The sequence below is a fragment of the Yersinia sp. 2540 StPb PI genome, assembly GCF_052217165.1.
In the GTDB taxonomy this organism is placed as follows: Bacteria; Pseudomonadota; Gammaproteobacteria; order Enterobacterales; family Enterobacteriaceae; genus Yersinia; species Yersinia enterocolitica_E.
Window position 1 is genome coordinate 518,763 of the sequence record NZ_JAZGQC010000001.1, and the last position, 461,373, is coordinate 980,135.

Below are 461,373 nucleotides of genomic sequence, written 5' to 3' on the forward strand. Positions count from 1 at the left end.
CACTTTCTTACCTTGCCAACGTGGTGCCAGTTTCAACGCTGCCGCTAATGCCACACCAGCGGCACCTTCAATCATCCAACGGTCTGTGTGGGCAATCAACCGCATGGCATCTTTGATTTCCTGCTCACTCACCAGGACTTTCTGATCGATCAACTGTTGGCAAAGTGCGAAGGTGATGGCTCCGGGTTCAACACCTCCGGCAGTACCGTCAGACAGGGTTTCCTGCTCTGCCACTTCCTGGATTTGGCCATTTTGCAGGCAGGTATACATGCTGGTGGCATTCGCCGGCCAGCAACCAATCACCTGTGTTTTATCCGATAATTTCTTTAAAACTGTCGCAATACCAGAAATCAGGCCACCACCGCCAACGGCCACAAACACCGCATCAAGGTCTGGTTGCTGTTCCACCATCTCCATGCCACAGGTACCTTGCCCGGCAATCACTTGCGGGTCGTTATAAGGAGAGATATAGACTTTGCCCTGCTGCTCTGCGGCGATACTCGCAGCCAGTTCGGCATTTAAAGCATCACCCGCTACCAGTTCAATCTGGCCGCCCAGTGCGCGAATAACTTCCAGCTTGATAGCTGCCGCTTGCTCTGGCGCATATATGGTGGCTTTCACTCCTGCCAGTTTCCCCGCTAGCGCCATAGCCTGCCCGTGGTTACCGGTCGAGGCAGTAATAACGCCGTTCTGGCGCTGTTCATCGGTCAATAAACGCAACTTGTTACTGGCCCCACGAAATTTAAAAGAACCGGTATGTTGCAGATGTTCGCACTTAAGATAGATTTCGCAGCCACTGTGCTGCGATAGCAATGGGCTATATTCCAGCGGCGTCACTCTCACTTGTGGGCGTAATACCTGATGAGCTTCTTTAATGGCATCGAATAATGTATTCATGACGGTTCCTTAAAATCCTTTAGTTGGTTTTTATATTTTTCAAATGGTTATAAACAGTCGCCCGACCAATACCGAGGATTTTTGCCACGTAACCGGCTGCATTCTTACCGTTGAATGCGCCCTGTTGATAGAGGGCCTCAATGAGCATCCGGCGGCTGGCATTATTCAAAGCTGCTAGCGTCAGCTGCTGCTGCTGTAACCAATGATGGATATAAGTGTTGATGCGTTCCTGCCAATCATCCTGAAACAGCACATCCGGTTGTGGCTGTAGTTGCTGCCCTGACAGGAATAGCTCCAGTGCTGCTTTGGCACTTTCAAATACAGTGATATCCAGATTGATACATAACAATCCAATCGGCTGCCTATTGTCATCACGTAATACCGTGCTGATGGAACGCAGTTGACGGCCATCCCAATTACGCTTTTGGTAAGGCCCGATCACCTGTGAGTGCTGATCAAATCGCAACTCACTGAGATTGGAGTCTTCCCCTAATTCCCGTTGTGAATAGTTGTTGGCGATATAAACCAATTTTTGGCTGGTTAAGTCATGAATGACGACTTCTGCATAGGGAGAGAAAAGGGTGGCGATTGCATCGGCAATGGGCTGATATCGATTAAGCATAGGTCATTTTATTTGGAATTAAAAATCCATATTAGACTTTTATTTCTAAATGCACAGGGGTTATGCCGTTTTTTTCATTCATTTTGTGATGGATTGCTTATTTTGCGATCCAAATTGTAGTACAAAAATAAAATATAGCTCTACAATCTGTTTTGTGTTGAATGACAAAATTTGAAAATTGTGCGGCGTTGTGGGGACGGTTAATCAAGAGATGCGTAAAGTAAGGGAATCATTATTGGTTAACCTGAAATAACCGGAGCGAACATGACAAAAGAACAACTCAGTAAAACAGACCGCATTATTTTGGTTATTGGTCAGCAGATTGTTGAAGGCAAATATCCACCGGGCTCACCGTTGCCTGCCGAAGCGGAAATTTGTGAGGAATTTCAAACCTCTCGTAACATGATTCGTGAGGTTTTTCGGGCGCTGATGGCAAAGCGATTGATTGAAGTGAAACGTTTTCGTGGGGCGTTTGTCCGGCCCCGTAATCAGTGGAATTATCTCGATACCGATGTACTGCAATGGGCGCTGGCCAGTGATTATGACCCACGTTTAATCAGTGCGATGAGCGAAGTGCGTAATCTGGTAGAGCCAACTATCGCCCGCTGGGCTGCCGAACGGGCAACCTCGAAAGAGCTGGCGGTGATTGAAACGGCACTCAATGAAATGATCGCCAATCATCAAGATAGAGACGCATTTAACGAAGCGGATATCCGCTATCACGAGGCGGTATTGGCTTCGGTACACAATCCGGTATTACAGCAACTCAGTGTGGCAATCAGCTCTCTGCAACGGGCGGTGTTTGAACGAACCTACATGCCTGATGAAGAAAACATGCCGCGCACATTACAAGAGCATCAGGATCTTTATGACGCTATTCGCCATCAAGATGCTGATGCGGCAGAACGGGCTGCGTTAACCATGATAGCCAGCTCCGCTAAACGGCTAAAGGATATTACATGAGTGAGCAGAGTTATGGATAAAAGCTATATCGCCATTGATTGGGGATCGACCAACCTGCGTGCCTGGCTTTATTTACGTGGTGAATGTGTAGATATGTTGCGATCCGAAGCCGGGGTCACTCGCTTTAATGGGCAAAGTGCGCAGCAGATATTTCAGCAGGTTATCGCGCCATGGCGTGAGCAGCAGCAACAGTATGACTTGCCAGTGCTGATGGCCGGCATGATTGGCAGCAATGCGGGTTGGATTTCAGTGCCTTATCTTGCTTGTCCAACCCGTCTTACGCAGGTATCGCGTCAATTAACCTATGTGGCGGAGGCTGAGCCAATTCGGGCATGGATTATCCCCGGTTTATGTGTTGATAAGCCAGATAACCGCAACGTGATGCGTGGTGAAGAAACCCAACTGATCGGTGCGTATAGCGAACGGCCTTCATCGGTCTATTTAATGCCGGGAACTCACAGTAAATGGGTGCAAATGCAGGGTGACCAGGTCATGGATTTCCGCACTCTGATGACAGGTGAATTGCACTATTTGCTGCTGAATAATTCATTGGTGGGGGCAGGGCTGGAGGCTCAATTACCGGACAATACTGCGTTTATCGATGGCCTGATGCAAAGCTTTAATGACAGCAATATCATGCGTTGTCTGTTTGAGACGCGTGCTGCCCATGTATTGGGTCGATTGAAGCGAACATCGGTCGGCGACTGGCTTTCTGGCCTGCTGATTGGCAATGAAATCGTGCAGATGCAGCAGCAATATCCGCTTGCTGCTGGTGAATGTATTACGGTGATTGGCAATCCTAAACTGGTTGAGCGCTATACCCAGGGGCTAGAGATGGCTGGGATGCTTTATCAGGTGTTGGATGGCGATCAGGCTTTTCAAGCTGGAATCAGGAGTATCGTAAATGAAATGGAACACTAACATGCCATTGATTGGCATTTTGCGCGGCATCACACCCGCGCAAGTTCATGACCATGTGGCCGCTTTGCTTGATGCAGGCTTTGATGCGGTTGAAATCCCGCTGAATTCCCCACAATGGGAAGTGAGTATCGCGCAAACGGTCGCGGAATTTGGTCATCGTGCATTAATTGGTGCGGGCACGGTACTGAAACCCGAGCAACTGGATGTGTTGCATAGCATGGGCAGCAAGCTGGTGGTCACGCCGAACACCCAACCGGCGGTGATCCGTCGGGCTGTGGAGTTAGGCATGACGGTTTGCGCTGGGTGTGCCACCGCATCTGAAGCTTTCACGGCGCTGGATGCAGGCGCGCAAGCCCTGAAAATTTTCCCCTCGGTCTCTTTTGGTCCCGACTATATCAAAGCATTAAAAGCCGTATTGCCCCCTGAGGTGCCGGTGTTTGCCGTTGGTGGGATTACTCCTGAGAATTTGTCTATTTATTTGGCTGCGGGTTGTGCTGGTGCTGGTTTGGGCGGTGACCTTTACCGCGCAGGCCAATCGGTATCTCAGACCGCACAACAAGCGGCTGCGTTTATTAAAGCCTTTAAGGATGCCACCAAATGAAAATTACCAAGCTAACCACTTACCGTTTACCCCCACGCTGGATGTTTCTGAAAATCGAAACCGATGAAGGCATTATTGGTTGGGGTGAACCGGTAATTGAAGGGCGTGCTCGTAGCGTTGAAGCTGCGGTACACGAGTTATCGGAATATGTTATTGGGCAAGACCCGGCACGTATCAACGATATTTGGCAGACATTATATCGCGGCAGTTTCTATCGCGGTGGTCCTATTCTGATGAGTGCTATTGCCGGCATCGATCAGGCGCTATGGGATATTAAAGGTAAAGCGTTGGGAGTTCCGGTTTACCAATTATTGGGTGGATTGGTTCGCGATAAAATTAAAGCTTACAGTTGGGTTGGCGGTGATCGTCCGTCTGATGTGATTAGCGGAATTAATAAACTCACTGAGATTGGTTTTGATACGTTTAAACTCAATGGATGTGAGGAAATGGGCCTGATCGATAATGCCCGTAAAGTTGATGCCGCAGTAGCAGTCGTGGCACAAATTCGTGAAGCCTTTGGTAACCGTATTGAATTTGGTTTAGATTTTCATGGTCGGGTTAATGCGCCAATGGCAAAAATCCTGATTAAAGAATTAGAACCTTATCGGCCATTGTTTATTGAAGAACCCGTATTAGCTGAACAGGCAGAATATTATCCCCGTCTGGCGGCCCAAACCCATATTCCTATCGCAGCAGGCGAGCGGATGTTCTCCCGTTTTGAATTTAAACGGGTATTGGCCGATGGCGGGCTGGCAATTATTCAACCTGACTTATCTCATGCTGGTGGTCTGACTGAGTGCTTTAAAATTGCCGCTATGGCAGAGTCTTATGATGTGGCATTAGCACCACATTGCCCACTTGGGCCAATTGCACTGGCGTCTTGTTTGCACCTTGATTTTGTCGCCCGCAATGCAGTCTTGCAGGAGCAAAGCATGGGGATTCATTACAACCAAGGTGCTGAGTTGCTGGATTATGTGATTAATAAAGACGATTTCAAAATGACCGATGGTCATTTCTATCCACCGACGAAACCCGGCTTAGGGGTAGAAATCAATGAGGAATTAGTGATTGAACGCAGCAAGAATGCCCCTGATTGGAGAAATCCGGTTTGGCGCTATCCTGATGGTGCCGTCGCTGAATGGTAAGTTGCCCTCGTTCGATTAATTAATAAATTATCTAATACCATTATCAGGGAAATAATCCTAACAAAGATAAAGCGTATATCAGCCGTTAAATAACTATTTTCTTCCGGTTAATAATGCGGGTGGGAAAATAGAAATATTATTAAATAACAATTTATTGCGACCCTACACGCAGGAGTTCCCTTGCGCCCAAAATACGGTAATGCGACAGTGTTATCAGCAATTCGGGCAGGGAGCTTCGGCGTATATTAATCCGATTATAATTGGGATCATTACCATGGAAATGACCTTAGCTACTACCCCAAGCAAAAGGCGCTATCTGACACTATTTATGATATTTGTCACGGTTGTCATTTGTTATGTTGATAGAGCCAACCTTGCTGTTGCTTCAGCCCATATTCAGGAAGAATTTGGTATCACCAAAACCCAGATGGGTTATATTTTCTCCGCTTTTGCCTGGACCTATACCTTATGTCAGATCCCCGGAGGCTGGTTCCTCGATCGCGTTGGCTCCAAAATGACGTATTTCATTGCTATTTTGGGGTGGTCAGTCGCGACCTTATTACAGGGGTTTGCGAACGGGCTGGGCACCCTAATTGGTTTACGTGCGATTACCGGTTTATTTGAAGCGCCTGCTTTCCCAACCAATAACCGCATTGTCACCAGTTGGTTCCCAGAGCAGGAGCGAGCCTCGGCAGTTGGTTTTTATACCTCAGGTCAGTTTGTCGGCCTGGCATTTCTGACTCCATTACTTATTTGGGTACAGGAAGTCCTCAGTTGGCACTGGGTATTTATTATCACTGGGGGGATCGGCGTTATATGGGCATTGATATGGCACTTTGTTTATCAGCCACCACGTAAATCCAAAGGTATTAATCAGGCCGAACTGGATTACATTCAATCGGGTGGCGGTATTGTTGATGGTGATGCTGCGAGCGAGAAAAAAGCCCGAACCCCCATCACCGCTGCTGAGTGGAAACTGGTATTTAACCGCAAACTGGTTGGCGTCTATATTGGGCAGTTTGCCATAACCTCGACGCTGTGGTTCTTCCTGACCTGGTTCCCTAACTATCTGACCCAAGAGAAACATATCAGTGCGTTGACAGCCGGCTTTATGACCACCGTACCGTTTTTGGCGGCTTTCTTTGGTGTATTGCTCTCTGGGCTAGTGGCCGATCGCATGGTGCGCAAAGGCAAGTCCATTGGCTTTGCCCGTAAAACACCAATTATCTGCGGTTTATTGCTTTCTACCTGCATTATGGGGGCTAACTATACCAACGATCCGTTCTGGATTATGGTGTTAATGGGGCTGGCTTTCTTCGGTAACGGCTTCGCTTCTATTACCTGGTCACTGGTTTCATCATTGGCACCAGTGCGGTTGATTGGCCTGACGGGTGGCGTCTTTAACTTTGTCGGTGGGCTGGGGGGGATCACGGTTCCACTGGTGGTCGGTTATCTGGCACAGGATTATGGTTTTGCTCCTTCCCTGATTTATATCGCAGCAGTGGCATTTATGGGCGCACTCTCTTATATCTTCCTGGTCGGAGATGTAGAACGGGTGGGATAAACCCTGACTCTGCATGTCGCTGATAGTGGTGATATGCAGAGTATTTGGCCAGAGACAGAGCACCGGGTGGTGATATAATCCGTATAAATGATTTAGCCTTCCGTATCACCGGAGCCAAGATGACCTGTCAGCAAGATGCCCCTTCACAAGAACAGCAACTCACCTTTGATCCTCGCGGTCATCAACTCACTAATATCAATGTCTGGACCCCTGATAGCCAATGGCTGGCCTATGATGTGCGGCCCAATGGTAGCACTTTTAGTGGCTTAACGATTGAGCGGGTTAATTGTATTACTGGTGATATTGAGGTGATTTATCGCGCTCAGCAGGGGGCGCATGTTGGTGTGGTGACGGTCAGCCCAGATTCACCCGCGCGTTATGTGTTTATCCACGGGCCAGAGCACCCGGATAGCCACTGGCACTATGATTTTCATCATCGGCGCGGTGTGATTGTGTCCGAACCGGATAGAGAGCTGGCGGTAACACTGGATGCGATGGATATCACCCCGCCCTATACCCCAGGAGCATTGCGTGGTGGTAGCCATGTCCACGTTTTCAGCCCTGACGGCAGCCGCCTTAGCTTCACCTATAACGACCATGTACTACATGAAGTAGACCCGTTATTGGATTGTCGCAATGTGGGTATTGCACTGCCGCTGCATGGCGTGAATCCACCTAAACAGCATCCTCGCGAATACGATGGCAGCCATTTCTGTGTTTTGGTCAGTCGCACCACGCCCATACCACAAGCGGGCAGTGACCAGATAAATCGGGCATACGAGGAGGGGTGGATTGGCGCGCGGGGATATCTTAAAACGGACGGTACCCGTCAGCGTTGGGCATTGGCCTTTATCGGCGACACCCTCTCAGCGCAGGGTGAAAAAATCCCAGAAATCTTTATTGCGGATTTGCCCGAACATGACCGAGAGTATGCCCGCGCTGGAGCGGAGCCACTTGAGGGGACGCAAACTACCCTGCCTGCGCCACCCGCCGGGGTGATTCAGCGGCGGCTAACTTACACCAGCGAGCGGCCTTTCCCTGGTCTTGCTACCAGCCCGCGTCATTGGTTGCGTTCATCGCCGGATGGCAGTGCCATTGCCTGTTTGATGAAAGATGATAGCGGTATCGTACAATTATGGCTGGTTTCTCCCAATGGTGACTCACTACGGCAACTGACATTCAGCGAGGGAGGGATTCAATCAGCATTTAGCTGGCATCCACAGGGCGGTAGTTTGGCTTTTGTCTGTGATAACAGTGTGATGCTCTGTGATAGCACCACCGGTCAACTGCGCCGTTTGACGGCTCGCAGTGCGGTTGCGCCACTGGCGGATACGGTGGTTTTTGCACCAGACGGTAATAAGGTGGCATTTATGCGGGAAATAGATGGGTGGGTGCAAATCTTTACTGTGAATGTAAGCTAGGCCCCTTAGCTAATACGGTCAGGGGCTGGAGAGGGCACGAGCTGTGATTACTGTATCGGTGCACTGACAGTTTGTGTCGGTTGCTGATTTTGTATTTCCGATTGGCGGACACGCTCGCGCGGGGAGCTGGCCATTTTGTCTTCATTGTCTGAGCGCAGATAATCGTAGGGTAGGAGCAGGGTATCCATCACCGCAGAGAAGGGCAGATCTACTGCCAACAGGGGCCGTAGCGCCCAGCCGGTATTGTCATCTTTAAGCATCGCCACATTGGCTTCAGTGCCGGAGTAGTAGCCCTGACTGCTGCTGGTGTGGGTCATAATGCTTGAGCAGCCACTAACGAACAGCAGAGAACAACCGGTAACAAAAGGGATAACTGTATTTCTCATTGTTGTACTCAGCTCTCATGATACCGTGATTAACTGACACGACACTATGTCAGGTTTTGTCGTAAATTGTTACACCCATTTACAGACACTTCCGATGGTCAAAGATTCAATCTTGTGGACTGATTTAACTTAAGTGTAAGTTATAACAGCTGATTTATCGAATATTAGTTTAATAAACATCCTATTGAGATTTTTCGCGTAAATTTTTTTTGATTTTACTCTTGAAAAAAACAAGACCGATACCATCTTATTATCAGGTCAGAGAGAATACGCCGATAGGGTATTCAGACCATTAGTCTGTCCATAGTGGAAGGCTTAATTAAAAATAGGATAATACCCTTGCTAATATATTTAGGAGGCAGTTTTTATGCGTAATTCCGAGCTTGCTCCATTGTATCGTTCAGCTATCGGTTTCGACCGGTTATTTAATCTATTAGAATCCGGCCAGAACCAAAGTAATGGCGGTTACCCTCCCTATAACGTCGAGTTGGTAGATGAAAACAACTACCGCATTGCTATTGCTGTGGCAGGCTTTGCAGAGCAGGAGTTGGAAATTGTTACTCAAGATAACATATTGATTGTTAGAGGGTCTCATGCTGGTGAGCCTGAAGCTCGCACCTATTTATATCAAGGTATCGCTGAGCGTAACTTCGAGCGGAAATTCCAGTTGGCTGAGCATATTAAAATTAAAGGTGCCAACTTAGTGAATGGCTTACTGTATATCGATCTTGAGCGATTGGTACCAGAAAGTTTAAAACCGCGCCGTATTGAAATTAAGCAATCAGCTTAATATGTTTTTTCAATAATATGGCTAAGTCACATTATTAATAACTGAGCCAAGTCTGCCGTAATCGGGGACTGACCGGCTTTCTATTATCTCGCTTCTTAGAAGGAGTTATATTTATGCGTAATTATGATTTGTCACCTTTACTTCGTCAGTGGATTGGTTTTGATAAACTGGCCAGCTCAATGCAAGGCAGTCAGGATGCCCAAGGGTTCCCGCCATATAACATTGAGAAAACTGATGATAACCACTATCGCATCTCACTGGCATTAGCCGGATTTAAGCAGAGCGAACTGGATATCGAAGTAGAAGGCCCACGCCTGACAGTACGCGGTAAGCCCGCGCCGGTAGAAAAACAGGTTGAATACCTGCATCAAGGCTTGATACGTAAAGAGTTCTCATTGACCTTTACTCTGGCTGAGCATCTAAATGTAGATAATGCTCAGTTTGAAAATGGCCTGCTGCATATTGATCTGTTGCGCCAAGTGCCGGAAGCACTGCAACCTCAGCGTATTACTATTGGTAATGCTGCACCTGCGGAGCGTCAAGTATTAGATAGCCCGGCGGCAACCGAGCAAACTGAACAGCAGTAATTATGATGACCGGCACCTTTGCTTGAGGTGCCGGGATGCCCTTCTTACTTAACGCCGCAGCTTTGTTAGCGGCGTTTTCTTACCGGAGAGTTTCCCCGCTCTCCGGTGCATTTTGTGGTGTATCACACATTCAACCGTTCTCCCTTCTGACAGAATCCCTACTAATTATAAGAATTTAAGGCTATGTCTGACATTGGTGATATTTCACATGGCCGACCGGTTTTTAAACTTAGGCAAGGAAGTGATTTATGAGTGCTATCGCCCTTACCGTCAGTATGTTGGCGCTGGTCGCTGTATTGGGGTTATGGATCGGTAATTGGAAGGTCTATGGTGTTGGATTAGGTATTGGCGGGGTGCTGTTTGGCGGCATTATTGTGGGCCATTTTGCACAAACCTATGACGTTGTTCTTAATGGGGACATGCTGCACTTCATTCAGGAGTTTGGCCTGATTCTGTTTGTATACACTATCGGTATTCAAGTCGGACCGGGGTTCTTCTCTTCACTGCGAGTATCGGGGTTACGACTTAACTGCTTTGCCATTCTGATGGTGATTGTCGGTGGGTTGGTGACTGCCATTATTCACAAACTGTTTGCCGTGCCGCTGCCGATTATTTTGGGTGTGTTTTCGGGGGCGGTGACCAATACACCGGCACTCGGGGCGGCACAGCAGATCCTTACTGATTTGGGGTCACCACCTCAATTGGTTAGCCAAATGGGGATGGGTTATGCCATGGCATACCCATTTGGGATTTGTGGCATTTTGCTGGTGATGTGGCTGATTCGTTTATTCTTTAAAATCAACGTCGATCGTGAGGCCAAAGAGTTTGATAGTAGCCACGGGCAGAATCGTGAGTTGCTACAAACCATGAACGTTGCGGTGCGCAACCCCAATCTGCATGGTTTGTCAGTACAGGATGTGCCGTTGCTCAATAGTGATGAGGTGGTCTGTTCCCGGCTGAAACGTGGTGATTTGCTGATGGTACCGTTGCCCGCCACGGTGATTGAACTGGGGGACTATTTGCATTTGGTTGGCCAGCGTGAAGCTCTGGAAAAAGTGCGGCTGGTCGTGGGGGAAGAGGTGGACGTTACGCTTTCCACTGCGGGGACGGCGTTGCAAACCGCTCGGGTGGTAGTAACCAATGAAGCGGTATTGGGTAAGAAAATCCGTGACCTGAATCTGAAGCAGAAGTATGACGTGGCCATCACTCGCCTTAATCGTGCGGGTATCGAACTGGTGGCCAGTAACAGTGCCAGTCTGCAATTCGGTGACATTCTTAATTTGGTAGGCCGCCCGGAAGCAATTGAGGCGGTATCCGCGGTCGTGGGTAACGCGCAGCAGAAGCTGCAACAAGTGCAGATGTTACCGGTATTTATCGGTGTTGGTCTGGGGGTATTGCTGGGGTCGATACCACTATTCATTCCAGGGTTCCCGGCGGCATTACGGCTCGGGCTGGCGGGTGGGCCACTGGTGGTGGCGTTGATTCTCGGGCGTATCGGTAGCATCGGTAAGTTGTATTGGTTTATGCCACCGAGTGCCAACCTGGCTTTGCGTGAGTTGGGTATTGTGCTGTTCCTGTCAGTGGTCGGGCTGAAGTCCGGCGGTGATTTTATCAATACGCTGGTTAATGGTGATGGGCTGGCATGGATTGGTTATGGCGCGATGATTACCGGCATCCCGTTGCTGACAGTGGGAATTCTGGCACGCATGTTAGTTAAGATGAACTATCTGACGCTGTGTGGCATGTTAGCCGGGTCAATGACCGATCCTCCGGCGTTGGCATTTGCTAATGGCCTGCACCCCACCAGCGGTGCGGCGGCGCTCTCTTATGCCACGGTTTACCCACTGGCGATGTTCTTACGAATAATGTCGCCGCAGATACTCGCCGTGCTGTTCTGGACATTGTAATGGATAGCCGATTATCCTGCGTATAGGGTGTTAATACAGTGAGAACAGGCAGATCGTAAAGACGCCGTCAATCCATCCCTGGAGGCTCGAGCCGCGCCATCCCTGGCGCGGACGCTTTACTCTTCTGCCTATCCTCACCGTATAAAGACTAAGGTGATATTTTCCAAAGGAATAGGAAGTTACGCAATTTGCTGCTTAATAATCACTTCGCTTCTTGAAATGCCAGCTCAATCTCTTCGGCCAGAATTGCGACCCCCTTTTCGATCTGCTCAGGCGCGGGCACATAGTTCATCCGCATGCATTGATGGGTGTGCGGCCAGTCATGTTCCAGACCCGGGAAGAAATAGTGGCCCGGTACCATCAGCACGCCACGTTTTTTCAGGCGCTGATAAAGTAGTTCGGTGCTGATCGGCAACTCTTTAAACCATAACCAGAGGAAAATGGCACCTTCGGGTTTGTGGATCAGGCAGCGTTCAGGCGGCAGGTATTTGCGCAGGATAGCGATAGTTTGCTGCACCCGCTCAAAGTAAAACGGCCGGATCACCTCATTGGATAAGCGCAACAAATCACCACGCTCAATCATTTCGGCGGCGATCGCAGGCCCCATACTGCCGGGCGATAAGCTGATAATGCCATTCATATTGGTGATGGCCGAAATCACTTTCTCATCGGCAATGACAATGCCGCAACGAGAACCGGGTAAACCCAGCTTCGACAGGCTCATGCACAGGATGATATTCGGATTCCACAGTGGGGTCGCATCAGTAAAGATGATACCGGGGAAGGGCACACCATAGGCGTTATCAATCAATAACGGAATATCACGTTGCTGAGCTATTGCATCAAGGCGAATCAGCTCTTCATCGGTAATCACATTACCGGTAGGATTGGTCGGCCGCGATACACATATCAGGCCAATATCATCGGTAATATTGAGGTGATCGAAATCGACGTGATATTTGAATTGGCCTTCTGGCAGCAGCTCAATATTCGGCTTGGCAGAAACGAACAGGTCTTCATCCAAACCTGCATCGGCATAGCCTAGATACTCCGGTGCCAGCGGGAACAGCACCCGACGGCGGCTGCCATCAGCATAGCGACCAGCGAATAAATTAAATAAGTAGAAAAATGCGCTCTGACTGCCATTTGTCAGTGCAATATTCTGTGGCTCAATTTGCCAGCCCAACTCGTCGCGCAGCATTTTTGCCAGCGCTTTCAGCAGCAAGTCTTTGCCTTGTGGCCCGTCGTAATTACACAGCGCCTCAGTCAATTGCCCGCGCTCCAGCATCTCCTGACACAGTTGTTGGAAGTAGGCATCCATCTCTGGAATATGTGCCGGATTACCCCCGCCAAGCATGATAGAACCTGGGGTTCTAAGGCCGTCGTTGAGGTCATCCATCAGTCTGGTAATACCCGCGTAGCGGGTAAATTTATCGCCGAAAAGTGAAAACTTCATAAATGAAAATTTATTGTTATCCGTAAGTGAACAAGTACCATACGCGTAGATAAAAGTGGGTGCAATGCGGAAAGATTTCTTCCTGCCGATGGAAAGTGTCGGCAGGGAGTGTTTTTGCGGGATAATATTCTTATTTACTCTTTCTTGTCTCCGACCCAAACCACCAGCACATTATCCCCCTGATACTGGCGACTAAAAGCATAATAATCATCAGTTTGTTGAGATTGTTGTACTCCGGCACCAATCGCCGGATGGCGAGCGCGGAACTGACTGACTTTTTGCCAGTGTGCCAGCAGCGCACCTTTGGCACCGGTGAGTTCATTCCAGTTCATATCTGATCGGGTGCCCTGCAACGGATCTGAACCAGTTGGGCCGAATTGCCGCCCACTTTCATCGCCATAGAAGATTTGCACTGCACCTGGGGCCAGCAGCAGCAGTGAGCCCGCCTGTTGCTGTTTCAGCAATGACTGCCGGGCATCATCTTTGAAGAATAGTCGGGTATCGTGTGATGACAGGTAACTCAATACATTAAAAGCTTGCAGTTTTTCAGCCATTTGCTGATAGGTGCTGTCAATAGAAGAGAAGCACGCTAGCGCTTGTTTTGCTTGATCCTGAAAATCAAAGTTAATCATGGCATCGAAGCCGTTTTGGTAGTAATCGCTCTTCATCACACCATGGCCCCATGCTTCTCCGGCCATCCAGAACGGTAAGTTATCCAGTGCTTGAGAGGGATGGGCCGCTTTCCATTCAGCCAATGCGGCAGTGGTTTGTTGTTTAAGCTGTTGCCATGCCGGCTTCTCCACATGCTTGGCAGTATCAACCCGAAAACCGTCGATACCGTAATCGCGCACCCATTGGCTTAACCAATGAGTTAGGTAATCACGCGGTGTGGCTCCAGCAATTTCCCGCGCTGCGGTATCAGGTTTATGCCGATAAAACACCGGTAAGCCGCTGGGGTGAGTCGATTCTGTTTTGATGTCCGGCAAGAAAGCTAATGACATGGTTAGGTCGTCATAACCCGGTGAGTCGTAATCGCCAATATCGGTACGGATCCACTGCTTGCCCCACCAGTTGTCCCAACTGGCTTTATCACCGAAGTTGATGTAATCATTAAAACTATGCCAGGTTTGCCCTTTGCCGGGCGTCCAGTCGGTCCATTTTTTACCCAGTGTTTTTTCCAGTTGGTCGCCTGGCAAATAGAGTGCACCGAACTGGTAACTTTGCATATCCGCTAAAGTGGCGTATCCCACATGATTCATCACCACATCAAATAGAACACGAATACCACGTTTATGGGCCTGTTCAACCAGCTTATGTAAATCCTGTTCGGTCCCCATATTGGCATCCAGGCGGGTCCAATCCAGCCCGTAATAGCCATGATAGGCATAATGCGGGAAGTCGCCTTTAGTACCGCCACCGACCCAACCGTGAATTTGCTCCAGTGGCGAACTTATCCACAGGGCATTAACGCCAAGCTGTTGCAGATAATCAAGTTTCTCGGTTAAGCCTGCCAGGTCGCCGCCGTGGAATGTACCAATTTCCTGCATACCATCGCCGTGACGGCCGTAGCTGTGGTCATTGGCGGGATTGCCATTTTTAAAACGATCCGTCAGGACAAAATAAATAGTCGCATTTTGCCAGCTAAATGGCGCGGCTTGCTGGGTTTGGGCTGATTCCAATAGCAATAAACCACCACTCTCTGGGGCCGGTTGTAGCGTGATTTTCCCCAGCGAGACTGTTGCCGTTTGGCCGGAATAGAAATCCCGTATCGTTTCGCCTTCAGCAAAGGTTTTGCTCACATCTACAGTGACAGGCAAGCCATTCCAGCGCTGGCAACTGTGAGTCACGACTTTTGCCACTTCCACCACAGGTTCTGTGAGGCTTAAAGTGAGTGTCGGCGTACCGCTGCGGATATCAATGCGCGCCTGATACTGGCCATCACGGAACAATCGCCACTGAATATCGGCTTGATTCTGGCAGGGTTGCAGCGAAAACGTCTGGTTCAACTTCACCGGCCCGGTGGGTTGCCAGCACTGTTTATTCTGATAAAACTTGAGCGGATATTCCCCTTTAGTCAGAGTGCTATTACTGACAAAAATACCACTGTCCTGCTCGGTGAACACTGGGAAATGCTGGAGTGACCAGTTAGCCATCGCTGCCGGTGAGAGTAGTAGCAGCAAGGATATTTTGAGATGTTTCATGGCACATCTTCCTATTTTGGGTGCGAGAGGTTTATGCGGATTGAGGCTGGTTTAGTGTGCCGTTTGGTGAGGAAATAGCCTCATCCTTGAGTGGATTTTATGGGGAGGAGACGTGCGGAGGAGTGGGGCACTTTTAATTGGCCGTTTTTTAGCCTAAACTACAATGTATACATTGTAAGTTATGGGGTGTGGAGAGAAAAATGAGTGTTATATCTGTAAGAATGCCTGATGAACTCGCTCACCAACTGTCGTTATTGGCCGAAGCGACTGGGCGTACCAAATCTTATCTGGCCGGGCAGGCAATCCAGGATTTCCTGGCGCGAGAGGCATGGCAAATTAACGAGATAAAACAAGCTATTATTGAGGCTGAACAACAAGATTTTATCTCTGAAAATGAGATGACTACACGTTTTAAAAGAATGGGTGTGGCGATTCAGGGTAAGGATGAATAATGAACGTAATATGGCTAAGGAAAGCCGCTGTAAACTTAGAACATGAGTATCAGTGGTTATATGAGAAAAACCCTACCGCGGCTCAAAATTTTGCCAATGAAGTCTATGAGTTAACCTCATTATTAGCCACTCAACCCTCGATGGGGCGAGCAGGAAGAGTGATGGGAACACGAGAGTTGGTATTGTATAACCTCCCTTACTTGCTACCTTATCGGGTTAAAAACGCTGAGATTCAAATACTTCGCGTGTTTCATACCTATCGAGAACCACCAAAAGTCAGATGGTAGTTATTTTAGAATATAGTTATCTCAGAGGATGGTTATCATAGGCCCGCGCATCACAGGCCTATGAGCTTAACGGATAATTTTTTTATTTCTGCAAAACCTGCGGATTCACGCAGTTTTCCGTCACGGTACCGGTTAGCGCGGCGATCAGGTTATCCACTGCACAGGCAGCCATGTTGTAACGGGTCTCGGTGGTGGCGGAACCAATATGTGGCACGGCAACCACATTGCGCAGTGAGAGTAAGGGCGAATCTATCGGTAGCGGCTCTTGTTCAAACACATCCAACCCAGCGCCATGAATCGTGCCATCTTGTAGCGCGGCAATCAGCGCTGGTTCATCGACAACCGGCCCACGGCCCGCATTAATCAGAATTGCGCTGGATTTCATTTTAGCCAGTTGGTCACGGCCAATCATATGGTAGGTCTGCTCGGTCATCGGCAGCGTAATACAGAGAAAATCAACTTCAGCCAATAAGGTATCGAGAGAACAGCGACGGGCATTAAAGCGTTTTTCGGCTTCTTCATGTGGGCGGCGGCTGGTATACAACACCGGCATACTGAAACCGAAATGTGCCCGCTGGGCCAGTGCCATCCCGATGCGACCCATACCGAGAATGCCGATAGTTTTGTGATGGATATCAACACCATACCAGTCATCACCAATGCTATCTTGCCATTCACCGGCTTTCACCCGTTCAGCTAATTCAACCACTCGACGCGCGCAAGACAGCACCAAGGCCATCATGGTGTCGGCGACGGTTTCTGTCAGCACCGTTGGTGTATGCATCAAGGCCACACCACGCTGGCTCAGGGCATCAACATCAAAGTTGTCATAACCGACAGAAATGGTTGAGGCAGCGCGCAAACGCGGTGCTAATTGTAGAAAGTCCTGATCGATTTTACCGCCGGAGCCGATAAGCCCCTGTGCCTGTTGCAATGCAGACAATAGCTCTGGCTGATTATCAGGCGCTAAGCCATCAAAACTGTTTACGGTAAAATGTTGGGCTAAACGCTGATGCAGATCGCTGGGAATACTTTTGTACAGCACAATAGAAGGCTTCATCGCAAACTCCAATGACGTTACCCTTCATACTTGAAGTCGCAGGGGTGTTAGCTTCATTCACTAATCCGAATCACTTGACTGTGTAAGTTCATCGGGGTTTGCATCACTCGATGCCTGCCCGCAACCTCAATTACTTTGGGTGGGTGAAATTTAAAGCCAGCATACCAGTGATCACTATTGTGGGATCAAGCGCTAATCACCTTCGTCATGTTACAACGCATGAAAACCAACCTGCGTTAGCAGGTCGGTGACGTCGAATTATTGTGCTTCGCTGCGGGCGGTATTTTTAGCCGTCAGGGTATGCGAGCTGATGGCAGCGCAACGTAGTGCGGTAATAATCGCCAATGCGGGTGCGATGGCAAACAGAATAAACAGCCAATGGGCGGTATTTTCTGCCCCCGCTACTCCCCCTGGGGAATTAAGGCCAGAGAGGTTGGCTACCATGCCAGCCATCGCCGCACCGAGTGCGGTGGCAAACATTTGAACTGTGGTAATCGAGGCTCCGGCAATGTCTTTATCTTCTTCAGCAGCCACTTGCAGAATACGGGTCAACAAATGTGGCCAGCCAAAGCCGATGCCAAAACCGACCAGTGTTAATGCGATAGCGATCGGCACCATCTGTTGCCAGCCACCAAGTGAGCCGGCTGGCATCAAGATAGACAGCGCCACTAATCCCACTAGCACAATAATTGGACCGCTGATAATCGCCCAGCGGACGCCTGATTTTTTCCAACCCGCGCTCATTACTTCAGAAAGGGTCCAGCCCGCCGCCATGGTGGCTGCAATATAACCTGAAATCAACGGTGACTGACCATGGAGGATTTGCAGGAAGTAAGGGACGAATATCTCACAGGTAATGCCGATCGCCAGCAGAGAGATGGTGATATAGAGTGCTGCCAGCGGTGAGTTAAGGCGCAATGCCTCTTTTGGCAGTAGTCGAGAGGTGGCGCGTGACTCGATGCGCAGTAACAACAGCAACAGTAAGATGGCAAACACCATACCCACCATATTTATCAGACCGCTGCTGGCGATACTGCTGGCAGAAATAGTCAAAACAATCGCGGTTAATAACACCAATTGCGTGACAGGCAATGCCGACGCTGTCGTGGTACTGGAGCGGCCCGCTGGCAGGATTCGCCAGGTAAAGATGGCATAAATCAGGGTGATGGGGAGTAGCGTCCAAAATGCAAAACGCCAGGCATTCATTTCAGCAAATATGCCGCCAATCGCAGGGCCAATCAGGGTGGCAACGCCCCACATACCTGAAATCAGCGCCATTGCCCGCGGCCATAACGATTGTGGAAATACCAGATTAATCATGGCGTAAGAAAGGGCAAACAGGAAACCACCCCCTAAGCCTTGCACAGTGCGGCCCAGCAGCATCAGTGGCATATTCGGTGCCATGGCACATAACGCACTGCCGAGCATAAAGATTAGCGAGGCAAACAGGTATGCGCTACGTGGCCCGTAGCCACTGAGTAAGCGCGCAGAAAGGGCCGAGCCGAGGATCGAGGCGGTAACGAATAGCGTGGTATTCCAGGCGTACAAGCTCAGGCCGTCAATATCCAGCACCACCGACGGTAAAATGGTGGTGGCGATGTAGATATTGATGGCATGTAACACCACACCACCTGACAGGGCTATGGCAAAGGCCGCATTTTTACCGGAGAACAAGTCACTCCAACGGCTTGCATCATTTATTATCACGTTTCTATCCTGCCAGAAATCTGGTTGTTGAGTTGGTTTTGTGGTTACGATAAAATTAAACAAGTAAATTCTTGGAATAACTTAGGGCAGTTACTAATAATAAGTCAAGCATGCGCTTGGAAAATGTTATGCTGGCATTGATTGATCAAAAATAAAAAACCTAGCAATGATACCGGGGAAGATATGAATATCGACCATACCACCAGTCAGCCACAATCGGTGGCGAAACGCCTACTGATGCTGCTTAAAACTCGTGGTCCGATGCAAGCGAGTGATGCCGGGATGATTTTAGGCACGACAGGTGAAGCGGCCCGGCAGCAATTCGTCAAATTGGCTAAGGAGGGGTTGGTGGTCTCCGAGGCGCAAACGCGCGGTGTGGGTCGGCCGATTCAATTATGGCAGCTAACCGAGGTGGGTAACGCGCAGTTCCCTGATACGCACAGCGAACTGACGGTACAACTATTAGGTTTAATCCGTTCTCAATTGGGTGACAGCGCCCTTGAGTTGCTGATTGATAGCCGCGAACAGGAAACCCGCACTCAATATTGTCAGGCGATGGTGGGGGCAAATAGTGTGATCGAGCGGGTTGAGCGGCTGGTGGCCATCCGCAGCCGTGAAGGTTATATGGCACAAATGCAGCAGGAGGCTGATGGGTCACTCTTGTTAATCGAAAATCACTGCCCAATCTGTGCCGCGGCGACCAGTTGTCAGGGCTTTTGTCGGGCGGAGTTAGCGGTATTTCAGCAGGTGTTAGGGGTAGCGGTTGAGCGTGTTGAGCATATTCTATCCGGCTCTCGTCGTTGTACTTATCGTATCAGGCGCGAGTCATTATGATGACCGATTGGCTGCGGCTGTAATGAAAATGCGGATAAAGCCTGAGGCACTATCCGCAGAGAAAGTATTAAGAATCACAGCGGGCTTAAGGTGATTTCAACCCGGCGGTTTTGTGCTTTACCGGCGGCGGTGCTGTTGCTTGCGACCGGATTGTCCGGGCCTGCACCACTGGTGCGAATACGATTAGCGGCCACGCCCTGCACGATGAGTGCGCTACCCACGCTGTCGGCGCGTTGTTGTGAAAGCGTCATGTTATGTGCTCTGGCACCGGTGCTGTCGGTATAACCGGTCACATTGACGGCGGTTTTATCATACTCTTTCAATACCATCGCCACGCCGGTTAAGGTGTTGGCCCCGGCCGGTTTCAGGTTGCTGCTATCCGTATCAAATGTGACATTATTTGGCATATTCAACACGATATTGTCGCCCTGACGGCTAACACTAACACCGGTACCGTTCATTTTTTCACGCAGTTTGGCTTCCTGCACATCCATGTAATAACCGGCACCACCACCCAACGCAGCACCTGCTGCTGCGCCAATTAATGCCCCTTTGCCCCGATCGTGTTTCGATGATGACAACATACCAATGCCGGCCCCTAATGCCGCACCAATACCAGCACCGTAACCGGATTTTCCGGCTTGAGACTCGCCAGTATAAGGATTGGTAGTACAAGCGGAAAGTGTCAGCGCCACAGAAACGGCGGCCACCGTGGCCAGAATGTGTTTTTTCATTGAATTTCCCTTGAATGGCACTCTATTTCGGCGAAAAGATAGATAACGTCGCCCAATAGCAGATTAAAAAATTACTCACCAACGTGCAGTACAGTTGCTGGTTTTTATCTGCCATCGTTATCCGGTAAAAAAGGAGGGAATACCATTGAGAAAACTCTCATAGTGTCATCCCAAGTGGTTAGTTGACCGGTTTATCAACAAATTACGCACGAAAAAGCCACGACTTAGCGGGTGGTTGAATAACTTCCCCCTATCTGTAGCAATAGGGGGCGCGATTTATAACTCCACGTGAGGCGGGGCGGTGGGGGGCTGGGTTGGTATTGATGAAACGGGGCCGAATTTGTAGGGATTAAAATTAAAACCAATGCGTTTCTTTACGATGGCCGAGGGGGTTGAAATCACCTCAGCTTCGATAAGAGTAATACCCTCGGCTTTCAAATGTTGAATGGTGGCGTGCAGTGCGGCTGATCCCGCGCCCCTGATTGTCCCTTCAGCATCTGGGGTTAAAACATAAGTCGGATGCGTTAATGTTGTTGCTATTGTGCCGTGTTTTTCATGTGTTTCTTGATTGATTAAATAACTGTGCGCAATGCTAACGCTAACAATCTGATGGTTGAATCGAACCACGATAATGCTCTGATTATCACTGGAACGCTGCGCGTAACTCTTTATCAGCCGACTGGTGGCTTGACCTGCATATCTATTTGTCGCCATGGCCGTCGGGAATATACCATGATGATTACAATAGACGCGCTGTTCATGGTATGTATTTTCCCATTCGGCAATCGTGGCGAGTAATTCATAGATTTGGCGGCGAATTTGCTCTGATTCGCCCTGAATCACCTCAATATCGAACCTTTCCGGCGGTACCACCCACTCACCATTACGCAGTATTCGTGGCAAAACATCTTGATAAATATAGGAAGAGATTGGCATCTCATAGCTTCCCAGCGGGTATTGCTGAGCCTGTCGTGGTGACGCAATAGAATCATCACTGTCAGAGTCACTCTCGCTACTGCAACTGTCATCGGTGCTTTCGTTGCTACTATCGGCAGTGGCACCCTGAGGGCTATTGGTTATCGCGTAATTGGCATAGTTTTGTTCAGCGTAGCCAAAAGATTGAGTGATGCTATCTATCACCGCCGATCGACCTTGCTCTTCAGCGACATCATTAACAGTTTGGATCAAGCGATTACCGGCAACAGGCTGATGGATAAAAGCATCAATAGCCTCATTGTCGTTATCAATGGTCCCTCGGTCTAAGATGTTATTTAAGGTTTGGATCAGGTATTCCGTTGACCAGGTACGCAAATTACCACCGAACAATAGCGTAAAATCAGCTAATACTGATGATAACCAGGGAGAACATAAATGCCGAATTTGGCGGGGATAACGCAGACCAATAACATTCTCCAATGGCGTCTGGCAATGGCGAGCAACAGCCGGCAGCGTGAGCGACTGTTCGTGGAGATGGGTTTGAATTTGGGTTAACACTAATGTGGGGGGAACCGGCTCTTGTGAAGTGGATATCAAGGGAGTATGAGGTTTTAAAGGCTCGCCACTGCCCACCACGATTCTGTTTGATGGATCTTCTCCGGCGAAGAGTGCCTTAATATGTCCCCAGGCGGATTCAACCTGATCACAACGCCCGTGGGTGATTATGTTATAGAGCGCCAGAGGGCCGGATAAAAAGCAACCTGCAATACCGCTGGCCCCACGTTTGGTTCTTTGGGGCTGGCTGTGTATTGCCATGAGAACTTTTTGCATGACTAACGGTTGCCGCTCATCACCATTAAAGATAGATAAATAAAATGGCTTGCTGTTAATAGCATCCTGAGAAAGGATTGAGATAGTCGGAGACAAATTGAGTAACTCGCCTTCGAGTGTTTCCAAATAATTCAACAGTAATTCATTATTATACCAGGAGAATAAGAAGGAAATGTGTGTCACACCCTGATGGATTGGAAAGTCGAGCTGTTGCTTGTTAGGTGGCAGTATTGAAACCCTATTATCGTCAGCGGTAATATCAATAAAATCATTAAGACTCATATTAAATGAGCCATCATTCACTTCAAAGCTAAGGAGTATGGACTTTCTTTTATTTTCTGCATCTACGGTATAGCGAGAAAATATAGCAGAAAGAGGTATCACCATTTTTTGTGCGATAACACAATGTATATCACAACTCAGTAATGATTTATCTGTCACCAAGATTCTGGATATTTCATCTGTTCCTATCACGTGTTGCCATGTATTTTTCATGACACTATCCGTTAAGGTGAAAAAATTTTCATTTTGGTAAATCGTCGCCTGACTGCCTTTGGGGATTTTAATTGAATTTATTTCATCTGCTCGAATTGAAAGATGATTTATTATTGTGAAATCAATGTTTTCTGGGGCATGAATACAGAGCTCTTTACCCTGGAAATAATCGCTGGAATAAATACAAACAGGCAAACTACGGGGAGGGGGGCCGCTCATGCCTGAACCTGGGTGCTCAATTATATTGTCAGTCAATGTTTCTTGGGCTGTAGCCATCCCAGAATATGACAGATATATTAAAATAAATAAAAAAATATTTTTATTATTCAAATGATAATCCCTTACTTTTGAATTAACCATCAGTGCAGAGTCTGTGGGAAATGCTATTTAACGATCAAAATTCATCATGATGGAAGCCGAGTTTGGTGCTCACTCGCGCTGCGGGTTGACTTGGCGCACGAAAACGTAAAATTTTCACCCCATGTTGTTGTAGATAACGCGCCATTTCGTGTAGTGCGGCGTTTCCCGCCCCGCGAATACTGCCTTCATCTTCCGGGATTAGCACATAGTTTGGGTCAGTGACAAAAAATTCGATGTAGTAGTTCTCGTGACTATTTTCAAACGACTCATCTCTTCTGGCGACCAGGAGACTAACAACATCTCCTTGTAACCGAACCGCTGCGTACACATAGTCATGTTCGGGTGCGAGTAATTCACTGTATAGAAAGTAACTATTTGTTCGCCCAGCCGCGATAGTTCGGTCATGTTCCGACCAGGGTTCGTTAGTGGTGTGGTAATAGACGGGGGCATCGTTATATATGTCTGACCATGCGCCTGCTGCTGCTAAAGCATCATCCATAAAGGCGGCATCGATATCTGGCCGGGTCGGGATGGTGGTATCAAGAATATCGACATCAAAATATAAATTGGGTTGGGTGACCCATTGTTCATTCTCAAACACACGTACCGCAGGCCTCTCTGTGGGGTAATGATAAGAGGCCAAAGAGAGTGAATATGTCCCTAATGGCAAGCGCTGTGCACCCAAGGGGGATTCCGTCGCGCCAGGGTTGTGCGCCAGATAGCGTGCGTAATTTAATCTTGTATGATCAAATGCTTGAGATATCTGGCGGATGGTTTCCTCCGCCCCCAGATTGCGCATAGCCTCTCTAACTTCATTAATCAGGCGGCTTCCTGCTGCCGAGTCCCTATTTGGAATGGCGGGTGTATCTTCCTCATAAATTTGTGTTAATACTCGGCGTAAAACATCCAGCGTCCAGTCGCGTAATGAATCACCGTATAGCAGGGTGAAATCCGCCAAAACTCTTGATACCCACAGGCGGCAGTTTACATTTGTATCACGGGGATAACGCTCGGCGAGGATATTATCTATCGAGGTTTTACAAAATTGCGCGGTGGCGGGTAGGGTGAGTGACTGATTATGTAATTGGGTGTCGAGCCTGGTTAATGTCAGTGTTGCGCTGCCACTATTTTGGGGTAATTGTGGCTGTGGTTTCCGCAAGGGTGACTTGGTGGTAACCGCCATCGATTTATCTTTGTTATCATCAGAAAACCAATGTTTTACTGTACTCCACAGTGTATCGCCCTGAGTGCAGTGGCTATGAGTGACGTAATTATAAATCGCCAACGCGGGAATGAAGGTACAACCTAATGTTCCGGCGGTATCGCGTTCGCTTCGGTGGTGTACCGACTGAATATCTTCAGCGCTGGCAGCCATCACTATTTGGTCGATGATAAGTGGTTGCTTGCCGGTATTATTAATAACGATGGCTGAGGTTTCTACTGGGCGATCAAAGGGAGCATTGCCAAGCGTTATAGTGGGGGATAAGGCTATCTGTTCAGTGCCACGGCTTTCCATATAATCTACGGCAATACTGTTGTTGTTAATATGGAATAACAGGGAGAATCTGTCCGCCTCGGGGTTGATGCGAAATGCTAGCGGTTCTTTACTCTGCGGACTATTAAAGATGAATATATCTCGGTGAGAAAACCATATTATTGGTCCTAAAGATAATTCCGTCATAAAAACACTCTGATCATTAACATCAAAACTCAATAACACTTGTTTATTGGGATGGTTAGGATCACTCCATTGATGAGCAAAGATATCGGATAAAGGCAGTTGCATTCTTTTTAGAATGACACAACGTTCACTACAACCTTCAATAGGCGAATAAGCGACCTCAATGCCACTGATTTCATTATCCATATACAAATTGGCTAAAGCGGGCTGCTCGATAGACTCGGTTAAGTTAAAATAAGGCGGGCTATAATCATCATTTTTATATATGGTGGCTAACATCCCGTCGGGAATATAAATTGATGAAGCATTGTCATTTCCTATCATGGTATCGTCTTCGTTAAAAAGATCAGCTTTCTTTTTGTTGGAAAAACATTTTGATTTTCCTTGAAATTTATCCTCTGAATATAAACATACCTCTGGTGGGGCGGCGGTGTAATCTCTCATATCATTGGCAGTTGCAGTGGTGGCGGTTGTTATAAAAAATAATAATATCAAATATTTACTGATAAAATTTAACTTCATAATTAACTCCTTTTTTATGAGGTGAGAGTTTTAATAAGAATGGTGGCACTATTTAATAATAAATATTTTCATCAAATATTTGAGTCAATATCAAAGTTCATCATGATGAAAACCGAGCTTCATTTTTACGCGGGCGGAGGGCTGTGAAATAACGCTAGACCGTAATATTTTCACCCCATTTTCTTTCAGGTAACGGGCCAATTCATGTACTGCTACGCTGCCTGCTCCGCGCACATTGCCTTCAGCATTGGGGGTCAGAACGTTACGGGGAGCGCTCACCGAAACATCGATATAGAACTCATCTGTCGCGTTCCCGCTAGAGGCTCCCAACATGCTGACAATCTCTCCCTCAAGCCGTACCACCACGAACAGATAGTCACTGGTGGTGTTTTCCAATTCGAGTAACAGTGAGGTACTGGTGGTGCGTGCTGCGCTGGTAGTGCGATCAAGATCAGTCAGAGGATTGTCTTGCTGGTCAGTTTTTAATGGGGCGAAAAGGTAAGTAGTAAACCATTGGTCCATCACGGTGTGCGCGAGAATAATACCCGACCGGTCAGTTGTGCTGGCATCAATGATCTCCACTTCAAAATGTAAGTCGGGTCTGGTCACCCATTCATTATTGTGGCGAATACGGACTACGTGCGGCTCGGCGGGATAGCGATAAGACGCTAGCGAAAGTGAATATTCCCCTAATGGAAGACTTTGTGTGGCGCCAGGTGATTCCGTGGCGCTGGGGTTCTGTCCAATATAATTAGCATAATTTAATTGGGCATAGCGAAATGCACGGGTGATTTGCTGGAGGGTTTCAGCCAATCCCAATTGTTGGATAATGGCACTGACGCCAGTGACCAGATGATCCTCAGTCGTCTCATCGTTACCTGCATAGCCAGTAGACTGTTGTCTATCAATCCGTGTGACGACATTCTGCAGTTGCTGGGGTGTCCAGTCCCGCACAGTATCACCGAATAACAGGGTGAAATCAGCTAATATACGAGATACCCACTGAGGGCAGTTTTCATCCGGGCTACGGGGATAGCGAGCCGCGAGGATATTATCTATTGAGGTTTTACAAAATCGAGCAGTGGCCGGTAATGTCAGTGCCTGATTATGTAATTGAGTATCAATTTTGGTTAAGGTCAATATAAGAGAATTGGCTTGGTCATCGTTATTTTGGGGAAGAGCAGGGTGTGGCTCAAGCAAAGGGGAATTACTGGCAATCAAGACTACCTTGTCTTGATTATCATCGGAAAACCAATGTGATATCTGACGCCATAATTTATCTGCCTGATCACAATGGCTATGGGTAACATAATTATAAATCGCCAATGCGGGGATAAAGGTGCAGCCTAGCGTTCCGGCGACATCCCGTTTTTTTCTATAACATCCGCTATATTCATTATCATTCGTTGCTTCAACTTGATATTTATCTTCAGAATATAAACAAACTTCTCTGATTTTAATATTATCGGCAATGGCTAATGGAGATAATATTATTAACAAAGTTAAGGATAATTGGATGCTTAGCAATGCCCCTATCATATTAAACCCCTCACGTAATTCCCACAGGAAAATAGGCTCAGGAATAGAGTAATACAGTTATGGGGTTGAACCGGTTATTAAAATTTGTCAGATGCTGGGGGTAAAATAAGGAGCTAATTAAATAGGTGTTGCCAGTGCAGAGTTAAAATAGTGTTTTTGGTCTCGGCGTTATACGCTTTTCCTATCTGGGTAAAACCCTGTTTACGGTAGAAGTGGTAGGCGCGCTGGTTTTGCTGATAGACCTCCAACGTCAGGGCGCGGTAATGCCGCTGAACATATTCCATCAATACCTTACCGATACCCTGCCCGTGAAAAGGTTGGGCGACAAACAATGCCCCCACCAGTTGTTCTTCCAGAATACTGATAAATCCTGCAATCGGATTCTCATCATGGATGGTTTTTGAGTGTAAATAGACCCAAGTGCGGGCTGCTGGCAGGTAAGTGTTTCGTACCAACGGGGCGCTCTCATGCCAATATTGTTCGGTAATAAAAGGATGCGCCGCAATCGTGCTGGTTAGCCACAATTGCATCACGGCATCGATATCGTCCGGTTGGTAAGTTCTTATCATTTTACCGCGTTATCCGGATGGCAAAAACAACTCGCCAGATGATCGTTCACCAGGCCACTGGCCTGCATAAAGGCATAGCAAATGGTGGAGCCGATAAATTTAAAACCTTTTTTTTTCAATGCTTTTGACATTGCATCTGATACGGGTGTGGTTGCGGGTGACTCCGCCAGACACCACCAATGGTTAATTTTTGGCTCGCCATCAACAAAACTCCAGATAAAGTGCGAAAAATCCTCACCGTCGGCCTCCATGGCCAGATAAGCCTGTGCATTGGTGATAATGGCCTGAATCTTACCGCGATGACGGATAATACCGCTGTCCAGCACCAGTTTTTCTATATCGTCCGGCCCCATTTTCGCCACACGCACCGGATCAAAATTATGGAAGCACTTGCGATAGTGTTCACGTTTTTTCAGCACGGTTATCCATGAAAGTCCGGCTTGTTGCCCTTCGAGGCAGAGCATTTCGAACAGCGCCTGACTGTCGGTACGTGGGATACCCCATTCAGTGTCGTGATAAGCGAGATAGAGAGGATCAGAGGTGACCCAACCGCAGCGTTGTAGACTCATAACTCGTCTTCCTTTTTATTATCTGACTTAGCAGAGGATGATCGCTGTTCATTAGCTGATTAGCAACCTATCGACGGACTCTTTACCTTTGTTGGCGCAAAGCAGAATAATCAGTTGGAATACAGTGAAAGGCTCATTTTATCGACAAATCCATCTTGATTGTTGCATCTTGCCGGATTCTGGCTGTATATCTTACGGTCAACGGGTATACTGACCCATTCCATTTTAATCCACTTGTATCGCGTGCGAATCCAACATGCAAAAGTTTGATACCAAGACCTTTCAGGGCCTGATCCTGACGTTACAGGACTATTGGGCGCGCCAAGGCTGCACCATTGTTCAACCACTGGACATGGAAGTCGGCGCGGGTACCTCCCACCCAATGACCTGCCTGCGTGCACTTGGCCCAGAGCCAATCGCTGCCGCTTATGTACAACCTTCACGCCGCCCGACCGATGGTCGCTACGGTGAGAACCCAAATCGCCTGCAACACTATTATCAGTTCCAGGTGATCATTAAGCCTTCACCAGACAACATCCAGGAGCTGTATTTAGGCTCGCTGAGAGAACTGGGTCTGGACCCGACTATCCACGATATCCGCTTTGTTGAAGACAACTGGGAGAACCCGACCTTGGGTGCCTGGGGTCTGGGCTGGGAAGTGTGGTTGAACGGAATGGAAGTGACGCAGTTCACTTACTTCCAGCAAGTGGGCGGTTTGGAATGTAAACCGGTCACTGGCGAGATAACCTATGGTCTGGAACGTTTAGCGATGTACATTCAGGGCGTAGACAGCGTTTATGACCTGATTTGGTGCGACGGCCCGCTGGGCAAAACCACTTATGGCGATATTTATCATCAGAATGAAGTGGAGCAATCCACCTATAACTTCGAATACGCCGATGTGGATTTCCTGTTCTCCTGCTTTGAGCAGTATGAGAAAGAAGCTCAGTCGCTGCTGGCACTGGAGAACCCGCTGCCGCTGCCCGCTTATGAGCGCATTCTGAAAGCTGGCCATACGTTTAACCTGCTGGACGCCCGTAAAGCCATCTCGGTGACCGAGCGCCAACGCTATATTCTGCGCATTCGTACGCTGACCAAAGCTGTCGCCGAGGCTTATTATGCTTCCCGCGAGGCGTTGGGCTTCCCTATGTGCAAAAAGAATCAGAACTAAGAGGCTGTCATGACTCAACAGACTTTCCTGGTGGAAATCGGCACGGAAGAGCTGCCGCCGAAGGCTCTTCGTTCTCTGGCCGAATCTTTTGCTGCCAACTTTACTGCTGAACTGGATAACGCCAACCTGCCTCATGGTGAGGTGGTTTGGTATGCTGCGCCGCGCCGTCTGGCGGTAAAAGTGACCGATTTAAGCGCGGCTCAGGCGGATCGTGAAGTTGAAAAACGCGGCCCTGCCATTGCGCAAGCTTTTGATGCTGAAGGTAAACCGAGCAAAGCCGCCGAAGGCTGGGCACGGGGTTGTGGTATTACTGTCGATCAGGCTGAACGTCTGGTTACTGACAAAGGCGAATGGCTGCTGTATCGCGCCCATGTCAAAGGCCAATCAGCACAATTACTGCTGGCAGATATGGTGAATAGCGCGCTGAGCAAGCTGCCTATTCCAAAACTGATGCGCTGGGGTGATAAAGAAACCCAATTCGTTCGTCCGGTTCATACTGTAACCCTGCTGTTAGGCAGCGAATTGATTCCAGGCACTGTGTTAGGTATTGATTCAGACCGCATTATTCGTGGTCACCGCTTTATGGGTGAGGCTGAATTCACTATTGATAACGCTGACCAATACCCGCAGATTTTGCTGGAGCGCGGTAAAGTCATCGCTGATTATGAATCACGTAAAGCTATAATCAAGCGTGATGCAGAACTGGCAGCGCAGAAGATTGGCGGTATTGCTGATCTGAGTGAAAGCCTGCTGGAAGAAGTGACGTCACTGGTTGAATGGCCGGTGGTGCTAACCGCCAAGTTTGAAGAGAAATTCCTGGCAGTACCTGCGGAAGCACTGGTCTACACCATGAAAGGTGACCAGAAGTACTTCCCGGTTTACGATGCTGCCGGTAGCCTACTGCCAAACTTCATTTTTGTTGCCAATATCGAATCTAAAGATCCTCAACAGATTATTTCCGGTAACGAGAAAGTGGTTCGTCCGCGCTTGGCTGATGCGGAGTTTTTCTTTAAGACTGACCGTAAAAAACGTCTGGAAGATAATTTGCCGCGTCTGGAAACCGTGCTGTTCCAACAGCAATTGGGGACGTTACGTGACAAGACCGACCGTATTCAAGCATTGGCGGGCTGGGTTGCCGCACAGATTGGCGCGGACGTTAACCATGCTACCCGTGCAGGTCTGCTGTCCAAATGTGACCTGATGACCAACATGGTGTTTGAATTCACCGATACTCAAGGTGTGATGGGGATGCACTATGCCCGTCACGATGGTGAAGCTGAAGATGTTGCTGTAGCGCTGAATGAGCAATACCAGCCACGGTTTGCCGGTGATGATTTGCCATCGAACCCAGTTGCTTGTGCATTAGCGATTGCCGATAAGATGGACACATTGGCCGGTATTTTCGGCATTGGTCAACATCCGAAAGGTGATAAAGACCCGTTTGCGCTACGCCGTGCGGCGTTGGGAGTACTGCGCATTATCGTCGAGAAGAACTTGCCACTTGATCTGCAAACGCTGACTGAAGAGGCGGTGCGCCTGTATGGCAGCAAGCTGACCAATGGCAACGTGGTCGATGAAGTGATTGAGTTCATGCTGGGCCGTTTCCGTGCCTGGTATCAGGATGAAGGTCACAGCGTTGACACTATTCAGGCGGTACTGGCTCGTCGTCCAACCAAACCGGCTGATTTTGATGCACGGGTGAAGGCGGTGACCTATTTCCGTACCCTGGATGCCGCAGCGACATTGGCTGCTGCTAACAAGCGTGTATCGAATATTCTGGCGAAATCCACTGATACCCTGAATGACCATGTGCATGCCTCGGTGTTAAAAGAGCCGGCAGAGCTGAAACTGGCCACACATTTAGTGGTGTTGCGTGACAAGCTGGAGCCTGTCTTTGCTGCGGGTCACTATCAGGAAGCGCTGGTGGAACTGGCGGCTCTGCGGGAAACGGTCGATGAGTTCTTCGACAGTGTTATGGTTATGGCAGAGGACGATGCAGTGCGGATCAACCGTCTGACATTGCTGAGTAAATTACGCGAGCTATTCTTGCAGGTTGCTGATATTTCGTTATTACAGTAATTCTGTACTTGGCTGGTCATAGGGGAGCGTAGTTACCCAAAGAATTTGGTGTTGCAGGTAGGCTGCAAACGAGCGAATCCCGATGAGCTTATTCAAGTAAGTGATTCGGGTAAGTGAGAGCAGCGAACACCCCTGCAACCTCAAGTAAGAAGGGTATATCGCTCCCCTTAGCTATTCTTAATACTGGAGTTGGGTGATAAGAATAGAATTTGTGAAAATAAGTACTTACTACAGGAGCAGTTTCACATGACTTTTGCACTGAATACAGCCCGATATTCACGTTGGTTAGCGCCATTACTGGCGTTACTGGTGGTGTTCCAATTGACCGCCTGCGGGGATAAAGAACCAGAACAACGTAAGGCTTTTATTGATTATCTGCAAAATACAGTGATGCGTAGTGGGATGAAACTGCCAACACTGAGCGAAGATCAAAAGCAGAAATTTGGCCCTTATGTCAGTGATTATGCGATTTTAGTCACTTTTTCACAGCAGCTTACCAAATCTGTTGATGCCAGCTTGAGCCCGGCGATTGCTCAAATCAATGAGATCCGCGTGGCGCAGGATTATCTCGCCAAGCGTGATGCATTACAGCAGTCCGCAGGTGCATTGAACTTGTTAGTGCAACAGATTCGTACGGCAAAAACACAAGCCGATAGTGCGGTTGCTGCATTGAAACAGCCTGATGATTTGAAAGTGGTATTTAATAAAGCTTTCGATAATATTGTGACTCAGCCAGCCAATGTGTTGATCCCAGCAGTGCCGGTGATTTCTGCTTTTGTGCAGGATCTGGCACAAGTTGGTGATTTCTTGCAGCAACAGGGAACGCAGGTCACTTTCAATAATGGCGGCGTTCAATTCCAGACCCCACAGCAAGCAGCGCTATATAACACGATGATGGCTAATTTAGTCGCCAAGTATCCGGCGATGATGACGGCACAGAAGAGTGTTGCGAGTGTCATGCAGTGATGGTTTTGGTTGATTTGATTTGATTTGATTTGATTTGATTTGATTTGGTTATCGGTTCGGCTGGTATTTGATAAGTGAATAAGTTCGGTTGTTAAAGCAACTGAGCTTACTTAACCTGCGATGAACCAACCGGCAAAGGGGCCATAAGCGTGGCCCCTTGTGCAATCCCGCGCTTGCGCGAAATATTGCCCTGCGGGTAAACCGTCAGCGTCTTTCGGGCTGACGAGCCAGCGCGATGGGCATCCCTGCCCAAGCGCGCTTTTCGCGGGCGTCCATGCCCGCTCACTCTACCCTCACTCCTTGTCGGCAATATTCCTGATTGCGCTCAAAGTCAAAACCATGGTTTTAGGTTTTGATGTTTAAAAGCACATTTGAGCTGCCGAGTGAAGAATGAAGCCAGGGAAATCCGCCATGGACGGCGGATTTAGGCGTCATGAGCAGGGATGCGAATAAAGCCGTCCCGCCAGCGTAATGATGAGCCGAGGGAACCTGCGCAGCAGGCAAGCGATACGTGCGTAAGCGCGGATTGTTAAGGCCCACGCTTATGGGCCTTAACTCGGTTGAGGCGACTGAGCTAAAATGACCTCTGAGCGTTTATCAACCGAAACAAGATCCGATCGTGAGCAATGATGAACTCATATCAACCAAAACCCGCTCCAATAGTATTCCCCCTTCCCCCCGTTATTTTATTACACATTTCTACCAAGAGTTGAGTCTGAGAGGTTATTAGCAGGGTGAATGTCTCATCTCCTCTCTACGAGCAAAAATAACTTGTGATTAACATCACATTTTCAAAACAAACTAACCCACACAAAATGTGATTTATATCACTATAATCAGGCTTTGTAGCTTAAAAATTCGTCGTCGTGGTTTTCTTACAGTCATTTAGTGTGATCTGCGTCAACAAATGCACCCCTGTAATAGGGGGGTTGATGTGACTTCCGTCACATAAATGCAGTGAGCTACGCGTGAATAAAGGAGCATGCTAGAGTTTGTTTTGCATACAGCGTGTTTGTATTCGATAACACCGGCGGGTTTTGCAGAACTGCCTCAACAAAACAATTATATCGCGCTCTTATTGTTAGCGCGTACCAATAGGGGTGTTTTATGTTTTCACCAGACGCAAAGGTCAGAATTCAAAATTTTGGCCGATTCCTCAGTAACATGGTTATGCCCAATATCGGGGCATTTATTGCCTGGGGTATTATCACCGCACTGTTTATTCCAACCGGCTGGCTGCCAAATGAAACGCTAGCCAAACTGGTTGGCCCAATGATCACCTACCTGTTACCACTGCTGATCGGTTTTACCGGTGGCCGTTTGGTGGGTGGTGATCGCGGTGGTGTGGTGGGTGCTATCACCACCATGGGGGTTATCGTTGGTGCGGATATGCCAATGTTCCTCGGTGCGATGATTGTGGGTCCGCTGGGTGGCTGGGCAATCAAACACTTTGACCGTTGGGTTGAAGGTAAAATCAAAAGCGGCTTTGAGATGCTGGTTAACAACTTCTCAGCCGGTATCATCGGGATGTTGTTGGCGATTCTCGCCTTTATGGCGATTGGTCCACTGGTAGAAGTGTTGTCCCACGTGTTGGCTAAAGGCGTGCATATCATGGTGCAGCTTAACCTGCTGCCATTAACGTCTATCTTCGTCGAACCAGCCAAAATCCTGTTCCTGAATAACGCGATTAACCACGGTATCTTCTCACCTCTGGGTATCCAGCAGGCGACTGAAACCGGTAAGTCTATCTTCTTCCTGATTGAAGCGAACCCAGGCCCAGGTATGGGTGTGTTGATGGCTTACATGTTCTTCGGTAGAGGTAACGCTAAGCAATCTGCTGGCGGCGCGGCTATCATCCACTTCTTCGGTGGTATCCACGAAATCTATTTCCCATACGTGCTGATGAACCCGCGCTTATTGCTGGCGGTTATTCTGGGCGGTATGACTGGTGTGTTCACTCTGACTGTGCTGAACGGCGGCCTGGTATCACCTGCGTCTCCTGGTTCTATCCTGGCAGTATTGGCGATGACACCTAAAGGTGCTTATTTTGCCAACATTGCTGCAGTTGCGGCTGCGTTTGCCGTCTCCTTCGTGGTATCGGCTATCTTGCTGAAAACCTCTAAAGTCAAAGACGACGAGGAAGACAGTCTGGAAGATGCAACTCGCCGTATACAAGATATGAAAGCGCAATCTAAAGGCGCACAAGCGGCGAATGCTGCCGCTGCCGCAGGCGACCTGACCACAGTACGTAAAATTATCGTAGCTTGTGATGCTGGTATGGGTTCTAGTGCGATGGGGGCCGGTGTGCTGCGTAAGAAAGTACAAGATGCGGGCTTGAGACATATCTCGGTGACTAACTGTGCTATCAACAACTTACCAGAAGATGTGGACTTGGTTATCACCCACCGTGATTTGACTGAGCGAGCCATGCGCCATGCGCCACAGGCACAACATATCTCGCTGACCAACTTCCTTGATAGCCAGTTGTACACCAACCTGACAGCACGTTTGGTGGAGGCGGCTAATACGACAGCAAGCACTCAGAAAGTGATTGAAACGCTGGACGATAGCTTTGAAGCCTCTGAAGCCAACTTATTCAAGCTGGGCGCGGAGAATATCTTCCTCAATCAACACGCAGCCACCAAAGAGCAAGCTATTCGCTTCGCTGGTGAGCAGTTGGTGAAGGGGGGTTATGTTGAGCCGGAATATGTTGAAGCGATGTTGGAACGTGAAAAACTGACCTCCACTTATCTGGGCGAATCTATCGCGGTACCACACGGTACCATTGAAGCGAAAGACCGTGTGTTGAAAACCGGTGTAGTATTCTGCCAATACCCTGACGGCGTGCGCTTTGGTGACGAAGAAGATGAAGTGGCGCGTTTGGTGATTGGTATCGCGGCCCGTAATAATGAGCACATTCATGTTATTACCAGCCTGACGAATGCGCTGGATGATGAGTCGGTGATTGAGCGCTTAAGTAAAACTACCAGCGTGCAGGAAGTATTGGACTTATTGGGTGGCAAAAAGTAACCCAGCAATAACTGAATAGGGCCGTTGGGAGAAAACGGCCCTTTTACAGCAAAAGGTAACGAATATGAAAGCATTACATTTTGGCGCAGGTAACATTGGCCGGGGCTTCATTGGTAAACTTCTTGCTGATGCCGGTGCGCAACTGACCTTCGCAGATGTTAACCAACCGCTGCTGGACGAACTGAATAAACGTAAAAGTTATCAGGTCAATGTGGTCGGTGAGCAGGCGCGGGTTGAAGAAGTCAAAAACGTGAGTGCAGTAAACAGCAGTAGCCCAGACGTGGTGGCGCTGATTGCTGATGCCGATATTGTCACCACCGCTGTTGGACCGCAGATTCTGGCACGTATTGCCGGCACCGTGGCACAAGGCTTAGTCGCTCGCCATCAACAAGGTAATACTCGCCCGCTGAATATTATCGCCTGTGAGAATATGGTGCGCGGTACCAGCCAGTTAAAACAGCATGTCTTCGCTGCGTTACCGGAAAGTGAACAAGCGTGGGTTGAGCAACATGTCGGTTTCGTCGATTCTGCGGTAGACCGTATTGTGCCGCCATCAGAAGCGGGCAGTACAGATATTCTGGCAGTGACGGTAGAGACCTTCAGTGAGTGGATTGTTGATGGTACCCAGTTCAAAGGGCAGCCACCGGAAATCGCGGGTATGGAGTTGACCGACAACCTGATGGCGTTTGTGGAGCGTAAACTCTTCACCCTGAACACCGGACATGCAATAACAGCCTATCTGGGGCAACTGGCAGGCCATCAAACCATTCGTGATGCTATCTTGGACCCGGCAGTACGCCAGACAGTGAAAGGCGCGATGGAAGAGAGTGGTGCGGTGCTGATTAAACGCTATGCTTTTGATCCACAAAAACATGCCGCTTATATCAATAAAATCATCTCCCGTTTTGAGAACCCTTACCTGCATGACGATGTTGAACGTGTTGGCCGTCAGCCACTGCGTAAACTGAGTGCCGGTGATCGATTGATCAAACCGCTATTGGGTACACTTGAGTATCAACTGCCACACACCAATCTGGTAACCGGTATTGCGGCGGCCATGAATTATCGCAGTGAGCAAGACCCACAAGCTCAGGAGTTGGTTGAATTACTGGCGAAATTGGGGCCGAAAGCTGCTTTGGCGCAAATTTCAGGCTTACCCGCTGATGGCGAGGTTGTCGAACAGGCGGTGAGTGTGTATAACGCCATGCAGGACAAGCTGGCGCACTGATTTTGTTATGAACAAAATGAGTTTGCGTTAGGTGATGTACCCTAAATAATTCGAGTTGCGGGAAGGCGGCAACTGAGTAAATCCCCAGGAGCTTACTCAAGTAAGTGACTGGGGTGAGCGAGGGCAGCCAACGCACATGCGGCTTGAAGTATGACGGGGATAAATACCGTGTCAGATTGCGCGGTATTTATCTTTTCGTAGCCCGATATTCTGAAACCACCTCAGTGACAAGCGATGATTGAAAAAACACAGGCATTTGAGAATCGGGTACTTGAGCATCTGAACGCAGGCAAGACCGTTCGGAGTTTCCTGATGGCTGCTGTCGAATTATTGGCAGAAGCGCTGAATATTCTCGTGGTGCAGGTTTTTCGTAAAGATGACTATGCGGTGAAATATGCTGTGGAACCATTGCTGGTTGGCGATGGGCCGCTTGGTGAGCTATCCGTGCGACTAAAGTTGGTTTATGCCTTGGGTGTGATCACCCGTCATGAATACGAAGATGCTGAGCTATTGATGGCGCTTCGTGAGGAGTTAAACCATGATGGCACCGAGTATCGCTTTACTGATGACGAAATCCTCGGGCCATTTGGTGAATTACATTGTGTGGCTGAATTGCCGCCAGTGCCCACTTTCCTGCGCCCGGATGAAGCAGACGCGTCGCTGATTGCCATGCAACGCCAGCGTTATCAGCAAATGGTGCGTTCCACCATGGTGCTCTCGATTACAGAATTGCTCTCCCGCATCAGCTTAAAACAGGTTTCCAAGCTGTCACCACTCGGCCATGCCTGAGTTACTGCAACACACTGAGCCATTCGTCAACTAACAGCCACAATGCTGTTATTGCCATCAAGCCCCCCATCACTCCATTGAATAATCGTAGTTTCCAGTTAACCCGTAACGCATGGCGTAACTGATCCCCCATCACCGCCCAAACGGCCACACAAGGCAGATTTAACAGAGCAAAGCCACTAACAATCAGCAGGGTATGGCTCAGCGTAGCACCTTCACGTGGTGTAAATAAGATGGCGACATTCATAGCCATCAGCCAAGCCTTTGGATTAATGGCCTGAAATAAAGCCCCCTGGATAAACCCCATCGGCTGCTGGTCATCTCTTGACTTCGGGCTACCGGAATTAAAAATCTTCCACGATAACCAGAATAAATATGCACATCCCAGCGTCACCAGTGGCAAGCGAATTACCCCCAGCCAACTGAGAATTAATGCCAACAATGTGGTCATTAATGCGCATTGCAACGCGCAACCAAAGGTAATCCCCAACATCATTGGGAAGGTGCGACGTAAGCCAAAATTGACACCAGATGCGGCTAATAACAGGTTATTTGGGCCTGGAGTGATCGACATAACGGTAACGTAACTGATAAAGGCACTGTCCAACATGGGCGGTAGGTCCTAATGATGTTATCAAGAGATTTAGCATGTACTCTAAATAATTCGAGTTGCAGGAAGGCGGCAAGTGAGTGAGTCCCGATGAGTTGACGCGAGTCAATGATTTGGGTGATCGAGCGCAGCCAACACACATGCAATTTGAAGTATGACGAGTATAAACAGCAATCCGCTATGGCGTCAGAAGCAGAAGTTATCTATTGTTGTGGGTACAGTTTGTATAAGATTTAACTGTACCCATTGAACCTGCGGAGAACTGTCACCATGCCCGTTGTTATGAATGAAATTCGCTACTTGCAAGTGGCTGACAATCTGGCACAGGCCATTAAGAAAGGCAGTTTGCTGGCGGGTAGCCGCCTGCCATCAGTGCGCGGTTACGCCAAAAACCATCAGGTGAGTATCAATACGGTGGTGGCGGCTTACCGTACGCTGGAGGATCGAGGCTTGATTGAGGCGCGTCCGCAGTCAGGGTTTTATGTCTGTAGTCCGTCAACGGCGGTGGTGCCAACAGCGACAGTCGGCAAACCGGTAAATGAGGTGCTGGATTTAATTGATACGGTATTTGCCGCACAACAAAACCCTCGCTTTACCAATATCTCGCTCGCCTGTCCACAAACGGCGGATTTTTACCCCAGCGCCAAGTTGGGCCGCATCATGGCATCACTGTTGCGTCGCGAGCCGCAGTTAATCAGCCAGTACGCGTTGCCACCAGGATGCCAGCGCCTGCGTCAGCAAATCGCCCGCCGCGCCATGACCCTCGGGATGCTGGCTAATCCGGCAGATATCACTATTACGCATGGTTGTATGGAGGCGTTGCAGTTAGCGTTGCGGGTCACCACCAAGCCGGGTGATTGTGTCGGGCTGGAATCGCCAACCTATTTCTATCTGATGCCATTACTTGCCAGTCTTGGCCTGAAAGCCGTGGAGATTCCAACCGATCCACAGCAAGGTTTATCGTTGGATGTGTTGGAGTTACTGCTTCAGGAGGGGCGGTTGAATGCATTGATCGCCATGCCAACGGTGCAGAACCCGTTAGGTTTTACGATGCCACTGGCGGCGAAAAAGCGCCTGGCACAGTTGATGAACGATCATCAGGTGCCACTGATAGAAGATGGCTTATATGCAGAAATACAATTCGGTTCTACCTTGTCCCCAGCGGTAAAAGCCTTTGACCGCGACGGTTGGGTGCTGTTCTGTTCCAGCTTCACCAAAACACTGGCCCCGGACTTCCGTATCGGCTGGATTGATGGTGGCCGCTTCGCTGAGGCATTACATAAGCTCAAAGCGGTGTCGTCGATGGCGGAACCGGCGTTATTATCAGAAACACTGGCACTGTTTCTGGAGTCTGGCGGTTATGACCACCACCTGCGCGGGCTACGCCGCCGTTATGCACAACAGGTACAACAGGCGCAGCAACTCATTGCACAGTACTTCCCTCGTGGGACCAAAGTGACCCAACCAGCAGGGGGTTTTGTTTTCTGGGTCGAGTTCCCTGCCAGTGTCGATACCGTGGCGCTATTTCATCAATTGCTACAAGAACAGATATGCCTGACCCCCGGTACGCTTTACTCGCCGAGTGGCCGCTATCGTAATGCTTTTCGCCTCTCGTGCTGTTATCCGTTCAACCACCACTATACCCAAGCTTTGGTCAGGCTCGGGGAGGTTGCTTGTGAAATTAGCAGCCTACCGGCCGGCATGCAGTGGCAACCAATACAGGAGGCTGCTGCTGAAAAGCACGCATCCTGATACACTCTCTATCTTGATGCACAATCAGTGCTATCCTATCCCCAACTTTAGCGAAATATCGTGCCCATCAGTGGCATGTACGGGCCAATACTATGAAAGAACATGCAGAAATCAAACGTCTAAGCGATATGCTGGATGCGTTGAACCACAAAGACCCTACCGTGATCCAACAGGGTAATATGGATTTGATCGCGCAGCATATGAAAGAAAAAGAGAAACTGGCGGCTGAAATTCAGCGCCTGAAAGAAGTGCGGGTTAAAAACCTGAGTGCTGAGGCACAAAAGCTAGCTCAACTGCCGTTCAGCCGTGCTATTACTAAAAAAGAGCAGGCGGATATGGGCACGCTGAAGAAAGCAGTACGCGGTATTGTGGTGGTACACCCAATGACTGCATTAGGCCGTGAGATGGGCTTGAAAGAAGTGACCGGCTACGCGAAAAAAGCGTTCTAATTGCGACTTTCGAAATAACCGGGTGTGTGGCATGGCTGCTACCCGGTTTGTTGTTGTAAATATGATCAATCAAACAGTTCTGAGTGAGTTCCCGCGCGAACAAAGATAATCTGGCTTATTTTACTGCTGTTACTTAATTTATAGATCAGTAAAAAATCTCCTCCGATATGGCATTCTCGGAAATTTTCCCAGTCTCCTTTAAGCGGATGGTCTAACCATTCGGCACCTAACGGCGTATCATTTGCAATAAGCAGTAACATGGCATGTTTGAGTCGATACATATCATAACGACCACTGCGGGACAGCTTTTCCCAGTCTTTAAGGAAGTCTTTGGTATAATCTGCCGTCCTTGGCATTGTCGTTCGTTTACTTACTGTTGTCTTTTTCAAGTTCAATAAATAACTCATCCGAAGTAGTAAAACGTGCGCTATGGGCTTGAACTATCTCTTCTGCTTCCTGCATCGCCGCACGAGTCTGGGGGTTCGGTACTTTCAATTCGAATGGAAATGCCTGATCAGCGACGACGCGATTTAAAAATAAACGCACGGCGTCGGAAACCGAAAGGCCCATTGCATTGAGTGCTGCTGTTGCCTGTTTTTTGACGTCATCATCAATACGGACATGCAACATTGTGGTGTGTGTAGCCATTTTTGCCTCCTCATCAATAAACTGAGTTTGTATCTCAAGTGAGATACAGTCAAGTTTATCAATAAAGATCGGCATATTTTGCTATTCAATAACCTCTATCATTAGGTATTCCCTAATAACCGCCGGTTAAAATCCTCGATCTTTCCTTGCGAAAGACGCGTTAGCATAGTTTTACTCCAACTGGTGGATAATCCTGATACAGCCAACAAGCGGTGATACTGTTCTTTATCGAAAGGCATATGCCAGGCGATGGCAATCGCTTCTGCCACCGAGATATCACTGGTACGCGCCAACAGCTCTAATGCATGGCCCTCACTAACAATACCGGTGGAAATTACGCGATACAGCCAGCCGCAATAGCCGGTCTGCTGCATCAGTGCCGACATCTCCTCGATAGCGAAATGGAAGTTGAGCTTGTAACAAGGTGAACGCGGTTGAGTCACCTGAATGATTGCCCCTCCCCAGCGGTAGATATCCCCCATATAGACATTTTGTTCCGTCATGCCGAGGGTTGAGATATTTTCGCCATAGGCTGGAGCAGAGAAAATATCTTCCTGTGCAGGGAATCGCTCTATCCAGTGGGAGTAGTGTTCTCGTGGATAATGGCATAAGGCGCGGTCCGGCCCGCCGTGAAAGCGGGTTTCGGCTTGTTCATCCCCTTCCAATCCCAGCGTCGTGAGCATGATGCCACCCTGAACCTGGCGTTTACCAATCGCGCTCGGGGAACTGCCGTTATAAGGCTCGATTTTACCGATATAAACCTGAGGATACTTCATCTGCTCTCCTTGTCTGCGTTTGGAAGGGAGAATCAGAATACCCTGCCTGACCGCAGGGTTCCAAGGTAAAAGAGGTTATCGATAGGATTGAGCGAAACGATGAGATAGGCAGGAGTAACCGCATTGGCTACTCCTGCCGGGTATCGCGGTTTAGCGGATAATCAGAAGGTTTCCCAATTATCGTGCTGAGTGGTGCGACTGCTTTCTGTGCCAGAGCGAGGTGTTGGGGTACTTTTAGGTGCCACGGATGCGCCGACGTTTTTCTGTACCGATTCTGCCTCTGCATCGGATAGGCGGAACACGGCAACGGCCTGTGCCAGTAAAATGGCCTGTTCAGCCAGTGAGTCAGCGGCGGCGGCAGACTCTTCCACTAAGGCAGCATTCTGCTGAGTGGTGCTGTCCATTTCAGAGATGGCTTGGCTAACCTGTGTGATGCCACGGCTCTGCTCATCGGATGCTGAGGCGATTTCCGCCATAATATCGCGCACATGGGTCACTGAGCGGACAATATTCTCCATCGTTTGCCCGGCATTTTGCACCAACGTGGTTCCAGCATTTACCTGAGTCACTGACTCGCCAATCAAGCCTTCAATTTCTTTCGCCGCTTGTGCACTGCGTTGTGCCAAATTGCGAACTTCGCTGGCGACAACGGCAAAACCACGGCCTTGCTCGCCGGCGCGGGCGGCTTCAACCGCAGCATTCAAGGCCAAGATATTGGTCTGGAAAGCAATACTGTTAATGACTGAAGTAATCTCAGAGATACGTTTGGAGCTACCGGAGATATCGTTCATGGTGCGCACCACATCGTTAACCAGCTTACCGCCCTGCTGTGCGGTTTGTGATGCCTCGGTTGCCAGTTGATTAGCATGGTGGGCGTTATCGGCATTCTGCTTAACTGTGGCATTCAACTGCTCCATGCTGGCAGCGGTTTCCTCTACAGCCGCAGCCTGCTGTTCGGTGCGGGAAGATAAATCGGTATTACCGGCAGCAATTTCGCCGGAGGCATGAGACACCTGACTGACACCAATGCGGATCTCATCAATCATGGCGCGCAGGTTTTCATTCATTCGGGCGACGGCATTCATCAACAGGCCCAACTCATCGGTACGGTTTGATGTTGTCGCCGCAGTTAAATCACCGGTAGCAATGCGCTCTGCCATCGCCAGGGTGGTGCGCAGTGGTACCGTGATCTGGCGGGTCATGCGCCATGAAATCAATAGACCAAACAGCAGTGCGGCAATGGCAGCAATAGTTAACTGCAATTGCGCATTATTGATTTCTGCGTGGGTTCCTTGCAGTTCTTGGGTGAACAGATGGGTGGCCAGTTTATTCAATTCGTTGGCATTAGATTCCATCACTTTACCGGCCTCCAGCTCTTGCTGATAAGCCGGTAAATAGGCCAGTACGTTATCTTTATAGGTACTCAGGCTGGAGATAACCGGAGCCAGCAGCTTTTGCTGTTCGGCCGATAGCACCGGCATAAAAGCATTTGCGGCACTATTGGCGATATTGATTGAGGTAATCAGCGAGGACTCTGCATCCTGGTTGCGATCCAGCAATAAGCCGCGTGCGTTGTAGCGTACGGTCATCAACTTCTGGTTCATCTCTGCTAGCAGGATTTGGGTATGGGTATCTGCCCCTTCATTAAGTAGGCTTTGTTGCAGCTCGTTGAGGTTCTTCTGGGTTTCAGAAATATTCCAGCTTTTGCGCACATCATCTTTATGGGCCACGGCATTGACGAAGTTACTCTGCTGCTGCAGATACTCCTCTACCACATCGGAAATACTGCTAATGGTTTTGCGGTTATCTGCCGACCAGCTAAGACTTTCGCTCTGGGTCAGAAGATTTTTTATATTATTGATATGTTGAGAATTTTCTTTGATGTATTGCAGGGAGTAGGTACGTTCATATAATGCACGATTATATTTTGCCTGATTGGATTCATCGTTAACTTTGTAACTCAGGTCAACTTTATAAGCATGATCTTCAATCACGGAGAAATGATAAGCGGTGGTACCGGCGATGATCCCGACCAGCAACAACATCAGGAAAAAGCTTAATCCCAGCTTTTTACCGACTTTCATATTTTCAAAGCTGCCAAAAACGTTGCTAAATACTGCCATGTTCTTCTCCGTTATGCGGTGTCTCTGATGCAAATCAATCAGCGTAGGTGAGTTTGGGGAGGTCTAGTTATTAGAAGATTTTGGGGAGTTGGTGGTATGTGGGATAGCCTTGGCAAGAGTACTTTTCCCAAACGATATACCCGTCATACTTCAAGTTGCATGTGCGTTGACTGCCTTCCTGCAACTCGAATTATTTAGGGTATAGTTCATGAGCTTTATATCCATGAATACCAACGCCCTTCTTGAACAATCTATCGGCAGAAATTGGCTAAACTTTAGCAATAAAAATGCCAGCAAGATGACCTTGCTGGCATGTATCCTTCGGACTTGAAGCTACAGGGTTGTTAGCTGCAACTCCACGTTGTTTGGATATGCAACATACGGTTTATGCGGCTTATTTGGCTTGAGTGAAACGCGCTGCTGCTTCGTCCCAGTTAACCACGTTCCAGAATGCTTTGATGTAGTCTGGGCGGCGGTTTTGGAATTTCAGATAGTAAGCGTGTTCCCACACATCCAGGCCAATAATTGGGAAGCCTGATGCGCCAGAAACTGCTTCGCCCATCAGTGGGCTATCTTGGTTAGCAGTAGATACAACCGCCAGCTTGCCGTCGTCTTTCAGAACCAGCCAAGCCCAACCAGAACCGAAACGGGTTGCCGCAGCAGCTTCAAATTTCTCTTTGAAGCTATCTACGCTGCCGAAATCGCGCTCAATAGCGGCTTTCAGATCACCCTTCAGGGTTGTGTCCAGTTTCAGCCCTTTCCAGAACAGGCTGTGGTTAGCGTGGCCGCCGGCGTTGTTACGCATAAAAGTGCGTTTTTCAGCAGGAACTTTGTCCAGATCTTTGATCAGGTCTTCAACGCTGAATTTAGCCAGCTCAGGGAAGCTCTCCAACACCGTGTTTGCATTGTTAACATAGGTCTGGTGGTGTTTGGTGTGATGGATTTCCATCGTCTGCTTATCGAAGTGGGGTTCCAGGGCGTCATAAGCATAAGGCAGGGATGGCAGTGAGTAACTCATAATCATCGTCTCCGTAGTGTAGGGCGGCGCAAAAAAAGTAAGCGCCGCGTAAGCATTCGGATCATTATAGTTAATTAAATGATATTGAAAATGATTATCAATGCCGTACTAATTGTGTGGTCTTTCTATTCACTAATCCGCTGCGGATGGGTGTAAACCGTTGCTCTACCGGGTTTACTGAAGCCAACCAGCGTCAGATTACAGCGCTCGGCAACTTCAACCGCTAAGGTTGTTGCAGCAGAAACAGCAAATAAAATCTCTGCACCGCACATTGCGGTTTTCTGCACCATCTCATAGCTAGCACGGCTGGAAACCAGCACAGCACCTTGCTGCCACGGCTGTTTGGCCCGTATCCCCAGCAGCTTATCCAGTGCGACATGGCGGCCCACATCTTCACAACCGCCCAACAATTCACCTTTCGGATTAATCCAGGCCGCAGCATGAGTGCAACCCGTCAACTGACCCACAGTTTGTACCTGCTTGAGTTGTGCCAGTGCATTATCGAGTTGATTCAAATTAAAGGTCTGAGTGAAAGGCAGCGGGGTGATGTGGCGAAAAATATCATCAAGCTGTTCAATACCACAGACCCCACATCCGGTGCGGCCGGCCATAGCTCGGCGGCGCTCTTTTAAACCGGCAAAGCGACGGCTGGATAACTCAATGTTAACTTCTATGCCATTACAGCCTGGTGTCACATCAATGGCGTAGATATCTTGTGGGGCGCTAATAATGCCCTCTGACAACGAAAACCCCAGCGCGAATGCTGCCAGATCTTTCGGGGTTGCCATCATCACCACATGGGAAATGCCATTGTAGACCAGCGCCACCGGCACTTCCTCCGCTAGCCAATCCAATTGCGGCTCGGCCATTTTATGGCGCTGTAGCACGTTAAGTTGTTTTGCACCGCAGATTCCGGTGGAGAGGTCAATTGTTGAAGGTTTGATCTGGCTCACTATGCGGCCCTGAAAGTTATAACCCATAATCACAATGTGGTAACATTCACATTAAGAATGGTATGGGTATAATTCTATTTCCAGAAGAATGTATCCCACACCGATAAAGGTGATATCGCGTAAGCGATTTTAGCGCTTCCGGTTTCGTTGAGGGAAGTGTGAACTGAAATAATGTGACAATGAACGAAGGAGAGACCCATGCAGGTCAGCAGAAGGCAGTTCTTTAAGATCTGCGCTGGCGGTATGGCAGGAACCACGGTCGCGGCACTCGGCTTTACGCCGTCAGTGGCGCTGGCGGAGACGCGCAATTACAAATTGCTGCGTGCCCGTGAGACGCGGAATACCTGCACATATTGCTCCGTTGGTTGCGGGCTTTTGATGTATAGCCTCGGTGACGGCGCAAAAAACGCCAAAGAGAGTATTTTCCATATCGAAGGGGACCCGGACCATCCGGTAAACCGTGGCGCGCTGTGCCCGAAAGGTGCAGGGCTGGTGGATTTTATCCATAGCGAAAGCCGCCTGAAATATCCTGAATACCGTGCTCCGGGTTCAGATAAATGGCAGCGAATCACTTGGAATGATGCATTTGACCGCATTGCCAAGCTGATGAAAGAAGACCGGGACGCTAACTTCATTAAGACCAACGACGCCGGTGTTACCGTCAACCGTTGGCTGAGTACCGGTATGCTGTGTGCCTCGGCATCCAGTAACGAAACGGGTTATCTGACCCAGAAATTTAGTCGCGCTCTCGGCATGCTTGCCGTAGACAACCAAGCACGTGTCTGACACGGACCAACGGTAGCAAGTCTTGCTCCAACATTTGGTCGCGGTGCGATGACCAACCACTGGGTTGACATCAAGAACGCAGACTTAATTATCGTCATGGGCGGTAATGCGGCAGAAGCGCATCCGGTGGGGTTCCGCTGGGCGATGGAAGCCAAAATCCACAACAATGCCAAGTTGCTGGTGATAGACCCACGCTTTACTCGTACTGCATCGGTGGCGGACTTCTATACGCCAATCCGCTCCGGTAGCGATATCGCGTTCCTGTCCGGCGTGTTGTTGTATCTGATGACCAACAACAAAATTAACCGCGAATACGTCGAAGCTTATACCAACGCCAGCTTGCTGGTGCGGGAAGACTTTACCTTTGATGACGGCCTGTTCAGTGGCTATGACGCCGAAAATCGCAAATACGACAAAACCACCTGGAATTACCAGTTGGATGAAAACGGCTTTGCCAAACGCGATGTCACGCTGCAAGACCCGCGCTGTGTGTGGAACTTGCTGAAAGAACACGTCAGCCGTTACACGCCAGAGGTGGTCTCTAACATTTGCGGTACGCCAAAAGAAGATTTCTTGCAGGTTTGCGAATATCTCGCCGAAACCAGTGTGTCCAATAAAACCGCCACATTCCTCTATGCGCTGGGCTGGACACAACACTCGGTTGGCGCGCAGAACATCCGTACCATGGCGATGATCCAGTTGTTACTGGGCAATATGGGCATGGCGGGGGGCGGTATTAACGCCTTGCGCGGTCACTCTAATATTCAGGGTTTAACTGACCTGGGTTTGCTGTCGCAAAGCTTGCCGGGCTACCTGAATCTGCCGTCAGAAAAACAGCCGGATATTGACACTTATCTGAAGGCCAACACGCCGAAAACTCTGCTGCCGGGCCAGGTTAACTACTGGAGCAATTACCCGAAATTCTTCGTCAGTTTGATGAAAAGTTTCTACGGTGATAAAGCCCAGAAAGAGAACGGCTGGGGCTACGACTGGTTGCCGAAGTGGGATAAAGGCTACGACGTATTACAGTATTTCGAGATGATGTCGCAGGGTAAAGTGAATGGCTATATTTGCCAGGGCTTTAACCCGGTCGCGTCGTTCCCGAACAAAAACAAAGTAGTAGCATCACTGTCGAAACTGAAATTCCTGGTAACTATTGACCCACTCAATACTGAAACCGCGAATTTCTGGCAAAACCACGGTGAATTTAACGATGTCAGTCCATCGAAAATTCAAACCGAGGTGTTCCGCTTGCCATCCAGTTGTTTTGCTGAAGAAAACGGTTCAATTGTTAACTCCAGCCGCTGGCTGCAATGGCACTGGAAAGGTGCTGATTCACCGGGCGAAGCATTGAACGATGGTGCCATTTTGGCGGGTATCTTTAGTCGTCTGCGTGACATGTACCATCGGGACGGTGGTGCAGTGCCAGAACAGGTGCTCAATATGACCTGGGATTATCTGACGCCAGACAATCCAGAGCCAGAAGAAGTGGCACAGGAAAGCAATGGTAAAGCACTGGCTGATATCACCGATGCTGACGGCAAAGTGCTGGTCAAAAAAGGCGAGCAGCTCAGTACCTTTGCTCATCTGCGTGATGATGGTACTACCGCCAGTGGATGCTGGATCTTTGCCGGTAGTTGGACACCGGCCGGTAACCAGATGGCACGCCGTGATAACGCTGACCCATCCGGCCTTGGCAATACCCTGGGCTGGGCGTGGGCATGGCCGCTTAACCGCCGCATTCTATACAACCGTGCCTCTGCTGACCCACAAGGTAAACCCTGGGATCCGAAACGCCAGTTGCTGGAGTGGGATGGCACCAAATGGGGTGGCGTTGATATCCCAGATTACAGTGCCGCGGCACCGGGTAGCGATGTCGGGCCGTTTATCATGCAGCCAGAGGGTATGGGCCGCCTGTTTGCCATCGACAAAATGGCAGAAGGACCGTTCCCGGAACATTATGAGCCATTTGAAACGCCGCTGGGCACCAACCCGCTGCACCCGAATGTGATATCTAACCCGGCCGCTCGTGTCTTTAAAGACGATTTGGCCGCAATGGGTTCTCATGAGCAGTTCCCGTATGTCGGTACCACTTATCGTCTGACCGAGCATTTCCACTACTGGACCAAGCATGTGCTGCTCAATGCTATCGCACAGCCGGAACAGTTTGTGGAAATTGGCGAAAAACTGGCAGCGAAAAAGGGCATTAAGCAGGGCGATACCGTGAAAGTCAGCTCCAACCGTGGCTATATCAAAGCCAAGGCTGTGGTGACCAAACGTATTCGTACGCTGAATGTTCATGGGCAGGAAGTTGACACTATTGGTATCCCGATCCACTGGGGATACGAAGGGGTGGCGAAAAAAGGCTTCCTGGCCAATACCCTGACACCGTTTGTCGGTGATGCCAATACGCAAACGCCAGAGTTCAAGGCGTTTCTGGTCAACGTGGAAAAGGTGTAACGGAGAGAACCTATGTCACTGCAAACCCAAGACATTATCCGGCGCTCCGGCACCAACTCCCTTACGCCGCCGCCACAGGATCGTAACTACCAGCAAGAGGTGGCCAAGCTTATCGACGTCACCACCTGTATCGGTTGTAAAGCCTGTCAGGTGGCGTGTTCGGAGTGGAATGATATCCGTGATGAAGTCGGTCATAACGTCGGGGTGTACGATAACCCCGCAGATCTGACCGCCAAATCATGGACGGTGATGCGTTTTTCTGAAGTTGAAGACGAAGAGAGCGGCAAGCTGGAGTGGCTGATCCGTAAGGATGGCTGCATGCATTGTGCTGACCCCGGCTGCCTGAAGGCATGTCCGTCGGAAGGGGCAATCATTCAGTATGCCAATGGTATCGTCGATTTCCAGTCAGAACACTGTATCGGCTGTGGTTACTGCATTGCCGGTTGCCCGTTCGATGTGCCGCGCATGAACAAAGATGACAACCGGGTGTATAAATGTACCCTGTGCGTCGATCGCGTTGGTGTTGGCCAGGAACCTGCCTGTGTGAAAACCTGCCCGACCGGAGCGATTCACTTTGGCACCAAAGAGTCGATGAAAGAAGTCGCTGCGGGCCGGGTTGCTGAGTTGAAAACTCGTGGCTTTGATAACGCAGGGTTATATGACCCCGCTGGCGTGGGGGGCACCCATGTGATGTATGTACTGCATCATGCGGATAAACCGCAGCTCTATCATGGTCTGCCGGAGAACCCGACCATCAGTCCGACAGTCACCTTCTGGAAGGGGATCTGGAAACCACTGGCAGCGGTGGGCTTCGCTGCAACCTTTGCGGCCAGTATCTTCCATTATGTGGGTGTCGGCCCGAACCGGGTTGAAGAAGAGGAGGACGAAGACGATAAGCCGGATTCAACACCTGCTGACACGTCATTGCCGCCACCGGAGCAGACCACCGCTGAGCACTCAGACGACGGGGAGACGCCCAAATGAAAAAAGAAAAACGCATCCAGCGCTACAGCGCGCCGGAGCGCATCAACCACTGGATAGTGGCCTTCTGCTTTATACTGGCCGCTATCAGTGGTTTGGGGTTCTTCTTCCCGTCATTTAACTGGCTGATGAATATTTTTGGTACGCCGCAGTTGGCACGCATCCTTCACCCCTTTGCCGGGGTGATTATGTTCGCCGCCTTCCTGATCATGTTTTTCCGTTACTGGAAACATAACCTGATCAATAAGGAAGACCTGGAATGGGCTAAAAATATCCATAAAATCGCCATGAATGAGGAAGTCGGCGACACGGGACGCTATAATTTCGGTCAGAAGTGCGTATTCTGGGCTGCTATTATCAGTCTGGTGTTGTTGTTGGCCAGTGGTGTTGTTATCTGGCGGCCTTACTTTGCGCCTTCCTTCCCGATCCCGCTGATTCGCCTGGCACTGCTGGTGCATTCGCTGGCGGCGGTCGGGTTAATTATCGTGATTATGGTGCACGTTTATGCTGCCCTGTGGGTGAAGGGCACCATTACCGCGATGGTAGAAGGCTGGGTACCGGCGGCGTGGGCGAAAAAGCACCATCCGCGCTGGTACCGTGAGGTTAACGCCAAAAGTCAGCGTCAGAAAAAACAGGAAGAGAAACCCTGATGAGTATTCGCATTGTCCCTAAAGATCAACTAGGAAAACAAAGCGAAAAAGGCACCACGGCGGGGAATATCCCGCCGTTACTTTTCGCGAATTTAAAAAGCCTGTATACCCGGCGGACTGAACGTTTACAGCAACTTGCGCTGGATAACCCGTTGTCCGATTATCTGGATTTTGCGGCTAAAATTACCCAAGCGCAGCAAAAAGCGCTGCATGACCATCCGCTGGTGTTGGATATGCAGGCTGAGTTGGAGCAATCCGCTGCCAGCGGTAAACCGCCTCTGGATCTGAGTGTTTTTCCTCGCACTGAACATTGGCGCAAGCTCCTGTCAGCACTGATTGCTGAACTACGCCCTGATGCCCCTGATCATATTGTGGCAGTATTGGATAATCTGGATAAGGCGTCGGTACATGAGCTGGAACTGTATGCTGATGCGCTGTTAAACCGCGAGTTTGCCCAAATCGGCAGTGAAAAAGCGCCATTCATCTGGGCGGCTTTATCATTGTATTGGGCGCAGATGGCCAGCCAGATCCCCGGTAAGGCGCGAGCTGAATATGGTGAACATCGCCAGTTCTGCCCAGTCTGCGGCAGTATTCCGGTCTCCAGCGTGGTGCATATCGGTACGCAAAACGGTTTACGTTATCTGCACTGCAACTTGTGTGAAAGCGAGTGGCATGTGGTCCGAATCAAATGCAGTAACTGCGAACAGACCCGTGATTTGAATTACTGGTCACTGGACAGTGAACTGGCGGCAGTAAAAGCGGAAAGTTGTGGTGATTGCGGCACTTACCTGAAAATTCTCTATCAGGAAAAAGACCCACAAGTTGAAGCGGTCGCTGATGATCTGGCCTCGCTTATCCTTGATGCCAAAATGGAAGGTGAAGGATTCGCCCGCAGCAGTATCAATCCATTCTTGTTTCCAGGGGAATAGGTTTCCGGGCCACAAAATAGAAGTATAGTTTGTATGGTTATTATACAATGGTCGCGCTCACATGTGATGACCATTGTAACTACTGTTGGTTTTATCGGCAGGCGCTACTCCATCATCCGAGCGATACGCTAACTTAAATAAGGATATTTATTGTATGTTGAAGATAGTCGCAAAACTGACGGTAGTGATGGTGTTGGTAGGTGGTCTGGCCGCGTGTGATAACAGTAAGGAGAGCAAGGAAAGCACCAACAATGCCGCCCCTGCATCGACCCCTGCTACAACACCCGCGCCCGCTCCGGTAGCCTCTACACCCGCAGTAACTCCGCCAGCAGCAACCACGCCAGCCGCTAAACTTTCCGCTGACCAGCAGCAGGTTAGTCTATTTGATGGTAAGGTTACCTTTGTATTACCAACATCATTTGTTGACCAAACTAAATTGGCGGGTGACGTGAACAATGAGCAAAATCAAACGTTGTTATTGATTGATGCTGCCGGTAAACAAATGGCCGTCACTGCGGTGACTAACCCGCCGGGCGTCGAATTGCTTGATACCAGTGATTTGTCCCTTGATGCGTTAAACAAAGGGTTATTGCAGGGGTTCAGTGCTCAGTACCAGAATATTAAACAAACCGGACAAAAAGACATCACCGTTGATGGCCATAAGTTCCGCCTGTTTGATACCAAGCAAAAAATACAAAATTCGCCGATGGTAGCGACTACAATCTTTACTGTGTTAGATAAGAAAGTGGTATTTATTCAGATGGTCTCTGCCGCTGAAAAAACCAAGCAACACCAAACGTTAGTGAATGGCGTGGTTGATTCTATCGCGCTACACTAATTACTCAGACCGAGCGCCGTACCATTATTATGGCGCTCTTTCGACCTTATTACCTGAGTGAGTATGAGCGCAGAACCCCATCAGTTATACAGTCAGTTACCCGCAATAGATCGCCTGCTACGCGAGCCAGATGTTGCCCCTTTAGTGGCTGAATATGGCCCTGTTTTATTGACCGATATTTTGCGTCAAATGCAGGTTGAGGCTCGTGAATATATCCGCCAATTTCATTCACTGGCTGATTGGTGCAGTGACTGGCCAACAGCATTAAAGCAGCGTTTACATAGCCGCCAATCCGCGTTAAAACCCGTCTTTAACCTTTCCGGTACCGTATTGCATACCAACTTGGGCCGTGCCCCATTGGCTGAATCAGCTATTGCTGCGGTGAATGATGCGATGCGTGGCGCGGTAACACTGGAATACTCTCTGAGTGGTGCCGGGCGTGGCCATCGTGACCGGGCTATCGCCGATTTGCTGTGCGAGCTGACCGGTGCGGAAGATGCTTGTATCGTGAATAACAATGCTGCTGCGGTGTTTCTCATGCTGACGGTAATGGCGGCGGGGAAACAGGTAGTGGTTTCTCGCGGTGAGCTGGTGGAGATTGGTGGTGCTTTTCGTATCCCGGATGTGATGCGACAGGCGGGGTGTGAATTGGTCGAAGTCGGTACCACTAATCGCACGCACCTTAAAGATTACCGCCAAGCCATAAATGAACACACTGGCCTGCTGATGAAAGTGCATACCAGCAATTACAGTATTGAAGGTTTCACCGCCTCGGTTGCCGAAGCGCAACTCGCAACATTAGGCCATGAATTCTCCATCCCGACCGCCACCGATCTGGGCAGCGGTTCGTTGGTGGATATGACCCGTTATGGTCTGCCAGCAGAACCAATGCCACAGCAATTGATTGCAGCGGGTATCGATTTAGTTACCTTTTCGGGCGATAAACTGCTGGGTGGCCCACAGGCCGGGATTATTCTTGGCAAAAAACAGTGGATTGAGCAGCTACAGCAGCACCCACTTAAGCGGGTGCTACGCGCCGATAAAATGACGCTGGCCGCACTGGACGCCACCTTGCGTCTCTATCAGCAGCCAGACCGGTTGACTGAGTTGCTGCCAACCATGAGGTTACTCACCCGCCCAACACAGGTTATCGCCGAGAGTGCACAACGGGTATTGGGTGCCCTAACCGCTCGTTATGGCAACGATTTCACGCTGGCGGCAGAACCTTGCTGGTCGCAGATCGGTAGCGGTTCGCTACCGGTAGACCGTCTGGCCAGTTGGGCGGTAACGTTCGCACCAAAAGAGGGGCGCGGAAGTGCTCTGGAAGCCCTAACAGCGCGTTGGCGCGGTTTGGCTAAGCCGGTTATTGGCCGCGTGGCTGATGGGCGTTTGTGGCTCGATTTGCGTTGCCTGGAGGATGAGGCGGCGTTGCTCAGGGAATTGGCTCGATGATTATTGCAACAGCAGGCCATGTCGATCATGGCAAAACGACACTCTTACAGGCCATCACCGGGGTGAATGCGGATCGCCTGCCGGAAGAAAAACAGCGCGGCATGACCATTGATCTGGGTTATGCCTATTGGCCACAGTCCGATGGCAGCGTTATGGGGTTTATCGATGTCCCCGGCCATGAGAAGTTTTTAGCCAATATGTTGGCGGGCGTGGGCGGCATTGACCATGCTTTGCTGGTGGTAGCCTGTGATGATGGTGTCATGGCACAAACCCGCGAGCATCTGGCGATTTTGCGCCTCAGTGGTCGCCCCACGTTGACCGTGGCACTGACCAAAGCTGATCGAGTTGATGATGAGCGTATCGAACAGGCTCGCCAGCAGGTACTGGCAGAGCTGGTGGCTCAGGGCTGGCAAGCAGAGCAAGTCACTTTGTTCGTGACAGCGGCGGCGACCGAGCGTGGCATTAACGAATTACGTGAACATCTGGCGCAATACCACCAACAAAATGCACAGCACAGCCGGTTACAGCGGCGCTTTCGTCTGGCTATCGATCGCGCATTCAGTGTGAAAGGGGCTGGCTTGGTGGTAACGGGCACGGCGTTGGCAGGTCAGGTGGAACTCGGTGATACCTTATGGCTCACCGGCGGCGACTGTCCGGTGCGGGTGCGTGGTATCCATGCCCAAAATCAAAATACATCACAGGCGCAAGCTGGCCAGCGTATCGCTCTGAATATCAGTGGCGATATCAGCAAACAACAGATCAAACGCGGTGACTGGCTATTAACGCAACAGCCGCCGCAGGCCACGGAGCGGGTACTTGTCATTGTGGATGCTGATACACCGATCCAACATTGGCAACCTTTACATTTGCATCATGCCGCCAGCCATATTACCGGGCGTTTTTCGCTGCTGACCAATCCACAACCTACCGACGAGAACCCCCAGCCGATACTTGCTGAACTGTTGTTGGATAATCCGCTATCTCTGGCTGAAAACGATCGTCTTATTTTGCGTGACATTGCGGCGAAAAAGACCTTGGGCGGTGCACGGGTGATTCATCTCACCGCCCCTAAACGCGGCAAACGGCAACCGGCGTATTTATCTTGGTTAACTGCGCTGGCCCAGGCAACCTCCGACCGTGAAGTGCTGGATTTACATCTGGCTCAAGGGCCGGTTTCTTTAGATGACTTCAGTTGGGCGCGCCAGCTAACTGAACGCGATATGGCGGACTTACTGGCACAGACTGATAGTGTTGTCGCCGGTGATATTGCACTCTCGCGCCCTCATGCTCAGCAAGCGCAACAAACCTTATTACATGTCCTGTGCCTGTATCACCAACAGCATGGTGATCAGTTAGGATTAGGGCGGGCGCGGTTGCGGCGTATGGCGTTGCCAACGCTGGATGAAGGGCTGGTATTCCGTTTGATTGATGATCTGCTGGCTGAAGGGGCGCTAAAGAATACCCGTGGCTGGCTACATCTGCTAGCTCATGGCCTGGCATTTACTGCCGAGGAGCAGGTTCAGTGGCAGCAGGTCGCATCCTATTTTGCCGATGACCCTTGGTGGGTGCGCGATTTGGCGGCACCGATGCAGATTGAAGAAAGTGAGATGCGCACACTATTGCGCAAAGCGGCACAACTGGGCTATATCACAGCAATTGTTCCTGATCGCTACTATCGCAGCCAGCGTATTGAGCAATTCGCTGATTTGGTACGTGAGCTGGATGCCAGCCAGGGCAGCGCCTGTGCCTCAGATTTCCGCGATAGACTGGGTGTTGGCCGCAAACTGGCGATTCAAATCCTTGAATTCTTTGACCGCAGTGGGTTTACTCGCCGCCGAGGTAACGACCATTTGTTGCGTGACAGTGGGCTATTTCTTAATACACCTCCTAATGTGTAATTCGGTTAAAATACATCTAAAGTGATGTAACGTGGTCAAATTACATCTCATAAGGTGTAGTTTGATTTTTTACATCATATCCGATGTTTAATCCATAAAATACATTGTTTAAGATGTGCTAGGCTATAGATACATCAAAAGACATGTAACTGGGGGATGATATGAAATCGCTGTTAGATGTGGCCGAGCAGATAAAAGAAATTCGCCAACAGAAACAATTTACACAGTCTGATATGCGTCTTATCAATGGCATGACGCAACAGCAAGTTTCCAAGTTTGAGAAAGGGGGGTATATTCACCTTTCTACTTTTCTGCGGATATTGGCCGGTTTCGATCTGGAAATGCTGCTGCTCACCCGGGAACAGGCGCAGGATATACGTTTGACTATGGGGACAGAACGCGTGGTCAATAAGGAAGATATCACGCTCAATGATGATCCCTGGACACAGAAATATAAAGATCTGGAGGACTAGCCGATGTCGCAACAGCTTGAGAGTGACGAAGGGCTGGCGCTTTATCTGGGGGAAATCCGTGTGGGTGTTGTGGTGCACTATACCGGCGGTCGGAATGCTCTATCGTTCGATCCTGATTATATCGCGATGCCGGATACACAGCGACCGACCTTTACCTTAACTCAGCAGATTGATCACGGTTACCTGCAAAGGACGCAGATTAATAAACAAAAGCTACCTCCGGTACTGTCGAACTTATTACCTGAAGGGGCGTTGCGGCAGATGATGGTTGGGCAATTAAAAATTCATGAGGATAATGAATTTCCGTTGTTGGCGCGAGCTGGCGGTAATCTCGCTGGTGCATTGATAACCCGCCCATTGATGAAGGGAGAGATCCCCATATGGGCGCTTTCCGCACATGATAAAATAGAATCAATACAAATAGATACGAATAACATTGCTGATAAGTTTTCGTTGGCTGGCGTACATATGAAATTCTCATCTAGTCACCAGGATGGGCGGTTCCTAATAACCTCCGCAGTGGGTGAGGATAACTGGATTGTTAAAACACCTTCAACTGTGCATAAAAATATCCCTGAGAATGAATATTCTGTGATGCGATTAGCTCAAGCTATTGGTGTGGATATACCCGACATTGATTTAGTCTCATTAGATAAAATCGAGAATTTGCCCGATATTCAATTACCACCCGGTGAACATGTTTATCTTATCCGTCGTTTTGATCGTACCGTGCAAGGGCGGACGCGGATACATACCGAAGATTTCGCACAGGTTTTTAACCTATATCCCAGCAAAAAATACGAAGATAAGAATTACGAGCAAATAGCGGCTGTTTTATATAACAATGCTGGTGGTTTAGCGGACCTACAACAGATGGCGCGCCGGTTACTGGCTAATATTATGTTGGCTAATGGTGATGCACATCTGAAAAACTGGACTGTCATTTATTCTGATGGCCGGCACGCAAGACTTTCGCCAGCCTATGATATTGTTTGTACTAAAGTTTATATGGAAGACGAGACTGAGCTTGCCTTAAGAATGGCAAAAGAAAAACGCGGGTATGTCGCTAATTTTGCTACGTTCAAAAAATGGTGTGAGCGGATAAGTGCACCTTACCCGGCTATTAAGGCCCATTTAGACGATGCGATTATTATTGCGCGTCAAACATGGCCTGAAATGTTGGCCTCTTTGCCCATGAATGAGGCTCATAAGCAAGTATTACGAAATCATTGGGCGCAATTACACACTGATTTTAGGCTATAAATTCGCTGGAGGGTCTATTCCCCCAGCGCTTAATAAACTACTCCGCAGTAACCGCCTCCGGCTGACGGCGAATAAATATCATCACCAAGCCCAGCCACAGCAAGCCACTGATCAGATTGAACAGGTTAAAGATACCGCTGTTGCCCCACAAGTAAGCGACTTTGGCAAACTCAATGCCGAAGGTGAAGACCATCATACTGATCATCCCCATGGCGGCAGATACCGTACCTTTACTGATATCACTGGCGAACAGTGTCAACCGCACCAAACCGGCATTAGCCAAGCCAATACCAAAGGCATACAGGCTCAGTCCTGCCGTCATCCACAGATAAGCATGGGATGAATAGAGCGTTGAGCCTGCGGCAATCAGCAAGCCAATAATCATCGGACCGGCACCGTAGCGGATAAGACGTGGAATACTGGTTTTGCCGCTCAATCTCGCCAGTGTCAGATTACCAATAATCAGTGCGCCGAAAATTGGCACCTGCAAAACACCATATTCAACAGTGGATAGCTGCTCACCGCTGATCAAAATGACGGGTGATTGCGCAATCCACGCCAGCAATGGCAGGCTGGCAAAGCCTAACGCCAGGGAACCACACATGAAACGGCGGTTGGCGAGCACCAGCTTATAGTCATGCCACATCGCTGCCACTGACAGTTTCTCCCCTTTCAGAGCGGCGGTTTCCGGCATGGCGCGCCATAAGCCCACAAATGAAATGGCCCCCAGCACGGCAAACAGCACAAACATTGCCTGCCACGGAGCGACATGAATCAAGGCGGCCCCCGCCAGAGGGCCGAGTAATGGGGCAATCAAGGCGACATTGGCCATTAACGCGGTAATTTTAATACAAACCGCTTCTTCAAATGATTCCTGAATAGTGGCGTAACCGACGGCACCAATAAAGCATAAGCCGATCCCTTGCAGGAAGCGCATGGCGATGAACTGTTCGATACTATTGACCAGCAAGATGGCAAGGCATGTCACCACAAAGAATGCGACACCGAACAACATTACCGGGCGGCGTCCACGGCGGTCTGACAACGGCCCAAGCAACCATTGCAAGAACATCCCGCCAGCCAGATAGGCAGTCATAGAGGTCGGAACCCACTCAATACTGGCATTAAAATCAGCCACTACGGCGAGCATACCTGGCTGGATCATATCGTTAGCGATATAAGCGGCAAATTCGAACAATACTAAACAAAGAGGGAATAAAAGCGCCCGTCGACCTAAACGTGTCGCGGGTGAAAATGAAGTTTGCATAAATTAAGCTATTAATAATAAACGTAAAAAAGGATACGGCTCAGGCAGGGTGTGCATTCAAAGCGCGTCAGGTCGGTTATTTTGCCGTCAATATAACGTTATAGCAACAATTACCCTTCGTCCTAGACGCTACAGCATTGTTAGCGGCGTTCATTCACCCGAATCACTTACCTTGTGTAAGCTCATCGGGGTTCATTCGCTTGCTGCCTCGCTGTAACGCCAATGACTTTGGGTAATACCTTCGTCCTAGACGCTACAGCATTGTTAGCGGCGCTCATTCACCCGAATCACTTACCTTGTGTAAGCTCATCGGGGTTCATTCGCTTGCTGCCTCGCTGTAACGCCAATGACTTTGGGTAATACCCTTCGTCCTAGATGCTACAGCATTGTTAGCGGCGCTCATTCACCCGAATCACTTACCTTGTGTAAGCTCATCGGGGTTCATTCGCTTGCTGCCTCGCTGTAACGCCAATGACTTTGGGTAATACCCTTCGTCCTAGACGCTACAGCATTGTTAGCGGCGTTCATTCACCCGAATCACTTACCTTGTGTAAGCTCATTGGGATTAATGAATCTTATCCTTGATGCCGTTTCATTTACTTTGGGTATAAATCGAATTTACGTTATTGTTTGCAACCTGATTATTGATGCCGTAAATAGATCAACGCTTTTAGTATGCTGACAGGTGATAGAGAGTATGCATGACCAATAAGATTGGCTGGATTGATAATTTGCGGGCGGTGGCCTGCATTATGGTGGTCATGATCCATGCCACAACCTATTACGTCACCAGTGGTGCTCAGGTGGGTGAGGCTAACTGGGATATTGCCAATCTGCTCAATTCTGCTTCTCGTGCCTGCGTGCCCCTGTTCTTTATGATCTCTGGTTATCTGTTTTTTGGTGAAAAAAGTGCACAGCAAAAGCACTTCACCCGAATCGGGCTATGCCTGCTGTTCTACAGTGTGATTGCCCTGATTTATATTTCGATCCTGACGCCGATCAACGGTTGGGCCTCACTACAGAATATCCTGCAAAAACCGGTGTTTTATCATCTGTGGTTTTTCTACGCCATTATCGTGGTTTATCTGGTATCACCACTGATTAATGTCAAACCGGTGTCAGGCCGCTATCTGGCGGTGGTGATTTTACTGCTGGCAGTGCTAGCCAATCCCCAAGCCAGCAAGTATTCGATTGGCGGTTTCCATTTATTGCCAATCAACCTCTATATCTACGGTGATACTTTCTATTACTTGCTGTACGCGCTGTTGGGGCGGGCAATTGGTATGTTGGAAACCAAAGGCAGGGTGATCAGTTGGGGGGCGGCATTGCTATTTATCACCAGCGTAATATTTATTGCCATCTCAACTGAAAAGCAGACGCGGATTAATGGCAGTTTTGCGGATACTTTCTATATGTATTGTGGCCCGCTGGTGTTCGTTGCGGCGGTATCACTGCTGGTGTGGTTTAAAAACTGCATGAACCAGCAAATTGGCTGGCTAAGCTGGCTCGCCGGGCATTCATTGGCGATTTACGGCTTCCACGCGCTCATTATTCACTTTATTCGCACCCATCATTACGATTTTACGGGTTATCCGATACTGGATATTTTCTATGTTTTCGCACTGGCTCTCGCCCTGAGCACTTTGCTATCCATGGGATTACAGCGCATTGACCGGCGGCGTCTGGTCAGTTAACCACGACCTGCCCACGCTGTTGTGCGCGCCGAAGCTGGCGGCCGGAGGAGAACCCGGCAGCCAGTGCGGCTTTCTCCAGATTAAACCCTTCTTGCAGGCGAACTTCGGCCACTGCGACTCGCAATTGTTCGTGAAATTCACGCACACTGATCCCGACATGTTCGCGGAATAACCGTGTTAAATGGCGGCTACTGACATGTGCTTTCTGCGCGACCTGAAGCAGTGACCATTCGGCTTCCGGTTCTGCCGACATCACATCCTGCGCACGGTGTACGGCGGGATGCAGGTGATTGCGGTAACGTAACCAGGGGGAAAGCTGCGGGTCATCGCCAGACCGTCGAAAATAAACCACCATTTCCCGTGCGACTTCTAATGCAGTTTGTGGGCTGCAATAGCGGCTAATCAGATGCAAAGAGAGATCAATACCCGCCGTAATTCCGGCGCTGGTATACACGCCACGGTCTTCAACAAAGATACGGTTTTCTTTGGTTTGTGCGGCGGGTGCCTGCTGGCGTAATCGCTCAAGTACATTGTGATGAGTGGTGCATTGGTAGCCGTCCAGTAGCCCCGCTTGTGCCGCCAGTAATGCACCGGAGCAGACACAAACCAAGATTGTTTTTTGCTGTGTAATGGCTATTTTTTGCTGTTGTAACCAGTGACGGGCCACTGCGGCCGTTTCGGTTGCAAAGTAGTGGCGTGAGTCGCTCACCCCAGGCACGACCAGTAAACTGCCCTCCGGCAAGCTGTCAGGTAGTGGTTGTAACTGGCCGAGCACCATGTCGGTGGAAGCCGTCACTTGCGGCAATGGACTGATATAGAAGAGATTAAATGACCCTGCCAGCCGTAAGGTTTCGGCCGGGCCAGTTAAATCCAGCGACAGCACGCCGGGAAGCAATAGGAAATAGACATTTCGTTGCATGGTTAATCCACAGTTACCGTCAGATAACGGTTCAGATAAGCCGGAATATCCGGGGTGTGCTGTAGCAAAGTAGCAACAAAAGCATCGCGTTCAAAGGCCATAACCTGCAAATCCCATACACAGAACGATTCATCCCGTGCCGCACGCCACACTCCCTGCTCTTGTACCCAGACTTTCACGCGCAATTCATTCTCATTGTCCCACCATCCGACAATCAGGTAATTCAGTGTTTTCCCCTGATGCTCAATCACAAAACCAATGCCTGGGCGGTTCACCGTTTCTGCTTCTTCTGGTAACCACTGCCCAACTAACTGATAAGCGGGGGCGTAATATGGTGTGTCACCTTGGGCCTGCGAGTAACGAATAACATAGCGCTTCAACTGCCACTGCTTAAGATATTTAACGCCAGCAGGGGTGATATCTCGTGGCAAATAAGGCTGTGGCTGCCAGTTTACTGTTTTTTCTGCAACCACCTCTGACGGCCGAGTATCCAGAGCACCCAGTGTTTCCGCAACGGTACGGATGGTGGCAAACCGATCGACTAACACGGTTTCTGTGCGCAGCTTTAATTCTTCGCTACTCAATACCACACCATTTGGCTGCGTCATTGGGAAGGTTAGTGTAGCTTCAGTCACGAAGGTCACTTGATAACCTAAATCCGATGCCACACGGGCGGTGGTTTCACAGCATTGTTCAGTACGCATACCGGCAATAATTAGATGATCTATCTGCCTTTCCTTTAGCCACTGATCCAGACCTGAATCAGTCAGCGCGTTATGTACCCGCTTTTGTACGGTAACATCTGCCTGATGGGAAACCAGCGACATTGGTTTAACATAGCCTGAAGCCAGTGAGAAAGGCCCTTCTGGGGCGACATGAAAAACATCGACCAGTGCCACTCCTCGCAGTTTACAGCCGGTAATTAATTGATTCAGCGCCGCCGAGAAGGCGGGTAAATCTTGCTGCTGCCAAAAAGATTTATGTTCGAAAGATTGTTGAACATCAATAATCAGTAATGCGCTGTTAGTCATTTCCGGCCCTCCGCCGTATGGGTGTAGCTCAATCATGGGCGGGTTTTCACTAGAGAGGAATGCCAAATCCGGCCATCATAGGGTGTAAAAGGGACCAGTTAACCATTTGTTTATACCCCTTATGCTGCAACTTGCTGGTGTATTCGTTGTGCTAGCCTGCATTTTGAAATCTCGGGATATGTATCATTTGGTTTCCAACATCTTTTTTATCGACAAAAATTGACATTAAAAATGTATTCATTGCTTATTATATACAATTTGAATTAATTAAAAGAATAGTTATATTGATGGCGTATGAATATATTCCTATATTTTGTAGGATTTTTCCTTCAGCATTGTTGATATCTCTGATTTGTCGAATAAACACAGATAAGATTTATTGCTGATATTATAAAAATATTTGAAGTATAACCTTGCTTAGTTAACCCTATTTGGCATAAATAACTAGCTTTTGACCATAAACATGGCATAAAACACCAAATAAATTATATATAACGATCGATTTGGCCGATAAATTCGTATTTACTAGATAAAAAGATCGCGTATAGTCCTATCCATGTCCAGTCGGGGCGAGAACAGCCAGATAATATAAATACATGGGAGTTTATAAAGTATCGGTTATTATTTAATATAAATTACACTTTGATGATTATAATTTAAATGTTGAAGATTAATTCTGGGATTTTTATTCTGGAATGCATTTCTACAATTGAATTTTAGTGTCATTTTGTGATTTCATCTTATTGCATTTTTACTTTCATGTTTTTATTTATTTTATCGTTGTTATAGCCATCGGTAATGACGTGAGCCGTTGATGGTATTCCATCAGCGTATTCTTTAAATATGGTGTCTAAATAAAGGTTTTTTAATATGTCTAATTTTAAGAAAAGTGCATTGATTATTGCGTTGGCATCTTCTGCTTTCATTTCCCAAGCATTTGCTGCAGATGAAGGTAATGGCCGTATTCATTTTACCGGTACTGTTATTAATGCACCATGCTCTATCGCGCCGAACTCTACTGATATCAGCGTAGATATGGGTCAGGTAGCGAATAAATTACTGGAAACCGGTAATAAATATTCTCAGAACGTTCAGTACAACATTGACCTGCAAGATTGTGATCTGACTGAACAAACAGCAGGTTCAGTAACTTACCCTGCAATGTCTAAAGTTACCGTAACTTTCGGCGGCGTTTCTGATGCAACCTCTCCAGCATTGCTGGCAAACACCGGTAGCGCAGGTGGTGCAGGTATTCGTCTGATCGACACTAACGGCGCATTGCTGAAAGTGGGTGATACCGGTGCTGATGTTAATCTGGTAACTGGCCCGAATCAGATAGTATTCGCAGCTCGCGTTGAAGCAACTGGCGCACCTGTAACAACCGGTACTATCGTGTCCCAGGCTACTTACGCGCTGAACTATAAATAAAACTATCCTTCGTACTTGGCGTTGCAGCAGCATTAGCGGCACTTGTTTGCTGCTTTGCTGAAACACCAATTACTTTGGGTCATACCCTGCTTATTTGACGTTACAGCGGCGTATGTAGCTTCAATTTAAGGGGAGGAGACTCCCCTTTATTAATACTTTGCCATAAGACAGTGATTTATTTATGCAATATAAATCTAGAAGAAAAGAAATGATCTTTCGAATGGTGCAAATATTAACATTGGCAGGTTTAAGTTTATTATTGCCTGGAATGGCTGCAGCAGTAGAGTTTAATACCAATATTATCGATGCAAAAGATCGCAGTAATATCGATCTGTCTCGTTTTGAGGTTGATGATTATACCCCTCCGGGTGATTATCTGCTTGATGTCCTGATTAATGGCCGGCTGTTACCTGAGCGCTACCTGGTACCCTATTTACCTGTCGATGATGGGAAATTAACTAAATTATGCCTGTCACCAGATTTAGTTGATCTGCTGGGGTTAGCTCCGGCTGTGCGTGAGTCGCTGACATTATGGAATGATGGCAAGTGTGTCTCTATTGATCAAAAAGAAGAGATTACGGCAAATTACGATAAAGAAAAACAATATTTAATTATCTCTATTCCACAAGCATGGTTAGCTTACAGTGATCCTAATTGGGTGCCGCCTTCTCAATGGGATGATGGTATTCCTGGCGCTATATTGGATTACAACCTGTTTGGTAATCGTTATGCGCCGAAAAGTGGTAGTAGTAGCACTAATTTTAGCAGCTACGGAACTGCGGGCGCCAATATGGGGCCATGGCGTATCCGTGCTGATTACCAATATATCAATAATGAAACAGAAGGCTCGCACTACAGTAATTTTGACTGGTCACAAGTGTATGCATTTCGGGCTATCCCAGCGATAGGGGCTAAATTTATTGGTGGTCAAACCTATCTCAGCTCCAGTATTTTCGATTCATTTCGTTTTCTGGGGGCATCACTTTCCAGTGATGAGCGGATGTTGCCACCGACACTGCGTGGCTATGCACCGCAAGTGATCGGCATTGCTCGCACCAATGCCAGAGTCATTCTGAGCCAGAATGGCCGTACCCTTTACCAAACCAACGTTGCTCCGGGGCCGTTTGTTATTCAGGATATTAGTGAGGCGGTACAGGGCAATATTGATGTCCGCGTGGAAGAGGAAGATGGTCGTGTAACCACTTTCCAGGTTAGCGCCGCAACCGTACCATTTTTAACCCGCAAAGGCGCCATCCGCTATAAAACGGCTTTGGGCCGTCCGATGCAGGGCAGCAATAACGCGGTGAGTGATCCGACTTTCTTTAATGGTGAGTTTTCATGGGGGGCATTTAATGATGTTTCCTTGTATGGCGGAGTGATTGCGACGTCACAGGACTACACCGCGATAGCCATGGGTGCTGGGCAAAACTTACATGATTTCGGCGCGCTGTCTGTCGATGTTACACATTCCCGCTCTCAGTTACCGCATGAAGGGAAGCAGAGCGGTGAAAGCTACCGGGTTAACTATTCCAAGCGTTTTGACCAGACTAATAGCCAGATTACCTTTGCCGGATACCGTTTTTCCGAAAAGAACTTTATGAGCATGAGCCAGTACTTGGATCGGCTAAATGGCAATAATTATCTACAAAATGATAAGCAAACATACACCGTGACCGCGAACCAATATTTGGCCTGGCCGGATATCACTATGTACTTATCTGCTACCCATAAAACTTACTGGAATGATGTATCCAGTAATAATTACGGTGTTTCTGTCAGCAAAATATTTGATATTGGCTCTTTTAAAGGCATTTCGACGACAATCTCTGCCAATAAAGTGAAATACCAGTATGAAAGCGAAAATCAGGTGTTCTTCTCATTCAGCGTCCCGATTGGTGTTGGGCAGCAGGTCAGTTATGACGCGCAACGTGATAAGAACAACGGCTACTCGCAGAATATCTCCTATTTCAACAGCCAGGACCCGAGGAATATCTGGCGTGTCAGCGCCGGGGGCGCCAGCCCTGAAATACAGCAAGGCAATGGCGTGTTCCGTGGCGGCTATCAGCATAGCTCCCCTTATGGTGAGTTTGGTGTTGATGCCAGCCATAAAAATAATGAATATAACTCGTTGAATACCAACTGGTATGGCTCGATAACCGCGACTGCGAAGGGTGTTTCAGCTCACCAGAATAAATCGGGTAATGAGCCAAGAATAATGATTGATACCGGCGATGTTTCAGGTGTGTCATTGAATAATAATTCGGCGATTACCAATCGGTTTGGTGTGGCAGTGGTAAATGGCGTTACCAGTTATCAGCAGTCAGACGTTCGGGTTGATGTGCAAAGCCTGCCGGAAGATATTGAAGTCTATAATACTGTTATTCAAAAAACCCTCACCGAAGGTGCTATTGGTTACCGTGAAATTAGGGCAGTAAAAGGTCAGCAAATTATGGCCATAATCCGCCTCAATGACGGTAGTTTCCCACCACTTGGGTCATCGGTTATTGCTGATAAAACCGGAGCTGAGGTAGGTATTTTAGGCGAAAGTGGCTTGGCCTATTTGGCTGGCTTAGAAGATGCCGGGAAACTGACGGTTCAGTGGGGCAAAAAGCAGTGCAAGATAGTATTGCCGGAAAATAACGGCATGAGTTCAGGGAAAATTCTACTTCCTTGTCAGTAGGTTAGGCAGCAATATGGAAAAATATTAATTAAAATAGTTTATTGACCGAAAACTATTATTGACCGTAAATTATTTTTTACCCAAAACTGTTGCTTACTTAAAGCAGTTATTCACAGCATAACGATCTAATTTAGAGCGGAACAGAAAATGAAAGACCTTAATAACATGATGCTGGTTAGGAAGAACCAGCAGATAAATAATGCCATAGTAGGGATTGCCTTATTGCTTACCACTATGGTCAGTGAGGCGGCGATTAATCTTGACCGGACACGGATTATCTTCAACAGCAGCGATAAATCAGCCAGTGTTATTTTGCAAAATCAGAGTAAAACATCACCTTATTTAGCACAATCATGGTTAGAAAATGCCGCTGGCCAGAAAGTAGATAACCCATTGGTTGCTTTGCCGCCAATGCAGCGGATTAATGCCGGCCAAAAAAGTCAGGTGCGCATTATGAAACTGCCTGATGCTGATAAATTAGCTACAGATCGCGAGACGCTATTCTATTTCAACGTGCGGGAAGTGCCACCAAAAAGTGAAATGACCAACGTGGTACAAATTGCGATTCAAAATAGAGTGAAGCTATTTTACCGCCCTACGGCGATAAAAGCAGATTATAACGAGATCTGGCAGGAAAAATTACAGATTAGTAAGCAAGGTGAAAGCCTGAAAATTCATAACCCGACACCGTATTACATCACGTTAGGGTATTTAAGCCAGGATAATCGCGGTAATTTCCCCGGTTTCGATAGCCTAATGATCGCGCCTTTTGGTACTGAGATTGCCAAGACGCCAGGTTATAGTGGCAGTCGTTATAGCATTGGTTATATGGATGATTTTGGTGGCATGGTCATCCGTATTTTTAACTGCTCGGCTGTTGATTGCCAAATTCAACCTGCGGAAAAGAAAAAGTAATGCGCGCAGCCTTCCGGTACCGGTAAAGGAATGACAATGACTCATGCTATGTTAAATAAAATGGGCCGGATGGGTGGCTCGGTAGTTATTTTATTGGTGGCGCTGCTGTTATCGCAGGCGGCCTATGCCCTTGATTGTGTTGAAAAGGGAACCGGTATTGTGATTAAACCTGCAATACCTATCGGGCAATTAGCGATACCATCGAACGTTGCGGCAGGGACGAAAGTCTGGGAATCGAACGATATTACTGTTACAGCCTATTGCGATAACGTATTAGGCTCGACGATTGACCAAGTGTGGTTCTATTTTAACCCGCTACATCAATCGTTGGGGCAGGGGTTGCAATTAGGTGTCAGTTATAATGGGCAGGATTTAGAAACTAACGCGGCCCGTTTAAATACCAATTCCTCTCCGATAGCTAAAGGGCAAAATGTTACCGTTACGGTGACTTTCCGGCTATATATTAAAGTGACCGGTAACCCACCTTCGAGCGGTTATTATGTGGGTGCAGATAACTTCACGGTATTCCAACTTGATGGTTCAACTGGGCTGAATCTGACCCCTGGGGCAAAGAACTTGCGTTATGCCTTATCAGGGTTAACGGGAGTACGGTTTATTGCCTGCGGTGCGGACTTGGTGGTATATCCAGAATCACAAATCGTGAATTTTGGCGTATTCAATAAAGCGCTACTACAAAATAGCGGCAATAATATTAGTCAGCCGTTTTCCATTACCGCAGTCAAACAAGGTTGCTTGTCCAATTTTTCTATTCAGGCGCAGTTCTCAACCACGAATCCGTTAGTGGGTGATAATGCCATTGATATGCAAAACGGCACGAAATTGACGATTTATAATGATGCCAGTCAGGCGATTGTATATAACCGTTATAACGAGTTCGCGCAGTTGAACGATGTGACTCAGGTGACAAAAAATTATACTGCCAGCCTGAATGCTATTGCCGGGCAATCAGTGAAATTAGGTCAATTTGATGCCACAGCCATCGTGAAAATCAACTATTACTAATACGCTCAGGGCTGAGGGATATTACTCGCCAGCCCTGAGGTGTTATTTACTCACATAACGGCAGTAATTGCTGATAGAGCTTTTTGAAGATTGTCCGTTGAGCAGTGTAATAGTGATGGCGATCGGTATCAGGTAAATGGGTTTGTTCCAATATCAGTTCAGGTAATAAGTCTGCTAATGGCGTTTCTGGGTTCAGTGCAATTTGAGCCAACCGGGCTGCGCCCAACGCTGGGCCGATATCCCCCCCGGTACGATATTCCAGCGTTTGGCCACTGATATCAGCCAACATTTGCCGCCAATAGGCACTGCGAGCCCCCCCGCCAATCAATGTGACTGATGTCGGCTGCAATCCGCTGGCATGCACCGCGTCCATCCCATCAGCTAAAGCAAATCCCACCCCTTCTAACACCGCACGGGCTAAATCTGCCCTGCCATGTTGGTGGGTAAAGCCCCAGAATGCCCCTTTAGCATTAGGGTTATTATGGGGCGTCCGTTCGCCAGAAAGGTAGGGTAAGAACCATACCGGGGTAGCCGCTGGCGGTGCTTTCTCCACTTCTGCTATCAGTGCAGGAACATTATCGACGCCGGTGAGTTGGCAAGCCCAGTCAAGACAGGATGCGGCACTTAGCATCACTGACATCAGGTGCCAGGTATTTGGTAATGCATGGCAAAAACTATGAACTGCGCTGGCGGGGTTGCTGAGAAAGCCGTCACTGACGGCAAAATAGACGCCGGAGGTACCCAGCGACAACATCGCCTGTCCGGTCTGATACAGACCAACACCAATAGCACCGGCAGCATTATCACCACCTCCGGCCACTACCGGTATGGTGTTGATACCCCAGCGGTGGGCAATAGCTGTACTGACATGGCCGGTAATCTGGCTGCCTTCAAACAGTGCTGGCATGTGCTGGCGGTTTAAACCGCAGGCGGCCAGCATCTCATCACTCCAGTCACGCTGCGCGACATCCAGCCACATAGTACCGGCGGCATCGGACATATCGCTGGCGAAATCACCACTGATCAGAAAGCGAAGATAATCTTTTGGTAACAGTACCTTATCAATACGACTAAAAATATCTGGCTCATGCTCAGCCAGCCATTTCAGTTTTGGTGCGGTAAACCCGGGCATCATTAGATTACCTGTAATCTGGCGCGACTCGGGTACTGCTTGCTCCAGTGCCTGACATTGGGCGAAACTGCGGCCATCATTCCATAGAATGGCTGGGCGCAGCACCTGATGTTGTTTATCCAGTAAGGTTGCGCCGTGCATTTGCCCGGTTAACCCAAGGGCTTTTACCTGCTGCAAATCATGTGCTGCGGCCAGAGCCTGCATGGCCTGATCGGTTGCCTGCCACCAGTCAGCCGGGTTTTGTTCCGACCACAACGGGCGTGGGCGCGAGACGGATAAAGCGGCACTTTGGCTCGCAACTACTTGCCCGTTTTCGGCCAGTAGAATTGCTTTGACGCCGGAGGTGCCCAAGTCGATGCCAAGGTACATATACCTTCCTTATAGGTGAGATTGGGGCAGCGGGTGCCCCATCTTAAACATCAGCCGAATAAATAGCGGTTAACCAGATTTTCTAACTGCTCCTGATGACCACTCTGATGTTGCGGGTTCAGGTTATGCTGTTCGGCATAGCGTGCCAGCTCTTCCAGCGACAGTTTACCTTGCAGAATTTGCTGACCCATCTCAGTATTCCAACCGGCATAGCGCTTGGCAACGCGTTGATCCAACTGACCATCTTCAATCATTTTGGCGGCAACTTTCAGTGCCAGCGCCATGGTATCCATCGCCCCAATATGGCCATAGAACAGGTCATATTTATCGGTACTTTGGCGGCGTACTTTTGCATCAAAGTTCAGCCCACCGGTAGTAAAACCACTCGCTTTGAGGATCTCAAACATCACCAATGCATTCTCTTCTACACTGTTTGGAAACTGATCGGTATCCCAGCCCAACTGTGGATCACCACGGTTAGCATCTACTGAACCGAAAATACCTAAGGCAATAGCACTGGCGATTTCGTGATGGAACGAGTGGCCCGCCAATGTGGCATGGTTGGCCTCAATATTCACTTTAATCTCTTTTTCCAGCCCAAACTGCTTGAGGAAGCCATAAACGGTAGCCACGTCATAGTCGTACTGATGCTTGGTGGGCTCCTGTGGCTTAGGTTCAATTAATAGCGTGCCCTGGAAACCGGTTTTATGTTTGTGCTCCACCACCATCTGCATAAAGCGGCCAATCTGCTCGCGTTCCTGGCGCAAATCGGTGTTTAACAGTGTTTCGTAGCCCTCACGCCCGCCCCATAACACATAGTTTTCACCGCCGAGTTTTTTGGTGGCATTCATGGCAGTAAAGACTTGAGTTGCAGCCCAACTAAAGACTTCTGGATCAGGGTTAGTGGCTGCCCCTGCGCCATAGCGTGGATGGGTAAAGCAGTTAGCTGTACCCCATAATAATTTTACGCCGCTGCTCTCTTGTTTCTCGGCCAATACCTCGGTCATTACGGCAAAATTATTAAGATACTCTTTCATTGACGCGCCTTCTGGCGAGACATCGATATCATGGAAGCAGTAATAAGGCACATTCAGTTTATGAAAGAATTCAAATGCGACATCGGCTTTGCGTTTTGCCAGAGCCAGTGCATCCCCCGGATGCTGCCACGGGCGATCAAAGGCATTGCCGCCAAACATATCGGCCCCGCCCCAGCAGAAGGTATGCCAATAACAGGCCGCAAACCGGAGGTGGTCGGCCATTCGCTTGCCAAGAATAATTTCATCCGGGTTGTAGTGATGAAATGCCAGCGGGTTAGCGCTCTGGCTGCCTTCGTAACGCACTTGTTCTAATTCATCAAAATAAGATTGCATGCAATACTCCTTGGAAGCTGGCCCCGCTTTTGCCGGGCTGATGAGCTTTTATCTTCGGAGTTGTTAGCGATTCTCTCAATTACGTTATTTCACACTTAAATTCAGAGAATTATTAATTGTGGTGTAGATCTCATAAATAACCGCTTAATTATAAAAAATGCTTAGATATTCATTACACGGATAACATCCCGTAATGGAATTATGCATTTTATGAGGAAGAAAACATGATCGTTATCATAAAATTAACATTAAACCAAAAAACATAATTGGCGGATGAAAATCTGTAATTGCCGATGTGCAAATAAGCGTCAACAATCCCTATTGCAGTCGATGTTTACCGTTTCTCTTACCCTGCTTGCACAATAAGAAAGGTACCGAAAGATGAAATTTAAGAACATTTTACTCTCCGCATGTGCCGTTCTGGTGATGATTAGCCAGCCCGGATTTAGTAAAGAAATTAAAATCGGTATGGCGATAGATGATCTCCGCCTGGAACGTTGGCAGAAAGACCGCGACATTTTTGTTAACAAAGCTGAATCACTTGGCGCTAAAGTATTTGTGCAATCTGCAAATGGCAATGAAGAAACACAGATGTCGCAAATAGAAAATATGATTAATCGCGGCGTTGATGTGTTAGTTATTATTCCCTATAACGGTCAAGTATTAAGTAACGTTATCGCCGAGGCTAAACGGGAAGGGATAAAGGTATTAGCGTATGATCGTATGATAAATAACGCTGATATTGATTTTTATATCTCATTTGATAATGAAAAAGTGGGTGAGTTGCAGGCGAAAAGCCTGGTTGAGCGGGTGCCGCAAGGCAATTACTTCCTGATGGGGGGGTCACCCGTCGACAACAATGCCAAGTTGTTCCGCCAAGGGCAAATGACAGTGCTTAATCCACTGATAAAAGAGGGGAAAATAAAAATTGTCGGTGATCAGTGGGTTGATGCCTGGTTACCAGAAAATGCCTTGAAAATTATGGAGAATGCACTCACTGCCAACAATAACAAGATTGATGCTGTGGTGGCATCCAATGATGCAACTGCTGGCGGGGCAATTCAGGCGTTAGCCGCACAAGGGTTGGCAGGGAAGGTAGCTATTTCCGGTCAGGATGCTGATTTGGCTGCAATAAAACGAATTGTTGCGGGTACGCAAACCATGACCGTATATAAACCAATCAGTAAATTAGCCAATGATGCGGCAGAAATTGCAGTCACCCTGGGTAAAGGTGAGGAACCAAAAGCCAACAGTAAATTAAATAATGGTATAAAAGATGTTCCTGCTTATTTATTAACACCGATTCAAGTTGATAAAAGCAATATTGATAGCACTATCATAGCCGACGGATTCCACAAAAAAGCAGATGTTTATTGATTGGCATATTGCTGATTAGACTTTGTAATAAACGGCCAGTTATTTAATTTATTAACATGGCCGTTATTTAATGTAGCCGCAATGCTATAAAATCAGCAGTATTAAGGAGGGGTTATGCCCTACCTGCTAGAAATGAAAAATATTACTAAGCAATTCGGTGTGGTTAAAGCCGTAGATAATATCAGCCTGACATTAGAGGCCGGACAAGTATTATCGTTATGCGGTGAAAACGGTTCGGGAAAATCCACACTAATGAAAGTGTTATGTGGTATTTATTCCACCGGTTCTTATCAGGGAGAAATATTTTTTTCAGGTGAAATGTTACAGGCCAAAAATATTCGTGAAACAGAGCAAAAGGGCATTGCGATAATTCATCAGGAACTGGCGTTAGTGAAACAGATGTCGGTGCTGGAAAACATGTTCCTCGGTTCCGAATGGGGGCGCTTCGGCATTATGGATTACGATGCCATGTATTTACGCTGCCAGCGGATGTTGGCACAGGTCAAACTGGTCGTCGATCCTCACACCCCCGTCGGTGAGTTGGGCCTTGGGCAGCAACAGCTCGTTGAAATTGCGAAAGCGCTGAATAAACAAGTGCGGCTACTGGTATTAGATGAACCGACCGCCTCACTGACTGAAAGTGAAACCGCTATTTTGCTGGATATTATCCGTGACCTGCGAAACCACGGTATTGCCTGTATCTATATCTCGCATAAATTGAATGAAGTCAAAGCGATATCCGATCATATCTGTGTGATCCGCGATGGTCGTCATATTGGTACCCGCCCGGCGGCGACCATGAGCGAAGATGACATTATCGCTATGATGGTAGGCCGCGAACTGAAAGAGCTTTACCCCCATGAAGCCCACCATATTGGCAAAGAAATTCTACGGGTGGAAAATCTCTGCGCCTGGCATCCGGTCAACCGCCATATTCGCCGGGTCGATGAGGTCTCTTTCGTGTTGAAACGTGGCGAGATTCTAGGTGTTGCCGGGCTGGTAGGCTCAGGTCGAACTGAAACAGTGCAATGTCTGTTCGGCGTCTATCCGGGCCGTTGGCAGGGAGATATTTTTATTGATGGTAAACCGGTGGTCATCAACACGTGTCAGCAGGCAATGAAACTGGGCATTGCGATGGTGCCAGAAGATCGCAAAAAAGACGGCATCGTACCGGTGATGGGGGTGGGCGCGAATATCACACTGGCGGCCTTGGATGATTTTACCGGTGCTTTTAGCATGCTGGATGATGCCAAAGAACAATCCACCATTGCGCAGTCTCTGGCGCGGTTAAAGGTCAAAACCTCTTCATCAGAGCTGGCGATTGCCCGCCTTAGCGGTGGTAATCAGCAAAAAGCGATTCTGGCTAAATGCCTGTTACTGAACCCGAAAATTTTGATTCTCGATGAGCCAACTCGTGGTATAGACATCGGCGCAAAATATGAAATCTATAAACTTATCAATCAATTGGTCCAGCAGGGAATTGCGGTCATTGTGATTTCCTCTGAATTGCCGGAGGTTTTGGGATTAAGTGATCGGGTGTTGGTCATGCATCAGGGGCGCATCAAAGCTGATCTCATTAACCATAACCTGACCCAAGAAAAGGTCATGGAAGCCGCACTCAGGAGTGAAACCCATGTCGCAAGCTAATCAGTCTGAGCTGAATACACCAGAAAATGGCGTTAAAAAGCCACTATTTCGGCTAAAATCAGTTAATTTGCAAGTTTTTGTCATGTTGGCCGCTATTGCCATTATTATGCTGTTTTTCACTTTTACCACTGAAGGGGCCTATCTCAGCGCCAGAAATATCTCGAATCTTCTGCGCCAAACGGCGATCACTGGCATCTTGGCGGTGGGGATGGTGTTTGTCATTATCTCAGCGGAAATTGATCTGTCGGTCGGTTCGATGATGGGGTTGCTGGGCGGTGTGGCCGCGATTTTTGATGTGTGGCTTGGCTGGCCGTTGCCGTTAACCATTGTGGTTACGCTAGGCTTGGGGCTGGTGCTGGGGGCATGGAACGGTTGGTGGGTTGCCTATCGCAAAGTTCCTTCATTTATTGTCACCCTTGCCGGAATGCTGGCTTTCCGTGGCATCTTAATCGGTATCACCAACGGCACCACGGTATCGCCAACCAGTAATGCGATGTCACAAATCGGTCAAAGCTACCTGCCTAATGGATTCGGTTTTGGTATCGGGGCGATTGGCCTGATGTTGTTTGTGGCCTGGCAATGGCGTCGGCGTAGTCACCGTATTCGGCTGGGTTTGCCGGTTGCGGCACCCCAGGGAGATGTTACTCGCCAATCAATTACTGCTGTAATAGTTCTTGGGGCTATATATTTATTGAATGATTATCGTGGTGTCCCTACCCCGGTATTAATTCTTACGGCGCTGATGCTGGCCGGTATATTTATGGCTACCCGGACTGCTTTTGGTCGCCGGATCTACGCCATTGGCGGCAATATCGATGCAGCCCGTTTATCTGGGGTCAACGTAGAACGCACCAAACTGGCGGTATTTGCTATCAATGGATTGATGGTGGCAATAGCCGGTCTGATTCTTAGCTCCCGCCTGGGGGCGGGTTCACCTTCTGCGGGTAATATTGCCGAATTGGATGCCATCGCAGCTTGTGTGATTGGTGGTACCAGCCTTGCAGGGGGTATCGGCAGTGTTGCTGGTGCCGTGATGGGCGCATTTATTATGGCTTCTCTCGACAATGGGATGAGCATGCTGGATGTGCCGACTTTCTGGCAGTACATTGTCAAAGGTGCGATTTTGTTGCTGGCTGTATGGATGGATTCCGCGACCAAACGCCGGGTTTAACCCTATCTTTTTGCAGAGAGATCAATGCCATACTGCGTTGATCTCTCTGCTTATTGAGTCTTGATATCCCACCTATTTCAGGAGCCATTCCCATGTTTGAGAAACGCTACCGGATAACCTTGCTGTTTAACGCTAACAAAGTATACGACCGGCAAGTGGTGGAAGGGGTCGGTGAGTATTTGCAAGCTTCACAATGTGATTGGGATATTTTTATTGAAGAGGATTTTCGTTGCCGTATCGATAACATTCGAGATTGGCTGGGTGACGGTGTTATTGCCGATTTTGATGATCGGCAGATAGAGCAATTACTGGCGAATGTAGATGTTCCGATTATTGGCGTGGGGGGTTCTTATCATCAACCGGCAGATTATCCGCCGGTCGATTATATTGCGACGGATAATGCAGCGCTGGTTGAGGCTGCTTTTATGCACTTGAAAGAAAAGGGTTTAAATCGTTTTGCTTTCTACGGACTGCCTGCCAGCAGTGATAAGCGCTGGGCGCAGGAGCGAGAATATGCTTTCCGACAGTTAGTGGCGGCGGAGCAATACCAAGGGGTGGTTTATCAAGGAATGGCTACCGCGCCGGCTAACTGGCAATACACCCAGAACCGCCTGGCGGACTGGGTGCAGACCTTACCACACCAGACCGGGATTATTGCTGTGACGGATGCGCGAGCGCGACATTTGCTCCAAGTGTGCGAGCATCTGGATATTGCGGTACCCGAGAAGCTGAGTGTTATTGGTATTGATAATGAAGAGTTAACCCGCTATTTATCGAGGGTGGCACTCTCTTCGGTGGTGCAGGGAACCCGGCAGATGGGCTATCGGGCAGCTAAGTTGTTGCATCAACGCCTTAATCAGCGTCAGAAACAACAAGAGACAGCGCCATTACAGCGCATTCTGGTGCCACCGGTTAAAGTCATGGCCCGCCGCTCAACCGATTTCCGCTCGCTACGTGATCCGGCAGTGATTCAGGCGATGCATTATATTCGCCATCATGCTTGTAAGGGGATTAAGGTCGAGCAGGTATTAGATGCGGTAGGAATGTCGCGCTCAAATCTGGAAAAGCGCTTTAAGGATGACATTGGGCAGACCATTCATGGCGTAATTCATGAAGAAAAGCTTGATCGGGCGCGTAACTTATTGGCTGCCACTTCCTTGCCTATCAATGAAATATCGCAAATGTGCGGCTATCCATCGCTACAATACTTCTATTCGGTATTCAAAAAAGGCTATTCCATTACCCCGAAAGAACACCGCGATAAATATGGCGAAGTGAGCTATTAACTGATTCGGTACTCTCAATAATGTCTCATCCCACTCTTACTTGAGGGGATTATTCATCATGTTTATTGAATGGCTAGCACCATACAATAAACAAGCTATAATCACCGCCTTACACCATTCTTCCAAATGGAAGATCATCGTCCCCGGTGGGGCGGCTGGACTTCAAATCCAGATGGGGCCGCCAGCGGTCCCTGGCAGGTTCGACTCCTGTGATCTTCCGCCAATCAGTGTCTCCCACACTCTACTAAACTCAACAAAACCCCCGTAATTACTGAATTAAATGCTCATTATTGTCTCCGGAGCTCAACCTGATTCTACCTGCATCAATAAAACTTTGGGGGTGCTTTAGGGGGTGTAAAATTGTATGCTGTTTTTTGGCACCCCCAGGCTATGCGGTAACCCCTTATTCCTCTAACTTGGCTGTGCCACACATACGCCGCGCTGCTTATATTTTCAATGGAGATGCTATGCCACTAACGGACATTAAGGTGAAAACGGCTAAGCCGATAGATAAGGCTTACAAGCTAACTGACGGGGGCGGCATGTATCTGTTGGTTAAACCGAATGGCTCAAAATACTGGCGACTGAAGTACCGTTTTGTCGGCAAGGAAAAGATGCTATCGATCGGCGTTTATCCGGATGTCTCTTTAGCTGATGCACGCCAAAAGAGAGACGAGGCGCGTAAAGTCTTGGCTGCAGGGGGCGATCCTGGTGAGGTGAAGAAGGCGGATAAGCTGGCGCAAAAACTCTCTTCTGAAAACACGTTTGAGGCTATCGCCCGCGAGTGGCATAAGCAAAAGGCTGATCGTTGGTCTTTACGTTATCGCGATGAAATCATTGATACCTTCGAGAAGGACATATTCCCTTACCTTGGTCGACGCCCGATTGCTGAGATTAAGCCAATGGAGCTGCTCGAAACGCTCCGGCGCTTGGAGAAACGCGGTGCGCTGGAGAAGATGCGTAAAGTACGCCAGCGTTGTGGTGAGGTATTTCGCTATGCCATTGTGACCGGGCGTGCGGAATACAACCCGGCCCCCGATCTGGCGACTGCCTTGGCAACGCCAAAGAAAACCCACTTTCCCTTCCTTACCGCAGAAGAACTTCCATATTTCATCAGGGATCTGGCCGGGTACACAGGCAGTGTGATCACTAAAACGGCGACGCAAATCATCATGTAAACGGGGGTTCGCACTCAGGAACTGCGTTTTGCACGTTGGGAAGATATCGACTTTGAGAAGCGTCTTTGGGAGATCCCTCCTGAAGTGATGAAGATGAAGCGGCCACATATCGTTCCGTTGTCGGAGCAGGTTGTGGAGCTGTTTCAGTCGCTGAAGCCGATTACCGGAATGTATCCGTTGGTATTTATTGGAAGAAATGACCGGGCAAAGCCGATTTCAAAGGAAAGCGTTAATCAGGTGATTGAGCTGCTGGGTTATAAGGGAAGGCTGACAGGGCACGGTTTTCGCCACACGATGAGCACGATCTTGCATGAGCAGGGGTTCAACTCGGCATGGATAGAGACACAGCTGGCTCATGTGGATAAGAATGCGATTCGCGGCACGTACAACCATGCGCATTACCTGGAGGGAAGACGGGAGATGATGCAGTGGTATGGGGATAATCTTGAATCAATGTTGAATGGTGAAATGATACTACACGGATCATTTAGCAAGAGTGCATAAAAGTCACTGCGCACAAAAAATTTGTGAATGTTCCATTTTTTCAATAGTGGTATTTTTTTGATTAAAATCAATAGATTGAGGGTTTATGGAAACGTGAAACATTTGATTTCTTGCAGCTGTAACACGCCAATCACCTTCTGTAGAGCTGCTACTGCATTTTTTTAGGTTTACATTCTTGTTTTTTTGTTTGATTATAGTTTCACCGCACCACTTTTAACTCTGTACGATAACTACAGAGATTAGTGATGAAGGTGCGACAGGTTGCAGCCTGTCGCGTTGACTCAAACCCAAACGTCTAAATTAGGAGATCAAATCTATGCCAGCTTATCAAATTTCTTACGATCTGCGGAAGCAGAAAGATTATGCCTCACTCATTGAGCGTATCAAGTCCTATGGGACCTGGTGCCATCCTCTCGAATCAACCTGGATTATCATCACCGATCAAACGGCAACTCAAGTTCGCGATTATCTCAAAGCCGTTATGGATAACGATGATGGTTTACTCGTCACTGGTTTACGGAGAGACGGTGCGTGGTATGGGCTTTCCGACAATATCTCTCAATGGCTTAAAAACAACTTATAATCGCCACGCTTAAGAATAGATGCGCCAGGGATGGTGCAATGAATCAGGGGCCCGTATGCCAACATCTTTAAAACAGTTAGGCCAAATTGCAAGCATCCGTTCAGGTCACACTCTGAGGGGAGCAATCACGCCTAACCCTGAAGGGGATGTACGTCTGTTACAGATTAAAGACCTCGATCAGGACTGGCAGTTCGATCACAAAGCACTACCTACTGTTGTATGGGAACAACGCATCGCTCCCCCATTTCTTGAACAGGGGGAGATTGTCGTTGCGGCCAGAGGAAATCGTAATCTGGCAGTTGTCTATCGTGGCGAGGTTCCTGTGGTTGCTACCAGCCAGTTCCTGATTGTTAGCCTCAGAAGACAAGAGCGTGAGATTGTCCCCGAATACCTGTGCTGGCTGTTAAACCATCCGATGATTCAGCAATGGTTTCATCGGAGTGGCACCAATATTCAGTTAATAACTAAATCAGCTCTGCTGGATGTCGCTATCCCGGTTCCGCCTCTTGAAACTCAATTACAGCTTATCGAGCTCCAACGTGTATGGCAGAAAGAAGATGAACTTATCAATAAGTTACAGAAAAATCGCCATCAGCTTGAGCTTGGTATTTTGCAAAAATTACTTAAGGATTAACTTGTTATGAGCAATATGATCGATCAGGACCGCATCAACCGCGTGCTATGGGGCGTATGTGACACTTTCCGTGGCACCATCAGCCCTGATACTTACAAAGATTTCATTCTTACTATGCTGTTTTTGAAGTATATCTCGGATGTCTGGCAGGATCACTATGATGGCTACAAAGCCCAATATGGCGATGAACCGGAGCTGATTGAAGAGATGATGAAGAACGAACGCTTTGTTCTACCTAAAGATGCTAGCTTTTATGCTCTTTATAAGCGTCGAAGTGAGGCGGGTAACGGTGAACGTATCGATGTAGCTCTACACGCAATTGAAGAAGCTAATGGCACTAAGCTGAAAGATGGTAGTAAGAGCGTGTTCCAGGAAATTTCATTTAATACCAATAAGCTTGGTGATGAAAAGCAAAAGAATCTGATCTTGAAGCAGTTACTCGAAGATTTTACTCATCCAGAGCTGAATTTGAAACCAAGCCGTGTTGGTGGCTTGGATGTAATTGGTAACGCTTATGAATATTTGATCGGCAAGTTTGCTGCGAACAGCGGCCAGAAAGCCGGAGAGTACTATACGCCACCCGAAGTGTCAGATCTGCTCGCGGCGTTGCTTGACCCACAGCCAGGGGAATCTATCTGTGACCCAACCTGTGGCTCTGCTTCACTATTGATGAAGTGTGGTAAGTGGGTTGCTGAGAAATACCATAGTAAGAATTACGAGCTTTATGGGCAGGAAGCGATTGGTTCAACTTGGTCGCTGGCTAAAATGAACATGTTCCTGCACGGGGAAGATAACCACAAAATCGAGTGGGGTGACACGATCCGCAACCCCAAGCTACTCGATAAAAATGCCAACCTGATGCTGTTTGATGTGGTCACCGCCAACCCACCTTTTTCACTGGAAAAGTGGGGAATTGATGACGTTTCTGACGACCAGTTCAGTCGTTTTCGTCGTGGCCTGCCGCCTAAAACCAAGGGCGATTATGCGTTTATCTTGCATATGATCGAAACCATGAAGCCGAAAACCGGACGTATGGGTGTGGTGGTTCCCCATGGCGTGTTGTTCCGTGGCTCCAGCGAAGGAAAAATTCGGCAGAAGTTGATAGACGAAAATCTTCTCGATGCGGTGATTGGTTTGCCAGAAAAGTTGTTTTTCGGTACAGGTATACCTGCGGCAATCCTGATATTTAAAAAGAGTAAAGTCGACGATAACGTGTTGTTTATCGATGCCAGCCGTGATTTTAAGTCGGGTAAAAACCAGAACCAGCTAACTCCTGAAAATATTACCAAAATCGTTAAAACCTACCGTGAAGGTGATAACGTCGAAAAATATGCTTATCTTGCTAGCCTGCAGGAGATCCGTGATAACGACTACAACTTGAATATCTCACGTTATGTTGATGTTTTCGAAGAAGAAGAAGAAATTGATCTGATGGCGGTTCGCGCCGAACGTCAGCAACTGCAAGTACAGATGGCAGAGCTGGAAATGGAGATGGTGAAGTATCTTGAGGAGTTGGGTTATGGTGCCTGAAGGGTGGCAATTAAGTACAATTGAAAAAATCGCTACAGTCTCTTCAGGGGGAACGCCAAGTCGTAGAAATGCGTCCTATTGGAATGGTAATATTCCTTGGGTTACTACAGCTGAAGTCCAATTTAAAACGATTTTTGATACTGCAGAGAAGATAACAGTAGACGGATTAAATAACTCATCAGCAAAGCTATTTCCCAAAAATACCATTCTTATGGCAATGTATGGGCAAGGTAAAACCCGAGGACAAGTTGCAAAGCTAGGGATAGAGGCAACAACTAATCAGGCATGTGCAGCAATTCTTCTGAAGGAAGGATATGAAATTGATTATTACTATCAATTCCTGATAAGCCAGTATGAGCATATCCGAGAAATGTCTAATAGTGGTAGTCAAGAAAATCTAAGTGCTGGAATAGTAAAATCAATTCAGGTTCCAGTCCCCCCTCTTTTTGAGCAAAAAAAAATCGCCCAAATTCTTTCTACTTGGGATAAGGCTATTGCAACCGCTGAGAAACTGCTAGCTAACCGTCAGCAGCAAAAAAAAGCCCTGATGCAAAAAATACTCACTGGCAGGGATCGCTTTTCAGGGTTTACTGAAAAATGGAAGCACCATGAGTTGTCAGATATAGCTATGGTTCAAATGGGCTCCTCGCCAAAATCTGGGGCATACAATGAGAATGGATATGGACTTCCGCTGATCCAAGGTAATGCTGATATAAAAAGTAGAAGATCCGCCCCACGTATTTTTACAACCGAAATCACCAAGGAGTGTGATGTTGGGGATATTTTGTTGAGCGTCAGGGCACCAGTTGGAACTGTAGCATTATCCAGCCATAAGGCATGCATAGGGAGGGGCATTTCTGCTATCAGGGCGACGATGGGATTCAGCCAAGACTTTCTTTATCAGTGGTTTCTATGGTTTGAACCACGATGGGGTGCATTGTCCCAAGGTAGTACATTTGAATCTATAAATAGCGATGATATTAAACAACTAAAAATTAAATTACCGAGCTTGGATGAACAAAAAAAGATCGCTTTAATTCTTTCCAATGCAGACCAAGAAATTGAATTACTACAGCAAAAACTCAACCACCTAAAACAAGAAAAAAAAGCCCTAATGCAGCAACTGCTTACCGGTAAATGCCGGGTAAAGGTGGAGGCCGCATGACTGATAAACACTTACCTCACCCCCCGGCAGGTGAATTCCTGCTGTTTCAAAGCGAAGATGGCCGTGCACGCGTTGAGTGTCGCTTTCAGTCAGATACGCTTTGGCTCACTCAGGCATCCATGGCTGAGCTATATGATAAGGATGTTCGTACCATCAACGAGCACCTGATCAACATCTTTTCAGAAGGCGAACTTGGTCAAAATTCAACTATCCGGAAATTCCGGATAGTTCGCCAGGAAGGAAAACGTCAGGTTTCCAGAGAGATAGAGCACTACAGCCTCGAAGCCATACTGGCTGTTGGCTATCGTGTCCGCTCAGTCCGGGGGACTCAATTCCGCCAGTGGGCCACGCAAACCCTACAGGAATATCTGATTAAAGGGTTTGTGATGGATGACGAGCGGCTGAAGAATCCGCCCGTTGGCTCTTCTGTGGTGCCCGACTACTTTGACGAGATGCTGGAACGTATCCGAGATATTCGTGCCAGCGAGCGGCGCGTCTATCTGCGTGTGCGGGAGATTTTCGCGCTGGCTGCTGATTATCAGCCGACTCTGAAAGAGACCACCCTCTTCTTTCAAACCATCCAGAACAAACTGCACTTTGCCTGCACTGGGCGTACAGCCGCTGAGCTGATCCACCAGCGGGTAGATGCCAGCCAGCCTCATATGGGGCTCACCAGCTATAAAGGCAATGACGTGCGAAAAGGCGATGTCACGGTTGCTAAGAATTACCTGACCCAAAAAGAGGTCAGTGAGCTGAACCGTGTAGTGAATATGTGGCTGGACTATGCCGAAGATCAGGCGCTGCGACGTCAGCAGGTTTTTTTGCAGGACTGGCAGGAGAAGCTGGATCAATTCCTGCAGTTCAACGACCGCAATGTGCTACAGGGCGCTGGCACTGTCAGTAAGAAAATGGCAGATGAAAAAGCTCAGGGTGAATATGCACGATTTGCGGAGCAGCGGCGTTTGTTAAAAGAGGCCGAGGGTGAAAAGGATATTACCGAGCTACTGCACTGGAAAGCCGATAAAGATAAGGGAACATCATGAGCATGCAAATCGCGCCAAAATTCCAGGAAGAGTACAGCGCCAAGCTTCCGGCGCTGGCTCTTTTGAGTAATTTAGGCTGGACCTATATTTCACCTCAGCAAGCCTTGTCTGCGCGAGCAGGCAAGGTAGATCAGGTGGTCCTAAACCAGATTTTGCGTGAACAGTTAGCCAAGAGGACGTTTATCTTTGCCGGTAAAGAGCATGCCATTTCTGAAAAAGCGATTGATAGCCTGGTGGCGGAGATTAACAGTCCGGCATTAAATCAGGGTTTGATTACCGCCAATGAGCACTTGTACAACCACCTGTTGTACGGCATTTCAGTGACGGAGTTTATCGATGGCAAACGGGCGAACCCAACAATCTCGTTGATCGACTGGAACAACCCGCATAACAACAGCTTTGTTTTCACCGAAGAGTTCAGCGTGACACGCGCTAACGGCATTGAGGCACGCAGGCCCGATATTGTCTGCTTTGTGAATGGTATTCCGCTGGTCGTTATCGAGGCTAAGCGCCCGGACGGCAATGCTAAAAAAGGGCCGACTATTGACGAGGGGATCTCTCAAAGTCTGCGAAACCAGCGTCATGATGAAATTCCACGACTGTTTGCCTACAGCCAGATCTTACTGTCGATAAACGGCCATGATGGACGTTACGGGACTTGCGGAACACCGACTAAGTTTTGGGCGACATGGCGGGAAGAAGATATCTCCGATCTGGAGATGCTTGCCGTCAAAAACCGCAAGCTCACAGCACAGCAGATGGAGTCAATCTTCAGCCATCGTCCGGTTGCCTGCCTGGAATGGTATCAAAATCTGACAACAACGGGCGATTTGGCTATAACGGGCCAGGACCAGCTGCTTATCAGTCTGCTTTTACCTGAACGTCTACTGGATATGGCTCGTTTCTTCACGCTGTTTGATAAGAAAGCCGGTAAGGTCATTGCCCGATATCAGCAGGTATTCAGTATCAAACGGCTGCTACAGCGTATCGAAACGAAGAACCCTGATGGCAGCCGCAACGGTGGGGTCATCTGGCATACCACAGGTTCGGGTAAATCACTGACGATGGTTTTCCTGAGCAAAGCGCTGATTCTGAGTGAAACGCTCAAGCAGTGTCGCATCGTCGTGGTGACCGATCGTGTCGATTTGGAAAACCAGCTCAGTCGCACCTTTATCTCAACCGGGGAACTGGCCGGTAAAAGGGATAAAACCGATGCCATCGCCACCTCTGGCAGACGTCTGGCCGAACAGATTGGCAAGGGTACTGAGCGCATTCTCTTCTCGTTGATTCAGAAATTTAACACGGCCACCCGCCTGCCCGAGTGCGTGAATACCAGCCCCGATATTATTGTGCTGATTGATGAAGGCCACCGCAGTCACGGCGGTGAGAGTCATCAACGTATGAAGCTAGCTCTACCCAACGCAGCCTTTGTTGCTTTCACTGGTACGCCGTTGCTGAAAGATGATAAGACCACGAATAAATTTGGTCCCATCGTTCATGCTTACACCATGCAGCGTGCGGTGGAGGACAAGACCGTAACCCCGCTTCTTTACGAGGAGCGCCCGCCCGAGCTGAACGTTAATGAACGAGCGATAGATAGCTGGTTTGACCGTATCACCGAGGGATTAACGGATAAACAGAAAGCCGATTTAAAGCGCAAGTTTGCTAATAAAGGGCAGGTTTATAATGCTGACGATCGCATCCACCTTATTGCACTGGATATCGCCAACCATTTTGTCAAAAACATCGATGATGGCTTGAAAGGGCAACTCGCCTGTGACAGTAAAGCAGCAGCAATCAAATACAAAAAGTATCTTGATGAAGCCGGGCTGTTTGAGTCTGCCGTGGTGATCAGTTCGCCTGACACGCGTGAGGGGAATACCGAGGTGGATGAATCTGGTATCCCTGATGTGACCAAATGGTGGAAAGATAACGTCGGCTCTCAGGATGAGCAGGTTTATACGCGCAATGTCATCGAACGTTTTGATAAAGATGATTCGCTGAAGCTACTGATTGTGGTCGATAAGTTACTTACCGGCTTTGATGAACCCAAAAATGCCGTGCTTTACATCGATAAGCCGCTTAAAGGGCATAACCTGATTCAGGCAATAGCCCGCGTTAACCGCCTTCATCCTAAGAAGAAATTTGGTCTGTTAATCGATTATAGGGGCATCCTCAAAGAGCTGGATACCACCATTGAGGATTATCAGAAGCTGGCATCCCGCACGCAGGGCGGATTTGATATTGATGACTTGGTGGGGCTGTACGGCCAGATGAGTACGGAGTACAAGCGCCTTCCCCAGCTGTATAAAAATTTGTGGGCGATTTTCGCTGGTGTAAAAAATAAAAACGATATTGAGCAGCTCCGTCAGGTGCTGGTGCCGCGCACGGAAGAAAAGTACGGCGAAATGGTTGATGTTCATCTTAAAGTTCGTGAAGATTTTTATGAGGCACTCACGCAATTTGCCAGCTGCCTGAAAGTGGCGTTGCAGTCGGCAACCTTCTTTGAGGATAAGAGTTTCAGCGAAGAGGATCGCCAGCACTATAAAGAGACGCTGAGGCAATTTACCAGCTTGCGCCAGCTGGTGAAGCAGGATGCCGGTGAGACGGTAGATTATGATCAGTACACGGAACAGGTTAAAAAGCTGCTGGATAAACATGTTGTTGGCGTAGAAGTCCGCGAGCCTGATGGAGTGTATGAAGTCAGCAAAATGGGACAGCGGCCCGAAGAGTGGAGCGAGGATAAAACCCGCAACGAAACGGATATTATCAAAACCCGCGTAACCCGCATGATTGAGCAGGATTTACGTGATGATCCTTATGCCCAGGAAGCCTTCTCGAAGTTACTGCGTCTGGCTATTGAAGAGGCGGAAAAACTGTTTGATCACCCTCTCAAGCAGTACATGCTATTTCGTGAGTTTGAGGAACAAGTACAGGATCGGCGGTTGAACGAAATACCCGACGTGTTTGCTGGTAATCACCATGCGCAGGCTTACTTCGGAGTGTACAAAAAAGTGCTGCCGGAGGTTTTTGCCGTTACCGATTCTCAGGTTATCGATAAATGGGTGAAGCTTGCTTTTGAAGTAGACCAGGCTGTTGATATCTCTGTGGCTGAGAACTCGATCAATCCGCAAAATATCGAGGCTGATATCCGCAAGAAGCTTCTACCGATGATGTTTAAAGAGTGTAAGGCAATTGGTGGCGGGATGGATCAGGCGAAAAAAATTGTGGAAATGATTGTCCAGATTACCCGTGTAGGGCTGAGCGGAGTGTAAATCGTGGACAAAAGAGTAATGAGCTTCATTTACGGTGATGAACGCATTACCTTCGAGCGTAAGCCCCGACCGTTGGTGAATGGGCGCATTCTGATAAAAATTCACCCTGACTGCCGGGTTGTGGTATCCGCGCCGCAGGATACCGATGACCAACAGATTCTGAATGCTGTTGAAAAGCGTGGGCGCTGGATCTATCAGCAGCTGAGGGATTTCCGTAAGCAGCTGGAATATATCACGCCACGACAGTATATCAGCGGTGAGAGCCACTATTACCTAGGCAAACAGTACATGCTTAAGGTGATAGTGGCTCCCTCTGACGCTCAGGGTGTAAAAATGTTGCGTGGCAAGCTGGAAGTCACCTTACGTCATAAGAGCGCTGAAAAGGTTCTGAAGTTGCTGACTGACTGGTATAAGGCTCGTGCCCGCGAAGTCTTCGCCAAAAGGCTGAGCGCTATGCTGGAGCAAGCGTTATGGGTCAGTGACTCACCGCCATTGCGCATTCTTACCATGCAGACTCAGTGGGGAAGTTGTTCCCCCAATGGGAGGGTGACTCTGAATCCCAACCTGGTGAAAGCCCCCCGGGAGTGCATCGATTACGTTATCTTGCATGAGCTTTGCCATCTGGCCGAGCATAACCATAGCGAACGCTTCTACCGGCTCATGGGGCAGGTAATGCCGGAGTGGGAAAAGACCAAGAAGCGATTGGATGGGATGGCGGGGATGATAATGACAAGCTTAACATAATGGCGTGCGATGCTTCTGTCCTGCAGCATCCATCGCTTGAGGGAGGAGAATATGGAAAAAATCATATGTGCTCTGTGTAATACCGCAGTCGAAGTGACGGTGCTGTCCAGTCATTTGCTAACCAATCATGGCTGGAAGATGGCACCTCATCTTGCTAAGCCGGTAGCTGAGGCACCGCTTATTGCCCGTCAAACCTGCAAATGTCCAGTATGTAACGTTTCTCTCAAAGACGCGAAAAGATTAGAAAAACATATAAATAAAGCCCATTCAGACAAACGAAGCTCTTCTCCCATCAGTAGTAATCCTTCAAAGAAAAACAGTATAACGACGATTTCCTATCAATGGGCGATAACTCAACCGCTAGATAAAAAATACTCCGCCGTAGTAGAGAAATTCGTTGCCGATAAAACGTTATCTGAAGTTGAAAAAGAAATAGTGACCATCGTGAATGGCTATGATGCGGCTGATACTTCAAGACAGAGTTTGATGTTAGGGCGGCTTATTCTGCTTGCTCATGCTAAGAAAAGAATCGCTGCAAAAAGCAAATCCAGCAAAAACAAGAAAGTATCGGCAAAGGGTAAAAAAACCAAAAGTGCCAAATCACGAGACATTATGGACCAATACATTGGCGGGCGCAGGATTGTTGTCTCCGGCGGTTTACCTTCCTTGGGGAAAAGGTGATGAGGTTAATTCACTGATAATTATTACTTTTAAATTTAACTACGAGCATCCAGCCAGAAAATCAGGCATGAAGGAAGGCACATGACCGCGAGCAACGAACTGATCCTCAGGCCAATAAGCGACCTGATGAAACAGCATTTTTTCATCCCCTCTTATCAACGGGGCTATCGCTGGACACAAAGGCAGGTTACAGACCTGCTAGATGATATCGCTGAATTCCAGAAAAACAGCGAGTCAAGTTCACGTAAAGCCTTCTACTGCCTCCAACCCGTTGTGGTCAAAAAATGTGGTAAGGAATGGGAGCTAGTCGATGGCCAGCAGCGCCTGACAACCATCTGCATTATCCTTCTTTATCTGAAGGATATTGCCGCTATGCTTGGACATTCCGGATACTCTCTGCGCTACGAAACCCGCCCTGAGAGTGCAAGTTTCCTTAGCAATATTAATAGCGATCACGCAGATGATAATATTGATTTTTATCATATGAACCAGGCTAGAGAAGCAATAGACGCATGGTTCCGTTCACGACCACCTGTCTATAAGTTCAGCTTTTTGCAGACTCTGCTGAATGATGATGAGGCCGGTAAAAATGTAAAAGTAATCTGGTATCAGCTAAGCGATCAGGCAAACGTGACTGAGGTCTTTTCTCGGCTTAATCGTGGAAAAATCCCGCTAACCAACGCAGAGCTGGTTAAAGCACTGCTGCTCAATGCCGGAAATTTCAGCCAGACCGAACTCAGCGTTCGCTTTAACCAGCTCAGAATTGCGCAGGAGTGGGATGAAACGGAGCGCCGCCTTCAGCAGGAAGACTTCTGGTATTTCATCAGTAACCATACCCGTGAGAGTAACCGCATAGAGTTTATACTTGGCCTGGTTGCAGATTCATTAAAGTCGGGTATTTCCCGTCAGGACCCACACTACATCTTCCTGTCGTTCGCCCATTACCTGGAGGAAATGCATCAGGACCCAGAGCGCATAGAAAAAGTGTGGCTACTTATTAAACAGCGCTTTATGTTGCTGGATGAGTGGTACCGCGGGCGCGTAACTTATCACCTTGTCGGTTATCTCATTAGTAACAGTGAGAGCGTCATTCCTCAGCTCATCAGCGAATCTGAAAGCTGTGAAACAAAGTCGGGATTCATTACTGGTCTGAAACAAAGGATCCTGCGTTTCGCCCTGCCGGGGATCGCAGGCTCGTTAAGTAGGGGACGAGCCGAGCGCAGCACCCAGATTGACGCCACACTCTCCGCTCTGACCTATCCTGAGCGGTCGCTACGCCCCGTGCTTCTGCTTTTTAACATTGCCATTTTGCTGGTCAACAAAAAATCCTCTACCCGTTTCCCATTCCGGCATTACAAACTCGACGCCTGGGACATTGAGCACATTACTTCAGTCAGCTCGCAAATGCCGGAAAATATCAGCGGACAGAAGGCCTGGACGGAAGTGATGCGAGAGCATTTCCGGCCTTTCGATATAGCGGAAGAGGAGCCAGACACTGCCCGGTCAGCAAAGCATCTACTCTTTGATCGTGCGGAGGCGTTGCTTCAGGAGGAGCCCTTTGACAGTGAAAAATTTGAAGCCTATTTCAGCGATGTCCTGAATGAGTACAGTCAGATGCCGCTACAGGACAGGGATGACAGCATTGGAAACCTTACGCTTCTGGATCAGTCAACTAACAGAAGCTATCGCAACGCCATCTTTCCGGTGAAGCGCAATCGCATTATTGAAGCGGACAAAGCGTCAACTTTTGTCCCTCCCGGTACACGAAACGTATTTCTTAAATACTACAGCAGTAACGTCCATGAAATGACTTTCTGGAGTAGCCAGGATCAGGATAGCTACCGGCGTGCAATTACAGACGCCCTGACCGTATTTTTTGATGGAGCAATGTATGCAGCAAGGTAAAGTCATTACATTCGCCAGTTTATTCAGCGAAGTCAGCAACGTTGAGATCCCCATCATACAGCGTGACTATGCTCAGGGGCGAGAGGACGTATGGGAAATTCGCGATCAGTTTCTCCTGTCGATCAATCAGGCGTTAACAGCTCCTGTTGGCGCACTACCGCTTGATCTCGATTTTATTTATGGGAACCTCAGCACTGAGGAGCGTCCCACCCTTTCGGTCCTCGATGGTCAGCAGCGCCTTACGACTCTCTTCTTGCTTCACTGGTATCTAGCAAACAAAGAGGCGAAATATGCTGATTTCAGTGAGCGATTCACTCATTTGGGCAAATCCCGCTTCACATATCAGACCCGCACCGCCGCAACGGAGTTTTTCCATGCGCTGGTGCGGCCCGACAACAGTGGTCTACAGTTTGCAGAGAATGCCCCTGACCTTAGGGATCAGATAACGGACAGCCGCTGGTTTTATCACTCCTGGCTTCAGGACCCTACGGTTTCAGCCTGCTTGACGATGCTGAATGCGATCCAGTCATGCTTCGGTCACGTGCCCGGTGAATTTTATGCCAAACTGTGCAGTTCTGACTCCCATCCAGTGGTATTTCAGTATCTGAACCTGTCCTCATTTGGACTTTCTGACGATCTCTATATCAAAATGAATTCGCGGGGAAAATCCCTTACCGATTTCGAAAATTTCAAAGCCTGGCTCTCAGGCAGAATGAGCCAGCAGCCCGGTGCTGTGACTTTTGGTGAGAAAATCGATCAGGCCTGGACTGATATGTTCTGGAACCTGAGCAAAAAAAGGACCGAAAGCTTTGATACCCTCTTTCTGCGCTTTTTTAAGCGGATGGCGTTTCTTCTTGAATGCAGTCAGTCATCTGAACCTGCATATCTTTTGGCAAACCTAAATGCGACCTGGTTCAACGCCCTGAGAAGCACTCGTGAAGGTTTTAGTTCCTCAGAATTCGAAGCGAGGGATACCTTCAACCCCAGGAACATCCAGATCCTCTCAACCATACTGGATTTTCTTTGCTCTTCGCACGCAACCCGTGAGCACCGTAGCCTGTTGATGGAATTTCTGACGGGCTCTGACTTACTCGGAGCATGTCGTTTTTATGCACTTTGTGCATTTATTACTGCCAAGAGATCGTCCATCGATGCCCGCTTCGCTGAGCAGCACGCTCAATGGAGCCGTGTCACCGATAACTTTCTTTACACCATGCGTATTGACAGTAATCAAGTTGCAGTGGGGATTATTCGTTCGCTTGATGAATTGGCCCCCTATGCTGACGACATTTACTGCTGTCTTCGTACAGTTGAAGTTCGACTGGGTTTTAACGAGCAGTGGGATGAAGAAGTCCTTAAAGCAAAGCTGATTACTCTGGATAGTGAATGGGAGACTGCCTTAGTTCGGGCAGAATCTCATCCTCATCTCAAAGGTCGCATAAGGGGGCTGCTCAAGGGGGCTAAAACTGCTGATAATAGCGGTTACGATCTTACCCGATTTATATCTCTGACAGAGAAAACCTATTGGGTGCTTAACGAACAGGTTCTGCATAACTACGAGCACTTACTTGAACGTGCGCTGCTTTCACTGGGAGACTATCTGATATGGCAGAAAGGACAACGGTACACCTTTTGCCTTCCTTCACATCAGTCTTGGCGTGAGCGTAATGAGAACTGGCTGAGGGTGACAGAGAAAAGCGTGTTTGTTGAGCTGCTGGATAAGCTGAATAAAAAAGAAGATATATCAAATACGCTCCGAGAAATTATTCAGGAATCAAACCCAGGCGGCTGGCGAGAACTAATCGTGAAAGACCCTGAGACTATTCGCTACTGTTCGGAAAGGATTATCGACAAATTAGATAACCAAGTGTATCTGCTAAGTAAGACAAACCTTCGCGGCTATTTCAGGGAGCTGCACAGCTGGGTGCTCTCGAAAAGGTTGTTGGCCCTTCTCCGCAGAGAGGATGGAAACACGCCTTTCACTGCCGTGACCTATCACTCAGTCTATGGTGATGCATGGCCATGTATAGAGCTTACGGTAAGTGAAGAGGAAACGTTCTTTATCGCGCATGAGAACGGAGCCTGGTTTGACTGCCACAATGTGGATGAAGAAGGTGAGCCACTCCCCCTGCCGCCCTTCTTTAAATCACTGGTAGATACGCTGATGCATGAAGCGGATATCACCACTCAAGCGCCTTGTTGATCACCAATAGCTAATTGAACGCCATCATTCTGCTACTCACGTCGAGCCCTGTCGCTGATCGCGATGGGGCTTTTTGTATTAAGGAGCCGAGATGACCTATTTCAAGTAGTTTCCTGCGCGACTGCTCAACGAAACCTAAATGCAGTGCCATCATGCATATGAACGACTGAAAACAACGGGAAAAACTTCATGAACTTAACCTTATCCCCGGCAGTCACTGAACTGCCATTAAGTACGCAGCGTACAATCAAACGCGCCCTATTCTTGCTGGAGACTCATCTGCGTGAACCGGGAACCTCATTCACTTCACTCGGTACCGTCAGCGATTGGCTGCGATTGCGAATGGCGAGGCTGGAGCGTGAAGTGTTTATGGTGCTCTGGCTCGACAATCAACACAGGCTATTGGCCCACGAAACGTTGTTCACCGGCAGTATCAACAGCACCGAAGTCCACCCGCGTGAAATCGTGAAGGCGGCACTGAAGCACAATGCTGCTGCGGTGCTTCTGGCGCATTGCCATCCCTCCGGCCACGCTGAGCCCAGTGTCGCTGACCGGCAAATTACCGGCAAGATTAAAGACGCACTGGCACTGGTTGAGGTCAGGATATTGGATCACTGTATTGTCGGTGGCATGACGGTGTATTCGTTTGCTGAACACGGCTTGTTATAGGGGCGATATGATGCGATCAATCATTACCCCTGCATGGGGACTTAAACGCAACTTTACTCCGCAGTTTGGTGCCCGCCTGGTACAGGAAGGCGACCGGCTGCATTTTCTGGCTGACCGTGCCGATATCAGCGGGAAATTCAGCGACGCGAAGGTACGTGATTTAAATAACGCCTTCCCGCAGTTTATCAAACACCTGGAACTGATGCTGCTCTCCGGTGAGCTCAACCCTCGCCACCAGCACTGTGTCACGTTGTATCGCAATGGCTTGACCTGTGAGGCCGATAGCCTGGGATCACACGGTTATGTGTATCTCGCCATTTATCCTACTCCCCAATCAACTGCATAAATCTTCGCCTTTTATATCTATCGATCATCTAGCTAACTACGAGATAACCCACATGCAGACCTTACCTGTCACTCCTAAACGGGCGGCTTATGCTTGCCCATCACCCGTTGTTGTCTGGCAATCCATGCTCACGTATCTGCTGGAACAGCATTACGGATTGGCGCTTAACGATACCGAGTTCAGTGATGACGCGGTGATCCACGAACATATTGATGCCGGTATCTCTCTGGCTGATGCGTTGAATTTCACGGTGGAAAAGTTCGACCTGGTTCGCATCGATCGCCGGAGGTTCTCCTGCCAGGGACAATCTCCCTTCATCACGGCTATCGATATTCTCCGTGCCCGTCGAGCCACCGGCCTGATGACCCGTCTGGGTTATCAGACCATCACCTCAGTTATCCGGGGCGAAAAGCAGACATGAGCCTGTCCGGATTACTGCTGGCATGCTGATTACCCGTCCACCCAGATTGGCAGATTTTGTTTTTTTGAGGGCAAGTTCGCATTCGATAGGCAATAAAGCTATTAGCCATCTAGGTTTTGCGAAACGCTTTCCACAATATCTGTCCTGAGCTTTATCCCCTTTTTATCTGTTGCATAATGCGTCTAACTGACTTGGCAGGCGTGTTTGCTTTTATGTAAGGATTACGATGATGCAAACTGAACCCGAAGTAATGGTTGATCATAGCGAGGTGATTTGTTCGACTAGCGTAGCGCGAATCGTTGCTGGTCGCGATAGTGCTCTGATACGGATAGAGCAGCTAATCCATCAGCTCAGTGACATTTCTTCACTTACGTCTTCAATTGGTGGGGGGACTGCTGGCGAGTGGGCGATGAGACAGGGAAGCCGCTATGACTGCTGGTTAATGGAAGTACCAGATAAAGCTATGGAGTTGATCACCCGAAATATCGATCGCAGTATTTGGCGTGATCTGATGATGAAATCTGGCATGCTAGCTCTCATGGATGCTGAAGCTCGCGAGCAGTGGTATAAAAATTTGGAAGAGGGCGACCTACCAGCTATCAATGAAGACAATATCCTCAGCACTTTTGAACAGCTACATCTGAATAAACAGGATGTATTTGAGCGCGGTGTTATCAATGTTTTCAGGGGACTATCATGGGAATATAAAACAAACAGTCCCTGTATGTTCGGCAAAAAAATCATTGTTAACAATCTGGTCACGCATAACCGTTGGGGGTTCAGCTTAAGTTGGGGCTGGCTGCGGGACCAGTTAGTTGATTTGGAGCGAATGTTGTATCTGTTGGATGGTAAGCCCGTTCCTGACAATCGTGGGGATATCTCTGTGCGGTTAATGGAGTATATCCGAGATAACCCTCGTCAACAGAGTTACGAGGATGAGCAGTTTGGTATCCGCTATTTTCAAAAAGGTACCGCGCATGTAATTTTCAAACGCTTGGATCTGGTGGATAAAATGAACGATATCGTGGCGAAGCACTATCCAGGGATGTTAGCTCGAGAAGAGTGTGCCCTCTATTCATTTTGAAGCGATAAGTGAGCCTGTTTACTGCATCAAAAATGGAGTAAACTCTGCAATATCCATGAGTCATTTATTGCCTGTTTTTTATACAAAAAGAAGCAAGCAAAAGCATTTGGGGGTTCTTATGGGGGTTACTTAATTATCCATATTAAATAATTCTTTTAATATCATGATATTAATAATCAAATACGACTCCTGTGATCGCCAAAAAATTTTTTTGCATATTCCTCAGCACTTACAAAATATCCCCATTTTAAGTAAATATAAAAAATAAGTAGAATCAGCTTGTTGACGTTATGATGAGTCGATACGGATGATTTTGTATGATTCTAAACCAATAAAATACCAAGTTATTTTCAGTAGTACTGATAATAAAAACATGTTCTTAAAAACAGTATTGACATCTGGTACAGAACACGTAGATTGGAATTCAACACCGGTGCAATTAGTAACGAACTCTTTATTTAGCCGGTGTCTATGTAGTTGATTTAAAATAATGCGATAAAGGTCACGAAATATTTTTTTATGTGAGATTCGCGATGGGTTTTTAATAATGGACCCGTGCGATGATGATTTCAGGCCAAGTAATAAATCTTTACGATCGCATATGTGGACCAAAACGCGATGAGTTAAGGCTTTGTTGTTAATAGTAATGTTCGCGATTTGTGTACGTAAGTATGAAGTCGAGGATATCGCGAAGAAAGTAAAGCCATGTAGCAAGAGTATATATCGCGAGGGTGATGTACTAATTTAGTCAGTGTTATCATAAGCATGGCTAAATGTAACGAACGGGAAATGTTATCATTCAGTTAATATATTGGAGGATAGAGTTAGTTGTAAGCACCAAATATTCCTGTAGAAATAGGTACATCTTTGTAAATAGTACTAAGATAAGTGTCACGTTATTAAGTTGATTAATGTTTAATTTTAAATCTGTAGTACCTTAAAAGCCCTGACTACTGTAGTCGGGGCTTTTATCATTGTGGCTTTATAAGGTTTTGTATTACTGCGTTTTATCGGGGCGATCCAATGCAGTTATCCCGATAAGAACAAAATAACCGCCATGAGGGTGCCCCAATCCCATCAATAACTGAAGCTTTTAACCCGCGCCAGCACATGCTCCTCTACCGGAATAGTAAGTGACGTACATCCTATATAATCGCCAACTAACCCCAGAAAAGACGTAAATGTCTTAAATACATTGATGGCTTCGTTTAATATTGTTTTCTTTCATTTTATCCGATGGGGTCACCGATGATTGCAGTTATCTTTGAAGTTGAACCGGCAGAGGGTGAGTACCATGCATATCTGGATTATGCCGTGGCACTGAAACCTTTATTGGAACAAATGGACGGTTTTATTTCAGTAGAACGTTTTCAGAGTTTAAGTAACCCGCAGAAGTTGTTATCGCTATCATTTTGGCGCGATGAGGCGGCCGTTAAGCAGTGGCGGAATATTGAACAGCATCGTGGCGCACAAGCCGCGGGGCGTGCGAGTGTGTTCGCCGGTTACCGCTTGCGGGTAGCGGCGGTGGTACGGGACTACGGCTTAACTGAGCGAGGGCAAGCGCCTGTTGATAGCCAGGTTCATAATAAACAATGAGTTATAGGTAACGACGGATACATTTTGTGTTTGGTAGCCCCCTAATGGTCAACCGCGGAACCGTATACTGTAGTTGAGACGATATCGCCGATTTAGTGTGTCACAATGTAAAATTCATGTGACGTATATGTGACTTCGTGCGCAAAAACACACCAATTTTATGCTGATTTCATCAGTAAAACCACGTTGAAAATCCTTCTACTCTGCCTTAACGCAGAACGAAATTAATTGTAACTAATTAATTTAAAACACTATTCATAATATTATTTTTTTTGGGTGCGGCAGAATATTGCCTTTTTTCCAGAGCTTGATTGTACTTGTCTATACGAGTATATGTTAATAAATACTCAAGCTAAGTAATGTCGTTGATACCTGAAAAACTGGTTGAAGGAAATTGCCGTGACTGCCCAAAATAGATTCCGTGATACTGAGATTCGTGCCCCGCGTGGTACGCAACTTACGGCCAAAAGTTGGCTGACCGAAGCCCCGTTACGTATGCTAATGAACAATCTTGATCCAGACGTGGCTGAGAATCCAAAAGAGTTAGTGGTTTACGGCGGTATCGGCCGCGCAGCCCGCAATTGGGAATGCTATGACAAGATTGTTGAAAGCCTGACCCATCTGAATGACGACGAGACGCTACTGATTCAGTCGGGTAAGCCCGTCGGTGTCTTCAAAACCCACAGTAACGCCCCTAGAGTATTGATTGCCAACTCGAATCTGGTGCCTCATTGGGCCAACTGGGAGCATTTTAACGAACTGGATGCCAAGGGGTTGGCGATGTACGGCCAGATGACCGCAGGCAGTTGGATTTATATCGGTAGCCAAGGCATTGTGCAGGGTACCTATGAAACCTTCGTCGAAGCCGGTCGGCAGCACTTTGGTGGCAGCCTGAAAGGGCGCTGGGTATTAACGGCAGGTCTGGGTGGCATGGGCGGGGCACAGCCACTGGCGGCAACCTTGGCGGGTGCATGTTCTCTGAATATTGAGTGCCAGCAGAGCCGCATCGATTTCCGTCTTAAAACCCGTTATGTCGATGAACAAGCCACCGATCTGGATGATGCGTTAGCGCGAATCGAAAAATATACTGCGGCGGGTGAAGCTGTTTCTATTGCACTGTGTGGCAATGCGGCTGAAATTTTACCTGAGCTGGTTCGTCGTGGGGTTCGCCCAGATATGGTGACCGACCAAACCAGCGCACATGACCCGCTAAACGGTTATCTACCAAAAGGTTGGAGCTGGGAAGAGTATCGTCAGCGCGCCCAAAGCGAACCGGCACTGGTGGTTAATGCCGCTAAAACTTCCATGGCGGAACATGTTGAAGCGATGCTGGCCTTCCACAATATGGGTATCCCAACCTTTGATTACGGCAATAATATTCGCCAGATGGCACAAGATATGGGGGTCACTCATGCTTTTGATTTTCCTGGTTTTGTCCCTGCGTATATTCGCCCGCTATTCTGTCGTGGTATTGGCCCGTTCCGCTGGGCTGCGCTCTCTGGTAACGCCGACGATATTTATAAAACCGATGCCAAGGTTAAGGAACTTATCCCTGATGATGAGCATTTGCATCACTGGTTGGATATGGCCCGCGAACGTATCAGTTTCCAAGGGCTACCGGCCCGTATTTGCTGGGTAGGCTTGGGGCAGCGCGCTAAATTAGGTTTGGCTTTTAACGAGATGGTTCGTAGTGGTGAACTGTCGGCCCCGATTGTCATTGGCCGCGACCATCTGGACTCCGGTTCAGTTGCCAGCCCTAACCGAGAAACCGAAGCGATGCAGGACGGCTCTGATGCCGTATCTGACTGGCCGCTACTCAATGCATTGCTCAATACGGCCAGTGGCGCAACGTGGGTTTCTCTGCACCACGGTGGTGGTGTCGGGATGGGCTTCTCCCAGCACTCTGGCATGGTGGTGGTCTGTGATGGCACTGATGATGCTGCTGAGCGTATCGCTCGGGTATTACATAACGATCCGGCTACTGGTGTTATGCGCCATGCTGATGCAGGTTATGACATTGCCATTAACTGTGCACAAGAGCAGGGGTTGAACCTGCCGATGGTTGCTGCAACTCAAGGTAAAAAATCATGAAAACAGTCAATAAAACAGTCAATAAAACAGTCAATAAAACAATGGTACTGCACCCTGGGTTGATGACGTTGGCGGATTTGCGACATATATACCAACATCCAGTCAATATATCGCTGGATGAAAGTGCTGATGCGCCTATCCAGCAGAGTGTGAAGTGCGTACAGGCAATATTGGCAGAAAAGCGTACTGCCTATGGCATTAATACTGGTTTTGGCCTGTTAGCATCGACTCGCATCGCTACCGAAGATCTGGAGAACCTGCAACGTTCGATAGTCCTTTCCCACGCGGCCGGCGTCGGAGAGCCAAATGACGACGCCATTGTGCGGCTGATTATGGTGCTGAAAATCAATAGCCTGGCGCGTGGATTTTCAGGTATCCGTCGGGAAGTCATTGATGCGTTGATTACGTTAGTTAACGCAGAGGTCTATCCGCATATTCCGCTAAAAGGATCCGTGGGTGCTTCCGGTGATTTAGCACCGCTGGCGCACATGAGCTTGCTGCTGTTGGGAGAAGGTAAAGCGCGCTATCAGGGCGAATGGCTTGATGCTCGCACGGCTCTGACGAAAGCGGGCCTGGAACCGCTCACCTTAGCGGCCAAAGAAGGATTGGCATTACTCAATGGCACTCAGGTTTCAACAGCTTATGCACTACGTGGTTTGTTTGAAGCCGAAGATCTCTATGCTGCGGCGTCTGTCTTTGGCAGCCTCACCGTGGAAGCGGCTTTAGGCTCCCGTAGCCCGTTTGACGCACGTATTCATGCGGTGCGAGGCCAGCGTGGTCAGATTGACGCGGCCAATACTTATCGCCACCTGTTGGGCGATCGCAGTGAAGTCTCTGAATCTCATAAGAATTGTGACAAAGTACAGGATCCTTACTCTCTGCGTTGTCAGCCGCAGGTGATGGGTGCCTGCCTGACTCAAATGCGTCAGGCAGCAGAGGTGCTGGCTATCGAGTCGAATGCAGTATCAGATAATCCGCTGGTGTTTGCCGAACAAGGCGATGTGCTGTCAGGCGGTAATTTCCATGCTGAGCCGGTGGCTATGGCAGCGGATAATCTGGCATTGGCACTGGCTGAAATAGGTTCATTAGCCGAGCGTCGTATTTCACTATTAATGGATAAACATATGTCGCAGTTACCACCATTCCTAGTGGAAAATGGCGGCGTAAACTCTGGTTTTATGATTGCACAGGTGACTGCTGCTGCATTAACCAGCGAAAATAAAGGGCTGGCATACCCTTCCAGTGTTGACAGTATTCCTACATCCGCCAATCAGGAAGACCATGTTTCTATGGCACCACGTGCGGGTAAACGCTTGTGGGAAATGGCTGAAAACGTGCGCGACATTCTGGCTGTTGAGTGGTTAGCGGCATGTCAGGGGTTGGATTTGCGCAAAGGTTTGAAAACCTCGGATGCATTGGAGCCTGCCCGCCAGCTATTGCGCCAACATGTAGCCTACTACGAGAAAGATCGTTTCTTTGCCCCCGATATTGAAGCGGCAAGCCAACTCATTGCGCAGCGTCATATGAATGAACTGATGCCTGCGCACCTACTACCCAGCCTTTAATAACGATTTGTCCACTAATAACCGTTCATCAACTAATAACAATTAATCTACTAATAACAACGGTCACCAGTTATTACATCAACCTATGGGTGGTCCCTATTACCGGGATCACCCTCTCTGAACCCCTGCCTGAAAAGGCACAAATTTTGCGAGAATGTACCATGAAGAATGATTCATCCACGCTCAAACGAGGCCTCAGTGCCCGGCATATCCGGTTTATGGCGTTAGGTTCCGCCATTGGGACCGGTCTGTTTTATGGTTCTGCCGAGGCGATTCGTCTGGCGGGACCAGCAGTTTTACTTGCTTACCTCATCGGCGGCGCGGCCGTGTTTATGGTGATGCGCGCACTGGGTGAGATGGCAGTGCATGACCCGGTAGCAGGCTCTTTCGGTCACTATGCCAGCCGTTATCTTGGGCCGCTGGCCGGTTTTCTCACTGGCTGGACCTATACCTTCGAGATGATTATTGTGGCGTTGGCTGATGTCACCGCATTCGGTATCTATATGGGGTTATGGTTCCCTGATGCGCCACAGTGGGTTTGGGTGCTGAGTATTATTTTCTTTATTGGTGCGCTGAATCTCTGCTCAGTCAAAGTGTTTGGTGAAATGGAGTTTTGGCTATCGTTGCTAAAAGTGACGGCGATTATTGCCATGATTGCTGCCGGCTTGGGCATCATGATGTTTGGCTTTGGTGCAGGTCATGAGAGCACCGGTGTCAGTAATCTCTGGTCTCATCAAGGATTTATGCCGAATGGCTTGACGGGGGTGATTGCATCATTTGCCGTGGTGATGTTTGCTTTTGGGGGGATCGAAATTATCGGTGTCACGGCCAGTGAGGCGAAGAACCCAGAAAAAGTGCTACCACGTGCCATTAATACCGTACCGATACGCATTCTTCTGTTCTATGTTTTGACCTTGTTTGTGCTGATGGCTATTTATCCATGGAATAGCATTGGGCAAAATGGCAGTCCTTTTGTTGAAATTTTCAGTAGCTTAGGTATCAGTTCTGCCGCTAATATTTTGAATCTGGTGGTTATTACCGCGGCTATTTCCGCCATTAACAGTGATATTTACGGTGCGGGTCGCATGATGTACGGCATGGCGCAAGAAGGGCTGGCACCGAAGTGTTTTAGCCGTCTGACCCGTAATGGTGTGCCATGGATGACTATTTTGGTGATGGCAATCGCACTGTTATGTGGTGTGGTGCTGAACTATCTGATCCCGAAAAATGTATTCCTGATTATTGCCTCGATTGCCACCTTTGCGACGGTCTGGGTATGGCTGATGATCCTTATCTCGCAAGTGGCGATGCGCCGCTCTATGAGCAAAGAGAATATTGCCCGGCTGACATTCCCGGTACCGTTCTGGCCAGTGGCACCGATTCTGACCATCATCTTTATGGCATTTATTATCGCGGTTTTAGGTTACTTCCCTGATACCCGTATCGCCATGTATGTTGGGGTGGCGTGGGTAGTATTAATGACTCTCGCCTGGTGGGTCTGGTTACGCAAAGCTTCACCACGGTCCCTTCAAGAACCGATAGAGAGTTTGCAAAAACAGATAGAAAGTCGCGAGGTTTAGCCACGACTGGCCGCTGATGATCGATTCAGCGGCCATACTGTTGCTTTTTAGCTCTGTGAGGGGCGAGCCGGCACATTGATCACCAATTTTTGGTGTAATTCTAACGCCATGGTTTCAAGGCGGGTGGTTAATTGATTGGTCAGGGTGGTGAGTTCTGTATTCTGCCGCAGTAACTCCAGCATTTGCTCCGCATTTTGCGCTGCCATTCTTTGCCGCTCTTCATTCGCAATGGCTAGTGCCTCGCGATGTTGTGCATCGGCTTGTGCATTAGCCTTATCACGTTCTGCCTGGCGGGTTTGTGCCAATAAAATAAGGGGTGCTGCGTAGGCCGCCTGTAAGCTAAAAGCCAGATTTAGCAAAATAAACGGGTAAATATCAAATTTGACAATACCCATCACATTCAGACCAATCCAGATCACCACAATGAGTGTTTGTGCGCCAAGGAAGACTGGCGTGCCGAAAAAACGGGCAAAAGCTTCTGCTTTCTGGGCAAACCAACTGTTGCCGAAAGGGGTTGATAAGTGTTCATGAGCACGATGGTAGCGGAGATAATCGACTTTACGTGGCTGTAGTGGCGGCTGCTCAGTCACGGGTTCAGTTTTTTTCATAGGATGTTACCCCGGTAGATGAAGGATTCTGTTGAGGTCAGCTCACGACAAAATTAAATCAGGTTACTTAATGCTTCAGACTATTTAATTATAGAGTGGGGTCCGATGAGCAATGGATAATTACCCCGTCTAAAGATGTTGAGTTGATGGAATAATCACATATTCATTTTATTGTTATCGCACTATATACCAAGATAATGTTTTGCGTTTAAAGTAGCGGCGTGGCCAGATGGTGATAAACTGACCTCAATTGTGAAAAATTATATACATACGGAGTAGCGGCCCATGCCTGCCATAGCCATTAAGCGGTGGATTAAACGGATTGTACTGGTCTTGGTGGTAATGTCAGTTACCATACTGGCGATACGAATTTACGATACACAACGTGGCCCAAAGCTCGAGCTTTGGCATACGTTTGTTCCTCATGATATGCGCGCGGCTGAGATTGATAAAGCCAGTTGGGCGGATTACATCAAAGCTGAAAATAACCTTTTCGATGAAGTGCGGATTAATGTTACCGAGAAACTGGAACCAAGGAATGAAATTCCATTAAATCGTTATTACTCTGGTAGCTCGATTTACCCTCCACATTTCAAAAATGACTGGAATCGTTCATATATTCTTGAGCCAGAAGGTAAACCTAAAGGTGCGGTGGTCTTACTGCATGGTTTAACTGACACCCCTTATAGCCTGCGTCATATTGCTGAAAATTATCGTCAGCGTGGATATGTTGCCATTGGTATTCGTTTGCCCGCTCACGGAACAGTGCCTGCGGCTCTGACCGATGTTGAATGGCAGGACTGGCTGGCGGCAACGCGCTTAGCTGTTCGTGAAGCCAAAGCACTGAGTGGCCCTGATTTACCGCTACACGTGGTCGGCTTCTCCAATGGCGGCGCGTTGGCAATGAAATATACGTTGGATTCAATGGATGACCCGACACTGGCGAAACCGGTGCGGGTTATCTTGATATCCCCGATGATCGGTGTCACCAGTTTTGCGCGTTTTGCCGGTATTGCCGGTTGGCCCGCTATCTTCCCGGCCTTTGCTAAAGCAGCCTGGTTGGGGATTGTGCCGGAGTTTAATCCTTTCAAATATAACTCGTTCCCAGTGAATGCTGCCCGTCAGTCTTATTTACTGACGTCTGTGCTGCAACAGCAAATTGCGCGTGATGCCAGAAACAATAAGATGGAGGAGTTACCCCCAATTCTGACCTTCCAGTCGTTAATGGATTCAACGGTCAGTACTCGTGCGGTCGTTACTGCTCTTTATAACCACTTGCCGAAGAATGGTAGCGAAGTGGTGCTGTTCGATTTGAACCGTGCCGCCAGTTTCGGCCCGCTATTGAGAACTTCTTCTTATACTGCTCTGGCGCGTTTGTTGCCTCCACCACCACGTAATTATAGCGTAACGGTGATTACCAACGTTTCACCGCAAAGTAATGAAACAGTGGCGCTGACTACCTTGGCGGGTGAGACTAACGAGGTTTCAGTACCTACCGGCTTGATTTACCCACCGGACATTTTCTCGTTATCCCACGTGGCATTGCCATTCCCAATGAGTGATTCGCTGTATGGCCGCTATCCAGAACCGCGTGACCAATACGGTATCAGCTTGGGGACTTTTGCCGCTCGTGGTGAGCGGGCGGTACTGGTTGTCGGGTTAGACTCACTGATGCGTATCTCATCAAATCCATTCTATTCGTACATGTTGCAGCGGATAGATGACAAGATAGACGCACCAGCGAAATAAGATGGTGTTAAAGCCTCCGAATCGGGGGCTTTTTCATAATGAGTGCCATACTTTCAAGTCGTAGCTGTTGTTCATATTTACTGACCCAGAAAGGAAAGCAAAATGTCTATTGAAAAAGTCGTATACCGTGCCAAAGCTAAAGCCACTGGCGGGCGTGATGGTCGGGCAACATCCTCAGATGGTGTATTGGATGTGAAATTGGGCGTCCCAAAAGAGATGGGTGGGGCGGGAGGTGCTGTGACTAATCCAGAACAGCTCTTTGCTGCGGGCTATTCAGCTTGTTTCCTTGGTGCGCTGAAATTTGTGGCATCAAAAGAAAAGGTGAAAGTGCCGGATGATGCCAGCATTGAAGGTACCGTGGGTATTGGTGCCATTCCAACCGGTTTTGGTATTGAAGTGCAACTGGATATCAGCTTGCCGGGTATCGAGCGTAGCGTAGCAGAAGATTTGGTGAAAAAGGCGCATGTTGTCTGCCCATATTCCAATGCCACGCGTGGCAATATTGATGTGACATTGAATATCAAATAAGCCAATTTCTCATCTCAGCAGCCCATAAGAATTATCTTGTGGGCTATATGCTGCACCCCCGAATTTTCTGCTCTAACTTCAAATAAATAAGCCAATATATCCTCTAGAGACTATGCGCTAGTTCGTGGATTGACGAACTAAGAATTGTTAAGATAATTCTTGTAACTAAAATCAATAGCATGCTTATTGATCTCGCACTGAACCTGAGGGGGGGTTCACTGTCTGACTGATTCAAGCCGCAAATAGTGTCTCTGGAGACCTGGCGTTATATGGACAGAGTTAAATCTTTATCACAGCAAAGCATTTCTTTGTTGTTGGCTGTTTATATTGGTATTTTCCTGAATATATCTGTCTTTTATCGTCGTTTTGACTCCTTTAGCCAAGGTATCCAAGGCATAAAAGTCGTGTCTGCTATCATCGAAGTGATGGCCATTATTCTGTTTACCTTTTTTGTTATGAGGGTGATCTCCCTCGGTGGCCGGTGGTTTTATCGTGTTATTGCCACCCTGCTGGTCCTAATTTCTGTCGCTGCCAGCTATTACATGACTTTTTTCAATGTTGTCATTGGCTACGGCATCGTTATTTCGGTGCTGACCACCGATACAGATTTATCGAAAGAAGTCATCGGGTTACATTTTGTCATTTGGATGGTGCTGGTCAGCACACTACCGCTACTACTTATTTGGAAAAACACTCTGCGGTTAACCCTGCTTGAGCAATTTTTGACGCCAGGGCAGCGTATTAAGCCTGTTTTGTTGATGGCAGTTGCTGTGGCGCTGGTTTGGTTGCCGTTACGCTATCTGGATAATGTACAAGATGCTAATGAGCAGCTGAAAACGGTGGATTTACCGAGTTATGGCGGTGTGGTTGCTCACTCATATTTACCCTCTAACTGGTTGGCTGCATTGGGTTTATATGCTTATACCCAATATAACGAGCGTTATGATGCGGTAACATTGTATAACCCGACCGAACACCATACTTATATCGCGCCGGCCGGTATTGATGACACCTATGTTGTGTTTATCATTGGCGAAACAACGCGTTGGGATCATATGGGGTTGTTGGGATACCCACGTGATACCACTCCTCGCCTGAGTAAAGAGAAGAATTTAGTCGCTTTCCGTGGCACATCTTGTGATACCTCAACCAAACTTTCACTGCGCTGCATGTTTGTGCGCGAAGGCGGCACTGAGAATAATCCACAGCGTACATTGAAAGAGCAAAATGTGTTTACGGTGATGAAATCATTGGGTTTTACCTCTGAACTGTTTGCCATGCAGAGCGAAATTTGGTTCTACAACAATGCGAATACTGATAATTACTCGTTCCGTGAATTGATTGCTTCAGAGAAGCGCAACGATGATAAGCCGGTAGATGACATGCTGCTGGTTGATGAATTGAAGGAGTCTCTGGGGCGTTATCCTGTAGGCAAGCATTTGGTGGTATTGCACACCAAAGGCTCACATTACCTCTATTCCCAACGCTATCCCCGCAGTTATGCCCGCTATCAGCCTGAATGTATGGGGGTCGATGATTTTTGCAGTAAGCAGCAATTGGTGAACGCTTTTGATAACAGTGTGCTGTATACCGATTCGTTTATCGCAAATGTGATTGACCAAATGCGGGATAAAAAAGCATTAGTGTTTTATGCATCGGATCATGGTGAGTCTATTGACGAGAACTCCCACTTCCACGGAACACCACGTGAAATGGCGCCCCCGGAGCAATTCCGTGTGCCATTGATGGTTTGGGCCTCGGACAAATTCCTGGCGCAACCGGATCATCTCGCGGCTTTTGAGCAACTACAGGCTGAGCAGCGGGTGGGTAAGACCCATCGTCAGGTTGAATTGTTTGATTCTATTTTGGGTTGTTTAGGTTATACCTCGCCAGATGGCGGCATTAATGCCCAGAATAACTGGTGCCAGGCACCGGGGCGGCCTGCAAAATAAACATTTAGCACAAGTATAATCCGATATGAAATGATTTTTGATTCCAATCCCATTGTCACTTTTAGGTTACGGTATACTCCAGTTCCAATCCCTACTGGCTGGAGTCTTCCATGACTTACCGTGTTGCCTTTATTGATGATCATGACATTGTGCGCTCAGGTTTTGCCCAGCTACTTTCTCTGGAAGACGATATTCAAGTGGTGGGGGAGTTTAGTTCAGCAAAACAGGCACGCCTCGGATTACCTAGCCTACAGGCGAATATCTGTATTTGTGATATCTCGATGCCTGATGAGAGTGGTTTAGATTTACTGAAAGACCTCCCTTCAGGGATGGGGGTCATTATGCTCTCGATGCACGACAGCCCGGCGCTAGTGGAAATGGCGTTGGAGCGCGGTGCGCGGGGGTTTCTATCCAAGCGTTGTAAGCCAGAAGATCTGGTTTCGGCTGTCCGTACCGTTGGCAGTGGCGGCGTCTATCTGATGCCTGAAATCGCCCAACAATTGACTCGTATTGCTGTTGACCCCTTAACCCGACGTGAGCGGGAAGTTGCCTTGTTATTAGCGCAAGGAATGGAAGTGCGCGAGATAGCCGAGTCACTTGGCCTGTCACCGAAAACCGTGCATGTCCATCGCGCTAACTTATTTTCCAAGCTCGGTGTCAGTAATAACGTTGAGTTAGCTAAGCAGGTATTGAATCTATGATGCAGCGTTTTATTATGCTGCTGGCATTGTTATTTATTTATATCACTGCAGCTTTCTGTTTATGGTCCGTTGGCACTCAATTAGTTGATCGGCCGTTACAGGCACTACTGCTGTTCCCGTTTGGCCTGCGGATGGGCATTTTATTGCAAAGCCCACGTCAATATTGGCCGGGCATTCTGTTGGGTGATGCACTGCTATGGTGGCTGCTGACCGATCAGTTTGGCTATCCTTATAGCTTGCTGTGGGCTGCGATTCCCTTACTGCTGGCGACCACGTTATTGGCGGTTATCGCTTCTCCTTGGCTGTTGCGCAATCAGAGCAGCGGCAGTGAATGGAAGTGGCCCTTGATGCAAGGTGTGGTGATTTTTGGTGCTGCATTGATACAAGCATTAGGATGGCAGATTAACAGTGGTCAGGGTGCTATGGCGCTGCTATTGGGGTTGGTGGGTGGATTTACCATCGCGCCGATTTGTCTGTTGTTGTGGCACTATCTGGCGCGTCAAATCTGGTCTCCGCTGGAACCGGGGCTGATTCATAAACCCATTAATCTACGTTTGCGCCATATCCTGTGGTATCTGCTGCTATTCGCCTTGAGCATTTGGCTACAACATCATGTCACCGAGTCAGATTTGTATTTGTTTGCACCGTTCTGTTTGGCAATCCCGATTGTATTTATGTCTTATCGCTATGGTTGGCAAGGGGCGGTGGTGGCCACATTGCTCAATGGCATGGTGTTATTGATCAATACCCCCGCAGAATTAGATTCACACCGTGATTTGTTGTTGTCGTTATTGGCGCAGAGTTTGACCGGCTTATTATTAGGCGCGGGGATCCAGCGTCAGCGCGAGTTAAATTACCAATTACAGCTACGGCTGAATGAAAATCGTGAGTTGGCTAAAGCATTGGTGGTGGCCGAAGAACATGCCCGGCGTGATGTTGCACGTGAACTGCATGATGAGGTTGGGCAGACAGTGACGGTTATCCGAACCCAAGCCAGTATTATCAAACGGTTAACTACCCAACCACAGGTTTTGACCAGTGCCGAAATGGTCGAGACGCTGGCGTTGCGGGTTTACGATGGTGTCCATGATGTTTTGGCGAAACTGTGGCCTGCGGCATTGAATAATCTGCCCTTATCGGCGGCTATTGCTGCACTAATGCGTGAACTTATTCCGCAGGATCAATCAGTGACCGGCGTGCTTAACTGGCAACTCAGTGACGCTGATATAGATGAAACACTGAAAATCACCCTATACCGTATCTGTCAGGAGGGAGTAACCAATGCCTATCGCCATGGTGCTGCCAGCCGGATTGAAATTAATGCACAACAGAATGATAAACAGATAACACTGACGATTCACGACAATGGAAAAGGTGTTGATTTGGCGACATTAACCCCAGGTTATGGGCTAAGAGGTATGCAGTCACGGGTGAGTGCTTTAGGGGGGGATTTTACGCTGAGTGTCGATAACGGCACCTGTTTAAATGTGACCTTGCCCACAGTTTCTCTGTCAGCTAATGAAAACTAAGAAATATTCTCGGTTTTTGCAGGGTTTTTTCTCATTGGTTTTGTACGCACGAGGAACATGATGACTCTACTTGAAAAAATTTCTGAGGTTCACATGTGGTCTTTCCTCAAAAGCCGCGATAACGTGCCGCCCGTCACGGATCAAGCGCAAATTGATTCGTCTTATAAATATTGGCGTATTCAACTAATGTGGACGATGTATATCGGCTACGCTGCGTTCTATTTCACCCGTAAAAGCTTTAACTTCATCATGCCTGCAATGCTGAGTGATTTAGGGCTGACCATGTCGGATGTCGGGATTTTAGGCACACTCTTTTATATCACTTATGGTTGCTCTAAATTTATCTCCGGCATGATAAGTGACCGCTCAAATCCGCGCTACTTTATGGGCATTGGGTTGGTTATGACCGGGGTTATCAATATCCTGTTCGGCATGAGCTCGTCACTGCTCGTGTTTGGTTCTTTGTGGATCCTTAATGCCTTCTTCCAAGGTTGGGGTTGGCCGCCTTGCTCCAAAATCCTGACCAGTTGGTATTCGCGCTCAGAACGCGGGGGTTGGTGGGCGATGTGGAATACTTCGCATAACTTTGGTGGTGCGCTGATTCCCCTGTTGGTCGGCTTTATTTCTCTGCACTTTAGCTGGCGTTACGGCATGATTATCCCTGGTATTATCGGTGTGGTGATCGGTTTACTGATGTGTTGGCGCTTGCGTGATAAGCCGAGCACGATGGGGTTGCCGAGTGTGGGTAAGTGGCGCAATGATGCGATGGAATTGGTCCAGGAATCTGAAGGCCAGGGGCTATCAAATAAAGAGATTGTGAAGCGCTATGTATTAACCAACAAATATATCTGGTTGCTGGCGGTATCTTACGTGCTGGTTTATATCGTTCGTACTGCTATCAATGACTGGGGTAACCTTTATTTGACACAAGAGAAAGGTTATTCATTGATGACGGCCAACTCGGCGATTTCACTGTTCGAGGTGGGGGGCTTTATTGGCTCGTTGGTGGCAGGTTGGGGTTCTGATAAGTGGTTCCGTGGCAACCGTGGGCCAATGAACTTGATATTTGCTATTGGAATTTTCCTCTCGGTGGCGTCGTTGTGGATTATGCCGGGTGTCAGTTACATCTTGCAGGCGAGTTGCTTCTTTGCCATTGGCTTCTTCATTTTTGGCCCGCAGATGTTAATTGGTATGGCTGCCGCTGAATGCTCACATAAGGATGCTGCGGGAGCTGCTACCGGTTTTGTTGGGTTGTTTGCCTACTTGGGTGCGGCCTTATCTGGCTACCCCATTGCCCGCGTGATGGAGGTTTGGCACTGGAATGGTTTCTTTGTGGTTATTTCCATTGCGGCCTGTTTATCTGCATTCTTCTTGCTGCCATTCCTACGGGCGCAATCGCCAGAATTAAAGCAAGCGGAAGCCTGATTTACGTGCAAATGCGTCAGTTTTAGCCGTTGGTGATGTTTTTAACAACAGTCACTCAGCGTTTGTTAAAAAGTGATTGACGGCCAAAAATCGTAGCAGTAAGATGCGCCCCGATTCGGCGAGTAGCGCAGCTTGGTAGCGCAACTGGTTTGGGACCAGTGGGTCGGAGGTTCGAATCCTCTCTCGCCGACCAAATTTAAGAACCCTGACTTTTAAGTCAGGGTTTTTTTTGGTGTTTTTTCTGCCAAATGTGCCTATCCATCCCGCTATTTCCTTAAGCTAAATCGCCCCCACTGACATGATTTGGTCACCGATAATATCTGTTGCGCTGTCATGCACTCATAAGGGGCACCATTAGGGTGCGCTTTCGTATGAAGCCTTGCTATCTCTTGGACGGTGAGGGGGAGGGCAAGCTGACTTTGCTTTTTTAACGGCACGCAAGATGTGTGAAATTCTGGCTGGATGTGACAACGATCACGTCACTTATCGGCTGTCACGACAGCATTTCCTCCTGTTTTCTGTCGAGATTACAAAAAAAACCTACCCGATATGCATCATTTAGCAACAAAGTTTTTTCGTTTGTCACTGGATGTTGCGACTGCTTTATTCTAATTAGCCAGTCAATATCGCTGGCATATTACCGCTAGCATAATTTTTCATGCTAATAATGTTAACGAGAAGTTTTTTTTATGTTTGCATGCTGTTTCTCATTGTCTTGATAAAACCTTTCAGACCGTATTGACGTTGCCACCAACTGTTGCCAAATTGGTACCCTCAGGGGGAGTCATAGAGAGCAGTTTGGGTGATTCAATGCATTCAAAATTGCTGTCGTGATAGCTTTTATCCGACATCTCAATCCCGCATCCCTGTGGCTAATGAGCCAAAACGGTACAGTCCACGGACGAAAAAATTATAGGGTCTGGCCGTACACACAACACACATCACCATAATGGAGCACAAGCGATGACGATTTCCTTGGGAAAAACAGGGATACTGAAATTCGGTATTGGGCTGATTGCACTGACCGTGGCGGCCAGTGTACAAGCAAAAACATTAGTCTATTGTTCTGAAGGTTCACCTGAGGGTTTCAACCCGCAGCTCTTTACCTCTGGCACAACGTATGACGCCAGCTCGGTACCCATCTACAACCGTCTGGTTGAATTCAAACTCGGTACTACCGAAATTGAACCTGGTCTGGCTGAAAAGTGGGAAATTAGCCCAGATGGCAAAAGCTATACTTTCCATCTGCGTAAAGGCGTGAAGTGGCAAGATAATAAAGACTTCAAACCGACCCGTGATTTCAATGCTGACGATGTGATCTACTCTTTCATGCGTCAGAAAGATGATAAACATCCGTACCATAAAGTGTCTGGCGGCAGCTATGAATACTTCCAGGGCATGGGTATGGGTGATTTGATCACCAATGTGGTTAAAGTTGACGACAACACCGTGCGTTTTGAATTGGCGCGTCCTGAGTCGCCATTCCTTGCCGATCTGGCGATGGACTTTGCCTCTATCCTGTCTGCTGAATATGCCGACAAGATGCTGAAAGCGGGCACCCCGGAAAAAGTCGATTTGAACCCAATCGGTACCGGCCCGTTCCAGTTGCAACAATACCAAAAAGACTCCCGTATCCTGTACAAAGCCTTTGAGGGTTTCTGGGGTACCAAGCCGAAAATTGATCGTTTGGTGTTCTCTATTACACCAGATGCGTCAGTCCGTTACGCTAAATTGCAGAAAAATGAATGTCAGGTTATGCCATACCCTAACCCGGCTGACATTGCTCGCATGAAAGAAGACAAAACCATCAACCTGATGGAGCAACCTGGCTTGAACGTCGGTTACCTCTCCTTCAACGTTGAGAAAAAACCATTGGATAACGTGAAGGTTCGTCAGGCGTTGACCATGGCTGTTAACAAAGAAGCGATTATTGATGCGGTTTATCAGGGTGCTGGTCAAGCAGCCAAGAACCTGATCCCACCGACTATGTGGGGCTACAACGATGACGTGAAAGATTACGCTTACGATCCGGCTAAAGCGAAAGAGCTGTTGAAAGAAGCGGGCCTACCAGATGGATTCGCTATCGATCTGTGGGCAATGCCAGTTCAGCGCCCGTACAACCCGAATGCCCGTCGTATGGCTGAAATGATCCAGTCTGACTGGGCGAAAATTGGTGTGAAAGCCAAGATAGTAACTTACGAGTGGGGCGAATACCTCAAGCGTGCTAAAGACGGCGAGCATGAAACAGTGATGATGGGTTGGACCGGGGACAATGGGGACCCAGACAACTTCTTCGCCACCCTGTTTAGCTGTGATGCGGCCAAGCAAGGTTCCAACTACTCCAAATGGTGTTATAAGCCGTTTGAAGACGTGATTCAGCCTGCTCGTGCTGAGTCTGATCATGACAAACGTGTCGCACTTTACAAACAAGCTCAGGTTGTTATGCATGATCAAGCTCCGGCGCTGATTGTTGCTCACTCAACTGTGTATGAGCCAGTGCGTAAAGAAGTGAAGGGTTATGTTGTAGATCCGTTGGGTAAACACCATTTCGAGAACGTGTCCCTGGATTAATTTTAACCTTAGATAAACCGGTGAATGTGTGGAATACGCATATTCGCCGGTTTCTTGTTGATACCCAAAATAATTCGAATTGCAGGAAGGCGGCAAGCGAATGAGTCCCGATGAGCTTACTGAAGTAAGTGATTCGGGTGACAAATCGATCGGGAACCGATTTGAACGCTGTTTGCAGCGGCCTCGCAGAGGCGAGGCCCATGGACGGGCCGAGTAACGAGTGTAGCCAACGCACATGCAGTTTGAAGTATGAAGGGTATAGGTTAAGACAGATACAGATGTGAGCCATATAACCTCTCCCAATAAGTGTTATTGTCGCAGAAATTTTGGGCATGGACAGCGCGCAAGCACCGGAGCGGACACCATGACCTTGTAAATCATGGCTACGTGACGGTGGTGAGCACTGACCTAGGTCAAAATGGCAAGTAAAATAGCTTATTGGGGAGGTTTAATAAGCTGGGTTGCCCACGAGCAGCCCGGCATTCTACACAGAGAGTTCGGGATATGTTGCAGTTCATACTCCGACGTTTGGGGTTAGTTATCCCAACGTTTATCGGCATTACTTTGCTGACCTTTGCTTTTGTCCATATGATCCCGGGTGACCCGGTGACCATCATGGCTGGGGAACGCGGTATCTCCACCGAGCGTCATGCTCAAATCATGGCGGAAATGGGGCTAGACAAGCCTCTCTATCAACAATACTTCCATTATGTGAATGGCGTATTACATGGCGACCTCGGCATCTCGCTGAAAAGCCGTATTGCTGTCTGGGAAGAGTTCGTCCCACGCTTTAAAGCGACACTGGAACTGGGGATCTGCGCGATGCTGTTTGCTATCGCGGTGGGTATTCCGGTGGGGGTGTTGGCGGCAGTTAAACGCGGTTCAATATTCGATCACACCGCTGTTGGGATCTCCCTTACCGGCTATTCGATGCCTATCTTCTGGTGGGGCATCATGCTGATTATGTTGGTCTCGGTCCAATGGAACCTGACCCCGGTTTCCGGGCGCGTCAGTGATACGGTGTTCCTTGATGACAGCCTGCCTTTGACTGGTTTTATGCTGATTGACACCTTTGTTTGGGGTGAGCCGGGTGATTTCAAAGACGCGGTGATGCATATGATTTTGCCTGCCATCGTTTTAGGGACTATCCCTCTTGCCGTCATCGTACGTATGACGCGCTCCTCGATGCTGGAAGTCTTGGGTGAAGATTATATCCGTACTGCGCGGGCGAAAGGCCTGAGCCGGATGCGGGTGATTGTGGTCCATGCACTGCGTAATGCTTTGCTGCCGGTGGTTACCGTGATTGGCTTGCAGGTTGGTACCATGCTGGCTGGCGCTATTCTGACGGAAACCATCTTCTCCTGGCCGGGGTTAGGGCGCTGGCTGATGGATGCCTTGCAACGCCGTGATTACCCAGTGGTTCAGGGTGGTGTGTTGCTGGTCGCAATCATGATTATTTTAGTTAACTTGCTGGTAGATGTGCTCTATGGCGTAGTTAACCCGCGTATTCGTCACAAGAAATAAGGGGCGCAGAATGTCTCAACTTACTGAGTCTACAGTAAAAAGTGCGCCGAAGCCGATGACTCCATTGCAGGAGTTTTGGCACTATTTCAAGCGCAATAAAGGGGCTGTTATCGGCCTGTTCTACATTATTATTATGCTATTGATTGCCGCTGGTGCTACCTGGCTTGCCCCGCACGGGCCGGCAGAGCAATTTCGTGATGCGTTACTGAAACCGCCGGTTTGGGAAGAGGGTGGCAGTTGGAAATTCCTGCTGGGTACCGATGATGTGGGCCGTGATGTGTTATCTCGCCTGATGTACGGTGCTCGCCTCTCGCTGCTGGTGGGTTGTCTGGTGGTGGTGCTATCACTGGTGATGGGCGTGATTTTCGGTTTATTGGCCGGTTATTTTGGCGGTATCGTTGATGCCATCATCATGCGTGTTGTCGATATCATGCTGGCACTGCCAAGCCTGTTGCTGGCATTAGTGCTGGTGGCGGTATTTGGCCCCTCCATCGTTAACGCCTCGCTCGCATTGACCTTTGTTGCCTTGCCGCATTATGTCCGTTTAACCCGTGCCGCGGTGCTGGTTGAGGTGAACCGCGACTACGTAACGGCCTCAAGAGTGGCTGGGGCGGGTGCGATGCGCCAGATGTTTATCAATATCCTGCCCAACTGCCTTGCGCCGTTAATCGTGCAGGCTTCTCTCGGCTTCTCTAACGCCATTCTGGATATGGCGGCTCTCGGCTTTCTCGGCATGGGTGCGCAACCGCCAACACCGGAATGGGGCACCATGCTCTCTGACGTGTTGCAGTTCGCCCAAAGCGCCTGGTGGGTCGTGACCTTCCCCGGTGTGGCGATCCTGCTGACGGTTCTGGCGTTTAACCTGATGGGGGACGGCCTGCGTGATGCTCTCGACCCCAAACTCAAGCAGTAACAGAGGTAGAGAGAGATGGCACTTTTAAATGTAGATAAATTGTCGGTGCACTTCGGTGACGAAGGTGCGCCGTTCAAGGCCGTAGACCGTATTAGCTACAGCATTGAGCAAGGGCAGGTGGTAGGGATTGTGGGTGAATCCGGTTCCGGTAAATCGGTCAGTTCACTGGCGATTATGGGACTGATTGATTACCCCGGCAAAGTGATGGCTGACAAGCTGGAGTTTAATGGCCGTGACCTGACCAAGATTTCCGAGAAAGAGCGGCGTCAGTTAGTGGGTTCGGAAGTGGCCATGATCTTCCAGGACCCGATGACCAGTTTGAACCCGTGCTACACCGTCGGTTTTCAGATTATGGAAGCGCTGAAGGTGCATCAGGGTGGCAACCGTAAAACCCGCCGTCAGCGGGCGGTGGATTTGCTGACGCTGGTGGGCATTCCTGATCCCGCGTCACGTCTGGATGTGTATCCGCATCAGCTTTCCGGCGGGATGAGCCAGCGCGTGATGATTGCGATGGCGATTGCTTGTCGGCCGAAATTGTTGATTGCTGATGAGCCAACGACTGCGCTGGACGTGACCATTCAGGCCCAGATTATTGAATTGCTGCTGGAGCTACAGCAGCGTGAAAATATGGCGCTGCTGTTGATAACCCATGATCTGGCACTGGTGGCTGAGGCGGCTCATCATATTATTGTGATGTATGCCGGTCAGGTAGTGGAAACCGGTAAAGCCTCGGAAATCTTCCGCGCGCCACGGCACCCGTACACTCAGGCATTGTTACGAGCCTTACCGGAGTTTGCTCAGGATAAAGCGCGTCTGGCGTCGTTACCGGGTGTGGTACCGGGTAAATATGACCGTCCTGACGGGTGCTTGCTGAACCCACGTTGCCCGTATGCCAATGATCGTTGCCGCCGTGAAGAGCCAGAACTGCTGGGGCCAGCGGGGCGTCAGGTTAAATGTCATACACCGCTCGATGATGCGGGGAGGCCGACCTTATGAGCCAACCAACTGATATGAAAAAAGAATTACAGGTATCCAAGCCGCTATTACAGGCTATCGACCTGAAAAAATACTATCCGGTCAAAAAAGGGTTCTTTGCACCAGAGCGTCTGGTTAAAGCACTGGATGGGGTTTCTTTCACCTTGGAGCGCGGTAAAACATTGGCCGTGGTTGGCGAGTCCGGTTGTGGTAAATCCACACTGGGCCGCTTGCTGACTATGATAGAGATCCCAACTGGCGGTGAGCTTTACTACCAGGGTCAGGATTTGCTTAAGCCGGATGAAAGTGCGGAAAAGCTGCGGCGTCAGAAGATCCAGATTGTGTTCCAGAACCCTTATGGCTCGCTGAACCCACGTAAGAAAGTGGGGCAGATTCTGGAAGAGCCACTGCAAATCAATACTAATCTCAACAGCAAAGAGCGGCGTGAAAAAACATTGGCAATGATGGCAAAGGTCGGCCTAAAAACCGAGCATTATGACCGTTATCCCCATATGTTTTCCGGCGGTCAGCGCCAGCGTATCGCCATTGCCCGTGGGCTGATGTTGAATCCCGATGTAGTGATTGCCGATGAGCCGGTTTCTGCACTGGATGTTTCGGTGCGGGCTCAGGTATTGAACCTGATGATGGATTTGCAGCAGGAACTGGGTCTGTCGTATGTCTTTATTTCCCATGATTTATCAGTGGTTGAGCACATTGCTGATGAAGTGATGGTGATGTATCTGGGGCGCTGTGTTGAGAAAGGCAGTAAAGAAGCCATTTTTAATAACCCACGCCACCCTTATACACAGGCATTGCTCTCTGCTACCCCCCGGCTGAATCCTGATATGCGCCGTGAGCGAATTAAATTGACGGGTGAGCTACCTAGCCCCATGAGCCCGCCACCGGGGTGCGCATTTAATGCCCGTTGTCGTCGGGCGTTTGGGACTTGCACCCAGCTACAGCCGCAACTGAAGCAATATGGTGATCAAATGGTCGCCTGCTTTGCGGTTGATCAGGATGAAGCAGAAAAAGCCAGCTAACACGGGTTAAGGCCCCAGCGCTGTTGGTTGGGGTCCAATCGACGAGTGCGATATCAATTACAACAACGCCGATAATTCGGCGTTTTTTTATAACTGAAAATAGCCTTCCATTGACTATTTATAACTTCATTTTAAAAATAATTACTGTAAATGTGAACGTAATCTTGTAAATAAATAGTTACGGAACAATTTCATATTGCTGAATATGAGTTAATAACCGAGTACTCCTGTTATTTAGGTCGAGGTTAACATTCACTTAAAATGATATAGATCACATTTTTAGTTCTATCTAGTAAATGCAGCCCCTATCGCTGTAAACATCATTCTGTTGAGATGTGAATAATAAAGGGTGCAATTAATGCACCCTTTATCAAATAGCCGAAGACAATACTATTCGGTTTTTATTGTGGGTAAGGCACCCAGTCACCGCCATTTAATCGAATATAAGGTTTTCCCTGATATTGAATCACAATGGCATTATCGTTTTCCGATATTACCGCCGTTTGCGGCAATCCTTGTGTCAGGGCCTGCCAATCGATAGTCGGCGCAGTAAATACTTTGCCATCGACCACACGTGATACTAATTCAGAAAGCGCCAGATAGCTGCTTGGCGTATTGATAATCACCGGGCTGGCGGGCTGTGGCGCTTTGATTCCCATTAACGTAATCCCAACAGGGATATGCGTGATACTTGGGCTGGGGATATCCCTCAGGCCGGACATCTGCATTTTATCGCCAACCAGCGCGGCTCCATGCTCTGGTACCACCACCACCATAACTTTGCGGCCTGATTTTTCCAACGCCGCCAAAAACGTATTCAATTGGTCAAATAGCGTTTGGGCGCGAGCGTGGTAATCAGCCGTTTTATTGGTACCAACGAAACGGTTACCATCATGTAACGGTATGATATTCATGAAGGTTGCGCTGCGGCTATCCCCCCCTTTCTGCTGCTGTTCCAGCCAGCGGTTGAGCAGTTCCAGATCATTGTAAATTGGCTCACCATCGAAGGACGCCAATTGATTACTGATGCCTTTTTGTGACATCAGCGGTGCGCGCATATTGCCGTCATCTTGAATGTTTTGCAGATAATTACCAAATACACCTGAGTGGTCCATCATCAACTGAGATGCGAAGCCAAGTTTCGCAAGATTATCAAATAGATAACACTGCTGCTCTTGTGGCAGATAGAGGTCTTTGTGCGATGACTGGCCACAACTGGCGCGCAGTAGTCGAATAGAGGCTGGGCCACTGTAGGCGGTGGCAGAGTTGAAGTTCTTGAACAGAATATCAAACTTATTCCACAGCGGGTGCTTATCCAGTTGGATAGCTTCAATGTCTGACCAAGACAGCGAGCAGATATTAATAACTAATAAATCAAAAGGTTGCGCATCTGTTGGCAGCGATGTAGGGAATGCCGTATGGCGGGTTTTCTCCTGCTCATAAAATGCATTCAGATAAGCCGTCAGATTGGCATCGGTTGGTGGGCCACTGGCCGCCACCTGATGACTATTAGGCGTTGGCGGCTCAGCCCCCAGTGTTACTGGAGATGATGCTACCGACGTTTCAGCGGCAGGTGCCAGAGAAAATGCCGGTCCGGCGATGCTGGCAACATTCAGCCAAATCATGGCTGCAACAACAAAAACCGTCACCCGAATCCACTGTGAAATAAACAGGTAGCCCACCAGGATAACAAAGGCGGTTCCTATCATGGCCCAGTTAATAAAACGGCTAATTAATTCAATTAGATAACTGAAGCTAAAGCCGGTAATCTGCGAGCCTTGGCTCAGGATACTGTTGAGCCCCGGTAGCCAGGTGTCGTGATACAGCAAACCAATACCTATTGGGATCGCAATCCAGTGACGCCAGCGGTGGACCCTATAGGCCGGGATCGGAAATAGCAGGAAAGCAATAAACACCAAGTTGGCCAACGGATGGAAGTTCAGGTAACCAAACCACAGCAAGGCAAACTTTAGCAGGAAATAGTAGTTCCATGCGCCAAGACCACGCCAATAGCGCCACGGGCTCGGTGATTCTTGCAGTTTATTCTTTGCATTCATGGTTGTTTCTTCGTCAGTGAAGAGGAGCCATTACGCAACCAAACCCCTTCTGATTTTAAATATCGCGCAGATAAGAACAGATGTTGTCTTTTCTCCCACCAGCGTGGAAACCAACGGTGTGCCACATAACCCAGAGGGAAAAAGATAACCGCAGCGCACAGCAGGATTTGCCAGATATCGTTGAGATTCATTGGGTTCGCTCCTTGTTCGGTCCGACATTCAGTGCCAGAGGCACGGGGACTCGTCGGCTAACTTCGGCTTGCTCAGCTGTATCAATCTGTTGCGTATAGGATTTTTTGTCACCGGTCATTTGCCATGCATCGGGGGTATTCATCCGATGAATCTCAGCGATAATTGCCTGATCCTGATACCACACCCGTTGGTTACTGAAAATTTCAGCCACCGGCAAACGGAATATATACTTCAGAGCAGTATCTAAGTCATTGATACGGCAGGTGGAAAGGAATAATACCACATGGTTATCAGCTACCGTTACCACATCACCATAGCGGCGTAGATAGCACAGTGTTAGTGCTTGTCTGGCCTGTAACCCAGGGACTGTCCGCAGAGCAACCATGACACCTTTGCCGTTTTCTGGCAGTAGCGTGTTGTTCATCAGTTGCAAAACAGAGTGGCAGAACTCCGCGGGAGGTAAATAACCTTTAAGCTGAAGTGGGCGTAACGCCTCCAATAACGCATTGATATCTTGAGGAACATGCCGAGAGGAATGTTGGCCCTGAATACCTTCCAACATGGTAAGAAAGCGTGACAGCGGTGCGATGTGAGGCACGATCAGATTCGCGCCGCAGGCCAGCAATAAACGTTCATCGCTGTAACGCAGGCTGGCGTTCATTTCACGCACCACAATTTTGATAGCATCACCCCGTTGGCGGCGTATGTTATGGATCTGATGTGCTAAATCGTCGATTTGCTCACTTTGATTAAGAGCAAAAATCAATGTGGCGGCATGAGCACTTATTGCCCTCTGCGCCAATACTGCATTATTATCAAGTAGTTGCCAGTTGGTAGAGAGTGGCGGAGCGCCTTCCAAAATAGTGCGTTCCGCCAAATACAGATGCTCATCATTACGTGAAGGCGGCAGTGCCTGTTGAACTTCATCCGCCATGCTCCAGCCTTGTTCATCTGCTTCCAATCGGACTAACTGATTGGCGGTAACCCCTTTTTCAGTGCTCCACCAAGAGGCAACATACTGGGCATTATCTTGCTGCCATTGCAGGCTAGCCAATCCTTGTAAATAACGGTGCTGGCTAACTAATTGATTCTTAATTTTATTAATACCAGAACTGTGGCAAATTACGATTAACGTACAGTTTTGCGCCTCCAGCCATTGCTGAATATGCTGTAGCCACTGCTGCATCTCTTCGCCAGTGAATGTTTGCCATAAACTGGCCGGTGCTAACAGAATGAACAGTCGCTGTTGCGGCCGTAATGAACGCATTAAATCTTGAGTTAAATGTAGTAATGCTTTTCTTTGTGCCGGTAAGGTAAAAAGTGGCAATTTATAGGGGCCATAACCCACAATGTTTGCCAGTAATTTCTCAGGTTTTAGCCCGCAACAAATCAATGCGGCTCGAGTATTTTCAGATTGGTTACGAATAAGTTGCTGACAGAATAAATTAGCATCAATTTGACGTTCAATATTGACCCAATAAAACCCAGGCGCCTGCATCACGGCTAATTCATCCCAGATTTTTCGAATACCTAATGTGAAAGATCGTGGCATAGATTCTTTATCTGCTTGGTTAAAATGCGATTGGGCCAATTACTGGATAAATTCAGTTAACAATTGTAACATTGCAATAATTATTAACCAATGTCTTTACCGTGATAATAATCTAAGACTCATCTTATTGGGAGAAAGTATACTCAAATTATTGTTATAATTACTTACCATAGCCTATTTTCTAAAGGCGGATAAATGAAAACCATAATAAATCGATTTCACGCCAAAACATCGCTCGAATCTCAGGATGATCTACTAGCATTAACTCAGGCTTTCTCATTACCAACGTTAAGTTATATCGATATCGTCCGTCAGGAACGATTAACTCAGATGATGGCTCGCTGGCCATTGTTGGCTGAACTGGCACAATCCACAGGGAGTGAATAGTTTATGCCGGTACTGGCGTTACAAGGGATAAGAGGGGGGATTGGTACCACATCGGTAACCGCCGCGCTTGCTTGGGCATTGCAACAACTGAAGGAATCAGTTCTGGTGATCGATTTTTCACCGGATAATTTATTGCGGTTGCATTTCAATATGCCGTTTGATCAAACCCGTGGTTGGGCCAAAGCTGAAATTGAGGGCCAAGGTTGGCAGCAAGGGGCGATGCGCTATACCGAAGGGTTAGATTTTCTGCCATTTGGCCAACTAACTCTCATTGAAACTGAGCAACTGAACGCGTCCTTACAACAGCACCCCGGTCAATGGCGAGAAAACCTGTCTGCGTTGCAAGCCAGCGCGCCCGATTGCTGGATTCTATTGGATATCCCTGCGGGTGATAGTATATTCACGCGCCAGATTTTAGCGCTGGCTGATCTGGTGCTGGTATTGATCCATGCTGATGCCAGTTGTCATATTCGCCTCCATCAGCAAAATCTGCCTGTCGACTGCCATTTCCTGCTGAACCAATTTTCTGCCAGTAGCCATCTACAACAGGATTTACATCAGCTTTGGCTACAAAGCCTGGATAACTTATTACCTACATTTATTCATCGCGATGAAGCAATGGCTGAAGCGTTGGCGGCCAAACAACCATTGGGTGAATACAGTGGGCAAAGTTTGGCTGCTGAAGAGGTCACCACACTGGCAAATTGGTGTTTGATTACTGTGGCGAACAACAGGCTATGAACTACTTGATGCGGATGTTATTTCTGACCCCGGTTTATCAGGGGATGCGCCGTCGTTATCATCTGTATATGCAGCAAGGTTGCACCGTGCTTACCGCTTTTCTGACCACGTTGGCGCTGCCGTTGTGCTGGATTTTTTTGCGTTTTGAGTCGCCCAGTTGGCAACGTGTAATACAAAACCGCACTTACTGGTTCCCACAGATTTCACCTATTCGCCCACGGCTTGGCGATGGCCTACGGTATCTCTTGCAAGGGTTGTGGCTGCTACTGACCTATCCTGAATCGCGCAATGAAAAGAGGCTCCAGCCTGCCGCAGTCGGCAAAAAGTGGGTAAAACATACAAGACAAGGCTATATCCGTTGGCTGGGGAACATGCCCGAACGTTTTGAACTCCAGCGACTGGAACAATCGCTTATCACCCGATTAACCCCGTCATCAAAGCGCACCCGCCGGGTCCTGTTTATTATTTTGGGTATTTTCACCGGCATATTAGCGCTGCTGTGTATTTCTCAGCCGTTTGGCATGATGGCGCAGTTCGTTTTTGTGCTGCTGCTTTGGGCGTTGGCGATGGTGGTGCGACGGGTGCCGGGCCGCTTACCAACCTTAATGCTTATCGTGCTGTCTTTAACCGTCTCCTGCCGCTATCTGTGGTGGCGCTATACCGAAACGCTGAACTGGGATGACCCCGTCAGTCTGGTATGCGGCTTATTGTTGCTGTTCGCTGAAACATACGCCTGGGTGGTGCTGGTGCTGGGTTACTTCCAGACCATTTGGCCGCTTAATCGCCAGCCGGTGGCAATGCCGGATGATATCAATAGTTGGCCGACCATTGATTTGATGGTGCCGACCTATAACGAAGACCTTGGCGTGGTTAAACCAACTATTTATGCCGCTCTTGGTATTGATTGGCCAAAAGACAAAATCAATATCTATATTTTGGATGATGGTAACCGACCTGCGTTTAAAGCATTCGCTGCTGAGGTCGGGGTGCACTACATTGCCCGACCCACCCACGAGCATGCTAAAGCCGGTAACATTAACCATGCATTGAAACAGGCTAACGGTGAGTTTGTCGCTATTTTTGACTGCGACCACGTGCCGACCCGTTCTTTCCTGCAACTGACGTTGGGTTGGTTCTTTAAAGATACCAAGCTGGGCATACTCCAGACGCCGCATCACTTTTTCTCTCCCGACCCCTTTGAGCGAAACCTGGGGCGTTTTCGTCAGACGCCGAATGAGGGCACACTGTTTTATGGCTTGGTGCAAGACGGTAACGATATGTGGGATGCCACCTTCTTCTGTGGCTCTTGCGCTGTGCTGCGCCGCAGTGCGTTAGATGCTATTGGCGGTATTGCGGTAGAAACAGTGACTGAAGATGCCCATACCTCGTTGCGTATGCACCGTAAAGGATACTCCTCCGCCTATATCCGCATTCCGCAGGCCGCAGGCTTGGCAACCGAGAGTTTATCGGCGCATATCGGGCAGCGTATCCGCTGGGCGCGGGGCATGGTTCAGATCTTCCGGCTGGATAATCCGCTACTGGGTAAGGGGCTGAAGTTAGTCCAGCGCTTATGTTATGCCAATGCCATGCTGCACTTTTTATCCGGTATTCCACGCTTAATCTTTCTAACCGCTCCGCTGGCTTTCTTGTTGCTGCATGCTTACATCATTTTTGCTCCGGCACTGGCGATTGCACTCTATGTGTTGCCGCATATGATCCATGCCAGTCTGACCAACTCCCGTCTGCAAGGGAAATACCGCCATTCCTTCTGGAGTGAAATCTATGAAACGGTGTTGGCATGGTATATCGCCCGTCCGACCACCATGGCACTTCTCAGCCCACACAAAGGAACGTTTAACGTGACGTCGAAAGGGGGGTTGGTTGAAGAGCAGCATGTGGATTGGGTGATCACCCGCCCGTATATCGCGCTGGTTCTTCTCAATGTTGCCGGCCTGATTGCGGGTTTGTGGCGTTTGGGTCATGGCCCGTCGAATGAAATTATGACGGTGGTTATCAGCTTGGTGTGGGTGATTTATAACATGACGATTTTAGGCGGTGCCGTCGCGGTGGCAGTTGAAGCTAAACAAGTTCGCCAGTCACACCGGGTCGAGATAGCCATGCCAGCCGCAGTAGCTCGTGCTGATGGTCACTTGTTCTCCTGTACATTGCGCGACTATTCCGATGGTGGCGTGGGGATTGAAATGCGCGAAGCCGGATTACTGCAAGAGGGTGAGGCGGTTCATTTACTGCTCAAACGTGGGGCGCAGGAGTACACCTTCCCCTGTGAGGTGACCCGTGCCTTCGGCACTAAAGCCGGGATGCGAATGCATCAACTGAGCGTGGCACAACATATTGATTTTATACAGTGTACCTTTGCCCGTGCCGATACCTGGGCGCTGTGGCAGGATGGTTTTCCTGAAGATAAGCCAATTGAAAGCCTGCGCGATGTGTTGGCGCTGGGCTTTAAAGGATATGTCCGTATGGCCAGCTATGCGCCACCGGTAATGCGAAATGTATTAGTAGGATTTACTTCCCTGATTGCCTGGATAGCGTCATTTGTACCCCATGGCGTCGGTAAAAATCAGGCTCCGAGTAGCCAAGGCCAGACAGTGGCTCAACATTGATGATGGTATGGTGATGAGAAAAATAACGTGGTTTACCGCATTGGCTTTGGGATTGACGTCATTCACCCATGCTGAAACTCCAACGGTACCGTCAGCTCAATCGGCGGTCATGGCCACTGACGCGGCGCAGATACCCGCAATATCGGGTGATATACCGGTGCGCGACGTAGAATATTCGTTTGCCAAAATCGCGCCGCCGCCGGGGACCTTCTCCTTGCGTGGCACTAACCCTGAAGGCCAGCTTGAGTTCGGCGTGCGCAGTGATGAGGTGGTGACTCATGCGACCTTGAATCTTGAGTTTACGCCATCACCTTCGCTGATCCCGGTGGAGTCGCAGGTGAAAATCTTGCTGAATGATGAACTGATGGGCGTCATGGCGATCACCAAAGATCAGCTTGGTAAACCCACCCACCTTCAATTACCGATTGATCCGCGTTACATCACTGATTTCAACCGCTTGCGGTTAGTTTTTGTCGGCCATTATCAAAATATCTGTGAGAACCCAGCGAGCAATACCCTGTGGTTGGATGTCAGTAAGTCCAGCTCACTGGATTTGCGCTATCAATCGCTGCTGGTTAAAAATGATTTATCCCACTTTCCTGAGCCATTTTTTGATGCCAGAGATAATCGCCCGCTGATTCTACCCGTGATATTTGCTGCTGCACCTGATGTGTCGCAGCAGCGGGCCGCGGCTATTCTGGCCTCATGGTTTGGTGATAAGGCGCAATGGCATGGGCAGAACTTCCCGGTATTGTATAACCAACTGCCTACTCAGCATGGCGTAGTATTCGCGACTAACGCTCAACGCCCTGATTTCCTAAAAGATTACCCGCCGGTGAAAGCTCCAACGGTGGAAATCATCAGTCATCCGAATAACCCGTATGTGAAGTTATTGCTGATTCTGGGGCGCGATGATAATGACCTGATTACTGCGGCACAGGGGATCGCGCAAGGCAATATTCTGTTTCGTGGTCAGAATGTAACGGTGGATAAGGTTGAGCCATTAGCACCTCGCCTGCCTTATGATGCACCAAATTGGGTGCGTACCGACCGCCCGATGACATTTGCTGAGTTGCAGCAATATCCTGAGCAACTGCAAACATCGGGATTACTGCCGCCGCCGATTTCATTAGCGATGAATCTGCCACCAGATTTGTTCTTGACTCGCAGTGCTGGTATCGATATGCGCTTGATATATCGTTACACCTCAACACGTTTGATGGATGGTTCCCGCTTAAGTATCAGCTTGAATAATCAGTTTGTGCAGGATTACCCACTGTCACCGAATATGCCCGAAGACAGTAAGATCCTGCGTCTGCCACTGCCACTGCTACAAGGCTTACAGGATGCCGCCAAAAGGCTAAGCATTCCGTCCTTGAAACTGGGCGCGACTAATCAACTACGTTTTGATTTTGATTACAGCACCTTGCTGGCAAGCGGTGCCGAGGGGCGATGTGAAACCTATTCTACCGCGCCGAATCACGCGGTAATTGACGGTAACTCTACGATTGATTTCTCCGGCTACCGTCACTTTATGGAAATGCCTGATCTGCGGGCATTTGCCAATGCTGGATTCCCCTTCAGCCGTATGGCTGATCTCTCCGAAACGCTAGTTCTGGTACCACCAAACCCGGCACCAGCACAGATAACCACCCTACTCAATGCGGTGGGAAATATCGGGGCGCAGGTGGGTTATCCCGCGGTCGGTATTAACATTACCGATGATTGGTCACAGGCGGCGAAGAAAGATGCAGATGTGCTGATTATTGGCACCATTCCGCCAGAACTGCGCAATGATCGAAAGATTAACGTGCTGGTGGAACAGACCCTGAGTTGGGTAAAAATGCCAAACCGGCAAACCGGCTTACCAACCATGATGGTACCGCAATCAGATTGGGTAGCAGACAGCCAGGCGACGATAAGCTCTGAAGGGGCGATGTCGGCGATTATCGGTCTACAGTCACCTCACTTCCCTCAGCGCAGTATTGTGGCGTTATTGGCCGACAGTTCGCGTGGTTATACCTTACTGAACAATGCCATGCTCGATACCGGCAAACGCGAAGCGATATTTGGCTCGGTCGCGGTTATTCGCGAGTCGGGCGTCAACAGCCTGCGAGTTGGTGAGACCTATGATGTCGGTCATTTACCGTGGTGGGAACGTATCTGGCATACCTTATCTACCCATCCGGTACTGTTGGCAGGGGTGGCCGTATTGGTCGTGGTTATGGCTGCAATGATGGTCTGGCGTGTATTACGTCTGATCAGTCGCCGCCGGTTATCACCTGATGAGCGAGATTGATGTTGAAGGTCGTGATGTTTAAGCGACAGATCTGTGCCCTGCTGCTCGTCAGTTTTGGTAGCGCAGCAACATGTGATTGGCCAGCATGGCAGCAGTTCAAACATGACTATGTCAGCGATGGCGGGCGCGTTATTGATCCCAGCAGCCCGAGGAAAGTCACCACGTCGGAAGGACAGAGTTATGGGTTGTTTTTTGCTCTGGTTGCCAATGATCGGGAAACCTTTGACCAATTATTATCCTGGACGGAAAACAACCTGGCCGCTGGGGATTTAACCGCACGTCTGCCGGTATGGCTATGGGGACAACGCAAAGATAATAATTGGGATGTTCTGGACCCCAATTCGGCCTCTGACGCGGATCTATGGATTGCATACAGCTTGCTGGAAGCGGGGCGGCTATGGGATAGCCGCCGTTACCAGACGATGGGTACTTTGTTGCTGCAACGTATCGCTCAAGAGGAAGTGGTGAATATTCCGGGCCTTGGCGAAATGCTATTGCCGGGAAAAATTGGTTTTAATGATGATGACCGTTGGCGGCTCAACCCAAGTTATCTGCCGCCACAACTGTTGGCCCGCTTTGCCTCTTTGGCGGGGCCGTGGAAAGCGATGGTTAAAGTCAATCAGCGCTTATTGCTTGAAACGGCACCCTATGGTTTCTCCCCTGATTGGGTGGTTTGGCAAGAGGGCAAAGGCTGGCAACCTGATGAGACACGGCCCGATGTCGGTAGCTACGATGCGATACGCAGCTATTTGTGGGTTGGTATGTTGTCCAATAACAGCCCAGAAAAGACTATATTAATCCAGCGCTTCCAGCCGATGGCGGCGGTAACCCAACAACGTGGGGTACCACCAGAAAATACGGATACCAGTAACGGTAAAACCAGTGGTAAGGGATCGGAAGGGTTCTCGGCAGCATTACTGCCATTCTTAGCCAGTAGCCCTGAACCCTATAATCAGCAAACCTTGAGCGTGCAACAACAACGTGTGCAAGATTCGCCACCGCCCGCAGATGCCTATTACAGTGCGGTGCTGACATTGTTTGGTCAGGGATGGGCGCAGCATCGTTATAGTTTCAATCGTCAGGGTGAGCTTCAGCCCTCATGGAACAGTCAATGCGCAACATTAAAATATACTGGCTCTTAAGCTTAGCGCTGTTGTCCCAAGCCTTTACCACTCCGGCGCAGGGCGCAGAGCCTATCTCACCGACCCAGTTTTTACTGGAGCAGGTACGGCTAGGGGAAGCAACCAATAGAGACGAGTTGGTTAAGCAATCACTGTATCGCTTGAATATGATGGACTCGAATAACCCGGAAGTGGTGGCGGCAGGAATGCGCCAGGCTCTGAGACAGGGTAATTTGGCTGAAGCACAAAAACAGTTGGATAAGCTGCAACAATTGGCACCCGACTCAGAGGCTTATCAGCGGGCTAAACTGCTGTTGGCGCTGACTAAGCCGGAGGTACGCCAACAATTACAACAAGCGCGTCTGTTAGCGACCGCCGGGCGGGTGACTGAGGCCAAAGTTCAATATGATCAACTGTTGCAAGGCAAACCACCAACACTGGATCTTGCTGTGGAATACTGGCGGTTGGTCGCACGTGTACCGGGGCAGGAAGCCCTCGCCACCCAGAAATTAGCCGCGCTTGACCAACAATATCCCGGTAATGTCGCGCTGCGAATGGCCTTGGCGCGCCTGTATTTCAATCAGCAAAATGCCACGCAAGGTTATGCCATATTGGAGAAAGTGGCCGCAGACCCAGTGGGAGCTTCAGATGCCGCAGACTTGTGGATGGAGACGGTCAAAACCATGACTGTCAGTCCACAAAGCGTGGCGGCGCTGACCCATTTCCTCAACATCTTCTCGTCTGGCCCTCAGGCTAATCTCGCCCGTCAAGCATTGGCCAGCCAGCAGGCCATGCTGGCTTCACCGACTTATCAAGCGCGTTTAAGTGGATTGGCAAAAGTAGACAGCGGTGGCGGGGCGGCGGCGATCCCCGCACTAAAACAGGCACTGGCTGCCGCACCTAATGACCCCGAGATCCTCGGCGCGCTGGGTCTGGCATATGCCCGTAGTGGTGACCGTGCCCAAGCTCTGCGCTTGTTTGAACTGGCGCAAAAATCAGATAAAGATGGTCTGAAAAGCGACAAGTGGATCAGCCTGATAAAAACCAATCGCTACTGGCTGCTAAATGACGAGGGGGATAAAGCGCTGAAAGCCGGTAATACCGGGGTGGCACAACAGAAATACCAGCAAGCGCGCCATATTGATGGCAGCGACAGCTATGCATTGATTGGTTTGGCTGATGTTGCCGTGGCCCGTCATGATGATAAAACGGCCGAGCAGTATTATCAGCAGGCACTCCGTCTGGACCCATCAAACGGCAGTGCGGTACGAGGGCTAACCTATATCTACCAGCGCGAATCGCCGCAAAAAGCACTGAGTTATCTGAGCAGTTTGCCACGCAGTCAACAAGCCAAAATGCGTGACACATTAGACAGCCTGCAAGTCGATATGCTGAAACAACAAGCCGAAAATCTGGCGGCGCAGCAACAATGGCATCAAGCAGCGGAAAGATATCGCCAGGCGCTGAAGATGGCCCCGGATGATGTCTGGATAACCTACCGGCTGGCACAAGCGTTAGCGCAAGAGGGGCATTTGGTGGAAGCTGACGCACAGTTCCACCAATTAGCGAGCCGTAAGCCGAAAGACCCCGAGCAGGTATATGCCTATGCGCTGTATCTCTCCAGCACCGGGCGTGATAGTCAGGCATTGGTGCATTTGGCAACACTGCTAACCCTGCACTGGAACGATAATATCCGCGCTTTAGACCAGCGCTTGAAATTTGCTCAGCTACTGACATTAGCTCGCCAACTGCGGGCTAGTGGTGATGAAGTAGGGGCGATAACCCTATTACGTCAACAGCCAGCCAACACTGCCATTGACTTGACGCTTGCCGATTGGGCGTTAGAGCGTGGTGACTATCACGCGGCGCTGGTGGGGTATCAGCGAGTTCGGGCGCGCGAGCCACAAAACCCCGATGCTATTCTGGGTGAGATTGAGGCTTATATTGCTGAAGGCCGTCTCAGTGACGCTCGCCAATATTTACAACATGAGCCACTTTCCGGTGACGGGGTTAGCTTAAGCGCCCAGCGGCGGATAGCCAATGCCTGGTACGGTGTGGGTGAGCCACAAAAAGCGGCAGAGATCTTCCAGCGCTTGAAACCGGTGGCAGCTAAAGGGGGACCCTCACAGGATAATGCATTGATATTCCGTGATTCAGGTCGATTAGCACAAGTGCAGGGGCAACCCGCTGCGGCACAAGATGATTTCAAACATGCCATGGTAGCCAGTGGTATCACACCGACACTGGCGGCGGATAACGACAGTTATACCTTGCTGACCCGCAATCAGGCCACCGATGACTGGCTTAAGCGGGGCATTCGTTCTGATGCCGCTGACCTTTATCGCCAGCAGGATACCCGTATCACGATTGATCACGACTACCTGCGGTCAAGCGGCACGGAAGGGATTTCTGATCTCCGGGCGCACAACACCATGTTGCAGGTAGATACCTCGCTGGCTGATGGTCGAGCTTTCTTACGAACAGATACGGTGCAGATGGATGCCGGGACCTTTGACAAGAATACTCGATATAAAGCCGGTACCTGTTACCAGACAGAAAAGCCATGTCAGACTAATCTACATCAACAGGCAACGGGTACCAGTGTTGCCGTGGGCTGGCAAAATGACAGTTGGGAAACTGATCTCGGTACTACACCGATGGGTTTTGATGTCGTTGATGTGGTCGGTGGGCTGGCATACAGCAATAGTTGGAATCATATTGGCTGGACCGCCACGGCGTCACGTCGGCCAATATCCAGCTCGATGCTGGCCTTTGCCGGAGCCAAAGATCCGAATACCAATGTGACCTGGGGGGGCGTGCGTGCCAACGGTGTGAGCCTGGGAGCCAGTTATGACCGAGGTGAGGCTCACGGAGTGTGGAGCGATTTAAGTTATCATTACCTGACCGGGCAGAATGTGGCGGATAACCAGCGGCTGCGCTTTATGACGGGTTATTATTACAAGCTAATCAACGAAGATAACCGCCGTGTTACCGTCGGTTTGAACGGGATGTGGTGGCATTATCAAAAAGACCTCAGCGGTTATACGCTAGGCCAGGGCGGGTATTACAGTCCGCAAAAATATCTGTCATTGGCTATTCCGGTAAACTATCGGCAGCGGACGGCTAACTGGTCGTGGGAGTTGGGTGGGTCGGTGTCTGTTTCACATTCGGCAACCAGCTCACGGGCGCGTTATCCACTGCAAAATCTGCTCAACCACAGTATCCAGACCATTCCAGACCGGTATGAACCCGATGATGGTGATAGCAGCAATGGGGTGGGTTATACCTTGCGCGCCTTGATCGAGCGCCGGTTGAGTTCGCATTGGACATTGGGGGCTGGGGTTGATATCCAGCAGGCGAAGGACTATACCCCAAGCCATGCGCTTATCTACTTGCGTTACTCTCTGGCTGGCTGGCAAGGCTCACTGGATATGCCACCACAGCCATTGGTGCCATACGCAGATTTTAAGTAATCATTGGGTCGTGATGATTTGCACGAAAAAACAACGTTAGAGTGAGAAATAGCACTCTGACGTTGCGATCCTGATAGGAAAAGACTGAAACCCACGGTATTCTTCCCCTCCGGTTTGGTTTCACCAGATAAAATCTGAACGCGATCGAGTATCATACACCCAAAGTAACCGGCTCGCTGTGAGCGAGCCATAAGCTGATGCTGGTTAGTGCTTCGAGAGTGGAGAGCCGCTAACATCGCGGCAACTTCAAGCAAGAAGGGTATACTCAGACAGCATCGACGAGTCGCCATATCACCATGGCACCCTCTTATATTATTCAGTTGGCATTGGCGGAGAGCGAGTTTGCAGGTAAGGCGTTCATTAACGATTAAACAAATGGCGGCAGTGGCAGTTGTGGCACTGGTGACCATCTGTATTTTTATCGTCCTTCAGTTGTTCCACTTTGTGCAGCAGCGCAAAGATGACTACGCCAAGCAGTTGGAGAGCATCGCATATTCGGTTCGCCAACCGTTGTCAGAAGCCATACTAAGTGTCGATGTCCCACAAGCCAAAAAAATCCTCAATAGCTTGTTACCGATTGGTATTCTCAGCCGCGCTGAAGTGATATTACCGAATCAGATTCAGGTATTACATGCTAACTTCCCCACAGAACGGCCTGTTCCACGCTGGGCTAAGCGTATTTTTTCCCTGCCAGTACAGATAACAATACCGCTGTATGCACTGGAGCGGGTATCCGCAAATCCGCAGCCACTGGCACATTTAGTGTTGCGAGCCGACTCATTTCGTATGTATCAGTTCATTCTCAGTGCACTGTCGGCCATGCTATCGACCTATTTGTTACTGGCATTGGTACTTTCGGTCTCTATCGCCTGGTGTATTAATCGCCTGATTATTCATCCATTGCGGGCGATGGCCAAAGAGCTGGAAAAGATTGGTCAGCAAGGTGTGCTTAACCACCAACTGTCCTTACCTGCCCACCATCAGGATGATGAATTAGGCGTACTGGTACACAATTACAACCGTAACCAGCAACTATTAGCCGAAGCTTATACGGATATGACCCGTATAAATACCCGTTTCCCGGTGACTGAACTCCCCAACCGCCCGTTGTTTATGGCTCTACTTGAGCAGGAAATTGCAGCTGGTATGCATGCTGAGAAATTCCACCTGTTAGTCATTGGCATTGAAACATTGCAAGAAGTGTCCGGCGTAATGAGTGAAGAGCAGCACCGGCAGCTCTTGTTGACGATGGCACAGCAACTTGAACAATGCATTGATGAAAACAGCTTGCTGGCGCAACTGAGTAAAACTGAGTTTGCAGTACTTGCCAGAGGGATCAGCCGCCCGTTCCCGGCGATGCAGTTGGCGCGGCGGATTATGCTGCAAATTACCCAACCCTTAGTCTTTGGCAATATGCAACTGCGGCCCAGCGCCAGTATTGGGATTACTGATTACCAATACCAAGATGAAACAGCCGAGTCTCTGATGGGCAATGCCAGTACTGCGATGATGGCCGCTCACCATCAGGGGCGAAACCAGATTATCGTGTTTGAGCCGCATTTGACTGAGAAAACGCAAAAGCGACTGACTCAGGAGCATGACATTTTACAGGCAATTGAAAATCACGACTTCAGGCTGTTTTTACAACCCCAATGGAATATGCAAGATCAGCGGGTTATCGGTGCAGAAGCGTTGTTACGCTGGCCCCAACCGGATGGCAGTTATCGTTCCCCTTCAGAGTTTGTCCCCGGAGCGGAAGAGGGGGGCGTGATGATGCCACTGGGTAACTGGGTACTGGAAGAGGCATGCCGCATTCTGGCTGACTGGAAAGCACAAGGGATTACCCTATCTTTGGCAGTAAATATTTCGGGTTTGCAGGTGCAGAGTGATCAGTTTTTACCGCATCTGAAAACCATCATCGATCAGTATCAAATCGACCCGCGCCAATTATTACTGGAAATAACCGAAACCGCCCGTATTCAGAATCTGGATGAAGCTCTCGGGCTACTGCGCGAATTACAAGGGCTAGGTTTGTCGATCGCTTTGGATGATTTTGGTATGGGATATTCAAGTCTTCAATATCTCAATCACCTGAAAGGCCTACCAATCAGCATGATTAAGCTCGATAAATGCTTTGTGGAGCACCTGCCAGAAGATGATGTAATGGCGCGAATTATCGCCACTATTTCAGAAGTATTAAAGTTGCGAGTGATGGCCGAAGGTGTCGAGACCGATGAGCAACGTCAATGGTTGCTAAACCACGGTATTTACTGCGGGCAGGGTTTTTTGTTTTCAGAGCCATTACCGCGAGAGGTGTTTGAGGCGCGCTACATCCTTCGTCCTTGACGCTGCAGCGTTGTTAGCGGCACTCACTTACCCGAATCACTGACTTGAGCCAGCTCATCGGGATTCGTTTGCTGGCTGCCTGGCCGTTTTTCCATTTCAGGGTATTGCGTTGAACCCAGCGGTAAGTTGCTCACTACTGGCTATGTGCAAATTACCAAAAGATGAGCCTTGTGTTTTTATAAAAAAAAGCATGATGTTACTTTGTGTTTATCGAGAATTAAGTGGGGTGAATGTAGGATAAATGCACTAACACAGGCAAATAAAAAATAAAATTCCCACGCCGCCGTAGGAATTTTATTTTTTATCTGTAGGCTAAAATACGGGGTGTTTGGGATTATTTACTCCCCCAAATGGAAATGGATTATTTTATTCTTTAAATTAAAAACATAATAAGCTACTAAAATGATCTTAATCCACATTAACGATTACTTTTTTATATGTAGACGATCTAAAAATCTTCGACAAAGGAAACATTCAGTATAATATACTGCAAATTAATATTGCTTGCAGATCATTGATCTGTGATATCTGTATTTACCAGATGAATCGATCATGTATACTTTAATCCATAGCAAGTGAGCACAGCGACAAGGATGTTTCAAGTTTCTAAGTCGCTTAATATACAGCACGGACATTGTGAATATTAGAAACCCGCTTTACTCCCGCTCTTAAAAGATATTTAAAATATCGTTTTCGCTACCAAGTATATATATTGAGCTTCGACATTTATTGGATTGTTGAAAAAACTCATTACTGGTCTTATTGCCCAGCAGCGATAAATAGATATCTAATGGATTCTTGTGGAATAACCGCCACCAAATTAACACAACAGTACTGAGTTATTTAACTCATACATCTATTATTAATTGGAAATATAAATGAAAAAGTTAGCTATTATTGCCTCAATCGTTGCTGCATTCGCGGGTGTTAACGCTGCTCAAGCCGCTTCTACCGGTACCATCACTTTTAACGGTGAACTGACAGCATCTACTTGTGACGTGTCCGTCGACGGCCAGGGTGCAGACGCAACAGTAGTACTGCCAACTGTCGGTACTAACCAGTTGACTTCTGCTAACCAGGTTGCAGGCAGCACCGGCTTTAACATGGCACTGAGCAACTGTGCTGGCACCCTGAAAACAGTTTCGGCTTTCTTTGAAGCAGGCCCAAGTGTTGATGTGGTTACCGGTCACCTGAAAAACGTAAGCGGTACTGCTGGCCAGGTTAGCCTGGAACTGCTGGACGCGTCTAACGCCATGGCACCAATTAAAGCCGGTAACAGCAGCCAGACAACCAGCACGACTTATATTGATGCTGCTACGGGTTCTGCAACACTGCCGTATGCGGTTCAATATTATGCTGATGGCGCAACCACTGCCGGTACTGTTGTCAGCAACGTGGTTTACTCTATTCAATACAAATAAGTATTAACGAGTAACACAGAAATATAAAAGGGCAGATATCTGCCCTTTTTGACGATAAGCACTAAAATTAAAGCATGCACACATTCATTAAGTGTCGAGGTTGTTATGAACAGCACTAACCGTTTTTTATTAACTGTCTTCTCAGCCTTGTTCTTGATTCTATTTGTCGGACGCTCTGTTCAGGCCAGTGTGGTTATTACCGGCACCCGGGTAATTTATCCGGAAAAACAAAAAGAAGTGACGGTAAAGGTGAATAACACCGGCACCGGCCCGGTGGTATTACAAAGCTGGATTGATAACGGGGATGTGAATGCCCGCCCGGAAACGTTAAAAGTGCCTTTTGTACTGACACCACCGATTAACCGGGTTGAGCCGAATAAAAGCCAGACACTGCGCATCAGTTATACCGGTGCGGCTTTACCAAAAGATAAAGAATCTGTTTTTTGGTTAAATGTCTTAGAGATCCCGGCTAAAGCGGATGCGGGTAGCAGCCAGAACTATTTACAGATGGCCTACCGTTCCCGTATTAAATTGTTCTTCCGTCCTACCGGTTTGGTCGGTAATCCCAATGATGCCGCACAATCTTTAGTCTGGACCAAAGTCCCCGGCGGACTTAAAGTCACCAATCCGACACCGTTTCATGTTTCGTTGGTCACGGTGGGGATAACGGGCAGTAAAACAGCGCCGGTTGAAGGCCAAATGATTAGCCCTAATAATTCGCTGACCTTTTCGTTACCGGGAAATACCGCCGGCAATAATGTTGATTTTGAATTTGTTAATGATTATGGCGCACTCAATAAACTGAGCCAGCCCATTAAACCTTAATTTAATTTATATACAGCAGTCATACACAGCGTCCGCTGGTTATCTCGTGGGGGCGGAATACGTCTGTACACTACGGAATAATTGAATAATGAAACACCCTGCAATGCCTTTTTCAGCAGAACAGCCTACCCGCAATGTTGGTTTAACGCCCGTTGCGGCGGCGATTATTACCGTTTTTTTGTCACCCACTGTTTTTGCTGTTGATAGCATTGGAAAAACAGAGAGTACTGTATCACTTGAGCCTAATAAACCTCAGGCTGTGGAGTTTGACAGTATTTACTTAAATACCGAACACGGTGGTTCCGGCATTGATTTAAGCCGCTTCTCGAAAGGGGGCAGCGTGTTACCCGGCATTTACCGGGCTGACATTTATTTAAACAATACCCTGATTGGCAATGAGAATGTGGAGTTTAAGGCCCGCGACGATAAAAGTGTCCATGCCTGCTTATCCTCGTCGGTCATTGCCAGCCTTAATCTCAAACCTGACGCGCTGCCGCCTGAATCACTGGCTCCGCTGAAAAAAGACGCGGGCTGTGTTGATCTGGCGTCGCTGATCCCCGATGCCCAGGTGACTTTTGACAGCGGCGAACAACGGCTGGATATCGCTATTCCCCAGGCATTGTTACTCCGTACCGCCCGTGGCACCGTCAATCCGGCCTTGTGGGACAGCGGCGTGACGTCAGGGATGTTGGGCTATTCACTCAATGGCTACAGCTCCTCCGCCAACGGACAGACATTTAACTCGGCTTTTGCCGGGATTAACACCGGGCTAAACCTCGGCTCATGGTATTTCCGTCATAACGGCTCGTATAACTGGCAAGAAGACGGTGACAGCAAATACACCAGTATTAACAGTTATGTGCAGCGGGATGTCCCGGCTGCACTGGGCCGGGTGTTGCTGGGGCAATCCAATACCACCGGGCAGTTATTCGATACCGTGCCTTTTACCGGGGCACAATTCAGCACCGATGACCGCATGTTGCCAGAGTCCCTGCGTGGTTATGCGCCGGAAGTGCGCGGGATTGCCCGCACCAATGCGCTGGTGACCGTGCGCCAGAGTGGTCAGGTGTTGTATGAAACCACGGTTTCGCCGGGCGAATTTATCATTGATGACCTCTATCCGACCGGCTACGGCGGCAATCTGGATGTCACGGTGCGTGAAGCCGACGGCAGCACACAGAACTTCCAGGTGCCGTTTGCGGCAGTGGCGCAATTGCTGCGCCCCGGTTCGCAGCGCTACAGCCTGACGGTGGGTAAAGTGCGCAATGATTCGCTCTCCTTTACCCCGGGTCTTTATCAGGGAACCTATCAGCGTGGTCTGAACAACAGCATTACCGGTTATACCGGGGCGCAGGCCAGTGAAGACTATTATGCCGTGCAGGTCGGGACCGCGTTCAGTACCCCGATTGGGGCGGTGGCGGTTGACGTGACCCAGGCCAATACCCGCCTGCGTAACGGCAATGAAAGTGGCCAGAGCTATCAGGTCAGTTACAGCAAGGTGATTGCTGAAACCAACAGTAACCTGAGTGTGGCGGCGCACCGCTTTTCGACTCAGGGCTATCTCGATTTCGCCACGGCGATGCAAACCCTTGATGCTGAACGTCAGGGCTATGACGCCAACAGTATCTACCGGGCAAAAAACCGCTTAACCGTGACCGCCAATCAGGGATTACCGGACGGCTGGGGCCAGATGTATATCAGTGGTTCTTTGCAGGATTACTGGAATAAAGGTGGCAGTGACCAGCAGTATCAGGTGGGTTACAGCAACAACTATAAAAGCATGACCTACGGTGTCAGCGTGAACCGCAGCCGCTCCGGGTTTGGCGAGATGCAAAATACTTATCTGGTCAGTATGAGTTTCCCGTTGGGGCGTAATGACCAGCAGAACGTGCCGCAAATGCGACTGGAAATGAACCGCAATGGTCAGGGCAACTGGGGCGAACAGGCATCGGTTTCAGGCAGTGCCGGCGAGCAAAGCCAGTTCAGTTATGGGGCGACCGCCATGAACAGCAACGGCGGGTCGGGGGCCAGTGGCAGTGTCAATGGTCAGTACCGCGGTTCTAAAGCCACCAGTATGGCGTCTTACGGTGGCGGTCGCGACTATCAGAGTGGCTCGGTCGGCATTTCAGGCAGCATGATTGCCCACCCCGGCGGCGTGACATTAACGCCGTACAGCAGTGAGACCTTTGCGGTGGTGGAAGCGAAGGGCGCTGAAGGGGCCGAAGTGTCCGGTTACTCCGGCGTGAAAATTGACTCCCGGGGTTATGCCGTGGTGCCGTACCTGAGTGCCTATCAGATGAATGAGATAACCATCGATCCGAAGGGGACCTCTTATGACGTGGAGCTGGAATCCACCAGTCAGAAAGTGGCGCCGAATGCCGGAGCGGTGGTGATGGTGAAATATAAAAGTACCAAGGGCTATCCGATATTGGTCAATGCCACCCAGTCAGATGGCGAGCCGGTGCCGTTTGGGTCGCAAGTATTAGACACCAAAGGTCAGGTGGTGGGTTCTGTCGGTCAGGGTGGTCAGATTTATGCGCGGGTGAGCGAGGAGCGTGGCCGTTTGCAAGTCAGTTGGGGTGAAGGTACCGGCCAGCAATGTTACCTGAACTATATTCTGCCGCCGCAATTAGCCAACGGTAAAGTCAGCGCGATGATGCGGTTTACCTCGACCTGTGTGCCTCAGGAGCAATCGCTTCGTGAGTAAAGGCTTCGATATGACGTATTTTTTCAGCGGAAAAGACGATAACGCTGCAGGAAGGCGCTAACCCAATGCTATTTACTGCCAGAAAAAGAGGCAATGATGTATGAAACTATCTATGAATAAAGTGGGTGTGCTATTTGGCGGCCTCTTGTTAAGTGTTATCAGCACCAGTAGCTGGGCCGTGGCGAATTGTTCGTTTGATGCTGGCGCCACTCAAACGGAAACCGTGCCGTTGACTCCGCCGGTGATTTCGGCGGGGGTCGATATTCCCGTAGGGACGGTGCTGTATCAAGGCAGCTGGTTGATGAGAAACACTAAGATGGGATGCCAGTGGGCACAGGCTGACGTAGGTAAATCATTTTGGTTCAGCAGTTCAACGTTGATTAGCCATGCCCCACTCCCTCTGAGCGGCTTGATGACCGGTCCGTTTGCGGGTGCCGTTTATCAGACCAATATTCCGGGGATTGGTGTGGCCATTTCACGAAGCCCAGATGGCAATCCGATAATAGTTAACCGGCCTGCGGTGACGACGGATACAGAGAACCCTATAAGGCAGGTAGGCAATGAATTAGGCGGCGCCTTGGATTTTAGCGGTTCAACACGTTATGTCTCGCTCATTAAAACGGGGGCTATTACCCCCGGTAGCTTTACGATTAGCGGTGCAAATTTCCCGAGTATCACGACTACGCTTGAGCCCGCGGTGAATACTCATGCGGGTTCTGTTCCCGTCACCGGGTTGCCGTTTACTTTTTACAATATCAATTTTCAGGGAACCCTGACGGTGTCTACGCAAACCTGCACCACACCAGATGTCACGGTTGCATTGGGACGTTATGACAAAAATGAAATTTTTAGGGGGATAAACTCAACAACACCTTGGATTGATGCGTCAATTAACCTCATAAATTGCCCTAGATTCTACGGTTTTTATAACAGTACCAATACGACGATATTGATGAATTACAATACCGGAATGGGGAGTACATCCAACTCGCTCAATAACGGTATTGGCGTGCGCCTGACACCTGCTACCAATGTAATTGATGCCGCCAATGGGATTATGGCTATCGACTCGACGGTATCCGGTGCAGCATCGGGCGTAGGTATCCAGATTGGTTGGGGAAGTAGTAGCCAAACCCCAACGCTGTTTAACTTTGCGGCAGAACAAACAGTGACGCTGCCAAAAGACGGCAGTTCTACAATCCGTGTTCCGCTGTCTGCCCGCTATATTCAAACAGAAGCGAACGTCACACCGGGTAAAGCGAATGGTAAAGCCGTGTTCTTGATCAATTATTATTAATTAAATTAATAACATGGCCTTTATGGGAGGCAGCAGTGCCGCTGAAGATAAAGTGGCACTGTTGCAACGTTTGTTTTGGGACTTGCTGCAAAAAAATGGCTGTACGATGAAACTTCATGATTTTTCATCAGTTTTCGTGAGCCAATATGATGTATAACACATTTAAGTGGAAACATTTTTCGCCCGAGATCATCCTTTGGTGCTTACCAAAAAACGGATTGAGGTAACCGGTGGTATTGGTCATTCGCTGGTTGCCCCTTTTGGTCTACAGATTATTCTGGCGTAATCACTGCAATATGGCTAAATATCAGAATTTTCATCTATGCAGGTAATATCAAGATATTATCCTTTCTTATATTAATTAACCTTAATTTTTAATAATAAATATCCGTCATGCCTTGGTTTGGCATGTATATCGGTCATCCTTTTCCTACAAGCAAATAGCAAAGATCATTTGTAGTGTAAAAGTGATTAAAACTATCAATAATATCCATATGAAAATATTTGGCTGAGATATATTTTCCTTATATTCGCTTGTGCCTACAATATTATTACCTACCACGTCAAGACTATTTATTCCTCACATTATCCTCTTTAAAATAGCTACAATCCCTTGTTACACCTGGGATCTAACAGAATTCTTACAGAGACGCGATAGTAGTTAAAACTATTTACTTTGAACCATGTCACATAAATGGATATTGGTTTTATTAATTTCAAACTATTGGTCATGGATCTCGGAACTTAATATCAAAATAAATAGAATGACGTTCCATAAGTTTCTTTTGTATTTATCATAATAATACTTATCTTTATTAAAATAAGGGAAATTGGAATGAAATTTAAATTACTATCTCTGGCAATGGCATCACTTATCAGCACTAGCGCAATGGCGGTAACTATTGACTATCGTCATGAAATGCAAGATCAAAGTGGTAACACCCACAAAGATCGTTTATTAATGTCACATCGCTTTGCAAATGGCTTCGGTTTGTCACTGGAAGGCAAGTGGAAAGGGGCTCAGGACAAAGATAAAGCATTTAATGAAACAGTCAGCAATGGTACTGAAGTCGTTGCCAGCTATGTATACAAAATTGATAATACATTTTCTATTGAACCAGGTTTCTCATTAGATTCAAGCTCCACAGCCAATAGTTATCGTCCTTACCTGCGTGGTAAGGCTAATATCGTTGACGATCTCTCTGTTTCCTTCCGTTATCGTCCTTATTACAAACGCACCAGCGCCAATATTAATACGCCAAAAGATACATCTGAAAATGGCTATAATCTGACGAGCGTGGTTAGCTATAAATTCTTTAAAGATTACCAATTAGACTATGAGCTGGACTACAAACAAGCCAATAAAGCTGGGGTTATACTGGCAAATAACGAGAACTACGATTGGAGCCACGATTTTAAATTGACTTACAAGTGGGATAAAAACTGGTCTCCTTATATGGCAGTTGGTAACGTTGCTGGCAGCAAAAATACCAACGAACGTCAAACCCGTTATCGCGTTGGGGTGAAATACAGCTTCTGATCCATTATTGAAATAATCAGATTCTGACCTCAGGGGGTCACACCTCACATAACGATTTTTGACAGGTAGCAAGTAATGAAAAAAAGAGCGTTATTCTTGAGTATGGCAGCGCTGGCAACGCTGTATATACCCGCCGGACAGGCAGCGGATACCGATCGTCTCACTGTCGTGAAACAGTATGTCGATAACGTGTTAAGCAAAGCTTCAGATACTTACCACGGTGATAAGCCCAGCCCGTTATTGGCGGATGGTGTTGACCCCCGTACTGGCCAACAAATGGAATGGATATTCCCCGATGGCCGTCGGGCTGTGTTATCAAACTTCTCCGCACAACAAAATCTGATGCGTGTCATGAGCGGCCTGAGCCAGCTTACCCAGGACGCCCGTTACCAAAAACGCGCTGAAGATATCGTTCGTTATCATTTCCAAAATTATCAGGACCCGAGCGGCTTACTCTATTGGGGCGGCCATCGCTTTGTCGATTTGAAAACGCTGCAACCAGAAGGGCCGAGTGAAAAAGAGATGGTGCATGAACTGAAAAATGCCTATCCCTACTATGACCTGATGTTCAGTGTTGATAGTGATGCCACTGCCCGGTTCATTCGTGGTTTCTGGAACGCCCATGTTTATGACTGGCGTATTCTCGAAACCAGCCGCCACGGCGAATATGGCAAACCAATGGGGAAATTGTGGGAAAGTAAATTCGAGCAACAGCCCCCCTTCTTTGCAACCAAAGGGCTTAGCTTCCTCAATGCAGGTAATGATCTGATTTATTCCGCTTCTCTGCTTTATAAACATCAGCAGGAGCCAGAGGCATTAGTGTGGGCTAAGCGTTTGGCCTCGCAGTATGTATTGCCACGTGATGCGAAAACCGGTCTTGGTGTTTATCAGTTTACCCAAGCTCTTAAACGGGAAGAGCCAACAGATGACGCAGATACCCACTCCAAGTTCGGTGACCGCGCCCAGCGTCAGTTTGGTCCAGAGTTTGGCCCGGCAGCATTGGAAGGCAACATGATGCTCAAAGGGCGCACCAGCACGCTTTATTCTGAAAATGCGCTGATGCAACTGCAACTGGGTAAAGATCTGGGCAATCAAGGGCCGGATTTATTGAAATGGACCGTGGATGGCCTAAAAGCATTCGCGCAATATGCTTATAACGATAAGGACAACACCTTCCGCCCAATGATTGCTGATGGGCAGGACTTATCCAATTATACACTGCCGCGTGATGGCTATTACGGCAAAAAAGGCACCGTACTCAAGCCGTACAAAGCGGGCAACGAATTCCTGATTTCATATGCCCGTGCTTATGCCATTGATAATGATCCACTGTTGTGGAAAGTGGCTCGCGGTATTGCAAACGATCAGGGGCTGGGTGATCTCGGTACCGCACCGGGTAAAGAGGTGAAGATCAAGTTGGATACTACCAACAGCGATCCTTACGCATTGTTTGCTTTGTTGGATCTCTACCATGCCAGTCAGGTGGCGGAGTATCGTTTATTAGCAGAGAAAATCGGCGATAACATCGTTAAAACCCGCTATATCGATGGTTTCTTTATGGCTTCACCGGATCGTCAATATGCTGATATAGATGCCATTGAGCCTTACGCTTTATTGGCGCTAGAGGCTTCACTACGCAATAAACCACAGGCAGTAGCCCCTTTCCTGAATGGTGCTGGTTTTACTGAAGGTGCTTACCGAATGGACGACGGTTCAGCCCGGATCTCAACCCGTGATAATGAACTGTTCTTGCTCAATGTGGGTGAGAAGCTGCAACCGAACGGCCGTAAATAGTCCCGACAGCGGCCCGTGCTGGGGCCGCTGTTGGTAAAGTGCCGGGCAGTGGCTTCCCAGGGTTGCTTGTCCCGGCGCTTTCCTCTCGGGTTCCTGTGTCGTGATAAAAAGGATAGGTTGATGAAAAAACAGGTTTTAGCCACTCTGGTGTTAGGTTCGTTGTTCTGCGCATCGGGTTATGCCGCGCAGATTGTTGCTGTCACTGCATCGGGTTATGACAGTGAGAAAGGCCATGTTCCGGCGAATATTGCCGACGGCGATGTAAAAACGCGATGGGCAGCATCAGGAGATAGCTGGATTCAACTGGAATTGGATAAAGCGCAATCCATTGAAAATATTCTCGTGGTTCCATTTAAACCCACCGAACGCAAACTGAAGTTCTCCATCGCCCATTCCAGTGATGGGAAGAGTTGGCAGCCGCTTGCGCAAGGGCTGGAAACCTCTACGGCGGACAAAAACGGTGAGAAGCTGACTTTTGCACCGGTGACAGCCAAATATATCAAGCTGGACACTTTTGGCACAGATATCAATAAGTGGAGTGCCATTAACGAAGTCGCCATTAACAGTGCTGCCACCGTGCCCACCCGGGCAATTAAATAAGCTTACTGGAAATGGCTAACTCGCCCCCTTGACTAATCATCCTTAAAGGGGGCTATTGCTGCAATACATCGGCTGTTCACGTCGTTCAAAAACCTTCTTTTCCCCGACACACCATCCCGATTATTTATCTCATTTCTACCCCTTCTGCGGACTAATCATTTTGGTTAATTGTCTGGTTGATCTGTCTGTTTTTCCGTTGTTGCTCCCGCTTGAAGCGTTTCAGTTCTTAATTTCGTGTTAAGGGTGCAATCCAGTGCAACTAATAATTTCCATATTGTTATGAGGGTGTTATTTTCCGCGCAAGCACGGATAAAAAAGAAGTGTCACTCAATCATCACAAAGAGTTAAGCGACAGGCTGCCGTGTATTTACCCAAAAGGACATAGTCATGAAAGTTTCAATATTTAAAAGTCTTTATTTTCAGGTGTTAACGGCGATTACCTTGGGCGTATTGTTAGGGCACTTTTACCCTGACCTTGGCGCTCAGATGAAACCTCTGGGTGATGGATTTGTTAAACTAATTAAAATGATTATCGCACCCGTGATTTTCTGTACCGTGGTTACCGGTATCGCGGGCATGGAAAGTATGAAGGCCGTTGGCCGTACCGGTGCGATTGCACTGCTCTATTTTGAGATTGTCAGCACCATTGCGCTATTGATTGGGCTGGTGATTGTGAACGTGGTGCAACCCGGTGCCGGTATGAATATCGACCCGGCAACTTTGGATGCCAAAGCAGTTGCACTTTATGCCGAACAAGCCTCGCAACAAGGGATTGTGCCATTCTTGCTGGATATCATCCCAGGCAGTGTGGTAGGCGCGTTTGCCAGCGGTAATATTCTGCAAGTATTGATGTTTGCTGTTCTGTTCGGTTTTGCCCTGCACCGTTTGGGTGAAAAAGGTCAGCTCATCTTTAATGTTATCGAGAGTTTCTCCCGCGTTATCTTCGGTATCATCAATATGATTATGCGCCTGGCGCCGATTGGTGCTTTCGGTGCGATGGCCTTTACTATTGGTAAGTATGGTGTCGGCAGCTTGGTGCAACTGGGGCAGTTGATTATTTGCTTCTACGCGACCTGTATTCTGTTTGTGGTGGTGGTGCTGGGGTCGATTGCGAGATTCAATGGCTTTAACATCTTCAAATTTATCCGCTATATAAGAGAAGAACTGCTGATCGTATTGGGGACGTCATCTTCTGAGTCCGTGCTCCCGCGCATGCTCGATAAGATGGAGAAAGCAGGGTGTAAGAAATCGGTGGTGGGGTTGGTTATCCCGACCGGTTACTCCTTTAATTTGGACGGCACCTCTATCTACCTGACCATGGCGGCAGTGTTTATTGCGCAGGCGACCAACACCCATATGGATGTTATTCATCAGGTCACATTACTGGTAGTACTGCTGCTCTCCTCAAAAGGTGCGGCCGGTGTGACAGGCAGTGGCTTTATTGTGTTGGCGGCGACCATCTCTGCGGTTGGGCATTTACCACTGGCCGGGTTGGCGCTGATTCTGGGTATCGATCGCTTTATGTCCGAAGCTCGCGCCCTGACTAACCTGATAGGTAACGGTGTGGCAACTATTGTGGTTGCCAAATGGTGTAAACAACTGGATAACGACCAGTTGCAGGCGGTGTTATCAAACAAAACACCACCTAACAGTGAGATAAAAAACGGTCTTTCTTCTTCGTAGCATCAAGTGCGAATTCGTAGCACCAAGTGCGCAAGATATAACCAAGATTCAGTCGATTAATACGACCAAATCACTACCGGTGGCTTGCTGTCACCGGTAGCACCTCTGCACTATAATCGCGAAAATAATGCCCCGCGATCCATTTTCTGGTGTTAAATACCCTTTAGCTACTATTTTTTACTCTGTTGAGTGACATCGGCAAAAGCATGCGGTCTAACAGAATGGTACACTGCCACCTCCGGTTTTCACGGTGGCGTTGACCGTTGATTTTTCGCCTAATAATGACGGCAGAGCGATCAGTTTGTGATGGCTGGACTGGGGTTATTAAAGCTGGATTGGTTTATGCATGTCTTTATGGCTGCCATATCGATGGCGCTGACAAGTTAAACATGGGCTGTTCGGGTGAAAACACGACTGGCTGGTGTAAATTTGTATCGTTTTAAAATTGGATAGTTTATTAAGTAGGGGTTCACATGCAGGGCACCAGAATTCGTCTCATAGTTGGTGGATTATTGTTGGCTGCCGCCAGCAGTAATGTGCAGGCTGAAGCACTACAACCCGATCCTGCCTGGCAGCAGGGGAAGTTAGAAAACGGGTTCTCATGGCAGTTGCTGGCTACGCCGCAACGCCCAAGCGATCGGATCGAGTTACGTCTGGTTGTTAATACTGGCTCATTATCTGAAAGCGCACAGCAAGTTGGCTTTGCCCATCTGCTACCACGCCTGGCATTAATGAGTAGCGCGAGTTTTACTCCCGCCCAACTTCAGTCGCTGTGGCAACAAGGGGTCGATAACGAGCGCCCGTTGCCACCGGCCATTACATCTTATGATTTCACGTTATACAGCTTAAGTTTGCCCAATAACCGCCCCGACCTGATGAAGGAAGCGCTGGCCTGGTTATCTGATACCAGTGGCAAGCTGGCTGTAAATGAACAAACCGTTAATGCAGCACTGAATGGTGCCACCGATCCTATTGCCACTTTCCCGCAAAATATTCAGGAACCTTGGTGGCGTTATCGGCTTAAAGGTTCTTCTTTGATTGGGCATGATCCGGGCCAACCTGTGGCGAAGCCGGTCGATGTCGAAAAGCTAAAACAGTTTTATGAACAGTGGTACACCCCGGATGCGATGACGTTGTACGTGGTCGGAAACGTGGATAGCCGCAGCATTGCCGCCCAAATTGGCAAAACGTTCTCTGAGCTGAAAGGGAAACGCGCGACACCTGCACCGATTGCGATGTTAGCGCCATTGCCGCCAGAGCCGGTAAGCCTTATTAATGAACAAGCGGCACAAGATACGCTATCGCTGATGTGGGATACCCCATGGCATCCTATTCAGGATTCCATCGCATTGAGCCGCTACTGGCGCAGTGATTTGGCGCGCGAGGCGCTGTTCTGGCATATCCAGCAAGTGTTGGATAAAAGTGATCAGAAGAACCTGAAACTGGGCTTTGATTGCCGGGTGCAATATCAGCGTGCGCAATGTGCTATCCACTTGAATACGCCGGCTGAAAACCTGACGCCAGGGATGAGTTTTGTCGCCCGTGAACTGGCTAGCTTGCGCGCTAATGGCCTGAGTCAGGCTGAGTTTGATGCGTTGATGGTGCAGAAAAATGATCAGCTAAGTAAGTTGTTTGCAACCTATGCCCGCACTGATACCGACATTTTGATGAGCCAACGTTTGCGTTCACAGCAAAGTGGCGTAGTTGATATCGCCCCGGAACAGTACCAGAAGTTGCGCCAGGCATTCTTGTCGGGTTTGACGCTGGCTGAGCTTAATCAGGAATTGAAACAGCAGTTATCGCAAGATACCACGTTGATTCTGACGCAACCGAAAGGCGAGCCAGAAGTGAATGTGAAGGCATTACAGGCGGCGTATAACGCAATTATGACACCCCATACGGTGGTGCCAGAGGATGCCACGCCAACAGTAGCGGCAGCGGAAGCAGCACCACCAACACCGACCACTGCGCAGTAATCAAAAAAGCCCGGGCGGTATGTGCCGGGCTTGTCGTTAATGAAATGAATTCATGACGATATGAAGCAGCAGAGGCGGACCGTAGCGACGTCAGTCACCGGCCGCCTGAACCTGTTGGCGAGTATCAAACTGCTGGCATTGCCGCCAGTGGAATGATAGCACCACGATATTGAATCACCGTGCTGGCTGTTAAATGGCCACGTACTGCTGCGTCGTGGGCGCTACCGCCCGTTAAGCGAACCGCCAGATAGCCCGCACTGAAGGAATCCCCGGCAGCGGTGGTATCCACCACTTTCTCTTTCGGCAGTTTGACCGCGGGAACATCATATTGATGGGCTTCAAAACCGTCTTTTACCCAGACGATACACGAGTCCGCACCACGCTTGATGATAATCTCGCTCACGCCCAAAGCCTGAGTGCTTGCAATCACCTGTTCCAGTGGCTTCTCGCCCCACAGCATATCTTCATCATCCAGTGTCAGGAACGCGATATCCGTACAGGCTAACATGTCACGGTAGGCTTCCTGAGTCTCTTGCTTGCTCTGCCACAGGCGTGGGCGGTAGTTGTTATCAAAGATAACTTTGCCGCCGTTGGCACGACAGGCGCGCAGCAATTGCAGCAGACGCTGGCGCGATGCGTTGTCCAGAATGGCTAAACTGATCCCACTGAGGTACAGATAATCAAATTTTTCCAGCCGCTGGCAGATTTCATCGGCTGCCGGACTGGTCAACCAGAAACGGGCTGCGGCATCATTGCGCCAGTAATAGAAGGTTCGCTCACCGGTGTTGTCGGTTTCGATGAAGTACAGACCCGGCAACTTATTATCCATACGCTGAATAAGATCAGTGTGGATTTGTTCTTGCTGCCAGGCAGCCAGCATCTCTTCACTGAAGTTATCAGTCCCCAATGCGGTCACGTAATGTACATTCAAAGCCTGCTTTGATACCTGACGGGCAACATACACCGCTGTGTTCAGCGTATCACCGCCAAAACCCCGGCTAAGATCGGTACCTTTTTGTGACAGTTCAATCATGCATTCGCCGATAACGGCAATATTTTTGCTGGTCATGGAAAGCGGCCTATTTCTGAATGATGAGTCAGTGATGGGAATGATATTGGGTTATCCCCGGCTAACTTGACGTTGTAGCGTTGTTTGCAGCCGTGCTACAACGCCAATGACTTTGACTATAGTCTCACTGCTGGCTTAGTCGGAGTCAATAGTATTAAAACGACGTTTTAAATTTTTTATGATGTAGGTCGGGAAACTGACAAGTTTCCCGCCACTCAGAACAGAATTATGGTGATTTCCGCAGTTCGGTGACGCTTTGACCACCAATACCCCAGTTATCAGTGTCCACTTCATCAATCACGACGACCGTAGTCGCGGGGTTTTTACCTAAGGTATCGACTAATAGTTGGGTGACTCCGGCGATTAGCTGTTTTTTCTGCTCCGCCGTCGCTCCTTCGCGAGTAATTTTAATATTTACATAAGGCATACAGACCTCCATTAACATTAATGGCATTATTGAGTTAACTACTGTAGATGGCTTTAATGTACCGTGCCAGCCTGCTTGGGAGCGATAATCTGTCATGCCGCTATATAAAGTTCTGGTCGTTCGAGTCGATAACATCTCCAGAAAGAAAACCGTTTACCACAAGATGCAATCAGGCTGGCCGCGATATACGCTGCCATTACTGTACGGTGTCTTGCAACATGGCGACTAAACTGATGATGACCAATAAAGTATCAGGTTTACTTGCGCCATCCTTTGCCGCTATTGATCGAAATAAAGGACAGAGCTTCTGGCGGCAATGTCAGCGTCGGTACACTTTTCAACCTATCTATCGCACATCTGGTGCGTTGCTGGCGATTGAACTGCTCACGGCTGTTTTTCATCCTTCATCCCCGGATACACGTTTAAATCCAGAGGATTACTTCAGTGCTATTAGTATCCGCGCTCGTTTGGATGTGGTACTGGAGCAGTTGAATATGATTAAGCAGTGGCACGCCATATTTGTTCATCACTCGGTACTGGTTTCGATCAACATTGATGGACAGGCATTGATGGCGATGCAAGATGATCTGCAAGCCAAATTGCTGATCGATGCTATGCCCTATATTCGCTTTGAATTACTCGAGCACGTTGATACCTCCCTTGATACTCCTTTTGCACGTATTGCTGAAGCTGACCGACTCTGGTTGGATGATTTTGGCAGCGGGCTGGCCAATTTCACTTCATTTATCAGTTGGCGCTATGAGTACATCAAAGTCGCCAGAGATTTATTTATTGTGTTGCAAGAAAGTGAGGTTGGAAACCAACTGTTCTTCACCTTGGTCACCTTAATGGGGCGCTACTGCAAAGGGGTTATAGTTGAAGGGGTTGAGACCTCGCAGGAGTGGGCCATGGTGCAACGCTCTGATGCCGCTGCCGCACAGGGTTATTATCTGTCCCGGCCAACTTCATTTGATAGATTACAGACGCTGCCTATGTTGTTTTGTGGCTAACCTTCTCTGAGAAAAAGCACTTTCCTGCCGTGTTGCCTCTGCGCATCACCGGATTCAACTGCCCAAATAATGGATTCTAAACCATCATCGACTATGGTTAGTGTAGTCTTCTGAATCCGCACTATTAATCAGTTAACTATTTTTATGGCTGATTTTTCGATTAAATTACCGCGAACTGACGTCCATTAAATACGCGCCTGGTGTCGGATTTAGCTTTATCTATTATGAGTACGGGCATGGAGCTGTTATGACAAAAACCGGAAAAGTGCTGACAGGTGTTGGTGGGCTTATCGTGCTGCTACTGGCGGCGACGGTGATTTTCGTGATGACCTTTGACTGGAACCGTTTGAAGCCAACCATCAATGAAAAAGTCTCTGCTGAGTTGCAGCGGCCGTTTGCTATCCGTGGCAACTTGGGGGTGGATTGGTCACGTAAAGGGGATGAGCCGGGTTGGCGCGGTTGGGTACCATGGCCACATATCCATGCTGAAGATTTGGTGTTGGGCAACCCGTCAGATTTAGTCAGTGATAAAACAGATAATAAAACTAACACGCTAGCCACAGATTTTCCGGCTGGGGAAATGGTCACGTTAAAACGGGTTGATGCCAGTATTGCGCCGTTGGCTTTATTGGCACAGAAAGTGTGGATCCCTCGTATCTGGCTAACACAACCGAATGCCAAGCTGCTTCGTCTGGCTAACGGTAAGAATAACTGGACCTTCAATCTGGCCAATAGCCCTACGCAGGGTGAGGCACCTTCTTCATCTTGGTCAGTGAATATTAACGATATTGTGTTTGATCGCGGTGAAATAACCCTCAGTGATGCCATTCTGAAAGCTGAGTTGCACGCCGTGATCGACCCACTGGGTAAGCCATTGCCGTTTGCTGAGGTGACCGGTACTCGTAATGAGACAAAGGATAAACAGGTCACGGATAAGGCGCAGAGCCATACGCCAGATTATGTTTTCGGCTGGAAAATTGACGGCAAGTATCAGAGCCAGCCACTCACCGGCAGCGGAAAAATAGGCGGCATGCTGTCGATGAGTGATGCGAGCGTACCATTCCCGTTGCAGGCTGATGTGCGTTCTGGCTCTACCCGTGTGGTGGTAGCCGGTACCTTAACCGACCCTGGCAATCTGGCGGGATTAGATCTGCAATTGAAATTTTCCGGTGCCAGTCTGGACAACCTCTATCCCCTTATCGGTGTATTGCTGCCCGCGACCCCGCCTTACAATACCGATGGCCGCTTAATTGCCAGCCTAAAGCAAACTGGTGGCGCAGTTTATCGCTATGAAAACTTTAACGGTAAAATCGGTGACAGTGATATTCACGGCAGCCTGACCTATACCGCCAGCCAGCCACGGCCGAAATTAACGGGCAAAATGTCATCAGAAAAATTACGTTTTACTGATTTAGCCCCCTTGATTGGTGCTGACTCCAATCAGGAAAAGGCCAATCGTGGTGAGCGAAACCGGCAGCCTGCAAACAAGGTATTGCCGACAGATAAGTTTGATACCAAAAGTTGGGGAGTGATGGATGCAGATGTCACGTATGCGGCTAAGCGTATCGAACGGGATAAATCATTACCTTTGAATAATCTGTCTACCCACGTGGTACTAAATGACGGTGAGTTACGACTCGATCCACTGCGTTTTGGCATGGCGGGCGGTAACCTTAATGCCACTTTGCGGCTGAATGGCAACAAAGATCCGATGACCGGCAAGGTTGATTTGCATGCCCGCCGCCTGCAATTGAAAGAGCTATTGCCACAGGTACAGGCGATGCGCAACAGTTTGGGGCAGTTGAATGGCGATGCATCATTTACCGCTACCGGTAACTCAGTGGCTGCGTTGCTGGCAACCAGTAATGGTAACCTGCGCTTGCTACTGAATCAGGGGCTAATCAGCCGTAGCCTGATGGAGTTGTTGGGGCTGAATGTGGGTAACTATCTGGTGGCGAAGCTGTTTGGTGATGATGAAGTGAAAATTAACTGCGCAGTGGCCGATGTGCAGTTGCGCAATGGATTGGCAACACCGCGCCTGTTTGTTATTGATACCGAGAATGCCATTATCAACATTACCGGTAATATCAACTTTGCTACTGAGCGGTTGGACTTATCGATCAATCCAGAAAGCAAAGGGCTGCGTATTCTGACCCTACGCTCTCCGCTGTATGTGAAAGGAACATTTAAACAGCCTGATGCTGGAGTGAAAGCGGGGCCGTTGATCGCCCGTGGCGCCATTGCTGCTGTATTGGGTGTCGCACTCACACCTGCTGCGGCCTTACTGGCACTGATTTCGCCCAGTGAGGCTGATGAAAACCAGTGCACCCCTTTCCTGCAAAAAATGAAGCAAAAGAAATAGAGCAATAAAAGATCTATCGCCAGGCTAATGGGAGCCGGTAAATCAATCAATTTGAACAGGGTAGCGGCTGGGCGGTGAGAGCGAGTAGCTAACTGCCCAGCCGTTTTAACGCTACGGAGAGACCAGCGGCGGTGGTGATAGCAAATTACAAGCGTGATCTTGCAATTCTTCCACTGATGCGCGGTGCAGTTTCGTCAGACTCGCCTGACTTGCCAGTAGTAAAAATTCTCCATCAGGCAATGCGGTCATGGCTAAACCATAGCGGCCCATACTATCTTTCGCCCCAGCCACCTCATCAGCTAACAGGCGGAATGCACCTGATTGCTGCAATTCAGCAGCCGTTGTGCGCCGTACCAGATAGTCATGACCTAACAGACCACCTGGCAGGGGCTGCCACTGCTGACGGAAGTTTGCCTCTTGCGCTGCCAGCGCCGCTTTTACCTGTGGTTTCAGGCAAGAAATATGGATATGTAAATGGTCCTGACTACGCCCGTATCTTGAATTAATGGTTAGCGAGATATCAGCATCATTAATTGGTGCGCCATATTTATCGGCCATAAAGTGACGGGCTTGCCAGGCATCAAAGAAGTAGTTTGGGCTGCTGCTGGTTAACAACTGTGGGCTTTCCATGCCGCTGATTTTGGCAGTCGGCATCAGTAAATACTGCAATGATCCAATGTTCGCTTTATACACCACAAAACCAGCCGGTATATCAGCCGCGACACAAGGTTGTGGGTTATGTTCTGCGACCATATGGGGAACACATTGCTGGTTGACGATTTTCCACAGTGCATCCGCATTGCTAAAACGCAATTTATACACCGCGGCCAGCAGCACAACTGCCAGTAGTATCAGTAAAAACCACGGTTTTTTTATATAACGCGACACGGATTGCCCTCTGTTTTTGATAACGGCGGCCAGTGTAGTGATAAGTCAGCGAGGTGAGCAAACCCCATAATGCTTATTTATCATTAATGGGGTATTGACCCTATCTGGTTGGGCTTATTGGGTGGCCTTGTTTCCCCCGCCTTGCGGTAAGGTTTCATCCTCAGCGTAGTGGGCTGTGGCTATCCAGGCGGCACAAAATAACGTTAGCCGGGCAAAAAAGTAGAAAAACGCCATTAAACCAATAACGGAGCCAAAAGCCGCCCCGGACGGCGAACTGGCAAGGCGTGGTAGCATCATCGTCATGACAAACTTAATTATCTCAAAGCCGATAGCGGCAATCAGGGTACCGCGCAGTAACGCTTTTTTCTTAGGTTTATGGCGCGGCAGAATCCAGAATATCCATAAAAATAACAAATAGTTAGCCGCAATAGAGATCGACAGCGCAATCAGCGTCATAACGGGCCGTAACCAATCAATCCCCCCCAATCCTAATGCATCAACAATGGCAGATTGTGCAGCACCGGCAATTGACGTCAGTGACAGGGTGATAATCAGTGCGATAACCAACCCAGTCAGCGAGATAAAATCGCGGGCATAACGGTAGTAGAACTTTTCCTGATCCTGTGGATTACGCTCCCACACATCTCGTGATTGAGCACGAATCGCCTCGCGTAAGTTCCCCATCCAACTGATACCGGAATACAGCGCAATCGCTAAGCCAGTCAAGCCGACGGTGGTGCGCTGCTGGATTGCGGTATTTACCGTGTTTTTAAGTGTAGCGGCCAGTGTTGGATCACTGATGGTATTGACAATTTTATTAATTAATTCAGCTAATAAGTCAGGATTAGACGCCAGGACAAAACCGACTGCGGCGAAAGAAACCATCAAAATAGGGATCAGTGACAAAAAAGAAAAATACGTAATAGCTGCACCAAACTGGCTGCCCATCCGGTCATTAAAGCGATCGGTGGCACGGATAATATGGGCAACCACTGGGTAAGCTTTGATGTGGTTACTCAGCCGGGTCATATAGGAAATGGCTTTTTTGCCGGTTTCAATCCCCGCCGCCAGTGGGGCTGAGTTGTCTTTCGGTGCGTTCGGCATAATTCTCCTCAGTGGCCTTAATCCATGCCTTATGCAGATGATTATTCTACAAAATATGATACAAAATGGCAGCAGCCTGTTGATAATAGCAGAGTCGACGTCTATCACAACCTAACCAACAGTTATGCTGGGGTGTCGGTCGGAATTCTGTATGGCCACGGATATCTCGATAGCTTATGTGTGCTCAATCATCATCACCGCAGTGGTATCCACGGCCAGTGCTTCAAAAATATGTTCCACATCAGCAGAATAGCTAATGTAGTCTCCTGCGTTTAACTCAATAGCTTGGTCAACTGGGCCGATTCTGGCTTTTCCTGAACTGATAATCACATGTTCAATGGTACCGGGCATATGTGCTCGGGAGCGCCTGAGTTCACCGGGTTGAACATTAATCCGATAGATATCCCGCTGTACCCCTGTGGGGCAGGCAGCCAGCAACGTCGCGGTGTAGTTCGCCTGTTCAGAAACTGCGGCAATCCCTTCATTTGCCCTGATCACCTGAACATGCAAGCGCGGCTGGGCGATAAGCCGACTGACCGGGACATCCAGTGCCATGGCTAACGACCACAGTGTTTCCAAACTGGGATTACCCGCTCCGCCTTCCAATTGCGATAACGTCGATTTCGCGATACCTGCACGCTTTGCTAATTCCGTTACCGTCAGTCCTAACTTCTCACGTTCCCGGCGAATAGAGGCAGAAAGCAAGCCAATCGGGGTTGCTGCATGGTCTGAGTTATCGGGCATAAAGTGAGTCATTGTTCACCATATCATTCATTTGTTCATCTTGACGAACGGTTGATTGTCGTTCACCATAATAGTCACTTGTTCATTTTAATGTATTGTCTGTTGAGTGCCAAGCACTCAAATACAAAAGCATCCTGGCAGCGATTACGGAGAGAGAATGATAAAAATGAAAGCTCGCGGGGCAATGGAAATGGTCGCAGCTATGCTTATTTCCGGTACTGTGGGCTGGCCGGTTATCGCATCAGGGCAACCTGCGGTAACAGTTGTGTTCTGGCGTTGTGTATTTGGTGCATTCGCCATGTTTATCGCTTGTGCCATGCTGGGTTTACTCAAACGCGGTGTGCTCACGCGACAGCATATCGTGATTGCAGTTATCGGTGGTATTACGCTGGTATTGAACTGGGTTCTACTGTTTGGCGCTTACTCTTATGCCTCCATTTCGGTGGCAACCGTTACCTACCATACTCAACCCTTTATGCTGGTTGGGCTGGGGGTGCTGTTTTTTGGTGAGAAATTAACAGTAAATGCGCTCTGTTGGTTGCTGGTCGCTTTTGGCGGGATGCTGTTTATCATTATCGGGCAACCGGGGGCCATCACCTCCGGTTCTGACTACCTCTTCGGCATCATTATGGCGCTGGGGGCGGCATTCATGTATGCGGTAACGGCCGCGATTATCAAGCGGCTAAAAGGCTTGCCACCACATCTGATTGTACTGATTCAGTTGTTGGTCGGCGCTATTTTGCTGGCACCCTTTGTGTGTTGGTCTGATTTACCGCTATCAGGCAGCACATGGGGATTACTGTTCATTATCGGCGTGGTTCACACTGGGCTAATGTCCGCACTGTTGTACGGCGCGATTCAGAAAATCCCGACCAGTTTGGTTGGTACGTTATCTTTTATTTATCCGGTTGTGGCGATTATTGTCGACTGGTTGGTATTCGATCACCGCTTGAATATCGTGCAAATAGCTGGAGCGACCGCCATCCTATTGGCTGCTGCGGGCATGAATTTTGGCTGGAAACTACTAAGGGATCACCCGGGAGAAAGTAAGAAATATTCGTGAGGATAGAATTTAAAACAATAAAAAAGGCTATCAACCCTGCGGTCCATAGCCTTTCTGGTCTTTTACCAAACCTTAACGCATGGTTACAAACTCTTCTGCGGCGGTCGGGTGGATAGCGACGGTGTTGTCGAAATCTTTCTTGGTCGCGCCCATTTTCACGGCGACAGCAAACCCTTGCAAGATTTCATCCATACCGAAACCGATACCATGGATACCAACAATCTTCTCTTCCAGCCCTACGCAGACTAATTTCATCCGGCATGGCTGGCGGTGCTGAGTCACCGCGCTGTACATTGCAGTGAATGAAGATTTATATACTTTCACCTGATCGTCGCCAAACTTCTCGCGTGCTTGCGGCTCAGTCAGGCCAATAGTACCGATTGGCGGATGGCTGAATACCACGGTTGGGATATTACTGTAATCCAGATGCTCATCCGGCTTGTTATTGAACAAGCGTTCAGACAAACGGCGACCCGCAGCCACGGCGACAGGGGTCAGTTCAACCGCACCGGTGTTGTCCCCGACGGCGTAGATACCTTTGACGTTAGTGTTTTGGAACTTATCAACTTCGATATAGCCTTTGTCATTGGTTTTGACACCGCTGGCAGACAGATTGAGGTTGTCAGTTGACGGTTCACGGCCAATGGCCCAAATCAGGTGGTCAACGGTGACTTCAGTGCCATTTTCCAGTTGCAGCGTTAGGCTACCATCGGCGTTTTTAATCACCGCTTTTGGTACCGCGTCGGTATGCAGTGTTGGCCCTTCGGTGTTCATCACTTCAAGCAGAGTTTCAACAATCAGCGGATCAAAAGTACGCAATGGTGCATGTTTGCGCACAAACAGATGGGTTTCTGTGCCTAACCCATTGAGCACCCCGGCGATTTCTACCGCGATATAACCTGCACCTACTACGGCAACTCGCTTTGGCATCTCGTCTAATTCGAAGAAGCCATCGGAGTTAATCCCGTATTCTGCGCCAGGGATATTCGGGTGACTTGGGCGGCCACCGGTGGCGATCAGGATGTGATCAGCAGTGATTTTTTCACCGTTCACTTCCACAGTATGCGCATCAACAAAACGCGCGAAACCATGAATAACATCCACTTTGTTATTGCCTAAACCACGTTCATAAGACTGATGGATACGATCGATGTAAGCAGTACGGTTAGCGATCAGCTTTTTCCAATCGAAATGGTTCACCGTGGTATCGAAACCGTAATCTGGGCCATACAAATGAATCGCTTCTGCAATTTGCGCGGCATGCCACATTACTTTTTTCGGCACACAACCAACGTTGACGCAGGTGCCACCAAGTTGTTTAGCTTCGATCAGCGCACACTTTTTGCCGTACATGGCTGCCCGGTTGATCGACGCGATCCCACCACTGCCACCGCCAATTGCCAGATAGTCGTAATGTTTGGTCATCAGAATCGTTCCCACGTTGTTTAAAATTTGCCTAACAGTTTAACGCTTACCCGAGTTTTGTCGCAAAGGTTGCGTCAATGGCTCTGATTCGCGTGACCAATTGATTTAGGCTGTGTTTATTCTGGCACTACCCACTTCACCAGGGTATGACCATGACCCGATGGCACCAGCACGTTGTGCAGCCACGGCAACAAGGTATTCATCTGTTGTTCTAGCTTCCACGGCGGGTTAATCACAATCATGCCAGATGCGGTCATACCATGTTGGTCACTGTCCGGGCGCACTGCCAGCTCAATTTGCAAGATACGGCGGATGCCGGTGGCTTCCAGATCCCGTAACATACGTTTGATTTGCTGACGTAAAACCACTGGATACCATAATGCATAGGTACCCGTTGCAAAGCGTTTATAGCCTTCCTGAATACCTTTCACCACATCCTGATAATCCGTTTTCATTTCATACGGCGGATCAATCAGAACAAAACCCCGGCGTGATGATGGGGGCAATTGTGATTTAAGTTGTTGATAACCATCGGCACGTTGAACTTTAGCTCGCTCATCTTTAGCAAACTCATTGCGCAGCAACGGGTAGTCGCTTGGGTGCAGTTCAGTCAGATGAATTTTGTCATCTTCACGCAATAAATGGCGGGCGATTAATGGTGAACCGGGGTAGTAACGCAGTTTTTCACTACGGTTAAAGTAATTGATAGCACTCATATATGGCGCTAAATCAGCAGGTAAATCATCTCGTTGCCACAGTAGGCCGATACCATCAAGGTATTCACCCGTGCGCTCGGCATGCTCACCGCTTAACTGGTAGCGACCGGCACCGGCGTGGGTATCCAAATAAAGGAACGGTTTTTCTTTTTCCTTCAAAGACTCAATAATCAGACTTTGAACGGTATGTTTAAGAACGTCGGCATGGTTGCCGGCGTGAAAACTATGGCGATAACTGAGCATTTTATTTTAACCACTTGATATTTAATTAATTATTATTGGGTTCAACATGATTTATACCATTTGTTACCCCACCGATTACCCCACGGATTGCCGCACAACGGCGAAAACATGAGAACGAATGGAGGGAGTATAGAGCAATCTACTTCTCAGTAGCTAATGTGACTGGCTGTAACCTGATACCCATTCCAGTATGCAGACCTGCCACTAACGGTAATCTTCTGGCCCAACGGGCAAAGCATTAACTCCAGCGCCAACATATCAAAGGCAATAACCCGCAACGGGTAATCACTGCGTTTATCGCTCGATGCAAGAATTGTCGCTACAGCCATCACCTTCCCTGTGCTGCTCTGCACCCGCTTAGGGGCTTTGGTTATATGCCCCGTCACGGTCGCTATAGGTTCAGTGCTCACAACTTACATCTGATCTTCGGTATAGATACCGGCTGAAATAATGGCACCGCCGATAATTCGCTCACCGTAACCAATCGGAATAGGGTTTCCCTGTGCAACTGTATTCACAGGCCCACCAAATGCATAGCTTGGGGTATTCTCTGCTGATTGCCTTGACGCAAGTCCGCCCTGTTGCGGTGATAACATTTGCACCACCCCGCCGAGCATCATTGACGCACCAGACATGACCAACGGAACGCCCATAGGGGTAGCCCAAAGTATCGCCCCAACAGCAACCAAAACAGCTCCGAGAATGGTTTGAAATATTCCCGCTTTTTTACTGCCAATAATCACAGGGATAATCCGAATCGGAGCCTTACCATCAAGATCTAGCTCATTCTCACCAATATTCCGTTTTCCATTAAAAACAGCAAATGTAAGCCCTCTTGATTCACTGTCTAATAGGAATTGCTTAAAACCTTTAATTTGTAATCTTAAGGCTTGTATTGCCTCTGCTGGGCTTGATACATCCCAGTTATATTCCCGTCCGAATTTCTTACCTAAAACACCACCTAACACAATTTGTCTTTTCATAACCAATCTCCAATTAAATACCGTCAAAGGCTTTAAGCCGCTGTTGCTGTTTTTCGCTCAAGGTGTACGCAAAGTCTTCATGTTCAATCTGGTAAGTGCCAAAGCTCATCAGGAAGGCAATAGCCGGGTCTATCTTGTTGGCGGCTTTCTTCTTGTTCGGCTTGATGTTGGCGTTGGCGTCGGTTTCCATCACAACGTTGCTCATCGCCCAAGCCAAGACCGGATCGCCGTTGTGCTGAATTACCTTGCGGTTAACGAATACCTCGGCAGACTTGGCTACCGGGCTAAATTTCATGTAGGTCTGCGGGAACGGCTCTACATCCAGACCGGCCCCTTGTAGCTGTGTTCTAAGATGGGTGGCGTTCCACGTATCGAACCCTACCAACTTGATACTGAACCGCTGGCTATCTGCCAGTACATCATCACGGATGCGGTCATAATCGATACAGTCGCCCGGTGTGGTGCGTATCCAGCCACTTTTAACCCATTGCCGATATATGGCCCGGTTCTTATTGGCGGCATTATTCAACTGGGCTTCGGGGATATAGTGGCGGGTAAGTAGCAATACACGGTTCTCAACCGGGAACGAGTAGCACACACTGGTAATATCGCTGGTTGATGACAGGTCTAACCCGGCGTAACACTCCAGACCGGTTAAATCATCCTCGCTGTAATCGGCTATACAGGCGTCCCATGCACCAGCTCCCATCCACGGCGTTTCGCCCTGACACCAGATATTAAAGCGCTTGGTCAGCATCTCAACCCATTGAGAGGGAATGCCCCGCGCCTTATTGATGGTGTCAGTCAGTGCCGTAACATCAACAGAAACACCCAGATTAGGGTTCGCTTTAATCCATTGTTCGGGCTGCTCAACTTCGCTTTCGTCGTCCAGCTCGTAGATCAAGGCAAACAACGATTCGTTTTGTTCTTCACCGGCCAATATCTGGCAGCAATAGTCATAATGTTGCTTACAGGCTGAAACCACGTTGCTACCCGCTGTGGTGATAGCAAAGAGTATCCCTTCTGGCCGGGCACCCATTCCCAACTCAAGCGCCGAATAAACGGCGTTATCCGGGTGAAGATGGTACTCATCCACCACCGCCAGACTGGGGTTCGTCCCTTCAATGGTCGAGGCTTTGGAGGCCAACGGCTTTAACAGGCTGTTAGTTTTGGCATAAATCAATTTGTGCTGCTGGATGGTAAGGCGCTTTCTCAAGGGCTTTGAGATAAGACTCATCTGACGGGCATCATCAAACACGATACGGGCCTGATCACGACTCACGGCAGCAGTGTAGATATCCTGCTGGCCCGGCTCCATCACCAGAAACCAGTTAGCCAGAATAGCGGCTACCGTTGACTTGGCATTCTTACGGGGTACCTGAATATAAGCACTGCGGTATTTCCTGCGCCCTGTCGCTGCCACCTTGAAGCCTAGCAGACAGGCAAAGGCGAATTGTTGCCATGGCTCCAGCACGATAGGCTGGCCCCGCAACGGGCCTTTTACGTGGGGGCAAAGATGAGAAAAGGCAATAAAGCGCTCAACAATGGCGCTATCGAATGTATAAAGCGGGTTATTGCGGTCACTAAAGTACCGTTCAACGGCCTGTTTGAGTCGTTTACAGGCCGGAATTTTGCTGTTTTGAACGTCTAGTGCGTACTGGTTATAAGCGGTCAAGCTCGTCTTCCTCGTCTGTTTCTACCGGATTACGGCGACGAGACACAGGATCAAAACCCAACAATGATGACATTTTAATCATCACTCTTTCCGCCTCTGCCTTAGCGCTTATGGAAGGGTTGCGACTTTCGCTACCTTGGCTGTTTGTAATGCTGAATCCTCTGGCGAAAATGTCTGCGACCGCTTTTCTGTAAATGGAATAGTTGACGCAATACAATTCAAAGTTGTTCCAATCTGCGGGAATTAAATCACCACGTTCAGCCAATTGCTTTGCCTTCGTCTTCCATTGCAGGGCCGCAATTTCATCGAGATAAGCGGGGGGTCTTGGTAGTTTTGCCATAATGTTTTGAATCTCCATCTATTTTATTTTTAAAAAAATTGCCGCGCGTAAAAATTTGAGGAGGCGGGTGGTGCCAGCGGTCTTGGGCTTTGTCCTCAAACCTCCCCCACCCCTTGCCCTGCGCCTCGTCACCGGTTTCGGAACGCATCCATTAACTCACGGTCACGCTTCGTCATACGCTTGCCTGTGGCTTGCTTAGACGCCTTGCTATGGCTCTGTATAAAACCCTCGCGACTACGCTGTAACTCGTTGATTAATCGCTGCATCTCTTCTTCACGCATTTTTGTTGTACTCATGTATCCAATCATTGCGGTGCTTGGCGGCCTCCTCTTGCTCATGGAACTTACCCGCTTTGCGCTGCTGCTTTGTCACAGGGTCTTGCGTAGTGGTCTTACGACTGTGGCAACTGACACACAAACCTTGATGATTACTCTCCGGCCAGAACAAAACATCTTCACCACCATCAATCGGGATAATGTGATCTACTATCTTGGCGGGGGTATAGATGCCTTGCTTCTCACAGCGGACACAAAGCGGGTGAGCCTTGAGATACATCAGGCGGTACTTATCCCATCTGGGCGTATAGCCACGTTCACGACGAGAACCACGTTGCGAATCCTGTTGCACTCTGGCTTCACGTTTATGCTCAACACAACGGCCAGCTTTCACACGTATGCGGCATCCGGGATAACTACAACGTTTCAATGGATGGACTGGCATCAGTACACCCCCGGATCGCGATAAGTACTCCACAATGCAGAAATGGTCAGTGGCACCTCTTTAGCCTCAACCTCACTGACCATCGTCCGGCCGTCATACAATTGAGATACATACATCAGGCACCCCACACGAATAGCAGGATTGAACTCCAGACCGGCATCAAACCGTTTACCGATATGCTGCTGACAGACCTCCAGCGCGGCATCGATATAAATCTGAATAAGTGAATCTTCATAATCACCATCAACACGACAATGTAGCTTTGCCTCATCCAGCGTTATCATTGGCTCACACCTCCCTTACACAGCAGCTCTAACCGGGTGGCTTTCTCATCGGGTATCACTGCGGTAATGTCATAATTCATGGGCTTGCCACCCCTGACGGTAAAGCGAATGCGGTTCGCAGAACTCACGTCAGCCCGGTAACGCATCCAGATCCGAATAGTGATTTCTGACATTTCCGCACCAGAGGCAATCAACTCACGGCCACTGATCGCCTTCACCTCGGCCCAGACTGTGGCGACATCGTTCCATTGCTTTAATGGCTGGCCGGACGGTAGCTGAGTCGTGGTAAACGTCTGTATCGTCACTTTGTGTCGTAAGCCGCCAGCTCTCATAGGTCGTCCTTAGCATCGTCGGATTTCACCTGTACTGTCTGTTTCCATGCCTGACTGAATTCCTCACCACCGGCATACGCTGGCATCCCCTCACGCTCACGCGCTTCATTCGGAGACATCACACCGGATTTAATGGCGGTTTCATAACTACGGAAACGTTCTTGAGGATTGGCCCGTAGCAAGTCGGCAGTGTCAAACTCCACCTGATAGCGAACCTGAACCGGGTGACTGGCCACCAGAAGAGAGGCTTTAACCTGTTGCTCAAAATTTGTTAGCCAGGGGCGCAAGGTCTGAGACAGAAAAGCGCGACTCGCCTCGCTGAAATTGCTGTAGGTGCTGTTGGAATACTCTTGCAGGAATATCGGGCTGATATTGAATATCCGGGCGATGTCTTCAATGGTGAAGCGGCGAGAAGCCAACCACTCAGCATCCTGATTGCTCATGCCTAACTGCTCATACTTCATGCCACCTTCGATAATCGGCGTTTTACCGGCATTGCGTGCGCCTTTGTAGCGCTCCAGTGCTTCCAGTGCCTTAGCGCCTTTTGGCCCGTCTAACCAGTCACCGGTTGTCAATACGCCGGAAGCCATCAGGCCGTTATTCATCACCGACGAGCCATGACGTTGTTGAGCCAGTCCAAGCCCAACTGTTTCACGACAGACAGTGATCGGAGAACGCCCAAGGAAACCATCTTCAGTAGCATGTCGCAGGTGCAAGATTTCTTCCTGAAGGTACGTTTTTACCGTGCCGTCCGGGTGTGTAATGGTGTAGGCGAATCGGTGATTGCTCAGGCGTTTGGGTACCACGGCGCGAGGTGGGTAAGAATGCAGTGATTGCGGTTTACCATCCTTGCCCCATTCGATAACTGCATAAGCGTTACCATTGAGCAGACAATGACGCATCATCGTGCGCTTGAACTGGTAAGGGGTCTGGCAGTCATTCGGGTATTCATTCAGCAAGTAATCAACTGGATGCTCCGATAACCATTCTCTTTTCTCATTCTGAACCCGGTACAGGTAACACGGCATCGAGGCCACGGCTTCACTGATAACGGTCACAGCATTCATAACGGCTGGCAGAGATTCGGCAGTAGCAGCAGACACATGTTCACCAGCCCCCGTATTGGGAATACCCGCCAGTGCCATAAACTCATCAATGGTCATCGAGCGGCTTTCGGTCTTGCGTTTGAACGGCCACATATCACAACCCCGCCAGATAAACCCAATGGGAACGCAGAGACAGATCCACCAGCTCTGGGTGCTGAGCTAACAGTGAGCGCTTGGCAATCTGAACATCCGTTTCACGGTAGGCCGGTAAGCTGGTCACGGTGATTTCCCGTAGTTCAGCCGCCAACACAGTACGGACATAGGGCTGTTTGGTACTGTCCCACTGGTCTTTTAATGCCCTAAATCCAAAGCTCATCCCTGATATATCGCCACGCTCAACCATGGTCAGCACATCACGGCCTAACTGGGTATCGGGTGGGGTTAGCTCAAAACGCAGACCGGTAGAGTCTTCACTCAATACGAGGGTGTTTGACTGGGTGCGACCTAACAGCGCGGTATAGTCATGCTCAAACAAAGCGCGAACATCGGTACCGGCGGCAAGACTGGCTTTAAAGGCGTTGGGGGCGAACTGCTCTACAAATTCATCCCACAGTACCTCTGAGCGGCTATTCCATTTCACGGCATAGCCCACTAACTTTTTATCGCTGGTGGATAAGCTGGCGGTGCGGATCTCAAAATCGGTGTCTTTCATTGGTAAACTCCCTGACAAGAAAGGGGCCGTAGCCCCTGTTGCTTACTCTGCGATTTCGAGAACCTTGATCGCGTTGGAGTCCACCAGCCCACCACCCAGATACTTATCAGTGTGAACCTTGTAGAAGCCCGGTTCGGTGATGTTGTCAGGACGGGTGCGGGTACCAGTTTCATGATCAACAATGAAATAGCCGCGCTTGAAGTCACCTATAGCAATAACCGGCTTACCTGGTTCAGCATCGGGCATGTTTTCCAAATAGCGCACTGGATGGCCCAGCAACATATCCGGGTCGCCAGCTTGCAGACGGTCACGCCAGATATAATCACCATTACCGTTTTTAATCTTTTGCAGCATGGCAGCACTGTTGGAGTTCATCACCCATACAGCATTTTTGCGGTAGCGGCGGCGCAGCTTGAAGACCAAATCAATTAATTCATCAGCGGTAGGCGCATCACCAGCAGCAACCATTTTTTCCAGCGTTCCGAATGGGCGAACACGGTCACCAGTTGCAGCACGAGGGTATGACAGGAAGCCTTTGGCCTTTTTGGTACCGTCACCGTTAACTAAGTCGGTTTCTTCGGTTTCGATAAAGGTGTCGCTGATTTCTTCGGTCAACCAGCCCAAGATATCCACATCACTAAAATCAAGGATTTCCTGCGTGGTTTTCGGGTAAGCATAGATTGGGTTCAGCTTGATACTGACCTCTTCCAGCTTAGGCGTCGCGGTTTCGGTACGGGCTTCACCTTCTACGCCTCGACCTACCGCCGCGCCGCCCACGGACACAAGTTTTTTATACTCGTTGGATTTGGTGGTTTTGACGGTGCAAATTTGGCGCATTTCTGACTCATCAGCCAACATGCGCATAATTTCACTGTCCAGCTCAGGGATAACTGAATAGCCGCCACTCTCATTCACGGTGGTAGACAACATACGGGTTTCGCCGGTCATGATGTAATGGCGTAACTCGTCGTTGGTCACTTTCTTACCATCGTCTACAGGCTTGGCTTTGCCGCCCTGAGTGCGTTCTTCATCAGCAAGGGATTCATAACGGGTGATATCAGTAACCAGAGCATCTGCCTGAGCACGGACTTCATCAAACTGGGTGGCTTCTTCGGGGGTAAGGCTGCGTTTTTCATCTTCGGCCTTGGTCAGCAGTGAGCGCATTTGAGTGGCTAACTCGGCTTTCTTCTGGCGTAACTCTAACAATTTTTTCATAGTGGTTTCCGTAAGTGTGAATACAGACGGGAAACCAACTTAAAAGGTAAAGCCGTTTAACAGAATTCCAGTGCGGAAAGGTGGGCGCTAAACGGCTAAAGTGACGGCTCCCGTCGGAGTGTCACTGACCAATATATGACTGAAAATAATAAAGAAAACCCCTCAAATATCGAGGGGTAAACACGAGTAAGCATGAGAACAAAACATTTACAAAACTATTTATTACTCCTTAATATTCCAAGGCGCGTTTTCCATTATTGACGCCAGATATTCAAGGTGTGAATTCATTCGACGTAACTCAATAAGTTTGAGTGCTTCGATAGTATCCTCATACCTGACGCCTGATTGACACATGGCGTCACGATCAGACTTTAGGTTGTTGGTTTCAAGTTTGCTTAATGACATATTATTTCTCCATTAAATAAAGCCAGCCAGAAAGAAGCATCCATACTGACGGGTTAAGTTTCGAACAGCTATTTAACAGTTGATTATGGATTACTGCTAAAACTTTTTATATAAAGAGGCGAAAAGGGGTTGTACCACCTGTACCAAAAACAACTAACTTGTTGTTAATTAACAAATTGAAGTAAATATTCTGGTACAGGTTACCCCCTGTTTTGGTACAGGTCAGCACGGTTTTGGTACAACCATGTAAACCGACTCACTCGACATCACTATTTTTCTGCACCTGTACCAAAATGACCTCGACCTGTACCAGAATGGCCTTGAGTTGTACCAGACCTGTACCAGAAATTAATTACAAATCCCTTATAAAACAGATTTATATAATAACAAATACTTGTCTGGTACAGGTGGTACAACCCTTTTTCATTCTTTTATTGAGTTATTCCTCATCGGATAGTTGAACAATCAGGTAAGTCCGCTGCTTTATTCCACCAAGGTGCTTAAGGCGAGGGCTGAACGTCTGATAGCTATCGCCACTGGCTGGTTTCTTTAGCCTGCCGGACTCATGAAGCGTTTTGGCGAACTGTGCCGAATCAAACCCCTTTGCCATTTCACCCTTGAATGTTGCGGGCAGGACATAGAACGTCACAGGGTCGCCGTAACTTTTGCTTTCCCGGTATCCTGCCAAATCACGAATAGGGAGGCTTTCCGGGTCGTAGGGCAGTGGCGCGAACCGGCTCATACCGTAGGCACTCAAAAATGCCTCTGCCTGTTCAATAATTTGTTCTATCTCTTTGTTGCCTGTGCCGAAAGCTGCCACCCATTCGTTAAACACATGCTGTAACGCATCACGGCACCCTTGTTCACTCCAACCGGTAACAGCCTTGCCCAGTACGAGTGAAGCCTCGATAACGGCAAAGCGATCAATAACCCGCTGTACCTGCTCACCGTAACTGCTTGGAATCAGTGCCCGCCATCGGGCCTTTGCCATTGCATAGGCGGCTATAGCGTCCTGTGTATGCTCGGACAGGTAAGCAATCCACGCCCGACCTGCTGCGCCGTGGTTATGCTGCCATGCGTCCTTAAGGGCGTCGGCATGGGCTTTGCCATCTGGGTGGCTGTGAAGTTCCGTTGGTCGAGATACCGGAATATTGAGCAACCGCACCAGTTGCCCGGCGTTAACCTTGATACCTGCCCCTTTAAGGTAGGTTTCAATATCGCGCTCACCGGTACTGATAACGGCCGTTTTCCAGTATTTCAGCGCCCGGTTCCCGCCATCTTTATCACCTTGCAGCTTACCTTTGCCGTTAAACAGTGTGTAGGCCGATGTGTAAACGTGACGAGGGTTCGCGCCCTGATCCACTTCATCAAGCGCCATGAGTCCGTGATTATGCGCTTCCGCTTCGTTAGCAATACCCAGAGACGTCCCATACCACGTAAGGCGCTGGCGCTCTGGCTCACCATACAAACTTGATGCTAAATCTTCGGCTGTTGTCTTACCTGCGGTAGATTGGGCGTAGAGGTGGATGCCGAACCCGTCAGCGCCCACCAGTGGCAACATGGGCGCAGCCAGCGCAACCCCTACGGCCAACATTTGAAACGGATTACCGGCCGCCAGTCGCGCCACATTATCGCGCCAGCTTTCCGCCGTTCCTGCCACACTGTAAGCCTCTGCTGCGGCTGTTCCACCGTTAAACATGATAGGTTGCTCTGGTTCACCGATGATAGAACCATCAGGCATGATATAAGCGCCCATATGCCAACCAGAGCGAGGCGTTATACTCCACATCTCATCATCAGCGCTGCGTTGTAACCAGTCCCCTAAAGTGGCGCGTAAAGCTGGTTTTGTTGTAACATCTACACCCCCACCTTTCAGAATGCGCCAGCCCTCACGCTCACCAATATCCGCCTTTCGAATCGCTTTTGTGACAGGTAACTTCTGGCCAGATGCTTTCCAGCACAAAATCAAATATTGCTCACGATCTTCCTGACCCTTGCCGATAACTTCAAGCGGCGAACATAACCAGCTTTCATTGTTGATGATTTCACCACTGTCTTTATCTACCTTTGGCGTGATCCAGAAAATGCCATCTTTTCGGCTGAGAACATGCGGTGCGAGCGGATCACGTTCTTCTTGGCCTTTTTTGCCGCCTTCTATCGCCGTGAGTTGAACGGACATGCCAGCCCCCTTTGGTTGGTACAGTGATTCAGTAAAAGCGCGTATAGCGGCTTCTGTGCCGTTCTGTTGGCGGTAGTCGTCCCAGTCGGCTTTATGGTTAATGGGTGGCAACGTAACCCAACCAGAAACAGAAATGGCGGCTTTTTCAGCGGAGATAACGCCAACATTCTGCTTAGGTTTGCCTTTTTCGTCACATTCTCCCGGTTCGTGCCAGTCGTTATCTGCGGCAATGATGATTTTTGCCAGTGGCCACTTTGCCCGACAGACCTTCGCAACGTGGATCAGGTTGCCTTCATCCAGTGCGGCCAGTACTACCCCATCAGCCAGTAGCGAAACAGTAACGCCAGTAGCGTAACCCTCAGCGATCAACACCGTTACAGGGTGTTCGTCCTCTATTGGTGATTGGAGCCTTATCGGAATAAACGAACCTTTTTTTGTGGTACCCGCTAATAACCGTTTCGAGCCGTCAGGGTTAATCACCTGTGCGCCGGTGGTGGTGCCGTCCATTGCTTGCAGTATCAGCAACAGAGAGCCGTCACTGAGTAAGGCATTGGAGGGGCTTGGAAGGCCCTTATTGTGTAGGTACTGAGATTCACCCGATACTGTTTTAGCCACCAGCACCGCCACCTTGTCAGCTATAGCGATGTTGGGTTGAGGCTTCTCTCTGGCTGGCTTCGGCTCTGGCAAGGGCAGCGCCATTACACCCGCGACCATTTCTGCCGCTGAACGGGCGTCACACTGGTTAACCTTCATCACTAAATCCAACCCGGTACCCGCGCCACAGTGTGAGCAATAGTAGGTTCCGCGCCCCTCCCGATCATCAAATCGATAGCGGGTTTTACCGCCACAGCTTGGACACTCACCCTCGCTACGATTGGTTGGAATATCCAGACGTTGTAAAATAGCTTCCCAGTGGCCTTTGGCTTTGCTGCGAACGTCATTAACGAATGTCATTTTTGTACAGCCTCCCGTTCGAGCAAATGAACCGCCACAGGCCCGGCGAGATCCAGTGCTAACCCGATTAACTCCTTTTCGTCAGTAATATCTAAATCAACATCGGATTCAAACATCAGCAGCAAGAGCGCATTTAATTGACCTGCTTTATGCGTGGCAATATCCAGAGGTACGGGTTCTTTAGGCCGCAGTTCACGCATAGTTCACCCCCTTGATATTTTTCGCCGCTTTTGCTGCATGTTGTTGTGCAAATTCAAGAAGTTCATAACCAATATCTTCACCTTCTGGTTCACCTATCAATAATTGAGCAACTTCCAGCATACGAGAAAGGCTAAACAACACATCGGATACTTCGCATGGGGTTAACTTATCCATGATTAGCCTCCAGAACAGCGCTGAGTGAATGATTAACCTCACTATTGATGTCACAAGCTATACATATAAGGTCGAGTAGTTGCTTCGAACATTCATCACTCGCTTTATCCAAAATGGTTTCATAAAGCGAACAGGCTAAACCGGTGCGATAGAGCGCTAAATCTAATGGGATTGGCTTACGCATGGTTCACCTCCGGCAGACGTCCAGCGAAGGAAAGCACGAACTGACCGGCCAGAGAGCGGCGGGCATCTTGTTCAGAATGGGCGGTGACTGATTCACGGTGCGGCTTGGCGTTCAGGTCAGAACGGCGCACAGCGAGAAAGAGAAATTTAAAGCGAGTTGGGGTATGATTTAACATAGCTGCCTCGTTACTTGCGTTAACGTTGGTGGTTAAAGGCCCCGTTAGTGTTCGAGCACTGCGGGGCTTTGCTTTACTACAAGTCATGCAATGTAGTACATTGTCAACTTCCATACAGACTAGACTACAGGAGTTGACAATGTCAACAGTTGAAAGCAAAGAGCGCCATGTTGTGCAACTCAGACTCGATAAAGAATTATCAGAGCGTCTTGCTGCCGCAATGAAAGAAGATGGCGACGATAATAAATCAGGCTGGATTAAGAGATTGCTGCGTCGCGAACTTGATAAGCGCGGCATCGAGCCAAAAGCCTGAACAGGCTTACTCACAGTAACTCTGTGACCTACTAAAATTTCGTAGGTACGAGCATACTGTTCTGCAATATGTTGATTTTCCTCATGACTCAGATTTGAGTAATCATTTAGCATGTGTGGGTTTTGCGAATAGTTTCTAACTAGCTGCAAATCCTGCCGCGCTGCAAGATGTTGATTTAACTCATGATGGAAAAAACCATAACCCCAAAGGGCGGTATTCTCAGTACCTCCCTTTTCTTTGCCTGTAACCTGCTGATTTTCGTTGTTACATCCGTTTCGAATGACTACCGAACCTAAGCAATGTTTATGTTCAGCCGAACCCGAATACTGTTCGTCTTTGATTTCCCGACAAACGGACTGTGCGTTCCTCGAAAGAATCAATGAGTTAGCCGATTGCTCCATTTCAGCACAATTAAGTTTAATCAACAGGTTACGGTGGGCCGATAAACTCGGTGAATTGCGGTGTTTAGTATCCGACTCGCTCAAAGATAGTCGGTTCGGGATGCCAGCCAAGGGAAAGGCTTTATTCTGGCTGGCTGCTGGAGTTGTAAGCATCATGCCACCACCTCCACACGCAGACCTTTAGCTGTGTAGCCCTGAACCTGCTTACCATTCACACGAACCCGCTTTTTAGTCAGTAAACGGATGTGGTCGCCATACACATGGAGTAACTTTCCATCTAAAGCGACCTCGTTATAACCATATCGTGGCTTGTGTGACACCTGCACAAATGGGCTGCAATCCTTGCTATTAGCGGAAACTGGTGCGACAACCCCCTTATCTTTGCCAGTTACACTGTACAGCCAGAAACGCCCATCCCTCCCTGTCAGCTTTCGCGTACGAACCGGCACATAGCCAGCTTTGCGCATGGCAATACTAAACGCTGAATCATCCGGGTAATACTGGCGACGAATAATAGCAGGTACTGAAATAGCGAAACTTTGCTTAGTCCAATACTCTGTCCACTGACTAACAAACTCGATAGGCAAGCCATTAACGTTAATACCGCTGAGTACGATTTTAGGCTGAGTTTGGGTATTGCCAGCCAAGGCAGTTATTTTCTTAGATACCATTTTATTGCTCCAATAAGTTCATTATTTAGAGCCGCCGCGACAGCATTTCAGATACTGCTATTTACTTTGCGCAATTGCTCGCAAGTTAATTTCTTTTCGCTGATCAGGCGATCTTGCGTGAATTTGCATTGACATTCTGTTAGGCCAATTTGCGACCACATGGAGTATTAACGTTATTTACAGCCGGGGGATTGCGAACCCAGCAAAGTAAGTCACTGAGCAACCATGCACATGAGTTGCGGCCAAGAGGCTTACGGGCAGGGAAGCGGCCTTCATTCTCAAGAAGCCATGCAGTTGAGCGGGAAATAGAAGTAATGCGCTGACGTTCCTTTTCACGCACAAGGCGATCATAAGGTTCGGCATATTCGGCAAGAACAACACGGCGCTGTTCTGGGGTTGGATTGAAGTGATTCGTAATCATGCTGCCTCCACTGTTTTAATGCTTTGTGAGGCTATTATTCTTAATCGGAAAGGATTATATAATTGGTTTTAAATAAATTATTAATATTTCTAAATATCATGATTATTGCATTGTGATTCTATCCAAATAAAGCACGCTGTGCTTAACGCATGTTCTTTGATGAAAATATCCACATTGGATATAAGGTGCATTTTTATATGTCTTATTTACCAATGTGGAGTGATAACCAACGCTCAAAACATCATTTCATTGCGGATCTAACATCATCAATAGTTACAGCTTCTTTAAGTACAGCGCTGCTAATGACTGCTGTTATATTATACAAATTGGTGCCAAATTGTTTTTTAAAATATCTAGACAGACTTCTAATAAAAAATAATCTCCTTGGATTGGTTTTTCTTTTAAGAATAGGATTAATATCAGGAATCATATCTTTATTCGCAAATGACTCTAAAAGTGAAGGTAATTTAGCTTGCGAATATCCAACCAATGAAAAAAAAGCATGCTCAACATCTAGATCTTTGTTTTCTGATTTAGAACTGTCTAAGTATTTTCTGGTTAAATACTTAAGACCATTATGATAATGATTATCAAGTAGTTTATCATCAATAAATGTACTTATCGCCTTATCAAAAGGAGTGCCATTTACTTCACTACTTAATTCAGTAGCCAATTTTCTTATTCTACTTATTTTTTCTTTCTGCTCTGTTGGCGTTAAGGACTCCCATCCATTAGGGCCTTTTGAGGCTTCCGACACCATAATTGAAAAAGTTAATAACTTAATATCTGTATTTTCATATTTTAAAAATCGTTTTACCAATGCGTTAGATATATGCCTAACACTATCATCAAATATTAATAAACCAATAACATCTCTCGTGGTAATCGAACCGCTGCCAGTGCTAATGTCGAGTGCGTAGTCTGACTCATAGAAATCTATTAATAATTTCGGTGTGTTTTCTGGATATGCATTGCTCATTTTTCACCAACCTTTAAAATAACAACGTTTTTATGATTACCGGCCAGCACATCTAGCCGCTCAATCCACTTGTTCAGTGCGTCCAGTTTCTCAGGTAAATACTGACTGCGGTTGTACACTGCCATAACGCCACCAAGCGAGTGACCGAGCAGCAATTCCACAATATGGGGAGGAATACCCAAATCATTCATACCGGTGGAGAAGGTGCGGCGCAGGTCATGCAAGCGCCATCGTTCTGAATGGCCCAGTCGCTCACAAATACGGCCTCCAGTAGAGCTGACGGCAGTATTCTCTTTTAACTCTCCGAGTAAATAACCTGATTTTTTATTCTCTTCCGTCAGTCTTTTAATAAGCGGATAGATATTCTCAGGGATTGGCCTGATTATCTTCTCACTTGTCTTGCTGTGTGCTTCGGGGACTGTCCATATTTTATCTTTTAAGTCCCATTCACTACATTTAGATAATCTAACTTCAACTGTACGCGCCCCAAAAACCGTTAATAGATAAAACATGTTTTGGTAATATGGCGAAAAGAAATTACTTTTTATTGCCACCAGCAGATCAGTTAACTCTTTATTGGATAATACTCTCTTCCGTTTATTTATTTTTACGCCAATATCTTGCATGGTTAACCCGTCAAGCGCGTGGCAAACAGCATAACGGCGAATGCGGCAAAACTTAAAAGCCTGTTGAGACATTTGTAAAATCATTCCAGCAACACTGGGAGCTTTTTTCTTTATCCGGGCAAGGCATTTTAACCAATAATGGGTTTCGCAATCAGCAATAGCCATTTCGCCAATATATGGAAAAACATGAAGATCGAATCTTTCTCTATATCGAGTGGCGTTAACAAGATTACCGTCAACATATTCAGTTAACCAATATTCTAACGCATCCTTGACGGTTACAGGCTTGAGTGTGGACTCTCTATCAAGTTTGAGCATACGTTGCGGATCACGCCCCTCAGCCAGCCACTTACGGCACTGGTCACGCAGTTCTCGCGCTTTGGCGAGGGTCAGATCTGGATATTTACCTAAAGTCGCTAGAATCGCCTCCGCTTCACGACCACCAAGGCGATATTTATAGAGCCAGGTAACCGCACCCGCTTTTGTGACGCGCACCATTAACCCTGCACCATCTGACAACTTGATTATTTTGTCTGTGCGAACGCCAAACATTGAGCGCAATTTTCTATCTGTTAGGCGATTAATTGAGGTTGCCATAATTGGGTTGCGGTCTCTTTTTCTGTTACCCCACCGATTACCCCACAGTTTGCCGCATAAATGCGCAAACGTCAAAAAGCACTGGAACAATATACAGTTAGTTTTTTAGTTAACCATTTGATTTTAATGTTTTTTGTGAAAACACGCGACAGCACAAAAACACCATGTCAAAATAATGGCGATAACTTAACATTTTATTTTAACCAATTGATATTCTAATTTAAATCAAGGATTTAGCGAGAATATATGCTGTAGATTGTGGCAGTGCTTTTTATCTGTGGATGCGACAAACACCCGGGTGAGAAACCGCAGCCAGCACATTATGGCAACTAGTATAAACTGTCTGGTGGATAAAAACTGAATTGCATTAATCTGTGATGAATACCTGATCTGACCTCAATGGATATAATAATGACTAACAAGATAATTGCTGAGCACTACCCAGACGCTTTGCTCTGGTCCTTTGGCGATAGTTCTGAGATGGCAGATGAATTGGCGCAATTGGTCATCAACGGCGCTAAAACAGCGACTTGTTGCTCCTATCGTGCTTATAAATCAGAAGCTTCGCCCAGTGTTGGTGATTACAATGTCATTCTCGATGGCCGAGGCACACCGGTTTGCGTCATTAGAACCATGAGCTTAACGCTGGTCCGCTATTGTGATGTCACCGCAGAAATGGCGGCCAAAGAGGGGGAGGGAGATAAAAGCTTGGCTTATTGGCAGACCGGGCATCGGGCCTTCTTTGAGCGGGAGGGTGATTTCTCCCCTGAGATGCTATTGGTCTTTGAGCAATTTAAGCTGGTTGAGGTTTTTGCTACACCCGCAGTGCGAGCTTGATTGCCAAAATCGGTGGGTAATCAATAGTCGTCAGGCCGCCAGCCATTGATTTTCATGTTGATAGACCTCATGTTAATCATACATAGATAATTTATAAGTCGTCGTTGTATTCACCATCGCGGCGGTATTGAAAACGATCATTGATATTCAAAAGAATCATTGATATCCAAAACTATAATCAGGACTGCCCTATGACAAATCCGCTGTTGACCCCGTTCTCCCTGCCGCCATTTTCTGCGATTCGCCCCGAAGATATCGTGCCTGCGGTGAAATCCGCACTGGATGAATGTCGTCAAGCGGTGGAGCGGGTAGTTGCCCAGCCAGGACCTTTCACCTGGGATAACCTGTGTCAGCCATTGGCTGAGTCTGACGATCGCTTATCGCGTATCTGGTCGCCGGTCGGGCATTTAAATTCGGTCAAAAATAGCCCGGAACTGCGCACTGCATATGAACAAAGCCTGCCATTGCTGTCGGAATACGGTACTTGGGTGGGTCAACATAAAGGTTTGTATCAGGCCTATGTCAGTCTGAAAGAAGGCCCGGGGTTTGATGCATTGACAGCCCCACAGCGCAAAGCAGTAGAGAATGCGCTGCGCGATTTCCAGTTATCCGGTATCGGTTTGCAACCCGATCAGCAGAAACGTTATGGCGAAATTGTCGCCCGCTTGTCTGAGCTAGGCTCCACTTACAGCAATAACGTGCTTGATGCCACCATGGGCTGGAGCAAGTTAATTACTGATGTTAACCAATTGCAAGGCTTGCCAGAAAGTGCCCTGGCTGCGGCTAAAGCTATGGCTGAAGCCAAAGAGCAGGATGGTTGGTTGCTGACACTGGATATGCCAAGTTATCTGCCGGTTCTGACCTATGCTGATAACGCTAAATTGCGCGAAGAGATGTATCGCGCCTTTGCTACCCGTGCCTCTGATCAGGGGCCAAATGCCGGTAAGTGGGATAACAGTGAAATCATGGCGGAAATTCTGACATTGCGCCATGAATTGGCACAACTGTTAGGTTTTGGCAGCTATGCCGATAAATCGCTGGCGACCAAAATGGCAGAAAGCCCGCAACAGGTGCTTGGTTTCCTGAACGATTTGGCGAAACGCGCCCGTCCGCAGGCTGAAGAAGAGCTGGCACAATTACGTGCTTTTGCTGAAAAACACTACGGCGTCAATGAGTTGGCTGCCTGGGATATCACCTATTATTCAGAGAAGCAGAAGCAGCATCTGTTCTCCATCAGTGACGAGCAATTGCGACCTTACTTCCCGGAACAGCGGGTGGTGGAAGGGTTATTCGAAGTCGTTAAACGTATTTACGGTATTAGCGCCAAAGAGCGCCGAGATGTGGATACCTGGCATCCAGATGTGCGTTTCTTCGAACTCTTTGATGCCAGCGGTGAACTGCGCGGCAGCTTCTATCTTGACTTGTATGCCCGTGAGCACAAACGTGGCGGTGCCTGGATGGATGATTGTGTCGGTAGCCTGCGTCTGGCGAACGGTCAATTACAAAAACCGGTGGCTTATCTGACCTGTAACTTTAACGGGCCAGTCGGCGGTAAACCGGCGCTGTTCACCCATAACGAAGTCACCACCTTGTTCCATGAGTTCGGCCATGGCCTGCATCACATGCTGACCAAAATTGATACTGCCGGCGTCTCGGGCATCAATGGTGTCCCTTGGGATGCGGTCGAATTGCCGAGCCAATTTATGGAAAACTGGTGCTGGGAGCCACAGGCGCTAGCGTTTATTTCCGGCCATTACCAGACGCACGAGCCATTACCGCAAGAGATGTTGGATAAACTGCTGGCGGCCAAAAACTATCAGGCGGCGCTATTTATTCTGCGTCAATTAGAGTTCGGCCTGTTCGATTTCCGCATGCATTATGAGTTCGATCCACTGACCGGTGCACAGATCCTGCCGATCCTGTATGAAGTGAAAAAGCAGGTGGCAGTGGTACCGTCACCGACATGGGGCCGCTTCCCACATGCTTTTAGCCATATCTTTGCCGGTGGCTATGCAGCGGGTTACTACAGCTATTTGTGGGCAGAAGTGCTCTCGGCAGATGCATTCTCGCGTTTCGAAGAAGAGGGGATTTTCAATGCTGCCACCGGGCAGTCCTTCCTCGATAATATTCTGTCCCGCGGTGGCTCTGAAGAGCCGATGACGCTGTTCAAGCGCTTCCGTGGCCGTGAACCGCAGTTGGATGCTATGCTGCGCCATTACGGTATTAAGGGCTAGAACGTGTCACAAGTCAGTATCTGTTTATTGTCTGAAGCAGGCGCCGCCCCCGGCGCCTTGTCTATTTTGGCTGAGCGTTGGGGTTTGGTGTCTGACGAGCAGGCCATTATGGCGCTGGTGTTGACACCTGAGCGCCTTGAATTGCGCAAGAGGGATGAGCCGAAGCTCGGTGGCATTTATGTCGATTTTGTCTCCGGTACGTTGGCGCACCGCCGCAAGTTCGGTGGTGGGCGAGGGGAAGCGGTAGCTAAAGCCGTCGGTGTCAAAAAGGGTTATCTTCCCCGCGTGGTCGATGCTACCGCAGGCTTAGGGCGGGATGCGTTTGTTTTGGCGGCGCTGGGTTGCCAGGTGCAAATGCTGGAGCGCAATCCAGTGGTGGCAGCATTGCTTGATGATGGTTTGTGTCGCGGTTATCAGGATGCTGAGATTGGTCCGTGGCTGCGCGAACGGTTGACGCTGTTGCACGCCTCCAGCCTGATAGCACTGGCAGATATTGAACCCCGGCCAGAAGTGGTTTATCTCGATCCGATGTACCCGCACCGGCAGAAAAGTGCGCTGGTTAAAAAGGAGATGCGGGTGTTCCAATCGCTGGTGGGTGCGGATGAAGATGCCGATGGTTTATTGGCGCCGGCCCGCGCGTTAGCTACCAAACGGGTGGTGGTGAAGCGGCCAGATTATGCCGAACCGTTGGCAGGAATAGCTGCGTCAGCGGCTGTAACCACTAAAAGTCATCGTTTTGACCTCTATATGCCACTTCCTTGATGCTATTACAGTGTCAGTTGGCCCTGTGGCGGTAACGCCAATGACTTTGGGTATATTGCTTGGGGATTATGAGCCTCTAATGAGGCTCACCCGACGGGCCAGCGCAAGCGCTGTTCAACATGGTTTACAACCAAGTTGTCACTCAATTGCCGCCTTCCTGCAACTCGAATTATTTAGGGTATAAAGCGTTATGAAATAAGCTGTGGGCTGACAATAAAATCATTGTGAGTGAATTGATGTTTGCCGATAAATCTTATCATCATATCGACTTTGCTTATTTTTGGATCGAAATCAATCATCAGATAGGTAATATTAGCGACATCATCATATTTCTGCATTAATTCTGTTTGACCATTCGCGCTGAATTGATTGACCATAACAATATTATTATTATGGCCAGCCATAATGAATGATAAATCAATTTTATCTTCACCAGATGTAAAGTCGATGATGGTATCGGTATATTTCTTGGTGGAATCTCTGCTATTACGGTATTGGAAAATATCACACCCCTCTCCCCCTTTCATCCGGTCAGCGCCGCGCCCGCCGAATAGCCGGTCATTGCCATTGCCACCGCTGAGCCGGTCATTACCCGCGCCGCCGGATAAGAAGTCATCACCCTTACCACCGGATAGCCGGTCATTGCCACGGCCCCCGAATAGCCTATCATTTCCCACCCGGCCCCTTAATTTGTCATCACCACCCCCTCCTTTCAGGGTGTTATTTGATCGGTTACCGTTGATTTCATCATCACCGCTACCGCCGATGGCATTTTCAATCACGACTTTATCTGCAATTGAGACATTGCCTCTCAAGCCGCCAATATCAGAGAAGCCACGCTTAGTCAGCGTGATTCTTTGGTCTTGATGATAACCTGAGAAATCAAACGTATCGGTACCACCGGCATCCCACACGCAGAATATCAACTTGTCGCTAGCGTGGGTTGCAGTAAAGTAATCCCTATTACTATTGGAATTGAAACCATAAGTCGTATCACCGGTTCGGCTACGGCTATTGGCACCGTAAAGGTATTGAAGTGCTAAAATATCATAGAGTTGCGGTGTTGATGCAAAGTTACCCCCGTAGATTGCTCCTGAGTTGAACTCAGATAAATAGCTCATTACGCTGGTTTGTTGTGTTAAGCCTACAGTGTCATGTGTATGTTCCAAGCCGAGTGCATGGCCGAGTTCATGCATAAACACCCGACCACCATAGTTTGATGGTGTGGGGGCTAGATTCTCGTCTATCTTCGCATTAATAAATATTGGACTGAGGCTACTAGAATTTGGGGAATAGGCATAACCGCCAATTGCCCCCTCAAGTGACACATTGGCAATGGGGATGTTAGCTATAACATCATCTTTAGCCTCACTAAATTTAATATTCGCCACATCAGCAATGGCGAGCATAGCCGTTCTTACCTGGTGAATTTGGGCTTCATTAAGGGGATCGGCCGGAGCACCCTCAACTGATTTATAATAATGGTAACCTATTGGTATTTGTTGGCTAAATGAATAAGTGATAATACTTACTCCATTCTTATCTTTATTTTGCCATTTGTTTCTGCTGGTTATCGCTAATAGATTAATCGCCTTTGATTTATTAATGTCAATACTATTATTAATATCTACAGCTCTGACGTTATTTTTAGTCTGTTCCCTGAGCATTATTATTCCTCATAATTTAAATGATTTACTTTGCTATCGACTCATGCACCGGAAGCATGTTACTGACATCGATAATATTTAAAATAAGCACGTTCTTAAAAAGAACTAAGGATTTTATATATTACTCTGCGGGATATATGATTTTTAAATCTATGAGGATAAAGTTCCCATATTCTTCGGGTATTATTACCTCAAAGAATATGGGAATAGCGTCTTACTTACAACACACCTTGGGCCAGCATTGCGTCTGCCACTTTAACAAAGGCCGCAATATTCGCGCCGTGTACATAGTGGGTTTGCTTGCCTTCGCCACCGTATTCAACACAAGATTGATGAATATCGAGCATGATGTGATGCAAACGGACATCAACTTTCTCAGCCTTCCAGCTCAGGCGGGCCGCGTTCTGCGCCATTTCCAGACCTGATGTGGCAACACCACCGGCATTGGCGGCTTTACCCGGTGCAAACAGCACCCCTGCATCAAGGAAAGCATCAGTTGCCTGAATAGTCGTAGGCATATTAGCGCCTTCGGCAACGGCTTTAACCCCGTTGGCAATCAGTTGACGTGCCGCTGGCAGGTCCAGTTCGTTCTGCGTCGCACATGGCAGCGCGATATCAACCGGTACACTCCATGGCTGCTGATCGGCTAAATAGACCAGATTACGTTCACGGGCATAATCTTCAATACGACCATAACGATTGTTCTTAATCTCAGCCAGATGAGCCAGTTTTTCTGGGGTAAAGCCTGTTTCATCAACCACCGTACCACCTGAGTCAGAAGCGGTAATCACTTTGGCACCCAGCGCCATGGCTTTTTCAATAGTGTATTGTGCGACGTTTCCGGCACCGGAAACCGAGACTTTTCGACCTTCAAAACCTAAGCCGTGACGTTTTAACATGGCGTCGGTGAAATAGACCAAGCCATAACCGGTGGCTTCCGGGCGAATCAGACTACCGCCGAAGGAGAGACCTTTGCCGGTGAAGACACAAGCGGTGTTATTCGACAGTTTTTTCATCATGCCAGACATAAACGCCACTTCACGGCCACCAACACCAATATCACCCGCCGGAACATCGGTATCCGGGCCGAGATGACGATACAGTTCCATCATCAGTGCCTGGCAAAAACGCATCACTTCAGCCTGACTTTTTCCTTTAGGATTAAAATCAGAACCGCCTTTGCCGCCCCCCATAGGCAGGGTTGTCAGGGCATTTTTAAAGGTCTGTTCAAAACCAAGGAACTTCAGAATCGATAAGTTTACTGATGGGTGGAAACGCATCCCGCCCTTATAAGGACCAATCGCCGAGTTAAACTGAACACGCCAGGCGCGGTTAACCTGAACTTTACCTTGGTCATCAGTCCAGGCAACGCGGAATTGAATAACACGTTCTGGCTCGACTAAGCGCTCCAGTAGGCTTTGTTCACGGTAATGTGGGTTTTGCTCCAGAAAGGGCCAAAGTGACGTGAAGACTTCACGTACTGCTTGGAGATATTCTGGTTGGTTGGCATCACGTTGTTGTAAAGATTCTAAAAACGACTCCAGAGAGGTTAAACCATTCATCACTAATAATTCCTTGTACCAATTAAGACTCTCCCTACACCTTTTTGCGAACTATTATTATTATCCAAATAGTGAGGAGACGATGTTGTGCATCTTCGACTATATCACTGGTTTATATTCATACAGCAAGGGATTTTGACAAAAACTTAGCAGGGTTATCAATGAGTGGCTATCGGGGCTTGGCGGGGGTTGTTGATTAAAAACGCCCGCAAAAGGCGGGCGTTAAAGCTAAACAGGATGACTCTCGCGAAACTTATTCGTCTTCGGCGTCGTCATCGCGCAGTGGCACGATAAGCATATCGACATGTACGGTATTGATCAGTTGGCGTGCTGAAGACATCAATTTGCTCCAGAAATCCTGATGATGGCCGCATAATACCAAGTCCATATCATATTTCTTAATGGCATCAACCAGTACCTGGCCCAAATCGCCGCTACCGCTGAGGGTTTGCTCAATTGGGTAGCCCGCATTTTGCGAAAGCTCAGTTAATGCATTATGGGTTTCTTCAGAGATACGTTTTTGCATATCGCCAAGATTAACGTCGATCAGACCGGTATAGAGGTCTGAGTAGTTAACATCAACATGGATCAGGGAAACTTTGGCATTGTACGGTCTGGCCATGGAGACCGCCTTTTCCACCAATACCTTACTTTCTGGAGATAGGTCAACCGCAATCAGAATGTGTTTGTAAGCCATAAGTAAACTCCTTCCATAATGTTAATTAATGGGTAAGCAAACATTCAACCTGTTGAACGGGTGCTAACACGGTATCTGCATACTATCATTATGACCCCTAACTGAAGTGTTTCACGGATCACAACGCACTGTTTTGATGATGATCACTAAAGCATTCGTATGTCATTTTGCACCAAATTGCACCAATAAGTGATGAGATTCGTCGGTTAATTGCCTTGGCGCACGGTGAGAATACTTGAATTTAAAGCAGATCATTATCTTAAGTATAGCGCTGATAAATCATCATGATTAACGGAATTTCATATTTGTGATGCAAATATAATTTACAAAAAACAGCGGCCAAATTTATCTAATTCAGTTAAGAAAGATTAATATTTAAGCTTAATTTGTATGGATTCTGAGCATTTATCAGTGGCAGATATTCGATATAAGTTAATGCTAATCGATACTTAACAAATGCCTAAATAGGCTTAATTTAGAGATTATCAGGCTATTTTCCATTTCATTTCCTACACTGATAAAGGGAGTCCTACACGTTCGGATACTGTGTCGAACGAACAACGTATCGAGCATAGTCAGAAAGCGGACGATAGGGGGTGTTTTTTGAGGCCCTGGGGGTGTTTGTATCGGCTAGAGTGAGCGATGGCACAGAGGTTCAGGTGATTGACCCAATGTGTGAGATATCGCTGGGAGGATAATTATGATCAGTACCGTCGCGCTTTTTTGGGCTTTATGTGTGGTATGTGTGATTAATATGGCACGTTATTATTCATCTCTGCGTGCTTTGTTAGTGGTATTACGTGGCTGCGACCCGTTGCTGTATCAATATGTTGATGGTGGTGGCTTTTTTACCTCCCACGGTCAGCCGAGCAAACAAATTAGATTAGTGGGTTACATCTTCGCCCAACGTTATCTTGATCACCACGATCCTGAGTTTATTCGCCGCTGTGAGAGGCTACGTGGGCAATTTATACTGACCAGTGCATTATGTGGATTGGTAGTGGTCAGTCTGGTGGGTTTAATGTTGTGGTATTAGTATGAATTATTGGCAGAGAAGCATTTAAAAAGGCGACCTGATAAGGCCGCCTTTTTTATTTACCATAACCGTTCAATATGCTTACTGCCCGGTCTTATCACCGTGCCAGGTTGAGGCGCACTATGATAGTAATACGTTTCGCTGGGTTTAAATGAATCTTAGAGCCACCCAGTACAACCCACCGGAAAGAAGAATAGATATTGGTAAGGTTAATACCCACGCCAACATAATGTTCTTCACCGTTTTACTCTGAACACCACCGCCATCAACCAACATGGTCCCGGCAACTGCTGAAGAGAGTACTTGCGTTGTCGATACTGGCATACCGGTATAACTCGCAATACCGATGGAAACCGCCGCAGTCATCTGGGCAGAAACCCCTTGCGCGTAAGTCATGCCTTTCTTACCAATTTTCTCACCGATGGTGACTGCCACACGTTTCCAGCCAATCATGGTACCCAAAGAGAGGGCCAGAGCGACGGCAACGATGATCCAGGTCGGTGCATATTCCACAGTTTCCAACAAATCTGTACGCAGATTATTGAGGAAACGGCGGTCTTCAGCACTGGTTTCAGGCAGCTTGGCAACAGTCCCTGCGGTTTCGGCAACACACATCAGCAAGCGACGCATATGGCTGCGTTGATCAACCGTCAGGTCGTCATAGCTTTGCAGATTAGCCAGCAACGTTTGAGCATGATCAATGGCAATCATGGCGCGTGAGCTATCACAATGGAACTGTGCCGGTGTATTCGGCAATGTTTCTGGTGCAGGTACCAGCGGTTTCAGCGCGACAGCATGAGGTAACACCTCAACATGTTGCTGATAATATTGTTGCAGATGGGTCACTGCATCGCGGGTGCGGGCAATATCATAACCGGTTGCATTCATATTCACGACGAACCCAGCCGGAGCCACGCCGATTAATACCAGCATGATCAAGCCAATCCCTTTCTGACCATCGTTAGCGCCATGAGAGAAACTCACACCGATAGCCGATAGAATCAGCGCAGTACGGGTCCAGAAGGGCGGTTTACGTTTACCGTCTTTCTTTTCACGTTCAGCAGGTGTCAGGTGAATACGTTGCTGTTTCTTGGACCCGTTCCAGTAACGACGTAGCAGGAACACCATCAAACCGGCAATAACCAGACCCACAATCGGGGATAAGATTAATGACAGGAAGATTTGAATCATCTTAGGAACGTTCAGTGCATCTACAACAGATGTACTGGTCATTAATGCATTGGTTAAACCAATACCGATGATTGCACCAATTAGCGTATGAGAGCTGGAAGCCGGGATACCGAAATACCAAGTGCCCAAATTCCAGATAATCGCCGCCAGTAGCATAGAGAAGACCATAGCCAACCCATGCGCCGAACTGACGTTTAACAGCAGATCAGTAGGCAATAAGTGAACGATAGCATAAGCCACGCTCAAACCGCCCAGCATCACGCCGAGGAAGTTAAACACCCCTGCCATCACAACAGCAACCTGTGAACGCATGGCACGGGTATAGATTACGGTCGCGACCGCATTGGCTGTATCATGAAAACCATTGATGGCTTCGTAAAACAGCACGAACAACAAAGCAAGAACTAACATTAGGCCGGTATGGAAATCCAGGCCAGCGAAAAGATGTAGCATAAGCGTTACGCCAGTTTGTGGACATGAACGCGGCGCATTATCAGTGACAATGGGGGGTGGGGAAAAGGAAAATATGACCTTTTTTTGACATGACCGCAGACGAATTCGTCTTATTGAACAACATATGCATGTTATATCAGCAAGTTACTTAGTTTTACCGTATGAGACATTTTCTTACTATGGCGATATTCCTGCGAGCGACTTACAATCTCCCGCCGCCAATTTGTCGGTTGAATGCGCTAAATAATATAATAATCAGCCAAAAGCGGGCAATTTTGCAGCGATGATGATTTTACTCAGTGAGGCCCAGTGTGGAACAGTTTGATGTGGTAGTGATAGGTGCAGGTGCTGCGGGGCTATTTTGTGCCGCTCAGGCCGGACAAGCCGGATGTCGGGTGTTGTTGGTCGATAACGGCAAAAAGGCTGGGCGCAAGATACTGATGTCTGGTGGTGGCCGCTGTAATTTTACCAATCTCTTTGCAGAGCCTGCCGCGTATCTGTCACAGAATCCTCACTTCTGTAAATCTGCCTTGGCACGTTATACCCAATGGGATTTCATCGATCTGATGAATCGCTATGGCATTGCCTGGCATGAGAAAGCGCTAGGGCAGTTGTTCTGTGATGACTCTGCTCAGCAGGTGGTTGAACTATTACTGAAAGAGTGTGAGCTGGGGCAAGTCACGATTCGGTTGCGTAGCGATGTTTTGTCGATTGAAAAAAGCGACACCGGTTTCGTATTACAAATTAATGATTTGGAAGTGAGTACTAACTCACTTGTCGTCGCCTCTGGCGGACTCTCTATGCCCGGACTTGGTGCTTCACCGTTCGGCTATAAGCTGGCAGAACAGTTTGGCTTGAAAGTCCTCCCTACCCGTGCGGCGTTAGTCCCGTTCACCTTGCACAAACCGCTGCTGGAGCACCTGCAAACATTATCTGGGGTTTCCGTGCCTGCGGTGGTCACCGCCGAAAATGGCGTTAGCTTCCGTGAGAGTATTTTGTTTACTCACCGTGGGCTTTCTGGCCCAGCAATTTTACAACTTTCAAGTTATTGGCAGGCTGGTGAGTATGTGAGCATTAACTTACTTCCTGATACTGATTTAGACGATTTTCTAAACAGTGAGCGAAAAAACCACCCTAATCAGACACTAAAAAATACTCTGGCTCAACGGTTACCTAAGCGGCTGGTGGAGTGCCTTCAGACCTTGGAGCAACTGCCAGACGTTACCCTGAAGCAATTAAACGCGCCGCAGCAGGCCGCGTTAGTCGTCAATCTTCAACAATGGCGAGTGCAGCCCAATGGCACCGAGGGTTACCGTACTGCTGAGGTCACTCTTGGTGGTGTTGACACCCAAGAGCTCTCCTCTAAGACAATGGAGGCCCATAAAGTGCCTGGAATGTACTTTATTGGCGAGGTTGTTGATGTCACTGGCTGGTTGGGTGGCTATAACTTCCAATGGGCCTGGAGCTCTGCCTGGGCCTGTGCGCAGGCATTGGCGGTTATGCGGAAACAATAAAGTCTGTTCAGTGACGCTAAAATTCGAATAGACTCGCTTTTAATGACATTAAAATTTGTTTCTTAGCTTTATATCAATAAGTTGGATTTATTTTCCACCATGCTAATTTGACGTGGCTAGAACGCTGATTGCAGTATTAAAGACAATATTAATTGTTTGTAGTTAGGGTTTATGGTTAGGAAGTTGGTGTAATAAGGATCACTTCAAGTGATCCTTAACTGATTGGCATTACGCCCAATGGGGGTGTTTTTTATTGTTTCCCCCCTATATTCCCGAACAAAACTCGGAAAGGTCTACCCCGGCACAGATTAACGCCTAAATCCTCCCTCGGCCGAATCTTTTAAAAGACAATAAAACATTTAGAAAGTACCTTGATTAAGGTACTCATTATTCTGCGTTATCTATCATGAGTATCATTAATAACATCATGATAAGAATCGTTATTCACTTCTGGAGAGATTTATGAAGGCGCTTTTACTGAAACAGTTACCACGGTGTAAAGCATTACTGGCTCTGATGGTTGTTGGAGCCTGCGCTCTGCCTCTTGGCTTCCCGACGATCAGTATGGCTGCCGCACCCACGCAGCAACAGACGCAGGTTCCCGGCTACTATCGTATGGCATTAGGTGATTTTGAAGTCACAGCCATCTATGACGGTTATGTAAAGCTGGGTACCAATCTGCTGAAGGATATCAATGAGAAAGATATTCAGACGCTGCTGTCCAGCATGTTTCTTGATAGCACCAACGGGGTACAGACTGCGGTAAATGCCTTCTTGATCAATACCGGTACCAACCTAGTCTTAGTTGATGCCGGCACCGCACAATGTTTCGGGCCGACACTGGGTGCTGTGGTCGATAATATTCGTGCTGCGGGTTATCAGCCTGAGCAAATTGATACTGTATTGCTGACCCATCTACATCCCGATCATGCCTGTGGTATTAACAATCAGGGTAAAGCCGCATTCCCTAATGCTACGGTGTATGTGTCAAAAGGGGATGCCGATTTCTGGCTGAATAAAGACGTCGCCAGTAAAGCTACGCCAGAACTGCGCCCAATGTTTGAAAAATCAATGGAATCGGTTGCCCCTTATGCGGCAAACAATAAATTAAAAATTTACACTGCTGGTGACACCTTATTACCAGGCGTCAAAGTGGTGCCAACGCCGGGCCATACCCCGGGGCACACTTCATATCTTTTCACCTCAAAAGGCGACAACTTGCTGGTGTGGGGCGATATTGTACACAGTCATTCCATCCAATTTGCGCGCCCGAATGTCTCTTTAGAATTTGATACGGATAGCAAACAGGCTGTGGTCACGCGCAAAGCTATCTTTGCCACCGCCGCTAAAGACAAACTGTGGGTGGCGGGCGCTCATCTTCCGTTCCCTGGTTTGGGCCATGTCCGGGCAAATAAAGTTGGCTACACTTGGGTGCCGATAGAATACAGCCCGATGATTGAGAAGAAATAAGGTAATAACACTAAACTGACCATAGTGAAATCTATGGTCAGTTCTATTTTATCCGATCTATCATTGAGTTAGCGCGGTATGACTATCAACGCAATGCCTGAAGAATATTATAGGCAGCTTGCACACGAACAGGATTAGGGTAATTCTTGTTAGCTAACATCACTATGCCAATATTTTCCTCTGGGATGAAGACAATATAAGCCCCAAAGCCATTGGTAGCACCGGTCTTATGCACCCAGGATGCCCGTGTTGCTGGGTGTGCTGGCAGCAATTCCTCAACTTTACGCGGTTTCAACGCGATATCATTGCCACTGTCGGCGATGACCTCCTGTGGGTTGATAGGCCAGTTATACATTTCCCATCCCAACCCCTGGAACATCTCCCCCGCCTGGAAATAGCGAGACTGAGCCGCGATGATGGCTTTCTTTAACTTATCGTTTTCGGCAGGTAGGCTGTCTGGGTCCATATTGGCCTGCATATATCTCACCATATCTTTCGTGGTGGTTTTTACCCCATAAGCTTCCTCACCCAGCATGCCCAATGTAACGCGTACTGGCTGACCATCCTTATATCCCCATGCATAGCTTGACTGCATCGATTCAGGGACGGTGATAAAAGTATGTGTCAGTTTTAAGGGCTGGAATACATACTTTTTCATGTAGTTTTCGAAGGTTAATTGGCTTTTTTTCACCGCCAACGCCCCGAATAAACCAATACTGGCATTGGAGTAATTGCGCATCACTCCAGGTGCCCATTGTGGCTGCCATTGCTGATAATATTGCCATAATGATTTTTGGTCTGTAACCGAATCGGGCAGTTGAAGAGGTAGCCCCCCCGCAGTGTAGGTTGCCAGATGCAGCATTTTCACATCTTGCCACTGACTACCCGTTAGTTCAGGAGCGTATTCCGTCACTGGATCATTAAGGTTCATAATGCCGGTTTGCATGGCATATTCCCCGGCTATTCCGGTAAAGGTCTTACTTACTGAACCGAGTTCAAACAACGTATTCTCAGTGACTGGGATATCTGCTTTTATATCCGCTACGCCATAGTTAAAAAACTGTGGCTTTCCGTCATAAAATACAGCGACGGCCATGCCGGGAATATTCTGTTGTTCGATCAACGGCTTAAGGGTGTTATTGACGATAGTCGCAACCTGTTGCTCCGTAAGTATGGTTTGTGCCGAGGTATAAAATGGCGAAGTTGCGATAGCGGTAAAGACCAAGGTATTGATTACAGACTTTTTCAACATTAGAAAATCTTCCTTAGATTGATAAACAACAAGCAGTGTGTCTCCTTCTGCGTCGCTGATTTTGCGATGATTGACTATGGATAACAATCGATTATATTTAGTGTTTGATAATAGAAAATCTAACAGATAATCCTATGGTACGCAGTTATATTCCCCTAAATTCACTTCGCGCCTTCGAAGCCGCAGCCAGACAGTTAAGTTTTACTAAGGCTGCTATCGAATTAAACGTTACCCATGCAGCAATAAGCCAGCAGGTCAAAGCGCTGGAACAACGCCTCAATTGCCGTCTGTTTATTCGTATTTCACGCGGATTAGTGTTAACAACCGAAGGTGAGAATCTCCTACCGATCCTTAATGATTCCTTTGATCGTATCGCTGACACGCTAGACCGTTTTTCCGCTGGGGTAATGCGTGAGAAAGTCAGAGTAGGTGTGGTTGGGACCTTTGCAACCGGCTATCTCCTGCCGCGCCTGAGGGATTTTCAACAACGTTATCCACATGTGGATGTTTCACTTTCAACGCATAACAACCGTGTTGATGTGGTGGCTGAAGGGCTGGATTATGCTATTCGCTATGGCAATGGTGCCTGGCATGATACTGAGTCGCAATTTTTATGCGATGCGCCACTTGCTCCTCTGTGTGCTCCCTCGTTAGCGGGATGTTTACACCATCCTGATGACCTGCAAAAATTTACGCTGCTTCGTTCCTATCGTCGCGATGAGTGGTCGGCATGGTTTAGTGCGGCTGGAGGATGTGTCCCTTCACCTTCGCAGCAAATAATAGTGTTCGATTCGTCGGTGAGCATGCTGGAAGCGGCGCAGGCAGAGATAGGCATTGCGCTGGCTCCACCGTCCATGTTTACGCATCTGTTACTCAGAGAACGCATTATCCAGCCCTTTAGCACCACGATTAGCCTGGGCGGGTACTGGTTAACCCGGCTACAATCGCGCACAGAAACTGCCGCGATGCGGGATTTTTCTCTGTGGTTATTATCTGAGATGAAATCTGAACTCAGCCTTGGCAGACCACTAATTTAGCAACCACTGATTCTATTCAGAAACCAGTATACTAACGCTACATTTTGGCAGCGAAGAATATAGGTTTCTGTTATTTCCTCCCTCTAGCACAAATTTCCCTCAGTATTTGTGCCGAATTCAGTATGAATAATAAATAGACGATAACATGGCTGATATATAGAAAATTGCCACGGATAAAATACATGCATGACGGATAAAATGCCCACCTTAATGATGAGTAATAAAGGTGGGCATTTTACTTTGTTGTTTAAATAATTATTTATAGGTTACTTGAGTAATCGCGAAAGTTTTTTCTTTATTAAGATAATTAATATTCACGTTAAATAATTTACTTTTTACGTTCCACGCTGCATTTAATAATGATCTTTTAGGATAAATGCCTGCTTGTGGTTTTACAAAATCACCCGTTCGATATGTAGGTTCTACTATCACTCCAGAAAAACTAATTTGGCCGCTCGCTTGCACTATATCTGTAGTGAGTAGAATAAAAATTGTCACGATTAATTTTGATATCATTGAACACCTTCCATTATTTAGAGGATAGTCAACATCAATTTATAAAACGTTACAATTTCAATATAGGTCAAAGAGCGAAAAATTTCCACTGGCGATATAATTATATTAAAATTTATATAAAAATCTGTACGATAGCGAATCAGAGAGACTTTTTTGAATAAAAATCACAGCATGTAATGGATTTTGTAATTTAGTTAACCTATAAATTTACTGCATTATCCATAATATTAACTTTGTCATGTCTATTATTAATTGACAAGTTGGTAATATACATAATGCAAAACTAAGTTATGTATTATTTTTAATCACCACAAGGTGATTTACTTATTAGACAGTAAATCTTTTTAACTTATAATAGAGAGCGGTCAGGCTAGTTACTTGGTATTTTTTGAATATATTCATTTTATGTGCACTTATCGCGGACTTACTGACATCAAAAAGTATTGAAATTTTTTCACTCGACATGCCAATCAGTAAACACGGTAAGATCTGTTTCTCTCGCTTTGTGAGCTTTAATGATTTCGGTTTTGCTCGCGAATAAATCGTAGATGAATCACTTAATAAATAATCAGTACAATATAGACAACCGCAAAGGACAGTCTCTATCTCTGGGACGGATGTTGTTTTGCATAGGTAGACAATATCTGTTTTTTTTGAAAAGAAATAATCGTCTGACAAGCCACTTTCTTTAGAGTAAAGGATAAGACTTTTCTTCTTTATCGTCTGGTCAATCAATTTAAAAAATCGAAATTGATCAAACATAGATATATTATCGATATCAAAAATCACTACGGGATTAAAAGAATTTATAATTAGAGATTCAAATTCAGTTAAAGTGGTACACACTTTAATAGTGTCACTGATCATACCCTGACGGCTAATAATAATTGGTTCGATGATTTGTCTTAAAGCAAACCGAATTAAATCACTACCACTGTATATAATAACATCTCTCATAAATCACCTTTTACATTTAGATTATCTAACGATTAATCGAATAAACAAACAGTTAAACGCAAATCAAATATCTGGTGTGGATCAAAGAGTATGCGTTGAGACCGTCCCTGGTCTCTTTATCCATCCTGGTTTAATAGTGGTTAATCGTGAAAATAATTACCCTTTAGAACAATAAAAAATAACAGTAATGCTCAACAGCCTCAAACCACATGTGTATTAAGTTCAAGGTGATTTATCAACAGTAACTTTTACCTTACGCCATGGAAAATTCATTTCCCCATGGCGAGGCTAATAACATCATTTAACGTAAGTTATTAATAATAGTTAATCAAAAATACCACTTTCCCATCGGCTCTTCCTGGCGAGACTGTCGATGCCGTTTGATAATATCGCGCAGATAACGGTATCTTCACTGATTGTTGACTGTTGGTGAGAGATACTGTGATGTTTTTGGAAAAATCTAAAAGAGACGGTGAACTTGTCGCGCCATAACCCAATTGTATTCCGACGCCTTTTGCAGCCGAAGCATTAGAACTGTCGACAGCAAAAATACCATTACTGGAATTCAATATTGCTGTTGCCGGGGTCAATTTAACATTTAAGGTATTATTGATAGGCTGACCCACCGTCGTGCTACCTGTTCCCTCCACAATGTTGTAGGAGCTATTATTAAAATACCCATGGAAAACAGGACAATTTGTCAGGTTAATAGATGCGTCTTTCCACGGTGTTGTCGATCCAATCCCGGTAAAATATTTACTCACCTCAAAAGACCCCATCGCAACATTCACATCGGGTGTGGTGCAGGTTTGAGACACAATATTTAAGCTGCCACTAAAGCTGAGGTTATAAATCGGTATTGGTGCACTATTGGTGAGCGTCGGATCCGTCGAAAGATTTAATCTTACGCGCGGTAAATTAGCACCGTTAATCGTGCCGGGAGAAACAGGGCCAATTTTAATCAGTGAAAGTACCGCATTGATTCTTACATTAAAATTGAAGAATGACGTTCCGGAATAGGTTGTGGTATAGGCGACCGTAGGTAGCGCCTGATTGCTCAAGTCGCTCGATACAACAACCCCAATACCGGGAACCTGGGTCTGATAAACACGATTAGGGAAAGGAGAACCACTCCAACTAGCTAGAGTGGGTGTACTGGTATACTCAAGAGTTTGAGGTGCGTTAAAAGACCCCGCGCCGCAGGTAAATGCATCAGTCGCGGTACCCGGATCTCTGAAATCAAGCCGATACACTACCGTTCCATTCGGCATGTCAGGCCCTACGGTAATACTGGCGGGTGACAGAGCGGCAACAAAGGTACGCGCTGGTGTGATTTTAGTGGTGCACGTCGCCAGTGCCAATGCATATTGGCTGCAACTCAATAACGCACTTAGCAAAATTAATTTATTAAGCTTATTCATATTATTACTCGCTTTGTGATCATCGAAGCAGGTGTAAATTCCAATGTTTACTTATTAACTCATCTCACCGTGATGAAAATAAAGTGAGAATATTTGTAATCGCTTAGGTACTGTTTCTAATAATAATTAATGGTAAACGTTAGCCTTCCATCGGCTCTGCCGGGCTGTACTGTCGCACTGGTTTGGTAATACCGTGCGGATAATGGAATTTTAAACGTCGGTGTACCATCATTAGCCGGCGTAAATCTCGGGGTAGAGCCAAAATTAAATGGCACCGGTGTTTCGGTATTATTCCCCGAACCTAATTGAATCCCTACACCTTGAGCTGCGGGCATTTGTGTCGATGAGTTGACCGCCATAATGCCACTGGTAGAATTAATAATAGGGTTTGATGGTGTCAGTGAAACTGTAATGGTATTCGCTTTAGAGGCGCCAGTACCCTGAGTGCCATCGTTTGAATAAAAGAAATTTCGGCCATCCTCTTTCGTCCCATAAAAATAGGGGCAATCCGTAAATTTAATACTCGCATCTATCCACGGTGTCACACTGCCGACACTTTTAAATTCGGTATTTATATTATGACTGCCCAGTTGAACATTGATATTGCTGGGTGTTGTGCAGGTACGTGAAACTATATTGATCGAACCACCAAAGTTTGCCGTCAATATTGGCATGGTAGGTACACCCTGCACATTATAATCAACCCCAACCGTGAGGAGATTAGACCCAAGCAGAATACCGGGGGTTACCGGTCCTATCTTGACTAAAGAGATGTCGAATTCAGGTGCAAAGCTGCGAGTGACGGAACCAGGGGCAGTTCCCTGGGTTCTTAACCTCGGAAACGGAGTGCCAGAGTACCAGGCAACAAAGCCAATACCTGGAACACCGGTTTCATATATTTGCCCGGGATAAGGGTTTCCATTCCAGGATGATAATGGTCTGGGTGCCAGCCTTATCACATCATTTACAGTAAAAGTATGGCCACCATCGCAATTGATCGCAGGTTGAAACGATGGCTTGAAATATTGTCGGTACAGCACTGTACCGTCTGGCATGTCAGGGCCTACAGTAATATTGGCACCCTGAAGCTGAATGGTAGTATTTATCGCCTCCCTGCCCGTGATATAGGTGCAAGTCAATGCGTAAACTGATTTTATTGGCATCAAAACCAGACAAACCAACAGGAGCTTTTTCATGATATCACTCACTTTTTATGGTCGTGGCCCGACGCTCATCAACCTGACCCTGAGGCACACAGGTCGAGGTAAACCGCATCATCGCGCTGGCTTTACCGTTGGCTAATTGCGGCGGCAGAATATAGTTCAGGTAACATTGCTGGCCGGTACCTTCACCCCAACTGACTTGCAAACGGCCACGCTCCTCGCTCACCCGCGCATAAATCTGACCACCCTGACCGACAGAACCCACTACCTGACCTTTGGTGTCTAATACTTGCGACCCAAACGGCACCGGCTCGCCATCTGACTGGGTGGCATTGACCAATATCGGATAGCCCTTGGTACTTTTATATTTCACCATCACCACCGCTCCGGCATTCGGCGCCACTTTCTGACTGGTGGATTCCAGCTCCACGTCATAAGAGGTCCCCTTCGGATCGATGGTTATCTCATTCATCTGATAGGCACTCAGGTACGGCACCACGGCATAACCCCGGGAGTCAATTTTCACGCCGGAGTAACCGGACACTTCGGCCCCTTCAGCGCCCTTCGCTTCCACCACCGCAAAGGTCTCACTGCTGTACGGCGTTAATGTCACGCCGCCGGGGTGGGCAATCATGCTGCCTGAAATGCCGACCGAGCCACTCTGATAGTCGCGACCGCCACCGTAAGACGCCATACTGGTGGCTTTAGAACCGCGGTACTGACCATTGACACTGCCACTGGCCCCCGACCCGCCGTTGCTGTTCATGGCGGTCGCCCCATAACTGAACTGGCTTTGCTCGCCGGCACTGCCTGAAACCGATGCCTGTTCGCCCCAGTTGCCCTGACCATTGCGGTTCATTTCCAGTCGCATTTGCGGCACGTTCTGCTGGTCATTACGCCCCAACGGGAAACTCATACTGACCAGATAAGTATTTTGCATCTCGCCAAACCCGGAGCGGCTGCGGTTCACGCTGACACCGTAGGTCATGCTTTTATAGTTGTTGCTGTAACCCACCTGATACTGCTGGTCACTGCCACCTTTATTCCAGTAATCCTGCAAAGAACCACTGATATACATCTGGCCCCAGCCGTCCGGTAATCCCTGATTGGCGGTCACGGTTAAGCGGTTTTTTGCCCGGTAGATACTGTTGGCGTCATAGCCCTGACGTTCAGCATCAAGGGTTTGCATCGCCGTGGCGAAATCGAGATAGCCCTGAGTCGAAAAGCGGTGCGCCGCCACACTCAGGTTACTGTTGGTTTCAGCAATCACCTTGCTGTAACTGACCTGATAGCTCTGGCCACTTTCATTGCCGTTACGCAGGCGGGTATTGGCCTGGGTCACGTCAACCGCCACCGCCCCAATCGGGGTACTGAACGCGGTCCCGACCTGCACGGCATAATAGTCTTCACTGGCCTGCGCCCCGGTATAACCGGTAATGCTGTTGTTCAGACCACGCTGATAGGTTCCCTGATAAAGACCCGGGGTAAAGGAGAGCGAATCATTGCGCACTTTACCCACCGTCAGGCTGTAGCGCTGCGAACCGGGGCGCAGCAATTGCGCCACTGCCGCAAACGGCACCTGGAAGTTCTGTGTGCTGCCGTCGGCTTCACGCACCGTGACATCCAGATTGCCGCCGTAGCCGGTCGGATAGAGGTCATCAATGATAAATTCGCCCGGCGAAACCGTGGTTTCATACAACACCTGACCACTCTGGCGCACGGTCACCAGCGCATTGGTGCGGGCAATCCCGCGCACTTCCGGCGCATAACCACGCAGGGACTCTGGCAACATGCGGTCATCGGTGCTGAATTGTGCCCCGGTAAAAGGCACGGTATCGAATAACTGCCCGGTGGTATTGGATTGCCCCAGCAACACCCGGCCCAGTGCAGCCGGGACATCCCGCTGCACATAACTGTTAATACTGGTGTATTTGCTGTCACCGTCTTCTTGCCAGTTATACGAGCCGTTATGACGGAAATACCATGAGCCGAGGTTTAGCCCGGTGTTAATCCCGGCAAAAGCCGAGTTAAATGTCTGTCCGTTGGCGGAGGAGCTGTAGCCATTGAGTGAATAGCCCAACATCCCTGACGTCACGCCGCTGTCCCACAAGGCCGGATTGACGGTGCCACGGGCGGTACGGAGTAACAATGCCTGGGGAATAGCGATATCCAGCCGTTGTTCGCCGCTGTCAAAAGTCACCTGGGCATCGGGGATCAGCGACGCCAGATCAACACAGCCCGCGTCTTTTTTCAGCGGAGCCAGTGATTCAGGCGGCAGCGCGTCAGGTTTGAGATTAAGGCTGGCAATGACCGACGAGGATAAGCAGGCATGGACACTTTTATCGTCGCGGGCCTTAAACTCCACATTCTCATTGCCAATCAGGGTATTGTTTAAATAAATGTCAGCCCGGTAAATGCCGGGTAACACGCTGCCCCCTTTCGAGAAGCGGCTTAAATCAATGCCGGAACCACCGTGTTCGGTATTTAAGTAAATACTGTCAAACTCCACAGCCTGAGGTTTATTAGGCTCAAGTGATACAGTACTCTCTGTTTTTCCAATGCTATCAACAGCAAAAACAGTGGGTGACAAAAAAACGGTAATAATCGCCGCCGCAACGGGCGTTAAACCAACATTGCGGGTAGGCTGTTCTGCTGAAAAAGGCATTGCAGGGTGTTTCATTATTCAATTATTCCGTAGTGTACAGACGTATTCCGCCCCCACGAGATAACCAGCGGACGCTGTGTATGACTGCTGTATATAAATTAAATTAAGGTTTAATGGGCTGGCTCAGTTTATTGAGTGCGCCATAATCATTAACAAATTCAAAATCAACATTATTGCCGGCGGTATTTCCCGGTAACGAAAAGGTCAGCGAATTATTAGGGCTAATCATTTGGCCTTCAACCGGCGCTGTTTTACTGCCCGTTATCCCCACCGTGACCAACGAAACATGAAACGGTGTCGGATTGGTGACTTTAAGTCCGCCGGGGACTTTGGTCCAGACTAAAGATTGTGCGGCATCATTGGGATTACCGACCAAACCGGTAGGACGGAAGAACAATTTAATACGGGAACGGTAGGCCATCTGTAAATAGTTCTGGCTGCTACCCGCATCCGCTTTAGCCGGGATCTCTAAGACATTTAACCAAAAAACAGATTCTTTATCTTTTGGTAAAGCCGCACCGGTATAACTGATGCGCAGTGTCTGGCTTTTATTCGGCTCAACCCGGTTAATCGGTGGTGTCAGTACAAAAGGCACTTTTAACGTTTCCGGGCGGGCATTCACATCCCCGTTATCAATCCAGCTTTGTAATACCACCGGGCCGGTGCCGGTGTTATTCACCTTTACCGTCACTTCTTTTTGTTTTTCCGGATAAATTACCCGGGTGCCGGTAATAACCACACTGGCCTGAACAGAGCGTCCGACAAATAGAATCAAGAACAAGGCTGAGAAGACAGTTAATAAAAAACGGTTAGTGCTGTTCATAACAACCTCGACACTTAATGAATGTGTGCATGCTTTAATTTTAGTGCTTATCGTCAAAAAGGGCAGATATCTGCCCTTTTATATTTCTGTGTTACTCGTTAATACTTATTTGTATTGAATAGAGTAAACCACGTTGCTGACAACAGTACCGGCAGTGGTTGCGCCATCAGCATAATATTGAACCGCATACGGCAGTGTTGCAGAACCCGTAGCAGCATCAATATAAGTCGTGCTGGTTGTCTGGCTGCTGTTACCGGCTTTAATTGGTGCCATGGCGTTAGACGCGTCCAGCAGTTCCAGGCTAACCTGGCCAGCAGTACCGCTTACGTTTTTCAGGTGACCGGTAACCACATCAACACTTGGGCCTGCTTCAAAGAAAGCCGAAACTGTTTTCAGGGTGCCAGCACAGTTGCTCAGTGCCATGTTAAAGCCGGTGCTGCCTGCAACCTGGTTAGCAGAAGTCAACTGGTTAGTACCGACAGTTGGCAGTACTACTGTTGCGTCTGCACCCTGGCCGTCGACGGACACGTCACAAGTAGATGCTGTCAGTTCACCGTTAAAAGTGATGGTACCGGTAGAAGCGGCTTGAGCAGCGTTAACACCCGCGAATGCAGCAACGATTGAGGCAATAATAGCTAACTTTTTCATTTAAATTTCCAATTAGTAATAGATGTATGAGTTAAATAACTCGGTACTGTTGTGTGTTAATTCGATTGTGGTTATTCCACAAGAATCCATTAGATATCTATTTATCGCTGCTGGACAATAAGACCAGTTGATGAGTTCTTTTAACAATCCAATAAATGTCGAAACTCAATGTGTGTGCTTGGTAGCGAAAACGATACTTTAAATATCTTTTAATAGTAGGAGTAAAGCGGGTTTCTAATATTCACAATGTCCGTACTGTATATAAAGCATTTTAGAAACTTGAAATGTCCTTATCGCTGTACTCTCTTGCTATGGATTGAAGTATACGCGATCGATTCATCTAGTAAACACCGATATCACAGATCAATGGTCTGCAAGCAATATTGGTTTGTAGTGTATTATGCTAAATACTATCTTTGCCGAAGATTTTTAGATCGTCTACATATAAAAAAGTAACCGTTAATGTGGATTAAGATCATTTTAGCAGCTTATTATGTTTTTAATTTAAAGAATTAAATAATCCATTTCCATATGGAAATGAAAATAATCTTATTAATTCGGTAATTAAGCCTACGAATTAAAAATAAAATTCCTACACCACTGTATGAATTCGATTGTTTATTGGTCTTTTTTAGTTTAATAACCCCTCAGCCATCTCACTTACTTCTCAGTAAATAAAATCTAACATGCTGTTTTTTAATTAATAAGTTTAAATCAAAGGGTGAAAACAACTATTAAGGGACATTTTAAAGTAAAGCTCCGATAGGAAACCACGCTGAATCGCTAAATGCACTCTCTTCACAGTACTTATTACACTTAAAAATACAGCATTAATAAAATAAAAATCCACAAAATCAAAAATTAAAGAAATTAAAAGCTAGGTAAACTAACCTTGATTTTTAGAATAAATGGCATGCAGATGATAATCATTATCATTAATGGCGAAAGGCCTGGTAATATAGATAATGACGGGGGAATGGCAGTATATAAATTGCTAGTGCTAGACCTATATAGAATGAAACATATAAAAATCACTGCTTACATATAGAAATATGACTCACCACAGAATACGTACTGTAATTTTAATATCATTAAATAATGTGGGTGTTTGTATCTGGGGGGAATTAATAACTGTCTGAAGTTTATATATCCATTAGTGAGTTACGAGCAAAATTGCGTCGTATACCCGTATATTAACCTAATATCAAAGGTAGGAGCTATGCAGTATTGAGCTCATCTGCTATTGCAGCAAAAACATAAATTCAAAAATATTTTCCTTTGAGTGCATCCAAAATGATCACCTGAACGTCTCTATCAGAGTAATCAAACACACAACAAGGATATCAACGATGAAACTCCGCTTGCTACCTGCAATGATCGGCTTACTGGCATTCTCGGCTCTGGCTTCTGATGTCGCAGTAAAAGAGACTACGTTAGGACAAGTTTATACCGACAGTAAAGGTATGACCCTGTATACCTTCGATAATGACAAGCAAGACTTGTCCAATTGCTACAAGGATTGTGCCAAGGCTTGGCCACCGTTGTTGGTAAAAGATAATGCCACTCAACTCCCTGGGCTGGATAAAATTAAACGTGCGGATGGTAGTCTGCAATGGACACTGAACCATCGCCCACTTTATCTCTGGCATAAAGATCAACAGCCTGGGGATATTACCGGAGCGGGCTTTAAGAATATATGGTCACTTGCCCGTGCAGATAGGGCGCCGGTCAAAGTTTACACCACCGACTCCGGCAAGATTTTAGCCAATAAAGACAATATGTCGCTCTATACCTTCTCTAAAGACAGCAAAGGGATATCGGTATGCTATGAAGATTGCGCCGCAAATTGGCCGCCGTTAGCAGCCCAAAAAGATGACAAAGCCAGTGCGCCGTTCAGCGTTGTTGCACGTAAAGATGGTACCTATCAGTGGGCCTATCAGGACCAGCCTTTATATTCTTGGATTAAAGATAAACAACCCGGTGATATCACGGGTGATCAGATAAAAGATGTCTGGCATCTGGTTCATCTTTAAATAACGCGTCTGAGGTTATTGTGGTCACAGCAAATGAAGAACTACAGAAACTTTTCTCTCGGATCAAGCTCCGAGACAGGCAGGCTTTTGAAACCTTATATAGCCAAACTAATCGCAAGTTATACGGCTTAATCATGAAAATTGTGGCTGATCGAGATATTGCCGCCGAGCTATTACAAGAGGGGTATCTCAAAGTCTGGTTTGCTGCTGACCGCAGCCCAACAACTTATCCCTGGGCCTGGATGTGTCAATTAATGCGTAATCTGGCTATTGACCATGTCCGACAGCATGGCCGTCATCATCCTAGTTTTGAAGAGGCAGACATGTTATCGGAAGTGGGGAAAGAAGATGAAACCGATACCGCAGCTCACCTTGCCATTTTAAATCGCTGTATTTTTTCGCTGACACAAGAAAAAAGGCAAGCGATAAGGTTGGCTTATATCCATGGTTATTCCCATGAGGAAATTGTTGAACGATTGGCGCGTCCGTTGGGCACGGTCAAATCGTGGATACGGCGCGGCCTAAAGGAGTTAAAACAATGCATGGACACTTAACTCCGGGTCGATATCGCAATTTAATCATCCGGGAACATCTGGTGAGTCAGTATTTACTTGGCACATTATCCCCCAAAACCAGAAAACGTCTTGAATCTCTGATGGCGGAAGATGAAAGCTGGTATGAGCTGGTTATGCAGTGGCATTCACGTTTAAGTGGACTGGAACCAATGACATCAGATAAGCCCCCTTCATGGGTATGGAAAAATATTCAGACCACATTGGGACAACCAGTAAAACCGGGGTTGTGGGCATGGTTGGGGCAAAGAAAGTGGCCAACATTGTCGCTCGCTTGCGCGGCACTGTTATTGCTGTTTTCCAGCACTATGTTGTTTATGGCCAAGCCGCAAGTCGCCATGCCCAGCTATATCGCAGTTATGTCGTCCGCAGAAAAGGCCGACCACTTTGTCCTGATGGCTTACAAAGGTGACAAACCAGGGGAATCAAGTATTCGCTTGAAATGGAATGCCCGTCATCAGTCAACCGATGCAGGAATGGAAACAGCCATGTTATGGGCACGAAATAAAGATACCGGTCAGACGGTGTTATTAGGGCGATTTACTGATTTAACCGTCCCTAAATTACTCACGCCAACGGAATGGAATACTGTCAAAAACAGCAGTGAGCTTTTCATTACGGCAAATAATAATCCTGCAAGCAAGGTTCTGTTCAAAGGTACCTGTATTGAACTGTCTGCTTCAACGGTATAACGATGAGAATAGTTGATGAAAATTAGAAAGTTAATCATTGGAACACTGAGTATCATGGCATCGGCGCTGTCCTACGCCAGCGGCCAATTTCTCGATACTAATATCATCCATCAACCCAACGATGGCGTGGTTCGCGTCTATGGGCCGGGCGGACCTCACACCGCGTTGATAAAAGCCGCAGAGAGTTTTCAGCAAAAGACCGGACAACGTGTGGAAATAATCTACGGACCAGAGGAGAAATGGTCAAAAGATGCCCAGCAACGTGCTGATATTATTTTCAGTGCTTCAGAGCAATCGATGACGGCGTATCTGGAGAATTATCCTTTTGTGGCCAGCAAGGATGTTGTGCCGATGTTTATTCATCCGGCAGTGATTGCAGTAGCAAAAGGTAATCCTAAAAATATTAAGAGTTTTGAGGATCTGATCAAACAACCGGTCAAAATTGTGGTGACCGAAGGTAAAGGAACCTACAACACCTCAGGTACCGGTTTGTGGGAAGATATTGCCGGGCGTTTGGGCCGGCTGGAAGATATCAAACAAGTACGGTCACATATCGTGGCCTATGAGCAGGGAAGTGGTGCTGCATTTAAGGCCTTCCAACGGTTAAAAGCAGATGCCTGGATCACCTGGAGTGACTGGCCGATTGCTAACGCGGATAAAGTCGATATGGTGACTATTGAGCCGGAAAGACGAATTTACCGCGACTTCAATATGGCAATTTCACCGAAAGCAGATATAGGTGCGGCGCAATTCATGGCTTATTTGACTACAACGGAAGGCGCTAAGTTTTTCACCAATGAAGGATGGCTGCGATAGAATTAATTGCTTTATCTGCACAATCCTTAAAAGGTATCTGTCATTATCAAGAACCAGTCCTCGGGCTGGTTTTTCTATTTTTGCGCTGGGGGTTGCGTGCCAGCCAGACTCGGCATGGCGTGGCGCATAATATCTAAAAATGCCCGTAATCTTGCTGGGTAAAAACTGGCATGGGGATAAACCAGATAGATGGGCAAAGGTAATCCGTGCCAATCGGGAGTTAGATGTACTAACCGCCCTTGTGCAAGATCTTCGCTTACCACCCACGTTGAGGCGATTCCTACCCCGACCCCCGCGAGTGCGGCATTACGTAAGGCATACAGACTGTCGGTACTCAATTGTGGCTGGATAGAAAAACGATGTATGTCACCACTCGTCTGATGATTTAGGACGACTTCATTACGGTAAAATGAGCTTAACGCCAGCCAGCGTAAATCCTGCAATTGGTCAGGATGTAGCGGTAGCGGCTTATCATTGAGCAATTCAGGCGCGGCGACGACAATACGCGGCACCTCGGCCAGCAGAATCGCAATCACCGAAGGATCGGTGACGGCTCCAACTTGAATGGCGCAATCAATACCTTCCACGATGAAATCCGGGCGGCGATCATTTAGTATCCATTCCACGGACATTTTCGGATAACGGCCTAAATAGTCTTTAAGCGGTTTGATTAATTGATCTTGCCCGAACGCGTGCGGCACTAAAACTCGCAGTACTCCTCTGGGCTCGTCCGTGGCCCCGCGCAGGTCATCCTCCATCCTATGCCAGTTTTCAACCAGTGCTTTAGCATGGGAATAGCAGCGTTCGCCATCGTCGGTGAGCTTCATAACATGCGTAGTGCGCTGCAATAATTTCAGGCCAAGCAGGCGTTCCAGTGTCTGTAACCGCCGGCTAATCGTCGGCTGGCTTGTACCCAGACGTACTGCTGCTGCCGATAAACTACCAGCCTCAACGATGCGGATAAATGTCTGCATTAACTCTATACGATCAATGCCAGTCAAACCGGGTTCTATCATACGTTAAGCGTATAACAGTTTTACTCTTTAGGCGACTACCAACACATGTCTACTCAGGCAAAAATACTGACTCAATATCATTATAGGTAGCCGCCATGTCAGCCATTCAAACCATACCAAGTACTTTAGATAGTCCTGAGAAAACCCTTTCCGGCCGGACAGTTCTTATGTTGGCAACCGGCGCTGGGCTTAGCGTTGCCTCAATTTATTATAGTCAGCCATTATTGGGTGTTATGGGTACCGACCTGCATGCCAGTGTAGGTACGGTTGGTATGGTGCCGACACTGACACAGATTGGTTATGCTTTAGGTATCTTGTTGCTCGCCCCGCTAGGTGATCGCCACGATCGTCGGATTGTTATTTTATTGAAAGGTCTTTTGCTTACCGCAGCGTTGCTGTGCAGTGGTTTTATCTCTGGTATCAATGGGTTGTTAGTCACCAGCTTGGTGGTCGGGATTGCCGCAACCATGGCGCAGGACATTGTTCCTGCATCAGCGACATTGGCTTCAGCAGCACAACGGGGTAAGACCGTCGGAACTGTAATGACGGGCTTATTGCTGGGGATTCTATTGTCGCGGGTGCTGAGTGGTTTTGTCGCCGAATATTTTAGTTGGCGGGTGCTGTATATCGGTGCGGCGCTGTCAGTTATTTTTATAACGCTGGTGATATGGCGCGGTTTACCTCGGGTTCCCGCAGCTTCAACACTGAGTTATCCAGCACTACTTAGGTCGATGATTCACTTGTGGCTTCAGTTTAAAACCTTGCGCCGTGCGGCGCTATCACAAGGGTTGTTATCGGTCGGATTCAGTGCTTTTTGGTCAACACTAGCAGTGATGTTACAAGATACTTATCATCTTGGTAGTGCTGTTGCCGGTGCGTTTGGTCTTGCCGGTGCTGCAGGTGCTTTGGCGGCTCCTCTGGCTGGAGCATTGGCGGATCGCCGTGGGCCACATAGGGTTACTTTGATTGGTGCAAGTGTGGCAACCCTCTCATTTGCAGCGTTATTTCTTCTGCCGCTATTGCCACTTCAATACCAGATTGGGCTTATGGTCATCAGCGCGATTGGTTTTGATTTCGGCGTTCAGGCGACACTGATAGCACATCAAACCATTATTTACAGCCTGGAACCTGCAGCTCGCAGCCGGCTCAATGCCTTGTTATTTACCGGTGTGTTTGTTGGGATGGCGGTTGGTTCAGCTTTAGGCAGCCTGATGTTGGAAAAAATGGGATGGACTGCTGTAGTTAGTCTGATTACCCTCGCGGGTGCAGCTAGCCTGGTCGTACGCTGGAGCAATCGTAGCGCCAGATAGCCGTGATTCTGCTCATAATGAGCAGAGAAGATAGTGATTTTGCCAATATAGTTAGCATGTCGGGATGTCTAAGAAAACAGGCACCCCGAGCCGATGTCTTGAGTTCCGTTTTAAAATGTTAAGCCCAATAGTCAGTTATCAGCCCCAGTATCAGTAGGGCTGATTAGCTTTGTAAATAAGCCATGCTCTGGCGAATTTCTCTTTCTATATCAGCTTCAGACCAAATATTTAGTTGTGACGAAAACGGTTCAAAAGCATAGATTCCCTGGTAACCCAGACGTTCAAGATTTGCGACTTGTTGCTTACTGTTCAACTTATCTTGCTCGCTGAGCATAATGCGGTCTTCATCAGTCAGTGTGGATTTCAACCTGTTCTCTTCGACGCCGGAAAGGTGTACTAAGCCAATTATATTAACGTCAATATGTGCATCAAACTCGGCCTGAGCGATATCACTCAGATAGTAATGGAAAGTATCCAACACCATTTGGTAGGGGGCGGCCGATGTGCGGATCAGTGATTGTGTTACCAGATGAGAACGCAATGAACTGATTCCAAAGCCTAAAGGCTCAACTAATCCAGTGACTTGATATTTCTTAAACAGGGGGGCAAGTAGCCGCAGTGCATCCAGGGTGTCATGCTCTTTTTGCTCGGCTGAACGTCTGTCACTGGCACTACAGTTCGGGCACAGAATGACTCCGTGACAGTTGATATCCCGTGCCAACTTGAGCATGTTTTCCGCTTCTTGTAGTAGCTCGCCTCGCTGCTCTGGCAGATTAAAATATTGCAATGCATTGATAGTAACAATCTCAATTTGATGTTCATCAGCCAGTGCATTGAGTTGGGCCGTACTTAGCTCGTCAGTCACTTTTCCACCGGGCATATCATTGCGTAGCTCAACCTTATTTAAGCCACATTTCTTAACCAGACGGAAAAAATTCTCAATACTGAGATTCGGGGCGATTTTGCGATTAATACAGAAACGATCTTGCGCGATGGACATGGTGCTCTGCTCCTGCTGTGGTAAATGCCATATATAGCTCAAAATAAGAACATTTATTTCATTTAAATTAAATAACGAAACATTAATTTTTAGATGCGGTTCAAAAATTAAGCTAAAAAAGCGATTCAGCTTGCATTAACAACCAATGAAATCGAGTTATTGCCGTTGTTTTTTTAACCTTAACAATTTGTTTATCGCAAAATAACGAGATTTTTTAGCCTTTTTGGCGCGTTGCGTGGGCTATCTGGCTTTTTTGATGGCGGTGTTAAAGCCTTACAGGAACTTGCGATACATCGCACAAAACAAAATTTCTAAAAGAAGTTATTTGAAACTTTTTTTTCAATGGAATAGAGTCTGCATGTCGGCTGGTTTTTCGCCTCTCGGGTGGCTGGTCGCCTTGCTGGCTATTTTGGTCCCACCACAAGATAGCCTTTACTGATTGAGCGTATGGTCCGTTAGGAATGGGTGTCAGGTTAAAGCCACTTTGAGCGAACCTTGCGGTAGCAGCTATTGAGAAGAGGGTTAGACATGAAAATCGTGAGTAACTTTATTGGCGGGAAGAATTCCCTGAGTTCCAGCAATCAGACTGCCGAGATTCATAATCCAGCCACCGGTAAAGTCGAAAGCCAGGTTACGCAAAGTACTGCCGAGGAAGTTAATCAGGCTATCGGCGTGGCCCATCAAGCATTTGCCGATTGGTCACGGACTACCCCACTGCGTCGCGCCCGTATTATGTTCAACTTTAAAGCGCTGATTGAGCAACATCGTGATGAGCTGGCTGAGTTGATTGTCCGTGAGCACGGCAAGGTTTATTCCGATGCGTTGGGTGAGATCACCCGTGGGCTGGAAGTCGTCGAGTTTGCCTGTGGCATTCCACATCTCTTGAAAGGTGAATATTCCGCAGATGTTGGTACGGGGGTGGATTGTTTTTCCATGATGCAACCGTTAGGTGTGGTCGCAGGTATAACACCGTTTAACTTCCCAGCAATGGTCCCGATGTGGATGTTTCCCGTCGCCTTAACTTGCGGCAATACCTTTATCCTGAAGCCACCGGCATTAGACCCGTCAGCCTCTGTTCGTCTGGCGGAATTGTTGACTGAAGCTGGGTTACCGGATGGTGTATTCAATGTTATTCACTGTTCAAATGAGAGTGCAGCCCAACTCTGCACTGACCCACGAATTCAGGCCGTCAGTTTTGTTGGATCTTCTACCGTAGCTGAACATATTTATACTACTGCCAGTGCGCACGGTAAGCGCGTACAAGCATTTGGTGCTGCTAAAAATCAGGCAATTATCATGCCTGACGCTGATTTGGATGCCACAGTAAATGCATTGATGGGTGGTGCATTTGGTTCGGCGGGTGAACGTTGTATGGCTTTGCCGATTGCGGTTGTCGTGGGTGATGACACTGCGGACAAATTAATTGAGAAGTTAAAACCACTCATCACTCACTTGCGAGTCGGCCCAGGCTTGCAGCAAGGTGGTGAAGAAAATGAGATGGGGCCGCTAATCTCTGCCACCCATCAGAAAAAAGTGCTCGGTTATATCGATCAAGGTGTGAAAGAGGGCGCAACGTTAGTCACCGATGGCCGCAATTATAAAGTTGCAGGTTATGAGCAGGGATATTATGTAGGCGGCACTCTGTTTGACCATGTCACGCCAGAGATGAAAATCTATCGGGAAGAGATTTTTGGGCCGGTACTGGGTATTGTCAGAGTCCCTGATTACCAAACAGCCATTGATACAGTTAATAGCCATGAGTTTGGCAACGGCAGCGCTATTTTTACCAGTAGCGGCCACTATGCGCGGCTATTTGTGCATGAAGTTCAGGCCGGAATGGTTGGCGTCAATGTTCCAGTACCTGTCCCAATGGCATTCCATAGCTTTGGTGGCTGGAAGCGCTCGGTATTCGGTGCGTTAAATGTTCACGGTACCGATGGCGTGCGTTTTTATACCCGGATGAAAACAACCACTGCCCGTTGGCCTACCGGCCAGCAAACGGTTTCAGAGTACAGTATGCCAACACTTGGCTAATGCTATCAGTGGGTGTGCCTTGGGTTAATTTCAAGTGTTAACAGGAGAGTTATTATGTCTTCACTGCTTGCCAAATGTCAGTTACCGGATGCGGATGGACGTATTCAACACATTTCACCGCAAAATGCGGGTTGGCGTTTTGTTGGATTTGATGTCTATCGTCTTACTGCGGGTAAAGCATTAGTTCTGGACAGTGGTGACAATGAACTCTGTCTGGTATTGGTTGCTGGTGTTGCTTCAGTTTCAACTCTGCACGCTGAATACCCACATATTGGTAAACGTATGAGTCCGTTCGAACGAACACCGCCTTATTCTGTTTATGTCCCGCATCATGATCATGTGAAAGTGGTGGCAGAAACTGACTTGGAATTGGCGGTATGCCGTGCCCCTGCACAGGGACATTTGCCTTCCCGCCTGATTACGCCGGCTGATGTCGGGGTCGAACGGCGCGGTAAGGGGCGCAACCAGCGGTTAGTGCATAATATTCTGCCTGACAGTGAGCCTGCGGACAGTTTGCTGGTGGTAGAGGTCTACACAGACGAAGGGAACACCAGCTCATATCCAAGTCATAAACACGATCAGGAAAATTCTACCGACGAAACTTATCTTGAAGAAACCTATTATCACCGGTTGAACCCTGAACAGGGCTTCTGTATGCAGCGTGTTTATACTGACGACCGTTCATTGGATGAGTGTATGCCTGTTTATAACCGTGATGTGGTGAAAGTCCCCAAAGGTTATCACCCGGTGGCAACGTTAGCAGGCTACGACAACTATTATTTGAATGTGATGGCAGGGCCGGTACGGTTATGGAAATTTACCTGGGAGAAAGATCACGCATGGATCAACAGCGATAACTATCCGGTTAATAACAGCTAACTTACTCTGGCTAAAGCATATAATAATGGGGTAGGAGAAACCCTACCCATTCTAGGTGTGAGCAGAAATGACGAAAAACGAACAGAGCCTCCTATTGGAGTGTTTACTCTTTCGCGTTATTCAGTGCCAGTGAAACTGCCAATGTTTGTGCCAGACACATAGAGGCTACTTGCGAACGGAAACCGTCAACTTGAGCTTCTCGCACGACAAAACACACATCGCTAAAAGCCGCTAATGGGCTGACCTGGCTATCTGTAATCGCAATCTGTTGTGCACCACTCTTCGCCCCTAATTCCACCAGTTCTAACGCCTCTTGCGCATAAGGTGAATAACTAATGGCGATCACTACGTCTTTGGGTTTCACCATGCTCAGTTGTTCAGCGAACATTCCCCCTAACCCATCGATCAGAAAAGCACGACGTTCCAGATGGCGTAACGCATAGGTGAGATAAGAAGCAACACTAAAAGAGCGACGTAGACCAATCACATAGATATTTTCAGCATTTTTCAACAATTCAACTGCTCTCTCCAACTGTTCTGCGCTGGTTTGTACGGCCAGTTGTTGCAGCGCTTGTGCATTTACCATGGTAAATACATTCAGTATTTCTGCCGGACTTTCTGGTGCCGTGCTGCCATCTGTTGATGTTTGGCGGAATAACCGTGCTCGCTCGGTATAGTTAACGGTTTCTTCCATCAAATGCTGGCGGAATACCTGTTTCATTTCGTTGAAGCCACTGAAATTAAAGGCATTAGCAAATCGGATCAATGTTGAAGGTGGTACGTCGGCTTGAGCCGCAATAGAAGCAACCGTATCAAATGCAATGCTATTACTGTTATCCAATATATAACGGGCAACTTGTTTTAAGCGCTTGCTTAACGTCTCATAGCGATGACGAATTTGGTCTTGTAACAATGAAAGTTGAGTAGGGTTATTCATCCATTCGGCCCACGGCAGAGGAAATTTCAGGGGTTATTCCCTTCGTACTTAAAGCTGCAAGGTTGTTAGCTAAGGTTATTCACCCGAATGACTTACATGTGTCAGCTCGTTGAGATGTGTTCGCTTTGGCTGGCTGCAACCCCAAGTTCTTTGAGTCTATCTGACAGTATTCTAACAGGTGGTTGGAAAATTTCATTTATTGATGTCAGTATTTGCTTTTATTTCATCGCAACTTAAATAAATTCACCAAACTATATTAATAGAAATGAATGAAATCTAAAGATATTCCTTTATTAACTTTGATAGAAATCAGGATTTTTTTGGCTTTATGGGGAATAAACAGCGTAGATAGCGGCATAATAGTGGCGCTGAGGCAGTATCACTTCAGCGCCGATAGAGCAGTTTTTAATTCAAATAGCAGGACGATAGTCACGCCAATAACCGATCAGGGTTTGGTAATTTTGTTTCACTTGTGTCATTAACTCGGCATCATTCAATTCACCTTGTAACCAGTGGCGCGATGCCTGGCCAAAAATGGTCCGGCCGACAGCAAAACCTTTAACCCACGGGGCGTGTGCAGCAGCGGCAAACCCTGCTTTTAATACGGCCTCTGTCGAGTCCAGCCCAAGAATTAATACACCTCGGCAATAGGGATCTTGAGTTTCAATCAGTTTGCCAACCAGTTGCCAGTTTTCTGCCGTTAGCGGCGGCAGCTTCCACCAATCTGGCTGAATGCCTAGCTGATAGAAATGAGCCATAGTTTCAATATAATAGCGCTCATCCTTATCCTTATTATCTTCAGGTAAAATCACTTCCAGTAGCAATTCATGTCCTGATTTACAGCATCCACGATATACATCCACAATCAGCTCATCCTGCTGTTGGCGCAGTTCTGCACGGTCTTGGGGATGATAAAAAACCAGACACTTAACCACATGTTCCAGTGGCCAATCTATTAGCTGGGAACCAATATTACCGTGTTCAAGCCGTAATGGTCTGGAACTGGGTAATTCTATGGGGCGGCCTATCCACCATCCCTGGCCGGTAATGATATTGAGCGCCTCCTGACCATATGTCGTATCAGCCAGAATGCCACTTTTATGCTCCAATCCAGACTCCAAAGCGGCTTGTTGCGCTGCTTGTAGCAACAATGTCTTAAGTTTTGGGATGCGCTCTTCACCAACACCGGCTTCACGGGCCATATCAGCCAATTGTTTGCGGTGGTCAAAGGCAAAAACACAAAGTTCAGGCCACTGTTGCTTACGGGTAGTCACCCGATGTAAATGATTAAGGCGGCTATCCTTGTCAGGGCGTGGCACGGAATATTCGCGGCTAAGATAATCATCCAGTTCAATTTTTGTCGGCATCGCTGGAGCACAACCATGACGTGAAACAACTAGCGCCCCACAGGCATTGGCGTAGCGGCAGGCTTGCTCCCAGCCTTCATCATTCAGATAACCGCGCAGCAGGCCAGACATGAAGGCATCGCCAGCCCCTAATACGTTGAGAACCTCGACGCGCACACCAGAATGCAGTTTGATTGACTCCCAACGGGTGGGAATATCCCCTTCAAAAACAGAGCAACCTTGTGCTCCGCGCTTGCAAACCAGTGTCGCTGGCGTAGTTTTACGCACATTTTGCAGGGCTGTCAGCGTATCTGTGCTCCCCCCCGCAATGTGAAATTCTTCTTCTGTACCAACGATTAAATTGAAATGATGCAGTACTTCCTGCAATTCCTGCGTTACTTTTTGCGACTCTATGAAACGCGTTTCACCGTCTCCAAGTGAGGTCAGGCCCCATAATACCGGGCGATAATCAATATCGAGCGCTGTGCGCAACCCATACTTATGGGCATATTCCAATGCTTTTAGCACTGCTGCTCGGGTATTCGGATGCGAAAGATGTGTACCCGTGATTGCCAGCGCGCGTGATGAAGCAATATATGTCTCGTCAATATCATCTGGTGTCAGGGCCATATCAGCGCAGTTTTCACGGTAAAAGATCAGTGGAAAAGTCTCTTGATCTTTAATACCCAGAATAACCAAACCTGTCAGCCGCTGTTTATCAGTAATAAGAAAACGGGTATCAGACCCAACACGCTGTAATTCCTCGCGTAGGAAACGGCCCATATGTTCATCGCCAACACGTGCCAGCATGCCTGACTTCAAGCCCTGAATTGCGGTGCCATAAGCAACATTACCTGATGACCCGCCTAAATATTTGGCAAATGTACTGGTATCTTCCAGCCGGGCACCAATCTGCTGCCCATAAAAATCGACGGCAATACGGCCGATACATATGACATCCAGTACTTTGTGTTGTGTACCCATCCCCATTTCCTTCTGTATTAAACCAAGCCCCGACAGTGACCGATGAAATAAACCTGTAATGACATTTCTAAAACCAGTATGAGGAATAAAAATTTCAAGTTCAAGGTTAAATGAAATTTATTCCCCGGTTGTGTGACGAAGATAAAAGCCTCATATCAGGTCTGAAAATGGGACTTACACCAAAAGCTTAGACCGGTTATTGGCAGTGTTTCCGAGGTGTAGCAAAGAAGAATTAAAATCAAAATAGTATACTAATATCAATTAGTTATGCGATTTTATTGACGATTGAAAATGAACGGTCAATCGCATGGTAAGCCGGGGACGCGTTATTTCAGTGTTTCTGAGAATATTTGATCTTCATCGCAGAATGAAATGTTTCTTCTGTAATTTGATTTTATGAAAAAAATATTTGTTTATAATCCCTGCTATGTTTCTCCTTACTGTCGTCAGCCAGGCGAAAGCTAACAAGTCTGCTGCTTCTCTCCGGCATATGTATCTTCAGGGGCTGAACGTCACTTGGTCACCATGATGTAGCGCAACAGAGCAAAGGATGGGTAAATGAATAAGATTCGGCTAACCACTGCACAGGCATTAGTCCGGTTTTTGGACAACCAATACCTGCAAGTTGATGGTCAGGAAATCAAATTTATCAAAGGGATTTTTGCTATTTTTGGCCACGGTAATGTGCTGGGAATGGGGCAGGCGTTGGAACAAAACTGTGGCGATTTAGTGGTTCATCAGGGGCGGAATGAGCAAGGGATGGCCCATGCCGCTACCGGTTTTGCCAAACAAAAACTGCGCCAGCAAATTTATGCCTGCACCTCATCCGTCGGGCCGGGCAGCGCTAATATGATTACCGCCGCTGCAACGGCAACGGCCAATCGTATTCCCCTACTATTGCTCCCAGGCGACGTATTTGCATCCCGCCAACCGGACCCGGTGTTACAACAAATAGAACAATCTCATGACATTAGCATCAGCACTAATGATGCATTCAAACCGGTTAGTAAATACTGGGATCGCATTACGCGGCCAGAACAACTGATGAGCGCCTGTATTAATGCGATGCGGGTTCTGACTGATCCGGCAGAAACGGGGGCTGTGACACTGAGCTTGCCACAAGATGTGCAGGCTGAAGCCTATGACTATCCTGACTATTTCTTCCACAAGCGAGTTCATCGCCTTGACAGACGCCCTGCCAGTGCCGCCATGCTGGCTGATGCCATTGCGTTACTGACTGCCAAACGCAAGCCCATTTTGGTGTGTGGGGGAGGGGTGAAATACTCGCAAGCCGGCCAGGCATTGCAACGATTTGCTGAATGTTTTGGTTTGCCGTGGGTAGAAACGCAAGCCGGTAAAGGCACTATCAGCTCAGAACATGAATTAAATCTTGGTGGTATTGGTGAAACCGGTTGCCTGGCTGCTAACACATTAGCAAAACAGGCGGATCTGGTGATCGGCGTTGGCACTCGCTATAGCGATTTCACCACGTCTTCTAAATGGTTATTCCAGAATCCAGACGTTTCATTCCTGAATATTAATGTCAGTGCCTTTGATGCCGGTAAATTGGATGGTTTGCAATTGTTGGCTGATGCGCGTGAGGCATTATCAGCATTGCATCAACAGCTTGGCACTACCGGTTATCAAGCCGGATGGGGGGGTGAAATTGCTCGCATGCGCGCGGAACAATTAGCTGAAACGCAGCGGGTTTATCAGGTGCAATACCGTGCCGACGATTTCGTTCCTGAAATTAATGACCATTTGGACCGTGAACAGGTTTTTGCTGAATTTATCAATAAAACCGGCTCTTTCTTGACGCAAAGCCAAGTGCTGGGAGTACTGAATAACACATTACCTCCTGATGCCATCATTGTTGCGGCTGCGGGTAGTTTGCCCGGCGATTTACAGCGGGTGTGGCGTACCAAAGGGAGTAACGACTATCACGTCGAATACGGTTATTCGTGCATGGGTTATGAGGTGGGTGCCGCACTGGGTGTGAAGCTAGCTGAACCAGACAGGGAGGTCTACTCATTGGTTGGGGACGGCGCATTTATGATGCTGCATTCCGAACTGGTTACCTCTATTCAAGAGCGTAAAAAAATTAACGTTGTGCTGTTCGATAACATGACGAATGGCTGCATCAATAACCTGCAAATGGAACATGGCATGGACAGCTATGCCACAGAATTCCGCTTTCGTAATGAGGACACAGGCCAATTAGATGGCAGTCTTGTTCCGGTTGATTTTGCCATGCTGGCTGCCGCCTATGGCTGTAAAACATATCGTGTTTCTACCGAGCAACAACTGATCGATGCATTAACCGATGCCCATTCGCAGGCAATTTCTACCTTGATTGACATAAAAGTGCTGCCAAAGACCATGGTACATAAATACCTGAGTTGGTGGCGGGTTGGGGTTGCTCAAGTTTCTGAAAGTGAACGAACCGATGCAGTCGTTCGTGAACTGGAAAAAAATATCGCCAAAGCCCGTGATTACTAAGGCTAATTAAGCAGGCAATCAATGCGTTATACCCAATAGCTTTCAACACACAAAATGGCGGTACAGGGATGTGCCGAGTCATGAGGGCTGCCAACGCACCTGCAACTTGAGCTGGATGTGAAGTCGTAAAACGAGCAGGTATCACCTGCAAACCGAAACTTCATGAGGAAAATAATATGTCGTTAAATATTGGTGTCATCGGAACAGGTGCTATCGGCCAGGATCATATTCGTCGTTGCAGTAAAGTTTTACAGGGTGCTCGTGTGGTTGCTGTAACGGATATCAATCAGCAGCATGCCACTAAAGTTATTCGTGATCTGGGTATTGAGGCGAATATCTATGCCGATGGGCATGAAGTGATTAATGCAAAAGAGGTGGATGCGGTATTAGTCACATCTTGGGGGCCGAGCCACGAAGAGTTTGTTCTGGCAGCCATTGCTGCGGGTAAATATGTATTTTGTGAAAAGCCGTTGGCGGTGACAGCTGAAGGGTGTAAGCGAATTGTAGACGCTGAAGCCGCCAAGGGTAAGCGCTTGGTTCAGGTTGGGTTTATGCGCCCTTATGATCAAGGTTATCGCGCACTGAAAGATGTGATTACTCGTGGGGAAATCGGTGAACCTTTGATGCTGCATTGTGCTCACCGTAACCCGAGAGTCGGCGAAAATTACACCACCAATATGGCTATTACTGACACATTGATCCATGAGATTGATGTACTGCGCTGGCTGCTGGATGATGATTATGTCTCCGTTCAGGTTGTTTTCCCACGTAAAGCCAAACACGCTAAAGCGCATCTGAAAGACCCGCAGGTGGTGTTATTTGAAACGGCGAAAGGAACGCGCATTGATGTTGAAATCTTTGTGAATTGCCAATATGGCTATGATATTCAATGTGAAGTGGTAGGTGATACCGGTATTGCAAAATTACCAGAACCCTCATCCGTGCTGATGCGCAGCCAGGCACGGCTATCGCATGAAATACTGACCGATTGGAAAGACCGCTTTATTGATGCTTATGATGTTGAGTTACAAGCATTTATCAATGACGTTTTAGCTGAAAAACTCACCGGTCCTTCTGCCTGGGATGGTTTTGCTGCCGCCGTTACTGCGGATGCCTGTATTGCGGCACAGAACAGCGGTGAAATTGTTCCTGTGAGTTTGCCGCCACGACCTGATTTTTATAATAAATAACATCAAACTCTGCTGCCTGTGCGCTAGCTAGCCTGCTGCCGCATAGTCAGGTTTTTTGTTGCAAATGGAGTTTATCTCAAGCTTGCATGTATCTTGCGTGAAACGGGGGAGCGATGAAGATTGCATTTGATGTTGATGTCATTAAAGACCTTGGTATCAGCAATATGGTTCGTCAAGTGGCAGAATGGGGATATGACTATATTGAACAATCACCGCATCCGCAGTTAAACCCATTTTATAAACACCCAAAAGCGGGCCGCGAAGTTGTTGCTGAATATAAGAAAGTACTAAAAGAAACCGGGGTGCAAATATCTTCCTTTATTGTGGTTTATCGTTGGGCTGGGCCACTCGAGGCAAGGCGGCAGGCTGCGGTGACCAACTGGAAGAGAATGATTGAAATTGCAGTTGAAATGGGTGTCTCTGTGATTAATACCGAACTTTCTGGCGATCCAAATGAGCCAGAAGTTTGCGAAGAGATGTGGTATCGCTCAATGGAAGAGTTATTGCCGATTATTGAACGGGAAGGGATTCGGGTAGAGATTCAATCTCATCCGTGGGATTTTTGTGAAGAAAATAATGAAACCGCAGATTTAGTGAAATCACTCCGCAGCGATAATGTGAAGTATCTGTATAGCGTGCCCCATACCTTTTTCTACGATAAAGGCAAAGGGGACGTTGCCAGCATGCTGAAATATGCGGGTGTTGACCTTTCTCATGTATTGATTGCCGACACCATGAATCACACCAAGCATTGCCGTTATATTGTGAATCCACCGGGTGTTGATGCGGTTATTCATCAACATGTTGGTATTGGTGAAGGGGAAGTCGATTTCTCTGCCTTATTTCAAACTCTGCGCGATATGGATTTCGCTAATCGCACCTTTAAAGTCGGTGGTGAGTCAATTATTGCGACTTCTCTTTTTGGTTATCCAGAAAAAATGGTGCATCAGGCGGTGGCTACTCGCGAACGTATTGAGCGCGAATTGTTGGGGAAATAAAGTCGCCCGGCGGCCTCAGTTGCAAGTTCTCTTTAAGATTTTAAATAAAAACGTAACCCAACGTTATTGACGTTGCGGTGAACAACGCCGCAGCTTCAAGCGCCAACGGTATATTTTTCTGCATTAAAGACGGGCAATTAATCACATTTTAATTGTATTCATCTCTATAAATTGGATGTATCGCAGAGGTTTATTATGAATAAAGAACGTGTGAAGTTAGCAATCGCGCCAATTGGCTGGACCAATGATGATATGCCTGACTTAGGCAAAGAAAATACCTTCCAACAATGTATCAGTGAAATGGCTCTTGCAGGATTTACTGGTTGCGAGGTTGGTAGTAAATACCCGCGAGATCCTAACGTACTTAAACCTATGCTTGAGCTGCGCGGTATGCAGATTTGTAATGCATGGTTTAGCACTTTCTTTGCCGATGACCGGCGGGCCAAGACCATTGATGAATTTATTAATCATATGAATTTCCTCCATATAATGGGGGCAAAAGTGATTGGTTGCTCAGAACAAAGTAAGAGCATTCAAGGGACGACGAAGGCAGTATTTGAAGAAAAACCACACTTCACCGATGTGCAATGGCAGCGAGTTGCTGATGGTTATAACGAATTAGCCAAGATTGCGGCAACCAAAGGTATGCAAGTCTGTTTGCACCACCATATGGGGACGGGGATCCAAACTACCGAAGAAATAGATCGTTATATGAGTATGGTTAACGACGATGTATATCTGCTCTTTGATACAGGTCATGCCTATGTTTCTGAGGGGAGCCAGGCGGCGATGCTGGCTATTTTGGAGAAATACCTGCCGCGTATTAATCATGTTCATTTAAAAGATGTGCGGGATGAAATAGTGGCTGATGTGAAAGTGAATAAACTCAGTTTCCTCGATGGGGTGAAAAAAGGCATGTTCACTGTACCGGGCGATGGGGTAATTGATTTCCGTCCGGTATTTAAATTGCTGGATGAAAAAGGTTATCAGGGCTGGATGGTCGTAGAGGCAGAGCAGGATCCGGCTATCGCTAATCCATTTGAGTATGCAGTGAAAGCCCGCCACTATATTAAAGAAACCGCGAACATTTAGTCATATTCAGTTATGGCAGGGGATAGGTTGGTACACTATCCCCTGAGGATTAGGCGGATATCTTGATTCGCCCCATATGATACGCATCGATATATTGGCCCTCGCGAAAAGCAAAGCGTGGGCTGGTACCTTCAATTTCAAAGCCAAACTTGCGGTAAAGCGCGATAGCCGCCAGGTTATCGACAAACACTGTTAGCTCAATACGTTGTATATTCAACCAGTTATCACATAATTCAATCATAGCAGTCATTAATGCACTGCCGATGCCTTGTCCACAGTAATTTGCATCAACAGCAATACCAAAAGTGGCGACATGCTTACGCCGTGCCCGTTGGTTGGCTTCGACAGTCAGTTGTCCAACGATCTCCTCGTCAATACATGCCACCAGGCTATGCATCCCGGCGGGAAAATCTTTAATTCTTTTGGCCCACATCTCTTCAGAAGGTAGGGGAAGCTGTAACGTGTCGCGATAAACCTGTGGATGAGAAAATAACCGCCGCAAAGCGGGATAGTCGGTGAACTCCACATGGCGTATCTGCACATTTTCCATAAACATACCCTTACTCTTACTCTTACTGTTTGAATTACCTAATAAAATAGCGTTTTATTTACCTGAGTCAATAATATTGCAAGTGGTTAGAAAAAACACTTTACAAGTGAGAGTGATAATGATTATCATTGTCGTGCTTTCAGATGAGACCATCAGCGTTTAGGTGTTCACATTACGAAGGCACGACATTGCTCACATTGCTTCCAGTGTTTACTTAGCCAGCCGGGTGCTGGCTTTTTTTTTGCCTATTTTGCACTGTTTGTTCGCTGCATCATTGGTTCGTAGGCAGTCATATCTCAAGTTCTCTCAACGTTTTCTTTCGCTAATTACTTCAAATTCAAATCATTTGTCTTTCAACTTATTAATCAGTCGAATTTTTTGAACAGAGGAGTGAGTTTTTTACGCTTTCATATTCTCCCGCGACATCTAGACTAAAGAAAACGTTGAGGAGAACTGAACATGATCTATTTACGCAAAGCAGAAGAACGGGGCCATGCTAATCACGGTTGGTTGGACAGTTGGCATACCTTCTCATTCGCTGATTATTACGATCCAGAATTTATGGGGTTTTCAGCACTGCGAGTGATTAACGAAGATGTGATCGATGCAGGTCAGGGGTTTGGTACCCATCCGCATAAAGATATGGAAATCCTGACTTATGTGCTGTCTGGTACTGTCGAGCACAAAGACAGTATGGGTAATAAAGAGCAGATCCATGCCGGTGAATTCCAGATTATGAGCGCAGGTACCGGTATCCGCCATTCAGAATATAATGGCCGTGACGACCAACCGCTGCATTTGTACCAGATTTGGATTATCCCCAATAAGACAGGTTTGGAGCCGCGTTATGAACAGCAGATGTTTGATATCCCGCAAGGGCGGCAGTTGGTGTTATCACCGGATGCCCGCGATGGCTCGCTGAAAGTATTCCAGGACATGACACTCTGGCGTTGGGCACTGAAACGTGAGGAGCAGTCCATTTATCAGATTCAAGCAGAGCGCCGCATCTGGATACAGGTAGTCCGTGGTAAGGTCTCTATCAATGGGCATCATGCCGCGACCAGCGATGCATTCGCTATCTGGGATGAAGCTGCACTTTCTATTCATGCTGATGAAGACAGTGAAATTTTGTTGTTTGATTTACCGCCAGTTTAAGTTTGACCATCCCATACCCTAATAATTCGAGTTGCAGGCAGGCGGCAATTGAGTGACAAATTGGTTGCAAACCATTTTGAACGGCGCTTGCGCTGGCCCGCAGGGTGAGCCTCTGATGAGGCTCATAATCCCGATGAGCTTACTCAGGTAAGTGATTCGGGTGAAAGAAAGCAGCCAATGCATATGCAGCTTGAAGTATGACGGGTATATGTAAAAAAGGGTATGTGCATCGCGCCATACCCTTTTCTTTGCTAGAATAGTATCCCATTTACCCAGCCTCAGTTCATTGATAATGAAGAAAAAAAGGCCAGTGCTCCAAGACGTCGCCGATATGGTTGGGGTGACCAAAATGACCGTCAGCCGGTATTTGCGTAATCCAGAACAAGTTTCCGCGCTTTTGCAGAAAAAAATCGCGCTGGCGTTAGACGAACTGGGCTATATCCCCAACCGCGCCCCCGATATCCTGTCCAACGCGACCAGTCATGCCATCGGCGTATTGTTGCCGTCATTGACCAACCAGGTTTTTGCCGAGGTTTTGCGCGGCATTGAGAGTGTGACGGATGCGCATGGCTATCAGACTATGCTAGCGCACTATGGCTATCAGAAAGAGCGTGAGGAGCAGCGGTTAACCTCGTTACTCTCTTATAATATCGACGGCCTAATCCTCTCCGAACGTCACCATACCGCCCGTACATTGAAAATGATTGAGGTCGCGGGGATTCCAGTCATTGAGCTGATGGATTGTATTTCGCCGTGTATTGATTTGGCCGTGGGCTTTAATAACTTTGAAGCGGCAAGGCAGATGACGCAGCAAGTTATCGCCAAAGGCCATCGCCATGTTGTCTATTTTGGCGCACGTCAGGATGAGCGTACCGTCATTAAGCAGCAAGGTTATGAGCAGGCGATGCGTGAATCCGGTTTGGTGCCGATGAGCGTGATGACCAGCCGTTCATCGTCATATTCGGCAGGTGCTGAGTTGTTGCGTGAAGCGCAAGCCAGTTATCCACTGATTGACAGTATTTTTTGTACCAATGATGACCTGGCAATTGGTGCCGTATTTGAGTGTCAGCGTCAGGGGTTATCTATCCCTTATGATATGGCAATAGCGGGTTTCCATGGTCACGATATTGGCCAGTCGATGGTACCCAAGCTGGCCAGTGTGCTAACCCCGCGTGAAAGAATGGGGCAAATTGGTGCCGAGCGTTTGCTGGCAAAACTGCGCGGAGAGGCGGTAGCGCCGAGGATGGTTGATGTTGGTTTCACCATCCTCCCCGGCGGCAGTATTTAAATCACAATGGTTTAGCTAAATAACTATTGCTGCCAGATGCTATATCACCATGGCTAATAACAGGCAACCGACCAGGCCGCAGACCGAAATAATGGTTTCCAGCACTGACCATGACTTAAAGGTTTCCACAATGGTCAGGTTGAAGTACTCCTTGAACAACCAAAAGCCCGGGTCGTTGACGTGAGAGAAAATCACGCTACCGGAGCCGACGGCAATAACCATTAATTCAGGGCTGGCACCGGTGGTGGCAATGAGCGGTGCTACGATACCGCCAGCCGTAATCGCCGCCACTGTCGCAGAACCTAGCGCAATACGCAGTACGGCTGCGATTGACCATGCCATCAGAATTGGTGATAAACCGCTGCTATTCATCATGTTGGCAATATAATGATCGACGCCACTGTCGACTAAAACCTGTTTGAAAGCACCACCGCCGCCGATAACCAATAGCATCATTGCAATGATTTTGATGGAGTCGGTCACGGTATCCATCACTGATTCCATTGACCGGCCACGGTTTAAGCCAAAGGTGAAAATCGCTATCAATACAGCGATTAAGGTGGCGATCACCGGGTCACCGAAGAACTCCGCATAAGAGAGCACTGGGTGGCCTTTTGGCAAAATCATCTCTGCCACTGCCCGCAATGCCATCAAAATCACCGGAACCAGCGCTGTACAGACACTGACGCCAAAGCTTGGCATCTCTTCATCGGTGAAGGTTTTCGGGTTATACAATCCTTCTGGTACCGGTTTATCAATTCCTTTTAGGAAGCGCGCAAACACCGGGCCGGCCAGAATAACGGTCGGAATTGCCAGTAAAGTCCCGTACAGCAGCGTTTTACCCATATCCGCATGGAAAATGGTCGCAATAGCTGTTGGGCCGGGGTGAGGTGGTAGGAAACCGTGGGTTACCGACAAGGCTGCAGCCATCGGCACACCGACATACAGCAGTGGGATTCGGGCGGATGCGGCGATACTGAATACCAGTGGCAGCAACAGTACAAAGCCCACTTCATAAAACAGCGCAAAACCGACAGTAAAACCGGTCAGCACGACCGCCCACTGAATGTGTTTTTTGCCAAATTTATCAATCAGTGTGGTCGCAATTCGTTGAGCGCCGCCACAATCAGCCAGTAATTTACCGAGCATGGCACCAAAGCCCATAATCAGCGCCAGACTGCCTAACGTTCCGCCAACCCCAGCTTTGATTGAGCCGACGACTTTATCGACTGGCATCCCTTGCATGATACCTACCGCCAGCGCGACCAGTATCAGCGAGATAAATCCGTTCAGTTTGAAACGGATCATCAGTAACAGCAGCATGGCAACGCCAACCGCGACAATGACTAATGGCATAGTATTTCTCCAATAACTTTGGGTATTTCGTTTTTTGTTATGATTTGCGGTCAGCTTCTTTTTATCGTCAGTAGGGTCGGAAGATGGCCTTTGTGATAAAAATCACATCTTCATTTGTTACCGGTATCATGATACCGGTAACATGGTAAAATACGGAACCATAGAGAGCAGTAAAATTCCCATTCTGAGATAGAGATCAACATTATGGCAGGACATAGCATTATCGTGATGGGTGTATCGGGTAGCGGCAAAACCACGGTAGGAGAGGCTGTAGCCCGCCAAATCCATGCCAAATTTATTGATGGTGACGATCTACACCCTCGCGCCAATATTCAGAAGATGGGCAGCGGGCATCCACTGAATGATGAAGATCGTATGCCGTGGCTGGAGCGTTTGAGTGATGCTGCCTATAGCCTGAATCATAAAAATGAAACCGGTATTATTGTCTGCTCAGCGCTGAAGCGCCGTTATCGTGATCGTCTGCGGGAAGGTAATCCGGGGATGGTGTTTATATATCTAAAAGGCAGTTTCGACGTCATCATGGAGCGATTAAAAGCTCGCTCTGGCCATTTTATGCCAACTGATCTGCTGAAAAGCCAGTTTGACGCGTTGGAAGAGCCGGGTTCAGATGAGCCAGATGTTCTCTGCGTCGATATTGATGCGGATATTGATAACGTGGTGCAGCGTTGTGTATTAGCACTGAAAAGTCGTAACTAAAGTGAGTTTATACCCAAGAGGGCGCGCCCCTCTTGGATTGCGCAACTGAGGCCAACCCTATTTGGTCAAATATGCCCGCACACCATCTAAAAACATCTGCGTAGATAGCATCACCAAAATTAACCCCATCAGCCGTTCCAGCGCACTGACACCTTTATTACCCAGCAGGCGCAGGAACAGATTCGACATCAGCAAAATCGCCGCAGACAACCCCCACGCAATCATCAACGCCAACACTAAATGGCTAATTTGATTAGGATATTGATGCGACAGTAGCATCAGCGTTGCCAGAATCGATGGGCCTGCCACTAAGGGAATAGCCAGTGGTACTAAGAATGGCTCTTCCCCAGCCGATAACCCGGTAACGTTACTTTCTGGGGTGGGGAAAATCATCTTAATTGCGATTAAAAACAGAATAATACCGCCAGATATCGACACCGTTTCAGTTCGCAGATTTAGGAACGCCAGAATCTTCTCGCCAGCGAACAGGAAAATCAGCATTAATATCAGCGCAATGAGCAATTCGCGAATCAATACGACTCGCCGCCGCTTAGGTTCCAGATGCTTGAGTACCGACATAAAAATCGGCAGATTTCCCAGTGGGTCCATAATCAAAAACAGCAGCACTGTTGCCGCAATCATCTCAGTCATTATTACCTCTAAGGGACTGGCGTTTCCCGCCAATCAAAGCCACATATTAGGAAGATTGCTTTGAATCATTCTGGTATCGAATAAATTCACTTGCCACTTTGTCCATATTTTGTAAGGTGGTATCAGGTCTATCTTAGTCAGTCTGCCGTACCCTTACAGCGCGCAGTTATACAAGACAGGCATCCATTAATCGGTGTCACCTTCCAAGGCAGGACAGTAAACATGAAAAATGTTGGTTTTATCGGCTGGCGCGGTATGGTCGGCTCAGTGCTCATGCAACGCATGATTGAAGAACGCGACTTTGACGGTATTCGCCCGGTCTTTTTCTCCACCTCGCAACATGGCCAGGCCGCGCCGACATTTACCGGCCAGCAAGGTACGTTGCAAGATGCTTATGATATTGATGCGCTGAGTGCATTGGATATTATCATCACCTGCCAAGGGGGAGATTATACCAACGAAGTTTATCCAAAGCTGCGAGAAATCGGCTGGAAAGGCTATTGGATCGACGCCGCTTCTTCTCTTCGTATGCAAGATGACGCAATTATTATTCTGGATCCGGTCAACCATAGTGTCATTCAACAGGGTTTAGATAAAGGTATCAAGACCTTTGCGGGGGGTAACTGTACGGTTAGCCTGATGCTGATGTCTTTGGGTGGTTTGTTTGCTAATAATTTGGTTGAGTGGGCATCAGTTGCCACTTATCAGGCAGCATCCGGTGGTGGCGCGCGCCATATGCGTGAGTTGCTGACTCAGATGGGTATGCTACATGCTGGCGTGGCTAAAGAGTTGCAAGACCCGGCCTCTGCCATTTTGGATATTGAACGTAAGGTCACTGCTGCAACCCGTAGTGGTACCTTGCCAACTGATAACTTTGGCGTACCGCTGGCAGGTAGCCTGATCCCGTGGATCGACAAACAACTGGATAATGGTCAGAGCCGCGAAGAGTGGAAAGGCCAGGCTGAAACTAACAAAATTCTGAACACCAGCAGCGTCATTCCAGTAGATGGTCTGTGCGTGCGCATTGGTGCGCTGCGTTGCCATAGCCAAGCTTTTACGCTGAAACTGAAAAAAGACGTGCCATTGCCAGAAATTGAGCAAATGTTGGCAACGCACAATGACTGGGTTCGTGTTATCCCGAATGACCGCGAGTTGAGCATGCGTGAACTGACTCCGGCTGCGGTAACCGGTACATTGAATACCCCGGTTGGCCGCCTGCGTAAATTGAATATGGGGCCGGAGTATCTCTCCGCCTTTACTGTAGGTGACCAGTTGCTATGGGGCGCGGCAGAGCCATTGCGCCGTATGCTGCGCATCTTGATGTGATTGGTTATTAAGAGTAATAACGATAAAGCCCTGATCTTATGGTCAGGGTTTTTTTATATGATTAACACGGCTTTTTTGTATCCCTCGATGTGTCAGCAACTACGTTGCACGTCACCCGGTACGGGCTTCGCACTACAGCAATTGGCTGATATTCAGCTCTTCCATTAAACGATAGTTATCTGAATAATCCACTGGGATGGCAATGACTGCCGGGCCTAATACATCCATAGCTTGATGCAATTTATGGGATAATTCGTCAGCAGATTCTACGGCAAAACCTTTCGCCCCAAAGGATTCGGCGTACATTTTGAAATCAATCGGGCCAAAGCTAACTCCCGATGGCCGATGGTATTTTTTCTGCTGCTGTATTTCCACCATGTTGTAACCGTTATCGACCCAAATAATATGCAGTAAATTGCTTTTCAGGCGCACGGCGGTTTCCAGCTCCATACTTGATTGCATGAAACCGCCGTCACCCGATACGGATACGACCTTTTGATGTGGGTTCACCAGTGCTGCGGCAATGGCCCATGGCAGTGCAACGCCCATAGTCTGTTGACCGTTTGACATCAAAATTTGGCGGGTGCGGAAGCTGTAAAGATAGCGGGCAATCCAGATGTGAAAGCTCCCCATATCGACACATAAGGTCACGTCACTATTAACAATATCCTGCATTGCCCGGACCAAACGCAGCGGATGAATAGCGAAACCACTCATATGGTCAGCCCGGCTGGCCAAGTCTCGTCGTTGGCGGCAGCGCTCTGTCAATACCGCCTGTGTTGCCAATGTTAACATTAACGGGCCATGTATCCGTGGGGCTAATGCATCCACTGTAGTGGCAATATCGCCCAATAACTCTTTTTCTGGTTGATAGGCTGCATCTATTTCGGCGGGTAAAATATCCAGATGTATCAGTGTCGCCTGGCCACTGTTCCACAGTGCTGGGTCATATTCCACTGGGCTATAACCGATGGTGATAATCACATCGGCTTGTTGTAGTAACTTGTCGCCAGCCTGATTATTAAATAAGCCCACCCGCCCGGCAAAATGATCAAAGTGTGCCTGATCAACCACCCCTGCGGCTTGATAGGTGCTGGTGACCGGTATTTTGCTATGGTGAAGTAAACGCCGTATGGCTCGAGCGTTTGCCGGCTGGCTGGCCATCAATCCGAGGAGCAAAATGGGATTTTTAGCGTTGTTAATCAACTTAGCCACGGCAGTAATCTCATCCAAGGGGGCACCGCCACTGTGTGGGCATGGTTGATGAATCAACGCCTGGCTGGTCACAGGGTTGTTGAGGATATCTTGCGGCAGGCTAACAAAGGCCGCGCCCGGCCGACCAAATTCAGCGGTTCTAAAGGCATTACCCAGGACTTCTGACAGCGCCGCAGAGGCAGTTACCTCCGCACTAAACTTAGTTATCGGGCGAAAAATACTCACAGTATCCATACTCTGGTGAGTTATTTTCAGGCTATCGGCCCGCTTTACCGCGCCGCCTAGCGCCACCACCGGATCCCCTTCAGAGGTCGCTGTTGCCAGCCCGGTAACTAAGTTGGCGCAACCCGGCCCTGAGGTGACTAATGCAACGCCTGCTTTACCGGTTAACCGGCCGATGGCCGCAGCCATGAAAGCCGCATTCGCTTCGTGGCGCACCACAATCGTTTGAATGCTGGAATCTTCCAGTGAATTAAATACTCGATCAATTTTAGCGCCGGGAATACCGAACACCTGTTTTACACCTTGCTGCTCTAAATGATTAACCACCAGATCAGCCCCGCACTGCCAAGCCTGAGTATGCGTTTCATTGGTCATGATGTGTTGTCCTCTATGGTTGATTTAGCCGCTATTAATTGATGTTTTACCGCCGGTTAACTTTCTACCGCGCGGATGGCGTTATTGAGATTTTGCGGGGAGAGATTGGCCTGGAGAAAATCAGCTTCCTGCGGCAGATCGATTACCAGTTTGGCCACGGTGCCGAAGGTCAGAACACCCTTTTCCAATTGGTAGTCGAGCACATGGCCACCGCCATTGCGGGTGTCAGTAATAAAATGCTCGTGGTAGCCGGCAACATTTATTCCTTGGGTATAGTCCGGGCTGCGAAAACCGATGATCACGCCATTTTGCTGGGTGAAATCAAACGTCGGTTGCTCGGAGATGGCTTCAAGCATGGGTTTATAGGGGCGCTGTTGGCAGGGAACGGTGCGGGTTTCAACGTGGCTGAAGGTGCCATCAATACGCAGAGCACAAAACAGATTATCTGTTTTGGTAAGGTCATCAATCAGGTTATGGAGCTGCTTTCTGCTTATTTTATGTTCGAAACTGCGTTTTTCGGTCGGCTGAAAAAAAGTCATTACTGCGAAAGGTGTCTTCTGTTCTGGTTGTGCTGAACGGGCGCTGCCATCGGATCGTAATTGATAAATTTTACTGTTTAGTGCGACTAATTCACCATCAAGATTGTTAAATGTTCCTAATCCAAAATCACCGTGTTTCAGTAGTTCTGCCATGGTGATTTGGCCTTCATAAACCCCACTAATTAGCGCGCTCATTAGTGATGTTTGATAAATAATGCACTCAGAATGCTTTTCTCTATAGGCAATAAAGCTTTTTACAATCTCTTGAGTACATGAACAATGCGATGTTATTGATTTAGTCATCTCTCTCTCCGTCTTACCTGTAACATAAATTATATTTATATTTACGTATAAGGTTGACGCTGAAAGAACATAAGTACCAATATAGGAATCCCACTTTTTTGATATCAATAATATATGGAACTACGTTATCTACGATATTTTGCTGCGGTTGCTTCAGCCCGCCATTTCACCCGGGCGGCTGAAAAGCTGGGTATCTCTCAGCCACCACTAAGTCAGCAAATTCAAAAGCTAGAGCGGGAGATCGGGACACCACTGCTACGTCGGCTCACGCGCGGTGTTGAACTGACTGATGCAGGGAAAGCGTTCTATGTGGATGCCTGTCATATATTGACGCTTACGGATGAAGCGATAGAGCGAGCTAAAAGTATCGCGCGCGGGGAGACGGGTAAGTTGCGGGTAGGTTTTGCCAGCTCGACAGCCTTCCAGCCCTTGGTATTGCGCCTACTCCACGCCTATCGGGATAAATATCCTGAGGTGATATTGTCACCCAGTGAAAAGACCATGCCGGTGTTAATGAATGATTTGCATAACGAACGCATTGATGTGGCTTTTATCCGTCAGCCATGTGATGCCAGTAATGAATTCACCTGTAAGGTGCTGGTGGAGGAAGATATGTTGCTGGTACTGCCCCATAACCATCAGTTGCATCGCTGCCCACAAATCAATCTGCAAGCGATACAGCATGAAAAGCTGATTACTTTCCCTCGCGAAGTGGCTCCAGGATTGTTTGATACCATTATCAGCGCTTGCTACCGTGCTGGGTTTAAGCCGGAGCTGGGGCAACAATCCCCCCAGTTGGTGTCTGCCATAGGGATGGTGTCGGCAGGCTTTGGTTTTACTATCGTGCCTCGCTCGCTGACAACTATTCAGGCGAATAATGTTACTTATCATGAGATTGACGATAGCTTGCTAAAAACCAAGATTACACTGGCATGGCGGCGGCATGAGCGCTCTGCTGCGGTACTTAATATGGTGAGTATCATTGCTCGCACGGGTAAGTAATTAACCGCTGTTAACCCTCACTCGCGGTGATAAAGGGCAACTTAAGTGTAATGCGCGTGAATTTATCTGCCTCGCTTAGGACGGTGACACCATATTCGTTGCCATAGCGGACTTTAATTCGCCGATCTACCAGATTCATCCCCAGCCCATCGCCGTTTGGTTGCGGTTGATACAAACCAGCATTGTCTTCCACTTCCAGTATCAACGTATTGCCCTCGAGCTTACCGTGCAAGGTGATGCGCCCGTTATTGAACATCTGCGCTATACCGTGTTTGATGGCATTTTCGACCACGGGTTGCAGGGAAAAAGCCGGTAAACGCGCTTCCATCAACTCATCAGGTAATGAGATCTCAACGGAGAGGCGGTCGGCAAAACGTGCCTTTTCTATTTCCAGATAAGCATTCACATGTTCAATTTCATCGCTCAGCGTGACCACATCATGGCTGCGCTTGAGGTTCTTACGGAAAAATGTCGACAAAGAAAGCACCAGCTTGCGGGCATGGTCTGGATTACGGCGGATTACTACTGACAGGGTATTCAGTGCGTTAAAGAGGAAGTGAGGATTTACTTGCGCGTGCAGTAGCTTGATTTCTGATTGTGCCAATAGCTGTTTCTGTTGTTCAAATTCACCCGCCAGAATCTGGGCGGACAGCAGGTGAGCAATACCTTCACCCAATGTGCGGTTGATACTGGAGAACAATTTACTTTTTGGTTCATACAGCTTGATGCTGCCAATCACCCGATGCTCTTCACCGCGCAGTGGGATAACTAACGTGGAACCCAGTTTGCAGTTGGGTGAAATAGAGCAGGTATAAGGGACGGCATTGCCATCGGCATAAACCACCTGATTCAACTCAATCGCCCGGTGGGTATGGTCTGAGGTGATAGCACTCCCCACAAGGTGATGGTCGGCGCCGGTGCCGATAAATGCCAGTAATTTCTCGCGGTCGGTAATTGCCACCGCGCCAACGCCCAGCTCCTCATACAAAATACGTGCCACCCGCATACTGTTTTGTTGGTCAAAACCATGGCGTAGTTGCCCCTCCGCCCGTGCGGCAATTTGTAATGCTTTGGCTGAGAAGGCGGTGGTGTATTTTTCGAAAATAGCCCGCCGGTCCAATAAGATACGCATAAACATGGCAGCACCAATGGTATTGGTGATCATCATTGGCAGGGCAATGTTTCCGACCAACTCGACAGCTTCATGGAATGGGCGGGCAACGGCCAAAATAATTAACATTTGCAGGACTTCAGCGACCAGCGTAATGCCTGCAACCACCAGCGGTTGGAAGAGCAAGTCAAGGCGGTTTTTACGTATCAAATAGCTGTGGAGGAAGCCACCCAATAGCCCTTCAGCGACGGTAGACAACATACAGGCGGTGGCGGTCATCCCACCCATGGAGTAGCGGTGCAACCCACCCGTCAGCCCCACCAGGAAACCGACCGATGGCCCCCCCAGAACACCGCCCAACACGGCACCGATAGCACGGGTATTGGCGATGGAGTCCTCAATATGCAGACCAAAATAGGTGCCCATGATGCAAAACATGGAAAACGTGAGATAGCACACCAGTTTGTGGGGCAGCCGAATGGTAACCTGCATTAACGGAATAAACAGCGGTGTTTTACTTAACAGATAGGCGATCACCAGATACACACACATCTGTTGTAGCAGGGAGAAAATCAGTTCGGCTTGGCTTACGCCCATATTGATAACCACAAATGCTAATTCTTGCCGCTATTGTAACCACATTTAGCCGCAGAAAGTTTTAACCGTTACCCCTTTTAAGCAAAAAGGGCCTTATATGGGCAAACGTCAGCTCAGTTCCCTGTTTTGGGCATTTCTACTGGCCGATGTTATCCGCACTGTTTTTACGTCTTAACTTAGGGTTTTACGTCATTCACGCACGCCTTACGCCGTTTACACACTGTTTTTTTTGCTAATTCATATGAGAAAAAATTTCATTAATAGTAAGCCGATTTTTTTGGCGGCCTTTGACTATGCTTATAGTTTGGGTAAGAAAAGTTAACTGACGAGCTTTTACTGTCAGAAAATGAGTATTAGGGCATTAAATCAACTAATTGGTTAATCATTGACCTTAGTCACTCTTTAAACGCTAAATGGATTGCATGATGAAAAGGTCGGTTCTGCTGTCAGTGTTCAGAATTTGGCTCAAAATCATGCCGTTAATCATAGGAAGAAATCATGCCAGTACTTCCCGATCGTCAGGTGATTAATCAGATTATTTCCGGCCATTATGCCGATCCCTTTTCCATTTTGGGTATGCACCAAACTGCGCAAGGGTTACAGATATGCGCTTTGCTGCCAGATGCAAAAGAAGTCTGGCTGGTCGAAACGGAAAGTGGGCGCAACATTGCTCAGTTGACCAGTGAAGACCCGCGCGGTTTTTTCATTGCGAAGCTTCCTCGTCGTAAAAGCCCGTTTCGTTATCAATTAGCGGTTACCTGGCAAGACAGTCCCCAAATCATCGAAGATCCTTATCGATTCGGGACGTTATTGCAGGATATTGACAGTTGGTTATTGGCCGAAGGCACCCATCTACGCCCTTATGAACGGCTGGGTGGGCATTTAATGAGCCTTGATGGGGTCGCGGGGGTCAGTTTTGCCGTTTGGGCACCTAATGCTAAACGGGTGTCTGTGGTGGGGGAGTTTAACTTTTGGGATGGTCGCCGCCACCCGATGCGGTTACAGCGCGAAAATGGTATTTGGGAGCTATTCCTGCCTGGCGTACAAGCCGGCCAGTTGTACAAATTTGAGATAATAGACAGTAATGATCAGGTGCGCTTAAAAGCGGACCCTTATGCATTTGAAGCTCAGATGCGGCCAGAAACTGCCTCGTTGGTCAGCCCGTTACCTGAAGTGGTGCAAAATACGCCAGCAAGACAGAAAGCCAATGATTTGCGCTCACCGGTTTCTATCTATGAAGTCCATCTCGGTTCATGGCGCCGCCATACCGATAATAACTATTGGCTCAGTTATGGCGAGTTGGCGGAGCAACTGGTTGAATACGTTAAATACATGGGGTTTACCCATGTCGAGCTGCTGCCGATTAACGAACATCCATTCGATGGCAGCTGGGGTTATCAGCCGCTCGGGTTATATGCACCGACCCGCCGCTTTGGTACTCCGCAGGATTTCAAAGATTTTGTTGCCGCATTCCATACCGCGGGGATTAACGTCATCCTTGATTGGGTTCCCGGTCACTTCCCGAGTGATGAACACGGGCTGATGCAGTTTGATGGCACCTCGTTGTATGAATATGCCGATCCGCGCGAAGGCTATCATCAGGATTGGAATACCCTGATTTATAACTATGGTCGTAATGAGGTCCGTAATTATTTGGCTGGCAATGCGTTTTACTGGATGGAACGTTTTGGTATCGATGCATTGCGTATTGATGCCGTGGCTTCGATGATTTATCGCGATTATAGCCGTGCTGAAGGGCAGTGGGTGCCTAACTATTATGGCGGGCGTGAAAATCTGGAAGCGATTGCTTTCCTGCGTTACACCAATCACACCATCGGCGTTGAGCGCCCAGGCGGTGTGACGATGGCGGAGGAATCGACCGATTTTCCTGGCGTGACATTACCGCCCGATGCCGGCGGATTAGGGTTTAACTATAAATGGAATATGGGTTGGATGCATGACACGCTCAATTACATGCAGTGTGATCCGATTCATCGCAAGTACCACCATAATCTGATGACTTTCGGGATGTTGTACGCCTATACCGAGAATTTTATCTTGCCTATCTCCCATGATGAAGTGGTGCACGGTAAGCGCTCGGTGCTCGATCGTATGCCGGGGGATGCCTGGCAGAAATTCGCCAACCTGCGTGCCTATTACGCGTTTATGTGGGCGCATCCCGGTAAAAAACTGCTGTTTATGGGCTGCGAGTTTGCACAGGGGCGTGAGTGGAATTTCGATACCAGCCTGGACTGGCATCTACTGGATGATGAAAATGGCTGGCACCGTGGCGTGCAGCGTTTTGTTCGTGACCTGAACCACTGCTATCAACAACATGCGCCACTCTATGAATTAGATTACCAGCCCGATGGCTTTGAATGGCTGGTGGTAGATGACCACGAAAACTCAGTGTTTGCTTTCTTGCGCCGTGATGCGAATGGTGGCGAACTGATTGCCATCAGTAATTTCACACCGGTGCCGCGTTATGACTACCGTGTGGGCATTCCGCAGGCAGGGCATTATCGGGAAGTACTTAATTCTGACTCTGAGTTTTACCGTGGCAGCAATCTGGGTAATCAGGGGGGGATCCATAGCCAGCATGTCGGTAGCCATAACCACGCGCACTCATTGTTGTTAACACTACCGCCACTGTCGACTATTTACCTGTTACGGGAGGGGTAGGATGACTGGCCTTACCCGTGGTTCCCCGACACCGATTGGTGCCCATTTTGATGGGGCTGGGATAAATTTCACGCTGTTTTCAGCTCATGCTGAACAGGTCGAACTGTGTCTGTTTGATGACAATAACCAAGAATTGAGGATTGCCTTGCCCGCCCGCAGTGGTGATATCTGGCATGGCTATCTGCCTGGAGGTAAACCGGGGCAGCGCTATGGTTATCGGGTCAGCGGGCCATTTGACCCACAACAAGGGCATCGTTTTAACCCACATAAATTATTGATAGACCCCGGTGCCCATGCATTAGATCGCAAAGTGGCGGATGATCCAAGCTTGGAGGGGGGGGTTAATCAGCCCGATGAGCGCGACAGTGCTGCCGCCTTACCTAAGTGCATTGTGGTACATGAAGAATATGACTGGCAGGAGGATAAGTCACCGGCTATTCCTTGGGGCAATACCGTGATTTATGAAGCCCATGTGCGCGGCTTAACCAAACTGCACCCTGATATTCCGGCTGATCTGCGTGGTAGCTATGCGGCGTTAGCTCATCCCGTCATGATTACCTATTTGCAAGACATGGGCATTACCACACTGGAGTTGTTACCGGTGCAATTCCACGTCGATGAACCTCGTTTACAGAAGATGGGGCTGGGTAATTATTGGGGCTATAACGTGCTGGCGCCTTATGCCGTTGATCCTGATTATGCCTCGGGCCGTGACGGTATATCTCCGCTGCGAGAGCTGCGAGATGCGGTCAAAGCGTTACATAAAGCGGGTATCGAAGTGATTCTCGATGTGGTGTTCAATCACAGCGCCGAATTGGATATTTTTGGCCCAACCCTGTGCCAGCGCGGTATCGACAATGCTAGCTATTACTGGCTCACTCCTGACGGTGAATACGACAACATGACTGGCTGCGGCAATACGCTGCGGCTTAATCATCCTAATGTCATGCAGTGGGTTATCGACTGCCTGCATCATTGGCTCGATAGCTGCCATGTTGACGGCTTCCGCTTTGATCTGGGTACCGTTCTGGGCCGCACGCCGGCTTTTGACCAACATGCCCCTTTATTCGCCGCGCTGGCTGCCGATGAGCGGCTGCGTGCCTGCAAAATGATTGCCGAGCCTTGGGATATTGGTCTGGGAGGCTATCAACTGGGTAACTTCCCTACCGGTTTTAGTGAATGGAATGACCAGTATCGTGATGCGATGCGCCGTTTCTGGTTACGGGATGACTTACCGCTGGGGCTGTTTGCGCAGCACTTTGCCGCTTCAAGCAATCTTTTCCAACAGCGGGGGCGTTTGCCTTCCGCCAGTATCAATCAAATTACCGCCCATGATGGTTTTACTTTGCAGGATTTGCTGTGTTTTAACCAAAAGCACAATCAAATCAATGGAGAGGAAAACCGTGATGGCAGTGATAACAATCTTAGTAATAATTTTGGTAGCGAAGGGTTGGTGGCTGACGAGGCTATCTGGCAACGGCGTAAGTCTTGTCAGCGGGCATTGTTGGCCAGCTTATTACTCTCGCAGGGAACGCCAATGTTACTGGCCGGTGACGAGCATGGTCACAGCCAGCAAGGTAATAACAATGCATATTGTCAGAACAACGTCCTCACCTGGCTCGACTGGGGCAGTGCGGATCGTTCATTAATGACATTTACCGCCGATCTTATCCGGTTACGCCAGCAAATTCCGGCCCTGATTAAGGACGCATGGTGGCAGGAGGGGGATGGCAATGTGCAATGGCTGGATAGTCAGGGGCAAGTGCTGAGTGATGCGGCTTGGGAACATGGCTGCCAGAAACAGCTGCAAATTCTGTTGTCTCAGCGCTGGCTGGTGGTGATTAACGCCACTGGTCAAGAATGTGAAATACAGTTACCTGCGGGGGAATGGGAGGTTATCCCTCCTTTTGGGCCGTCAGAGCAGATGGAATCATTCACCGTATGGAACGGAGCCGCGCATGACATTTGCGTGCTCGTACTGAAATCTTAAGGAGTCAGCCATGGTTAAATTCGAAAATAAAGACCCATTGATGTTAGCCAGACAATTACCGAATAAATCTGTAGCGCTGATTCTGGCCGGAGGTCGTGGTTCTCGCCTGAAAGATTTGACCGCCACCCGTGCCAAACCGGCGGTACATTTTGGCGGCAAGTTCCGTATCATCGATTTTGCGCTATCTAACTGCTTGAATTCAGGTATCCGCCGTATCGGTGTCATCACCCAGTACCAGTCTCATACTCTGGTGCAGCATATTCAACGTGGCTGGTCATTCCTCAACGAGGAGATGAACGAGTTTGTTGATTTATTGCCTGCCCAACAACGTTTGAGCACCGAGCATTGGTACAAAGGTACTGCGGATGCCGTTTATCAAAACCTGGATATTATCCGCCGCTATGAGGCGGAATATGTGGTCATTCTGGCCGGTGACCACATCTACAAGATGGATTACTCGCGCATGCTCATCGACCACGTAGAGAAAGGCGCTGAGTGCACCGTTGCTTGTATCCCGGTACCCATTAACGAGGCCAATGAATTTGGGGTAATGGAGGTGGACGAGGATTACCAGATAACGGCTTTCTTTGAAAAACCTGCGAACCCGCCTTCAATGCCTGGACGGCCTGATATGGCGTTAGCCAGTATGGGGATCTATATTTTTAATGCCAATTATCTGTTCAAGTTATTAGAAGAAGATATGAATACCCCTGGCTCTACCCATGATTTTGGTAAAGATTTGATTCCCAAACTTACCGAACAGAAGGCGGCTTGGGCACATCCGTTTGATCTCTCCTGCGTGACCTCCAATGCCGAATTGCCACCTTATTGGCGTGATGTTGGGACATTGGATGCCTACTGGCGGGCCAACCTGGATTTGGCATCGGTCACACCAGAGCTGGATATGTATGACCGTGCCTGGCCAATCCGTACCCATATGGAGCCGTTGCCGCCGGCTAAGTTTGTTCAGGATCGCTCCGGTAGCCATGGCATGACCATGAACTCGCTGGTCTCCGGTGGCTGTATTGTTTCTGGCTCGGTAGTGGTGCATTCGGTGTTGTTCCCTCGGGTTCGGGTGAACTCGTTCTGTACCATTGATTCCACGGTATTGCTGCCTGATGTCAATGTTGGTCGCTCGTGCCGTTTACGCCGCTGCATTATTGATCGCGCCTGTCACATACCTGAAGGGATGGTTATCGGGGAAAACGCCGATGAAGATAGCGCCCGTTTTTATCGTTCGGAGGGCGGGGTGGTGCTAGTGACCCGTGCGATGCTGGCGAAATTAGCCGTCAACGTCAAATAGGGCTATTTTATTTATCCGATAGGTGTCAGGAGTCACGATGCGGGTCTTACACGTATGTTCTGAGCTATTTCCTTTGTTGAAAACAGGGGGATTGGCTGATGTTGTCGGCGCTTTACCTGCCGCACAAATTGCTGAAGGGGCCGATGTTCGGGTCATGCTACCGGGCTTCCCTGATTTGCGTCGTGGAATACCAGACACCGTGCTGGTTAGGGAGATAGACACCTTTGCCGGACGGGTTTCTCTGCGCTACGGCCATTATCAGGGCATTGGTATCTATCTTATTGATGCTCCGGGGTTATATGACCGCGCTGGCAGCCCTTATCACGACCAGTCGTTGCATGCTTACGCCGATAACTATCGCCGCTTTGCCTTGCTGGGATGGATGGCGTGTGAGCTGGCCTGCGGGCTGGATGGCTTCTGGCGTCCCGATGTGGTGCATGCCCATGATTGGCACGCTGGGCTGGCCTGTGCTTATCTGGCGGCGCGTGGTAGACCGGCACGATCAGTATTTACCGTCCATAATTTGGCCTATCAGGGGCTATTTGCCGGGTACCATTTGGCTGAGTTACAACTCCCTGCCGCATTTTTCCAAATGTACGGGCTGGAGTTCTACGGTCAAATTTCCTATCTGAAAGCTGGGCTGTTCTTTGCTGATCATGTCACTACTGTCAGCCCGACCTATGCCAAAGAAATTACCCAACCTGCTTTTGGTTACGGCATGGAAGGGCTGCTGCAAGAGCGAGCCAGTCAGGGGCGTTTGACCGGCATCCTCAATGGGGTGGATAGCGCCATTTGGGATCCACAGAGCGATACCTTGCTGCATGCCTGCTATGACATAGAGAACCTGCAGCAGAAAGCGGTGAACAAAGTGCATCTGCAAACCACGATGGGGTTGGAGGTGACGGATAAGAAACCTATTTTTGCCGTGGTCAGTAGATTGACCGAGCAAAAAGGGTTGGATTTGGTGCTGGAAGCTTTGCCTGAATTACTGAAACTAGGTGGGCAACTGGCGGTTTTGGGGGCGGGGGATGCCATTCTACAAGAGGAGTTTTTGGCGGCAGCGGCAGACTATTCCGGCCAGGTTGGGGTACAAATTGGTTATCACGAGGCATTTTCTCACCGAATTATTGCCGGTGCGGATGTGATTCTGGTGCCTAGCCGTTTTGAACCTTGTGGGTTAACGCAGTTGTATGGTTTGAAATATGGCACTTTGCCACTGGTCCGGCATACGGGCGGGTTGGCAGATACCGTGGTGGATTGCGCGCTGGAAAATCTGGCGGATGGCAGCGCCTCGGGGTTTGTGTTTGATGAATGCGATGCGCAGGCATTGGTGCGGGCAATTCGCCGTGCTTTTGTTCTGTGGAGCCGGCCAAAACATTGGCGTCATGTTCAGCGTCATGCAATGGGGTTGGACTTTGGTTGGCAAGTAGCTGCTGGTCAATATCTGTCACTTTATCGGCGTCTCTAGTTGTCGATTTGTTGTAACCACGAATTGGGAAAACCGCTATGACATCACCGTTCAGTTATACCTCACCCGTTGTCAGTGTGGATGCGCTGAAACACTCGATTGCCTACAAATTGATGTTTATTGTCGGCAAAGATCCCTCGATTGCGACTCAGCACGATTGGCTGAATGCGACATTATTTGCGGTACGGGATCGGATGGTAGAACGCTGGCTACGTTCTAACCGCGCACAATTATCACAAGACGTTCGTCAGGTTTACTATCTGTCGATGGAATTTTTATTGGGGCGAACCCTCTCTAATGCACTGTTATCGATGGGTATTTATGAAGATATCGAACAGGCGCTGGATGAGATGGGCCTCAATCTGTCAGAGCTGTTGCAAGAAGAAAACGACCCTGGGCTTGGCAATGGTGGCTTAGGCCGTCTGGCGGCGTGTTTTCTGGACTCACTGGCAACACTGGCACTACCGGGCCGTGGCTACGGTATCCGCTACGAATATGGCATGTTCAGCCAGAAAATAGTGGATGGCCAACAGATGGAGTCGCCAGATAACTGGCTGGAATACGGTAATGCCTGGGAATTCCCACGCCATAATACCCGCTATAAAGTGCGCTTCGGTGGCCGAATTCAGCAGGAAGGCAGCAAAACTCGCTGGCTGGAAACCGAAGAAATCCTCGCCTGTGCTTATGATCAAATCATCCCAGGCTTTGATACGGATGCAACTAATACACTGCGCTTATGGTCTGCGCAGGCCAGTAATGAAATCAATCTGGGCAAATTCAATCAGGGTGATTACTTTGCTGCGGTTGAAGATAAAAACCATTCAGAAAACGTATCACGAGTGTTATATCCCGATGATTCTACCTATTCCGGCCGTGAATTACGTTTGCGACAAGAGTACTTTTTAGTGTCGGCGACGGTACAGGATATCCTCAGCCGCCACTGGACCATGCATCAGACGTTCGATAATCTGGCAGATAAGATTGCTATTCATCTCAATGATACTCACCCGGTCCTTTCCATTCCTGAAATGATGCGTCTGTTGATCGATGAACATAAGTTTAATTGGATGGATGCGTGGGACGTGGTGCAGCAGGTGTTCTCATACACCAATCACACGTTGATGACCGAAGCGCTGGAAACCTGGCCAATTGACATGATTGGCAAAATCTTACCGCGCCATCTGCAAATCATTTTTGATATCAATGATCACTTCCTCAAACTGGTACAGGAACAATATCCGTCTGAACCAGAACTGTTGCCACGAGTCTCTATTATTGATGAAACCCATGGGCGGAAGGTCCGTATGGCATGGCTTGCGGTGATCGCCAGCCATAAAGTTAACGGTGTGTCTGCTTTGCACTCTGAACTCATGGTGCAGTCACTGTTTGCCGATTTCGCTCACATTTTCCCTAATCGCTTCTGCAATAAAACCAATGGGGTGACGCCACGGCGCTGGCTGGGGTTGGCTAACCGACCACTGGCTACGGTATTGGATGACAGTATTGGTCACAATTGGCGAACTGATCTGAGCCAACTCAGTGAGCTGGAAAAAAACCTCGATTACCCAAGCTTCTTGCAGGCATTGCAAAAGGCCAAGTTGGAGAACAAAAAACGGCTGGCGGCTTATATTGCTGAAAAATTGAATATTGTGGTCAATCCGGGCGCGTTGTTTGATGTGCAAATCAAACGTATTCATGAGTACAAACGACAATTGCTGAATGTGTTGCATGTTATCACCCGCTATAACCGTATTCTCGAAGCACCGGATGAGAAGTGGGTGCCGCGCGTGGTGATTTTTGCCGGTAAAGCGGCATCAGCTTATTACAATGCTAAGCAAATAATTCGATTGATCAACGACGTGGCGAAGGTAATCAACAATGACCCTCGGATTAATAACCTGCTGAAAGTAGTATTTATTCCGAACTATAGCGTGAGTCTGGCGCAGTTGATCATTCCGGCGGCTGACCTATCGGAACAGATTTCGCTGGCGGGAACCGAGGCTTCGGGTACCAGTAATATGAAGTTTGCCCTCAACGGGGCGCTGACCATTGGCACACTGGATGGGGCTAACGTCGAGATCCGCGAACATGTGGGTGAGGAGAATATCTTTATCTTCGGCAATACCACCGAACAGGTCGAGGTGCTGCGTAACAATGGTTATAACCCACGGAAATATTACGATGAAGATCCTGAATTGCATCTGGCATTGACGCAAATGGCGACGGGCACCTTTAGCCCCGAAGACCCTAAGCGTTATACCAGCCTGTTCGATTCACTGGTCAATTTTGGTGATCACTACCAGCTATTGGCTGATTATCGCAGCTATGTGGATACTCAGGAGCAGGTTGATACGCTATATCGCCATTCGGACGAATGGACGCGCAAGACGTTACTCAATATTGCCAATATGGGTTACTTCTCTTCAGATCGTACCATTGAAGAATATGCCGATGAGATTTGGCATATTAAGCCTATCCGGCTGTAGTTATATCCACTGAGCTAATAATAAAAACCCTCTTCAACAGTCAACTGTGAAGAGGGTTTTTTTAAGCAGATCGGCGAACTGGGTTGGCTATCAGGAAACCAGCGATAATGTCTGTTGTTTCCCGGCCTGCACCTGTGCCAACCATTCGGCAACGCGCTGTTTCTGCGCATCGTCCAGAGCCATACCTAACTTGGTACGACGCCAAATCGCATCATCTAGTTCTACAACCCATTCTTTTTCAACCAGATAGCGTAATTCTGCTTCATACAAACCATGGCCGAAATGTTCACCCAAGCTTTCGATACTGGTAGCTTCTGCCAAAATTAGCTCGCTATGGCTACCATAAGTACGGGTATAGCGGCGGGCCAGCCCTTCAGGTAACCAGTTATAGCGATGGCGCAACTGAACAGTATAGTTGTCACGGCTGCCGCCAATATCACCACCCGGCAATGCGCCAGTCTTGGTCCATGCTGGGCCGACATTCGGATAGTAGCCAGACAGTTTTTCCAACGCGTGTTCTGCCAGTTTGCGATAGGTGGTCAGTTTGCCGCCAAATACAGAAAGCAGTGGTGCTTTACCCCCTTCATCGGCCACATCCAGCGTGTAGTCGCGGGTGACAGCTTGCGGTGAATCTGATTCGTCGTCACATAGCGGACGTACACCAGAGTAGGTCCACACGATATCGTCGCGACCCAACTGTTTTTTAAAGTGATCGTTATACACTTTCAGCAGGTAATCGATCTCTTGTGAGTCGATCTTCACCTCTTTCGGATCGCCGTGGTACTCCACGTCAGTGGTGCCGATGATGGAATATTCATCCAACCACGGAATGACGAAAACAATACGATGGTCTTCGTTTTGCAGAATATAGGCTTGTGGCTGATTATGAACCCGTGGCACGACGATATGGCTGCCTTTAATCAAGCGGATACCATAAGGCGATTTCAGCTTCAGGCCGTCGTCGAAGAATTGCTTAACCCATGGTCCGGTCGCATTTACCAAGCCTTTGGCACGCCAGGTAAAGGTTTTGCCGGTATTCACATCAATGGCTTCAACCATCCATAGACCTTGTTCACGCCAGGCACGGGTCACTTTGGTACGGGTGCGGACTTCACCACCGCGCTCGACCACTTCTTGTGCATTCAGCACCACCAGACGAGCATCATCGACCCAGCAGTCAGAATATTCGAAACCGCGCACCAATTCTGGTTTCAATACCGACTCTGGCCCAAAACGCAACCCTTTACTGGCAGGCAGACTGGTACGTTTGCCCAAGTGATCGTACAGGAACAAACCAGTGCGGATCATCCAGGCTGGGCGCAGGTGGGGTTGATGCGGCAGACGAAAACGCATTGGGAATGCGATATGCGGTGCCAGTTTCAATAATACTTCACGTTCGGCCAGTGCTTCACTTACCAGACGGAATTCATAGTGTTCCAGATAGCGCAGGCCACCGTGGATAAGTTTGGAGCTGGCGGAAGACGTAGCACAGGCCAAGTCTTGCGCTTCCAGCAGCAGAACGGACAGGCCACGCCCTGCCGCATCCGCAGCGATACCGGCACCATTAATGCCGCCACCGATCACGATCAAGTCTTTGGTTTCCATGCTTCCTCTCTCCAGATGTTCGAAACAGCTCTTTAATGTTCGTTTTCGCTCATGATTGTAATCAAAAACCAACAAACAAGCCAAGAGTTAACCAAAAAAAAACATTTCCCCGTGATGGAGGTAACATTTTTGTTATCAAAATGTGGGAGGAAGGACTGGATTTGGACTTAGTGGATAGTTGATCTGGTTCGGTTGTTCGGTGTTCGGTGTTCGATGATCCGATTAGGTTGTTAGAGCACTTGAGTTGCTTTAACAACCGCACCGGATCACCAAAACCAAAACTAAAATTTAACGACTAACACAACTCCAATTGAACCTGATGCTGCTCAATAATCTTCATCACACTGGGAGGAGGCATCTGATCGGTAAACAGATAATCAATCAAATTCATATTCCCCAAATTCACCATTGCGTTACGACCAAACTTTGAGTGGTCGGTTACCAGCATCACACAACGGGAGTTCTCGATAATTGCTCGCTTGGTGCGCACTTCATGGTAATCAAACTCTAATAGTGAGCCGTCCATATCAATACCACTGATACCAAGGATGCCGTAATCAAGACGGAACTGAGAAATGAAATCCAGTGTAGCCTCACCAATAATCCCACCATCGCGGGTGCGAACTTCACCACCAGCCAGAATCAGCCGGAAATCCTCTTTAGCCGTCAGCAAGGTAGCAACGTTAAGATTATTGGTCACCACCCGCAGCCCCTTATGGTTCATCAGCGCGTGGGCGACAGCTTCTGGCGTGGTACCTATATCGATAAACAGTGTTGCACCATCGGGGATCTGGCTGGCAACACGCTGTGCAATACGGGCCTTTTCTTCCGACCACATCACTTTACGATCGTTATAGGCGGCGTTAACTGAGCTGGAAGGGAGTGCTGCACCACCATGATGACGATGAATTTTGTTTTGGTCAGCCAAATCATTCAAATCACGCCGGATGGTTTGCGGGCTAACGGCAAAATGTTCTACTAACTCTTCAGTGCTGACGTAGCCTTGTTGGCGTACCAATTCAATAATCGCATCATGCCGCTGCGTTTGCTTCACTATAATCCCCTAATGCGCCTGGTTGCTCAGGCAGTTATTGTGTGGTTCTTACGCTGCTGCGCGTATCCCAAAATGCCATTAATAACCCAATAATCAAACCTGAAACGTGAGCCGCATTGGCAATCGACAAACCTAAAACATCGAAATAACCGGCAATCAGCCAGAGGACAGAAAAAGCCATTAAACCTCGGGGCAACGAGATACCGCGCTCGGGTGCGCGTTCGCCGGTCAGCCAGACATAACCCATTAAGGCATACACCACACCAGACAGACCACCAAAATTCACACCGCTAAATAGCGATTGCCCCCAGCCACTGAACAGGGCAGATACCACAGTTAATACCAGCAATTTACCGGTGCCAAGCCGTTTTTCCATTTGTCCTGCCAGATACCACCACCACATCAGGTTAAATAAGATATGCAGTAGCGAAAAGTGTAAAAAGCCATGGCTGACCCAGCGCCAGAGTTGTAGATATTGGCTCTCGTCACGGGGCCAGGCAAGCCATGACATAACGGCCGCATCGCCGACAATTTGCATCAGAATATAGATGGCGATGCACAGCACCATGACACTCAATGTCAGTGGGCCGGCCTGACTGCGCAGTGTCTGCAGGTAGGAAAAGCGCTGATAGGATAAATTTGAGTGTAAATTACCCGATTGCCAGCTTGCGGCTTGATAGCGTGGATTGAGGGGATCGAGCAAAAACTGTTCCAGCTCCTGCTGCACCAAGGGCAATTGCTCATCATCGGCAAGCCAGATCTCTGCACCCTGAGTATCAGGCCGAACTTCCAGTACCACATTGCGAGTGGCCATATAATCCACAAAGGCCTGCGCCAGACGCGGATTAGAGATTGCTATTACACGAATCATATTTATACCCTTCATCTTTCAAGTTGCAGCTGTGTTGGCTGCTCTCGCTTACCCGAATCACTGACTTGAGTCAGCTCATCGGGATTCTCTCCCTTGCCGCCTTCCTGCCTCTTGAAATCTATTGGGTATCACGAGATGTTAATCAAAGTGTTTAAAAATATCACAATTGGGTGAGCATTAGCTAACTGGTCTGTACCACGTCTTGTGGATAGCTTTTGGCCCATGCCTCAAAACCACCATCAATGCTGTAAACCGCCTCAAAGCCCTGCTGGAGCAAATACTGCGCCGCCCCTTTGCTGCTATTGCCGTGGTAGCACATCACCATGACGGGCTGTTCAAAATCTGTTTGCTGCATAAAGGTATGCAGGCTGCTGTTGGTCAAATGGAACGCGATGGGGGCATGGCCCGCTTCATAACTCTGTGGATCGCGGATATCGACCAATACGGCGGTATTCTCTTTCAGGCGGCTATGAGCCTGCTCAACACTGATTGTTTCAAACTGTTCCATCTTGCTCTACCTTACAAAAATGCATTTAGAGAGAAAATGCCAAAACACGATTATAATCATTTTTTAGCTGATAAATACCAGACTAACTGTAATGTTATTTTTGTCTCTGATTCCAATTTAATATGTTGTTTCTTATAGAATTAATAAATTAAATCTATTGTTATTAATATAGGGCACAGGGTTGGTTTAAAATAAAGGCATTATCTATGCTTAACCGCTTATCAAGTGCACAATCTCAATCTCAGGCTACTGTTTATAGTGATAATATTAAGGTGGAGAAAAGGAATGCCAGTTTGAATGCTAATCAGAGATTAAAGTCATTGCGGGAATTCATTAAATATTTCAATGAAGTGGGGAGTTTGCAGTAAAAACGAAATGAAACAATTATATAGGCTATATAGTTGTACTTAACTTGTCTTTCAATCAGTAGGATGTTGCTCAATCCCCCAAAGATATTAAAGAGCTAACAGTTATAGCCAATAATATTATTAATATAAAAATATTATCGCCAAAGACCACTGACTGCAATAACATTGGTTTAATGTAAATTGCAGTACAGTGGTAACTTATTGCCATAACAATAAAAATAATCAAACATAACCCATCATCTGTAATAAACGCTGTGCCTGTTGTACGGCTTCCTGACGGTGAGCAACCCCCAGTTTTTGATATAAATTACGGATATGGGTTTTAATCGTAGTGGCCGCCACTTCCAGCTCACCGGCGATCTGTTCATTACTGTAGCCGGAGTAAATCAGCCCCAATACCTGCCATTCGCGCTGGGTTAGCGGGCTGGTACGGATCAGTTCTGGTACTTGCGGGTGAGTTAGCAGTTTATCGACAAATATCTCATCAAAATGGGCGAATTTATGCCGATGGTGCTGGTTAATATCCTTCAGTATTCGCTGAGCACGATGCTGTTCCAATTCCGGTAACGCGTTAAGTTGAATCAGTTGGCGCAACTGTTGTGCCATAGCTTCACCTTCAATCACGAAATGGCTGATAAAACCGGTGCGGTTAGCCAATGACAGTGATTCAATCAGCGCTTTCTGGGCCTCACTTTTACGTTCGGTTTGCCAGTAAAGGATATTACTTAACAACAGATTACGGTTAAGGTCACTGGTTAAACGAAGGCAGCGGGCATTTTCGTTCAGTTCGTCCAATACTACTTCGGCTTCATTAAAGCGCCCTAGCATGATCTGTATCCGCGCGATATTACGCCACTGCCCCTGTAAAAAGTGATTATCCGCCATCCCCGGTTTTTCTGCCTGGCGCAGCCAACTTGCGGCGGCGACTTTATCCCCGGTCATCTGCCAGTGAATAACCCGTGGCTTATCGGCATTGGTTATCCAGTCGAGATGATATTGGCTGCCGTGTTGCAGGGCCTCACAACGCTGAATATACATATTGGCGTTATCCAGGTCGCCACGCGCCAGTGAGCATTTTGCCAGCATCGCCAAACACTGCAATTGCTGTTGGGGTTGGTAATTGACCAGAATCTCAATACCTTTGCGTGCCGCTTCTTCCGCTTCATCCAACCGTGACCACGACCATAAAATTTGGGAGCGAATACGCAGCAGGAATTCATGCAACGGCAACTGCTCAAGATGTTGTTCATGAATTAAATCAAAGGCTTTATCTTGCGTTTCATAAGCGGCTTGCAAGAAACCTTGTGCAATCAGGATTTCACTCTGTTGTAGCAATGCCCATAAGGCATAGTGATAGGCTTCGTGGCGACGTGCCATTTGCTCGGTTTGCTGCATCATGGGCAGCGCACGGCTTAGCTCCCCTTTACAATGATGAACCTCACCAGTTACGGAGGTTGCCACAATACGGCTATAAAAGTTCGCCATCGGCAGATATTTCAGCGCATCAGTTGCCAGTTTTTCGGCTTCATCTGGCTTACCGTCATTGATAGCTACCTGAGCACGCAGGGCATCAAATTCAGCGCGTAAAATCTCATCAACAGGGATTTTGCGCTCTTGCATTGCCGATTCAGCGCGCTCGAGCAAGGTATTCACCTCACCATAACGGTGTTGGCTTTGCGCCAGCCAGGCTTGTAGCAGTGCCAGTTCTGGATTCTGCACCAATAAAGAGTAAGGCAGGGCGACCAGACATTGTTCCAGCAGCGCCAACTCACTGTGGTTAAACAGCGTCCAGGCATGTTGCAGCAAGATATCACGTAACATGCCAACATCACCTGCGGCCAATGCATGGTGGATTGCTTCAGCCGGGTAGCCCAGCGCCATCCAGCCTTCAGCGGCTGCGTGATGCAATTCCGGTAACTCCAACGCCAATTCCCACTGGCAGCGCTGGCGCAAGAAGGTGGCAAATAGCGGGTGGAAGCAGAACCATTCACCACTGTCATCCATACGATGAATAAATAACCCCTGGCGCTCCAACTCTTCCAGCCGTTGCTGACCGTTATCTTCCCCAGTCAGGCGCACAATCAGGGCATCATTCATGGAACGTAATACTGAGCAACGCAGCAGAAAAACGCGGGAATTGCTATCCACCTGATCTAATACTTCATCCACCAGATAGTCTGATAAATGGCTGGCATTTAACCCTGCCAGGCGTTTTGCCGATTTTTGCGCGGATGAGTTTGGCTGACGCGATGACAGTGCTATCAGTTGCAGCGCGGTGGCCCAGCCTTCAACTTCATCACACAAGCGGCTGCTATCACCTTGTTCCAGTGGCACTGACAGGCGGCAATCAAAAAATTGCTGTGCTTCCTGATGATTAAATGCCAGTTGCTGCATGCCTAATTCCAGCAACTGATCGCGCACCCGCAGGTTAGCAATTCCCAGCGGTGGCAAGGTGCGGGATAGCAGGATCAGCGTCATATTTTCCGGCTGGTGACGCAGAAAGAAGCGCACCGCTTCATGAACAGCGTCATTGGTAATCAGATGATAGTCATCGATGACCAGATAAAGCGGGCCATCCCAATCGGACAACTCGATAAATAATTGAGCAAACAGCGCTGAAAGGCTGGCGTTTTGATGCTTTTGGCTGAGAGCTTCACTTTTACTGCAATGGCCGCCAGTCGCCAACTGTACCGCAGCAATCAGATAAGAGGCGAAACGCTCTGGTTGATTGTCACTTTCATCCAGTGAATACCACCCGAGATTGGATTGGTCGGCAGCCCATTGGGCGATCAACGTGGTCTTACCATAACCGGCTGGGCAATTGATCAAAGTCAGGCGATAGTTTGCTACACCTGATAACTTAACCAATAGACGGTCGCGTATCACGGTATTTTGCAGCCGTACCGGGCGGCTCAGTTTTGAGGGGATCAGCATGCTGTGTCCGGTTTAACCAATATCCGGTGAGAAGACGTCCTGGCGAGTGATATGTCCATTTGTAATGAAATGTTACAGGCATTCATAAGAGTAATTATTTTTAGCCTCGTAATTAATCAGCACTGCTAAGGTCTGATAACGGCCATGTTATTGCAATAGAGTTAATGTTTCATATGGCTGTAAGTTGCACCGGATCACAATTTTAGCTACGCCCTGCGACTCATCCCCAGCTAATCCCCCGGCAGGATGATGCCCTTGTCAGTTCTCATTGGCAGGATAAGGGTAAAATTACCCCACTCACAGGATAGAGACTCCCTATGTCACAGCCTACGCTTAAAAAGGACGATTTCCTGGCCGCACTGACCCGCCAGTGGCAGCGCTTTGGCCTAACCTCCGCTCAGCAAATGACTCAACACCAATGGTGGGAAGCTGTCAGCGCGGCGTTAGCCGAACAATTGGCGGCTCAGCCTGCACCAGGTAAAACCCAAAAAGTCCAACGGCATGTTAACTACATTTCAATGGAGTTTTTGATTGGTCGTTTAACGGCAAACAACCTGATTAATCTGGGTTGGTATGATCAAGTGGAGGCATTGCTGGCCGAGCAGCAAATTAACCTGTGTGATTTGCTGGAGCAGGAGACTGACCCTGCATTGGGTAATGGCGGTCTTGGGCGTTTGGCGGCCTGTTTCCTTGATTCGATGGCAACCGTTGAGCAACCCGCCACCGGTTATGGTCTGAATTATCAATACGGTCTGTTCCGTCAATCTTTCAGTGAATGTAAACAACAGGAAGCCCCGGACAACTGGCAGCGCGAGAGTTATCCGTGGTTTCGCCATAATGCGGCGTTGGCGGTTGATGTCGGCTTTGCTGGCAAGTTAGAAAAACTCGCTGATGGCCACCAGGTGTGGCGTCCGGCCTTCACCTTACGCGGTGAAGCTTGGGATTTACCGGTGCTGGGTTTTCGCAATGGTGTAACACAGCCGTTGCGCCTGTGGCAGGCGACTCATCAACATCCATTTGATTTAACTAATTTTAATGATGGGAAGTTCCTGCTGGCAGAACAAAATGGCGTTGAAGCAGAAAAACTGACCAAAGTATTGTATCCAAACGATAACCATCTGGCCGGCAAACGTCTGCGCCTGATGCAGCAATACTTCCAATGCGCCTGCTCGGTGGCGGATATTTTACGTAAGCATCATCTGGCTGGTCGTAAACTGGCTGAATTGCCTGACTATGAAGTTATTCAACTGAATGATACCCACCCGACTATCGCTATTCCTGAAATGCTGCGAGTACTGCTGGATGAGCATCAGCTAAGCTGGGATGCGGCGTGGGCGATCACCAGCAAAACCTTCGCTTATACCAACCACACGTTGATGCCTGAAGCACTTGAATGTTGGGATGAAAAATTAGTGCGTAGTTTGTTGCCACGCCATTTTGTCATCATCAAGCAGATCAATGCGCAGTTTAAAAAGGTGGTGGATAAGCAATGGCCTGGGGATGAAGCGGTGTGGGCCAAGCTGGCGGTTCATCATAATAAGCAGGTGAGAATGGCCAATCTGTGTGTGGTCAGCGGCTTTGCCGTCAACGGCGTAGCGCAACTGCATTCTGATCTGGTTATCAAAGACTTATTCCCTGAATACTATCAATTATGGCCAAATAAATTCCATAATGTTACTAATGGTATTACGCCGCGCCGTTGGTTGAAGCAATGTAATCCGGCATTATCTGGCCTGATTGATGACACGCTGAAAGTGGAATGGGCGAATAATCTGGATGCATTAGCCGGGCTTGAGTCTTATGCCGAAGATAAGGCTTTTAGGGGCCGTTATCAGCAGATCAAATATGACAACAAAGTTAAGTTAGCTGAATACGTTAAGCGAACTATGGGGTTGGTGATTAATCCAGACGCCATCTTCGATGTGCAGATTAAGCGGTTGCATGAATATAAGCGTCAGCATTTGAATCTGTTACATATTCTGTCGCTCTACCGCCAGATCCGTGACAACCCGAATCTGGATATTGCGCCGCGTGTGTTCTTGTTTGGTGCCAAAGCTGCACCTGGTTATTATTTAGCTAAGAATATTATTTATGCGATCAATCAGGCCGCCGATAAGATCAACAATGATCCGATCGTCAAAGATCGCCTAAAAGTGGTCTTTATCCCCGATTATCGGGTTTCAGTCGCGGAATTGATGATTCCTGCGGCGGATGTATCGGAGCAGATTTCAACTGCCGGTAAAGAAGCCTCTGGCACTGGCAACATGAAACTGGCACTGAATGGTGCATTGACGGTGGGTACCCTTGATGGGGCTAACGTTGAAATTGCCGAGCAGGTGGGTGACGAGAATATCTTTATTTTCGGTAACACCGTGGAGCAGGTAAAAGCCATTTTGGCGAAAGGTTATAAGCCACAGAAGTATCTTAAAGCTGACGCGCACCTGAAAAGCATTCTGGATGAGCTGGCCAGTGGTGCGTTCAGCCAAGGTGATAAGCACGCATTTGACATGATGTTGCATAGCCTGTTGGAAGGGGGTGACCCTTATCTGGTATTGGCTGATTTTGCCTCATACTGTCAGGCACAGAAGCAAATTGATGCCCTGTACCGCGATAAGGATGAATGGACCCGCCGTACCATTCTTAACACTGCCCGGGTAGGGATGTTCAGTTCTGACCGTTCAATTCGTGATTACCAATCACGGATTTGGCAAGCCAAACGTTAAGGAGAAGACTGCATGGATCGTAAATCGCTCGATCAAGCAGCGACACTGGCAGGGATAGCCGCCAGCTACATTAATGCTCATGGTAAGCCGCAGGCTATTTTGCCGGAAACCAAGCAGCAGTTGTTGGCGGCCATGGGGCGCACCCAGGTGCCTCAGGACACCTCGACAGAAAATACACCACTACCGGTGGTGAAAGTATTTACTTTTGGTAGCCCAATGCAGTTACCAATGGCGGGTTCAGGCGATTATCACTGGCAATTGCAGACAGAAAAAGGTGAGTTGCACCAGGGGCGTATCAGTGCAAAAAAGACGCTGACATTGCCATCTTCTCTGCCGCAGGGTTATCACCGTTTGATTCTCGAACAAGGGTTACAGCAGTGGCAGTGTTCAATTATTGTGGCACCGAAACGTTGCTATGAGCCAGATGCGTTGCTGGCAGGGAAAAAGTTGTGGGGCGCTTGTGTACAGCTCTATACCCTGCGTTCCGAACGTAACTGGGGGATTGGTGATTTTGGTGATCTCAGCCAGATGTTGGAACAGGTGGGCGAGCGTGGTGGTGCCTTTATCGGTTTGAATCCGATTCATGCGCTGTATCCGGCTAATCCACAGAGTGCTAGCCCCTATAGCCCCTCTTCAAGACGCTGGCTGAATGTGGTTTATATCGACGTGAACCGCGTGGATGAGTTTCAGCACAGTGAAGCGGCGCAGCTCTGGTGGCATCAACCAGCAACACAACAGACGCTGGCTGAAATTCGGGCTAATGAGTGGGTTGATTATCCGCAGGTTATGCAACTGAAATTGATGGCGCTGCGTTTGGCCTTCCCGCTGTTTACTGCTCGTAAAGCAAAAGATGCGCGGATGCAGGCATTCCACCAGTTTGTGGAACAAGGCGGTCGTAGTCTGCATCAACAAGCAGCTTTTGATGCGCTACATGCTCATTTAAGTGCGCAAGACCCAATGATGTGGGGCTGGCCGGTGTGGCCAGAAAAATATCGTGATGGGCACAGCAGTGCTGTAGCTGATTTTTGCCGCGAATACGCGAGTGATGTGACCTTCTATCTATGGTTACAGTGGTTGGCCGCCACTCAGTTTGATAACTGTTTTCGCAACAGCCAGACACGAAAAATGCCGATTGGCTTGTACCGTGATTTAGCTGTTGGTGTGGCTGAAGGTGGCGCTGAAACCTGGTGTGACCGCGAGTTATATTGTCTGAAAGCCTCGGTAGGGGCTCCGCCTGATATTTTAGGGCCGCTGGGCCAGAACTGGGGGTTGCCACCAATGGACCCGCACGTCATGGTTGCGCGTGCCTACCAGCCTTTTATCGATTTGCTGCGCGCTAATATGACCAGTTGTGGCGCTCTGCGTATTGATCATGTGATGGCCTTATTGCGTCTGTGGTGGATTCCCTACGGGCAGACTGCCGCCCAGGGGGCTTATGTTAAATATCCGGTCGATGATCTATTGGCGATATTGGCGCTGGAAAGTCAGCGTCATCACTGCATGGTGATTGGCGAGGATTTAGGCACGGTACCGGTAGAAATTGTGGCTAAGCTGCGTGACAGCGGGGTGTATTCCTACAAGGTGCTCTATTTTGAGCATGACAGTGAGAATACCTTCCGTGCGCCACAATCTTATCCGGCACAGGCGATGGCTACCATTACGACCCATGACTTGCCGACCTTACGGGGCTATTGGCAAAGTGACGATCTGACGTTGGGGAATAAGCTGGGGTTATATCCAGACCAACAGATATTGAAGCAGCTTTATCTTGATCGGGAACGGGCCAAGCAAGGATTATTGGAAGGGTTACATCACTATGACTGTGTGCCAAAGAAGGTAGGCCATAAAGCGTCACTCCTCTCGATGAGCCCGGTCCTTAACCGAGGATTACAGCGTTATGTTGCCGACAGCGCCAGCGCATTACTGGGTTTGCAACCGGAAGATTGGTTGGATATGGCGACACCGGTAAATATTCCCGGAACCAGTGAGGAATATCCGAACTGGCGGCGTAAATTGACCTCGAGCTTGGAAGAGATGTTTGCTGACAGCCAGGTTAATCGTTTATTGAAGGATTTGGATAAGCGGCGCAAGAATGTGTCGGCGGGATGATAAGGGGAGGGAATCTCTCAGTAGGCTGCCAATAAAGTGCTCGTGGCGCAGAGAACAGGCAGATCGTAAAGACGCCGTCAATACGTCGATGTAGGCTCATGCCGCGCCATCCCTGGCGCGGACGCTTTACTCTTCTGCCTATCCTCACCGCTCCAGATTGAGTCATCTGGTTTTGTCAGCATTAAGAACAATATTATTCATTGGTGTTACAGCAAGGCAGCAAGCGAACACCGCTGTAGCACCAAGGGCGCAGGACAATGAGTAATAGCAATACTCAATTATTAGCCAAAGTTATTAGCCAAAGTCATTGGTGTTACAGCAAGGCAGCAAGCGAACAAGTCCCGATGAGCTGACATCAGTCAGTGATTCGGGTGAGAGAGCGAAGCTAACACCGCTGTAGCACCAAGGGCGCAGGATAATGAGTAATAGCAATGCTCAATTATTAGCCAAAGTTATTAGCCAAAGTCATTGGTGTTACAGCAAGGCAGCAAGCGAACAAATCCCGATGAGCTGACATTAGTCAGTGATTCGGGTGAGAGAGCGAAGCTAACACCGCTGTAGCACCAAGGGCGCAGGATAATTAGTAATAGGAATGCTCGCCGCGCTGATGCTCGGTCAAATCCCTCACGCCTTTCAATTCTGGGAATTTCTGCAACAGCTCTTTTTCGATGCCTTCTTTCAGTGTGACATCAACCATAGAACACCCGTTACAGCCACCGCCGAATTGCAGGATAGCCAATGCATCTGGTGTGATTTCCATCAATGTTACACGGCCACCATGCCCGGCCAGTTGCGGGTTAATCTGCGATTGCAGAACATATTCAACCCGCTCCATCAATGGTGCAGTATCATCAACTTTACGCATTTTGGCATTAGGCGCTTTCAGGGTAAGTTGAGAGCCTAGTTGGTCAGTGACGAAGTCGATTTCAGCGTCGTCCAAATAAGGCTTACTCATTTCATCAACATAGGCAGATAACTGCTCAAATTTCAGTACAGTATCTGTTGCTTCGACCGCATCCGGTGGGCAGTAAGACACGCCGCATTCAGCGGTGGGTGTTCCGGGGTTGATAACAAATACCCGGATTTGGGTGCCTTCTTCTTGATTTGCCAACAGTTTGGCAAAATGAGATTGTGCTGCGTCTGTTATTGTGATCATGGCATCTGCTCAATAGTTGACTATTCTTGTCGGTTATAATACGCCCATTGCTGGGGTGACTACAAGGTTCGGCAGATACACCACACCTGTAATGAGGCAATCCCCTCGGACCAGAGTAGATCGGCAATCTCATTCAGTGTACTGCCCGTTGTTACGACATCATCCAGCAGAGCAATATGTTGGCCGCGAAGAGACTGTGTACAACGAAATATCCCCCGCATATTTTTACGTCGCGCGGTAGCGTTCAATCGCTGCTGCGGTGGTGTAGCCCGTACTCGCTGTAACGTCATATTACTGTAGTGGCAGCCAAGCCAGTGTGCCAATGGCCGTGCTAACAGGTCTGTTTGGTTATAGCCGCGCCGCCAACAGCGCCTGCGGTGTAAAGGCACACTAATGACTCTTTCTGGCCTGATAACCTTACCCTGACGGTAGGCATCAAGCCAGCGTAACAATAATAAACGGGCCAGTACCGGAGCCAACGGTGTGACGCCGTTAAATTTGAACTTTTTTATCAGCCCGTTCAAGGGCGGAATATAATCACTGACAAAGGTCATACTCGCCCAGCGGGGTGGTGCGTTAAGGCAGCGGCCACAAGGTAACGCCGGGTTAGTGCAGGGCAAGCCGCAGCGAGGGCAACAGGGCGGTAATTTAGGTAAATGCTGGTTGCAATAACAACAAATGCCATGCCTGGGATGATATAACCGCTGCCGGCATAGCCAACACTGGCTGACGATTGTTAGCATGTTTATCTTCCTTGATAAGTGATGTATGACGCGGCTAAGGCAACAGGATATTAACGTATGAAACAACTGTATTGGAACACCTGCGGTGAAGGTGATTGCGATCTTGTGCTGCTGCACGGATGGGGGCTGAACGCCGAAGTCTGGCATTGCATAATTGATAGACTCGCGCCGCATTTTCGTCTGCATTTGGTGGACCTCCCCGGTTATGGGCGCAGCAAAGATTTTGGTGCGATGCCACTGTCTGATATGGCGGCAATTGTCTTACAACAAGCACCACCGCGCGCCTTGTGGCTCGGTTGGTCGATGGGCGGGCTGGTGGCCAGTCAGATAGCCTTGACTCAGCCAGAGCGCGTGCGTGGGCTAATAACTGTCTCCTCCTCGCCATGTTTTACTGCGCATGATGAATGGCCGGGGATTCGGCCGGAAGTCTTGGCCGGTTTCCAGCAACAGTTAAGTGAGGATTTTCAGCGTACCGTTGAGCGTTTTCTGGCATTGCAAACTTTGGGGACGGAAAGTGCACGACAGGATGCCCGTTTATTGAAAGCGGTGGTGCTACAACACCAGATGCCAGAGGTGGAGGTGTTAATCGGCGGGCTAGACATTCTGCGTACTGCCGATTTACGACCCGCACTGGCCAAATGCACTCTACCTTTGTTGCGCATTTATGGTTATCTGGATGGGCTGGTGCCGCGCAAAGTGGCTTCGTTATTAGATAGTGCCTGGCCGCAGAGTCAATCGGTGGTGATGAAGGGAGCAGCTCATGCCCCTTTTGTTTCTCATCCTGATGATTTTTCAAAATTACTTATCGATTTTTCAGCACATGTTGACGCTAAAATCACACTGGAATAGCTAACTGCCACAGATTTAAGGCCTTAGCACATAGAGATGAATGGAATTTAATGTGTAATTTAATGGCTAAATATTAAATCTGCTTAATAATTAAGAAGGTTCAAATTGGCGCATCCCCGCGCACTGGCATGGGGAGAGCCTTTTCTTTAGAGGTGTGGGCGGCCACTGCGCGTGGCGTCACATCAGCCAACTGTCTTTAATTAAATCAATTCATCTCTGTTTTTCTTACTGTTTTTATACGCATTAATCCTTCATTTGCGAGGTATTCGGTATGAATTTATTGAAAAATCTGGCTGTAGCTCTGGTCGTTACGGGGGTTTCTTTTGGCGCGATGGCGGCGAAAGAAATTACTAAAGAAGAAGCGAAGAATTACGAGAAGATTGGCACCATTACCACGTCGGGTCAGGCAACATCGCCGATGGATGTGAAAGAAGAGCTGTCGAAAATGGCGGATGAGAAAGGCGGTAAGTATTATGTGATCATCGCCGAGCGTGAAAAGAAGAAATTTGACGCTGATGCCGATGTTTATAAGTAATAAAAAGGCAGAGATGCCCATCGGGCATCTCTTTTTGTGACTTAATGATGATTTTTTATTTTATAAATCACAGTGTTACATTTATTTTTCCCTTCAGGGCAGCTCTTGCAACTGCCCGTCAGGCACCCACTATTATCTTGCTCAATGCGCTCAACCTTGCCCATTGCCGTCAGTCTTTCCAGCATGGCCTCAACCAGGGGTAAAGGTGTTGCCAATTGCTGGCTTAGCTGACTCGCTGCCACACTACCACTGAGTGCGATAGCATCGCGTAATTGGAGTAGGCTCGCCATCATGCCTCCTGTTGTAACAAAAGCGGTTTGTTAATGACAATCATTGCTTGCACTCTGACAACAGCTCGCAGGTTTACTGTTTTGCAATCTGACAGTTACCCGGCTCCGCGCGCGGCGCAATCCAAACAAGATCAACGCATTAATCACCATAACCACCGCAATAATCATTAGGCTTTGTTGCGGGTGCTGGTGAAACGTGGCGGCTTGGTAGAACAGGGTTGCCAGTGAGTAGGCCACATTTAACCCCCACAGTATTGAGAAGGTCATCCAGCCGCGGCTGGTTTCCCGAGCGATAGCCCCCATGACTGAGACGCAGGGCACATAGAGCAACACAAATATCAGGTAGCTATAGGCAGCAATACTGGAACCGAATTTACTGCTCATCATGCCCATGGAACCGGCCGCCATTTCACCATCACCTTTGCTGGCTTCAATGGGATTGGATAACATGCTAAGGCTAAAAGTATCTTTTAAGCCCTGCCAGGTGGTTTTAACCGCCCCGACCAATTCGCCCGGTAAGTTGAAGCTCTCGGCATCAAAGGGTTCATTCTTAATCTGCTCTGCGGTATAGAGGGTATTAAGTGTCCCTACCACCACTTCTTTTGCCATGGCGCCGGTCACTAACCCCACGGTTGCCTGCCAGTTATCGCCATGAACACCCATGGGTGCCAGCAGTGGCGTCAGCACTTTACTGACTGAGGCCAGTGCTGAGTCATTGATGCTATCTACCGGTTTGCCACTGAAAGAGAAGCTGTTCAGGCCGCCGATGAAGATACTGGCAATGACAATCACTTTCCCGGCGCGCAGGACAAAACCTTTTAACCGTTGCCAGGTTTGCAATAACAAACTCTTTAGATGGGGCACATGATAAACCGGCAGTTCCATCACAAAGGGTGAGGCTTCGCCACGCATAATGGTGTATTTCAGCACCAGCCCAGTGAGGATGGCGACCGCGATACCCAATAGATAAAGAGAGAAAACGATACTGGCCCCGTCCTGACCGAAGAATGCCGCCGCGAAGACGGCAAAAATCGCCAGCCGTGCGCCACAGGACATAAAGGGTGCCATCATGATGGTTATCAGGCGTTCGCGTTGCGCATCCAGTGTTCGTGCACCCATGATCGAGGGCACATTACAGCCGAAACCGACAATCAGCGGTACGAAGGATTTACCCGGTAACCCCAGCGCCTGCATCAGCCGGTCCATAACAAATGCGGCTCGGGCCATATAACCGGAGTCTTCCAAAAAGGAGAGAAACAGGTACATCATGCCAATTTGTGGCACCAACGGCAGCACGGTATTAATCCCGCCCCCCACGCCTTGAGCGAGGAAGATGGTCAACCACTGTGGGAAATGCAGCGTATAACCCACCCATTGCAACCCCTGAATAAAGATAGCCGCAGAGCCGATATCAAATATGGGCTGCAACGCCCCACCGATATTGATGGCTAAGACAAACATTAAATACATGACAAACAGAAAGATCGGGACACCTAACCAGCGATTAAGGATCACTTTATCAAGCGCTTGTGTCAGGCGGTTCGGTTCCGCTTGTTGCGAGTTACCGACTACATCACAGATGCGGGCAATACTTTGATAGCGGGCATCGGCTATCACCAGCTCGGGATCTTCGTGTTGGCTTGCTCGCAGATTTTCACGCGCTAGCGCCACGATTGAGGGCGCTATGCCTGCACGTGCCAGACTATAGATATCACCTTCCAATATTTGCAGTGCCAGCCAACGGCGCTGCTGTACCGGCCAGGACTCAGGCATGGCCTCTACCAACTTATCTACTTCACTGAGTAGCACTGGTGGGTAGTTAACCAAAGCCTTAAAGGGAATCGGCTGAAGTTCATCAATACTGCTTTTTAATTCATTGATACCCTGCCCGCGAGTGGAGACCAGCGGAATAACCGGGCAACCTAACTGCTGAGATAATGCCTTGATATCAATATCGATATGTTGGCTTTTGGCAATATCCAACATATTGAGCGCCACAATACAGGGAATACCCAATTCAACCAGTTGCAGTGTCAGGTAGAGATTGCGCTCCAGATTCACCGCATCAATGACATTAATCAGCAGGTCAGCTTCACCACTTAGAATGTAGTGACAAGCAATTTGCTCATCCAGCGAGGTTTGCTCAGAAATGGTGGTCAGGGAGTAGGTTCCCGGCAGGTCAACCAATGTCACTTGATGTTGCGTGGTAGTGAAATGGCCTTCTTTGCGCTCCACCGTAACCCCGGCCCAGTTCCCCACCCGTTGGCGGGCACCGGTTAACTGATTAAAAAGGGTGGTTTTACCTGCATTGGGATTGCCGATCAGGCCGATTGTGAGTGCTTTCATGATCCAACGTGATATTAGTAAATTAAAATCAGACTACGCAGGGGGGCTTTGACACGCAGCCCGGCAGCCAAAATAGGATGTTGACCCGCAATATTAGGGTTGCAAGTCCAGCGTTAGCAGGTCTAAGTCTTTTTTCCGTAGCACCAGACTGACGCGGCGGGTCTCTATCTGAATGGGGTCACCTAATGGCGCGAGGCGGACAACATTAAACGAAGAGCCGGGCAGCATACCCAGTGACAATAATTTCTGCCGGTAAGCCGGGCTGATTTCAGGCGAGAAACCAACAATTTTATAGGAACGCTGCGGGATAAGGTGCATAGGTGCCTCTTGTTATTACGTTATTGGCATACCAAAATTCAGAGTGATACGACTCTAAAAGGTAACAGATAAAATAATAATAGTAAGAATCGTTTTCATATTCAACTAAGGCGAAATACTCAAAAGTAAGTATTCGTTACTATTTCATTTTTATATACCCGTCATACTTCAAGTTGCCTGTGTGTTGGCTACGCTCACTAACCCGAATCAGTTACTCATGTAAGCTCATCGGGATTATCTCGCTTGCCGCCTTCCTGCAACTCGAATTATTTAGGGTATAATTAATGAGTCTGATTTTTATTTATGCTTGTTTTACCATCAAATTAACATGATCGCAAATGAAAATAATGAGTTAAATCAGTTAACTGAATGTTTCTATTATGTCCTGTTAGGGCAGTAAAATACCGATTGTTAACATAATCAATTCACTCACATTTTAATAAAATAACATTCGGATTTTAATTAACTCGCAGAATGTCTTCATAATTATTTATAAATTAGAGTGAATAATTGACGAAATTAACCCTCATGTTAAATAGATTGTTAAATTAACGCCGATTTAATCATGATGTAAACGTCATTTCGCAGCAGAAAAGAATCGCGTGCTAATTAATTTAAAAGATAAACCTTCAGCTTTATAGAAGAAAAGGATATGAGAGGAAATATTAAAGATGTCGCGATAATTTGAAACAAAAACGTAAATGAAAAAAGGGCCACCAACGTGGCCCTAAGTAGAGATATCAGCGTTTTTTAAATGCCGCCGCCAGTGCATCACTCATGGCACTGTTGCTACCAGAATTACTGTCTGCCCGGCCCTTGGCTGCTGGGCGACTGTTCGAATCATTGCTGTTACGAGGCTGGCTGGCACCACGATTGTCATTACGGCCCTTGGCGCTGCTATTCGCACTATTAGCGCCATTGTTACCACGACGCGAGCCGCCTTCACCAGGCTGTTCATCAAGGCGCATGGTCAGGGCAATGCGCTTGCGTTGCAAATCCACTTCCATGACTTTCACTTTGACGATATCCCCGGCTTTCACCACCTTATGTGGGTCATCGACAAACTTATCCGCCAGTGATGAAATATGTACCAAACCATCCTGATGAACACCAATATCAACAAAGGCACCAAAGTTGGTCACGTTAGTGACCGAGCCTTCGAGGATCATGCCCGGAGTCAGGTCATTGAGTGTCTCTACACCTTCAGCGAAGGTTGCGGTTTTGAACTCAGGGCGTGGGTCACGGCCTGGCTTTTCTAACTCGCGTAGGATATCGGTGACCGTCGGGACACCAAATTGCTCGGTGGTGAAATCACGCGCATTAAGATTACGCAGCGCGGTAGCATTACCCATTAGGTCCTGCAATGCCTGTTCAGTTGCAGCCAAAATGCGCTCAACAATCGGGTAGGCTTCTGGATGCACGGTTGATGCGTCCAGCGGGTTATTGCCATGATTGATACGCAGGAAGCCGGCACACTGCTCGAAGGCTTTCGGCCCGAGGCGGCTGACTTTGAGCAATTGCTCACGGTTATGGAAGCGGCCATTCTCATCACGCCAGCTAACAATGTTTTGCGCCATCATGCGGGTTAAACCCGCAACCCGGGTCAGTAACGGCACTGACGCGGTGTTTAAATCCACACCCACGGCGTTTACGCAGTCTTCCACTACCGCATCCAGCTTTTTCGCCAGTTGGCTTTGGCTAACATCATGTTGATACTGGCCGACCCCGATAGATTTTGGGTCAATTTTTACCAGTTCAGCCAGTGGGTCTTGTAACCGCCGGGCAATAGACACTGCACCACGGATGGAGACATCCAGATCTGGGAACTCCAGCGCCGCCAACTCAGAGGCGGAGTAAACCGAGGCCCCTGCTTCGCTGACAATCACTTTTTGCGCGGTGACCGCCGGATACTGTTGCTGTAGCTCGACAAAGAAACGCTCGGTTTCCCGCGATGCGGTACCATTCCCGATAGCCACCAGTTCAACCTGATGCTTGATGCACAGGGCGGCCACCACGGCGGCGGCTTTAGCAGCCTGCCCGGTATGAGGGTAGATGGTATCAAAGGCAACCAGCTTGCCGGTAGCGTCCACTATCGCCACTTTCACCCCAGTCCGCAGGCCCGGATCAAGGCCCATGGTGGCGCGCATGCCGGCAGGGGCTGCCATCAACAGATCTTGCATGTTACGGGCGAATACGTTGATTGCTTCATCTTCGGCTCGTTCGCGCAGGGTGCTCATCAGCTCGGTTTCCAGATGCATCAGCACTTTGATACGCCAGGTCCAGTTGACCACCGCTTTGCGCCAACCGTCTGCTGGCGCATTATTCAGCCGCAGGTCGAGATGGTTAATAATTATCTGCTCGCCCTGACTTTCGCGCGGCGGTTCGTCAAACTGCGGATCAGGATTCAGTGCCAGTTGTAACACGCCTTCGTTGCGGCCACGGAACATAGCCAGTGCGCGATGAGAAGGGACATGGGCGATAGGTTCGTGGCTGCCAAAGTAATCGCGGAATTTAGCCCCTTCCAGCTCCTTACCTTCCACCACTTTTGACACTAAATGGGCATTTTTCCACAAGTACTGGCGCACTTTCGCCAGTAGGGTTGCATCTTCTGCAAAGCGCTCCATCAGGATATAGCGTGCACCATCCAGTGCCGCTTTCGTATCTACAACACCTTTATCGGCATCAACATAAGCGAGAGCAACCTGTTCTGGCTCTTGCTGTGGGTCATGCCATAAACTGTCCGCCAATGGCTCCAGACCGGCTTCAATCGCAATCTGACCACGGGTGCGGCGCTTCGGTTTATAAGGGAGATATAAATCTTCAAGCTCAGTTTTACTCATGGTGCCATTGATGGCACCGGCCAATTGCTCAGTGAGCTTGCCCTGATCTTCAATTGATTTAAGAATGGTTTGGCGGCGCTCTTCGAGTTCACGCAGATAGCCCAAACGACTTTCCAACTGGCGCAACTGGGTATCATCCAACCCGCCGGTAACTTCCTTACGATACCGCGAAATAAACGGCACGGTATTACCTTCATCAAGCAGGCGGATAGCAGAGATAACTTGCTCCGGCCGCGCCTGTAGTTCGCTTGCAATAATGCTGCTCAGTTGTTCATTCATAAGTCTGATGTCAAGTCTGATAGTGAGTAGGAAAAATGGCAGAAGATAGTTATACGGATTGCCCGGATAAATTGCCAGTAGAGCGGCAGCAGAGCTTGAGGTAACGTGGACTTATCGGTAAAAAGTTAGGGTATAGTAGAAGCATCAATGCCAAAGGGATAATTATATGGCGAAAAGTAATTACATTACCCGCGAAGGCTGGCAGGCGCTGGATCGTGAATTGCATTATCTGTGGCGGGAAGAGCGCCCGGTGGTAACACAGGCGGTGTCTGAAGCCGCAGCAATGGGTGACCGTTCGGAAAATGCTGAATATATCTATGGTAAGAAGCGGCTACGAGAGATTGATCGCCGGGTACGCTTTCTGACCAAACGCCTTGAGGTGCTGAAAGTTGTCGACCCTGACCCGCGTCAGGAAGGAAAAGTCTTTTTTGGTGCCTGGGTGCGGGTAGAAAATGAATTAGAAGAGCAGCGCATCTTTCGCCTGGTTGGGCCGGATGAGTTTGATCCGGCAAAAAAATGGATTTCTATCGATTCACCGGTTGCCCGTGCCTTAATTGGCAAGCAGGTGGAGGATGAGGTGACGGTTCAGACACCAAATGGTGAAGCAACCTACTGGATATTAGAGATCCGCTACCGCCCATTTGACGAAAGTGTTGATAATTAGGCACAACAATAAGCTTTGTAACAATTTCGACTAGAATGTATACCATAAAAAGCTGTCTGTTATACACGTCATACTTCAAGCTGCATGTGTGTTGGCTTCCTTCGTTCACCCTCCGTCACTGACTCATGTAAGTGACCGGGGGCTCGCTCAGTTGCCGCCTTCCTGCGACTCGAATTATTTAGGGTATAAAGTAAGTTTTTTTAACAATGTACAGGTTCGAGCAATACGGCCTTTGGGAGTAATAAAATGCAAGAGAATCACAAGATTCTGGTCGTTGATGACGATATGCGCCTGCGCGCGCTGTTGGAACGTTACCTAACAGAGCAAGGTTTCCAGGTGCGCAGCGTTGCCAATGCTGAACAGATGGATCGCTTGCTGACCCGTGAGTCTTTCCACCTGATGGTGCTTGATCTGATGTTACCGGGTGAAGATGGTCTATCTATCTGCCGCCGTCTGCGTAGCCAAAGTAACCCGATGCCGATCATTATGGTGACGGCGAAGGGTGAGGAAGTTGACCGTATCGTCGGATTGGAAATTGGTGCTGACGATTATATTCCTAAGCCATTCAACCCCCGAGAATTACTGGCCCGTATTCGTGCGGTGTTACGCCGTCAGGCTAACGAGCTACCGGGTGCACCTTCACAGGAAGAAGCAGTGATTGCGTTTGGTAAGTTCAAACTCAATTTAGGCACGCGCGAGATGTTCCGTGAAGATGAGCCTATGCCACTGACTAGTGGTGAGTTTGCAGTGCTGAAAGCCTTGGTGAGTCATCCACGTGAGCCGTTGTCACGCGATAAGCTGATGAATCTGGCCCGAGGTCGCGAATACAGTGCGATGGAGCGTTCCATCGATGTACAGATTTCACGTCTGCGCCGTATGGTCGAGGAAGATCCGGCGCATCCGCGCTATATCCAAACTGTATGGGGCTTGGGCTACGTATTTGTACCGGACGGCAGTAAAGCATGAGGCGATGGCGCTTTTCTCCACGTAGCTCATTTGCCCGAACCTTATTACTGATTGTGACCTTGCTGTTCGTCAGTCTGGTCACCACGTATTTGGTGGTGCTGAATTTCGCCATCTTGCCCAGTTTGCAGCAGTTTAACAAAGTGTTGGCGTATGAAGTTCGTATGCTGATGACTGACCGGCTGCAATTGGAAGATGGCACGCTACTTGAAGTCCCGCCGGCGTTTCGGCGTGAGATTTACCGTGAATTGGGGATTTCGCTTTATACCAATGCTGCGGCGGAGGAAAGTGGCCTGCGTTGGGCACAGCATTACAAATTTCTCAGTGATCAAATGGCCCAACAATTGGGTGGGCCAACCGATGTTCGGGTCGAAGTTAATAAAAACTCCCCTGTTGTCTGGCTAAAGACGTGGTTATCGCCGGATATTTGGGTACGAGTGCCATTAACTGAGATCCATCAGGGCGATTTCTCGCCACTGTTCCGTTATACCCTGGCAATTATGTTATTGGCTGTAGGGGGAGCCTGGCTGTTTATCCGTATTCAGAATCGGCCATTGGTTGAGCTGGAACATGCTGCTTTGCAGGTGGGGAAAGGGATTATTCCGCCGCCGTTACGAGAGTATGGTGCGTCAGAGGTGCGTTCGGTTACCCGGGCATTTAACCAAATGGCCGCCGGCGTGAAGTTGTTGGCGGATGACCGGACCTTGCTGATGGCTGGGGTTAGCCATGATTTACGCACGCCGTTGACCCGTATTCGTTTGGCGACTGAAATGATGAGTGAAGCCGATGGATACCTTTCTGAGTCAATCAATAAAGATATCGAAGAGTGCAACGCCATTATTGAGCAATTTATCGATTATCTACGCACCGGGCAGGAGATGCCGACAGAGTCGAGTGATTTGAATGCCGTACTCGGTGAAGTGATCGCGGCTGAAAGTGGTTATGAGCGGGTAATCGAGACTGATTTGTGTGCAGGTGAAGTGCTGGTGGATATCCATCCGTTATCGATTAAGCGTGCGTTGGCCAATATGGTGGTGAATGCGGCGCGTTACGGTAATGGCTGGATAAAAGTCAGTAGTGGCACTGAGCTACAGCGTGCGTGGTTCCAGGTTGAGGATGACGGCCCTGGTATCAAGCCTGAAGATTTGAAGCATCTGTTCCAGCCTTTTGTGCGTGGCGATAGCGCGCGGAGTACCAGTGGTACTGGGCTGGGCTTGGCGATTGTGCAGCGGATTATTGATGCCCACGCCGGTTCGTTGGATATCGGTACCAGTGAGCGGGGCGGTTTACGGATCCGGGCGTATATTCCGTTGCCGTTAGATATGAAGCCTAAGCCACCTGCGGTGGTGTGAGTTTTATTTTGGTTATTTAGTATGGTGATCAGGTTCGGTTGTTAAAGCAATGGAGTTTACTTAACCTCCGTAGCCTCAACCGCCAAAGGGTGCGGGCGCGCACCCTTGTGGAATCCCGCGCTTCGCACGTATCGCCTGCCCACTGCGTGGGTTCCCTCACTCATCATTTCGCTGGCGGGACGGCTTTATTCGCATCCCTGCTCATGACGCCTAAATCCGCCGTCCATGGCGGATTTCCCTTGCTCCATTCTTCACTCGGCTGCTCAAATGTGCTTTTAAACTTCAGAATCTAAAACCATGATTTTGATTTTCTCTTTTGATGTTAAGCGCAATCAGGAATATTACCGACCAAGACGGTGGCCCGAGTGAGCCGCCATGGACAAATCTGCTGGGAGCAGATTTGAACGCTGCTAGCAGCGGCCCCGAAGGGGTGAGTCCCAAGGTTCCAAGGGAGTCACGCGCTTGTGACCCCTTTGGCGGTTGAGGCTACGGAGATAAGTTAATCACTGAACTCATGTCAACCGAACCGGATAACTGAACAATTAATAATGAGCACTCGACCCCGATCACTCATCCACCAAACCTGATCTAATCCATTTTTGATTTGCGAAAAACAAAAGGGACACAAATGTGTCCCTTCCATAATCATTACAAAATCAACGCTAACTTAGAGCTTTGGCCCTGCGCTAACCAATGCAGCACCTGCTGGGGTATCAGTATACTTATCAAAGTTAGTGGTAAAACGCTTCGCCAGATCTTCGGCTTTCTCTTGCCACTGCGCCACATCAGCGTAAGTGTCACGAGGATCGAGGATCTCTGGGTTCACGCCCGGTAATGCTGTTGGCACCGCCAGATCAAAGATTGGCAGAGTGAAGGTTTCTGCTTTATCAATCTCACCGTTCAGAATGGCGTCAATGATGCCACGGGTATCCTTGATGGAAATACGTTTGCCAGTACCATTCCAGCCAGTATTGACCAGATAGGCTTGTGCGCCCACCGCTTGCATACGTTTAACCAGCACTTCTGCATATTGTGTTGGATGCAGCGACAAGAAAGCTGCACCAAAACAGGCTGAGAAGGTCGGTGTTGGCTCAGTTACACCGCGCTCAGTACCAGCCAGTTTAGCGGTGAAGCCAGACAGGAAGTGATATTGGGTTTGATTTGCTGTCAGGCGTGATACTGGTGGCAATACACCAAAGGCATCAGCAGTCAGGAAGATAACCTTAGTGGCATGACCCGCTTTAGAAACCGGTTTAACGATATTTTCAATATGATAGATCGGGTAAGAAACACGGGTGTTTTCCGTTTTGGAACCATCATTGAAATCAACGGTACCGTCGGCCAGTACTACCACGTTCTCCAGCAAGGCATCACGCTTAATTGCATGATAAATATCCGGTTCTGCCTCTTCAGATAACTTGATGGTTTTGGCGTAGCAGCCACCTTCAAAGTTAAATACGCCGTCATCATCCCAACCGTGTTCGTCATCACCAATCAACTTACGTTTTGGATCAGTCGACAGCGTGGTTTTACCGGTACCAGACAGGCCGAAGAAGATAGCCACATCGCCTTTCTCGCCGACGTTGGCCGAGCAGTGCATGGAAGCAATGCCTTTCAGTGGCAGCAGGTAGTTCATCATCGAGAACATACCTTTCTTCATTTCGCCGCCATACCATGTGCCGCCAATGAGCTGCATACGTTCTGTCAGGTTAAAGGCAACAAAGTTCTCGGAATTCAGACCTTGCTCTTTCCAGTCCGGGTTGGTGCATTTAGCGCCATTCATGACGATAAAATCAGGCTCGAAATGGGCCAGTTCTTCGTCTGATGGGCGGATAAACATGTTTTTGACAAAATGAGCCTGCCACGCGACTTCAGTGACAAAGCGAACTTGCAGGCGAGTATCGGCGTTAGCACCGCAGAAGGTATCAACAACAAACAGACGTTTACCGGACAGTTGCTCGGTTACCAACCCTTTCAAGTGGCTCCAGGTTTCCTGACTCAGTGGCTTGTTATCATTTTTGCCTTTGCCCTGATCGGCCCACCACACGGTATCTTGAGTGATGGCATCGCGGACAATATATTTATCTTTTGGCGAGCGGCCGGTAAAAATCCCGGTATCTACCGCTATTGCTCCTGTGGTGGTGAGGATTCCGCGCTCGTATCCTTCAAGCGTGGGTTTGGTCTCTTCCTGGAACAGTAAATCATAGCTTGGGTTGTAAACAATCTCGCTGACGTTATGGATGCCATAGGCGGCGAGCTCCTGCGGGGTAATTCCTTTAACACTCATGTCATAACTCCTGGATCGTCAATTTTCTACCAGCGATTGTAAATCCTCATCTCTGATTAACAGCGATAGCTATCAAATATTTCAACATATGACCTATTTTTCGCTAGGTTATGAGAGATAGGACACGGATTGTCGCAAGTATGAAACGCCAGAAGAAATAGCTGGGCACGAGTCAGCACCCAACCAATCATTATGCTTATTAATGAATTTGTTCTGAGGAAGTGCTGTTACCACTCTTTAATGAGGCGATATCAACGGCATCAAACAGGTAGTGATTGCCGCAATACTCACAATGCATATCAATATTGCCATCTTGTTCCAGCATTTCGGTGATGTCATCTTCCGACAGTGTGACTAATGCATCAGCACAACGCTCGCGGGAACAGGTGCAGCAGAAACTGACGTTTTGCGGCTCATATAACGTTACTTCTTCCTGATGATATAAACGATACAGCACTTCATTCGCTGGCAGCGTAAATAGCTCCTCAGCTTTGATGGTAGTGGTAAGCTGTGCCAGGTGATCAAACTCATCTTCATTGCGCTCTTCGGCTGGCAACACTTGCAGCAGCATCCCGCCCGCAGCGGCTTTACCTTCCACACTGCCGGTACGAATAAACAGGCGTGTTGGTAATTGTTCAGACTGCATAAAGTAATTTTCCAGACAGGCGGCGATAGTCTCCCCTTCCAGTGCTACCACACCCTGATAGCGCTCGCCTTTTGCCGGGGTGATAGTGATAACCAGATAGCCGTTGCCGACCATCTCTTTCAGCGTGCTTTCATCGCTGATTTCACCTTTAAAGCGGGCGACACCCCGCATCTGCTGCTGGTTATTACCGTTAATCACTGCCAGTGACAATGGGCCATCCCCTCCTTGTAACTGCACGGTAATATCACCATCAAACTTGAGCGTGGCGGTCAGTAAACTGGTTGCGACCAACATCTCACCCAACAGTTTTTGTACCGCTGGTGGGTAATCATGATTGGCTAATACTTGCTGGTAGGTTTCATTGACTGAAACCAGCTCACCGCGCACAGCATGGTTAGCAAACAGGTAGCGGTGTAATTGGTCGTGATTAGACATAGTTTTCTCTCTTTCTGGCTGCAAGCAAAGCCGTCATCTTTCAAGTTGCAGGTGTGTGGGCTGCCGTCCTGCATGTTGAAATCTATAGGGTTTACTCAGACTCGCCTTGTTTAAATTTAATCAGGTTGCGACGCTCTTTTTTATCCGGCCGTCGGTCAGGATGTGGCATGGTCAGGGCATTCAGTTTACGCGCCTGTGCCACCTTATCGCGATTGGCAATACTGGCTTCAGTCTCTTCATACAATGCCTGTGCTTCGCTTGCACCACGGCGTTGACCGTGTAATGCCAATACCCGCACCGTGCGTTCATCATTGCCCTGACGCAGGCGGATTTCAGCATTGAGTTCAACCAACTTGCTCGGTTTACCGCGCTGGCCGTTGTAGTGGACTTTACCGCCATCCACCATTTCCCGGGCGATTGCTCTGGTTTTATAAAACCGGGCTGCCCAAAGCCATTTATCCAGCCGAACCGATTCGTCAGAAACTGCTTTATCCTTCATGAATACTCCTGCCTGTTATCTCCGTCATATTTCACGTCGCATGCGTGTTGGTCGCCTTGTTGCAACGCGAATTATTTAGGCTATAGGGCTAAACATCTTTTTAGTCACCACGTAACTGTAGCGCGGGTAATAGCTTACGGTAATCATTGATTGCAGGGTGGCTGTGAAATGCTTTGTCAGCACAACTGGAATCCGGATTTTCTATACCCAGACAGTAGCGGATACCAAATGTGCGCGCGGCATCCAGAATCGTTTCACTGTCATCGACGAATAAGGTTCTGGCCGGATTCAGCCCGGTATGCTGCGCGACAGCTTGCCACAGTCGTTGATCTTCCTTCGGATAACCAAATGTATGGGTGGAAAGTAATAAATCAAGGTGCTGGTCCAGTGCAGTATGCTCAATTTTGACTGCCAGACTGTGTGGATGGGCGTTGGTGAGCAAAATGGTTTGTAACCCTTGCTGGCGTAAACTGGACAAAAACGGCTCAGTATCCTGGCGCAGACGAACCCGGTTGCCAGCGGCTGTGGTCATGGCGTAAATATCCAAATCCAGTCGCTCACTCCAATAATCGAAGCAATACCAATTTAAGGTATGTTGCACTGCCAAGTATTCATCATGAATAATTTTGTGGGCCTGCTCCAGCGGGATCCCTCGGTGTTGGCTAAGGGTTTCCGGCACCTGCTTTAGCCAGAAATGGCTATCGAACTCCAAATCCAACAGGGTGCCATCCATGTCCAACAGCACGGTATCAATCTCTTGCCAATTAAATTCTGGGGGCATAGCGACTCCACAATCACATTATTTTTATGCAAACAAATAATACGGGTTACAACGAATACCAGCGCCATCAGGGTGATGTCCCGATAACAGCCACAGATAAAGTTAGCCTAGCATATCAAAGTTACAGAGCCTGCCAGAGATGAATGATATGGCCTGAAAGAAAGCTAACGCAGGAAAGGCGCGGGAGTGAGGGTTTGGTTAAAACAATTATCATAATAGCGTTGAATATTATCCATCCGGTTACGGTTTCGTAGTATCCGTTGAATTAATAAAGTGATATTCACGGCCAGACAGGCAATCAGTATTAGCAGCAATAGGCTGGTACCCAGATAGCGGCCGAGTGTGACGATATCCGGCTCACTGTGTAGCGCGATATGCCGTGTGCCATTGGCATCAATGGTGATATTGGTAATGATGCCTTCGGCCTTAAATGGAGTATTAAGTAGCAGCCCGGAGAGCCGTTGTAATTCCCGCCACTGCTCCAGTGCGCTGTAATCAAACAGGGGGACGGCAGGGGCAGGGTGATTAACTAACTGCTTACCTTCATCACTGGTTAGCAAGAAGCCACCCGGCGGCGGGCTATTTAATGCTTCAGTTGCCAAATGCGTTTCACGATAAACAAACGATGAGGTAGCAGTTTTAACCAGACTTTCCAGGGTATCGGCACTGACTGGGCGCAACAGCACATTCATCCCTTTCAATGTGCCAGATTGTGCTCGTTTAACCAGCCCCGGCCAATTCTTGGCATTACCTAAGTTAACCAAGGCATTTTTCAGGCGGACACAGTCGCTATCTCCACCGCATAATGCCTGTGTTTTTAAAACGATATCTGCAAAATCATTCAGTAAAATCATGCCAGATTTTTCAATGGCGGTTGCCAACTGTGGGTTGACGTTGGCATCAGTACCTTGCGGATGCAACTGCTGATTGACTGTTGCCACCAGTGCGGCGGCTTTTTCAATGGTGTCAGATTCAGGTTGTGGCAGTGGTGCTGCGTTATTCCAATAGATCCCAGAACAATCAAACGGCGTAAAAACAAAACTATGCGGATTTTGAGTATTCGGCGGGACATAACACATACCGGTACCCTGAGCTTTCAGCATATCGCCGATGCGCAGAGGCATTTTATCCAGAGCTTCAACACTAGTAACTTGCTGGCTTTGTGCGCCTTGCAACCAGGCAATACTCAATTTCAATGGCAAGCTGAGCGGCACATAGATTAGCAATAACACCATTATTAACAGTGAACCGGCGATAAGCGTCAGGTTTTTCCCCCAGCGCTGTAACGGGAAATGTTTCATTTCGTCATGCAGGGATAAAAAAGGCCCCTGACGCACGACCTGACGGTTGAGATAGATATCAATGTTGGTTTTCTTGCCCAGGTCATGAGCAAAATAGGGCCCCCAATGGGCCGGATAAATCAGGTCGACAATCCCGAGCGAGATGTTATTCATCTGCCCTTGGTTCGATTCACCAAACAGCCCCCAGCGCTTTGGCGTACCGCTCAAGCAATGGACTTCACGCAAATCTTTTTCAGATAACGGGCGGAACATATTCCAGCATGCCCAACCGGTTAACGTTATCGCCACAATAATCAGCCAGGGCAGTGTAACCACCGGACCGGTGAGTGCGAAAAACAGTAATAACAATGCCAGACAGATCGCAGCGGCTTCTTTTAAGCCATTAGCACCATGTAAGGCATATTCTTCGGGGGTTTCCTTGCGGATATTCAACAGCTCTATATGTTCGCTGTCTGCTTTGCGGATTGAGGCATTTTGCGCTGGAGAAGGCAAAATAGGCTGGTAGCTATTCTCAGCCTGGTGATTTTTAAGCGTATGCCCATTAAGGGAGATCACCAAAGGAATCGTCTGCGTTTGGATAAGTTCTACGTCATTATCCTGAGCGATATATTGCTCCCACGAAGCCGGTAGGTGAACTTCAATCGAATCAAGGTAATAACGCCATTTATTGGGTTCGTCACTTGCCACGCCGTAGCGGGTGATGGCGCGGGTAACCGAATAAACATTTTCGCTTTGTGGCGTCAGAGTCAGCTTTGCTGGCGCAAGATTGGTGTTCGTCAGTGTGCGGGTGTCAAAAGTTGACTGAGATTTGAATCCGAGCTTCTCTTGCTGACCGAGCAGATAATTCTCAATATTAACCCGTTCCTCCGCGGTGAGTTTACGGTGCATGGGTTTAGCGAACGGCAGTATTGCAGTTACGGGGGCGGGGTGGCGGAATCGGAACCACCATAACAAACCTACCGCGATCAGACTGGTCAACAGTAAGGCCAATATTAAGACTATTGTGCTCATCCCATCCCCATCCGAGCGCCTCTGACTTACGTCAACTCTATGAAAGAATGCATATTATGCGTAAAAACAGTACCAAGGCATATAACAGAGTCATTCAGTGAACTAGCATTTTACACGCTATTATTCATCAAAAAACCTAATGCAAGTGCTCTTAAACTGCCCGTAGATTGATAAGGATAGCAAGGCTAAAACAGCGGTAATATCAGCATAATCCTATTTTCAAACACATTTTTTAACGTGTGTTGAGTGGGGGTAGGATGAAATTTAACCGGTTGAATCTTGACTAAACTCGACGTCATGTTAAAAACAGGTAAATTATATCTAACTGAGATTGCGATAAAGGTTCTCACTAACGCACAATGTGATCAAGTTCTAATAAATTCCAGTATAAAGTGTTGGGTTAATCGTTATTGGCAAAAAGTGGCTTACTAAGTAACCATAAAATAGCTCTGGTTATCCTGATGCAAGTCCGATAGGCGGTGAGTATTTAAATTGGGGCTATCATGAAACACCTGCAAAAACCTAAAATTCTTAAAATAGAAACGGTTGCCCACTCCCGCTTGTTTACTGTTGAAGCGGTGGATCTGGAGTTCAGTAATGGCGTGCAACGCGTTTATGAACGAATGCGGCCATCAAACCGTGAAGCGGTGATGATAGTGCCGATTATTGGCGATGATCTCCTGCTGATTCGTGAATATGCCGTGGGTATTGAAGAGTATGAGCTGGGCTTCCCCAAAGGGTTGATTGATCCGGGCGAAGGTGTGCTGGAGGCGGCGAATCGTGAACTGATGGAAGAGGTTGGCTTTGGTGCTAAAAGCTTTGATTATCTCAGTAAGCTGACGATGGCTCCGTCCTATTTCTCTAGCAAAATGAATATTGTTATTGCCCATAACCTCTATCCACAAAGTCTGGAGGGTGACGAGCCGGAACCCTTGCCACAAGTCCGCTGGCCGATCGCCAATATGATGGCACTGCTGGATGAGCCTGATTTTCGCGAGGCCCGTAATGTTAGTGCCCTTTTTCTGGCTCAGGCATTTCTTAATAAGTAATGGTCAGAGATAAAAAAACCGGGACTCTGTTACGAGCTCCCGGCTTTTATATTGGCGCTGCTCCGTCTTGATACTCAGGCAATCAGCGTTTACAGAACAACTCCATCAGAACAGCTCGTGAGTCTGCCCGTTATCCATTAGAGTCGTCCCTGCTTCATGTACTGAATACTCGGTGGGTTGTGTCCCCTCGATAAAGTACTCTGAACGACTGCCTGGCCCGCCACTGGATAACTTACCCGTCTGCTTATCAATCACTACGCTGACAATACCCGGCGGTGGAGAAACCGGTTTTTCTGGCAAACCGTCAAGGGCCGCTTTCATAAAGTCATCCCATGCAGGTTGCGCACTCTTCGCCCCACCTTCAGCACCAGAGATCTGATCTGATATGGCCCCTGATGCAGAGCTGCGGCCTAAGTCGCGGCGATGGTCATCGAAGCCAATCCAGACGGAGGTCACGGTATCCGGGCCGTAGCCAGAGAACCAGGCATCTTTTGAGTTGTTAGTGGTACCGGTTTTACCGCCAATATCCTTGCGTTTCAGGTCACGCCCGGCACGCCAGCCGGTACCCATCCAACCCGGTTCTCCGAAGATATTTGAGTTCAACGCATCGCGAATCAAAAAGGCCAACGGCGTGCTTATCACATGGGGTGCGTATTGCTGGTCACCGTTGAGCTTGGCCTGTTCAGGCGTCACTTTTTCTAACTCAGGCATTGGCACATTACTGGCGTTATTGTTCTGCGAGGTGGCGACGTTTTCGATGTTATCATCAGACAGAACAACTGAGCGCTGAGTGTCACCGTAAATAACCGGTAAGTTACACTCTTCACAGACAATCTTCGGTTTCTCTTCGAACAGCACATTGCCCACATCATCAGTTATCTTGGTGATGAAATAGGGATCGACCAGATAGCCGCCGTTTGCCAACACGGCGTAACCACGGACTAACTGCAATGGTGTAAAGGAGGCGGAACCTAATGCCAGGGATTCTGAGTGCACAATATTTTGTGCCGGGAAACCAAAGCGTTGCAGGTATTCAGCCGCATAATCCACACCCATAGCACGCATTGCCCGCACCATCACCACGTTCTTCGACTGACCTAAACCTTGGCGTAAACGAATGGGGCCGTCGTAAGTCGGTGGTGAGTTTTTTGGCCGCCAATCGGTACCTGCACCTGCATCCCAGCGCGTAATTGGCAGGTCATTGAGGATGGTTGCCAGCGTCAGACCTTTGTCCATTGCCGCGGTATACAGGAAGGGTTTGATATTCGAACCGACCTGGCGTAGTGCCTGTGTCGCACGGTTAAACTTACTTTGGTTAAAGTCAAAACCGCCGACCAGCGCTTTAACCGCACCATTGTTTGGATCGATAGAAACTAAGGCTGAGTTGACGTCCGGCACCTGTGCCAGCCACCAATTATCTTCTACTTTTCTTACCCAAATCTGCTGGCCAGGCTGCACCACATCGGTCACTTGTTTTGGTGTTGGCCCTTGGGCGTTATCCGATTTAAACGGACGAGCCCAACGCATGCCGGACATTGGTAAGGTCACGTTGCTGCCATCTGCCAACAGTGCCGTTGCTTGCGTTGTATTAGCTTCGGTCACCACCGCAGGCAGCAGTGGGCCATAGACCGGCAAGGTTTTCAGTGAATCGATAATCTGCTCGCGGCCCCATGCGCTTTCGCCCACTTTCCACAACACATTGGACGGGCCTCGATAACCATGGCGCATATCATAAGCCAGCACATTGGCACGCAATGAGTCGACTGCCGCCAATTGGAGCTTTCTGGTTATGGTGGTATAGACCTGATAGCCGTCGGTATAGGCATTCTCACCGTAACGCTTAATCATCTCCTGCCGCACCATTTCTGACAGATAAGGTGCTGAGAAGGCGATTTGCGGAGCATGGTAGTTGGCAACCAGCTCTTCACTGCGCGCCTGATCGTACTGCGCCTGGGTGATGTACTTTTCATCCAGCATACGCGAGAGCACTACGTTACGGCGTGCCACTGCTCTGTCATGTGAATAGAGCGGGTTGAAGGTGGATGGCGCTTTTGGCAAACCGGCGATCATCGCCATCTGGCTGAGGGTCAACTCATTGACTTCTTTGCCGAAATAGACCTGAGCTGCCGCACCGACACCATAGGCACGGTAGCCGAGATAAATCTTGTTCAGGTACAGCTCAAGGATTTCATCTTTGGTCAGTAACTGTTCGATACGAATGGCCAGAAAGGCTTCCTTGATTTTACGTATCAAAGTCCGTTCCGGGCTTAAGAAGAAGTTGCGAGCCAATTGCTGGGTAATGGTACTTGCCCCTTGTGAGGCACGCCCAGAAACCATAGCAATTGAGGCAGCACGTAGGATCCCAACCGGGTCCACACCGTGATGCTCATAGAATCGGCTATCTTCCGTAGCAATAAATGCATGCACCATTTCTGGTGGAATTTGTTTTAATGTCAACGGGATACGGCGTTTTTCACCGTATTGAGCGATCAATTCGCCTTCAGCGCTATACACCAACATCGGTGTTTGCAGCCGGACATCTTTCAGCGTGGCAACATCGGGTAGCTGTGGCTCAATATATTTGTACAGGCCAAATATCGAGGCTGCTCCCAGTAAAATGCAACACACTGTAAGGATCAAAAAATACTTTACGAACTTCACCTGAGATTTCCCATTCAATGTCAATTGGGCAGTTTATAAACAACCGCGCCGTAGTATAAAGGCAAGCCCGTAACATGGATACGTTCTTTTATTGTCTCTCGACATGGAGGTCGACAAAGATGTACTCACAATATTGGCAGGTTGGGCTAGATATTCAAATAGATGCTATACGCGCTTTGGCTGTTGTCAGACGCCGCTATGGCTGGCAACTGCGCTACTGGTGGCATCAAACCTTACCTTCTGGCGTTTTGCGGGAGGGTATTTTACAACAGCCAGATATGGTTAGCGACAAACTCAAATTATTGCGCAAACAATTACCAAAACATATTTCATTACGTATCGCATTGCCCGCACAGCGCATATTGCAACACACTATTGCGACACCGGACCGGCGTTTACGCGAACCGCAGCGTGATGGTTTTATCAAAGCCGCAGCAAGTAAGGTCTTTCCGCTCGGCAGTCAGGCTTTAGCCCTCGATTATCGTAGTGAAACCACAGCCAGTAGTGAGTTAATCATCACCGCCGCCCGTCAGTCAGAAGTTCAGCAATGGCAGGCGTGCTTGCATCAAGCGGGTTTACCCTCCGATATGATTGATATTACCCCCTGCGCTCTTCGTTATATGGCGGTGGCGGCAGGATTATCGGGACCATATTGGTTGGTTCATCGTTTGGAGAGTGAGTGGTTGTGGGTGTCATCGGCTGACATGCCGTTTGACTTTGGTGTGGTAGCCGCCGACTCAGAGGATGTAGCACCAGGCCTGCCGCCTACTACATTCAATCCATTACCGACGTTGCTGAGACAACTTCAGGCGCGTTATCCCGAGCAGAGTGGAATACCGATAACGGTGTATTACAGTAATGTGGCGGATGATGCCCCGGTTGAAAATACCACCGGCTGGTCACCCTTTACGGCTTTTGCCCAGTATCAACCGCCACTGCCACCATCCCCCGCTGCATTTATTCTGGCCGGAGGGCTGGCATTACGCCCGGCAGACGACTGATGTATCAAGTTAATTTTTCGTTATGGCGTGCAGAACGTCAATCATCCCGTTACCGTTTTTGGCGCAATCTAGGTTTATGCCAATGCCTGTTTTTAGCCATCCTACTGGTTGTAATACAACTGCAATCACGGGTAGTAAATTCCAGCCAACAAATCCGTCTGGCAGCGCTATCCCAGCAGCAAATAGCCTTAGGCCAGCACCATCAAGAGGTGCAACAGGCAATGGCACAACTACGGCATCGGGAACAGCGCGCTCAGATTTATCGTCAGGCCCACCAACTTGCCCAGCGATATTCAATATTATTGCAGCAGCTATCGCAGCAAATTCCAGATAGCTGCTGGTTGGTCAGCCTGATACCACAAGGCGATAAGGTGGTTTTTGAGGTAATTAGCCAGAGTTATGCCGCAATTAATCTCTTTTTAGTGCGTTTAGGCCGCTCGCCTCTCTTCACAACAGTGCATTTACAAAAAATTGCTCAGCAGGATGACGGTAATTTTCGCTTTGCGGTTTGGGCCGACTGGCAGGACAGAGATAGTGATGAAAGAGGTAGTGATGAATAAGCGGCTGCAACATTGGATGGATAGGCCGGGTTGGCAAATCTTGATAGGGCAGTGGGTTTTTGTTGGGCTTTTAAGTGTAATGGCTTATGGCATGTTATTACGCCCTGCATGGCAACAGCAGAAGCTCACCGCAGATAAGATTATTCAACATCAGCAACAGGTTGATCATCATCAGGCGGCTTTGGCACCGTTACCCTCACTTTCTCTGGTTCGTCAGCAAATGATGGTATTGAAAGAAAAGGAGGCATCGTGGTTGTCACTTGATAGTTCAATGGCCCATCTGACCGGTGAATTGATTGCCCCGTTTGGTGGGCAAGTCATTCGCTGGCAGCGGCAATCCGGGCCAGTTGGCGAGGCCGCAGTGGATTCCATAAGGCACCAACAGTGGCACGCTACTCTGCGGGTCAATTTCTATGGATTGCTCCATTTATTTCGTCAACTAGCCGAAATCCCCACCCCTGTTCAGACCCAGCTAGTTGAGATTAATAGTGATAATTCCGTACTGTCGGTGAAATTAAGCCTGAAAGAGTATCTCGCAGGTGGCGTCAATGAGTAGCGGCAAAGGGAGCACGGTATGGGGCCTCTAAAGATAGTCTCTCTGATAATCGTATCACTGGCACCTGTGGCTTATGCCGACCCCTTATTGACCGCCACAGGGCGTAATCCTTTTCAGGACCTATCAGCACAGCCATGTGATGGTGAGCGGGAGAAACTCACTCATTGGCGATTACAAGGGGTTGTCAGGGGAGGAGATTACTCTTCTGGTTGGATACTGCGGCCAGAGGGCCGCTGGCAGAAGCTGGTGGTCGGCTCACGGTTGTTGTCAAATTGGCAAGTTACCCATATTGGCTCACGGCAGGTGAGCCTGCAGAATACTGGCTTAGTTGGCTTTTGCTCTGGGTTATCGGAGCCAGTGGTGCTGCTGATGCGCTAACTAACGGGTTGTTTTAGATAATGATTATCATCACTAAAGAGCTTGGACGGGCAGCATAAGCACTCTTACCGTTTCAAATATACAGGACATAAAAGGAATTAGTCTGATGAATGTTTCTACTACGAAAACCCGGAGTGGGCTTACCCTAACACTCAGTGCTGGGGTGATGCTGCTGCTGGTATTACTCACAAGTCGTGCCTTTAGCGCAAAAAGTGGGCCGCCGGTAACCGTGGAGTTTCAAGATGCGCCGATAGCGGTAGTGTTGCAGGCACTGGCGGATTATCAGCAACTGAATTTAGTCATTGCCGCTGGGGTTGAAGGTAATCTCAGCCTGAGATTGGCGGATGTTCCGTGGGAGCAGGCTTTGGCAATTATTTTGCGTATGGGCCGTCTAAAAGTAGAGCGCGAAGGGTCGGTAATGATGGTTTTCACCGAACAGGAGATACAGGAAAGGCAGCAATGGGCGGAACAGAAAGATGCATCTGAGTCCCTAAATAATTTCTCCCTGGCCTTGCAGTATGCTGATGCTGAACAAGTTGCCGACAGTTTGACTCTTCCTGAAGGTGGGTTGCTATCGCCACTGGGTAGTGTAGTGGTAGATAAACGTACTAATACATTATTAATTCGCGATACTCCCGCCTCTTTAGCACTATTGAAAAGTTGGCTGGCAGAGATGGATTTGCCTTTACAGCAAGTGCAGTTAGCGGCACACATCGTAACTATGAGTCGGGAAAATTTGCATGAACTTGGTGTGCGTTGGGGTATGGATGAAGCAACGCAGCCCCGTGCGCTGAGAGTGAATAATTTTAATGTGAATTTGCCACTCCCCAATAGCGCCCTCAGCGCTGGATTCAATGTTGCCCGTATCGGTGGGCGTCTGCTGGAACTGGAATTGAGCGCGCTGGAGCAAGAAAATCAGGTTGATATTATTGCCAGCCCTCGGCTGGTGACATCCCATCAGCAAACTGCCAGTATCAAGCAAGGTTCTGATATTCCTTATACGGTCTCGCGGGGTAAAAAAGGGGTGCCTACTATTGAGTTTAAAGAGGCAGTATTAGGGATGGAAGTGACACCGAAAATACTGCGTAATGGCAAGATTACTCTAAACTTGAAAATCAGCCAAAATATGCCCGGAATGGCAATTAAACGCGGAGATAGTGAAGCTTTATTAATAGATAAGCAGGAAATAAAAACCCAAATAACCGTAAACGATGGGGAAACTATTGTGCTTGGGGGGATTTTCCAGCAAAAAAATAGTCAGGGAGTTAATAAAGTGCCCATACTGGCCGATATCCCTTGGCTGGGCGCGCTGTTCAAACAAGACACCCAACAACAAAGTCGGCGGGAGTTAGTGATTTTCATCACGCCAAGGCTAATCAGTGCTTGAGCCTTATGGGGGGGTGTTTTATGAAAACAGACCAATCTTGGTGACTTTCTGCAACTTTTTGTGTGATAGGAGGCTTCTAAATTTGACGCTGCCTCCGATTTAGCTTACAAGGGTTACCGAATTGAGCTCCGAGGTTTTAATAACGTTGATACGCCGATAAAAACGTATGGTTTCCCTCCCACGACGTGTACAACGATTTATTCGGTTGCCAAACTACCAGAAGTGCTGAGATAATTTTCCGTCTGATCTCGCACTATCGCTCATGAGGTTTCAGTTTAGGTCCCGCCGCTGATTTGATTGGCGGGGCGGGTTATCATTAACGAATAGTCTTAGTAATACCAAAAACATGGCAGAGAAACGCAATATCTTTCTGGTTGGGCCTATGGGTGCCGGCAAAAGCACTATTGGTCGTCAGTTAGCTCAGCAACTCAATATGGAGTTTTTCGACTCTGATCAAGAAATTGAGCGACGTACCGGAGCTGACGTGGGCTGGGTATTCGACGTGGAAGGCGAAGAAGGTTTCCGCGATCGTGAAGAAAAAGTTATTAATGAACTGACGGAAAAACAAGGCATTGTTCTGGCAACCGGTGGTGGCTCTGTTAAATCCAGAGAAACCCGTAACCGTTTGTCAGCCCGTGGCGTTGTGGTTTATTTAGAAACTACAATCGAGAAGCAGTTGGCCCGTACACAGCGCGACAAAAAACGTCCGTTGTTGCAGGTTGATGCGCCTCCACGTGAAGTGTTAGAAGCACTGGCAAAAGAACGTAATCCGTTGTACGAAGAAATTGCAGATGTCACCATCCGCACTGACGATCAAAGCGCGAAAGTTGTTGCTAACCAGATTATCAACATGCTGGAAAGTAACTGATTTTAGCATTTTACTAATGCCTCCGGGCGTAAGTTAAGAAGGTTACTGAGCGCGACATGGAGAAGATTACTGTCACGTTAGGGGAACGTAGTTACCCCATTACGATTGCTGCCGGATTGTTCAATGATTCGGCCTCTTTTGCGCCACTAAAGGCGGGTGACCAGGTAATGCTGGTAACTAACCAAACGCTGGCTCCACTCTATCTGGATTCGCTCCGGGCAGTGTTGGAACAAAGTGGCATTAAAGTTGATCAGGTGATTTTACCTGACGGTGAGCAGTACAAATCTCTGAGTGTTCTGGAGCAGGTATTTTCTGCCCTTCTGGAAAAACCGCATGGTCGTGATACTACACTTGTTGCCTTAGGTGGCGGTGTAGTAGGCGACCTGACCGGTTTTGCTGCGGCTTGCTATCAGCGCGGCGTTCGCTTTATTCAAGTTCCTACTACCTTACTGTCTCAGGTGGATTCCTCTGTCGGTGGCAAAACCGCAGTAAATCATCCACTGGGCAAGAACATGATTGGTGCGTTCTATCAACCAGCATCGGTAGTGGTTGACCTTAATTGCCTTAACACTCTCCCTTCGCGTGAGCTTGCCTCCGGGCTGGCTGAAGTTATCAAATATGGCATCATTCTTGATGCGGCTTTCTTTGATTGGTTAGAAGATAATATCGATGCATTACTCGCACTGGATATGTCAGCGTTAGCTTACTGCATCCGCCGTTGCTGCGAATTAAAAGCCGATGTTGTTGCTGCCGATGAACGTGAAGAGAGCGGTATGCGCGCATTACTCAATTTGGGCCATACTTATGGTCATGCTATTGAGGCTGAAATGGGCTATGGCGTCTGGTTACACGGCGAAGCCGTTGCTGCGGGTATGATGATGGCAGCACACACCTCCCGTCGATTGGGTCAGTTCTCAGCTAGTGATGTTGGGCGTATCAAACAACTACTGTTACGAGCCGGTCTGCCGGTCTGCGGGCCGCAGGAAATGACACCAGAGTCTTATCTGCCGCATATGATGCGGGATAAAAAAGTGCTGGCAGGCGAGCTTCGTCTGGTACTGCCAACGGCTATCGGTAAGTCAGAAATCCGTAGCGGTATTGCACATGACACGGTGTTGGCATCGATAGCTGATTGCCAGTTATAAAAATGGCATAAGTCCGATATTTATATGTTCGATACCCAAAGTTATTGGAGTAGCTTGTAGGCAACAAGGGAAAGGCAAATTGGTTGTAAACCATTTTGAACAACACTTGTGCTGGCCCGCAGGGTAATCCCTGATGAGGCTCATAATTCTGCTGAGCTGACGCAAGTTAGCGATTTGGAAGAGAGGGTGGCTAGCACCTTTGCGGCTTCAAGTACGAAGGGTATGCGCATAAGTTCTAAGATGTTGTACTATAAGAACATCATATTCCTTTGCTGCGGGCTGTTTAGCCTGTTTGCAGTCAGTAAAATCAATCAGCCAGATCGCAGCTATCAATGCGGTGGGCTTTTGCCTCTAGTTGGAGGGTTTAGATGGATGATTTAAAGCCGGAAGACGATCTGAAACCAGATAGCAGTGACCGTCGTCCTACACGTGCCCGTAAGTCCTCGGCCGGACCTAAGCTTGCTGTTTCACGCCAACACATCATGATTGGTATCGGCATTTTAGTGCTTTTGTTGATCATTATCGCCATCGGTTCAGCCCTGAAAGCCCCGACTGAGCATGAAGCATCCCAGCAAAACCCGAATGTTGATGCGGCGAGAAATATTAATCTGTCTGATTCATCTTCACTCACTAGCGGCAATAACACTCAGCCCGGTGTGACAAACAATGCCAGCGACGGTCATGATGCCAATGGCGTGAAGAACTCGGCTCAGCCACAGGATATTAGTGCTCCGCCAATTTCGCCAACGCCAACTGAGGCTTCAGTGCCGCCTGCGGCGAATAGCCCGACTCAGCGTGTTGAATTGCCAGGCAATATGTCTGATGCACTTTCTCAAACTCAGGGGCAGGTTGATACCTTGTCTCAGAATATGAACGACGGTCAGACATCGACCTTGCCGACGGCACCTGCAACGGTTTCTGGTTCAAAAGGGGCTAAAGTACCGGCACCGGTTACGGGTGAAACCATTACCCACCCGTCGCAGAAGCAAGCTACGACAGCAGCTAAGCTGCCAACCAGCAACCATAAAAAACCGACCACCGTGGTTTCTCCAGCGGCATCTGCGGTGACCAAATCAGGTTCCGTTGGCAGCAGTAGCACCTTAAAGAATGCACCAGGTAACCATTTCACGTTACAACTGAGCAGCGCATCACGCTCAGACACATTGAATGCCTATGCTAAACAGCAAAAATTAACTGACTATCATGTCTATGAAACTAAACGTGATGGTAAACCTTGGTATATTTTAGTAAGTGGTAACTACCCCTCTTCTGCTGATGCAAAAAGGGCCATCACGACGCTACCAGCCGATGTTCAGGCGAAAAAACCGTGGGTTAAACCTGTACAACAAGTGCAGCAAGACCTTAAAAAATAAATCATTCTTATTTGTGCGCTGATGTGCTGTTTGAAACAGAGTACAATCTGCGGCTCTGAATTATTAAGTAGCTAACTGACGGCATGAAGAAAAACCGCGCTTTTTTAAAATGGGCTGGTGGGAAATATCCGCTGGTTGATGACATACGACGCCATCTTCCAGCGGGAGACTGCTTGATAGAGCCATTCGTCGGTGCGGGTTCGGTGTTTCTTAACACTGAGTATGAGTCTTACATACTGGCCGATATCAACAGCGATCTTATCAACCTCTACAATATCGTGAAGGAACGCACTGATGATTTTGTGCGTGACGCCCGTGTTCTGTTTACCGGCGACTTCAATAAATCCGAGCAGTTTTACTTACTGCGTCAAGAGTTTAACGCCAGTACTGATGCTTATCGCCGCGCATTATTATTTCTCTATCTGAATCGCCATTGTTATAACGGCCTGTGTCGTTATAATTTGAGCGGTGAATTCAATGTGCCTTTTGGTCGTTATAAAAAACCTTATTTCCCTGAGGTAGAGCTGTATTGGTTTGCTGAAAAATCGCAAAATGCGGTATTCGTTTGTGAGCATTATCAGGAAACTCTCTTAAAAGCAGTGCATGGGGCGGTAGTTTATTGCGATCCTCCGTATGCGCCATTGTCAGCGACGGCGAATTTTACGGCATATCACACCAATAACTTTGGCATTGTGGATCAACAGAATCTGGCTCGTCTGGCTTATCAACTTTCGGCCGAAAACAAGATTCCAGTTCTGATTTCTAACCACGACACAGAACTGACGCGCAATTGGTATCATCAGGCGTCACTGCATGTGGTGAAAGCGCGCCGTACTATCAGCCGTAATATTCTTGGTCGTAGTAAAGTGAACGAGCTTTTGGCGCTGTATAGCTGAGCGGAAATGCCGCTCGGTAAAGATTCAAACCCAATGGTTTATGAAATAGAACCCCTGACGTAGATGCGCCATCTGTCAGGAAGATGTTTTATAGAACAAAGAGATACGTTTGGAGACGCGGATGAAAAAGTTTTTAATTGCCCCATCTATTCTGTCAGCCGATTTTGCCCGTTTGGGTGAAGATACCGCCAAGGTGCTCGCGGCCGGGGCTGATGTTGTGCATTTTGATGTGATGGACAATCATTACGTTCCTAATCTGACCATCGGGCCGATGGTGTGTCAGGCACTGCGTGACTATGGTATTACCGCGCCGATTGATGTGCATCTGATGGTAAAACCGGTTGACCGTATCGTCCCGGATTTTGCCAAAGCGGGTGCCACGTATATTTCATTCCATCCCGAAGCCTCTGAACACGTCGACCGCACCTTACAACTGATCAAAGAGAATGGCTGCAAGGCGGGCTTGGTGTTTAACCCTGCTACGCCGCTGAGTTACCTTGATTATGTAATGGATAAGCTGGATGTCATCTTGTTGATGTCAGTTAACCCCGGTTTCGGCGGGCAGTCATTTATTCCTGAAACACTGAATAAGTTACGTCAGGTACGTAAATTGATTGATGCCAGTGGCTATGACATTCGCCTGGAAGTGGATGGCGGGGTGAAAGTCGACAATATTCGCCAGATTGCGGCGGCTGGTGCTGATATGTTTGTAGCGGGTTCAGCTATTTTCAGCCAACCGGATTATGCTGCGGTGATTGATGCTATGCGCAGTGAGCTGGCGATGTCTGCTCATGACTAAATTCGATGCTATCCGTGGTGTGGCGTTCGATCTGGACGGTACATTGGTTGATAGTGCGCCGGGTCTTGCCAGTGCCATTGATATGGCGTTACAGCATCAGGGTTTACCGGTTGCCGGTAATGCATTGGTGTCCACCTGGATTGGCAATGGCGCTGATATTTTGGTTGAGCGGGCGCTACGCTGGGCAGGTCATGAGCCGGATGCTCAGTCAGTGGTACATACCCGTGAGCTGTTTGATCACTATTATGCCAAAACGGTTGAACAGGGGAGCCAGCTATTCCCGCAAGTGAAAGCTACGCTGGCTCAACTGGCAGCCCATGGTTTGCCGATGGGGCTGATTACCAATAAGCCGACGCCGTTTGTTGCTCCTTTGCTGGCATCACTGGGTATCGCAGATTATTTCTCAGTAATTATTGGTGGCGACGATGTGGTAGTGAAAAAACCGCATCCGGCCCCGCTCTATTTACTGTTAGCTAAACTTGGCCTTCGCGCCAGCGAAATGCTGTTTGTCGGCGATTCGCGTAATGACATTATGGCTGCGCAGGCCGCGGGTTGCCCTTGTATTGGGCTGACCTATGGATATAACTACGGCGAAGCTATTGCCACCAGTCACCCCGATTGCGTGCTGGAGCATTTTGCCGATCTGTTGCCCGCCATCGGGCTGTCGTCTTTAAAAGATCAGGAAGTATAAAATGAGTAAACCCACTGAGTTAACCACTGTATCCAGTAACCCAATCAAGCCTATCGTATTTAGCGGTGCGCAACCGTCCGGCGAATTGACCATTGGCAATTACATGGGTGCGCTGCGTCAGTGGGTACAGATGCAGGATGATTATGAGTGCATTTATTGCATCGTTGACCTGCATGCCATTACTGCTCGTCAAGATCCGGCGCAGTTACGCAAAAGAACCTTAGATACGTTGGCGCTGTATCTGGCTTGCGGTATCGATCCGAAAAAGAGTACGATTTTCGTTCAGTCCCATGTGCCTGAGCACTCTCAGCTAAGCTGGGCGTTGAACTGCTATACCTATTTTGGTGAGCTGAGTCGTATGACCCAGTTCAAAGATAAGTCAGCCCGTTATGCTGAAAACATTAATGCCGGTTTGTTTGATTATCCTGTATTGATGGCGGCGGATATTTTGCTCTATCAAACTAATCAGGTGCCGGTCGGTGAAGACCAGAAGCAACATCTGGAGCTGAGCCGCGATATCGCTGGTCGATTCAATGCGTTGTACGGTGATATTTTCAAAATTCCTGAACCGTTTATTCCGAAAGCCGGTGCGCGGGTAATGTCTTTGCTAGACCCGACCAAAAAGATGTCTAAATCTGATGACAACCGCAATAACGTCATTGAACTGCTGGAAGATCCGAAATCGGTGGTTAAAAAGATTAAGCGCGCGGTGACGGACTCTGACGAGCCAGCAGTGATCCGTTATGACGTAGAAAAGAAAGCCGGTGTTTCTAACTTGCTGGATATCTTGTCAGGTGTGACCGGTCAGTCAGTTCCTGAGCTGGAAGCACAGTTTGAAGGCCAGATGTATGGTCATTTGAAAGGTGCCGTGGCGGATGCCGTCTCTGGCATGCTGACAGAGCTACAGGCGCGTTATCACACTTATCGTGAAGACGAGGCTTTCTTGCAGGAAGTGATGCGTGAAGGGGCTGCCAAGGCGCGTGCTCGCGCGCAACAGACATTAGCTAAAGTGTACGACGCTATCGGTTTTGTCGCCCATCCGTAAGTGAGCCGAGTCAACAATAAGAGAAGGCGTTCCCTTCTCTTATTGGCGGGTTATTTGTCCACCAAACCCTTAAGGTGGGAGCTGAGAAATAAGTCAGCAACGCTATAATATGCAATACGCTGTTTTAGTTGTATCTATGTGTGTTTTTGTGAGTGTCGCCCTGTGGCATTGACGACACTCATAAATGCTTTGATTCCAGGGTCAACGTCTGGTGACAACATTCTCATAATTGATTTGGAATTACGGCCTACATCTTCGGAGATTGCCGGATAACCACACGTCGCCTTAATCAGCGTTCTTAGCATTCCTTTGGCGACTTCTATTTCGCCCTCAAGAATACGCTGGCGAACTTCCGCTAAAATATCCTGACTTGCTGCTGGGTCATCATGGAGCAAATCAGCCCACATTTTATTACTGTCTGTTGCTGGCATAATTAAACCCTTCTTTTTAAATAATCAGCACGGTAACGTTGCGCCTTTTCTAAGTCACTGTTTTGCATATCTTTGAAACCGGCGCACAATAAGATGATGATCTCGTCGCCTTCTTTCATTAAATAGATTCGTAAACCTGCTCCCCAATTAATCCGATATTCCCCGATACCAGGTCGACCAGATAACCATTTTACTGAGGATAAATTATCGAGCTTTAAACGTTCTTCTACAGCTAACACTTTACTGATTGCCGAACGGTTTTTAGATAACCATTTTTGCAGTGGTATCACGCCGTCTGATGTAGTGTAGTATTTTATCTGCATGACTTCACGGTAACTAATTCGTTACCATGTGTCAATCTCTCCGGTGGGCAGTAAAAGTCCGCTATCCCTCCTTTCTAACCCACCTTTTCTACCTGTTCCGCTGTTTTGCTGTGATCAGTACTGGAGAACCAATTCAGTTTTTCACGTAAACGGACCACGCTACCGACGATGATCAGGCTAGGGCTGTTGACCTGCTGGGACAGTAATCCCAATTGGCTCAGTTCGCCGCTGACTACACGCTGATGCCGCGAGGTGCCATTTTCCACCAATGCCACAGACGTGGTAGCCGGCATCCCATGTTGAATCAGGTGCTGCTGAATTTCTCCCGCCTGGGATAACCCCATATAGAACACCAGTGTTTGTTTCTCTGCCGCCAGATTGGCCCAATCTAATTGAGCGTCTTTTTTGGCATGACCGGTAATCAAACGCACACTTTGTGCATGGTCACGGTGAGTCAGGGGTATCCCGCTATAGGCGGAGCAGCCGGAAGCTGCGGTAATTCCCGGCACTACCGAGAACGGAATCCCCGCTTCTGCCAGTGTTTCCAACTCTTCGCCGCCACGGCCAAAAATAAACGGGTCACCGCCTTTCAAGCGTACCACTCGTTTACCCTGCTGTGCCTGTTGCAATAGGAGCTGATTGATACTTTCTTGCGGAACGCAATGGTAGCCGGACTCTTTTCCGACAAAAATCCGCTCGGCATCGCGCCGTACCAGATTCATCACCTCATCAGACACCAGCCGGTCATACACCACCACGTCTGCTTGTTGGATCTGCTGTAACCCTTTTAACGTCAGCAAACCGGCATCTCCCGGCCCGGCACCCACCAGAACCACCTCACCGCGATCACTCAACGGCGCATTGAACAGATGCTCAATATGTTGTTCGATTTGTCGCTGATCGTCGTTAGCCAATGATTGCGCCAGGCGGTCGTGAGTAAGCAGTTTTTCCCAAAAGCGGCGGCGATCGGCCATCGCGGTAAAATGTTGCTTCACCCGCTGGCGTAAATTGCCCGCCAATTGTGCCAGTTGCCCCAAATGCTGTGGCAACATTGCCTCGAGTTTTTCGCGCAGCAAGCGCGCCAATACAGGGGCTTTACCGCCGGAAGATATCGCTATCATAATCGGCGAGCGGTCAATGATGGACGGCATGATAAAGCTGGTGCGTTTCGGGTCATCCACCACATTACAGAACACCCGCTGTAGGTTGGCACTCTGATAGACCAAGGCATTGACTGCCACCTGATCAGTTGCTGCAATCACCAGCCATTTCTCTGCCAACAAATCCGGTACAAATTCGCCGCAGACTAATGTGAGCAGCCCCTGTTCCGCCCAGTGGTGAAACTGTGGCGTAAATTCACAGGCATTGACGGTAATTACTGCACCCGCATCCAGCAGCAAGCGAGCCTTGCGTTCGGCAACTTCACCACCGCCGACCAACAGGCAGGCTTTATGTTGCAGTTGGCAGAAAATCGGGAAGTAGTCCATCGGCAATCCTTCATTCTAGGGGCGGAAGTGGCTATTGATAAGTTCAGTGATTGAAGGGGCGACCATACCTCGTGGCGCTTCGATGGTTTACACCGAATGGTTCCAACGGCACGTTTCCCCTTAATCAATATTCTCAGTAGGTTACTGTTTCACAGCTTGCGGCGTGTTAATTGCCGCAGGTTGCGGGCGATTTTCCCGTGGTGTGGCATACCAGTAGCCAAGGCCCATAAAGACTGCGCCTGACAAGGTATTACCCAGGGTTACCCACAACAGGTTGTGACCGATGCCACTTAAGGTGTAGGCCTCGCTATGATTGCCAAACCAAGATAGGGCAAACAGTGTCATGTTGGCGACAGAGTGCTCATAGCCTGAGGCAATAAAGGCCAGTAAACACCACCAGATAGCGATAAATTTGGCGGCACCCTCCACACGAATTGCCATCCAGATCGCCAGACAAACCAGCCAGTTACATAATACACCTTTGAAGAATAAGGTCATAGCTGGCGCAGAGGTTTTTGCTAATGCAGCAGTGTGTACCAGGCTGGTATCTACCGACAGCAGGTTACCGCCACCGTAGTAATAGAGCAGAGCCACAAAAACGGAACCCAGTAGATTTCCCAGCCAGGTTTGTGGCAATACTGCCCACATCTGGCTGGATTTGATGGTGCCGGCCTTCACACCGAAAGTCAGGAACATGGTGTGTCCGGTGAACAACTCGGAACCCGCAATAATGACCAAAGTCAGTGCCAGGCCGAAGGTGGCTCCCATTACCAGTGGGCGGTAAGCAGGATCGATCAGGTTACCCAGTGTGAAAATCAGAATAATGCCAAGGCCGACGTAGGCACCAGCCATTGCTGAGCCAATCCAGAAACCCAGCGGACTTTCTTTTGATAACTTGACGATGCGCGCCGCGTTGGCGGCGCATTTGTTGATCGTATCTGTATACATACTCATACCTGTGATCAAGAGTTATTTTATGGTTATCTGGCACTGACCGGATAACTGTTATTTATCACGCTTTGACTTGCACCATGCCGTCGCGAACTCGCACGTCATAATGGGCAACTGAGCGACTTTCATCTTCCAGACAGAAACCATCATGCAGGCGGAAGTGTTGCTTTTTCAGCGGACTGGCCACCCATAGATCACCTTGATGTTCAGCAATCAACCCGCGCGACAGCACACTGGCTTGCGCGAAGGGATCGATATTGCTAATGGCAAAGAGTTGTTCGTCAGCGTAAGGGCGGAAAACCGCGACATGCTGCTCACCGATCAGGCCGCATACGCCGCTACCGGGTAAAATATCGGTTAATGGACAAAGTGGAATCCACTGGCTCATACGTTATCCTCCAATTCCAACACCCGGACTGGGATACGCTCATCTGGGCGCGCTGGGCGATGTTGTTCACGTTCAGGTACTACTTGTACATTCGGGTCGCGTAGCGGGCTGTTAATGAAGTGGGCAAAACGAACCTGTGCCGCAGGGTTCTCAACCGTCACTTTCCATTCACAGGTCACTTTGTCGCGTAGGCGGGCAATATCGGCTTCCAACTGGTCGTTAATAGCTAACTTATCGTCGAGGATCACGGCACGCAGATAATTAATGCCGCCTTCCAGACTTTCCAGCCAGACGGAGGTGCGTTGCAGCTTATCGGCGGTGCGGATGTAAAACATCATGAAACGGTCGAGGTAGCGCATCAGGGTTTCTTCATCCAGATCCGCTGCCAGCAGGTCAGCATGACGTGGCTTCATACCGCCGTTACCACAGACATACAGGTTCCAACCATTTTCGGTGGCGATAATTCCGACATCTTTACCCTGAGCTTCCGAACATTCACGGGTACAGCCGGAGACCCCAAACTTCATTTTATGCGGTGTGCGAATGCCTTTGTAACGGTGCTCCAGCGCCACACCAAAGCCGACGCTGTCGCCGACACCAAAGCGGCACCAGGTACTGCCAACGCAGGTTTTTGCCATACGTAGGGCTTTGGCATAGGCGTGTCCGGTTTCAAAACCGGCTTCAATGAGTTGCGCCCAGATAGCGGGCAGGTCATCTTTTTGCGCGCCAAACATCCCCACCCGCTGAGAGCCGGTCAGTTTGGTATACAAATTATAGTGTTTGGCGATACGGCCAATGGCTAACAGGCCATCCGGTGTGATTTCCCCGCCCGGTGAGCGAGGGATAACCGAATAGGTACCATCTTTCTGAATATTGCCGAGGAAGTTGTCATTGGTATCCTGCAACGGCGTGTGTTGCGGCTCTAAGATATACTCATTCCAGCACGATGCCAGCAGTGACCCTACGGTTGGTTTACATACTTCACAACCGTAACCTTTACCGTATTTCTCCAGCAAAGCATCGAAGGACTTAATCCCTTCAACCCGAATCAGGTGATATAACTCTTGGCGCGAATAGGCAAAGTGTTCACACAAATGATGGTTAACCTCAATGCCTTGCTTACTCAGTTCGGCATTCAGCACCTGGGTGACCAGCGGAATGCAACCGCCACAACCGGTACCGGCTTTAGTGGCAGATTTCAGTGCGGCAACGGTGTGGCAACCCTGGCCGATAGCCTGAATTATGTCGCCTTTAGTCACATCAAAACAGGAACAGATTTGCGCGCTGTCCGGTAGCGAGTCCACGCCCATTGCCGGTTTGCTGCCCGCATGGGCTGGTAGGATCAGACTGTCCGGGTTTTCTGGTAATTCGATGTTGTTCAGTGCCAGTTGCAGCAAGTTGCCATAATCGGTGGTATCACCCACCAGCACCGCCCCTAACAGGGTTTTGTTATCTGCGCTAACCACCAGACGTTTATAAATTTCTTTATTTTCATCCAGATAAACGTAGCTACGAGCACCCTCAGTGCGGCCATGAGCATCACCAATCCCACCGACATCCACGCCCAGTAGTTTCAGTTTGGCGCTCATGTCAGCACCGTGGAAGGCGTTTTCGCGGCCAAGTAGATGGTCTGCGGTGACCTGCGCCATTTTATAGCCCGGCGCGACCAATCCAAAGGTGCGCTCTTGCCATGAGGCACATTCGCCAATGGCGTACACATCAGGGTCGGAGGTTTGGCAATAATCATTGATAGCAATACCGCCACGGCGCGCGGTGGCTAAACCGCATTGGTGTGCCAGTTTGTCTTGTGGGCGGATACCGGTGGAGAAGACGATAAAATCTACTTCTAACTGGCTACCATCGGCAAACAGCATGGTTTTGCGGCTGTTTTGGCCTGAATGAATAATTTCTTGGGTATTTTTACCTGTATGGACTCTGACCCCCATACGCTCAATCTTCTGGCGCAACTGGTCGCCACCCATAGGATCAAGCTGTTCGGCCATTAATACCGGTGCAAACTCAATGACATGGGTTTCAACGCCAAGGCTTTTTAGGGCACCAGCGGCTTCCAACCCTAACAGCCCGCCGCCGATAACCGCACCACGTTTGCTACGGCGAGTACAAGACTCAATCGCATTCAGATCTTCAATGGTGCGATAGACAAAGCAATCTTGCCCTTCACTGCCTTTAATCGGCGGGATCCACGGGTAAGAACCGGTCGCCATAATCAGCTTGTCGTAATACAGCGTACGGCCACTGTTGGAATGGATCACTTTCTCGGTGCGATTAATAGTGATGGCACGTTCGCCAACCAGCACTTTTACACCGTGCTTTTCATAAAAGCCTTCACGAACCAGTGATAACTCTTCCGCAGTGTGGTGGGAGAAGTAAGAAGAAAGATGTACCCGGTCATAAGCGATGCGCGGTTCTTCGCAAAATACGGTTATCTCAAATTGGTCTTTATCTGCTTTATCTAATAAGTCTTCGATAAAGCGGTGGCCGACCATACCGTTGCCGATGATGGCAAGTTTGACTTTGCTCATTTTTGCCTCAATTTTTAATTTTCTACGCTTACAGTAATCCTCCCCACACCGCACTTCTTGATGTAAATCAATTTGCTTTCCATATACCTCTAAGGTGGTAGATGGATGATTTTTAACGATTTTTGATAAGTTGCGGATTTCATTCATCTTTAGCTGAAAGGTTTCAGTTTTAGATTTTAAATGACTGAAAAGAAAATCGGGCAGCATACTGTTGGTCGGGTAAGCTAAAGCAAATAGCTTTTGGTTATGACCAGAATATAAAAGGGATCATGGAGGCATCGATGACAACGCAATCCTTACCAAATCACTTACTCACCACTATCAATAATGTGCGGCTTGCCGGGCAAGCGGGCTTTTGGCAGATAACTATCGCGGAGGGCAAAATCAGTGCTATTAGCCCGCAGCCGGAACAGCAGACGGTTGGCGCCGGGGTGCTGGATGCGCAAGGTGGGTTGGCATTGCCGCCTTTTATTGAGCCACATATCCATCTGGATACCACCCAAACTGCCGGGCAACCGAGCTGGAATCAGTCAGGTACTCTGTTTGAGGGGATTGAGCGCTGGGCAGAGCGCAAAGCCTTGCTCACGCGCGAGGATGTTAAACAGCGGGCATGGCAGACGTTGAAGTGGCAAATCGCCAATGGTATTCAGCATGTCCGTACCCATGTGGATGTTTCCGATCCTAGTCTGACGGCACTCAGTGCGATGTTAGAGGTAAAAGAAGAAGTCAGCCCATGGGTGGATATGCAGATTGTCGCTTTCCCACAAGAGGGGATTCTCTCTTATCCCGACGGTGCCGCGCTGTTAGAAGAGGCGCTGCGACTGGGAGCTGATGTAGTTGGGGCCATCCCACATTTTGAATTTACTCGCGAATATGGCGTTGAATCTCTGCATATCGCCTTCGCCTTGGCACAGAAATATCAGCGGCTGGTAGATGTGCATTGTGATGAAATTGATGATGAGCAGTCACGTTTTGTTGAAACAGTGGCGGCCTTGGCGCACCGGGAAAATATGGGGGCGCGCGTTACCGCCAGCCACACCACAGCAATGCACTCCTATAATGGGGCTTATGCTTCCCGGCTATTTCGTCTGTTGAAAATGTCCGGTATCAACTTTGTCGCCAATCCATTAGTGAATATTCATTTGCAAGGGCGTTTTGATACTTATCCGAAACGGCGTGGTATTACGCGGGTTAAAGAGATGCTGGCGGCAGAAATTAATGTCTGCTTCGGCCATGACGATGTATTCGACCCGTGGTACCCGCTAGGCACTGCCAATATGCTGCAAGTCCTGCATATGGGGCTACATATTTGTCAGTTGATGGGGTATAGCCAAATTAACGATGGGTTGAATCTGATAACCACCCACAGCGCCAGAACAATGCATTTATCTGATTATGGCTTGCAGCCAGGTAATAGCGCTAACCTGATTATTCTGCCCGCAGAAAATGGGTTCGATGCCGTGCGACGACAGGTGCCAGTGCACTATTCCATTCGTCATGGGATGGTGATTGCCAAGACCCAGCCAGCCGAAAGCCGCATATATCTGGGGCAGGAAGAGGTAGTGAATTTTAAATAGGCGCTGCCCTGCAACCGTGATGGCGGCAGGGCAGTAAAACCGATAAATCAGTCAGTCACATGGCCGTGGCTGCGGTGTTTGGTGAAGAAGCCCAGAATCAGACACATCACAAACACTGCCAGGTACAGGCCGTTTGCTGTTGCCAGCGCGGCATGAACACCACTGTTGGCGACAATCGGGCCAGTCACCACGAAGGTCAGCATGGTACCGACAGTACCGCAGGTCAGGATGAAGTTAACCAGTTTTGGCGAAGAGACTTTGGTTTGCAATGAACCCAGAGTAATCAGTGTGGTGTAAATTGCACTGGAAACAAAACCCAACGCCAGAATGTAGTAGCTCAGGTATTGTGGGTTATCGGTGCTGACAAACAGATACATCGCCAGTGTTGCCAGTGCCGCCAGTACAGTTACGATGCGTTGTAGGTCAAAGAAGCGCAGGATAAAGCTGAACACCCACATCCCAATCATATAAGAGATCCAGAAGTTACTGACCAGTTGGCCAGCCTGACTGATATCCATATTGAAAGTTTTGGTGGCGTATTCCGGTACCCACTGGATAAAACCAAGTTGGCCAAGGATATAGCACAATGCGGCAATCGACAGGAACAGCACGCCAACTCCCCATTTCTCTTTCGCAACCGGTTTGCTTTGATCAGCGGCTTTGTGGCCCAGAACTGGGAAATCAGAGCACAGTGTTAGCACAAAAATACCGACATACAGCAGGCCGATACAAGCGTACACCCAGTACCATTCGATATGGCGTGCCAGCAGCATTGCGGCGGCGACAGGGAAAATCATCCCCGCCATACTGAAGAACGAATCGGTAAACAGCAGGCGTGAACCGCGCTGACGCCCCTCGTACATATGGGTTATCAGGAAAGTACCAATCGACATGGTTATCCCGCTGACCACCCCGAGGATGAACATGCTGATTGAGAAGACCATTAGATTATGGCCAACCATCAATCCGGCGATAGCAATCAACATCAGAATAAAGCCAAATACCAACTGGCGTTTTAATGGAATGATTTCCATTAACCAGGCATTGAGGAAGATGGAGATTAAAATACCCGCGTTAAGGAAAGTAAATGTGTTACTCATACTGGCAATAGGCAGATTGAAATACTCTGCGATATTCCCCATCACCATCCCGGTGACAATAACTAACGCACCAGTAAGGGCGTAAGAGAAGTAACTGATCCAAGTGAGCCGAATGCGATTGCTGTTATTCATAAATAGGCCTGTGCGTCAGTATCAAATAAATAAGAGAGTTAAAGACAGATAATGGCTAAAAACGGACATAGGGCTAAAAGGAGGTCAAACCGGTTTTCAGCACTAAGGCGGCGGATCCTAGCACAGGCATAGTGAGTTTTTGTGATTTACATTCAACTTTTAATGTAATGACTGAAAAGCAATTGCGAATAATAGTGAGGCGTCACAGATTACGCTGCGGCCTCAAATGATAAAGATTCTTAATTCTATTAAAGTGTGGGTCGTGTTAAGGTTGCTTCAGGTATGATTTGCCCCGCTTGTAGATCAGTAAAAACTCATATACCGGTCGCCCTTCAAGATACAGGGGGGTTGGCAGCCCTTGCTCACCCCAGTCACTTAGTTATCTAAGCTCCAGGGGATCTGCTCGGTTGCCGTCTACCTGCATCTCAAAGTAACTTGGGTATAAAACTATTAATAAAATAGATAATTAATCCGCCTTACTTTCTTTTTTTCATCGATATAAAGGAATTTATCGTGATGAGAAGCGTGAATACCGATGTAACACCAACGGCGATAGGCTGCCGTTGAGCCAAATTCTTTATCAAAGAAGGCGCTTTTCTGCCTGGTTGGGGATAGCGGCGATCCTGATGCTATTTATCGCTCCGGTGGTTTCAGTCTCACTGGCGCTTTCGTATGAGCAAAAAACCATCTCAACGATGAGTGTGAGTGCTGCTAAGGCCAATTGTGCTATGGATATGGCGCATCACGCTGACCCTCAACAGAGCCAGACAACGGCCCAACATAGCAATACCGCGCAGGCCGGAGGCGGTCATGATGGCATGATGATGGATCATGCAGCTTGTGGCTATTGCGTATTACTGACTCATTTGCCCCTACTGAATACAGCTTTCAAAGCGGATATTCGCTCTGCACTACTGTTAGCCGAGATCCCTGCGCCGTCATTTATCTATTGGTTAATTATTCAAGATACCTATTCAGAGAGCCAACCACGCGCACCACCTGCCTTTTATTCCTGATAATCCGATAAAAAATAAAAACCATTTTTCTGGTGTGGATAAATACTCACCGGAGTGATTTGTATTGCCCAAGGAATAATTATGTCTGGCAAGAGTAAAACCTATAAAAAAACATTATTAGCATGCGCAGTAACCGCTGCTTTTTCGGTATTTGCCTTAAATACCGTTGCCGCTACGCATGATCATCTGATGACTCATGATCCGGTGGCGAATAACACCATCAACGATAGCAGTGAGAAAAAACTCAATGATGCTGATGTCATAACTGTTAGCGCGCCTCTTCATTCGCCGCTGGTTATCGTGACCTCGCCTAAAGCGCCGCGCCAACCTGTTCCCGCCAGTGATGGAGCGGACTATCTGAAAACTATCCCCGGTTTCTCGCAAATCCGTAATGGGGGTACCAATGGGGATGTGGTGTTCCGTGGCATGTTTGGTTCACGGATAAAAATTCTGACAGATGGTGGGGAAACACTGGGGGCCTGCCCATCAAGGATGGACGCGCCCACATCCTATATTTCACCAGAGAGTTTTGACCTGCTGACCGTCGTGAAGGGGCCACAATCGGTGTTGTGGGGCGCTGGTGCTTCCGCCGGTACTATTTTGTTTGAGCGGCAACCCCCTCACTTTGACCAGGCGGGCATCAAAGGGAATGCCAGTCTATTGGTGGGCTCTAATGGTCGCTGGGATAAAAATCTCGATACCAGTTTAGGTAACGAGCAAGGCTATTTGCGCATGATGGGCAATCAGTCTCAGGCTGGTGATTACAAAGATGGCAATGGTACGCGGGTGCCCTCGAAATGGGATAAATGGAATGCCGATATTGCCTTGGGCTGGACACCAGACAGCGATACGTTGCTCGAGCTAACGGCGGGTAAAGGTGACGGTGAAGCAAGGTATGCCGGGCGCGGTATGGACGGTTCCCAGTTCTTGCGCGAGAGTCTGGGCGCACGCTTTGAAAAAACAAATATCGGTGAAGTGTTGGACAAAATTGAAGCCAAAGTCTACTACAATTATGCCAATCACATTATGGATAACAATACCTTACGCACACCACCGATGATGGCGATGTCCAGTAATGTAGACCGGCGCACGATGGGGGGCCGGGTCATGGGCACTTGGTTGTGGCGGGATCTGAAATTGGAGGCGGGTACTGATTTGCAAACCAATACGCACCGTAAAAATAAACAAGGCCATTGGGATAAAGATGCTCGCTTTACCAGCAACGGCTTGTTTAGCGAACTGACCTGGAGTGCCAGCGATCAGGATAAACTGATTACCGGTGCCCGCATTGACCATCATGAAGTCACCAATTATGCCCGTGCTTTTCAACCGACACGCTCTGCAACGCTCCCCGCTGGTTTCATGCGTTTTGAGCATAATCTGGCTGACTTACCCGTGATGTGGTACGCCGGTTTGGGCCATACGCAGCGTTTTCCTGATTATTGGGAGCTATTTTCGCCGACGTTCGGGCCTGTTGGCTCCAGCAGTGCTTTTGAGGGGGTGAAGAGTGAAAAGACCACTCAACTTGATATTGGCGCGCAATACAATGGTAAGCAGCTCAACAGTTGGGTCTCTGCTTATCTTGGGCGGGTCAATGATTTCATTTTGTTCAAGTATGACCCGAACAATCTGCGCATCAGTCAGGCAGATAATATCAACGCAACTATTATGGGCGGTGAGATGGGGGCCGGCTATGCCTTTAACGACAATTGGAAAGCTGACGCCAGCCTGGCTTATGCCTGGGGGGAAAATACCAGTAATCATCGTCCGTTGCCGCAAATCCCTCCCCTTGAAGCACGGTTAGGATTGACGTTTGAAGCAGGGGATTGGAGCAGCACGGCATTATGGCGGTTAGTCAGCAGCCAGCACCGGGTCGCGATTAACGAAGGGAATGTGGTAGGTAAAGACTTTGCTGATAGTGCGGGCTTCGGTGTGCTGTCTGCCAATGTGGCTTACAAGGTTACAAAACAAGTCAAAGTCAGCACTGGTATCGATAATCTACTGAATAAAGCGTACAGCGAGCACCTCAATCTGGCCGGTAATAGTGGATTTGGGTACTCGGCCAATACGTCGTTGAATGAGCCGGGTCGAACTCTTTGGGCAAAGTTGAATGTGACGTTTTAATAGAGCGACCCTTGGTACTTGAAGCAATAGGGGTGTTAGGCACGCAGTCGCATCACTTACTCATGTGAGTGATGCGGGTGATGAGCCACTGATAAGGTTTATTCTGTGCCAGCAATGCCAATAACATTCGCTATTTTCATGAACGAAAAGAGAGATAAGCAGGAAAGAGCGATAACTTGCCACCAGGGCTGACTAGCGGAGTTGTTTCGGTGGCATAACAGAATCGCGCATAATAATTGTTGGCGGGAAACTGGCACTGGGGAGCTGCGGATTAATCAACAACTGGGTGGCGAATTGCGCCATTCCAACAATCGGGAAATGCAGGCTGGTTAATGCCGGGCTAACAAAAGGAGCGCGTTCGCCACTGTCATAGCAAATCAATGAAATGTCCTGTGGCACCTGCAAATGGTGTTTATTAATAGCCAACAGCGCGCCGATTGCCATTTCTTCGTTACAGCAATAGATAGCGGTTGGTAGGCGAGGCCGCTTTAAGATCTCGTCCGCGCGTTGATAGCCACTTTCCAGATCGTAAACGCCTTCCACACAGGCGGTAGGTTCTAAACCTGCGAGTTGCATGGCATCCAAAAAACCCTGACGGCGTAACACACTGGAATAGCGCTGAGAAGAGCCACTGATACAGGCAATATGACGGTGGCCTGCATCGATAAGTACCTGAGTCGCCATCTGACTCGCACGCCGGTGATCAAAGGTCACACAGCGGGGTTCAAGACCGGGAACCATCCTGTCTAATAACACAAATGACCGGCCTGCCGCTGCAAGTTGTTGCAGTTTCTCGTCACTGAGAAAACGTACATGGAGGATTAAACCGTCGCAGCGTAAGTTATACAGGCGCTGAATTGCTTGCCACTCTTTATCAGCATTATCCCGCCCTTGGGTGACCAATAACTGCTTACCCTGTGATTCTGTTTCGGTTTGTACGAAATCCATCAACGCGCCAAAAAAGCCACCGCGATATGAGGTTGTCACCAACCCCAAGGTATTACTTTGGCTGGAAGCCAGTGCACGTGCGGCAGGGTTTGGGGTGTAACCCAATACCGCGACCGCTTGTTCAACCTTTTCGCGGGTCAGGGTTTTGACATTGGTATCACCGTTGACCACGCGGGAAACCGTAGCGCGGGAAACCCCGGCTAATACCGCGACGTCTTCCAGTGTAACCATTTCATGCTCCTGTTTAGGCTAAAAGTAGCCCTTGGCTATTGAGGCCGCAGGGGGTTAGCGGCGTTCGTACTCACTCCAGACTGCAGCAATCAGCATTCAAATCTGCCGATTGGTCACCCGAATCGCTTGATTGCGCAAGTTCATCGGGGTTTATGCGGGTTATCTGGCTATAACGCCTATAGCGTTGGGTATAAAGTCAGAACCCGCAACAATAGTTAATTTACCATCACAGTTCTGTGAACTGAGGCAAGTAAGGTTTATTTACCTGTAGAACTTCTTCCAATAGTGGCTGAGCAATGCTGGCGTTAGCAATCAGTGGGTTAGTCACTAACGCCAACAAGGCACTACGACGGTCACCATGAACCGCAGCTTCAATGGTCAGGCGCTCGTAGGCTTTTACTTGCTGGGTCAACCCATGCATAGCAACAGGTAATGGGCCGAAGGTGAGTGGGTGTGCACCTTGTGCATCAACAATACAGTTAGTTTCTACTACTGAGCCGTCAGATAAACCGCGAATTGCACCTCGGTTTGTTGTATTGACAACAAGTTGCGTACCTAAATTATTATGAATGGCACGAATAAGTTCCAGTGCAACTTCAGAATAAAATGATCCGCCACGGAAGCTGAGTTGCTCTGGTTTACTGTCCAGATGCGGATCAGCGTACAGCTCGAACAGCTCTTTTTCTACCTGCATAACTTGTTCCGCACGGGTGCCACGCTCGGCTGCTGCGGCCATCTCTTCTGCCAACATATCCTGAGTCTGATAGAAATAGCGATGATACGGACAAGGAATCGCCCCCATTGCCCGCAGGAACTCTGGCGGCCATGGTGCTTCCTTAATGTTGTTCATGGTTAGTGAGGCCCCGTCACACAACATGTCCAGTACCTCGGCGGTAACATCTTTGCCACGTTGTAACACCTCATGCACCCACACCATATGATTTAGCCCGGCAAAGCGCAGTTGGATATCTTCATAAGGTGCGTGGAGCAAGTTGGCAATCATATGGTGCATGCTGATTGGGACATTACACAAGCCGATGATTTTCGCTTTGCTATAACGTGTCACTGCTTCAGTAACGATACCGGCTGGATTGGTGAAGTTAATGATCCAGGCATCCGGTGCTAATCGCTCAACTCTGGCGGCAATATCAAGCATCACCGGAATGGTACGCAGAGCTTTGGCGAACCCACCAACCCCGGTAGTTTCCTGCCCAAGCAGGTTATATTTCAGCCCTAAACGTTCATCCGCGGCGCGTGCCGGGAGTTGGCCGACACGGAACTGTGTCAGGACAAAACTGGCTCCGGCAATCGCATCATCCAGTGAGAAGTGAATGCTGACTTTTACATGCTCTAGCCCATGCCGATCCAGCATTCTTCGGGTTAATGCAGCAATGATTTCCACTTTTTGACGGCCCAATTCGACATCAGCCAGTGCCAGTTCAGTGACCGGTAACTGGTCAATACGCTGAATCAGCCCATCAACCAACTCCGGGGTATAGCTACTACCGCCACCGATAATGGCAATTTTAAAGGTTTTCATCATTTGGCTTCCATATAGATTAATTAGAAATGAGAGCGCTCTCATTTGGAAGCAGACTAGCGATTAACCAAAAACAAAATGAGATGTTTCTCTCAAAAATGGCAGATAAGATAAAGGAAAATAAACAAGACGTGATCCCTATAGCAGAATTCCACTGTTGCCTGGGAGTGCGGGAATGGTTTAATTTGGCTAATTAATCATCATGGTGCGGTTTAACTGCTGAAGAGGCAGCTTTTCAGCCTAAATGCGCATTCTGTTACGTAAAATTCCGTAAATGGGTGGCATTGCGCGGGTCAGCTCTCTAGAATCAAAGCGCTTTTCCGTTGTTCGCATCCTACAGAAAGGAACCGTTAATGTTTAAACGTACTTTAGTGACCTTCATTGCACTTTGTTCCCTTAGCGCCGTGGCCCCCGCAGCTTTTGCTGCCGGTGAGCCTCATGTGTTGTTAACGACGTCAGTGGGGAATATTGAGTTGGAACTCAATAGCCAGAAGGCCCCGGTTTCAACACAAAACTTCGTTGATTATGTTAACAACGGCTACTACAACAACACTATTTTTCACCGTGTTATCCCTGGTTTTATGGTTCAAGGTGGTGGTTTTACTGCTGACTTCAAACAGAAAACTGCTAAAACACCAATCAAGAATGAAGCGGATAACGGCCTGCGCAACCTGCGTGGCACCATCTCTATGGCCCGTACTGCTGATAAAGACAGTGCTACCAGCCAGTTTTTCCTGAATGTGGCAGATAATGCCTTCCTTGACCACGGCCAACGTGACTTCGGTTATGCGGTGTTCGGTAAAGTGGTTAAAGGGATGGATGTGGTAGAGAAGATCTCCCAGGTTCAGACCGAAAATGTCGGCCCGTATCAGAATGTGCCGGTCAAACCTATCACTATCCTGTCAGCGAAAGTTTTACCTTAATCGCTGGTTACCAGCCTTCACGCTAAACCTCGAAGGCTGGTTTACAACCAATCTGTCTTTTGCTTGCTGCCCATCTGCAACGCCACGTTCTTTGGGTAACAGTCGCATTGCTATCATAAATTAATCCGTTTGCCCGAATCGGGTGCTTATAATCAATTATCTGTCTCTAACGTAAACGTGATGGGGTGAAGGTTTATGAGTGAAACATTGCTTATCGCGAAGGTGCCGCCGGCACAGGATTTAGTGATTTTATCGGCTCTGGCTAACCGTCATGGCTTGATTACTGGCGCGACCGGCACTGGTAAAACAGTCACCCTGCAAAAAATGGCTGAGCAATTTTCCCGTATTGGTGTGCCGGTATTTCTCGCCGATGTGAAAGGGGATTTATCTGGCATTGGGGCGGAAGGGGTTGATTCGGAAAAACTTCAAACCCGACTGGCAGCGATAGGTGTTACGGATTGGCAGCCACAAGCTTGCCCGATTGTGCCGTGGGATATCTTCGCTGAAAAGGGTCATCCGATCCGTGCCACTATTTCCGATCTTGGCCCGCTGCTGCTAGGGCGTCTGCTTGATCTGAATGACGTGCAAAGTGGTGTGTTGCAACTGGTATTCAAAATTGCCGATGACAACAACCTGCTGCTGCTTGATATGAAAGACTTGCGGGCTATCGTGCAATATGTTGGTGACAACGCGAAACAGTTCCGTACGCAATACGGCAACATCACGCCGGCCTCAATTGGTGCTATCCAGCGTGGTTTACTGGCTTTGGAAGAGCAAGGTGCCAATCAATTCTTTGGCGAGCCGATGCTGGATATTCACGATTTAATGCAAATCGACAGCCATGGGCAGGGAGTTATCAATCTGTTAGCGGCTGATCGGTTAATTAATCAGCCCAAACTGTATGCGATTTTTCTGTTGTGGTTGCTGGCAGAACTTTTCGAGCAACTTCCTGAAGTGGGTGATGTTGATAAACCTAAGCTGGTGTTTTTCTTTGATGAAGCCCATCTGTTGTTCAGTGATGCGCCAACGGCGCTGGTGGATAAAGTTGAACAGGTGGTCCGGCTGATTCGCTCGAAAGGGGTCGGCATCTATTTTGTGACGCAAAATCCATTAGATATTCCCGATAAAATCCTCGGCCAATTGGGCAACCGGGTACAGCATGCCCTGCGTGCCTTTACCCCAAGGGATCAAAAAGCAGTTAAAGCCGCAGCTCAGACTATGCGCGCGAATCCGGCATTCAGTGCCGAACAGGTGATTACCGAATTGGGGGTTGGCGAGGCACTCATCTCTTTCCTTGATGAGAAAGGGCGGCCTAATGTGGTCGAGCGGGGTATGGTTATCGCGCCACAATCAAAAATGGGCGCATTGGATGCGGCAGCGCGTAATCACGCTATCAATCATTCCCCACTGTATGGCCGTTATGAAGAGGGGGTGGATCGCGAGTCTGCTTATGAGAAATTATCTGCGGGTGGATTCTCTACCATGGGGGATGCAGCGGCCGGAGGGGGGGCGGCTTCTCAGCCGTCAACCGATCAGCAGGGTAGCGCGGGCGGTGGTTTGATGGATGGGCTGAATGATCTACTGTTTGGCTCTACCGGCCCGCGCGGTGGCAAACGTGATGGTATCGTCCAGACGGCAGCCAAGAGCATGGCGCGGGACTTGGGACGACAAATTTTGCGTGGTGTCCTGGGGTCAATTACCGGTGGGCGTAAGCGTTAACCTGATTTTTTGGATATGAAATGCTGCTATTGATCGATAATTACGATTCGTTTACTTACAACCTCTACCAGTATTTTTGTGAATTGGGGGCTGAGGTGGTGGTTAAACGTAATGATGAGGTACAACTCGCTGATATTGAAAAGTTATCACCCTCACATTTGGTGATTTCGCCTGGTCCTTGCACGCCCAATGAGGCCGGAATTTCTTTAGCTGCCATCAGCCATTTTGCCGGAAAATTACCGATACTGGGGGTTTGCCTGGGGCATCAGGCACTAGGGCAGGCTTTTGGCGCACGCGTAGTGCGAGCGCGGCAAGTGATGCACGGTAAAACCACGGCTATTTGCCATAATGGTCAGGGGGTTTTTCGGGGGCTTAACCAACCGCTGACCGTGACCCGTTATCACTCTTTGGTGATTGCGAGCGACTCATTGCCAGACTGTTTTGAACTGACCGCCTGGACCGAACATGAGGGAGTGATGGATGAGATTATGGGTATCCGTCATCGCACCTTGCCATTGGAGGGAGTGCAGTTCCATCCTGAGAGTATCCTCAGCGAGCAAGGTCATCAATTATTAGATAATTTCCTTAAAAATTAGCTGGTTGAGTTGTATTTATTATTTAATTGTTTTTTTTGTTTGCCTGATTGTGATTTTTTATGCATATTTTGTGATTATATTTTCACATACCAATAATTGGTAACTCAATGGATTATACCCAAAGTAATTGGAGTTGCAGGTAGGCAGCCCGCAAACGAATCCCGATGAGCTTACACAGTCAAGTGATTCGGGGGACAAATCTGTCGGGAACAGATTTGAACGCTGCGTGCAGCTAACAACCCTGTAGCTTCAAGTGCGAAGGGGATATCAGGGTGGACAGTATAATGGCGGATAAGTTAGCAGTAACTCGCAGTACATTCGATCAGGTTATTTTGCCTGTTTATGCACCAGCACAGTTCATTCCGGTAAAAGGGAAGGGCAGCCGAGTGTGGGATCAACAAGGCAAGGAATATATTGATTTTGCTGGTGGGATCGCGGTTACTGCTCTGGGGCATTGCCACCCGGCGCTGGTAGCGGCATTGCATCAGCAAGGTGAGACGTTATGGCATACCAGTAACGTTTTCACTAATGAGCCTGCGCTGCGTTTGGCGCAAAAACTGATTGATGCCACCTTTGCGGATCGCGTGTTTTTTGCCAACTCGGGTGGCGAGGCAAATGAAGCGGCCTTTAAGCTGGCCCGTCATTATGCCATTGAGCGTCATAGCCCCTATAAGACTAAAATCATTGCTTTCCATAATGCTTTCCATGGCCGCACCTTGTTTACTGTATCGGTGGGGGGGCAGCCCAAGTATTCCGATGGTTTTGGCCCGAAACCTGCCGATATCATCCATGTGCCGTTTAATGATCTGGCTGCGGTGAAAGCCGTTATGGATGATCATACTTGTGCGGTGGTGCTCGAACCCATTCAGGGAGAAGGGGGGTTAACCTCTGCGACGCCTGAATTTCTACAAGGGGTGCGGGCTTTATGTGATCAGCATGATGCGCTGCTGGTATTTGACGAAGTACAAAGCGGTATGGGGCGTAGCGGCAAGCTGTTTACCTATATGCATTATGGTGTGACGCCAGATATTCTGACCACGGCGAAAGCCTTAGGTGGTGGTTTCCCTATCAGTGCGATGCTAACCACGGAAGAAATTGCGTCGGTAATGGCGGTGGGAACTCACGGCACCACCTATGGGGGCAATCCTCTGGCCTGTGCCGTCGCTGAGGCTGCTCTGGATGTGATTAATACCCCTGAGGTACTTAATGGTATTGAACAGCGCCACAGCCTGTTTGTGCAGGCTCTGCAAGAGATCAATAACAAGTATCACCTGTTTGACGATATCCGTGGCATGGGGTTATTGATTGGTGCCGAGTTAACGCCGCAATACCATGGCCGTGCGCGCGAGTTGCTGATGGCTGCGGCGGCTAATGGCTTGATGGTCCTCAATGCCGGGCCAAATGTGTTGCGGTTAGCCCCTTCATTAGTGGTGGAGCTGGATGATATCAAACAAGGAATGGCGCGGTTAGAGCAAGCCATCGCCAGTCTGGTCCAGGGTTAACTCAATTATGGAGAGGTATTTTGCCTCTCCATTGCTATACATGCTCCCGCAATCTCCGACTGCGCCAAATACCGTGATGGGGCTGTTGTTGCCAAGCCATGGCAGACACCGTATGCATCACGCTTAAGTGTGACAAAACCCGGCGTAAATTACGTTCCAGTTCAGAAATTTGTGTATCCGGTGTGACATCCGGCATCTGCACGAAATCGTTATTCCCCTCGCTGTTGTCTGACTCCAGCCGTTGCTGGCATTGCTGAATGGCTATCTCACAGAGTTGTAAATAATCCGCCGCCAGTTCGACGCTGAGCTGAATGTGATGTTTACCTGGTACTGAACTCCCCAAGGGATAAGCCCGCGTCAGGATAGTCATCTCATTGATATGCCCAACAATCAACTCACTGTGAGTGGCCCATAATCGCATATCTGCCAAATATTTTGAGTTGAACCCCGGCTCTTGCATCGCCTGATTTAAGGAACTTAACACGGTGTTACTGGCCTTATTTACTGCAATGCGTTCATAGGCCAGTTGGTTGATATCAGGCTCAGGCGTCAGCAGCAAGCGCAAAATCTTCTGATACGCCTCTAGCGCCTGATGGGCATTCTTACGCAGTAAACCGCTCTGCCACTGAGGCCACAGCCATAAGGCACTGGCAAAGGCCAATGCGCAGCCAATTAAGGTATCCAGCAATCGCGGAACCAAGAAGTCAGCGCCTTCTCCGGTCAATAATTGCAAGATATAGACTGCGGTTATGGTTCTGCCAACAACAGATAGCCCGTAGTTTTTACGTTGAACCAGATAAGCGGCAAGGGTAATGAGCAGCATAATGCCAAGGGTGGCACCCTCTGGCATTGGCAGATGCAATAGACCAGCGGCCAATATCAGCCCTATCAAGGTGCCGAGTGCACGGTGATGGATTCGTACCTTGGTGGCGTTATAACCGTTCTGCGTTACCAGCATCACAGTAAGCAAAATCCAATAAGGTTTGGGTAGATGAATTAAGTTACCGATATAGCTACCTGCTGCCAGTGTTACGCCCAGACGAGCGGCTTCCCGCAGTGCACCTGATTTGAACGACAGATAGCTGATCAACGCCGGCCAGAAAGGTTGTGGTTGTTGGCTGGACATCAGGTCACGGTCATACAGTGGTCGCCGGTCACTCAATAGCTGGGTCACGTGGCTGATATGGTAGTAGTAGAATTGTGCGACCGGGTTGTCTGGGTGTGCCTGTGCGATGCTTGCCAGTTCTGTCAGACCATCATCGGCAGTGAAATGCTCATCAGCATGGTGGTGATAGAGAATGTCGTTGGCGATGCTGCGCATTTGAGCTGAGATTTTCTGGCAATTACGGCGCATCACGCTCTCAATCTGTGTCTGCTCCATTAACTCTTGTGCTTTTTCCGGCTGAATCAAGGCCGCAGTAATGTGCTCTTGCAAATCGAGAGCCATTTGGAACAATCCCAACAACCGTTTCTGCTCTTTCTTCGTGGTGTTATGAATCAGATTAAATTGCTGATAAAGCTGATTAATCTTGTCCATAATCGCCTGTTGTCTGTCCAGCAGCGGCGGTATCGATTTTTCCGGCTCAAGGTGCTGAGCAAACAGGCTGTATTTGGTGTCACAATAATCGGCTAGTAAGCGATAAAGCTGACTCAAAGGTTCGCGAATCGGTTGATCCTTGCAGAGTCGGAACCATAACCCGTTAAACACCCCATACCACAGTGTCCCTACGGCACACAGCAACGGGGCTTGCCAGATCGGCGCGCGGCCCACCATGCTGAGGCTGAAAATAGCAGCAATCAGTGCCGCGGGTAACAAATGGCCATTCAACTGGCTAATCGCCCCACTCACCCCCAGAACTAATGCCAGGCTGAGCATGACGGCAGGCAACGGAATATCCCATAGCAGCAGTTGCTGGGTTAGGAAGCTACTCACAGTAAACAGCGCGCCGCCGACCAGCAGACGCCGGAAAAAATGTTGGTGTGGTGTATCCAGTGAGGCAATGTTGCAACAGGCGGGTATCAGAGAAAACATCAAGCCCAGCCGAAGTTCGCCGAGAGCGAACCCTAATGCTGCGGGCAGACAGAGAACCAATGTTTGGCGTAGTGCGTAATTAACTTCAGGATGATAAATAAGCCGTTGCCATTTCATAAAGGCCCCAGAAATTTATAGATCACAAAAGATTAAAAAACTGATGCCGACAGTATCGGCACCAGTTTAGGGGGAATTAACGGGTGCCGTAGACGACAATCGTTTTACCGTGTGCGGAGATCAGGTTTTGATCTTCCAGCATTTTTAGTATCCGCCCCACGGTTTCGCGGGAGCAGCCAACTATCTGACCAATTTCCTGGCGGGTAATTTTAATCTGCATCCCATCTGGGTGGGTCATGGCATCAGGTTGTTTTGCCAGATTAAGCAGCGTTTGTGCAATACGCCCAGTCACATCAAGGAAAGCAAGGTTGCCCACTTTCTCAGATGTAATCTGTAAGCGACTCGCCATCTGTGAAGATAGGCGCATTAAAATATCTGGATTGACCTGAATCAGCTGACGGAATTTTTTGTAAGAAATTTCAGCCACTTCACAGGCGGTTTTTGCTCTAACCCAGGCGCTACGTTCTTGGCCTTCTTCAAATAATCCAAGTTCGCCGATGAAATCTCCCTGATTTAGATAGGAGAGAATCATCTCTTTACCTTCCTCATCTTTAATAAGCACCGCAACGGAGCCTTTCACGATGTAGTAAAGTGTTTCGGCCTTTTCACCTTGGTGAATCAGCGTACTCTTCGATGGATATTTGTGGATATGGCAATGAGACAGGAACCATTCGAGAGTCGGGTCTGTTTGTGGCTTGCCGAGAACCATTCGCTGTTATCCTCTGTTGTTATCGCTGCCTAACATAACAGGGCTCAGAGTTCCCTGTACGGCGTGCTTATAAAATACACTTTCTCGTAGCATATTAATTTGCTCAACTGCCGAAAGGTATAGCCAAGATACGTACCGGGTAGAAACCCTCCACTGAGTATTGAGAAGCTACCCTATTTAATTCTAGAAACAACACTTTCGGTTCTGTTTGTAGCACAGGATGAAGCCAGTGTCTTGTGTTGTATCGCTTCAGCATGATGAACATCGGGTTACATTGCCAGTTTGTAAATGAAAGGGTAGTCTGGATCAGAAAATTTAACCGGGAGCAAGAGTTATGCAGGCACGTGTAAAGTGGGTTGAGGGGCTGACATTTTTGGGTGAATCGGCATCAGGTCATCAGGTGTTGATGGACGGTAATGCTGGAGACAAAGCACCGAGTCCGATGGAAATGTTGTTAATGTCAGCAGGCGGCTGTAGCGCGATTGATGTGGTCTCTATTTTACAAAAAGGCCGCAATGATGTGCGTGATTGCGAAGTGACATTAACCTCGCAGCGTCGCGAAGAGGCACCGCGTCTGTTTACGCAAATCAACCTGCATTTTATTGTCAGCGGCAAAGGTCTGACCGACAAAATTGTGGAACGAGCCGTTGAGTTGTCAGCAGAAAAATATTGCTCCGTCTCACTGATGTTGGGTAAAGCGGCGACTATTACCCACAGTTTTGAGATCCGTGACATCGCCTAAGCAAACCCTTCGTACTTGAAGCTGCAGGGTTGTTAGCTGCGTTCGCTCACCCGAATCAGTTACTTATGTAAGCTCATCGGGATGAGTTCGCTTGCCGCCTACCTGCAGCTCCAATTACTTTGGGTTGGGATTGAGCCAAATTATTTTTCTCTCTCCAGCAATTGCTATACTGCAACGCCAAGAACGAAGGCGATTAACTGATTTTCTTCCCTTCCAACAACTGCTGCACTAGCGGCGCCATAATCAGCTCCATTGCCAGCCCCATTTTTCCGCCGGGTACCACCAATGTATTGATATTCGAGATAAATGATCCTTGCAACATCGCCAGTAAGTAAGGGAAATCAATTTGATCCAAACCCCGGAAATGAATAACCACAAAGCTTTCATCCAGTGACGGAATCGCTTTGGCAGCAAACGGATTTGATGTGTCAACGGTTGGAACGCGCTGGAAGTTGATATGAGTGCGTGAGAACTGCGGTGTAATGTAGTTGATATAATCATCCATGGAGCGCACTACGGAATCCATCACCGCTTCACGCGAATGGCCGCGTTCGCCGGTATCGCGTACTAATTTCTGAATCCACTCCAGATTGACGATAGGTACCACGCCCACCAACAGATCGACGTGTTTCGCCACATCATGATGTTCAGTCACCACGCCGCCATGCAGCCCTTCATAAAACAGCACGTCGGTGGGTTGTGGCAATGCTTCCCACGGGGTAAACGTGCCGGGAATTTGGTTGTATGGCACCGCTTCATCATAGGTATGTAAATACTTACGTGAACGGCCAGTGCCGTGTTCACCGTATTCCGACACACTTTGCTCCAACTGGCCAAAGTCATTGGCTTCGGGGCCAAAATAGCTGATATGTCGGCCTTGATCTCGTGCTTTACGGATGGCTGCATCCATCTCAGGGCGGGTATAGCGATGGAAACTGTCACCTTCAATTTGCGCTGCGCGAATATTCAATTGCTGAAAGATCTTACGGAATGCCAGGCTGGTGGTGGTTGTCCCTGCGCCACTTGAGCCGGTAACGGCTATAACCGGATGTTTAGTCGACATATTAGCTGTAACTCCATGGGGGTTAGATCTTCAGTGACCGGGCTGCAATCGCCTGTTTTTTATCGTTGATGATTATTTTTAGGGCAAAGTGGCGGGCTTGTCACCCTGTTTCAGTCAATGTCTTCGTAACAGCGGAAGGACTATTGCTGCTCTTCTGCTCCGGCGCGAAATGCGCTGCGCGGCATAATATTGATGGTTTCATGTAATTCGGACCACACCAATATGGCTTCACCGCTGATCAACTGGCGGCGTACATCCTCGACTTTTTGCGCTAATGAGCGCTCATGCTCGCCGTAATCGGTACCTTCACGTAACACAAAGGCTTCAAGTAAGTTATCCAGTGTTTCACCGTCAACTTGCTGCCAGGGAACTATCATTGCTGTTGCTCCAGATAAGGGGAAAGCCAGGCCGGAATACGTTGTTCCAGCCACATTTGTGGGTGTTTCAATGAGCCACCGACAAAACCAACGTGACCGCCATGTTCGGTTAACTGATAGTCAATATTGGCCGGTAACTCGCTGAGATCCGGGATAACTTCAGCCGTCATAAACGGATCATCTTTGGCATGAATGATCAGCAACGGAGTCGTAATCTGCGGCAATAGCGGCAGGGCGCTGCAACGGCGATAATAATCAACTGCATCATTAAAACCATGAATTTTAGCAGTAATGACATCATCAAAATCTCTGATTCGCCGCAACCCTTTCAATTGAGCCAGATCCAAAGGCAGACTTCCGGGGTAATGCAAAAGCTTACGCGTGGCATTTAACTTTAGTTGGCCCAGTAAATAATGCTGATAGACCCGGGAGAAACCTTGCTCCATACGATTAGCACAGGGTTCAAGCATCAGTGGTGCTGACACCACCACTGCGGCCTGCAACAGGCTATCTTGGCCTTGCTCTGCCAAATACATCGCCAGCATATTGCCACCCAAAGAGACCCCGACGGCGGCGGTTAGCACCTGGCCATAGCGCTCTCGCAGCCAGCGGAGAAAGAAGCGAGCATCTTCTGTTTCACCGGAGTGATAAATGCGTGACTTACGATTTGGCTCTCCACTGCATCCACGAAAATGCATCACCACACCGAGCCAGCCTTTGGCTTGCCATGCACTTAATAACCCATGGGCATAAGGGCTGTAAAAATTACCTTCCAAACCGTGGAAGAGTACGACTCTGGGTTTATCTCTTGCCAGCTCGGGATTTTCACTCCAGGCCAGATCGACAAAATCGCCATCAGGCAGTTCCAGCCGTTGCCAGAACGGTTGCAATTGCACATGCCGTCTGACCAGTCGTGGCAACAGTGTTTGTAGATGTGGATTACTGGCTCCGGCCAGTGGGCGAAATAATTCATGCATATAGTGAATGGAAATCATGTTGTTGCTCTTGTGTGATCAATAACACACTGTTAGCTTCATGGGTATATCGCGCATCATTTTGGGTGAGAGGCACCCGTCTCATGGAACTGAGTTTATTTCTTTCAATGGTAGGCTTTCTTTGGGTTGCAGCTATTACCCCCGGTCCAAACAATATGTTGTTAACCTCTGCGGGGGCTAACTTCGGCTTTATGCGTTCTATCTGGCTGATGTTAGGTATTATGTTAGGCATGCAGAGCATGTTGCTGTTGGTGGCTTTTGGTGTCGGCGGCCTGATTCTTATCTACCCCTCCCTCCATCTGGTTCTGAAAATTTTGGGTAGCCTATATCTGCTATGGCTGGCATGGAAAATTGCCACTTCTGCCTATGAGAAATTGGAAACCAATGTCGCACCGCCAAAACCGTTGCGCTTGTATCAGGGCTGGTTATTGCAGTTCCTTAATCCCAAAGCCTGGTTGATGGGACTCGGGTCAGTCGCCAGCTTCAGTATGACCGGGGCCGCCTATAATCATTCTATCGTAATGATAAGCCTTGGTATGTTTATGGTGAACCTGGTGGCCGGCATCATTTGGCTGGGTTTTGGTACTTTGATTGGGCGCTTGTTACGCAGCCGCCGCGCCTGGTTTAGCTTTAATATCTCGATGGGCTTGCTGACGGCAGCCTGTGTGTTATTGATTTGGCATTAATCAGTGGAGCTAATTGATGGCCTATAACTATTTTCATGTTGATGCATTTGTTGGCGCAGGGTTATCCGGCAACCCGGCAGGGGTGTATCTGCTGAAGAAACCGTTGTCGGCCGCAGAGATGCAAAGTATCGCGGCCGAGATTAATTTACCGGAAACCAGTTTTGTCTGGGATGAAGGGGATAAATCGGCGATCCGCTGGTTTACCCCGGAACGTGAAGTCGACTTATGTGGACACGGCACATTGGCGGCGGCGCATGTGATGTTCAGCATCGTTAATCCTGGCTTGCATGATATCTGTTTTCGCAGTGCCAGCGGTGACCTGTACGTCAAGCGCGATGGCGATAACTTCGGCCGACTGTCGCTGGATTTCCCTTCATTACCGCCCGACCAAATCGCTATCGCGACAGAGTTGAGTGCATTGCTTGGCAGCAACATTCAGCAGGTATGGCAGGCAAAATCTCTGTTGGTGGTGCTGGAAAACGAGCAGCAGGTACGGCAGTTACAACCCGATATTGTTGCGCTGATTGCCTATACCGGTTGTGGGGTGATTGTGACCGCGCCGGGTGATGAAGTGGATTTTGTTTCGCGTTACTTTACCCTTGGCTGCAATGAAGATCCGGTTACCGGCTCAGCCCATTGTACCTTAATGCCCTATTGGGTCGCGCGACTGGGAAGGTCATCACTGCACGCCCGGCAGATATCAGCACGCGGTGGCGAATTATTCTGCACCTTAGCCGGTGATCGTACTTTAATTGCCGGTGATGCTCGCATTTTTATGAAAGGCCAAATAGATCTTTAAGTTAACTGCATAGACAATTCCTTCAGATTTTTCTTATCACCAAAAGGAATAAAGAATATTCTTTTATTCCTTTTGTCGTATTACTCCTTCGGGTAACACTGTCATCTCAGAGCGCCCGGTGCGCTCAGGGTCGCAGCAATAGCGAATGACACAGTTAACCCAGCGGAGTGAACCATGGCGATAACCTTATCTTCTGCAAGTCTTACCGCCGCAATACGCGGCTTTTTACGGCCAGGTGGTGCACTGTTAGCTCTGTCGATGGTTGCTGCCAGTGCACATGCTGTCGATGTGACGGTGGCTTATCAAACTTCCGCAGAACCGGCAAAAGTCGCGCAAGCGGATAACAGCTTTGCCAAGTTGTCCGGTGCCAATGTGGATTGGCGCAAGTTTGACAGCGGCTCTAGCGTTGTGCGGGCATTGGCCTCGGGTGATGTGCAAATTGGTAATATCGGCTCCAGCCCATTAGCCGTTGCTGCCAGCCAGAAGGTGCCAATTGAGGTCTTCCTACTGGCGTCACAACTGGGGAGTTCAGAGGCGCTGGTGGTGAAGAAAGACATTAAAACCCCACAAGATTTAATTGGTAAACGTATTGCCGTGCCGTTTATCTCCACGACACATTACAGTCTGCTGGCAGCCCTGAAACATTGGGGAATTAAGCCGGATCAGGTCACTATCCTCAACTTGCAGCCACCTGCTATCGCCGCCGCTTGGCAGCGGGGTGACATTGATGGCGCTTATGTTTGGGCTCCTGCCGTTAACGAATTAGCCAAAACCGGCACCGTCCTGACTGATTCTGCCCAAGTAGGTCAATGGGGCGCGCCAACCCTGGATGTCTGGGTGGTGCGCAAAGATTTCGCCAAAGCCCATCCTGAGGTGGTCACCGCCTTCGCCCGCAGTGCATTGGCCGCCCAAGGTGCTTATCTGGCCCAACCAGAACAATGGCTGAAAAATCAGCAGTATCTGGGGCAGCTTTCGCGCTTAAGTGGTGTCCCTACCGATCAAGTGCCGGAGCTGGTGAAGGGCAATACTTATTTGCCTGTCGCTGAGCAGATAACGCAACTGGGTCAACCAGTGGATCAGGCCATCCGCGATACTGCCGCGTTCCTGAAAGAGCAAGGCAAAATCCCGCAAATTGCCAGCGATTATAGTGATTTCGTCACTGACCGCTTTGTGAAAGCAGTGCAGGCCACACCGCAGTCCTAGGAGCCATCATGCTAAACGTGCGCGGCCTGTGGGCCGAATATCAGGGCAAACCTGCCTTACAGGATGTGTCACTGCAAATCGCATCTGGAGAGTTGGTCGTGGTATTGGGGCCATCAGGTTGCGGTAAAACCACGTTATTGAATCTAATTGCCGGATTTATGGAGCCTTCAGCTGGCAGCATCACTCTGGATGATATACCGGTTCACGGCCCGAGTGCCGAACGGGGAGTGGTGTTCCAGCATGAGGGCTTACTGCCGTGGCGGGATGTGGTCAGCAATGTGGAGTTTGGCCTGCAACTGGCAGGATTAAGCAAACAACAGCGGCGCGAAACTGCCCTGAAAATGCTTCATCGGGTAGGGTTAGCTGGTTTTGAACATCACCTTATCTGGCAACTCTCTGGTGGGATGCGCCAACGGGTAGGGATTGCTCGTGCACTGGCGGTTGACCCGCGCTTGTTGCTGTTGGATGAGCCGTTTGGCGCGCTGGATGCTTTTACCCGCGAGCAGATGCAAGAGCTGTTGCTGACTATTTGGCGTGATACCGGCAAACAAATTTTGCTGATCACCCACGATATCGAAGAGGCGGTATTTCTGGCCAGCGAGCTGCTATTGCTGTCTCCAGGGCCGGGGCAGGTGGTCGAACGACTGTCGCTGAATTTTGGTCAGCGTTATGCCGCTGGTGAGCCATGCCGATCCATTAAGTCTGATCCTGAATTTATCGCCCGCCGCGAATATGTGTTGGGTAAAGTCTTCCAGCAACGGGAGGTATTGATATGAGCCTGCACAGCACGTTACGTAATCAAGCCGTCACGCTGCCGCTTCATCGCCTACCGGCTAACGATGAACCCCCGTTGATTGCCAAGAAGGCGGCTCGCCGTTTACCTGCGGGTAATGGCTTGTGGCTTAGCATCATTACTCTGATTGTGGTGGTCGCGTTGTGGTGGGCGGTGACGGCGTTACAGCTTATCAGCCCACTCTTTTTACCCGCGCCGCAGCAGGTATTACATCAGTTATTGGTGATTGCCAGCCCGCAGGGGTTTATGGATGCCACGCTATGGCAACATCTGGCCGCCAGTTTGGGGCGAATTCTTATCGCATTACTCGCTGCGGTCGCACTTGGTGTTCCAACGGGCATTGCGATGGGGCTAAGCAGCACCGTACGTGGTGTGTTGGACCCACTGATTGAGATTTATCGCCCTGTTCCCCCCTTAGCCTATTTGCCCCTTATGGTTATCTGGTTCGGCATTGGTGAAACCTCAAAGATCCTGCTGATTTATCTGGCGATATTTGCGCCGGTGACGTTAGCCGCTGTGGCTGGCGTGCGTAGCGTGGCACAGGTGCGGGTTAGAGCTGCTCGTGCATTGGGGGCCAGTCGCTGGCAGGTTTTATGGTTTGTGGTGCTCCCCAGCGCCTTGCCAGAAATCTTAACCGGTATCCGCATTGGGTTGGGTGTGGGGTGGTCAACGTTGGTGGCTGCTGAGCTTATTGCCGCTACGCGCGGATTAGGGTTTATGGTGCAATCAGCCGGTGAGTTTCTCGCAACCGATGTCGTCATCGCCGGCATCAGTGTGATTGCTATTATCGCTTTTGGTATGGAGCTAAGTTTGCGGGCGATCCAACGCCGGCTAACACCTTGGTATGGAGCACAGCAATGAATGAACGCTTGGTAGTCACGCCGTTAGGGCCGCATATTGGTGCTTTGGTTGAGAATATTAATATTGCCCGCCCGTTGGGTGATAGTCAGTTTGAACAGCTTTATCATGCGTTACTCAAGCATCAGGTACTGTTTTTCCGCAATCAACCCATCACGCCATTACAGCAGCGTGAACTGGCCGGGCGTTTTGGTGATTTACATATTCATCCGGTTTATCCGCACACCAAAGAGTGTGAGGAGATTATCGTGCTGGATACCCATGATAATAATCCGCCGGACAACGATAACTGGCACACCGACGTGACGTTTATCGCCAATCCGCCATTAGGTGCGATTCTGGCGGCAAAGCAGCTACCGTCAACCGGTGGTGATACCTTATGGAGCAGTGGGATTGCGGCTTATGAAGCGCTTTCTGCTCCGTTTAAACAGCTTTTGGCCGGTTTACAGGCCGAGCATGACTTTGCGCACTCCTTCCCCGAGCACAAACATCGTGCGACCCCGGAAGAGCATCAACGATGGCTACTGGCTAAAGAGAATAATCCGCCGATATTGCATCCGGTGGTACGTACCCATCCGGTGAGCGGGCGTCAGGCATTGTTCGTCAATGAAGGATTCACCACCCGAATCGTTGAATTGAGTGATAAAGAGAGCGATGCTTTACTGCGTTTCCTGTTTGCACACACCACCAAACCCGAGTTTCAAGTACGCTGGCGCTGGCAGCAGGATGATGTGGCGATGTGGGATAACCGTGTCACCCAGCACTATGCCAATGCCGATTATCTGCCACAACGGCGGGTGATGCATCGGGCGACTATTCTGGGGGATAGGCCGGTGTACCGGCCTGGTTAACGGGCGATTTGATTTAGTCTGTGATTAACAACGAGCGGGCCGCTGCGTCAACGGCATCAACGGTGATGTCATCAACCTGTGGCCCGGCATGTAACAACACATGGCGGGTTAACGGGTACCAGCGCCGGTATTTTTCTGGCCGCGACTCAAACAGTGCGACGACCGGGATCTGTAATGCTGAACTGATATGGACCGGTGCGCTATCAGCCGAAATAACCACATCCAATTGACTGGCTGCAGCCACGAACTCATCAACTGACGGTGTAAATAGACTTCGGCCGTGGATGCTCGCCAGTTGCTGTTCACTTGGCGGTGCGATGGGATCATATAAAATCACTATCTCGGCCTGATCACTGAGCTTCAGTGCCAACTGTTGCCACTTCTCCCACGACCAACGCCGTTGCGGTGATTTATTCGAGACAAACAGCCCGATTCGTGGCCGCTTGCGTTCACCTAATTCTGCCTGCCATTTTGCCTGCAATTGTGGGTCAGGATAGAGATGTAATTTGAGCGTATCGATGTCGACCCGCCCCAGTTCGGGTAGCAGTGCAAAACCAGACAGCGCCTCATGGCGTATTGGCCGATTGGTCACATGGTCAGGATTGCGGTCATCAAATTCACTGCCCGGGTTATGCCAACGGCTATCGACCACATTAAGTTGTTTAGCGAACTGGATACTGTTTTTGTTCATGCCACCGTTAGGGATAACCAGTAAATCAAAACGTAAACATCGCAGTCGCCAAATCAGGGCCAGACGATTAAACAGCGCCTTGATCCTGCCCGGCTGTTGGTTTCTTTCACATTGCTTACTGTAAACGTAGGTGTGAACGGTACTGATATCGGGGTTACGTGCCAGTGCATCTCGATTGTATTTATTGGCCAGCACATGAATTTCGGCTGCTGGCCAGCGCTGCTTTAATGCATGTAATAAAGCAGTGGTACAAACCAGATCGCCAAGGAAATCAATTCGGATAACCAAAATGCGCTGCATCAATACATATTCCCAGAAGTAATTTTATGCCTTATTAAACATGAAAATTTCCTGAGTAATAACAAAAATAAACGTAAATTTGAGATCTATTTTGATAATGAATGCTTCTGCTGCGCATAACGCCATAGAGTGACTGATAAACGTACCGCTCGCCAGAACTCACTGATATTCCCCGCGCCCTGAAACAGCGCTTTGGGTAAGCCTAATGCCCTAAACTCAGCCGCGAGTGCCGAACGTTCTGGTGACGGGGATAATTTCTTACGCATCAACCCGAAAAAATGGCCGCTCTCCTGATTAGCGTGACGTAACAGCGCACGGCTTAACGGCGGTTGTTGCGTGGCAGAAAGGTTAATTAGCGCGTTAATAATTCTAAGATAGCTATTGGCGCGAGCCACCAAGGCTTGGGGTAACGGAGAGTGGGTGATGGAGAGTGGGTTGGTGCGATAACCATAAAATGGCGTATCACAGAAACCGACACGTTGTACGGCGAGTGCCAGATGGGTGGTCCACAGAATATCTTCATGTAGCATTCCAGGGATGAATGCGAGTTGATGGGTCGCGATCAATTCGCGCCGAATCAATTGTAGCCATACATAATGTGGCCACTCATTATGTTCAATGCTGCGAATAACCCATTGCTGGCCGCTAAGTATCTCGCTCCACGGCTGTTTATGTAACAAGGGGCTGCTGGGCGCTAGGTGGGGATCAGTGGTAAAGGTAAAACCATTACCTATCAGTAAATCTAATTGCTGCCGATTGGCCTGTTGCAACCAGGTTGATAAAGCATCAGAGGCCAACCAGTCATCGCCATCAACAAAAGCAATCCAGGGGGCAGTTGCCCGAGCGATTCCAGCATTACGGGCCGCAGAAAGCCCCTGATTGGCCTGATTAACAATGACCAGCCGCGAATCACGGCGCGCGGCGGCTACTAATATCGTCAGGCTGTCATCGGTCGAACCATCATTGACGGCAATGATTTCCAATGACACACCCGACTGCTGGTACAATGAATCCAGTAGTTGTGTGAGGTAAGCGGCGCAATTAAATACCGGTACCACCACACTAATATCCTTATTAGTCATGACCTTATTATCCTTAATACTGGCGTTTTCTGAAAAGCGGTTATCCCGCTTCAAATATCTTAGTGAGGTTCTCCAACTGCTCCTGAGCATCTAGCCAGTGCATTTCAGTCTCTTCAAGTTTGGTTTTCACTTGCGTCTGCTGCTGTAAACATTGGGTCAAATCAGCCTTACGTGCAATATCGTATAAGGCAGAATCAGCCAATCGCTCTTCGATGACTGCCAGCTCGGTACTGAGCTTATCCATCTGTTTTTCCAGCGTCATAATCTGCTTACGCAATGGCTGAGTCTGGGTTCGGAACTCTGCCTCACGGCGTTTTTGATCTTTACGCTGTTGGGCACTATTACCGGACAACTCTTTTGTCGGATTATCCTGCTGGCTTTGCTGGCGCTGCACATCGACCAAAAATTGCTGGTAATCTTCTAAATCGCCGTCGAATTGCTCTACTTTGCCATCATGCACCAGATAGAGGTCATCGGTGGTGGAACGCAGTAAATGGCGGTCATGGGAAACCACCACCAATGCGCCTTCAAAATCAATCAAGGCTTCGGTTAGCGCCTGACGCATATCAAGATCAAGGTGGTTGGTTGGCTCATCGAGTAGCAATAGGTTAGGGCGCTGCCAGATAATCAGTGCCAGTACCAAACGCGCTTTTTCACCGCCGGAGAAGCGGGCTGTTGGGTCCGTAACCTGATCGCCCTGAAAACCGTAGCCACCTAAATAGTCGCGCAGTTGTTGTTCCGACTCTTTGGGTGCCAGGCGGCTCATATGCTGTAGCGGTGATTCATCCGCACGCAAAAACTCCAACTGATGCTGGGCGAAGTAACCCAGTTTAATCCCTTTGGATAAACCAATCTCACCGCTTTGTGGCTCTAATGTGCCGGCTAGCAACTTAATTAGCGTAGATTTACCCGCACCATTGCGCCCCAACAGACCGATGCGGGAGCCGGGGACCAGATTGAGCTTAATGGACTGCAAAATCGTACGATCACCATAGCCGGCGCTCACTTTCTCCATGCGGAGTAGGGGGTCAGGCAAACTTTCCGGTGTACGGAAGCTGAAGTGGAATGGATTATCCACATGGGCAGGTGCAATCAGTTCCATCCGCTCAAGCATCTTGATGCGGCTCTGAGCTTGTTTGGCTTTAGTCGCCTGTGCGCGGAAGCGGTCGATATAGCTTTGTAAATGCGCCACTTTTTCTTGCTGATGCTGATACATCGACTGCTGCTGCGAGAGCTTGGTCGCTCGCTGGCGTTCGAAAGATGAATAGTTACCGGTATATTCATTCAGCGTCTGCTGTTCAATATGCAGAATCTTATCAATAATAGGATCAAGGAAATCGCGGTCATGAGAAATTAATACCAGCGTGCCAGAATAGCTTTTCAGCCATTTTTCCAGCCAGATAACTGCATCCAAATCCAAGTGGTTGGTCGGTTCATCCAGCAGCAGTAAATCAGAGCGGCAAACCAGCGCTTGGGCCAGGTTAAGGCGCATGCGCCAGCCGCCAGAAAATGAACGTACCGGTTGCTGTAATTGCTCTTGAGAAAACCCCAGCCCGTGTAGCAAACTGGCGGCACGGGATTGAATTGTCCAGGCATGGATGGCATCAAGTTTGCCGTGCACGGTGGCGATGGCATGACCATCATTTTTTTCGTTAGCGGCCTGAAGTTCGGCCTCCAATTGGCGATATTCGCGGTCCCCGTCGATAACATACTCTATCGCCGGAATATCCAGGGCCGGGGTCTCTTGATTAACCCAGGCCAGTGCCCAGTTGCTGGGGAAAGTGGCATTGCCCCCATCGGCGCTCAGTTCGCCTTTGAGCAACGCCAGCAGGGTGGATTTACCACAACCGTTTTTGCCGACCAGCCCGACCTTTTGGCCAGGATTAATCGTTGCTGTAGCGTTGTCCAGCAAGACGCGGGTACCACGTCGTATTTGAAGCGAAGAAAAAACAATCATAGAGTGCCGTATGTTTAGAGTATGTTAAATTATCATTGTATTTTTGACGTTACAGGGGGCTAGTTGCGCGCATTCACCCGAATCACATATTTGTAGTTGGCCTTATTTGCATAGGCTTATCGGATTTTGCTCGCTTGCGGCTGACCTGCAACCCCAATTACTTTGGGTATAAATCTTAGTCTTTTTTGGTCTTTGCGGAGCATGGTAACGGAAAAACCGGACCCTGACGACGCTTTGGAGGGGAATGATGTCGCAGCCACCGAAGGTTTTGCTGCTGTATGCCCATCCGGAATCACAAGACTCGGTGGCAAACCGGGTTTTACTGCAACCGGTGCAGCAGTTAGCACATGTTACTGTGCACGATCTTTATGCACATTATCCTGATTTCTTTATTGATATTCACCATGAGCAGCAATTGCTACGTGAGCATCAAGTTATTGTATTTCAACATCCTCTCTATACCTACAGTTGCCCGGCGTTGCTGAAGGAGTGGCTGGACCGGGTATTAGCTCGTGGTTTTGCCAATGGTGTGGGTGGTCATGCTCTGACGGGTAAGTATTGGCGCTCGGTAATTACCACCGGCGAACCGGAAGGGGCCTATCGGGTAGGGGGCTATAACCGCTATCCGATGGAAGATATTCTGCGCCCTTTCGAATTGACAGCGGCTATGTGCCATATGCATTGGATGAACCCGATGATTATATACTGGGCGCGACGTCAGAAACCGGAAGTCTTAGCCAGCCATGCGCAAGCTTATACGCAGTGGTTGCAGTCGCCGCTGCCTGCGGGAGGGCACTGATATATGGAAGGCTCAGCGCTACTTACTGCCATTTTATTATTTTTATTTGCCGCTGTGGTTGCGGTCCCTATTGCTCAACGCCTGGGTATTGGTGCGGTGTTGGGTTATCTGATAGCCGGTATTGCTATTGGTCCATGGGGGTTAGGTTTTATACGTGATGTTGACGAAATACTGCACTTCTCCGAGCTTGGTGTGGTGTTTCTGATGTTTATCATTGGGTTGGAGTTGAATCCAGCCAAGCTATGGCAGTTGCGGCGCTCTATTTTTGGTGTCGGTGCGGGTCAGGTCGTTATTACAGCAGCAGTATTGGGGGCATTACTCTATTTCACCCAATTCGCCTGGCAGGCGGCGGTTATCGGTGGCATTGGTTTAGCAATGTCCTCGACCGCGATGGCATTGCAGCTAATGCGGGAAAAAGGCATGAACCGCAACGAAGGCGGGCAGCTCGGATTCTCGGTGTTACTGTTCCAGGATATGGCGGTTATACCTGCTTTGGCGTTGATCCCTATTCTGGCGGGGGGTGGTGGTGCTGCCAATGATTGGGTCAAAATTGGTATTAAAGTTGCGGCGTTTGCGGGCATGTTGATTGGTGGTCGCTATCTGCTGCGCCCCTTGTTTCGCTATATTGTCGCCTCTGGTGTGCGGGAGGTTTTTACTGCCGCCGCATTACTGGTGGTATTAGGTTCTGCACTGTTTATGGATGCATTGGGCCTATCGATGGCGTTAGGGACATTTATCGCCGGGATATTACTGGCCGAAAGTGAATTTCAGCACGAACTGGAAATTGCCATCGAACCTTTTAAAGGGTTATTGCTCGGGTTGTTCTTTATTTCGGTTGGGATGGCGCTGAATCTTGGTGTGCTATTCACTCACCTGCTGGATGTGTTGTTAGGTGTGCTGGCGCTGGTATTTATCAAAGGCACCGTATTGTATGGTTTGGCACGTACATTTGGCTTGCGCCGTTCGGTGCGCTTGCAATTTGCCGGAGTGCTCAGTCAGGGCGGTGAATTTGCTTTCGTCTTGTTCTCCGCTGCATTCTCTCAACATGTTCTAAATGCTGAACAACTGGCATTGCTGCTGGTGGTGGTTACGTTGTCGATGATGACGACACCATTATTGATGCAGGCTATCGATCGCATTCTGATCCGCCGTTATAACGCGCAGGAAGAGAGCGATGAGAAGCCGTTCGTGGAAGATAATGATCCGCAGGTGATTATTGTTGGTTTTGGGCGATTTGGTCAGGTGATTGGCCGCCTACTGATGGCGAACAAAATGCGTATTACCGTGTTAGAACGTGATGTCAGTGCGGTGAGTGTGATGCGCAAATACGGTTACAAAGTCTATTACGGCGATGCCACCGAATTGGAACTGTTGCGGGCCGCCGGCGCGGAAAAAGCTAAAGCTATTGTTATCACCTGTAATGAGCCGGAAGATACCATGACATTGGTGCATCTGTGCCAGCAACATTTCCCTGACTTGCACATTCTGGCGCGTGCCAGAGGGCGTGTTGAAGCACATGAACTGTTGCAAAATGGTGTCAAAGACTTCACCCGCGAAACCTTTTCCAGTGCGCTGGAGTTGGGGCGTAAAACGCTATTGGGATTGGGAATGCATCCACATCAAGCTTATCGGGCGCAACAACATTTCCGCCGTCTTGATATGCGGATGCTGCGTGAATTGGTGCCGCAGCATCATGGTGATGTGGCGCAAATCTCCAGAGTTAAAGAGGCCCGCCGTGAACTGGAAGATATTTTCCAGCGAGAAATGCTACACGAAAGTCGGCAGTTAGATGGGTGGGATGAATACGAATAATGTCGGAGAAAACGATGACAAGTGCTCTTAATAAGACAAAAACGCGCAAAAGATTTATCGCTGGAGCGGTTTGTCCAAAATGTAAGGCATTGGATACATTGGCTTTATGGCGTGAAGATCAGGTAGAGGTGGTCGAGTGTGTCAAGTGTGGTCACCATCAACGCCAGACGGATGAACAGGTCAATCAACACGTCCGCCCGCATGAACAAGTGATCGGTATTTTCCATCCCGAGTAGCGTTATCCTTCGCGATTTTTTATGCTGGTGGGTACAGCGGTGCAGATTTCAGCTACAATCTGTGCCAATTTTTGTTCCAAGGGTAGGAGATATCATGAAAGTAGCAAAAGACTTGGTGGTCAGCCTGGCTTACCAGGTACGTACAGAAGACGGTGTTTTAGTTGATGAGTCTCCGGTGAGTGCGCCGTTGGACTACTTGCATGGACACGGTTCCCTGATCGCTGGTTTGGAAAAAGCGCTCGAAGGTCATGAAGCTGGCGACAGCTTTGATGTGCGCGTGAATGCAGACGAAGGCTACGGCAGCTATGATGAAAATCTGGTGCAGCGCGTACCGAAAGACGTCTTTATGGGCGTTGACGAGCTGGAAGTTGGCATGCGTTTCCTGGCTGATACCGATCAAGGTCCAGTACCGGTAGAGATCACTGCTGTTGAAGATGAGCACGTGGTGGTTGATGGTAACCACATGCTGGCGGGTCAGGATCTGAACTTCCACGTTGAAGTGGTTGCTATCCGTGAAGCAACAGAAGAAGAGCTGCAACATGGCCACGTACATGGCGAGCATGATCATCATCATGAACACGGTGATGGTTGCTGCGGCGGTCATGGCCATGATGAGGGTGACCACGATCATGAACAGGGTAAAGGTGGTTGTGGTAAGGGCGGCTGTGGCTGTCACTAAGATCTGACCTGTTACTAAAATTTGACATGGTCAGTCAAAAGCCAGCCTTGCGGCTGGCTTTTTGCTATCCGCATTAATAATGCGGAGGCGGTGTCTCTTCTGCTGGCGAGGCCATCATGGAAGACTGAGATTCGCGCAGTTTATCGGTCAACAAACGCAGATGCTCCCGCAATTTGGTCATTTCCATTTGGTGCTCCGTCACGATCAAATTGAGTTCCTCAATCGTCACTTCCTGAAATGCCAGACGGCTTTCCAGCATTTCCAGCCGTTGTTCAAACAGGGATTGTTCCATATTAATTTCCTCTCATGACTGCAAACCATACCCTCTTATTACTTCCTATTTGATACTCATAGAGAAAAAACAGGGGAGGGGCGATTCTACCTGTAAAACGCCGTGATTGCCTTGCGAGGGTCAAGATATCGATAAAACGAAACTTCTTGTAGTAAAAAAAGTCTTAATATCACTTAATAGCATCAGCATAGAGATTGTTTTGTGTTCGCACAGACAGTTATAGTACAAGTTACACTTATAATCGTTGCTTGGGGTAAGTGTCCTTAAGCCAATGGAGAAATGGATGAAATCACTGTTTAAAGTAACGCTACTGGCTACCACCATGGCGCTGACCCTGAATACCTCTGCTACTTTCGCTGCTGAAGCAGCTAAAACCGCAGCCGCGCCAGCAACGACCAATAGCGCATTTAAAAATGATGACCAGCAATCTGCTTATGCATTAGGCGCATCATTAGGGCGTTACATGGATAATTCCCTAAAAGAACAAGAAAAGCTGGGTATTAAACTGGATAAAGACCAGTTGATCGCCGGTGTTCAGGACGCGTTTGCTAACAAAAGCAAACTGACTGATGCAGAAATTGAAAGCACTCTGCAAAGTTTTGAAGCTCGCGTAAAAGCTTCTGCTCAGGCAAAAATGGAGCAGGACGCTAAAGAAAATGCCGATAAGGGCGCTAAGTATCGCGATACTTTCGCTAAAGAAAAAGATGTGAAGAAAACCGAATCTGGCCTGCTGTACAAAGTAGAGAAAGCCGGTACTGGTGAAGCACCAAAAGACAGTGATACCGTGGTTGTTAATTACAAAGGGACACTGACTGATGGCACTGAGTTTGATAACTCCTACAAGCGTGGTGAGCCATTATCCTTCCGCTTGGACGGTGTTATCCCAGGTTGGACTGAAGGCCTGAAGCAAATCAAAAAAGGTGGCAAGATCACCCTGGTTATCCCACCAGAACTGGCTTACGGCAAAACTGGCGTCCCAGGTATCCCAGCTAACTCTACTCTGGTATTCGATGTAGAACTGTTAGATGTGAAAGCGGCGCCAAAAGCTGATGCTCCAGAAGAGCAACCAGCAGCAGCTGCAGGCGAAAAAGCGAAGAAGTAATTCAGCTTAGTTCACCGATTCTGCTTATAACCGCTGCGATAATTGTCGTGGCGGTTTTTTTTGCGGCACATCTATCAATTTTCACTTCTGTTCGTTGATAACTTGACGGTTTATGGCTTGTGGGCTTAACGTCAATATCACGCGCAAACGCAAGGATTTTATCTCAGCATATTTGCTAGACTTAAAATCTAAGATATTGAGTTATGAGTCTGCCAACGATATTGAGACAGGCTTTACCTAGAGGATGGTGTCTTCGATGTCTAATTCGCTTCTCAGTAGCGAAACCAGTGAACTGGATTTACTGGATGAACGTCCGTTCAGTCAGACGGACCATGAAATACTAAAATCATACGAAGCTGTCGTTGATGGCTTAGCTATGCTTATTGGCGGCCACTGTGAAATTGTTCTGCACTCACTGGAAGATCTGAAAAGCTCTGCGGTAAGAATTGCGAATGGAGAACACACTGGAAGGCAAATTGGTTCACCGATAACCGACTTGGCTCTACGGATGTTGCACGATATGGCCGGTGCTGACAGCAGTGTTTCAAGAGCTTATTTCACCCGAGCCAAAAGTGGTGTACTGATGAAATCAGTCACTATCGCTATCCGTAACCGTGACCAGCGTGTTATTGGCTTGCTGTGCATCAACATGAATCTGGATGTGCCTTTCTCACAAATCATCCAAACGTTTATGCCGCCGGAAACGCAGGAAGTTGCTTCCTCGGTCAACTTTGCCTCATCTGTTGATGATTTGGTGGCGCAAACACTTGAATTTACCATCGAAGAAGTCAATGCGGACCGTAATGTTTCTAACAATGCGAAGAACCGCCAAGTGGTACTTAATCTTTATGAAAAGGGTATTTTTGATATCAAAGATGCCATCAATCAGGTTGCAGAACGGCTTAATATCTCTAAACACACCGTCTATCTTTACATTCGCCAATTCAAAAGTGGCGACCTTGTAGGGCACGACCGTTAATGTCTGGCGTGAAAAGATATTGTCTTATGGTCACTGGGCCTGCTTATGGTACGCAGCAGGCCAGTAGTGCTTATCAATTCGCACAAGCGCTGATAAATTCAGGTCACAGTTTGGTGAGTGTTTTCTTCTATCGCGAAGGCGTTTTGAACGCTAACCAATTAACTGCCCCTGCCAGTGATGAATTTGACTTGGTAAGGGCGTGGCAACAATTGGCGGCTGAACATGCTGTTATGTTGCATGTGTGTGTGTCGGCGGCATTACGCCGTGGTGTAACCGACCAACAGGAAGCCGAACAACTCAATCTTGCGGCAGCGAATCTGCAACCGGGTTTTACCTTAACCGGCCTGGGAGCGTTAGCCGAAGCTGCATTGACCTGTGATCGCATGGTGCAATTTTAATGGCAATGAAACGTGTCGCTTTTGTTTTCACCCAAGGTCCGCATGGCAATTCGGCAGGGCGGGAAGGGTTGGATGCCTTACTGGCTACATCGGCATTAAGCGAAGATTTAGGTGTATTCTTTCTGTCAGATGGTGTTTTGCAGCTATTACCTCAGCAACAACCGGAAATAATTCTCGCCAGAAACTATATTGCCACTTTCGGTGTCTTACCCCTGTACGATGTTGAGAATTGTTATATCTGCGAAGCCTCATTAGAGCAACGCGGGTTGAGTGGTGTGACGAACTGGATCCTTGCTGTCGAGGTATTATCTCCGGTAAATTTACGTCGCCAATTGGCAACTTATGATGTTGTGCTAACTTTTTAATGGGATTTGGGTCGCTATAATGCTGTATACCGTCAGTCATTCTCCTTATCGTTGCGATTTATCTGCTTTGCTGAGATTAGTCACATCCGAAGATGAGATTCTCTTTCTACAAGATGGCGTTATGACTGTTTTGAAAAACAGTGAAAGTCTTAAGCTATTGTTAAATAACCCCGCTTCTCTATTTGTGTTAGAAGATGACGTTATTGCACGTGGTTTGTCTGGTCAAATTTCAGACAGCGCTACGCTAATCGGCTATACTCACTTCGTGGATTTGACCCTAAAACATCAGCAACAACTGGCATGGTAATGCAGTCAATGCTGTATATTTCTTGACACCTTAGATAGTCAGCCATAAAATTCTGCGTCCTCGTTCTCTGCCAGTCGTGCAAACGAGGGGGATTTATCACGTGTTTACGAAGCAAAAAACCAGGAGCTTTTTTAATAATGGCAACGATTAACCAGCTGGTTCGCAAGCCACGCAGCATGAAGGTTGCTAAAAGCAACGTTCCTGCGCTGGAAGCATGCCCGCAGAAACGTGGTGTATGTACCCGCGTATATACCACCACCCCGAAAAAACCTAACTCCGCACTGCGTAAAGTTTGCCGTGTGCGTTTAACTAACGGTTTTGAAGTCACCTCCTACATCGGCGGTGAAGGTCATAACCTACAGGAACACTCCGTGATCCTGATCCGTGGCGGTCGTGTAAAAGACTTGCCAGGTGTGCGTTACCACACCGTCCGCGGCGCGCTTGACTGCTCAGGTGTTAAAGACCGTAAGCAATCACGTTCTAAGTACGGCGTGAAGAAGCCAAAGGCTTAATGGTTCTCCGTTAAGTAAGGCCAAACATTTTCACATTAATGTCAAAATAAACTCTTAGAGTTTTGGACAACCCTGAATTAACAACGGAGTATTTCCATGCCACGTCGTCGTGTAATTGGTCAGCGTAAAATTTTGCCAGATCCTAAGTTCGGATCTGAATTGCTGGCTAAATTTGTAAATATCCTGATGGTAGATGGTAAAAAATCTACTGCAGAAGCAATCGTCTATACCGCGCTGGAAACCCTGGCTCAGCGTTCTGGTAAAGATTTTCTGGAAGCTTTCGAAGTAGCTCTGGATAACGTGCGCCCGACTGTCGAAGTTAAGTCTCGCCGCGTTGGTGGTTCTACTTATCAGGTACCAGTTGAAGTTCGTCCGGTTCGTCGTAATGCCTTGGCAATGCGTTGGATCGTTGATGCTGCTCGTAAACGCGGTGATAAATCCATGGCTTTGCGCTTGGCGAATGAACTGTCTGACGCAGCAGAGAACAAAGGTTCTGCTGTTAAGAAACGTGAAGACGTTCACCGTATGGCCGAAGCTAACAAGGCGTTCGCGCACTACCGCTGGTAATTACCACGCAGTAGCTATGCTAACCATGCGGGCGCTTTAATAGTTAACCCGCATGGTTAATCGAATGAACGCCTAAGGCAATAGAGGAATCAAATGGCTCGTAAAACACCCATTGAGCGCTATCGTAATATCGGTATCAGCGCTCACATCGACGCCGGTAAGACAACCACTACCGAACGTATCCTGTTTTACACCGGTGTAAACCATAAGATCGGTGAAGTTCATAACGGCGCAGCCACTATGGACTGGATGGAACAAGAGCAGGAACGTGGTATTACCATTACTTCTGCGGCTACTACCTGCTTCTGGTCTGGTATGGCTAAACAGTATGAACCACATCACATCAATATCATTGACACCCCAGGGCACGTTGACTTCACCATTGAAGTTGAACGTTCTATGCGTGTTCTTGACGGTGCGGTAATGGTTTACTGTGCAGTTGGTGGTGTTCAGCCACAGTCTGAGACCGTATGGCGTCAGGCGAACAAATATAAAGTCCCACGCATTGCGTTCGTTAACAAAATGGACCGCATGGGTGCTAACTTCCTGAAAGTTGTTGGCCAGCTTAAAGCTCGTCTGGGCGCGAATCCAGTTCCATTGCAACTGGCAATCGGCGCGGAAGAGAAATTCACTGGTGTTATCGATCTAGTGAAAATGAAAGCGATCAACTGGAATGAAGCCGATCTGGGTGTGACCTTCGAATACGAAGAGATCCCTGCTGATATGGCTGAGCTGGCTGCTGAATGGCACCAGAATCTGGTTGAATCGGCTGCAGAAGCGTCTGAAGAGCTGATGGACAAGTATTTGGGCGGCGAAGAGCTGACCGAAGAAGAAATCAAGAAAGCTCTGCGTCAACGTGTTCTGCGCAACGAAATTATCTTGGTTACCTGTGGCTCTGCGTTTAAAAACAAAGGCGTACAGGCAATGCTGGATGCAGTTATCGATTATCTGCCAGCGCCAACTGACGTTGAAGCAATCAACGGTATTTTGGACGATGGTAAAGATACTCCGGCTGTTCGTCATTCAGACGACAAAGAGCCGTTCTCTGCATTGGCATTCAAAATTGCTACCGACCCGTTTGTGGGTAACCTGACATTCTTCCGTGTGTACTCTGGTATTGTTAACTCCGGTGACACTGTGCTGAACTCAGTACGTTCGCGTGAAGAGCGTTTGGGTCGTATCGTACAGATGCACGCCAACAAACGTGAAGAGATCAAAGAAGTTCGCGCAGGTGACATCGCAGCAGCGATCGGCCTGAAAGACGTGACGACGGGTGACACCTTATGTGATCCAAAGCATGTGATCATTCTGGAACGTATGGAGTTCCCTGAGCCGGTTATCTCTGTTGCCGTTGAACCAAAAACCAAAGCCGACCAGGAAAAAATGGGTATGGCTCTGGGGCGTCTGGCAAAAGAAGATCCATCATTCCGTGTGTGGACTGACGAAGAATCAGGTCAGACTATCATCGCTGGTATGGGTGAGCTGCACTTGGATATCCTGGTTGACCGTATGCGCCGCGAATTTAGCGTGGAAGCAAACATCGGTAAACCTCAGGTTGCTTACCGTGAAACTATCCGCGATACCGTCAAGGACGTGGAAGGTAAGCACGCTAAGCAGTCAGGCGGTCGTGGTCAGTACGGTCATGTTGTTATCGATATGTCTCCGTTACCACCGGGTGGCGCTGGGTATGAATTCGTCAACGAAATCGTTGGTGGTTCTATTCCTAAAGAGTTCATCCCTGCTGTTGATAAAGGTATCCAGGAACAACTGAAATCCGGTCCTCTGGCTGGTTATCCGGTTGTGGACGTTAAAGTGCGTCTGCACTACGGTTCTTACCATGATGTTGACTCCTCAGAATTGGCGTTTAAATTAGCCGGTTCTATCGCCTTTAAAGAAGGTTTCAAACGAGCTAAACCAGTTCTGCTTGAGCCAATAATGAAGGTTGAAATCGAAACCCCTGAAGATTATGCGGGTGACGTAATGGGTGACCTGAGTCGTCGTCGTGGCATGATCGAAGGTATGGAAGATACGTTAACTGGTAAGACTATTCGTGCCCAGGTTCCGTTGTCTGAAATGTTCGGTTATGCTACTGACCTGCGCTCTCAGACCCAGGGCCGTGCTTCATACTCTATGGAGTTCCTGAAGTATGCTGAAGCGCCGAGTAACGTCGCTCAAGCCGTTATCGAAGCCCGTGGCAAATAAGCTTTCGGGTTTAAAACAATGATCCAGTGCTCTCTCATAAGTGGTAGAGCACCAGAGTAAGGAATATAGTCGTGTCTAAAGAAAAATTTGAACGTAACAAACCCCATGTAAACGTCGGTACTATCGGCCACGTTGACCATGGTAAAACTACCCTGACTGCAGCAATCACTACCGTACTGGCTAAAACCTACGGCGGTAGCGCTCGTGCTTTCGATCAGATCGATAACGCACCAGAAGAAAAAGCTCGTGGTATCACCATCAACACTTCTCACGTTGAATATGACACCCCGACTCGTCACTATGCGCACGTTGACTGCCCAGGACACGCCGACTACGTTAAAAACATGATCACCGGTGCTGCTCAGATGGACGGCGCGATCTTGGTTGTTGCTGCAACTGACGGTCCTATGCCACAGACTCGTGAACACATCCTGTTGGGTCGCCAGGTTGGCGTTCCATACATGATCGTATTCATGAACAAATGTGACATGGTTGACGACGAAGAGCTGCTGGAACTGGTAGAAATGGAAGTTCGTGAACTTCTTTCTGCTTACGATTTCCCAGGCGACGACATTCCAGTAATCAAGGGCTCAGCTCTGAAAGCACTGGAAGGCGTTCCTGAGTGGGAAGCAAAAATTATCGAACTGGCTGAAGCATTGGATACTTATATTCCACTGCCAGAACGTGCTATCGATAAGCCATTCTTGCTGCCAATCGAAGACGTATTCTCTATCTCAGGCCGTGGTACTGTTGTAACTGGTCGTGTAGAGCGCGGTATCGTTAAAGTTGGTGAAGAAGTAGAGATCGTTGGTATCAAAGATACTGTTAAATCTACTTGTACTGGCGTTGAAATGTTCCGCAAACTGCTGGACGAAGGCCGTGCTGGTGAGAACGTTGGTGTTCTTCTGCGTGGTATCAAACGTGAAGATATCGAACGTGGTCAGGTTCTGGCTAAACCAGGTTCTATCAAACCACACACTACCTTTGATTCAGAAGTTTATATTCTGAGCAAAGATGAAGGCGGCCGTCATACTCCGTTCTTCAAAGGCTACCGTCCTCAGTTCTACTTCCGTACAACTGACGTAACCGGTACCATCGAACTGCCAGAAGGCGTTGAAATGGTAATGCCTGGTGATAACGTGAACATGGTTGTTACCTTGATTCACCCAATCGCAATGGACGACGGTCTGCGTTTCGCAATCCGTGAAGGCGGCCGTACTGTAGGCGCTGGTGTTGTTGCTAAAGTTATCGCTTAATTGTTTTACTGATTAATTATTTTATTGATCAAGTAACCAAGGGTGCTTCGGCACCCTTTTTTATTGATAAAGTGAATAATCTTAATTGAAATAACACGCATTCTTATTTACACTTGAGAGATTGGTTAAGAAGTGAGTCTCTCTATGTATGTTTGTCTGTGTAATGCGGTATCTGACAAAGTTATCCGCAAAGCTGTACGTCAGCACCATCCACATACCATTAAACAACTGCGTCAATTGGTACCCATTGGTACAGACTGCGGTAAGTGCATCCGACAGGCCAGAGAGATACTGATCGAGGAACGCGCGAATATTCCAGAAATGAATGATGTTGCCTAATAGTTAGCAGGGAGAAGTATTCCCCACACTTTGCCATCTGGTACTACACTTTGTGTACTGGAAGCGGAGGGTATACTTATGAAAGGCGATAAAAAGATAATTGCACATCTCAATACACTACTCGGCAACGAGCTAGTTGCCATCAATCAATATTTTCTCCATGCCCGAATGTTTAAAAACTGGGGGCTGATGCGCCTTAATGATAAGGAGTATCACGAATCCATAGACGAAATGAAGCATGCCGATAAATACATCGAACGTATTTTATTCCTCGAAGGTATTCCTAACTTACAGGACTTGGGTAAGCTGAATATTGGCGAGGATGTTGAGGAAATACTGAAATCAGATTTAGCTCTCGAGCTCGCCGGGGCGAAGGATCTGCGTGAAGGTATTGCTTATGCTGATTCTATCCATGACTATGTTAGTCGCGATTTATTGAAAGAAATTCTTGCTGATGAAGAGGGCCATATTGACTGGCTAGAAACAGAACTGAGTCTGATTGAGCGTTTAGGTATACAAAACTACTCTCAGGCACAGTTGGCGAAAGACTAAATACTTGCAAGATAGCTTGTTTATTAACCATAAGATTACGCAGTCAAAAAGAGTGAGAATCCTTCTTGGACTCACTCTTTTTTTCATTCCTACCGCACAAATTAACCTTATATCCCCTTAATTAAATTATCTGGCAAGTTTTTGCATAGATTTCCAACACTGGCTTGCTTCCTGCTGGTATTTACGTATAATGCGCGGGCCTACCTAATCTTGGTAGGCCAGATTGAAACTAATCTGTCAGTCATAGCCTAGTGCTGTTACTGAACAATACTCCCGATATGGGGGTTATATGTTGAACGATTACACTCCCCCATCAATCGAAATGGGTGCGAGGAGTAATCATTTACGTTTATAAATAATTGGAGCTCTGGTCTCATGCAGAACCAAAGAATCCGTATCCGCCTGAAAGCGTTTGATCATCGTTTGATCGATCAATCAACTGCGGAAATCGTCGAGACTGCCAAGCGCACTGGTGCGCAGGTTCGCGGTCCGATCCCGCTGCCAACTCGCAAAGAGCGCTTTACCGTTCTGATCTCTCCGCACGTCAATAAAGATGCGCGCGATCAGTACGAGATTCGCACTCACAAGCGTCTGGTTGACATCGTTGAGCCAACCGAGAAAACCGTTGATGCTCTGATGCGTCTGGATCTGGCTGCTGGTGTAGACGTGCAGATCAGCCTGGGTTAATCAGGTCATTGAGCGATTGAGAGGTTGAAACAATGATTGGTTTAGTCGGTAAGAAAGTGGGTATGACGCGTATCTTCACTGAAGATGGCGTTTCAATCCCAGTAACTGTTATCGAAATTGAAGCGAACCGCGTAACTCAGGTCAAAAGCCTGGAGAACGACGGATACCGTGCTGTGCAAGTAACTACCGGTGCTAAAAAAGCTAACCGCGTTACTAAACCAGAAGCGGGTCATTTCGCTAAAGCTGGCGTAGAAGCTGGCCGTGGTCTGTGGGAATTCCGCCTTCCAGAAGGTCAAGAATTCACTGCTGGCCAAGAAATTAGCGTCGAAATCTTTGCAGACGTTAAGAAAGTCGACGTTACAGGTACGTCTAAAGGTAAAGGTTTTGCCGGTACTGTTAAGCGCTGGAACTTCCGTACCCAAGATGCTACCCATGGTAACTCCTTGTCTCACCGCGTTCCGGGTTCTATCGGTCAGAACCAGACTCCGGGCAAAGTGTTTAAAGGCAAGAAAATGGCAGGCCATATGGGTGATGAACGTGTAACTGTTCAAAGCCTGGATGTAGTACGTGTTGACGCTGAGCGCAACCTACTGCTGGTCAAGGGCGCTGTACCGGGAGCAACCGGTGGCAACCTGATCGTAAAACCGGCTGTCAAGGCGTAACGTCGAGGAGATAGGAATGGAATTGGTAATGAAAGACGCGCAAGGCGCGCTGACTGTTTCCGAAACTACCTTCGGGCGTGATTTCAATGAAGCGCTTGTACATCAGGTTGTTGTTGCTTACGCAGCAGGTGCCCGTCAAGGTACTCGTGCTCAGAAGACCCGTGCTGAAGTAACAGGTTCCGGTAAGAAACCGTGGCGCCAGAAAGGCACCGGCCGTGCGCGTGCAGGTTCTGTAAAGAGCCCAATCTGGCGTTCAGGTGGTGTGACCTTTGCTGCGAAGCCTCAGGATCACAGTCAGAAAGTAAATAAAAAGATGTACCGCGGCGCGCTGAAAAGCATTCTGTCCGAATTGGTACGTCAAGATCGTCTGATCATTGTCGAAAAGTTCTCTGTTGAAGCACCTAAAACTAAGTTGCTGGCGCAGAAACTGAAAGATATGGCTCTGGAAGATGTGCTGATCGTAACGGGTGAACTGGACGAGAACTTGTTCTTGGCAGCTCGCAACCTGTACAAGGTTGACGTTCGCGATGTAGCCGGTATCGACCCAGTTAGCCTGATCGCCTTCGATAAAGTGGTTATGACTGCTGATGCTGTGAAGCAAGTTGAGGAGATGCTGGCATGATTCGTGAAGAACGTCTGCTGAAAGTACTGCGCGCGCCGCATGTATCTGAAAAAGCGTCCGCTGCGATGGAAAAGAATAACACCATCGTTCTCAAAGTTGCCAAAGACGCGACCAAAGCAGAAATTAAAGCTGCAGTGCAGAAACTGTTTGAAGTCGAAGTCGAAGACGTTAACACCTTGCTGGTTAAAGGCAAGAGTAAGCGTCACGGTCAGCGTGTTGGTCGTCGTAGCGACTGGAAAAAAGCTTACGTCACCCTGAAAGAAGGCCAGAATCTGGACTTCATCGGCGGCGCAGAGTAAGTCGGAGGAGTAAAACAATGGCAATTGTTAAATGTAAACCTACATCTCCGGGTCGTCGCCACGTTGTTAAGGTGGTTAACCAGGAGTTGCATAAGGGTAAGCCTTATGCCCCGTTGCTTGAGAAATTAAGCAAAAGCGGTGGCCGTAACAACAATGGCCGTATCACTACCCGTCATATCGGTGGTGGCCACAAGCAACATTATCGTCTGGTTGACTTCAAACGCAACAAAGATGGTATCCCTGCAGTGGTTGAGCGTCTGGAGTACGATCCGAACCGTTCCGCGAATATCGCGCTGGTTCTGTACAAAGACGGCGAACGCCGTTATATCCTGGCGCCAAAAGGCCTGAAAGCTGGTGACCAGATTCAATCTGGCGTTGATGCGGCAATTAAAGCAGGTAACACCCTGCCTATGCGTAACATCCCAGTTGGTTCAACGGTTCATAACGTAGAAATGAAACCAGGTAAAGGCGGCCAATTGGCTCGTTCTGCTGGTGCATACGTTCAGATCGTTGCTCGTGACGGTTCCTACGTTACTCTGCGTCTGCGCTCCGGCGAAATGCGCAAGGTTCAAGCTGATTGCCGCGCCACCTTAGGTGAAGTCGGTAATGCTGAACACATGCTGCGTGTGCTGGGTAAAGCAGGTGCTAGTCGTTGGCGTGGTATTCGTCCTACCGTTCGCGGTACGGCGATGAACCCGGTAGATCACCCACACGGTGGTGGTGAAGGTCGTAACTTTGGTAAGCACCCGGTAACTCCGTGGGGCGTTCAAACCAAAGGTAAGAAGACCCGTAGCAACAAGCGTACTGATAAGTTCATCGTACGTCGCCGTAGTAAAAAATAATTAGAGGATAAGCCATGCCACGTTCTCTCAAGAAAGGTCCCTTCATTGACCTGCACTTGCTGAAGAAGGTAGAGAAAGCGGTGGAAAGCGGAGACAAGAAGCCAATTCGGACTTGGTCCCGTCGTTCAACGGTCTTTCCAAATATGATCGGTTTGACCATCGCTGTCCATAATGGTCGTCAGCACGTTCCCGTTTTTGTAGCCGATGAAATGGTCGGTCACAAACTGGGTGAATTCGCGCCGACCCGTACTTATCGCGGCCATGCGGCCGATAAAAAGGCTAAAAAGCGCTAAGGTAGGAGGAAGAGATGGAAACTATCGCTAAACATCGCCACGCTCGTTCTTCTGCTCAGAAGGTTCGCTTGGTAGCGGACCTGATTCGCGGTAAGAAAGTGTCGCAAGCTCTGGAAACTCTGGCCTATACCAACAAGAAAGCTGCTGGTTTGGTTAAGAAGGTACTAGAGTCTGCCATTGCTAACGCAGAACACAACGATGGCGCTGACATCGATGATCTGAAAGTCACGAAGATCTTCGTAGACGAAGGCCCTAGCATGAAGCGCATTATGCCGCGTGCAAAAGGTCGTGCAGATCGCATCCTGAAGCGCACCAGCCACATTACTGTGGTTGTGTCCGATCGCTGAGACTCTGGAGACTAGCAATGGGTCAGAAAGTACATCCTAATGGTATTCGACTAGGTATTGTCAAAGCTTGGAACTCTACCTGGTACGCAAATACCAAAGAATTCGCTGACAACCTGGACAGCGACTTTAAAGTTCGCCAATTCCTGACTAAGGAATTAGCGAAAGCTTCCGTTTCTCGCATCGTTATCGAGCGTCCAGCGAAGAGCATCCGTGTGACTATTCACACCGCTCGTCCTGGCATCGTTATCGGCAAGAAAGGTGAAGATGTCGAAAAACTGCGTAAGGTCGTAGCGGATATCGCTGGCGTTCCTGCACAGATTAACATCGCCGAAGTCCGTAAACCGGAACTGGACGCAAAATTGGTTGCTGACAGCATCACTTCACAGCTGGAACGTCGCGTTATGTTCCGTCGTGCTATGAAGCGTGCTGTACAGAACGCAATGCGTCTTGGCGCTAAAGGTATCAAAGTTGAAGTAAGCGGCCGCCTTGGCGGTGCTGAAATCGCGCGTACCGAATGGTACCGTGAAGGTCGTGTTCCGTTGCATACATTGCGTGCGGATATCGATTACAACACATCTGAAGCGCACACCACTTACGGTGTAATCGGCGTTAAGGTATGGATCTTCAAAGGTGAGATCTTGGGTGGTATGGCTGCTGTTGAACAACCGGAACCGGCTGCTCAACCTAAAAAGCAGCAGCGTAAAGGCCGCAAGTAAGGAGAATCGCTGATGTTACAACCAAAGCGTACAAAATTCCGTAAGATGCACAAAGGCCGTAACCGTGGCCTTGCGCAAGGTACGGATGTTAGCTTCGGTGAGTTCGGCCTGAAAGCTTGTGGCCGTTGCCGCCTGACGGCTCGTCAAATCGAAGCAGCCCGTCGTGCGATGACACGTGCAATTAAGCGTCAAGGTAAGGTCTGGATCCGTGTTTTCCCGGACAAGCCGATCACCGAGAAGCCGCTCGAAGTGCGTATGGGTAAAGGTAAGGGTAACGTAGAGTATTGGGTTGCCCTGATCCAGCCAGGAAAAATGTTGTTTGAAATGGCTGGTGTACCGGAAGAAACTGCTCGCGAAGCATTTAAGCTCGCAGCAGCGAAACTGCCTGTAGGAACCACCTTTGTAACTAAGACGGTGATGTGATGAAAGCACAAGAGCTGCGTGAAAAAAGCGTTGAAGAGCTGAACACTGAGCTGCTCAACCTGCTGCGTGAGCAATTCAATTTGCGCATGCAGGCGGCTAGTGGCCAGCTGCAACAAACTCACCTGTCGAAACAAGTGCGCCGTAATATCGCACGTGTTAAGACTTTACTGACTGAGAAGGCGGGTGCGTAATGACTGAGCAAATCCGTACTCTGCAAGGTCGCGTAGTTAGTGACAAAATGGAGAAATCCATGGTTGTTGCTATCGAACGTGTGGTGAAACACCCTATTTACGGGAAATTCATCCGTCGTACGACGAAATTGCATGTACATGACGAGAACAATGAATGTGGAATCGGTGACGTGGTAGAAATCCGCGAATGCCGTCCACTGTCAAAGACTAAGTCTTGGACGCTTGTTCGCGTTGTAGAGAAAGCGATTCTGTAATAGAGTAGCCAACTCGAACATAATAAACGGCTCAGAAAGTGGGCCGTTTATTTTTTCTACCCATAATTTGGAAGCGGTGTTATAATGCTGCGCCCTCATTAATGGGGCTTTTAAACGACCTATTCTGGGTCCTAAAGTAGTAGTTGACATTAGCGGAGCACTAACATGATCCAAGAACAGACTATGCTGAACGTGGCCGACAACTCCGGTGCACGTCGCGTAATGTGTATCAAGGTTCTAGGTGGCTCGCACCGTCGCTACGCAGGCATCGGCGACATCATCAAGATCACCATCAAGGAAGCAATTCCTCGTGGCAAGGTGAAGAAAGGCGATGTTCTGAAGGCGGTAGTGGTGCGCACCAAGAAGGGTGTACGTCGCCCGGACGGTTCTGTCATTCGCTTCGATGGTAACGCTTGTGTTATTTTAAATAATAACAGCGAGCAGCCAATCGGCACGCGTATTTTTGGGCCGGTAACTCGTGAACTGCGTAATGAGAAGTTCATGAAAATTATCTCTCTGGCACCAGAAGTACTCTAAGGAGCGAACCATGGCAGCGAAAATCCGTCGTGATGACGAAGTTATCGTGCTAACCGGGAAAGACAAAGGTAAGCGCGGTAAAGTAAAGAATGTCCTGTCTGCTGGTAAGGTCATTGTTGAAGGTATCAACCTGGTTAAAAAACATCAGAAGCCGGTTCCGGCCCTGAACCAACCAGGTGGCATTGTTGAAAAAGAAGCTGCAATTCAAGTTTCCAACCTTGCGCTGTTCAACACGACAACCGGTAAGGCTGACCGTGTAGGCTTTAGATTCGAAGACGGCAAAAAAGTCCGTTTCTTTAAATCTAATAGCGAAACTATCAAGTAATTTGGAGTAATACGATGGCGAAACTGCATGATTACTACAAAGACGAGGTGGTCAAACAACTGATGTCTCAGTTTGGCTACAACTCTGTCATGCAAGTCCCTCGGGTCGAGAAGATCACCCTGAACATGGGTGTTGGTGAAGCGATCGCTGACAAGAAACTGCTGGACAATGCAGCAGCTGACTTGGCAGCAATCTCCGGTCAAAAGCCGTTTATCACCAAAGCACGCAAATCTGTTGCAGGCTTCAAAATCCGTCAGGGCTATCCGATCGGCTGTAAAGTAACCCTGCGTGGCGAACGCATGTGGGAATTCTTTGAGCGTCTGATTACCATTGCTGTACCTCGTATCCGTGACTTCCGTGGCTTGTCCGCTAAGTCATTCGATGGTCGTGGTAACTACAGCATGGGTGTGCGCGAGCAGATCATCTTCCCGGAAATCGACTACGATAAAGTCGATCGTGTACGTGGTTTGGATATTACCATTACCACTACTGCGAAATCCGATGATGAAGGCCGTGCATTGTTGGCTGCTTTTAAATTCCCATTCCGCAAGTAAGGTAGGGTTACTGATGGCTAAGCAATCAATGAAAGCACGCGAAGTTGTTCGCGTGAAACTAGCTAACAAATACCGCGCTCAACGCGAGGAATTAAAAGCTATTATCTCTGGTGTGAACTCATCCGACGAAGACCGTTGGAATGCTGTTCTGAAGCTGCAGTCTCTGCCGCGTGATTCCAGCCCGTCCCGTCAGCGTAACCGCTGCAACCAAACTGGTCGTCCGCATGGTTTCCTGCGGAAGTTCGGGTTGAGCCGTATTAAAGTCCGTGAAACCGCAATGCGCGGTGAAATCCCGGGCCTTAAGAAGGCTAGCTGGTAATTGTCACCAATTGAATCACGGGAGTAAAGACAGATGAGCATGCAAGATCCGATCGCGGATATGCTGACCCGTATCCGTAACGGTCAATCCGCAAACAAAGTCGCGGTCACCATGCCTTCCTCCAAGCTGAAAGTGGCAATTGCCAACGTTCTGAAGGAAGAAGGTTTTATTGAAGATTTTAAAATCGAAGGCGACACCAAGCCTGTTCTGGAATTAGCTCTTAAGTATTTCCAGGGTAAGGCAGTGGTAGAAAGCATTCAACGTATCAGCCGTCCAGGTCTGCGCATCTATAAGAAAAAAGATGAGCTGCCAAAAGTTATGGCCGGTTTGGGTATCGCTGTTATTTCTACCTCTAAAGGTGTTATGACCGATCGTGCAGCTCGCCAAGCTGGTCTTGGTGGCGAGATTATCTGCTACGTAGCTTAATTCGGGAGGAAAGAATGTCTCGTGTTGCAAAAGCACCCGTCGTCATTCCTGCCGGCGTAGAGGTAAAACTCAACGGTCAGGTTATTTCGATAAAGGGTAAGAACGGCGAGCTGACTCGTACCGTCCATAGCGCTGTTGAAGTTAAGCAAGAAGAAAATACACTGACTTTCGCTCCACGCGAAGGCGCTGTAGACGGTTGGGCCCAAGCGGGTACCACTCGTGCACTGCTTAACGCAATGGTCGTTGGTGTTACCGAAGGCTTCACTAAGAAGCTTCAATTGGTAGGTGTAGGTTACCGTGCCGCAGTTAAAGGCAACGTGGTGAATTTAGCTTTAGGCTTCTCTCACCCAGTTGACCATGAATTGCCGGCTGGCATCACTGCAGAATGCCCGACCCAAACTGAAATCGTGCTGAAAGGCGCTGATAAGCAGGTGATTGGTCAGGTTGCAGCAGATTTACGTGCCTACCGTCGTCCTGAGCCTTATAAAGGCAAGGGTGTCCGTTACGCCGACGAAGTCGTGCGTACCAAAGAGGCTAAGAAGAAGTAAGGTAACACTATGGATAAGAAAGCAGCTCGTATCCGTCGTGCGACCCGCGCACGCCGCAAGCTCAAAGAACTGGGTGCGACTCGCCTGGTGGTACATCGTACCCCACGCCATATTTACGCGCAGGTTATTGCACCAAACGGTTCAGAAATTTTGGTAGCAGCTTCTACTGTAGAAAAAGCTATCAATGAGCAATTGAAGTACGCCGGCAACAAAGATGCCGCCGCAGCTGTAGGTAAAGCTGTTGCAGAGCGCGCATTGGAAAAAGGGATCACGAAAGTATCCTTTGACCGTTCCGGTTTCCAATATCATGGTCGAGTCCAGGCACTGGCAGATGCTGCCCGTGAAGCTGGCCTTCAGTTCTAAGGTAGAGGTGTAAGATGTCACACATCGAAAAACAAGCTGGCGAACTGCAGGAAAAGCTGATCGCGGTAAACCGCGTATCTAAAACCGTAAAAGGTGGCCGTATTTTCAGCTTTACCGCACTGACAGTAGTTGGTGATGGTAACGGTCGCGTTGGTTTTGGCTACGGCAAAGCACGCGAAGTTCCGGCAGCGATCCAGAAAGCGATGGAAAAAGCCCGTCGCGCTATGATTAATGTTGCTTTGGATAACGGTACTCTGCAGCACCCAGTTAAAGGTGCTCACACAGGTTCTCGTGTATTCATGCAACCAGCTTCTGAAGGTACCGGTATCATCGCCGGTGGTGCAATGCGCGCCGTCTTGGAAGTTGCAGGGGTTCATAACGTATTGGCCAAGGCCTATGGTTCTACTAACCCGATCAACGTGGTTCGTGCAACTATTGCAGCTCTGGAAGATATGAAATCCCCAGAAATGGTCGCTGCCAAGCGTGGTAAGTCCGTCGAAGAAATTCTAGGGAAATAACCATGGCAAAGACTATTAAAGTAACTCAAACAAAAAGCAGTATCGGTCGTTTGCCGAAACATAAGGCAACTCTGATCGGTTTAGGTCTGCGTCGTATTGGTCATACTGTAGAGCGTGAGGATACTCCCGCTGTGCGTGGTATGGTCAACTTGGTTTCCTACATGGTTAAAGTTGAGGAGTAACAGATGCGTTTAAATACTCTGTCTCCGGCTGAAGGTGCCAAGCATGCGCCGAAGCGTGTAGGTCGTGGTATCGGTTCTGGCCTGGGTAAAACTGCTGGTCGTGGTCACAAAGGTCAGAACTCACGTTCTGGTGGTGGCGTACGTCGTGGTTTTGAAGGTGGTCAGATGCCTTTATATCGTCGTTTGCCGAAATTCGGCTTCACCTCTCGCAAAGCTATGATCACGGCAGAAGTTCGTCTGTCTGAACTGGCTTTAGTGGAAGGCGACGTAATCGACCTGAACACGTTGAAAGCCGCTAACGTTGTTGGTACCCAGATTGAGTTCGCGAAAGTTATGCTTTCAGGCGAAATCACTCGTGCGGTAACTCTTCGTGGTCTGCGTGTCACCAAAGGCGCTCGTGCTGCTATCGAAGCTGCTGGCGGTAAAATTGAGGAATAAGTAGCAGATGGCTAAGCAACCAGGATTAGATTTTCAAAGTGCTAAAGGCGGATTAGGCGAACTGAAGCGCAGACTTTTGTTTGTTATCGGTGCGCTTATTGTTTTCCGTATCGGCTCTTTTATTCCGATTCCTGGTATCGATGCCACTGTGCTTGCTAAATTGCTCGAGCAGCAGAGAGGGACCATCATTGAAATGTTTAACATGTTCTCTGGTGGTGCTCTCAGTCGTGCTTCTATCTTTGCCTTGGGTATCATGCCGTATATTTCGGCATCGATTATTATCCAACTGTTAACGGTGGTTCATCCAGCGTTAGCAGAGATAAAGAAAGAAGGGGAGGCTGGCCGTCGTAAGATTAGCCAGTACACCCGTTATGGCACGTTGGTATTGGCTATATTCCAATCGATCGGTATTGCTACCGGTCTGCCGAATATGCCTGGGATGCAAGGTCTGGTAATCAATCCAGGCTTTGCTTTCTACTTTACCGCTGTTGTTAGCTTGGTCACCGGGACTATGTTCCTGATGTGGCTGGGCGAACAGATTACTGAGCGTGGTATCGGTAACGGTATTTCAATCATAATCTTTGCTGGTATTGTTGCTGGTCTTCCACCTGCAATAGCCCATACCATCGAGCAAGCTCGGCAAGGCGACCTGCACTTCCTCCTGTTGCTGTTGGTTGCAGTATTAGTGTTTGCAGTAACCTTCTTCGTTGTTTTCATTGAACGTGGTCAGCGTCGTATCGTCGTTAACTATGCTAAACGTCAACAAGGTCGTCGTGTTTATGCAGCACAGAGCACACACTTACCGTTGAAAGTGAATATGGCCGGGGTTATCCCAGCAATCTTCGCTTCCAGCATAATTCTGTTCCCTGCCACGATTGCATCATGGTTTGGGGGTGGGACAGGTTGGAACTGGCTGACGACTATTTCGATGTATTTGCAGCCGGGACAGCCGCTTTATGTGTTACTCTATGCGTCTGCAATCATCTTCTTCTGTTTCTTCTACACGGCGTTAGTGTTTAACCCGCGTGAAACAGCAGATAACCTGAAGAAGTCCGGTGCATTCGTGCCAGGAATTCGTCCGGGAGAGCAAACGGCGAAGTACATCGATAAAGTAATGACGCGTCTAACCTTAATTGGTGCGATGTATATTACTTTCATCTGCCTGATCCCGGAGTTCATGCGTGACGCGATGAAAGTACCATTTTACTTTGGTGGTACCTCCCTACTTATCGTAGTGGTGGTCATCATGGACTTTATGGCTCAAGTGCAAACTCTGATGATGTCTAGTCAATACGAGTCTGCATTGAAGAAAGCAAACCTGAAAGGCTATAACCGCTAATTCAGGGATGTTTGAGAAGTTACGGAGAGTAAAAATGAAAGTTCGTGCTTCCGTCAAGAAATTATGTCGTAACTGCAAAATTGTTAAGCGTAACGGTGTCGTTCGCGTAATCTGCAGTGCCGAACCAAAGCATAAACAGCGTCAAGGCTGATTTATCTTGCATATTTTTCTTGCAAAGTTGGGTTGAGCTGGCTAGATTAGCCAGCCAATCTTTTGTATGTGACTGCAATACTATTTGAGTATCCTGAAAACGGGCTTTTCAGAATGGTATTGCTGTATAAAATAGTAGGAGTGCATAGTGGCCCGTATAGCAGGCATTAACATTCCTGATCAGAAACATACCGTAATCGCGTTAACTGCGATCTACGGCATCGGTAAAACCCGTTCACAGGCTATCTGTGTTGCTGCGGGTATTGCTGAAAATGTTAAGATCAGTGAGCTGTCTGAAGAGCAAATCGAGAAGCTGCGTGACGAAGTTGCCAAGTACGTTGTAGAAGGTGATCTGCGTCGTGAGGTGACCCTGAGCATCAAGCGTCTGATGGACCTTGGGACTTATCGTGGTTTGCGTCATCGTCGTGGTCTACCAGTTCGCGGTCAGCGTACTAAGACCAACGCACGTACCCGTAAGGGTCCGCGTAAACCGATCAAGAAATAATCGGGGTGATTGAATAATGGCAAAGGCACCTATTCGTGCACGCAAGCGTGTAAGAAAGACAGTCTCTGACGGTGTGGCTCATATCCATGCTTCTTTCAACAACACCATCGTTACTATTACAGATCGTCAAGGTAACGCATTGGGTTGGGCAACAGCAGGTGGTTCCGGTTTCCGTGGATCTCGTAAGTCTACTCCGTTTGCAGCGCAAGTTGCAGCAGAGCGCTGCGCTGACGCAGTGAAAGAATACGGTATCAAGAATCTGGAAGTTATGGTTAAAGGACCTGGTCCGGGCCGTGAGTCTACTATCCGTGCGTTAAACGCGGCTGGTTTCCGCATCACTAATATTACTGATGTGACTCCGATCCCTCATAACGGTTGTCGTCCGCCGAAAAAGCGCCGCGTATAACGCTGCTTTTAGGTTTGTTGGAGAGAGAAAATGGCAAGATATTTGGGTCCTAAGCTCAAGCTGAGCCGTCGTGAGGGCACAGACCTGTTCCTTAAGTCTGGCGTTCGCGCGATTGACACCAAGTGTAAGATTGAACAACCACCTGGCCAGCACGGTGCGCGTAAACCGCGTCTGTCTGACTACGGTGTGCAGTTACGTGAGAAACAAAAAGTTCGCCGTATCTATGGTGTTCTAGAACGTCAATTCCGTAACTACTATAAAGAAGCAGCACGTCTGAAAGGCAACACAGGTGCAAACCTGTTGCAACTGCTGGAAGGTCGTCTGGATAACGTAGTTTACCGTATGGGCTTTGGCGCAACTCGTGCTGAATCACGTCAGCTGGTTAGTCATAAAGCTATCATGGTAAATGGTCGCGTTGTTAACATCGCTTCTTATCAGGTATCTCCGAATGACGTAGTCAGCATCCGTGAGAAAGCTAAAAAGCAGTCTCGTGTTAAGGCAGCTTTGGAGCTGGCTGAGCAGCGTGAAAAGCCGACTTGGCTGGAAGTTGATGCTGTCAAGATGGAAGGTGTGTTCAAACGTATTCCTGAACGTACTGATCTGTCTGCGGACATTAACGAACACCTGATCGTCGAGCTTTACTCCAAGTAAAGCTTAGTACCAAAGAGAGGACACAATGCAGGGTTCTGTGACAGAGTTTCTAAAACCGCGCCTGGTAGATATCGAGCAAGTCAGTTCGACGCACGCCAAGGTGACCCTTGAGCCGTTAGAGCGTGGCTTTGGCCATACTCTCGGCAACGCACTGCGCCGTATTCTGCTTTCATCTATGCCGGGTTGCGCGGTGACCGAGGTTGAGATTGATGGTGTACTGCATGAGTACAGCACCAAAGAAGGCGTACAGGAAGATATCCTGGAGATCCTGCTCAACCTGAAAGGGCTGGCGGTGAGAGTTCAGGGTAAAGATGAAGTTATTCTTACCCTGAATAAGTCTGGCATTGGCCCTGTGACTGCAGCCGATATCACCCATGACGGGGATGTCGAAATCGTCAAGCCGCAGCACGTTATCTGCCACCTGACCGATGAGAACGCATCTATTAGTATGCGTATCAAAGTTCAACGTGGTCGTGGTTATGTGCCGGCTTCTGCCCGAATTCATTCGGAAGAAGATGAGCGCCCGATTGGTCGTCTGTTAGTAGACGCATGCTATAGCCCTGTAGAGCGTATTGCCTACAATGTTGAAGCAGCGCGTGTAGAACAGCGTACCGACCTGGACAAGTTGGTTATCGAGATGGAAACCAATGGTACGATCGATCCTGAAGAGGCGATCCGCCGTGCGGCAACTATCTTGGCTGAACAGCTTGAAGCTTTCGTTGATTTACGAGATGTACGTCAGCCGGAAGTTAAAGAAGAGAAGCCAGAGTTCGATCCGATCCTGCTGCGCCCTGTTGACGATCTGGAATTGACTGTCCGCTCTGCTAACTGCCTCAAGGCAGAAGCTATCCACTACATCGGTGATCTGGTACAGCGTACCGAGGTTGAGTTGCTGAAAACGCCGAACCTGGGTAAAAAATCTCTTACTGAGATTAAAGACGTGCTTGCTTCACGTGGTCTTTCTTTAGGCATGCGCCTAGAAAATTGGCCGCCAGCTAGCATTGCTGACGAGTAACCGGATCACAGGTTAAGGTTTTACTGAGAAGGATAAGGTCATGCGCCATCGTAAGAGTGGTCGTCAACTGAACCGTAACAGCAGCCATCGCCAGGCTATGTTCCGTAACATGGCCGGCTCTTTGGTTCGTCATGAGATAATCAAGACGACCCTGCCGAAAGCGAAAGAGCTGCGTCGCGTTGTTGAGCCGCTGATTACTCTTGCCAAGACCGACAGCGTAGCTAATCGTCGTCTGGCATTCGCCCGTACTCGTGATAACGAGATCGTGGCAAAACTGTTTAACGAGCTAGGCCCGCGTTTCGCGAGCCGCGCCGGTGGTTACACTCGCATTCTGAAGTGTGGCTTCCGTGCAGGCGACAACGCACCGATGGCTTACATCGAGTTAGTTGATCGTGCTGCATCGCAAGCAGAAGTAGTTGCTGCAGAGTAATCTGTAAACGCGTAAAAAAACCGGGCTTGCCCGGTTTTTTTACGTCTACAATATCAGTGATATGCGTTTATCCTTCCCATATATTGTCAATCCTCTCTTATTATTTTGCTACCGATCCTTTAACCTTAACTATTCTTCGATTTTATAAAGTCTGATCTCCTGGTCGTGATATGGAATTAATTGATGAATGGGCGGAACGACGCATTATTGATGCTCAGCAAAAGGGCGAACTCGATAATCTGTCAGGCAGCGGTAAACCACTACAGCTAGATGATGACTCCCTAGTTCCTCTTGATTTGAGAGCAGGTTACAGATTACTGAGAAATGCAGGGTACCTCCCCGTTGAATTACAGGATCGTCAAGAAGCACTTACTGTCGCCGAATTGTTGTCACAGATAGATAAGCAGCACGACAACTACCAGAATTTACATAAGCGCTTGGCATTATTAGAACTGAGATTGAGACAAGCAGGGTTTAGCACTGACTTTCTCCATCAGGAGTACCAACATAAAATGGTCGATAAACTGTCAAAAGAGGAGTAACTAAATGTTAAAAATTGGGCAACTCGCTAAACTGGCAGATGTTACACCAGATACTATTCGCTACTATGAGAAACAAGGAATGATGGATCATGGCAAACGGACAGAAGGCGGTTACCGACTGTATAGTGAACAAGATTTACAGCGTTTACGTTTTATCCGCTATGCGAAGCAGCTCGGGTTTACATTAGAAACTATCGCCGAATTACTGTCGATTCGTGTCGATCCTGAACATCATACCTGTCAGGAATCAAAAGCAATTGTGGATTCTCGATTACATGATGTGGAAAGTAAGATAACTGAGTTTAAAAGAATGCGTGAATCACTAAAACGCCTTAGTAATGCCTGCTGCGGAAGTACTCATGCAACGACTTATTGTTCTATTCTGGAAGCACTGGAACAAGGGGCGACTGAAGAATCAGCTAAAGACTAAATTTTAGGTGGGTAGTTTAAATCAGCTTACATTAGCAGTATTATGCGTAGGATTTTTAATCAATAAATTTATCAGTGAGGTTTTATTATGGCGGTATATCGACATACCAAGGGGAAAATTAAAGATAATGCGCTAGAGGCATTACTCCATGACCCACTTTTCAGGCAACGTATCGAGCAGAACAGTAAAGGAAAAGGAAGTTATCGGCGTAAAGAAAAATACGCAAAAGGTAGTAACTGGGAGGCCAGTGGTAAGCAATCAATAGATTCATTACCACTGGTCTTCTGATTTGAAAGCAGTAAGAAGCCATCATATGATGGCTTTTACGTTTATCAAAACTGAACTTACTTTGATTGCTGCGCTTTCAGTAAATCACGAATCTCGGCTAACAGCTTTTCTTCTGTTGTTGGTGCTGGCGGTGCTGTAGGCTCTTCCGCTTTTTCACGGCGCATTTTATTCATTAGCTTCACGGCGGAAAATATAGCGAGCGCCACAATAACAAAATCGAAAATGCTCTGAATGAATGTACCGTAGTTCATTACTACAGCAGGTATAGTCCCTTCAGCAGCACGTAATATGAAATGGAATTGCTTGAAATCGACCCCCCCAAGCAATAAGCCAAGTGGCGGCATGATGATGTCGGCGACAAGTGAAGAAACAATTCTGCCAAATGCGGCACCAATAATTACCCCGACTGCCAAATCGACCACATTGCCACGCATGGCAAATTCACGAAATTCCTTCATAAAACTCATAAATGACACCCCCTTTAAAAATGAATGACTTAATCTTAGCTAAATAAAACTCGATAGAACCATAATTATAGAAAATTTTCCCACTATCTACGGAAATAGTTTTAATTTATAAATGGGTTCGAACTAGTTAATTATTAATAATTACAGGAAGAATGGGCTTGGTTGGAACAACCGCTCCACATCGGGCACGAATTTTTTGTGAGTAATAAACATCACTACGTGGTCACCCTGTTTAATTATGGAGTTGCTGTTGGCAATGATAACCTCATCCCCACGTACAATTGCCCCAATGGTAGTACCTGGTGGTAACTTTATATCCTCAACCATTCGGCCAACAACTTTTGATGTGGTTTCATCACCGTGGGCAATTGCTTCGATTGCCTCAGCCACACCCCGCCTTAATGAAGAAACACTGACAATATCCGCTTTACGGACATGACCTAAAAGGGCTGAAATAGTGGCCTGCTGCGGTGAGATGACAATATCAATAACGCTTCCTTGAACCAGATCGACATAGGCGCTACGTTGGATTAATACCATTGCCTTTTTTGCGCCCATCCGTTTTGCCAGCATCGCGGACATAATATTGGCTTCATCGTCATTGGTAATGGCAATAAAGACATCGACCTGTTCAATATGCTCTTCTGCCAGCAGTTCCTGGTCTGACGCATCGCCATAAAATACAATAGTATCGTGTAACATCTCGGCTAATTCGGCGGCTCGCTGCGGGTTACGCTCAATTAATTTTACACTGTAATCTTTTTCTAATCGTAGGGCTAAACCGGCTCCGACATTACCACCGCCAACAATCATAATGCGCTTATAGGGTTTTTCAAGACGTTGTAACTCACTCATTACAGCGCGGATATGCTGTGAGGCAGCAACAAAGAAGACTTCATCACCTGCTTCAATGATAGTGGAGCCCTGTGGACGAATTGGTCGATCTTGACGAAAGATTGCTGCCACTCTGGTATCAATATGAGGCATGTGTTCACGCAGAGAGGATAATGCATTCCCCACCAATGGGCCGCCATAATAGGCTTTTACCGCCGCAATACTGACTTTACCTTCAGCAAAATTAACTACCTGTAATGCACCAGGATATTCGATAAGTTTATAGATATTATCGATAACTAGCTGTTCCGGTGATATCAAATGGTCAATGGGTACCGCTTCTGGCAGAAAAAGCTTATCAGCTTCACGAATATATTCAGCCGAACGGATACGTGCGATGCGATTTGGTGTATTAAATAGTGAATACGCAATTTGGCAGGCAACCATATTGGTTTCATCAGAATTGGTCACTGCAACCAACATATCGGCATCTTCAGCCCCCGCTTCCCGCAAGACTCTCGGATGCGATCCATGCCCTTGTACCACACGCAGATCAAATTTATCTTGCAACTGGCGTAGGCGGCCAGAGTCAATATCCACAACGGTGATATCGTTGTTCTCGCCTACCAGATTTTCTGCCAGGGTTCCGCCAACTTGCCCCGCCCCAAGAATAATTATTTTCATAGCGTTCTCTGTTCCACACTGAAATTAGGTTTTGAGGCATAGCCAAAGCCACGATTATCTTTTGATTAACTTCGCATAAAAGAAACCATCGCCATCCTCAGGGTGTGGCAAGTTTTGTTTACCGGGAGTCACGTTAGTACCAGTTTCAACCAATTCTGCTTCACAATGCCGTTGCAGGAAAGCGGCTATCTGTTGCTGATTCTCTTGCGGTAATATCGAACAAGTAGCATAAACCATTACGCCACCTTTCTTCAGTCTAGGCCAGATAGCTTCAATGATCTCAGATTGTAATTCTGCCAGGTCGGCAATATCACTGTCTCGGCGCAACCATTTGATATCAGGGTGGCGACGAATCACACCGGTGGCAGAGCAAGGTGCATCTAGCAGAATACGATCAAATTGCTGATCGTCACACCATGCATCCGGGGTTCGACCATCGCCGACTCGCACCACAGCATGTAATTTCAGACGTTGTAAATTTTCCTTAACCCGGCTGAGCCGTTGTTCATCAATATCCACAGCTAATACATGTGCTTTTGGCGCAGCTTCGAGGATGTGTGTTGTTTTACCGCCCGGAGCGGCACATAAATCAAGGATCTGTTCACCATTTTGCGGATCAAGCAGATCAACACAACCTTGGGCTGAAGCATCTTGCACTGTTACCCAGCCTTGTTCGAAACCAGGCAGATCATTGACGGCGCACGGGGCAATAAGCCGTACTGCATCGGGATAAAAGGCATGAGGTTCTGCATCTATCTCCGCTTGCTTTAACAGCTCGAGATATTCACCGCGGGTATGATGGAGACGATTTACCCGCAGCCACATTGGTGGCTTTTGGTTATTCGCGTCCACAATCTGCTGCCATTGTTCTGGATAGGCTTGCTTAATACGCGCTAATAACCAGCTAGGATGCAGGTAACGGCTATCACTATTTGCAGCGCGCTCCAGTAATTCCACTTGCTGACGTTGGAATTGACGTAGTACACCGTTGATCAACCCTTTTAGTTGCGGACGTTTCAGCGCAGTGGCACCTTCAACCGTTTCGGCTAAAGCAGCATGTGGCGGAATCCGGGTATAAACCAACTGGTATAGCCCGATCATAATCAGGTAGTGAAAAACACGCTGTTTACCGGTCATTGGGCGCGCCATCAACTGCTGGATACACCACTCTAGCTGTGGTAGAACACGCAAAGTGCCAAAACACAACTCCTGTAGCAATGCGCGATCTTTATCTGAAATATTTTTCTGTAGCCCAGGCAAAACGGTACTGAGCGATTGCCCCTGATCCAATACCTGGCTAATTGCTTTAGCAGCGATGCTGCGGAGATTATATGTGTTTTTCATAACCAAAAAAGCCGACAAACGTCAGCAAATAAAGGGAAAGTGGCCCGATGATGAAGTATCGGGCGATGAAACCTACATCCGTCATCTTTCAAGTTGCAGGGGTGTTGGCTGCTCTCGCTACTTGGCCATCTCTGGACCGGCCTTCCTGCATCTTGACATCTATTAGGTATATAGCTGTAGCTGCTGAGTTATTATGCTAGTTGACTACCGGGCGCAAACCATTCGCGACGTGAATTTAATAAGTCAGCTGCGGACATGGCTTTCTTGCCGGCTGGTTGCAGTTGCGTGATATTTAAAACGCCATCTGCGGTAGCCACTTGGATCCCATGTTTATCTGCATGAATGATGGTTCCGGGCTTGGTATTATCTACTTTAGGAAGTACCTGTGCCTGCCAGACCTTGATGAGCTGTTCATCAACGACAAAATAGCTAACTGGCCAAGGATTAAAAGCACGAATACAGCGTTCTAACTGAGCCGCAGAAAGTGACCAATCTAATTTGGCCTCCTCTTTACTTAGCTTTTCTGCATAAGTGGCTTGTGCCTCATTTTGTACTTCCGGCTGTGCACTGCCTTGCGCTAATTGCTGCAATGTTATCAATAAGCCCTGAGGCCCTAATTGCGCCAGCTTATCGTACATTGTCGCACTGGTATCATCCGGCTGAATATCACATTCAATTTTATGCAGCATATCCCCGGTGTCTAGTCCAACATCCATTTGCATGATTGTTACCCCAGTTTTTGCATCACCGGCCCATACTGAACGTTGGATAGGCGCAGCACCACGCCAGCGTGGTAATAGGGAACCATGGACGTTAATACAGCCTAATCGCGGCATTGCCAAGACAGATGCAGGCAAAATCAGACCATAGGCAACCACGACCATAATATCAGCATTCAGATCAGCCACGAGATGTTGGTTCTCCTCGGGCCGTAGCGATTTCGGCTGAAAAACGGGAATACTTTGTTGTTCTGCCAATACCTTCACTGGGCTCGGGGTCAGTTTATTACCTCGGCCAGCGGGGCGGTCCGGTTGAGTGAAAACACCAACAATCTGATGTTGGGAAGACAACAACGCGCCAAGATGGCGCGCTGCAAAATCAGGAGTTCCTGCAAAAATAATCCGCAAAGAGTCAGACACGTTGGTTTCCTGCATTAGATGGGGTTAGTCGGCTCGGGCATTTAACTTGGCCATTTTCTCCAACTTTTGGCGGATACGCTGACGTTTCAGCGGCGATAAATAGTCCACAAACAGTTTGCCAACCAAATGGTCCATTTCGTGCTGAATACAGATTGCTAATAAATCATCCGCTTCCAGTTCGAACGGTTTACCATCACGGTCCAGCGCTCTGATTTTTACTTTTTCAGCGCGAGGGACTAATGCCCGTTGCTCAGGAATTGATAAGCAACCTTCTTCAATGCCGGTTTCACCGCTTTTCTCCAACAGCTCTGGGTTAATCAACACCAGGCGTTGGTCACGATTTTCCGAAACATCAATCACGATAATTTGTTTATGAACATCCACTTGGGTTGCGGCAAGGCCAATGCCTTCCTCTGCGTACATGGTCTCGAACATGTCGTCCACAATACGCTGGATTTCACCATTGACTTCTTTTACCGGCGCAGCAATTTTGCGCAGCCGCTCATCTGGGTAATGTAATACTTGTAATACTGACATAAATATCTAGATCTGCGTCCGAGTAGTGAATGATATTCAATCTCTATTCTAGACATTTCCGGCTCTGATTGACAGCATCGTCTACCAATTGAACAAATCGGTGTCAGCATAGAAAGCAAGCCAGGGAGGCAATATGTTAGCGGCTGAATTATGGCTCAGGATGAGCAAGGTTAAGGGATTTGGGGTAGCGAAAAGCAGTGCATTGGTCAGACGGTTACTTGCCCGTGGTGATGTCCACCCCGGCAGATTGGCTGCTTACGGATTGGATGCTCAGCAATGCCAGCAGTTTTATCAAGTAGATCCTCGCTATATTGAGGCCAGTTTAACTTGGCTGAGTCAGCCTTCTCACCACTTAGTAGCCTACGGTGAGCCAAGCTATCCACCCCGTTTGGCTCATATCTCTGCCGCTCCTCTGGTGCTGTTTGTTTCTGGCGAGCTGGATGTGTTGTATCGCTCTCAGATTGCCATGGTGGGTAGCCGTCATTTCAGCCACTATGGTGAGCAGTGGGGCTGTTACTTTGCTTCAGAACTGGCTCGAACGGGGTTGGTTATCACCAGTGGTCTGGCAATTGGGATTGATGGGATTTGTCATCAAGCGGCTTTGAATGCTAAAGGAAAGACCATCGCGGTATTAGGTAGTGGGTTGGAGAACATATATCCACGTCGACATCGTCATCTGGCCAAAGACATTGAGTGCCAAGGCGGGGCTCTGGTCTCAGAGTTTTTGACAACAGCATTGCCGGTCGCTGCCCATTTCCCCAGAAGGAATCGTATTATCAGTGGGCTAAGTTCTGCTGTATTAGTGGTTGAAGCTACGCTGAAAAGTGGCTCTTTGATTACTGCCCGCTATGCTATAGAGCAAGGGAGAGATGTTTTTGCTTTACCGGGGCCATTAGGGAGTGCAACCAGCGAAGGTGTGCACTGGCTGATTCAACAAGGCGCATATCTGGCGAGGTCAGCACAAGAGATAGCTACACAAGTGGGCGGTTCACTTCAATGGGTATCATTGCCCGAGAAAGTAACTATTTCTGCATCAGAGGAGCAAGTTGAATTGCCATTTGCTGATGTGTTGGCTAACGTAGGAGATGAGGTGACACCCGTTGATGTCGTCGCCGAACGTGCCGGCCAACCTGTGCCAGATATCGTCAGCAAATTGCTTGAGCTGGAGTTAGCAGGGTGGATCGCAGCTGTACCCGGCGGCTATGTCCGATTAAGGAGGGCAGGCCATGTTCGACGTTTTAATTTACTTATTTGAAACTTATATGCATAACGAGTCGGAAATGCTTGTTGATCAAGACAAGATTACTGACGATCTTGCGGACGCAGGTTTCTATCGTGAGGATATCAACAACGCCCTGAACTGGTTAGAGGCTCTCGCAGACCTACAAGAAGGGCAGAAAGCACCTTATCTTTATGCTGCTGATCCGCAAGCATTGCGGATTTATACGGCGGAAGAAGCCCAACGTCTGGATACCACTTGTCGCGGCTTCATCCTATTTCTTGAGCAAATTCAGGTGTTACATCTTGATACCCGTGAGATGGTCATCGACCGTATTATGGCATTGGACTCTAATGAGATTGACTTGGAGGATCTCAAATGGGTTGTGCTGATGGTGCTGTTTAACATACCGGGTTATGAAAGTGCCTATCAGCAGATGGAAGAGCTACTTTTTGAAGTCAATGAAGGTTATTTGCACTAAGTGGTAGTATCGCTGGCTAATAACCTTATATAGAAGGCGTTATGACGAAAACAGTTATTGCCAAGGATAATGGGTCGTGTCCTGAATGCGGATCGGCTTTAGTCATTCGTAGTGGGGGTCATGGCCCATTCCTTGGTTGTTCACATTATCCCGGCTGCCAGTACATGCGCGCGTTGAAAGCGCAATCTGATGGGCATATCGTGAAAGTTCTTGAAGGACAATATTGCCCTGAATGCGGTTCAGAAATGGTGTTACGGCAAGGGCGTTTTGGTATGTTTATTGGTTGTAGCCAATATCCACAATGTGATCATACGGAAGTTATTGATAAGCCTGATGAAACATCGATTGATTGCCCACAATGTGGCCAAGGCAAGTTACTACAGCGCAAGTCCCGGTTTGGAAAGATCTTCCACGCCTGCAATCGCTATCCCGATTGCCAGTTTACAATTAATCAGCAACCCATTGCCGGAGAGTGTGCGTATTGCCACTATTCATTGTTAATGGAAAAGAGAACCGCGCAAGGTGTAAAACGTTTTTGCGCTAGCAAGTTATGTGGGAAGGCAGTGGTAAGTGAGTAATAACAGCGTGAATAAACAAGAAAATAGTGGTGCTTTGTCAGATGTATTGCGGGCTTTGCAACAAGAAGAGGTCATCGCTTATCCAACAGAAGCCGTTTTTGGTTTAGGTTGTGACCCTGATAGTGAAAAAGCAGTAAATGCTTTATTAGCTTTAAAACAGCGGCCATGGCAAAAAGGTTTGATCTTAATCGCCGCTAACTATGAGCAGTTGAAGCCATATATTGATGACTCAATGCTGAATACAGCGCAACAGGAAATGCTCTTCTCCTGTTGGCCTGGGCCCGTAACATGGGTTATTCCAGCGCGAGCTAAGACACCGCGTTGGTTAACGGGCAGTTTTGGCTCATTGGCTGTAAGGGTGAGTGACCACCCACTGGTACAGCAGCTTTGCTCGCAATATGGCAAGCCACTGGTTTCAACCAGTGCCAACTTAAGCGGTCGCGAGCCATGCCGTACAGAAGCTGAAGTGAGAATGCAATTTGGCCCTTTTCTCCCTGTGCTCTCTGGCGAGGTGGGTGGTCGTTTGAATCCGTCTGAAATAAGAGATGCGTTAACCGGTAAGCAATTTCGCCAAGGATAGAAAGTAGCATGGATCAGAATTTCGCAGTGTTTGGTAACCCCATTGGGCACAGTAAGTCGCCAAGGATTCATGCGCTTTTTGCCGAGCAGACAGGTATAGAGCATCAATACGGTATGGTATTAGCCGCTCATGGCGCTTTTGAGGAAACGTTAACGTCGTTTTTTGCAGATGGTGCATTAGGCGCGAACATTACCACGCCGTTTAAAGAGCGCGCTTATGCCAAATGTGATGAACTAACCGATCGTGCGTCACTGGCAGGTGCTGTCAATACTATCAAGCAACTAGAAGACGGGCGCTTGTTAGGTGATAATACGGACGGTATTGGTTTGCTCAGTGATCTTGAGCGCCAGGGTTTGATCCGAGTCTCTGATCGGATCTTATTGGTGGGCGCGGGGGGGGCTGCTCGTGGTGTGATCTTGCCGTTACTCTCTTATGGATGCACTGTGGTCATCACTAACCGGACTTATAGCCGCGCACAGCAGCTTGCCGAAGTCTTTCATCATTTGGGTGATATCGAGGCTGCCGAAATGCAGGCGCTGAGCGGGCAGCAGTTTGACTTAATCATAAATGCTACCGCTGCTGGAATTCATGGCGAAGTACCAAACTTATCTAAAGATATTATGAGTCCTGCAACACGTTGCTATGACATGTTTTATCAAGTGGGGGATACACCATTTTTAGCTTGGGCTAAGCAGTTGGGTGTGGCGAGTTACGCTGATGGCTTAGGGATGCTGGTGGGGCAGGCAGCCCATGCTTTCAAACTTTGGCATGGCGTGATGCCACAGATAACACCGGTGCTAAATAAGTTGCGTGATGAACTGAGTCGATAGAAAGATATTCAATAATGCAGGGAAGATGATGACTTACTCCCTGCATCTTATGTTACTGCTTATTTAGTTTCTGCCAGATAGTCATCTTTCCAGCGTACGTAGTTGCTTGCAGAATAAAGTAGGCCTTCTAATTCTGCCGGCGTTAAAGGGCGAACTTGTCTGGCTGGGCTCCCCATATAGAGGTAACCACTGACTAATCGTTTACCTGGGGAAACCAGACTCCCCGCGCCAATCATCACATCATCTTCGATAACTGCACCATCTAACAAAATAGACCCCATCCCCACCAGTACCCGATTGCCAATAGTACAACCGTGGAGCATCGCTTTATGGCCAACAGTAACGTCTTCACCAATAACCAGGGGGTTCCCTTCAGGATTATGCTCTGAATGATGGGTTACGTGTAACACACTACCATCTTGAATATTTGAACGAGCGCCAATGACGACCTGATTAACATCACCACGAATAGCAACCAACGGCCAGACACTGACATCATCACCCAAAATGACATTACCAATGATCACGCTCGATCCATCGATCATCACGCGTTTACCAAGAGTAGGTGAATAATGAAGATAAGGGCGGATAGGGTCGGACATAGCAATAGCCTCTCAATAAGATCACACTTTACCGGCAATACTAGCCTTTGCTGATGGAATTACAACCAATCGACCGCAGGGATCATAGGGAAAATGCAGCGGATCGACCAAGATCTGCACGTAAGGAGTGAAAAGTATTCAAACAGTAGAAAAAGGCGAAAAAAGAGTTGTGCAAAAAATTCGACTCCCTATAATGCGCATCCATCGAGACGGCACACAACGAATCAAGTAGTTAAGTGACCGGCAAAGAGAACAGAGAAATTCAACGAAATTAGTAGTTGACTCTGAATGAGAAAAGCGTAATATGCGCACCTCGCGTTACCAACCACCGGTTGCTAACGCACTGCTCTTTAACAATTTATCAGACAATCTGTGTGGGCACTCGCAAGACGATATCGAAGCCTGTTTCGACAGGCAGAAGCAATATCAAAGTCTTGAAGAGTGACCAAAGCAGTACACATTTGAACTTCGGTTCGAATGCTTATTTGCAGAAAGTAATCTTTGAGCATCGCTGCTTTTATTAGTAGCAAATCAAACAAATCTTAAATTGAAGAGTTTGATCATGGCTCAGATTGAACGCTGGCGGCAGGCCTAACACATGCAAGTCGAGCGGCAGCGGGAAGTAGTTTACTACTTTGCCGGCGAGCGGCGGACGGGTGAGTAATGTCTGGGAAACTGCCTGATGGAGGGGGATAACTACTGGAAACGGTAGCTAATACCGCATGACCTCGCAAGAGCAAAGTGGGGGACCTTCGGGCCTCACGCCATCGGATGTGCCCAGATGGGATTAGCTAGTAGGTGAGGTAATGGCTCACCTAGGCGACGATCCCTAGCTGGTCTGAGAGGATGACCAGCCACACTGGAACTGAGACACGGTCCAGACTCCTACGGGAGGCAGCAGTGGGGAATATTGCACAATGGGCGCAAGCCTGATGCAGCCATGCCGCGTGTGTGAAGAAGGCCTTCGGGTTGTAAAGCACTTTCAGCGAGGAGGAAGGCAATCGTGTTAATAGCACGGTTGATTGACGTTAATCGCAGAAGAAGCACCGGCTAACTCCGTGCCAGCAGCCGCGGTAATACGGAGGGTGCAAGCGTTAATCGGAATTACTGGGCGTAAAGCGCACGCAGGCGGTTTGTTAAGTCAGATGTGAAATCCCCGCGCTTAACGTGGGAACTGCATTTGAAACTGGCAAGCTAGAGTCTTGTAGAGGGGGGTAGAATTCCAGGTGTAGCGGTGAAATGCGTAGAGATCTGGAGGAATACCGGTGGCGAAGGCGGCCCCCTGGACAAAGACTGACGCTCAGGTGCGAAAGCGTGGGGAGCAAACAGGATTAGATACCCTGGTAGTCCACGCTGTAAACGATGTCGACTTGGAGGTTGTGCCCTTGAGGCGTGGCTTCCGGAGCTAACGCGTTAAGTCGACCGCCTGGGGAGTACGGCCGCAAGGTTAAAACTCAAATGAATTGACGGGGGCCCGCACAAGCGGTGGAGCATGTGGTTTAATTCGATGCAACGCGAAGAACCTTACCTACTCTTGACATCCACGGAATTTAGCAGAGATGCTTTAGTGCCTTCGGGAACCGTGAGACAGGTGCTGCATGGCTGTCGTCAGCTCGTGTTGTGAAATGTTGGGTTAAGTCCCGCAACGAGCGCAACCCTTATCCTTTGTTGCCAGCACGTAATGGTGGGAACTCAAGGGAGACTGCCGGTGATAAACCGGAGGAAGGTGGGGATGACGTCAAGTCATCATGGCCCTTACGAGTAGGGCTACACACGTGCTACAATGGCAGATACAAAGTGAAGCGAACTCGCGAGAGCAAGCGGACCACATAAAGTCTGTCGTAGTCCGGATTGGAGTCTGCAACTCGACTCCATGAAGTCGGAATCGCTAGTAATCGTAGATCAGAATGCTACGGTGAATACGTTCCCGGGCCTTGTACACACCGCCCGTCACACCATGGGAGTGGGTTGCAAAAGAAGTAGGTAGCTTAACCTTCGGGAGGGCGCTTACCACTTTGTGATTCATGACTGGGGTGAAGTCGTAACAAGGTAACCGTAGGGGAACCTGCGGTTGGATCACCTCCTTACCTAACGATACGCATTGCGCAGTGTCCACACAGATTGTCTGATGAATGTAAATGAGCAAGAGCACCTGTTGATGAGGGTGATGATTGTGCAATAAGACCTCGGTATCGAGTTTTTACTGCATCAGTCGTTCGAATGTGTCACCACATTCTCACCTTTACACAAAAATACTGAATCAGTGATTCAGTAGAAATTTTTGTGTCCCCATCGTCTAGAGGCCTAGGACACTGCCCTTTCACGGCTGTAACAGGGGTTCGAATCCCCTTGGGGACGCCACTCCGATAATGTGTGAAAGACATTATCAACTGAATATCTTAAAGATGACTTTAACGAGTCGTGTTTAAGATATTGCTCTTTAACAATCTGGAACAAGCTGAAAATTGAAACATTACAGCTGAAATTTATCTCTCCGTAGATGTACTGAGATAAAAAGTAACCTGTAATAGAGTCTCTCAAATAATCGCAATGCCAATGTGCATTCTGATGAAGAGAGTCGCGTGAGCTAAGTGAAGGCAAGGCGTACGGCACGGAGGACGCGGAGTGAACTTAACGTTCATGAGCATTCCGAGTACCGCACAACGCTGTATTCACGACGCGCAACCGACTTGAACATAAGAAACATCTTTGGGTTGTGAGGTTAAGCGACTAAGCGTACACGGTGGATGCCTAGGCAGTCAGAGGCGATGAAGGGCGTGCTAATCTGCGAAAAGCGTCGGTAAGCTGATATGAAGCGTTACAACCGACGATACCCGAATGGGGAAACCCAGTGCAATTCGTTGCACTATTGCATGGTGAATACATAGCCATGCAAGGCGAACCGGGGGAACTGAAACATCTAAGTACCCCGAGGAAAAGAAATCAACCGAGATTCCCCCAGTAGCGGCGAGCGAACGGGGAAGAGCCCAGAGTCTGAATCAGTTTGTGTGTTAGTGGAAGCGTCTGGAAAGTCGCACGGTACAGGGTGATAGTCCCGTACACCAAAACACACTTGCTGTGAACTCGATGAGTAGGGCGGGACACGTGACATCCTGTCTGAATATGGGGGGACCATCCTCCAAGGCTAAATACTCCTGACTGACCGATAGTGAACCAGTACCGTGAGGGAAAGGCGAAAAGAACCCCGGCGAGGGGAGTGAAATAGAACCTGAAACCGTGTACGTACAAGCAGTGGGAGCACCTTCGTGGTGTGACTGCGTACCTTTTGTATAATGGGTCAGCGACTTATATTTTGTAGCAAGGTTAACCGAATAGGGGAGCCGTAGGGAAACCGAGTCTTAACTGGGCGTCTAGTTGCAAGGTATAGACCCGAAACCCGGTGATCTAGCCATGGGCAGGTTGAAGGTTGGGTAACACTAACTGGAGGACCGAACCGACTAATGTTGAAAAATTAGCGGATGACTTGTGGCTGGGGGTGAAAGGCCAATCAAACCGGGAGATAGCTGGTTCTCCCCGAAAGCTATTTAGGTAGCGCCTCGTGAACTCATCTTCGGGGGTAGAGCACTGTTTCGGCTAGGGGGTCATCCCGACTTACCAAACCGATGCAAACTCCGAATACCGAAGAATGTTATCACGGGAGACACACGGCGGGTGCTAACGTCCGTCGTGAAGAGGGAAACAACCCAGACCGCCAGCTAAGGTCCCAAAGTCATGGTTAAGTGGGAAACGATGTGGGAAGGCACAGACAGCCAGGATGTTGGCTTAGAAGCAGCCATCATTTAAAGAAAGCGTAATAGCTCACTGGTCGAGTCGGCCTGCGCGGAAGATGTAACGGGGCTAAACCATGCACCGAAGCTGCGGCAGCGACACTTAGGTGTTGTTGGGTAGGGGAGCGTTCTGTAAGCCGTTGAAGGTGACCTGTGAGGGTTGCTGGAGGTATCAGAAGTGCGAATGCTGACATAAGTAACGATAATGCGGGTGAAAAACCCGCACGCCGGAAGACCAAGGGTTCCTGTCCAACGTTAATCGGGGCAGGGTGAGTCGACCCCTAAGGCGAGGCTGAAAAGCGTAGTCGATGGGAAACAGGTTAATATTCCTGTACTTGGTGTTACTGCGAAGGGGGGACGGAGAAGGCTAGGCTAGCCGGGCGACGGTTGTCCCGGTTTAAGCATGTAGGCGGAGTGACTTGGTAAATCCGGTTGCTTATCAACGCTGAGGTGTGATGACGAGCCACTACGGTGGTGAAGTAGTTGATGCCAAGCTTCCAGGAAAAGCCTCTAAGCATCAGGTAACATTAAATCGTACCCCAAACCGACACAGGTGGTCAGGTAGAGAATACTCAGGCGCTTGAGAGAACTCGGGTGAAGGAACTAGGCAAAATGGTGCCGTAACTTCGGGAGAAGGCACGCTGGCATTAGGTAATGGGACTTGCTCCCGGCGCCGAAGCCAGTCGCAGATACCAGCTGGCTGCAACTGTTTAATAAAAACACAGCACTGTGCAAACACGAAAGTGGACGTATACGGTGTGACGCCTGCCCGGTGCTGGAAGGTTAATTGATGGGGTCAGCCGCAAGGCGAAGCTCTTGATCGAAGCCCCAGTAAACGGCGGCCGTAACTATAACGGTCCTAAGGTAGCGAAATTCCTTGTCGGGTAAGTTCCGACCTGCACGAATGGCGTAATGATGGCCAGGCTGTCTCCACCCGAGACTCAGTGAAATTGAACTCGCTGTGAAGATGCAGTGTACCCGCGGCAAGACGGAAAGACCCCGTGAACCTTTACTATAGCTTGACACTGAACATTGAGCCTTGATGTGTAGGATAGGTGGGAGGCATTGAAGTGTGGACGCCAGTCTGCATGGAGCCAACCTTGAAATACCACCCTTTAATGTTTGATGTTCTAACTCGGCCCCATAATCTGGGGTGAGGACAGTGTCTGGTGGGTAGTTTGACTGGGGCGGTCTCCTCCCAAAGAGTAACGGAGGAGCACGAAGGTTAGCTAATCACGGTCGGACATCGTGAGGTTAGTGCAAAGGCATAAGCTAGCTTGACTGCGAGAGTGACGGCTCGAGCAGGTACGAAAGTAGGTCTTAGTGATCCGGTGGTTCTGAATGGAAGGGCCATCGCTCAACGGATAAAAGGTACTCCGGGGATAACAGGCTGATACCGCCCAAGAGTTCATATCGACGGCGGTGTTTGGCACCTCGATGTCGGCTCATCACATCCTGGGGCTGAAGTAGGTCCCAAGGGTATGGCTGTTCGCCATTTAAAGTGGTACGCGAGCTGGGTTTAGAACGTCGTGAGACAGTTCGGTCCCTATCTGCCGTGGGCGTTGGAAGATTGAGAGGGGCTGCTCCTAGTACGAGAGGACCGGAGTGGACGAATCACTGGTGTTCGGGTTGTCATGCCAATGGCATTGCCCGGTAGCTAAATTCGGAAGAGATAACCGCTGAAAGCATCTAAGCGGGAAACTTGCCTCGAGATGAGTCTTCCCTGGGGCTTTAAGCCCCCTGAAGGAACGTTAAAGACTATGACGTTGATAGGCTGGGTGTGTAAGTGCAGCGATGCATTGAGCTAACCAGTACTAATGATCCGTGAGGCTTAACCTTACAACACCAAAGGTGTTTTGATTTGAAAGATTGATATTTTCAGCGAAGTTCCGAGATTGGGCTGGCTGGCTGTGTGGAAACATATAGCGGGTTTAGTTTAGACAGAATTTGCCTGGCGGCCTTAGCGCGGTGGTCCCACCTGATCCCATGCCGAACTCAGAAGTGAAACGCCGTAGCGCCGATGGTAGTGTGGGGTCTCCCCATGCGAGAGTAGGACACTGCCAGGCATCAAACAAGCAAAAGAGGCTACCCTAACGGGTGGCCTTTTTTGTTTGTCTGGTGTACAGGTTCGACTCGAGCATGACATGCAGTTTGAACATTGAATAACCTTTTCTTTTTGCTTTCTGTCATTTTTATAACCCTCGCCACAGAAAATAACCTTTTTTACCTTAAAATCATTCAATCAAAAATTGAAACGATGTTTTGATTGTGAGGTTTGAATGAATGCCGGTCTATTTGTCTGTTCGCTCGCCCTGTCAGCGATACTTACTGCCGCAACAGCACAGGCCAGTCCTGTGACGTATCAAAAAGAAGCTATTACTGAAAATAATCTGCCAGTATTTTATCCACAGCTAAAAAAACAGATGACTTATCAAAGTTCATGGCTGGCAGGGAGATACACTGACTTTGCACAGTGGAAAAGCGACACCAGAAAGATCTTCCGACAAGCATTGCTCACTCCTGACTCAACAATTGCATTTTCAGCAGAGAAAATAGATCAGCAGGATCGTGGCCGCTATATTGCTGAAAAAATAGCATTAAACATCACAGATGAAAGCCGTGTCCAGGGCTTGCTATTAACACCGAAAAGCAAAGGCCCTCATCCGGCGATTGTTCTTTTGCATGACCATGGGTCTAAATTTGATATTGGCAAAGAGAAAATGATCCGCCCTTGGTGCGATAGCGCACAGCTTGCCTCAGCGCAGGCTTGGTCGGATAAATTCTTTAGCGGTAAATTCATTGGCGATGAGTTGGCAAAACGTGGTTATGTCGTGCTTTCTATTGATGCTATTGGCTGGGGTGATAGAGGCCCTATCAGCTATGAGCAACAGCAGGCCTTAGCCAGTAACTTCTTTAATCTTGGCCGTTCATTAGCGGGCACGATGGCTTATGAAGATATACGAACGGTTGATTTTCTGGCGACACTTCCATCAGTTGACCGCCAACGTATTGGTGCTCTTGGATTTTCTATGGGAGCGTATCGTGCCTGGCAGTTAGCTGCATTATCGGATAAGGTCGCGGCCACTGCGGCTATCTCTTGGTTTGGTAACTATCAAGGTTTGATGACCCCAGGTAATAATGTACTTCGTGGGCAATCCGCTTTTTACATGCTCCACCCTGGTATTGCCAATAAGTTGGATTTCCCTGATATTGCCAGCTTAGCGGCACCAAAACCGATGCTTCTTTTTAACGGCGGGAAAGATAAATTGTTCCCATCGGATGCGGTCGAGCAGGCTTACAGTAAAGTGCATGCAATCTGGCGGTCACAAAATGCGGAATCACGCTTAGTCACTCGTAGCTGGCCCGCGTTGGGGCACGTATTTTACCAAGAGCAGCAAGATGTGGTTTTCCCTTGGTTAGACCGCTGGTTGAAGCCATAAAAAAGGCCCCGAGGGGCCTTTTATCCACCAAATACGATCAGTGAGAGCTACTTTGAGAGGCGCCCAACCCCGTTTGTGAACGGACAAACTGTGCTTTAAAGCGCAGACGTTCTTGCTTACCCTCTTCTGAATTATCAGTGACGGAGAAGAACCATATCCCGACAAATGCCACTATCATTGAGAATAATGCCGGGTATTCATATGGATAAATTGGTTTTGCGTGTCCTAGAATGGTTACCCAGATAGTTGGGCCTAAAATCATCAGGATCACCGCAGTCAGTAACCCCAACCAGCCACCAATCATTGCACCACGCGTGGTCAGTTTATCCCAATACATTGAAATGAAGATGATTGGGAAGTTACAACTGGCGGCAATGGAGAATGCCAAACCTACCATGAAAGCAATGTTTTGCTTCTCAAACAAAATCCCCAAGCCGATTGCCACAAACCCTAAAATAACCACTGTGATTTTAGAAACTCTCAGTTCATCGCGTTCATTTGCTTTACCCTTCTTGATGACACTGGCGTAAAGGTCATGAGAAACAGCAGATGCCCCCGCTAATGTCAGACCGGCAACCACCGCCAAAATAGTTGCGAAAGCAACTGCCGAGATAAAGCCTAAGAAGAAGCTACCCCCCACGGCATCAGCCAGATGCACTGCTGCCATATTATTACCGCCAAGCAGTGCCCCCGCCGCATCCTTAAAGGCTGGATTCGGGCCGACCAACAGGATTGCGCCAAAACCAATAATAAAGGTCAATATGTAGAAGTAACCGATAAAGCCAGTGGCATAGAACACGCTCTTGCGGGCTTCTTTGGCATCACTTACCGTAAAGAAACGCATTAGAATGTGTGGTAAGCCTGCGGTACCAAACATTAATGCCAAGCCGAGCGACAATGCTGATATTGGGTCAGAGACTAGCCCTCCAGGGCTCATGATCGCCAAGCCTTTAGGGTGAACTTTAATGGCCTCACTGAATAAGGTATTGAAGTTAAAGTTAACCGACTTCATAACCATAATGGCCATAAATGAAGCACCCGCCAGCAGTAACACCGCTTTGATAATCTGTACCCACGTTGTGGCTAACATGCCGCCAAACAAGACGTACAGTACCATCAGGATGCCCACCAACACCACGGCTACGTGGTAGTTCAAGCCAAACAACAACTCTATCAGCTTACCGGCACCGACCATTTGAGCTATCAGATATAAAGCGACCACCACTAACGAACCACAGGCAGATAATGTTCTTATCGGCCTTTGTTTCAAGCGATAAGAAGCCACATCAGCAAAGGTATAGCGACCCAGATTACGCAGCCGCTCGGCAATTAAAAATAGAATGATTGGCCAGCCGATTAGAAAGCCGATGGAGTAAATCAAGCCATCATAGCCAGAGGTATAAACCAGCGCGGAAATACCCAGAAATGATGCCGCAGACATAAAGTCCCCAGCAATGGCCAAACCATTTTGGAAACCGGTTATGCGCCCGCCAGCGGTATAATAATCACCCCGGGAACGGGTACGCTTTGATGCCCAGTAGGTAATATATAATGTCGCGCCAACAAACAATACGAACATAATGATCGCTTGAATATTGAGCGGCTGGCGATGAACTTCGCCGGTAATTGCTTCTGCCTGTGACAGCGCAGGCAGAGTCAGTAAGGAAAGTACGGACCAATGGCGAGTCTTCATTGCTTCACCTCACGAAGAATTTCTGCCGTCAGACGGTCAAACTCGCCATTAGCACGAATAACGTAAATACCTGTAAGAACAAAAGAAATAACGATCAACCCCACACCAACGGGTATGCCGCGAGTAATGCTGGAGCCTGCATATAGCGGGGTACCGAGCCATTGTGGTTCGAAAGCAATAAGGAAAATGAAACCGACATACAGCGCTAGGGTAATGAGCGACAGTGTCCAGGCAAAGCGGCCACGCTTTTGCACCAACTCTTTGAAACGCGGGTTATTTTCAATCTCTTGATAAATGCTGTCATTCATCAGAGTCTCTCCTTTGAGGCATTAATTAAGTTTGCCGCCGGTAGGCGGCACAATTTACGACGGTGTTTGCATTGATTGTTTTTCTTCCAGTAATTTGTCCACTACGCCCGGATCGGCCAGTGTTGAGGTATCCCCTAAGTTGCTGGTATCGCCAGCCGCAATTTTGCGCAGAATACGGCGCATGATCTTGCCTGAACGGGTTTTTGGCAGTGAATCAGTCCAGTGCAAAATATCTGGGGTCGCAATTGGGCCAATCTCTTTACGCACCCAATTACGCACCTCGGTATACAGCTCTGGTGTCGGTTCTTCACCGTGATTCAGCGTGATGTAGGCATAGATAGCTTGCCCTTTAATGCTGTGTGGGACCCCGACGACGGCAGCTTCGGCAATTTTCGGGTGTGAAACCAATGCGGATTCAATCTCAGCGGTCCCTAGGCGGTGACCTGAAACGTTAAGTACGTCATCGACGCGGCCGGTTATCCAGTAGTAGCCATCTTCGTCACGACGAGCGCCATCACCACTGAAATACATGCCTTTAAAGGTTGAGAAGTAGGTCTGCTCAAAACGGTCATGATCGCCGAATAAGGTTCTGGCCTGACCCGGCCAAGAGTCGGTTATCACCAGATTGCCTTCGGCTGCACCTTCTTGCAGGTTACCTAAGTTGTCGACCAACGCTGGCTGTACCCCAAAGAAGGGGCGAGTAGCTGAACCGGCTTTTAACTCTGTGGCTCCTGGCAGTGGCGTTATCATGAAACCGCCCGTTTCAGTTTGCCACCAGGTATCAACAATCGGGCATTTACTGTTACCAATCTTGTTGTAATACCATTCCCATGCTTCCGGGTTAATAGGTTCACCAACTGAACCCATAATGCGTAGGGAGTCGCGTTTTGTCCCTTCGATGGCTTTGTCACCTTCGGCCATTAAGGCACGAATGGCGGTAGGGGCGGTATACAGAATATTAACCTGATGTTTATCGATAACCTGACCCAAGCGATTGACGCCTGGATAGTTAGGAACACCTTCAAACATCAGAGTAATAGCACCGCAAGCCAGTGGGCCATACAGCAAATAGCTGTGGCCGGTGACCCAACCAACGTCTGCGGTACACCAGTAGATATCGCCGGGGTGATAATCAAAAACGTATTTAAAGGTCAACGCGGCATAAACCAGATAACCGCCGGTGGTATGTAAAACCCCTTTTGGTTTGCCAGTAGAACCCGAGGTATAAAGGATGAACAGTGGGTCTTCGGCATTCATCTCTTCTGGCGGGCAGTCGGTGGAGGCTTCTTTTATCAGGTCATGCCACCACAAATCTCTCCCGTCTTTCCAATAGCTGGCATTGCCAGTACGTTGGAAGACGACCACATTTTTGATACTGGTGATAGCTGGATTTTTTAAGGCTTCATCGACATTTTTTTTCAGTGGAATTGCGCGACCAGCACGAATGCCTTCATCGGCAGTAATCACCAGTTTTGAGTTAGAGTCGATAATTCGGCCAGCAACGGCATCAGGTGAGAATCCACCAAAAATAACAGAGTGCACGGCGCCAATACGCGCGCAGGCCAGCATAGCAACAGCGGCTTCTGGCACCATCGGCATATAGATTGCAACCACATCACCTTTCTTGATGCCCAGTTTTTTCAGCACATTAGCAAACTGGCATACATCGTGGTGAAGCTGTTTATAGGTGACGGTTTTTGATTGGTTAGGATCATCACCTTCCCAAATAATTGCGGTTTGATCGCCACGCTCTGCCAGGTGACGGTCAAGGCAGTTAGCTGCAAGATTCAGTGTGCCATCTTCGAACCAGCGGATGCTGATATGACCGGGGTCAAAGGAGGTGTTTTTAACTGTTTTATACGGTTTAATCCAATCAATAATCTTGCCATGTTCGCCCCAAAATTCATCTGGGTTCTGCACAGATTGTTGATAATATTGCTGATATTGTTCAGGATTTATCAGGGCATGCTCTGCAATTGCAGTTGGAATAGGGTGTTTATGTATTTGGCTCATAATAGTTCTCCTTGAGATTGTTAATAATATGTCAATCAAAAGTTAATTATAGTGTGGAGGGCCGTTTTGTTTCTTTTTTGGGCGGCAGATCACGCATAAAAGATGTTGATTTAGAGACTTACTTAATGTGCTGCGTGGTGAATCGATATCTTAATGATAGGAGACGCGCCTTGTGATCATGCAATAAAGGAAAGGAAATGTGCAGATCAGCTCATTTCTAGCGTGAAATAAGAATATTGAAGGGGGAATGTCACTAAAAGTACTAACGTAGCGTGACTAATGCAATTTAATAGTAGTTGTTAACCAAAAAATTAAAAATCAATTTACAACCATCGGGAAATTTATATTTTTATATCTTACTGTAATTAGAATTACATATATATATCAACTGAGAATATGAATATATAAATACAAAGCCCAATGGAATAAATATGCAATTTATTATTTTCTCTATTTGAATAAATTTCTCTCATTTCGCTGAAAAAAATCGACTTTGGTTGCGAAACTTCCAGAATAAGCGGAGAATTAAAACGGCCGAATTTAACAAAATAAAAACAAAATAAGTCAAAAAATAGAACACAATGAGAGTTTATCACGTAATTTAATTTAGCTTATTTTTTATACAGACAGTTGCGATGTTATTTGTCTCTGATGGGTTTTATTATTTTAATAACAAATATTTACTGTGGTTTAAAGATTTTTGGGGCTGAAGTTATGCCTCAGCATCATGTGGGCTTAGTGTAAACAAGGCTTGCAGAAGAGTGTCCAGAAATGATACTGATTTATAACGTGGTCGGCTGGCGGGAGGCTGAACCATACGTTTTATCAACTATAGCCCCGTATTTAATGATTAAGTATTCTATTTGAAATGCTTGGTAACTTGCATTTTATAGGATGCTTTGAGGAATTTTTAGGGTATGAAAAGTGTAAAAATAGGTCTGGCCTGGCAAATACTCATTGCGCTGGTATTAGGTATTTTGGTTGGTGCGGTTCTGCATAATCAAATTGAATCCAGAGAGTGGTTAGTTAGTAATATTTTAAGTCCGGCAGGTGATATCTTCATCCGCTTAATTAAAATGATTGTTGTACCGATAGTTATTTCGACCTTGATCGTGGGTATTGCTGGTGTTGGTGATGCGAAGAAGCTTGGGCGAATTGGCCTGAAAACCATTATCTATTTCGAAGTTATCACTACCATCGCCATTATTGTTGGGATCACCTTGGCGAATGTGTTTCAACCGGGGCACGGCATTGATATGTCGGCATTGACGGTGGTCGATATCTCCCAGTATGAAAAGACCACTGAGCAAGTACAAAGTGGTAGCCACAGCCTGGTGAGCACTATATTGTCGCTCATTCCTGCCAACGTCTTCGCTTCCATGGCGAAAGGCGATATGTTGCCAATTATCTTCTTCTCAGTGTTGTTTGGTTTAGGGCTGTCTTCATTGCCAAAAGAAACCAAAGAGCCACTGTTGAATGTGTTTAAAGCAATTTCTGAAAGCATGTTCAAAGTCACTCATATGATTATGCGCTATGCGCCTATCGGGGTGTTTGGCTTGATCTCGGTGACGGTTGCCAATTTTGGTTTTGCCTCGCTTATTCCATTGGCCAAGCTGGTTATTTTGGTTTACGCCGCGATTCTATTTTTTGCACTGGTCGTGCTGGGCACCGTTGCCAGATTATGTAAATTACGGATCTGGACCTTGATTCGAATTTTGAAAGATGAGCTGATTTTAGCTTACTCTACCGCCAGTTCAGAAACTGTATTGCCGCGAATCATCGAGAAAATGGAAGCCTATGGCGCGCCAAAATCGATTACCAGCTTTGTGGTTCCGACGGGCTATTCCTTCAACTTAGATGGTTCTACCCTTTATCAGAGTATTGCCGCCATATTTATTGCCCAGTTATATGGTATCGAGCTGTCCATTGGGCAAGAGATCATTCTGGTCCTAACCTTAATGGTGACCTCTAAAGGGATTGCCGGTGTTCCGGGAGTCTCGTTTGTTGTCTTGTTAGCAACGCTAGGCAGTGTAGGTATTCCACTGGAAGGTTTGGCCTTTATCGCCGGTGTGGACCGTATTCTGGATATGGCACGTACTGCACTGAATGTGGTGGGGAATGCATTAGCAGTGCTGGTTATTGCTAAGTGGGAACATCAGTTTGACCATAAAAAAGCCAAGGCATATGAGAAAGCGTTATTTGCACCGAAACAGACGCCGGTTAGCCAAGGCTAATACTCTTTACCCTTGATGCTCCGGTGATGTTAGTCATTCGTATTGGCCCGAATAACTTACTCATATAAGTTCATTCGGGCTGATTCATTCGCTGCTTGGAGTTGAGCATTGATATTTGTAGGCCCCCTATTAGTGAGATACTGATAGGGGGTTTTTATTTGTGTCTATCATCAATAAAACACCAGTGACATTATTCATTTAGTCCTAAGCGGTATGACCAATGGATAAGCTCAGCGACTTTGTGCACATCCAGTTTTTTCATCATATTAAGGCGGTGGGTTTCTACAGTTTTTTGGCTGATGGAAAGGTGAGTTGCGATAATACGGTTACAGGCACCTTCGGTAATAAGTTTTAGGATCTGTCGCTCCCGTGGCGTTAGCACCGGTTGGCGGGCATCGCTACCTTGTGCCAGTTTATTAACCAGAGAACTATTGAGTGCAGGGTCAATATAACGTTTACCCGCCGCGACCGTTTGAATGGCTGCCAGCAGAATTTGCTGTGGGCTTTTTTTCAGAACATAACCTAGTGCGCCACTGCTTAACGTTTTGCTGGCGTGATGTTCCTCATGGCGGGCTGTTAATGCCAGAATCTTCATCGTCGGCCAGCGGCGAAGCAGTTGAATAATGACATCAAGGCCATCCATACCGGGCAATCCGAGATCTATAATCGCAATGTCTGGCTCTGTTTGGCGGCACAAATTGTATACATCCAGCCCATTATCAGCTTGGCCAACAATCTGATAACGTGGATAAGCTGCCAGCATATTTTTAATGCCATTAATGATTAGTTCATGATCGTCGACAATCAGTAATTTCGTATTCATAAAGTTATTCCCTTTACCTGACGATTGAAATGGTGTCGCGGGGCTCCCGCGGTTGAAACAGCAAATGGATTATCTCGTCGAGGTGATCGATATCTTGCGGTGTAATGAGTTCATGATTTTCGACTGCTATTTCCAGCTGAATTACAGCGTCTTGTAACTCAGTAAGGCCCGCTTGCCCGGCACAGCCTTTTAAGGTGTGAAGCTGGTGCGATAACGTGGGGGTATGGGTGAGAGACTCCCTCCCCTGCTGCACTAATAGTTGCAATGATTGTAATAGGTTAAGACGCAATGAGCTGTCAGCCAGATTCAATAGTGGCCTCGGTGTTGATAACTGGGGGGTGAGTGTTACCCCGCGTTCGAGCTGGAATTGTGCCGTCAGATCCAGTACTTCTGCCAGTTGGCTGAAAGTCACCGGTTTAGAGAGATAATGATTCATCCCTGCCTGACTGGCCCTTATCTTTTCCTCAGGATTGGTATTGGCACTTAATGCCGTAATCATGCAGCGATTATCTTGGTTGTTCGCATCATCACGCCAATAGCGGGTTGTTGCCAGCCCATCCATACCTGGCATACGAATATCCATCAGCACCAGATCAAAACGCTGCGTTTGGCCGAGGCGTAGTGCGATTTCGCCACTCTCTGCCAGAGTCACTTGATGCCCCAATTGGCGCAGCATCATGCCGGTGATATCTCGATTGTTTTCAGCATCATCGACTAACAATATGGTCATATGCCAAGGTTGTAGTGGGAGAGCATGTGGTATCTCTTGCTGAGATGAGGCGGGCTGCTTCTCTCCGTTAAGATGCTTTTTAACGTTGCTATATAAGCGACCGGGTAGGTAGCACAGCTCTTTATCGTTAAAGGGGGTCTGCGACAGGTGTACTGATTGATTACCCTCTGGCGGGCAGGTTATCCCCCACGAAGATAATTGAGCATGTAATGGCTGTGGTGCACATATTTCACCTTTAAACGGTTTGAGCACTATTTTCCCACAAAATGGCAGACTTAATGAGAAGCGACTACCGTGGTCTGGTAGGCTAAAAAGTGTAATATTGCCCCCCATCATTCTTGCCAGATTATCTGCAATAGTTAGTCCCAACCCTGTTCCCTGCCCGTGCTCATGGGTCTGGACAAAAGGGTGGAATATCTCTTGTTGAAGCTGCAAATCAATACCACAGCCGGTATCTTCAACAGTGAAGCAGAGCTGCTGGCCCTTACGGACTACATTGAGCTTAATATGGCCACATTGCGTGAATTTAACGGCATTGCCCAATAAGTTAACCAGAATCTGCTTTAAGCGTTGTTGGTCCAACTCCAGTTCCAGCGGCACATCCGAACTGACGTAAGTAGAGAGGGTGATGGCTTTACTCAAGGCCTGGCTATGAATAGTTAACATGGCCTGATCCAATAAGGGCAATAAGGCGGTTTTCTCTTGAGACAAGGCCATTTGCCCCGACTCAATACGTGAAAAATCCAACAGGTTGTTAACTATCATCAGTAAAGAATGTGAGCACTGGCGAGCGGTCTCGGCCAACCGATATTGCTCGCAGGTCAGTGGGGTATTTTGTAATAACTCAACAGCACCTAGCGTGCCATTTAAAGGGGTACGAATTTCATGACTGATGGTGGTTAGATGGACACTCTTACGGCGATTAGCCTGTTCGGCCAGCTGTTTTGATTTTGCCAGTGCCAGAGTACGTTCCTTTACTTTCATTTCAAGGGTGTCGTACTGCTCATTCAAGGTGTCTAGCAAGTTGTTATAAGCACGAGCAATCTGCCCTAACTCATCCATGCGTTTCACTGGTAAACGCGGCTCCATCGCTTGTGGGCCGGTGGCACCAATTATATTGATGAAGTTCCATAGGGGAATAGCGAGGTAATATCGCAGTAATAAAGAGAGCACTAACGTAAGTAGTAGCAAAATAGCCAGTGCAAAGGGGAGTTGATGTAATGCGGGCTTGGCCGCTTCCCAGGCAAAACCGACGCGGGGATAAATAACTAACTGTTGCCAACCGGGACCTTTTAACTGGGTTCTTAATACCAAATAATCAGGTGTTTGTTGCCAACCATCATGTAAATTTCGGTCTTTTAGCTGGCGAAGAATCTCATGTAACTGATGCGAAGGTATATTTTGCTGAGATATCGGTAACAACTCGCCACTCTTATCCAACCATAAATTAATATCTCTCTGTTCAACTGGCTGATTATCCGTCACCAACTCATTCAGTTTTAATGAGAATCCAGCTAATGAACCGGCGTGATCACATGCGGCAACAGAAACATGCCAGCCTCGTTGTGGGCTATAAGTCGGCATCCCCCAAAAAATATTGTCATGGGTAGGAAATATTGGCAGTAAAAGTAATTCTTTACGTCGCTGGTTCAAATAGTTATTTGATACCGCCTGTGGTCTGAATATGGTAATACCTTCTTTGTTTTTAATCGTGAAACTGTCGAGATAATAAGTTTGACCAGAAGTTCCATAAGCCTGAGCAATGCGAAGGTCATGTCTGGATTGGATGGCATTACACATTCCTGAACTAAAAGGAATATTGTCGCTCTGATCATCATCTGTACGTCTAATCGGCAATCGCCAGGTGGCTTGGTAACTTGTCTGGCGACTGATCAATGCGGTTGCGTCCCGTTCCGCGCCTTCAAATTGGTAATTACTTAAATCTGCGCGTAATGATGCCATGTGGGTTAATTCATTCACCAAACGTTGGCGGGTATCCTCATATGAGAAGAATGCCATGGCCGCAATTGAAATAAGCCATATGGCCATTAAGGTCATGCCCAGTAATAGTGTCAATCGAGTGACGAGTGATGATGAGTTTTCCATAAAGTCACCTGACTGTTTTTTTTTAGTACGCCACAGCCAAAATTTGATATCAAGAAATACACTGATTTCATTACTGCTCGTTATAGATTCATTTAGTTCTGTAAAAAGAGTAAATCAGGTTTTTACCTTATAACGAATATTTAATTACGGAGGATAATTAAATCGTACTGATGCAGGAGTTACCGCCGATGCTTGAAATGTTGAAGAGACAACCCTTAGTTAACGACATTGATCTATCAGATATTAATATTGTTCAATTCACGTTGAAAGGAATTCCTGCCAAAGCGATGGATTACCATCATTCTATTTGTATTGGTGTTTTTTTTATTGAGAGAAAAATGATATCCAATACTGTTATTCGATATATTGCACTTATGCTGGTGGCGCTGGAGAATACGCAGGATTTTGCTTTACAGTTTAACGATGGCAATTGGTGGTTATGGGGGCGATATACACTTGATAATAGCGAGAGGATCGCCGGTGAGAATCAAGAACTCTCGATGAAATTAGAACAAATTCATGCCGTTATTCAGCATTTAAGCGGCTTGGTCGCCACATTGAGTACCTCCCAGGCAAACGTCTTAACCAAACCGAAGAAGTATGTCAGCAAGGTTATCTCATGAAAGAACTTGCCAGTTTAATATTACTGTTTTCAGTGTCACTGGCCCATGGTCAAGCTATTCCCTGGCAAGGAGAGCCTTTCTTTATTTATAGCCGGGGTATGAGTGTATCTAACCTATTAAAAGATTTAGGGATGAATTATGGTATCCCGGTAGTCATTAGCCCGGAAATAAACGAACACTTTAGTGGGAAGATTCGCGACAAAACACCAGAAGCAATCCTGGCTGAATTAGCCGGTCTATACAATCTTACCTGGTACTATGATGGTGAAATACTCTATTTTTACAAAGCTCAAGCCATCCGCAGGGAATTTATATCGCCAGATGGATTATCAACGACAACTTTAATCAAGTATCTACAACATAGCGGAGTAGCCGCAGGAAAAAACTGTGCAATAAAGGCTATTTCTCGTCTGGATGCTATTGAGGTTACGGGTGTTCCTATCTGTATTGAACGGGTGACGACATTGAGCAACATGCTTTCGTCTCAAGCCCGTAAGCAAAACCAAAATAAAGAAACAGTGAAAGTCTTCCAGCTAAAATATGCCTCTGCGGCTGACTCTAATTATCAGTATCGTGATCAGCAAGTTAAATTACCGGGCTTAGTCAGCGTATTGCGCGAGATGAGTCAGGGCAATAGTCTGCCGTTAGTTGCAGGAAAAGAACAAGATGAGGCGCATACCAGCATGCCTCTTTTCTCGGCTGATCCTCGGCAAAACGCAATTATTATCCGTGATCGCCAGGTCAATATGCCGGTCTATCGTAGTTTGATCGCTCAGTTGGATCAGCGGCCAGTTCAAATAGAAATATCAGTGACCATTATTGATGTTGATGCCGGAGATATTAGCCAGCTTGGTATCGATTGGTCTGCATCCACTTCCATTGGTGGCGCGGGTATCTCGTTTAATAGTAATTCGGGGAAAAATAGTGCTGATGGTTTCTCCACTGTAATTGGTGATACTGGGAACTTTATGGTTCGCTTGAATGCGTTACAAAAGAATTCACGTGCCAGAGTCTTATCACGCCCTTCGGTGGTCACCCTAAATAATATTCAGGCGGTACTGGATAAAAACGTAACGTTTTATACCAAGTTGCAAGGCGATAAAGTGGCAAAACTTGAATCGATCACCTCTGGGTCATTATTGCGAGTGACACCGAGAATGATTGATGCCGATGGTGTAAAAGAAGTTTTGCTTAATCTTAACATTCAGGATGGGCAACAGCAGGCGCCGATAAGCAGTAGTGAACCGTTACCGGAAATACAAAATTCAGATATCTCAACACAAGCCACGTTGCGTGTTGGGCAAAGTCTGTTATTGGGTGGCTTCATCCAGGATAAACAAATTGAGTCGCAAAATAAAATACCGCTACTGGGCGATATTCCATTATTAGGTGGGTTATTTCGCAGCACTGATAAGCAATCTCACAGTGTTGTCAGGTTATTTCTGATCAAAGCTGTACCGGTTAATACAGGGGAATAGCATGGCAGTACGGTTTAAACTCCGCCTGTTAAATGGTGAACTTAATGGGCGTGAGCTGATGTTACCTGAGGGGGAGTTTACACTAGGGGGTCAGCAGTGCGACGTATTATTACCCTTACCTCAGGGGCAAATATTGACCCTGAGAATAAGTGATGAGCACATAACTTTGCAGACATCTGGGGATGTCTGGGTTAAGGGGGCGCGGCATGATTTACAGCAGAAACTCCCACTCGGACAGGCGATTGAAACCGGGGGATTAATCTTGGTTGTTGGCGAGGTGGGCGATATTTTAAGTGAAATTCATTATATCCCTCGCGCTCGGCCACGCTTATTACTCTGCTTATCTGTACTGGTATTTATCCTATTGTTACTGCTATCGGTAGTTATATTCTGGTTTATACAGCAGCCAAAAGCGCTACTAGCTTATCTTCCTCCTGATATTCCAACACAACTCTCAGAGCAGTTAAAGCAACCCGCTTTACAGGGGATAAAAGAAAACTGGTTATTAGATGGCAGTGTTGTTTTGAGTGGTCACTGTAGCTCATCACCCGCAGTGATTAAGTTGCAGAATTTCCTGGTTCTTAACCGTATTGTCTTTCGTAATCAATTAGTCTGTGATGACCATCTGCTCAGTAGCGTCAAGGATGTATTACACCAGTATGGCTATCAGGATATAGAGGTCGACACGGGGAAACATCCAGGGCATATCACAATCCATGGTGCTATTGAAATGGGGGGGCAATGGTTAAAAGTTCAGGAAACACTGGCGACAGTGGCGGGGTTAAAGGGCTGGGTGGTTATTAATAGCCATGATGGGAAAATTGCACAATTAGTTGAGCGCTTAAGGGAACTGGGGTTATTAGGTTATCTCAGCATGGCGCCAAGTAATAAGGAAATCATTATCAGCGGTATATTGTCGCTCAGCCAACAACAACAACTGATGGAGATGTTGACAGCATTGGCCCGGCAACAACCGGACTTTCTGGCGGTGAGGTATCAGAATATCCCCACGTCAGATCAAACCGCTCAGCTTCTTCCTGCTGCAATAGTCAGCTATGGCGGAAATAAACTTTCAGGATTCGTGCAATTAGCTAATGGATTACGCTTACAGCAAGGGACGGTACTGGCGAATGGCTATAAAGTTATTTTTATTGGGGAGCAAGGTATATCATTACTAAAATCTAACAATTTAATCCATATACCCATGAATTTTTAAGGATTAGGGGATGAATGAATGTCGCACATTACTGAACTGGAAGACGCTATTAAATATGACGCGAAAAAAATCCAACAGAAGAGGACGTTGCTGGCAAATGGGAAGTTATTAATTTCCCAACAATTGTCTCTACAGCAAACACCTGATAATTATAAAGCGCTTAACAATATGATGCTGGCCCTAAGTAGTGCGGAGAAAATAATAGCAACGCTGTCAACACGCTATGGAAATTAAAAAATCACCATGCCATTTTATGAAAAATATGGAATTAATATAAAAGACAGATGCTGCTTAGTGAGATAAAGTAATATTATATATTAATGCATAAGGAAATACAATATGAATGATAATGATTCTATTCAGAGCGTGTTAGGGGACCTACACAGTCGGTATAGTAAATTACTGTCTGATGTAGGAAAGTTGAAGGGCTTCCAGCAACAAATCGAATTACTGAAAGAAAAAGCCAAAAATGACAGTAAAGCAAGAGAGACGTTAATTCGCTTGAATGAAGCTTTTCCGAATGGTTTAAATCAAGAAAAAGCACAATTGATGGTATCTATTGCAAACATGAAAGTACAGTTTAAACAAATGGAGACGCAGCTCAGAAATATAAGTTCAGGTGAGGGAATGTAGTTAATCTCGTCCTGAAATATCATTGTTATCTTGAGGTAAGGAGTATTTCTATGGTCGCGAACACTGACGTAAATAAATTAGATAACTCTTATTTGGATGCTGACAAATATTTCAATAATGAATTTGATTTTTCCGTTTTGGAAAATAAATTTAAGAATCTTCACAACGACATTAATAATGTTCGCAATAATCTAGGCGAGCATGCTGATATCTATAGTATGGGGTTGAGTGCCTTTTATGAATACCTGGACGTACTTGAATCACTTGCCAGAAGTGCCTATGAGGCTATGCACGCCCGATCAGAATATGCCAATAATATACAGGATAACGCTAATCAGGTTGATTCCGTAATTGCCAAAGCGGCTGTAGGGGATGATAAAAAAACTGAGCCGCTACCCGATTCGGTTATCGAGTTTATGCGGGAGCATGGCATCAAAGTTGATAAGATGAGTATTGACGAGTATTTAAAGAAGAATGGGCCAGAACTGGATAAAGGACAATTACAGGCAGTAAAAGCGGCATTAGATAATGAAAAGACCCGCGCGTCAGATACTATGACTCAAGAGCAATTGCAGTTACAGAAGTTTATGCAAAGTTATAACGTTAATGTTAATAACATCAGTACATTGCAGACAAGTTTAAAAGATTTATTGACGACGATTGCCCGCAATCTTTGTTAACCAAGTTATGGCCGCAAGGATGATTCGATATGAATATTGAACCTACTGATCAACTTATTAATTTTATGCGGCGCGGTGGTTCTCTGCGTATGTTGGCAAATATGTCGGAGCAAGACTTGACGTTAATATATGAATATAGCGTACAACTTTGTCACGGCGGAGAATATGACGGCGCAAAAAAACTGTTAAATATATTGATTCGTTTCGACCATTGGAATTTTGCTTATTGGTTAACATTAGGTTCGTGTTATCAGCAAACCGGGGATTGCCATCAGGCGATTTATTGCTTCAGCCGCGCGGGGCAAATTCAGGTCGATGATCCTCGTCCATCTTGTTTCGCTGGGGAATGTTATTCCGCTTGCGGCAATGCTATTTATGCTGAAAAAGCATTCCGTGCCGCATTGAACTGGTGCCATGCTCACCCTGAGCAGGCTCAAGTCCGCCAGCAAGCCGAACGGGGACTGGCTGCATTATTACTGGAGGTGAGACATGTCTAATAGTATCGCATTTAATGCCGACACTCAGACTGATTGGGCACTGGCAGCCGCAGGTAAAAGCACACCTTTGGCAGCGGCGAAAATACCAGACAGGTGGGCAATTTCCGGGTTGTCACCCTCGGCGGATATGAATATGACGTCACCCAAGGTGACGCAGCAAAAAGCCCAGGCCGCCTTGGATCGCCTGTTGGTCGCCTTACCCCGTTCCGGCGCCAAAGCAGGGGACAGTGGCCGGATTTCCCTTGATCAACTGGGCAGCATAGATATGCAGCTCATCCTCTCGATGGCTGGCAACCTGAGCCTGGTTTTTTTTTCTGATTCCTGTAAGTCAATCCGCCAGCAGATGGAGCGGGCAACGGATGTGCAGACTTTTTTACGCGATAAACGGGTTAATGAGTATCAGCAACAGATAGATAAATCGGTTCAGCAAGCGGATAAAGCTCACAAAGCCGGTATTTTCAACACGGTGTTTGATTGGGCCATCGGCTTAGCCGAGATAGTTTACGGTGCGATTAAGATCTCTGCCGGGGTGCTAACCGGGGATCCGGTGGCAATGGCTTCCGGGGTCGCATATTTGGCGGCAGGGACTGCCGGTTTGGTTAAGGCCGCCGCTGAAACGGCGATGCTGGCAGGAGCCTCAAAAGAGAAATGTCAGGAAATTATTGATGTCGCAGGTAAAGTTCAACTCGGTTGTGAATGCTTTGCTATGGCAATCGACCTGTTTCAAGCCGCTCGCGCGATTAATGCCGCTCGAGCGGTGACCAAAGGGGCGGGTGATGTGTTAAAAGCGGGCGGGGCTGATGCGTTGACCGAAGCGATGAAGAATCTAAGTCACCAAGAAGTGCAACAGTTAACTGAACAGTTCGCCAAGAATACCTGTAAGCAGATAACTGAAACGGAAATGACCTTGATGCGCAATATCACTAACTCTTTTACCCACGCTGGTGTTGAAAAACTGGTAGGCGATGTGACGAAAAATCTGGTTCAAACCGCGATTAAGAAAGGCACTACACTCACTGCAGAACAATTTACTCGCCAATGTACCAAGGAAATTATGAAGAAGATGGTTAAGCAAATAATAAAAGATATCTGCCTCTCACCTTTACAGATAATGCAAAAAGTTACTCAAGGGTTAGTGCAGATTAATAGTGGCCAGTTGGCGATTAAAAACGGAGAGCTGCAAAAAGAAATTGAAAAATTGATGCTTGATCAGGACTTCTCACAGTTTATGGATCAATGGGTTGAACGGAATAAACAGCAGCAAAGTAAACAACTCAAAGATATCTCTCAGAGCGCACAAGATACATTGGAGAAATTAAGCGATAACATCCATCAAAACGGCATGCTACAAACGAGAGTGGCAGGTTCATTAATATAATGAGGTTATAATGAATACACCTATCAGCCAGGAAATAAAAGTAAACGACAAAGCCCTACAGACTGTCGATGATGGAGGGGAATTAGATAATAGTACTGGCAATATCATTAGTGAAATCTCCGACATTATTTCCAAAATGTATGAGTTAGTTAAAAAAATGCGTGATTCACTGAGTACTTATGGTGGGAAACAATTCGAGCTTCTGTTTAATATCAAAGCTGCTGCCATGAAAAGTCAGCGTGAAGCGATCGATAAAACAGCCTCCGCAGCCATCTCTAACGGAGTTTGCTCCATTCTGTCCGGTGTAATTAGCGCCGCCAGTGCCGGAGCAGGCGACCGGTGGGGCGGTATCGGCGCGCCTATTGGTGGTGTTGCTGGGCAATTCATTACCGGTAGTGGGAAACTGGCCGAGGGTGATATATCCCGTCAGGCGGAAACCTTGCGCATGCAGAGCAATCTGCAAAGTTTTAGCTCTGATAGTTACTCAAAAAATAGCAATGAAATACAGAATAAACTAGGAGAGGTAAGACAAGAATTCAAGGACTTTAGCAATACCTTGACTAACCTAATAAACAATATTTCCATGGCTGTGAAATTATGATATATGAAATTTAACTCTCAGCACATTGAGCAATACTTACTCAGCAAAGGCTGTGTGACTCAAACAGCCTTTTTCGAAAATAGCACTATCAAATTAGGGAGTGAGTTTTTATTTGATAAGTACCGGGTGATCTACCGTATTGAACAGCGTGAATTAATTATTTGTTCTTTGGAGGTTTCCACTGAAAAAAACACACCGGGGAATTTTTTAGCATTATTTAATTTCCTGCTCCATTTAGGTGAGGAAATTACTGATATATCGATAGTCAGAATGCTGATTATTAATAATATCGCTAATCAGCCTTTGTGGTTGATCCGCAGTAGACTTATTCGAATATTAATAGCCAAGGGTGCATTCAGTAAGAATATCGATGGTAATGATTGGCTACTATTTGATGTCAGTACGGATAAATAAAACAAAGGAGGTCCAATGGACGATTTTTCTGCCGATGATTTCCAGTCCCTGTGTGTAAAGATAAATAGTGTATTGAAAGAACAGAATATTATTCAGCACCCAATGAGTGATTTTAAGCGGCAACCTGATCCGCAGGAAGTAGAAACGCGCTATACACGGGGTTATCAGGCCTGGCTGGCAGATGACTATACTGCCGCGATCAGTGATTTTTCTTGGCTTACAGTCTGTTGCCCCTTAGTGCCACGGTTTCATTTGGCTTTGGCCGCCGCTCTGCAAATGCAGCAAGAATATGCTCTGGCGCTGAGTGCTTATGCCGCTGCGCTATTACTGGATGCAAATGATCCTGAACCGGTATACCAAATGGCTGTTTGTTTACGTGCGCTGGATAAAGGCGCTGATGCCAGAGAGGCATTACAAACCGCCATTGAAATGAGCTATCTGAATCCTGAGTATGCGTCTACAGCAACGAAAGCCAATCGATTATTGAGTGAAATATAGATGAAATAACACGAATATTATGACTAAAATTTAAAAGGGGATAGCGATGGATAGAATAGACAATATTAAGTGTGTTAATAATTCATCTGAGCCGAGTGCGGTAGTTAAATCGAGTGTCGAGGAGAGACCCTCTATTCCCACCCCTGCAGAAATAGCAAATGACTTTCTGAGCAAAGATGTTCCAAATGCTAATTGTGCGATAAATAAAATTCTCGATACTCAAGAAGATATTGTTAGTAAAAATAACGATATCAAAGTTAAGTTAGCCAAAAAACAGTTTTTCATCAATGTGGTTGAGTTGGCGGTTTCTCTGGCTTCATTTGCTGTCAGTGTTGGAATGAGTATTTGCAGTGGCGGGGCGGCGACCCCGGTTGCCATCGTTACTGGGTTGAACTTAATGTTATCACTGTCTAACCTGGCATGCGGTTACCATAACTGGAATTGTGCCAGTAAAAATAAAGAGGGGTTCGCCATGGGCAGTGATGCCATTCAGCAAGCTGCCTTTATGCTCGCTAAATCCTGTGGTGCTTCATCCGATAATTGCAAAAAAATCGCGCGCTACACATCGTACTTTATTCGTGTTGGTATCGTGGCCTCTTTAGCAGGTATAGGGTTACTAACGCACCCGGTCGTTACCAACAGTTTATGTTTACTTGCTAAAAACTATAATCCAATAGTGGCCTCTATAACCAGTATTATTACTGCCGGTGCGCTAGGGGTGTGGATAAGTAATGATAATGATCAGCGAAAAGAAATAGCGGGTGTTTTAAGGAGTAATGAGCAGGAAGTAAATGCAATAATAGAAAGAAATATGGGCAAGCTGGAGGTATATAAAAGTCTAGGTTTAATCGAGAATGGGAAACTAACAAGTTTCGCTTAGGGTGAATGCCGGATAGTCTCTTTAGTGTTATTTGTTAACCTTGTATAAGGTTAATTACTCTCTAAGGGATATGATGAAATCAATACAGTTTATTTTATTTCGGCAAGAGGGAACATTACGTAGCAACGGAGAGTGTTATACGGTACCTGCGGGCAGTTTAGTTGTTACCCACGAGTTGGCTACGGTATCTTCTTTCTCGCAAAGTACTTTTATTTCAATATTGTGTCATTCGATAGATCTTTTACCTATATATCAAAACTTAGCCAGTAAAATGGTGCAGTCGAATAAATTTCGCTTGCCTCATAAAATATCTGATTGCTACAAAATATTGCCAGCAAATAAAGATGTTATTCACGCAACTGAACAGTTAATTGATATTGAGCGCTCAGCATCATTACGCTTTCTTTACCTGTATTGTTTAGGTCTGGATTCAGTTTATTTCTCCAGATTGTTGGAATCAATTGTGGGTACCAATAATGAGTTACTGGAGTTTTTTGAACAAAATCGCCTTAATCCCTGGACGGTATCGCGCTATGCCGATGAATTAGGTATTTCCACCCGTAAATTGAATTTTCTGTTTTATGAAAAATTCGGCATGTCTGCGAAGCAGTGGTTACTGGATCAACGTTTGAAAAAGGGCTGTGAATTGTTGTTATCTACACGGCTGCGTGTGGCAGATATTGCCATGGAATGTGGTTTTAGCAATCACGCGCATTTCTCTGATAGCTTCCGTCGCCGTTTTCAGCAGTGCCCATCGCATATGCGGTCACTTATGGAATAGGAGGTTTGATGGATATAAACGCATTAATGAACGAAATGACGAATAGTATTCATAAGATAAGTCAGGACTTTCAAAACCAGATGGCTGCCGGTAATCCCTCTGATCCTGAACATATGCTCAAGATGCAATTTGCCATGCAGCAGTATTCGTCTTACATCAACTTTAGCAGTGCGCTGATGAAGAATATTAAAGATATGACCAGTGGGATTATTGCCAAAATATGATCTTACTTTCAGCACAATGCCGCCAGTTGGTGGTTGAAGCCGCCTTGGCCGGGGTGAATCACAGCCTACAGGCAGAAGCCCAAAATATTCTTAATGTGTTACCCCAACTGATACCGGATCCACAAGTTCGCTTGGTCTGTGAGGCAATGCTGTTATTCGGACTTAATGACAGAGTGGCAGCACTGGCGTTACTGGCAACATCCAAATCCGAAGATGCGCAGGCCATGTTGGCGTTGCTACAACAAGGGATCTCTGCTGCTGACCCAACGTCATTGGCGTTGCCGATAACAACGCGGCAGCCCCAGGTACTAAAGGCATAACACCGCAACGGTATACAATTGCTTATCAACAAGGAGATCATCAGATGGAAATTGATGCCATTCAGGCTGCTTCAATGTTGAATACCCCCCTTCAGCCAGCGGCCGGTGAGCCGCAACAAATCGCCAAATTTACGCAGTTAATGCAACAGGTGGAACCTGACACGGCAATGATGTCGCCGACCCAATTATTGGACGTTCAGTCGCAATGGATGCACGCCACATTAGCAGTAGATTTAACGGCTAAAGTGGCCGGTGTTCTCGGGCAGAACATCAATAAACTGGTCAATATGCAATGAAACGCCTGCGGCGTGCGATAGCGCTCTTGCTGGTGGTGGTCTCCCTTTCAGGCTGTGGTATGGAGCTATATAGCGGGCTTTCTGAGGGGGAGGCCAACCAGATGCTGGCGTTGCTGATGTTGCACCAGATTAAAGCCGAAAAGCAGTCCGAGAAAGGCGGGACGGTAAGGCTGAGTGTCGATAAAAGTCAGTTTATTAATGCAGTGGAACTGCTACGACAACATGGTTTTCCGCGTCAGAAATTTACGACAGTGGATACGTTGTTTCCGTCGAACCAGCTCATGACATCACCTGGCCAAGAGCAGGCCAAGATGGTCTATTTGAAAGAACAGCAGTTGGAAAGCATGTTGAGCCATATGGATGGGGTGATTCATGCTGATGTGACCATTGCCATGCCAGCGCCGACCGACGGGAAAAGCAGTGTTCCCCACGCCGCCTCAGTGTTTATCAAGTATTCCCCCGAGGTCAATTTACAAAGCTATCAGCCACAAATTAAAAATCTGATCCGCGATGGTATCCCCGGTATCGATTACTCACAGATTAGTGTGGTGATGCAGCCTGCCAATTATCGGTTTATCGCCGCTGAGCCACACCAGCACGCTGAGGCACAACTGAGCTTGCAATGGCTATTACGCCACGCCGGTGCGATACAGATAGCGTTAGGGCTACTGTTGGTGCTGCTGGCTGGGTTGTCAACGGTGTGCTTATTACGCTATTTGCGCCGATAAATCGCTAATGGAAGGGGAAAAGGGATGATATTACCGTTAACCGCTGATATCCGGCATTTGCATCAGTTAGCCTGGCGACCCGCACAGTTTGCCCATCCTCTATGGTTGGCGGCGATGGGGATTAACACAGAGAACTACTGTTATGGCCGCAGTAACGCGCTGGACAGAGTGTTGAATAATGCGCTAATTCGGCAACGAAAATTCCCACAGCAAACCCTGCCTGCGGTGCTGAGCAAGCCGCAGCGAGAGCGAATGGCAAGCTATCCGCGCTTATCTGCCCACTGTCTGGCGCTGGGGTTGGTTCATTTACAATGTGGTGATTATTTGCGCCTACGGCGTTATCGCGAGAGGCTTTCGCCGCTGTTGGATGAAGCTGATATTCAACAACTCATTGGTATGGGATATCAGGGTCACCTGCCTGCCAGCTTAAGCCCACAGCATCTGCCCACGGTTGCCTTACGTCTGGGGCATAGCCTGGCACATCAGGTACGCCACGATGATGTGGTTTGGCGTGCCACCTCTATCTCATTACCCCCTCAGCCCCGTGCATTATCTCTGTCCCAGGCATTCTCTTTTTCGGTTGACGGTTGGTTAACCCGACTGGAGCGTTTGCTGTGAACCCTTTTCATCTCAGGATAGAGAAATTTGATTATTCGCTGCCAGCGGGGCGAGTCATTGCGGCGGTTCAGTTACAGGAAATGGCGCAGAGCCGCGATATTTTGTCTGCTGCCCGGGTGCAGGCAGCCGAGATTGTGCAAGCAGCGCAGGATGAGAGCCGCGTGTTGTTGGCGCAAGCACAGCAACAAGCAGACATGCTGATGGTTCAAGCGCGGAGTCAAATAGAAGCTGAGGTGTTGGCGCAACATGTTGGCTGGCTAGTGGCGGCGGAGCAATTGGAGGCATCCTTGATTACACAAGCCCGTCAGCAGATTCTGGCAGCGATTGCGTCGGTGGTAACTGCCTGGGCCGGTCAGCAATCTGTGGAACAGATTTTGATTCATCGGCTGGGGGCGCAAGTGGAGAAAATGGCGCACGATGAAATGTTGGTTTTACAGGTTCACCCGCAGCATCTGCCTGCCGTGGTCTCTGCTCTGGGTGAACGGGTGCAGTGTGTGGGGGATGAGAGCATGCCTGAAGATACCGCCCGCTTAGGTTCGCCAATGCTGCAAGTCAGCCTTTCTCTGCGTAGCCATTTGGCGCAACTTATCCTTTGGCTACAGGAGCCAGCTCATGATTAGTGCCAATAATGTGTCAGAGACCTTGGCAGTTCACGGCTCTGACCAACATGTGGGGAAGGCTCATGGCGAAGTAACCCCCGCACACTCAGTCATGGAACTGGCCAGCATTGAATTATCTGAAGTGAGACAAACCGCGCTGGAAGAGACGATGGAAGAGATCGGGCTGAGTCTCGGCTCCCGTTTGAAAGATCAAAAATCCATTGAGGCTGAGGAGCGTAATCTGCGCCGCCAACAGCTATTGGTGAAGTTGATAACTCAGCTCTCCGGTAGCAACGATATGCTGTTTTCACAGAACATTCCGCTTGATGTGGATCTTGTTTCACTTGCCAATAAGCTTCGACAGGGTGAGCTATCGGCAGGGCAGCAAGTGTTACTGTTGGCCGCCATGCTGGCACACAGCAAAAATAATCCATTACGCCGCCGCAGCTTATCGCAATTACTTGGCCCGCTACTTGAGCGTGAAGGCTGGGAGGTTGAGCTATTTGGTCTGTTGGAGCTGGGTACGGAGGGCAGCCGCTCGCTGGGAGCGGTCAAACAGTTGTTTCAGCAAAGTATTCATCAAAGTGAATTGTCGCTGGCGGAGTGGTTTACCCGGGTGAGTCGTTGGCCACAGCGCCAACAACGTGTTCGGGTACTCATGCGTGCCGTCGCGTTTGATTTGTCCTGTCGGCCGTTCGCTCAATACGGTGAGCGTTTGTCCGCGACACTCCACCAGTTGCGCCGTTTGCTGATGTTTCTCGGGTTGGAAGACCATTGCAGCCAGGTGGGGAATGTCTGTGGCGTGGCAGGAGATATGATTCTGAACGAGGTACTGGCAGTGGTGGGACAACCCTGGTTATTCAGTAGCTGGTTGCAGCCACGAATTGAAGCGATTATTGGTTCGGATGCCAAAGCACAGCGCGGATTCATTCGTCGGTTTTATGAGTTGTTTAAATTGATGCCAGTGGATTGTTTCAATGATCAGGAACAACAAGCACAAATTTTAGCCACCTTGCTGGAGATATGACTTTTCGTTTCAGGCGAACCCCTGATGGTTGATAAGGCATTGGCTGCTTATTCTTTTCATTGTTTATTCTCGTCATTTTTCAACTTGCAGGTGTGCTGGCTGCGCTCACGACCCGGCCACAACCGATTTGTCTCTTGCTTGCCGCCGGTCTGAATTTTGAAATCTATTATGTATAGCGAAAAGTTGCATCAAAAGGACACTGGTTATGGAGATGGATTTAGTTGTTACCCGTAACCTTCAAATGTTTATCCGCATGGCGGAATTGCCCTGCTCGGCAATCACCTCTCGCATGCAGTGGCAGATAGAAAAACGGATTATTTTCCTTGAGTGGCGAGCATCAAGGTTACTGCTCACTTGCGGTTTACAACAACGGCACTACAACCATGATGATCTGCTGCGGCTCCAGCAATGCTGGCGGCTTGAGCGATTTAATGGCGTGCCACAGCGTATCTACTTACTGAAAATGGGTATTATGGTCAGTTGCTCCCCGCCGGCATTGTCCGATGCTGAGTTTTGGTATCAGCTCTACCGGCAGCAGTGTGCCTTGCTGTGCCGCCTGCCGGGAGCATGTCCATGAGGCAATCGGCGTTGATACGTGGCTTGCTGATGATAACTGCGCGGCAGGATATTTTTCTGGCGATCATGCTGTTGGTAGCGATCTTTATGATGATCCTGCCTCTGCCAACCGTGTTGGTAGATCTGCTGATTGCGATCAATCTGGCTTTCTCAGTCATCCTGCTAATGATCTCGATTTACCTGCGCGATCCACTCGAATTCTCGGTTTTCCCGTCGTTATTGCTGATTACCACGCTCTATCGCTTGGCGCTGACTATCAGTACTACGCGCTTAGTGCTGCTCCAGCATGATGCCGGTGAAATTGTCGAGGCATTCGGTCAGTTTGTGGTTGGCGGTAATCTGGCTGTGGGGTTGATCATTTTTACTATTATCACCGTGGTCCAGTTTATCGTGATTACCAAAGGCTCAGAGCGAGTGGCAGAGGTCAGCGCCCGTTTCTCGCTTGATGGCATGCCCGGTAAGCAAATGAGTATTGATGGTGATATGCGGGCGGGCGTGATTGATGCGGCCGAGGCCGGACGGCTAAGGGATAGAGTACAAAAAGAGAGCCGGTTGTTTGGGGCGATGGACGGCGCGATGAAGTTCGTTAAAGGCGATGCTATTGCCGGGATTATTGTCATTCTGGTGAATATTATTGGCGGCATCACCATCGGTGTGCTGCAACATAATATGTCGGCGGAACAGGCGATGATCACCTATGCGGTGCTCTCGGTTGGCGATGGGCTATGTGCCCAAATCCCATCGTTACTTATCTCCATTACCGCTGGGATTATTGTGACCCGCGTTCCTGGCGGCGATAAGCAGAGTTTGGCTAAAGATCTGGCGGTACAAGTGGGGCGTCAGCCAGATGCTTTATGGTTAGCCGCCGCCATCCTGACTGTTTTTGCTTTGTTACCCGGTTTTCCATTCCTGATCTTTATCATACTGGCGGCGCTGGTGGCCGCGCCGGCCTTTTTACTCTATCGCAAGAATCAGTCAATACGGCACAGAGGTACGGTAACGGGGGCTGGTGACAGTGGCTTATCTGCGGACCATGCAATGACACCAGGAGCGGTACCCTTGATGTTGCATTGCGCGCCTAACCTGGATTATCCCGAGTTGGCCCGAGATATTGATAGCTTGCGCTGGCGCTGGTTTGAGCATCTTGGCGTGCCATTGCCGGAGGTGGAGATCCGCAGTGATCCTACCTTAATTGAGAACAGCTTATCGATCCGGGTCTATCAGGAGCAAGTGCTGGAACTGACATTACCATCAGATGAGTTGCTACTGACTCAGCCCAGTGCCCAGCTAGAGACGCGCAGCCAAAGGTTAGGCAGCAGAATGGGCACTTTTGAGTGGTTAGCCGCAGAGCAGGGCAGCCATGCCAGCATCCTGGGCATCCCATATGTACAAGGGCATAAACGTATTATCTCTTGCCTGACACGGGTATTCGAGCGACATACAGCCGAATTTATTGGTGTGCAGGAAACCCGTTATCTGATGGATGCGATGGAAGGGCGCTACGGGGAATTAGTGAAAGAACTACAGCGCCAGATGCCGCTGGGCAAAGTTGCAGAGATACTGCAACGGCTAGTGGAGGAGGATGTATCGATCCGGGATTTGCGCACCATTTTCGGCGCGCTGGTGGTCTGGGCACCGAAAGAGAAAGACAGTGTCATGTTAACCGAGTACGTGCGCATCGCCTTACGCCGCCATGTGTGTCGCCGGTTCAGTAAAAACAGCGTCTGGTTACCGGTATTGCGGCTGGGAGAGGGGGCTGAGAACTTGATTCGTGAATCCATTCGCCAAACCTCTGCGGGTGCTTACTCGGCGTTAGCCGATAAACACTCACGTTTGATCCTCGACAAGATAAAAGCCGCTGTTGCACAAAACAGTGATGTTGTCCTGCTGACCGCCATCGATGTACGGCGTTTTCTGCGCAAAATAGTTGAGCGGGATATTTTCACGCTGCCGGTACTTTCCTGGCAGGAATTGGGTGATGAGATGAATATCAAGGTGGCCGGCACTATTGAGTTGATTGGTGATGAACTTGATGAAGCTGCCTGATAGTCCAACACTAAGTGCTCAGTTGCATCAGCAATTGCGCTTATCGTCTCTGCCGCCGGATGGTATGGCCTATCGCGGGCCAATATTGGATGTTGGCCCAACCCTATTACGCGCCAATCTGCCCGGTGTGGCGTTGGGGGAGTTATGCCGTATTGCGTCACCGGACATGCTGGCCGAAGTGGTCGCTATTGAACAACAGACCGCGTTGCTATCGCCATTCGCCTCTTCAGCCGGTTTGCGCAGCGGTCAGTGGGTGTCACCACTTGGGCATACCCACCGTGTCAAGGTGGGGCCATCACTGGTTGGGCGAGTTTTGGATGGTTTGGGTGTCGCCATGGATGGCGGTCCTCCGGTTATCGGGCATTGGCGTGAGTTGGATTGCCAACCCCCGGAGCCACTAACCCGCCAGCCGATTCGGCAAATACTGACCACCGGGATCCGGGCCATTGATGGCGTATTGAGCTGCGGTGAGGGGCAGCGAGTCGGTATTTTTGCGGCGGCAGGGGTCGGGAAAAGTAGCTTGCTGAGTATGCTCTGTGCGGGCAGCAATGCGGATGTCATGGTGTTGGCGTTAATTGGTGAACGTGGCCGTGAAGTGCGGGAGTTTCTTGACCAGGTGCTCACCCCTGAAACCCGTGCTCGCACCGTAGTGGTAGTCGCAACCTCTGATCGTCCGGCTCTGGAGCGGCTGAAGGGTATTTATACTGCTACTACCGTGGCCGAATACTTCCGTGAGCGCGGGTTGAAAGTGTTGTTAATGGTGGATTCGCTAACCCGCTATGCCAGAGCGGCCCGAGAAATAGGGCTGGCGGCCGGGGAACTGCCTGCGGCGGGCAGCTTCCCTCCCAGCGTCTTTGCGGCATTACCCCGCTTATTGGAGCGGGCCGGTAACAGTGAATGCGGCAGTATCACCGCTTTTTACACCGTACTGGTGGAAGGGGACGATATGAATGAGCCGGTGGCAGATGAGGTACGTTCGCTGTTGGATGGGCACATTGTGCTATCCCGCCGACTGGCCGGTGCCGGGCACTATCCGGCTATCGATATCGCTGCCAGTGTCAGCCGTATCATGCCGCAAATCGTCACGGTAGAACATCTGGCGCTGGCACAGAAACTGCGCCAAATACAAGCCTGCTATCAAGAGATCGAACTGTTGGTTCGCGTGGGTGAATATCAGGCGGGGCAAGACCCGCAGGCTGATAACGCACTGCAACGTTACCCGAAGGTCTGCGCCTTTTTGCAACAGGAGAACGTCTTATCGTGCCATCCCGACGCCGTCAGCCTCAACCACACCTTGGAACTACTCGGCCAAATAATCAATTGAACCACTCCGCGCTGGATATCTTGCAGCGCTTGCTCTGTTTACGGCAACGCAAAGAGCGCCGGTTACGCCAACAACTGTTCCGTTGGCAGCAAGAACAGCAGCAGCAGGAACTGCAATTGATACAGTGCCGTCGCGAACGCCATCAGTTATGTCAGCAGTTACAACAGCTTGCGCAATGGCGCGGTAGGCTGCTCCCCGCACAAGCGGAGCAGCAGAGAGTTTTACAACATCAGATGTATCAGGCGGAGCGGCAGCAGCAAAAGCAAATTAGCGCGTTGCACGCTCTGGGGCTGCAACAACAGGACGCTATTGCAGCACAACAGGCGCTGATACGGAGTAATCAGCGTGAACAGGAAAAATTACGGATGTTAATAAAAGATGAGTCGAATCGATATTGAAGGTGCATTACCTCTGCTCAGTGAGCATTATTTGGGCGGGGATTCGCAGCCGCGGGTCGCTAATGAGAGACAAAAACAGCAATTTGCCCGTTATCTCTCTCCGCGTGTTCTTCCCATGGCGGAGATGGCCGATGCAATTACCACGGTGAGAGACCGTGGCTTGATATCCACTGATTACTGCATTGCCAGTGGGCCGTTGCGTGGGACAAGGGTCAGTGTCAGCCTGGCTGTTCAGGGGTTAAATATTGTGCTCAGTCACACCAATGGTGAATTGGTTGAACGTTTGCAACGTATACAGTCGCGCTGGCAACGGCAACTGCACTTGTTAGGCTTCCCCTGCTGGTTGGAGGTCATCCATGTTCGAGAGTCTGACGGCTGAATTACGCCAACTCAGCGCCGTGATTGGCCATGGACGGCATTCGGCTGGGGTGTCTGCAACCTTCATCAAAGCTGGGGGAGAGGGGGTTTATCTGCCACTGCAATTTAATGGGCAGGAATGTGGTTTGTGGTTATCGCAGTCATGTTGGCAGCACTGGCTGGCCTATGCGCTGGCAACGGATGATGCTCCTCTTCTGGCGGCAGAATTGGTGAATGCAATGGCGCATTGGGCCGTCAGTCCACTGCTTGCGTCACTACCCGAGTTGGTCCTTCATGACATTACTCCTCAGGCGATGACACTGCTAACGCAGTGGGCGGTGGGGCTGACTTTCGAACTGGAAGGGCAGCAACTCAGTGTCGTGCTGTGTAACTGGCCGCCGGCGGCATTGATAGAAAGGTTATCTCACTGGCAGAGTGAGGCGCTACCCGCGCAGCAAGATGCTGTCTGGCAAGCTGGCTTAGTGGTTGGTTGGAGTCATTTATCCTTACACCAGTTGCAACAAATCAGGCCTGGAGATGGGGTGCGGATACTGGCGGCCGCTGAACTGGAACAGCGGAATTGTTGGTTATGGCCGATGGCATCCGCGCAGATTTATATCAAATTAGAGGATGGAAACAAAATGACAATTCAACAGGTTAATGACGATATTGACCGGTTGCTGGCGCTGGATATTGCCACTGTGACCCCAGAGCCACCGGCGGTGGCGCTAGAGCAATTACCGCAGACACTCGTCATGGAAATAGGGCGGTTGACACTGCCGCTGCGTGATATCAAACAGTTAGCCGTCGGGCAAACACTGGACTGTAAAACTGCCTTCTACGGCGAAGTGAATATTCGTTTGCACGGGCAATCGGTCGGCAGTGGCAGCCTGTTGTGTTGTGATGAGCAGTTAATTGTGCGCATTGAGCAATGGTTTCTCACCGCTCGTCCTTGAGAATGCGCTGCTGTTGGGCTGAGGCACTGAGGTTATTCAGGTCATGACCTGATTCCGGCTAAGGCGGGCTGGGCAAATACTGTGGGTATTGTTTTTACTCAACAGGCCAGCCTTTTGCGGAACCGATTATGGAGTTACTGAATTCGTCCTCTCAATTGATTGTCCTGCTTTTTTTGCTGTCGGTGCTGCCACTGCTGATGGTGATGGGCACTTCATTCCTCAAACTATCGATAGTTTTTTCTTTGTTACGCAATGCGCTGGGTGTTCAGCAGGTGCCTCCTAATATCGCTATTTATGGACTGGCCTTGGTGTTAACCATTTTCATCATGGCACCGGTTGGCTTAGATGTGCATGCCCGACTGCAAGATGAGCCGCTCCCCAACGACATTGGCGCTTTGCTACAGCAAATTGATGAGCATGCTCTGGCGCCATACCGCGATTTTTTACAACGTAATACCGATACAGAACAAGTCACTTTTTTTAACGATATCGTCCAAACCAAATGGCCCGAACGCTATCGCAATAGTGTAAAACCCAATTCACTGCTGATATTAATGCCCGCATTTACGCTAACCCAACTGACTGAAGCATTCAAAATCGGGTTGTTGCTCTATTTGCCGTTTGTGGCGATCGACTTAATTGTGTCCAATATTCTGTTGGCCATGGGCATGATGATGGTGTCACCCATTACCATTTCACTCCCATTCAAGTTATTGATTTTTATTCTTATTGATGGATGGGGATTACTACTGGGTCAGTTGGTGGGGTCGTATTTATGACTCTCGACCGAGGGATGTATCAATGAGTAATGCCATTGTTGTTCATCTGGCGACCCAACTGTTATGGATAGTGTTACTGCTCTCGATGCCGGTGGTGGTGGTGGCCTCCGTGGTCGGGCTAATTGTCAGTTTGTTGCAGGCACTCACCCAAATCCAGGATCAGACATTACAATTTTTGATTAAATTACTGGCGGTGTCAGCCACGTTATTGATTACCTACCATTGGATGGGGTCGACACTGCTGAATTATACCCAGCAGACTTTTCTGCAAATCACCAGTATGCGGTCCTGAGATGCCAGACTCTCTGTACTGGCTTGAGGCGCTGGGGTTGGCGATGATGCGCCCTTACGGCATGTTGCTGATATTACCCCTGTTTACTGCGCGCAGTCTGGGCAGTAGCTTATTGCGTAACGGCCTGGTTTTTGCCATAGCTTTGCCGGTCACGCCACTGTTTTTCTCCCTGCCACTGATAACCCACGATAGCCTCATCGGTTGGTTTGGGGGGCTGTGTGTTGAGCTATTGATTGGGGTGATGATTGGCTTTGTCGCGGCGCTGCCTTTCTGGGCCATCGATATGGCGGGGTTCCTGATTGATACTCTGCGTGGTGCCACCATGTCCACTTTGTTTAACCCCAGTATGGGCATGGAATCCTCTATTTTTGGTGTGTTGTTTACGCAAATATTAACCGTACTGTTTTTATTATCTGGCGGTTTCAATCTGGTGTTGGCAGCACTCTATGGCTCCTATGAGATTCTGCCTGCTGGCAGTGGTATTCGCCCCTCATCAGCGATGCTGCACTTTCTACAAAGTGAGTGGCTACTGATGCAGGAACTCTGTCTGAGCTTTGCGTTACCCGCGATGCTGGTGATGGTATTAGCTGATTTATCTTTAGGATTAATCAATCGCTCGGCACAACAACTGAATGTTTTCTTTCTGGCGATGCCGATTAAAAGCGCATTGGCTCTGCTTTTGTTACTGATTAGCCTGCCTTATGCCCTACATCACTATCTGGTGGGGATTAACCAGACCGAACAGAAGATAAACACACTTATCCCGTTGATCAATGGGGCTGCCGATGGGGGGTGAGAGCAGTGAAAAGAACGAAAAACCTACCGCGAAACGCCTGAAGGAAGCTCGGGAGAAAGGGCAGGTAATTAAAAGTGTTGAGATAACCTCCGGCGCCCAGTTAGTGGTGCTGGTGGTTTACTTTCTCCTGACCGGCTACACGTTGGTCGATCAGGCCGTCGCGCTTATCCGTAGTTCAATCAGCCAATTACAACAACCGTTGACCATGGCACTGGCCCGCATTGGTGCGGAGTGCATGGCAGTACTTATTCATATTATGGGGATATTAGGCGGTGCGCTGATTTTAGTCACCATTCTTGCCGGTATCGCGCAGGTCGGGCCGTTATTGGCAACCAAAGCGGTAGAGTTTAAAGGCGAACACATCAATCCAATCAATAATGCCAAACAATTATTCTCACTGCGCAGTGTGTTCGAGTTAATCAAATCTTTATTGAAAGTAGGGGTGCTCACGCTGATTTTCGGCTATTTATTGCTGCACTATGCGGTTTCTTTTGGTTATCTGGCTTACTGCGGAAGTCGCTGTGCGATCCCCGTCTTTGCTACATTAATGAGCTGGCTACTGGGTGCTCTGGTTGCCTGTTATGTGGTTTTCTCTTTGATGGATTATGCCTTTCAACGCTATAACATCATGAAACAACTCAAAATGTCTCTGGAAGAAATCAAGCGGGAACATAAAGACAGCAACGGAGACCCACATATCAAACAGAAACGCCGGCAGTTACAGCATGAAGTGCAAAGTGGCAGTTTCGCAAAAAACGTCAGACGCTCTACCGCAGTGGTCCGTAATCCCACCCATTTTGCAGTTTGCCTGTTTTATCACGCTGATGATGCACCCTTGCCCGTGGTGATTGAAAAGGGTCATGGCGAACAGGCCGCGCTGATCATTGCATTAGCAGAGGAGCAGGGTATCCCGGTGGTGGAAAATATTGCGCTGGCACGGGCATTACACCGCGATGTGGCCTGTGGCGATACCATACCAGAGCAATTCTTCGAGCCGGTGGCGGCTATCCTGCGCTTGGCATTGGCATTGGATTACCAGTTAGCGGGTGAAGATGGCTGATCGTGGATGTTTCCTGCCTCTCCGGCACTGTTACTGACGTAACCTTTGATTAACATCTAACTTACGTCACAACATACTTCATTGAATGGATAATTGGCTTATTATATCTAGGTCTATTTTATCGTCGCCGCGAATAGTCTTGATATCGCAAGTGACAGTATCTATTTGGAGGTGTCAGTGTGAGCTGGCAAGCATTTAAATCTCAATATCTGGTGCGCTTTTGGGCGCCACTACCGGCGGTCATTGCTGCTGGTATCTTATCGACTTATTACTTCGGCTTAACTGGCACCTTTTGGGCGGTGACTGGCGAGTTTACCCGCTGGGGAGGCCACCTCATGCAGTTGTTTGGCGCGCATCCGCAAGAGTGGGGTTACTTTAAAGTTATCGGATTGGAGGGGACGCCGTTAGATCGTATTGATGGCATGATGATTATCGGCATGTTTGCCGGATGTATCGCGGCGGCTCTGTGGGCTAACAACGTTAAGTTGCGCAAGCCTCAACACGGTATTCGCATCGCACAAGCGCTGGTTGGCGGCATTATTGCGGGTTTTGGTGCTCGTCTGGCGATGGGCTGCAATTTGGCAGCTTTCTTTACCGGGATTCCACAGTTTTCACTACATGCCTGGTTCTTTGCCCTTGCGACGGCGGCCGGCTCCTACTTTGGTGCCAAATTTACGCTGTTACCTCTGTTTCGCATCCCGGTAAAGTTACAAAAAGTGACGGCTGCATCGCCCTTGACGCAGCATCCGGCCCGCGCCGCACGCCGTTTTCGCCTTGGTATGGTGGTGTTTGTTCTGGCACTAAGCTGGTCGCTGATTGAGCTGTTCCGTCAGCCAAAACTGGGCATCGCCATGTTGTGCGGTATTGGTTTTGGCTTGCTGATTGAACGTGCGCAAATTTGTTTTACCTCTGCGTTCCGTGACTTGTGGATAACCGGGCGTACTCACATGGCAAAGGCCATTATTCTTGGGATGGCGGTCAGTGCGATTGGTATTTTCAGTTATGTCCAACTGGGGGTAGCACCTAAGATTTTGTGGGCCGGGCCGAACGCGGTGATTGGCGGTTTGCTGTTTGGTTTTGGTATCGTGCTGGCTGGAGGCTGTGAAACCGGCTGGATGTATCGCGCGGTCGAAGGGCAGATTCACTATTGGTGGGTGGGGCTGGGTAACATTATCGGCGCGACCATTTTGGCCTATTATTGGGATGATTTCGCCCCTGCTTTGGCGACCAATTATGACAAGGTGAACTTGTTGCAGACCTTCGGGCCAATAGGCGGATTGTTGGTGACTTACCTGATGTTAGCCATTGCCTTTGCTGCCATGCTGTGGTGGGAAAAACGTTTCTTCCGTAAACAGAAAGCGGCCACATCCGTTCTGGCTAAGGAGCTACTATGAGTCATTCCTCATCGACAACGACCGTCATCGTACCTGATTACCGCTTGGATATGGTGGGTGAACCGTGCCCATATCCCGCGGTGGCGACGCTAGAAGCCATGCCGCAACTGAAGCCGGGCGAAATTCTGGAAGTGATCAGCGACTGTCCGCAATCGATTAATAATATCCCATTGGATGCGCGAAACTACGGCTATACCGTGCTGGATATTCAGCAGGACGGCCCTACGATTCGTTATTTGATTCAGCGCTGAGATAAGTAAGTCTATGGCTCTGATTTTTCCTTTGGGATTAATGCCTTATCTGCTCAGTGGCTGGGGTGTAATCTGAAAGTGTTTAGTTTGAGTGAGGCGAAATAAGTGATTAGGTGGCCATGAGCATTATTGTTATTAATAATACTCATGGTCTGCCCGATTAGTTCAACTCAGTTGCGGTTTTGCTGGGTGTTGCCACCGCAAGAGACACGCCTGCGGCCCTAAGCCGTTTTAATATGCTGAATAACAAAGAGCTTTTGGTATTACTGACCATTCGTGGACTGGGGACCAGACCGGTCACACTGAGGACAATACCGTCCGGGCTTAACTGACTGAATTTCACTGATGGAGCCGGGGTATCAAGTATCGACTCGTGTTCTTCATAAGCTTCTATCAACAGTGCCTGTGCCAGTTCAACATCCAAATCCAGCGGGAAGGTCAGGGCAATGGTCACCACCCCTTGAGCATTAGCCATGGTGGCGTTACGCACATTCTGCGAAATCAATTGGGAGTTCGGGACAATAACTGTTGAGCGGTCACTGAGTTGGATCTCGGTAGCGCGAACATTGATGCGGCGAATGTCCCCTTCAACCCCACTGATACTGATCAAATCCCCCACTTTGACTGGCCGTTCGGTCAGCAAAATAATGCCGGAAATAAAGTTCTTCACAATCTCCTGCAAGCCAAAGCCGATACCCACCGACAATGCGCTGACAATCCAGGCTAATTTATTCCATTGGATGCCCAGTACCGATAAGGTCAGTAGAATCACCAGCACGTAACCGATGTTACTGAAAAGCGTTACCGCCGAGGTCTTTATACCGGAATCCATCTGGGTTTGTGGCAAGAACTCATTATTCAGCCAACGCCGTGCGGCTTTGAGCACGTATAAGCCGACCAGTAAGCAAACCAGCGCATTAAATAAGTTAGTGGGAACAATATTTAATTTTTCCAGCCCTTCGCCACTTAATAACTCTACCGCTTTTTGCAGTAGTGAAATCGGGGTAGTGGAACCAAAGGTGCCATTAAGTAATGCGATAATGGCCAACAATATCAGCAGTACTTTGCTGGAGGCGGAGAGTAACGTTGCGGCCTGGGCCAAATGGCGGTCATCAATATTCAGTGATTGTTTAATGGCTTTACCGGCGCTGCTGGTGGGCGAGAAAATGCTTTCCGCCAAATCAACACACAGATGAACTAATAAATATAAACAGGCGATGACCAGACAGCTCCACACCAACTTGTAACTTAAGAATTTCGCCAGTGCGATATAACCGACTAACAATGACAGTAATATGGCTATTGCCGTAATGCCGATGGCGAAATGAATCAATCCCGCCAGCGTGGAATAGGCTTCAGGTTTTTCGCCATTTACCACCAGATTACGCCGTACCCGATTAGCACGTAACGGAATAATCGCCGCAGTAAGCGCCACCAGCAGCGCCGAAATACCATTACTAAAAATGGCCCCAGACACACTGATATTGATCATATTGTTCATCTGATCAAGGGCACCAAAAATCATGATGCAACTGGCTAGCAGAGGGGGGAATAGTCTCAGTGATGTGGCCACTTCATCAGCGATGGCAGGCAACCGCCATGAGGGGCGTTGGTTGGATAAAAATGCCCGCCCAAGGCCCGCGATTAAAGCTGAGAAGAACATGAGCTGAACAAATGCCAGCGCAAAATCCATCACTACCTGTGAGACATCCGGCGTGCGGGTAAAGGTTTGAGTGATACATTGCGCCACTGTGACGGTGATCAACACCGTACAAAGCGTGGTGGCTGAGGCCATAAAGCTGCGGCGTAGCGGGCCTGGTGGTAAGCATTTGGTACAAAACCAGGCGGTCAGCACATCGAGAAATTTAAAACCAAATATGCTGATTAAGAGTGCTAGCAGCAGATACATCGTGGTGCCGAAACGCCATTCGGGTTCCCAGGCGGCGCTCCAGGCATCGGCCAGTTCTTGGGTAAAATCTTTCAGTCGGCGGTCATCGTCAACATTGGGATTGACGATCGGTGCCCAGAAGTTCGCCCCCAAAATGCTGCCAGAATTTAAGGCAATTTGTGATTTCAACGCGGTGCGCCGTAACGCGATGATCTGTGTTGCCAGGTTTTCCGCGTTGGTTTTGATAGCTTGGGCCTGATCATTCTGGCCATCTAACTGGATTTTACGGGTATTCAATATCCGCCGCTGCTGGGCGACTACCGGGGTCTCTGCCAATGCTCCGGCGGCAGGTAACGGGCCTAAAACCTCCAACTGTGTTTGCAGTTGTTCCCGCTTGGGCTTCAGGTCGGCTATCAAGATATCAGCATCACGCGCCAGTGCCAGTGCGGTCTCGTTTAGCACACTCAACTGGTTATCGGAGGTACTGGCAGAGACACTCTGTTTCAGCTTATCCAACTGTTTTTGTAGGCTAATCAGTTGTACTGATACTGCCGGTTTTACTGGCGCCTCACTGTTTTCAGCCGCAGCATCTGATGCTATGGCGGCAACGCTGGTACCTGATATTGACGCAAAAATAAGCGTTAGCAGCAGCCACAGCAGCGGATAATTTCTACGTGCAACAACGTACCCAATCTTTTTCATAAAACCGATCAGCCTGAAAGTGAGTGCCACAATTAACCCAAAAATCCGATAGGTGTGCTGTTAAAGCCAGCCTGACCGCCATTGTGGCACATTCTGCACGTTACGGAATAATCTTACTCCGATAATTACTCCTCCCTCTCAAATGATAAAGATAATAATTATCATTGAAATTAACACTCTCATTTAATAGATTGTGCGCTGAACTTATGGACCCACGATATGTGGCACGCAGGCAATATTATTGCGCTGTGAAATAGCAATGGATGCTGGTTATAACCATCTATTTTATATGCCTAATTATCTGGGGAAGATAACTATGTTTTCGGTTTTTGTAATAAAGCGTTCTGCTGTTTTATGTTCATTGGCGATGTGTATTCCTTTCGCTTCGCTGGCTGAAGATACGATAGAAGTCACGGCCAAAGCAGGTAATGCTGCTGATCTCCCGACCTCGGGCTACACCGCGACAACCACCAAAGGGGCGACTAAAACGGATCAACCCTTAATTCTTACCGCCCAGGCGGTATCGGTGGTGACGCGTCAGCAGATGGATGACCAAAATGTCGCTACGATTAATCAGGCGCTGAATTACACTCCTGGCGTGTTCACCGGTTTTTCCGGCGGAGCCAACCGCTATGACACCATCGCACTGCGGGGTTTCCATGGCGGTGATGTGAACAATACCTTCCTTGATGGTCTGCGCTTACTCAGTGACGGCGGCAGCTTTAACGTGTTGCAAGTAGACCCGTGGTTCCTGGAGCGCATTGATGTCATCAAAGGCCCCTCTTCGGCACTGTATGGTCAGAGTATCCCCGGCGGTGTGGTGATGATGACATCTAAACGCCCACAGTTTACTTCTGAAGGCCATTTCCGCCTGACGGCCGGTAATAACAATACACAAGCGGTTGCCTTTGATTATACCGATGCTATATCCGAGCATTGGGCGTTTCGCCTCACCGGGATTACCCGTAACAGTGACACCATGTACGACCATCAGCGTGAAGAACGCTATGCCATCGCACCCTCATTATTGTGGCAGCCGGATGAGAATACCTCTTTGTTATTGCGGGCTAATTTGCAAAAAGACCCTTCTGGTGGTTACCACAGTTCGGTGCCGGCTGATGGCAGCATCTATGGGCAGAAATTAAGCCGTGGCTTCTTTGATGGCGAAAGTAACCACAATGTATTTAAACGTTGGCAGCAAATCTATAGCTATGAATTTTCACATAAATTTGATGATGTTTGGTCATTCCGCCAGAATGCCAGTTACACCCATTCCAATACTCAGTTAGAACAGGTTTATCAGGGAGGATGGAATAGCGATCGCACTCTGATGAATCGCTATTATTCCGGTGAGGATTCCTCGCTCAACGCGTTTGCTATTGATAACCAACTGGGTGCTGATTTTGCTACCGCCGCAGTTGAACATAAGGTGATGCTGGGCTTTGATTTCCAGAAGTTCAGCAATAATCTGCGCAGCGACAGCGCTTTTGCGACCACACTGAACCCTTACACCGGTATTTCGGCGGGGAGCACGCTTTATAGCGATTATCTGCTGACCACTCCGGGCATCAACACCTCCTATTTAAACCGCCGCTATGAACAGAGTGGCATCTATTTGCAAGATGAAATGACGCTGGATAATTGGCACCTGAATCTATCAGGCCGTTATGACCGGATGAAAACTGAAAACATTAATAAGACTGCCAATAGCACCGATGAACGTACCGATAAACATGCCAGTGGGCGCGCGGCATTACTGTATAGCTTCGACAGCGGCATTTCACCCTATGTCAGCTACAGTCAGGCCATCACGCCAAGTCTGTTCCCGGATGCCCAACAAAACTTATTGAAACCGATGACCAGCGAGCAGTATGAAGTCGGTATCAAATATCAGCCGCCGGGCAGCACTTCACTCTATTCCGCCGCTTTATATGACCTGACACAAAATGATGTGGCAAACCGTGCCGTGCCGGCGACCTATTTTGTGCCAGCCGGTAAAGTTAATTCACAGGGGTTGGAACTGGAGGCCAGAAGCCAGGTTAATGACCGGTTAAGTGTGATTGCGGGCTATACCTATAATCGGGTGAAATTCAAAGATGCTATTGATGGTAATGATGGCAATACACCAGTATTAGCGCCGTCAAATATGGCATCACTGTGGGCGCAATATGAAGCAGGTTACGGCATCAATATTGGTGCGGGTATCCGCTATATTGGCAAGCAGTGGGCTGATGATGCTAATACTTTGCGCGTCCCCTCTTATACACTGGGCGATGCCTCTGTCCGTGCTGATTTAGGCACTTGGGCTGCGTCGTTGAAAGGGGCATTTGTTCAATTGAATGTGAATAATATCGCCGACAAAAAATACGTCGCAGCCTGTTACAACACCTCTTATTGCTACTGGGGTGCTGAGCGCTCAGTGCTGGCAACCGTCGGTTATGATTTCTAACTAATAATACTGGCTTCGGTACGGTATTACACCGAAGCCAGTCTATTCAGCTTTAAGCTTATTTACTGCCATGAGAACCCTAACTCAGCGCCAGAACGGGCGGCTGTAATCCCGTTTGATATCATCCCGGCTTAGGCCAATATCCTTTAATTGATCTGAATTCAATCTTGACAGTGTATTCGCGGTTTTACGTCGTTCATTACACTGGTATAGGTATCTGTATGCTTTCAGCCACACTTGAATAAAAATATTGTGGCGGCTTTTCGTTGCTCGAGCAGCCGATAAACAACATTCATCTATTTGATCTTCAATTATATTATTCATCATCGACTCCCCGTCATTAGGTGAGCCACTAGCATGAAACTTTGGCGAAAAACATTACAGATGCAAATGGGGACTATTATTTCCATACAGATATGCGATATATAAACTGAATGGTACAAATAAGCGCCATCTGTACTGGTCCCACTCAATTTATCAGGTGATATCAATGACTCGTTACCAACAACTGGCTGATATTCTTAGTCAACGGATTAAAGAGGGGCTGTATATTGCAGGGGAGCGGCTGCCTTCTGTCAGAGTATTGAGTGACGAGCATGGTGTCAGTATCAGTACCGTCCAGCAGGCTTATCGGCAGCTGGAAGAGTGCCTGCTAATTGAAGCGCGCGCGAAATCGGGCTATTTCGTGCGTTGCAGTTCAAACCTGCCTTCCTTACCGGCGACATGCACCCATGCCCAGCGGCCGGTAGAGGTATCACAGTGGGAAAATACGCTGGCATTTTTGACCAGGGGCGATCAAGCGAATGTTATCCATTTGGGCGTCGGTTCGCCCGACCTGTCTGGGCCAGGACTAAAAATACTCAGTCGATTGCTTAGCCGAATTAGCCTACACCAAAGCGAGGAAGTGCTGGAGTACGACAATATTTATGGTACCCCGGTTTTGCGTGAGCAAATTGCCCGGCTGATGCTGGATAGCGGTAATCATCAGTCGGCTGAAAATATCATTATTACTTCTGGCTGCCATGGCGCATTGGCTATCGCATTGGGGGCGGTTTGTCAGGCCGGTGATATTGTTGCTATCGATTCCCCCAGTTTTCACGGTGCGATGCAAACCCTGAAAGGGATGGGAATGAAGGTGATTGAGATCCCGACCGATCCGGTGGTGGGGATCAGTCTGGAGGCATTGGAAATGGCACTGGATCAATGGCCGATCAAAGTGATTCAGCTTACTCCAACCTGCAATAACCCTCTGGGTTACAATATGCCGGACGAACGCAAGAAGGCTTTACTGACCTTAGCTCAGCGCTATGATGTGGCGATTATTGAAGATGATGTATATGGCGGGTTGGCTTATCAATATCCGCGCCCACCGACCATTGCCTCATTTGATGATGATGGTCGGGTACTGCTGTGCAGTTCTTTTTCTAAAACGGTGGCACCTGGTTTACGCATTGGTTGGATTGCACCGGGGCGCTATTTAGAGAAAGCGCTGCACATGAAATATATTTCTGCCGGGCGGGTGGCGTCGTTGCCACAACTGGCGATGGCTGAGTTTATCAAGCAAGGGCATTACATGCAGCACTTGCGCCGGATGCGCCGCCAATATCAACGTAACCGCGATATTATGACCGGTTGGGTAATGAAATACTTTCCACCGAGTACCTGTCTGAGCAGGCCGCAGGGCAGCTTTATGCTCTGGGTCGAATTGCCTCATGGATTTGATAGCTTGCGGCTTAATCGCTGCTTATTACCACAGGGGGTACAGGTTGCCGCTGGGTTTATTAGTTCAGCTTCAGGGAAATACCGCAATTGCCTGCGGCTCAGCTACAGCAAACCAATGACCGCAGAAATCGAACGGGCAGTGCAAATTGTTGGTAAGGCAATTTATGAATTGTTGGCTGATGCAGAACCGCAGGTGGTGTTAGAAAAGCAAAGCTAGCCTTAGACGGGTGAGGTTAATGACAAAGTGCCGGCGGTGCAGAGAATAGGCAGATGGTAAAATCGCCCTTGGTGGTTCGAGCTGCGCCATCCCAGGCGCGACGTTTTACTCTTTTGCCTATTCTCACGGCTTCAGATCGCATCATCGTGATTTGTCGGCAGTCTGACTGGCCGCTCGCTTTGAGCCTCGCAATGTGTATCATTTACTGGCGCAGATAGATCTGTGGTAGTGCGGTTTCAGGGTGGCGTGAAATCCCCAAATCTGCCTGATACCAGCGAGTCAGCGTCTCGGCATTGAGCACTTCCGCTGGTGTGCCACAGGCCACCAGTTCGCCCTGTGCTAGCAGCAAAATACGATCGGCATAGAGTGCGGCCAGATTCAAATCATGTAACACGCAGCACACCGCCAAGGGTTCTTGGTGGGTGAGCTGGCGCAATAGGCGCAGGGTATGCTGTTGATGATACAAATCTAATGCGGAGGTCGGTTCGTCAAGGAACAACCAGCGTGGTGTCGGTTGTGGTTGCCACAATTGTGCTAATACGCGGGCTAATTGTACCCGTTGTTGCTCACCACCAGACAGTGCGCGATAGTCACGCTGTGCCAGTGACAAACAGTCCGTTTGAGCCATTACCTCTTCTACAGCTTGCCTATTTTGTGCCGCGCCATAAGGGGCACGGCCCATCTGAATCACTTCGCTAACACTAAATGGAAAAGCCAGACTGCTGTATTGCCGCATGACTGCACGGGTACGGGCCAATTCCTGTGGCTGCCAGCTCTTCAGATCTTTGCCGAGCAATTGGCACTCACCATCAGAAGGGGTGAGGTAACCGGTTAACAAGCGCAGCAGGGTTGATTTCCCCGCGCCATTCGGCCCGATAATAGCTACCATTTCGCCGCTGGCAATTTGTAGCGAAACATTCTTGATTAGCCTCTGGCCCTGCACATGATAGGCGAGCTGATTAGCCTCCAATAACGCCGTCGGTGTTACTGCCTGATTAACCCCAGCTATATTAAGCCCTGCTATATCAACCACTGAGTTGCTCCCGCTGACGTAAAATCAGCCATAGAAAATAAGGGCCACCCAGTAGGCTGGTTATCAACCCGACCGGCATTTCAGCCGGGGCGACTAAGGTACGGGCCAGAGTATCGGCGGTCAGTAATAGACAAGCCCCACCCAGTGCGGCACCGGGCAGCAACCAGCGGTGGTCAGCACCGATACGCATGCGGATAAGATGTGGCACGACCAGCCCGATAAAACCGATAACTCCACTGACAGCCACCGCGGCACCGATCAAGATGGCGCTCAGTAATAGCAAACGCAGCTTGGCTTGGCGTACATTAACACCGAGGTAGTGTGCCTCTTCATCTCCTAGCTGCAACAGATTTAACTGACGCGCCTGTAATAATCCAAGAACACAGGCGGGTAGGATCAAAGAAGCCGCCACCATCAGTGTTGACCATTGAGCCTGGCCTAAACTCCCCATACTCCAGAGTGAGAACTGGCGTAATTGCTGGTCATCACTGATATAAGTCAGCACCCCGACCGCCGCACCACACAGCGCATTAATGGCGATACCAGCCAGTAGCAGGCGGGATAAGTTGCCATGGCCCCAGCGGCTGAGGGTAAAAATAATGGCTGAGATGGCCAGGCTGCCAATAAACGCGCCGACCATATGACTGTAAAGTGCTAATAGTGGCGGCAGGCTGAATGGCATGACAATAATTAGCCCGACGCACAAAGCGGCACCACTACTGATACCCAATAGGCCGGGGTCAGCCAGCGGGTTACGGAATAACCCTTGCATGATGGCACCGGAAACCGCCAGCGCGCAGCCGACAACCACCGCCAACAACACGCGCGGCAGGCGGATATTCAGCCAGATATGCCACATGGCATCATCTAATGATGCATGCCACAAGGTACGGAACGAGAGTGTCAAAGCCCCCATATTGGCCGAGCCGAGTGCTAATAAGATTAGAACCATCAGTAAGATGCTCAGCATCAGGCGTGGATGGATACGGCAATTCATTGCGCTTGTTCCATGCCTTTGCGCAGCAGCGTCAGCACTTGCGGCGTTTCCAAGCCAAAGCCAAGTAATGCCATGTCGTCCACCACTAATAGGCGCTTATGTTGACCCGCGGGTGTCAGGGCTATACCGGGTAATTTCCAGACCCCCTCATTGCCACCCAGTGCTTTCACACCGGCACTGGTAATCAGCAATAAGTCTGGCGCACTGGCGATAACCCCCTCTTGTGACAGTGGGCGGTAGCGGCTAAAGCCTTGCATGGCATTGCTACCACCAGCGGCACGGATCATGGCATCTGCGGCAGTATTTTGACCGGCAGCCATCGGTGTCAGGCCACCGTGACTCATAACAAACAGCACTTTTACCGGCAGTGGCGTACTGCTCACCGCAGCTAAACGTTGTTGGTAGTCCTTAATCAGTTTTTGGCCTTGTTCTGGCTGATGAAGCGCTGTGGCGACCGCACTAATCTTCGCCGTTACACTTTCCGGCGTGGTTTGTCCCGGTACGGTAACCACGTTAACCCCGCTGTCGGCAACCTGTTTGAGTACCAATGAGGGTTGAGCCAGTGCGCTGACCAACAGCATGGTCGGTTTCATCGCCAAAATCCCTTCGGCATTGAGCATTCGCATGTACCCCACGTCAGGCAGCTTCTGCACTGCCTGCGGTTGTAGACTGGTGCTGTCACGCGCCACAATCTCGCCACCAGCACCGAGTGCATAGGCGATTTCTGTTACATCACCACCAATGGTGACAATACGTTCTGCGGCGAATGTATTTAGCGGCAGAATACCGGCGCTCAGTGACAGAATGAAAGGGAGTGACAGCAGCCTTAGTCTCATGCAGCGATATCCTTATTGATCAGGCGGGCAATCTGCTCACGCCATTGATTTTGTTCTGATTGCCCTTCGGTGCGTTGGCCATAAAGTTGAGCAAGTTGGGTACCATCGGCGGCAAACAGTTCCAAACTGGTGACAAACCCATCTTTGGTTGGTTTACGGGTGATCCAGCTTTCAGCAATAGCAGTTTCAATCAGATGCAGCGTAAAGCGTTTATTGAAAACGTTAATCCAGTCTTGATGCGGGGCCACTTTCTCAATTAAACCGGTGAAAATTTGCACGCAGCCGCGGTTACCCACAAAAATCATGATTTCGTTCTGATCCTGCTGGGCGATATTCAGTAGTTGTGTCAGTGAACGGTTATCAACACGATAGGCGAGATCATCCCCGACGGCGCGGAATGCTTGCTGGCGGGTCAAATTATTGCGCTTAAGCAACTGGAAGAATTGGTGTACATCGGTCATGGCACGCCATTCGGTATCCACGGTGGCATCATCAACTGTTGGCTCGGCCACTTCAGGTGTACTCAGTACTTCTAATGGCAACGCTGGGTTTTCTGTACTGATAAACTTCGCCAGCACGGCTTGCCAAGCCGCCCTATCCGTCTGTTCAGTAGCATAGACTTTATGTAACGCATCACCCTGCTGGTCAAAGAACTGGATACTATGGCGCACGCCGTGGCGTGTCTCTTCTGACAGTGTGAATGCACTGGTCCACTGATTGAGGAACAACCGCAAATCCAATTCACGCGGGTTAAGGATTAAACCCGCATGACCGTTCAGATGTTGATTCTGGTAACGGCCCATCTGCTCATGCACGGCATAGGTGTTGCGGGTGATAGCTTTGGCTTCCCCCACCGTCTCCAATGCGGCCAGTAGGGTGCGGGCATCACCTTGTAAGCGTTTTGCATCATGACCCACACGGCTATGAGTCAGTTCCGCTTCTGAAATACCCATTAGTGTCGCTAAATCACGCGCGTATTTGCCTGGGTTATCCGCTTTGGCTTGTATGTACTGCTCATATATAGATTTGCTCATTGATGACATCCTCGTTCTATTGATTTTTTATATGCAGGTGACAGCGTTAAATGATAATCCGGTAATCCATAAATTGGATTACCGGATGAGTAGTTTCAGACTATCTTTTTTTAATGAATTACCACTGGTAACTCACAAATAGCTTCGCGTTGCGGCCATCTTGTGGCACGCCTTGCGGCGCGTAGTACTCTTTGTCGAATGCGTTGCCCAGAACCACGGTCGTGGTGACACCTTTCAGTTGTTCCTGGCCTTTATAGCTGACATAGAAATCATTGAGACCATAACCGGCCTGACGTTTACCGGTGCTTAACGGTTTGGAGCGGTCAGCAAATGTGGCAATCCAACCCAGCGCGAAACCACTGCTGGCAACCGGGATATCCACTACGCTGGTGACGGTATCCGGGTTAATGGATTCGAGCCATTCATTGGTACTCTGATTTTTACCCCGGGTACGGTTATAGGCCAGATCCCAGTTAAACAGGGCTGTTTTGTAGCTCATGGTGGCATCCCAACCCCAAATTTTTGCCCGCTCGATATTCACTGATGTGGTGGTTGTGCGCGAGACAGTCATGTTGATGTAGTCTTTCGCATTGGTATCGAAGTAGCTGGCCTTGAATTGCAGGTCATCTTCAGCCATTAGCAAGTCATTGAAACGCAGGCCGAATCCGTACTCTTGGGTTTCATTAGTTTCCGGTTTTAGATTCGGATTGGGTACCCAGTAGTTGCCGGGGAAATGCCGTGAATCGTTGTACATCTCGCCCATAGTTGGTGCGCGGAAAGCTTGGGCATAGGAGCCAAACAGCATCAACCAGTCAGTGGGGGTAACACTCACTGCGCCGCGTGATGACCATTTGTCGGCATCGACGTCAGCATAGCCTTCGCTGCTGCCGCGATAGTTGTCATAACGGGTACCGGCTAAAATGGACACTGGCAGGTCGCGCAGGGTGATTTCATCTTGTAGCCAGCCGGAGCCAAACCGGATATCTGCTTGTGGGAAGCTGGTCGTCGCGCCTCCCGGCGTCTGCTCTTGTTTATAGGCTTCTGTGCCGTAAGTCAGCAGGTGTGATGCAACGCTGTCGGTAAACAAACGCGTCCGGTTTTCCAGCTTTCCGCCTTCCGTGGTTTGTTTACGTCCCTCTTCGGCTGAACCTTGTGGCCGTGCATTGATTTCCACTTCAGAGTAGTAAACCCGTGCGGTGGCATTCAACCACTCCTGATCCAGTGGCTTAAGGTGGTAACTGAGTTGGGCATCACGTTGGATCGTTGAACGATTGGTTATGACATTGCCACTGGAAGCCGCACTGGTTTGTGGATTTTTGGGTTCTATTGCGTTGTTGTTGTAATAGCGCAGATTAGCACTCAGTGACTGAATCGGGTCAATATGCCAGGTTCCTTTTGCCAGCACATTACTGATGGTTTCGTCATTTGGTGCATCAAAACCATTACTCTGACGGATATTGCCGATATCACGGGTACCGAAGGAGAGAATGCCATCAACATCATCGGTGCGGCCATAGGCACTGGCACCCAGGCCGAAACTGTGATCACCGGTAGCCGCAGAGCTGTAAACGCGGTAACCGGTATTTTGGCCCGCTAACAGCAAGTCAGCGGCATCGACAGTTTCAAAAGAGATAACACCACCTAATGCGCCACTGCCGTACAGCAGGGCAGATGGGCCACGCACCACTTCAACACGTTTCACCAGTGCCGGATCAAGGAAAGTGGCGTTCAGATGGCCGGTATCGGTACCTTGGCGAATACCATCAACCAGAGTCAATACACCTTGCTTACCGTAGCCACGTAGTGTCACATCCTGGCCGTTGACCCGCCCGCTGCCGGTGACGGTCAGCCCCGGTATTTTGCGCAGCATATCTGCCGCAGAGGTGGCGGTCTCGCTGGTCGGCGAGGTACCTTCAATCACGGTTACCATCATCGGTGCTTCAAAGCTACTGCGCTCATTACCTGTTGCCGTAACCACCATGGTATCGGTAGTGTGTTTTTTACTGCTTGTCGGCGTGGTAGTGGTATCAGCCGCTTGAACGGCCAAAGGCAGTGTGCAAGCGATCGCCAAACTGAGTGGGGACCAGCGGAAACGGTCAGAAATGAAACGAGGCATGTCGGCAATTCTCCATATTTTCTATGCGAATAAAACAGATATATAGGTTGCTGGCTGCCTTGATTCGAGAATCTGGGTGGCTTGCTATCCCCTTCGTCTTTTGATGCTACAGCAGTATTAGCGGCCCGTTACTCGGCCCTCGCCTCTGTACGGCTGCTGTTTTGCTGTAATACCCATGACGTGGGTTCTGTGTATGTTTATTTGGTCAGTATTAGTTTGCCGGCCTTGGTCTGGCGCAGTTGATAGTGTTCGCCTTGATGGACGATAAAGGCGACACCGTGTTCTCCCAGCAGTTGTTCGCTGGTGACAGACAAGGGCTTACTTGCTGTCGGATACTCGACAGCAGGTTCGTCGTTCAACCTCGGTGTTTTATTCAACTGTGTGTCCATATATTTAGCACTGAAATGATAACGAGTATCAATATAATAAGCATTATCATGTATGATCGAATGTTACATCAAGACATATTTATTGTTAATTGATGTTTTAGTTAGCGAACTAAGCTTGGCTCGACAAGCGCATAAGTTTGATGCCAGCGCCATCCGGGGCTCAAGGCCGATAATGGTTGAATCAGGCAATCGCACGCGGGTCAGTAGTTGGTTTGGCTGGATGGACGAGATAATCGCGTAGCTGTACTTAGCCAAAAAACACCCGCAGCCACCACGGTCTATGGCCTTCTGACGGCACTGGCAGAAAGTGAAGAAACTAAATATAATGAGGTCATACATTAACCAGAATTATATTAAGGAGGATTACTATGTTGACCCGTGAATTGTTTCTTTATTCACTCGTCTTTAGTGATCGTGATTGCTCAAGCGTTACCGGTATCGTGCTGCGATAACTTGCTTGAGCGAAGCTAACTAACACTCTGACAACTTCCCTCCGGCTTACCGGTTATCGTCGGCTTTATTGACGATAGGCATCTCTATGCCTGTAAAACTTGAGTAAGCAATGACCACATTACTTTCTGCAAAATCTGTCGGTTACGACAACACTTTCGGCCCACTGCTGGCTGAGATTTCCTTCGGCCTGAAAAAAGGTGACCGCATTGGTTTGATAGGCCATAACGGTTGTGGAAAAAGCACTCTGCTGAAAATCCTCAGCGGTGATCTTCCCGCCACGGCCGGTACTATCACTACCGCCAACCAGTGCCTGATGGCCCGGGTTGAACAACATCTCCCCGCCGCTTTAGATGATTGTACCTTACTGGATGCGGTGCTCAATCATCTCCCCAATAGCCTGCATCAACCAGAACGTTGGCAAGCAGAGGTTTTGCTCGTCAGCTTGGGGTTTGATGAACCCACTTGGACGCTGACTGCCGGTACGTTAAGTGGTGGTCAGCATACGCGTCTGTTGCTGGCACGAGCACTGATCCGCCAGCCAGATTTGCTGCTATTGGATGAACCCAGTAACCATTTGGATTTACCTACCCTGCTGTGGCTGGAGCAGTTTCTCCTGAATTGGGGTGGCAGTTTTGTACTGGTTTCACATGATCGCAGTTTGCTGGATCGTGTGACCAACTGTACCTGGATTTTGCGTGACAAAAATCTGCAATTTATCCGCCTGCCATGCACTCAGGCACGGCAGGCATTGGCGGAGAAAGATATCTCGGACAGTCATCGCCGTTTAGCCGAACAGAAGGAAATTGATCGGGTAGCGAAAAGCGCCAAGCGACTGGCCATCTGGGGCAGCGTGTATGACAACGAAAAACTGGCGCGTAAGGCTAAACAAATGGAGAAACAGGTCGATCGCCTCAAGGATGAGCAAACTCAGGTCACCGCCGGTAATCAGTGGCAATTGCGCCTAAATGGCGAAGCTCTGGCGGCAGACCGAGTGCTGGCACTCTCAGATTTACGGGTTCGACCAGCGGCTCAGGCACCGGTGCTATTTGAATTGGCACAATTTCGGGTCAAAAGCGGTGATCGCGTTGCATTGGTAGGTCGCAATGGCTGCGGTAAATCTTCTCTGTTGCACTGCCTATGGCGGGCCTTTAGCCAACCAGAGACCGCCGACGTGGGAGTGACGTTCCACCCTAAAGTACGTGTGGGCTATTACGACCAAAGTCTGCAACAACTGCGTGATAAAGACACTCTATCCGAGGCTTTAGCCCCCTTTGCACCCTTGACCGAAGATCAGCGAAAAATGGCGTTGATCGGTGCCGGATTCCCCTATCTTCGGCATCAGCAGCTGGTTAGCACCTTGAGTGGTGGAGAGCGTTCACGCTTGTTATTTATCGGCCTGACACTGGCTAACTATTCATTGCTACTGCTTGATGAACCGACTAACCATCTTGATATGGAAGGTAAAGAAGAGCTGGCAAATACGCTGAAAACCTTCAGTGGTGCGGTGTTGCTGGTTTCCCATGACCGTACATTGATTGAACAAAGCTGCAATCGTTTTTGGTTAATCGATAAGCAGCGGTTGGAAGAGTGGCACCATCTAGAACCGGTCTATGCCATTTTGGCCGATAAACCTGCATCAGTTTCTGTGCCCGCCTCCACATTCGAACCTGAGTCGATAATGTTAGTGGAAAGTGAAGAAGAGCAGTTGTTGGCTGAGTTGTTGGAATTGGAAAGTAAGCTGAAACAGGATCTGGCACGTAAGTTCAAGCATCAGAAGCCAGAGCTGCAATGCCAGTGGCGACAACAGATAGCGCAATTAAACACCTTACTTGATTTGACGTAATGCTCAAGCCGCAAGGATGCGGCTTGTTTTTGTGGCAGGGCGAATCGAACTGAGCAAGCCCATTTTAGATTATAAAAACTAATCCAAATTGTAGAGTGTCGACCGCGTTGCATTTTTCGAAACAAACAACTGGTTGGAAGATCAACTCCGCGTCTTTTTGCTGCAATCATCACATTAATGCAGTTTTTTGTGTCGTAGCATCCTGCCAAGCAAAATACATAATTCTTAGGAATTTTAATCTGCAAGGCTATGAAAGATGAAAATTTACAGTGACTTACCAATAACTATCAATGATGTAATTGATGCACAAAAACGATTGAGAGGGCATATCTACAAAACAGGATTAGCGAGGTCGAATTATCTGAGTGAGCGCTGTCATGGCGAGATTTATCTGAAGTTTGAGAACATGCAACGTACCGGGTCATTCAAAATTCGCGGTGCATTCAATAAGCTCAGCTCACTCAGCGAAGAGGAGAGAAGGCAAGGGGTTGTGGCTTGTTCGGCGGGTAATCATGCGCAAGGGGTTTCTTTATCCTGTGCCATGTTGGGGATTAACAGCAAGGTGGTGATGCCAAATTGCGCCCCTAAATCAAAAATTGCGGCGACCAGTGAATATTCTGCACAGGTGGTGCTACATGGTGAGAATTTCAACGATACCATAGCAAAAGCCAGTGAAATTATTGAAATGGAACACCGTATTTTTATTCACCCTTTCGATGATGAAAAAGTGATTGCTGGTCAGGGCACTATCGGGCTGGAAATACTCGAAGATCTCTATGATGTCGATAATGTGATTGTCCCTATTGGTGGCGGTGGATTAATTGCCGGTATCGCGCTGGCAATTAAATCTATTAATCCAACCATTAATATTATTGGCGTCCAGTCAGAGAATGTTCACGGCATGGCGGCATCTTATTATAGCGGCAGTATTACTAATCATCGTAAAACCGGTACGCTTGCCGATGGTTGTGATGTGACTCGCCCAGGTACGTTACCTTTTGAAATCGTCAAAACATTGGTTACCGACATTGTACTGGTCAGTGAAGATGAAATAAGAAAAAGTATGATTGACCTTATTCAGCGTAACAAGATTATTACCGAAGGTGCAGGTGCATTAGCATCCGCAGCATTATTAAGCGGCAAACTAAAAGATTATATCACCGGCAAAAAGACCGTCAGCATTATATCAGGCGGCAATATTGATTTATCGCGCGTATCACAAATAACGGGATTAGGCAGTATTTCGTAAAATATATTAATAAGGAATTTATTAATGGATATCGATAATGCTATTACAACCACTACCGCAATCGAAACAAAAACGTGGCGCAAATCAGATACAACCTGGACTTTGGGATTATTTGGCACAGCAATAGGGGCAGGCGTTTTATTCTTTCCAATCCGCGCAGGTTTCGGCGGTTTAATTCCTATTTTAATTATGTTGGTGTTGGCTTATCCGATTGCCTTTCTCTGTCATCGGGCATTGGCGCGTTTATGTTTATCTGGCAGTAACTGTTCAGGCAATATTACGGAGACCGTGGAAGAACACTTCGGTAAAACCGGTGGTGTGGTGATTACCTTCCTCTATTTTTTCGCAATTTGTCCGTTGTTGTGGATTTACGGCGTAACCATCACCAATACCTTTATGACCTTCTGGGAACATCAACTCCAACTGGCTCCGCTAAACCGTGGTGTGGTGGCGCTGGCGTTGCTATTGCTGATGGCTGGGGTGATTTACTTCGGTAAAGACCTGATGGTTAAGGTGATGAGTTTTCTGGTATTTCCGTTTATTACTTGTCTGGTATTAATCTCACTCTCACTGATCCCTTACTGGAATGCCTCGGTTATTGAGCAGGTGGATTTGAGCCAGATTTCTCTGCTAGGACACGATGGCATACTGGTGACGGTGTGGTTGGGTATTTCCATCATGGTGTTCTCTTTCAATTTCTCGCCGATTGTCTCTTCTTTCGTGGTCTCAAAGCGTGAAGAATATGAACCGGAGTTTGGCCGGGATTTTACTGAGAAAAAATGCTCTCAGATTATTAGTAAGGCCAGCATGTTGATGGTGGCTGTGGTGATGTTCTTTGCCTTTAGCTGCCTGTTTACGCTGTCGCCGCAAAATATGGCAGAAGCTAAGGCACAAAATATTCCAGTGCTGTCTTATCTGGCAAACCATTTTTCTGCCATGTCTGGTAGCAAATCGACTTTCTCCATTACGCTGGAATATGCCGCTTCACTGATTGCGCTGGTCGCTATTTTTAAATCTTTCTTCGGACATTATCTCGGTACGTTGGAAGGTCTCAATGGTCTGATTATTAAGTTCGGCTACCAAGGCGATAAAACTAAAATATCCGGTGGCAAGCTTAATCTGGTCAGTATGTTTTTCATCATGGGATCAACCTGGGTGGTGGCTTATCTCAACCCGAATATCCTTGATTTGATTGAAGCCATGGGGGCACCAATTATCGCCTCACTACTGTGTCTGCTGCCTATGTACGCCGTTCATAAACTGCCTTCTCTGGCCCGTTTCAGAGGCCGGCCAGAAAACTATTTTGTTACCCTCGTCGGTCTGCTGACCATCTTCAACATCGTCTACAAATTAATATAAGTACGGCGCTTAAAAGTCCGTGTTTTGCCCAAAAAATACGGGCGGAGTAATCACATGACATTAAATCCTACAGTTTTGGTTATTAACTGTGGTTCATCATCCATTAAATTTTCAGTGCTGACCGCCGACAATTGTGACGCGGTAATCTGCGGGATTGCCGACGGTATTGGCACTGAAAAACCTTTTTTGCGGATTGATAGAGTCACTCAATTTCAATTGGCTCAATGGAATTATGTTGATGCATTGGCAGCGATTGCCGATGAGCTGGAAAAGCGTGGCCTTAATAAATCAATTTCGCTGATTGGCCACCGTATTGCCCATGGTGGTGAAATATTCAGTGAATCAGTGCTGATTGATGATTGGGTGGTGGAGGAAATCAAAAAGGTTTCGCCACTGGCTCCGCTGCATAACTACGCCAATTTGCACGGCGTTGAGGCGGCACGCCAGCTATTTCCCGGCATTAAACAAGTCGCCGTATTTGATACCGGTTTTCATCAAACATTAAAACCGGAGGCTTATCTCTATGCGCTACCTTACCGCTATTTCCGCGAACAGGGGGTACGACGTTATGGTTTTCATGGCACGTCGTATCGCTATGTGGCAGGGCTTGCCGCGAGTTTCTTCGGATTTGATGGGAGCGATTGCGGCCTGATTATCGCTCACTTGGGGAATGGTGCATCTGTCTGCGCGGTTCAGGACGGCAAAAGCGTTGATACATCGATGGGCATGACCCCATTGGACGGATTGGTCATGGGAACACGCAGTGGTGATGTGGACTTTGGCGCACTGGCATATCTGGCGCGCCAAACCGGGAAAAGTCTGGAAGATCTGGATCATATGCTTAATAAGGAGTCCGGTTTATTGGGGATCTCCGGTCTGTCTGCTGATATGCGGACGCTGGAGAAAGCCTATCACGAGGGGCATGAAGCGGCGCGTCTGGCGATACATACTTTTGTGCACCGCCTTGCACGCCATATTGGCGGACATATCAGTTCGCTGCGCCGGTTCGACGGCCTGATTCTGACCGGGGGAATTGGCGAAAACTCATCACTTATCCGTCAGTTAACGCTGGAGCATCTGGCCGTTTTTGGTATCGACATCGATCACGGTAAAAACAACCGGCTACAGCATGGAACCTCTCATGTCATCACTACCGCCCGCTCACGGGTCGTTGCCGCAGTTATCCCCACCAATGAAGAAAAAATGATTGCGCTTGATGCGGTCCGCCTTGGTTATGCACAACAGAGCGCAGCGGTTCCCGAGGCTGTTTTTTGACCCTAAAGCCCATGAAATCACCAGCTATATTCTGTTTATTGGAGTTTGTTCATGAAGATTGATGTTGATGTAAATAATAAAAAATATGCCGATGCATGGCTCGGATTTAGCGGGAACAATTGGCATAGCGAAATTAATGTCAGAGATTTTATCCAGCAGAACTATCAACCTTATGAAGGTGATGAGTCGTTTCTCTCCGGCGCCACCCCTGCGACCCAAAAATTGTGGGAGCAGGTTATGGAAGGGATTCGTTTGGAGAATGCGACTCATGCGCCGGTAGACTTTGATGATGATATTGCCACCACCATCACTGCCCATAAAGCGGGTTACATTGAACAACAGCTGGAAAAAATCGTCGGGCTACAGACCGATAAACCTCTGAAGCGCGCGTTACATCCTTTTGGCGGTATCAACATGGTGCAAAGCGCATTTGACGCCTATGGCCGTGAGATGGATGCCAACTTCAAATATATCTTCACTGATTTACGTAAAACCCATAATCAAGGCGTGTTCGATGTTTATTCGCCTGAGATGCTGAAATGTCGTAAATCCGGCATTTTGACCGGCCTGCCGGATGGCTATGGGCGAGGGCGTATTATTGGCGACTATCGGCGTATTGCACTGTATGGCATTGCCTATCTGGTGCGGGAACGTGAGCTACAGTTTGCCGATTTACAGCCACAACTTGAGCAAGGTATTGAGTTGGAAAGTGTGATTCGCCTGCGCGAAGAGCTGGCTGAGCATCGCCACGCGCTGCTGCAGATTCAAACCATGGCCGCTCGCTACGGTTGCGATATTTCAGGACCGGCCAAAAATGCTCAAGAAGCTATTCAGTGGCTCTATTTTGGTTATCTGGCCGCGGTGAAATCGCAAAATGGTGGTGCGATGTCACTGGGCCGCACCGCGACATTCCTCGATATTTATATCGAGCGCGATTTAGCCAACGGGGTGTTGAGCGAGCAGCAGGCGCAGGAGCTTATTGATCACTTCATCATGAAGATTCGCATGGTGCGTTTCCTGCGGACACCTGAGTTTGATTCACTGTTCTCCGGTGATCCGATTTGGGCCACGGAAGTGCTGGGCGGAATGGGCTTGGATGGCCGAACCTTAGTGACCAAGAATACCTTCCGTTATCTCAATACGTTGAAAACCATGGGGCCAGCGCCGGAGCCTAATTTAACCATTTTATGGTCGGAGGCGTTGCCACAGGCATTTAAGCGTTATGCGGCCAATGTCTCGATTCAGACCTCTTCGTTGCAATATGAAAATGATGATCTGATGCGGCCAGATTTTAGTAGCGACGATTATGCGATTGCCTGCTGTGTTAGCCCGATGGTGATCGGTAAGCAGATGCAATTCTTTGGTGCGCGCGCCAATCTGGCTAAAACGCTGCTGTATTGCATCAATGGTGGCATGGATGAAAAGCTCAAAATTCAGGTCGGCCCGAAATGTGCCCCGATGACCGATGACGTGCTGGACTATGAGCGGGTGATGGCTAGCCTCAACGTGTTTATGGATTGGTTAGCGGTGCAATATATCAGCGCCCTGAATCTCATCCATTATATGCATGACAAATACAGCTACGAAGCGTCACTGATGGCACTACATGATCGCGATGTTTATCGCACCATGGCCTGCGGTATCGCCGGGCTTTCGGTAGCGGCGGATTCGCTTTCAGCCATTAAATACGCCAAGGTTAAACCAATCCGTGATGCCGATGGGCTGGCTGTCGATTTTGCCATTGAGGGCGAATATCCTCAGTACGGTAACAACGACGAGCGTGTCGATAGTATTGCTTGTGATTTAGTTGAACGTTTTATGAAGAAAATCAGCAAGCTGCCAACCTATCGCCATGCAGTGCCGACGCAGTCAATTCTGACTATTACCTCTAATGTGGTGTATGGACAGAAAACGGGTAATACCCCCGACGGCCGACGCGACGGTATGCCATTCGCACCAGGTGCTAACCCTATGCATGGCCGTGATCGCAAAGGGGCCGTGGCATCACTCACCTCTGTCAGTAAGCTGCCGTTCAAATATGCCAAAGATGGGATTTCTTACACGTTCTCGATTGTCCCTGCGGCCTTGGGCAAGGACTCGGCGGTGCGTAATAATAATCTGGTCGGCCTGCTGGATGGTTATTTCCACCATGATGAGTCGATGGAAGGTGGGCAGCATCTTAATGTCAATGTCATGAATCGCGACATGCTGCTGGATGCCATCGAACATCCAGAAAACTATCCAAATCTCACCATCCGTGTTTCTGGTTATGCCGTACGTTTTAACGCCCTGACGCCCGAGCAGCAGCAGGATGTGGTCTCCCGAACCTTCACCAACACGTTATAATTGTTAGCCCCTCCCTAACAAGAGGGGCCAATAGCTTATCTCTGCGTATTTCGCACTTTAATCCGGTTTTACGTTGCTGTGATAATGACATCGCTTCGGTCCCCGGAATCACCTGATGATGCAGTTTGATGTGGTGAATTGCGCGTTTTAAAGTCATCTCTCAGCAAATTCGAGAATTAAAATCAGAGAGTTAGAATCAAGCTGACGACAAAACCATTACTTCATTCGTACGTGTTTTACACTAATATTGAAATCCGAGAATGGATTATCTTTAAAGCTTATCACCCTCTGGTTCTCAGTGAAAATACGTGCAGTATAGTGTGACAAATATAATAACCTGTTGAGGAGGCAATTTCTTAATCCTCCTGATTTTAGGATGTAAAATTAAGCTGCTGATAATCCATCCTTATTTCTGTCAGAGAGTATACTTCACATGATCGAAGTGCTTTTTTTCTGCCCGATAAACAAAATGGATTTTTTGTCAAAAATGTCAAAATAATTTTTTGATCGACTAAAAAATGATTATATCTAAACTTTATATTTATTTTGCCGATAACTCATTATCAACTGGATGATGGCTTGATATTGTCGTTGTGTTAGGCGAGATAGGGTGGTTCATCATATGACATTATGAAGATAATATTATTATCTTAAGGGATACTTATGTTGCCAACATCTCATGATAATATAAAGATTGAATTTTTATTTGGTGGGTTTATATTTTTAATTGCATACTTTTTTGTGTTCATATTTAATTTAAGTGAGGTGCTGTTTCCCTATTTGTCAAAATATAAGAAATATAATCTAGATGCGGTTTTTATTGCACTAAATGTCACCGGATTGCTGGGGTTTATCTATAGCTCATTGCGAATAAACAGAATGTCAAAGGAGATAGCGAAACGTATTGAGGCAGAAAAGAGCATCAACTGGATGTCTAGCCATGATATCTTAACGGATCTACCTAACCAAAAATTTCTCGACTCTTATATTTCACGTTCTGCTAAGAATAAAGATGCACTAAATCATGTAGTTCTAAGTATAGAGATTAATAAGTTTAAAGATGTCAACGATCTGCTCGACTACGACCACCGAAATGAAATATTTAAGCTGGTTGGACAACGCCTCTCTTATATGTTCCCAGATAATGTCTATAAATTACGCGGTGATGAGTTTTTGGTATTAAAGTCAAATAAAGATAAAACGGACCTATCATTGCTGGGCGAACGCATAGTGAAGACTATTTGCAGCCTTATTCAAATTGATGGTTTTACCTTTAATATAGCCGCCAATGTTGGTATCTCCCGCTATCCTGAAGATTCTGGCGATCTTCGACAAGCTATTCAGCAATCGGCCTGTGCTTTGTACATTGCTAAGAAGGCCGGTCGTGAGGAAGTCCGAGTCTTTACTCCCTTGATGCAGAATACACTTTTATCCCGAGCCCAACTTAAGAGTGATTTTAAGAAAGCGTTGGCGAGTAATGCATTCTCTGTCTATTACCAGCCGTTAGTGGACCTGAGGACCGAAAAAACAGTCGGTTTTGAAGCCCTTGCGCGCTGGGAGGTCTCCCCAGGCAAATTTATTTCCCCTACTCTATTCATTCCTCTGGCGGAAGAGATGGGTAAAATCTCTGAGCTGACGGAGCAGTTGTTTCGGCTAGCCTGTCTCGAAACATTAAGCTGGCCTGCTCATCTGGTACTGTCATTTAATATTTCCCCGATACTGCTGTGTAATAAGCAACTGAGCACGCGCATCATGAGCGTCATGAATGAGTTGGGGCTGCCCGCAGATCGTCTGGAGGTAGAAATCACGGAAAGTGCACTTTTTCAGAATGCCAATGTAGCCCGATTTACGCTTAAAAAACTCAGGGATGAGGGAATAAAAATTGCGTTAGACGATTTTGGTACCGGTTACTCCAGTCTTTCTCAGCTTTGCAACTTCTCATTTGATAAGTTAAAGATTGATAAGAGCTTCATCGATACTTTCCAACACAATGAAAAAAAAGAAAAAATTGTACGTGCCATTATCTCATTGGCCAGTTCTTTGGGGGTAAAAGTCACCGCTGAAGGTATCGAACACACCAGTCAACTTGTGCGTCTACAGGATATTGGGTGTGATATTGGCCAGGGATATCTGCTTGGTATGCCCGCAGCGAAAGCGGTCCTATATCCGGTGGAATCCTTATTGATTTATAAATTTTCTCCAGAAATCGCTGAGAAAGAGAGCGCATAAAAACAGAGGGTATACCGCTGAGGTATTGGCAGTGTGCTGTGGGAGTATGAGGGGGAATCATTGAGGGTACGCTGCGCCCTTCGCTGACAGGCAGCGAAGGGCGGTAACATTAAAACTTAGTCCAACCGCCCTGTTCTGCGACTAATGCGACACTCTTAACTCGTGTCTTTGGCCTGAGCAGAGGGCCTGTTGAAACGCCAGGTGCCTTTCCTTTGATTTTAAATACCGAGACAATTTCTGTTAGTTGACGAGCCTGCTCTTCCAACGAGGCAGCAGCAGCAGCGGATTGCTGCACTAAGGCGGCATTTTGCTGCGTGACGCTGTCCATTTGAACCACCGCAGAACCAATTTGGCTGATCCCTTTACTCTGTTCGGTCGAGGCTGCGGCTATTTCGCTCATAATGTCATTTACGTTGCTGACTGAGCTCACGATTTTGTCCATCGCATCACCTGCTCGCGTCACCTGTTCAGACCCGGATTTAATATTTTTAACTGATTCATTGATCAGCACATCAATCTCTTTTGCTGCCTGTGCGCTGCGTTGCGCCAAATTTCTCACTTCACTGGCGACAACGGCAAATCCACGACCTTGTTCCCCTGCTCGCGCTGCCTCGACAGCGGCATTTAACGCAAGAATATTGGTTTGAAACGCAATACTGTTGATGACGCCAATGATATCGACGATTTTATGTGAGCTGCTGGTAATTTTCGTCATGGTGGCAATGACGCCACTGACAATTACGCCGCCCTGTTGTGCTTCCCGAGTGGCCTGGTTCGCCAGTGTACTTGCCTGGCCGGCATTATCTGCATTCTGCTGAACGGTTGAACCGAGTTGTTCCATGCTGGAGGCGGTCTCTTCCAGCGCCGAGGCTTGTTCTTCAGTTCGGGAAGACAAATCGGTATTTCCGACTGATATCTCACTAGAACCCCTGTAAATCGAATCCGCACTGTTGCGGATTTCAAACACCGTTTTGGCCCAGTTATCCTGCATCTTGTTAATATAAGGAATTAACTGGCCAATACAGTTTCTACCCTGATCTACGATGTTGTGGTCAAGTACGCCTTGTGCCAGAGATTCAAGATGAGCTTTTACTCTGTTCAAAGGCTTAACGAGAAAGTTAACCAGATAGCGGTCGGTTGTCACCATGATAAGCACACTGATTAATAACGCACTGACGAGGATATATTGACACCACACTAGCCATTGGGAAATCCGCTGATTTGCTTCTTCATTTAGGGATATAATTTTTGCGTTGTATTTGTCTATCGCTGCACTGAAGTTCCGTCTTAACGGAAGATATTTACCTGTTTTTATTACTTCAAAATTGTTTATATTTTTTTCTCTTGCTGATTCAAACATCGGCAAAACTGCACTGTTATAGAGATTAAAAGAACTGTTATAAATATCATCTATTGTGGTTGAGTCAATTTTCCCATGATCAATAGTTTTAAATTGACTGAGCCCATTTTTAAGGCCGTCTAATTCGGTAAGGGTTGCCTTCATTTCAAGATCGAAAACCCCTGTGTCATTTTTCGCCATTGCTCCCATAGCACGTTCCATCGCTGTTGTCGCGCGGTAGTATTGTGCATTGGCACTATTAATAATATCGCCATTTTGCTGCTGAGTATGGGTTACACCTAGCTCTTGGTTTAATTGCTTAAGAGAGTATAAAGCAAAGCCTGATGCCCCGGCCCACAACAGTGAAAACACGATGAGAATGAGTATAAGTGCCGTTCTTATTTTAATATTTCGTATGAATCTCATGTTATTAAACCTCAAATGTCGGACACGGGAAAGATACCTTGGAAAGGCAGTTAATAACTAATTTCGGTGTCTATAAAACAGTTGAGTAAATTGTTTTATATTTCATCTTTATTATTATCGGCGGTTGAGATTTTATCTTGAGTTGTTTTTTTGGTTATAGAGTAAATAATGCGTTTTTAATGAAGTGATAAAAGTATATTTATACATTAGGCTATCAAGATTAGACCTATTAGCTCACTTGATTAAATTGTTTGGTTATAATTAGTACAATAAATAAAAGGTGAAATACTCATGTTTATCATGATCTAATGTGGTTTATTAAATTTAAAATTGAATTACTCAATAGATATCACATAACAAATTATCAAGAAGTGTCATTATTTATAAGACTTAATTATTCAAAAATAGGATGTATTTTCTGAATAATTTGAATTTATGGGCACGGCCAATATCACTTTCTTCTTGGAGAAATCAGCACGATTGGAAAAGTTAAAGATCAAAGTGAAATTATTTTAGGGTGGATTCACTGAGTTTTTTGAAAAACTTGCCGAAACCTTATAAATTCCATAACACAGGTATGATTTATAATGACAGAATTAAATATCTATGGGCAAGCACTGGGCAAATCATTACCCGACTGGTTGCCTCGAACAACTCCCCAACGGATTATCCTCAAAGGAGACTATTGCCTCCTTGAACCTATTGATATCAAGCATAGCAAGGATCTATTTGAAGCCTGGCACAGCATTGATGACGAGCGTGACTGGACTTACTTTCACATTAATCGCCCCATCACAATTAGGCAATGTGACCATTATATTGCCTCTCTTAGTGCAAGTAAGGACCCTCTTTTTTATTCAGTCATCAATTACTCCACCGGAAAAGCAGTAGGTTTTATCGCGTTACAACGCATTGACCCCGAGAATGGGGCGGTAGAAATCGGTTGGATTAACTGGTCACCGTTGATGAAACGTACTTTATGCAGCACTGAGGCAATATTTCTTTTGCTATCCTATGCGCTGGATACTTTGCAATACCGGCGATGTGCGTGGAAGTGTGACAGTTTGCACCAGCCAGCGATTCAAGCGGCAGAACGGTTGGGATTTCAATACGAAGGTACTTTCAGACAAATACAAGTATCCAAAGGGCATAGTCGTGACACCCGTTGGTATTCTATTATCGAGAGTGAATGGCCAGGGATTCGGCGAGCTATACAGCTTTGGCTAAGCTCAGCTAACCTGGATGACCGGGGTAAACAGAAGCAGAAATTGGCCGAGTTTATGCCAGTGACAGAAGAGTAGTTATTTTCAATTAGCGTAATGCTGGCTTCACATCACCGAAGCCAGTATATGGCATCTTATTGTTTATTATAGTGTAAATTGTAATTCTGGTTAGTTATGCTGCTCATTTAAGGATTAGTGGCAAATCATGGGGTGATTTTACTCAATGTGAGACGTAATAGTCATTTTGGTCTTCAATCAGCGCAAGGATTGGAAGACGATGTAGAAAATAGTTTAGCTATATAATAAATTGATATTGAAAGTTATTTTTTGTGTGACCTTTCGATGATGTAGTGAGCACAAAATCTCTATATGAGTGAGTGACAGTGCGGAGTGTCCTACCATTTACTGCCGAATGGCATTTGTCAGCCTGGGTGCACAAAACGGAAATCGATAACGCCTAATGCTAGAGCTAAAATGTGGAAGCAATACCGCCATCGTAGTACTACATGAGATTTATGGTATTAATCCGCATATCAGGCGGGTGTGTCATGAATATCATGCGATGGAGAGGGACGTTTATTGCCTCAATCTTATTGGGCGCGATGAGCCATTTAGCTATGCACAGCAGAATGAGGCATATCGCTATTTTATTGAAAATGTAGGTTTTGACACCTCCCATATCGTTACTCTGCTCCAGACACTGCGGCCACAGTATGACAATCTTATCCTTGTAGGGTTTAGTGTTGGAGCCACGCTTGCCTGGCTTGCGGCCAGAAGCGGGTTATGCGCAAGGGTTGTCTGCCACTACGGTTCACGTATCCGCGAGCACAGCGATATTGCGCCACCTTGTCCAGCTCTTGTCATCCTTGCCCGACATGAGGCTTCTTTCGATGCGACAATCCTGCAAAGTGAACTAAAAAAATATCCTAATGTTGATAGCCGCATATTCAGCAGCCATCATGGGTTTTGTGATGGGGATAATGCCAACTTTGATGCAGAAAACGCCGATCTTGCAACTAGATTGGTACACCAGTTTATAGGGTAGCTTTGAAAAAATGGGAAAGTTTTCCATTAATACTCTAGCCCGCACGATTAGCGACTACTTTTGCAGTAGTGTATGTCCTATTACGTTAATGAGGCGTGCGGCTACTGACCTTCTTCTCTATATTTTAAATAATAAACATTTAAGTTGTTAATGCCATATTTTCTACAGATACTACGACGATAGCCACTGACAGTTTTATAACTGAGTGATAACTTCTTTGAAATCTGAACAGAATTTAAACCTGATATAATACATTGTAATGTTTCATTTTCTCGTTTAGTTAATTTATTTTTAACCAGATTATCTTCATCAAGCGGTATGAAATGACCGTCATAGCGGTTGTGACATATTGTCCCTATTGTTTTTTTGATGTAAGGAATATTACTTTTTCTGTATATGACTGCATGATATATATTAGGGAGGTTAGACAGATCAGAGTAGTTGTCACAAAATAAAATAATCCCTACATTGTGGGCTGACTTTATTTTAATTAATAGATCATGAACTTCACTATGTTTGAATCCAGTAATGTCAAGTAGTATCAGCTTGAGTTTCCCATCCATATTTTTTATCAGTGAGGGAATAGAACGGTAAACCCTTATTACTGAGTCTTCTGACTGTTGGTATAGCACATCATTCAATAGTATTTTGAAAGAGAAAGACATAAGTCCGCACTGGCTGAGGATAAAATAGTTCATATAATAATTCCTTTTATTTTTAACTAATGAATGAAAATAAGAAAAACCACTGCGAAATAGTGATATATACTGCATGAGTATTTATTTCTTATATCTAATTGATTTTTCATGAAATACATTATGATTATTTACTGATGATGCTCGCGGAAAGATAAATATAGCCGTAGTGAACATCATTGCTAAAGGCCAAAAAAGCGCTATGCCTTCCCCCAATAATGCTTCGCTGGAAACAGCAGCTACATAAAGGGAAGGTCAATTAGCCTGCCAGAAAAAGTGATAGCTAAGTTTATTAGAACTTAAGATTTCAGCTATTTGTAGCAGGTCATAATCATCTAATTTTTATTTACTTATATCTAATATAGAAATCTAGGTTAGAAATTATATTTCACACCTAGCATTACAGCGGTATCACTGTAACCTTTGTTGCCGATTTGCTGGGCAACATTACCCCACAGGTTAACTTTTTTATTGATTTGGCCTTCAACACCCACTTTTAATTCACCTATATTGGCGGCTCCATCTTGCTTCACTGTCACGTTATCCATAGTGACACCAAAGTCTTTGGTATTATGGATCCAGTTTGCTTCTACAAATGGCTGAAATACTCGGTCTTTACCTTTATCCTGGCTGCTATAGCCATTCATAAAGGCTTTCACACCCAGACGGGTCTGGATATTGCCATCACCTTCACCAGAGACATTCGTGCCGTTAGCTTCTTTATGGTCGTCAGCTTTCACACCCATCCAGGTCATCTGCGCTTTAGGCTGGATAAAGTAGGTGGCATTTTTAGCGGCATTTTCACCGATTTTGAAGGTATAACCACTCTCAACCGAGGCAGTTATCCCCTTAGACTTATATTCTTCAGTATTCAAATCTTGACCGTCAACGGTGTTGTTGAACCAGCTGTATTGCGCCCAACTGTCGACATATAAGCCGGACTTATCGGCCTCGTTGGCATACCAGGTCCCGTAGACACCGGTGCTGTAACCGTCAGTTGACCCTTTAGCGTTGTAACCGGATACTTGCGAGATGGTGGTGCTTTTGCTGTTACCATACCCAGCCATAACGCCCAGATGGAAACGGTCCATGTCGTTATTGCTCCACTGAGCAATATCTCGGCCTAATTGCAGCACATAACGGTTAGTCTGTGTGCTCAGTTGATCTTGAGAATCACGGAAACGGTTATGCCCACCCTCGTTACGCAACCACATACTGGTTACTTTCTGTTCGCCAGTCAGTGCGTCGATATACTGAGTTTCGCCCAAACGATCATGCAAACGAGTGACAAACATATTATTAGCCGAGGCTAAGTTGGCAGTATAGCCGCCAGCTTCTGGACGCTCAGTCATAGCAGATGGAACTGTTGGGTCTGAAGGTGGCGTAGGAATAACAGCATTAGTCAGATACCAGTTATTGGCATTAGCATCAGAACCGCGCATCAATGAATAATCATAAGCACCGGCAACGATACGATCCTTTTGAATAAACTCACCGTCAGATAAGCCATTAACCTGAATCAATTCAATACCGTTTAACGTTGTCGCGCCAGTGCCACCCGCGTTAGTCACGCTGACGAAGGTGTTCCCTGAAGTGTTACCTTCGACGATCATTTTATCCGTTATGGAGTTGTCGTCATTTAATTCAGTATTAAACAATAAGTTACCGTTATTACCAATATAGTCACCATGGACAGTTAATACGTCGCCTGCAATAGGATTGGAGAAATTAATTGTCCCGGCGTTAGTCAGCTCAGCGACGTCAGAACTTGCCATCATATTCCACATGGCGCGACTATCAATATTCACCTGGCCGCCATTACGTGCAAGACCATTCCATTGTGTATTGTTAATGCTGAGATTAGCTTGGCTACCTAAACCTGACTGGATATCACCATTTAAAACCATATCGTTTGCATTAACATTAACGATACCAAAGTTCGCCAGGCTAGCATCGGTATCTGCATTTATTAATATGCCATTGTTAATAACACTACTGTTATCAAGGACTGCATTGATGGTGCCACCAAGAGCATTAAATGTTTTGCCGTTTTGACTATGTATATTGGCATTCTGTTGATTCATAGTCACAATTGCTTGGGTGTTACTATTCACTGCATCAGCGTTATTACCACTAGTAACTATATTGGTATTAGTCACATTAACAGTGGTCCCACTGTCATTAGCCTGAACCGCATACGCATTATTACCCACCGTACTGATGTTATTGCCCTGACTAATAATAGAACTCGCGGAACTGGCCATCATGGCTACTGCACCATTACTGGCTGTACTGATAGTGCTACCCGTAATATCAGCCTGACCGCCTAAAACTGCCTGGATAGCGGTATTATTAGCGCCGAGGGTTTTAACCGATGCTCCTGGGTTAATAACAATTTTACCACCTGGCCCTCTCGCACTTACTGCGGTTGCCTGATGAGTGATAATTTGCGTATTTCCACTGACAGTTGCTAAAGATGATCCATTACCATTCAGTTCAGAAGAGACTAGCGCAGTACCCGCCCCGAATGTTTCCAGGGTACTATCGATGATATCAAATTGAGTATTTGCACTATTTGTTGTTTCAACGAAGACCGCAGCGGCAGAGGCTCCACCGGTACTGGCGTATGAGCCGGTCATGCTCCCTCGTGAACCATTTGCTATTTGTAAAGCACTGGCACTTGAGCCGAGATAAGCACCTGTTGTTGTCAATCTAGAGTTATTGATAATTACTGAACTATTATTAGCAGCTATACCCTTGCCACCGGCACCTGTTGCTGAAATGGTACTGTTATTCAATGAAATTTGGCTATTAGAGACCAGTGACAGGCCAGAGGCATTTGCTCCTGAAACTGAAATATTTGCGTCATCCAAGTTAACACTGGCACCCGTTTGCGCATACACGCCGTGTGAGCCAGTCCCTGTAGTGGTTAATGTACTTCCGTGTAAAAAATCGACACGTGAGCCTGCCCCAGAAGCATATAAAGTATCAGCGGCATTACCCCCAGTCGTTAATGTGATATCACCGTCAGCAATTAATACACCACCATTTGATACCGTTGCTGCATGCCCAGAAAAATCGTTAATCAAGCCAGTATCTACTACTGTCCCATCAGGGGCATTTACAGTTGTACCATTTACTATAATTTGGGAGAACGCAGGCGTTGCTATGGATGTAAAGGCAATAGCGATTAGAGTTTTTTTAAAGGCAGGCATAATTTTATTATATCTCTCATTGTTTTTAAGTGAAAATCTGTTTATTAACAAATAGTTATATTATTAGTATTTTTAATGTAATTAAACCGTTCTCGATAACCATTTTTACTTTCGTAAATATGGAGCGTAGGCTACGCCACAGTGTATTTAATATCCTGTAGCATACTAATGATTGAGTTTTTATATCATGCCGTGATTATAGCTATAATTTATTTTGTTAAATATAGGATATGATACATATCGTTGTAGGAATTTTCTTGATTCGTTTTTTTGTAAAATGACATAGAAAATTTCTTTAGTATTATTTAACTAAATGATTAACATTATCATTTCATATCTACGAGGGTGAAACCTATTTTCGTATCTAATGGGGGGATATGCTGGTGTTGACGTATTTTAACACTTATCCATTTGAGTTTTGTCGGAGAGTGAGCCAAGAACAATACCTGCTACTGAAAATAGACATTGTTGAGCATCAATGCTTAACAATGTCTACTTGTCATTTTAAACGTAAATTATCTTATTAAAAATACAAAAACAAATGAGGAAACTATAGATGCGATAAATATAGAGATGCCGATCAGTATATCAGTCCAGATATTATCTGGTATTTCAAATTCAGAAATAGCAAAAAAACTATCTATTAGTAATAAAACTGTTTCCATACACAGAAGGAATATTTATGCCAAGTATCAAACAGACAGTTTGATTAAACTTTATTTAAAACTAAAGTAGCCTACAGTTTTATACGTGATAGTTATGATTAACATCAGCGGCGTGGCGGATTTGAATAGTAAGAAATACTAAAATGTCAACACAGTTATAGGAGTGGAAAAATAACGAGTCGCCACTCACCGATCTCATTGTCTCCTGTTTCTATTATTTGCTAAAAAATGAATTTTCCTACAAAAAAATCACAGGGATCCCAATGTGTTTATATTGCTACTTTATACGGAATAGTTAAATTTATTTAGCTGGCAATAGTTAATTATAAATTTTTAAGTTATGCCAGCGTTTATTTAAGTTCCCCTGCATTGATTGACAGATGGATTAATCATATCAATCAATAGGGCAAAGCGTCGTGTTTACACGTCCCTTATTGTAATCAGAGAGTGAATAATTAAAAACTCATCACTATATTAACCATTGCTGCTGCATGCAGATCTGCTGCTTTGGCTCAAAATGGAGACTTTTATGATCCTAATACTTCTGCATCACAAACTAGGGTAAATGGTGGTTTTATTGCACATGGCTTTCAATGCAACATCTGATAAGCTGAAGCATCTCTTTATCTGGCAGGTTAATCGATACGCTAGTTTCATGGTCGATATTTTCGGGGCATTATTATCCTCTGGAACCTACGCTGGTATTGCAAATAGGGTATCAACTGCTATAAACGCCAGATAATGTTCGCAGTACGTGCTGCTGCGAGGGGGGAGATATTCTACGCTTAATCAATATGCCAATGAAATTGGTAGGAAATGTTAATGTCCACTGGAGGAGTTCAATGTGTCTTTGAGCAAAAATTACTTATATCAGGCTGGAGCTACCCAGGTAAGATGGGCTAGCGAGTTGTTTTCGACCTCTATTTTATTATTTTGTGGACTAATACTCTATTCTGCTAATTTGTGCGCGGCACAATCTCTGCCCCATAACGACTTACTCACTAAACCCGGCGATGTTATTCAAATTAAGCTCAGTGAGTTGCATCCGACCCAAATAACCGTAGGTAAGCTCCAGATTGCAGGTGATTTGGCTGATTATGCTAGCGATTCAAAGCACTTATTCAATGATTTGTGTAAAGTTCAAGGGGCAGGGAAACTGGCTAAATATAGCCTGTCATCAACACCGAAAGATCCCACTTCATATACCTGTAAACAGGCTATAGGAACCAATAAAGCTGATATGAACACGGTTGATATCGGACCAATGGGGAAACTTTACCTGACTGATGGTCATCATGCATTTAACAGCTTCTGGGATGCATCCGGTGGCGGCGGTGATGTGACCTTAAGCGTACTGGTCGGGCAGAATATAAGCCGTGACAACGACGGAACGTTATTTACTCAAGCTCAGTTCGAACAACAGATGACTGAACTTAAACATTTTCTCCCTATTGATGCCGAGGGGAAACCAATTACTTTCTCTCAATTGCCTGCAACTCTGGGCACGAGTGCTTTTCAGGACGATCCATATCGCTCAATACTCTATTATCTACGCGGTATATCTTACGATAAGTCTGATAAAAATCTTAACCCTCAAACGGGTAAGCCCTATAAGGAAATACCTTTCCTCGAGTTTTATTGGGGACAGCTATTACGCAGTAAGATGGATTTAAAACGTTATAATTTGCATAAGCAAGATGACTATATCAAGGCTCTGGAAGACGCAGCAACCCTGATGGTGAATGTACCCAAGCAGCAACTGATAGGGCATTCAGGTCAAACGGCAAGAGCTTTAGGTCAGATGAACAGCATTGATGAAAAGCGTTTAGATAAACTGGCGAAACCGGATTCTAAATTAGCGAAGGCACTTAATTATCAGTCAACTCACTGAGTTATAAAGATAAGATCTTTGTTGAATAAATCGAACTTTTAGCCTTAATCAGGTTGGGATCACCACATTTCTGATGATATTGCAGTATCTCGTGGCAAAACAAAGGTTCGAAATCACCCATTGGACAGCCTACAACAAGGCGCTCATCAGTCGCGGCTTGCTAACATTCTGGCTGGATGAGTCGGCCATCTAGACTTGGTGTCGATAGGAACAGGTGAGTTCGGTTGATATGGGGATGGGAATAATAGAAATAACGGAAAGATTTCAGCTGGCCCTGCCGGGCAGGGCCAAACCGTTTAGCACGAGATCAACTTAAATCGACATCCTTATGCCCGAAAAGCCACGTCAGGATAAACCCGGAAATATACGAAATAACCAGACCAGCCACATACACCAGCATCCCGGCGAAAATACCTTGGGCTGATGTCATCAGAGGAATAGATACCAAGCCAGATGGGCCAAACACGGTATTCAGGCCCACCGGTAACCCCAACCAGGCAACAAGGCCAATAAAGAAGCCGCCGACAGCACCGCCTAAACATGCGGTAATAAAAGGCTTCAGGCGTGGTAACGTTACGCCATAAATAAGCGGCTCACCGATCCCCAGTAGCCCAGGGAAAATAGCCCCTTTAATCTGTGTTCGCAGGACTGAACCTTTTGGCGAACGAGCATAAAGTGCCAGTGCCGCACCCACCTGACCGGCACCCGCCATGGCCAGAATAGGGAATAATGAGTTAAATCCTTGTGCATCCATTAAGGCGAAATAGACCGGAACAAACCCTTGGTGGATACCAAACACCACTGCAATCAGGAATAACCCTGCTAGAATGGCAGTACCAAACGGGTTACCATTCAAATGCATAAACAGCCATGACATCCCCTTAAACAGTTCGCCACCCACTGGCATGATAACAACGAAAGTGATTGCTCCTGTAGCGAGTAAAGTTATCGCCGATGTCAGGATCATATCCAGATTATCAGGGATAAAACGGCGCACCTGTCGCTCAATCCATGCGCCCAAGATACAGGCCAACAGAACCCCAATGATATTGCCGCGCGGGTCAATTGCCAGACCAAAGAAGTTTTCCATGCCACCGTAGTAGCCGATGGTACCTTCCGGCACATAGCGTAAAATAAATAGCGAAGCGATAATTGCGCCGTTAACCCCCGTCCCACCAAAGGCTTGCTGTGTATTAAAGCCAATCAGAATGCTAAGGAAAGTGAACAAACCGATGCTAAATACTTTCATGTATGCAATCAGTGCCGCCAGCCACGGAGACTGAATAACGCCGTCCACTGCCAGTGTCTGCTGGAGCAATGTTGCTATCCCCAATAGTAATCCTGCGGCAATGAACCCTGGAATGAGCGGGGTAAAAATGGTGGCGAATTTGGTCAGAAAACTATGAACAGCGCTTTTTTGTTTCGCTTTCATTTGCTGTTTTGTCTGGCTGGCCAGCACCTGCAAATCAACATCCTGAGCACTTTCATGTCCCTGCTGCGGTTCAGAACCCAGGAGCTTGTTCATCATCTCGCTGGCGGTCTGGGCTTTGCCCGGCCCGAGAATGATTTGCAGTTGATCATCGCTGTTCACCACCCCCATCACCCCAGGGATTTTTTTCAGGTCGTCATGTTGTATCAGTTGACGGTCTTTTAAGGTGAGGCGGAGCCTTGTCATGCAGTTTCCGCAGACAATGATATTTTTACTCCCGCCGGTGAAGAGTAAAATTTGGTCTATCGTAGTGCCGGTTATTTTCGCCATGGTTATACTTTAATCTCCTGTAGCGCTTTACGGATAAATCCCTTATTTTTGTTAAGGATAGCGCTAGTTTCCTCAGCAGACATACCCCTTAGGATCATCATAATGACTGTTTTACAGTGTCGGTTGCACTCATTGAGTGCCTGTTCCGCCTTTTCGGAGGAACACTCCGTCGCCTGAACAACAATATCGACCTGACGTTGCACCAGTTTGGCGTTTGTCGCCTCAACATCCACCATCAGATTGCTATAAACCTTGCCGCTACGGATCATGGCGCCGGCTGTCAGCATATTCAGAATTAATTTCTGCGCGGTCCCTGCCTTCATCCGTGATGATCCGGTGACAACTTCCGAGCCGACCAGCGGTTCAATGGCGATATCTGCCGCTTTACTCATTTCATTATTTTGATTACAGGAAATTGCCACTACGCTAGCGCCAACATGGCGTGCATAGGCCATAGCCCCCAATACATAAGGTGTGCGGCTATCTTTTGCATTTTCAACTGCCTGTAAAATAGCAGTATTACCGCCAGCGATCAGCCCTACGACCATTTCTCGCAGCGTACCATAAGTTGGCGGGCATTCGCTCGCATCCAACATCACCAAGCGACCAGAAGTGCCTGCCCCACAGTAAATTAATCTGCCACCTGGCGCGAAAGCAGTACCTCTTTTTTTGTTTTTATTATTTTGGATGGGTTGGTTAACCCCGAGCTGCTCTTCAAAAAACGAATACACGGCTATTCTGGTAATAGCTCATCCACGATATAAGGACATTGCTTATGAAGAGAGGTTTCTCCGCCGCACAAATCATCAATATGTCGCAAGATCTCTAAAATTGAATAGTTCGTTTGTGTGGGATGCTTACAGGGGGAAATCTATTGAAATCGTGTCAGTAATGGGTAGGGAGTCGGAGCGGAAATAGAGCAGAATCCAGATACGAAAAAGCCCCGCTTTGCAGCGAGGCCTTATAAATAGTGGTGCCCGGACTCGGAATCGAACCAAGGACACGGGGATTTTCAATCCCCTGCTCTACCGACTGAGCTATCCGGGCAACGGGGCGCATTAAACCGTATTGGCCGCTGATCGTCAACGAATTTATGGTTTAAAACCACTAAAACTGTACTGACTGCTCTCTTTTCAGACAAAAGAACCAGAAATTATCTCAGGGCAGCGATAAAACTTAGTGGTAAATCACTTAACCCAGTGCGCCATTTTTACGGCATTGCGCGACTTCCAATACATCTTCAGCCAGGCGCTTGGCAATTTCAACATCGACGAGTTGACGTTTAACCAGCAGTTTGCTTAAACAACCTTCCAGAATCAGTTCCATCTGTTGTGCAACCATAGCTGCATCATCAGCGTCCATCTCTTGCAACAGCTCTTGGGTATAGAGTAGTGAGGCCTGTTTCTGCTGTTCAGCCAACTGGTGGATCGGGTGTTCATTATCGGGATAGAAACTGCATGCAGCAATAAATAAGCAACCGGGGTAACGCTGATTCTGCACTTGCTCACCTAGCGTCTGGTAACGCGCCAGTAACTTTTGTTTGGGTGATAAGGTTTCGTCCAGTTGCAATTGTCGCCGCCAGGTATCTATCTGCTGGCCATGAAAGCGCAGACAGTCATACAACAAAGCTTCACGATCCGGCCAGAAACGGGCCAGATCACTGACTTCAACTGACACCTCTTTTGCCAGCATCTCCAGCGTGGTGTTTGCCAGTCCTTGCTGCTCCAATAGATTGAGCGCACTGCTTAAAACTTGTTCACGTTGCACGTTGCTCTCCTCCAACTTCTTATCTGGCAAGTGTGGTTTACCACCGCCTATGGTGCAAATAGTCTATACCCTGCGTACTGATTAATAGACATCGGCAGGTATGGACATTTTCTGCCAGCAGACTCTGTACCTTATCATTACTACGGCGACATTTTTCTAACTCTTTACCCTTTAGTTGTTTGTTAATTTATAACGACAAAATCACCGCACGATTTTTGCTATTTAGCAGTCTGTGAAGCAGGGCGCATTTTATTGTGCATCTGCCTATAACGATTGGTGAATAACTCATAATTCCTGTTCTTTTGCCTGATGGTTTATTGGAACGGGGTTTCTATAATGGTCATCGTGAACCGTAAATAGAAAAAATCTTACAAAACAGGCGCAAAATTAACGACTAACACCCACTGCCGTGTGCGCTGGCAACCTGAATTGCATCACGTCCTGCATCGAGCCGTCGTTCCATCCGGGCGTTCAATTATAAGGATCGAAAATGAGTCTGCAAAATTATCCTAATCAGTTCCGCCGCAACCTACAACAAGGGCAAACCCTTATTGGTTGCTGGAGTGCACTGGCAAATCATATTTCAGCCGAAGTGCTGGGCCTGGCGGGTTTTGACTGGTTGGTTCTGGACGGTGAACATGCGCCGAACGATGTTACGACGTTTATTCCACAACTCATGGCGCTGAAAGGCAGTAATAGCGCACCGGTTGTACGTGCGCCCTGTAATGAACCCATCATTATAAAACGCTTATTGGATATCGGTTTTTATAACTTCCTGATCCCGTTTGTTGAAAGCGAAGCAGAAGCCATACGTGCGGTTGCCTCGACCCGTTATCCACCGGCGGGGATCCGCGGGGTTTCTGTGTCTCATCGCGGTAACAATTACGGCACCGTACCCGACTACTTTGCCACCATCAACGACAACATCACCGTACTGGTGCAAATCGAAAGCCAGCAAGGGGTGGATAATATTGATGCTATCGCCGCCGTTGATGGGGTGGACGGTATTTTTGTTGGACCGGGCGATCTGTCGGCGGCACTGGGTTATCTGGGGCAGCCCAATCATCCCGAAGTACAAAAAGTGATTCGTCATATTTTTGATCGCGCTAAAGCACAGGGTAAGCCGAGCGGCATTTTGGCGCCGGTTGAAGCTGATGCCCGCCGTTATCTCGAATGGGGGGCAACCTTTGTCGCTGTTGGCAGTGATTTGGGCGTATTTCGTAGCGCGACTCAGGCGTTATGCGACAAATTTAAAAAATAACCATCAGTCTGTTTTGACAGTTTAGTACTGCCGCGTTGACGGCCTTCCGACTTAATTGAGGAGTAATAAATGAAAATCGGCTTTATTGGTTTAGGGATTATGGGAAAACCAATGAGTAAAAATCTGCTGAAAGCGGGCTACTCATTAACAGTGCTCGATCGTAATGCTGCGGTGCTGGATGAATTGATCACGGCTGGCGCGCGTACGGCAACGACACCAAAAGCACTGGCAGCAGAATGCGATATCATCATTACCATGCTACCTAATTCGCCTCATGTAAAAGAAGTGGTACTGGGTGAAAACGGTGTTATTGAAGGTGCTAAACCCGGCTCTGTGCTGATTGATATGAGTTCGATTGCACCGCTGGTTAGCCGTGAAATCAGTGAAGCGCTGGCACTAAAGCAGGTTGCAATGTTGGACGCGCCAGTCAGTGGTGGTGAGCCAAAAGCTATCGATGGCACTTTGTCAGTGATGGTGGGTGGTGATAAAGCGGTATTCGAGAGCTGTTTCGAGGTGATGAAAGCCATGGGGGGATCGGTGGTGCATACTGGTGATATTGGTGCTGGTAATGTGACTAAACTGGCCAATCAGGTGATTGTCGCACTGAATATTGCCGCGATGTCTGAAGCCTTGGTGCTGGCAACTAAGGCGGGAGTGAACCCTGATCTGGTATTCCAAGCGATACGTGGTGGTCTGGCAGGCAGTACCGTGTTGGAAGCCAAGGCGCCGATGGTGATGGATCGTAACTTCAAACCAGGCTTCCGTATCGATCTACATATCAAAGACTTAGCTAATGCCCTCGACACCTCGCATGGCGTCGGTGCACAGTTGCCCCTGACCGCAGCCGTGATGGAGATGATGCAGGCGCTGAAGGCTGATGGTTTGGGCACCGCTGACCACAGTGCATTGGCGTGTTATTACGAGAAATTGGCTAAAGTTGAAGTCACTCGTTAATCGGTGGCTCCGGTGCCTGCGGGTGCCGGGCTACTGGGTAACAGGGCTATACTGGTAAGCATTCCGTTATCCTGAGCGGCCGGTTTATAACGTCGGAGCCTGTGCGGTATTGGATAGCTCATGAGATTGAATCATTTATGAAAATAGTCATCGCCCCAGACTCTTATAAAGAAAGCTTATCTGCGCTGGATGTTGCGGTGCAGATTGAAGCGGGTTTTCGCACTCAATTTCCCGATGCACAATATATCAAATTGCCGGTCGCGGATGGTGGTGAAGGTACCGTTGAGGCCATGGTTGCGGCCACCACTGGCCGGATTATTCAGGTCAATGTGACCGGCCCGTTAGGTGACGAAGTTGCGGCTTTTTACGGAATATCCGGTGATGAAAAATCGGCCTTTATTGAAATGGCAGCCGCCAGCGGGCTAGAGCTGGTTCCGCCAGAACTGCGCAACCCACTGAAAACCACCTCCTACGGTACCGGCGAATTGATTTGTAATGCGCTGGATCAGGGGGTCAAACATATAATTATCGGCATCGGTGGCAGTGCCACCAATGATGGCGGTGCAGGCATGGTGCAAGCGCTGGGTGTCAAACTGCTGGATAAGCAGGGTAAGCAGATTGGTTTTGGCGGCGGGAAGCTGGCTGAACTGGATGTTATTGATATCTCAGGACTGGATCCGCGTATTAAGCAGTGCCAAATCGATGTTGCTTGTGATGTCACCAATCCACTGACTGGCAGTGAAGGGGCATCGGCTATTTTTGGGCGGCAGAAAGGGGCGACACCTGAGATGGTTAGCCAACTGGATGACGGTTTGCAGCATTATGCAGGTATCATTAAACGTTATCTTGATATTGATGTTGACCAGGTTGAAGGCGCTGGCGCGGCGGGTGGTTTAGGTGCGGCATTACTGGCGTTTTGCGGTGCAACCTTAAGCCCCGGTATTGATATTGTCACCGATGCTCTTGGTCTGGACGCTTTGGTTAGGGACGCGACGTTTGTTATTACCGGCGAAGGGCGCATTGATAGCCAAACCATTCACGGCAAAGTGCCGATTGGTGTCGCGAGAGTTGCCAAACGTTATAATAAGCCAGTGATTGGTATTGCCGGTAGCCTGACAGACGATGTTGATGTGGTGTATGAGCATGGTCTGGATGCGGTATTCAGCGTGATCTACAGTATCTGTACTCTGGAGCAGGCACTGGATAATGCGGCAGCCAATGTGTTTATGACCGCACGCAATATTGCCGCCACGCTGGCGATGGGGATGGCTGTCGGTAAATCATCGCAAGAAAGTAAATAACACGCTTTTGGTCATAACCATCCACCGGTAAATCTCTATCAGGGCTAACGATTGATTGGCCCTGATTTCCTCGTTGGCGCTCAACTTTGCCAGCAGCATGCCCCCGGTTCTGCCATTTATGTGACCCGTCCCTCAACTCTCTTTCTTTGTGGTGTGAATTGGGCGTTTGTCCAATGTATTCCCCTTCCAGACCTCATATGCTGGTGCATCAGCCCAGACTGAGGCCCATTCATGAGTGTATATAATCTTGACCCCCGGCTAGCCCAGGATATTGTTACCCGTACCATGAAGATCATTGATACCAATATTAATGTGATGGATGGTAAGGGGCGGATCATTGGTAGTGGTGATGAAGAGCGCCTTGGCGAACTGCATGAAGGGGCGCTCTTGTCGCTGTCTCATGGCCGGATTGTCGATATCGATGAAGCTGTTGCTCGCCAGTTGCACGGCGTAAGGCCAGGGATCAACCTGCCATTGCGCCTTGAGGGCGAAATCGTGGGGGTGATTGGCCTAACCGGCAACCCGGGGCAACTACGTCAATATGGCGAATTGGTGTGCATGGCAGCAGAGATGATGATGGAGCAGGCGCGGTTGGTGCATCTGCTGGCGCAGGATAGCCGTCTGCGTGAAGAGTTGGTATTGAACTTGATCCGCACCGAAGAGATATCACCGGCACTGATTGAATGGGCGCAGCGCCTTGGGGTGGATATCAATGAACCACGGGTCGTGGCCGTGGTGGATGTGGACAGCGGCCAGTTGAGTGTCGACAGTGCTATGTCGGAATTACAAGAGCTGCAAACCCTGTTGACGACGCCAGAGCGCAATAATCTGATTGCGATTGTTTCACTGACTGAGATGGTGGTGCTTAAACCGGCGCTAAATAGCCATGGCCGCTGGGATGCTATTGATCACCGGCGGCGTATGGAGTCTTTGCTGTCGCGCATGACTGAGCGGGGTCGCTTGCGAGTGCGCCTGTCGCTTGGCAATTTCTTTACCGGGCCGGGCAGTATTGCGCGCTCATATCGTACCGCTCGTACTACCATGGCGGTCGGTAAGCAACGGATGCCGGAGCAACGCAGCTATTACTATCAGGATTTGGTGTTACCGGTATTGCTTGATAGTTTGCGTGGTGGCTGGCAGGCCAATGAATTAGCCTTACCACTGGCTAAATTACGGGCGATGGACAGTAACGGTCTGTTGCGGCGCACTCTGGCCTGCTGGTTCCGTAATAACGTGCAGCCAACGGCTACTGCCAAAGCGTTATTTATTCATCGCAATACCCTGGAGTATCGGTTGAATCGTATTTCCGAACTGACCGGTTTGGATTTAGCGAACTTTGATGATCGCTTGCTGCTGTATGTGGCGCTTCAATTGGGCGAGCAGGAGTAGATGTGATAGCAAGAAGAGCAGGCCGAGTGAGTGTCACCCGGCCTGATGATTCACTGATACTTAGGTCACTGGTGCCGGATTAAACACCGCCAAGGCATTGCGCAGCCCCCATTGATCGGACCACGTCCGTTTGCGATCACTGGCAATATCCAGAATAAATTCAAACAATTGCTGACCAACTTCTTCAATAGTGGCATCACCTGTCGCAATGGTTCCGGCATCGATATCCATCAGGTCATGCCAGCGGTTAGCCAGATCAGTGCGGGTTGCCATTTTGATTACCGGCACTGCCGCCAGACCATACGGCGTGCCGCGCCCGGTGGTAAATACCTGAACGGTAATACCAGATGCTAACTGTTGCGTGCCGCAGACAAAATCACTGGCTGGGGTGGCTGCAAAAATCAGCCCACGCTTGGTGGGGCGCTGCCCCGGTGAAAGCACTTCCACAATGGCGCTGCGGCCGGATTTGGCAATAGAACCGAGTGCTTTTTCCACGACGTTTGCCAATCCGCCCTTTTTATTCCCGGGTGAAGGGTTGGCGCTACGATCGGTTTTGCCGGTTTCGAGGTAGTCGTCGTACCATTTCATCTCTTCCAGTAACCTTCTGCCAACCTCCTTGTTAATCGCCCGCGGGGTTAACAGATGGATAGCATCACGCACTTCCGTGACTTCAGAGAACATGACTGTTGCGCCGCAACGCACCAGTAAGTCCGAAGCGTAGCCCACTGCAGGGTTCGCGGTTACGCCAGAGAAAGCGTCACTGCCACCACATTGCATACCGACCACCAATTCAGCGGCTGGGCAGGTTTCACGTTGGCGCATATTCAGGCGTTGTAGATGCTTTTCCGCCACTTGCAGAATGTCATCGACCATGGAACGGAAGCCGACGTGTTTCTCATCTTGCAAGCGCACGATATTGCTTTCATCCAGTGAGATAACCTGCACGTCAGGTGTCCCTTCCAGCAGCCGCTCGGGTTGGAGTTTTTCACAACCGAGACCGACGACCATCACTTCGCCACCAAAATTGGGGTTAAGGGCCAAGTTATGAATAGTGCGGATGGGTACTACCGCTGCTGGGGCATTGATTGCCACTCCACAGCCATATAAGTGATTCAGTGCAACTACGCCATCGACATTGGGATATTTGGGTAGCAGGGTGCGCTCAATGATATTGACCACATAATCCACCACGCCAGCGACGCAATGTACGCTGGTGGTAATCGCGAGTAGGTTTTTGGTCCCGACACTGCCGTCAGCGTTGCGATAGCCCTCAAAGGTATAACCTTCCAGTGGTGGCAGGGCCTCGGGGACTGCGGTGGCAAGGGGTAAGGTCTCCAGTGCGGGTGCGGCAGGTAATTCAACCAACGATTCATCTATCCAGCCGCCGCGAGCGATATCCCGCACTGCCAGACCAATCACCTCAGCATAACGAATGATTGGGCCGCCTTTAGGAATATCGACCAAAGCCACTTTATGGCCTTGTGGCACATGCTCAATAAGTTCAAGGCCACATTTAAACCGGGTGCCAGCACATAGGCCATTGTTATTAACCACAATGGCAACATTATCCGCGTCCTGTACTTTAATATAAAGCGGGTTGTCTACAGGACTATTACAAATGCTCATAATATTTCCCTTATATACCCTTTAATTTTTTTGGGTACGATAATTATGTTGATAACATAACTGTTATTTTTATCAATACAGCCATTATTTGTCTTAAACATAATGCTCACTAGCTTGTAAATAAGTATACGCCGCTAAAAAGAGCAAGGCATTGTGCGGATGACCTAGATGCTAATGGGTTTGGTGCCTATTTTTGTTCGCAAGCCCAAAAGCAGGTGAGCATTATCACGAAAAGGTCATTTAGCGCCGACATACTTTGACATTAAAAACGCATATAAAAAAAGCCCTTCGACAAAGGGCTATGTTAAAAATGGGTACGCGGGCTTTTATTATGCTGATGCTTTGATATCAAATGAGGCTATGCCAATATTAATAACAGAGGCGATATTGCGGGAAGCAGTTCTGATATTTTCAGTTGCCTGAGAGAGTGCATCGTCAAGTGTACAAATGTGGTAAATAATACTGAAAATAGCATCAACACCATGTTGATGAACAATGTTGGCATCGGTAGCCAGGCTGCCGGCAATACCAATCACCGGTTTATTGTATTTTTTGGCTAATCGAGCGACACCTACCGGGACTTTGCCATTGATACTTTGGCTGTCTATCCGGCCTTCACCGGTCAGAACGAGATGACAGTCTTTGATATAGGTTTCCAGGTCTAATGCTTCAGCGACTATCTCCACGCCCTGGCGCAACTGTGCACCGCAAAATGCCAACAATGCGGCCCCCATACCGCCAGCGGCCCCCGCGCCAGGTATCCTATCTACGTCTATTCCCAGATATTGTTTAACCATCTGCGCGTAATGGACCAGGTTATTATCCAGTATCACAATCATGGCGGCCGTAGCCCCCTTCTGTGGGCCAAAAATAGCGGAAGCGCCTTGCTCACCGGTCAGCGGATTGGTCACATCACAAGCGACTTCAATGCGGCAATCTTTAAGGCGTGGGTCCAGCTGCGACACATCTATCGAGGCAATGTTATGTAAACTGCCGCCACCAAAATCAATCTCTGCGCCATAGGCGTTACGCAATTTGGCCCCTAGCGCCTGTACCATACCTGCACCGCCATCGTTGGTGGCACTGCCACCGATACCGATAATAATATGACGCACGCCTGTTTGCAGCGCTGCACGGATTAATTCACCGGTGCCGTAGGAGGTCGTGTTTAACGGGTTCCTCAATTCGGGTGGGACCAATTCCAGTCCGCTGGCCGCTGCCATCTCAATAAAAGCCGACTTCCTATCACCTGATAATCCCCAGAAAGCCTGGATTTTATTACCCAGCGGCCCGGTAACATCAGTCATGATTTTTTGGCCGCCGGTTGCGCTGATCATAGCGTCGACAGTGCCTTCACCACCATCAGCCACGGGGATCTTGATGTATTCAGCATAAGGGAACACTTCTCTAAAGCCTTGTTCAATAGCCTGAGCTACTGCTATAGCCGATAAACTTTCTTTATAAGAGTCTGGTGCGATGACTATTTTCATTAGGTGTCCTGTCGCTATATTTCAAACAACAAGTGCCCCATAAGAGGCACCTATTGTTATTCCCTTAAGATGTTTTCAATTCCAGACGTTTGATATCGCCTACAACAAATAAGTAGCAGAACATAGCCATAATGGCAGAGCATCCAACAAAGATTAATGCGGCATTAAAGGAGTGTAATTCTTTCACCAGATAACCGATAACCAGCGGTGTGACAATAGAGGCGACGTTACCAAATACGTTAAATAATCCGCCACATAAACCAACAATTTCTTTTGGTGCGGTATCAGCAATAACTGGCCAGCCCAATGCACCGAAACCTTTACCAAAGAAGGCCAATGCCATCAGTGCGACCACCACCACGTCACTATCGACGTAGTTGCACAGAATAATGCTTGATGCCAATAACATACCTAACACGATAGGGACTTTACGGGCAAAAGTCAGAGAGTGACCACGTTTAATGAGTGAGTCAGAGAATACGCCACCTAATACACCACCGGCAAATCCGCACAATGCCGGGATAGAGGCGACCATCCCCACTTTTAAAATAGACATCCCTTTATCTTGTACTAAATAAATGGGGAACCAGGTTAGGAAGAACCAGGTAATGGTATTAATAAAGTATTGACCAAAGAAGACACCTAACATCATTCGGCTAGCCAATAATTGCTTCAGATAATCTAATTTAGGACCGCTTTTATGACCGTCAGGTTTCTTGTGGTCCATATCGACAACCGCACCACCTTGTTTTATGTATTCAAGTTCAGATGCAGACATACCCGGGTGATCGGTCGGGTTATGAATAAATTTAACCCAGGCAATGGTTAATACGAAACCTAGCCCGCCCATCACAGTAAATACATGCTGCCAGCCCCAGGCAAAGGTTAAATAACCTAATAACGGAGAGAAAAGGGCCAGAGAGAAGTATTGTGCAGAGTTAAAAATGGCTGAAGCTGTGCCTCTTTCTTTGGTTGGAAACCAGGCCGCGACAATTCTGGCGTTAGCTGGGAAAGAGGGTGCTTCAGAGAAACCTAACATAAAGCGCATGATAAACATGGAGATAGCGGCATACGCTATCGGGAACATGTCGACAAACCCTTGCGTAAAGGTAAATAGCGACCAGAAGAACAGGCTATAGGTGTAGACCCGCTTGGAGCCGTAGCGGTCCAACAACCAACCACCCGGTATTTGCATTAGCAGGTAAGCCCAACCAAAGGCTGAGAAGATATAACCCATTGCAACAGCATCTAATTGCAATTCTTTTGCCACTTCGGTGCCTGCAATTGACAATGTTGCCCGGTCAGCATAGTTAATTGCAGTCACAATAAAGATAATCAATAATATTATATATCGGACGTGGGTCCGTTTTTCAGTCACAGCGGCTTCCAGACTCATTTTTATACCCTCTATAATCATTATTTAGGTTGCCGCATTTAAATTCGTTATGAATGAGATGCAATAACCTATTTTTTTATTTGGTGTTATATAAATAAAAGAATCAATTTTCATAAATGTCTTCGTTAGCGCCAGATACATTATATGGAGCGGGGAAATAATTCGCATTGTGCATAGGCCCAAAAAAACGCGGCTAAATTATTTAATTGTTGTGTGGCTGTACAGCGAAGTGGGGTTATCATCACAAATACCCGTCGGACTTGAGGTTGCAACGGTGCGAGCGGTCTTGCCGCAACAGCAACTAGTTTGGTTATATTCCAATGAGATTATTTTTAATCCTGATAATAAACTGATCTGGATCAAAATTATCTTTAGTATTCAGATGGGGTAAATAAACATCTAATTAACATTGCCCGGGTTAAATCTCTTTATTATTGTAAATAACTGAGTGAAATAACTGTGCTTAATCGATTCTTCCCGCTATTTATTACTCTTTATCTTCGTGCATTTGCCTATTTAATTATCCCGAAATATCAGCAATGGCACAATTCTTTTGCATTAAAAATTAATTGTAATAATACAACATTATAGACACTATGTTTGTAAGGTTAATGATTTGATAGAGTTGTGAATAGTTGTTGCAAATAATAATTATTTATCCGGCAATGGCGTGACTTCTGGGAAGAAATAAGATGAATCCATTTATTGTGGCTGACGCCGAAAGTTGTATTGGCTGTCGCAGCTGTGAAGTAGCTTGTGTTGTCGCTCATCATGAGGGGACATTCCCTGATAAACCTGACTATTTCACACCTCGGGTGAAAGTATTTAAAGGTAACCAAAGTGCCACTGCGGTCTTTTGTCACCATTGTGAAGATGCCCCTTGTGCCAGCACTTGCCCGAATGGTGCCATCGTTGAGTTGAATAACAGTGTTCAGGTTATTCAGGAAAAATGTATCGGCTGCAAAACCTGCATGATCGCCTGCCCGTTTGGCATGATGACGGTGGTCACCGAGACGGTACAACCTGCGAGTCATCGTCTGGCCGATGCCTATCAACGTACTGAAGCACAGAAATGCGACCTTTGTATTGATCAGCCTGATGGCCCTGCTTGTATCAAAACCTGTCCGACGCAGGCCCTGACACTGGTTGATCAACATTATCTACTCCGGCAACAGCAGCAAAAGCGCCAGCGCACCGCATTGAATGAGCACAATGGCCGTTTGTTCAGTAGTGCTACTTCTGCTGGCGCGGCGCACTCATTCAGCCCACTGAGCAAAAATATTCGTGATGCGGCACCGGTTAATCTATTGCAGCGGCCACGAACACCGCGCCTTGAGCCTAAAAAAATCCCACTGGCGGAGCGTAAGGCAAGTTTTGCCGAGATCTATCTGCCGTTCACTGAAGGCCAAATCCATGAGCAGGCTGAACGTTGTTTAAATTGCGGTGATAAGACCATCTGTCAGTGGACCTGCCCGCTACATAACGCTATCCCGAAATGGATTTCATTGGCTCATCAGGGCCGTATTCATGAAGCAGCTGAGTTATCCCACCAAACCAGTAGTTTGCCAGAGATATGTGGCCGAGTTTGCCCGCAGGACCGTTTGTGTGAACAAGCTTGTACTTTAAACGACCACGATGGCGCAGTGACGATTGGTCAGATTGAACGGCATATTACGGAAACGGCATTAGCCACCGGCTGGCGGCCGGATATGTCGCAAGTCAAACCCACGGGTAAACGTGTTGCTATCATCGGTGCAGGGCCTGCGGGGTTAGGGTGTGCGGATATTCTGGTCCGTAACGGCATTACACCGGTGGTGTTTGATCGTTATCCCGAAATCGGTGGTTTGTTAACCTTTGGTATTCCGGCATTCAAATTAGAGAAAGGTGTGATGACCCGTCGGCGTGAGATTTTTAGCGAGATGGGTGTCGAGTTCTGCCTAAATACCGAGATTGGGCGGGATATCACCATGGAGAGCCTGCTTAGTGATTTCGATGCCCTATTCCTCGGCGTGGGAACATACCGTTCAATGCGCTCCGGGTTGGAAAATGAGGATGCTCAAGGGGTTTACGATGCATTGCCATTCCTGATCGGCAATACCCAACACCTGATGGGGTACGCGGGCAGTGGTGCTCACCCTTATGTCAGCATGGAAAACCAACGGGTAGTGGTTTTGGGCGGCGGCGATACTGCGATGGATTGTGTACGTACTTCGTTGCGCCATGGTGCTAGCAGCGTGATTTGTGCTTACCGTCGTGATGAAAAGAACATGCCTGGCTCCAAGCGAGAGGTGAAAAATGCGCGCGAGGAGGGGGCCGAATTTATGTTCAATCTTCAGCCACAAAAGATTGAGGTGGATGAACAGGGGCAGGTTACTGGTATCAAAATGGTTCGAACTGAAATGGGGCAGGCAGATGCTAAAGGGCGGCGGCAGGCCCGCCCAATCACCGGCTCCGAGCACATTATTCCGGCCGACGCGGTGATTATGGCCTTTGGTTTTAGCCCGCACCGTATGTCGTGGCTGGCGGAACACAATGTGGTGCTGGATAAGCAGGGGCGAGTGGTCGCACCGACGATTTCCGGTTACCCGTATCAAACCAGTAACCCAAAAATCTTTGCGGGTGGTGACATCGTGCGTGGCGCAGATCTGATTGTCACGGCCATTGCCGAGGGGCGCAAAGCGGCCGAAAGCATTGCTTATTATCTCAATGTTTTATAACCCCGGCGGCCAGGAGAGAAGATGAACCGATTTGTAATCGCCGATATGACGCAGTGCATTGGTTGCCGCACCTGTGAAATTGCCTGTGTGGTGGCACACAGTACCAATAATAACGCCAGCACCATTACGCCAGAGCAGTTTCATCCGCGCCTGAGTGTAATGAAAAGCTTTGCCGTCAGCACCCCAATCTTGTGTCATCAATGTGAAGATGCGCCCTGCGAGAACTCCTGCCCGAACGGTGCCATTGTCACTGGCAATCATGGGGTTCAGGTAATGGCATCTCGCTGTATTGGCTGCAAAACCTGCATGTTGGTCTGCCCATTCGGGGCGATGAATATGGTTGAGCAGGCAAGCCATGACGCAATGGTCCGGGCGCAAGCGCATAAATGTGATTTATGCCATTCCCGTGAGGCAGGCCCAGCCTGTATAGAAGTCTGCCCAACCAAAGCATTGAAATTGGTAACGCCGATGGCGTTGGAAACGCTACAGCGGGACAGACAATTGCGCGCTGCTCGTGGTGCTGCGCCGGGTATCGTCCGGTAACCTTTGTGGTCATAAGGATAATAAAATGGAAAAGATCCTCACGGTCTGCCCTTATTGCGGCTCTGGATGCAAATTAAATTTATTGGTTGAGGATGGCGAAATTGTTGGCGCTCAGCCGGCTAATGGTGTCACAAATCAGGGGGAGTTATGCCTGAAAGGTTACTATGGCTGGGATTTCCTCAACGATACCCGGTTGCTAACCCCACGACTGAGCGCGCCATTGTTACGGCATAAGCGGGGTGAGGCATTTCAGCGTGTGAGCTGGCAAGAAGCCATTGCCTTTATTACCACCAAACTCAAAGCAATAAAAAAACGCCATGGTGCGGATGCCATCATGATGACTGGCTCCTCAAGGGGGCCAGGCAATGAGGCCAACTATGTGATGCAGAAGTTGGCACGTGCCGCCATCGGCACCAACAATATCGATTGTTGCGCTCGCCTGTGTCATGGCCCCTCGGTAGCCGGATTGCAGCAAACGCTGGGCAATGGGGCGATGAGTAACTCGATTGGTGAGATTGAAAATACCGACTGTGTGTTGGTGTTTGGTTATAACGCGGCTGACTCTCACCCGATTGTTGCCAGACGGATCCTCAAGGCCAAAAACAAGGGAGCCAAACTGATCGTCTGCGATCCTCGCCATATTGAAACCGCCCGTATTGCTGATCAATGGTTGGCACTGAAAAATGGCGCGAATATGGCACTGGTGAATGCCTTTATCTATGTGCTGATTGAAGAAAAACTGTACGACGCTAATTATGTCCGTGCACATACGCGCGGTTTTGAAGACCTGCAAGCTGGAGTGGCAGATTACCGCCCGGAGGATGTTGAACACATTACTGGCTTGCCGGCGCAAGCGGTACGACAGGCCATGCGCACTTATGCTGCTGCTCCGGCGGCCACTATCTTGTGGGGCATGGGCGTCACCCAATGGGGGCAGGCGGTCGATGTGGTTAAGGGCTTGTCTTCGCTGGCGTTATTAACCGGTAATCTGGGGCGGCCAAATGTCGGTGTCGGGCCGGTACGCGGCCAAAATAATGTGCAGGGCGCGTGTGATATGGGCGTGCTGCCCAATACCTTCCCCGGTTATGAGAAAGTGACTGATGATGAAGCCAGAAGCCGCTTCGCTGCTGCCTGGGGAGTGCCTGAGTTACCCGCGCATATTGGTTACTCGATTACTGATGTGCCGCATAAAGTTGCAGAAGGCAAGTTGAAAGCCTATTACGTGTTTGGTGAAGATCCAATCCAGACCGAACCTGATTTGGCTGCAATGCGCGCCGCGTTCGAGGCATTAGAGCTGGTGGTGGTGCAGGATATCTTTATGACTAAAACCGCCGAATTGGCGGATGTGGTACTCCCGGCGACCTCGTGGGGTGAACATGAAGGGGTTTATACCAGCGCCGATCGTGGCTTCCAGCATTTTAACAAAGCCATCGAGCCGAAAGGCGATGTGAAGCCTGACTGGGAAATAATTAGCCTGATATCCACGGCAATGGGTTACCCAATGGCGTATCAAAACACTCGCCAAATTTGGGATGAAATGCGCAACCTGTGCCCACCCTTCTATGGTGCAACCTACGAGAAAATGGCCGGTTTGGGTTATGTTCAATGGCCTTGCCCGACAGAAGATCACCCCGGCACGCCGTATCTCTATACTGATAGCCAGTTTGCTACTGAGGACGGTAAAGGCTTACTCAGTTGTGCACCATGGCAACCGCCCCATGAGCAGACTAACCCTGATTACCCACTGGCACTTTGCACCGTGCGGGAAGTGGGCCACTACAGTTGCCGCTCTATGACCGGTAACTGCGCCACATTGAAGATTCTGGCAGATGAGCCTGGCTATGTACAAATACACCCAGAGGATGCCAGCCAGCTCGGTGTGGTTGATCAGGCACTGATCTGGATCTCCTCGCGGCGTGGCAAAGTGATCGCCCGTGCCAGTGTTACCGATCGAGCCAACCTGGGGGCGGTGTATATGACCTATCAGTGGTGGATTGGTGCTTGTAATGAGTTGACGGTGGATCATGTTGATCCGGTGTCAAAAACACCGGAATTCAAGCATTGTGCCGTTAAGGTTGAGGCGATTAGTGATCAAAACGCGGCGGAGCACTATGTTGAGCAACAATATAGCCAGATGAAAAAGCGCTTATCCGATGCGGCTACCGTGCAGTAATTGATAACCTACCGCGCCAGACCATTCACATGGTTTAGCGCGGCATGGTTTGCTGCAAATGTGCTAAGAACTCAGCGGCGTTCATAAAACCGGTCACTCTGGCGGCGGGAACTTCTTTACCCTGCGCATCAAAAAATAGAATAGTCGGTAAGCCCAACACCTTGAGTTCTTTCAACATCGCCGCATGTTCGGCGCTGTTGCTAGTAACATCAGCCTGAATGAGCACAGTATCCACGAGCTGGCGCTGAACATAGCTATCACTGAAGGTATATTTCTCAAACTCTTTACAGGCCACGCACCAGTCGGCATACAAATCCAGCATCACCGGCTTGCCCTGCGCTTGCGCTAATGCAGCCTGTAATTGCGGCAAATTAGCCACTGGCTGGAAGGTTAAGTGTTTGATTTCAATCTGCTGTGTGTTGCCATTAAAAGCCCAATCCTGTAACGGGCGGGCAGCGATTAACAGTGCTGCCAATAGCAACAACTGTAAGGCCCGCGCCCAGCCAGAATGAGCTTTAAGGCTGAGTACAAATGCCCAGCCGAAGAAGGCGATGGCCAGCAGGCTCCATAAACGCAAGCCCCAGACATCACCCAGTACTCTTTCCAGCAGAAATACCGGCAGCGCCAGAATCACAAAGCCGAAAGCTTCTTTGACATATTGCATCCATGGGCCGCTACGTGGGATCAGTTTGTTGCCAAACAGCGTTACAACTACCAGTGGAATACCCATACCTAACGCATACAAATACAACGTACCGCCACCGGCCAACATATTTCCGCTTTGCGCGATATACAGCAAAATGGCGCTGAGGGGCGCGGTGGTGCACGGCGAGCAAATCAGGCCCGCCAGTGCGCCCATGGCAAAGACACCGGCCAGCGAGCCGCCACGTTGGCTGCTACTCCACTGCACCAACCGGGTTTGCAGTGACGAGGGCAGTTGCAGCGAATAGAGGCCAAACATCGATAGCGCTAATAATACGAACAGCACCGATAGCCCAATCAACACATACGGGTGTTGCAGTGCGGCCTGAAATTGTAAGCCAGCCGCCGCCACCACCAAACCGAGCAAGGTATAGGTCAACGCCATGCCCTGCACGTACACCACCGCCAGTATCAATATTCGCCGCTGGCTGTGGGGCTTTTCACGGCCAAGAATAATGGCGGAAATCAGCGGATACATTGGCAATACGCAGGGGGTAAAGGCGATGCCGATACCAATTAACAGCGCCCATAGTGGTGAGAAGGGTAATTCAGCCGGTATGGGCGCGCTTTCTTGGCGGGGCTGTGCCGTGCCCTGTGGGTTAACGGCGGCGGTTGCAGAGCTTGCGATAACGGCATTAAGCGGCACCACCCGTACTTCTGGCGGGTAACAGAAACCAGCTTCGGCGCAGCCCTGATAGGTGACACTGACACTCGCGCCTTCCGCAGCCTGCGAAATCGGGATTTTCAGCACGAGCTGCTGTTTGAAAATCGCCACTTCACCGTAGAACTCATCATGATGCGCAATACCCTCTGGCAGAGTAAATTCCCCGAGAGTGGCGTGCTGTGGCACAATTTTTATTTGCTGGCGATACAGATAATAGTCGGGATGAATCTGCCAACTCAGTGTGAGCTGGTCGCCTTGTTGGCGAAAATCAAAGGCAAACGCCCTATCGACCGGAAGAAACCGGCTCTGGCTGCTTTTTTGGCCAAGAGAGGAGCTCTCACCAAATAGTGAAGCCTGTGCGCTGTGCGGTGCGAATAAAGCACTGCACAGCAGCAGAATCAGAGTAATGAAGCGTTGAGCCATGACAGGTAATCTTTATCTCCGCCCCGAACCGGCAGCACCAGTAATTCCGGTGTCTGGTAAGGGTGATGTTGTTTGATGTAACTGAGAAGGGCTTGCTGATGATCTGTATCGCTCTTAAACAAGAGTTGCACTTCATACTCTTGCTGGAGCTTACCTTCCCAATAGTAAATCGAGGTTGCACCGGGCAACAGCGTGGCACAGGCGGCCAATTTCTCACCCAGAACCTGCGCGGCTAAATCTTGCGCGCTGGCTTCATCAGGGGCGGTGCACAATACCACAATTGCATCACAATCAGACATCTTAACCTCATCGGTCGCGCGGCTTATATGACGAAGCGGAGCGTAACGTGCTGAATATACGCGTTACCTGAATACTTGCCTGAATACTATAGCGCGAAGCGTGGGCAGGTCAGAAGATGATTTATGTAACAGTGAGATGGATTCGATGAAAGTTGCCAATGAGCGTTGTAGAGGAAGATTGTTGATGTGAGTGGGGCGCAAATGAATTGCGCCCCGAAACGCTTACAGAACCAGACTGCCCATCACAAAGCCGAAGCAAACGGCCAGCGCCACCCCGATGGTGCCAGGGATGAAGAATGGATGGTTAAACACGAAACGACCAATACGCGTGGTACCAGTGTCATCCATTTGTACCGCGGCTACCAATGTTGGGTAGGTTGGCAGAATAAACAGACCAGACACCGCCGCGAAAGAAGCAATGGCTGCCAGTGGTGACACGTTCAGGGCCATTGCCATTGGCATCAACGCCTTGGCAGTTGCAGCCTGAGAGTACAACAGTGCAGAACAGAAGAAGAAGATAACGGCCAGCAACCATGAGTGGGCCTGAATCAGGCTACCCGCAGTTTCTTTAATCCACTCCAGGTTGTGCTGTACAAAGGTATCACCTAACCAGGCTACACCCAGGATACAGATACAGGCACTCATACCGGCTTTGAAGGTGCTGGAGTTCAGGATTGAATCGGTATCAACCGAGCATACCAGCGTAGTGATAGTTGCCACACTCAGCATGATGATCAGGATGGCGTTAGTGGTATTCATCAGCGGAGTTGCAACCAGACCGACACTTGGGCTGTTGATAATCGCGTAGGCAACCACACAAAGAACGCCGGCCAGGAACAGCAGCACTGACGTTTTAGCCCGTGGCTTGATAACTTTTACAGTGTCGCCACGCAGTGTTACTAAACCTTCTTCCAAGCGTTTGATATAGATAGGGTCATCAGACAGTTTGGAGTTAAAGCACAAGGATACGATCAGCGACATCACCAGCACCGCACACAGGGTAGAGGGGATGACTATCATCAGCAGATGCAGATAGCTAACGCCATGACCTTCCATAACGGAAGACATGTAAACCACTGCCGCAGAAATCGGTGAGGCAGTAATGGCTATCTGTGCGGAGACCACTGCTGTGGACAGAGGGCGGCAAGGTTTAATGCCTTGCTCTTTCGCCACTTCTGCAATCACGGGCAGTGCTGAAAGAGAAATGTTACCTGTCCCGGCAAAGATGGTCAGAAAATAAGTCACCAGCGGAGCAAGAATGGTGATGTGTTTTGGATTCTTACGCAGTAACTTTTCAGTTTGCTGTACCAGATAATCCATACCGCCCGCTACCTGCATCGCAGAGATTGCAGCAATAACGGCCATAATAATTGAGATAACATCGAACGGAATGCTACCGGGTTTAACGCCAATCATGGCTAAAACCAAAACACCGATGCCGCCTGCAAAACCGATACCGATACCACCTAATCTGGCCCCTAAAAAAATGGCCAGCAGGACGATGACTAACTCTACGGCTATCATAGTGTTTACTCCTTGATCCAAATGAAAAATTAAAGTTAAAAAATTGTGTTTGCCAGAAAGTAAAAAGGCACGCCGTCCAGAGGAGCATGCGTGCCTTTCAGGGCTACCGGATGATTATTTTATTGTTCATTTTCATCGGTATAACGTTTCGCTTTATAAGCCGGATGCATTAGGTTCTCAACAGAGAAAATGTCGTCCAGCTCAGCTTCAGTCAACAAGCCGCGTTCCAGAACAACTTCCCGCACATTTTTACCGGTTTCTGCACAGATTTTACCCACGATGTCACCATTATGGTGGCCAATGAATGGGTTGAGATAGGTGACGATACCGATGGAGTTAAAGACGTAACGTTCGCAGACCTCTTTGTTGGCAGTAATACCGTTAATGCATTTTTCCAACAGGTTATAACAGGCGTTTGTCAGGATATGGATAGACTCAAACATAGCCTGACCAATCACTGGCTCCATAACGTTCAACTGGAGTTGGCCTGCTTCGGCCGCCATAGTAATGCAAGTGTCGTTACCGATCACCTTAAAACAAACCTGGTTAACGACTTCAGGGATAACCGGGTTAACTTTGGCCGGCATGATTGAAGAACCTGCCTGTAATTCTGGCAGATTGATTTCATTCAGGCCAGTACGTGGGCCAGATGACAGCAAACGTAAGTCGTTGCAGATTTTTGACATCTTAACGGCCAGGCGTTTTAGCGCACTGTGCACCATCACGTAAGCGCCACAGTCAGAGGTAGCTTCGATCAGGTCTTCCGCCGGAACACAAGCCAAGCCACTGATTTCAGATAATTTCTGTATTGCTAACTGTGAGTAGCCTTCTGGTGTGTTCAGCGCAGTACCGATAGCGGTGGCACCCAGGTTAACTTCCAGCAGCAATTCTGCGGTACGTTGCAGGTTCTTGGTTTCTTCTTTTAATAAGATAGCAAAGGCTTTGAATTCCTGACCCAGCGTCATTGGCACCGCATCCTGTAACTGAGTACGGCCCATTTTCAGGATTTTTTCGAATTCTTTGGATTTTCTTTCGAAACCTTCTTTTAACTGATCAATCGCCTCGATCAACTTCATGATGGAAGTATAAACCGCAATGCGGAAACCGGTTGGGTAGGCATCGTTGGTGGATTGGCATTTGTTCAGATGGTCGTTAGGGTTAAGGTATTGATACTCTCCCTTCTGGTGGCCCATCAGCTCCAGACCGATATTGGCCAGAACTTCGTTGGTGTTCATGTTTAAAGAGGTACCGGCGCCGCCTTGGAACACGTCAACCGGGAACTGATCCATACACTTCCCTTTATCCAGAACTTCATCACATGCCTGAATAATGATATCCGCGATTTTGCGTGGGATAGTGTGTAGCTCTTTGTTCGCCATTGCCGCTGCTTTTTTTACCATGACCATGCCGCGTACAAACTCTGGAACATCACTGATTTTGCTGTTACTGATATAGAAGTTTTCAATCGCACGCAGGGTATGAACACCGTAGTAAGCCTCTGCGGGGACTTCTCGTGTACCTAACAGGTCTTCTTCAATACGAATGTTATTTGACATGAGAACCTTCTCTATTGTGCTGTCTTGTTTTGTATTTGTTAATTTAATAATGCCGCCGTGAGCAATATGATGCCGCTATGAACCTTTAGTGCGGAAAGATTAACCACTCATCTTCTTGCTGACAGGATCATATGCTGCTTAGCGACAAAAAGCCTTGAACTGAGATCACTATATGGTCGGAATTAATCGAGATGATCTGATATCTGTGATTCTTCTCACAGTTAGATTAATTAGTAATAAAAGTATGGCTGCAACTTGAAAATAGAGCCAACCATCACCATTTTACTGTAGTCGACCCACGTTGAAGGGGGAGCTGACGCTGCAATCCGCTAATCGAGGGAAAATGGCGTGTTAGCATCAGCCGGGTCAAGGTTTTCATGGTATCTGTCAGGCAGGTTTACCTGATGAGGGATACTGAATGATTGGAATAAGGAGAATGCGGTGCGTTGGTTACCGTTAGCGCTGATATTTTTATTGGCATATATAGAAATATCGATATTTATCAAGGTTGCAGCCGTATTGGGTGTGTTGGTTACCCTGCTGTTGGTGATCCTTAGCTCCTGTGTGGGGATCTCTCTGGTGCGTAACCAGGGGATAAAAACCTTTATGCAGATGCAGCAAAAACTGGCTGCCGGGGAAAGTCCGGCGGTGGAGATGGTTAAAAGTGTATCGCTGATCCTGGCTGGCTTCTTGCTGTTGATCCCCGGCTTCTTCACCGACTTCCTCGGTTTGTTGCTGTTATTACCACCGATTCAAAAATCGTTAACGCTAAAACTGATGCCACATCTGAATATTTATCGTGGTGGCGGTTTTACTCACAATGGTACTGGCCCAATGGGCGGTGGCAATACCTTTGATGGTGAGTTTCAGCGCAAAGCTGATGACCACTTCACCGTAGAGCATCATCCCGATGAGGATGATAAACCTACAGATAATCGTTTCAAAGATGAGAAGTAAGTTGTGGGCTTATTCTAATGGCCTGTTTATTAATCATAAATTTATAAAGTAAATCACAGGGCTTTCTGTGGTGGGTAGGCAACCGGGGGATGAGAATCTTCCTGCTCAGGGTGAAAAAAAGTGAAATTTTTTTTGTCGCCTCCCTTGAAGGGATGAGAGGCTGCCCCCACTTAGAATGTCACGGTATCGGTTATGAAGGCATACCGATATTAATCCTAAATCTGATACGGACCTTCTCATAGGAGAGCTATCAATGAAAATTCGTCCATTGCATGACCGCGTTATCGTCAAGCGCAAAGAAGTTGAATCCAAATCTGCTGGCGGCATCGTTCTGACTGGCACTGCAGCGGGTAAATCTACTCGTGGTGAAGTACTGGCAGTCGGCAATGGTCGCATCCTGGATAACGGCGAAATCAAGCCGCTGGATGTGAAAGTAGGCGACGTCGTTATTTTCAACGATGGTTACGGCGTGAAGTCAGAGAAGATCGACCATGAAGAAGTGTTGATCATGTCCGAAAGCGACATTCTGGCAATTGTTGAAGCGTAATTCACGCTCTCTAATCTTCTGAACTGAACGAGTTAAGGGAAATACCAATGGCAGCTAAAGACGTAAAATTCGGTAACGACGCACGCATCAAAATGCTACGCGGCGTAAACATCCTTGCTGATGCAGTGAAAGTGACCCTGGGCCCGAAAGGCCGTAACGTAGTTCTGGACAAGTCTTTTGGCTCTCCAACTATCACCAAAGATGGTGTTTCAGTTGCGCGTGAGATCGAACTGGAAGACAAGTTTGAGAACATGGGTGCACAGATGGTTAAAGAAGTTGCCTCTAAAGCGAATGACGCTGCGGGTGACGGTACCACTACTGCAACTGTATTGGCTCAATCCATTATCACTGAAGGCCTGAAAGCAGTTGCGGCCGGCATGAACCCAATGGACCTGAAGCGCGGTATCGACAAAGCAGTTATCGCTGCTGTTGAAGAGCTGAAAAAACTGTCTGTACCTTGCTCTGATTCTAAAGCTATCGCTCAGGTAGGGACTATCTCTGCCAACTCTGACTCCACCGTAGGTGAGCTTATCGCTCAAGCGATGGAAAAGGTCGGTAAAGAAGGCGTTATCACCGTTGAAGAAGGTTCAGGCCTGCAAGACGAGCTGGACGTAGTTGAAGGTATGCAGTTCGACCGTGGTTACCTGTCTCCTTACTTCATCAATAAACCAGAAACCGGTTCTATTGAACTTGAAAGCCCATTCATCCTGCTGGCTGACAAGAAAATCTCTAACATCCGTGAAATGCTGCCAGTGCTGGAAGCGGTAGCGAAAGCCGGTAAACCACTGCTGATTGTCGCAGAAGACGTTGAAGGCGAAGCCCTGGCGACTCTGGTGGTTAACACCATGCGCGGTATTGTTAAAGTTGCAGCGGTTAAAGCACCTGGCTTCGGCGACCGTCGTAAAGCTATGCTGCAAGACATCGCGACACTGACTGGTGGTACTGTTATCTCTGAAGAGATCGGTCTGGAACTGGAAAAAACCACTCTGGAAGATCTGGGTCAGGCAAAACGCGTTGTTATCAATAAAGACACCACTATCATCATCGATGGCGTAGGCGACGAAGCGTCAATCCAGGGTCGTGTTACTCAGATCCGTCAGCAAATTGAAGATGCGACTTCTGACTACGACAAAGAAAAACTGCAAGAGCGTGTCGCTAAACTGGCTGGCGGCGTTGCCGTTATCAAAGTTGGTGCCGCAACTGAAGTTGAAATGAAAGAGAAGAAAGCACGCGTTGAAGATGCTCTGCACGCAACCCGTGCGGCAGTAGAAGAAGGCGTAGTGGCTGGTGGTGGTGTTGCACTGATTCGTGCTGCATCTGCTATCACTAAATCGGGTCTGAAAGGTGATAACGAAGACCAGAACGTCGGTATCAAAGTTGCTCTGCGTGCGATGGAATCTCCACTGCGTCAGATAGTGGTTAACGCCGGTGAAGAAGCCTCTGTTATCGCGAACAACGTTAAAGCGGGTTCAGGTAGCTACGGCTACAACGCTTATACTGAAGAATACGGCGACATGATCGCGATGGGTATCTTGGATCCAACTAAAGTGACTCGTTCTGCTCTGCAGTACGCAGCCTCTATTGCTGGTCTGATGATCACTACCGAGTGCATGATCACTGACCTGCCACGTGATGACAAAGGCGGTGATATGGGCGCTGGCGGCATGGGTGGTATGGGCGGCATGGGCGGCATGATGTAATGCTGCCAACCTTTGAGCTGCCATTAGATTGGTAGCAAAAGGGACAAGCTGTTGATGAAAGCGAGTGGGGTGACCTGCTCGCTTTTGTTTTATCTATTGCCACCAAAATCTGCCATAACGCTACTCCGTGTTATCCTATACTCAGTCTTTTCTGGTTCAAATTTCGTAACCAACCATCATAAAAGCGGTTTTATTTCATTCAGTGTGATGATTGCAGGACTTTTTTTAGTCGTGGCAGTAATTTAATGTGTAAACTGTTAATCATTAACCATCAGGCTCGACATCGAGTATTTGGATAATTTCGGCAACGGATGCCTAAGCGGCAGCGGTGCTTTCTGGTAATCTTTAGCGTGATTCTCAACTTCGAATGGGGAAAAAAATGCGGATTAAAGTGTTACTTGGCCTTTCAGCAGCGCTGTTGCTGGCGGGTTGTAGCTCCACTAACCAATTAAGTTCGGCGGGTGAGCAAGTTAAATTCTCTGATACCAAGCCTGGTGCTGAATGTCAGTTGGTCGGCCAGGTGGCTGGTACTCAGAGTAACTGGTTCTCAGGTGGTGGCGGTGAAAGCAGTTCTATGCGTGGGGCAGCAAATGACCTACGTAATAAAGCAGCAGCAATGGGCGGCAACGTAATTTACGGTGCTACCAGCCCGAGCGAAACCTTCTTATCAAGCTTTGCACCACTAGATAGCAAAATGGTTGGTGAAGTTTATAAGTGCCCTTGATAGCTCAAGCAATAATTTAAATAAAGCAGGGGATGCCATGGCATCCCCTGTTTGTTACAGCCGTCATCTTTCAAGTTACAGATGTGTTGGCTGCACTCGTTACTCGGCCCATCCATGGGCCTCGCCTCTACAAGGCCGCTGCAAGCCGCGTTCAAATCTGCTCCCGGCAGATTTATCACCCGAATTATTCATCCTGCATCAATCGGAGATCCAGCGGGGTCTTGCTCGGTTGACCGCCGATTTCCCGTGCTAAACGGGGAACCAAATAGCCGGATACGCGGCTTAGCAGGCCTTTCATTAATAGCCGTGCTTCGTCATCATCGACCATAAAGTGAGCCGCACCTTGCACTTTATCCAGTACATGAATGTAGTAAGGCAGAATACCAGCATCAAACAAGGCATTGCTTAATGTTGCCAATACCTCGGCATCATCATTGACCCCTCGCAACAGCACACTCTGATTTAAGAGGGTTACACCCGCCCGTTTGAGCTGTGCCATACTGTCCCGCAAAGGCTGATCGATTTCATTGGCGTGGTTTATATGTGTAACCATCAGCACTTGTAATCGAGAATCACCCAGCCGCTGACATAGCGCCGCAGTGATACGGTCAGGGATAACCACCGGTAACCGGGTATGGATGCGTAAGCGCTTGATGTGAGCTATGTTTTCCAGCTCATCCAGCAACCAACTGAGCTCGTGGTCTTTCGCCATGAGTGGGTCACCGCCGGAAAAGATGATCTCGTCTAGCTCTGGGTGCTGGCGGATATAATCCAGTGCCTGATGCCAATTGGCTTTGTTGCCTTGGTTATCCTGATAAGGGAAATGGCGGCGGAAACAATAGCGGCAATTGACGGCACAGCC

At 48.2% G+C, this 461,373-nt stretch carries 403 protein-coding genes, 4 tRNA genes, 3 rRNA genes and 3 pseudogenes (2 of these 413 running past the window's edge); 264 read left to right on the plus strand and 149 right to left on the minus strand.

Annotation, left to right across the window (positions count from 1 at the left end; all coding sequences use genetic code 11):
- Together V1956_RS02330 and V1956_RS02335 are read right to left on the minus strand one after the other, a co-directional pair.
- Positions 1-897 carry the 5' portion of a threonine/serine dehydratase gene (locus tag V1956_RS02330; RefSeq protein WP_372560202.1) on the minus strand. It extends 66 nt beyond the left edge of the window, so 897 of the gene's 963 nt are visible here — the first part of the coding sequence; it begins with the start codon at positions 895-897; its stop codon lies beyond the left edge, outside the window.
- A gap of 19 nt (positions 898-916) precedes the next feature.
- Positions 917-1,519 (minus strand): helix-turn-helix transcriptional regulator, encoded by a 603-nt coding sequence (locus V1956_RS02335; RefSeq protein WP_442824768.1) that lies wholly within the window; start codon positions 1,517-1,519, stop codon positions 917-919.
- 264 nt (positions 1,520-1,783) lie between these two features.
- Here V1956_RS02335 and dgoR point away from each other — a divergent pair, with 264 nt between their 5' ends.
- The 6 genes from dgoR to V1956_RS02365 all read left to right on the plus strand — a co-directional run bounded on the left by dgoR (position 1,784) and on the right by V1956_RS02365 (position 8,134).
- Complete coding sequence (gene dgoR / locus V1956_RS02340; RefSeq protein ID WP_005186776.1) at positions 1,784-2,482, plus strand: D-galactonate utilization transcriptional regulator DgoR; 699 nt, start codon at positions 1,784-1,786, stop codon at positions 2,480-2,482.
- 12 nt (positions 2,483-2,494) lie between these two features.
- Positions 2,495-3,403, plus strand: coding sequence for a 2-dehydro-3-deoxygalactonokinase (locus V1956_RS02345; protein WP_442825774.1), 909 nt, complete (start codon positions 2,495-2,497; stop codon positions 3,401-3,403).
- Positions 3,387-4,004: a 2-dehydro-3-deoxy-6-phosphogalactonate aldolase gene (locus V1956_RS02350; protein WP_372560203.1), complete on the plus strand. Its 618-nt coding sequence runs from the start codon at positions 3,387-3,389 to the stop codon at positions 4,002-4,004. The genes V1956_RS02345 and V1956_RS02350 overlap by 17 nt, the downstream gene beginning before the upstream one ends.
- Complete coding sequence (dgoD, locus tag V1956_RS02355) at positions 4,001-5,149, plus strand: galactonate dehydratase (protein ID WP_372560204.1); 1,149 nt, start codon at positions 4,001-4,003, stop codon at positions 5,147-5,149. The genes V1956_RS02350 and dgoD overlap by 4 nt, the downstream gene beginning before the upstream one ends.
- Before the next feature lie 274 nt (positions 5,150-5,423).
- A complete protein-coding gene (locus V1956_RS02360; protein ID WP_442824769.1) occupies positions 5,424-6,713 on the plus strand; it encodes an MFS transporter in 1,290 nt (429 codons plus the stop codon).
- A 119-nt stretch (positions 6,714-6,832) separates the two neighbouring features.
- On the plus strand, positions 6,833-8,134 hold the full coding sequence (locus V1956_RS02365; RefSeq protein WP_442824770.1) for a DUF3748 domain-containing protein: 1,302 nt from the start codon (positions 6,833-6,835) through the stop codon (positions 8,132-8,134).
- A 47-nt stretch (positions 8,135-8,181) separates the two neighbouring features.
- Here V1956_RS02365 and V1956_RS02370 read toward each other — a convergent pair whose 3' ends face one another.
- Entirely contained in the window at positions 8,182-8,520 is a 339-nt protein-coding gene (locus V1956_RS02370) for a YceK/YidQ family lipoprotein (RefSeq protein ID WP_372560205.1), read from the minus strand.
- Positions 8,521-8,887: 367 nt separating this feature from the next.
- Here V1956_RS02370 and ibpA point away from each other — a divergent pair, with 367 nt between their 5' ends.
- The 3 genes from ibpA to V1956_RS02385 all read left to right on the plus strand — a co-directional run bounded on the left by ibpA (position 8,888) and on the right by V1956_RS02385 (position 11,804).
- The gene (gene ibpA / locus V1956_RS02375; RefSeq protein WP_372560206.1) at positions 8,888-9,310 is read left to right on the plus strand and encodes a small heat shock chaperone IbpA; all 423 of its coding nucleotides are present in this window, start codon (positions 8,888-8,890) and stop codon (positions 9,308-9,310) included.
- 113 nt (positions 9,311-9,423) lie between these two features.
- On the plus strand, positions 9,424-9,897 hold the full coding sequence (gene ibpB / locus V1956_RS02380) for a small heat shock chaperone IbpB (protein WP_083161508.1): 474 nt from the start codon (positions 9,424-9,426) through the stop codon (positions 9,895-9,897).
- Positions 9,898-10,145: 248 nt separating this feature from the next.
- A complete protein-coding gene (locus V1956_RS02385; protein ID WP_372560207.1) occupies positions 10,146-11,804 on the plus strand; it encodes a putative transporter in 1,659 nt (552 codons plus the stop codon).
- A 202-nt stretch (positions 11,805-12,006) separates the two neighbouring features.
- Here the strand turns inward: V1956_RS02385 and V1956_RS02390 are convergent, their stop codons facing one another.
- Both V1956_RS02390 and V1956_RS02395 read right to left on the minus strand, forming a co-directional pair.
- Positions 12,007-13,260, minus strand: a complete 1,254-nt coding sequence (locus V1956_RS02390; RefSeq protein WP_372560208.1) for a valine--pyruvate transaminase — start codon at positions 13,258-13,260, stop codon at positions 12,007-12,009.
- A 134-nt stretch (positions 13,261-13,394) separates the two neighbouring features.
- Positions 13,395-15,461 carry an alpha-amylase gene (locus V1956_RS02395; RefSeq protein ID WP_442824771.1) on the minus strand — a complete coding sequence of 689 codons (2,067 nt, stop codon included), beginning with the start codon at positions 15,459-15,461 and terminating at the stop codon, positions 13,395-13,397.
- 200 nt (positions 15,462-15,661) lie between these two features.
- Here V1956_RS02395 and V1956_RS02400 point away from each other — a divergent pair, with 200 nt between their 5' ends.
- Both V1956_RS02400 and V1956_RS02405 read left to right on the plus strand, forming a co-directional pair.
- Positions 15,662-15,913, plus strand: coding sequence for a CopG family ribbon-helix-helix protein (locus V1956_RS02400; RefSeq protein WP_372560210.1), 252 nt, complete (start codon positions 15,662-15,664; stop codon positions 15,911-15,913).
- Entirely contained in the window at positions 15,913-16,200 is a 288-nt protein-coding gene (locus tag V1956_RS02405) for a type II toxin-antitoxin system RelE/ParE family toxin (protein WP_442824772.1), read from the plus strand. The genes V1956_RS02400 and V1956_RS02405 overlap by 1 nt, the downstream gene beginning before the upstream one ends.
- 82 nt (positions 16,201-16,282) lie before the next feature.
- Here V1956_RS02405 and ghrB read toward each other — a convergent pair whose 3' ends face one another.
- Entirely contained in the window at positions 16,283-17,260 is a 978-nt protein-coding gene (gene ghrB / locus V1956_RS02410) for a glyoxylate/hydroxypyruvate reductase GhrB (RefSeq protein WP_372560212.1), read from the minus strand.
- A 258-nt stretch (positions 17,261-17,518) separates the two neighbouring features.
- Positions 17,519-18,961 (minus strand): MFS transporter, encoded by a 1,443-nt coding sequence (locus V1956_RS02415; RefSeq protein ID WP_442825775.1) that lies wholly within the window; start codon positions 18,959-18,961, stop codon positions 17,519-17,521.
- Positions 18,962-19,150: 189 nt separating this feature from the next.
- On the opposite strand from V1956_RS02415, the gene V1956_RS02420 reads away from it, so the two are divergent.
- A complete protein-coding gene (locus tag V1956_RS02420) occupies positions 19,151-19,801 on the plus strand; it encodes a helix-turn-helix transcriptional regulator (protein ID WP_372560213.1) in 651 nt (216 codons plus the stop codon).
- A gap of 74 nt (positions 19,802-19,875) precedes the next feature.
- Here the strand turns inward: V1956_RS02420 and V1956_RS02425 are convergent, their stop codons facing one another.
- The 6 genes from V1956_RS02425 to V1956_RS02450 all read right to left on the minus strand — a co-directional run bounded on the left by V1956_RS02425 (position 19,876) and on the right by V1956_RS02450 (position 28,037).
- Positions 19,876-20,535, minus strand: a complete 660-nt coding sequence (locus tag V1956_RS02425; RefSeq protein WP_442824773.1) for an OmpA family lipoprotein — start codon at positions 20,533-20,535, stop codon at positions 19,876-19,878.
- 276 nt (positions 20,536-20,811) lie between these two features.
- A complete protein-coding gene (locus tag V1956_RS02430) occupies positions 20,812-22,797 on the minus strand; it encodes a hypothetical protein (protein WP_420074832.1) in 1,986 nt (661 codons plus the stop codon).
- 394 nt (positions 22,798-23,191) lie between these two features.
- Entirely contained in the window at positions 23,192-25,162 is a 1,971-nt protein-coding gene (locus V1956_RS02435) for a GNAT family N-acetyltransferase (protein WP_442824774.1), read from the minus strand.
- A gap of 288 nt (positions 25,163-25,450) precedes the next feature.
- The gene (locus tag V1956_RS02440; RefSeq protein ID WP_442824775.1) at positions 25,451-26,899 is read right to left on the minus strand and encodes a GNAT family N-acetyltransferase; all 1,449 of its coding nucleotides are present in this window, start codon (positions 26,897-26,899) and stop codon (positions 25,451-25,453) included.
- 113 nt (positions 26,900-27,012) lie between these two features.
- On the minus strand, positions 27,013-27,468 hold the full coding sequence (locus V1956_RS02445; protein WP_372560217.1) for an N-acetyltransferase: 456 nt from the start codon (positions 27,466-27,468) through the stop codon (positions 27,013-27,015).
- A complete protein-coding gene (locus V1956_RS02450) occupies positions 27,465-28,037 on the minus strand; it encodes a DNA-3-methyladenine glycosylase I (protein ID WP_420075255.1) in 573 nt (190 codons plus the stop codon). Before V1956_RS02450 ends, V1956_RS02445 begins: the two co-directional genes overlap by 4 nt.
- 256 nt (positions 28,038-28,293) lie before the next feature.
- On the opposite strand from V1956_RS02450, the gene glyQ reads away from it, so the two are divergent.
- The 3 genes from glyQ (at position 28,294) to V1956_RS02465 (ending at position 32,253) form a co-directional block, all read left to right on the plus strand.
- Positions 28,294-29,208: a glycine--tRNA ligase subunit alpha gene (gene glyQ / locus V1956_RS02455; protein WP_005186828.1), complete on the plus strand. Its 915-nt coding sequence runs from the start codon at positions 28,294-28,296 to the stop codon at positions 29,206-29,208.
- Positions 29,209-29,217: 9 nt separating this feature from the next.
- On the plus strand, positions 29,218-31,287 hold the full coding sequence (glyS, locus tag V1956_RS02460) for a glycine--tRNA ligase subunit beta (protein ID WP_372560219.1): 2,070 nt from the start codon (positions 29,218-29,220) through the stop codon (positions 31,285-31,287).
- 246 nt (positions 31,288-31,533) lie between these two features.
- Complete coding sequence (locus V1956_RS02465; protein ID WP_083161480.1) at positions 31,534-32,253, plus strand: DUF3053 domain-containing protein; 720 nt, start codon at positions 31,534-31,536, stop codon at positions 32,251-32,253.
- A gap of 106 nt (positions 32,254-32,359) precedes the next feature.
- Here V1956_RS02465 and V1956_RS02470 read toward each other — a convergent pair whose 3' ends face one another.
- Positions 32,360-32,539, minus strand: a complete 180-nt coding sequence (locus V1956_RS02470) for a hypothetical protein (protein WP_049558539.1) — start codon at positions 32,537-32,539, stop codon at positions 32,360-32,362.
- 821 nt (positions 32,540-33,360) lie between these two features.
- Between V1956_RS02470 and V1956_RS02475 the strand changes: the two genes are divergently transcribed.
- The 3 genes from V1956_RS02475 (at position 33,361) to V1956_RS02485 (ending at position 37,300) form a co-directional block, all read left to right on the plus strand.
- Positions 33,361-35,283, plus strand: a complete 1,923-nt coding sequence (locus tag V1956_RS02475) for a PTS mannitol transporter subunit IICBA (protein WP_372560220.1) — start codon at positions 33,361-33,363, stop codon at positions 35,281-35,283.
- 64 nt (positions 35,284-35,347) lie between these two features.
- Positions 35,348-36,511 (plus strand): mannitol-1-phosphate 5-dehydrogenase, encoded by a 1,164-nt coding sequence (locus V1956_RS02480; protein WP_420074496.1) that lies wholly within the window; start codon positions 35,348-35,350, stop codon positions 36,509-36,511.
- Between the two features lie 234 nt (positions 36,512-36,745).
- Positions 36,746-37,300, plus strand: a complete 555-nt coding sequence (locus V1956_RS02485) for an MltR family transcriptional regulator (RefSeq protein WP_005186837.1) — start codon at positions 36,746-36,748, stop codon at positions 37,298-37,300.
- Between the two features lies 1 nt (position 37,301).
- Here V1956_RS02485 and V1956_RS02490 read toward each other — a convergent pair whose 3' ends face one another.
- A complete protein-coding gene (locus tag V1956_RS02490) occupies positions 37,302-37,910 on the minus strand; it encodes a LysE family translocator (protein ID WP_372560222.1) in 609 nt (202 codons plus the stop codon).
- A gap of 270 nt (positions 37,911-38,180) precedes the next feature.
- On the opposite strand from V1956_RS02490, the gene V1956_RS02495 reads away from it, so the two are divergent.
- Both V1956_RS02495 and V1956_RS02500 read left to right on the plus strand, forming a co-directional pair.
- The gene (locus V1956_RS02495; protein ID WP_420071151.1) at positions 38,181-39,662 is read left to right on the plus strand and encodes an aminotransferase-like domain-containing protein; all 1,482 of its coding nucleotides are present in this window, start codon (positions 38,181-38,183) and stop codon (positions 39,660-39,662) included.
- Between the two features lie 92 nt (positions 39,663-39,754).
- Positions 39,755-40,111, plus strand: coding sequence for a YibL family ribosome-associated protein (locus V1956_RS02500; RefSeq protein WP_075337794.1), 357 nt, complete (start codon positions 39,755-39,757; stop codon positions 40,109-40,111).
- A 65-nt stretch (positions 40,112-40,176) separates the two neighbouring features.
- Here the strand turns inward: V1956_RS02500 and V1956_RS02505 are convergent, their stop codons facing one another.
- The 6 genes from V1956_RS02505 to fdhD form a co-directional block, all read right to left on the minus strand.
- Complete coding sequence (locus V1956_RS02505) at positions 40,177-40,500, minus strand: type II toxin-antitoxin system YafQ family toxin (RefSeq protein ID WP_420071150.1); 324 nt, start codon at positions 40,498-40,500, stop codon at positions 40,177-40,179.
- Positions 40,478-40,759, minus strand: coding sequence for a type II toxin-antitoxin system RelB/DinJ family antitoxin (locus V1956_RS02510; RefSeq protein ID WP_032906763.1), 282 nt, complete (start codon positions 40,757-40,759; stop codon positions 40,478-40,480). The genes V1956_RS02505 and V1956_RS02510 overlap by 23 nt, the downstream gene beginning before the upstream one ends.
- A gap of 101 nt (positions 40,760-40,860) precedes the next feature.
- Positions 40,861-41,535, minus strand: a complete 675-nt coding sequence (gene yiiM / locus V1956_RS02515) for a 6-hydroxyaminopurine reductase (RefSeq protein ID WP_372560225.1) — start codon at positions 41,533-41,535, stop codon at positions 40,861-40,863.
- Between the two features lie 161 nt (positions 41,536-41,696).
- Complete coding sequence (locus V1956_RS02520) at positions 41,697-43,658, minus strand: methyl-accepting chemotaxis protein (protein ID WP_420074494.1); 1,962 nt, start codon at positions 43,656-43,658, stop codon at positions 41,697-41,699.
- Positions 43,659-44,052: 394 nt separating this feature from the next.
- Positions 44,053-44,676: a superoxide dismutase [Mn] gene (sodA, locus tag V1956_RS02525; RefSeq protein WP_050311298.1), complete on the minus strand. Its 624-nt coding sequence runs from the start codon at positions 44,674-44,676 to the stop codon at positions 44,053-44,055.
- Between the two features lie 125 nt (positions 44,677-44,801).
- Complete coding sequence (gene fdhD / locus V1956_RS02530; protein WP_420074493.1) at positions 44,802-45,656, minus strand: formate dehydrogenase accessory sulfurtransferase FdhD; 855 nt, start codon at positions 45,654-45,656, stop codon at positions 44,802-44,804.
- Positions 45,657-45,827: 171 nt separating this feature from the next.
- Between fdhD and fdnG the strand changes: the two genes are divergently transcribed.
- From fdnG to V1956_RS02575, 9 genes are all read left to right on the plus strand, one after another.
- Entirely contained in the window at positions 45,828-48,875 is a 3,048-nt protein-coding gene (gene fdnG, locus V1956_RS02535; RefSeq protein WP_102970500.1) for a formate dehydrogenase-N subunit alpha, read from the plus strand.
- Between the two features lie 12 nt (positions 48,876-48,887).
- Positions 48,888-49,859, plus strand: coding sequence for a formate dehydrogenase subunit beta (fdxH, locus tag V1956_RS02540; protein WP_372560228.1), 972 nt, complete (start codon positions 48,888-48,890; stop codon positions 49,857-49,859).
- Positions 49,856-50,506: a formate dehydrogenase cytochrome b556 subunit gene (gene fdoI / locus V1956_RS02545; protein WP_083161461.1), complete on the plus strand. Its 651-nt coding sequence runs from the start codon at positions 49,856-49,858 to the stop codon at positions 50,504-50,506. The genes fdxH and fdoI overlap by 4 nt, the downstream gene beginning before the upstream one ends.
- A complete protein-coding gene (fdhE, locus tag V1956_RS02550) occupies positions 50,506-51,435 on the plus strand; it encodes a formate dehydrogenase accessory protein FdhE (RefSeq protein ID WP_083161459.1) in 930 nt (309 codons plus the stop codon). The genes fdoI and fdhE overlap by 1 nt, the downstream gene beginning before the upstream one ends.
- Before the next feature lie 154 nt (positions 51,436-51,589).
- Entirely contained in the window at positions 51,590-52,273 is a 684-nt protein-coding gene (locus V1956_RS02555) for a hypothetical protein (protein WP_372560229.1), read from the plus strand.
- Between the two features lie 63 nt (positions 52,274-52,336).
- The gene (selA, locus tag V1956_RS02560; RefSeq protein ID WP_442824776.1) at positions 52,337-53,725 is read left to right on the plus strand and encodes an L-seryl-tRNA(Sec) selenium transferase; all 1,389 of its coding nucleotides are present in this window, start codon (positions 52,337-52,339) and stop codon (positions 53,723-53,725) included.
- Positions 53,722-55,623, plus strand: coding sequence for a selenocysteine-specific translation elongation factor (gene selB / locus V1956_RS02565; protein WP_442824777.1), 1,902 nt, complete (start codon positions 53,722-53,724; stop codon positions 55,621-55,623). Before selA ends, selB begins: the two co-directional genes overlap by 4 nt.
- A gap of 161 nt (positions 55,624-55,784) precedes the next feature.
- A complete protein-coding gene (locus tag V1956_RS02570) occupies positions 55,785-56,096 on the plus strand; it encodes a helix-turn-helix domain-containing protein (RefSeq protein ID WP_442824778.1) in 312 nt (103 codons plus the stop codon).
- A 3-nt stretch (positions 56,097-56,099) separates the two neighbouring features.
- Complete coding sequence (locus V1956_RS02575; RefSeq protein WP_442824779.1) at positions 56,100-57,359, plus strand: type II toxin-antitoxin system HipA family toxin; 1,260 nt, start codon at positions 56,100-56,102, stop codon at positions 57,357-57,359.
- Positions 57,360-57,396: 37 nt separating this feature from the next.
- Here V1956_RS02575 and V1956_RS02580 read toward each other — a convergent pair whose 3' ends face one another.
- Positions 57,397-58,626 (minus strand): MFS transporter, encoded by a 1,230-nt coding sequence (locus V1956_RS02580; protein ID WP_372560233.1) that lies wholly within the window; start codon positions 58,624-58,626, stop codon positions 57,397-57,399.
- 701 nt (positions 58,627-59,327) lie between these two features.
- On the opposite strand from V1956_RS02580, the gene V1956_RS02585 reads away from it, so the two are divergent.
- Positions 59,328-60,320, plus strand: a complete 993-nt coding sequence (locus tag V1956_RS02585) for an acyltransferase (protein WP_372560234.1) — start codon at positions 59,328-59,330, stop codon at positions 60,318-60,320.
- Here V1956_RS02585 and V1956_RS02590 read toward each other — a convergent pair.
- Positions 60,313-61,239: a GlxA family transcriptional regulator gene (locus tag V1956_RS02590; RefSeq protein WP_372560235.1), complete on the minus strand. Its 927-nt coding sequence runs from the start codon at positions 61,237-61,239 to the stop codon at positions 60,313-60,315. The two genes, V1956_RS02585 and V1956_RS02590, sit on opposite strands and share 8 nt — an antisense overlap.
- Before the next feature lie 2 nt (positions 61,240-61,241).
- A complete protein-coding gene (locus V1956_RS02595) occupies positions 61,242-62,270 on the minus strand; it encodes an isochorismatase family protein (RefSeq protein WP_372560236.1) in 1,029 nt (342 codons plus the stop codon).
- Between the two features lie 870 nt (positions 62,271-63,140).
- Here V1956_RS02595 and V1956_RS02600 point away from each other — a divergent pair.
- The 4 genes from V1956_RS02600 to V1956_RS02615 all read left to right on the plus strand — a co-directional run bounded on the left by V1956_RS02600 (position 63,141) and on the right by V1956_RS02615 (position 68,316).
- Complete coding sequence (locus tag V1956_RS02600) at positions 63,141-63,698, plus strand: fimbrial protein (RefSeq protein WP_083161443.1); 558 nt, start codon at positions 63,141-63,143, stop codon at positions 63,696-63,698.
- A 220-nt stretch (positions 63,699-63,918) separates the two neighbouring features.
- On the plus strand, positions 63,919-66,378 hold the full coding sequence (locus V1956_RS02605; RefSeq protein ID WP_420071847.1) for a fimbria/pilus outer membrane usher protein: 2,460 nt from the start codon (positions 63,919-63,921) through the stop codon (positions 66,376-66,378).
- Between the two features lie 147 nt (positions 66,379-66,525).
- Positions 66,526-67,293: a fimbrial biogenesis chaperone gene (locus tag V1956_RS02610; RefSeq protein ID WP_420071846.1), complete on the plus strand. Its 768-nt coding sequence runs from the start codon at positions 66,526-66,528 to the stop codon at positions 67,291-67,293.
- A gap of 36 nt (positions 67,294-67,329) precedes the next feature.
- The gene (locus V1956_RS02615) at positions 67,330-68,316 is read left to right on the plus strand and encodes a fimbrial protein (protein WP_420071845.1); all 987 of its coding nucleotides are present in this window, start codon (positions 67,330-67,332) and stop codon (positions 68,314-68,316) included.
- A gap of 46 nt (positions 68,317-68,362) precedes the next feature.
- Here V1956_RS02615 and xylB read toward each other — a convergent pair whose 3' ends face one another.
- A complete protein-coding gene (xylB, locus tag V1956_RS02620; protein ID WP_420071844.1) occupies positions 68,363-69,817 on the minus strand; it encodes a xylulokinase in 1,455 nt (484 codons plus the stop codon).
- A gap of 50 nt (positions 69,818-69,867) precedes the next feature.
- Entirely contained in the window at positions 69,868-71,187 is a 1,320-nt protein-coding gene (xylA, locus tag V1956_RS02625; protein ID WP_442824780.1) for a xylose isomerase, read from the minus strand.
- Positions 71,188-71,568: 381 nt separating this feature from the next.
- Between xylA and xylF the strand changes: the two genes are divergently transcribed.
- From xylF to V1956_RS02745, 24 genes and pseudogenes are all read left to right on the plus strand, one after another.
- Positions 71,569-72,564: a D-xylose ABC transporter substrate-binding protein gene (gene xylF, locus V1956_RS02630; protein WP_420074453.1), complete on the plus strand. Its 996-nt coding sequence runs from the start codon at positions 71,569-71,571 to the stop codon at positions 72,562-72,564.
- 114 nt (positions 72,565-72,678) lie between these two features.
- Positions 72,679-74,211 carry a xylose ABC transporter ATP-binding protein gene (locus V1956_RS02635; protein ID WP_442824781.1) on the plus strand — a complete coding sequence of 511 codons (1,533 nt, stop codon included), beginning with the start codon at positions 72,679-72,681 and terminating at the stop codon, positions 74,209-74,211.
- Positions 74,198-75,382 (plus strand): xylose ABC transporter permease XylH, encoded by a 1,185-nt coding sequence (gene xylH, locus V1956_RS02640; protein WP_083161431.1) that lies wholly within the window; start codon positions 74,198-74,200, stop codon positions 75,380-75,382. Before V1956_RS02635 ends, xylH begins: the two co-directional genes overlap by 14 nt.
- A 92-nt stretch (positions 75,383-75,474) precedes the next feature.
- Complete coding sequence (gene xylR / locus V1956_RS02645; protein WP_083161429.1) at positions 75,475-76,668, plus strand: D-xylose utilization transcriptional activator XylR; 1,194 nt, start codon at positions 75,475-75,477, stop codon at positions 76,666-76,668.
- A gap of 128 nt (positions 76,669-76,796) precedes the next feature.
- Positions 76,797-76,891 (plus strand) — tRNA-Sec (locus V1956_RS02650).
- Positions 76,892-77,135: 244 nt separating this feature from the next.
- A pseudogene (locus V1956_RS02655) lies at positions 77,136-78,350 on the plus strand (tyrosine-type recombinase/integrase).
- Between the two features lie 316 nt (positions 78,351-78,666).
- Positions 78,667-78,933, plus strand: coding sequence for a hypothetical protein (locus tag V1956_RS02660; protein WP_012414128.1), 267 nt, complete (start codon positions 78,667-78,669; stop codon positions 78,931-78,933).
- A gap of 55 nt (positions 78,934-78,988) precedes the next feature.
- On the plus strand, positions 78,989-79,567 hold the full coding sequence (locus V1956_RS02665; RefSeq protein WP_011193315.1) for a restriction endonuclease subunit S: 579 nt from the start codon (positions 78,989-78,991) through the stop codon (positions 79,565-79,567).
- 6 nt (positions 79,568-79,573) lie between these two features.
- On the plus strand, positions 79,574-81,097 hold the full coding sequence (locus tag V1956_RS02670; protein ID WP_420074454.1) for a type I restriction-modification system subunit M: 1,524 nt from the start codon (positions 79,574-79,576) through the stop codon (positions 81,095-81,097).
- Positions 81,087-82,262, plus strand: a complete 1,176-nt coding sequence (locus V1956_RS02675; protein ID WP_050880308.1) for a restriction endonuclease subunit S — start codon at positions 81,087-81,089, stop codon at positions 82,260-82,262. Before V1956_RS02670 ends, V1956_RS02675 begins: the two co-directional genes overlap by 11 nt.
- Positions 82,259-83,305 carry a virulence RhuM family protein gene (locus tag V1956_RS02680; RefSeq protein WP_050880307.1) on the plus strand — a complete coding sequence of 349 codons (1,047 nt, stop codon included), beginning with the start codon at positions 82,259-82,261 and terminating at the stop codon, positions 83,303-83,305. Before V1956_RS02675 ends, V1956_RS02680 begins: the two co-directional genes overlap by 4 nt.
- Positions 83,302-86,580 (plus strand): type I restriction endonuclease subunit R, encoded by a 3,279-nt coding sequence (locus V1956_RS02685; protein WP_420074455.1) that lies wholly within the window; start codon positions 83,302-83,304, stop codon positions 86,578-86,580. The genes V1956_RS02680 and V1956_RS02685 overlap by 4 nt, the downstream gene beginning before the upstream one ends.
- A gap of 18 nt (positions 86,581-86,598) precedes the next feature.
- Positions 86,599-87,324, plus strand: a complete 726-nt coding sequence (locus V1956_RS02690; RefSeq protein ID WP_420074456.1) for a M48 family metallopeptidase — start codon at positions 86,599-86,601, stop codon at positions 87,322-87,324.
- Between the two features lie 51 nt (positions 87,325-87,375).
- Positions 87,376-88,005, plus strand: a complete 630-nt coding sequence (locus V1956_RS02695; RefSeq protein ID WP_050146009.1) for a hypothetical protein — start codon at positions 87,376-87,378, stop codon at positions 88,003-88,005.
- A gap of 81 nt (positions 88,006-88,086) precedes the next feature.
- A complete protein-coding gene (locus V1956_RS02700; protein ID WP_408578049.1) occupies positions 88,087-89,910 on the plus strand; it encodes a GmrSD restriction endonuclease domain-containing protein in 1,824 nt (607 codons plus the stop codon).
- Positions 89,897-92,113 (plus strand): DUF262 domain-containing protein, encoded by a 2,217-nt coding sequence (locus V1956_RS02705; protein WP_442824782.1) that lies wholly within the window; start codon positions 89,897-89,899, stop codon positions 92,111-92,113. The genes V1956_RS02700 and V1956_RS02705 overlap by 14 nt, the downstream gene beginning before the upstream one ends.
- A 189-nt stretch (positions 92,114-92,302) precedes the next feature.
- A complete protein-coding gene (gene radC / locus V1956_RS02710; protein ID WP_049600079.1) occupies positions 92,303-92,782 on the plus strand; it encodes a RadC family protein in 480 nt (159 codons plus the stop codon).
- A 10-nt stretch (positions 92,783-92,792) separates the two neighbouring features.
- Positions 92,793-93,128, plus strand: a complete 336-nt coding sequence (locus V1956_RS02715) for a type IV toxin-antitoxin system YeeU family antitoxin (protein ID WP_050146014.1) — start codon at positions 92,793-92,795, stop codon at positions 93,126-93,128.
- 52 nt (positions 93,129-93,180) lie between these two features.
- Positions 93,181-93,549 (plus strand): TA system toxin CbtA family protein, encoded by a 369-nt coding sequence (locus tag V1956_RS02720; protein ID WP_050146015.1) that lies wholly within the window; start codon positions 93,181-93,183, stop codon positions 93,547-93,549.
- A 229-nt stretch (positions 93,550-93,778) separates the two neighbouring features.
- Positions 93,779-94,633 carry a DUF4942 domain-containing protein gene (locus V1956_RS02725; RefSeq protein WP_420074460.1) on the plus strand — a complete coding sequence of 285 codons (855 nt, stop codon included), beginning with the start codon at positions 93,779-93,781 and terminating at the stop codon, positions 94,631-94,633.
- 1,248 nt (positions 94,634-95,881) lie between these two features.
- Positions 95,882-96,229 carry an antibiotic biosynthesis monooxygenase family protein gene (locus tag V1956_RS02730; RefSeq protein WP_420075538.1) on the plus strand — a complete coding sequence of 116 codons (348 nt, stop codon included), beginning with the start codon at positions 95,882-95,884 and terminating at the stop codon, positions 96,227-96,229.
- A gap of 399 nt (positions 96,230-96,628) precedes the next feature.
- Positions 96,629-98,320 carry a urocanate hydratase gene (gene hutU / locus V1956_RS02735; protein WP_442824783.1) on the plus strand — a complete coding sequence of 564 codons (1,692 nt, stop codon included), beginning with the start codon at positions 96,629-96,631 and terminating at the stop codon, positions 98,318-98,320.
- Between the two features lie 41 nt (positions 98,321-98,361).
- Positions 98,362-99,885: a histidine ammonia-lyase gene (hutH, locus tag V1956_RS02740; protein WP_420074746.1), complete on the plus strand. Its 1,524-nt coding sequence runs from the start codon at positions 98,362-98,364 to the stop codon at positions 99,883-99,885.
- A gap of 161 nt (positions 99,886-100,046) precedes the next feature.
- The gene (locus V1956_RS02745) at positions 100,047-101,465 is read left to right on the plus strand and encodes an amino acid permease (protein WP_083161413.1); all 1,419 of its coding nucleotides are present in this window, start codon (positions 100,047-100,049) and stop codon (positions 101,463-101,465) included.
- 47 nt (positions 101,466-101,512) lie between these two features.
- Here the strand turns inward: V1956_RS02745 and V1956_RS02750 are convergent, their stop codons facing one another.
- Positions 101,513-102,073 carry a DUF1003 domain-containing protein gene (locus tag V1956_RS02750; protein ID WP_372560248.1) on the minus strand — a complete coding sequence of 187 codons (561 nt, stop codon included), beginning with the start codon at positions 102,071-102,073 and terminating at the stop codon, positions 101,513-101,515.
- 285 nt (positions 102,074-102,358) lie between these two features.
- On the opposite strand from V1956_RS02750, the gene V1956_RS02755 reads away from it, so the two are divergent.
- From V1956_RS02755 to dppF, 12 genes are all read left to right on the plus strand, one after another.
- A complete protein-coding gene (locus tag V1956_RS02755; protein WP_083161409.1) occupies positions 102,359-103,822 on the plus strand; it encodes an alpha/beta hydrolase in 1,464 nt (487 codons plus the stop codon).
- Positions 103,823-103,924: 102 nt separating this feature from the next.
- Positions 103,925-104,350 (plus strand): organic hydroperoxide resistance protein, encoded by a 426-nt coding sequence (locus V1956_RS02760; protein WP_004713820.1) that lies wholly within the window; start codon positions 103,925-103,927, stop codon positions 104,348-104,350.
- A gap of 269 nt (positions 104,351-104,619) precedes the next feature.
- On the plus strand, positions 104,620-106,302 hold the full coding sequence (eptB, locus tag V1956_RS02765) for a kdo(2)-lipid A phosphoethanolamine 7''-transferase (RefSeq protein WP_083161407.1): 1,683 nt from the start codon (positions 104,620-104,622) through the stop codon (positions 106,300-106,302).
- Positions 106,303-106,412: 110 nt separating this feature from the next.
- Complete coding sequence (uhpA, locus tag V1956_RS02770; RefSeq protein WP_083161405.1) at positions 106,413-107,003, plus strand: transcriptional regulator UhpA; 591 nt, start codon at positions 106,413-106,415, stop codon at positions 107,001-107,003.
- Positions 107,000-108,532, plus strand: a complete 1,533-nt coding sequence (gene uhpB / locus V1956_RS02775; RefSeq protein ID WP_372560249.1) for a signal transduction histidine-protein kinase/phosphatase UhpB — start codon at positions 107,000-107,002, stop codon at positions 108,530-108,532. The genes uhpA and uhpB overlap by 4 nt, the downstream gene beginning before the upstream one ends.
- A gap of 93 nt (positions 108,533-108,625) precedes the next feature.
- Positions 108,626-109,957, plus strand: a complete 1,332-nt coding sequence (locus V1956_RS02780; protein WP_083163967.1) for an MFS transporter — start codon at positions 108,626-108,628, stop codon at positions 109,955-109,957.
- A 116-nt stretch (positions 109,958-110,073) separates the two neighbouring features.
- Positions 110,074-110,150: transfer RNA gene (locus V1956_RS02785), tRNA-Pro, on the plus strand.
- Between the two features lie 770 nt (positions 110,151-110,920).
- Positions 110,921-112,528 carry a dipeptide ABC transporter periplasmic-binding protein DppA gene (gene dppA, locus V1956_RS02790; protein ID WP_372560250.1) on the plus strand — a complete coding sequence of 536 codons (1,608 nt, stop codon included), beginning with the start codon at positions 110,921-110,923 and terminating at the stop codon, positions 112,526-112,528.
- Between the two features lie 504 nt (positions 112,529-113,032).
- Complete coding sequence (gene dppB / locus V1956_RS02795) at positions 113,033-114,052, plus strand: dipeptide ABC transporter permease DppB (RefSeq protein ID WP_005174906.1); 1,020 nt, start codon at positions 113,033-113,035, stop codon at positions 114,050-114,052.
- 10 nt (positions 114,053-114,062) lie between these two features.
- On the plus strand, positions 114,063-114,965 hold the full coding sequence (dppC, locus tag V1956_RS02800) for a dipeptide ABC transporter permease DppC (RefSeq protein ID WP_083161399.1): 903 nt from the start codon (positions 114,063-114,065) through the stop codon (positions 114,963-114,965).
- A gap of 15 nt (positions 114,966-114,980) precedes the next feature.
- A complete protein-coding gene (gene dppD / locus V1956_RS02805) occupies positions 114,981-115,961 on the plus strand; it encodes a dipeptide ABC transporter ATP-binding protein (protein WP_083161397.1) in 981 nt (326 codons plus the stop codon).
- 14 nt (positions 115,962-115,975) lie between these two features.
- Positions 115,976-116,980 (plus strand): dipeptide ABC transporter ATP-binding subunit DppF, encoded by a 1,005-nt coding sequence (gene dppF / locus V1956_RS02810; RefSeq protein WP_372560683.1) that lies wholly within the window; start codon positions 115,976-115,978, stop codon positions 116,978-116,980.
- A gap of 401 nt (positions 116,981-117,381) precedes the next feature.
- Here the strand turns inward: dppF and bcsG are convergent, their stop codons facing one another.
- The 3 genes from bcsG to bcsE are packed head-to-tail and all read right to left on the minus strand — an operon-like array spanning position 117,382 to position 120,781.
- Positions 117,382-119,037 (minus strand): cellulose biosynthesis protein BcsG, encoded by a 1,656-nt coding sequence (bcsG, locus tag V1956_RS02815; RefSeq protein ID WP_420074852.1) that lies wholly within the window; start codon positions 119,035-119,037, stop codon positions 117,382-117,384.
- On the minus strand, positions 119,034-119,228 hold the full coding sequence (gene bcsF, locus V1956_RS02820; RefSeq protein WP_083161393.1) for a cellulose biosynthesis protein BcsF: 195 nt from the start codon (positions 119,226-119,228) through the stop codon (positions 119,034-119,036). The genes bcsG and bcsF overlap by 4 nt, the downstream gene beginning before the upstream one ends.
- A complete protein-coding gene (gene bcsE, locus V1956_RS02825; protein ID WP_420071071.1) occupies positions 119,225-120,781 on the minus strand; it encodes a cellulose biosynthesis protein BcsE in 1,557 nt (518 codons plus the stop codon). The genes bcsF and bcsE overlap by 4 nt, the downstream gene beginning before the upstream one ends.
- A 195-nt stretch (positions 120,782-120,976) precedes the next feature.
- Between bcsE and bcsR the strand changes: the two genes are divergently transcribed.
- From bcsR to V1956_RS02905, 16 genes are all read left to right on the plus strand, one after another.
- Positions 120,977-121,168 (plus strand): cellulose biosynthesis protein BcsR, encoded by a 192-nt coding sequence (bcsR, locus tag V1956_RS02830; protein WP_083161389.1) that lies wholly within the window; start codon positions 120,977-120,979, stop codon positions 121,166-121,168.
- 3 nt (positions 121,169-121,171) lie between these two features.
- The gene (gene bcsQ / locus V1956_RS02835) at positions 121,172-121,909 is read left to right on the plus strand and encodes a cellulose biosynthesis protein BcsQ (protein ID WP_420074853.1); all 738 of its coding nucleotides are present in this window, start codon (positions 121,172-121,174) and stop codon (positions 121,907-121,909) included.
- Positions 121,906-124,533, plus strand: coding sequence for a UDP-forming cellulose synthase catalytic subunit (bcsA, locus tag V1956_RS02840; protein ID WP_372560254.1), 2,628 nt, complete (start codon positions 121,906-121,908; stop codon positions 124,531-124,533). Before bcsQ ends, bcsA begins: the two co-directional genes overlap by 4 nt.
- A gap of 7 nt (positions 124,534-124,540) precedes the next feature.
- The gene (gene bcsB / locus V1956_RS02845; protein WP_442824784.1) at positions 124,541-126,832 is read left to right on the plus strand and encodes a cellulose biosynthesis cyclic di-GMP-binding regulatory protein BcsB; all 2,292 of its coding nucleotides are present in this window, start codon (positions 124,541-124,543) and stop codon (positions 126,830-126,832) included.
- Entirely contained in the window at positions 126,832-127,974 is a 1,143-nt protein-coding gene (gene bcsZ, locus V1956_RS02850) for a cellulose synthase complex periplasmic endoglucanase BcsZ (protein ID WP_420071074.1), read from the plus strand. The genes bcsB and bcsZ overlap by 1 nt, the downstream gene beginning before the upstream one ends.
- Positions 127,944-131,426 (plus strand): cellulose synthase complex outer membrane protein BcsC, encoded by a 3,483-nt coding sequence (bcsC, locus tag V1956_RS02855; RefSeq protein WP_442824785.1) that lies wholly within the window; start codon positions 127,944-127,946, stop codon positions 131,424-131,426. The genes bcsZ and bcsC overlap by 31 nt, the downstream gene beginning before the upstream one ends.
- A gap of 342 nt (positions 131,427-131,768) precedes the next feature.
- Positions 131,769-133,772 (plus strand): biofilm formation regulator HmsP, encoded by a 2,004-nt coding sequence (gene hmsP, locus V1956_RS02860; protein ID WP_227746572.1) that lies wholly within the window; start codon positions 131,769-131,771, stop codon positions 133,770-133,772.
- Between the two features lie 878 nt (positions 133,773-134,650).
- A complete protein-coding gene (locus tag V1956_RS02865) occupies positions 134,651-135,193 on the plus strand; it encodes a fimbrial protein (protein ID WP_372560258.1) in 543 nt (180 codons plus the stop codon).
- 105 nt (positions 135,194-135,298) lie between these two features.
- Positions 135,299-136,018, plus strand: coding sequence for a fimbrial biogenesis chaperone (locus tag V1956_RS02870; protein ID WP_420075510.1), 720 nt, complete (start codon positions 135,299-135,301; stop codon positions 136,016-136,018).
- Positions 136,019-136,106: 88 nt separating this feature from the next.
- Positions 136,107-138,725 carry a fimbria/pilus outer membrane usher protein gene (locus V1956_RS02875; RefSeq protein WP_442824786.1) on the plus strand — a complete coding sequence of 873 codons (2,619 nt, stop codon included), beginning with the start codon at positions 136,107-136,109 and terminating at the stop codon, positions 138,723-138,725.
- A 100-nt stretch (positions 138,726-138,825) separates the two neighbouring features.
- Complete coding sequence (locus V1956_RS02880; RefSeq protein WP_420072524.1) at positions 138,826-140,022, plus strand: fimbrial protein; 1,197 nt, start codon at positions 138,826-138,828, stop codon at positions 140,020-140,022.
- Between the two features lie 835 nt (positions 140,023-140,857).
- A complete protein-coding gene (locus V1956_RS02885) occupies positions 140,858-141,562 on the plus strand; it encodes an oligogalacturonate-specific porin KdgM family protein (RefSeq protein ID WP_083161368.1) in 705 nt (234 codons plus the stop codon).
- A gap of 75 nt (positions 141,563-141,637) precedes the next feature.
- Positions 141,638-143,356 (plus strand): pectate lyase, encoded by a 1,719-nt coding sequence (locus V1956_RS02890; RefSeq protein WP_372560262.1) that lies wholly within the window; start codon positions 141,638-141,640, stop codon positions 143,354-143,356.
- A gap of 120 nt (positions 143,357-143,476) precedes the next feature.
- Positions 143,477-143,956: a discoidin domain-containing protein gene (locus V1956_RS02895; RefSeq protein WP_420074695.1), complete on the plus strand. Its 480-nt coding sequence runs from the start codon at positions 143,477-143,479 to the stop codon at positions 143,954-143,956.
- Positions 143,957-144,343: 387 nt separating this feature from the next.
- On the plus strand, positions 144,344-145,639 hold the full coding sequence (locus V1956_RS02900) for a dicarboxylate/amino acid:cation symporter (RefSeq protein ID WP_372560264.1): 1,296 nt from the start codon (positions 144,344-144,346) through the stop codon (positions 145,637-145,639).
- 473 nt (positions 145,640-146,112) lie between these two features.
- Positions 146,113-147,615 (plus strand): M16 family metallopeptidase, encoded by a 1,503-nt coding sequence (locus tag V1956_RS02905; RefSeq protein WP_372560265.1) that lies wholly within the window; start codon positions 146,113-146,115, stop codon positions 147,613-147,615.
- 124 nt (positions 147,616-147,739) lie between these two features.
- Here V1956_RS02905 and V1956_RS02910 read toward each other — a convergent pair whose 3' ends face one another.
- Together V1956_RS02910 and V1956_RS02915 are read right to left on the minus strand one after the other, a co-directional pair.
- Positions 147,740-148,684, minus strand: coding sequence for a sugar kinase (locus tag V1956_RS02910; RefSeq protein WP_372560266.1), 945 nt, complete (start codon positions 148,682-148,684; stop codon positions 147,740-147,742).
- 226 nt (positions 148,685-148,910) lie between these two features.
- The gene (locus V1956_RS02915; protein WP_420071504.1) at positions 148,911-149,111 is read right to left on the minus strand and encodes a 2-hydroxymuconate tautomerase family protein; all 201 of its coding nucleotides are present in this window, start codon (positions 149,109-149,111) and stop codon (positions 148,911-148,913) included.
- 218 nt (positions 149,112-149,329) lie between these two features.
- On the opposite strand from V1956_RS02915, the gene pdeH reads away from it, so the two are divergent.
- Both pdeH and V1956_RS02925 read left to right on the plus strand, forming a co-directional pair.
- Complete coding sequence (gene pdeH / locus V1956_RS02920; protein ID WP_193784750.1) at positions 149,330-150,121, plus strand: cyclic-guanylate-specific phosphodiesterase; 792 nt, start codon at positions 149,330-149,332, stop codon at positions 150,119-150,121.
- 247 nt (positions 150,122-150,368) lie between these two features.
- A complete protein-coding gene (locus tag V1956_RS02925; RefSeq protein WP_372560268.1) occupies positions 150,369-152,483 on the plus strand; it encodes an AsmA family protein in 2,115 nt (704 codons plus the stop codon).
- A 111-nt stretch (positions 152,484-152,594) separates the two neighbouring features.
- Here the strand turns inward: V1956_RS02925 and V1956_RS02930 are convergent, their stop codons facing one another.
- From V1956_RS02930 to V1956_RS02940, 3 genes are all read right to left on the minus strand, one after another.
- A complete protein-coding gene (locus V1956_RS02930) occupies positions 152,595-153,371 on the minus strand; it encodes a CDP-diacylglycerol diphosphatase (RefSeq protein WP_442824787.1) in 777 nt (258 codons plus the stop codon).
- Positions 153,372-153,485: 114 nt separating this feature from the next.
- Positions 153,486-154,475, minus strand: coding sequence for an inner membrane protein YhjD (gene yhjD / locus V1956_RS02935; RefSeq protein ID WP_442824788.1), 990 nt, complete (start codon positions 154,473-154,475; stop codon positions 153,486-153,488).
- Between the two features lie 174 nt (positions 154,476-154,649).
- A complete protein-coding gene (locus V1956_RS02940; protein WP_372560684.1) occupies positions 154,650-155,219 on the minus strand; it encodes a helix-turn-helix domain-containing protein in 570 nt (189 codons plus the stop codon).
- A 160-nt stretch (positions 155,220-155,379) separates the two neighbouring features.
- Here V1956_RS02940 and V1956_RS02945 point away from each other — a divergent pair, with 160 nt between their 5' ends.
- Positions 155,380-156,282, plus strand: coding sequence for a DMT family transporter (locus tag V1956_RS02945; RefSeq protein ID WP_442825776.1), 903 nt, complete (start codon positions 155,380-155,382; stop codon positions 156,280-156,282).
- Between the two features lie 72 nt (positions 156,283-156,354).
- On the opposite strand, the gene gorA is transcribed toward V1956_RS02945, so the two are convergent.
- The 22 genes from gorA to V1956_RS03055 form a co-directional block, all read right to left on the minus strand.
- Complete coding sequence (gorA, locus tag V1956_RS02950) at positions 156,355-157,707, minus strand: glutathione-disulfide reductase (protein ID WP_442824789.1); 1,353 nt, start codon at positions 157,705-157,707, stop codon at positions 156,355-156,357.
- A 116-nt stretch (positions 157,708-157,823) separates the two neighbouring features.
- Complete coding sequence (locus V1956_RS02955; protein ID WP_372560272.1) at positions 157,824-158,666, minus strand: 23S rRNA (adenine(2030)-N(6))-methyltransferase RlmJ; 843 nt, start codon at positions 158,664-158,666, stop codon at positions 157,824-157,826.
- 146 nt (positions 158,667-158,812) lie between these two features.
- Positions 158,813-159,076, minus strand: a complete 264-nt coding sequence (locus V1956_RS02960) for a hypothetical protein (protein WP_442824790.1) — start codon at positions 159,074-159,076, stop codon at positions 158,813-158,815.
- A 3-nt stretch (positions 159,077-159,079) separates the two neighbouring features.
- The gene (locus V1956_RS02965; RefSeq protein WP_046694469.1) at positions 159,080-159,649 is read right to left on the minus strand and encodes a tail assembly protein; all 570 of its coding nucleotides are present in this window, start codon (positions 159,647-159,649) and stop codon (positions 159,080-159,082) included.
- Positions 159,650-159,662: 13 nt separating this feature from the next.
- Entirely contained in the window at positions 159,663-161,324 is a 1,662-nt protein-coding gene (locus tag V1956_RS02970; protein WP_442824791.1) for a terminase large subunit, read from the minus strand.
- Complete coding sequence (locus V1956_RS02975) at positions 161,311-161,664, minus strand: phage terminase small subunit P27 family (protein ID WP_408578086.1); 354 nt, start codon at positions 161,662-161,664, stop codon at positions 161,311-161,313. The genes V1956_RS02970 and V1956_RS02975 overlap by 14 nt, the downstream gene beginning before the upstream one ends.
- A gap of 128 nt (positions 161,665-161,792) precedes the next feature.
- Complete coding sequence (locus V1956_RS02980; protein ID WP_442824706.1) at positions 161,793-161,960, minus strand: hypothetical protein; 168 nt, start codon at positions 161,958-161,960, stop codon at positions 161,793-161,795.
- Positions 161,938-162,384, minus strand: coding sequence for an HNH endonuclease (locus V1956_RS02985; RefSeq protein ID WP_226715783.1), 447 nt, complete (start codon positions 162,382-162,384; stop codon positions 161,938-161,940). Before V1956_RS02985 ends, V1956_RS02980 begins: the two co-directional genes overlap by 23 nt.
- Entirely contained in the window at positions 162,384-162,668 is a 285-nt protein-coding gene (locus V1956_RS02990) for a head-tail connector protein (protein WP_025376817.1), read from the minus strand. Before V1956_RS02990 ends, V1956_RS02985 begins: the two co-directional genes overlap by 1 nt.
- On the minus strand, positions 162,665-163,000 hold the full coding sequence (locus tag V1956_RS02995; RefSeq protein ID WP_025376816.1) for a phage head closure protein: 336 nt from the start codon (positions 162,998-163,000) through the stop codon (positions 162,665-162,667). The genes V1956_RS02990 and V1956_RS02995 overlap by 4 nt, the downstream gene beginning before the upstream one ends.
- Positions 162,997-164,199, minus strand: coding sequence for a phage portal protein (locus V1956_RS03000; RefSeq protein WP_226715781.1), 1,203 nt, complete (start codon positions 164,197-164,199; stop codon positions 162,997-162,999). The genes V1956_RS02995 and V1956_RS03000 overlap by 4 nt, the downstream gene beginning before the upstream one ends.
- 1 nt (position 164,200) lies before the next feature.
- Entirely contained in the window at positions 164,201-164,758 is a 558-nt protein-coding gene (locus tag V1956_RS03005; RefSeq protein ID WP_226715779.1) for an HK97 family phage prohead protease, read from the minus strand.
- Between the two features lie 42 nt (positions 164,759-164,800).
- A complete protein-coding gene (locus V1956_RS03010; protein ID WP_442824792.1) occupies positions 164,801-165,973 on the minus strand; it encodes a phage major capsid protein in 1,173 nt (390 codons plus the stop codon).
- Between the two features lie 844 nt (positions 165,974-166,817).
- A complete protein-coding gene (locus V1956_RS03015; protein ID WP_442824793.1) occupies positions 166,818-169,511 on the minus strand; it encodes a DUF927 domain-containing protein in 2,694 nt (897 codons plus the stop codon).
- On the minus strand, positions 169,508-169,711 hold the full coding sequence (locus tag V1956_RS03020; protein WP_050078201.1) for a hypothetical protein: 204 nt from the start codon (positions 169,709-169,711) through the stop codon (positions 169,508-169,510). Before V1956_RS03020 ends, V1956_RS03015 begins: the two co-directional genes overlap by 4 nt.
- The gene (locus V1956_RS03025; protein WP_049604556.1) at positions 169,704-169,886 is read right to left on the minus strand and encodes a hypothetical protein; all 183 of its coding nucleotides are present in this window, start codon (positions 169,884-169,886) and stop codon (positions 169,704-169,706) included. Before V1956_RS03025 ends, V1956_RS03020 begins: the two co-directional genes overlap by 8 nt.
- Complete coding sequence (locus V1956_RS03030) at positions 169,879-170,070, minus strand: hypothetical protein (RefSeq protein ID WP_046694456.1); 192 nt, start codon at positions 170,068-170,070, stop codon at positions 169,879-169,881. Before V1956_RS03030 ends, V1956_RS03025 begins: the two co-directional genes overlap by 8 nt.
- Complete coding sequence (locus tag V1956_RS03035; RefSeq protein ID WP_442824794.1) at positions 170,063-171,115, minus strand: host cell division inhibitor Icd-like protein; 1,053 nt, start codon at positions 171,113-171,115, stop codon at positions 170,063-170,065. Before V1956_RS03035 ends, V1956_RS03030 begins: the two co-directional genes overlap by 8 nt.
- Positions 171,112-171,630 carry a hypothetical protein gene (locus V1956_RS03040; RefSeq protein WP_442824795.1) on the minus strand — a complete coding sequence of 173 codons (519 nt, stop codon included), beginning with the start codon at positions 171,628-171,630 and terminating at the stop codon, positions 171,112-171,114. The genes V1956_RS03035 and V1956_RS03040 overlap by 4 nt, the downstream gene beginning before the upstream one ends.
- Before the next feature lie 139 nt (positions 171,631-171,769).
- The gene (locus V1956_RS03045; RefSeq protein WP_145514418.1) at positions 171,770-172,051 is read right to left on the minus strand and encodes a helix-turn-helix transcriptional regulator; all 282 of its coding nucleotides are present in this window, start codon (positions 172,049-172,051) and stop codon (positions 171,770-171,772) included.
- 241 nt (positions 172,052-172,292) lie between these two features.
- Positions 172,293-173,030: a hypothetical protein gene (locus V1956_RS03050; RefSeq protein WP_442824796.1), complete on the minus strand. Its 738-nt coding sequence runs from the start codon at positions 173,028-173,030 to the stop codon at positions 172,293-172,295.
- Positions 173,027-174,253, minus strand: coding sequence for a tyrosine-type recombinase/integrase (locus tag V1956_RS03055; protein WP_442824797.1), 1,227 nt, complete (start codon positions 174,251-174,253; stop codon positions 173,027-173,029). Before V1956_RS03055 ends, V1956_RS03050 begins: the two co-directional genes overlap by 4 nt.
- Before the next feature lie 411 nt (positions 174,254-174,664).
- Between V1956_RS03055 and V1956_RS03060 the strand changes: the two genes are divergently transcribed.
- The 3 genes from V1956_RS03060 (at position 174,665) to rsmJ (ending at position 178,086) form a co-directional block, all read left to right on the plus strand.
- Positions 174,665-175,090, plus strand: coding sequence for an ASCH domain-containing protein (locus V1956_RS03060; protein WP_372560273.1), 426 nt, complete (start codon positions 174,665-174,667; stop codon positions 175,088-175,090).
- Between the two features lie 191 nt (positions 175,091-175,281).
- A complete protein-coding gene (gene prlC, locus V1956_RS03065) occupies positions 175,282-177,324 on the plus strand; it encodes an oligopeptidase A (RefSeq protein WP_372560274.1) in 2,043 nt (680 codons plus the stop codon).
- A 3-nt stretch (positions 177,325-177,327) separates the two neighbouring features.
- On the plus strand, positions 177,328-178,086 hold the full coding sequence (gene rsmJ / locus V1956_RS03070) for a 16S rRNA (guanine(1516)-N(2))-methyltransferase RsmJ (RefSeq protein ID WP_372560275.1): 759 nt from the start codon (positions 177,328-177,330) through the stop codon (positions 178,084-178,086).
- 188 nt (positions 178,087-178,274) lie between these two features.
- On the opposite strand, the gene V1956_RS03075 is transcribed toward rsmJ, so the two are convergent.
- The 3 genes from V1956_RS03075 to uspA all read right to left on the minus strand — a co-directional run bounded on the left by V1956_RS03075 (position 178,275) and on the right by uspA (position 182,012).
- On the minus strand, positions 178,275-179,495 hold the full coding sequence (locus tag V1956_RS03075; protein WP_442824798.1) for a M10 family metallopeptidase C-terminal domain-containing protein: 1,221 nt from the start codon (positions 179,493-179,495) through the stop codon (positions 178,275-178,277).
- 476 nt (positions 179,496-179,971) lie between these two features.
- Positions 179,972-181,315 (minus strand): NADP-specific glutamate dehydrogenase, encoded by a 1,344-nt coding sequence (gdhA, locus tag V1956_RS03080; RefSeq protein WP_372560277.1) that lies wholly within the window; start codon positions 181,313-181,315, stop codon positions 179,972-179,974.
- Between the two features lie 253 nt (positions 181,316-181,568).
- Complete coding sequence (gene uspA, locus V1956_RS03085; RefSeq protein ID WP_083161333.1) at positions 181,569-182,012, minus strand: universal stress protein UspA; 444 nt, start codon at positions 182,010-182,012, stop codon at positions 181,569-181,571.
- Positions 182,013-182,712: 700 nt separating this feature from the next.
- On the opposite strand from uspA, the gene uspB reads away from it, so the two are divergent.
- Complete coding sequence (gene uspB / locus V1956_RS03090) at positions 182,713-183,048, plus strand: universal stress protein UspB (RefSeq protein ID WP_005187112.1); 336 nt, start codon at positions 182,713-182,715, stop codon at positions 183,046-183,048.
- 147 nt (positions 183,049-183,195) lie between these two features.
- On the opposite strand, the gene pitA is transcribed toward uspB, so the two are convergent.
- Positions 183,196-184,692, minus strand: a complete 1,497-nt coding sequence (pitA, locus tag V1956_RS03095) for an inorganic phosphate transporter PitA (RefSeq protein ID WP_083161331.1) — start codon at positions 184,690-184,692, stop codon at positions 183,196-183,198.
- A 311-nt stretch (positions 184,693-185,003) separates the two neighbouring features.
- Here pitA and V1956_RS03100 point away from each other — a divergent pair, with 311 nt between their 5' ends.
- Both V1956_RS03100 and V1956_RS03105 read left to right on the plus strand, forming a co-directional pair.
- Positions 185,004-186,206, plus strand: coding sequence for an NAD(P)/FAD-dependent oxidoreductase (locus V1956_RS03100; protein WP_420075142.1), 1,203 nt, complete (start codon positions 185,004-185,006; stop codon positions 186,204-186,206).
- 462 nt (positions 186,207-186,668) lie between these two features.
- On the plus strand, positions 186,669-187,676 hold the full coding sequence (locus V1956_RS03105) for an MBL fold metallo-hydrolase (RefSeq protein ID WP_420072097.1): 1,008 nt from the start codon (positions 186,669-186,671) through the stop codon (positions 187,674-187,676).
- An 85-nt stretch (positions 187,677-187,761) separates the two neighbouring features.
- Here V1956_RS03105 and ampC read toward each other — a convergent pair whose 3' ends face one another.
- Positions 187,762-188,928 carry a class C beta-lactamase gene (gene ampC, locus V1956_RS03110; RefSeq protein WP_372560280.1) on the minus strand — a complete coding sequence of 389 codons (1,167 nt, stop codon included), beginning with the start codon at positions 188,926-188,928 and terminating at the stop codon, positions 187,762-187,764.
- A gap of 134 nt (positions 188,929-189,062) precedes the next feature.
- On the opposite strand from ampC, the gene ampR reads away from it, so the two are divergent.
- Positions 189,063-189,965 (plus strand): LysR family transcriptional regulator AmpR, encoded by a 903-nt coding sequence (gene ampR, locus V1956_RS03115; protein ID WP_420072098.1) that lies wholly within the window; start codon positions 189,063-189,065, stop codon positions 189,963-189,965.
- Between the two features lie 255 nt (positions 189,966-190,220).
- Here ampR and V1956_RS03120 read toward each other — a convergent pair whose 3' ends face one another.
- The 7 genes from V1956_RS03120 to V1956_RS03150 all read right to left on the minus strand — a co-directional run bounded on the left by V1956_RS03120 (position 190,221) and on the right by V1956_RS03150 (position 198,158).
- Positions 190,221-190,481 (minus strand): hypothetical protein, encoded by a 261-nt coding sequence (locus tag V1956_RS03120; RefSeq protein WP_442824799.1) that lies wholly within the window; start codon positions 190,479-190,481, stop codon positions 190,221-190,223.
- 327 nt (positions 190,482-190,808) lie between these two features.
- A complete protein-coding gene (locus V1956_RS03125; protein ID WP_442824800.1) occupies positions 190,809-191,438 on the minus strand; it encodes a LuxR C-terminal-related transcriptional regulator in 630 nt (209 codons plus the stop codon).
- Positions 191,439-191,752: 314 nt separating this feature from the next.
- Positions 191,753-192,859: a fimbrial protein gene (locus V1956_RS03130; protein WP_420072440.1), complete on the minus strand. Its 1,107-nt coding sequence runs from the start codon at positions 192,857-192,859 to the stop codon at positions 191,753-191,755.
- 116 nt (positions 192,860-192,975) lie between these two features.
- Positions 192,976-194,055, minus strand: a complete 1,080-nt coding sequence (locus tag V1956_RS03135; RefSeq protein WP_442824801.1) for a fimbrial protein — start codon at positions 194,053-194,055, stop codon at positions 192,976-192,978.
- Between the two features lie 4 nt (positions 194,056-194,059).
- Complete coding sequence (locus tag V1956_RS03140) at positions 194,060-196,702, minus strand: fimbria/pilus outer membrane usher protein (protein ID WP_442824802.1); 2,643 nt, start codon at positions 196,700-196,702, stop codon at positions 194,060-194,062.
- Positions 196,703-196,790: 88 nt separating this feature from the next.
- A complete protein-coding gene (locus tag V1956_RS03145) occupies positions 196,791-197,510 on the minus strand; it encodes a fimbrial biogenesis chaperone (protein WP_420075510.1) in 720 nt (239 codons plus the stop codon).
- A gap of 105 nt (positions 197,511-197,615) precedes the next feature.
- Positions 197,616-198,158 (minus strand): fimbrial protein, encoded by a 543-nt coding sequence (locus V1956_RS03150; protein WP_372560258.1) that lies wholly within the window; start codon positions 198,156-198,158, stop codon positions 197,616-197,618.
- Between the two features lie 1,349 nt (positions 198,159-199,507).
- On the opposite strand from V1956_RS03150, the gene V1956_RS03155 reads away from it, so the two are divergent.
- The 4 genes from V1956_RS03155 to V1956_RS03170 are packed head-to-tail and all read left to right on the plus strand — an operon-like array spanning position 199,508 to position 202,271.
- Positions 199,508-200,191: a hypothetical protein gene (locus V1956_RS03155; RefSeq protein WP_420072285.1), complete on the plus strand. Its 684-nt coding sequence runs from the start codon at positions 199,508-199,510 to the stop codon at positions 200,189-200,191.
- A gap of 20 nt (positions 200,192-200,211) precedes the next feature.
- Entirely contained in the window at positions 200,212-200,745 is a 534-nt protein-coding gene (locus V1956_RS03160; protein ID WP_420072284.1) for an RNA polymerase sigma factor, read from the plus strand.
- Positions 200,730-201,455 carry a hypothetical protein gene (locus V1956_RS03165; protein WP_420072283.1) on the plus strand — a complete coding sequence of 242 codons (726 nt, stop codon included), beginning with the start codon at positions 200,730-200,732 and terminating at the stop codon, positions 201,453-201,455. Before V1956_RS03160 ends, V1956_RS03165 begins: the two co-directional genes overlap by 16 nt.
- Positions 201,456-201,470: 15 nt before the next feature.
- Positions 201,471-202,271: a substrate-binding domain-containing protein gene (locus V1956_RS03170; protein ID WP_420072282.1), complete on the plus strand. Its 801-nt coding sequence runs from the start codon at positions 201,471-201,473 to the stop codon at positions 202,269-202,271.
- Between the two features lie 74 nt (positions 202,272-202,345).
- Here the strand turns inward: V1956_RS03170 and V1956_RS03175 are convergent, their stop codons facing one another.
- Complete coding sequence (locus tag V1956_RS03175) at positions 202,346-203,287, minus strand: LysR family transcriptional regulator (RefSeq protein ID WP_442824803.1); 942 nt, start codon at positions 203,285-203,287, stop codon at positions 202,346-202,348.
- Positions 203,288-203,382: 95 nt separating this feature from the next.
- Between V1956_RS03175 and V1956_RS03180 the strand changes: the two genes are divergently transcribed.
- Positions 203,383-204,597, plus strand: coding sequence for an MFS transporter (locus tag V1956_RS03180; RefSeq protein ID WP_420072280.1), 1,215 nt, complete (start codon positions 203,383-203,385; stop codon positions 204,595-204,597).
- 163 nt (positions 204,598-204,760) lie between these two features.
- Here V1956_RS03180 and V1956_RS03185 read toward each other — a convergent pair whose 3' ends face one another.
- Complete coding sequence (locus V1956_RS03185; RefSeq protein WP_442824804.1) at positions 204,761-205,597, minus strand: TIM barrel protein; 837 nt, start codon at positions 205,595-205,597, stop codon at positions 204,761-204,763.
- Between the two features lie 528 nt (positions 205,598-206,125).
- Between V1956_RS03185 and V1956_RS03190 the strand changes: the two genes are divergently transcribed.
- Together V1956_RS03190 and iolB are read left to right on the plus strand one after the other, a co-directional pair.
- Entirely contained in the window at positions 206,126-207,631 is a 1,506-nt protein-coding gene (locus V1956_RS03190; protein ID WP_372560287.1) for a CoA-acylating methylmalonate-semialdehyde dehydrogenase, read from the plus strand.
- 54 nt (positions 207,632-207,685) lie between these two features.
- Positions 207,686-208,510, plus strand: coding sequence for a 5-deoxy-glucuronate isomerase (gene iolB / locus V1956_RS03195; RefSeq protein ID WP_083161299.1), 825 nt, complete (start codon positions 207,686-207,688; stop codon positions 208,508-208,510).
- A 103-nt stretch (positions 208,511-208,613) separates the two neighbouring features.
- Here iolB and V1956_RS03200 read toward each other — a convergent pair whose 3' ends face one another.
- Positions 208,614-209,447 (minus strand): MurR/RpiR family transcriptional regulator, encoded by an 834-nt coding sequence (locus tag V1956_RS03200; RefSeq protein WP_372560288.1) that lies wholly within the window; start codon positions 209,445-209,447, stop codon positions 208,614-208,616.
- Between the two features lie 410 nt (positions 209,448-209,857).
- On the minus strand, positions 209,858-211,777 hold the full coding sequence (locus tag V1956_RS03205) for a bifunctional 5-dehydro-2-deoxygluconokinase/5-dehydro-2-deoxyphosphogluconate aldolase (protein WP_420071078.1): 1,920 nt from the start codon (positions 211,775-211,777) through the stop codon (positions 209,858-209,860).
- A 558-nt stretch (positions 211,778-212,335) separates the two neighbouring features.
- Here V1956_RS03205 and iolD point away from each other — a divergent pair.
- From iolD to iolE, 4 genes are all read left to right on the plus strand, one after another.
- Complete coding sequence (gene iolD / locus V1956_RS03210; protein WP_420074956.1) at positions 212,336-214,276, plus strand: 3D-(3,5/4)-trihydroxycyclohexane-1,2-dione acylhydrolase (decyclizing); 1,941 nt, start codon at positions 212,336-212,338, stop codon at positions 214,274-214,276.
- Between the two features lie 176 nt (positions 214,277-214,452).
- Positions 214,453-215,466 carry a Gfo/Idh/MocA family protein gene (locus V1956_RS03215; RefSeq protein WP_372560291.1) on the plus strand — a complete coding sequence of 338 codons (1,014 nt, stop codon included), beginning with the start codon at positions 214,453-214,455 and terminating at the stop codon, positions 215,464-215,466.
- Between the two features lie 113 nt (positions 215,467-215,579).
- Entirely contained in the window at positions 215,580-216,464 is an 885-nt protein-coding gene (locus V1956_RS03220; protein WP_372560292.1) for a sugar phosphate isomerase/epimerase family protein, read from the plus strand.
- Between the two features lie 195 nt (positions 216,465-216,659).
- Entirely contained in the window at positions 216,660-217,556 is an 897-nt protein-coding gene (gene iolE, locus V1956_RS03225) for a myo-inosose-2 dehydratase (protein WP_420074955.1), read from the plus strand.
- A 49-nt stretch (positions 217,557-217,605) separates the two neighbouring features.
- Here iolE and V1956_RS03230 read toward each other — a convergent pair whose 3' ends face one another.
- Positions 217,606-218,106, minus strand: coding sequence for a GNAT family N-acetyltransferase (locus V1956_RS03230; protein WP_372560686.1), 501 nt, complete (start codon positions 218,104-218,106; stop codon positions 217,606-217,608).
- 459 nt (positions 218,107-218,565) lie between these two features.
- Between V1956_RS03230 and V1956_RS03235 the strand changes: the two genes are divergently transcribed.
- Both V1956_RS03235 and gntR read left to right on the plus strand, forming a co-directional pair.
- Positions 218,566-219,261: a pirin family protein gene (locus V1956_RS03235; RefSeq protein WP_372560294.1), complete on the plus strand. Its 696-nt coding sequence runs from the start codon at positions 218,566-218,568 to the stop codon at positions 219,259-219,261.
- Positions 219,262-219,553: 292 nt separating this feature from the next.
- On the plus strand, positions 219,554-220,549 hold the full coding sequence (gene gntR, locus V1956_RS03240) for a gluconate operon transcriptional repressor GntR (protein ID WP_372560295.1): 996 nt from the start codon (positions 219,554-219,556) through the stop codon (positions 220,547-220,549).
- A gap of 39 nt (positions 220,550-220,588) precedes the next feature.
- Here gntR and gntT read toward each other — a convergent pair whose 3' ends face one another.
- Entirely contained in the window at positions 220,589-221,905 is a 1,317-nt protein-coding gene (gntT, locus tag V1956_RS03245) for a gluconate transporter (protein WP_372560296.1), read from the minus strand.
- A 204-nt stretch (positions 221,906-222,109) separates the two neighbouring features.
- On the opposite strand from gntT, the gene V1956_RS03250 reads away from it, so the two are divergent.
- The gene (locus V1956_RS03250; protein WP_083161277.1) at positions 222,110-222,622 is read left to right on the plus strand and encodes a gluconokinase; all 513 of its coding nucleotides are present in this window, start codon (positions 222,110-222,112) and stop codon (positions 222,620-222,622) included.
- Positions 222,623-222,679: 57 nt separating this feature from the next.
- Here V1956_RS03250 and V1956_RS03255 read toward each other — a convergent pair whose 3' ends face one another.
- Entirely contained in the window at positions 222,680-223,273 is a 594-nt protein-coding gene (locus tag V1956_RS03255; RefSeq protein ID WP_005186017.1) for a YhgN family NAAT transporter, read from the minus strand.
- Positions 223,274-223,495: 222 nt separating this feature from the next.
- Here V1956_RS03255 and asd point away from each other — a divergent pair, with 222 nt between their 5' ends.
- Complete coding sequence (gene asd / locus V1956_RS03260; protein WP_083161275.1) at positions 223,496-224,599, plus strand: aspartate-semialdehyde dehydrogenase; 1,104 nt, start codon at positions 223,496-223,498, stop codon at positions 224,597-224,599.
- Between the two features lie 132 nt (positions 224,600-224,731).
- On the opposite strand, the gene alsS is transcribed toward asd, so the two are convergent.
- Both alsS and budA read right to left on the minus strand, forming a co-directional pair.
- A complete protein-coding gene (gene alsS, locus V1956_RS03265) occupies positions 224,732-226,411 on the minus strand; it encodes an acetolactate synthase AlsS (protein ID WP_420074953.1) in 1,680 nt (559 codons plus the stop codon).
- 56 nt (positions 226,412-226,467) lie between these two features.
- Positions 226,468-227,253, minus strand: a complete 786-nt coding sequence (gene budA / locus V1956_RS03270; protein WP_372560298.1) for an acetolactate decarboxylase — start codon at positions 227,251-227,253, stop codon at positions 226,468-226,470.
- Between the two features lie 114 nt (positions 227,254-227,367).
- Between budA and V1956_RS03275 the strand changes: the two genes are divergently transcribed.
- A complete protein-coding gene (locus tag V1956_RS03275) occupies positions 227,368-228,255 on the plus strand; it encodes a LysR family transcriptional regulator (protein ID WP_372560299.1) in 888 nt (295 codons plus the stop codon).
- Between the two features lie 10 nt (positions 228,256-228,265).
- On the opposite strand, the gene V1956_RS03280 is transcribed toward V1956_RS03275, so the two are convergent.
- A complete protein-coding gene (locus V1956_RS03280; RefSeq protein WP_420071085.1) occupies positions 228,266-229,963 on the minus strand; it encodes a LytS/YhcK type 5TM receptor domain-containing protein in 1,698 nt (565 codons plus the stop codon).
- A 498-nt stretch (positions 229,964-230,461) separates the two neighbouring features.
- Here V1956_RS03280 and glgB point away from each other — a divergent pair, with 498 nt between their 5' ends.
- The 5 genes from glgB to glgP are packed head-to-tail and all read left to right on the plus strand — an operon-like array spanning position 230,462 to position 239,892.
- Positions 230,462-232,645 (plus strand): 1,4-alpha-glucan branching protein GlgB, encoded by a 2,184-nt coding sequence (glgB, locus tag V1956_RS03285; RefSeq protein ID WP_442824805.1) that lies wholly within the window; start codon positions 230,462-230,464, stop codon positions 232,643-232,645.
- A 1-nt stretch (position 232,646) separates the two neighbouring features.
- On the plus strand, positions 232,647-234,635 hold the full coding sequence (gene glgX, locus V1956_RS03290) for a glycogen debranching protein GlgX (protein WP_420074874.1): 1,989 nt from the start codon (positions 232,647-232,649) through the stop codon (positions 234,633-234,635).
- A gap of 10 nt (positions 234,636-234,645) precedes the next feature.
- Positions 234,646-235,938, plus strand: coding sequence for a glucose-1-phosphate adenylyltransferase (gene glgC / locus V1956_RS03295; RefSeq protein ID WP_083161267.1), 1,293 nt, complete (start codon positions 234,646-234,648; stop codon positions 235,936-235,938).
- A 37-nt stretch (positions 235,939-235,975) separates the two neighbouring features.
- Positions 235,976-237,406 carry a glycogen synthase GlgA gene (gene glgA, locus V1956_RS03300; protein ID WP_083161265.1) on the plus strand — a complete coding sequence of 477 codons (1,431 nt, stop codon included), beginning with the start codon at positions 235,976-235,978 and terminating at the stop codon, positions 237,404-237,406.
- Positions 237,407-237,444: 38 nt separating this feature from the next.
- Positions 237,445-239,892: a glycogen phosphorylase gene (gene glgP / locus V1956_RS03305; RefSeq protein WP_372560304.1), complete on the plus strand. Its 2,448-nt coding sequence runs from the start codon at positions 237,445-237,447 to the stop codon at positions 239,890-239,892.
- A gap of 90 nt (positions 239,893-239,982) precedes the next feature.
- Here the strand turns inward: glgP and glpD are convergent, their stop codons facing one another.
- From glpD to malT, 5 genes are all read right to left on the minus strand, one after another.
- Complete coding sequence (glpD, locus tag V1956_RS03310; protein WP_420074875.1) at positions 239,983-241,497, minus strand: glycerol-3-phosphate dehydrogenase; 1,515 nt, start codon at positions 241,495-241,497, stop codon at positions 239,983-239,985.
- A gap of 295 nt (positions 241,498-241,792) precedes the next feature.
- Positions 241,793-242,551, minus strand: coding sequence for a DeoR/GlpR family transcriptional regulator (locus tag V1956_RS03315; protein WP_083161259.1), 759 nt, complete (start codon positions 242,549-242,551; stop codon positions 241,793-241,795).
- A gap of 34 nt (positions 242,552-242,585) precedes the next feature.
- The gene (glpG, locus tag V1956_RS03320; protein ID WP_372560306.1) at positions 242,586-243,422 is read right to left on the minus strand and encodes a rhomboid family intramembrane serine protease GlpG; all 837 of its coding nucleotides are present in this window, start codon (positions 243,420-243,422) and stop codon (positions 242,586-242,588) included.
- Between the two features lie 181 nt (positions 243,423-243,603).
- A complete protein-coding gene (glpE, locus tag V1956_RS03325; protein ID WP_372560307.1) occupies positions 243,604-243,930 on the minus strand; it encodes a thiosulfate sulfurtransferase GlpE in 327 nt (108 codons plus the stop codon).
- A gap of 590 nt (positions 243,931-244,520) precedes the next feature.
- Positions 244,521-247,232 (minus strand): HTH-type transcriptional regulator MalT, encoded by a 2,712-nt coding sequence (gene malT / locus V1956_RS03330; RefSeq protein WP_442824806.1) that lies wholly within the window; start codon positions 247,230-247,232, stop codon positions 244,521-244,523.
- Between the two features lie 317 nt (positions 247,233-247,549).
- On the opposite strand from malT, the gene malP reads away from it, so the two are divergent.
- Together malP and malQ are read left to right on the plus strand one after the other, a co-directional pair.
- The gene (gene malP, locus V1956_RS03335; RefSeq protein WP_420075127.1) at positions 247,550-249,955 is read left to right on the plus strand and encodes a maltodextrin phosphorylase; all 2,406 of its coding nucleotides are present in this window, start codon (positions 247,550-247,552) and stop codon (positions 249,953-249,955) included.
- Between the two features lie 12 nt (positions 249,956-249,967).
- On the plus strand, positions 249,968-252,064 hold the full coding sequence (malQ, locus tag V1956_RS03340; RefSeq protein WP_420072058.1) for a 4-alpha-glucanotransferase: 2,097 nt from the start codon (positions 249,968-249,970) through the stop codon (positions 252,062-252,064).
- Between the two features lie 21 nt (positions 252,065-252,085).
- On the opposite strand, the pseudogene V1956_RS03345 reads toward malQ, so the two are convergent.
- The 3 genes and pseudogenes from V1956_RS03345 to gntX form a co-directional block, all read right to left on the minus strand.
- Positions 252,086-252,154: pseudogene (locus V1956_RS03345) on the minus strand (gluconate 5-dehydrogenase); the annotation flags it as partial.
- A gap of 490 nt (positions 252,155-252,644) precedes the next feature.
- Positions 252,645-253,220 (minus strand): Fe-S biogenesis protein NfuA, encoded by a 576-nt coding sequence (nfuA, locus tag V1956_RS03350; RefSeq protein WP_083161247.1) that lies wholly within the window; start codon positions 253,218-253,220, stop codon positions 252,645-252,647.
- 59 nt (positions 253,221-253,279) lie between these two features.
- Positions 253,280-253,963 (minus strand): DNA utilization protein GntX, encoded by a 684-nt coding sequence (gntX, locus tag V1956_RS03355; RefSeq protein WP_442824807.1) that lies wholly within the window; start codon positions 253,961-253,963, stop codon positions 253,280-253,282.
- 57 nt (positions 253,964-254,020) lie between these two features.
- On the opposite strand from gntX, the gene bioH reads away from it, so the two are divergent.
- On the plus strand, positions 254,021-254,812 hold the full coding sequence (gene bioH / locus V1956_RS03360; RefSeq protein ID WP_442824808.1) for a pimeloyl-ACP methyl ester esterase BioH: 792 nt from the start codon (positions 254,021-254,023) through the stop codon (positions 254,810-254,812).
- Between the two features lie 271 nt (positions 254,813-255,083).
- Complete coding sequence (locus tag V1956_RS03365) at positions 255,084-255,347, plus strand: YdgH/BhsA/McbA-like domain containing protein (protein ID WP_083161242.1); 264 nt, start codon at positions 255,084-255,086, stop codon at positions 255,345-255,347.
- A gap of 41 nt (positions 255,348-255,388) precedes the next feature.
- Here V1956_RS03365 and V1956_RS03370 read toward each other — a convergent pair whose 3' ends face one another.
- From V1956_RS03370 to V1956_RS03385, 4 genes are all read right to left on the minus strand, one after another.
- Positions 255,389-255,637 (minus strand): FeoC-like transcriptional regulator, encoded by a 249-nt coding sequence (locus V1956_RS03370; RefSeq protein WP_442824809.1) that lies wholly within the window; start codon positions 255,635-255,637, stop codon positions 255,389-255,391.
- 30 nt (positions 255,638-255,667) lie between these two features.
- Positions 255,668-257,983, minus strand: coding sequence for a Fe(2+) transporter permease subunit FeoB (gene feoB / locus V1956_RS03375; RefSeq protein ID WP_442824810.1), 2,316 nt, complete (start codon positions 257,981-257,983; stop codon positions 255,668-255,670).
- Between the two features lie 93 nt (positions 257,984-258,076).
- Positions 258,077-258,301, minus strand: coding sequence for a ferrous iron transporter A (feoA, locus tag V1956_RS03380; RefSeq protein WP_005186094.1), 225 nt, complete (start codon positions 258,299-258,301; stop codon positions 258,077-258,079).
- A 740-nt stretch (positions 258,302-259,041) separates the two neighbouring features.
- Positions 259,042-261,420 carry a Tex family protein gene (locus V1956_RS03385; RefSeq protein ID WP_442824811.1) on the minus strand — a complete coding sequence of 793 codons (2,379 nt, stop codon included), beginning with the start codon at positions 261,418-261,420 and terminating at the stop codon, positions 259,042-259,044.
- 166 nt (positions 261,421-261,586) lie between these two features.
- Between V1956_RS03385 and greB the strand changes: the two genes are divergently transcribed.
- The 3 genes from greB (at position 261,587) to envZ (ending at position 264,399) form a co-directional block, all read left to right on the plus strand.
- Positions 261,587-262,084, plus strand: coding sequence for a transcription elongation factor GreB (gene greB, locus V1956_RS03390; protein WP_005186101.1), 498 nt, complete (start codon positions 261,587-261,589; stop codon positions 262,082-262,084).
- Positions 262,085-262,330: 246 nt separating this feature from the next.
- On the plus strand, positions 262,331-263,050 hold the full coding sequence (ompR, locus tag V1956_RS03395) for an osmolarity response regulator transcription factor OmpR (RefSeq protein ID WP_004709363.1): 720 nt from the start codon (positions 262,331-262,333) through the stop codon (positions 263,048-263,050).
- The gene (gene envZ / locus V1956_RS03400; RefSeq protein WP_420074186.1) at positions 263,047-264,399 is read left to right on the plus strand and encodes a two-component system sensor histidine kinase EnvZ; all 1,353 of its coding nucleotides are present in this window, start codon (positions 263,047-263,049) and stop codon (positions 264,397-264,399) included. Before ompR ends, envZ begins: the two co-directional genes overlap by 4 nt.
- Before the next feature lie 667 nt (positions 264,400-265,066).
- On the opposite strand, the gene pckA is transcribed toward envZ, so the two are convergent.
- From pckA to V1956_RS03425, 5 genes are all read right to left on the minus strand, one after another.
- Entirely contained in the window at positions 265,067-266,686 is a 1,620-nt protein-coding gene (pckA, locus tag V1956_RS03405; RefSeq protein ID WP_083161237.1) for a phosphoenolpyruvate carboxykinase (ATP), read from the minus strand.
- 199 nt (positions 266,687-266,885) lie between these two features.
- On the minus strand, positions 266,886-267,767 hold the full coding sequence (gene hslO / locus V1956_RS03410) for an Hsp33 family molecular chaperone HslO (RefSeq protein WP_372560316.1): 882 nt from the start codon (positions 267,765-267,767) through the stop codon (positions 266,886-266,888).
- Positions 267,768-267,858: 91 nt separating this feature from the next.
- Entirely contained in the window at positions 267,859-268,266 is a 408-nt protein-coding gene (gene hslR / locus V1956_RS03415; protein WP_083161235.1) for a ribosome-associated heat shock protein Hsp15, read from the minus strand.
- A 100-nt stretch (positions 268,267-268,366) separates the two neighbouring features.
- Complete coding sequence (gene yrfG / locus V1956_RS03420; RefSeq protein ID WP_083161234.1) at positions 268,367-269,047, minus strand: GMP/IMP nucleotidase; 681 nt, start codon at positions 269,045-269,047, stop codon at positions 268,367-268,369.
- Positions 269,048-269,211: 164 nt separating this feature from the next.
- Positions 269,212-271,359, minus strand: coding sequence for an intracellular growth attenuator family protein (locus V1956_RS03425; RefSeq protein WP_372560317.1), 2,148 nt, complete (start codon positions 271,357-271,359; stop codon positions 269,212-269,214).
- A 503-nt stretch (positions 271,360-271,862) separates the two neighbouring features.
- Between V1956_RS03425 and nudE the strand changes: the two genes are divergently transcribed.
- Positions 271,863-272,408 carry an ADP compounds hydrolase NudE gene (nudE, locus tag V1956_RS03430; protein WP_083161230.1) on the plus strand — a complete coding sequence of 182 codons (546 nt, stop codon included), beginning with the start codon at positions 271,863-271,865 and terminating at the stop codon, positions 272,406-272,408.
- Between the two features lie 105 nt (positions 272,409-272,513).
- On the opposite strand, the gene mrcA is transcribed toward nudE, so the two are convergent.
- On the minus strand, positions 272,514-275,069 hold the full coding sequence (mrcA, locus tag V1956_RS03435) for a peptidoglycan glycosyltransferase/peptidoglycan DD-transpeptidase MrcA (RefSeq protein ID WP_420071177.1): 2,556 nt from the start codon (positions 275,067-275,069) through the stop codon (positions 272,514-272,516).
- A gap of 119 nt (positions 275,070-275,188) precedes the next feature.
- Here mrcA and pilM point away from each other — a divergent pair, with 119 nt between their 5' ends.
- The 12 genes from pilM (at position 275,189) to trpS (ending at position 285,768) form a co-directional block, all read left to right on the plus strand.
- Entirely contained in the window at positions 275,189-276,070 is an 882-nt protein-coding gene (gene pilM, locus V1956_RS03440) for a type IV pilus biogenesis protein PilM (protein WP_372560319.1), read from the plus strand.
- Complete coding sequence (locus V1956_RS03445; RefSeq protein WP_372560320.1) at positions 276,070-276,630, plus strand: PilN domain-containing protein; 561 nt, start codon at positions 276,070-276,072, stop codon at positions 276,628-276,630. The genes pilM and V1956_RS03445 overlap by 1 nt, the downstream gene beginning before the upstream one ends.
- On the plus strand, positions 276,623-277,186 hold the full coding sequence (locus V1956_RS03450) for a pilus assembly protein PilO (protein ID WP_372560321.1): 564 nt from the start codon (positions 276,623-276,625) through the stop codon (positions 277,184-277,186). The genes V1956_RS03445 and V1956_RS03450 overlap by 8 nt, the downstream gene beginning before the upstream one ends.
- A gap of 18 nt (positions 277,187-277,204) precedes the next feature.
- On the plus strand, positions 277,205-277,564 hold the full coding sequence (locus tag V1956_RS03455) for a pilus assembly protein PilP (protein ID WP_372560322.1): 360 nt from the start codon (positions 277,205-277,207) through the stop codon (positions 277,562-277,564).
- Positions 277,565-277,730: 166 nt separating this feature from the next.
- Entirely contained in the window at positions 277,731-278,951 is a 1,221-nt protein-coding gene (hofQ, locus tag V1956_RS03460) for a DNA uptake porin HofQ (RefSeq protein ID WP_442825777.1), read from the plus strand.
- A gap of 346 nt (positions 278,952-279,297) precedes the next feature.
- On the plus strand, positions 279,298-279,819 hold the full coding sequence (aroK, locus tag V1956_RS03465) for a shikimate kinase AroK (RefSeq protein ID WP_004702222.1): 522 nt from the start codon (positions 279,298-279,300) through the stop codon (positions 279,817-279,819).
- A 56-nt stretch (positions 279,820-279,875) separates the two neighbouring features.
- Entirely contained in the window at positions 279,876-280,964 is a 1,089-nt protein-coding gene (gene aroB / locus V1956_RS03470) for a 3-dehydroquinate synthase (RefSeq protein ID WP_372560323.1), read from the plus strand.
- 368 nt (positions 280,965-281,332) lie between these two features.
- Entirely contained in the window at positions 281,333-282,337 is a 1,005-nt protein-coding gene (locus V1956_RS03475) for an SPOR domain-containing protein (RefSeq protein WP_372560324.1), read from the plus strand.
- Between the two features lie 83 nt (positions 282,338-282,420).
- Complete coding sequence (gene dam, locus V1956_RS03480; protein WP_372560325.1) at positions 282,421-283,233, plus strand: adenine-specific DNA-methyltransferase; 813 nt, start codon at positions 282,421-282,423, stop codon at positions 283,231-283,233.
- A 121-nt stretch (positions 283,234-283,354) separates the two neighbouring features.
- On the plus strand, positions 283,355-284,032 hold the full coding sequence (gene rpe, locus V1956_RS03485) for a ribulose-phosphate 3-epimerase (protein WP_042568757.1): 678 nt from the start codon (positions 283,355-283,357) through the stop codon (positions 284,030-284,032).
- Entirely contained in the window at positions 284,025-284,723 is a 699-nt protein-coding gene (locus tag V1956_RS03490) for a phosphoglycolate phosphatase (protein ID WP_420071174.1), read from the plus strand. Before rpe ends, V1956_RS03490 begins: the two co-directional genes overlap by 8 nt.
- 1 nt (position 284,724) lies before the next feature.
- Complete coding sequence (gene trpS / locus V1956_RS03495) at positions 284,725-285,768, plus strand: tryptophan--tRNA ligase (RefSeq protein ID WP_372560327.1); 1,044 nt, start codon at positions 284,725-284,727, stop codon at positions 285,766-285,768.
- 134 nt (positions 285,769-285,902) lie between these two features.
- On the opposite strand, the gene V1956_RS03500 is transcribed toward trpS, so the two are convergent.
- From V1956_RS03500 to nirB, 6 genes are all read right to left on the minus strand, one after another.
- Entirely contained in the window at positions 285,903-286,199 is a 297-nt protein-coding gene (locus V1956_RS03500; RefSeq protein ID WP_080985852.1) for a hypothetical protein, read from the minus strand.
- A gap of 2 nt (positions 286,200-286,201) precedes the next feature.
- Positions 286,202-286,522, minus strand: a complete 321-nt coding sequence (locus tag V1956_RS03505) for a type II toxin-antitoxin system RelE/ParE family toxin (protein WP_050088654.1) — start codon at positions 286,520-286,522, stop codon at positions 286,202-286,204.
- A 74-nt stretch (positions 286,523-286,596) separates the two neighbouring features.
- Positions 286,597-288,009, minus strand: coding sequence for a siroheme synthase CysG (cysG, locus tag V1956_RS03510; RefSeq protein ID WP_442824812.1), 1,413 nt, complete (start codon positions 288,007-288,009; stop codon positions 286,597-286,599).
- A gap of 141 nt (positions 288,010-288,150) precedes the next feature.
- Positions 288,151-288,957, minus strand: a complete 807-nt coding sequence (gene nirC, locus V1956_RS03515) for a nitrite transporter NirC (RefSeq protein ID WP_372560329.1) — start codon at positions 288,955-288,957, stop codon at positions 288,151-288,153.
- Between the two features lie 64 nt (positions 288,958-289,021).
- Entirely contained in the window at positions 289,022-289,348 is a 327-nt protein-coding gene (nirD, locus tag V1956_RS03520; RefSeq protein ID WP_032906583.1) for a nitrite reductase small subunit NirD, read from the minus strand.
- Entirely contained in the window at positions 289,345-291,891 is a 2,547-nt protein-coding gene (gene nirB / locus V1956_RS03525) for a nitrite reductase large subunit NirB (protein WP_372560330.1), read from the minus strand. The genes nirD and nirB overlap by 4 nt, the downstream gene beginning before the upstream one ends.
- Before the next feature lie 281 nt (positions 291,892-292,172).
- On the opposite strand from nirB, the gene V1956_RS03530 reads away from it, so the two are divergent.
- On the plus strand, positions 292,173-293,468 hold the full coding sequence (locus tag V1956_RS03530) for a cytosine deaminase (RefSeq protein WP_193784747.1): 1,296 nt from the start codon (positions 292,173-292,175) through the stop codon (positions 293,466-293,468).
- A 47-nt stretch (positions 293,469-293,515) separates the two neighbouring features.
- On the opposite strand, the gene tsgA is transcribed toward V1956_RS03530, so the two are convergent.
- Positions 293,516-294,700, minus strand: a complete 1,185-nt coding sequence (gene tsgA, locus V1956_RS03535; protein ID WP_420071170.1) for an MFS transporter TsgA — start codon at positions 294,698-294,700, stop codon at positions 293,516-293,518.
- 563 nt (positions 294,701-295,263) lie between these two features.
- Here tsgA and V1956_RS03540 point away from each other — a divergent pair.
- Together V1956_RS03540 and V1956_RS03545 are read left to right on the plus strand one after the other, a co-directional pair.
- Positions 295,264-295,716: a DUF2946 domain-containing protein gene (locus V1956_RS03540; RefSeq protein ID WP_442824813.1), complete on the plus strand. Its 453-nt coding sequence runs from the start codon at positions 295,264-295,266 to the stop codon at positions 295,714-295,716.
- Positions 295,717-295,905: 189 nt separating this feature from the next.
- A complete protein-coding gene (locus V1956_RS03545) occupies positions 295,906-297,840 on the plus strand; it encodes a TonB-dependent copper receptor (RefSeq protein ID WP_372560688.1) in 1,935 nt (644 codons plus the stop codon).
- 192 nt (positions 297,841-298,032) lie between these two features.
- On the opposite strand, the gene V1956_RS03550 is transcribed toward V1956_RS03545, so the two are convergent.
- Positions 298,033-299,019, minus strand: coding sequence for a LacI family DNA-binding transcriptional regulator (locus tag V1956_RS03550; RefSeq protein WP_372560333.1), 987 nt, complete (start codon positions 299,017-299,019; stop codon positions 298,033-298,035).
- Positions 299,020-299,245: 226 nt separating this feature from the next.
- Positions 299,246-300,559 (minus strand): 6-phospho-beta-glucosidase, encoded by a 1,314-nt coding sequence (locus tag V1956_RS03555; protein ID WP_083163947.1) that lies wholly within the window; start codon positions 300,557-300,559, stop codon positions 299,246-299,248.
- Positions 300,560-300,912: 353 nt separating this feature from the next.
- Between V1956_RS03555 and ppiA the strand changes: the two genes are divergently transcribed.
- The 4 genes from ppiA to argD all read left to right on the plus strand — a co-directional run bounded on the left by ppiA (position 300,913) and on the right by argD (position 305,299).
- Positions 300,913-301,482 (plus strand): peptidylprolyl isomerase A, encoded by a 570-nt coding sequence (gene ppiA / locus V1956_RS03560; RefSeq protein WP_083161196.1) that lies wholly within the window; start codon positions 300,913-300,915, stop codon positions 301,480-301,482.
- Between the two features lie 195 nt (positions 301,483-301,677).
- A complete protein-coding gene (locus V1956_RS03565; RefSeq protein WP_420074194.1) occupies positions 301,678-303,201 on the plus strand; it encodes a helicase HerA-like domain-containing protein in 1,524 nt (507 codons plus the stop codon).
- 20 nt (positions 303,202-303,221) lie between these two features.
- Positions 303,222-303,797, plus strand: a complete 576-nt coding sequence (locus tag V1956_RS03570) for an aminodeoxychorismate synthase component II (RefSeq protein WP_442824814.1) — start codon at positions 303,222-303,224, stop codon at positions 303,795-303,797.
- A 284-nt stretch (positions 303,798-304,081) separates the two neighbouring features.
- Positions 304,082-305,299: a bifunctional acetylornithine/succinyldiaminopimelate transaminase gene (gene argD, locus V1956_RS03575; RefSeq protein ID WP_372560336.1), complete on the plus strand. Its 1,218-nt coding sequence runs from the start codon at positions 304,082-304,084 to the stop codon at positions 305,297-305,299.
- A 34-nt stretch (positions 305,300-305,333) separates the two neighbouring features.
- On the opposite strand, the gene V1956_RS03580 is transcribed toward argD, so the two are convergent.
- Positions 305,334-307,448 (minus strand): YccS/YhfK family putative transporter, encoded by a 2,115-nt coding sequence (locus V1956_RS03580; RefSeq protein WP_372560337.1) that lies wholly within the window; start codon positions 307,446-307,448, stop codon positions 305,334-305,336.
- 76 nt (positions 307,449-307,524) lie between these two features.
- On the minus strand, positions 307,525-308,157 hold the full coding sequence (crp, locus tag V1956_RS03585) for a cAMP-activated global transcriptional regulator CRP (RefSeq protein ID WP_005186183.1): 633 nt from the start codon (positions 308,155-308,157) through the stop codon (positions 307,525-307,527).
- A gap of 334 nt (positions 308,158-308,491) precedes the next feature.
- On the opposite strand from crp, the gene V1956_RS03590 reads away from it, so the two are divergent.
- Positions 308,492-308,899, plus strand: a complete 408-nt coding sequence (locus V1956_RS03590) for an OsmC family protein (protein WP_004391459.1) — start codon at positions 308,492-308,494, stop codon at positions 308,897-308,899.
- A 193-nt stretch (positions 308,900-309,092) separates the two neighbouring features.
- On the opposite strand, the gene V1956_RS03595 is transcribed toward V1956_RS03590, so the two are convergent.
- The 3 genes from V1956_RS03595 to V1956_RS03605 all read right to left on the minus strand — a co-directional run bounded on the left by V1956_RS03595 (position 309,093) and on the right by V1956_RS03605 (position 311,316).
- Entirely contained in the window at positions 309,093-309,962 is an 870-nt protein-coding gene (locus V1956_RS03595) for a phosphoribulokinase (protein WP_372560338.1), read from the minus strand.
- Between the two features lie 140 nt (positions 309,963-310,102).
- The gene (locus V1956_RS03600; RefSeq protein ID WP_032906589.1) at positions 310,103-310,339 is read right to left on the minus strand and encodes a YheU family protein; all 237 of its coding nucleotides are present in this window, start codon (positions 310,337-310,339) and stop codon (positions 310,103-310,105) included.
- A complete protein-coding gene (locus V1956_RS03605; protein WP_442825778.1) occupies positions 310,336-311,316 on the minus strand; it encodes a hydrolase in 981 nt (326 codons plus the stop codon). Before V1956_RS03605 ends, V1956_RS03600 begins: the two co-directional genes overlap by 4 nt.
- Positions 311,317-311,417: 101 nt before the next feature.
- Here V1956_RS03605 and V1956_RS03610 point away from each other — a divergent pair, with 101 nt between their 5' ends.
- From V1956_RS03610 to tauD, 6 genes are all read left to right on the plus strand, one after another.
- Positions 311,418-312,020: a LysE family translocator gene (locus tag V1956_RS03610; RefSeq protein WP_032906591.1), complete on the plus strand. Its 603-nt coding sequence runs from the start codon at positions 311,418-311,420 to the stop codon at positions 312,018-312,020.
- 16 nt (positions 312,021-312,036) lie between these two features.
- Positions 312,037-312,819 (plus strand): PhzF family phenazine biosynthesis protein, encoded by a 783-nt coding sequence (locus tag V1956_RS03615; RefSeq protein WP_442824815.1) that lies wholly within the window; start codon positions 312,037-312,039, stop codon positions 312,817-312,819.
- Between the two features lie 174 nt (positions 312,820-312,993).
- Positions 312,994-314,022, plus strand: a complete 1,029-nt coding sequence (tauA, locus tag V1956_RS03620) for a taurine ABC transporter substrate-binding protein (RefSeq protein WP_442824816.1) — start codon at positions 312,994-312,996, stop codon at positions 314,020-314,022.
- An 8-nt stretch (positions 314,023-314,030) separates the two neighbouring features.
- Positions 314,031-314,798: a taurine ABC transporter ATP-binding subunit gene (gene tauB / locus V1956_RS03625; RefSeq protein WP_005186200.1), complete on the plus strand. Its 768-nt coding sequence runs from the start codon at positions 314,031-314,033 to the stop codon at positions 314,796-314,798.
- Positions 314,795-315,676, plus strand: coding sequence for a taurine ABC transporter permease TauC (gene tauC, locus V1956_RS03630; RefSeq protein WP_442824817.1), 882 nt, complete (start codon positions 314,795-314,797; stop codon positions 315,674-315,676). The genes tauB and tauC overlap by 4 nt, the downstream gene beginning before the upstream one ends.
- Positions 315,673-316,524, plus strand: a complete 852-nt coding sequence (tauD, locus tag V1956_RS03635; protein WP_420070865.1) for a taurine dioxygenase — start codon at positions 315,673-315,675, stop codon at positions 316,522-316,524. The genes tauC and tauD overlap by 4 nt, the downstream gene beginning before the upstream one ends.
- A gap of 13 nt (positions 316,525-316,537) precedes the next feature.
- Here tauD and V1956_RS03640 read toward each other — a convergent pair whose 3' ends face one another.
- The 3 genes from V1956_RS03640 to V1956_RS03650 form a co-directional block, all read right to left on the minus strand.
- Positions 316,538-317,515: a glycosyltransferase family 9 protein gene (locus V1956_RS03640; protein WP_420070864.1), complete on the minus strand. Its 978-nt coding sequence runs from the start codon at positions 317,513-317,515 to the stop codon at positions 316,538-316,540.
- Between the two features lie 86 nt (positions 317,516-317,601).
- Positions 317,602-318,597, minus strand: coding sequence for a glycosyltransferase (locus tag V1956_RS03645; protein ID WP_442824818.1), 996 nt, complete (start codon positions 318,595-318,597; stop codon positions 317,602-317,604).
- Between the two features lie 40 nt (positions 318,598-318,637).
- Positions 318,638-320,554: an ABC transporter ATP-binding protein gene (locus V1956_RS03650; RefSeq protein ID WP_372560344.1), complete on the minus strand. Its 1,917-nt coding sequence runs from the start codon at positions 320,552-320,554 to the stop codon at positions 318,638-318,640.
- 247 nt (positions 320,555-320,801) lie between these two features.
- On the opposite strand from V1956_RS03650, the gene kefG reads away from it, so the two are divergent.
- From kefG to slyD, 4 genes are all read left to right on the plus strand, one after another.
- Positions 320,802-321,353, plus strand: coding sequence for a glutathione-regulated potassium-efflux system ancillary protein KefG (gene kefG, locus V1956_RS03655; RefSeq protein WP_420074199.1), 552 nt, complete (start codon positions 320,802-320,804; stop codon positions 321,351-321,353).
- Between the two features lie 3 nt (positions 321,354-321,356).
- The gene (gene kefB, locus V1956_RS03660) at positions 321,357-323,165 is read left to right on the plus strand and encodes a glutathione-regulated potassium-efflux system protein KefB (protein WP_083161175.1); all 1,809 of its coding nucleotides are present in this window, start codon (positions 321,357-321,359) and stop codon (positions 323,163-323,165) included.
- A 14-nt stretch (positions 323,166-323,179) separates the two neighbouring features.
- Positions 323,180-323,401, plus strand: coding sequence for a YheV family putative zinc ribbon protein (locus V1956_RS03665; protein WP_372560345.1), 222 nt, complete (start codon positions 323,180-323,182; stop codon positions 323,399-323,401).
- Between the two features lie 94 nt (positions 323,402-323,495).
- Positions 323,496-324,080, plus strand: a complete 585-nt coding sequence (gene slyD / locus V1956_RS03670; RefSeq protein WP_420070862.1) for a peptidylprolyl isomerase — start codon at positions 323,496-323,498, stop codon at positions 324,078-324,080.
- 73 nt (positions 324,081-324,153) lie between these two features.
- Here slyD and V1956_RS03675 read toward each other — a convergent pair whose 3' ends face one another.
- Positions 324,154-324,372: a protein SlyX gene (locus V1956_RS03675; RefSeq protein WP_005186209.1), complete on the minus strand. Its 219-nt coding sequence runs from the start codon at positions 324,370-324,372 to the stop codon at positions 324,154-324,156.
- A gap of 283 nt (positions 324,373-324,655) precedes the next feature.
- Here V1956_RS03675 and fkpA point away from each other — a divergent pair, with 283 nt between their 5' ends.
- From fkpA to V1956_RS03885, 42 genes are all read left to right on the plus strand, one after another.
- Positions 324,656-325,474, plus strand: a complete 819-nt coding sequence (fkpA, locus tag V1956_RS03680; RefSeq protein ID WP_372560347.1) for an FKBP-type peptidyl-prolyl cis-trans isomerase — start codon at positions 324,656-324,658, stop codon at positions 325,472-325,474.
- Between the two features lie 256 nt (positions 325,475-325,730).
- Positions 325,731-326,453, plus strand: coding sequence for a helix-turn-helix transcriptional regulator (locus V1956_RS03685; RefSeq protein ID WP_032906602.1), 723 nt, complete (start codon positions 325,731-325,733; stop codon positions 326,451-326,453).
- Complete coding sequence (gene tusD / locus V1956_RS03690; protein ID WP_442824819.1) at positions 326,453-326,851, plus strand: sulfurtransferase complex subunit TusD; 399 nt, start codon at positions 326,453-326,455, stop codon at positions 326,849-326,851. Before V1956_RS03685 ends, tusD begins: the two co-directional genes overlap by 1 nt.
- Entirely contained in the window at positions 326,851-327,216 is a 366-nt protein-coding gene (gene tusC, locus V1956_RS03695) for a sulfurtransferase complex subunit TusC (RefSeq protein ID WP_372560348.1), read from the plus strand. Before tusD ends, tusC begins: the two co-directional genes overlap by 1 nt.
- Positions 327,217-327,235: 19 nt before the next feature.
- Positions 327,236-327,523 (plus strand): sulfurtransferase complex subunit TusB, encoded by a 288-nt coding sequence (gene tusB, locus V1956_RS03700; protein WP_049601300.1) that lies wholly within the window; start codon positions 327,236-327,238, stop codon positions 327,521-327,523.
- A 137-nt stretch (positions 327,524-327,660) separates the two neighbouring features.
- A complete protein-coding gene (gene rpsL / locus V1956_RS03705) occupies positions 327,661-328,035 on the plus strand; it encodes a 30S ribosomal protein S12 (RefSeq protein WP_002212323.1) in 375 nt (124 codons plus the stop codon).
- Between the two features lie 96 nt (positions 328,036-328,131).
- Positions 328,132-328,602: a 30S ribosomal protein S7 gene (gene rpsG, locus V1956_RS03710; protein WP_002212324.1), complete on the plus strand. Its 471-nt coding sequence runs from the start codon at positions 328,132-328,134 to the stop codon at positions 328,600-328,602.
- Positions 328,603-328,695: 93 nt separating this feature from the next.
- Entirely contained in the window at positions 328,696-330,804 is a 2,109-nt protein-coding gene (fusA, locus tag V1956_RS03715; protein WP_083161170.1) for an elongation factor G, read from the plus strand.
- Positions 330,805-330,875: 71 nt separating this feature from the next.
- Positions 330,876-332,060 (plus strand): elongation factor Tu, encoded by a 1,185-nt coding sequence (gene tuf / locus V1956_RS03720; RefSeq protein ID WP_005186230.1) that lies wholly within the window; start codon positions 330,876-330,878, stop codon positions 332,058-332,060.
- Positions 332,061-332,204: 144 nt separating this feature from the next.
- On the plus strand, positions 332,205-332,399 hold the full coding sequence (bfd, locus tag V1956_RS03725; protein ID WP_005186233.1) for a bacterioferritin-associated ferredoxin: 195 nt from the start codon (positions 332,205-332,207) through the stop codon (positions 332,397-332,399).
- Positions 332,400-332,477: 78 nt separating this feature from the next.
- A complete protein-coding gene (bfr, locus tag V1956_RS03730; protein WP_083161169.1) occupies positions 332,478-332,951 on the plus strand; it encodes a bacterioferritin in 474 nt (157 codons plus the stop codon).
- 375 nt (positions 332,952-333,326) lie between these two features.
- Positions 333,327-333,638, plus strand: a complete 312-nt coding sequence (rpsJ, locus tag V1956_RS03735; protein ID WP_001181005.1) for a 30S ribosomal protein S10 — start codon at positions 333,327-333,329, stop codon at positions 333,636-333,638.
- 32 nt (positions 333,639-333,670) lie between these two features.
- Positions 333,671-334,300 carry a 50S ribosomal protein L3 gene (rplC, locus tag V1956_RS03740; RefSeq protein ID WP_002218932.1) on the plus strand — a complete coding sequence of 210 codons (630 nt, stop codon included), beginning with the start codon at positions 333,671-333,673 and terminating at the stop codon, positions 334,298-334,300.
- 16 nt (positions 334,301-334,316) lie between these two features.
- Positions 334,317-334,922, plus strand: a complete 606-nt coding sequence (gene rplD / locus V1956_RS03745) for a 50S ribosomal protein L4 (RefSeq protein WP_004702326.1) — start codon at positions 334,317-334,319, stop codon at positions 334,920-334,922.
- A complete protein-coding gene (gene rplW / locus V1956_RS03750) occupies positions 334,919-335,221 on the plus strand; it encodes a 50S ribosomal protein L23 (RefSeq protein ID WP_005159841.1) in 303 nt (100 codons plus the stop codon). The genes rplD and rplW overlap by 4 nt, the downstream gene beginning before the upstream one ends.
- Before the next feature lie 17 nt (positions 335,222-335,238).
- Positions 335,239-336,063 carry a 50S ribosomal protein L2 gene (rplB, locus tag V1956_RS03755; protein ID WP_005186240.1) on the plus strand — a complete coding sequence of 275 codons (825 nt, stop codon included), beginning with the start codon at positions 335,239-335,241 and terminating at the stop codon, positions 336,061-336,063.
- Between the two features lie 14 nt (positions 336,064-336,077).
- Entirely contained in the window at positions 336,078-336,356 is a 279-nt protein-coding gene (gene rpsS, locus V1956_RS03760) for a 30S ribosomal protein S19 (protein WP_032818077.1), read from the plus strand.
- Between the two features lie 14 nt (positions 336,357-336,370).
- Positions 336,371-336,703 carry a 50S ribosomal protein L22 gene (gene rplV / locus V1956_RS03765; protein WP_004391423.1) on the plus strand — a complete coding sequence of 111 codons (333 nt, stop codon included), beginning with the start codon at positions 336,371-336,373 and terminating at the stop codon, positions 336,701-336,703.
- A 17-nt stretch (positions 336,704-336,720) separates the two neighbouring features.
- On the plus strand, positions 336,721-337,419 hold the full coding sequence (rpsC, locus tag V1956_RS03770) for a 30S ribosomal protein S3 (RefSeq protein WP_002221644.1): 699 nt from the start codon (positions 336,721-336,723) through the stop codon (positions 337,417-337,419).
- A 12-nt stretch (positions 337,420-337,431) separates the two neighbouring features.
- Positions 337,432-337,842, plus strand: a complete 411-nt coding sequence (gene rplP, locus V1956_RS03775) for a 50S ribosomal protein L16 (RefSeq protein ID WP_038242806.1) — start codon at positions 337,432-337,434, stop codon at positions 337,840-337,842.
- A complete protein-coding gene (gene rpmC / locus V1956_RS03780) occupies positions 337,842-338,033 on the plus strand; it encodes a 50S ribosomal protein L29 (protein ID WP_005159843.1) in 192 nt (63 codons plus the stop codon). Before rplP ends, rpmC begins: the two co-directional genes overlap by 1 nt.
- On the plus strand, positions 338,033-338,287 hold the full coding sequence (gene rpsQ / locus V1956_RS03785) for a 30S ribosomal protein S17 (protein ID WP_032820219.1): 255 nt from the start codon (positions 338,033-338,035) through the stop codon (positions 338,285-338,287). Before rpmC ends, rpsQ begins: the two co-directional genes overlap by 1 nt.
- A gap of 165 nt (positions 338,288-338,452) precedes the next feature.
- Positions 338,453-338,824, plus strand: a complete 372-nt coding sequence (gene rplN, locus V1956_RS03790; RefSeq protein WP_002213325.1) for a 50S ribosomal protein L14 — start codon at positions 338,453-338,455, stop codon at positions 338,822-338,824.
- Between the two features lie 10 nt (positions 338,825-338,834).
- A complete protein-coding gene (gene rplX, locus V1956_RS03795; protein WP_049612315.1) occupies positions 338,835-339,149 on the plus strand; it encodes a 50S ribosomal protein L24 in 315 nt (104 codons plus the stop codon).
- Between the two features lie 14 nt (positions 339,150-339,163).
- Positions 339,164-339,703 carry a 50S ribosomal protein L5 gene (gene rplE / locus V1956_RS03800; protein ID WP_004391419.1) on the plus strand — a complete coding sequence of 180 codons (540 nt, stop codon included), beginning with the start codon at positions 339,164-339,166 and terminating at the stop codon, positions 339,701-339,703.
- 13 nt (positions 339,704-339,716) lie between these two features.
- Entirely contained in the window at positions 339,717-340,022 is a 306-nt protein-coding gene (gene rpsN / locus V1956_RS03805; protein ID WP_004391418.1) for a 30S ribosomal protein S14, read from the plus strand.
- Between the two features lie 33 nt (positions 340,023-340,055).
- Entirely contained in the window at positions 340,056-340,448 is a 393-nt protein-coding gene (gene rpsH, locus V1956_RS03810) for a 30S ribosomal protein S8 (RefSeq protein ID WP_032820216.1), read from the plus strand.
- A gap of 14 nt (positions 340,449-340,462) precedes the next feature.
- Entirely contained in the window at positions 340,463-340,996 is a 534-nt protein-coding gene (rplF, locus tag V1956_RS03815) for a 50S ribosomal protein L6 (protein ID WP_004391415.1), read from the plus strand.
- A gap of 9 nt (positions 340,997-341,005) precedes the next feature.
- On the plus strand, positions 341,006-341,359 hold the full coding sequence (gene rplR, locus V1956_RS03820; protein ID WP_004391413.1) for a 50S ribosomal protein L18: 354 nt from the start codon (positions 341,006-341,008) through the stop codon (positions 341,357-341,359).
- A gap of 14 nt (positions 341,360-341,373) precedes the next feature.
- Complete coding sequence (rpsE, locus tag V1956_RS03825; protein ID WP_004391412.1) at positions 341,374-341,877, plus strand: 30S ribosomal protein S5; 504 nt, start codon at positions 341,374-341,376, stop codon at positions 341,875-341,877.
- A 2-nt stretch (positions 341,878-341,879) separates the two neighbouring features.
- A complete protein-coding gene (gene rpmD / locus V1956_RS03830; RefSeq protein ID WP_002213339.1) occupies positions 341,880-342,059 on the plus strand; it encodes a 50S ribosomal protein L30 in 180 nt (59 codons plus the stop codon).
- A gap of 3 nt (positions 342,060-342,062) precedes the next feature.
- Positions 342,063-342,497, plus strand: a complete 435-nt coding sequence (rplO, locus tag V1956_RS03835; RefSeq protein WP_004391411.1) for a 50S ribosomal protein L15 — start codon at positions 342,063-342,065, stop codon at positions 342,495-342,497.
- 7 nt (positions 342,498-342,504) lie between these two features.
- On the plus strand, positions 342,505-343,836 hold the full coding sequence (secY, locus tag V1956_RS03840; protein WP_002213344.1) for a preprotein translocase subunit SecY: 1,332 nt from the start codon (positions 342,505-342,507) through the stop codon (positions 343,834-343,836).
- 34 nt (positions 343,837-343,870) lie between these two features.
- Positions 343,871-343,987 carry a 50S ribosomal protein L36 gene (rpmJ, locus tag V1956_RS03845; protein WP_002227352.1) on the plus strand — a complete coding sequence of 39 codons (117 nt, stop codon included), beginning with the start codon at positions 343,871-343,873 and terminating at the stop codon, positions 343,985-343,987.
- A 147-nt stretch (positions 343,988-344,134) separates the two neighbouring features.
- Positions 344,135-344,491 carry a 30S ribosomal protein S13 gene (gene rpsM, locus V1956_RS03850; RefSeq protein ID WP_004702348.1) on the plus strand — a complete coding sequence of 119 codons (357 nt, stop codon included), beginning with the start codon at positions 344,135-344,137 and terminating at the stop codon, positions 344,489-344,491.
- A gap of 16 nt (positions 344,492-344,507) precedes the next feature.
- Positions 344,508-344,897, plus strand: a complete 390-nt coding sequence (rpsK, locus tag V1956_RS03855; protein WP_004709234.1) for a 30S ribosomal protein S11 — start codon at positions 344,508-344,510, stop codon at positions 344,895-344,897.
- A gap of 30 nt (positions 344,898-344,927) precedes the next feature.
- A complete protein-coding gene (gene rpsD / locus V1956_RS03860; RefSeq protein ID WP_002218949.1) occupies positions 344,928-345,548 on the plus strand; it encodes a 30S ribosomal protein S4 in 621 nt (206 codons plus the stop codon).
- A gap of 25 nt (positions 345,549-345,573) precedes the next feature.
- On the plus strand, positions 345,574-346,563 hold the full coding sequence (locus V1956_RS03865) for a DNA-directed RNA polymerase subunit alpha (protein ID WP_002438685.1): 990 nt from the start codon (positions 345,574-345,576) through the stop codon (positions 346,561-346,563).
- A 40-nt stretch (positions 346,564-346,603) separates the two neighbouring features.
- A complete protein-coding gene (rplQ, locus tag V1956_RS03870) occupies positions 346,604-346,993 on the plus strand; it encodes a 50S ribosomal protein L17 (RefSeq protein WP_004391407.1) in 390 nt (129 codons plus the stop codon).
- 170 nt (positions 346,994-347,163) lie between these two features.
- Positions 347,164-347,535 carry a DnaJ family domain-containing protein gene (locus tag V1956_RS03875; protein WP_083161165.1) on the plus strand — a complete coding sequence of 124 codons (372 nt, stop codon included), beginning with the start codon at positions 347,164-347,166 and terminating at the stop codon, positions 347,533-347,535.
- A gap of 4 nt (positions 347,536-347,539) precedes the next feature.
- Entirely contained in the window at positions 347,540-347,965 is a 426-nt protein-coding gene (gene zntR, locus V1956_RS03880) for a Zn(2+)-responsive transcriptional regulator (RefSeq protein ID WP_372560349.1), read from the plus strand.
- A gap of 87 nt (positions 347,966-348,052) precedes the next feature.
- Entirely contained in the window at positions 348,053-348,253 is a 201-nt protein-coding gene (locus V1956_RS03885) for an alternative ribosome-rescue factor A (RefSeq protein WP_372560350.1), read from the plus strand.
- Between the two features lie 56 nt (positions 348,254-348,309).
- Here V1956_RS03885 and mscL read toward each other — a convergent pair whose 3' ends face one another.
- The 5 genes from mscL to def form a co-directional block, all read right to left on the minus strand.
- Complete coding sequence (gene mscL / locus V1956_RS03890) at positions 348,310-348,720, minus strand: large-conductance mechanosensitive channel protein MscL (protein ID WP_442824820.1); 411 nt, start codon at positions 348,718-348,720, stop codon at positions 348,310-348,312.
- Positions 348,721-348,861: 141 nt separating this feature from the next.
- A complete protein-coding gene (gene trkA, locus V1956_RS03895) occupies positions 348,862-350,238 on the minus strand; it encodes a Trk system potassium transporter TrkA (RefSeq protein WP_372560351.1) in 1,377 nt (458 codons plus the stop codon).
- A gap of 54 nt (positions 350,239-350,292) precedes the next feature.
- Positions 350,293-351,582 (minus strand): 16S rRNA (cytosine(967)-C(5))-methyltransferase RsmB, encoded by a 1,290-nt coding sequence (rsmB, locus tag V1956_RS03900; RefSeq protein WP_420072127.1) that lies wholly within the window; start codon positions 351,580-351,582, stop codon positions 350,293-350,295.
- A 191-nt stretch (positions 351,583-351,773) separates the two neighbouring features.
- Positions 351,774-352,721 (minus strand): methionyl-tRNA formyltransferase, encoded by a 948-nt coding sequence (fmt, locus tag V1956_RS03905; RefSeq protein WP_083161155.1) that lies wholly within the window; start codon positions 352,719-352,721, stop codon positions 351,774-351,776.
- A 24-nt stretch (positions 352,722-352,745) separates the two neighbouring features.
- Positions 352,746-353,258, minus strand: a complete 513-nt coding sequence (gene def, locus V1956_RS03910) for a peptide deformylase (RefSeq protein WP_083161153.1) — start codon at positions 353,256-353,258, stop codon at positions 352,746-352,748.
- 133 nt (positions 353,259-353,391) lie between these two features.
- Between def and dprA the strand changes: the two genes are divergently transcribed.
- The 5 genes from dprA to aroE are packed head-to-tail and all read left to right on the plus strand — an operon-like array spanning position 353,392 to position 356,946.
- Positions 353,392-354,513, plus strand: a complete 1,122-nt coding sequence (dprA, locus tag V1956_RS03915) for a DNA-protecting protein DprA (RefSeq protein ID WP_372560354.1) — start codon at positions 353,392-353,394, stop codon at positions 354,511-354,513.
- A complete protein-coding gene (locus tag V1956_RS03920; protein ID WP_032906609.1) occupies positions 354,485-354,958 on the plus strand; it encodes a DUF494 family protein in 474 nt (157 codons plus the stop codon). Before dprA ends, V1956_RS03920 begins: the two co-directional genes overlap by 29 nt.
- Before the next feature lie 41 nt (positions 354,959-354,999).
- A complete protein-coding gene (locus V1956_RS03925; RefSeq protein WP_442824821.1) occupies positions 355,000-355,536 on the plus strand; it encodes a topoisomerase DNA-binding C4 zinc finger domain-containing protein in 537 nt (178 codons plus the stop codon).
- A 7-nt stretch (positions 355,537-355,543) separates the two neighbouring features.
- The gene (gene tsaC / locus V1956_RS03930) at positions 355,544-356,116 is read left to right on the plus strand and encodes an L-threonylcarbamoyladenylate synthase type 1 TsaC (RefSeq protein WP_372560691.1); all 573 of its coding nucleotides are present in this window, start codon (positions 355,544-355,546) and stop codon (positions 356,114-356,116) included.
- Between the two features lie 8 nt (positions 356,117-356,124).
- Positions 356,125-356,946: a shikimate dehydrogenase gene (gene aroE, locus V1956_RS03935; protein ID WP_372560356.1), complete on the plus strand. Its 822-nt coding sequence runs from the start codon at positions 356,125-356,127 to the stop codon at positions 356,944-356,946.
- Positions 356,947-357,005: 59 nt separating this feature from the next.
- On the opposite strand, the gene V1956_RS03940 is transcribed toward aroE, so the two are convergent.
- Positions 357,006-357,548: a gamma carbonic anhydrase family protein gene (locus V1956_RS03940; RefSeq protein ID WP_083161145.1), complete on the minus strand. Its 543-nt coding sequence runs from the start codon at positions 357,546-357,548 to the stop codon at positions 357,006-357,008.
- A 304-nt stretch (positions 357,549-357,852) separates the two neighbouring features.
- Here V1956_RS03940 and V1956_RS03945 point away from each other — a divergent pair, with 304 nt between their 5' ends.
- From V1956_RS03945 to V1956_RS03970, 6 genes are all read left to right on the plus strand, one after another.
- Entirely contained in the window at positions 357,853-357,993 is a 141-nt protein-coding gene (locus V1956_RS03945) for a hypothetical protein (protein WP_372560357.1), read from the plus strand.
- Between the two features lie 99 nt (positions 357,994-358,092).
- Positions 358,093-359,635: ribosomal RNA gene (locus tag V1956_RS03950) — 16S ribosomal RNA — on the plus strand.
- A 198-nt stretch (positions 359,636-359,833) separates the two neighbouring features.
- Positions 359,834-359,909, plus strand: a tRNA-Glu gene (locus V1956_RS03955).
- A 359-nt stretch (positions 359,910-360,268) separates the two neighbouring features.
- Positions 360,269-363,175 (plus strand): 23S ribosomal RNA (locus V1956_RS03960).
- A 111-nt stretch (positions 363,176-363,286) separates the two neighbouring features.
- Positions 363,287-363,402: ribosomal RNA gene (gene rrf / locus V1956_RS03965) — 5S ribosomal RNA — on the plus strand.
- Together the 16S, 23S and 5S rRNA genes with 1 tRNA gene alongside form the textbook arrangement of a ribosomal RNA operon.
- A 213-nt stretch (positions 363,403-363,615) precedes the next feature.
- Entirely contained in the window at positions 363,616-364,776 is a 1,161-nt protein-coding gene (locus tag V1956_RS03970) for a dienelactone hydrolase family protein (protein ID WP_420075371.1), read from the plus strand.
- A 37-nt stretch (positions 364,777-364,813) separates the two neighbouring features.
- Here V1956_RS03970 and actP read toward each other — a convergent pair whose 3' ends face one another.
- From actP to acs, 3 genes are read right to left on the minus strand one after another with little or no spacing between them, the layout of a single operon-like run.
- Complete coding sequence (gene actP, locus V1956_RS03975) at positions 364,814-366,469, minus strand: cation/acetate symporter ActP (protein WP_372560004.1); 1,656 nt, start codon at positions 366,467-366,469, stop codon at positions 364,814-364,816.
- A complete protein-coding gene (locus tag V1956_RS03980; RefSeq protein ID WP_372560003.1) occupies positions 366,466-366,777 on the minus strand; it encodes a DUF485 domain-containing protein in 312 nt (103 codons plus the stop codon). Before V1956_RS03980 ends, actP begins: the two co-directional genes overlap by 4 nt.
- Before the next feature lie 54 nt (positions 366,778-366,831).
- A complete protein-coding gene (gene acs / locus V1956_RS03985; protein WP_372560002.1) occupies positions 366,832-368,790 on the minus strand; it encodes an acetate--CoA ligase in 1,959 nt (652 codons plus the stop codon).
- A gap of 917 nt (positions 368,791-369,707) precedes the next feature.
- Between acs and gltP the strand changes: the two genes are divergently transcribed.
- Positions 369,708-371,024 (plus strand): glutamate/aspartate:proton symporter GltP, encoded by a 1,317-nt coding sequence (gene gltP, locus V1956_RS03990; RefSeq protein WP_372560001.1) that lies wholly within the window; start codon positions 369,708-369,710, stop codon positions 371,022-371,024.
- 190 nt (positions 371,025-371,214) lie between these two features.
- Here the strand turns inward: gltP and V1956_RS03995 are convergent, their stop codons facing one another.
- Entirely contained in the window at positions 371,215-371,847 is a 633-nt protein-coding gene (locus V1956_RS03995) for a two component system response regulator (RefSeq protein ID WP_372560000.1), read from the minus strand.
- 13 nt (positions 371,848-371,860) lie between these two features.
- Positions 371,861-374,683, minus strand: coding sequence for a two component system sensor kinase (locus V1956_RS04000; protein ID WP_442824822.1), 2,823 nt, complete (start codon positions 374,681-374,683; stop codon positions 371,861-371,863).
- A 188-nt stretch (positions 374,684-374,871) separates the two neighbouring features.
- Between V1956_RS04000 and V1956_RS04005 the strand changes: the two genes are divergently transcribed.
- The 32 genes from V1956_RS04005 (at position 374,872) to yedF (ending at position 398,403) form a co-directional block, all read left to right on the plus strand.
- On the plus strand, positions 374,872-375,306 hold the full coding sequence (locus V1956_RS04005; protein ID WP_442824823.1) for a hypothetical protein: 435 nt from the start codon (positions 374,872-374,874) through the stop codon (positions 375,304-375,306).
- The gene (locus V1956_RS04010) at positions 375,303-376,784 is read left to right on the plus strand and encodes an EscC/YscC/HrcC family type III secretion system outer membrane ring protein (protein ID WP_372559997.1); all 1,482 of its coding nucleotides are present in this window, start codon (positions 375,303-375,305) and stop codon (positions 376,782-376,784) included. The genes V1956_RS04005 and V1956_RS04010 overlap by 4 nt, the downstream gene beginning before the upstream one ends.
- A gap of 1 nt (position 376,785) precedes the next feature.
- Entirely contained in the window at positions 376,786-378,000 is a 1,215-nt protein-coding gene (gene sctD, locus V1956_RS04015) for a type III secretion system inner membrane ring subunit SctD (RefSeq protein ID WP_442824824.1), read from the plus strand.
- Positions 378,001-378,018: 18 nt separating this feature from the next.
- Complete coding sequence (locus V1956_RS04020; RefSeq protein WP_420072139.1) at positions 378,019-378,234, plus strand: EscE/YscE/SsaE family type III secretion system needle protein co-chaperone; 216 nt, start codon at positions 378,019-378,021, stop codon at positions 378,232-378,234.
- Between the two features lie 105 nt (positions 378,235-378,339).
- The gene (locus tag V1956_RS04025) at positions 378,340-378,633 is read left to right on the plus strand and encodes a chromosome partitioning protein ParA (protein ID WP_442824825.1); all 294 of its coding nucleotides are present in this window, start codon (positions 378,340-378,342) and stop codon (positions 378,631-378,633) included.
- Between the two features lie 50 nt (positions 378,634-378,683).
- Positions 378,684-379,313 carry a chemotaxis protein gene (locus V1956_RS04030; RefSeq protein ID WP_420071009.1) on the plus strand — a complete coding sequence of 210 codons (630 nt, stop codon included), beginning with the start codon at positions 378,684-378,686 and terminating at the stop codon, positions 379,311-379,313.
- Between the two features lie 29 nt (positions 379,314-379,342).
- Positions 379,343-379,810 carry a SycD/LcrH family type III secretion system chaperone gene (locus V1956_RS04035; protein ID WP_420071008.1) on the plus strand — a complete coding sequence of 156 codons (468 nt, stop codon included), beginning with the start codon at positions 379,343-379,345 and terminating at the stop codon, positions 379,808-379,810.
- Positions 379,803-381,188 carry a type III secretion system translocon subunit SctE gene (sctE, locus tag V1956_RS04040; protein ID WP_442824826.1) on the plus strand — a complete coding sequence of 462 codons (1,386 nt, stop codon included), beginning with the start codon at positions 379,803-379,805 and terminating at the stop codon, positions 381,186-381,188. The genes V1956_RS04035 and sctE overlap by 8 nt, the downstream gene beginning before the upstream one ends.
- Before the next feature lie 10 nt (positions 381,189-381,198).
- Positions 381,199-381,789, plus strand: a complete 591-nt coding sequence (locus V1956_RS04045; RefSeq protein ID WP_442824827.1) for a chemotaxis protein — start codon at positions 381,199-381,201, stop codon at positions 381,787-381,789.
- Positions 381,790-381,792: 3 nt separating this feature from the next.
- Positions 381,793-382,203 carry a pathogenicity island 2 effector protein SseE gene (locus V1956_RS04050; protein WP_372559989.1) on the plus strand — a complete coding sequence of 137 codons (411 nt, stop codon included), beginning with the start codon at positions 381,793-381,795 and terminating at the stop codon, positions 382,201-382,203.
- A 15-nt stretch (positions 382,204-382,218) separates the two neighbouring features.
- The gene (locus V1956_RS04055) at positions 382,219-382,701 is read left to right on the plus strand and encodes a SycD/LcrH family type III secretion system chaperone (protein ID WP_420071005.1); all 483 of its coding nucleotides are present in this window, start codon (positions 382,219-382,221) and stop codon (positions 382,699-382,701) included.
- A gap of 46 nt (positions 382,702-382,747) precedes the next feature.
- Positions 382,748-383,581 (plus strand): hypothetical protein, encoded by an 834-nt coding sequence (locus tag V1956_RS04060; RefSeq protein ID WP_442824828.1) that lies wholly within the window; start codon positions 382,748-382,750, stop codon positions 383,579-383,581.
- A 73-nt stretch (positions 383,582-383,654) separates the two neighbouring features.
- A complete protein-coding gene (locus V1956_RS04065; RefSeq protein ID WP_372559986.1) occupies positions 383,655-384,362 on the plus strand; it encodes a helix-turn-helix transcriptional regulator in 708 nt (235 codons plus the stop codon).
- An 8-nt stretch (positions 384,363-384,370) separates the two neighbouring features.
- Positions 384,371-384,586, plus strand: coding sequence for a type III secretion system needle filament subunit SctF (gene sctF, locus V1956_RS04070; RefSeq protein ID WP_372559985.1), 216 nt, complete (start codon positions 384,371-384,373; stop codon positions 384,584-384,586).
- Positions 384,583-384,906 (plus strand): EscG/YscG/SsaH family type III secretion system needle protein co-chaperone, encoded by a 324-nt coding sequence (locus V1956_RS04075; RefSeq protein ID WP_442824829.1) that lies wholly within the window; start codon positions 384,583-384,585, stop codon positions 384,904-384,906. Before sctF ends, V1956_RS04075 begins: the two co-directional genes overlap by 4 nt.
- Positions 384,907-384,950: 44 nt before the next feature.
- Positions 384,951-385,202 carry a type III secretion system inner rod subunit SctI gene (gene sctI / locus V1956_RS04080; RefSeq protein WP_372559983.1) on the plus strand — a complete coding sequence of 84 codons (252 nt, stop codon included), beginning with the start codon at positions 384,951-384,953 and terminating at the stop codon, positions 385,200-385,202.
- Complete coding sequence (gene ssaJ, locus V1956_RS04085; protein WP_442824830.1) at positions 385,199-385,930, plus strand: EscJ/YscJ/HrcJ family type III secretion inner membrane ring protein SsaJ; 732 nt, start codon at positions 385,199-385,201, stop codon at positions 385,928-385,930. Before sctI ends, ssaJ begins: the two co-directional genes overlap by 4 nt.
- A 24-nt stretch (positions 385,931-385,954) precedes the next feature.
- Complete coding sequence (locus V1956_RS04090; RefSeq protein ID WP_420074312.1) at positions 385,955-386,548, plus strand: type III secretion system domain-containing protein; 594 nt, start codon at positions 385,955-385,957, stop codon at positions 386,546-386,548.
- Positions 386,545-387,168, plus strand: a complete 624-nt coding sequence (gene sctL, locus V1956_RS04095) for a type III secretion system stator protein SctL (RefSeq protein ID WP_372559980.1) — start codon at positions 386,545-386,547, stop codon at positions 387,166-387,168. The genes V1956_RS04090 and sctL overlap by 4 nt, the downstream gene beginning before the upstream one ends.
- The gene (locus tag V1956_RS04100; RefSeq protein ID WP_420074313.1) at positions 387,161-388,174 is read left to right on the plus strand and encodes a TyeA family type III secretion system gatekeeper subunit; all 1,014 of its coding nucleotides are present in this window, start codon (positions 387,161-387,163) and stop codon (positions 388,172-388,174) included. Before sctL ends, V1956_RS04100 begins: the two co-directional genes overlap by 8 nt.
- 205 nt (positions 388,175-388,379) lie before the next feature.
- Complete coding sequence (locus tag V1956_RS04105) at positions 388,380-388,751, plus strand: type III secretion system protein (RefSeq protein WP_372559978.1); 372 nt, start codon at positions 388,380-388,382, stop codon at positions 388,749-388,751.
- Entirely contained in the window at positions 388,748-390,796 is a 2,049-nt protein-coding gene (locus tag V1956_RS04110; RefSeq protein WP_372559977.1) for an EscV/YscV/HrcV family type III secretion system export apparatus protein, read from the plus strand. The genes V1956_RS04105 and V1956_RS04110 overlap by 4 nt, the downstream gene beginning before the upstream one ends.
- Positions 390,783-392,120, plus strand: a complete 1,338-nt coding sequence (locus tag V1956_RS04115; RefSeq protein ID WP_442824831.1) for an EscN/YscN/HrcN family type III secretion system ATPase — start codon at positions 390,783-390,785, stop codon at positions 392,118-392,120. The genes V1956_RS04110 and V1956_RS04115 overlap by 14 nt, the downstream gene beginning before the upstream one ends.
- Positions 392,117-392,518: a type III secretion protein gene (locus tag V1956_RS04120; protein ID WP_420070999.1), complete on the plus strand. Its 402-nt coding sequence runs from the start codon at positions 392,117-392,119 to the stop codon at positions 392,516-392,518. Before V1956_RS04115 ends, V1956_RS04120 begins: the two co-directional genes overlap by 4 nt.
- Positions 392,499-392,897 carry a hypothetical protein gene (locus V1956_RS04125; protein WP_420070998.1) on the plus strand — a complete coding sequence of 133 codons (399 nt, stop codon included), beginning with the start codon at positions 392,499-392,501 and terminating at the stop codon, positions 392,895-392,897. Before V1956_RS04120 ends, V1956_RS04125 begins: the two co-directional genes overlap by 20 nt.
- A complete protein-coding gene (locus tag V1956_RS04130; protein WP_442824832.1) occupies positions 392,875-393,831 on the plus strand; it encodes a YscQ/HrcQ family type III secretion apparatus protein in 957 nt (318 codons plus the stop codon). Before V1956_RS04125 ends, V1956_RS04130 begins: the two co-directional genes overlap by 23 nt.
- A gap of 128 nt (positions 393,832-393,959) precedes the next feature.
- Positions 393,960-394,610: a type III secretion system export apparatus subunit SctR gene (gene sctR, locus V1956_RS04135; RefSeq protein WP_372559973.1), complete on the plus strand. Its 651-nt coding sequence runs from the start codon at positions 393,960-393,962 to the stop codon at positions 394,608-394,610.
- A 22-nt stretch (positions 394,611-394,632) separates the two neighbouring features.
- Entirely contained in the window at positions 394,633-394,902 is a 270-nt protein-coding gene (locus V1956_RS04140) for an EscS/YscS/HrcS family type III secretion system export apparatus protein (RefSeq protein WP_050085721.1), read from the plus strand.
- A gap of 1 nt (position 394,903) precedes the next feature.
- Complete coding sequence (gene sctT / locus V1956_RS04145) at positions 394,904-395,698, plus strand: type III secretion system export apparatus subunit SctT (RefSeq protein ID WP_372559972.1); 795 nt, start codon at positions 394,904-394,906, stop codon at positions 395,696-395,698.
- Positions 395,688-396,758, plus strand: coding sequence for an EscU/YscU/HrcU family type III secretion system export apparatus switch protein (locus V1956_RS04150; RefSeq protein WP_420074317.1), 1,071 nt, complete (start codon positions 395,688-395,690; stop codon positions 396,756-396,758). The genes sctT and V1956_RS04150 overlap by 11 nt, the downstream gene beginning before the upstream one ends.
- A 179-nt stretch (positions 396,759-396,937) precedes the next feature.
- On the plus strand, positions 396,938-398,152 hold the full coding sequence (gene yedE, locus V1956_RS04155; protein WP_372559970.1) for a selenium metabolism membrane protein YedE/FdhT: 1,215 nt from the start codon (positions 396,938-396,940) through the stop codon (positions 398,150-398,152).
- Entirely contained in the window at positions 398,149-398,403 is a 255-nt protein-coding gene (gene yedF / locus V1956_RS04160) for a sulfurtransferase-like selenium metabolism protein YedF (RefSeq protein WP_083161077.1), read from the plus strand. Before yedE ends, yedF begins: the two co-directional genes overlap by 4 nt.
- Before the next feature lie 160 nt (positions 398,404-398,563).
- Here the strand turns inward: yedF and V1956_RS04165 are convergent, their stop codons facing one another.
- On the minus strand, positions 398,564-401,023 hold the full coding sequence (locus V1956_RS04165; RefSeq protein WP_372559969.1) for a DUF3772 domain-containing protein: 2,460 nt from the start codon (positions 401,021-401,023) through the stop codon (positions 398,564-398,566).
- Positions 401,024-401,309: 286 nt separating this feature from the next.
- Here V1956_RS04165 and V1956_RS04170 point away from each other — a divergent pair, with 286 nt between their 5' ends.
- Positions 401,310-403,442, plus strand: a complete 2,133-nt coding sequence (locus tag V1956_RS04170) for a TonB-dependent siderophore receptor (RefSeq protein WP_372559968.1) — start codon at positions 401,310-401,312, stop codon at positions 403,440-403,442.
- An 84-nt stretch (positions 403,443-403,526) separates the two neighbouring features.
- On the opposite strand, the gene V1956_RS04175 is transcribed toward V1956_RS04170, so the two are convergent.
- On the minus strand, positions 403,527-403,769 hold the full coding sequence (locus V1956_RS04175) for a DUF1127 domain-containing protein (protein ID WP_420074318.1): 243 nt from the start codon (positions 403,767-403,769) through the stop codon (positions 403,527-403,529).
- 163 nt (positions 403,770-403,932) lie between these two features.
- On the opposite strand from V1956_RS04175, the gene V1956_RS04180 reads away from it, so the two are divergent.
- A complete protein-coding gene (locus tag V1956_RS04180) occupies positions 403,933-405,381 on the plus strand; it encodes an aminotransferase-like domain-containing protein (RefSeq protein ID WP_372559966.1) in 1,449 nt (482 codons plus the stop codon).
- Between the two features lie 202 nt (positions 405,382-405,583).
- Here the strand turns inward: V1956_RS04180 and V1956_RS04185 are convergent, their stop codons facing one another.
- The 6 genes from V1956_RS04185 to hemP form a co-directional block, all read right to left on the minus strand.
- Complete coding sequence (locus V1956_RS04185) at positions 405,584-406,390, minus strand: heme ABC transporter ATP-binding protein (RefSeq protein ID WP_442825779.1); 807 nt, start codon at positions 406,388-406,390, stop codon at positions 405,584-405,586.
- A gap of 16 nt (positions 406,391-406,406) precedes the next feature.
- Positions 406,407-407,411 (minus strand): FecCD family ABC transporter permease, encoded by a 1,005-nt coding sequence (locus V1956_RS04190; protein ID WP_083161071.1) that lies wholly within the window; start codon positions 407,409-407,411, stop codon positions 406,407-406,409.
- On the minus strand, positions 407,408-408,247 hold the full coding sequence (locus tag V1956_RS04195; RefSeq protein ID WP_420070995.1) for a heme/hemin ABC transporter substrate-binding protein: 840 nt from the start codon (positions 408,245-408,247) through the stop codon (positions 407,408-407,410). The genes V1956_RS04190 and V1956_RS04195 overlap by 4 nt, the downstream gene beginning before the upstream one ends.
- A complete protein-coding gene (locus V1956_RS04200; protein WP_442824833.1) occupies positions 408,244-409,281 on the minus strand; it encodes a hemin-degrading factor in 1,038 nt (345 codons plus the stop codon). Before V1956_RS04200 ends, V1956_RS04195 begins: the two co-directional genes overlap by 4 nt.
- A gap of 118 nt (positions 409,282-409,399) precedes the next feature.
- Positions 409,400-411,397: a TonB-dependent hemoglobin/transferrin/lactoferrin family receptor gene (locus tag V1956_RS04205; RefSeq protein ID WP_442824834.1), complete on the minus strand. Its 1,998-nt coding sequence runs from the start codon at positions 411,395-411,397 to the stop codon at positions 409,400-409,402.
- A gap of 197 nt (positions 411,398-411,594) precedes the next feature.
- Positions 411,595-411,786 carry a hemin uptake protein HemP gene (gene hemP, locus V1956_RS04210; RefSeq protein WP_083161063.1) on the minus strand — a complete coding sequence of 64 codons (192 nt, stop codon included), beginning with the start codon at positions 411,784-411,786 and terminating at the stop codon, positions 411,595-411,597.
- Positions 411,787-412,348: 562 nt separating this feature from the next.
- On the opposite strand from hemP, the gene V1956_RS04215 reads away from it, so the two are divergent.
- From V1956_RS04215 to V1956_RS04240, 6 genes are all read left to right on the plus strand, one after another.
- Positions 412,349-414,082, plus strand: coding sequence for an ABC-F family ATP-binding cassette domain-containing protein (locus V1956_RS04215; protein WP_372559962.1), 1,734 nt, complete (start codon positions 412,349-412,351; stop codon positions 414,080-414,082).
- Between the two features lie 256 nt (positions 414,083-414,338).
- Positions 414,339-415,331: a bifunctional threonine ammonia-lyase/L-serine ammonia-lyase TdcB gene (gene tdcB / locus V1956_RS04220; RefSeq protein WP_372559961.1), complete on the plus strand. Its 993-nt coding sequence runs from the start codon at positions 414,339-414,341 to the stop codon at positions 415,329-415,331.
- A 24-nt stretch (positions 415,332-415,355) separates the two neighbouring features.
- Positions 415,356-416,690 carry a threonine/serine transporter TdcC gene (gene tdcC / locus V1956_RS04225; RefSeq protein ID WP_372559960.1) on the plus strand — a complete coding sequence of 445 codons (1,335 nt, stop codon included), beginning with the start codon at positions 415,356-415,358 and terminating at the stop codon, positions 416,688-416,690.
- Positions 416,691-416,744: 54 nt separating this feature from the next.
- Complete coding sequence (gene tdcD, locus V1956_RS04230) at positions 416,745-417,965, plus strand: propionate kinase (RefSeq protein ID WP_420070990.1); 1,221 nt, start codon at positions 416,745-416,747, stop codon at positions 417,963-417,965.
- Between the two features lie 51 nt (positions 417,966-418,016).
- A complete protein-coding gene (pflB, locus tag V1956_RS04235; protein ID WP_442824835.1) occupies positions 418,017-420,311 on the plus strand; it encodes a formate C-acetyltransferase in 2,295 nt (764 codons plus the stop codon).
- A 663-nt stretch (positions 420,312-420,974) separates the two neighbouring features.
- Positions 420,975-422,540, plus strand: a complete 1,566-nt coding sequence (locus tag V1956_RS04240) for a putative bifunctional diguanylate cyclase/phosphodiesterase (RefSeq protein WP_442824836.1) — start codon at positions 420,975-420,977, stop codon at positions 422,538-422,540.
- Between the two features lie 109 nt (positions 422,541-422,649).
- On the opposite strand, the gene V1956_RS04245 is transcribed toward V1956_RS04240, so the two are convergent.
- Positions 422,650-424,305, minus strand: coding sequence for a methyl-accepting chemotaxis protein (locus tag V1956_RS04245; RefSeq protein WP_372559956.1), 1,656 nt, complete (start codon positions 424,303-424,305; stop codon positions 422,650-422,652).
- A gap of 587 nt (positions 424,306-424,892) precedes the next feature.
- Here V1956_RS04245 and V1956_RS04250 point away from each other — a divergent pair.
- Entirely contained in the window at positions 424,893-425,606 is a 714-nt protein-coding gene (locus tag V1956_RS04250; protein WP_083161044.1) for a GNAT family N-acetyltransferase, read from the plus strand.
- Positions 425,607-425,988: 382 nt separating this feature from the next.
- Positions 425,989-426,573, plus strand: coding sequence for a dienelactone hydrolase family protein (locus V1956_RS04255; protein WP_442824837.1), 585 nt, complete (start codon positions 425,989-425,991; stop codon positions 426,571-426,573).
- A gap of 101 nt (positions 426,574-426,674) precedes the next feature.
- On the opposite strand, the gene V1956_RS04260 is transcribed toward V1956_RS04255, so the two are convergent.
- Complete coding sequence (locus tag V1956_RS04260) at positions 426,675-427,271, minus strand: response regulator transcription factor (RefSeq protein WP_372559954.1); 597 nt, start codon at positions 427,269-427,271, stop codon at positions 426,675-426,677.
- A 371-nt stretch (positions 427,272-427,642) separates the two neighbouring features.
- Positions 427,643-430,357 (minus strand): autotransporter outer membrane beta-barrel domain-containing protein, encoded by a 2,715-nt coding sequence (locus V1956_RS04265; RefSeq protein ID WP_442824838.1) that lies wholly within the window; start codon positions 430,355-430,357, stop codon positions 427,643-427,645.
- A 699-nt stretch (positions 430,358-431,056) separates the two neighbouring features.
- On the opposite strand from V1956_RS04265, the gene V1956_RS04270 reads away from it, so the two are divergent.
- The gene (locus V1956_RS04270) at positions 431,057-431,218 is read left to right on the plus strand and encodes a helix-turn-helix transcriptional regulator (protein ID WP_442824839.1); all 162 of its coding nucleotides are present in this window, start codon (positions 431,057-431,059) and stop codon (positions 431,216-431,218) included.
- Positions 431,219-431,992: 774 nt separating this feature from the next.
- Entirely contained in the window at positions 431,993-433,039 is a 1,047-nt protein-coding gene (locus V1956_RS04275) for a ParB-like protein (RefSeq protein ID WP_442824840.1), read from the plus strand.
- 307 nt (positions 433,040-433,346) lie between these two features.
- On the opposite strand, the gene murP is transcribed toward V1956_RS04275, so the two are convergent.
- From murP to V1956_RS04295, 4 genes and pseudogenes are all read right to left on the minus strand, one after another.
- Positions 433,347-434,798, minus strand: a complete 1,452-nt coding sequence (murP, locus tag V1956_RS04280) for a PTS N-acetylmuramic acid transporter subunit IIBC (RefSeq protein WP_420074892.1) — start codon at positions 434,796-434,798, stop codon at positions 433,347-433,349.
- Between the two features lie 2 nt (positions 434,799-434,800).
- Positions 434,801-435,454 (minus strand): annotated as a pseudogene (locus tag V1956_RS04285) (N-acetylmuramic acid 6-phosphate etherase); the annotation flags it as partial.
- A 315-nt stretch (positions 435,455-435,769) separates the two neighbouring features.
- Positions 435,770-435,845: transfer RNA gene (locus V1956_RS04290), tRNA-Phe, on the minus strand.
- 144 nt (positions 435,846-435,989) lie between these two features.
- The gene (locus V1956_RS04295) at positions 435,990-436,565 is read right to left on the minus strand and encodes a transcriptional regulator (RefSeq protein WP_083161032.1); all 576 of its coding nucleotides are present in this window, start codon (positions 436,563-436,565) and stop codon (positions 435,990-435,992) included.
- A 490-nt stretch (positions 436,566-437,055) separates the two neighbouring features.
- Between V1956_RS04295 and garL the strand changes: the two genes are divergently transcribed.
- The 4 genes from garL (at position 437,056) to V1956_RS04315 (ending at position 441,470) form a co-directional block, all read left to right on the plus strand.
- Positions 437,056-437,826 carry a 2-dehydro-3-deoxyglucarate aldolase gene (gene garL, locus V1956_RS04300; protein WP_372557801.1) on the plus strand — a complete coding sequence of 257 codons (771 nt, stop codon included), beginning with the start codon at positions 437,056-437,058 and terminating at the stop codon, positions 437,824-437,826.
- A 69-nt stretch (positions 437,827-437,895) separates the two neighbouring features.
- Positions 437,896-438,780 (plus strand): 2-hydroxy-3-oxopropionate reductase, encoded by an 885-nt coding sequence (gene garR / locus V1956_RS04305; protein WP_083161028.1) that lies wholly within the window; start codon positions 437,896-437,898, stop codon positions 438,778-438,780.
- A 137-nt stretch (positions 438,781-438,917) separates the two neighbouring features.
- Positions 438,918-440,081 carry a glycerate kinase gene (locus V1956_RS04310; protein WP_372557802.1) on the plus strand — a complete coding sequence of 388 codons (1,164 nt, stop codon included), beginning with the start codon at positions 438,918-438,920 and terminating at the stop codon, positions 440,079-440,081.
- A 231-nt stretch (positions 440,082-440,312) separates the two neighbouring features.
- Positions 440,313-441,470, plus strand: a complete 1,158-nt coding sequence (locus V1956_RS04315) for a CdaR family transcriptional regulator (protein ID WP_019211377.1) — start codon at positions 440,313-440,315, stop codon at positions 441,468-441,470.
- Positions 441,471-441,530: 60 nt separating this feature from the next.
- Here V1956_RS04315 and garD read toward each other — a convergent pair whose 3' ends face one another.
- The 3 genes from garD to V1956_RS04330 form a co-directional block, all read right to left on the minus strand.
- A complete protein-coding gene (garD, locus tag V1956_RS04320) occupies positions 441,531-443,096 on the minus strand; it encodes a galactarate dehydratase (protein ID WP_442824841.1) in 1,566 nt (521 codons plus the stop codon).
- 329 nt (positions 443,097-443,425) lie between these two features.
- Entirely contained in the window at positions 443,426-444,586 is a 1,161-nt protein-coding gene (locus tag V1956_RS04325; protein WP_420071879.1) for a glycerate kinase, read from the minus strand.
- Positions 444,587-444,650: 64 nt separating this feature from the next.
- Positions 444,651-445,982, minus strand: coding sequence for an MFS transporter (locus V1956_RS04330; protein WP_005187385.1), 1,332 nt, complete (start codon positions 445,980-445,982; stop codon positions 444,651-444,653).
- Positions 445,983-446,674: 692 nt separating this feature from the next.
- Between V1956_RS04330 and aegA the strand changes: the two genes are divergently transcribed.
- From aegA to fdhF, 3 genes are read left to right on the plus strand one after another with little or no spacing between them, the layout of a single operon-like run.
- Positions 446,675-448,699, plus strand: a complete 2,025-nt coding sequence (gene aegA, locus V1956_RS04335; RefSeq protein ID WP_442824842.1) for a formate-dependent uric acid utilization protein AegA — start codon at positions 446,675-446,677, stop codon at positions 448,697-448,699.
- Positions 448,700-448,720: 21 nt separating this feature from the next.
- Entirely contained in the window at positions 448,721-449,242 is a 522-nt protein-coding gene (locus tag V1956_RS04340; RefSeq protein ID WP_442824843.1) for a 4Fe-4S dicluster domain-containing protein, read from the plus strand.
- A gap of 25 nt (positions 449,243-449,267) precedes the next feature.
- Positions 449,268-451,415, plus strand: coding sequence for a formate dehydrogenase subunit alpha (gene fdhF, locus V1956_RS04345; protein WP_420071544.1), 2,148 nt, complete (start codon positions 449,268-449,270; stop codon positions 451,413-451,415).
- Between the two features lie 34 nt (positions 451,416-451,449).
- Here fdhF and V1956_RS04350 read toward each other — a convergent pair whose 3' ends face one another.
- From V1956_RS04350 to aspA, 4 genes are all read right to left on the minus strand, one after another.
- The gene (locus V1956_RS04350; RefSeq protein ID WP_372557808.1) at positions 451,450-453,204 is read right to left on the minus strand and encodes a protein-disulfide reductase DsbD; all 1,755 of its coding nucleotides are present in this window, start codon (positions 453,202-453,204) and stop codon (positions 451,450-451,452) included.
- Positions 453,180-453,503, minus strand: a complete 324-nt coding sequence (gene cutA, locus V1956_RS04355; protein WP_420071543.1) for a divalent cation tolerance protein CutA — start codon at positions 453,501-453,503, stop codon at positions 453,180-453,182. The genes V1956_RS04350 and cutA overlap by 25 nt, the downstream gene beginning before the upstream one ends.
- A gap of 222 nt (positions 453,504-453,725) precedes the next feature.
- A complete protein-coding gene (locus V1956_RS04360) occupies positions 453,726-455,027 on the minus strand; it encodes an anaerobic C4-dicarboxylate transporter (RefSeq protein ID WP_083161011.1) in 1,302 nt (433 codons plus the stop codon).
- Between the two features lie 119 nt (positions 455,028-455,146).
- Positions 455,147-456,583 (minus strand): aspartate ammonia-lyase, encoded by a 1,437-nt coding sequence (aspA, locus tag V1956_RS04365; RefSeq protein ID WP_372557810.1) that lies wholly within the window; start codon positions 456,581-456,583, stop codon positions 455,147-455,149.
- A gap of 441 nt (positions 456,584-457,024) precedes the next feature.
- On the opposite strand from aspA, the gene V1956_RS04370 reads away from it, so the two are divergent.
- From V1956_RS04370 to V1956_RS04385, 4 genes are all read left to right on the plus strand, one after another.
- On the plus strand, positions 457,025-457,540 hold the full coding sequence (locus V1956_RS04370; protein ID WP_442824844.1) for an FxsA family protein: 516 nt from the start codon (positions 457,025-457,027) through the stop codon (positions 457,538-457,540).
- A gap of 253 nt (positions 457,541-457,793) precedes the next feature.
- Positions 457,794-458,087: a co-chaperone GroES gene (locus tag V1956_RS04375; RefSeq protein WP_048618980.1), complete on the plus strand. Its 294-nt coding sequence runs from the start codon at positions 457,794-457,796 to the stop codon at positions 458,085-458,087.
- Positions 458,088-458,134: 47 nt separating this feature from the next.
- Complete coding sequence (gene groL / locus V1956_RS04380; RefSeq protein ID WP_083161005.1) at positions 458,135-459,787, plus strand: chaperonin GroEL; 1,653 nt, start codon at positions 458,135-458,137, stop codon at positions 459,785-459,787.
- A gap of 379 nt (positions 459,788-460,166) precedes the next feature.
- Positions 460,167-460,511 carry a DUF4156 domain-containing protein gene (locus tag V1956_RS04385; RefSeq protein WP_032906818.1) on the plus strand — a complete coding sequence of 115 codons (345 nt, stop codon included), beginning with the start codon at positions 460,167-460,169 and terminating at the stop codon, positions 460,509-460,511.
- Between the two features lie 184 nt (positions 460,512-460,695).
- Here V1956_RS04385 and epmB read toward each other — a convergent pair whose 3' ends face one another.
- A protein-coding gene (gene epmB, locus V1956_RS04390) for an EF-P beta-lysylation protein EpmB (protein ID WP_372557812.1) crosses the window boundary here: on the minus strand, positions 460,696-461,373 show its 3' portion. Its footprint extends 354 nt past the window's final position; 678 of the gene's 1,032 nt are visible here — the last part of the coding sequence; its start codon lies beyond the right edge, outside the window; it ends in the stop codon at positions 460,696-460,698.

Coding starts and splice junctions, on each gene's coding strand:
- V1956_RS02335 (WP_442824768.1), bottom strand. CDS start 1,519: ATGCTTAATCGATATCAGCCCATTGCCGATGCAATCGCCACCCTTTTC.
- dgoR (WP_005186776.1), top strand. CDS start 1,784: ATGACAAAAGAACAACTCAGTAAAACAGACCGCATTATTTTGGTTATT.
- V1956_RS02345 (WP_442825774.1), top strand. CDS start 2,495: ATGGATAAAAGCTATATCGCCATTGATTGGGGATCGACCAACCTGCGT.
- V1956_RS02350 (WP_372560203.1), top strand. CDS start 3,387: ATGAAATGGAACACTAACATGCCATTGATTGGCATTTTGCGCGGCATC.
- dgoD (WP_372560204.1), top strand. CDS start 4,001: ATGAAAATTACCAAGCTAACCACTTACCGTTTACCCCCACGCTGGATG.
- V1956_RS02360 (WP_442824769.1), top strand. CDS start 5,424: ATGGAAATGACCTTAGCTACTACCCCAAGCAAAAGGCGCTATCTGACA.
- V1956_RS02365 (WP_442824770.1), top strand. CDS start 6,833: ATGACCTGTCAGCAAGATGCCCCTTCACAAGAACAGCAACTCACCTTT.
- V1956_RS02370 (WP_372560205.1), bottom strand. CDS start 8,520: ATGAGAAATACAGTTATCCCTTTTGTTACCGGTTGTTCTCTGCTGTTC.
- ibpA (WP_372560206.1), top strand. CDS start 8,888: ATGCGTAATTCCGAGCTTGCTCCATTGTATCGTTCAGCTATCGGTTTC.
- ibpB (WP_083161508.1), top strand. CDS start 9,424: ATGCGTAATTATGATTTGTCACCTTTACTTCGTCAGTGGATTGGTTTT.
- V1956_RS02385 (WP_372560207.1), top strand. CDS start 10,146: ATGAGTGCTATCGCCCTTACCGTCAGTATGTTGGCGCTGGTCGCTGTA.
- V1956_RS02390 (WP_372560208.1), bottom strand. CDS start 13,260: ATGAAGTTTTCACTTTTCGGCGATAAATTTACCCGCTACGCGGGTATT.
- V1956_RS02395 (WP_442824771.1), bottom strand. CDS start 15,461: ATGAAACATCTCAAAATATCCTTGCTGCTACTACTCTCACCGGCAGCG.
- V1956_RS02400 (WP_372560210.1), top strand. CDS start 15,662: ATGAGTGTTATATCTGTAAGAATGCCTGATGAACTCGCTCACCAACTG.
- V1956_RS02405 (WP_442824772.1), top strand. CDS start 15,913: ATGAACGTAATATGGCTAAGGAAAGCCGCTGTAAACTTAGAACATGAG.
- ghrB (WP_372560212.1), bottom strand. CDS start 17,260: ATGAAGCCTTCTATTGTGCTGTACAAAAGTATTCCCAGCGATCTGCAT.
- V1956_RS02420 (WP_372560213.1), top strand. CDS start 19,151: ATGAATATCGACCATACCACCAGTCAGCCACAATCGGTGGCGAAACGC.
- V1956_RS02425 (WP_442824773.1), bottom strand. CDS start 20,535: ATGAAAAAACACATTCTGGCCACGGTGGCCGCCGTTTCTGTGGCGCTG.
- V1956_RS02430 (WP_420074832.1), bottom strand. CDS start 22,797: ATGAAAAATACATGGCAACACGTGATAGGAACAGATGAAATATCCAGA.
- V1956_RS02435 (WP_442824774.1), bottom strand. CDS start 25,162: ATGATAGGAAATGACAATGCTTCATCAATTTATATTCCCGACGGGATG.
- V1956_RS02440 (WP_442824775.1), bottom strand. CDS start 26,899: ATGATAGGGGCATTGCTAAGCATCCAATTATCCTTAACTTTGTTAATA.
- V1956_RS02445 (WP_372560217.1), bottom strand. CDS start 27,468: ATGATAAGAACTTACCAACCGGACGATATCGATGCCGTGATGCAATTG.
- V1956_RS02450 (WP_420075255.1), bottom strand. CDS start 28,037: ATGAGTCTACAACGCTGCGGTTGGGTCACCTCTGATCCTCTCTATCTC.
- glyQ (WP_005186828.1), top strand. CDS start 28,294: ATGCAAAAGTTTGATACCAAGACCTTTCAGGGCCTGATCCTGACGTTA.
- glyS (WP_372560219.1), top strand. CDS start 29,218: ATGACTCAACAGACTTTCCTGGTGGAAATCGGCACGGAAGAGCTGCCG.
- V1956_RS02465 (WP_083161480.1), top strand. CDS start 31,534: ATGACTTTTGCACTGAATACAGCCCGATATTCACGTTGGTTAGCGCCA.
- V1956_RS02475 (WP_372560220.1), top strand. CDS start 33,361: ATGTTTTCACCAGACGCAAAGGTCAGAATTCAAAATTTTGGCCGATTC.
- V1956_RS02480 (WP_420074496.1), top strand. CDS start 35,348: ATGAAAGCATTACATTTTGGCGCAGGTAACATTGGCCGGGGCTTCATT.
- V1956_RS02485 (WP_005186837.1), top strand. CDS start 36,746: ATGATTGAAAAAACACAGGCATTTGAGAATCGGGTACTTGAGCATCTG.
- V1956_RS02490 (WP_372560222.1), bottom strand. CDS start 37,910: ATGTTGGACAGTGCCTTTATCAGTTACGTTACCGTTATGTCGATCACT.
- V1956_RS02495 (WP_420071151.1), top strand. CDS start 38,181: ATGCCCGTTGTTATGAATGAAATTCGCTACTTGCAAGTGGCTGACAAT.
- V1956_RS02500 (WP_075337794.1), top strand. CDS start 39,755: ATGAAAGAACATGCAGAAATCAAACGTCTAAGCGATATGCTGGATGCG.
- V1956_RS02510 (WP_032906763.1), bottom strand. CDS start 40,759: ATGGCTACACACACCACAATGTTGCATGTCCGTATTGATGATGACGTC.
- yiiM (WP_372560225.1), bottom strand. CDS start 41,535: ATGAAGTATCCTCAGGTTTATATCGGTAAAATCGAGCCTTATAACGGC.
- V1956_RS02520 (WP_420074494.1), bottom strand. CDS start 43,658: ATGGCAGTATTTAGCAACGTTTTTGGCAGCTTTGAAAATATGAAAGTC.
- sodA (WP_050311298.1), bottom strand. CDS start 44,676: ATGAGTTACTCACTGCCATCCCTGCCTTATGCTTATGACGCCCTGGAA.
- fdhD (WP_420074493.1), bottom strand. CDS start 45,656: ATGGGTTATAACTTTCAGGGCCGCATAGTGAGCCAGATCAAACCTTCA.
- fdxH (WP_372560228.1), top strand. CDS start 48,888: ATGTCACTGCAAACCCAAGACATTATCCGGCGCTCCGGCACCAACTCC.
- fdoI (WP_083161461.1), top strand. CDS start 49,856: ATGAAAAAAGAAAAACGCATCCAGCGCTACAGCGCGCCGGAGCGCATC.
- fdhE (WP_083161459.1), top strand. CDS start 50,506: ATGAGTATTCGCATTGTCCCTAAAGATCAACTAGGAAAACAAAGCGAA.
- V1956_RS02555 (WP_372560229.1), top strand. CDS start 51,590: ATGTTGAAGATAGTCGCAAAACTGACGGTAGTGATGGTGTTGGTAGGT.
- selA (WP_442824776.1), top strand. CDS start 52,337: ATGAGCGCAGAACCCCATCAGTTATACAGTCAGTTACCCGCAATAGAT.
- selB (WP_442824777.1), top strand. CDS start 53,722: ATGATTATTGCAACAGCAGGCCATGTCGATCATGGCAAAACGACACTC.
- V1956_RS02570 (WP_442824778.1), top strand. CDS start 55,785: ATGAAATCGCTGTTAGATGTGGCCGAGCAGATAAAAGAAATTCGCCAA.
- V1956_RS02575 (WP_442824779.1), top strand. CDS start 56,100: ATGTCGCAACAGCTTGAGAGTGACGAAGGGCTGGCGCTTTATCTGGGG.
- V1956_RS02580 (WP_372560233.1), bottom strand. CDS start 58,626: ATGCAAACTTCATTTTCACCCGCGACACGTTTAGGTCGACGGGCGCTT.
- V1956_RS02585 (WP_372560234.1), top strand. CDS start 59,328: ATGACCAATAAGATTGGCTGGATTGATAATTTGCGGGCGGTGGCCTGC.
- V1956_RS02590 (WP_372560235.1), bottom strand. CDS start 61,239: ATGCAACGAAATGTCTATTTCCTATTGCTTCCCGGCGTGCTGTCGCTG.
- V1956_RS02595 (WP_372560236.1), bottom strand. CDS start 62,270: ATGACTAACAGCGCATTACTGATTATTGATGTTCAACAATCTTTCGAA.
- V1956_RS02600 (WP_083161443.1), top strand. CDS start 63,141: ATGTCTAATTTTAAGAAAAGTGCATTGATTATTGCGTTGGCATCTTCT.
- V1956_RS02605 (WP_420071847.1), top strand. CDS start 63,919: ATGGTGCAAATATTAACATTGGCAGGTTTAAGTTTATTATTGCCTGGA.
- V1956_RS02610 (WP_420071846.1), top strand. CDS start 66,526: ATGAAAGACCTTAATAACATGATGCTGGTTAGGAAGAACCAGCAGATA.
- V1956_RS02615 (WP_420071845.1), top strand. CDS start 67,330: ATGACTCATGCTATGTTAAATAAAATGGGCCGGATGGGTGGCTCGGTA.
- xylB (WP_420071844.1), bottom strand. CDS start 69,817: ATGTACCTTGGCATCGACTTGGGCACCTCCGGCGTCAAAGCAATTCTA.
- xylA (WP_442824780.1), bottom strand. CDS start 71,187: ATGCAATCTTATTTTGATGAATTAGAACAAGTGCGTTACGAAGGCAGC.
- xylF (WP_420074453.1), top strand. CDS start 71,569: ATGAAATTTAAGAACATTTTACTCTCCGCATGTGCCGTTCTGGTGATG.
- V1956_RS02635 (WP_442824781.1), top strand. CDS start 72,679: ATGCCCTACCTGCTAGAAATGAAAAATATTACTAAGCAATTCGGTGTG.
- xylH (WP_083161431.1), top strand. CDS start 74,198: ATGTCGCAAGCTAATCAGTCTGAGCTGAATACACCAGAAAATGGCGTT.
- xylR (WP_083161429.1), top strand. CDS start 75,475: ATGTTTGAGAAACGCTACCGGATAACCTTGCTGTTTAACGCTAACAAA.
- V1956_RS02660 (WP_012414128.1), top strand. CDS start 78,667: ATGCCAGCTTATCAAATTTCTTACGATCTGCGGAAGCAGAAAGATTAT.
- V1956_RS02665 (WP_011193315.1), top strand. CDS start 78,989: ATGCCAACATCTTTAAAACAGTTAGGCCAAATTGCAAGCATCCGTTCA.
- V1956_RS02670 (WP_420074454.1), top strand. CDS start 79,574: ATGAGCAATATGATCGATCAGGACCGCATCAACCGCGTGCTATGGGGC.
- V1956_RS02675 (WP_050880308.1), top strand. CDS start 81,087: ATGGTGCCTGAAGGGTGGCAATTAAGTACAATTGAAAAAATCGCTACA.
- V1956_RS02680 (WP_050880307.1), top strand. CDS start 82,259: ATGACTGATAAACACTTACCTCACCCCCCGGCAGGTGAATTCCTGCTG.
- V1956_RS02685 (WP_420074455.1), top strand. CDS start 83,302: ATGAGCATGCAAATCGCGCCAAAATTCCAGGAAGAGTACAGCGCCAAG.
- V1956_RS02690 (WP_420074456.1), top strand. CDS start 86,599: ATGAGCTTCATTTACGGTGATGAACGCATTACCTTCGAGCGTAAGCCC.
- V1956_RS02695 (WP_050146009.1), top strand. CDS start 87,376: ATGGAAAAAATCATATGTGCTCTGTGTAATACCGCAGTCGAAGTGACG.
- V1956_RS02700 (WP_408578049.1), top strand. CDS start 88,087: ATGACCGCGAGCAACGAACTGATCCTCAGGCCAATAAGCGACCTGATG.
- V1956_RS02705 (WP_442824782.1), top strand. CDS start 89,897: ATGCAGCAAGGTAAAGTCATTACATTCGCCAGTTTATTCAGCGAAGTC.
- radC (WP_049600079.1), top strand. CDS start 92,303: ATGAACTTAACCTTATCCCCGGCAGTCACTGAACTGCCATTAAGTACG.
- V1956_RS02715 (WP_050146014.1), top strand. CDS start 92,793: ATGCGATCAATCATTACCCCTGCATGGGGACTTAAACGCAACTTTACT.
- V1956_RS02720 (WP_050146015.1), top strand. CDS start 93,181: ATGCAGACCTTACCTGTCACTCCTAAACGGGCGGCTTATGCTTGCCCA.
- V1956_RS02725 (WP_420074460.1), top strand. CDS start 93,779: ATGCAAACTGAACCCGAAGTAATGGTTGATCATAGCGAGGTGATTTGT.
- V1956_RS02730 (WP_420075538.1), top strand. CDS start 95,882: ATGATTGCAGTTATCTTTGAAGTTGAACCGGCAGAGGGTGAGTACCAT.
- hutH (WP_420074746.1), top strand. CDS start 98,362: ATGGTACTGCACCCTGGGTTGATGACGTTGGCGGATTTGCGACATATA.
- V1956_RS02745 (WP_083161413.1), top strand. CDS start 100,047: ATGAAGAATGATTCATCCACGCTCAAACGAGGCCTCAGTGCCCGGCAT.
- V1956_RS02750 (WP_372560248.1), bottom strand. CDS start 102,073: ATGAAAAAAACTGAACCCGTGACTGAGCAGCCGCCACTACAGCCACGT.
- V1956_RS02755 (WP_083161409.1), top strand. CDS start 102,359: ATGCCTGCCATAGCCATTAAGCGGTGGATTAAACGGATTGTACTGGTC.
- V1956_RS02760 (WP_004713820.1), top strand. CDS start 103,925: ATGTCTATTGAAAAAGTCGTATACCGTGCCAAAGCTAAAGCCACTGGC.
- eptB (WP_083161407.1), top strand. CDS start 104,620: ATGGACAGAGTTAAATCTTTATCACAGCAAAGCATTTCTTTGTTGTTG.
- uhpA (WP_083161405.1), top strand. CDS start 106,413: ATGACTTACCGTGTTGCCTTTATTGATGATCATGACATTGTGCGCTCA.
- uhpB (WP_372560249.1), top strand. CDS start 107,000: ATGATGCAGCGTTTTATTATGCTGCTGGCATTGTTATTTATTTATATC.
- V1956_RS02780 (WP_083163967.1), top strand. CDS start 108,626: ATGTGGTCTTTCCTCAAAAGCCGCGATAACGTGCCGCCCGTCACGGAT.
- dppA (WP_372560250.1), top strand. CDS start 110,921: ATGACGATTTCCTTGGGAAAAACAGGGATACTGAAATTCGGTATTGGG.
- dppB (WP_005174906.1), top strand. CDS start 113,033: ATGTTGCAGTTCATACTCCGACGTTTGGGGTTAGTTATCCCAACGTTT.
- dppC (WP_083161399.1), top strand. CDS start 114,063: ATGTCTCAACTTACTGAGTCTACAGTAAAAAGTGCGCCGAAGCCGATG.
- dppD (WP_083161397.1), top strand. CDS start 114,981: ATGGCACTTTTAAATGTAGATAAATTGTCGGTGCACTTCGGTGACGAA.
- dppF (WP_372560683.1), top strand. CDS start 115,976: ATGAAAAAAGAATTACAGGTATCCAAGCCGCTATTACAGGCTATCGAC.
- bcsG (WP_420074852.1), bottom strand. CDS start 119,037: ATGAATGCAAAGAATAAACTGCAAGAATCACCGAGCCCGTGGCGCTAT.
- bcsF (WP_083161393.1), bottom strand. CDS start 119,228: ATGAATCTCAACGATATCTGGCAAATCCTGCTGTGCGCTGCGGTTATC.
- bcsE (WP_420071071.1), bottom strand. CDS start 120,781: ATGCCACGATCTTTCACATTAGGTATTCGAAAAATCTGGGATGAATTA.
- bcsR (WP_083161389.1), top strand. CDS start 120,977: ATGAAAACCATAATAAATCGATTTCACGCCAAAACATCGCTCGAATCT.
- bcsQ (WP_420074853.1), top strand. CDS start 121,172: ATGCCGGTACTGGCGTTACAAGGGATAAGAGGGGGGATTGGTACCACA.
- bcsA (WP_372560254.1), top strand. CDS start 121,906: ATGAACTACTTGATGCGGATGTTATTTCTGACCCCGGTTTATCAGGGG.
- bcsB (WP_442824784.1), top strand. CDS start 124,541: ATGGTGATGAGAAAAATAACGTGGTTTACCGCATTGGCTTTGGGATTG.
- bcsZ (WP_420071074.1), top strand. CDS start 126,832: ATGTTGAAGGTCGTGATGTTTAAGCGACAGATCTGTGCCCTGCTGCTC.
- bcsC (WP_442824785.1), top strand. CDS start 127,944: ATGCGCAACATTAAAATATACTGGCTCTTAAGCTTAGCGCTGTTGTCC.
- V1956_RS02865 (WP_372560258.1), top strand. CDS start 134,651: ATGAAAAAGTTAGCTATTATTGCCTCAATCGTTGCTGCATTCGCGGGT.
- V1956_RS02870 (WP_420075510.1), top strand. CDS start 135,299: ATGAACAGCACTAACCGTTTTTTATTAACTGTCTTCTCAGCCTTGTTC.
- V1956_RS02875 (WP_442824786.1), top strand. CDS start 136,107: ATGAAACACCCTGCAATGCCTTTTTCAGCAGAACAGCCTACCCGCAAT.
- V1956_RS02880 (WP_420072524.1), top strand. CDS start 138,826: ATGAAACTATCTATGAATAAAGTGGGTGTGCTATTTGGCGGCCTCTTG.
- V1956_RS02885 (WP_083161368.1), top strand. CDS start 140,858: ATGAAATTTAAATTACTATCTCTGGCAATGGCATCACTTATCAGCACT.
- V1956_RS02890 (WP_372560262.1), top strand. CDS start 141,638: ATGAAAAAAAGAGCGTTATTCTTGAGTATGGCAGCGCTGGCAACGCTG.
- V1956_RS02895 (WP_420074695.1), top strand. CDS start 143,477: ATGAAAAAACAGGTTTTAGCCACTCTGGTGTTAGGTTCGTTGTTCTGC.
- V1956_RS02900 (WP_372560264.1), top strand. CDS start 144,344: ATGAAAGTTTCAATATTTAAAAGTCTTTATTTTCAGGTGTTAACGGCG.
- V1956_RS02905 (WP_372560265.1), top strand. CDS start 146,113: ATGCAGGGCACCAGAATTCGTCTCATAGTTGGTGGATTATTGTTGGCT.
- V1956_RS02910 (WP_372560266.1), bottom strand. CDS start 148,684: ATGACCAGCAAAAATATTGCCGTTATCGGCGAATGCATGATTGAACTG.
- V1956_RS02915 (WP_420071504.1), bottom strand. CDS start 149,111: ATGCCTTATGTAAATATTAAAATTACTCGCGAAGGAGCGACGGCGGAG.
- pdeH (WP_193784750.1), top strand. CDS start 149,330: ATGGCGACTAAACTGATGATGACCAATAAAGTATCAGGTTTACTTGCG.
- V1956_RS02925 (WP_372560268.1), top strand. CDS start 150,369: ATGACAAAAACCGGAAAAGTGCTGACAGGTGTTGGTGGGCTTATCGTG.
- yhjD (WP_442824788.1), bottom strand. CDS start 154,475: ATGCCGAACGCACCGAAAGACAACTCAGCCCCACTGGCGGCGGGGATT.
- V1956_RS02940 (WP_372560684.1), bottom strand. CDS start 155,219: ATGCCCGATAACTCAGACCATGCAGCAACCCCGATTGGCTTGCTTTCT.
- gorA (WP_442824789.1), bottom strand. CDS start 157,707: ATGACCAAACATTACGACTATCTGGCAATTGGCGGTGGCAGTGGTGGG.
- V1956_RS02955 (WP_372560272.1), bottom strand. CDS start 158,666: ATGCTCAGTTATCGCCATAGTTTTCACGCCGGCAACCATGCCGACGTT.
- V1956_RS02965 (WP_046694469.1), bottom strand. CDS start 159,649: ATGAAAAGACAAATTGTGTTAGGTGGTGTTTTAGGTAAGAAATTCGGA.
- V1956_RS02975 (WP_408578086.1), bottom strand. CDS start 161,664: ATGGCAAAACTACCAAGACCCCCCGCTTATCTCGATGAAATTGCGGCC.
- V1956_RS02980 (WP_442824706.1), bottom strand. CDS start 161,960: ATGAGTACAACAAAAATGCGTGAAGAAGAGATGCAGCGATTAATCAAC.
- V1956_RS02985 (WP_226715783.1), bottom strand. CDS start 162,384: ATGCCAGTCCATCCATTGAAACGTTGTAGTTATCCCGGATGCCGCATA.
- V1956_RS02990 (WP_025376817.1), bottom strand. CDS start 162,668: ATGATAACGCTGGATGAGGCAAAGCTACATTGTCGTGTTGATGGTGAT.
- V1956_RS02995 (WP_025376816.1), bottom strand. CDS start 163,000: ATGAGAGCTGGCGGCTTACGACACAAAGTGACGATACAGACGTTTACC.
- V1956_RS03000 (WP_226715781.1), bottom strand. CDS start 164,199: ATGTGGCCGTTCAAACGCAAGACCGAAAGCCGCTCGATGACCATTGAT.
- V1956_RS03005 (WP_226715779.1), bottom strand. CDS start 164,758: ATGAAAGACACCGATTTTGAGATCCGCACCGCCAGCTTATCCACCAGC.
- V1956_RS03010 (WP_442824792.1), bottom strand. CDS start 165,973: ATGAAAAAATTGTTAGAGTTACGCCAGAAGAAAGCCGAGTTAGCCACT.
- V1956_RS03015 (WP_442824793.1), bottom strand. CDS start 169,511: ATGACATTCGTTAATGACGTTCGCAGCAAAGCCAAAGGCCACTGGGAA.
- V1956_RS03020 (WP_050078201.1), bottom strand. CDS start 169,711: ATGCGTGAACTGCGGCCTAAAGAACCCGTACCTCTGGATATTGCCACG.
- V1956_RS03025 (WP_049604556.1), bottom strand. CDS start 169,886: ATGGATAAGTTAACCCCATGCGAAGTATCCGATGTGTTGTTTAGCCTT.
- V1956_RS03030 (WP_046694456.1), bottom strand. CDS start 170,070: ATGCGTAAGCCAATCCCATTAGATTTAGCGCTCTATCGCACCGGTTTA.
- V1956_RS03035 (WP_442824794.1), bottom strand. CDS start 171,115: ATGATGCTTACAACTCCAGCAGCCAGCCAGAATAAAGCCTTTCCCTTG.
- V1956_RS03040 (WP_442824795.1), bottom strand. CDS start 171,630: ATGGTATCTAAGAAAATAACTGCCTTGGCTGGCAATACCCAAACTCAG.
- V1956_RS03045 (WP_145514418.1), bottom strand. CDS start 172,051: ATGATTACGAATCACTTCAATCCAACCCCAGAACAGCGCCGTGTTGTT.
- V1956_RS03050 (WP_442824796.1), bottom strand. CDS start 173,030: ATGAGCAATGCATATCCAGAAAACACACCGAAATTATTAATAGATTTC.
- V1956_RS03055 (WP_442824797.1), bottom strand. CDS start 174,253: ATGGCAACCTCAATTAATCGCCTAACAGATAGAAAATTGCGCTCAATG.
- V1956_RS03060 (WP_372560273.1), top strand. CDS start 174,665: ATGACTAACAAGATAATTGCTGAGCACTACCCAGACGCTTTGCTCTGG.
- prlC (WP_372560274.1), top strand. CDS start 175,282: ATGACAAATCCGCTGTTGACCCCGTTCTCCCTGCCGCCATTTTCTGCG.
- V1956_RS03075 (WP_442824798.1), bottom strand. CDS start 179,495: ATGCTCGCCATTGCTGATGTGGCGAATATTAAATTTAGTGAGGCTAAA.
- gdhA (WP_372560277.1), bottom strand. CDS start 181,315: ATGAATGGTTTAACCTCTCTGGAGTCGTTTTTAGAATCTTTACAACAA.
- uspA (WP_083161333.1), bottom strand. CDS start 182,012: ATGGCTTACAAACACATTCTGATTGCGGTTGACCTATCTCCAGAAAGT.
- uspB (WP_005187112.1), top strand. CDS start 182,713: ATGATCAGTACCGTCGCGCTTTTTTGGGCTTTATGTGTGGTATGTGTG.
- pitA (WP_083161331.1), bottom strand. CDS start 184,692: ATGCTACATCTTTTCGCTGGCCTGGATTTCCATACCGGCCTAATGTTA.
- V1956_RS03105 (WP_420072097.1), top strand. CDS start 186,669: ATGAAGGCGCTTTTACTGAAACAGTTACCACGGTGTAAAGCATTACTG.
- ampC (WP_372560280.1), bottom strand. CDS start 188,928: ATGTTGAAAAAGTCTGTAATCAATACCTTGGTCTTTACCGCTATCGCA.
- ampR (WP_420072098.1), top strand. CDS start 189,063: ATGGTACGCAGTTATATTCCCCTAAATTCACTTCGCGCCTTCGAAGCC.
- V1956_RS03120 (WP_442824799.1), bottom strand. CDS start 190,481: ATGATATCAAAATTAATCGTGACAATTTTTATTCTACTCACTACAGAT.
- V1956_RS03125 (WP_442824800.1), bottom strand. CDS start 191,438: ATGAGAGATGTTATTATATACAGTGGTAGTGATTTAATTCGGTTTGCT.
- V1956_RS03130 (WP_420072440.1), bottom strand. CDS start 192,859: ATGAATAAGCTTAATAAATTAATTTTGCTAAGTGCGTTATTGAGTTGC.
- V1956_RS03135 (WP_442824801.1), bottom strand. CDS start 194,055: ATGAAAAAGCTCCTGTTGGTTTGTCTGGTTTTGATGCCAATAAAATCA.
- V1956_RS03140 (WP_442824802.1), bottom strand. CDS start 196,702: ATGAAACACCCTGCAATGCCTTTTTCAGCAGAACAGCCTACCCGCAAT.
- V1956_RS03145 (WP_420075510.1), bottom strand. CDS start 197,510: ATGAACAGCACTAACCGTTTTTTATTAACTGTCTTCTCAGCCTTGTTC.
- V1956_RS03150 (WP_372560258.1), bottom strand. CDS start 198,158: ATGAAAAAGTTAGCTATTATTGCCTCAATCGTTGCTGCATTCGCGGGT.
- V1956_RS03155 (WP_420072285.1), top strand. CDS start 199,508: ATGAAACTCCGCTTGCTACCTGCAATGATCGGCTTACTGGCATTCTCG.
- V1956_RS03165 (WP_420072283.1), top strand. CDS start 200,730: ATGCATGGACACTTAACTCCGGGTCGATATCGCAATTTAATCATCCGG.
- V1956_RS03170 (WP_420072282.1), top strand. CDS start 201,471: ATGAAAATTAGAAAGTTAATCATTGGAACACTGAGTATCATGGCATCG.
- V1956_RS03175 (WP_442824803.1), bottom strand. CDS start 203,287: ATGATAGAACCCGGTTTGACTGGCATTGATCGTATAGAGTTAATGCAG.
- V1956_RS03180 (WP_420072280.1), top strand. CDS start 203,383: ATGTCAGCCATTCAAACCATACCAAGTACTTTAGATAGTCCTGAGAAA.
- V1956_RS03185 (WP_442824804.1), bottom strand. CDS start 205,597: ATGTCCATCGCGCAAGATCGTTTCTGTATTAATCGCAAAATCGCCCCG.
- V1956_RS03190 (WP_372560287.1), top strand. CDS start 206,126: ATGAAAATCGTGAGTAACTTTATTGGCGGGAAGAATTCCCTGAGTTCC.
- iolB (WP_083161299.1), top strand. CDS start 207,686: ATGTCTTCACTGCTTGCCAAATGTCAGTTACCGGATGCGGATGGACGT.
- V1956_RS03200 (WP_372560288.1), bottom strand. CDS start 209,447: ATGAATAACCCTACTCAACTTTCATTGTTACAAGACCAAATTCGTCAT.
- V1956_RS03205 (WP_420071078.1), bottom strand. CDS start 211,777: ATGGGTACACAACACAAAGTACTGGATGTCATATGTATCGGCCGTATT.
- iolD (WP_420074956.1), top strand. CDS start 212,336: ATGAATAAGATTCGGCTAACCACTGCACAGGCATTAGTCCGGTTTTTG.
- V1956_RS03215 (WP_372560291.1), top strand. CDS start 214,453: ATGTCGTTAAATATTGGTGTCATCGGAACAGGTGCTATCGGCCAGGAT.
- V1956_RS03220 (WP_372560292.1), top strand. CDS start 215,580: ATGAAGATTGCATTTGATGTTGATGTCATTAAAGACCTTGGTATCAGC.
- iolE (WP_420074955.1), top strand. CDS start 216,660: ATGAATAAAGAACGTGTGAAGTTAGCAATCGCGCCAATTGGCTGGACC.
- V1956_RS03230 (WP_372560686.1), bottom strand. CDS start 218,106: ATGGAAAATGTGCAGATACGCCATGTGGAGTTCACCGACTATCCCGCT.
- V1956_RS03235 (WP_372560294.1), top strand. CDS start 218,566: ATGATCTATTTACGCAAAGCAGAAGAACGGGGCCATGCTAATCACGGT.
- gntR (WP_372560295.1), top strand. CDS start 219,554: ATGAAGAAAAAAAGGCCAGTGCTCCAAGACGTCGCCGATATGGTTGGG.
- gntT (WP_372560296.1), bottom strand. CDS start 221,905: ATGCCATTAGTCATTGTCGCGGTTGGCGTTGCCATGCTGCTGTTACTG.
- V1956_RS03250 (WP_083161277.1), top strand. CDS start 222,110: ATGGCAGGACATAGCATTATCGTGATGGGTGTATCGGGTAGCGGCAAA.
- V1956_RS03255 (WP_005186017.1), bottom strand. CDS start 223,273: ATGACTGAGATGATTGCGGCAACAGTGCTGCTGTTTTTGATTATGGAC.
- asd (WP_083161275.1), top strand. CDS start 223,496: ATGAAAAATGTTGGTTTTATCGGCTGGCGCGGTATGGTCGGCTCAGTG.
- alsS (WP_420074953.1), bottom strand. CDS start 226,411: ATGACCAATGAAACGCATACTCAGGCTTGGCAGTGCGGGGCTGATCTG.
- budA (WP_372560298.1), bottom strand. CDS start 227,253: ATGACTAAATCAATAACATCGCATTGTTCATGTACTCAAGAGATTGTA.
- V1956_RS03275 (WP_372560299.1), top strand. CDS start 227,368: ATGGAACTACGTTATCTACGATATTTTGCTGCGGTTGCTTCAGCCCGC.
- V1956_RS03280 (WP_420071085.1), bottom strand. CDS start 229,963: ATGGGCGTAAGCCAAGCCGAACTGATTTTCTCCCTGCTACAACAGATG.
- glgB (WP_442824805.1), top strand. CDS start 230,462: ATGCCAGTACTTCCCGATCGTCAGGTGATTAATCAGATTATTTCCGGC.
- glgX (WP_420074874.1), top strand. CDS start 232,647: ATGACTGGCCTTACCCGTGGTTCCCCGACACCGATTGGTGCCCATTTT.
- glgC (WP_083161267.1), top strand. CDS start 234,646: ATGGTTAAATTCGAAAATAAAGACCCATTGATGTTAGCCAGACAATTA.
- glgA (WP_083161265.1), top strand. CDS start 235,976: ATGCGGGTCTTACACGTATGTTCTGAGCTATTTCCTTTGTTGAAAACA.
- glgP (WP_372560304.1), top strand. CDS start 237,445: ATGACATCACCGTTCAGTTATACCTCACCCGTTGTCAGTGTGGATGCG.
- glpD (WP_420074875.1), bottom strand. CDS start 241,497: ATGGAAACCAAAGACTTGATCGTGATCGGTGGCGGCATTAATGGTGCC.
- glpG (WP_372560306.1), bottom strand. CDS start 243,422: ATGATTCGTGTAATAGCAATCTCTAATCCGCGTCTGGCGCAGGCCTTT.
- glpE (WP_372560307.1), bottom strand. CDS start 243,930: ATGGAACAGTTTGAAACAATCAGTGTTGAGCAGGCTCATAGCCGCCTG.
- malT (WP_442824806.1), bottom strand. CDS start 247,232: ATGCTGATCCCCTCAAAACTGAGCCGCCCGGTACGGCTGCAAAATACC.
- malP (WP_420075127.1), top strand. CDS start 247,550: ATGTCACAGCCTACGCTTAAAAAGGACGATTTCCTGGCCGCACTGACC.
- malQ (WP_420072058.1), top strand. CDS start 249,968: ATGGATCGTAAATCGCTCGATCAAGCAGCGACACTGGCAGGGATAGCC.
- nfuA (WP_083161247.1), bottom strand. CDS start 253,220: ATGATCACAATAACAGACGCAGCACAATCTCATTTTGCCAAACTGTTG.
- gntX (WP_442824807.1), bottom strand. CDS start 253,963: ATGCTAACAATCGTCAGCCAGTGTTGGCTATGCCGGCAGCGGTTATAT.
- bioH (WP_442824808.1), top strand. CDS start 254,021: ATGAAACAACTGTATTGGAACACCTGCGGTGAAGGTGATTGCGATCTT.
- V1956_RS03365 (WP_083161242.1), top strand. CDS start 255,084: ATGAATTTATTGAAAAATCTGGCTGTAGCTCTGGTCGTTACGGGGGTT.
- V1956_RS03370 (WP_442824809.1), bottom strand. CDS start 255,637: ATGGCGAGCCTACTCCAATTACGCGATGCTATCGCACTCAGTGGTAGT.
- feoB (WP_442824810.1), bottom strand. CDS start 257,983: ATGAAAGCACTCACAATCGGCCTGATCGGCAATCCCAATGCAGGTAAA.
- feoA (WP_005186094.1), bottom strand. CDS start 258,301: ATGCACCTTATCCCGCAGCGTTCCTATAAAATTGTTGGTTTCTCGCCT.
- V1956_RS03385 (WP_442824811.1), bottom strand. CDS start 261,420: ATGAATGAACAACTGAGCAGCATTATTGCAAGCGAACTACAGGCGCGG.
- greB (WP_005186101.1), top strand. CDS start 261,587: ATGGCGAAAAGTAATTACATTACCCGCGAAGGCTGGCAGGCGCTGGAT.
- ompR (WP_004709363.1), top strand. CDS start 262,331: ATGCAAGAGAATCACAAGATTCTGGTCGTTGATGACGATATGCGCCTG.
- envZ (WP_420074186.1), top strand. CDS start 263,047: ATGAGGCGATGGCGCTTTTCTCCACGTAGCTCATTTGCCCGAACCTTA.
- pckA (WP_083161237.1), bottom strand. CDS start 266,686: ATGAGTGTTAAAGGAATTACCCCGCAGGAGCTCGCCGCCTATGGCATC.
- hslO (WP_372560316.1), bottom strand. CDS start 267,767: ATGTCTAATCACGACCAATTACACCGCTACCTGTTTGCTAACCATGCT.
- hslR (WP_083161235.1), bottom strand. CDS start 268,266: ATGAAGGATAAAGCAGTTTCTGACGAATCGGTTCGGCTGGATAAATGG.
- yrfG (WP_083161234.1), bottom strand. CDS start 269,047: ATGCCCCCAGAATTTAATTGGCAAGAGATTGATACCGTGCTGTTGGAC.
- V1956_RS03425 (WP_372560317.1), bottom strand. CDS start 271,359: ATGAGCACAATAGTCTTAATATTGGCCTTACTGTTGACCAGTCTGATC.
- nudE (WP_083161230.1), top strand. CDS start 271,863: ATGAAACACCTGCAAAAACCTAAAATTCTTAAAATAGAAACGGTTGCC.
- pilM (WP_372560319.1), top strand. CDS start 275,189: ATGTACTCACAATATTGGCAGGTTGGGCTAGATATTCAAATAGATGCT.
- V1956_RS03445 (WP_372560320.1), top strand. CDS start 276,070: ATGTATCAAGTTAATTTTTCGTTATGGCGTGCAGAACGTCAATCATCC.
- V1956_RS03450 (WP_372560321.1), top strand. CDS start 276,623: ATGAATAAGCGGCTGCAACATTGGATGGATAGGCCGGGTTGGCAAATC.
- V1956_RS03455 (WP_372560322.1), top strand. CDS start 277,205: ATGGGGCCTCTAAAGATAGTCTCTCTGATAATCGTATCACTGGCACCT.
- hofQ (WP_442825777.1), top strand. CDS start 277,731: ATGCTGCTGCTGGTATTACTCACAAGTCGTGCCTTTAGCGCAAAAAGT.
- aroK (WP_004702222.1), top strand. CDS start 279,298: ATGGCAGAGAAACGCAATATCTTTCTGGTTGGGCCTATGGGTGCCGGC.
- aroB (WP_372560323.1), top strand. CDS start 279,876: ATGGAGAAGATTACTGTCACGTTAGGGGAACGTAGTTACCCCATTACG.
- V1956_RS03475 (WP_372560324.1), top strand. CDS start 281,333: ATGGATGATTTAAAGCCGGAAGACGATCTGAAACCAGATAGCAGTGAC.
- dam (WP_372560325.1), top strand. CDS start 282,421: ATGAAGAAAAACCGCGCTTTTTTAAAATGGGCTGGTGGGAAATATCCG.
- rpe (WP_042568757.1), top strand. CDS start 283,355: ATGAAAAAGTTTTTAATTGCCCCATCTATTCTGTCAGCCGATTTTGCC.
- V1956_RS03490 (WP_420071174.1), top strand. CDS start 284,025: ATGACTAAATTCGATGCTATCCGTGGTGTGGCGTTCGATCTGGACGGT.
- trpS (WP_372560327.1), top strand. CDS start 284,725: ATGAGTAAACCCACTGAGTTAACCACTGTATCCAGTAACCCAATCAAG.
- V1956_RS03500 (WP_080985852.1), bottom strand. CDS start 286,199: ATGCCAGCAACAGACAGTAATAAAATGTGGGCTGATTTGCTCCATGAT.
- V1956_RS03505 (WP_050088654.1), bottom strand. CDS start 286,522: ATGCAGATAAAATACTACACTACATCAGACGGCGTGATACCACTGCAA.
- cysG (WP_442824812.1), bottom strand. CDS start 288,009: ATGGACTACTTCCCGATTTTCTGCCAACTGCAACATAAAGCCTGCCTG.
- nirC (WP_372560329.1), bottom strand. CDS start 288,957: ATGTATACAGATACGATCAACAAATGCGCCGCCAACGCGGCGCGCATC.
- nirD (WP_032906583.1), bottom strand. CDS start 289,348: ATGAGCCAGTGGATTCCACTTTGTCCATTAACCGATATTTTACCCGGT.
- nirB (WP_372560330.1), bottom strand. CDS start 291,891: ATGAGCAAAGTCAAACTTGCCATCATCGGCAACGGTATGGTCGGCCAC.
- V1956_RS03530 (WP_193784747.1), top strand. CDS start 292,173: ATGACAACGCAATCCTTACCAAATCACTTACTCACCACTATCAATAAT.
- tsgA (WP_420071170.1), bottom strand. CDS start 294,700: ATGAATAACAGCAATCGCATTCGGCTCACTTGGATCAGTTACTTCTCT.
- V1956_RS03545 (WP_372560688.1), top strand. CDS start 295,906: ATGACTCATGATCCGGTGGCGAATAACACCATCAACGATAGCAGTGAG.
- V1956_RS03550 (WP_372560333.1), bottom strand. CDS start 299,019: ATGGTTACACTGGAAGACGTCGCGGTATTAGCCGGGGTTTCCCGCGCT.
- V1956_RS03555 (WP_083163947.1), bottom strand. CDS start 300,559: ATGAAAACCTTTAAAATTGCCATTATCGGTGGCGGTAGTAGCTATACC.
- ppiA (WP_083161196.1), top strand. CDS start 300,913: ATGTTTAAACGTACTTTAGTGACCTTCATTGCACTTTGTTCCCTTAGC.
- V1956_RS03565 (WP_420074194.1), top strand. CDS start 301,678: ATGAGTGAAACATTGCTTATCGCGAAGGTGCCGCCGGCACAGGATTTA.
- V1956_RS03570 (WP_442824814.1), top strand. CDS start 303,222: ATGCTGCTATTGATCGATAATTACGATTCGTTTACTTACAACCTCTAC.
- argD (WP_372560336.1), top strand. CDS start 304,082: ATGGCGGATAAGTTAGCAGTAACTCGCAGTACATTCGATCAGGTTATT.
- V1956_RS03580 (WP_372560337.1), bottom strand. CDS start 307,448: ATGAAATGGCAACGGCTTATTTATCATCCTGAAGTTAATTACGCACTA.
- crp (WP_005186183.1), bottom strand. CDS start 308,157: ATGGTTCTCGGCAAGCCACAAACAGACCCGACTCTCGAATGGTTCCTG.
- V1956_RS03590 (WP_004391459.1), top strand. CDS start 308,492: ATGCAGGCACGTGTAAAGTGGGTTGAGGGGCTGACATTTTTGGGTGAA.
- V1956_RS03595 (WP_372560338.1), bottom strand. CDS start 309,962: ATGTCGACTAAACATCCGGTTATAGCCGTTACCGGCTCAAGTGGCGCA.
- V1956_RS03600 (WP_032906589.1), bottom strand. CDS start 310,339: ATGATAGTTCCCTGGCAGCAAGTTGACGGTGAAACACTGGATAACTTA.
- V1956_RS03605 (WP_442825778.1), bottom strand. CDS start 311,316: ATGCATGAATTATTTCGCCCACTGGCCGGAGCCAGTAATCCACATCTA.
- V1956_RS03610 (WP_032906591.1), top strand. CDS start 311,418: ATGGAACTGAGTTTATTTCTTTCAATGGTAGGCTTTCTTTGGGTTGCA.
- V1956_RS03615 (WP_442824815.1), top strand. CDS start 312,037: ATGGCCTATAACTATTTTCATGTTGATGCATTTGTTGGCGCAGGGTTA.
- tauA (WP_442824816.1), top strand. CDS start 312,994: ATGGCGATAACCTTATCTTCTGCAAGTCTTACCGCCGCAATACGCGGC.
- tauB (WP_005186200.1), top strand. CDS start 314,031: ATGCTAAACGTGCGCGGCCTGTGGGCCGAATATCAGGGCAAACCTGCC.
- tauC (WP_442824817.1), top strand. CDS start 314,795: ATGAGCCTGCACAGCACGTTACGTAATCAAGCCGTCACGCTGCCGCTT.
- tauD (WP_420070865.1), top strand. CDS start 315,673: ATGAATGAACGCTTGGTAGTCACGCCGTTAGGGCCGCATATTGGTGCT.
- V1956_RS03640 (WP_420070864.1), bottom strand. CDS start 317,515: ATGCAGCGCATTTTGGTTATCCGAATTGATTTCCTTGGCGATCTGGTT.
- V1956_RS03645 (WP_442824818.1), bottom strand. CDS start 318,597: ATGACTAATAAGGATATTAGTGTGGTGGTACCGGTATTTAATTGCGCC.
- V1956_RS03650 (WP_372560344.1), bottom strand. CDS start 320,554: ATGATTGTTTTTTCTTCGCTTCAAATACGACGTGGTACCCGCGTCTTG.
- kefG (WP_420074199.1), top strand. CDS start 320,802: ATGTCGCAGCCACCGAAGGTTTTGCTGCTGTATGCCCATCCGGAATCA.
- kefB (WP_083161175.1), top strand. CDS start 321,357: ATGGAAGGCTCAGCGCTACTTACTGCCATTTTATTATTTTTATTTGCC.
- V1956_RS03665 (WP_372560345.1), top strand. CDS start 323,180: ATGACAAGTGCTCTTAATAAGACAAAAACGCGCAAAAGATTTATCGCT.
- slyD (WP_420070862.1), top strand. CDS start 323,496: ATGAAAGTAGCAAAAGACTTGGTGGTCAGCCTGGCTTACCAGGTACGT.
- V1956_RS03675 (WP_005186209.1), bottom strand. CDS start 324,372: ATGGAACAATCCCTGTTTGAACAACGGCTGGAAATGCTGGAAAGCCGT.
- fkpA (WP_372560347.1), top strand. CDS start 324,656: ATGAAATCACTGTTTAAAGTAACGCTACTGGCTACCACCATGGCGCTG.
- V1956_RS03685 (WP_032906602.1), top strand. CDS start 325,731: ATGTCTAATTCGCTTCTCAGTAGCGAAACCAGTGAACTGGATTTACTG.
- tusD (WP_442824819.1), top strand. CDS start 326,453: ATGTCTGGCGTGAAAAGATATTGTCTTATGGTCACTGGGCCTGCTTAT.
- tusC (WP_372560348.1), top strand. CDS start 326,851: ATGGCAATGAAACGTGTCGCTTTTGTTTTCACCCAAGGTCCGCATGGC.
- tusB (WP_049601300.1), top strand. CDS start 327,236: ATGCTGTATACCGTCAGTCATTCTCCTTATCGTTGCGATTTATCTGCT.
- rpsL (WP_002212323.1), top strand. CDS start 327,661: ATGGCAACGATTAACCAGCTGGTTCGCAAGCCACGCAGCATGAAGGTT.
- rpsG (WP_002212324.1), top strand. CDS start 328,132: ATGCCACGTCGTCGTGTAATTGGTCAGCGTAAAATTTTGCCAGATCCT.
- fusA (WP_083161170.1), top strand. CDS start 328,696: ATGGCTCGTAAAACACCCATTGAGCGCTATCGTAATATCGGTATCAGC.
- bfd (WP_005186233.1), top strand. CDS start 332,205: ATGTATGTTTGTCTGTGTAATGCGGTATCTGACAAAGTTATCCGCAAA.
- bfr (WP_083161169.1), top strand. CDS start 332,478: ATGAAAGGCGATAAAAAGATAATTGCACATCTCAATACACTACTCGGC.
- rpsJ (WP_001181005.1), top strand. CDS start 333,327: ATGCAGAACCAAAGAATCCGTATCCGCCTGAAAGCGTTTGATCATCGT.
- rplC (WP_002218932.1), top strand. CDS start 333,671: ATGATTGGTTTAGTCGGTAAGAAAGTGGGTATGACGCGTATCTTCACT.
- rplD (WP_004702326.1), top strand. CDS start 334,317: ATGGAATTGGTAATGAAAGACGCGCAAGGCGCGCTGACTGTTTCCGAA.
- rplW (WP_005159841.1), top strand. CDS start 334,919: ATGATTCGTGAAGAACGTCTGCTGAAAGTACTGCGCGCGCCGCATGTA.
- rplB (WP_005186240.1), top strand. CDS start 335,239: ATGGCAATTGTTAAATGTAAACCTACATCTCCGGGTCGTCGCCACGTT.
- rpsS (WP_032818077.1), top strand. CDS start 336,078: ATGCCACGTTCTCTCAAGAAAGGTCCCTTCATTGACCTGCACTTGCTG.
- rplV (WP_004391423.1), top strand. CDS start 336,371: ATGGAAACTATCGCTAAACATCGCCACGCTCGTTCTTCTGCTCAGAAG.
- rpsC (WP_002221644.1), top strand. CDS start 336,721: ATGGGTCAGAAAGTACATCCTAATGGTATTCGACTAGGTATTGTCAAA.
- rplP (WP_038242806.1), top strand. CDS start 337,432: ATGTTACAACCAAAGCGTACAAAATTCCGTAAGATGCACAAAGGCCGT.
- rpmC (WP_005159843.1), top strand. CDS start 337,842: ATGAAAGCACAAGAGCTGCGTGAAAAAAGCGTTGAAGAGCTGAACACT.
- rpsQ (WP_032820219.1), top strand. CDS start 338,033: ATGACTGAGCAAATCCGTACTCTGCAAGGTCGCGTAGTTAGTGACAAA.
- rplN (WP_002213325.1), top strand. CDS start 338,453: ATGATCCAAGAACAGACTATGCTGAACGTGGCCGACAACTCCGGTGCA.
- rplX (WP_049612315.1), top strand. CDS start 338,835: ATGGCAGCGAAAATCCGTCGTGATGACGAAGTTATCGTGCTAACCGGG.
- rplE (WP_004391419.1), top strand. CDS start 339,164: ATGGCGAAACTGCATGATTACTACAAAGACGAGGTGGTCAAACAACTG.
- rpsN (WP_004391418.1), top strand. CDS start 339,717: ATGGCTAAGCAATCAATGAAAGCACGCGAAGTTGTTCGCGTGAAACTA.
- rpsH (WP_032820216.1), top strand. CDS start 340,056: ATGAGCATGCAAGATCCGATCGCGGATATGCTGACCCGTATCCGTAAC.
- rplF (WP_004391415.1), top strand. CDS start 340,463: ATGTCTCGTGTTGCAAAAGCACCCGTCGTCATTCCTGCCGGCGTAGAG.
- rplR (WP_004391413.1), top strand. CDS start 341,006: ATGGATAAGAAAGCAGCTCGTATCCGTCGTGCGACCCGCGCACGCCGC.
- rpsE (WP_004391412.1), top strand. CDS start 341,374: ATGTCACACATCGAAAAACAAGCTGGCGAACTGCAGGAAAAGCTGATC.
- rpmD (WP_002213339.1), top strand. CDS start 341,880: ATGGCAAAGACTATTAAAGTAACTCAAACAAAAAGCAGTATCGGTCGT.
- rplO (WP_004391411.1), top strand. CDS start 342,063: ATGCGTTTAAATACTCTGTCTCCGGCTGAAGGTGCCAAGCATGCGCCG.
- secY (WP_002213344.1), top strand. CDS start 342,505: ATGGCTAAGCAACCAGGATTAGATTTTCAAAGTGCTAAAGGCGGATTA.
- rpmJ (WP_002227352.1), top strand. CDS start 343,871: ATGAAAGTTCGTGCTTCCGTCAAGAAATTATGTCGTAACTGCAAAATT.
- rpsK (WP_004709234.1), top strand. CDS start 344,508: ATGGCAAAGGCACCTATTCGTGCACGCAAGCGTGTAAGAAAGACAGTC.
- rpsD (WP_002218949.1), top strand. CDS start 344,928: ATGGCAAGATATTTGGGTCCTAAGCTCAAGCTGAGCCGTCGTGAGGGC.
- V1956_RS03865 (WP_002438685.1), top strand. CDS start 345,574: ATGCAGGGTTCTGTGACAGAGTTTCTAAAACCGCGCCTGGTAGATATC.
- rplQ (WP_004391407.1), top strand. CDS start 346,604: ATGCGCCATCGTAAGAGTGGTCGTCAACTGAACCGTAACAGCAGCCAT.
- V1956_RS03875 (WP_083161165.1), top strand. CDS start 347,164: ATGGAATTAATTGATGAATGGGCGGAACGACGCATTATTGATGCTCAG.
- zntR (WP_372560349.1), top strand. CDS start 347,540: ATGTTAAAAATTGGGCAACTCGCTAAACTGGCAGATGTTACACCAGAT.
- V1956_RS03885 (WP_372560350.1), top strand. CDS start 348,053: ATGGCGGTATATCGACATACCAAGGGGAAAATTAAAGATAATGCGCTA.
- mscL (WP_442824820.1), bottom strand. CDS start 348,720: ATGAGTTTTATGAAGGAATTTCGTGAATTTGCCATGCGTGGCAATGTG.
- trkA (WP_372560351.1), bottom strand. CDS start 350,238: ATGAAAATAATTATTCTTGGGGCGGGGCAAGTTGGCGGAACCCTGGCA.
- rsmB (WP_420072127.1), bottom strand. CDS start 351,582: ATGAAAAACACATATAATCTCCGCAGCATCGCTGCTAAAGCAATTAGC.
- def (WP_083161153.1), bottom strand. CDS start 353,258: ATGTCAGTATTACAAGTATTACATTACCCAGATGAGCGGCTGCGCAAA.
- dprA (WP_372560354.1), top strand. CDS start 353,392: ATGTTAGCGGCTGAATTATGGCTCAGGATGAGCAAGGTTAAGGGATTT.
- V1956_RS03920 (WP_032906609.1), top strand. CDS start 354,485: ATGTTCGACGTTTTAATTTACTTATTTGAAACTTATATGCATAACGAG.
- V1956_RS03925 (WP_442824821.1), top strand. CDS start 355,000: ATGACGAAAACAGTTATTGCCAAGGATAATGGGTCGTGTCCTGAATGC.
- aroE (WP_372560356.1), top strand. CDS start 356,125: ATGGATCAGAATTTCGCAGTGTTTGGTAACCCCATTGGGCACAGTAAG.
- V1956_RS03940 (WP_083161145.1), bottom strand. CDS start 357,548: ATGTCCGACCCTATCCGCCCTTATCTTCATTATTCACCTACTCTTGGT.
- V1956_RS03945 (WP_372560357.1), top strand. CDS start 357,853: ATGCGCACCTCGCGTTACCAACCACCGGTTGCTAACGCACTGCTCTTT.
- V1956_RS03970 (WP_420075371.1), top strand. CDS start 363,616: ATGAATGCCGGTCTATTTGTCTGTTCGCTCGCCCTGTCAGCGATACTT.
- actP (WP_372560004.1), bottom strand. CDS start 366,469: ATGAAGACTCGCCATTGGTCCGTACTTTCCTTACTGACTCTGCCTGCG.
- V1956_RS03980 (WP_372560003.1), bottom strand. CDS start 366,777: ATGAATGACAGCATTTATCAAGAGATTGAAAATAACCCGCGTTTCAAA.
- acs (WP_372560002.1), bottom strand. CDS start 368,790: ATGAGCCAAATACATAAACACCCTATTCCAACTGCAATTGCAGAGCAT.
- gltP (WP_372560001.1), top strand. CDS start 369,708: ATGAAAAGTGTAAAAATAGGTCTGGCCTGGCAAATACTCATTGCGCTG.
- V1956_RS03995 (WP_372560000.1), bottom strand. CDS start 371,847: ATGAATACGAAATTACTGATTGTCGACGATCATGAACTAATCATTAAT.
- V1956_RS04000 (WP_442824822.1), bottom strand. CDS start 374,683: ATGGAAAACTCATCATCACTCGTCACTCGATTGACACTATTACTGGGC.
- V1956_RS04005 (WP_442824823.1), top strand. CDS start 374,872: ATGCTTGAAATGTTGAAGAGACAACCCTTAGTTAACGACATTGATCTA.
- V1956_RS04010 (WP_372559997.1), top strand. CDS start 375,303: ATGAAAGAACTTGCCAGTTTAATATTACTGTTTTCAGTGTCACTGGCC.
- sctD (WP_442824824.1), top strand. CDS start 376,786: ATGGCAGTACGGTTTAAACTCCGCCTGTTAAATGGTGAACTTAATGGG.
- V1956_RS04020 (WP_420072139.1), top strand. CDS start 378,019: ATGTCGCACATTACTGAACTGGAAGACGCTATTAAATATGACGCGAAA.
- V1956_RS04025 (WP_442824825.1), top strand. CDS start 378,340: ATGAATGATAATGATTCTATTCAGAGCGTGTTAGGGGACCTACACAGT.
- V1956_RS04030 (WP_420071009.1), top strand. CDS start 378,684: ATGGTCGCGAACACTGACGTAAATAAATTAGATAACTCTTATTTGGAT.
- V1956_RS04035 (WP_420071008.1), top strand. CDS start 379,343: ATGAATATTGAACCTACTGATCAACTTATTAATTTTATGCGGCGCGGT.
- sctE (WP_442824826.1), top strand. CDS start 379,803: ATGTCTAATAGTATCGCATTTAATGCCGACACTCAGACTGATTGGGCA.
- V1956_RS04045 (WP_442824827.1), top strand. CDS start 381,199: ATGAATACACCTATCAGCCAGGAAATAAAAGTAAACGACAAAGCCCTA.
- V1956_RS04050 (WP_372559989.1), top strand. CDS start 381,793: ATGAAATTTAACTCTCAGCACATTGAGCAATACTTACTCAGCAAAGGC.
- V1956_RS04055 (WP_420071005.1), top strand. CDS start 382,219: ATGGACGATTTTTCTGCCGATGATTTCCAGTCCCTGTGTGTAAAGATA.
- V1956_RS04060 (WP_442824828.1), top strand. CDS start 382,748: ATGGATAGAATAGACAATATTAAGTGTGTTAATAATTCATCTGAGCCG.
- V1956_RS04065 (WP_372559986.1), top strand. CDS start 383,655: ATGAAATCAATACAGTTTATTTTATTTCGGCAAGAGGGAACATTACGT.
- sctF (WP_372559985.1), top strand. CDS start 384,371: ATGGATATAAACGCATTAATGAACGAAATGACGAATAGTATTCATAAG.
- V1956_RS04075 (WP_442824829.1), top strand. CDS start 384,583: ATGATCTTACTTTCAGCACAATGCCGCCAGTTGGTGGTTGAAGCCGCC.
- sctI (WP_372559983.1), top strand. CDS start 384,951: ATGGAAATTGATGCCATTCAGGCTGCTTCAATGTTGAATACCCCCCTT.
- ssaJ (WP_442824830.1), top strand. CDS start 385,199: ATGAAACGCCTGCGGCGTGCGATAGCGCTCTTGCTGGTGGTGGTCTCC.
- V1956_RS04090 (WP_420074312.1), top strand. CDS start 385,955: ATGATATTACCGTTAACCGCTGATATCCGGCATTTGCATCAGTTAGCC.
- V1956_RS04100 (WP_420074313.1), top strand. CDS start 387,161: ATGATTAGTGCCAATAATGTGTCAGAGACCTTGGCAGTTCACGGCTCT.
- V1956_RS04105 (WP_372559978.1), top strand. CDS start 388,380: ATGGAGATGGATTTAGTTGTTACCCGTAACCTTCAAATGTTTATCCGC.
- V1956_RS04110 (WP_372559977.1), top strand. CDS start 388,748: ATGAGGCAATCGGCGTTGATACGTGGCTTGCTGATGATAACTGCGCGG.
- V1956_RS04115 (WP_442824831.1), top strand. CDS start 390,783: ATGAAGCTGCCTGATAGTCCAACACTAAGTGCTCAGTTGCATCAGCAA.
- V1956_RS04125 (WP_420070998.1), top strand. CDS start 392,499: ATGAGTCGAATCGATATTGAAGGTGCATTACCTCTGCTCAGTGAGCAT.
- V1956_RS04130 (WP_442824832.1), top strand. CDS start 392,875: ATGTTCGAGAGTCTGACGGCTGAATTACGCCAACTCAGCGCCGTGATT.
- sctR (WP_372559973.1), top strand. CDS start 393,960: ATGGAGTTACTGAATTCGTCCTCTCAATTGATTGTCCTGCTTTTTTTG.
- V1956_RS04140 (WP_050085721.1), top strand. CDS start 394,633: ATGAGTAATGCCATTGTTGTTCATCTGGCGACCCAACTGTTATGGATA.
- sctT (WP_372559972.1), top strand. CDS start 394,904: ATGCCAGACTCTCTGTACTGGCTTGAGGCGCTGGGGTTGGCGATGATG.
- V1956_RS04150 (WP_420074317.1), top strand. CDS start 395,688: ATGGGGGGTGAGAGCAGTGAAAAGAACGAAAAACCTACCGCGAAACGC.
- yedF (WP_083161077.1), top strand. CDS start 398,149: ATGAGTCATTCCTCATCGACAACGACCGTCATCGTACCTGATTACCGC.
- V1956_RS04170 (WP_372559968.1), top strand. CDS start 401,310: ATGTTTTCGGTTTTTGTAATAAAGCGTTCTGCTGTTTTATGTTCATTG.
- V1956_RS04175 (WP_420074318.1), bottom strand. CDS start 403,769: ATGATGAATAATATAATTGAAGATCAAATAGATGAATGTTGTTTATCG.
- V1956_RS04180 (WP_372559966.1), top strand. CDS start 403,933: ATGACTCGTTACCAACAACTGGCTGATATTCTTAGTCAACGGATTAAA.
- V1956_RS04190 (WP_083161071.1), bottom strand. CDS start 407,411: ATGAATTGCCGTATCCATCCACGCCTGATGCTGAGCATCTTACTGATG.
- V1956_RS04195 (WP_420070995.1), bottom strand. CDS start 408,247: ATGAGACTAAGGCTGCTGTCACTCCCTTTCATTCTGTCACTGAGCGCC.
- V1956_RS04200 (WP_442824833.1), bottom strand. CDS start 409,281: ATGAGCAAATCTATATATGAGCAGTACATACAAGCCAAAGCGGATAAC.
- V1956_RS04205 (WP_442824834.1), bottom strand. CDS start 411,397: ATGCCTCGTTTCATTTCTGACCGTTTCCGCTGGTCCCCACTCAGTTTG.
- hemP (WP_083161063.1), bottom strand. CDS start 411,786: ATGGACACACAGTTGAATAAAACACCGAGGTTGAACGACGAACCTGCT.
- V1956_RS04215 (WP_372559962.1), top strand. CDS start 412,349: ATGACCACATTACTTTCTGCAAAATCTGTCGGTTACGACAACACTTTC.
- tdcB (WP_372559961.1), top strand. CDS start 414,339: ATGAAAATTTACAGTGACTTACCAATAACTATCAATGATGTAATTGAT.
- tdcC (WP_372559960.1), top strand. CDS start 415,356: ATGGATATCGATAATGCTATTACAACCACTACCGCAATCGAAACAAAA.
- tdcD (WP_420070990.1), top strand. CDS start 416,745: ATGACATTAAATCCTACAGTTTTGGTTATTAACTGTGGTTCATCATCC.
- pflB (WP_442824835.1), top strand. CDS start 418,017: ATGAAGATTGATGTTGATGTAAATAATAAAAAATATGCCGATGCATGG.
- V1956_RS04240 (WP_442824836.1), top strand. CDS start 420,975: ATGTTGCCAACATCTCATGATAATATAAAGATTGAATTTTTATTTGGT.
- V1956_RS04245 (WP_372559956.1), bottom strand. CDS start 424,305: ATGAGATTCATACGAAATATTAAAATAAGAACGGCACTTATACTCATT.
- V1956_RS04250 (WP_083161044.1), top strand. CDS start 424,893: ATGACAGAATTAAATATCTATGGGCAAGCACTGGGCAAATCATTACCC.
- V1956_RS04255 (WP_442824837.1), top strand. CDS start 425,989: ATGCTAGAGCTAAAATGTGGAAGCAATACCGCCATCGTAGTACTACAT.
- V1956_RS04260 (WP_372559954.1), bottom strand. CDS start 427,271: ATGAACTATTTTATCCTCAGCCAGTGCGGACTTATGTCTTTCTCTTTC.
- V1956_RS04270 (WP_442824839.1), top strand. CDS start 431,057: ATGCCGATCAGTATATCAGTCCAGATATTATCTGGTATTTCAAATTCA.
- murP (WP_420074892.1), bottom strand. CDS start 434,798: ATGGCGAAAATAACCGGCACTACGATAGACCAAATTTTACTCTTCACC.
- garL (WP_372557801.1), top strand. CDS start 437,056: ATGAGTCTGCAAAATTATCCTAATCAGTTCCGCCGCAACCTACAACAA.
- garR (WP_083161028.1), top strand. CDS start 437,896: ATGAAAATCGGCTTTATTGGTTTAGGGATTATGGGAAAACCAATGAGT.
- V1956_RS04310 (WP_372557802.1), top strand. CDS start 438,918: ATGAAAATAGTCATCGCCCCAGACTCTTATAAAGAAAGCTTATCTGCG.
- V1956_RS04315 (WP_019211377.1), top strand. CDS start 440,313: ATGAGTGTATATAATCTTGACCCCCGGCTAGCCCAGGATATTGTTACC.
- garD (WP_442824841.1), bottom strand. CDS start 443,096: ATGAGCATTTGTAATAGTCCTGTAGACAACCCGCTTTATATTAAAGTA.
- V1956_RS04325 (WP_420071879.1), bottom strand. CDS start 444,586: ATGAAAATAGTCATCGCACCAGACTCTTATAAAGAAAGTTTATCGGCT.
- V1956_RS04330 (WP_005187385.1), bottom strand. CDS start 445,982: ATGAGTCTGGAAGCCGCTGTGACTGAAAAACGGACCCACGTCCGATAT.
- aegA (WP_442824842.1), top strand. CDS start 446,675: ATGAATCCATTTATTGTGGCTGACGCCGAAAGTTGTATTGGCTGTCGC.
- V1956_RS04340 (WP_442824843.1), top strand. CDS start 448,721: ATGAACCGATTTGTAATCGCCGATATGACGCAGTGCATTGGTTGCCGC.
- fdhF (WP_420071544.1), top strand. CDS start 449,268: ATGGAAAAGATCCTCACGGTCTGCCCTTATTGCGGCTCTGGATGCAAA.
- V1956_RS04350 (WP_372557808.1), bottom strand. CDS start 453,204: ATGGCTCAACGCTTCATTACTCTGATTCTGCTGCTGTGCAGTGCTTTA.
- cutA (WP_420071543.1), bottom strand. CDS start 453,503: ATGTCTGATTGTGATGCAATTGTGGTATTGTGCACCGCCCCTGATGAA.
- V1956_RS04360 (WP_083161011.1), bottom strand. CDS start 455,027: ATGATAGCCGTAGAGTTAGTCATCGTCCTGCTGGCCATTTTTTTAGGG.
- aspA (WP_372557810.1), bottom strand. CDS start 456,583: ATGTCAAATAACATTCGTATTGAAGAAGACCTGTTAGGTACACGAGAA.
- V1956_RS04375 (WP_048618980.1), top strand. CDS start 457,794: ATGAAAATTCGTCCATTGCATGACCGCGTTATCGTCAAGCGCAAAGAA.
- groL (WP_083161005.1), top strand. CDS start 458,135: ATGGCAGCTAAAGACGTAAAATTCGGTAACGACGCACGCATCAAAATG.
- V1956_RS04385 (WP_032906818.1), top strand. CDS start 460,167: ATGCGGATTAAAGTGTTACTTGGCCTTTCAGCAGCGCTGTTGCTGGCG.